390 protein-coding genes, 4 tRNA genes, 1 other RNA gene, 4 pseudogenes and 3 riboswitches (1 of these 402 cut by a window edge) are annotated in these 461372 nt (G+C 46.0%); of the genes and pseudogenes, 234 read left to right on the top strand and 165 right to left on the bottom strand.

The window, feature by feature from the left end; all coding sequences use genetic code 11:
- On the top strand, nt 1–241 hold a 241-nt coding region (locus tag L5M40_RS05630; RefSeq protein ID WP_263147013.1), incomplete at its 5' end, for an integrase core domain-containing protein.
- A gap of 70 nt (nt 242–311) precedes the next feature.
- Here L5M40_RS05630 and L5M40_RS05625 read toward each other — a convergent pair.
- Together L5M40_RS05625 and L5M40_RS22610 are read right to left on the bottom strand one after the other, a co-directional pair.
- Entirely contained in the window at nt 312–1100 is a 789-nt protein-coding gene (locus L5M40_RS05625; protein WP_263256393.1) for a hypothetical protein, read from the bottom strand.
- Nucleotides 1097–1297, bottom strand: coding sequence for a helix-turn-helix domain-containing protein (locus L5M40_RS22610; RefSeq protein WP_411569081.1), 201 nt, complete (start codon nt 1295–1297; stop codon nt 1097–1099). The genes L5M40_RS05625 and L5M40_RS22610 overlap by 4 nt, the downstream gene beginning before the upstream one ends.
- 128 nt (nt 1298–1425) lie before the next feature.
- On the opposite strand from L5M40_RS22610, the gene L5M40_RS05620 reads away from it, so the two are divergent.
- The gene (locus L5M40_RS05620; RefSeq protein ID WP_263256391.1) at nt 1426–2646 is read left to right on the top strand and encodes a DNA cytosine methyltransferase; all 1221 of its coding nucleotides are present in this window, start codon (nt 1426–1428) and stop codon (nt 2644–2646) included.
- 39 nt (nt 2647–2685) lie between these two features.
- Here L5M40_RS05620 and L5M40_RS05615 read toward each other — a convergent pair.
- From L5M40_RS05615 to ubiD, 3 genes and pseudogenes are all read right to left on the bottom strand, one after another.
- Nucleotides 2686–3642 (bottom strand): annotated as a pseudogene (locus L5M40_RS05615) (IS256-like element ISSba9 family transposase); the annotation flags it as partial.
- Nucleotides 3643–4095: 453 nt separating this feature from the next.
- Nucleotides 4096–4806: an NAD(P)H-flavin reductase gene (fre, locus tag L5M40_RS05610; RefSeq protein WP_263256390.1), complete on the bottom strand. Its 711-nt coding sequence runs from the start codon at nt 4804–4806 to the stop codon at nt 4096–4098.
- A 114-nt stretch (nt 4807–4920) separates the two neighbouring features.
- A complete protein-coding gene (gene ubiD, locus L5M40_RS05605; protein WP_263256388.1) occupies nt 4921–6402 on the bottom strand; it encodes a 4-hydroxy-3-polyprenylbenzoate decarboxylase in 1482 nt (493 codons plus the stop codon).
- A gap of 159 nt (nt 6403–6561) precedes the next feature.
- Between ubiD and L5M40_RS05600 the strand changes: the two genes are divergently transcribed.
- The gene (locus L5M40_RS05600; RefSeq protein ID WP_263256386.1) at nt 6562–7359 is read left to right on the top strand and encodes a hypothetical protein; all 798 of its coding nucleotides are present in this window, start codon (nt 6562–6564) and stop codon (nt 7357–7359) included.
- A 130-nt stretch (nt 7360–7489) separates the two neighbouring features.
- Nucleotides 7490–8713 carry an MFS transporter gene (locus L5M40_RS05595; RefSeq protein WP_263256384.1) on the top strand — a complete coding sequence of 408 codons (1224 nt, stop codon included), beginning with the start codon at nt 7490–7492 and terminating at the stop codon, nt 8711–8713.
- Between the two features lie 54 nt (nt 8714–8767).
- On the opposite strand, the gene L5M40_RS05590 is transcribed toward L5M40_RS05595, so the two are convergent.
- The 4 genes from L5M40_RS05590 to arfB form a co-directional block, all read right to left on the bottom strand.
- On the bottom strand, nt 8768–9445 hold the full coding sequence (locus tag L5M40_RS05590; protein WP_263256383.1) for an SDR family NAD(P)-dependent oxidoreductase: 678 nt from the start codon (nt 9443–9445) through the stop codon (nt 8768–8770).
- An 80-nt stretch (nt 9446–9525) separates the two neighbouring features.
- Nucleotides 9526–9975, bottom strand: a complete 450-nt coding sequence (gene accB / locus L5M40_RS05585; RefSeq protein WP_263256381.1) for an acetyl-CoA carboxylase biotin carboxyl carrier protein — start codon at nt 9973–9975, stop codon at nt 9526–9528.
- 35 nt (nt 9976–10010) lie between these two features.
- Nucleotides 10011–10451: a type II 3-dehydroquinate dehydratase gene (gene aroQ / locus L5M40_RS05580; RefSeq protein ID WP_028759381.1), complete on the bottom strand. Its 441-nt coding sequence runs from the start codon at nt 10449–10451 to the stop codon at nt 10011–10013.
- A gap of 287 nt (nt 10452–10738) precedes the next feature.
- Nucleotides 10739–11170, bottom strand: a complete 432-nt coding sequence (gene arfB, locus L5M40_RS05575) for an alternative ribosome rescue aminoacyl-tRNA hydrolase ArfB (RefSeq protein ID WP_011787977.1) — start codon at nt 11168–11170, stop codon at nt 10739–10741.
- A gap of 136 nt (nt 11171–11306) precedes the next feature.
- Between arfB and L5M40_RS05570 the strand changes: the two genes are divergently transcribed.
- The 7 genes from L5M40_RS05570 (at nt 11307) to L5M40_RS05540 (ending at nt 19408) form a co-directional block, all read left to right on the top strand.
- The gene (locus L5M40_RS05570; protein WP_105250333.1) at nt 11307–11672 is read left to right on the top strand and encodes an STAS/SEC14 domain-containing protein; all 366 of its coding nucleotides are present in this window, start codon (nt 11307–11309) and stop codon (nt 11670–11672) included.
- A gap of 36 nt (nt 11673–11708) precedes the next feature.
- Nucleotides 11709–11918: a DUF3012 domain-containing protein gene (locus L5M40_RS05565; protein ID WP_113939200.1), complete on the top strand. Its 210-nt coding sequence runs from the start codon at nt 11709–11711 to the stop codon at nt 11916–11918.
- Nucleotides 11919–12127: 209 nt separating this feature from the next.
- Entirely contained in the window at nt 12128–12550 is a 423-nt protein-coding gene (locus L5M40_RS05560; RefSeq protein WP_263145655.1) for a hypothetical protein, read from the top strand.
- Between the two features lie 328 nt (nt 12551–12878).
- Entirely contained in the window at nt 12879–14372 is a 1494-nt protein-coding gene (locus L5M40_RS05555) for a TolC family protein (protein ID WP_263256379.1), read from the top strand.
- A gap of 10 nt (nt 14373–14382) precedes the next feature.
- Nucleotides 14383–15648 (top strand): efflux RND transporter periplasmic adaptor subunit, encoded by a 1266-nt coding sequence (locus L5M40_RS05550; RefSeq protein WP_263256378.1) that lies wholly within the window; start codon nt 14383–14385, stop codon nt 15646–15648.
- A 29-nt stretch (nt 15649–15677) separates the two neighbouring features.
- Nucleotides 15678–18923: an efflux RND transporter permease subunit gene (locus L5M40_RS05545; protein ID WP_263256377.1), complete on the top strand. Its 3246-nt coding sequence runs from the start codon at nt 15678–15680 to the stop codon at nt 18921–18923.
- A gap of 161 nt (nt 18924–19084) precedes the next feature.
- Nucleotides 19085–19408 carry an antibiotic biosynthesis monooxygenase family protein gene (locus tag L5M40_RS05540; RefSeq protein WP_025008611.1) on the top strand — a complete coding sequence of 108 codons (324 nt, stop codon included), beginning with the start codon at nt 19085–19087 and terminating at the stop codon, nt 19406–19408.
- Nucleotides 19409–19484: 76 nt separating this feature from the next.
- Here the strand turns inward: L5M40_RS05540 and mscL are convergent, their stop codons facing one another.
- Together mscL and L5M40_RS05530 are read right to left on the bottom strand one after the other, a co-directional pair.
- Nucleotides 19485–19895, bottom strand: a complete 411-nt coding sequence (gene mscL, locus L5M40_RS05535; protein ID WP_105250328.1) for a large-conductance mechanosensitive channel protein MscL — start codon at nt 19893–19895, stop codon at nt 19485–19487.
- 203 nt (nt 19896–20098) lie between these two features.
- Nucleotides 20099–21043: a LysR family transcriptional regulator gene (locus L5M40_RS05530; protein ID WP_173496249.1), complete on the bottom strand. Its 945-nt coding sequence runs from the start codon at nt 21041–21043 to the stop codon at nt 20099–20101.
- Nucleotides 21044–21137: 94 nt separating this feature from the next.
- Here L5M40_RS05530 and L5M40_RS05525 point away from each other — a divergent pair, with 94 nt between their 5' ends.
- The 4 genes from L5M40_RS05525 (at nt 21138) to L5M40_RS05510 (ending at nt 24870) form a co-directional block, all read left to right on the top strand.
- Entirely contained in the window at nt 21138–22196 is a 1059-nt protein-coding gene (locus L5M40_RS05525; RefSeq protein WP_263256375.1) for an HlyD family secretion protein, read from the top strand.
- Nucleotide 22197: 1 nt separating this feature from the next.
- On the top strand, nt 22198–23826 hold the full coding sequence (locus tag L5M40_RS05520; protein WP_263183320.1) for a DHA2 family efflux MFS transporter permease subunit: 1629 nt from the start codon (nt 22198–22200) through the stop codon (nt 23824–23826).
- 162 nt (nt 23827–23988) lie between these two features.
- Entirely contained in the window at nt 23989–24444 is a 456-nt protein-coding gene (locus tag L5M40_RS05515) for a GNAT family N-acetyltransferase (RefSeq protein WP_263256373.1), read from the top strand.
- 99 nt (nt 24445–24543) lie between these two features.
- Nucleotides 24544–24870, top strand: a complete 327-nt coding sequence (locus L5M40_RS05510; protein WP_113939190.1) for a putative quinol monooxygenase — start codon at nt 24544–24546, stop codon at nt 24868–24870.
- Nucleotides 24871–25271: 401 nt separating this feature from the next.
- Here L5M40_RS05510 and L5M40_RS05500 read toward each other — a convergent pair whose 3' ends face one another.
- The gene (locus L5M40_RS05500; protein ID WP_263256372.1) at nt 25272–26909 is read right to left on the bottom strand and encodes a lactate permease LctP family transporter; all 1638 of its coding nucleotides are present in this window, start codon (nt 26907–26909) and stop codon (nt 25272–25274) included.
- Between the two features lie 565 nt (nt 26910–27474).
- Between L5M40_RS05500 and L5M40_RS05495 the strand changes: the two genes are divergently transcribed.
- The 3 genes from L5M40_RS05495 to L5M40_RS05485 all read left to right on the top strand — a co-directional run bounded on the left by L5M40_RS05495 (nt 27475) and on the right by L5M40_RS05485 (nt 30504).
- Nucleotides 27475–27711: a thioredoxin family protein gene (locus tag L5M40_RS05495; protein ID WP_028761824.1), complete on the top strand. Its 237-nt coding sequence runs from the start codon at nt 27475–27477 to the stop codon at nt 27709–27711.
- A 366-nt stretch (nt 27712–28077) separates the two neighbouring features.
- On the top strand, nt 28078–28947 hold the full coding sequence (locus L5M40_RS05490) for a DUF2927 domain-containing protein (RefSeq protein ID WP_263256371.1): 870 nt from the start codon (nt 28078–28080) through the stop codon (nt 28945–28947).
- Between the two features lie 117 nt (nt 28948–29064).
- Nucleotides 29065–30504: an MBL fold metallo-hydrolase RNA specificity domain-containing protein gene (locus L5M40_RS05485; protein ID WP_105250321.1), complete on the top strand. Its 1440-nt coding sequence runs from the start codon at nt 29065–29067 to the stop codon at nt 30502–30504.
- A 194-nt stretch (nt 30505–30698) separates the two neighbouring features.
- Here L5M40_RS05485 and L5M40_RS05480 read toward each other — a convergent pair whose 3' ends face one another.
- Nucleotides 30699–32054 (bottom strand): flavohemoglobin expression-modulating QEGLA motif protein, encoded by a 1356-nt coding sequence (locus L5M40_RS05480; RefSeq protein WP_105250320.1) that lies wholly within the window; start codon nt 32052–32054, stop codon nt 30699–30701.
- Nucleotides 32055–32594: 540 nt separating this feature from the next.
- Nucleotides 32595–32771: a PA3496 family putative envelope integrity protein gene (locus L5M40_RS05475; RefSeq protein ID WP_006079984.1), complete on the bottom strand. Its 177-nt coding sequence runs from the start codon at nt 32769–32771 to the stop codon at nt 32595–32597.
- Nucleotides 32772–33095: 324 nt separating this feature from the next.
- Between L5M40_RS05475 and L5M40_RS05470 the strand changes: the two genes are divergently transcribed.
- From L5M40_RS05470 to rimK, 4 genes are all read left to right on the top strand, one after another.
- Nucleotides 33096–35249, top strand: coding sequence for a CHASE domain-containing protein (locus L5M40_RS05470; RefSeq protein WP_173247621.1), 2154 nt, complete (start codon nt 33096–33098; stop codon nt 35247–35249).
- Entirely contained in the window at nt 35246–35680 is a 435-nt protein-coding gene (locus L5M40_RS05465; RefSeq protein ID WP_105250317.1) for a response regulator, read from the top strand. The genes L5M40_RS05470 and L5M40_RS05465 overlap by 4 nt, the downstream gene beginning before the upstream one ends.
- A gap of 9 nt (nt 35681–35689) precedes the next feature.
- The gene (locus tag L5M40_RS05460) at nt 35690–37405 is read left to right on the top strand and encodes a putative bifunctional diguanylate cyclase/phosphodiesterase (protein ID WP_131523939.1); all 1716 of its coding nucleotides are present in this window, start codon (nt 35690–35692) and stop codon (nt 37403–37405) included.
- 179 nt (nt 37406–37584) lie between these two features.
- Nucleotides 37585–38490, top strand: coding sequence for a 30S ribosomal protein S6--L-glutamate ligase (gene rimK / locus L5M40_RS05455; protein WP_263256369.1), 906 nt, complete (start codon nt 37585–37587; stop codon nt 38488–38490).
- A 58-nt stretch (nt 38491–38548) separates the two neighbouring features.
- On the opposite strand, the gene L5M40_RS05450 is transcribed toward rimK, so the two are convergent.
- From L5M40_RS05450 to L5M40_RS05435, 4 genes are all read right to left on the bottom strand, one after another.
- Nucleotides 38549–39241 (bottom strand): TorF family putative porin, encoded by a 693-nt coding sequence (locus tag L5M40_RS05450; protein ID WP_263171819.1) that lies wholly within the window; start codon nt 39239–39241, stop codon nt 38549–38551.
- Nucleotides 39242–39532: 291 nt separating this feature from the next.
- Nucleotides 39533–39805, bottom strand: coding sequence for an HU family DNA-binding protein (locus tag L5M40_RS05445; protein WP_006079990.1), 273 nt, complete (start codon nt 39803–39805; stop codon nt 39533–39535).
- Between the two features lie 148 nt (nt 39806–39953).
- Nucleotides 39954–40751: a response regulator gene (locus L5M40_RS05440; protein WP_105250312.1), complete on the bottom strand. Its 798-nt coding sequence runs from the start codon at nt 40749–40751 to the stop codon at nt 39954–39956.
- An 82-nt stretch (nt 40752–40833) separates the two neighbouring features.
- Complete coding sequence (locus L5M40_RS05435; RefSeq protein ID WP_105250311.1) at nt 40834–41214, bottom strand: hypothetical protein; 381 nt, start codon at nt 41212–41214, stop codon at nt 40834–40836.
- 127 nt (nt 41215–41341) lie between these two features.
- On the opposite strand from L5M40_RS05435, the gene L5M40_RS05430 reads away from it, so the two are divergent.
- A complete protein-coding gene (locus L5M40_RS05430) occupies nt 41342–41851 on the top strand; it encodes a DUF4240 domain-containing protein (protein ID WP_113939178.1) in 510 nt (169 codons plus the stop codon).
- Nucleotides 41852–41864: 13 nt separating this feature from the next.
- Here the strand turns inward: L5M40_RS05430 and L5M40_RS05425 are convergent, their stop codons facing one another.
- Both L5M40_RS05425 and L5M40_RS05420 read right to left on the bottom strand, forming a co-directional pair.
- Complete coding sequence (locus L5M40_RS05425; RefSeq protein WP_263256368.1) at nt 41865–42179, bottom strand: hypothetical protein; 315 nt, start codon at nt 42177–42179, stop codon at nt 41865–41867.
- A gap of 135 nt (nt 42180–42314) precedes the next feature.
- On the bottom strand, nt 42315–42623 hold the full coding sequence (locus L5M40_RS05420) for a hypothetical protein (protein WP_105250308.1): 309 nt from the start codon (nt 42621–42623) through the stop codon (nt 42315–42317).
- A 278-nt stretch (nt 42624–42901) separates the two neighbouring features.
- On the opposite strand from L5M40_RS05420, the gene L5M40_RS05415 reads away from it, so the two are divergent.
- The gene (locus L5M40_RS05415; RefSeq protein WP_131523944.1) at nt 42902–43426 is read left to right on the top strand and encodes a DUF3016 domain-containing protein; all 525 of its coding nucleotides are present in this window, start codon (nt 42902–42904) and stop codon (nt 43424–43426) included.
- A 43-nt stretch (nt 43427–43469) separates the two neighbouring features.
- On the opposite strand, the gene L5M40_RS05410 is transcribed toward L5M40_RS05415, so the two are convergent.
- The gene (locus tag L5M40_RS05410) at nt 43470–45227 is read right to left on the bottom strand and encodes a GGDEF domain-containing protein (RefSeq protein WP_168827332.1); all 1758 of its coding nucleotides are present in this window, start codon (nt 45225–45227) and stop codon (nt 43470–43472) included.
- A 165-nt stretch (nt 45228–45392) separates the two neighbouring features.
- A complete protein-coding gene (locus L5M40_RS05405; protein WP_263171810.1) occupies nt 45393–45701 on the bottom strand; it encodes a prephenate dehydrogenase in 309 nt (102 codons plus the stop codon).
- Between the two features lie 48 nt (nt 45702–45749).
- On the opposite strand from L5M40_RS05405, the gene L5M40_RS05400 reads away from it, so the two are divergent.
- The gene (locus L5M40_RS05400) at nt 45750–46652 is read left to right on the top strand and encodes a TraB/GumN family protein (RefSeq protein WP_263256367.1); all 903 of its coding nucleotides are present in this window, start codon (nt 45750–45752) and stop codon (nt 46650–46652) included.
- Nucleotides 46653–46685: 33 nt separating this feature from the next.
- Here the strand turns inward: L5M40_RS05400 and L5M40_RS05395 are convergent, their stop codons facing one another.
- Entirely contained in the window at nt 46686–47459 is a 774-nt protein-coding gene (locus L5M40_RS05395; RefSeq protein WP_198571971.1) for a methyltransferase domain-containing protein, read from the bottom strand.
- Between the two features lie 727 nt (nt 47460–48186).
- Here L5M40_RS05395 and L5M40_RS05390 point away from each other — a divergent pair.
- The 3 genes from L5M40_RS05390 (at nt 48187) to L5M40_RS05380 (ending at nt 51076) form a co-directional block, all read left to right on the top strand.
- Nucleotides 48187–49017: a MaoC/PaaZ C-terminal domain-containing protein gene (locus L5M40_RS05390; protein WP_081729006.1), complete on the top strand. Its 831-nt coding sequence runs from the start codon at nt 48187–48189 to the stop codon at nt 49015–49017.
- A 53-nt stretch (nt 49018–49070) separates the two neighbouring features.
- A complete protein-coding gene (locus L5M40_RS05385) occupies nt 49071–49268 on the top strand; it encodes a hypothetical protein (RefSeq protein ID WP_028759286.1) in 198 nt (65 codons plus the stop codon).
- Nucleotides 49269–49363: 95 nt separating this feature from the next.
- Entirely contained in the window at nt 49364–51076 is a 1713-nt protein-coding gene (locus L5M40_RS05380; RefSeq protein ID WP_263256366.1) for a formate--tetrahydrofolate ligase, read from the top strand.
- An 84-nt stretch (nt 51077–51160) separates the two neighbouring features.
- Here the strand turns inward: L5M40_RS05380 and L5M40_RS05375 are convergent, their stop codons facing one another.
- The gene (locus tag L5M40_RS05375; RefSeq protein WP_263256364.1) at nt 51161–52819 is read right to left on the bottom strand and encodes a mechanosensitive ion channel family protein; all 1659 of its coding nucleotides are present in this window, start codon (nt 52817–52819) and stop codon (nt 51161–51163) included.
- 233 nt (nt 52820–53052) lie between these two features.
- Here L5M40_RS05375 and L5M40_RS05370 point away from each other — a divergent pair, with 233 nt between their 5' ends.
- Entirely contained in the window at nt 53053–53382 is a 330-nt protein-coding gene (locus L5M40_RS05370; protein WP_113939169.1) for a hypothetical protein, read from the top strand.
- Between the two features lie 146 nt (nt 53383–53528).
- Here the strand turns inward: L5M40_RS05370 and L5M40_RS05365 are convergent, their stop codons facing one another.
- Entirely contained in the window at nt 53529–53654 is a 126-nt protein-coding gene (locus tag L5M40_RS05365) for a hypothetical protein (protein ID WP_105250299.1), read from the bottom strand.
- Between the two features lie 288 nt (nt 53655–53942).
- Here L5M40_RS05365 and L5M40_RS05360 point away from each other — a divergent pair, with 288 nt between their 5' ends.
- The 6 genes from L5M40_RS05360 (at nt 53943) to rraB (ending at nt 58816) form a co-directional block, all read left to right on the top strand.
- Nucleotides 53943–54233 (top strand): ABC-type zinc uptake system zinc chaperone, encoded by a 291-nt coding sequence (locus tag L5M40_RS05360; RefSeq protein ID WP_168827349.1) that lies wholly within the window; start codon nt 53943–53945, stop codon nt 54231–54233.
- 81 nt (nt 54234–54314) lie between these two features.
- Nucleotides 54315–55499 (top strand): hypothetical protein, encoded by a 1185-nt coding sequence (locus L5M40_RS05355; RefSeq protein WP_212599631.1) that lies wholly within the window; start codon nt 54315–54317, stop codon nt 55497–55499.
- On the top strand, nt 55483–56391 hold the full coding sequence (locus tag L5M40_RS05350; RefSeq protein WP_028759327.1) for a metal ABC transporter solute-binding protein, Zn/Mn family: 909 nt from the start codon (nt 55483–55485) through the stop codon (nt 56389–56391). Before L5M40_RS05355 ends, L5M40_RS05350 begins: the two co-directional genes overlap by 17 nt.
- A 4-nt stretch (nt 56392–56395) precedes the next feature.
- Complete coding sequence (locus L5M40_RS05345) at nt 56396–57196, top strand: metal ABC transporter permease (RefSeq protein ID WP_028759326.1); 801 nt, start codon at nt 56396–56398, stop codon at nt 57194–57196.
- A gap of 162 nt (nt 57197–57358) precedes the next feature.
- A complete protein-coding gene (locus L5M40_RS05340) occupies nt 57359–58102 on the top strand; it encodes a 1-acylglycerol-3-phosphate O-acyltransferase (RefSeq protein ID WP_105250295.1) in 744 nt (247 codons plus the stop codon).
- Between the two features lie 306 nt (nt 58103–58408).
- The gene (gene rraB / locus L5M40_RS05335) at nt 58409–58816 is read left to right on the top strand and encodes a ribonuclease E inhibitor RraB (RefSeq protein WP_113939164.1); all 408 of its coding nucleotides are present in this window, start codon (nt 58409–58411) and stop codon (nt 58814–58816) included.
- A gap of 82 nt (nt 58817–58898) precedes the next feature.
- Here the strand turns inward: rraB and L5M40_RS05330 are convergent, their stop codons facing one another.
- Together L5M40_RS05330 and L5M40_RS05325 are read right to left on the bottom strand one after the other, a co-directional pair.
- The gene (locus tag L5M40_RS05330) at nt 58899–59873 is read right to left on the bottom strand and encodes a sensor domain-containing diguanylate cyclase (RefSeq protein ID WP_113939163.1); all 975 of its coding nucleotides are present in this window, start codon (nt 59871–59873) and stop codon (nt 58899–58901) included.
- Nucleotides 59874–59891: 18 nt separating this feature from the next.
- Complete coding sequence (locus tag L5M40_RS05325; protein ID WP_028759518.1) at nt 59892–60887, bottom strand: response regulator; 996 nt, start codon at nt 60885–60887, stop codon at nt 59892–59894.
- Between the two features lie 562 nt (nt 60888–61449).
- On the opposite strand from L5M40_RS05325, the gene L5M40_RS05320 reads away from it, so the two are divergent.
- A complete protein-coding gene (locus L5M40_RS05320) occupies nt 61450–62256 on the top strand; it encodes a crotonase/enoyl-CoA hydratase family protein (protein WP_263184519.1) in 807 nt (268 codons plus the stop codon).
- Between the two features lie 35 nt (nt 62257–62291).
- On the opposite strand, the gene L5M40_RS05315 is transcribed toward L5M40_RS05320, so the two are convergent.
- Nucleotides 62292–63194, bottom strand: a complete 903-nt coding sequence (locus L5M40_RS05315) for a DUF3530 family protein (RefSeq protein ID WP_105250291.1) — start codon at nt 63192–63194, stop codon at nt 62292–62294.
- Nucleotides 63195–63383: 189 nt separating this feature from the next.
- Nucleotides 63384–66290: an RNA polymerase-associated protein RapA gene (rapA, locus tag L5M40_RS05310; RefSeq protein WP_263256362.1), complete on the bottom strand. Its 2907-nt coding sequence runs from the start codon at nt 66288–66290 to the stop codon at nt 63384–63386.
- A gap of 406 nt (nt 66291–66696) precedes the next feature.
- On the opposite strand from rapA, the gene L5M40_RS05305 reads away from it, so the two are divergent.
- The 3 genes from L5M40_RS05305 (at nt 66697) to L5M40_RS05295 (ending at nt 74560) form a co-directional block, all read left to right on the top strand.
- Nucleotides 66697–68091 carry a PhoH family protein gene (locus L5M40_RS05305; protein ID WP_105250289.1) on the top strand — a complete coding sequence of 465 codons (1395 nt, stop codon included), beginning with the start codon at nt 66697–66699 and terminating at the stop codon, nt 68089–68091.
- A 215-nt stretch (nt 68092–68306) separates the two neighbouring features.
- Nucleotides 68307–72023 carry a response regulator gene (locus L5M40_RS05300; protein ID WP_173496262.1) on the top strand — a complete coding sequence of 1239 codons (3717 nt, stop codon included), beginning with the start codon at nt 68307–68309 and terminating at the stop codon, nt 72021–72023.
- A 128-nt stretch (nt 72024–72151) separates the two neighbouring features.
- A complete protein-coding gene (locus tag L5M40_RS05295; RefSeq protein ID WP_263167862.1) occupies nt 72152–74560 on the top strand; it encodes a zinc-dependent metalloprotease in 2409 nt (802 codons plus the stop codon).
- A gap of 19 nt (nt 74561–74579) precedes the next feature.
- Here L5M40_RS05295 and L5M40_RS05290 read toward each other — a convergent pair whose 3' ends face one another.
- On the bottom strand, nt 74580–76388 hold the full coding sequence (locus L5M40_RS05290) for a protein kinase domain-containing protein (RefSeq protein ID WP_263175245.1): 1809 nt from the start codon (nt 76386–76388) through the stop codon (nt 74580–74582).
- 249 nt (nt 76389–76637) lie between these two features.
- Here L5M40_RS05290 and L5M40_RS05285 point away from each other — a divergent pair, with 249 nt between their 5' ends.
- Together L5M40_RS05285 and L5M40_RS05280 are read left to right on the top strand one after the other, a co-directional pair.
- Entirely contained in the window at nt 76638–76979 is a 342-nt protein-coding gene (locus L5M40_RS05285; protein WP_105250285.1) for a hypothetical protein, read from the top strand.
- Nucleotides 76980–77081: 102 nt separating this feature from the next.
- A complete protein-coding gene (locus L5M40_RS05280) occupies nt 77082–77738 on the top strand; it encodes a thiopurine S-methyltransferase (RefSeq protein ID WP_263256360.1) in 657 nt (218 codons plus the stop codon).
- Between the two features lie 276 nt (nt 77739–78014).
- On the opposite strand, the gene L5M40_RS05275 is transcribed toward L5M40_RS05280, so the two are convergent.
- Nucleotides 78015–78206, bottom strand: coding sequence for a bacterioferritin-associated ferredoxin (locus L5M40_RS05275; RefSeq protein ID WP_076498521.1), 192 nt, complete (start codon nt 78204–78206; stop codon nt 78015–78017).
- 261 nt (nt 78207–78467) lie between these two features.
- Between L5M40_RS05275 and L5M40_RS05270 the strand changes: the two genes are divergently transcribed.
- Entirely contained in the window at nt 78468–80042 is a 1575-nt protein-coding gene (locus tag L5M40_RS05270) for a PAS domain-containing methyl-accepting chemotaxis protein (protein ID WP_263256358.1), read from the top strand.
- A gap of 106 nt (nt 80043–80148) precedes the next feature.
- Here L5M40_RS05270 and L5M40_RS05265 read toward each other — a convergent pair whose 3' ends face one another.
- A complete protein-coding gene (locus L5M40_RS05265; RefSeq protein WP_263256356.1) occupies nt 80149–81084 on the bottom strand; it encodes a D-2-hydroxyacid dehydrogenase in 936 nt (311 codons plus the stop codon).
- Between the two features lie 92 nt (nt 81085–81176).
- Between L5M40_RS05265 and L5M40_RS05260 the strand changes: the two genes are divergently transcribed.
- Entirely contained in the window at nt 81177–81512 is a 336-nt protein-coding gene (locus L5M40_RS05260) for a DUF3392 domain-containing protein (RefSeq protein WP_113939153.1), read from the top strand.
- Nucleotides 81513–81532: 20 nt separating this feature from the next.
- On the opposite strand, the gene L5M40_RS05255 is transcribed toward L5M40_RS05260, so the two are convergent.
- From L5M40_RS05255 to rsgA, 5 genes are all read right to left on the bottom strand, one after another.
- Entirely contained in the window at nt 81533–82255 is a 723-nt protein-coding gene (locus L5M40_RS05255) for a glycerophosphodiester phosphodiesterase (protein ID WP_263256355.1), read from the bottom strand.
- 14 nt (nt 82256–82269) lie between these two features.
- Nucleotides 82270–85473 (bottom strand): mechanosensitive ion channel domain-containing protein, encoded by a 3204-nt coding sequence (locus L5M40_RS05250; RefSeq protein WP_105253001.1) that lies wholly within the window; start codon nt 85471–85473, stop codon nt 82270–82272.
- A 68-nt stretch (nt 85474–85541) separates the two neighbouring features.
- The gene (locus L5M40_RS05245) at nt 85542–86423 is read right to left on the bottom strand and encodes a DMT family transporter (RefSeq protein ID WP_263256353.1); all 882 of its coding nucleotides are present in this window, start codon (nt 86421–86423) and stop codon (nt 85542–85544) included.
- Nucleotides 86424–86429: 6 nt separating this feature from the next.
- A complete protein-coding gene (asd, locus tag L5M40_RS05240; protein WP_263256351.1) occupies nt 86430–87308 on the bottom strand; it encodes an archaetidylserine decarboxylase in 879 nt (292 codons plus the stop codon).
- A 62-nt stretch (nt 87309–87370) separates the two neighbouring features.
- The gene (rsgA, locus tag L5M40_RS05235; RefSeq protein WP_105250279.1) at nt 87371–88435 is read right to left on the bottom strand and encodes a small ribosomal subunit biogenesis GTPase RsgA; all 1065 of its coding nucleotides are present in this window, start codon (nt 88433–88435) and stop codon (nt 87371–87373) included.
- A gap of 112 nt (nt 88436–88547) precedes the next feature.
- Here rsgA and orn point away from each other — a divergent pair, with 112 nt between their 5' ends.
- From orn to L5M40_RS05095, 28 genes are all read left to right on the top strand, one after another.
- Complete coding sequence (gene orn, locus L5M40_RS05230) at nt 88548–89093, top strand: oligoribonuclease (RefSeq protein WP_131523968.1); 546 nt, start codon at nt 88548–88550, stop codon at nt 89091–89093.
- Nucleotides 89094–89362: 269 nt separating this feature from the next.
- Nucleotides 89363–89438, top strand: a tRNA-Gly gene (locus L5M40_RS05225).
- A 42-nt stretch (nt 89439–89480) separates the two neighbouring features.
- Nucleotides 89481–89556 (top strand) — tRNA-Gly (locus L5M40_RS05220).
- A 121-nt stretch (nt 89557–89677) separates the two neighbouring features.
- Nucleotides 89678–89753, top strand: a tRNA-Gly gene (locus L5M40_RS05215).
- Nucleotides 89754–89795: 42 nt separating this feature from the next.
- Nucleotides 89796–89871 (top strand) — tRNA-Gly (locus tag L5M40_RS05210).
- 661 nt (nt 89872–90532) lie between these two features.
- Complete coding sequence (locus L5M40_RS05205; RefSeq protein WP_028761762.1) at nt 90533–90988, top strand: hypothetical protein; 456 nt, start codon at nt 90533–90535, stop codon at nt 90986–90988.
- Between the two features lie 268 nt (nt 90989–91256).
- Complete coding sequence (locus tag L5M40_RS05200) at nt 91257–92741, top strand: NAD(P)H-hydrate dehydratase (RefSeq protein WP_263256350.1); 1485 nt, start codon at nt 91257–91259, stop codon at nt 92739–92741.
- 102 nt (nt 92742–92843) lie between these two features.
- The gene (tsaE, locus tag L5M40_RS05195) at nt 92844–93302 is read left to right on the top strand and encodes a tRNA (adenosine(37)-N6)-threonylcarbamoyltransferase complex ATPase subunit type 1 TsaE (protein ID WP_263256349.1); all 459 of its coding nucleotides are present in this window, start codon (nt 92844–92846) and stop codon (nt 93300–93302) included.
- An 8-nt stretch (nt 93303–93310) separates the two neighbouring features.
- Nucleotides 93311–94768 carry an N-acetylmuramoyl-L-alanine amidase gene (locus tag L5M40_RS05190; protein ID WP_198571955.1) on the top strand — a complete coding sequence of 486 codons (1458 nt, stop codon included), beginning with the start codon at nt 93311–93313 and terminating at the stop codon, nt 94766–94768.
- 13 nt (nt 94769–94781) lie between these two features.
- Nucleotides 94782–96695 carry a DNA mismatch repair endonuclease MutL gene (mutL, locus tag L5M40_RS05185; RefSeq protein WP_411569080.1) on the top strand — a complete coding sequence of 638 codons (1914 nt, stop codon included), beginning with the start codon at nt 94782–94784 and terminating at the stop codon, nt 96693–96695.
- The gene (miaA, locus tag L5M40_RS05180; RefSeq protein WP_263222149.1) at nt 96688–97614 is read left to right on the top strand and encodes a tRNA (adenosine(37)-N6)-dimethylallyltransferase MiaA; all 927 of its coding nucleotides are present in this window, start codon (nt 96688–96690) and stop codon (nt 97612–97614) included. The genes mutL and miaA overlap by 8 nt, the downstream gene beginning before the upstream one ends.
- A gap of 92 nt (nt 97615–97706) precedes the next feature.
- Nucleotides 97707–97979, top strand: a complete 273-nt coding sequence (gene hfq, locus L5M40_RS05175) for an RNA chaperone Hfq (RefSeq protein ID WP_006084207.1) — start codon at nt 97707–97709, stop codon at nt 97977–97979.
- Nucleotides 97980–98002: 23 nt separating this feature from the next.
- Entirely contained in the window at nt 98003–99310 is a 1308-nt protein-coding gene (hflX, locus tag L5M40_RS05170) for a ribosome rescue GTPase HflX (RefSeq protein WP_028761769.1), read from the top strand.
- Nucleotides 99311–99346: 36 nt separating this feature from the next.
- On the top strand, nt 99347–100486 hold the full coding sequence (gene hflK, locus L5M40_RS05165) for an FtsH protease activity modulator HflK (RefSeq protein ID WP_263145520.1): 1140 nt from the start codon (nt 99347–99349) through the stop codon (nt 100484–100486).
- A gap of 3 nt (nt 100487–100489) precedes the next feature.
- On the top strand, nt 100490–101383 hold the full coding sequence (hflC, locus tag L5M40_RS05160) for a protease modulator HflC (protein ID WP_113939145.1): 894 nt from the start codon (nt 100490–100492) through the stop codon (nt 101381–101383).
- A gap of 370 nt (nt 101384–101753) precedes the next feature.
- A complete protein-coding gene (gene petA, locus L5M40_RS05155) occupies nt 101754–102344 on the top strand; it encodes a ubiquinol-cytochrome c reductase iron-sulfur subunit (RefSeq protein ID WP_006080059.1) in 591 nt (196 codons plus the stop codon).
- Nucleotides 102344–103558 carry a cytochrome b gene (locus L5M40_RS05150; RefSeq protein ID WP_105250274.1) on the top strand — a complete coding sequence of 405 codons (1215 nt, stop codon included), beginning with the start codon at nt 102344–102346 and terminating at the stop codon, nt 103556–103558. Before petA ends, L5M40_RS05150 begins: the two co-directional genes overlap by 1 nt.
- A complete protein-coding gene (locus L5M40_RS05145) occupies nt 103558–104256 on the top strand; it encodes a cytochrome c1 (protein ID WP_263256346.1) in 699 nt (232 codons plus the stop codon). The genes L5M40_RS05150 and L5M40_RS05145 overlap by 1 nt, the downstream gene beginning before the upstream one ends.
- 96 nt (nt 104257–104352) lie before the next feature.
- Entirely contained in the window at nt 104353–104982 is a 630-nt protein-coding gene (sspA, locus tag L5M40_RS05140) for a stringent starvation protein SspA (RefSeq protein WP_006080065.1), read from the top strand.
- Complete coding sequence (locus L5M40_RS05135; RefSeq protein WP_105250272.1) at nt 104982–105419, top strand: ClpXP protease specificity-enhancing factor; 438 nt, start codon at nt 104982–104984, stop codon at nt 105417–105419. The genes sspA and L5M40_RS05135 overlap by 1 nt, the downstream gene beginning before the upstream one ends.
- A gap of 178 nt (nt 105420–105597) precedes the next feature.
- Nucleotides 105598–106182 carry an anthranilate synthase component II gene (locus L5M40_RS05130; protein WP_263145522.1) on the top strand — a complete coding sequence of 195 codons (585 nt, stop codon included), beginning with the start codon at nt 105598–105600 and terminating at the stop codon, nt 106180–106182.
- 179 nt (nt 106183–106361) lie between these two features.
- Nucleotides 106362–108842, top strand: a complete 2481-nt coding sequence (locus tag L5M40_RS05125; RefSeq protein ID WP_263256345.1) for a prolyl oligopeptidase family serine peptidase — start codon at nt 106362–106364, stop codon at nt 108840–108842.
- A gap of 205 nt (nt 108843–109047) precedes the next feature.
- Nucleotides 109048–110193, top strand: a complete 1146-nt coding sequence (locus L5M40_RS05120) for an HDOD domain-containing protein (RefSeq protein WP_263256343.1) — start codon at nt 109048–109050, stop codon at nt 110191–110193.
- 54 nt (nt 110194–110247) lie between these two features.
- Nucleotides 110248–111159: an alpha/beta hydrolase gene (locus tag L5M40_RS05115; RefSeq protein ID WP_263256342.1), complete on the top strand. Its 912-nt coding sequence runs from the start codon at nt 110248–110250 to the stop codon at nt 111157–111159.
- Between the two features lie 308 nt (nt 111160–111467).
- Nucleotides 111468–112685 carry an aspartate aminotransferase family protein gene (locus L5M40_RS05110; RefSeq protein WP_105250267.1) on the top strand — a complete coding sequence of 406 codons (1218 nt, stop codon included), beginning with the start codon at nt 111468–111470 and terminating at the stop codon, nt 112683–112685.
- A gap of 127 nt (nt 112686–112812) precedes the next feature.
- On the top strand, nt 112813–113832 hold the full coding sequence (gene astA / locus L5M40_RS05105) for an arginine N-succinyltransferase (protein ID WP_105250266.1): 1020 nt from the start codon (nt 112813–112815) through the stop codon (nt 113830–113832).
- Nucleotides 113833–113841: 9 nt separating this feature from the next.
- On the top strand, nt 113842–115302 hold the full coding sequence (gene astD / locus L5M40_RS05100; RefSeq protein WP_263145532.1) for a succinylglutamate-semialdehyde dehydrogenase: 1461 nt from the start codon (nt 113842–113844) through the stop codon (nt 115300–115302).
- Between the two features lie 210 nt (nt 115303–115512).
- Nucleotides 115513–116316: a DUF1338 domain-containing protein gene (locus tag L5M40_RS05095; RefSeq protein WP_263145534.1), complete on the top strand. Its 804-nt coding sequence runs from the start codon at nt 115513–115515 to the stop codon at nt 116314–116316.
- Nucleotides 116317–116416: 100 nt separating this feature from the next.
- On the opposite strand, the gene L5M40_RS05090 is transcribed toward L5M40_RS05095, so the two are convergent.
- The 4 genes from L5M40_RS05090 to crp form a co-directional block, all read right to left on the bottom strand.
- Nucleotides 116417–117745 (bottom strand): ATP-binding protein, encoded by a 1329-nt coding sequence (locus L5M40_RS05090; RefSeq protein WP_263256341.1) that lies wholly within the window; start codon nt 117743–117745, stop codon nt 116417–116419.
- Nucleotides 117742–118416 carry a response regulator transcription factor gene (locus tag L5M40_RS05085; protein WP_131523983.1) on the bottom strand — a complete coding sequence of 225 codons (675 nt, stop codon included), beginning with the start codon at nt 118414–118416 and terminating at the stop codon, nt 117742–117744. Before L5M40_RS05085 ends, L5M40_RS05090 begins: the two co-directional genes overlap by 4 nt.
- Nucleotides 118397–118744, bottom strand: a complete 348-nt coding sequence (locus L5M40_RS05080; RefSeq protein WP_263256340.1) for a PepSY domain-containing protein — start codon at nt 118742–118744, stop codon at nt 118397–118399. Before L5M40_RS05080 ends, L5M40_RS05085 begins: the two co-directional genes overlap by 20 nt.
- An 82-nt stretch (nt 118745–118826) precedes the next feature.
- Nucleotides 118827–119462 (bottom strand): cAMP-activated global transcriptional regulator CRP, encoded by a 636-nt coding sequence (crp, locus tag L5M40_RS05075; protein WP_006080082.1) that lies wholly within the window; start codon nt 119460–119462, stop codon nt 118827–118829.
- Nucleotides 119463–119893: 431 nt separating this feature from the next.
- Between crp and L5M40_RS05070 the strand changes: the two genes are divergently transcribed.
- The gene (locus L5M40_RS05070) at nt 119894–120673 is read left to right on the top strand and encodes a tetratricopeptide repeat protein (RefSeq protein WP_131525482.1); all 780 of its coding nucleotides are present in this window, start codon (nt 119894–119896) and stop codon (nt 120671–120673) included.
- Nucleotides 120674–120780: 107 nt separating this feature from the next.
- Here the strand turns inward: L5M40_RS05070 and thpR are convergent, their stop codons facing one another.
- Nucleotides 120781–121332 (bottom strand): RNA 2',3'-cyclic phosphodiesterase, encoded by a 552-nt coding sequence (gene thpR, locus L5M40_RS05065; RefSeq protein ID WP_263171775.1) that lies wholly within the window; start codon nt 121330–121332, stop codon nt 120781–120783.
- A 199-nt stretch (nt 121333–121531) separates the two neighbouring features.
- Between thpR and L5M40_RS05060 the strand changes: the two genes are divergently transcribed.
- The 7 genes from L5M40_RS05060 to L5M40_RS05030 all read left to right on the top strand — a co-directional run bounded on the left by L5M40_RS05060 (nt 121532) and on the right by L5M40_RS05030 (nt 131264).
- Nucleotides 121532–123751 (top strand): putative bifunctional diguanylate cyclase/phosphodiesterase, encoded by a 2220-nt coding sequence (locus L5M40_RS05060; protein ID WP_263256339.1) that lies wholly within the window; start codon nt 121532–121534, stop codon nt 123749–123751.
- 103 nt (nt 123752–123854) lie between these two features.
- A complete protein-coding gene (gene hrpB, locus L5M40_RS05055) occupies nt 123855–126425 on the top strand; it encodes an ATP-dependent helicase HrpB (RefSeq protein WP_263256338.1) in 2571 nt (856 codons plus the stop codon).
- A gap of 91 nt (nt 126426–126516) precedes the next feature.
- Entirely contained in the window at nt 126517–128835 is a 2319-nt protein-coding gene (mrcB, locus tag L5M40_RS05050; protein ID WP_168827694.1) for a penicillin-binding protein 1B, read from the top strand.
- A gap of 159 nt (nt 128836–128994) precedes the next feature.
- The gene (locus L5M40_RS05045) at nt 128995–129273 is read left to right on the top strand and encodes a peptidylprolyl isomerase (protein WP_263256335.1); all 279 of its coding nucleotides are present in this window, start codon (nt 128995–128997) and stop codon (nt 129271–129273) included.
- Between the two features lie 79 nt (nt 129274–129352).
- On the top strand, nt 129353–129748 hold the full coding sequence (locus L5M40_RS05040) for a DUF2391 family protein (RefSeq protein WP_105250257.1): 396 nt from the start codon (nt 129353–129355) through the stop codon (nt 129746–129748).
- A 159-nt stretch (nt 129749–129907) separates the two neighbouring features.
- Nucleotides 129908–130138, top strand: a complete 231-nt coding sequence (locus tag L5M40_RS05035; protein ID WP_263256333.1) for a hypothetical protein — start codon at nt 129908–129910, stop codon at nt 130136–130138.
- A 424-nt stretch (nt 130139–130562) separates the two neighbouring features.
- Complete coding sequence (locus tag L5M40_RS05030) at nt 130563–131264, top strand: DUF3581 domain-containing protein (protein WP_131525486.1); 702 nt, start codon at nt 130563–130565, stop codon at nt 131262–131264.
- Between the two features lie 83 nt (nt 131265–131347).
- Here L5M40_RS05030 and L5M40_RS22575 read toward each other — a convergent pair whose 3' ends face one another.
- The 4 genes from L5M40_RS22575 to dsrO all read right to left on the bottom strand — a co-directional run bounded on the left by L5M40_RS22575 (nt 131348) and on the right by dsrO (nt 137953).
- A complete protein-coding gene (locus L5M40_RS22575) occupies nt 131348–132652 on the bottom strand; it encodes a PAS domain-containing methyl-accepting chemotaxis protein (protein WP_317629666.1) in 1305 nt (434 codons plus the stop codon).
- Between the two features lie 303 nt (nt 132653–132955).
- Nucleotides 132956–136063: a tetrathionate reductase subunit A gene (locus L5M40_RS05015; RefSeq protein WP_263256332.1), complete on the bottom strand. Its 3108-nt coding sequence runs from the start codon at nt 136061–136063 to the stop codon at nt 132956–132958.
- A 35-nt stretch (nt 136064–136098) separates the two neighbouring features.
- On the bottom strand, nt 136099–137181 hold the full coding sequence (gene nrfD / locus L5M40_RS05010) for an NrfD/PsrC family molybdoenzyme membrane anchor subunit (RefSeq protein WP_105250252.1): 1083 nt from the start codon (nt 137179–137181) through the stop codon (nt 136099–136101).
- The gene (gene dsrO / locus L5M40_RS05005; protein ID WP_263256330.1) at nt 137171–137953 is read right to left on the bottom strand and encodes a sulfate reduction electron transfer complex DsrMKJOP subunit DsrO; all 783 of its coding nucleotides are present in this window, start codon (nt 137951–137953) and stop codon (nt 137171–137173) included. The genes nrfD and dsrO overlap by 11 nt, the downstream gene beginning before the upstream one ends.
- 281 nt (nt 137954–138234) lie before the next feature.
- On the opposite strand from dsrO, the gene L5M40_RS05000 reads away from it, so the two are divergent.
- The 7 genes from L5M40_RS05000 (at nt 138235) to L5M40_RS04970 (ending at nt 149328) form a co-directional block, all read left to right on the top strand.
- Nucleotides 138235–140247: a sensor histidine kinase gene (locus L5M40_RS05000; RefSeq protein WP_263256328.1), complete on the top strand. Its 2013-nt coding sequence runs from the start codon at nt 138235–138237 to the stop codon at nt 140245–140247.
- Nucleotides 140247–140858 (top strand): response regulator transcription factor, encoded by a 612-nt coding sequence (locus L5M40_RS04995; protein ID WP_011790753.1) that lies wholly within the window; start codon nt 140247–140249, stop codon nt 140856–140858. The genes L5M40_RS05000 and L5M40_RS04995 overlap by 1 nt, the downstream gene beginning before the upstream one ends.
- 367 nt (nt 140859–141225) lie before the next feature.
- Nucleotides 141226–144900 (top strand): ATP-binding protein, encoded by a 3675-nt coding sequence (locus tag L5M40_RS04990; protein WP_219253255.1) that lies wholly within the window; start codon nt 141226–141228, stop codon nt 144898–144900.
- Complete coding sequence (locus tag L5M40_RS04985) at nt 144900–145553, top strand: hypothetical protein (protein WP_006080105.1); 654 nt, start codon at nt 144900–144902, stop codon at nt 145551–145553. The genes L5M40_RS04990 and L5M40_RS04985 overlap by 1 nt, the downstream gene beginning before the upstream one ends.
- 48 nt (nt 145554–145601) lie before the next feature.
- Entirely contained in the window at nt 145602–146822 is a 1221-nt protein-coding gene (locus tag L5M40_RS04980) for a phosphoenolpyruvate carboxylase (RefSeq protein WP_263256327.1), read from the top strand.
- Nucleotides 146810–147682, top strand: coding sequence for a hypothetical protein (locus L5M40_RS04975; RefSeq protein ID WP_263256325.1), 873 nt, complete (start codon nt 146810–146812; stop codon nt 147680–147682). Before L5M40_RS04980 ends, L5M40_RS04975 begins: the two co-directional genes overlap by 13 nt.
- A gap of 401 nt (nt 147683–148083) precedes the next feature.
- Nucleotides 148084–149328, top strand: a complete 1245-nt coding sequence (locus tag L5M40_RS04970; protein ID WP_263256323.1) for a dicarboxylate/amino acid:cation symporter — start codon at nt 148084–148086, stop codon at nt 149326–149328.
- 117 nt (nt 149329–149445) lie between these two features.
- On the opposite strand, the gene L5M40_RS04965 is transcribed toward L5M40_RS04970, so the two are convergent.
- Nucleotides 149446–149937, bottom strand: coding sequence for a TIGR00645 family protein (locus L5M40_RS04965; protein ID WP_105250244.1), 492 nt, complete (start codon nt 149935–149937; stop codon nt 149446–149448).
- 571 nt (nt 149938–150508) lie between these two features.
- Here L5M40_RS04965 and L5M40_RS04960 point away from each other — a divergent pair.
- Nucleotides 150509–151078, top strand: a complete 570-nt coding sequence (locus L5M40_RS04960; RefSeq protein ID WP_173247500.1) for a DUF7010 family protein — start codon at nt 150509–150511, stop codon at nt 151076–151078.
- A 217-nt stretch (nt 151079–151295) separates the two neighbouring features.
- A complete protein-coding gene (locus L5M40_RS04955) occupies nt 151296–151643 on the top strand; it encodes a BON domain-containing protein (RefSeq protein WP_105250242.1) in 348 nt (115 codons plus the stop codon).
- Nucleotides 151644–152497: 854 nt separating this feature from the next.
- Here the strand turns inward: L5M40_RS04955 and drt2 are convergent.
- Together drt2 and L5M40_RS04945 are read right to left on the bottom strand one after the other, a co-directional pair.
- On the bottom strand, nt 152498–153781 hold the full coding sequence (gene drt2 / locus L5M40_RS04950) for an antiviral reverse transcriptase Drt2 (protein WP_012588592.1): 1284 nt from the start codon (nt 153779–153781) through the stop codon (nt 152498–152500).
- An 821-nt stretch (nt 153782–154602) separates the two neighbouring features.
- On the bottom strand, nt 154603–155595 hold the full coding sequence (locus L5M40_RS04945; RefSeq protein ID WP_263256321.1) for a class 1 fructose-bisphosphatase: 993 nt from the start codon (nt 155593–155595) through the stop codon (nt 154603–154605).
- 266 nt (nt 155596–155861) lie between these two features.
- Here L5M40_RS04945 and L5M40_RS04940 point away from each other — a divergent pair, with 266 nt between their 5' ends.
- The gene (locus tag L5M40_RS04940; RefSeq protein ID WP_263256319.1) at nt 155862–158174 is read left to right on the top strand and encodes a S9 family peptidase; all 2313 of its coding nucleotides are present in this window, start codon (nt 155862–155864) and stop codon (nt 158172–158174) included.
- Nucleotides 158175–158263: 89 nt separating this feature from the next.
- Here L5M40_RS04940 and arcA read toward each other — a convergent pair whose 3' ends face one another.
- On the bottom strand, nt 158264–158980 hold the full coding sequence (gene arcA, locus L5M40_RS04935) for a two-component system response regulator ArcA (RefSeq protein WP_006080127.1): 717 nt from the start codon (nt 158978–158980) through the stop codon (nt 158264–158266).
- 588 nt (nt 158981–159568) lie between these two features.
- Between arcA and L5M40_RS04930 the strand changes: the two genes are divergently transcribed.
- The 3 genes from L5M40_RS04930 (at nt 159569) to L5M40_RS04920 (ending at nt 162919) form a co-directional block, all read left to right on the top strand.
- Nucleotides 159569–160003, top strand: coding sequence for a DUF3293 domain-containing protein (locus L5M40_RS04930; RefSeq protein ID WP_168824631.1), 435 nt, complete (start codon nt 159569–159571; stop codon nt 160001–160003).
- A 100-nt stretch (nt 160004–160103) separates the two neighbouring features.
- Nucleotides 160104–160278: riboswitch (Lysine riboswitch) on the top strand.
- 150 nt (nt 160279–160428) lie between these two features.
- On the top strand, nt 160429–161784 hold the full coding sequence (lysC, locus tag L5M40_RS04925; protein ID WP_131525182.1) for a lysine-sensitive aspartokinase 3: 1356 nt from the start codon (nt 160429–160431) through the stop codon (nt 161782–161784).
- 1 nt (nt 161785) lies between these two features.
- Nucleotides 161786–162919 (top strand): succinylglutamate desuccinylase/aspartoacylase family protein, encoded by a 1134-nt coding sequence (locus L5M40_RS04920; RefSeq protein ID WP_263256318.1) that lies wholly within the window; start codon nt 161786–161788, stop codon nt 162917–162919.
- A 101-nt stretch (nt 162920–163020) separates the two neighbouring features.
- On the opposite strand, the gene L5M40_RS04915 is transcribed toward L5M40_RS04920, so the two are convergent.
- Complete coding sequence (locus L5M40_RS04915; protein WP_131525184.1) at nt 163021–163986, bottom strand: zinc transporter ZntB; 966 nt, start codon at nt 163984–163986, stop codon at nt 163021–163023.
- Nucleotides 163987–164182: 196 nt separating this feature from the next.
- Here L5M40_RS04915 and L5M40_RS04910 point away from each other — a divergent pair, with 196 nt between their 5' ends.
- Entirely contained in the window at nt 164183–164557 is a 375-nt protein-coding gene (locus L5M40_RS04910) for a YacL family protein (protein ID WP_105250233.1), read from the top strand.
- A gap of 91 nt (nt 164558–164648) precedes the next feature.
- On the opposite strand, the gene L5M40_RS04905 is transcribed toward L5M40_RS04910, so the two are convergent.
- Both L5M40_RS04905 and narQ read right to left on the bottom strand, forming a co-directional pair.
- The gene (locus L5M40_RS04905) at nt 164649–165278 is read right to left on the bottom strand and encodes a response regulator (protein WP_173247473.1); all 630 of its coding nucleotides are present in this window, start codon (nt 165276–165278) and stop codon (nt 164649–164651) included.
- Complete coding sequence (gene narQ, locus L5M40_RS04900) at nt 165271–167106, bottom strand: nitrate/nitrite two-component system sensor histidine kinase NarQ (protein ID WP_263256317.1); 1836 nt, start codon at nt 167104–167106, stop codon at nt 165271–165273. Before narQ ends, L5M40_RS04905 begins: the two co-directional genes overlap by 8 nt.
- Nucleotides 167107–167331: 225 nt before the next feature.
- Here narQ and nrfA point away from each other — a divergent pair, with 225 nt between their 5' ends.
- Complete coding sequence (nrfA, locus tag L5M40_RS04895) at nt 167332–168735, top strand: ammonia-forming nitrite reductase cytochrome c552 subunit (RefSeq protein WP_263238144.1); 1404 nt, start codon at nt 167332–167334, stop codon at nt 168733–168735.
- 154 nt (nt 168736–168889) lie between these two features.
- Here nrfA and L5M40_RS04890 read toward each other — a convergent pair whose 3' ends face one another.
- Complete coding sequence (locus tag L5M40_RS04890; RefSeq protein WP_263256316.1) at nt 168890–169432, bottom strand: hydrolase; 543 nt, start codon at nt 169430–169432, stop codon at nt 168890–168892.
- Nucleotides 169433–169776: 344 nt separating this feature from the next.
- Between L5M40_RS04890 and L5M40_RS04885 the strand changes: the two genes are divergently transcribed.
- The 5 genes from L5M40_RS04885 to aroG all read left to right on the top strand — a co-directional run bounded on the left by L5M40_RS04885 (nt 169777) and on the right by aroG (nt 174621).
- Nucleotides 169777–170115 (top strand): P-II family nitrogen regulator, encoded by a 339-nt coding sequence (locus L5M40_RS04885; protein WP_028761800.1) that lies wholly within the window; start codon nt 169777–169779, stop codon nt 170113–170115.
- Nucleotides 170116–170125: 10 nt separating this feature from the next.
- Entirely contained in the window at nt 170126–171376 is a 1251-nt protein-coding gene (locus tag L5M40_RS04880; protein ID WP_263256315.1) for an ammonium transporter, read from the top strand.
- Between the two features lie 178 nt (nt 171377–171554).
- Nucleotides 171555–171893: a hypothetical protein gene (locus L5M40_RS04875; RefSeq protein ID WP_028761802.1), complete on the top strand. Its 339-nt coding sequence runs from the start codon at nt 171555–171557 to the stop codon at nt 171891–171893.
- A 127-nt stretch (nt 171894–172020) separates the two neighbouring features.
- A complete protein-coding gene (locus L5M40_RS04870) occupies nt 172021–173214 on the top strand; it encodes a tetratricopeptide repeat protein (RefSeq protein ID WP_263178199.1) in 1194 nt (397 codons plus the stop codon).
- Between the two features lie 351 nt (nt 173215–173565).
- The gene (gene aroG / locus L5M40_RS04865; RefSeq protein ID WP_131525191.1) at nt 173566–174621 is read left to right on the top strand and encodes a 3-deoxy-7-phosphoheptulonate synthase AroG; all 1056 of its coding nucleotides are present in this window, start codon (nt 173566–173568) and stop codon (nt 174619–174621) included.
- A 103-nt stretch (nt 174622–174724) separates the two neighbouring features.
- On the opposite strand, the gene L5M40_RS04860 is transcribed toward aroG, so the two are convergent.
- Nucleotides 174725–174901 carry a hypothetical protein gene (locus L5M40_RS04860; RefSeq protein WP_105250227.1) on the bottom strand — a complete coding sequence of 59 codons (177 nt, stop codon included), beginning with the start codon at nt 174899–174901 and terminating at the stop codon, nt 174725–174727.
- A 472-nt stretch (nt 174902–175373) separates the two neighbouring features.
- On the opposite strand from L5M40_RS04860, the gene L5M40_RS04855 reads away from it, so the two are divergent.
- Together L5M40_RS04855 and L5M40_RS04850 are read left to right on the top strand one after the other, a co-directional pair.
- Nucleotides 175374–177170, top strand: coding sequence for an ABCB family ABC transporter ATP-binding protein/permease (locus L5M40_RS04855; protein ID WP_263178198.1), 1797 nt, complete (start codon nt 175374–175376; stop codon nt 177168–177170).
- A 79-nt stretch (nt 177171–177249) separates the two neighbouring features.
- Complete coding sequence (locus L5M40_RS04850; protein WP_263256314.1) at nt 177250–177507, top strand: hypothetical protein; 258 nt, start codon at nt 177250–177252, stop codon at nt 177505–177507.
- A gap of 108 nt (nt 177508–177615) precedes the next feature.
- Here the strand turns inward: L5M40_RS04850 and L5M40_RS04845 are convergent, their stop codons facing one another.
- The 3 genes from L5M40_RS04845 to L5M40_RS04835 all read right to left on the bottom strand — a co-directional run bounded on the left by L5M40_RS04845 (nt 177616) and on the right by L5M40_RS04835 (nt 180096).
- Nucleotides 177616–177825: a hypothetical protein gene (locus L5M40_RS04845; protein WP_105250224.1), complete on the bottom strand. Its 210-nt coding sequence runs from the start codon at nt 177823–177825 to the stop codon at nt 177616–177618.
- A 151-nt stretch (nt 177826–177976) separates the two neighbouring features.
- Nucleotides 177977–179467: an FMN-binding glutamate synthase family protein gene (locus L5M40_RS04840; RefSeq protein WP_263256313.1), complete on the bottom strand. Its 1491-nt coding sequence runs from the start codon at nt 179465–179467 to the stop codon at nt 177977–177979.
- Nucleotides 179468–179478: 11 nt separating this feature from the next.
- Nucleotides 179479–180096: a SixA phosphatase family protein gene (locus tag L5M40_RS04835; protein ID WP_263256312.1), complete on the bottom strand. Its 618-nt coding sequence runs from the start codon at nt 180094–180096 to the stop codon at nt 179479–179481.
- Between the two features lie 226 nt (nt 180097–180322).
- On the opposite strand from L5M40_RS04835, the gene L5M40_RS04830 reads away from it, so the two are divergent.
- From L5M40_RS04830 to L5M40_RS04820, 3 genes are all read left to right on the top strand, one after another.
- Nucleotides 180323–180949 carry a DUF5610 domain-containing protein gene (locus tag L5M40_RS04830; protein ID WP_168824649.1) on the top strand — a complete coding sequence of 209 codons (627 nt, stop codon included), beginning with the start codon at nt 180323–180325 and terminating at the stop codon, nt 180947–180949.
- Nucleotides 180950–181073: 124 nt separating this feature from the next.
- The gene (locus L5M40_RS04825; protein WP_173247453.1) at nt 181074–181823 is read left to right on the top strand and encodes a ferredoxin--NADP reductase; all 750 of its coding nucleotides are present in this window, start codon (nt 181074–181076) and stop codon (nt 181821–181823) included.
- Nucleotides 181824–181915: 92 nt separating this feature from the next.
- Nucleotides 181916–182512, top strand: a complete 597-nt coding sequence (locus L5M40_RS04820; RefSeq protein ID WP_131525196.1) for a glutathione S-transferase N-terminal domain-containing protein — start codon at nt 181916–181918, stop codon at nt 182510–182512.
- Nucleotides 182513–182526: 14 nt separating this feature from the next.
- Here the strand turns inward: L5M40_RS04820 and L5M40_RS04815 are convergent, their stop codons facing one another.
- Nucleotides 182527–182928, bottom strand: coding sequence for a hypothetical protein (locus tag L5M40_RS04815; protein ID WP_263181897.1), 402 nt, complete (start codon nt 182926–182928; stop codon nt 182527–182529).
- 220 nt (nt 182929–183148) lie between these two features.
- Between L5M40_RS04815 and L5M40_RS04810 the strand changes: the two genes are divergently transcribed.
- From L5M40_RS04810 to L5M40_RS04790, 5 genes are all read left to right on the top strand, one after another.
- Nucleotides 183149–184156: a Fe(3+) ABC transporter substrate-binding protein gene (locus L5M40_RS04810; protein ID WP_113939101.1), complete on the top strand. Its 1008-nt coding sequence runs from the start codon at nt 183149–183151 to the stop codon at nt 184154–184156.
- Nucleotides 184157–184232: 76 nt separating this feature from the next.
- On the top strand, nt 184233–185864 hold the full coding sequence (locus L5M40_RS04805; protein WP_173247444.1) for an ABC transporter permease: 1632 nt from the start codon (nt 184233–184235) through the stop codon (nt 185862–185864).
- Nucleotides 185864–186943 (top strand): ABC transporter ATP-binding protein, encoded by a 1080-nt coding sequence (locus tag L5M40_RS04800; protein WP_263256311.1) that lies wholly within the window; start codon nt 185864–185866, stop codon nt 186941–186943. The genes L5M40_RS04805 and L5M40_RS04800 overlap by 1 nt, the downstream gene beginning before the upstream one ends.
- A 145-nt stretch (nt 186944–187088) precedes the next feature.
- A complete protein-coding gene (gene ggt, locus L5M40_RS04795; protein ID WP_263256309.1) occupies nt 187089–188801 on the top strand; it encodes a gamma-glutamyltransferase in 1713 nt (570 codons plus the stop codon).
- A gap of 248 nt (nt 188802–189049) precedes the next feature.
- Nucleotides 189050–189985: a Dyp-type peroxidase gene (locus tag L5M40_RS04790; protein WP_173496718.1), complete on the top strand. Its 936-nt coding sequence runs from the start codon at nt 189050–189052 to the stop codon at nt 189983–189985.
- A 73-nt stretch (nt 189986–190058) separates the two neighbouring features.
- Here the strand turns inward: L5M40_RS04790 and L5M40_RS04785 are convergent, their stop codons facing one another.
- Nucleotides 190059–190961, bottom strand: a complete 903-nt coding sequence (locus L5M40_RS04785; RefSeq protein WP_113939097.1) for a LysR family transcriptional regulator — start codon at nt 190959–190961, stop codon at nt 190059–190061.
- A gap of 106 nt (nt 190962–191067) precedes the next feature.
- Between L5M40_RS04785 and L5M40_RS04780 the strand changes: the two genes are divergently transcribed.
- Entirely contained in the window at nt 191068–191700 is a 633-nt protein-coding gene (locus L5M40_RS04780; protein WP_263256308.1) for an NAD(P)-dependent oxidoreductase, read from the top strand.
- 147 nt (nt 191701–191847) lie between these two features.
- Here the strand turns inward: L5M40_RS04780 and argR are convergent, their stop codons facing one another.
- On the bottom strand, nt 191848–192318 hold the full coding sequence (argR, locus tag L5M40_RS04775) for a transcriptional regulator ArgR (RefSeq protein WP_006080175.1): 471 nt from the start codon (nt 192316–192318) through the stop codon (nt 191848–191850).
- A gap of 294 nt (nt 192319–192612) precedes the next feature.
- On the opposite strand from argR, the gene mdh reads away from it, so the two are divergent.
- Nucleotides 192613–193548 (top strand): malate dehydrogenase, encoded by a 936-nt coding sequence (mdh, locus tag L5M40_RS04770; RefSeq protein ID WP_105250210.1) that lies wholly within the window; start codon nt 192613–192615, stop codon nt 193546–193548.
- 112 nt (nt 193549–193660) lie between these two features.
- Here mdh and L5M40_RS04765 read toward each other — a convergent pair whose 3' ends face one another.
- A complete protein-coding gene (locus L5M40_RS04765; RefSeq protein WP_263256307.1) occupies nt 193661–194035 on the bottom strand; it encodes a thiol-disulfide oxidoreductase DCC family protein in 375 nt (124 codons plus the stop codon).
- A 253-nt stretch (nt 194036–194288) separates the two neighbouring features.
- Between L5M40_RS04765 and folM the strand changes: the two genes are divergently transcribed.
- Complete coding sequence (gene folM, locus L5M40_RS04760; RefSeq protein ID WP_263200118.1) at nt 194289–195035, top strand: dihydromonapterin reductase; 747 nt, start codon at nt 194289–194291, stop codon at nt 195033–195035.
- Between the two features lie 58 nt (nt 195036–195093).
- On the opposite strand, the gene L5M40_RS04755 is transcribed toward folM, so the two are convergent.
- The 3 genes from L5M40_RS04755 to L5M40_RS04745 form a co-directional block, all read right to left on the bottom strand.
- On the bottom strand, nt 195094–195792 hold the full coding sequence (locus tag L5M40_RS04755) for a 5-formyltetrahydrofolate cyclo-ligase (protein ID WP_263256306.1): 699 nt from the start codon (nt 195790–195792) through the stop codon (nt 195094–195096).
- Nucleotides 195793–195801: 9 nt separating this feature from the next.
- A non-coding RNA gene (ssrS, locus tag L5M40_RS04750) (6S RNA) lies at nt 195802–195982 on the bottom strand.
- Between the two features lie 117 nt (nt 195983–196099).
- Nucleotides 196100–196402, bottom strand: a complete 303-nt coding sequence (locus L5M40_RS04745) for a cell division protein ZapA (RefSeq protein ID WP_105250206.1) — start codon at nt 196400–196402, stop codon at nt 196100–196102.
- Between the two features lie 235 nt (nt 196403–196637).
- Between L5M40_RS04745 and L5M40_RS04740 the strand changes: the two genes are divergently transcribed.
- From L5M40_RS04740 to gcvP, 6 genes are all read left to right on the top strand, one after another.
- Complete coding sequence (locus L5M40_RS04740; RefSeq protein ID WP_105252998.1) at nt 196638–197213, top strand: UPF0149 family protein; 576 nt, start codon at nt 196638–196640, stop codon at nt 197211–197213.
- Between the two features lie 179 nt (nt 197214–197392).
- Nucleotides 197393–198634 (top strand): 2-octaprenyl-6-methoxyphenyl hydroxylase, encoded by a 1242-nt coding sequence (ubiH, locus tag L5M40_RS04735; protein WP_263256304.1) that lies wholly within the window; start codon nt 197393–197395, stop codon nt 198632–198634.
- A gap of 42 nt (nt 198635–198676) precedes the next feature.
- The gene (locus L5M40_RS04730; RefSeq protein WP_263256303.1) at nt 198677–199900 is read left to right on the top strand and encodes an FAD-dependent monooxygenase; all 1224 of its coding nucleotides are present in this window, start codon (nt 198677–198679) and stop codon (nt 199898–199900) included.
- 253 nt (nt 199901–200153) lie between these two features.
- A complete protein-coding gene (gene gcvT / locus L5M40_RS04725) occupies nt 200154–201248 on the top strand; it encodes a glycine cleavage system aminomethyltransferase GcvT (protein ID WP_212599688.1) in 1095 nt (364 codons plus the stop codon).
- A gap of 25 nt (nt 201249–201273) precedes the next feature.
- Nucleotides 201274–201663: a glycine cleavage system protein GcvH gene (gene gcvH, locus L5M40_RS04720; RefSeq protein ID WP_011845766.1), complete on the top strand. Its 390-nt coding sequence runs from the start codon at nt 201274–201276 to the stop codon at nt 201661–201663.
- A gap of 122 nt (nt 201664–201785) precedes the next feature.
- Nucleotides 201786–204674, top strand: coding sequence for an aminomethyl-transferring glycine dehydrogenase (gcvP, locus tag L5M40_RS04715; protein ID WP_263178181.1), 2889 nt, complete (start codon nt 201786–201788; stop codon nt 204672–204674).
- 590 nt (nt 204675–205264) lie between these two features.
- Here gcvP and L5M40_RS04710 read toward each other — a convergent pair.
- Genes L5M40_RS04710 through L5M40_RS04700 form a run of 3 tightly spaced genes read right to left on the bottom strand, consistent with a single transcriptional unit; the run spans nt 205265 to nt 209296 of the window.
- Nucleotides 205265–206641 (bottom strand): UvrD-helicase domain-containing protein, encoded by a 1377-nt coding sequence (locus L5M40_RS04710; RefSeq protein WP_263256302.1) that lies wholly within the window; start codon nt 206639–206641, stop codon nt 205265–205267.
- Nucleotides 206638–208335 carry an ATP-dependent nuclease gene (locus L5M40_RS04705; protein ID WP_263256301.1) on the bottom strand — a complete coding sequence of 566 codons (1698 nt, stop codon included), beginning with the start codon at nt 208333–208335 and terminating at the stop codon, nt 206638–206640. The genes L5M40_RS04710 and L5M40_RS04705 overlap by 4 nt, the downstream gene beginning before the upstream one ends.
- A 46-nt stretch (nt 208336–208381) precedes the next feature.
- Nucleotides 208382–209296, bottom strand: a complete 915-nt coding sequence (locus L5M40_RS04700; RefSeq protein ID WP_263179547.1) for a nuclease-related domain-containing protein — start codon at nt 209294–209296, stop codon at nt 208382–208384.
- 352 nt (nt 209297–209648) lie between these two features.
- Here L5M40_RS04700 and L5M40_RS04695 point away from each other — a divergent pair, with 352 nt between their 5' ends.
- Nucleotides 209649–210464 (top strand): substrate-binding periplasmic protein, encoded by an 816-nt coding sequence (locus tag L5M40_RS04695; protein WP_263179548.1) that lies wholly within the window; start codon nt 209649–209651, stop codon nt 210462–210464.
- A 61-nt stretch (nt 210465–210525) separates the two neighbouring features.
- On the opposite strand, the pseudogene L5M40_RS04690 reads toward L5M40_RS04695, so the two are convergent.
- A pseudogene (locus tag L5M40_RS04690) lies at nt 210526–210594 on the bottom strand (DUF3297 domain-containing protein); the annotation flags it as partial.
- A gap of 268 nt (nt 210595–210862) precedes the next feature.
- Here L5M40_RS04690 and thrS point away from each other — a divergent pair.
- Nucleotides 210863–212059, top strand: a complete 1197-nt coding sequence (gene thrS, locus L5M40_RS04685; protein ID WP_263256300.1) for a threonine--tRNA ligase — start codon at nt 210863–210865, stop codon at nt 212057–212059.
- A 189-nt stretch (nt 212060–212248) separates the two neighbouring features.
- Here thrS and L5M40_RS04680 read toward each other — a convergent pair whose 3' ends face one another.
- From L5M40_RS04680 to L5M40_RS04670, 3 genes are all read right to left on the bottom strand, one after another.
- Nucleotides 212249–212779 carry an SMI1/KNR4 family protein gene (locus L5M40_RS04680; protein WP_263256298.1) on the bottom strand — a complete coding sequence of 177 codons (531 nt, stop codon included), beginning with the start codon at nt 212777–212779 and terminating at the stop codon, nt 212249–212251.
- 386 nt (nt 212780–213165) lie between these two features.
- A complete protein-coding gene (locus L5M40_RS04675) occupies nt 213166–213411 on the bottom strand; it encodes a DUF3297 family protein (RefSeq protein ID WP_006080205.1) in 246 nt (81 codons plus the stop codon).
- Between the two features lie 151 nt (nt 213412–213562).
- Nucleotides 213563–214186 carry a short chain dehydrogenase gene (locus tag L5M40_RS04670; RefSeq protein WP_263256296.1) on the bottom strand — a complete coding sequence of 208 codons (624 nt, stop codon included), beginning with the start codon at nt 214184–214186 and terminating at the stop codon, nt 213563–213565.
- Between the two features lie 99 nt (nt 214187–214285).
- Between L5M40_RS04670 and L5M40_RS04665 the strand changes: the two genes are divergently transcribed.
- Both L5M40_RS04665 and L5M40_RS04660 read left to right on the top strand, forming a co-directional pair.
- The gene (locus L5M40_RS04665) at nt 214286–215173 is read left to right on the top strand and encodes a LysR family transcriptional regulator (RefSeq protein ID WP_212599699.1); all 888 of its coding nucleotides are present in this window, start codon (nt 214286–214288) and stop codon (nt 215171–215173) included.
- Between the two features lie 164 nt (nt 215174–215337).
- A complete protein-coding gene (locus L5M40_RS04660) occupies nt 215338–215739 on the top strand; it encodes a ribosome recycling factor family protein (protein ID WP_263256295.1) in 402 nt (133 codons plus the stop codon).
- Nucleotides 215740–215770: 31 nt separating this feature from the next.
- On the opposite strand, the gene L5M40_RS04655 is transcribed toward L5M40_RS04660, so the two are convergent.
- Together L5M40_RS04655 and L5M40_RS04650 are read right to left on the bottom strand one after the other, a co-directional pair.
- Nucleotides 215771–215950: a DUF6435 family protein gene (locus tag L5M40_RS04655; RefSeq protein ID WP_028759324.1), complete on the bottom strand. Its 180-nt coding sequence runs from the start codon at nt 215948–215950 to the stop codon at nt 215771–215773.
- 200 nt (nt 215951–216150) lie between these two features.
- Complete coding sequence (locus tag L5M40_RS04650; protein WP_263256294.1) at nt 216151–217815, bottom strand: methyl-accepting chemotaxis protein; 1665 nt, start codon at nt 217813–217815, stop codon at nt 216151–216153.
- Between the two features lie 285 nt (nt 217816–218100).
- Here L5M40_RS04650 and L5M40_RS04645 point away from each other — a divergent pair, with 285 nt between their 5' ends.
- Both L5M40_RS04645 and L5M40_RS04640 read left to right on the top strand, forming a co-directional pair.
- Nucleotides 218101–218331 carry a hypothetical protein gene (locus tag L5M40_RS04645; protein ID WP_263169463.1) on the top strand — a complete coding sequence of 77 codons (231 nt, stop codon included), beginning with the start codon at nt 218101–218103 and terminating at the stop codon, nt 218329–218331.
- 258 nt (nt 218332–218589) lie between these two features.
- The gene (locus tag L5M40_RS04640; protein ID WP_263184447.1) at nt 218590–220779 is read left to right on the top strand and encodes an OsmC domain/YcaO domain-containing protein; all 2190 of its coding nucleotides are present in this window, start codon (nt 218590–218592) and stop codon (nt 220777–220779) included.
- Nucleotides 220780–220939: 160 nt separating this feature from the next.
- Here L5M40_RS04640 and L5M40_RS04635 read toward each other — a convergent pair whose 3' ends face one another.
- On the bottom strand, nt 220940–221848 hold the full coding sequence (locus L5M40_RS04635) for a GGDEF domain-containing protein (RefSeq protein ID WP_131523762.1): 909 nt from the start codon (nt 221846–221848) through the stop codon (nt 220940–220942).
- A 398-nt stretch (nt 221849–222246) separates the two neighbouring features.
- Here L5M40_RS04635 and L5M40_RS04630 point away from each other — a divergent pair, with 398 nt between their 5' ends.
- Complete coding sequence (locus L5M40_RS04630; protein WP_263256293.1) at nt 222247–222717, top strand: cupin domain-containing protein; 471 nt, start codon at nt 222247–222249, stop codon at nt 222715–222717.
- 216 nt (nt 222718–222933) lie between these two features.
- Nucleotides 222934–223713, top strand: coding sequence for a prolipoprotein diacylglyceryl transferase (gene lgt, locus L5M40_RS04625; protein WP_131523760.1), 780 nt, complete (start codon nt 222934–222936; stop codon nt 223711–223713).
- Nucleotides 223714–223792: 79 nt separating this feature from the next.
- Here the strand turns inward: lgt and L5M40_RS04620 are convergent, their stop codons facing one another.
- Nucleotides 223793–224710 carry an alpha/beta hydrolase gene (locus L5M40_RS04620; protein ID WP_219233846.1) on the bottom strand — a complete coding sequence of 306 codons (918 nt, stop codon included), beginning with the start codon at nt 224708–224710 and terminating at the stop codon, nt 223793–223795.
- 412 nt (nt 224711–225122) lie between these two features.
- Here L5M40_RS04620 and L5M40_RS04615 point away from each other — a divergent pair, with 412 nt between their 5' ends.
- The gene (locus tag L5M40_RS04615; protein WP_263256292.1) at nt 225123–226484 is read left to right on the top strand and encodes an MATE family efflux transporter; all 1362 of its coding nucleotides are present in this window, start codon (nt 225123–225125) and stop codon (nt 226482–226484) included.
- Nucleotides 226485–226511: 27 nt separating this feature from the next.
- Here the strand turns inward: L5M40_RS04615 and L5M40_RS04610 are convergent, their stop codons facing one another.
- Nucleotides 226512–227117, bottom strand: coding sequence for a DUF4274 domain-containing protein (locus L5M40_RS04610; protein WP_263256291.1), 606 nt, complete (start codon nt 227115–227117; stop codon nt 226512–226514).
- A gap of 99 nt (nt 227118–227216) precedes the next feature.
- On the bottom strand, nt 227217–227642 hold the full coding sequence (locus L5M40_RS04605; RefSeq protein WP_212599707.1) for an HPP family protein: 426 nt from the start codon (nt 227640–227642) through the stop codon (nt 227217–227219).
- Nucleotides 227643–227895: 253 nt separating this feature from the next.
- Between L5M40_RS04605 and L5M40_RS04600 the strand changes: the two genes are divergently transcribed.
- Complete coding sequence (locus tag L5M40_RS04600) at nt 227896–229662, top strand: alkaline phosphatase D family protein (protein WP_263256289.1); 1767 nt, start codon at nt 227896–227898, stop codon at nt 229660–229662.
- 284 nt (nt 229663–229946) lie between these two features.
- Nucleotides 229947–230513, top strand: a complete 567-nt coding sequence (locus L5M40_RS04595) for a phosphoribosyltransferase (RefSeq protein ID WP_028759331.1) — start codon at nt 229947–229949, stop codon at nt 230511–230513.
- 89 nt (nt 230514–230602) lie between these two features.
- On the opposite strand, the gene L5M40_RS04590 is transcribed toward L5M40_RS04595, so the two are convergent.
- Nucleotides 230603–231880, bottom strand: coding sequence for a glycerophosphodiester phosphodiesterase family protein (locus L5M40_RS04590; RefSeq protein WP_198571893.1), 1278 nt, complete (start codon nt 231878–231880; stop codon nt 230603–230605).
- A gap of 370 nt (nt 231881–232250) precedes the next feature.
- On the opposite strand from L5M40_RS04590, the gene L5M40_RS04585 reads away from it, so the two are divergent.
- Nucleotides 232251–232553, top strand: a complete 303-nt coding sequence (locus L5M40_RS04585; RefSeq protein ID WP_105250177.1) for a DUF3622 domain-containing protein — start codon at nt 232251–232253, stop codon at nt 232551–232553.
- 380 nt (nt 232554–232933) lie between these two features.
- On the top strand, nt 232934–234118 hold the full coding sequence (locus tag L5M40_RS04580) for a DUF3103 domain-containing protein (RefSeq protein WP_168824720.1): 1185 nt from the start codon (nt 232934–232936) through the stop codon (nt 234116–234118).
- A 99-nt stretch (nt 234119–234217) separates the two neighbouring features.
- Here the strand turns inward: L5M40_RS04580 and azu are convergent, their stop codons facing one another.
- From azu to rihA, 3 genes are all read right to left on the bottom strand, one after another.
- On the bottom strand, nt 234218–234694 hold the full coding sequence (gene azu, locus L5M40_RS04575) for an azurin (protein ID WP_028759449.1): 477 nt from the start codon (nt 234692–234694) through the stop codon (nt 234218–234220).
- Between the two features lie 293 nt (nt 234695–234987).
- On the bottom strand, nt 234988–235899 hold the full coding sequence (gene rbsK, locus L5M40_RS04570; RefSeq protein WP_105252995.1) for a ribokinase: 912 nt from the start codon (nt 235897–235899) through the stop codon (nt 234988–234990).
- A gap of 19 nt (nt 235900–235918) precedes the next feature.
- A complete protein-coding gene (gene rihA / locus L5M40_RS04565; RefSeq protein ID WP_263256284.1) occupies nt 235919–236875 on the bottom strand; it encodes a pyrimidine-specific ribonucleoside hydrolase RihA in 957 nt (318 codons plus the stop codon).
- Nucleotides 236876–237109: 234 nt separating this feature from the next.
- Here rihA and L5M40_RS04560 point away from each other — a divergent pair, with 234 nt between their 5' ends.
- The 3 genes from L5M40_RS04560 (at nt 237110) to L5M40_RS04550 (ending at nt 241999) form a co-directional block, all read left to right on the top strand.
- Complete coding sequence (locus L5M40_RS04560) at nt 237110–238552, top strand: hypothetical protein (protein ID WP_263256283.1); 1443 nt, start codon at nt 237110–237112, stop codon at nt 238550–238552.
- 134 nt (nt 238553–238686) lie between these two features.
- Nucleotides 238687–238921, top strand: a riboswitch (cobalamin riboswitch).
- Nucleotides 238922–239029: 108 nt separating this feature from the next.
- Entirely contained in the window at nt 239030–240991 is a 1962-nt protein-coding gene (locus tag L5M40_RS04555; RefSeq protein ID WP_263256282.1) for a TonB-dependent receptor, read from the top strand.
- Between the two features lie 279 nt (nt 240992–241270).
- Nucleotides 241271–241999, top strand: a complete 729-nt coding sequence (locus L5M40_RS04550) for an HDOD domain-containing protein (RefSeq protein WP_105250172.1) — start codon at nt 241271–241273, stop codon at nt 241997–241999.
- Nucleotides 242000–242079: 80 nt separating this feature from the next.
- Here the strand turns inward: L5M40_RS04550 and L5M40_RS04545 are convergent, their stop codons facing one another.
- On the bottom strand, nt 242080–242985 hold the full coding sequence (locus L5M40_RS04545; protein ID WP_028761667.1) for a LysR family transcriptional regulator: 906 nt from the start codon (nt 242983–242985) through the stop codon (nt 242080–242082).
- Between the two features lie 200 nt (nt 242986–243185).
- Between L5M40_RS04545 and metE the strand changes: the two genes are divergently transcribed.
- Nucleotides 243186–245456, top strand: coding sequence for a 5-methyltetrahydropteroyltriglutamate--homocysteine S-methyltransferase (gene metE / locus L5M40_RS04540; RefSeq protein ID WP_212599714.1), 2271 nt, complete (start codon nt 243186–243188; stop codon nt 245454–245456).
- Nucleotides 245457–245552: 96 nt separating this feature from the next.
- On the opposite strand, the gene queG is transcribed toward metE, so the two are convergent.
- On the bottom strand, nt 245553–246755 hold the full coding sequence (gene queG / locus L5M40_RS04535; RefSeq protein ID WP_173242868.1) for a tRNA epoxyqueuosine(34) reductase QueG: 1203 nt from the start codon (nt 246753–246755) through the stop codon (nt 245553–245555).
- 174 nt (nt 246756–246929) lie between these two features.
- Here queG and L5M40_RS04530 point away from each other — a divergent pair, with 174 nt between their 5' ends.
- Complete coding sequence (locus tag L5M40_RS04530) at nt 246930–247727, top strand: substrate-binding periplasmic protein (protein ID WP_173242870.1); 798 nt, start codon at nt 246930–246932, stop codon at nt 247725–247727.
- Here L5M40_RS04530 and L5M40_RS04525 read toward each other — a convergent pair.
- The gene (locus tag L5M40_RS04525; RefSeq protein WP_173913147.1) at nt 247724–249580 is read right to left on the bottom strand and encodes a GGDEF domain-containing protein; all 1857 of its coding nucleotides are present in this window, start codon (nt 249578–249580) and stop codon (nt 247724–247726) included. The genes L5M40_RS04530 and L5M40_RS04525 overlap by 4 nt on opposite strands.
- Nucleotides 249581–249800: 220 nt before the next feature.
- On the opposite strand from L5M40_RS04525, the gene L5M40_RS04520 reads away from it, so the two are divergent.
- Both L5M40_RS04520 and L5M40_RS04515 read left to right on the top strand, forming a co-directional pair.
- The gene (locus L5M40_RS04520; RefSeq protein WP_212599716.1) at nt 249801–250325 is read left to right on the top strand and encodes a phosphatase PAP2 family protein; all 525 of its coding nucleotides are present in this window, start codon (nt 249801–249803) and stop codon (nt 250323–250325) included.
- A 31-nt stretch (nt 250326–250356) separates the two neighbouring features.
- Entirely contained in the window at nt 250357–250791 is a 435-nt protein-coding gene (locus L5M40_RS04515) for a DUF3069 domain-containing protein (protein ID WP_105250165.1), read from the top strand.
- A gap of 113 nt (nt 250792–250904) precedes the next feature.
- On the opposite strand, the gene L5M40_RS04510 is transcribed toward L5M40_RS04515, so the two are convergent.
- From L5M40_RS04510 to L5M40_RS04495, 4 genes are all read right to left on the bottom strand, one after another.
- Nucleotides 250905–252593, bottom strand: a complete 1689-nt coding sequence (locus L5M40_RS04510) for an NAD-dependent malic enzyme (protein ID WP_263256281.1) — start codon at nt 252591–252593, stop codon at nt 250905–250907.
- Between the two features lie 269 nt (nt 252594–252862).
- On the bottom strand, nt 252863–253327 hold the full coding sequence (locus tag L5M40_RS04505; RefSeq protein WP_168824742.1) for a DUF1456 family protein: 465 nt from the start codon (nt 253325–253327) through the stop codon (nt 252863–252865).
- Between the two features lie 141 nt (nt 253328–253468).
- Nucleotides 253469–254743, bottom strand: a complete 1275-nt coding sequence (locus L5M40_RS04500; protein WP_263177106.1) for an Nramp family divalent metal transporter — start codon at nt 254741–254743, stop codon at nt 253469–253471.
- A 151-nt stretch (nt 254744–254894) separates the two neighbouring features.
- Nucleotides 254895–255434, bottom strand: a complete 540-nt coding sequence (locus tag L5M40_RS04495; protein ID WP_263177105.1) for a PH domain-containing protein — start codon at nt 255432–255434, stop codon at nt 254895–254897.
- A 242-nt stretch (nt 255435–255676) separates the two neighbouring features.
- Between L5M40_RS04495 and L5M40_RS04490 the strand changes: the two genes are divergently transcribed.
- A complete protein-coding gene (locus tag L5M40_RS04490) occupies nt 255677–258262 on the top strand; it encodes a TonB-dependent receptor (protein WP_113939055.1) in 2586 nt (861 codons plus the stop codon).
- A 128-nt stretch (nt 258263–258390) separates the two neighbouring features.
- Here the strand turns inward: L5M40_RS04490 and L5M40_RS04485 are convergent, their stop codons facing one another.
- The 5 genes from L5M40_RS04485 to L5M40_RS04465 all read right to left on the bottom strand — a co-directional run bounded on the left by L5M40_RS04485 (nt 258391) and on the right by L5M40_RS04465 (nt 263394).
- The gene (locus L5M40_RS04485) at nt 258391–258891 is read right to left on the bottom strand and encodes a DUF4447 family protein (protein WP_168824748.1); all 501 of its coding nucleotides are present in this window, start codon (nt 258889–258891) and stop codon (nt 258391–258393) included.
- A 30-nt stretch (nt 258892–258921) separates the two neighbouring features.
- A complete protein-coding gene (locus L5M40_RS04480; protein WP_113939053.1) occupies nt 258922–259329 on the bottom strand; it encodes an SMI1/KNR4 family protein in 408 nt (135 codons plus the stop codon).
- 173 nt (nt 259330–259502) lie between these two features.
- Nucleotides 259503–260288, bottom strand: coding sequence for a RelA/SpoT domain-containing protein (locus L5M40_RS04475; RefSeq protein ID WP_198571878.1), 786 nt, complete (start codon nt 260286–260288; stop codon nt 259503–259505).
- 205 nt (nt 260289–260493) lie between these two features.
- Nucleotides 260494–262578 (bottom strand): M13 family metallopeptidase, encoded by a 2085-nt coding sequence (locus L5M40_RS04470; protein WP_168824750.1) that lies wholly within the window; start codon nt 262576–262578, stop codon nt 260494–260496.
- Nucleotides 262579–262839: 261 nt separating this feature from the next.
- A complete protein-coding gene (locus tag L5M40_RS04465) occupies nt 262840–263394 on the bottom strand; it encodes a sugar O-acetyltransferase (protein ID WP_263146524.1) in 555 nt (184 codons plus the stop codon).
- A gap of 78 nt (nt 263395–263472) precedes the next feature.
- Between L5M40_RS04465 and rsuA the strand changes: the two genes are divergently transcribed.
- Entirely contained in the window at nt 263473–264225 is a 753-nt protein-coding gene (gene rsuA, locus L5M40_RS04460) for a 16S rRNA pseudouridine(516) synthase RsuA (RefSeq protein ID WP_263171674.1), read from the top strand.
- Between the two features lie 71 nt (nt 264226–264296).
- Here rsuA and L5M40_RS04455 read toward each other — a convergent pair whose 3' ends face one another.
- The 3 genes from L5M40_RS04455 to L5M40_RS04445 are packed head-to-tail and all read right to left on the bottom strand — an operon-like array spanning nt 264297 to nt 266367.
- Nucleotides 264297–265253 (bottom strand): DUF4097 family beta strand repeat-containing protein, encoded by a 957-nt coding sequence (locus tag L5M40_RS04455; protein ID WP_263171672.1) that lies wholly within the window; start codon nt 265251–265253, stop codon nt 264297–264299.
- Entirely contained in the window at nt 265250–265834 is a 585-nt protein-coding gene (locus L5M40_RS04450) for an anti-sigma factor (RefSeq protein ID WP_219233832.1), read from the bottom strand. Before L5M40_RS04450 ends, L5M40_RS04455 begins: the two co-directional genes overlap by 4 nt.
- The gene (locus L5M40_RS04445) at nt 265834–266367 is read right to left on the bottom strand and encodes an RNA polymerase sigma factor (protein ID WP_105250152.1); all 534 of its coding nucleotides are present in this window, start codon (nt 266365–266367) and stop codon (nt 265834–265836) included. Before L5M40_RS04445 ends, L5M40_RS04450 begins: the two co-directional genes overlap by 1 nt.
- A gap of 439 nt (nt 266368–266806) precedes the next feature.
- Here L5M40_RS04445 and L5M40_RS04440 point away from each other — a divergent pair, with 439 nt between their 5' ends.
- Nucleotides 266807–268669, top strand: a complete 1863-nt coding sequence (locus L5M40_RS04440; RefSeq protein WP_263256279.1) for a methyl-accepting chemotaxis protein — start codon at nt 266807–266809, stop codon at nt 268667–268669.
- A gap of 200 nt (nt 268670–268869) precedes the next feature.
- Here the strand turns inward: L5M40_RS04440 and L5M40_RS04435 are convergent, their stop codons facing one another.
- From L5M40_RS04435 to lolB, 3 genes are all read right to left on the bottom strand, one after another.
- On the bottom strand, nt 268870–269817 hold the full coding sequence (locus tag L5M40_RS04435) for a ribose-phosphate pyrophosphokinase (protein ID WP_006080255.1): 948 nt from the start codon (nt 269815–269817) through the stop codon (nt 268870–268872).
- Between the two features lie 112 nt (nt 269818–269929).
- Entirely contained in the window at nt 269930–270784 is an 855-nt protein-coding gene (ispE, locus tag L5M40_RS04430) for a 4-(cytidine 5'-diphospho)-2-C-methyl-D-erythritol kinase (protein WP_263256278.1), read from the bottom strand.
- 1 nt (nt 270785) lies between these two features.
- Nucleotides 270786–271430 carry a lipoprotein insertase outer membrane protein LolB gene (gene lolB, locus L5M40_RS04425; RefSeq protein WP_263256277.1) on the bottom strand — a complete coding sequence of 215 codons (645 nt, stop codon included), beginning with the start codon at nt 271428–271430 and terminating at the stop codon, nt 270786–270788.
- 253 nt (nt 271431–271683) lie between these two features.
- Here lolB and hemA point away from each other — a divergent pair, with 253 nt between their 5' ends.
- From hemA to prmC, 3 genes are read left to right on the top strand one after another with little or no spacing between them, the layout of a single operon-like run.
- Nucleotides 271684–272934: a glutamyl-tRNA reductase gene (gene hemA, locus L5M40_RS04420; RefSeq protein ID WP_028761678.1), complete on the top strand. Its 1251-nt coding sequence runs from the start codon at nt 271684–271686 to the stop codon at nt 272932–272934.
- A gap of 14 nt (nt 272935–272948) precedes the next feature.
- On the top strand, nt 272949–274040 hold the full coding sequence (gene prfA / locus L5M40_RS04415; RefSeq protein ID WP_131523734.1) for a peptide chain release factor 1: 1092 nt from the start codon (nt 272949–272951) through the stop codon (nt 274038–274040).
- 2 nt (nt 274041–274042) lie between these two features.
- Nucleotides 274043–274891, top strand: coding sequence for a peptide chain release factor N(5)-glutamine methyltransferase (prmC, locus tag L5M40_RS04410; protein ID WP_212599726.1), 849 nt, complete (start codon nt 274043–274045; stop codon nt 274889–274891).
- Nucleotides 274892–275258: 367 nt separating this feature from the next.
- Here the strand turns inward: prmC and L5M40_RS04405 are convergent, their stop codons facing one another.
- Nucleotides 275259–275810 (bottom strand): porin family protein, encoded by a 552-nt coding sequence (locus L5M40_RS04405; protein ID WP_263209309.1) that lies wholly within the window; start codon nt 275808–275810, stop codon nt 275259–275261.
- 650 nt (nt 275811–276460) lie between these two features.
- Here L5M40_RS04405 and L5M40_RS04400 point away from each other — a divergent pair.
- From L5M40_RS04400 to L5M40_RS04390, 3 genes are all read left to right on the top strand, one after another.
- Nucleotides 276461–277348: a pirin family protein gene (locus L5M40_RS04400; RefSeq protein ID WP_263175844.1), complete on the top strand. Its 888-nt coding sequence runs from the start codon at nt 276461–276463 to the stop codon at nt 277346–277348.
- A 327-nt stretch (nt 277349–277675) separates the two neighbouring features.
- Nucleotides 277676–279052 carry an ATP-dependent RNA helicase DbpA gene (dbpA, locus tag L5M40_RS04395; protein ID WP_263175849.1) on the top strand — a complete coding sequence of 459 codons (1377 nt, stop codon included), beginning with the start codon at nt 277676–277678 and terminating at the stop codon, nt 279050–279052.
- Between the two features lie 284 nt (nt 279053–279336).
- On the top strand, nt 279337–280410 hold the full coding sequence (locus tag L5M40_RS04390; protein WP_263256275.1) for a hypothetical protein: 1074 nt from the start codon (nt 279337–279339) through the stop codon (nt 280408–280410).
- Between the two features lie 192 nt (nt 280411–280602).
- On the opposite strand, the gene L5M40_RS04385 is transcribed toward L5M40_RS04390, so the two are convergent.
- Nucleotides 280603–282147, bottom strand: a complete 1545-nt coding sequence (locus tag L5M40_RS04385) for a DEAD/DEAH box helicase (RefSeq protein WP_131524303.1) — start codon at nt 282145–282147, stop codon at nt 280603–280605.
- A gap of 632 nt (nt 282148–282779) precedes the next feature.
- On the opposite strand from L5M40_RS04385, the gene L5M40_RS04380 reads away from it, so the two are divergent.
- A complete protein-coding gene (locus L5M40_RS04380) occupies nt 282780–283823 on the top strand; it encodes a DUF3626 domain-containing protein (RefSeq protein ID WP_263175841.1) in 1044 nt (347 codons plus the stop codon).
- Nucleotides 283824–283964: 141 nt separating this feature from the next.
- Here the strand turns inward: L5M40_RS04380 and L5M40_RS04375 are convergent, their stop codons facing one another.
- A complete protein-coding gene (locus tag L5M40_RS04375) occupies nt 283965–284483 on the bottom strand; it encodes a type II secretion system protein (RefSeq protein ID WP_105251541.1) in 519 nt (172 codons plus the stop codon).
- Between the two features lie 279 nt (nt 284484–284762).
- On the opposite strand from L5M40_RS04375, the gene cydD reads away from it, so the two are divergent.
- The 3 genes from cydD to cyaB all read left to right on the top strand — a co-directional run bounded on the left by cydD (nt 284763) and on the right by cyaB (nt 289139).
- Nucleotides 284763–286712: a heme ABC transporter permease/ATP-binding protein CydD gene (gene cydD, locus L5M40_RS04370; RefSeq protein WP_263175840.1), complete on the top strand. Its 1950-nt coding sequence runs from the start codon at nt 284763–284765 to the stop codon at nt 286710–286712.
- Nucleotides 286709–288460: a heme ABC transporter ATP-binding protein/permease CydC gene (gene cydC / locus L5M40_RS04365; protein ID WP_263175839.1), complete on the top strand. Its 1752-nt coding sequence runs from the start codon at nt 286709–286711 to the stop codon at nt 288458–288460. The genes cydD and cydC overlap by 4 nt, the downstream gene beginning before the upstream one ends.
- 91 nt (nt 288461–288551) lie before the next feature.
- Nucleotides 288552–289139, top strand: a complete 588-nt coding sequence (cyaB, locus tag L5M40_RS04360) for a class IV adenylate cyclase (protein ID WP_263175838.1) — start codon at nt 288552–288554, stop codon at nt 289137–289139.
- A 312-nt stretch (nt 289140–289451) separates the two neighbouring features.
- Here cyaB and L5M40_RS04355 read toward each other — a convergent pair whose 3' ends face one another.
- Both L5M40_RS04355 and L5M40_RS04350 read right to left on the bottom strand, forming a co-directional pair.
- Entirely contained in the window at nt 289452–289628 is a 177-nt protein-coding gene (locus tag L5M40_RS04355; protein ID WP_006082937.1) for a helix-turn-helix domain-containing protein, read from the bottom strand.
- A gap of 93 nt (nt 289629–289721) precedes the next feature.
- Nucleotides 289722–290465, bottom strand: coding sequence for a DUF599 domain-containing protein (locus L5M40_RS04350; RefSeq protein WP_131524297.1), 744 nt, complete (start codon nt 290463–290465; stop codon nt 289722–289724).
- 348 nt (nt 290466–290813) lie between these two features.
- On the opposite strand from L5M40_RS04350, the gene L5M40_RS04345 reads away from it, so the two are divergent.
- The 3 genes from L5M40_RS04345 to L5M40_RS04335 are packed head-to-tail and all read left to right on the top strand — an operon-like array spanning nt 290814 to nt 294860.
- On the top strand, nt 290814–292376 hold the full coding sequence (locus L5M40_RS04345) for an OmpA family protein (protein ID WP_263175837.1): 1563 nt from the start codon (nt 290814–290816) through the stop codon (nt 292374–292376).
- Between the two features lie 22 nt (nt 292377–292398).
- Nucleotides 292399–294009 carry a hypothetical protein gene (locus L5M40_RS04340; protein WP_263175836.1) on the top strand — a complete coding sequence of 537 codons (1611 nt, stop codon included), beginning with the start codon at nt 292399–292401 and terminating at the stop codon, nt 294007–294009.
- A gap of 5 nt (nt 294010–294014) precedes the next feature.
- Entirely contained in the window at nt 294015–294860 is an 846-nt protein-coding gene (locus tag L5M40_RS04335; protein WP_173496764.1) for a hypothetical protein, read from the top strand.
- A gap of 144 nt (nt 294861–295004) precedes the next feature.
- Here the strand turns inward: L5M40_RS04335 and putA are convergent, their stop codons facing one another.
- The 4 genes from putA to L5M40_RS04315 all read right to left on the bottom strand — a co-directional run bounded on the left by putA (nt 295005) and on the right by L5M40_RS04315 (nt 301229).
- Nucleotides 295005–298199: a bifunctional proline dehydrogenase/L-glutamate gamma-semialdehyde dehydrogenase PutA gene (gene putA, locus L5M40_RS04330; protein WP_263256274.1), complete on the bottom strand. Its 3195-nt coding sequence runs from the start codon at nt 298197–298199 to the stop codon at nt 295005–295007.
- A 257-nt stretch (nt 298200–298456) separates the two neighbouring features.
- The gene (locus L5M40_RS04325) at nt 298457–299008 is read right to left on the bottom strand and encodes a TIGR04211 family SH3 domain-containing protein (protein WP_105251551.1); all 552 of its coding nucleotides are present in this window, start codon (nt 299006–299008) and stop codon (nt 298457–298459) included.
- A gap of 224 nt (nt 299009–299232) precedes the next feature.
- The gene (locus L5M40_RS04320; protein WP_113939029.1) at nt 299233–300522 is read right to left on the bottom strand and encodes an inorganic phosphate transporter; all 1290 of its coding nucleotides are present in this window, start codon (nt 300520–300522) and stop codon (nt 299233–299235) included.
- Between the two features lie 26 nt (nt 300523–300548).
- Nucleotides 300549–301229: a TIGR00153 family protein gene (locus tag L5M40_RS04315; protein ID WP_105251552.1), complete on the bottom strand. Its 681-nt coding sequence runs from the start codon at nt 301227–301229 to the stop codon at nt 300549–300551.
- A 231-nt stretch (nt 301230–301460) separates the two neighbouring features.
- Here L5M40_RS04315 and L5M40_RS04310 point away from each other — a divergent pair, with 231 nt between their 5' ends.
- Nucleotides 301461–302957 (top strand): inorganic triphosphatase, encoded by a 1497-nt coding sequence (locus tag L5M40_RS04310; protein WP_263175832.1) that lies wholly within the window; start codon nt 301461–301463, stop codon nt 302955–302957.
- Between the two features lie 83 nt (nt 302958–303040).
- Here the strand turns inward: L5M40_RS04310 and L5M40_RS04305 are convergent, their stop codons facing one another.
- The 8 genes from L5M40_RS04305 to L5M40_RS04270 all read right to left on the bottom strand — a co-directional run bounded on the left by L5M40_RS04305 (nt 303041) and on the right by L5M40_RS04270 (nt 310075).
- Nucleotides 303041–303865 (bottom strand): ion transporter, encoded by an 825-nt coding sequence (locus L5M40_RS04305; RefSeq protein ID WP_105253058.1) that lies wholly within the window; start codon nt 303863–303865, stop codon nt 303041–303043.
- Between the two features lie 155 nt (nt 303866–304020).
- Entirely contained in the window at nt 304021–304350 is a 330-nt protein-coding gene (locus L5M40_RS04300; RefSeq protein WP_028761837.1) for a hypothetical protein, read from the bottom strand.
- A 101-nt stretch (nt 304351–304451) separates the two neighbouring features.
- The gene (locus L5M40_RS04295) at nt 304452–305105 is read right to left on the bottom strand and encodes a DUF4178 domain-containing protein (RefSeq protein ID WP_263142678.1); all 654 of its coding nucleotides are present in this window, start codon (nt 305103–305105) and stop codon (nt 304452–304454) included.
- A 163-nt stretch (nt 305106–305268) separates the two neighbouring features.
- Nucleotides 305269–305958 (bottom strand): PspA/IM30 family protein, encoded by a 690-nt coding sequence (locus L5M40_RS04290; protein ID WP_028761835.1) that lies wholly within the window; start codon nt 305956–305958, stop codon nt 305269–305271.
- Nucleotides 305959–305969: 11 nt separating this feature from the next.
- Nucleotides 305970–306383 (bottom strand): YjfI family protein, encoded by a 414-nt coding sequence (locus L5M40_RS04285; protein ID WP_105251554.1) that lies wholly within the window; start codon nt 306381–306383, stop codon nt 305970–305972.
- 78 nt (nt 306384–306461) lie between these two features.
- Complete coding sequence (locus L5M40_RS04280; protein ID WP_219233820.1) at nt 306462–308186, bottom strand: polyamine aminopropyltransferase; 1725 nt, start codon at nt 308184–308186, stop codon at nt 306462–306464.
- A 4-nt stretch (nt 308187–308190) separates the two neighbouring features.
- A complete protein-coding gene (locus L5M40_RS04275) occupies nt 308191–309090 on the bottom strand; it encodes a DUF350 domain-containing protein (RefSeq protein ID WP_113939026.1) in 900 nt (299 codons plus the stop codon).
- A 13-nt stretch (nt 309091–309103) separates the two neighbouring features.
- The gene (locus L5M40_RS04270; RefSeq protein WP_263256273.1) at nt 309104–310075 is read right to left on the bottom strand and encodes a hypothetical protein; all 972 of its coding nucleotides are present in this window, start codon (nt 310073–310075) and stop codon (nt 309104–309106) included.
- 238 nt (nt 310076–310313) lie between these two features.
- Between L5M40_RS04270 and glnE the strand changes: the two genes are divergently transcribed.
- The gene (gene glnE / locus L5M40_RS04265; protein ID WP_263175830.1) at nt 310314–313169 is read left to right on the top strand and encodes a bifunctional [glutamate--ammonia ligase]-adenylyl-L-tyrosine phosphorylase/[glutamate--ammonia-ligase] adenylyltransferase; all 2856 of its coding nucleotides are present in this window, start codon (nt 310314–310316) and stop codon (nt 313167–313169) included.
- A gap of 104 nt (nt 313170–313273) precedes the next feature.
- Nucleotides 313274–314245, top strand: coding sequence for a sensor domain-containing diguanylate cyclase (locus tag L5M40_RS04260; RefSeq protein WP_263175829.1), 972 nt, complete (start codon nt 313274–313276; stop codon nt 314243–314245).
- A 78-nt stretch (nt 314246–314323) separates the two neighbouring features.
- On the opposite strand, the gene L5M40_RS04255 is transcribed toward L5M40_RS04260, so the two are convergent.
- Entirely contained in the window at nt 314324–315283 is a 960-nt protein-coding gene (locus L5M40_RS04255) for a sodium-dependent bicarbonate transport family permease (RefSeq protein ID WP_263175828.1), read from the bottom strand.
- Between the two features lie 138 nt (nt 315284–315421).
- On the opposite strand from L5M40_RS04255, the gene L5M40_RS04250 reads away from it, so the two are divergent.
- Nucleotides 315422–316420: a LysR family transcriptional regulator gene (locus L5M40_RS04250; protein WP_173242949.1), complete on the top strand. Its 999-nt coding sequence runs from the start codon at nt 315422–315424 to the stop codon at nt 316418–316420.
- A 124-nt stretch (nt 316421–316544) separates the two neighbouring features.
- On the opposite strand, the gene L5M40_RS04245 is transcribed toward L5M40_RS04250, so the two are convergent.
- On the bottom strand, nt 316545–318170 hold the full coding sequence (locus L5M40_RS04245; RefSeq protein WP_263256271.1) for a methyl-accepting chemotaxis protein: 1626 nt from the start codon (nt 318168–318170) through the stop codon (nt 316545–316547).
- 586 nt (nt 318171–318756) lie between these two features.
- Nucleotides 318757–320043 carry a cell division protein ZapE gene (gene zapE / locus L5M40_RS04240; protein ID WP_263256269.1) on the bottom strand — a complete coding sequence of 429 codons (1287 nt, stop codon included), beginning with the start codon at nt 320041–320043 and terminating at the stop codon, nt 318757–318759.
- Nucleotides 320044–320324: 281 nt separating this feature from the next.
- Between zapE and L5M40_RS04235 the strand changes: the two genes are divergently transcribed.
- A complete protein-coding gene (locus L5M40_RS04235; RefSeq protein WP_263175824.1) occupies nt 320325–321122 on the top strand; it encodes a polymer-forming cytoskeletal protein in 798 nt (265 codons plus the stop codon).
- A 44-nt stretch (nt 321123–321166) separates the two neighbouring features.
- On the opposite strand, the gene L5M40_RS04230 is transcribed toward L5M40_RS04235, so the two are convergent.
- Together L5M40_RS04230 and L5M40_RS04225 are read right to left on the bottom strand one after the other, a co-directional pair.
- The gene (locus L5M40_RS04230; RefSeq protein ID WP_263175823.1) at nt 321167–322735 is read right to left on the bottom strand and encodes a M16 family metallopeptidase; all 1569 of its coding nucleotides are present in this window, start codon (nt 322733–322735) and stop codon (nt 321167–321169) included.
- Entirely contained in the window at nt 322732–324150 is a 1419-nt protein-coding gene (locus tag L5M40_RS04225) for a M16 family metallopeptidase (protein ID WP_263175822.1), read from the bottom strand. Before L5M40_RS04225 ends, L5M40_RS04230 begins: the two co-directional genes overlap by 4 nt.
- A 216-nt stretch (nt 324151–324366) precedes the next feature.
- Between L5M40_RS04225 and L5M40_RS04220 the strand changes: the two genes are divergently transcribed.
- Nucleotides 324367–325194, top strand: coding sequence for a M14 family metallocarboxypeptidase (locus tag L5M40_RS04220; protein ID WP_105251567.1), 828 nt, complete (start codon nt 324367–324369; stop codon nt 325192–325194).
- 92 nt (nt 325195–325286) lie between these two features.
- Here L5M40_RS04220 and L5M40_RS04215 read toward each other — a convergent pair whose 3' ends face one another.
- On the bottom strand, nt 325287–326201 hold the full coding sequence (locus tag L5M40_RS04215; protein ID WP_105251568.1) for a L,D-transpeptidase family protein: 915 nt from the start codon (nt 326199–326201) through the stop codon (nt 325287–325289).
- 886 nt (nt 326202–327087) lie between these two features.
- Here L5M40_RS04215 and L5M40_RS04210 point away from each other — a divergent pair.
- Nucleotides 327088–328818 (top strand): potassium/proton antiporter, encoded by a 1731-nt coding sequence (locus tag L5M40_RS04210; protein WP_131524280.1) that lies wholly within the window; start codon nt 327088–327090, stop codon nt 328816–328818.
- Nucleotides 328819–328909: 91 nt separating this feature from the next.
- Here the strand turns inward: L5M40_RS04210 and L5M40_RS04205 are convergent, their stop codons facing one another.
- The gene (locus L5M40_RS04205; RefSeq protein WP_212600424.1) at nt 328910–329836 is read right to left on the bottom strand and encodes an LpxL/LpxP family Kdo(2)-lipid IV(A) lauroyl/palmitoleoyl acyltransferase; all 927 of its coding nucleotides are present in this window, start codon (nt 329834–329836) and stop codon (nt 328910–328912) included.
- A gap of 103 nt (nt 329837–329939) precedes the next feature.
- Here L5M40_RS04205 and hldE point away from each other — a divergent pair, with 103 nt between their 5' ends.
- The 4 genes from hldE (at nt 329940) to L5M40_RS04185 (ending at nt 333578) form a co-directional block, all read left to right on the top strand.
- Nucleotides 329940–331370, top strand: a complete 1431-nt coding sequence (hldE, locus tag L5M40_RS04200) for a bifunctional D-glycero-beta-D-manno-heptose-7-phosphate kinase/D-glycero-beta-D-manno-heptose 1-phosphate adenylyltransferase HldE (protein WP_263175821.1) — start codon at nt 329940–329942, stop codon at nt 331368–331370.
- Nucleotides 331367–332194 (top strand): hypothetical protein, encoded by an 828-nt coding sequence (locus L5M40_RS04195; protein WP_219251968.1) that lies wholly within the window; start codon nt 331367–331369, stop codon nt 332192–332194. The genes hldE and L5M40_RS04195 overlap by 4 nt, the downstream gene beginning before the upstream one ends.
- A gap of 151 nt (nt 332195–332345) precedes the next feature.
- Nucleotides 332346–332825, top strand: a complete 480-nt coding sequence (locus tag L5M40_RS04190) for a TetR family transcriptional regulator (protein ID WP_263175820.1) — start codon at nt 332346–332348, stop codon at nt 332823–332825.
- Between the two features lie 168 nt (nt 332826–332993).
- On the top strand, nt 332994–333578 hold the full coding sequence (locus L5M40_RS04185) for a hypothetical protein (RefSeq protein ID WP_131524277.1): 585 nt from the start codon (nt 332994–332996) through the stop codon (nt 333576–333578).
- A gap of 196 nt (nt 333579–333774) precedes the next feature.
- Here the strand turns inward: L5M40_RS04185 and L5M40_RS04180 are convergent, their stop codons facing one another.
- The 3 genes from L5M40_RS04180 to L5M40_RS04170 form a co-directional block, all read right to left on the bottom strand.
- Complete coding sequence (locus tag L5M40_RS04180) at nt 333775–334155, bottom strand: hypothetical protein (RefSeq protein ID WP_263175819.1); 381 nt, start codon at nt 334153–334155, stop codon at nt 333775–333777.
- A 221-nt stretch (nt 334156–334376) separates the two neighbouring features.
- The gene (pntB, locus tag L5M40_RS04175) at nt 334377–335861 is read right to left on the bottom strand and encodes a Re/Si-specific NAD(P)(+) transhydrogenase subunit beta (protein ID WP_105251576.1); all 1485 of its coding nucleotides are present in this window, start codon (nt 335859–335861) and stop codon (nt 334377–334379) included.
- An 11-nt stretch (nt 335862–335872) separates the two neighbouring features.
- A complete protein-coding gene (locus L5M40_RS04170; RefSeq protein WP_263175818.1) occupies nt 335873–337399 on the bottom strand; it encodes a Re/Si-specific NAD(P)(+) transhydrogenase subunit alpha in 1527 nt (508 codons plus the stop codon).
- Nucleotides 337400–337818: 419 nt separating this feature from the next.
- Here L5M40_RS04170 and L5M40_RS04165 point away from each other — a divergent pair, with 419 nt between their 5' ends.
- From L5M40_RS04165 to L5M40_RS04145, 5 genes are all read left to right on the top strand, one after another.
- On the top strand, nt 337819–339618 hold the full coding sequence (locus tag L5M40_RS04165; RefSeq protein WP_198571844.1) for an assimilatory sulfite reductase (NADPH) flavoprotein subunit: 1800 nt from the start codon (nt 337819–337821) through the stop codon (nt 339616–339618).
- 99 nt (nt 339619–339717) lie between these two features.
- The gene (gene cysI, locus L5M40_RS04160; protein ID WP_263175816.1) at nt 339718–341415 is read left to right on the top strand and encodes an assimilatory sulfite reductase (NADPH) hemoprotein subunit; all 1698 of its coding nucleotides are present in this window, start codon (nt 339718–339720) and stop codon (nt 341413–341415) included.
- Nucleotides 341408–342190, top strand: coding sequence for a phosphoadenylyl-sulfate reductase (locus L5M40_RS04155; RefSeq protein WP_263175815.1), 783 nt, complete (start codon nt 341408–341410; stop codon nt 342188–342190). The genes cysI and L5M40_RS04155 overlap by 8 nt, the downstream gene beginning before the upstream one ends.
- Before the next feature lie 764 nt (nt 342191–342954).
- The gene (gene mtgA, locus L5M40_RS04150) at nt 342955–343740 is read left to right on the top strand and encodes a monofunctional biosynthetic peptidoglycan transglycosylase (RefSeq protein WP_105251581.1); all 786 of its coding nucleotides are present in this window, start codon (nt 342955–342957) and stop codon (nt 343738–343740) included.
- Nucleotides 343741–344142: 402 nt separating this feature from the next.
- Entirely contained in the window at nt 344143–345879 is a 1737-nt protein-coding gene (locus L5M40_RS04145; protein ID WP_263175814.1) for a hypothetical protein, read from the top strand.
- A gap of 61 nt (nt 345880–345940) precedes the next feature.
- Here the strand turns inward: L5M40_RS04145 and L5M40_RS04140 are convergent, their stop codons facing one another.
- Together L5M40_RS04140 and L5M40_RS04135 are read right to left on the bottom strand one after the other, a co-directional pair.
- On the bottom strand, nt 345941–347497 hold the full coding sequence (locus L5M40_RS04140) for a S41 family peptidase (RefSeq protein ID WP_198571841.1): 1557 nt from the start codon (nt 347495–347497) through the stop codon (nt 345941–345943).
- A 233-nt stretch (nt 347498–347730) separates the two neighbouring features.
- Entirely contained in the window at nt 347731–348615 is an 885-nt protein-coding gene (locus L5M40_RS04135) for a phospholipase A (RefSeq protein ID WP_113939007.1), read from the bottom strand.
- Nucleotides 348616–349057: 442 nt separating this feature from the next.
- Here L5M40_RS04135 and cobA point away from each other — a divergent pair, with 442 nt between their 5' ends.
- From cobA to cysC, 5 genes are all read left to right on the top strand, one after another.
- Complete coding sequence (cobA, locus tag L5M40_RS04130) at nt 349058–349903, top strand: uroporphyrinogen-III C-methyltransferase (protein ID WP_263171625.1); 846 nt, start codon at nt 349058–349060, stop codon at nt 349901–349903.
- A gap of 91 nt (nt 349904–349994) precedes the next feature.
- Complete coding sequence (gene cysD, locus L5M40_RS04125) at nt 349995–350903, top strand: sulfate adenylyltransferase subunit CysD (protein WP_263171624.1); 909 nt, start codon at nt 349995–349997, stop codon at nt 350901–350903.
- A gap of 82 nt (nt 350904–350985) precedes the next feature.
- The gene (gene cysN / locus L5M40_RS04120) at nt 350986–352428 is read left to right on the top strand and encodes a sulfate adenylyltransferase subunit CysN (protein WP_113939005.1); all 1443 of its coding nucleotides are present in this window, start codon (nt 350986–350988) and stop codon (nt 352426–352428) included.
- Nucleotides 352429–352431: 3 nt separating this feature from the next.
- Nucleotides 352432–354156 (top strand): SLC13 family permease, encoded by a 1725-nt coding sequence (locus L5M40_RS04115; protein ID WP_263175813.1) that lies wholly within the window; start codon nt 352432–352434, stop codon nt 354154–354156.
- Between the two features lie 64 nt (nt 354157–354220).
- Nucleotides 354221–354838, top strand: coding sequence for an adenylyl-sulfate kinase (cysC, locus tag L5M40_RS04110; protein WP_105251589.1), 618 nt, complete (start codon nt 354221–354223; stop codon nt 354836–354838).
- A 102-nt stretch (nt 354839–354940) separates the two neighbouring features.
- Here the strand turns inward: cysC and L5M40_RS04105 are convergent, their stop codons facing one another.
- Nucleotides 354941–355780: a TIGR03899 family protein gene (locus L5M40_RS04105; RefSeq protein ID WP_028761753.1), complete on the bottom strand. Its 840-nt coding sequence runs from the start codon at nt 355778–355780 to the stop codon at nt 354941–354943.
- 144 nt (nt 355781–355924) lie between these two features.
- Nucleotides 355925–357133, bottom strand: coding sequence for an MFS transporter (locus tag L5M40_RS04100; RefSeq protein WP_168822615.1), 1209 nt, complete (start codon nt 357131–357133; stop codon nt 355925–355927).
- Nucleotides 357134–357609: 476 nt separating this feature from the next.
- Between L5M40_RS04100 and hemG the strand changes: the two genes are divergently transcribed.
- Both hemG and L5M40_RS04090 read left to right on the top strand, forming a co-directional pair.
- Entirely contained in the window at nt 357610–358131 is a 522-nt protein-coding gene (gene hemG / locus L5M40_RS04095; protein WP_131524263.1) for a menaquinone-dependent protoporphyrinogen IX dehydrogenase, read from the top strand.
- Between the two features lie 107 nt (nt 358132–358238).
- Nucleotides 358239–358766 (top strand): cytochrome b/b6 domain-containing protein, encoded by a 528-nt coding sequence (locus tag L5M40_RS04090; RefSeq protein WP_263175848.1) that lies wholly within the window; start codon nt 358239–358241, stop codon nt 358764–358766.
- Nucleotides 358767–358910: 144 nt separating this feature from the next.
- Here L5M40_RS04090 and L5M40_RS04085 read toward each other — a convergent pair whose 3' ends face one another.
- From L5M40_RS04085 to L5M40_RS04075, 3 genes are all read right to left on the bottom strand, one after another.
- Entirely contained in the window at nt 358911–359666 is a 756-nt protein-coding gene (locus L5M40_RS04085) for a DsbA family protein (RefSeq protein ID WP_263175810.1), read from the bottom strand.
- Between the two features lie 312 nt (nt 359667–359978).
- Nucleotides 359979–360623: a DNA-J related domain-containing protein gene (locus tag L5M40_RS04080; protein ID WP_131524261.1), complete on the bottom strand. Its 645-nt coding sequence runs from the start codon at nt 360621–360623 to the stop codon at nt 359979–359981.
- Between the two features lie 334 nt (nt 360624–360957).
- Complete coding sequence (locus L5M40_RS04075) at nt 360958–361611, bottom strand: oxygen-insensitive NAD(P)H-dependent nitroreductase NfsB (RefSeq protein ID WP_028761757.1); 654 nt, start codon at nt 361609–361611, stop codon at nt 360958–360960.
- 162 nt (nt 361612–361773) lie between these two features.
- Between L5M40_RS04075 and L5M40_RS04070 the strand changes: the two genes are divergently transcribed.
- The 4 genes from L5M40_RS04070 (at nt 361774) to L5M40_RS04055 (ending at nt 363927) form a co-directional block, all read left to right on the top strand.
- Complete coding sequence (locus tag L5M40_RS04070; protein WP_105251592.1) at nt 361774–362139, top strand: glyoxalase superfamily protein; 366 nt, start codon at nt 361774–361776, stop codon at nt 362137–362139.
- Nucleotides 362140–362216: 77 nt separating this feature from the next.
- Nucleotides 362217–362573, top strand: a complete 357-nt coding sequence (locus L5M40_RS04065; protein ID WP_263175809.1) for a DUF6547 family protein — start codon at nt 362217–362219, stop codon at nt 362571–362573.
- 203 nt (nt 362574–362776) lie between these two features.
- Entirely contained in the window at nt 362777–363064 is a 288-nt protein-coding gene (locus L5M40_RS04060) for a hypothetical protein (protein ID WP_011919877.1), read from the top strand.
- Nucleotides 363065–363189: 125 nt separating this feature from the next.
- Entirely contained in the window at nt 363190–363927 is a 738-nt protein-coding gene (locus L5M40_RS04055) for a hypothetical protein (RefSeq protein WP_106649617.1), read from the top strand.
- 486 nt (nt 363928–364413) lie between these two features.
- Here L5M40_RS04055 and L5M40_RS04050 read toward each other — a convergent pair whose 3' ends face one another.
- Genes L5M40_RS04050 through L5M40_RS04040 form a run of 3 tightly spaced genes read right to left on the bottom strand, consistent with a single transcriptional unit; the run spans nt 364414 to nt 366554 of the window.
- Complete coding sequence (locus L5M40_RS04050; RefSeq protein WP_028761645.1) at nt 364414–365139, bottom strand: amino acid ABC transporter ATP-binding protein; 726 nt, start codon at nt 365137–365139, stop codon at nt 364414–364416.
- Nucleotides 365132–365812: an amino acid ABC transporter permease gene (locus L5M40_RS04045; RefSeq protein WP_006085903.1), complete on the bottom strand. Its 681-nt coding sequence runs from the start codon at nt 365810–365812 to the stop codon at nt 365132–365134. Before L5M40_RS04045 ends, L5M40_RS04050 begins: the two co-directional genes overlap by 8 nt.
- A gap of 7 nt (nt 365813–365819) precedes the next feature.
- Nucleotides 365820–366554, bottom strand: a complete 735-nt coding sequence (locus L5M40_RS04040) for a basic amino acid ABC transporter substrate-binding protein (RefSeq protein WP_071940133.1) — start codon at nt 366552–366554, stop codon at nt 365820–365822.
- A gap of 433 nt (nt 366555–366987) precedes the next feature.
- Here L5M40_RS04040 and L5M40_RS04035 point away from each other — a divergent pair, with 433 nt between their 5' ends.
- Nucleotides 366988–367806 carry a hypothetical protein gene (locus L5M40_RS04035; RefSeq protein ID WP_263175808.1) on the top strand — a complete coding sequence of 273 codons (819 nt, stop codon included), beginning with the start codon at nt 366988–366990 and terminating at the stop codon, nt 367804–367806.
- 8 nt (nt 367807–367814) lie between these two features.
- Here L5M40_RS04035 and L5M40_RS04030 read toward each other — a convergent pair whose 3' ends face one another.
- Nucleotides 367815–368705: a LysR family transcriptional regulator gene (locus tag L5M40_RS04030; protein ID WP_219254006.1), complete on the bottom strand. Its 891-nt coding sequence runs from the start codon at nt 368703–368705 to the stop codon at nt 367815–367817.
- A 122-nt stretch (nt 368706–368827) separates the two neighbouring features.
- Between L5M40_RS04030 and L5M40_RS04025 the strand changes: the two genes are divergently transcribed.
- From L5M40_RS04025 to L5M40_RS04005, 5 genes and pseudogenes are all read left to right on the top strand, one after another.
- Nucleotides 368828–369262: a CidA/LrgA family protein gene (locus L5M40_RS04025; protein ID WP_028761649.1), complete on the top strand. Its 435-nt coding sequence runs from the start codon at nt 368828–368830 to the stop codon at nt 369260–369262.
- A gap of 2 nt (nt 369263–369264) precedes the next feature.
- The gene (locus tag L5M40_RS04020; protein ID WP_028761650.1) at nt 369265–369984 is read left to right on the top strand and encodes an LrgB family protein; all 720 of its coding nucleotides are present in this window, start codon (nt 369265–369267) and stop codon (nt 369982–369984) included.
- Between the two features lie 175 nt (nt 369985–370159).
- Nucleotides 370160–370650: pseudogene (locus tag L5M40_RS04015) on the top strand (GNAT family N-acetyltransferase).
- Between the two features lie 396 nt (nt 370651–371046).
- Nucleotides 371047–372015: a D-alanyl-D-alanine endopeptidase gene (gene pbpG / locus L5M40_RS04010; RefSeq protein WP_105251600.1), complete on the top strand. Its 969-nt coding sequence runs from the start codon at nt 371047–371049 to the stop codon at nt 372013–372015.
- A 164-nt stretch (nt 372016–372179) separates the two neighbouring features.
- A pseudogene (locus tag L5M40_RS04005) lies at nt 372180–373070 on the top strand (rhomboid family intramembrane serine protease); the annotation flags it as partial.
- Nucleotides 373071–373114: 44 nt separating this feature from the next.
- On the opposite strand, the gene L5M40_RS04000 reads toward L5M40_RS04005, so the two are convergent.
- From L5M40_RS04000 to L5M40_RS03975, 6 genes are all read right to left on the bottom strand, one after another.
- Entirely contained in the window at nt 373115–374212 is a 1098-nt protein-coding gene (locus L5M40_RS04000; protein WP_025008445.1) for a calcium:proton antiporter, read from the bottom strand.
- Nucleotides 374213–374355: 143 nt separating this feature from the next.
- Nucleotides 374356–376668 (bottom strand): toxin-antitoxin system YwqK family antitoxin, encoded by a 2313-nt coding sequence (locus tag L5M40_RS03995; protein ID WP_263175806.1) that lies wholly within the window; start codon nt 376666–376668, stop codon nt 374356–374358.
- Between the two features lie 159 nt (nt 376669–376827).
- Nucleotides 376828–378576, bottom strand: a complete 1749-nt coding sequence (locus tag L5M40_RS03990) for a toxin-antitoxin system YwqK family antitoxin (protein ID WP_263175805.1) — start codon at nt 378574–378576, stop codon at nt 376828–376830.
- A gap of 12 nt (nt 378577–378588) precedes the next feature.
- Nucleotides 378589–380886, bottom strand: a complete 2298-nt coding sequence (locus L5M40_RS03985; RefSeq protein ID WP_263175804.1) for a hypothetical protein — start codon at nt 380884–380886, stop codon at nt 378589–378591.
- 217 nt (nt 380887–381103) lie between these two features.
- Nucleotides 381104–382312 carry a NupC/NupG family nucleoside CNT transporter gene (locus L5M40_RS03980; RefSeq protein WP_219233794.1) on the bottom strand — a complete coding sequence of 403 codons (1209 nt, stop codon included), beginning with the start codon at nt 382310–382312 and terminating at the stop codon, nt 381104–381106.
- Nucleotides 382313–382621: 309 nt separating this feature from the next.
- Nucleotides 382622–383569 (bottom strand): LysR family transcriptional regulator, encoded by a 948-nt coding sequence (locus L5M40_RS03975; protein ID WP_028761657.1) that lies wholly within the window; start codon nt 383567–383569, stop codon nt 382622–382624.
- Nucleotides 383570–383794: 225 nt separating this feature from the next.
- On the opposite strand from L5M40_RS03975, the gene L5M40_RS03970 reads away from it, so the two are divergent.
- Nucleotides 383795–384775: a dienelactone hydrolase family protein gene (locus L5M40_RS03970; protein ID WP_263175801.1), complete on the top strand. Its 981-nt coding sequence runs from the start codon at nt 383795–383797 to the stop codon at nt 384773–384775.
- A gap of 190 nt (nt 384776–384965) precedes the next feature.
- Here the strand turns inward: L5M40_RS03970 and L5M40_RS03965 are convergent, their stop codons facing one another.
- From L5M40_RS03965 to L5M40_RS03955, 3 genes are read right to left on the bottom strand one after another with little or no spacing between them, the layout of a single operon-like run.
- On the bottom strand, nt 384966–386255 hold the full coding sequence (locus L5M40_RS03965) for a cytochrome c (protein ID WP_263175800.1): 1290 nt from the start codon (nt 386253–386255) through the stop codon (nt 384966–384968).
- Nucleotides 386255–386788 carry a (2Fe-2S)-binding protein gene (locus tag L5M40_RS03960; RefSeq protein WP_006082848.1) on the bottom strand — a complete coding sequence of 178 codons (534 nt, stop codon included), beginning with the start codon at nt 386786–386788 and terminating at the stop codon, nt 386255–386257. Before L5M40_RS03960 ends, L5M40_RS03965 begins: the two co-directional genes overlap by 1 nt.
- Nucleotides 386785–389682, bottom strand: a complete 2898-nt coding sequence (locus tag L5M40_RS03955) for a xanthine dehydrogenase family protein molybdopterin-binding subunit (RefSeq protein WP_263175799.1) — start codon at nt 389680–389682, stop codon at nt 386785–386787. The genes L5M40_RS03960 and L5M40_RS03955 overlap by 4 nt, the downstream gene beginning before the upstream one ends.
- Nucleotides 389683–390846: 1164 nt before the next feature.
- Here L5M40_RS03955 and L5M40_RS03950 point away from each other — a divergent pair.
- The 3 genes from L5M40_RS03950 (at nt 390847) to L5M40_RS03940 (ending at nt 393504) form a co-directional block, all read left to right on the top strand.
- Nucleotides 390847–392157, top strand: coding sequence for a DUF3644 domain-containing protein (locus L5M40_RS03950; RefSeq protein ID WP_212599396.1), 1311 nt, complete (start codon nt 390847–390849; stop codon nt 392155–392157).
- Between the two features lie 342 nt (nt 392158–392499).
- Nucleotides 392500–393006: a hypothetical protein gene (locus L5M40_RS03945; protein WP_263171608.1), complete on the top strand. Its 507-nt coding sequence runs from the start codon at nt 392500–392502 to the stop codon at nt 393004–393006.
- A gap of 87 nt (nt 393007–393093) precedes the next feature.
- Complete coding sequence (locus L5M40_RS03940; protein WP_263175798.1) at nt 393094–393504, top strand: hypothetical protein; 411 nt, start codon at nt 393094–393096, stop codon at nt 393502–393504.
- A 479-nt stretch (nt 393505–393983) separates the two neighbouring features.
- Here the strand turns inward: L5M40_RS03940 and metH are convergent, their stop codons facing one another.
- A complete protein-coding gene (gene metH / locus L5M40_RS03935) occupies nt 393984–397718 on the bottom strand; it encodes a methionine synthase (protein ID WP_263175797.1) in 3735 nt (1244 codons plus the stop codon).
- A gap of 269 nt (nt 397719–397987) precedes the next feature.
- Here metH and L5M40_RS03930 point away from each other — a divergent pair, with 269 nt between their 5' ends.
- From L5M40_RS03930 to L5M40_RS03885, 10 genes are all read left to right on the top strand, one after another.
- The gene (locus L5M40_RS03930; RefSeq protein WP_173496802.1) at nt 397988–398713 is read left to right on the top strand and encodes a histidine phosphatase family protein; all 726 of its coding nucleotides are present in this window, start codon (nt 397988–397990) and stop codon (nt 398711–398713) included.
- Between the two features lie 221 nt (nt 398714–398934).
- Nucleotides 398935–399142, top strand: a riboswitch (cobalamin riboswitch).
- A gap of 99 nt (nt 399143–399241) precedes the next feature.
- The gene (locus L5M40_RS03925) at nt 399242–400123 is read left to right on the top strand and encodes an ABC transporter ATP-binding protein (protein WP_263175796.1); all 882 of its coding nucleotides are present in this window, start codon (nt 399242–399244) and stop codon (nt 400121–400123) included.
- Nucleotides 400120–401250 carry a FecCD family ABC transporter permease gene (locus tag L5M40_RS03920; RefSeq protein WP_263175795.1) on the top strand — a complete coding sequence of 377 codons (1131 nt, stop codon included), beginning with the start codon at nt 400120–400122 and terminating at the stop codon, nt 401248–401250. Before L5M40_RS03925 ends, L5M40_RS03920 begins: the two co-directional genes overlap by 4 nt.
- A 210-nt stretch (nt 401251–401460) precedes the next feature.
- On the top strand, nt 401461–402543 hold the full coding sequence (gene cobT, locus L5M40_RS03915) for a nicotinate-nucleotide--dimethylbenzimidazole phosphoribosyltransferase (protein WP_219233788.1): 1083 nt from the start codon (nt 401461–401463) through the stop codon (nt 402541–402543).
- Between the two features lie 105 nt (nt 402544–402648).
- On the top strand, nt 402649–403437 hold the full coding sequence (locus L5M40_RS03910) for an adenosylcobinamide-GDP ribazoletransferase (RefSeq protein WP_028759425.1): 789 nt from the start codon (nt 402649–402651) through the stop codon (nt 403435–403437).
- Nucleotides 403434–404060, top strand: a complete 627-nt coding sequence (gene cobU, locus L5M40_RS03905; RefSeq protein WP_263175794.1) for a bifunctional adenosylcobinamide kinase/adenosylcobinamide-phosphate guanylyltransferase — start codon at nt 403434–403436, stop codon at nt 404058–404060. The genes L5M40_RS03910 and cobU overlap by 4 nt, the downstream gene beginning before the upstream one ends.
- 105 nt (nt 404061–404165) lie before the next feature.
- Entirely contained in the window at nt 404166–405800 is a 1635-nt protein-coding gene (locus L5M40_RS03900) for a cobyric acid synthase (RefSeq protein WP_263175793.1), read from the top strand.
- A 44-nt stretch (nt 405801–405844) separates the two neighbouring features.
- Nucleotides 405845–406468, top strand: coding sequence for a cob(I)yrinic acid a,c-diamide adenosyltransferase (gene cobO, locus L5M40_RS03895; RefSeq protein WP_006085878.1), 624 nt, complete (start codon nt 405845–405847; stop codon nt 406466–406468).
- 214 nt (nt 406469–406682) lie between these two features.
- On the top strand, nt 406683–407717 hold the full coding sequence (locus L5M40_RS03890) for a DUF2235 domain-containing protein (RefSeq protein WP_263175791.1): 1035 nt from the start codon (nt 406683–406685) through the stop codon (nt 407715–407717).
- A 76-nt stretch (nt 407718–407793) separates the two neighbouring features.
- Complete coding sequence (locus L5M40_RS03885) at nt 407794–408621, top strand: cobalamin-binding protein (RefSeq protein ID WP_263175790.1); 828 nt, start codon at nt 407794–407796, stop codon at nt 408619–408621.
- A 62-nt stretch (nt 408622–408683) separates the two neighbouring features.
- On the opposite strand, the gene L5M40_RS03880 is transcribed toward L5M40_RS03885, so the two are convergent.
- Both L5M40_RS03880 and L5M40_RS03875 read right to left on the bottom strand, forming a co-directional pair.
- Nucleotides 408684–410075, bottom strand: a complete 1392-nt coding sequence (locus L5M40_RS03880) for an NAD-dependent succinate-semialdehyde dehydrogenase (RefSeq protein WP_263256267.1) — start codon at nt 410073–410075, stop codon at nt 408684–408686.
- 225 nt (nt 410076–410300) lie between these two features.
- Complete coding sequence (locus L5M40_RS03875) at nt 410301–411419, bottom strand: glycerol dehydrogenase (RefSeq protein WP_131525605.1); 1119 nt, start codon at nt 411417–411419, stop codon at nt 410301–410303.
- A 470-nt stretch (nt 411420–411889) separates the two neighbouring features.
- Between L5M40_RS03875 and L5M40_RS03870 the strand changes: the two genes are divergently transcribed.
- The 3 genes from L5M40_RS03870 (at nt 411890) to L5M40_RS03860 (ending at nt 413320) form a co-directional block, all read left to right on the top strand.
- Nucleotides 411890–412405 carry an AAA family ATPase gene (locus L5M40_RS03870; protein ID WP_263175786.1) on the top strand — a complete coding sequence of 172 codons (516 nt, stop codon included), beginning with the start codon at nt 411890–411892 and terminating at the stop codon, nt 412403–412405.
- Nucleotides 412406–412448: 43 nt separating this feature from the next.
- Complete coding sequence (locus L5M40_RS03865) at nt 412449–412844, top strand: GNAT family N-acetyltransferase (protein ID WP_028759277.1); 396 nt, start codon at nt 412449–412451, stop codon at nt 412842–412844.
- Nucleotides 412845–412936: 92 nt separating this feature from the next.
- Nucleotides 412937–413320, top strand: a complete 384-nt coding sequence (locus L5M40_RS03860; protein WP_263175783.1) for an MAPEG family protein — start codon at nt 412937–412939, stop codon at nt 413318–413320.
- 9 nt (nt 413321–413329) lie between these two features.
- Here the strand turns inward: L5M40_RS03860 and L5M40_RS03855 are convergent, their stop codons facing one another.
- Nucleotides 413330–414793, bottom strand: a complete 1464-nt coding sequence (locus L5M40_RS03855; protein ID WP_263175782.1) for a PLP-dependent aminotransferase family protein — start codon at nt 414791–414793, stop codon at nt 413330–413332.
- 117 nt (nt 414794–414910) lie between these two features.
- On the opposite strand from L5M40_RS03855, the gene L5M40_RS03850 reads away from it, so the two are divergent.
- Nucleotides 414911–415369, top strand: a complete 459-nt coding sequence (locus L5M40_RS03850) for a GNAT family N-acetyltransferase (RefSeq protein WP_263175780.1) — start codon at nt 414911–414913, stop codon at nt 415367–415369.
- Between the two features lie 128 nt (nt 415370–415497).
- On the opposite strand, the gene L5M40_RS03845 is transcribed toward L5M40_RS03850, so the two are convergent.
- Nucleotides 415498–416565, bottom strand: a complete 1068-nt coding sequence (locus L5M40_RS03845) for a tartrate dehydrogenase (protein WP_263175779.1) — start codon at nt 416563–416565, stop codon at nt 415498–415500.
- A 96-nt stretch (nt 416566–416661) separates the two neighbouring features.
- Between L5M40_RS03845 and L5M40_RS03840 the strand changes: the two genes are divergently transcribed.
- Both L5M40_RS03840 and L5M40_RS03835 read left to right on the top strand, forming a co-directional pair.
- Nucleotides 416662–417576: a LysR family transcriptional regulator gene (locus tag L5M40_RS03840; RefSeq protein ID WP_263175778.1), complete on the top strand. Its 915-nt coding sequence runs from the start codon at nt 416662–416664 to the stop codon at nt 417574–417576.
- Between the two features lie 263 nt (nt 417577–417839).
- Complete coding sequence (locus L5M40_RS03835) at nt 417840–418982, top strand: glucosaminidase domain-containing protein (protein ID WP_263175776.1); 1143 nt, start codon at nt 417840–417842, stop codon at nt 418980–418982.
- 203 nt (nt 418983–419185) lie between these two features.
- Here L5M40_RS03835 and L5M40_RS03830 read toward each other — a convergent pair whose 3' ends face one another.
- The 5 genes from L5M40_RS03830 to pyrC all read right to left on the bottom strand — a co-directional run bounded on the left by L5M40_RS03830 (nt 419186) and on the right by pyrC (nt 426629).
- The gene (locus L5M40_RS03830; RefSeq protein WP_263256266.1) at nt 419186–421240 is read right to left on the bottom strand and encodes a toxin-antitoxin system YwqK family antitoxin; all 2055 of its coding nucleotides are present in this window, start codon (nt 421238–421240) and stop codon (nt 419186–419188) included.
- Between the two features lie 241 nt (nt 421241–421481).
- The gene (gene murI, locus L5M40_RS03825) at nt 421482–422294 is read right to left on the bottom strand and encodes a glutamate racemase (RefSeq protein WP_263175773.1); all 813 of its coding nucleotides are present in this window, start codon (nt 422292–422294) and stop codon (nt 421482–421484) included.
- 1018 nt (nt 422295–423312) lie between these two features.
- A complete protein-coding gene (locus tag L5M40_RS03820) occupies nt 423313–424134 on the bottom strand; it encodes a toxin-antitoxin system YwqK family antitoxin (RefSeq protein WP_263256264.1) in 822 nt (273 codons plus the stop codon).
- Nucleotides 424135–424419: 285 nt separating this feature from the next.
- Nucleotides 424420–425466, bottom strand: a complete 1047-nt coding sequence (locus tag L5M40_RS03815) for a hypothetical protein (protein WP_263177429.1) — start codon at nt 425464–425466, stop codon at nt 424420–424422.
- Between the two features lie 131 nt (nt 425467–425597).
- Nucleotides 425598–426629, bottom strand: a complete 1032-nt coding sequence (gene pyrC, locus L5M40_RS03810) for a dihydroorotase (RefSeq protein ID WP_263177431.1) — start codon at nt 426627–426629, stop codon at nt 425598–425600.
- 353 nt (nt 426630–426982) lie between these two features.
- Here pyrC and L5M40_RS03805 point away from each other — a divergent pair, with 353 nt between their 5' ends.
- The 10 genes from L5M40_RS03805 to L5M40_RS03760 all read left to right on the top strand — a co-directional run bounded on the left by L5M40_RS03805 (nt 426983) and on the right by L5M40_RS03760 (nt 437283).
- The gene (locus L5M40_RS03805) at nt 426983–428245 is read left to right on the top strand and encodes an efflux RND transporter periplasmic adaptor subunit (protein WP_263177432.1); all 1263 of its coding nucleotides are present in this window, start codon (nt 426983–426985) and stop codon (nt 428243–428245) included.
- A 123-nt stretch (nt 428246–428368) separates the two neighbouring features.
- Entirely contained in the window at nt 428369–428632 is a 264-nt protein-coding gene (locus L5M40_RS03800; RefSeq protein ID WP_028761690.1) for a hypothetical protein, read from the top strand.
- A gap of 85 nt (nt 428633–428717) precedes the next feature.
- Nucleotides 428718–429467: an ABC transporter ATP-binding protein gene (locus tag L5M40_RS03795; RefSeq protein WP_028761691.1), complete on the top strand. Its 750-nt coding sequence runs from the start codon at nt 428718–428720 to the stop codon at nt 429465–429467.
- A gap of 11 nt (nt 429468–429478) precedes the next feature.
- Nucleotides 429479–430789, top strand: a complete 1311-nt coding sequence (locus L5M40_RS03790; protein WP_198571797.1) for an ABC transporter permease — start codon at nt 429479–429481, stop codon at nt 430787–430789.
- Between the two features lie 10 nt (nt 430790–430799).
- Nucleotides 430800–431999 (top strand): FtsX-like permease family protein, encoded by a 1200-nt coding sequence (locus tag L5M40_RS03785; protein WP_263177433.1) that lies wholly within the window; start codon nt 430800–430802, stop codon nt 431997–431999.
- 123 nt (nt 432000–432122) lie between these two features.
- Nucleotides 432123–433601 carry a sigma-54-dependent transcriptional regulator gene (locus L5M40_RS03780; RefSeq protein WP_263256262.1) on the top strand — a complete coding sequence of 493 codons (1479 nt, stop codon included), beginning with the start codon at nt 432123–432125 and terminating at the stop codon, nt 433599–433601.
- A 71-nt stretch (nt 433602–433672) separates the two neighbouring features.
- A complete protein-coding gene (locus tag L5M40_RS03775; RefSeq protein ID WP_263177435.1) occupies nt 433673–435361 on the top strand; it encodes a sensor histidine kinase in 1689 nt (562 codons plus the stop codon).
- 299 nt (nt 435362–435660) lie between these two features.
- Nucleotides 435661–436071, top strand: coding sequence for a curli production assembly/transport protein CsgE (locus L5M40_RS03770; protein WP_263256261.1), 411 nt, complete (start codon nt 435661–435663; stop codon nt 436069–436071).
- Between the two features lie 10 nt (nt 436072–436081).
- A complete protein-coding gene (locus L5M40_RS03765) occupies nt 436082–436477 on the top strand; it encodes a curli assembly protein CsgF (protein ID WP_106649655.1) in 396 nt (131 codons plus the stop codon).
- Nucleotides 436477–437283 (top strand): CsgG/HfaB family protein, encoded by an 807-nt coding sequence (locus L5M40_RS03760; protein ID WP_105251644.1) that lies wholly within the window; start codon nt 436477–436479, stop codon nt 437281–437283. The genes L5M40_RS03765 and L5M40_RS03760 overlap by 1 nt, the downstream gene beginning before the upstream one ends.
- Before the next feature lie 147 nt (nt 437284–437430).
- On the opposite strand, the gene L5M40_RS03755 is transcribed toward L5M40_RS03760, so the two are convergent.
- Together L5M40_RS03755 and L5M40_RS03750 are read right to left on the bottom strand one after the other, a co-directional pair.
- Complete coding sequence (locus L5M40_RS03755; protein ID WP_263177438.1) at nt 437431–438036, bottom strand: TetR/AcrR family transcriptional regulator; 606 nt, start codon at nt 438034–438036, stop codon at nt 437431–437433.
- 17 nt (nt 438037–438053) lie between these two features.
- The gene (locus tag L5M40_RS03750) at nt 438054–439478 is read right to left on the bottom strand and encodes a coniferyl aldehyde dehydrogenase (RefSeq protein ID WP_263256259.1); all 1425 of its coding nucleotides are present in this window, start codon (nt 439476–439478) and stop codon (nt 438054–438056) included.
- A 226-nt stretch (nt 439479–439704) separates the two neighbouring features.
- On the opposite strand from L5M40_RS03750, the gene L5M40_RS03745 reads away from it, so the two are divergent.
- The 3 genes from L5M40_RS03745 to L5M40_RS03735 all read left to right on the top strand — a co-directional run bounded on the left by L5M40_RS03745 (nt 439705) and on the right by L5M40_RS03735 (nt 441237).
- Nucleotides 439705–440088, top strand: a complete 384-nt coding sequence (locus L5M40_RS03745) for an STAS/SEC14 domain-containing protein (RefSeq protein WP_028761699.1) — start codon at nt 439705–439707, stop codon at nt 440086–440088.
- Nucleotides 440089–440196: 108 nt separating this feature from the next.
- Nucleotides 440197–440628 (top strand): universal stress protein, encoded by a 432-nt coding sequence (locus tag L5M40_RS03740; RefSeq protein WP_028761700.1) that lies wholly within the window; start codon nt 440197–440199, stop codon nt 440626–440628.
- 171 nt (nt 440629–440799) lie between these two features.
- On the top strand, nt 440800–441237 hold the full coding sequence (locus L5M40_RS03735; RefSeq protein ID WP_028761701.1) for a universal stress protein: 438 nt from the start codon (nt 440800–440802) through the stop codon (nt 441235–441237).
- A gap of 15 nt (nt 441238–441252) precedes the next feature.
- Here L5M40_RS03735 and L5M40_RS03730 read toward each other — a convergent pair whose 3' ends face one another.
- Both L5M40_RS03730 and L5M40_RS03725 read right to left on the bottom strand, forming a co-directional pair.
- The gene (locus L5M40_RS03730; protein WP_263148811.1) at nt 441253–442110 is read right to left on the bottom strand and encodes a substrate-binding periplasmic protein; all 858 of its coding nucleotides are present in this window, start codon (nt 442108–442110) and stop codon (nt 441253–441255) included.
- Between the two features lie 169 nt (nt 442111–442279).
- A complete protein-coding gene (locus L5M40_RS03725) occupies nt 442280–442813 on the bottom strand; it encodes a DUF924 family protein (protein WP_263148813.1) in 534 nt (177 codons plus the stop codon).
- A gap of 207 nt (nt 442814–443020) precedes the next feature.
- Here L5M40_RS03725 and L5M40_RS03720 point away from each other — a divergent pair, with 207 nt between their 5' ends.
- From L5M40_RS03720 to L5M40_RS03700, 5 genes are all read left to right on the top strand, one after another.
- On the top strand, nt 443021–443347 hold the full coding sequence (locus tag L5M40_RS03720; protein ID WP_028761704.1) for a winged helix-turn-helix domain-containing protein: 327 nt from the start codon (nt 443021–443023) through the stop codon (nt 443345–443347).
- Entirely contained in the window at nt 443348–443710 is a 363-nt protein-coding gene (locus L5M40_RS03715) for a carbon starvation protein CstA (protein ID WP_263177442.1), read from the top strand.
- Nucleotides 443711–443951: 241 nt separating this feature from the next.
- Nucleotides 443952–445241 (top strand): NCS2 family permease, encoded by a 1290-nt coding sequence (locus tag L5M40_RS03710; protein WP_263177443.1) that lies wholly within the window; start codon nt 443952–443954, stop codon nt 445239–445241.
- A 202-nt stretch (nt 445242–445443) separates the two neighbouring features.
- Nucleotides 445444–446562: a glutamate 5-kinase gene (gene proB, locus L5M40_RS03705; RefSeq protein WP_105251651.1), complete on the top strand. Its 1119-nt coding sequence runs from the start codon at nt 445444–445446 to the stop codon at nt 446560–446562.
- 12 nt (nt 446563–446574) lie between these two features.
- The gene (locus tag L5M40_RS03700) at nt 446575–447852 is read left to right on the top strand and encodes a glutamate-5-semialdehyde dehydrogenase (protein WP_263177446.1); all 1278 of its coding nucleotides are present in this window, start codon (nt 446575–446577) and stop codon (nt 447850–447852) included.
- Between the two features lie 104 nt (nt 447853–447956).
- Here L5M40_RS03700 and L5M40_RS03695 read toward each other — a convergent pair whose 3' ends face one another.
- From L5M40_RS03695 to L5M40_RS03685, 3 genes are all read right to left on the bottom strand, one after another.
- Nucleotides 447957–448265, bottom strand: coding sequence for a hypothetical protein (locus tag L5M40_RS03695; RefSeq protein ID WP_212599364.1), 309 nt, complete (start codon nt 448263–448265; stop codon nt 447957–447959).
- A 215-nt stretch (nt 448266–448480) separates the two neighbouring features.
- Complete coding sequence (gene ybaK, locus L5M40_RS03690; protein ID WP_263177447.1) at nt 448481–448957, bottom strand: Cys-tRNA(Pro) deacylase; 477 nt, start codon at nt 448955–448957, stop codon at nt 448481–448483.
- A 119-nt stretch (nt 448958–449076) separates the two neighbouring features.
- A complete protein-coding gene (locus L5M40_RS03685) occupies nt 449077–449997 on the bottom strand; it encodes a DMT family transporter (RefSeq protein ID WP_263256257.1) in 921 nt (306 codons plus the stop codon).
- A gap of 288 nt (nt 449998–450285) precedes the next feature.
- Between L5M40_RS03685 and dnaK the strand changes: the two genes are divergently transcribed.
- The 3 genes from dnaK (at nt 450286) to L5M40_RS03670 (ending at nt 454342) form a co-directional block, all read left to right on the top strand.
- Nucleotides 450286–452205 (top strand): molecular chaperone DnaK, encoded by a 1920-nt coding sequence (dnaK, locus tag L5M40_RS03680; RefSeq protein WP_105251655.1) that lies wholly within the window; start codon nt 450286–450288, stop codon nt 452203–452205.
- A gap of 110 nt (nt 452206–452315) precedes the next feature.
- Nucleotides 452316–453452, top strand: a complete 1137-nt coding sequence (gene dnaJ, locus L5M40_RS03675; protein ID WP_113941183.1) for a molecular chaperone DnaJ — start codon at nt 452316–452318, stop codon at nt 453450–453452.
- 296 nt (nt 453453–453748) lie between these two features.
- Nucleotides 453749–454342 carry a hypothetical protein gene (locus L5M40_RS03670; protein WP_263256255.1) on the top strand — a complete coding sequence of 198 codons (594 nt, stop codon included), beginning with the start codon at nt 453749–453751 and terminating at the stop codon, nt 454340–454342.
- Nucleotides 454343–455072: 730 nt separating this feature from the next.
- Here the strand turns inward: L5M40_RS03670 and L5M40_RS03665 are convergent.
- Nucleotides 455073–455351: a DNA polymerase III subunit epsilon gene (locus L5M40_RS03665; protein WP_219251164.1), complete on the bottom strand. Its 279-nt coding sequence runs from the start codon at nt 455349–455351 to the stop codon at nt 455073–455075.
- A gap of 312 nt (nt 455352–455663) precedes the next feature.
- Between L5M40_RS03665 and L5M40_RS03660 the strand changes: the two genes are divergently transcribed.
- The 6 genes from L5M40_RS03660 to carA all read left to right on the top strand — a co-directional run.
- Nucleotides 455664–456995: a DEAD/DEAH box helicase gene (locus L5M40_RS03660; protein WP_219251165.1), complete on the top strand. Its 1332-nt coding sequence runs from the start codon at nt 455664–455666 to the stop codon at nt 456993–456995.
- A 137-nt stretch (nt 456996–457132) separates the two neighbouring features.
- The gene (locus L5M40_RS03655; RefSeq protein WP_219251166.1) at nt 457133–457717 is read left to right on the top strand and encodes a GNAT family N-acetyltransferase; all 585 of its coding nucleotides are present in this window, start codon (nt 457133–457135) and stop codon (nt 457715–457717) included.
- A gap of 149 nt (nt 457718–457866) precedes the next feature.
- Nucleotides 457867–458676, top strand: coding sequence for a M48 family metallopeptidase (locus tag L5M40_RS03650; protein ID WP_263256253.1), 810 nt, complete (start codon nt 457867–457869; stop codon nt 458674–458676).
- A gap of 219 nt (nt 458677–458895) precedes the next feature.
- Nucleotides 458896–459513 (top strand): FKBP-type peptidyl-prolyl cis-trans isomerase, encoded by a 618-nt coding sequence (locus L5M40_RS03645; protein WP_006083907.1) that lies wholly within the window; start codon nt 458896–458898, stop codon nt 459511–459513.
- Between the two features lie 70 nt (nt 459514–459583).
- The gene (gene dapB / locus L5M40_RS03640) at nt 459584–460396 is read left to right on the top strand and encodes a 4-hydroxy-tetrahydrodipicolinate reductase (protein ID WP_263256250.1); all 813 of its coding nucleotides are present in this window, start codon (nt 459584–459586) and stop codon (nt 460394–460396) included.
- 168 nt (nt 460397–460564) lie between these two features.
- Nucleotides 460565–461372, top strand: partial view of a glutamine-hydrolyzing carbamoyl-phosphate synthase small subunit gene (carA, locus tag L5M40_RS03635; RefSeq protein WP_113941188.1) — the 5' portion only. It continues 353 nt past the right edge of the window; the window shows 808 of its 1161 coding nt (coding positions 1–808); the start codon lies at nt 460565–460567; the stop codon falls past the right edge of the window.

Below are 461372 nucleotides of genomic sequence, written 5' to 3'. Positions count from 1 at the left end.
GAGTCGTCGCGGGAATTGTTGGGATAACGCACCAATGGAGCGTTTCTTTAGAAGTTTGAAATCTGAGTGGATACCCGCAAGTGGTTATGGGAATTTTACAGAAGCAGATAAAGAGATCACAAATTACATCACTGGATATTACAGCGAGACTAGGCCCCATCAATATAATGGTGGGTTAACGCCAAATGAGTCAGAACGTTTATATTGGAATGACTCTAAAACCGTGGCCAATTTTACTTGACCACTACATGTGCAAGCATTGTACTTGGCACAAAGAGCTACTGAACAAACTGCCCGACTGCCATGTATTATTATGTGCGAATAAGTTCAACTAAGTTATCCGTCCAAATTCCAGGCTCAAGAACTAGCTTATCTGAATATCTCTCAGGGTATTGGTCGTGACGATTAAAATTCTCAGCTTTCGCATAAAGAAACTTCCACTCCATCGTTCTTGAGAAAAGGCAGGCTGCCACAAGATCAATTTCGTCACTCTTATAGAATCTATTACGTCTTGTATTTCCTGTTTCGTCAGTTGAATTTCTAGTCCTTTTAAAATCGATCGTTAGGACGTTTGAATGAAATTGTTCTAAAAACTCCATTGGCCGTATTGAACCTACAGATGGATTTTCAACATTAGATGCGCTGAATTGATATCTAGTAATTCCAGACTCACGATATTTTTGAGGGAGTGACTGAATAATAGACTTAAGGTCCCCCAAAGAAAGTCTAGTTAGCTTGGTCTCTTCTATACCTAGCTCAGTCAATGTTTCGTTAAGTTCAATTAGTCCATTATCATTTAAATAACTTAGATAATCGCAAATCGCAGGCTTGGTTGTGATTTTAGCTACTTCGACATTTTTACACTCAAGGGATAGTGTTCTACCTCCAACATTTAGGTAAAAATCTTTATCTAGATCACCTGAAGCAGGTTGAATATCTATGATCTCCCCAATATTAATTAGTTCGTTCAAAACTTTTTCTAAGTGTTTCTCCGCAACGGCACCTCGTACAGCCATATAAGCTCGAGGATTGTTCTCAAATACATTCGATAGTTCTACTGCAGATAAGCCTGTTGCTAAATCTATTTCTTGCGGGATCATTCTTCATCCTTGCTGTATTCAAGTAAGTCAGATATTGAGCATTCAAGGACACTACAAAGGATGTTTATAACTGCAAGAGTCGTGTTGTAATCAGGCCTTGAGCCTATAGCTTCCAAAGTAGATCTAGATAAACCAGCAATATCAGCAAGCTCGTGGTAAGTGAGCTTACAGTTATGTTTTTTTCTGTAGGCCGCCATTACCTCTCTTAATTTCACTTTTATCACTTGTACTCTCAATACAATTATGGTACTGTTAATTAGGTTTATGCTCGCAGCAGTTGCGACCATACTTAGCAAAATTCCCTAAGGTAGTTGAAAAAGACAATATGCTCAAGACAATTAGTTTATATACAGGCGCAGGAGGACTTGATCTTGGGCTCGAAGCGGCAGGTTTTGAAACCACTGTAGCTGTAGAGTTTAATAAATGGGCGTGTGAGACACTTAACTATAACCGACCTAAATGGAATACACTGCATCAAGATATTCACGATGTCCCCAGCAGTGAAATTTTTAAAGTTGGGGGATTCTCAGACAATGAGCCAAGCCTATTAATTGGTGGGCCACCATGCCAACCATTTTCGAAAGCGGCTTATTGGTCGAAAGGTGATACAAAAAGGTTAGATGACCCTCGGGCAGACACGCTTACTGCATACTTAAGAGTTTTGAGAGATTTAAAACCAAAAGCATTTCTAATGGAAAACGTTTTTGGTATTACCTACAAAGGAAAAGATGAAGCCATAGACCTGCTCAAAGGCATTATCGATAAAATTAACAAAGAGGAAGGTACTAACTATAACTTTAATTTAGGTGTTATCAACGCAGCTGATTTTGGTGTACCTCAGATTAGAGAAAGGGTCTTTATCATTGGATCAAGAGATGGGACTGAGTTTAAGTTTCCAGTGCCTACGCATAAGAACCCTGAAAAAGACGACAATGACCTATTTTCTTTAGAAAACTGGAGAACCGCTTGGGATGCCATTGGGGATTTAAATGATTTAAGTCATAGTGATATCCCTGCAACTGGAAAGTGGGCAGAATTGCTACCTAGCATTCCTGAAGGCAAAAACTATCTGCATCATACTAATCGGGGAGAAGGTCTTCCTTTATTTGGCTGGCGTACACGGTACTGGAGCTTTTTATTAAAGCTAGCAAAAGATAAGCCATCTTGGACGATACAAGCTCAACCAGGTAGTGCAATAGGTCCATTTCATTGGAAAAATCGAAGGCTATCTACCCGAGAGCTTTGCCGCCTTCAAACTTTTCCAGACGACTATGAAATATTAGGTGGCAGAACAGAGGTTCAAAGACAGTTAGGAAATGCCGTTCCTAGTTTAATGGGTGAGATTTTAGGAAGAGAGATAAAGCGACAATTTTTTGGTATCAAAACGGTCGCTCCTTTAATCCTATTACCTGCTGTAAATACAACACATAAGAGGAAGCAACCAGTAGAACCTGTTGATGCAAAATATCTTAATTTACTTGGAGAGCATCTTGATCATCCTGGAACGGGAAAGGGGCCACAAGCTTCGAGTACTTCGGATACCTAACGGAGGGCGTTCAAAATTCTGTGTCAGCTTAAAATTCAATCACAGCCCCAGAGCATCATCTAAGCGACCATCAAAATGAATTGCCAATTGAGATAGCGTAGGCCCCCAATTTTGGATTGGCATGGTCCATTTTTTCGAGGCGTTCAATATGCCCGCGTATAATAACTTCAGCAAGCTATTTTCATTCGGGAAAGCGCCTTTAGTTTTGGTGAGTTTCCTAAACTGCCTGTGTACAGCCTCAATAGCATTCGTGGTGTAAATGGCCTTGCGGATATAGTGTGGGTATTTAAAGTAAGCAGACAGGTTCATCCATTTGTTACGCTAGGACTTGATGACTATCGGGTACTGCTCACCCCATTTTTCCTCCAAATCATCCAGAGATGCTGCTGCGACCTCCAGTGTCGAGGCGCGGTAGACCAGTTTAAGATCTGCCATGAAGGCTTTTTGATCCTTTGACGCAACATATTTAAGTGAGCTGCGGATCTGATGAATGATACACAACTGTACCTCAGTCTTGGGATAGATGGCCGCAATCGCCTCAGGAAAGCCAGTAAGCCCATCCACACAAGCAATTAATATGTCTTCAACCCCTCGGTTGTGAAGATCGGTCAGCACTGTTAGCCAGTGATTTGCACCTTCAGTTTCAGATAGATAGAGACCTATAAGTTCTTTTTTTCCTTCTAGATTAACGCCCAGTAACGTATAGATGGCCTTGTGGGCATAACGACCTTCATCTTTGACTTTGTAATGGATCGCATCGAGCCAAACGATAGGATAAATGGCATCGAGTTGACGCTGGCGCCACTCTTTCAATTTAGGAAGAAGTTGGTCGGTGACAGAGCTGATGGTGGCCTCAGAGATATCCATATCATACATTTCTTGAACATGGGCCCGCATATCTCGATAGCTCATGCCCAGAGCAAACATGGATAGAATTTTACGTTCCAAATCATCAGTTAAACGAGTCTGATTTTTCTTAACCAGTTGTGGCTCGAAGAAAGAGAGGACAGGCATATATTTGATGTTAAAGGTTACACCCTTCCCCTGCGAAGTTGCCGCGGGACGTTGGAATAAATTGCGTGAGTCCGGTCATGGATGACCGGCTAGCTTCCGTAGGTACAGGGATGTTGCCTTCGGAAGCGATAGCAATTTATCCATAAGACCAAGGCTAGTATCTAATGCATGTAACTTCGCTAGGGGCGGCAAGGGAGTTCCAAGAGGGGATTGCTGTTGATCCCCTCTTGGTCGGGTGTGGGTTGAAGACCCACGACTTTAATCTTTTGCTTAAGCAGCAAATAATCTTTGGATAAGCAGGTTTACTGAGTGGATGTATCCACAAAAAGTGAAATACGGCGTGACGTATAAAACAAAACCCCAGTAAAAACTGGGGTTTATTATTTTAAGCCTATGCTGGCAAAGGTTAGCCAGCCGAGCTAACAAATCAACGCGTTATTTGATAAACGCGAACGCATCACCGTAGAGATGTGCTTCTTCTACACCCATCTCACGGAAGATTTCCCGTGCTGCACCCACCATGTCGAAACGGCCGGCGATGTAGATGTCGTAGCCATTTAAGCTGACAAAATCTTGTTTGATTTGCGCTAACAGATTGGCGGTTTTACCTTGCCAGTTGGTTGGGGCTTCTTCGATGACGGGGATAAAGTGCAACCAAGGGTGAGCGTCGTGCCACTGGCGAGCGATGGTTTCAAAATACATGGCATCTTGGGTGCGACAACCCCAATACAGCATAGTTTCAACCTGTTGGCCGAGGGCTATTTGGTGCTCGATGATACTTTTAATGTAAGAGAAACCTGTGCCGCCGGCGATTAACAGGCGAGGGCGAATGCTTTCGTGACGCAGGTGGGCTTCGCCGCCTGGGGCTTCGATGTCGATAGTGCTGCCATCAAGGGCGCAGGCTTTCAGGCGCTCGACCACTTGCATTGGGTAGCTTTCACTCACAGCGGCGCCAATGTGTAATTCGATCAGCTCGGCGTTTGGCGCTGATGCGATAGAGAAGGGGCGTTTATCTTTTTCACCCATGACAACACATAAGTATTGCCCCGCTTGGAAATCGAAGGCGGTTTCAGGCCTTAACAATACTTGATATACGGCATCGTTAAATGGGTTAACTTTCTCTATCTTACAACGTATGGTTTTCATCAAACTTCCTTTGCACCTTTCTTCAACAGTATGTGTCTAGGTGTCGCTTTAGAGGCCTGTTATTGGCCTATTCTCTTGGCTAAAGCCGATACTTGAGTAATGGCTTAAGCTGAATTATAGGGTTGGGCTGTCGTCTATGCCTAACTCATCCCAGATTGAGTCGATCTTTTGTTTTACTTTTGGATCCATCACGATTGGCGTGCCCCATTCGCGGTTGGTTTCACCTTCCCACTTATTGGTGGCATCGAGTCCCATTTTTGAGCCTAAGCCCGCAACGGGTGAAGCAAAATCGAGGTAGTCGATCGGGGTGTTTTCGATCATCACAGTATCGCGTTTAGGGTCCATGCGGGTGGTGATCGCCCAGATCACATCCTGCCAGTCACGACAGTTCACATCTTCATCCACTATGACAATAAACTTAGTGTACATAAATTGGCGCAGGAAAGACCAAGCGCCCATCATCACTCGTTTGGCATGTCCCGGATATTGTTTGCGAATGGAGATCACTGCCATGCGGTACGAACAGCCCTCAGGTGGCAGATAAAAATCAATGATCTCAGGATATTGCTTACGCAAAATCGGCACAAACACTTCGTTTAATGCAACCCCCAGCATGGCTGGCTCATCCGGTGGACGGCCAGTGTAAGTGCTGTGGTAGATGGCATCTTTACGCTGAGTGATGTGGGTAACGGTAAATACTGGAAACTTATCGGTTTCGTTGTAGTAACCCGTGTGATCGCCGTAGGGGCCTTCTTCCGCCAGTTCCTCAGGATCGATATAACCTTCGAGGATGATTTCACTGGTGGCGGGCACTTCTAAGTCACAGCTTAATGCCTTGCAGACTTCGGTACGTTCACCGCGCAGTAAACCGGCAAAAGCGTATTCGCTCATGGAGTCTGGGACTGGGGTGACGGCACCTAAAATGGTTACAGGATCGGCGCCGAGTGCGACCACAACCGGATAACGCTCACCGGGGAATTGTTGTTTAAAATCAGCAAAATCTAACGCGCCGCCACGGTGGGACAACCAGCGCATAATCAGCTTGTTTTTACCCAGTAATTGTTGGCGATAAATGCCTAAATTCTGACGACTCTTACGCGGGCCTTTGGTGATGGTTAAGCCCCAGGTCACTAGTGGTGCGACATCGCCCGGCCAGCAATGCTGAATAGGCAATTTAGTTAAATCGACCTCATCGCCGGTTTTGATGATTTGTTGGCAAGGCGGATTACGCACTGTTTTTGGCGGCATATTCAAGGCTTGCTTGAACATAGGGATCTTAGCGATCGCGTCTTTAAAACCCCTAGGTGGTTCGGGTTCTTTTAAAAAGGCTAACAGTTCACCCACTTCGCGCAGGGCTAATGGGTCGTCTTTGCCGAGTGCCATGGCCACACGTTTTGGCGTACCGAACAGGTTTACCAACACGGGCATGTGATGATTTTTGGGATTTTCAAATAATAGCGCAGGGCCTTGAGCGCGTAATACGCGATCGGCGATCTCTGTCATTTCTAAATGAGGATCAACTGGGTAGCTAATGCGTTTAAGTTCGCCATTGGCTTCTAAGTGATCAATAAAGCTGCGTAAATCCTTAAAACTCATGTGGAAATAGCCTCTGCAGTGAAAATCCATGTGGCGCGCACTATAGCATTTTTCTGTTTTAGGGTTAACCAATTCAGTGATCTTCAAGCTTAGGAAGCGTAAAATGGTTACCAGTAAGTCGCGATAGATCTCGCTTACGCCCTTTATTTCGAGGTTTATATGAATATTCCTGTATGGTTTGCTCAAGAAAAGTGTGTTCAAAGTCAATCACATGGCGCGCATAAGCGGTCGCTAAAGTGCTTGGTTTTATCGCTTGCCGTGGGGATCTCACTTTTGGGGGCGCTCAGTGTGCCGACTGTGGCGGTGGCCGGAAATAGAGGCTATTCGGATCAAGACGAACGCCACGGTCATCGTGATAGCTACAGTCGTGGCGATAGTCATTACAACAATCGTCATGACAATTATTACGACAACCGCCATGTGCGCAAAGATAATCGCCATTATCGTCCCTATTATCGACCTTATTACCCTTGGGGTTTAGGGCTCGCTACGGGGTGGGGATCGGGTTGGAATGTTGGTTACGGTGTGAACACCCATTGGAACAATGATTGGGGTTGGAATACGTCGCGTGACGCCTACGCTCGAAATTACTGGAACTCGCCCTATTCGGGCATAGGTTTGTCGATTCCTATGGCCTATGATGATGAACCTGTGGCCATTTCTGCACCTGTACGGGTAACAACCAGTATGCAGTATTCTGCGAGTGAAGGCCGTATGGTGTCGAGTATGCCTGTAAATATGGCCGGACAATCGACTGGGCAACTGGTGTCGCAAACTAGTAATGCCACAGGCAAAACAGCTGCAACTCCGCGTCCACGCGCACCGCACAGTGTGTCTAGCTTGCCGAGCAATGCTAGGGTTGTGCAGCAGGATGGTCGTACACTTTACGAGTGGCAAGGCACGCTTTACGCCTACGACTGGAACAGTCAAACCTATCAAGAACAGTTAGTCAGATAGATTTACATTACGTAAATGACTGAGAAATTGGAGCCCCTTAGTGGGCTCCAATTTATTTATCATCTTTTATTATCTTTTTATTAGTTATTTATCAGCTAGTTGTCGTTTTATAGCATAGCGGAGACGAGGTTTGAATACTGTTAGAAATCAGGCTGCCCAAAACCAGCATAAGGGCGCCAGTACATTATGGGTGTTACTTGCCTTAGCACTCGGAACATTCGCTTTAGGCACCACAGAATTTGCTTCCATGACCTTAGTGCCTTATATCGCGAGCGATTTAGGGGTAGAGGTTGCACATGTGAGTTATGCCATTAGTGCCTATGCGCTGGGGGTTGTGGTCGGTTCGCCAATTATCATGGTGCTGGCCGTTAGGGTCAGACGGCGAACACTCTTGATTGCTTTAGCCGGGTTAATGGCGGTGGCCAATGGCTTAAGTGCGTTAGCGCCATCATTGAATTGGTTAATCTTTTTTCGTTTTCTCAGCGGCTTGCCCCACGGCGCTTATTTCGGCGTGGCTATATTGCTCGCCGCCTCTTTAGTGCCGCCAGAAATGAAGGCCCGCGCCGTATCGCGGGTGATTATTGGCCTTACGCTGGCGACGATTATCGGTGTGCCGTTTGCGACTTGGATGGGGCAAACTGTGGGCTGGCGCTCTGGCATTGGCATAGTGGCAATTCTGGCGACCATTACCGCGATAATGGTGTATTTTTTAGCACCTAATCAAGCCGTGCCCGCTGATGCGAGTCCCAAAAAAGAGCTACAAACCCTTAAAAATCGTGAAGTCTGGCTGACGCTAGGCATCGCGGCCATTGGCTTTGGCGGTATCTTCTGCGTGTATACCTATCTGGCTGAAACCTTAATCCAAGTGACGCAAGTCGAGCCGTTTAAGATCCCAATCATGATGGCGGTATTTGGTATTGGCGCAACATTGGGCACGCTAGTGTGTTGCTGGGCGGCGGATAAGTCGGCCTTAGCGGCGGCGTTTTGGTCGTTAGTGTTAAGCACTGTGGTGTTGGCTATTTACCCGAGTTTGACCGGACATTACTGGGCGCTGATGCCCGTGGTATTTTTTGTCGGTTGTGGGTTAGGGCTCGCCACTATTGTGCAAGCCAGATTGATGGATGTGGCACCTGATGGGCAAGCCATGACAGGCGCTTTAGTGCAATGCGCCTTTAATCTTGCCAATGCAATTGGGCCTTGGGTGGGCAGTTTAGTGATACTGTCTGGACAAGGCATTGCCGCGACAGGTTATGCGGCGTCTTTGTTGTCATTGGGAGGACTGCTGATGTGGTGGTTGACCCACAGAGAAAGCCGTCGCGTCGTTACCCTAAATACAGCGAACTGCGCCGACTAGCGAGTGCTAAGAAAGAGACGCAGTGGTCATATTTTGCGTCTCGAATCCGCACATTTAGCCCCTTTGTATGGTGATATCGGCGATATAACCATGCTCTGTGACAACTAAGGCTTGTTTGAGCATGCTAGCCGCTTCATCGGCGGACATAAAGCTTGAGGTATCTAAAGCCTTACCGCTACTGGGCCAAAAGCCTGTGTCCATGCCGCCGGGATACACGGCAATCAACTTCATTGGGCTTTGTTTAAGCTCTAATCGCACCGACTCGATAAATCCCCGCACCGCCCATTTTGCCGCGCAGTAAGTGGATTCTCCCGCCTTGGCGGCCAGTGCTGCGGTGGACATGACCACAACCACAGTGACCGCTTGATCTTTATAGCGTTTCACTAGTTCGCGCACTAACAAAATCGTCGAGGTGACATTGTTATTGAGCAGGCTGTGGATATCGCTGGCGGTTTGGGTTTCAATCGCTCCAAAGTAGCCGCTGCCCGCGCAGTGGATCACGGTTTTAGGGGCTTGCGTTAGGCCATCGAACAGGGCTTCGAGACTCGATTCACTGGCGAGATCGGCGGTGATCGCGGCGATAGTTTTGTTGGAGAAGGGCGTTAATGCATTGGCGACGGTTTGCAGGCGCTCGGCATGGCGACCTGTGAGTGTCAGTGCTTCATTCTCTTTGGCGTAGAGCGATGCGAGCGCCGCGCCTAAACCACTGCTGGCGCCGGTAATTAATATCATAGTGACCTCGGTTAATGCTGTCTTGGCTTGAAACCGCAGCTTAAACTCAAGTGCGCTTCAATTCATGGGAAGGCGAGCGGTTAGATTAAGGTAAATAGTGGCTGATCGAATGCCACTTCATCGCCGTCTTTGGCCCAAATAGCGCTGACCACGCCGTCGCGCTCGGCTTGGATGGGATTCATCATTCTCATCGCTTCGATAATGCAGACAACTTCACCTTGGCTCACTCGTTGACCGACTTTAACCAGCGGCACATCATCGAGTTCTGCCGCCGCGTAAAAAGTGCCGACCATAGGTGAGACTTGTACAAAACCTTCTGTACTTGGCGAAATGCCTGTTTGCTTTGCCTGTTCACTCAAAGGCGCGACTCGTGCTCTGGGTAGCGTTTGCTGTGATTGCACATTGGCTGGCATAGGGCTGTAGCGGGTGATGCGAATTGATTCTTCACCTTCGGTGATCGCCAGTTCTGCTATGTCAGATTCTTGTACTAACTCAATGAGTTTTTTAATTTTACGAAGATCCATTGCCATTTATCTGCCCTTGCAAAGCACGCTATTGAATGGGATTACTGTGGCTGGTTGAGCCGTTTAATGGCCGCCGCCAGCGCAAACTCATAACCCTGTGAACCGAAACCGCAAATCACGCCTATCGCCTTATCGGAAAAATAGGAATGGTGGCGAAAGGCTTCACGGGCGTGCACATTGGATAAATGCACTTCAAAGAACGGAATTGCCACCCCAAGCAGGGCATCACGCAGGGCGACGCTGGTATGGGTAAAGGCGGCGGGATTGATAATAATCATCTGGGCATCAGTCGCATGAATCGCATTGATTAGCTCAAATTCGGCGTTGGACTGAATATGTTCGAGCTCAACTCCCGCCAATTTTGCCTGCTGGTTTAACTCTGCCACTATGTCGGCTAAGGTTTGATGACCGTAAACGCTGGGCTCGCGGCGGCCTAAGAGGTTGAGATTGGGGCCATTGACGAGCAAAATTTTGTGACTCATTGCGCTTTCCTTTACGGCATGCCTTGGGATTAATGCTGGGATTAAAGTTGGAAAAATTTATTTCAGTTTTTTACATAGGCCACTAACTTAACCTGTTCAAATCGATTTTGCATTATCCGTTAGTCGATTGTGTGCGAGCTGATCATGTGCGAGCCGATTATACCTTTGGCATCTTGTGCCATTGTTGGCTGGGTTCAACTGCGGTTATTTCTCTGGTACTGAGTTAGCAATTGCCTAAGTTGGCTGTCAGTTGAGTTAATTGTCACCTAAGTTAACTGTCACCTAAGTTAATAGTCACTCTTCTGCTGACGCATGGCCTTAGTGGCACCTTTTTGTTTCTTGGTCTCTAATCGCCGCGTTTGGCTGCCTTTAGTGGCGCGGGTGGGGATGCGTTTTTTCTGTACTTCACCGACACTGGCAACCAAGGCGATAAATTGCTCCAAGGCGGTTTGGCGGTTAGCATCTTGGCTTCGGCTCGCTTGGCATTTGATAATGATTTTGCCGCTTTTAGTGATGCGGTGATCGGCCTTGTTGAGCAAACGTTCTTGGTAAAACTCGGGTAATGATGAGCTTTTAATATCAAAAATCAGCTGCGCAGCGGTGGACACTTTATTTAAGTGCTGGCCGCCTGCACCACTCGAACGGATAAATTGCCACTCGATTTCATTTTCCTGAAGTTCCACACGGTTTGAGATTTTTATCATGGCAAACTTAGGCATTTTTCAGCATGGATTGAGAAGCCATCAATAATGACTTATGGCTTTCCAATAGATTTGTTATCATCGGGCGCATTCTTTGCCGCTGCATTGGCTAAAGCCATTGCCTGCAAAAGTGTTCTCGATTCGGAGTGCCTCTATGTTATGCCAAATCCCCGATATTGCTAAGGGTGTTATCAGTCTTTTTGCCAGTGGCCGACTATCCTCCACCGATTATCGGACCCGTTTACAGCCTGCGATTAAGAGTTATCGTAAGGATTGGGGCCAAGTTTGCCTGTATATTGAGGCGGATGTGTTACTCGAAGGCTGGGAATTTGAGTCGCTGACTGGTAGTGGTGAAGTCCAGTTACCGAATTTTGAAGCCTTAGTGTTTGTGGGCGGCCCTGATTGGGTAGGAAATGCGGTGCGCTTACTCGGGCCTTTTATGCAGGGCGAAGTGGCTTGGTTTCCACTCGAACAGAAAGCCAAAGCGATTGCTTGGATCACTAAGCGTTCGAATATTTAATGGTCTAATTTAGGCCATATTTACAAGGAATTAAGTATGTCATTATTGAAATCGCGCTCTTTTTCTTCACTGACAGTTTCTAAGGTCAGTGCGATTGCGTTAGTGTTGGCATTTACCGCTGGACTGAGTGCCTGCGCGCCAGAAGTGGGCAGTGATGCTTGGTGTAAACAGATGAAAAATAAGCCGTCTGGCGATTGGACTGCTAACGAAGCCGCTGATTATGCTAAGCACTGTGTATTTAAATAAGTGCTGTGCATTTAAATAAGCACTGAGTGTTTAAGTCAGCGTTAGCCTTTAGAGATCACAGCTTGAAAGACTTTGCTTGCGAGCTGTGAACTTATGTTTATCATACGGGTCAGATGTTCCGTTATCCGTTATCCGTTATCCGTTATCCGTTATCCTTTATTTGCTATAGGTGATATTTGAATTCTACCGCTAAGCCATTTTTTACTCGAATGGTGACCCTACTGATAGCCATTATCGTGCTGCAATTTGCCGGCGCGAATTTGGGTGCGCATCAATTACATGCGGGCAATGGTGCGGAAGAAGCTGAGAATCATCCCCATCTGCAATTTAGTGCTCAAGTGACCACTTTGGCCCAATGTGTCGATTGCGTTTGTCCAAGCGAGCAAGCCTTCGGTTTTGCGGACTCCACGGGTGAAAACCAAAGCAGCGGATTTCATTCCCACTTAGTTAAAACCACTGAAATACAAGATTTTGACCTATGCCTCGACTGCCAATGCCATGGCGGTCATGTGGCGTTGTTATCTCAGGCAGTGAGTCAGCCTGTACAGGCGTTAGAAAGCGTCTATCTGCCTACCGATGTATCCTATTTTCCGCCTGAAAATTTACCTAAATACCGCCCTCCTATCGCTTAATTCTCCAATATTCGGCTTATTTCTCGGCCTAGGACGATTGATTCATCTGATTGGATCTCATTCTATTTTGCCGCGTGATAAGCCCGTTATGTTCATCTCCCAAAAGATACGCTTGAACTGATGCTCGTAGCGTTAACTGTTGGAGCCGTCATTGGCTTTTTAGCCGTTACTGTATTGCTTGGCGGGATGATTCGATCGGCGCTTATTTGCCATGCCCAGAACGATATGATTGCTTTGCATTGAGCTATTTAAATGAAGCTCACATCTAGCCGTTTCGCTTTGGGCGCAAAAGCCAGCCGATCCACATTTGATATTGTTAGGATTTGCGATGAAAAAAACGATTCTCGCCCGTACTTTAGTTTGTCTGTTTAGATCGGGCTTGTTTAGCTGCGGATTAGTATTGGCCGCCGGATTGGTAGCCTTTGCCCTCGCGGCAGAAAATGACTCTCTTGAAGTCAACGTCCTTGAAGTCAAGGTCCTTGAAACCAAAGCCTCTGAAGCTAATGCCCCTGAAATCAAAGCCGCTGAAGTTGAGGCATTTAAGGCGCAATCACTGGGCTTACCCGCCAAAGAAACCGACACGGCACATGTCAACTTTGGCCAATGGTTGCCTGAGTTACTCACACAGTTCAATCAGTTACCTGAAGTTCAGGCACAGCTTGTAAGGCAGCAACAGGCCAAACTGGCCATTCAGGCGGCAGATCGCGCTGTGTATAACCCAGAACTTGGGCTTAATTATCAAAATGCTGATACAGATGCTTATAGCTTAGGGCTGAGTCAAACCCTCGATTGGGGTGACAAGCGCGGCGTGGCGACACAGCGTGCCGAGCTTGAAGCGCAAATCCTTTTAGCAGACATAGGGTTAGAGCGTAGCCAAATGTTGGCCGAACGTTTACTGGCCTTGGCAGAACAGGCGCAAAGCCGTAAGGCGCTGACCTTTGCCGAGCAGCAATTAAGGTTCACCAAGGCGCAGCTCAATATTGCTGAGCAGCGATTGGCGGCGGGGGATTTGTCCAACGTCGAGCTGCAATTGATACAACTCGAAGTCGCCTCTAATACTGCCGACTACGCCTTAGCCGAGCAGGGGGCCTTAGTGGCCGATGGCAAAGTAATTGAATTACTTGGGGATAATAATTTCGCTTTTAGTGAATTTATCAAGGAGATCGATTTCTTTGTGACTCAGGCTAAGCAAGCACCAGCGGCCGAGTTGGGCACCTCAACATCAGCCTTGCCAGCACTGGCGAGTGCTTATCAGCAAGTGCTGCTCGCCAGAGTTAATGTCATGCAAGTCAAAGCGGAAACTTCAGCTGACCCGACTATTAGCCTAGGCGCTGAAAAGGAAGGCACGGACAATAAGCTCGGTGTCGGCGTATCAATTCCTCTGCAAGTTCGCAATAACTACAGTGAGTTACAAGCCGTGGCCGATAAGGGCATCGCGATCGCGGAGCAAGGCTATCTTGCCCGTGAGCGAGTGCTTACCGCTAAGCAGAAACAATTCCTCTATGCGTTACCGCGTTTACTTGAGCGTTACCAAGACTGGCGCGAGTTAGTGCAAGTGTCAGGTGCGAAAGCCGCTAAATCCTTAAGCCAACAATGGCAGGCGGGGGATGTGAGTACTAGCGAGTACTTACAGAGCCGTCGTCAGTTAGCCGCCAGTTATTTGGTGGGGTTGAACCTAGAAACGGCTATCTATCAAAGTTGGTTAACTTGGATGGGCGAAAGCGGCCAGCTTATGCCTTTTATCGAAAAGCTCATTATAGAAAAGCTAAATGCAGCCCCTTCGATAACATCTAATGCCGCCGCACGCACAGTAAACCCATGAGGTCACAATAATGAATTTAAATACTCACCACGAAAATATCCTTCAACTGAATGCTGTAACGACGCCTGAAAAGCGTCGGTTTAACCTATCAAAAATCGCGCTCGCATTATTCGTGCTGAGCACGCTGGCCTTTCTCGCTCAGCCTGTATTGGCTGGCGGTGATCACGCACCCGTCGCTAAGGCAAGCGGCGATTCGGTAACGCAAACGGCGCCGACGGATGAACACGGCGAACAGGCGTTGAAATTGACCGAAGCGCAGCAAGCCTTGGCGGGGATTAGCTTGTTACCTTTGTCGAGTGATAGCTTGAACCTCGCCAATTTGAATCTCGATATTAGGGCGACGGCGACCTTAGTGGTGGATCGCGATCGAACCGCGACCCTTGCGCCGCAGCTCGATGTGCGTGTGTTGGCGCGCCATGTAGTGCCGGGACAAGAAGTGAAAAAAGGTGAGCCTTTACTTACCTTGGGTGGCGCAGCCGTTGCGCAGGCACAGGCGGACTACATTAATGCCGCTGCCGAATGGAGTCGAGTCAAACGCATGAGTGAAGGTGCGGTTAGCGTCAGTCGGCGGATGCAGGCGCAGGTGGATGCCGAACTTAAACGGGCGATTTTAGAGGCAATTAAGATGACGCCCGCGCAAATTCGTGCACTGGAATCGACGCCCGAAGCCATAGGCAGTTATCAACTCTTAGCGCCAATTGACGGCCGAGTGCAGCAGGATATCGCTATGCTAGGTCAAGTGTTTAGCGCGGGCACGCCCTTAATGCAACTGACCGATGAATCCTATTTATGGGTTGAGGCGCAGTTAACCCCAACTCAAACTATGCATATCCAGGTTGGCAGTTCAGCTTTAGTGCAAGTAGGGGATAAGACGTTGGCGGGCAAGATCATAGGTCGCTCCCATGAACTCGATAGCGTGACGCGCACCGAGCAAGTGTTAGTGAGTATGCCTAATCCTGACCATGTGTTGCATGCGGGGCAATTTGCTGAACTCTACTTTGCTGGCTCTACTACCGATCCAAACGGCAGTGGCATAGTGCTGCCCGATGCGGCGCTGACCCGTGGCGGCGATGGCGACTGGCAGATATTTATTCAAGATGAGGATGGCTTTGAGTCCATTGAGGTAGAAGTGGTGCAGCGTCAGCGCGGCTTGAGTCTAGTGCGTGGACCTGAGCTTGAAAAAGCCCAGCAGGCACAGCTCAAGGTTGTGGTGGCTGGCGCGTTCTTCTTGGCATCCGAGCAGGCGAAAGCGGGCTTTGATATTCACGCCCACTAATATGAGCGCCCTCATTTTGGAGATTTTCTATGTTGCAAAAGTTAATCGAAGCCGCGATTAAAAATCGGCTGTTAGTGGTATTGGCTCTGCTCGCCGTGATTGTGGGCTGTGTGGCCATGTTGCCTAAGTTGAATCTCGATGCCTTTCCTGATGTGACTAACGTGCAAGTGACCATCAATACTGCGGCCGAAGGCTTAGCCGCTGAAGAGGTGGAAAAACTCATCAGTTATCCGGTGGAATCGGCCATGTACGCCTTGCCAGCTGTGACTGAGGTGCGCTCGTTATCGCGCACTGGCTTGTCGATTGTGACTGTGGTATTTGCCGAGGGGACGGATATTTACTTCGCTCGTCAGCAAGTGTTTGAACAGTTACAGGCGGCGCGGGAGATGATCCCAAGCGGCGTTGGAGTGCCGGAAATCGGCCCGAATACCTCGGGATTAGGGCAGATTTATCAGTATATTCTGCGTGCAGAACCTAACTCTGGCATTAATGCCGCCGAGCTGCGTAGCTTAAATGATTATCTGGTGAAGTTGATATTGATGCCAGTGGGCGGCGTGACTGAAGTCTTGTCGTTTGGTGGCGATGTGCGCCAATACCAAGTGCAGGTCGACCCGAATAAACTGCGTGCCTATGGCTTGTCTATGGCGCAGGTGACCGAAGCGCTAGAGAGCAATAACCGCAACGCTGGCGGTTGGTTTATGGACCAAGGCCAAGAGCAACTTGTGGTGCGTGGCTATGGCATGTTGCCCGCAGGAGACGCGGGATTGGCGGCAATCGCGCAGATCCCTCTGACCGAAGCCAGCGGTACGCCAGTGCGTATTGGCGATATCGCTCAGGTGGATTTCGGCAGCGAGATCCGTGTCGGGGCAGTGACTATGACGCGCCGCGATGAATCTGGCCAAGTGCAAAATCTCGGTGAAGTGGTGGCTGGTGTCGTGCTCAAACGCATGGGGGCAAACACTAAGGCGACGATTGACGATATTGGTGCACGGGTGAGCCTTATCGAGCAGGCCTTGCCCGATGGCGTGTCTTTTGAAGTGTTTTACGATCAAGCGGAACTGGTCGATAAGGCCGTGACCACAGTGCGCGATGCGTTGTTAATGGCCTTTGTGTTTATCGTGGTGATCTTGGCGCTGTTCCTCGTCAATATCCGCGCAACCTTGCTGGTGCTGCTGTCGATTCCAGTGTCTATCGGGCTCGCGCTTATGGTGATGTCCTATTATGGTCTGTCGGCAAACCTGATGTCGCTCGGCGGTTTAGCTGTGGCGATTGGTATGTTAGTCGATGGCTCTGTGGTGATGGTAGAGAATATTTTCAAACACTTAACCCAACCTGATCGCCGTCATTTACCCGAGGCGAGGGCGCGTGCCGATGGTGAGGACGATCCCTATCACAGTGAGGAGGATGGTGCTAAAGCCTGTGGTGATGTCAGCGAATCGAATATGGTTATTCGGATAATGCTCGCGGCGAAAGAGGTATGTAGTCCAATCTTCTTCGCCACCGCCATTATTATCGTCGTATTTGCGCCGCTGTTTGCACTCGAAGGCGTTGAAGGCAAGCTGTTCCAGCCGATGGCGGTCAGTATTATTTTGGCTATGATGTCGGCCTTGCTGGTGGCGCTGATTGCCGTGCCAGCCCTTGCTGTGTATCTGTTTAAGCGCGGTGTGCTGCTTAAACAAAGTGTGATTTTAGCGCCACTGGATACCGCTTATCGCAAGTTACTGACGGCAACGCTTGCTAGGCCAAAGGTGGTGATGTTCAGCGCCTTGGTGATGTTCGGCTTGAGTCTATTATTGCTACCAAGGCTGGGTACCGAATTTGTGCCTGAACTGGAGGAAGGCACGATTAACTTGAGGGTGACGCTAGCACCAACGGCGAGTTTAGGTACTTCGCTCCAAGTCGCACCTAAGCTTGAGGCTATTTTGCTAGCATTTCCCGAGGTGGAATATGCCCTGAGCCGCATTGGTGCGCCTGAACTGGGCGGCGATCCTGAGCCTGTGAGTAATATTGAAGTCTATATTGGCTTGAAACCGATAGCAGAGTGGCAGTCGGCAAGCTCGCGCTTGGAACTGCAACGCTTAATGGAGGAAAAACTCAGCGTGTTCCCCGGACTCTTGTTGACCTTTTCGCAGCCGATTGCGACTCGGGTAGATGAATTACTTTCGGGGGTAAAAGCCCAGCTAGCGATTAAAATCTTCGGCCCTGATTTAGCGGTATTGTCACAGAAAGGCCAAGCACTTACCGATCTCGTTGCGAAAATCCCCGGTGCCGTGGATGTGTCGCTTGAGCAAGTGAGCGGCGAGGCGCAATTGGTCGTGCGCCCCAAACGCGAGCTATTGGCGCGTTACGGCATCAGTGTCGATCAAGTGATGAGCCTCGTCAGCCAAGGTATTGGCGGCGCGAGTGCAGGGCAAGTGATCGATGGCAATGCCAGATACGACATCAATGTGCGACTCGCGGCCGAATTTCGCCAAAGCCCTGATGCGATTAAAGACTTATTACTCAGTGGTACAAATGGCGCCACAGTGCGCTTAGGGGAAGTCGCCAGCGTCGAAGTGGAAATGGCGCCGCCGAATATTCGCCGTGACGATGTGCAGCGCCGTGTTGTGGTGCAGGCCAACGTGGCGGGACGCGATATGGGCTCGGTTGTAAAAGATATTTATGCTCTAGTGCCAAAGGCGGATTTGCCTGCGGGATATACAGTGATCATTGGCGGCCAATATGAGAATCAGCAGCGAGCGCAGCAAAAGTTGATGCTAGTGGTGCCGATTTCTATCGCTTTGATTGCCTTGTTGTTGTACTTCTCCTTTGGTTCATTCAAGCAAGTGTTGCTCATCATGGCGAACGTGCCCTTAGCTTTAATTGGCGGCATAGTGGCCCTGTATGTCAGTGGTACTTATTTGTCAGTGCCTAGCTCTATTGGCTTTATCACTCTATTTGGGGTAGCGGTGCTCAACGGTGTGGTGCTGGTGGATTCGATTAATCAGCGCAGGCAAAGCGGCGAAGCACTCTATGATTGTGTTTATGAGGGCACAGTGGGGCGTTTACGGCCGGTATTGATGACGGCACTCACCTCGGCCTTAGGCTTGATCCCGATTTTATTATCATCGGGTGTTGGCAGTGAGATCCAAAAGCCCTTGGCAGTGGTGATTATCGGTGGCTTGTTTAGCTCGACGGCGCTGACCTTACTCGTCTTGCCGACCTTGTATCGCTGGCTATATCGCGGCGATAAGCGCATTGATGAGCTTGATTCGCTACAGATTAGCCACAGGTAAGCCGTCATCGTGGGCAATAACTTGTTATGTTTCGGGTTATTGCCTTTCGTTGTAGGCAGGGTTATCACATAGACTAAAACTCTAAAAATCAGTGAGCTAAAGAGTGATAGATGGGCTAGTCTTAGAGTCGACATTAAGGACATTCATTTCTGGAGAACATTATGATTGCGGTAATTTTTGAAGTCATCCCGACAAAGGAAGGGAAGGAAGAGTATCTGCACGTGGCCGCTGAAATGCGCCAATATTTAGAAGGCCGCAAGGGATTGATTTCGATCGAACGTTTTCAGAGCTTAACCGACGATGGCAAAGTACTGAGCCTGTCGTTTTGGGAGGACCAAGCCTCTATTACCCAATGGCGCAATCAGATGGCCCACAGCATTGCCGAGCAAACGGGTATAGTGCCCTGTTTGTTTAACTCTTATCGCATTCGGGTGGCAGAAGTAGTGCAAGATTACAGTGAAACTGTGCATGTTGAAGCTGAGTAATCACTTATCTCGCTGATGTAAAAACAAAACCCATCTCTAGAGATGGGTTTTTTATGCGTGACACTTAAGTTTGAGATTATTTTTCTTGTTGAGCTTTCAATAGATCGCGGATTTCAGACAGCAACTCTTCTTCTTTGGTCGGTGCTGGTGGCGCTTTTGGCGCATCTTCTTCCTTGCGTTTTAGGGTGTTAATGGCTTTTAAACCCATAAAAATGGCGAAGGCGATAATCGTAAAGTCGATAATAGTCTGAATGAATTTGCCATAGGCAATGACCACAGAAGGCGCATCGCCTTGAGCTGCCTGTAGCACTATGCTCAAATCACTAAAATTCACGCCACCTAGGATGATACCTATCGGTGGCATGATGACATCAGCCACGAAGGACGAGACGATTTTGCCGAATGCGGCACCTATGATGATACCAACGGCCATGTCGATCACATTGCCACGGGACGCAAAAGCCTTGAACTCTTTAATTAAGCTCATTAGGTTTCCTCCAAAATTGAGATTAAATGTTAAATTTTATTGTGCAAACTGTATCAGGAAAACCTAAGGTCTTTTGCAGCCTGTTACCTTGCCAAGCTTATAGGGGCTTATGGATTAAGGCAATTCTGACATAGAGGATTTATCCTCAAGGCAATGATTTACACTTTACAAAGTAACAATTGTTACTTTTTTGGGCATTCGATTTATTCATCTAGATCGGCATGGCCGATAAAATCAGGGACTTCTAAGACTTGCGATCCCCAACGTTTAAATAGGGAGCTATAGATGAATTCGATAAAGACGCGGTATTTTCGCGGTAGATATGCCCGCTGTGGATAGCTAAGCACTACCTTAGTTTGCACCATTGGATAGTCATCTAGTAGCGGGATTAAATCGCCTTTTTCTAATGCGACTTGGGCTATGATGGATGGCACCGCTGTGATCCCAAGCCCCGCAATGGCGGCCTCGCGAGCGAGGGTGACATTGTTTACCGTCAGTTGAGTCTTGGGCTCGGCGACAATCCAAGTTTTACCATCGAATAATTTCCACGCACCTTCGATATGCGCCGACTGCAAGCGAATTGCTTTATGTTTGGCTAAGTCCTGTGGCACCTTGGGCGTTCCATGGGCAGCTAAATAAGCTGGGCTTGCCATGAGCGATTTATGGGCGTTGACTAAGGCATAGCTTTGCAAGCGAGTGTCGCCAGAATCGGCAATTTGAAATAACAGATCTATGCCTTCTTCTATCACATCAACCTTTCGATTGGTGAGTTCAGCCTCTATGGTGATTTCGGGATAAAGCGTTAAAAACTGCGCGAAAATTGGCCCTAAAAACAATTGGCCTAATTCAATTGGGCAGACAATTTTTAGATTGCCTTTAATCAATTGCTGTTGGGCGCTGAGCTGATTTTCTGCGCTCTGCAGATCGGTGAGGATCTTATTGATCCTGTTGTAATAACTCGATCCTGCTTCGGTGAGTTTTAGGGCTCTCGTGGTGCGAAACAGCAGTTGTGTGCCGGTATCGGCTTCGAGCTCGGCTATCTTGCGACTGACGGTTGCCTTAGTGAGCCCAAGGGCTTTAGCTGCGCCAGTAAAGCTACCTTGCTCGACCACTTGAGCGAAAATTTGCACGCGATTGAGATCCATCATTGTTACACCTGTGAAACAGTGGGTTGATTTTTTACTGACTAATAAACTTAGTGAGACAGTAGTACACTAGATATCACTAATCAAGGAGTCATTCATGTCCAAAAGTAAACTCATTATCGCCGTTCCACTGTTACTCGCTGTAGTTGCGGGAGGCGGTTATTACTGGTGGACACAGGTACGTTTTATCGAAACCACGGATAACGCTTATGTTGAGGCCGATATTTCCCATATCAGCGTTAAAGTGCCTGGCTACGTTGTGTTAAGCGATGTAACCGATAACCAGCATGTGCAAAAGGGTGAGTTATTAGCTCAGCTGGAAGATAACCAATTTAGTGCCAAAGTGAGTCAAGCCGAAGCCTCACAGGCGAGTGCGAAGGCGGACTTGCAAACCTTAGCCGCAAAGGTGGAGTTGCAACGGGCGTTAATCACTCAAGCCAGCGCAGGCGTGGTAGCGGCAAAGGCCGATAAAATACGGGCACAACAACAATTGAGCCGTTCAAAAAAGCTTAAAGTCAGTAATTACAGCTCCCAAGATGATGTCGACCAACTACAAGCGGGATTCGATTCTGCCGCCGCCCGTCTCGATGAAGCCAAAGCCGTGTTAGTGGCAAAGCAACGCGAGTTAGCGGTTTTTAATGCCCAATTAGATCAGGCTGGTTCTGTGGTTGAACAGGCCGATGCGACTTTAGAACTGGCGAAAATTCAATTAAATGATACCCGCGTGACCGCACCTTTTTCTGGGGTGATTGGTAAACGTGGCGCTATGGTGGGGCAGTACGTGCAACCCGGCCAAGCACTCTACAGTTTGGTTCCGGATGGGGCAGTGTGGATCACGGCGAACTTTAAAGAGACCCAGATCCAACATATGCAACCAGGACAGTCGGTGCAGGTCAGTCTCGATGCGTTTCCCGACAAAACCTTTATAGGTGTTATCGATAGTCTGTCACCGGCGTCCGGAGCCAAATTTAGTCTATTGCCAGCGGAAAACGCTACAGGTAATTTCACTAAAATCGTGCAGCGTATTCCCGTGCGTATTCGCTTAGATTTGTCTGAGGAAGAAGCACACATGCTACCGGGCTTAAGTGCGGTTGTGAAAGTGGATACGGCGTCGGGTCCTACAATATCGGCAATCGCTGCAAATACAGGTCGTTAGTATGAGCGCAACCGACTCTATCACTGCGTCTGCCGATATGGAGGCGCAGGGCATCAGTGTACCTAGAAAGCCTACCGATTATGAGCGTGGCAGTCGCCGTTCATGGATTGCGGTATTTGGTGGTTTGATCGGCGCCTTTATGGCGATCCTCGATATTCAAATCACCAATGCATCGATGAAGGAGATTCAAGGCAGTCTTGGGGCAACGCTCGAAGAAGGCAGCTGGATTTCAACTGCGTATCTGGTTGCTGAGATGATCGCGATCCCGCTCTCTGGCTGGCTCAGCACAGGATTGTCGGTCAGGCGTTATCTGTTATGGACCACGGCTGCTTTTATCTTTGCTTCTGTGCTCTGTTCAATCGCGTGGAACTTAGAGGCCATGATCGCCTTTCGGGCGCTACAGGGCTTCTTTGGCGGCGCGCTGATCCCGCTGGCCTTTAGGCTTATTCTTGAGTTTTTACCCGATAACAAACGTGCCGTCGGCATGGCGTTATTTGGCGTGACGGCGACCTTTGCGCCTTCAATCGGCCCAACCTTAGGCGGTTGGTTGACCGAGCAATTTAGCTGGCATTATCTGTTTTATATCAATGTGCCACCGGGTTTGTTAGTCATGGCCATGTTGGCCTACGGTTTAGAAAAGCAGTCGGTCGTTTGGGATAAACTGAAGAATGTCGATCTGGCGGGCATAGTCACTATGGCGCTGGGGATGGGTTGCCTTGAAGTGGTGCTCGAAGAAGGTAACCGCAAGGACTGGTTTGGTTCAGAACTCATTCGTAATCTGGCCATTATTGCCGTCGTGAATCTGGTGTTGTTTGTTTGGATCCAGCTAAGGCGTAAAGAACCGTTAGTGAATTTGCGCCTGCTTGGTAAGCGTGATTTTGTGCTCTCTACCGTGGCGTATTTTTTACTGGGCATGGCATTATTCGGCGCTATTTATTTGATCCCACTTTATCTATCACAAGTCCATGATTACACACCGTTAGAGATTGGTGGCGTGATTATGTGGATGGGATTTCCGCAGCTATTGGTCTTGCCCTTAGTGCCGAAATTGATGGAGCGCTTTGATAGTCGTTATCTCGCTGCTTTTGGCTTTTTAATGTTCGCCATTAGCTATTACATGAATAGCCAGATGACCGCAGATTATGCCGGACCGCAGATGATCGCTTCGCAAGTCGTGCGGGCATTAGGTCAGCCTTTTATTCTGGTGCCAATTGGAATGCTTGCGACCATGCATTTAAAACCCCATGAAAATGCCTCGGCATCGACGGTATTAAACGTGATGCGTAACTTAGGTGGTGCTTTTGGTATCGCGCTGGTGGCGACCCTGACTGACACTTTGTCGCGCGGGCATTTGGCTCATATTAAGGAATCTTTACCCGCAGTGAGCACACAAGCACAGGATTATTTAACCCAAAGCGCAAGCATGTTGCAGGCGGGAGGTTCTGATCCCTATACCGCTGCCGCGCAGGCGAAAGCTTTACTGGGCAAAACCATGAGTCAGCAAGCTTATATTCAGGCCTATAACGATGTGTTTTACATCATGGGCGCTCTGCTACTCATCGCCGTATTCGCTGTGCTGCTGATCCGTAAACCGACAGGGCCTGTGGCCCACGATGCCATGGTTGAGTAATAACGTTTTTCGTTATCCTGTTGTTGCCATAGATTTCCCCAGATCTATTGGTTTGCGCAACAGCTTTGCGCCTTAGTCCTCACGGATTAAGGCGCTTTTTTATGGTCTTTATGCTGTGGTAGACTCAAAGCTCTTTTTCGATGATTTGCAGAGGGATATCGTTTGCAGTGGCAAAATCTTACATTTAATCAATTAAATGCCAATAGGCTATACGACATATTGAAGCTAAGAGTCGATGTGTTTGTGGTAGAGCAGGCCTGTGCGTATCCAGAGCTTGACGATAAGGATAGGCATCCAGAAACCCAGCATTTATTCGGCTTATCGTCAGACGGGGAACTGCTTGCCTACGCGCGTATTTTACCGCCGGGGTTGAGTTATCCAGAGGCGAGTATCGGCCGTGTGGTGGTATCGCCAGCGGGTCGAGGCAAAGGGCTAGCCATGCCTTTAATACAGCACGCCATTGAATCTGCACTGACAACTTGGTCCGACGCGGGGATCCAAATCGGCGCCCAAGATTACCTCAAAGCTTTCTATCAAAAGCTCGGTTTTGTCGCCTGCTCTGAGATGTACTTAGAAGATGGTATTCCCCATTTGGATATGCGCTATCAATCAGCATAAGCGGCTATCAATATGAGTTATCTACATCAATTATCAACATAAGCGATCAACAAAAGCTTGGCATATAAACATTCAACATTAAGCCAATAAGGAACTGAGATGTCGACTTCAACGGACTATAGAATCAATCAACAGCAAATTGCCTGCGTGGCGAGTTTTCTGGCTAAAGAGGGCAAAACCGAAGCACTAATAGCTGCGCTCGCGAGCCTTATTCCTGATACGCGCCGCGAAGCGGGTTGTATTCGTTACGAACTCAATGTGAGCCGTGATGAACCACGCCGCGTGACGTTTGTAGAGAAGTTTGTCGATATTGCCGCCTTTGATGAGCACTGCGCTAAGGATGCGATTCAACACTATTTCCACCAAGTTATGCCCGAATTAGTCGAGTCATACCATGTGGAAACCTATCATCAAGTGATTGTTTAGCCATAAGATAAACGATTAGGAGCTTGCAGTGTTGATTAACACTATCGAGCCAGTATTTAGATCTCTATCCGAATGGATCCCATTGATACTGCAAGTGACTAATGGCCGCAGCTGGAACCATTGCACTTTAACTCTTTAGTGCTAAAAGGCGTATTAGGTAAGGATAAGGCGAAGTTGCTGGCTTAAGTTGCATTTGTCATCAATGTACCGAGTATTTATCTAAGACAAGAATGACAACCTAGACTTTGATTGTATGACTTCACTGGGATTAATAAAGTTGTCTTGCGACTTTACTTAATTGAACCCATTCGAACTTCATCGCAGAGTGAATTTTATATCCATTTTAATCTAAAAAGCCGAGTGGTTTATCACTCGGCTTTTAATATATCTTAGATATCGCTTTATTTAGTGAAAAACACTAATGTCCAAGGGACTACGTATGCTTGGAGTACTGTGATCACGCCAATGAAAGTACAGAAAAATAGACTGTGCTTTAGCGTAAAGCGGAAAAGATCTGATTCTTTACCCGCCAATCCCGTTGCAGCGCAAGCAACGGCAATCGATTGTGGCGAAATCATTTTGCCCGTTACACCTCCCGTAGTGTTTGCGGCGACTAATAACTCCGGTGTTACACCTATTTGGTTTGCTGTATTGGCTTGCAGCGCGCCAAATAGGGCATTTGATGAGGTGTCTGAACCTGTTAAAAACACACCTAACCAACCTAAGAATGGCGAGAAGAAGGGGAATGCTACGCCAGTGCCAGCGAGCACGAGTGCTAAGGTTGAAGATAGACCTGAATAGTTTGCAACAAAGGCAAATGCTAATACTAATCCAATCGACAATATCGGGAATTTTAATTCAATTAAAGTGTCTTTAAAGGATGTCAGTGCATTACTTATTGACATTTTAAGGACCACAATTGAGATCATTGCTGCGATTAAAATTGCAGTTCCAACAGCGCCAAATAAATTAAGTTTATATATTGCTGCATAAGGGGTTTCCTTAGCGACAATAGGCGCACTTTTGATAACGAGATTATGCAAATAAGGTACTTCAATACTGATAGTGGCAAAACTTAATGCCAGTTGTACATCTTTAAGACTCCACAGGGTTACAATCGCCGTGAGAATAATAAAGGGAGACCATGCTTTAAATATCTGGCTATTAGAAAAAGTAGATTTAGGGGTAGTAACTCTTTGTTTCATGCCTGAGAAAGTGAATATTTCTTTTGGTTGCCAGACCTTTAGAAATAACGTTAAACAAATTAGACTGACTAACGCCGAAGTAATATCGGGTAATTCGGGGCCGATAAAGTTTGAGGTCAAAAATTGGGTGATCGCAAATGAAACACCTGCTACTAATGTTGCGGGCCAAGTTTGACGTATTCCCCTGATGCCATCCATCATTGCGATGAGCCAGAAGGGGACAATAATCGATAAAATTGGCAACTGACGGCCAGCGAGTTGTCCAATATGGAATGGGTCTAGTGATGAAACCTGACCTGCTACGATAATTGGGATACCCATAGCTCCAAAGGCGACGGGTGCCGTATTTGCGATTAAGCAAAGTCCTGCTGCATACAATGGATTGAATCCAAGCCCGACAAGTAACGCTGCAGTAATAGCAACAGGTGCCCCAAAACCAGCAGCACCTTCGAGGAAGGCTCCAAATGAAAAGCCAACCAATAGCATTTGTAATCGTTGATCTTCCGTGACTGAGATGACTGACGAGCGAATAACCTCAAATTGACCTGTTTTAACGGTGATTTTATATAAAAATACTGCGGTAATAATAATCCAAGCAATTGGCCATAGCCCATAACTAAAACCATATATAGCAGAAGCAAGCGCGATACTAATAGGCATTTTGTAGGCGAGTATCGCGACTGCTAAGGCAATTAATAAGGTTAATGCCCCAGCGATATAGCCTTTAAGTTTTAACACAGTTAAGGCTAGGAAGAAAAACACAATAGGCAGTAAAGCAACCATTGCGGTTAGCCACAAGCTACCGAGTGGCGTGTATGTTTGGGTCCAGGTCATAGGGAGGTTTCCGTATTGTTATAATATGTTGATAAATAGTGTCGCAGCCGCAACATAGCAGATACTAGTGTTTAGTGATGTAGGATCAATCTTAAATGTTGCAATAAGTGATATGGGTCACGAGATGTGTGGATAAATGATGACGGGGAAATACCTAAATAATAATCAAGTAAAGTATTGCCTGTTTTAGCTGTATTCACCAAGCATCTAATTTAGGTTGCATTAATATTTATTGTGTTATCAAGATTATTTTTTTGAGTCGTGAAATTAACTAGAGTATTGTGATTTTATGGAAAACTAGGCTGTACTTTTTTAGTTTTTTGGTAGTGTTTATAACAGATGGTTTATAAATATTTTTTATATTTAGATATAGAAATTAATAGCAATCAATGCAATGCAACTAATAATGCAGTTATCTTATTGTGGCCTGAATTGAGCTATAGATGTTGCCATACTCTTGTCTATGAGTTTGCTTGGCTGGAAATTTACCTTGCTATATGTGGCTGCGAGTATGACAGTAGGTTGAAATTTTTAATTTTGCAGCACAGTTCGTTAAGGAAGTAACATGAAACAAGTCAAAGTATTAGGCAGTGGTTGCGCTAAATGTAGCAAAACCGCTGAGATGATTGCGGACATATCAGAAGAAATGGGTGTGGATGTGATTGTAAAAAAGGACACAGATCCTCAAAGCCTATTGAAATTTAAAGTGATGAAAACCCCTGCGGTAGTGATCGATGGTGAGCTCATACATAGCGGCTCAGTACCGACGCGCGATGAAGTTGAGGGGTGGTTAAGGGACTAGCTGTTGTAAATACAGGCTCATATTAGTGAGTTCGCTGAATAGTTGCACGGATTATGCTCGTTAGAAAGCGCTTAAGCTAAAAATGCACACCATTGTCATCCTGAATCCTTGGCAATGGTGGTGTAATATCATCAGTATACGATTAATGATATTAAATATAATGTGTTTAAAAACAATGCATTGATTCTTTGTGTGGTCATTTTATTATGGGGTTTTATTGGCTACGGTTTAGTCGGCATTGCATTATCTGGGCGAGTTTATTAAGTCTATGTCGTAGGAGATTGTTTGCAGATTTCGACTTCTTTTATCAGTATCACTGCTATGATTTTGATTCAGTGACCTCGTCAAGTTGCGGGATGAGTGCCAATGCAAAAGTGGCTTAGGGTATTAACACGTTTCTACAGTTGGTTATTTTTTACTGCACGTCTGTTTCGTTTAGGGCTTTTTCTAACGCTAAGTTTATTCGCTTTGCCTTTGTTTGCTGCTCAAACATCTCCCAGATTAACCCAAGTGTTAACGCCCGCTACGGATTGGAAAAACTCCGCTTATATCACCCAAGCATTTAGTGAAGTCGCCCTACAAAATGAGTATGACCTTGCTAAACATAGCGTGCGTAAGTGGCGCATACCGGTACGAGTGTTTATTGAGCATCAAGTGGGTGATAAGGCGCTGCACACTCAATTAGTGTTGATGCACTTAACACACTTAGGCCAGATCACCGGCCTCGATATTCAACGGGTCGATACGCTCTCAGAGGCGAATCTGCACTTAGTGTTTACCCGTCAATCCCTATGGGCAAGTGAGGTGATGCGCTTAATGGGACCTAGCTCGGCGAAAAATGTCCATGGCTCTGTGTGTATGGCAAAGTTTGCTCTCAATTCACGGCAAGAGATTGAACGTGCTTGGATTATTATTCCTGTAGATCAAGCCAAAATGCACGGTAAGTTAGTGGCTTGCGTAGTGGAAGAGATTACCCAAGTGCTTGGTTTACCCAATGATTCAGAGAAAGTATTTCCCTCCATTTTTAACGACAAAACCCCGCAGGACTTACTTACCGGACTCGATTTCATTTTGCTTAAATTACTCTATAGCCCAAGTATTAGCGCTGGAATGACGGCGGCAGAAGTCAAACAGCCTTTGCAGATCTTGCTCGAACAATGGCTGCGCGATGGCACTATTGCTAACGCTGGCAAAACGGTACGTCAAGGTCAGTTGTACCCATTGTTAGGTTATTGATGACTAAGCATTACAGCTAAAGTTGACATTGCTCGCACGTGACTAATTAATCCTTTTTGTTTTAGGAATAAGGGCATAGTCTATCTTTATATGAGATAAACACCTTGGAGGGACACCATGCGAATGACATTGCAGTTTTTAGGGGCGACAGAGGAAGTGACAGGTTCGTGTCATTTACTCTCGGTTGATCATGAACACTTATTGCTCGACTGTGGTTTGATCCAAGGCGGTAAATCTGATGAGTTGCGTAATCATGATCCCTTCGCATTTGATCCTGAGTCTATTTCTGCTGTCGTGCTTAGCCATGCCCATATCGATCATTCTGGGCGTTTACCACTCTTAGTCAAAGCGGGTTTTGATGGGCCTATCTACACCCATAAAGCCACGGCAGAGCTGTGCGCTATCATGCTCAAAGATGCGGCTATGCTGCAGACCCGCGATACCGAAAGAGTCAATAAAAAGCGTGCTAAACATGATCTTGAACCCCTAGAACCGCTATTCACCGTTGAAGATGCTGAACTCGCGATAACTCAATTTGTACCATTGGAATATGGTCAAGTGACTCGCGTTATTCCCCATGTGGATATTTGCCTCTCAGATGCAGGGCATATTTTAGGTTCCGCCTTAGTCGAGTTGTGGTTAGGTGAGGGCAAATCCCAGAAGAAAATCGTCTTCAGTGGCGATCTTGGCCGTGCAGGTATGCCGATTTTACGTAATCCTACCTTAGTGGATACGGCAGATTTAGTCTTAATGGAAAGCACCTATGGCAATCGTTTTCACCGCAGTTGGACGGATACCTTAGCCGAATTGAAAGCCATTTTTGCTAAGACAGTCAACGAGAGCCAAGGCAATATATTGCTCCCTGCTTTTTCGGTTGGACGAGCACAGGAGTTATTATATCTATTTCATTTATATGCTAAAGAATGGGATCTCGGCCGTTGGAAAATCTGCCTAGATAGTCCGATGGCAATTGAGGCGACCCGCGTTTACGTTAATAATTATCCGCTGATGGATGAGGACTTTAAACGCTTTACCCGCCAACATCCTGGGCAGCATCCGCTGTTGTCAAATGTCGAATTTATCCAAACGACCGAAGAGTCGATAGCGCTGAACGACGTGCATAAGGGATTGATCATTATTGCGGGGAGTGGCATGTGTAACGGTGGTCGTATTCGTAGCCACTTAGAGCATAATCTATGGCGTCCAGAATGTGATGTGATTATTTGTGGTTATCAAGCGCTTGGAACACCAGGGCGCGCCCTCGTCGATGGCGCTGAAGAACTGTCTATTCATGGTAACAGCATTAAAGTCGCGGCTAAGTTACACACAGTGGGTGGACTTTCAGCCCATGCGGATCAAGCAGAGTTATTACGTTGGTATCACCATTTTGAAGGCCAGCCGCCGTTAATTTTAGTCCATGGAGAACCCGAGGCGCAGCATGGATTAGTCGATGTGATTAACCAAGATCCTCAGACTAAACCAAAGGCTATAGCAATCGCGACTCAGGGTGACCGATTGGATTTAAATGCGCTGCCGCAGTTAGTGTGGAAGCCTTAAAAGATTTGAAAGTGCAAGTTCAAAAGTTGGGTGGAAATGCCATTATCTTCTACACGTGTGGCAAAGCGAGCTCGCGATGAGTTGTATTTTGAATGTAATGGTGAAGGTTTTTCTATCGAAGATTAGCGTTTAGTTTTATAAAAAAGCTCACATAGTTGTGAGCTTTTTTATTTTAAATCAATCAGGTTACTGTATTAGTCAGAGTTGTTGTCAAATTCAGTATCATCGAGTAACTCAAAGGTCGGGACGACATTCGGTACGTCTTTAAATAAGCGAGTGAAATGGCGCTGTACACCTTTCAAATCGATTCCTGCTAAACCTGATGCAAAACCAAACCAAGCATAAAGGCCACTAAAGTTATCAAACATAGGCGGTAGATATTTAGGCGTAGTCAGAATGCCCTCTTGGCAAGCTTGGTATAACACGGGGATATCTTCGATCGCCAATTTACCAAGGAATAGCATAGGGATGAGTTCAGGAAGGCCTGAGGTGATGGCGCTGCGGATAAAGTTAATGTTTTCCACATAGCCACGCACATAGGAAATATCCTTAGTGAAGAAACTGCCGCCTTCCACCATACCCCCACGGAAAACCCTTTGGGTGACACGGTAACTGTCTGTCGCACTTAGATTCAATCCTCTGAAATAATTGAATACCTCTATAAAGTCAGCACCATTTTCAGCCATATCGACCGCGGCAACACGGTCACTAATTCGCCGAGCCCGTCCTGGATTTGAGCTTAGCGTCAGCATTTCCAGTAAAACGGCTAGACCTTCTTGGGTTGCTGCTACGCGCGGAGAACCGACACTGAGCCAAGTGGCGTGGGGTTGAGCTCGGCCGTTTAGCGTTGTGCCGACATGCACCCAACCTTCGTGAACTTCATATACATTAAGATCCGATTCGCTGAACATTGCTTTGCTATTGAGCTTAACAGTGTCGCCACCGACTGCAGCGTCAGAGACGATACCGTCACTAAGGCGTACACGCATATCATCGCTATGAAAGTACTTTTCTAAACGTTGGCTGAGCACGTTAACCGCTTCTGGCGCGCTAATAATTTTAGGGTGGTGTTTATTCATGTGCCTCGCCGCGGGCAGCGAGAAAATGTAGCTGAGTTTATCGCCTAACTGGCGCAAGGTATGGCGATCGCCATGCAGTTTATGGCTAGCACTGCCGTACAATTCTTGGCTGAGCTTACCAAAGGTTGGCGTGCCTCTGTTCCCCAACATATCGATGACAAGGCGATACTGATCGACGTTTGCCACTAATATTTTGCCGAGTTTGTCTCGTTTACCCAAACGTCTATGGATGTCCTGCTTTAGGGAGGCTAGCTCAGCTTGGGTTTTAACAGGATCAAAAGGTAAAGCAATGTTTTGATAGAACTCTTGCTTGATAGCCGGAAGTACCGTGCCCTTATTGGATAGAAAACGCTCTTCCATTTCCCGCGGCCATTTAATGGCATCTAAGATTTTTATTGGCGTTTGAATGCGAATTAATTCATCGGAAAAACGGCGTAGATCTTGTTGATATTGGGCTAACGACTCAGACATTCCCGTATATCCTGCAGGTAATTTCAGCGAGAGAGATGTGGCTAATCATAGCCTTAAACCTCATTTATTCATATTGATTCGCAGGCTAGCTGAGAAATATACCGATTAAATAAATTAGCTGTTATCGATTTTGTGAATCATTTTGGTGCACTTGTTACAATTCTAGCGCTATGTCTATGGGACATAAATAAGTAACCATCTGTTTAATAATATTTTATTGATATGACATTAAAGCTGCTTTGTTCTTGATATAGAAATAGATTGATTGGAGCAAAGCATGACAGCGATGAGTTATTTGAGTGTGTTAAGGCTGAATGCTTGTTAATCAAAACTCAAGCCGACAAGAGTGGTAAAAATGACTGTGATGACGCGATTTTAAATCTGGAGGTTAGTGAGCTAAAGCAGAGTCACACCCAGCATTATTGGCTGGGTGAGATATTCGATTTTAGTGGGCCAAAACTCAGTGAGTTCGAAACAAATGATCACCGACTGAGATCATCATCCCATCATTTTGACCACGAGATAGCGAGATAGAATTGGCTAGAAAAAATCGTCATCTCCCAATGCACGTTTTAACTCCGCCCGCTCGAGGTAGTCTTCTAAACGCTTTTTGACTTCGCGTCTATGCTGCATTGCCTCGGCGGCTTTGCTGTTTCTTGGTGTGGTCATTGCCTCAAGTTCAGTATCGTTGGGCACGACTTCAGTAATATGAGCCATAACGAATTCCTCTTGTTGTTCCTAACGACTTTCTAACTAAAAAGAGTATGGTAGAAAAGCAAATAATTTTGTGAGTTAGGGTGAAAAATTCTTTCCGTGAGTCGGATGATTCAGCTTACTGCTGTTTGGCGTAGGCCCGAGACAGCAATTGAATATTTGATTAATTTAGTTTTTGCTTATTTTGTGATTAAGAGCACGGTATAGTCATAGATATATTCGGGTTAATTCCGAGTTAAATAGTAGGATAAACTTGAATTTAGTCATAATTACAACAACACTTGTACCAGTGTTTGTTGTTAATCGTTTGCTAGGGAATTGGCTTACATGGACAAGGATCAGTTTTCTAAATCACTCCCCCCATCTAATAATATCTACTTTAGCGTGCTGAGCTCTAGCTGGCTGATGATAGTGGCTGCCTTACTTTTCATGGGGATCTCTTGGTATGTGCTTGAGCAATATCTTAGGGACAGAGGTGAAGAGCGTTTCGAAAATAGCGTTCAAGAATTAACAGAAGCCGTGAATCGCAGAATGCTTGCCTATGAACAAGTCTTGCGTGGTGGCGTTGGCTTATTGTTATCGTCGAGTAATGTGACACGTCAGGAGTGGCAAACTTATGTCATCAATGCTCATTTATCTGAGTATTACCCAGGTTTTCAAGGTTTTGGCTATGCTCAGTTACTTCAACCTGAAGCATTAAGTGCACACATCCAACAAGTTCAAGCAGAAGGTTTTAAAGACTATAAAGTTTACCCAGAAGGAACGCGTGATCAGTATTGCGTGATTGTGTACTTAGAACCCTTTGATTGGCGTAATCAAAGAGCCTTGGGTTATGACATGTGCTCCGAGTCTAATCGATATAAAGCCATCACTCGCGCTATTACCACTGGACTGCCGACAGTTTCTGGCAAAGTCGTATTAGTTCAAGATACTTCTGATGATGCGAAAGCGGGCTTTTTAATGTATTTACCGCTTTATCAAGGCACCACAACAACAGAGGCTGAGCGTAAACAGCACGTGTTTGGACTTGTGTATGCAGCGTTTAGGATGGATGACCTCATGCAAGGGATTATGGGGGAGCGATTCTCAGGCTTGAAACTTGCCATTTATGAAAGTCCGCAGGCAAGCGCTGACAGTCTAATGTTTACCAGCAGCAAAGTGGCCCCGAATGAGCAGGATGTGTTTTATCACTCACAGACTGACTTAGTTGGCGGGCAGTTGTGGCGCTTAGACATTTCATCACAATCGCGTTTTATCTCGAGAGCGGAACAGACCCAAGGTATGTGGCTCCAATTTATCGGTTGTGGTTTTATTTTGGCATTGTTTTACTCAGTGTTAATTATGGCGCGTAATCGATATAAGGAGTCTTTACTGACTTCAGAGTTAATTGCTAACGAAAAACGCTTTAGATTAGTAATTGAAGCCTCTCCAAGTGCGCTATTTATGGTGGATAAATCTGGATTTATTACTTTAGTGAATACCCATGCTGAACGTTTGTTCGGCTATACCAGAGACGAGTTACTCGGTCGTTCCATCAATATGTTATTGCCCGAAACCCTAAGGGATGCTCATCAGCAGCACATGAGTAACTATTTAGTGCAGCCTATTGCGAAAAATATGTCGATGCGGGATGACCTGTTTGGCTGTTGTAAAGATGGCAGTCGACTCGCAATTGAAGTGGGGTTAACGCCTATTCATTTTAGTAATGGCATTTCTATTCTCGCGACAATTAATAATGTCTCTGAACGTAAACGCATTGAAGTTCAGCGTGCAGAACATATGCTTGAGCTTGAGCGTATCAATCAAGAATTAGACAGGTTCGCCTATATTGCTTCCCATGATTTGAAATCCCCCTTACGTGGTATCGAGCAGCTAACCTCTTGGTTATCAGAGGATTTAGTCGATAACACCAATGAAAATGTACAGAAATACCTAGGGCTTATCCAAAGTCGTATTCATCGAATGGTGTTATTACTCGATGGACTATTGATGTTTTCTCGGATTGGTCGTGTCGATACCGAAACTACTGAAGTGAAAAGTCGGCAACTGGTTGAAGACATGTTTGCGCTCGTCGCGCCGCCACAGGGATTTGAATTAGTCCTAAAAGGTGAATTTCCGAATTTTTATACCGTAAGACCATTGTTGGAATTAGTTATACGAAATTTAATCAGTAACGCCATAAAACACCATGACTTAGGTACAGGTGTGATTACGGTTTCATGTGAGGCGGTTGATCAGCAGTATCGATTCAGTGTGATAGATGATGGTCCGGGGATATCAAGCTCATATCATGAAAAAGTCTTCGAGATGTTTCAAACACTTAAACCAAGGGATGAAGTTGAAGGCAGTGGTTTAGGCTTATCACTTGTGAGGAAAACGGTTGAAAGTTTAGGTGGAGAGATTCAGCTTAAATCGCAGGGCCGAGGTTGTTGTTTTTGCTTTAGTTGGCCTAAGAAAATAGTGAAAAAGGAGCTTCTATGAGCGCAGCAAATCACTATCAACAGGTCACCATTTTATTGGTTGATGACGATGACGTGGATTACATGGCCGTGCAGCGGGCGATGAGACAATTGAGGTTACTCAATCCCTTAGTGCGTGCTCGGGATGGGATCGAAGCATTAACTATTCTAACGAGTTTAGACACGATCAAAGGTCCGTATCTTATTTTGCTGGATCTTAATATGCCAAGAATGAATGGATTTGAGTTCCTTGAGCGAATACGTTCAGATCCTTCTCTTTCTTCGTCTGTCGTTTTTATGCTCACCACGTCGAGTACCGATGAAGATAGGATGAAAGCCTATAGCCATCATGTGGCTGGTTACATGGTTAAAACTGATATGAAAGACGGTTTTAACAATATTTTTAATATGCTTGAAGGTTACTGGCGAATAGTGGAGCTCCCATCCGCATAAGGTGAGTATATGGATTTACTACTGATCGATGATGATGAAGTTGATAGAACTGCGATCATCCGAGCACTCAGACAGTCAAAGTTGACTTTTAATGTGGTCGAAGCAAATTGTGCATTTGATGGTTTAAATCTCGCATTAGAACGTCATTTTGACGGTATTCTATTGGATTATTTATTACCCGATGCTAATGGCTTAGAAGTGTTGATCAAGCTCAATGCCATGACGCAAGACCAGACCGTAGTCGTTATGCTGAGTCGCTATGAAGATGAGAAACTGGCTCAACGCTGTATTGAACTAGGGGCACAGGACTTCTTGCTTAAAGATGAGGTTAACTCGCGGATACTAACCCGTGCAATTCGTTATGCGAAACAAAGATCTTCAATGGCGTTGGCGTTACGCAATAGTCACCAAAAACTAAAAGAGCTAGCTGAACACGATTCGTTGACTAAGCTGGTTAATCGCTATGGTTTTGAACTTTGTCTTAATCGAGCGATAGCAAGGGCCAAACGTTGTCACGACTATTTAGCCGTTATCTTACTCGATTTAGATGATTTTAAAGCGATCAATGACACTCTAGGCCATCAGACGGGGGATATTCTTTTAGTTAAAGTAGCCGCTCGATTAAGTGAAGTACTACGAGATGGCGACATTATTGCCCGTTTAGGTGGGGACGAATTTGTCGTGCTAGTCACTGATAATGATTATAAATATTTCCCTATGATTGTGGCTAATCGATTGTTAAAAGTGTTTGAGGACGTGTTTTGTCTCGGTGATAACGATGTGCTTATTGGTGCCAGTATCGGCGTGGCTTTTTATAATGAAGCGGCTTCGAACAGTTCTGAGCTGATGAAATGTGCCGATATCGCTATGTATCGCGCTAAAAAAATGGGCCGAAACCAGATTCAGTTTTACTCAGAAGCTTTAGATAAAGAGGTGCGTTACCGTAATCATATCGAGTCGAGTTTGCGTACTGCCTTAAAAAGAAATGAATTTAAGGTTCATTATCAAGCGCAAGTGAATGCGAAAACCCATCAGCTGGTGGGGATGGAAGCCCTTATCCGATGGCAGCATCCTGTAGACGGCATTATCACCCCAGATCAATTTTTACCCATAGCCGAAGAAATTGGATTAATGGAGGACATTGATGATTGGGTGCTTGAACAAGCCTGTATTCAGGCACAGGTTTGGTTAACCCAATTACAGCCAACAGGGAGAGAATTTACCATTGCCGTTAACCTGTCTGCATCGCAAATTGGAAATGAGAACCTGTTTGATAAAATAGCGAATACGCTGACTAAGACAGGACTTCCTGCTGTAGCATTAGAGCTTGAAATTACTGAGAATTGCCTTATTGAAGATCCCCATGAACATGCCAAAATGCTCGATAGAATCGCCGAGTTAGGGGTGCGTTTTGCCCTTGATGATTTTGGGACGGGTTTTTCGTCCTTAGAACATATCAAATTGTTTCCCATTAGCGTGCTGAAAATCGATAAAAGCTTTGTCGCTTCCTATGATAAGGATGATAAAGACACTCGTTTGCTCGCTGCATTACTTAACTTCGCCCATGGGTTTAATGTCATATCAGTAGCTGAGGGCGTTGAAACAATTGAGCAGGCTGAGTTTTGTACTTCTCGCCATTGTACTGTATTACAAGGTTATTTGTTTTCTCGTCCCTTAGATGCAACGGAGTTTGAGGCTAAGTATATTCTGCCGCTGTTAACTTAAACCGAGTTCCGAGTGTGATAGGTCTTGAAGTATTTCATTAGCATAATGATTTCGTCTGGTGAGGAATATTTTCTTGCTTTACACTGAGCAATAGACAAATATCAGCCCCTTTTTCTGTCGCTGTGCTTTTGGTGCCGCAGAACGGTTTATTCACTCATGCTTAAGTTGGTCACTCAGCAATGAAAATAGGTATTTTATCCCAATTCCCCCAGTTGTATTCAACACAACGTTTAGTCGCGGCTTGCCAAAGTCGTGGACATGAAGCGGTCGTGATCAATACGCTGAATTGCTATATGAATATTAATTCTATTAAACCTAGCATTCATTATGAAGGTACTGAATTAGTTGGGTTTGATGCCATCATTCCGCGTATTCATGCTAGCGTGACTTTTTATGGTTGTGCCGTTGTACGTCAGTTTGAAATGATGGGCGTATATGCCGCGAATGATTCAATCTCCATTGCGCGTTCGCGGGACAAATTGCGGGCACTGCAACTACTTTCCCGCAAAGGGATTGGCATGCCAGTGACGGGTTTTGCCAATAAGCCAAATGATATCCCAGATCTCATCAATTTGGTGGGCGGCGCTCCGTTAGTCATTAAATTACTCGAAGGCACTCAAGGGATTGGTGTCGTACTCGCTGAAACTAAAACGGCTGCTGAGAGCGTGATTGAAGCATTCTTGGGGCTCAAAGCGAATATCTTAGTGCAGGAATACATTAAAGAATCCAATGGTAGTGATATTCGTTGTTTTGTTGTCGGTGACAAGGTTGTTGCTTCGATGAAGCGTCAAGGTCCCGAGGGCGATTTCCGCTCTAATCTGCATTTAGGGGGTTGTGGTGAGGTGGTAAAAATCACCTCTGTTGAGCGTAAAATGGCTATTGCCGCTGTGAAGGCGATGGGATTGGTTGTCGCGGGAGTAGATATTTTACGTTCTAACCGTGGCCCACTGATCCTTGAGGTTAATTCGGCGCCAGGCATTGAAGGGATTGAGCAAACAACAGGGATTTCAGTGACTGAGCCTATTGTTGAATATATTGAGAAAATGGTTGCGGCCCGTAAAACAAACCGGTCAATTATTGCCTAGTAGGTGATGGTGATAAAACGACGCCACTTTTTAAGGTGGCGTTTTTTATGTTTAGAGCTTATAGATCAAAACTGTAGGAATATCCGAGTACTAGTTTGGCATCATCATCGGTGAGATCGGTATCTGAGACCATAAATGACACTGTGCCTATGCTGGTATCTGCGCTGAGAGTCACGTTATAGTCGGCATAATTATCTTCGCCAAACCAAGATTGGACGACATCACCGTTTGAGTAACCATAGTGCACTGATAAATTCAGCTTTTCAGTGAGAGGAACGGATACCGTCGCGGCAAGATAACTGAGATCTTTATTATCTAAAGGATCGGCGGCCAGATCGTCACCGGCATTGATGACTTGGGAGTAAGCAAGTTCGAGCCATTTCCACGTGACAGCAGCATGGAGCTCACCAAAATCAATACTGCCCGGCGCGTCTGGATAGGCGTAGTAGAGATAGCCAAAGTCGTAGCTGATGTCTTCGGTAATACTGCCGCCATAACCTGCATATAGATCAAGCTCGTAGCTAGTATCATCACCAAAATCCACATTCGATGCCCAAGTTCCCGCATAAAATCCAGAATCGTGGCTGTAGTCAAGGCCACCTTGGATTGCGACCGCATCTTTAGTTTGGGTCGCACCGCGCCATAGATAATTAGAGGTACCGCCAATGTTGCCTGATACGGCTGCAAAGGCGTTGCCTGCCAGTAACATTCCCGTCGATAAGGCCAAAACGCTGTACAGTGATTTCTTCATGCTCATCCCCTCGATTGACTTATTTATCGATTCACCATTGGCACACTCAAAGTCAGCTGTGGTCATTAGTGCATCTTGGTTTTTTTCTAAGGAAGGATTTGCTAATCACATGCCACTATTACAATGCCATGTAAAACAAGGTATTAGAACTTTCAATGTTAATGAAATGTTTTTATTTGCTAGTTTGTGGGGCAGAGGCGCACTTTTGTTGTGCACAAAATATTCAGTGCTTCACTGGGATTGGGCAAAAAAAACGCCTCACAATGGAGGCGTTGTATTGAATTTTATAACTTAGTTTACGCTGTCACGTAGGGTTTTACCCGCTTTAAACTTAGGCACTGTCGCTTCAGCAATTTGAATTTCTTTACCCGTTTGTGGGTTACGGCCAGTGCGAGCGGCACGAGTCGCTGTTTCAAAAGAACCGAAACCTACGATGGAGATTTTGTCACCATTTTTCATTGATTCGGTAATAGCTGCTTCAAAAGACTTCAATGCGCGTGCTGCTTCTACTTTCGTTAGATCGGCATTTTCTGCAATTTTGGCGATTAGTTCAGTTTTGTTCATTTTTATTGTCTCTTCTTTCCGTAGATTTATTTGAAATAAGCGTGCCTAACATGCCATAAGGTTTAACACTTGGAAAGCCTTTTGCGTCAAGCGTGCAGCAGGATGTTCAGTAAAGCGCAGAATATTTACTCAGTTCGTGACTTAAGTTTTATTCTTCTAACAGTTGATAGAGTAATTTTTTAACAAGTTTGGGTTCAAAGGGTTTGTCACATAAGGCATTTACACCCGCTTGGGACACATTGCTGAGGTGGGTATCGTTGGCTTCGGAAGACACCATCAAGATGGGAATGTGTGATTGTTGGCTTTCATTGCGGATAAATTGTGTCAAAGCTAGCCCATCTACACTCGGCATATTGTAATCAGTGATCACTAAGTCGAACATATTGTGTTTCATTAACGCTATGGCTTGCGCGCCATCCTCGGCCTCGGTAATTAGCTTCATCCCTAAGTTACCAATCGTGCGTTTAATGACGTTTCTTGCCATACGGCTATCATCGACCACTAATACACGCACATCTTGTACATCGAAATTACTCAGGTCGAGTTCATCGTGGCTGAGTAAATCAATCGTGGCATTCAATGCTGTACCTAAATGGTCGGCACTGAAGGGTTTAGGTAGAATCGCTACTACACCCGATTGGCGGAATATTTCAAGTTGTTCACGGCGGCACTCACTCGAGACCAGCATAAATTGGATATCTTTGCAGTCAGCGTTGGCCCTTAAGTAGCCCAAGAGATCGATGGCAGTGCCATCATCGAAATGCATGGCGCTCGCAATAAGGTCAGGTTTATGGCGAGCAATAATATCTTTAGCCGCTTCTATGTTTTCTGCGGTTTGAATGCTGAGAATGCCTTCTTGTTGTAAGCGCTGAATAATAATTCGACGCTGTGTCTCTGAAGGTTCTACTAAAAGAATGGAAAGTTCGCTGGGCGATAAATGGCTCATAGTCTACTTCAAGTTAAGAGTCGTAAGTATTTTACTGGGTCGCTAAGCTACGCTATTGATAACAGCTTAGCAACAAAGTCCATTACTGAGTTTGGCGGGTCAAATAGTGTCTCGTGACCTTAGAAAATGCGATCCAATACTGCACGAGTAAAATAACAATAATGCTCACTGTGAGTGGCAACATAGGAATGTTGTGGCCAGAAACAACTACTTTTACATCCTCAGGGGTAATGCGATAGGCAATAATTGCTGTAATCCCCAGTGCCGAGAATCCTAAGGTTTGCATGCCAATATAAATCTTCAACACTAAGCTAGACCACGGCGCCCGTATGAGTATGCCAACGAGCACGGGGAGGACACCTAGGGTGAATACATCAAGGGATTGAGTCATCACAGTACGCCAAAGTGCAGCAATGCTGAAGAGGCAATATAACGTGATCAGTAGTATAAGACGTTTAGGCATAGATTGAAGTGCACACCAGTAGCAAAGAAGATGAGCAAGTGTAGGAAATGCCCTAATCCGAGTCCAGTATAACCGTGATATCGTGTAGAATATGCCTTTTTGCTAGAGGCTCTAATAGGTGACGTTTATGACAGAAGTTGAGTTTTGGGGGTTAGTCACGCGAACGGAAGCGGCGCAATCACAGGAGTCTTTGACTCAAGCACTGAAGCAGAAACTTGCCGAATTGAGTAATGAAGAGTTAAAAGCTTTCGATAAAATCTTTGGTCAGCAGATGCGCCGTAGTTATCTGTGGTCTGTTTGGGGGGCGGCTTACATTATTACGGGTTGTGATTCTGAATATGCTTTTGCCGAGTTTAGGTGTTTTTTGATTTCACTTGGTAAAGAAATTTTCGAAGGTGTGGTTAATCAGCCTGACACCCTAGCACGTTTAGTCGCTTGGCCAGAGCGAGATGCCTATGCTTACCCTTTTGTAGATGAATACGACCTTATCGCAGGGCAATTATACGAAGATAGAACCGGTGAGGAACTGCCCTTTATGCCATCGGGCAAGGCGACGCCCGTGGGTAAAAAATTTAGCACTAAGCCCAAGGATTTAAAGCTGCAATACCCTGAACTGAGTGCCCGTTTTCCATTTTAATCTTGGCAATACCTTACGAGCGTAAGCAAGCGTTGGTAGTGACATCGAAGGTCATGTCGTATTTAGGGCAGATGTCGCTCATAAACTCATGTTCTTGCGCGGTTAATTGTTGACTAAAATCTTGCTTAAGCTGCTCTGTCATTTGATGTTCAGCCGCATTTTGCGCCTGAGCCAATTTACTCAAATGAACAGTAACAGCTTGTTGCTGGCTGATGGTCAATGGTGCTGCATGGCTTGAAAGGCTGATACTCGTTCCAATTGTCAGCAGTGCCAATAAAGCGAGTTTTCGTGAATATGGGTTGAATAGATAAGCCGTTTTTAGGTTCATAGGTAAGCTCCAAGTTAAAAATTACGTTTAACACGTTAGTTCTAAATCGTGCATCCTTAGACGGTAAAGAAAACGAGTTGTACTGTGAGGAGCTGAGTTTATTGTATAAATATTGAACCTATGCTGAATGGTTAGTTAGTGCTCATTCTTCATTTCTTCGCATTGAAATCCTTGCTTACGAGTATCGAACTGGCACATAGATCCACATTCCCAAGGCACATTGTCGTAGAAGGCAGATTGTTCGCGTGCAAAATCGCGGCAAGTATTATAGCTGTCAAAGTTATCGGTTTTTTTATATTTTCCTGAATCATAGCCATGGTTGTAGATAAAGGCTGACCAAGTTTTAGGGCCAGTATTTTTGTCACTCGGGGAGATAAACCAAATCGCACTTACGACGCAGGTAAACAGGATAAGAATGAACACAGGTACAACAGGGAATTTCATTTTTTATTAAGTGGGCAATGTAAACAATAGCGGAAGGATAACGCTTTTTTTGTCGTTATGCGCGTGAAATGTTCACAAATTGATAACTATGCACTTACTTGGTGCAATTCCGATACAAAAAGATACGTATCGGTTGTGGTGGTTAAATAATATTTACTTAATTATACAAAAGCTTACGGCACATTTGCTGTACTTATATCCGTTTTGCGTTAAGCTCTAGTTCAGGTTAGATTTTGTACTGTGGTTCTCAGAAAGTTATTTAGGCCTTGGAGGCAAACATGAAAATTCAGTCCCTTTTACTCGCAGGTGTATTAAGTTGCAGTGCGGCTTGGGCGGCCGATGAAGCGCCTGTAGATCCCGTCACCGAAGATGGTGTGGTTAAAATTGTTTGGCAAAGTCCTAAAGATTATCGCGATATAAAATCATCAGGGGAGCTCCAATCCCGTTATGAGAAACGCTTATTTGAGACCTTAACTGAAAACATCAATAAAGAAGCTGCGAAGATTTTAAAGCCAAATCAAAAGCTTGAAATGACCATTACCGATGTTGATCTTGCGGGTGATATGCGTCCAACATTTGGTGCGACCGCCAATGATTTACGCATTATCAAAGACATTTATCCGCCACGTATGACTTTTTCTTATCAAGTCATGGAAAACGATAAAGTGATTATCGCGGGCGATGAAAAACTGTCGAATATGGGGTTCATGGATGGGATCCAATCTTTAAATGATAAACCTTTTATGTATGAAACCAAAATGTTAACCGAGTGGTTAAAGAAGACGATTGCACCACAACTTTAATATCTCATATCGGTCGCTAATGCTGAGTATTAAAGCTGTTTAGCTATGCTGTTAGTGCCTGAGTGTCGATAATTAGATGATTTTCTAACAGGTAAAATCCGTTATTTGCGGATTTTGCCTGTTTTTTTGCCCTAGCGCTTAAGGTCGATAGACTATGTTCATGGGCGTTAAAGGTGAGTGCGGGTGGTAAAATGCCTACACACAGACTGATCAATTGATGGTAACAGGCTTCACCTTTTCTATCGTCGGCGAGCATTTCCTGGGCCAGCCAGTGATCTGCGCTATAAAATAAATGCTTATGGGTTTCAAAATCCGCTAGAATTCGCTGGCAACGGCTGATCATATGCTCACAGGTGCTGATAATTACAAAGTCATCGCCGCCGACATGGCCGACAAAACAATTGTCGCTTTTATACTTCAGTAACAGATTCGCCACTTCACAAATCACTTCATCGCCGCGACAGAAACCATAAATATCGTTATAGGGCTTAAAGTTACACAAATCAAAATAGGCTAGATAAAAATGTTTCTTTTGGATCTTAAGGCGTTTTAATTCCTCTTGAATGGGCACATTACCCGGCAAATCTGTCAGAGGATTCGCATGGCGGGCCATCTTAATTCTGTGCTCTGTGATCCTTTGCAGTAAATCTTTGGTGTGACCTATGCCGAGTAGTTTACCACGGCGAAGGATAATGAACTGTTGCGCGACCGTATTAGCACTCTCTGAGGTCAGTAATTGACTTACGGTGGATAAAGGTTCGTTGGCCTCAATCTGGATGACTTGCGGGTCCATCACTTCACTCACAGCATGATTTTCATGTAAGGCGCGACCATAGGGTGTGCTGAAGAGTTCAAGTAAGGTCGCGCGGCTGATAATACCGAGTGGCAACTGGTTATCGACCACTACCACCGCCTGTAATGCAGGTTGCGAGATAAAGGTGTCACTTAAAAATTTGAGTTTAAGTGTGGGCACTACGGTTATGGCGCTCGTGCACAGGCTCTCGGCCGATTCGCTGTATCTAGGTTGAATTTGAGTATTGCTTGGCACTAAGGTCGCTTTCATCGCGCGGCAGGGGAGCACTTCTGGACGACCGAGTAAGTAGCCTTGGCAATAGACGATACCCAGTTGTTTGAGTACGGCTAATTCCTCTTGCGTTTCAATTCCTTCGGCTATCACTTTGCAGGTTAAACTTTGGCATAACTCCACAATCGAGCGGACAAATTCCTGTTTGACGGGAGTCGAATCAATCTGATGGATAAAGTGACGGTCGATTTTGACATAGTCAGGTGACAATTCTGACCAGAGTCTCAGACCCGAATAACCTGCACCTAAGTCATCGATCGCCGTTAAAAAACCTTGGCTACGATAGTGATTCAAGCAGGATTTGAGTAAATCGATATCATCGGCGGGATATTGCTCTGACAGTTCAATCACAACCTGTGATGGCGCTATGCCGAGTTGTTGCAACAGTTGTAAGGTCATGCCCTTGGGGTGGGCGGGATCTAATAATGCCTTGGGCGAGATATTGATAAACAGCTTGCCTTGAAACTGACGCAACTTAAATTGCTCGAGTGAAATACGGCGACAAAGGGTTTCTAGCTCGCTTAATTTACCTTGATGTTCGGCGGTCTGAAATAGCGGGACTGGGGAGTATAACGGGCTGTGTTCAGGGCCACGGCTTAACGCCTCAAAACCATGAATTTTATGTTCTAATATATTGAAAATTGGCTGAAATAAGGGACTGATTGCAGCTTTAGATATTATTTTATCGAGCTCTTTAGCCAGATCTAAACTTGTCATTACGTCAGCCCCTTCGTCTATGTGAGCGGAGTCTATGACTTAGAAATGACAAAATGATGACAGTTTTGGGGAAGCTTAGTGCTATCTATCTGTGTTGGTGGGCTTGATTAGATATACCATGGAAAGAGCTGAAATCTAAGGTGAGTTCCAGCTCCTAATCTCGGTTTAGCTTTGCTTCTTAAAGGCCTGCAATGTTTGCAGTAATGCGCCTAACTGACGCACATAGGTTTCGAGTTCTTTAGGATCGAGCGTTTGATGTTCTTCCATGCGAGTTAAGTCATCGACCAACTCTTGCACATAGGGCAGAAAGCGATTACTCGAAGCGATAAAACCTTGTTCTGCCGTGAATATGCTGGTGAAGTTTCCATGGCCAGCTTTCTTTAGCTCATCTAACTTAGCGTCGGCGTCTATGGCTTGGCGATAGGCGATTTGAAGATTTTCTTTCAGTTGCTCTACAACCTTGGTATGTGGCATAACAGCGTCTCATTGCAAAATTTGCAGGAATTATAAGGGGCAAAGGATATGGCAACAAGCCAATGGCGACTAATTGCATCAATCTGTTTTCTGGCGTTAGCGGGTTTGAGCACAAAAGTGGCGGGTGCAGAAACCGATAAACCACCATTTTATCAAGTGCAATGGCAAGGCAAGAGTGCGTATTTACTGGGTTCGATTCATATTGGACGTGCCGATTTTTATCCTTTACCCACCCAAATTGAAACCGCGTTGGGTAAAGCTAAGGGCTTAGTCGTAGAAGTCGATATCAATAAAGTCGATAGCACTGCCTTACTGCAACAATACGGTCGCGCCGATAAAACTAAGGGTTTAGATTGGCAGAGCCGAGATAAGCAAACGGTCGAGAGCATGACGCCCTATTGCGCGGCCACGGCAAATGTTTGTCAGTCGATACAATCTTTTGCACCTTGGCTGCAGGCTACTCAAGTTAACTTATTGCGTTATAACGACTTAGGTTACAGCACGGATTATGGCGTTGATATGCAGTTGATGGCTCGATATGCGACTTTGCCTGTGTATCCGTTGGAAACCGCCGAGTCACAATTTCAATTGTTAGCGTCTTTTAATAGTCAAGAGCAGTGGTCTATGGTGCGTGAGGCGATTAGCGCATCGGATGCGGAGCTTTTATCGTTAATAACGGCTTGGCGTTCAGGTAATGAAACTGAGCTTGATTCCATAATGCAGGAGCAAATGGGCGGCGAGGGCGACACTAAAATGCTAGAGAAAATCCTCTGGCAGCGAAACCATGTGATGGCCGATGGCATTATAAAATTAATGGGCTCGACTGACGTGACTTCACCTTTGTTTGTGGTGGTTGGCGCTGGCCATGTGGTGGGGGATAAAAGCGTGGTGCAATTGTTAGAACAAGCAGGCGCCAAAGTGAGCGCCTGCTGGAAACAGACTTGTCAGTAATCGTTTAGGCAGCGCGTTTGTAACGACGCGCGTTCACACTGCAAAGCTTTGCCCTAAAAAGTGCACATATCGGCCGAGGGAAATATAGGGTTCGCGTTGCGAGTACTCCAGCTCCATTTGTAGCAGCTTGTGATAGTCGAAATCCGCAGGCTGACTCTTTTTCAAATAGTCGTGGATTACACGCACGCCAGACTGGCTGATGAGTGACATTTGCCATTCGCTAAACCAATCTTTAACTTCTTGAATATAAAGTGGATGAGTAGGAGTTAGTCGCACTTTCTTCTTCACTTTTAAATCAGCGGCGACGTAATCGAAATTGCCCGACACTAAAGCATGAAAGCGCATGGCTTCTTTGTTGTAAAACATCAAAGAGAATAATCCGCCGGGTTTTAGCATAGTAAGTAAACCCGCTACGGTGGGCTTCGCATCCGTTAACCATTCGACGACTGCATGACACAGTATGATATCGAAATAGCCATGGTTATCGACCGATAATGCTTGGATAGGCGCATGGATAAGCTGGATAGCTAATGGTTCAGGGGAGGCATCAATTTGTTCTTTGGCTTGAGCCAGCATCTCAGCAGAGATATCGCAGAGTACAACTTCGTGGCCGAGGCGCGCTAATCTTTGGCTAAAATAACCAAAACCACCGCCCGCATCTAATACTCTGAGTTTTTTATCCCCCAGTTTTGCCAGCGCGGGGACGAGGTCGCGCCATAGCACTGCGGCACGTATTTCGCCCTTGGGCGTACCATAGATGTTTTTCGCAAATTTTTGCGCGAGCTTATCAAAATTCTTATCTTGCACGTGATAACTAGGTTAAAGAGAGTGGAACGATAGTGTGGCACAGTCGTAAATTTTTCGCACTCTGGAGATGTTATTGCCGAGTTGAGATGGATAAATTTGCATCGTTAATTCTTAATATATTGATTTTATTAGTAGTAATTATTCCTACTAAACTTAGGGATACACAGAACTCAGTGCTCTGGGTTATAATCACGCCGTTTTCGCCAAACCTGACTCTATATACCCAAGCGACCTGAAGATACGAGTTTCAGAGCGCCTAGGGTGCTTCAATTCAAGGCGCATCAATGACAGAATGTCGGCCACCTTTTGAATTGATGCAACACGGAAGTGAAGTGCCCTAGGCGCTCCGTCCCGGCGGGTTTTAACGCACTTTATGCTGTGTTGGTTATTTTGAACTTAGTCCACTAGGTCCGCAAATAACCGCAATCGCCATGGATGGCGTGAATGCCATTTATGCAGGAGCAATAAAGGGCCTTGCCTAAAGTGCGTTAAATTCCCGCTGAATCCTGCATTTTCAGGTTGTTTGGGTATAGTTGTCCATTCGGAGAGTCAGCATCAGCCCTTATTAAGACGCAGCACTGCCTGTTTTACACTCGTTATCAGCTTGATGGATCAGACGTTACTCGTCTGTGCGGGGTAATTTATGGCAATGTATTTTTGTGCCAAGGGATAGTTAATTAAAAGGTACTCAGACTTGAATAATGCATATTGTGTTGAATTGAACGCGATGCCGTCGCTGTTTTCTCTTTATCGCAAGATCTTCTTTGGCCGTAAGCCTGGTTGGGATCAACAGCCGTTGCCCCAAATCAAGGTGACCGCGCCGCATGTGACTGTGTCTGAAGCTAAAGTAAGCCAATATGCGCAGGTGTGTGGTTTTCAATTTGACGGTAAAGTTCTACCGCCAACCTATCTCTACGTGATGGCATTTCGCCTGCATGCGGTGATTTTTACCCACGATGGGATCACTTTCCCACTGCTTGGCATGATCCACCTTAAGAATCGTATTCAAGTGTATCGGCCTGTGACGGTTGACGAGACTTTCTCCCTTGAGTGCGCTTTGACCACGAGCCGCGAGACGGATTCTGGCTTAGAGTTTGAATTTGTGTCTAAGGCGTTTGTCGGTGAAGAACTCGTCTGGGAATCACTATCCACCTATTTATATCGTATCGATGTTGCTGGACGTCGCGTTCGTCCACCTAAAGCCATTGATATGGCATGGGAAACACCACAAAGCTGGAGTTTGAGTGAAGATTTAGGTCGTCGTTATGCTAAGGCATCTGGCGACTATAACTTGATCCATCTGCATCCAGTGCTTTCAAAGCGTTTTGGCTTTGATCGAGTGCTCGCCCATGGCATGTGGTCTAAGGCCCGTTGTTTAGCAGAGTTGATGCCAAGTATTGGCGATCGTCCATTCACTGTGGATGTGACCTTTAAGCTGCCACTCTTGATGCCTGCCGATGTTGGATTTGGCTATGAGCAGAATGCTAATAATATGGTATTTGAATTACGTGACAGCAAAGGCCGTCGCCCCCATTTAAGTGGCGATGTGCAGTTTTAAGCCGCACTCAATAATACATACAACAACGGCGCCTTCTGGCGCCGTTGTTGTTTATGGCTGTTGCTTTTGAGAAACAAAAATCAAGGTACGCTGTGACCCATAGATGCCTACCAGATACTGAACCATTGCTGGCGATCGAGCTGGATCTCATTGGCGGCGACGGCGCTCTTGAGCCGCTCGGACGCAGGGCAGATTATTTGATGCAGATTAAGGAATCGCTCATTAACCCTTTCGATGGCTATATATCTTAAAGCCAATCACCTAATATCCGCCCTATTCAATGAGTGTTGTGCTTAGCAACCCCTCATACTAAACCAAAGCGTATTTGAAAGGGAGAAATCGACGCATGCTCACAGATATGGATATTTCGAATCGCGCTAGCCTAAAAGACATTAATGAACTGGGCGCCGACTTAGGTCTATTACCCGAAGAGATGATGCAATTTGGTCACACTAAAGCCAAGGTCGAGCTCAGTGTGTTGCAGCGTTTGGCTGGGCAGCGCAAAGGCAAATTGATTATCGTCACCGCAGTTACGCCTACGCCACACGGCGAAGGTAAAACAGTGACGAGCATTGGCTTAACGCAATCGTTAAATGCCATAGGCAAAAAGGCCTGTGCCTGTATTCGCCAGCCCAGCATGGGGCCTGTATTTGGGGTGAAAGGTGGCGCTGCGGGTGGCGGTTATGCGCAAGTGGTGCCCATGCAGGAGATGAATTTGCATCTCACGGGTGATATTCATGCCGTGAGCAGTGCCCACAATTTAGGGGCTGCGGCGATTGCGGCGCGGCTATTTCATGAAGCGCGCTTAGGTAAGGCGGAATTTGAGGCGCAATCTGGGCAAGCGTTTTTGGATATAGATCCCAGTGAGATCCGTTGGCACCGAGTGGTCGATCACAACGATCGCTGTCTTAGGCAAATCCAGGTGGGCTTAGGCGATAATAATGGCCCAGAGTACGTCTCCAGTTTTGATATCACCGCCGCCTCTGAGTTAATGGCGATTTTAGCCTTAAGTCATAATTTGGCGGATATGCGGGCGCGAATAGGTCGTCTAGTGCTGGCATTAAATATCCAAGGGCAAGTGATTACCGCCGAAGACTTCGGTGTCGCTGGTGCGATGACGGCCATCATGGCGGATGCGATAAAGCCGACGTTAATGCAGACCTTAAATGGTTCACCTTGCCTTATCCATGCGGGACCCTTTGCCAATATTGCCCACGGTAATTCATCCATTATTGCTGATGATATCGCCCTCCGATTGGCGGATTTTGTGGTGACTGAAGCTGGTTTTGGATCAGATATGGGCTTTGAAAAGTTCTGTAATATCAAGGTGCGTCAATCGGGTCAGGTGCCGGCCGCCGCTGTGCTGGTCACCACCTTAAAAGCGCTGAAGGCCAATAGTGGTTTGGTGTCTGAGTCAGATATCAATCTACCAGATCAGGCTCGACTCGAAGCGGGCTTTGCAAATTTAAACTGGCATATCAACAATGTGGCTCGCTATGGTATTCCTGTGGTGGTTGCCATTAACCGTTTCGCCACTGATACTGATGCCGAGTTGCAATGGCTAACTGCGGCTGTTAACGCGAGCAGCGCCTTTGGCTGTGAGGTCAGCGATGCTTTTAGCCAAGGGGAGGCTGGCGCTGTCGCCTTAGCGCAGACTGTGGTTCGCGCCGCTGAAACCGAGAGTCAGTTCAAGCTGTTATATTCAGATGAAGCCTCATTGGAGGCTAAGTTATCCACCTTAGCCGAGGTGGGGTATGGTGCAGCGGGCGTTAGCCTTTCTATCGAGGCCAAACAACAGGCGCAGCAGCTGACCGTATTAGGTTATGGACATTTGCCCCTGTGTATGGCCAAAACGCCGTTATCAATTAGTCACGATCCTAGCTTAAAGGACGTTCCTCAGGACTTTGAGATCCCAGTGCGGGGTTTAGTCTTGCATGCTGGTGCGGGGTTTATCACCGCCTTGGTGGGGAATGTGATGACTATGCCAGGACTAGGGCTGAAACCGGGTTACTTAAAAATTGATATTGATGCGCAAGGTGAGATAGTCGGCTTAGGCTAACACTTGATGCAGAGATTTATAGGCCAGAGATAAAAATAAGGGCGAGCTCATTGCAACGCCCTTCTTCTCTCGTTTAACGCTGGTTTAAAGCGGTGATTTCGTGGTTTGATAGATATGCACATCACGCTGTGGGAAGGGAATACTGATCCCTTCGGCGTCAAAGCGCATTTTCACTTCGCGGGTAATGTCCCAATATACTTCCCAGTAATCTTCCGGTTTTGCCCAAGGGCGAACGATAAAGTCGACCGAAGATTCGCTCAATAGATGTAGTTTAATCGTCGGTTCTGGCAATGGTTGTACCTTAGGATGCGCTTCGACGATGGACTTGAGAATCGCTTCAGCCTGTTCGATGCTATCGCTATAACTGATCCCAAAGGTCATATCGACTCGACGTTGATGCTCAGCTGTGATGTTGTTAATTGTGTCACCCCAAATCTTATTATTAGGAATAATAAGACGTTGGTTATCCATGGTTTTAATCGTGGTGGAGACAAGGCTCATGTGGCTGACGCGTCCGGTGACGCCTGCGGCGTTGATCAAATCGCCCACATCATAGGGACGGTAAATTAAGATCATCATGCCTGAGGCGAAATTCGACAGGGTATCTTGCAGGGCAAAACCAATAATAACACCCGCGATACCAAAGCCTGCGAGCAAGGGACCAAGTTCGATCCCAAGCTGTGAAAGGGCGATTAACAGCCCGATAGTAAAGACGGCTTTACCTGATAGCGAGGTGAAGAAGTCTTGTAATAACTTACTTAAATTCAACTTAGAATTGCTAACGGTATTTTTCACTATCTGTTTGGCTAACTTGCCGGCGAGACCCGCAATAAACAAGATCAAACAGAAAACAAATAACTTAAACACGACGGTTGGACCGTGATTAATCGCTTGTTCTTGTGCCGTATTTAGCCACTGCTCAACGAGGCTTGATGCCACATCAAAGTTCAACACATCTTGAGTGATATCACCTGAAACACTAAAGAGTGTCTTTTTCAGCGCGGCGGTATCATGGCCTAAGGCGTCGAGTAGGCTGATGTCGATATTTAAGCTCTGACTATTCTGTGCTAAGCGTTCCTTTAGCATCATTACGTGGCTGGTTTGTGCCGAAGTGACATCTTTACCTGCATTGGTTGCGGTATCGATTGCTGCTTGTAGTTGCTGCTGGGTATAAGTCACTAAACTTTCTAGCGTATCGGCACGAGCTACTAAAATTTGCATCAGTGATTTTTGTGTTTCGCTAATATCTTGGCCAACTTGTTCGAGCCAAGTGAGCGTCTCGAGTTGTTGCTTGTAATAGGTGTCTTTTTCTAATTCGCGCTTTGATATTTCCAGCAGAGTCGCATCATCTGTGCTCGAACCTAATTGCTGTTCTAATTTACTAATGTTGTCATCGATATAAGCATCAATTTGTTGGATGTAGTTAAGTTGTCCTTGGATTAATGGTTGCAGAAAAGCTTTGTCGATTGGCGTTGCTTCGAGCAGATCTTTAATCTTATTACGTAACTGTAAGGTTTTGTTTTGAATTCGATATTCAACAATTGTCTTCAATTCGCCTTTGGCATTTTTTAGTTTACGTATATCCGTATCGATAGCCTGTTGCAGCATTGCCAGTTCTGCCTTGAGTGTTACAGGAGTGCTGGATGGGCTTTCGGTTGCCGTGACTGGTTCAGTTTGCGCTTGGGATGAAAGGCTGAGTAGTGGTATTAGCAGGGCAAACACGAGAGCGAGGTAGCGGTGCATAGGAGTGATCTTAAGTAGAAATATGTCTGAGTATGATAGATGTTGCCGGATCTACTGTAAAATATCTGCGAGTGAAATAGCCCTTGGAATTAAACTTTTTGGGAAGGGTTGATTTGAGCTTAACCTTGAGTGCGGTGCTTTATCTGCTTTTTCCGACATTTTGGGTATTTACAGGCCGAACTCTAGTCGGTATCTGGTAAACTTGCGCATCGTTATTTAGGAATCGTGTTTTCATGTTGTGTTCCCATTGTAATCAGTACATCAAGGTCAGTGACATTAGCCAGCAAAGAGGCAAAGGTTTCGACGCTCAAGTGCGTTGTCCCCATTGTGCGGCTTGGTTAGGCCGCAGCCCAACATTGGCTAAACTCAAGTTATTAGGATTTTATTTGAGTGTGTTTACGGCGGGATACAGTTACTTTGATGCCTCTGTGCGGTATTTTGCGATCCCTGTAATGATTTTTTCGTTGATGTTGTTGTTTGTGAGCCATTTTATGGATCAAGTCATCACCATTGAAGCGCCAGAGCAAGTCGATGATAGCGATCAAAGACAGAAGTATCGTTAGGCTAATAAGTGGATTCGTCATGGATCGGAAAATCAGCGGTACAATTTTCCAGAGACAAACATCATTTGAGCGCCTTTAACGGGCGCTCAAAATGCAACTAAGAGGGTTTAAAGGGCGAACTTCAACCGCGCTGAATGAGTCTTTGTTTACTGCACGACTTGTTCTTGGCTCGTTAAGGAGTGCTCAACGTAATAAATACCACCAAATATCACCGCGCTGAAGATGACTATCCCTAAGATAAGCCCTAAGTTTTCACGAAAAAATGCTAGCATAATAGTTGCCTTTAGGTGGATAAAACGGAGCCATATCGAGCTTGATTTCGTCATTGTGCTCGCAGACATAAAAACTAAATACACTATAGTTACACTCACTTAAGCTAATCTTAAATGCGTTTTTTTACCTGAGTCCTCGCAAGATCCTACCGCTATTGAAACAAGAAGTTATTGGTAAGACTGGGTACCTCAAATATCTTGTAACCTTTTGCAAAGCGATTACCTTATTGCAACTTGCTATGGCACTGACATAGACTTATGCAACTTTTTAACTATGGGGACGACTGAGTGAGACTTAAAAGTCACATTAGACGCACAATTTCGATATGGCTTGCTGCCGTACTGATATTGCTGTCTCTTGCTGCCTCAGCCCATAGTGTGACCCATCTTGATGATGGCGCTAAGACTCACTGTACCCTGTGCTTCCATCAGCACCAACTCAACAAGATTTTATTGACCCATCCGCTGACGCTGAATTTAGCTATACAGCATTTCGATGTGGTCGAATTTATTTTACCTTCCTCTATTTTTGAACACGTCAGTGTTTATCGCAGTCGTGCGCCTCCCTTCGCTCTCTAAATCAACTTAAAATTTTAACTTATTGTATTTCTTGATGACTTAACATCGGTCGTCGAGTGCTAGTTGTATTTTGGAGATATCATGACTGTTTTAAATACCCGAATTTCTTTGGTGGCTTTGGCGTGTGCGCTCGTTTCGCCTAGCTTATTTGCAGAAGACTCGAGCTTGACCAACCCTAATATCAGTGGTGTGCTAAATGGATATTATCAGACGGGAGAACGCCCATTAGCCGAGAGTCCAGATGGCTTTGGTTTAGGTGAAACTGAACTGGCGATGAGTGCCAATATCGATGATATGTTTTACGGTAAAATCACCGCAGTAGTTGAAATGCATGACGGTGAGACGGAACTGAATCTGGAAGAAGCCTTTATTCAAACCATGGCGATGCCAGCGGGGTTTTCTATCCGTGGTGGCCGTTTCTTATCGGACATTGGTTACCTCAATAACCAACATTTACATACTGATTCCTTTACCGACCGTCCTGTGGTTTACCGTGCATTCTTAGGGGGACATTATTTTGATGACGGTATACGTTTTAACTACGTAGCGCCGACGGACTTGTATTGGACCATGGGCGTTGAAGCCTTTAAAGGCGATAGTTTACGTGCTGCCGATGAGCATGGTGAGCGTGAGTTTAAGAAGGTCGGTGTTTATACCTTGTACTCAAAAATTGGTGGCGACATAGGCGATAACAGCTCATGGCAAGCGGGGTTGAGTTACTTGCGCAACGAAAATGGCCAAGTGACTGCCCATGAAGAAGGGGAGCATGAAGGTGAGCATGCCCATGGTGATGAGCACGAAGGTCATAGCCATGCCGCATCTTACACAGGTAAAAATACCTATGGTGCTGATTTTGTTTATAAGTGGGCGCCTAACGGTAACTACAAATATCAAAATCTCACTGTGAGCGGTGAGTACTATCGCGTGAGCGATTTTACACCTATCGATTTACATCCTGAGGATGCACCGAGCCAAGATTACCACCAAGGTTGGTATCTGAGCAGTGTGTACCAATTCACGCCGAGCTGGTCAGCGGGGGTGCGTTATGGTGAAGCTGATACCCAAGAGCTCCATGGCGATCATTTTCATGGGCAAAAGTTGAAGGAATCTGAGGTGAGTTTGGCTTGGCATTCTAGCCACTTCTCGACGGTTCGTTTCCAGTATACCAATCAAAAGGGTACTAACTTCGACGGAATTGAAGACGATAACATCTTCACTATTCAATATATTATGTCTCTGGGGGCTCACGGTGCGCATCAATTCTAATTTAGCTAAATTGGCCGCAGTGGCCTTATCTGTCACTTACACTGGTTTGGCCCATGCCGAGCTGAATGTGTTTGCCTGTGAACCTGAATACGCGGCATTGACCAAGGAGCTGGCTCCTACGGCTAGCATCTATTCGGCAACGACGGCATTACAAGACCCTCACCAAGTGCAGGCGCGTCCGAGTTTGATCGCTAAAATGCGTCAGGCGGATCTTGTGGTGTGCGCAGGTGCCGATCTTGAAGTGGGTTGGTTGCCTATGCTGCAGATGAAGTCGGCAAACGCAAAAGTGCGCTCGACCGAGCAAGGCTTGTTTTTCGCAGCCGATCAAATCGAAACTTTAGATAAACTGGCCAGTGTCGATCGCAGCATGGGGGATGTGCATGCTCAAGGCAATCCACATATTCATTTTGACCCGACGCGACTGTTAAAAGTCGCCACGGCACTGAGTGCTAAGCTGACTCAGTTAGATCCTGCTGGTGCGGCCGATTATCAACAATCACTGGCAGATTTTACCACTCGCTGGCAAGCCGCAGTCCCGCGTTGGGAAGCGCAAGCTAAGGGATTACAAGGTAAAAAAGTGATCGCTTACCACTCAAGTTTTAGATACTTATTCAACTGGATTGGTATCGAGCAAGTGGCAGATTTAGAGCCAAAACCGGGTTTAGCTCCCACTAGCGGCCACTTAGCGAGTCTGCTGACGCGCGCCGAGCAGGGGGATATTCTGGCCGTAGTCGTGGCATCTTATCAGGATGAGCGCGGTGCAAAATGGCTGGGTGAAAAAGCGAACTTGCCCGTGGTAATGCTGCCTATGTCTGTGGGTGGTAATGATAAGAGCCAAGATTTATTTGGCCTGTATGACAGCGTGATTTCCCTCTTAAATGGAGTGAAATAAACCTATGTTTGATCTTGAGCTGATGTCGATTCTGTTGCCTGCATTGGCAGCGGGGATGTTAGTGTTGTCGACGCATATTGTACTTGGGAGACAAGTGCTTAAGCGCGGCATCATCTTTATTGATTTAGCGATAGCGCAAGTAGCAGCCTTAGGTGCCATCGTTGCTCACATGGACCACAGATTAGAAGACATGCCGTTTGCTAATGTGTGGATGCCAGCGCTGTTTGCCCTTGCGGGTGCAGGTTTTATCGCTTGGTTAGCTAAGCGGATGGCGGGTGAGTTAGAGGCTATGATTGGCTGCTTTTATGTCTTGTCTGCGGTGGCCGCAATGCTGTTGCTGGCAAACGACCCACATGGCGCCGAGTTGTTAAAGCAATTGATGTCAGGTCAGATCCTGTGGGTGAGTTGGTCACAACTGATTTTGCCGGCCGTAGTGTATTCACTGGTGTTATTAGCGATATTCCTACGCCCCCAGATGTTGGACGGGGCAGGATTTTATCTGCTATTTGCGCTAGTGATTACCTTATCGGTTGAATTAGTAGGTGTTTATCTGGTGTTCAGTACCTTGATATTGCCAGCTTTAGCGTTGAACAAGTACCGTGGTAAAGGTCGGCTATTTTACGCTTACCTCGTCGGTTTACTGGGCTATGTTTTGGGCTTAGTTCTGTCGGCGACCTTAGATCTCCCTAGTGGTGCGGCAATTGTCGCGACTTTGGCCGTGAGTGCCTTAGTTATCCGCTTTGTGTTAAGTAAAGTCTCACCTCAGGCAACTGAGTCTGAAATCCTACCCAAGCACCACGCTTAGTTCGATATTAATCTTAAAGCCCATCGATACACTGGAGGTTCAGTATATCGATGGGCTTTTTTTGCTTGCTTGTTAGCAAGTCAGCTTACAGATGTAAACAATATATTGAGTCCCAAAGCCATGGTGGCTATACTGTCGCCACTTTTACAGTCGGAATAAATCGTGCTTTTAATCGTCAGATCAATGTTGTTGGCGGTATCTTTGTTGCTTGCCTTTATTTTTGGTGGCTTAGTGTGTTTATTAAGGCCTCGCCATCGCGACAATGTACATATGTTCGCCAAGATCTTCTCATCGGTTGCGCCAATCCTTGGGATTAAAGTGATTGTTCGCCGGCACGAAGATGTGCAGGACGGCCCGTATATTTTCTTAGCAAATCATCAGAATAACTTTGATCTCTTTACTCATACGACAGCAGTTCCTAAAGGTACAGTGAGTTTAGGCAAGAAGAGTTTGGCGTGGATGCCGCTATTCGGTCAAATCTATTGGTTGTCAGGTAATATTCTTATCGACCGTAAAAACCGTCACAGTGCCTTTGATACTATGGCTAAAACGGTTGAAAAAATTAAGCAGAAGAATCTATCCGTATGGATTTTTCCTGAAGGTACACGTTCGCGTGGGCGTGGTCTGTTACCTTTTAAAGCGGGAGCTTTCCATACTGCAATCGCGGCGGGAGTGCCAGTGGTGCCAGTGGTTGCTTCGTGTCAGAGCCATATTAAGTTAAATCGCTGGAATAATGGTGTCGTCATCATCGATATGATGGCACCTGTGCCTACCGCAGGTTTAGATAAAGCCGATGTGAAAAACTTCTCTGCGCAAATCCATGCCAGCATGTCGGCGAGATTTGCCGAGATAAATCAAGAAGCGGCAGCACTTATGGGTAAAACTCTCGCGAGTGATGACGTATAATATACCCAAGCTACCTGAAGATACGAGTTTCAGAGCGCCTAGGGTGCTTCAATTCAAGGTGCATCAATGAAAGAATGTCGGTCACCTTTTGAATTGATGCAACACGGAAATGGAGTGCCCTAGGCGCTCCGTCCCGGCGGGTTTTAAAGCACTTTATGCTGAGTTGGTTATTTTTAACTTAGCCCGCTAGGTCTGCAAATAACCGCCTTGCCTAAAGTGCGTTAAATTCCCGCTGAATCCTGCATCTTCAGGTTGTTTGGGTATAATGCCAATTTGAGCCAGATTTACCTTAACGGAGACAAATCCATGTCTATTGAAAGTCAGTTAAAAGCCCAACTTGCAGAGAATCGTGACATAGTGCAAGCCCTGCTTGACGATGGCTCAGAGCCTGATGCGGAATATGTTATTGAGCATCACTTTTCATCGACCAATTTCGACCGTCTTGAAAAAGCGGCTGTGGATGCCTTCAAATTAGGTTTTGAGGTGAATGATGCCGAAGAAATGGAACTGGAGGATGGTTCAATTATCTTCTGTTTCGATGCTGTCGCACACCACAAACTGGATGTTGAATTACTGGACAAAGCGGCCGAGCAATTGCTGCAATTAGCGGTAAAGCAGAAAGTGGAATATGACGGTTGGGGTACCTATTTCGTCGGCGATGAAATGGATGACGAAGAAGATGAAGACGAAGAAGATGATGGTTTCCCTCATTAATTCGTTGGAGGATCTCGAGTTTAATCTTCACTTGTTTTAAATAAAAATGCCCATCATTGATGGGCATTTTTATTGGGTATACTTAGGATTTACTTGTTTTACTCGTATGTAAAACACTGCAGTTACGGCCTTTTTGTTTCGCTTCGTACAGGGCTTTATCGGAGCAGGAGATCCAGCTAGAACTGCTGGTAATATGGGAGCCAATTTCACATACGCCTAAACTAACCGTCACAGTAATCTTAAGGCTTTCATACACTATGACGGATGCGGCGATTTTCTCCCTGAGTCGCTCGGTAAAGTTCATCGCATCTGCGCCGCTGGTTTTAGGCAATACAACCGCAAATTCTTCGCCGCCATAACGCCCTGCACAGTCAGTATCACGTAAGGATTGGCTGAGTAAGTGGGCTATATGCTGAATGACTTTATCACCCGCCACATGGCCATAGCTGTCGTTGATATGTTTAAAGTTATCGATATCTATCATGACTAAACTTGCCATACCTGAGTAGCGGGCATACAAGTCGTACTCGTGGTCTAAACACTCTTGCCAATGACGACGATTATGCAACTGAGTTAGACCATCGGTTTGGCTAAGGCGTTCGAGTTGCTCGTTGGCAGCTTTAAGTTGCAATTTGTTGATGGCGATATCTGTCACGTCATAAATAATCACACTGATATGGGTCACTTGTCCCGTGAGCGATGCCAGCGGCAGCAGGGTCACGTTCTGGTACATATAGTCTGCACGGCCTGTAATCGGGCGATAGTTTTTAAATTGGAAAACGTACGGACGTTGTTCCCAGCTGATAAAAGCACGGTTTTTAAGCATGAAAACCGATTCCATTTTCTGCTTTAACCAAGTGGCAGGCAGATCGGGGAAGCGGGTAAATAGGTTTTGACCTTTGATCGAATTAGGGGAAACACCGCTGTGATTCTCCATAAAACCGTTCCACAGCTGGATATTGTAATGGCGATCTAATACCACTAATCCCACCTCTATGGTTTGTACCATATCGATGAGCCAGTGTAGTTCGTTCATTGCGCTTTGGTCATTTGACATAGGATAAAATCCAACTGGTTAATCGAGTAAATAGCCGAGTTTATAGCTAAGTGTGGGGATAGAATCCTCGGTGAAGAGCAGTAGCAAATCGCATTGAATATTATGATCTTCAATCCGATAGTTGATCTCCATTGCCAAAGTTCGGTGCCATTTCTCTGAATTATCATGGATCAGATCGTTAACCGTGCAGTGCCGTCCCAGCACGACAGGGTGAGCCTGACTAAATTTCATGTCGAGCTGTTCAGAAATGCCGTTAAGGAAAGCGCCTATCAGTACGTTTCCAGTATCGATCAGGACTTCTATCTCAGTATTTTTGTCTTCTGGATTAGCTAATCCCATCAGCTTGGCCATGTCCTTAAAGCTGGAATCATGGAACAAAAGCAGGGCTTCTCCCGCAATACCCGCACCGATAAAACCTTGGCAGAGTGCTGATACAGTTGAGCTTTCTTCCGTGGCTTTGAGCGCCATGGTTAACTCACTGACTTCAAGCACGTTCACATTAGGGATAGGTAGTAACACGAATACATCGAGTAACTTAGCTAACAGATCGGCGGCGCGTCCCATGGCAACGTTGGCTATTTCTTGGCAAGCGTCGCGCATGTCGACTTTGATCATCGGGACTTCGTCGGTGAGATCTTTCTGCGTCAGCGTTAAGATGCCGTAATCTTGTAAAATGTTGCTGATGGCATCGGCGCTCACCGGTTTTTGAATAAAATCTAACGCACCCAAGGCTTTAACCCGCTCGTGAGCTTTGATTTGAATATCGCCGGATACCACAATAATCAGCGCGGGTAAGTCCTGTTGCTGGACGGTTTGCAGTACTTCATAACCGTCCATTACAGGCATGTTGAGATCAAGAAACACCACTTCGCCTTTTCCAGCGCGGATGGCATCAAGGCCTTCGGCACCATTGGTCGCATAAGTTATTTCCACATCCCACTCTTTGGGAAGTGTGCGGGCCATTTGCTTACGTGCCATGGCGGAATCGTCACAGATGAGTACAGATATTGACATGCTGACTAGTGATCCTTATTTGCCCATTTATTGAAGATAACACTTATTTTTTAGGTCTGACTGACGAATTGCGTTCTTCGGGCAAGTCTGATTAATATCTTTTATATGTAACTTATAGATATCATTGATAAATTTATATTTTCTGATGACATTAAAATTTGAATCATTGTTGAATCAAATCATGCAGAATCTTAAATCGAACTAGCTAATGTTGAGTAAATAACAAGGATATAGTGACTAAAAAAGGACTATAGAATCCATATATTGCTGCCCAATCATCCTTCGCTGCAGGTAGCATTGCGATACTGGTGTCGATTATTAGTAGTTAAATAGCTAGCGGTTAAATACGCTTAATTATTGAGCTTGCTAAGGCTATCTAATCGAAAAATACATTAGGATTACTGCACGTAGTGATGACAGCCTAACATAAGTTGCCTTCAATCCATGATGGAATTGGCAATATTTTGACTCAAGTCAAAAAACAGGCTCATGTTATATCTTTTAGTGAATTATGCCAAACGTGTTAATATTTATTCTGGACTGACCAGTAACGGAATATTTCATGAGTGGCCAAAGTGTACAAGTTAAAATCGATGATGGCATCGCCTATGTGTTGCTTAATCGTCCTGAAAAAATGAATGCTATTAACTATTTAATGTTTAGTGAGCTTGACTGCGCGATTAAAAGTATTAAATCCAATCGTGCGGTGCGAGCCGTGATCCTCTCGGGAGCGGGTGGGCATTTTAGCTCTGGGCTCGATGTCAAAAGCGTCATGTCGGCACCGATGCAGGCAGTTAAGTTACTGTTTAAGGGCTTACCGGGGAATGCGAATTTGGCACAGCGGGTGTCACTAGGTTGGCAAACATTGCCTGTGCCAGTGATTGCCGTGCTTGAGGGCTGTTGCTATGGCGGCGGTATGCAGATCGCTTTAGGCGCAGATGTGCGTATTGCTAGCCACGACAGTAAGTTATCTATCATGGAAGCGAAATGGGGACTTGTGCCAGATATGGCGGGTTTAGTCGCATTAAGGCAAATTATGCCTAAGGATCAAGCCATGTTACTTAGCCTGACGGCAAAAGTGCTTGAGAGTCATGAAGCGCTGGCTTTAGGACTCGTGACACAAGTGAGTGAGACGCCCATGGAAGCCGCTGAGAAATTGGCGCGGCAACTGATGCAAACCTCACCGGATGCGGCAGCGGCCATCAAACTTAGCATTAATCGCAGTTGGACTGCTTCTATCCGTAGTCTACTGTGCCGCGAGTCTATTAGTCAGATTCGGTTATTGTTAGGCAAAAATAGCAAGATAGCGGCGACGCGTCAGCTGAAAGATCCGCAGAAACCCTATCGGGATCGCCAATCGGGTTGGTAATGCTATTTTGTCTGAATTAGCTTGAATCGCCGTTTTTACTGCGCGCCGCTCATTCGGGCAGAAAAGCCTTTAATCGCATTTAAGCAATTTTGCCATGCGCTCTCGTTATCTAAATTGAGCGCTAGGGTAGTTTGGCGATAGTTAGGGCTTTCTAAGGTCACCGCGAGTTTTTTGCGATTGTCGGCCGTCTCCAATGAGGCTGGGTGACCGTCTGGCGATTGAATATCTAAAATGGGCAGCGTAAGTTTTGCTAGTTGTTCTGCGAGTGCTTGATTACGCTGTTCGTCCTCACGATAGGGATTGATGACAATCAGCACATCAGGATCGGCAATCTTCTTCTGGCTTAATAGGCTAATCAATAATCCTGCACTTTGGTCGGCGGTGATCAAAATACGTTTTCCTGCATAATCTGCACCGACGGCATCTAACTGCGACATGCTTTTGACGAGAAAATCTTCCTGCTCTTGCTGGTGCTTGCTGTTATCTTCGGGCTTGATTTTAGGGCTTGGTTTGTTGGACGGTGAGCTTAATTGCGCGGCGCCAGGCGAGGTCACTTCAGTAGCGGCGGTAGCAAAGTTAGCTGTGGGCATTTCAGTTGGCGGAGTTAAACTTAAGCTGGCCCAACCGGCAGGATTGATATTGCGGCGTACAAACGCCATCAATCCAGGCGCGTCTGCGGTACCATTGGTGGCGGGCAGGATTATCGCCGCACCAAGTTTCTTTTTACCTTCCCATGGTCGCACTAACAAATCGTAGGGCTGATTATCAATCGTGATTTGTTTAATTTCATTTGTGGGTAGATAGCTGTGATTCGACTTTTTGGCACTGATTTCGGCTGGCGCTGATGTTGGCGGAGTTGTTGTAGTGTCAGCCGCGTAGGTAGCGATGGTTGTGATGCCGAAAATGAGGCAAAAGAGGAGTGAAAGAATGCGCGGCATAGAATTGATAACCACCTGTGTAGTCTCATAAATTCATCAGTGTTTGAGTATAACCTGAACAATTACCAAAAAGTGAATTTTCCTCGCCAAAGAATTGCACTTGTCATTTAGTATAAAAAGCCACAGGGCATAAAAAAGCCCAACGCTGAGGCTGGGCTAATTGATTGAAACCTGCAGTTCCGCTTAGGTTTATACGTGGCTGACGAGCACCATACGGATCGCATCGAGTTGTAACTGGCTGGCATCCAGATAAGTGTTTAACTCTTGCATCTGATTACGCAGGTATTCCAATTCTTCCTCACGGATATTTGGGTTCACAGCCTTGAGTGACTCTAAACGATCAAGCTCTGCGCTCAGTTGCTGAGTCATTTTCTCTCTGGCTTGGGCGACCATTTCATCGACAACCACTTGAGCATATTCTTCACCCTTAGCAAATAACGGATGCAAAATAGGCTGAGATGCGGTGACTAATTTGCCGCCAATGTGACGATTCACCGCGCTTAATTGCTTATCGAAACTGGCGTAATCCACTTTAGCCGATAGATCGTTACCGTTTTTATCCAGCAACACGCGAATGGGTGTAGGCGGTAAATAACGGTACAACTGGCTCGACTTAGGTGCTGAGGCATCGGCCATGTAGATGAGTTCTAAGAATAAGGTACCTGCTGGCAGGGCTTTATTCTTTAGAATTGCGACGCTGGTGGTGCCAGTTTCAGAACCTGTGATCAGATCTAGCCCCGTTTGCACCAGCGGATGCTCTTGGGTGATCAGCGCAATATCATCGCGTGATAACGCAGTGTCACGATCAAAGGTCACTGTTACGCCATCTTCTGGCAAGCCAGGATAAGTTGGGAACATCATGTGCTCACTCGGGCGCAGAATAATCGAGTTTTCACCCTTATCTTCTTGATCAACACCGATAATATCCCACAGACGGATCACTGAGCCGATTAAATGAGTATCACCGTCACTTTGGGCAAGGCGGTTGACGATTGCCAGTGCCTTCTCGCCGCCGTGTGAGTTGATTTCCAGCAGCTTATCGCGGCCTTGCTCCATGGCGTGCTTGAGTTCTTTATAACGGCTCTGGGTGTGATTGAGCAGGTTTGTCAGCTCATCGCTGTCATCACCCACAAGCACGTTTAGCAGATCTTCGGCAAATTCACTGTAAAGCACATGACCACTCGGACAAGTGAGTTCAAAGGCGTTCAGCCCTTGGTGATACCACTGCATCAAACGTTCTTGGGCAGTATCTTCAAGGTATGGCAAGTGAATTTGGATATCATTTTTCTGGCCGATACGGTCTAAACGACCGATTCGCTGTTCCAATAGATCGGGGTTTAGCGGCAGATCGAACAGCACTAAGTGGCTGGCAAACTGGAAGTTACGACCTTCAGAGCCAATTTCAGAACAGATCAGCGCCTGTGCGCCGCCTTCCTCTTGGGCAAAGTAAGCGCCGGCTTTATCGCGCTCGATAATCGACATACCTTCGTGGAATACCGTTGCTTGAATCCCTTCGCGGGTACGCAGGGCTTCTTCTAAGCTCAGGGCGGTTTCCGCTTGGCTGGCGATGATCAGCACTTTTTTGCTACGGTGGGATTTTAAGAACTCGATTAACCAATCCACACGGGGATCGAACTTCCACCAACTGGCGCTGTTATCTTCAAATTCTTGATACAGTTTTTCAGGGCTTAGGGCTTGCGCCGCTTTCGCCTCTAATGACTTGTGTCCGCCCATCATGCCGCTGACGCGTGCGGCAGTTTGATATTGATCTGGCATGGCATGGGGATAAGCGTTAAAGAAACGCTTTGGAAAGCCTTTTACCGAGGCGCGGCTGTTGCGGTATAACACGCGGCCAGTACCGTGACGGTCAAGTAATTCTTGCAGTAATTCGCTGCGGGCGGCCTGTTGTACTTCGGCATCAATACCTTCGGCTTGGATTAAACGAATACTTGGGCTGATATCTTTCTCGCCCAGTAATTCGGTCAAGCTGTTGATGGCGGCATCGGGTAATTTAGCGTTACCAGCCAAGGCTTCGGCGGCAATGGCGACGTCTTTATAACTGTCTTCTTCAGCTAAGAAAGCATCGTAATCGTAGAAACGATCCGGATCGAGCAGACGCAAACGGGCGAAGTGACTCTCATGGCCGAGTTGATCGGGTGTTGCGGTTAACAGCAAAACGCCTGGGATGACTTCGCTTAATGCTTCAACCACTTGATAGGCGCGGCTTGGCGCTTCTTCGGTCCATTCTAAGTGGTGCGCTTCGTCAACCACTAACAGATCCCAATCGGCATCTAGGGCTTGATCAAGACGTTTTTTCTTACGCAGTAATTCGAGTGAACAAATCACTAACTGTTCTGTGTAGAAAGGATTGTCGTGATCGGCATAGGCTTCTACACAACGGTCTTCATCGAATACCGAAAAGCGCAGATTAAAGCGGCGCAGCATTTCCACTAACCACTGATGGCGCAGAGTATCGGGCACGATAATCAGAATGCGTTCGGCGCGGCCAGTAAGCAGTTGTTGGTGAATAATCAGACCCGCTTCAATAGTTTTACCTAAACCCACTTCGTCGGCTAACAGTACACGCGGTGCATAGCGACGGCCGACTTCATGGGCAATCCACATTTGATGCGGAATAAGTCCAACACGTGGACCTTGCAGACCAAGCAAATCCGATGAGGCCAGTTTGTGGCGCAACATTTGGCATTGATAACGCACACCAAAACGGTCGAGGCGATCGATTTGGCCAGCAAATAAACGGTCTTGGGGTTTGTTGAAACGAATATTGTGGTTCAGCAGGGTTTCACGCAGTGTAGCTTGCTCGCCTGTCTCACTGTGAATGCCGTGATAGATCAATATCCCGTCTTTCTCGGTCAATTCACTGACCGCAAGGCTCCAGCCTTCATGGCTTTCAACCGAATCGCCGGGATTGTATATAACGCGTGTCAGAGGGGCTTCTGCTCGGGAGAACATGCGGTTCTCACCCGTGGCAGGGAATAATACAGTGACCATACGGCCTTCTACTTGAACCACAGTTCCTAAACCAAGCTCTGACTCGGTATCACTTATCCAACGTTGACCTAAGGCGAACGGCATCTTAAATTCTCATTTCTAGGCGGACTCTAACAAAGGGCGCGTATGTTATACCAATACTCGTGATATTTAAATCGCCCTCTCACCCGTTAGAGCCTAATTCCCAGAGTGCTAGATTACAAATTGTACAAGCGACAAAATTGTCATGCCAGTACATGAAACTGTCACGCTAATGTCACATCCGCGGTTATACACTGCTTCGAGTCTGTAAGGTAAACAATGGTTGCTGTATTGTTATCTTGTAAGTTTGGTGCCAATATCAACTTAAGGTTTAAGTGCGAGTAAAGTGCTATCAACTTGAACCTTATGATCATTCTTTGCCATATGCTTAGCCAGTAATAGGAGCCGTGTAACTTTTATTGAGACTCAAAAGTGTGTTTAAACTTTAATGAAGCACTCTGGAGGCGCCATGGAACAAGACGACAGAAAGTTGTTTGTACTGGATACCAATGTGTTACTACATGAACCTTTGGCGATCTATTCGTTTAAAGAGCACGATGTGGTCATTCCGATGACAGTGCTAGAAGAGTTGGACCAGATTAAAGATCGAAAGAGTGATGTGAGTCGTGATGCTCGGGTTGCTATCAGGGCATTGGAAGATACCCTAGGCGGTGAAACTACCCCTGAGCAGATTATCAATGGCGTCCCTTTACCCAGCCGAGAGGGTCATGCCGATGCCGTCGGTTCGCTCTCAATTTTCCCTGATCACCTTGTCGATTTTACCTTAGGCGCACTGCCTGGAGATGGAAACGACAATCGCATTATCAATACCGCGCTACATCTACAAAACCTACATCATCCCCGTACCGTTGTCTTAGTCACCAAAGATATCAATATGCGCCTTAAAGCCAAAGGTGCAGGTATTCAATTGGTTGAGGATTATCGAACTGACCAGTTGATCGATGATATCCGCTTCCTCAGTAAAGGCTTTTACCAGTTCGAAGGTAATTTTTGGGAGCACTTGAACAAGGTCTCCACCGAGCGCCACGGTAGACATACAGTGCATGAAGTACCGCTCAAAGACCTCGAAAATGATAATTTCTATATCAACCAATATCTTATCGACACAGAGTCTGATTTTTGCGGTCGTGTTATCGAGCGCACAGACACCCATTTACATATTTTAGATTTAGGCCGTGAGCGGGTGAAAAACCTCGAGGCATGGGGTGTTAAACCTAAAAACGTCTATCAAGGCATGGCATTGCAGGCGCTGCTCGATCCCGATATCGATCTGGTGATCTTAACTGGCCCAGCGGGTTGCGGTAAAACCTTGCTCGCCATGGCGGCGGCGTTGGAGCTGGTGGTCGAGCGTAATCGCTACGACAAAGTGATTGTCACCCGTAACACCCCAGAAATCGCCGAATCTATCGGCTTCTTGCCCGGCACGGAAGAGGAGAAGATGATGCCGTGGCTGGCTGCGATTACCGACACGCTCGAAGTGCTGCATAAGAATGATGTGAATCCTACGGGCAGCATGAATTACATCATGGAGAAGGCTAACATTCAGTTTAAGTCGATAAACTTTATGCGCGGGCGTTCGATCCAAAACTCTATAGTGCTATTAGATGAATGCCAAAACCTCACGGCCTCGCAGATCAAAACTATGATCACCCGTATGGGCGAAGGCACAAAACTGATTTGTTGCGGTAACTTAGCGCAAATCGACTCTAACTACTTAACTGCTGTTACCTCAGGTTTAACCTATATTGTCGAACGTTTTAAAGACTTTGAAGGCAGTGCCAACGTGTATCTGAATGGCGTGGTGCGTTCACGCTTAGCGGAATACGCTGAAGAGCATCTGTAAAGCAGGTCGGTTTAATTTTGGGTAATGACTAAGGCCTCTGATATAGAGGCCTTAATTTTATGGAGTAGTAGATTTTTAATCGACTTATCAGTGGTATGAGTAGGCTTTATCTGACAATTATTTTATGTGATTGGCAGTTCCTTCCTGTTACTATATGGAGCTCATAGTTTTTGCCGCCGTAGGCTGAAATTAAGCGCTGCAATCAAGGGTAGTGGATGAAATCGAGTGAGCCGGATCTCCAACTAAAATCGCCGATCCAGAAGAACTACAACCGTGCCGTTTTTTATACGTACATCGGCGTTATCGTCATGTCTTTGTTGACCGCATGGATGTTTTTCGACCGCCAAAAAGCACAGCAGATGGAACAGCGTGAAGAGCAGGTTCAGCGCCATGTATTGCAAATCGATTTGCTACTTGAGTCGAGCATTAGAGCGGTAAAAAGCTTACGCAACGTTGCTGTGGATCATTTACGTTTGGGCGAACTCGTGCGTAAAGAACGCTTACCCCAATACGGTAAATTCAACGAAAGCGGCCAGTATTTTACCTTAGAACCTAGCTACGCCCAGAGCGGTGAGCCTTTTACCAACATGGGTAGGATTACTGGTGCGGGTTCCCTCGACGGCCGCGACGACAAGTTCTATCAAGAGCTTGAGATGTTGTTTGAGCTGTCACTGTCATTCCCCGTCGCCAAAGAAGCCGCCCCGAAAGCCTCGGCTATCTATTACCTGTCGAAACGTAGGATCATGTCCTATTTCCCTTGGTCGAATGACGATCAACGTTTTAGGGACGAATTACTCAACAAGAAACAGTTCCAATACGCCACCCCAGCAATGAATCCGCAGCGCAGTGTATTTTGGAGTGAAGCCTATGTTGACTCCACGGGCAAAGGCTTATTGACCACTTTAGGTGTGCCCATTTATTTGGATGATGAGTTCATTGGCTCAATCAACTTAGACATGACGCTTGCCTCGTTAGCGCGGCAAATTCGGGTTTACTTTAAGATGCCGGGCACAGTGATTTTGCTCGACCAACAGAACAATATTTTATCCCACAGCGATTTTGATAGCTCAGATATCAATCGGGTCTATCACATCAGCCAACGTATTCCCTCTGAGCTGCATTCTTTACCTGAGTCGGAATTGTTTGATGCCCACGACGGCATCATCCGTAACGGCTATTACATTCACTCGGTTGCCCTGCATAACGCGCCTTGGCGTTTACTGTATTTGCAGGATGAAGACGACCTATTCCAAGACTCGTGGGAAAAACTGCAGCTGACCTTTATTTTAGTGGTTATCGCCCTGTCGGTGTTGGTGACCATAGTGCATTGGCAGACGCGCCGCTCTTTTGTGAGTCCAGCCTCGCGACTACTGTCGCACCTTGAAGGTTGCTCCCAAGAGCCGCGTAAGCCACCGGAGAAGATCACTCGCGGCTGGGAACCTTGGTTCTTGCTGGTGAGTCGGATTTTTGAGGAAAATAAACAATATACCCACCATCTGGCTGAGCAGAATAAGCGGCTCGATAAGCTAGTGGCACGGCGTACCGAGCGCTTAAAAGACACCACAGAGCGGCGTGAGCGTGAATATGCGCTACTGCGATCCCTGCTTGACTCGATTCCCGAAGCGATTGTCTTTAAAGATAAAGAAGGCAACTATTTAGGTTGTAACAAGGCGGCTGAACGCATGCTGGGTTACACAGAGAGCGAGATGATAGGTTTATCATCTGAGGATCTGACCTCGCCTGAAATGGGCATTCGTATCCGCGCCGAAGACGAACAAGTCTTAAAAGATCGCACGCCGCTGCGTTACCAAGAAAAGGTCGAGCTTGCGGGCAAACCTGTGCTGCTCGATACCCTTAAGCTGCCTTTCTACAATCGCCGCGGCGAACTGCAGGGATTGATTGCCGTGTGGCGTGATGTGACGCGGGAATACGAATCCGCCGAACAATTACGCCTGTCCGAAGAGCGTTATCACTTAGCCATGGATGCGGTGGAAGATGGCCTGTGGGACTGGTATTTAGACTCTGAACAGATTATTTGTAACCCAGCCTATTATTCTATGTTGGGTTATAAAACCAATGAATTCCCCGCTTTAGTATCGACAATTGATGAATTATCCCACCCCGACGATCGTATTCGCGTCGAGGAATACCGTGCTCAGTATCTTGCTGATCCCGTCGGTGCTTTCGAAATTGAATTCCGTATGTTAGGTAAAAATGGCGGCTATCACTGGGTGTTATCCCGTGGTCGTGTGGTGGAGTTCACCGCCGAAGGTCAGCCCAAACGTATGCTTGGTACCCATAAGGATATTACCCGCCATAAGAGTAACGAAGTGGCGTTGCTTGAAGCCAAGCAAGACGCCGAACTCGCTAACCTCTACAAGAGTGAATTCTTGGCCAACATGAGCCATGAGATCCGCACACCGATGAATGCCATTATCGGTATGTTGCAGTTGGCACAGCGCACTTCGTTAACGGCGCAGCAGAAAGATTACCTCGAAAAAGCCGGTTTCTCGGCGCAATCGCTGCTGAGGATCATCAACGATATTCTCGACTTCTCTAAAATTGAGGCGGGTAAGTTGGAGCTTGAGCGGGTGCCGTTCCCGCTGGATAAAGTGCTCGATCACGCTCTGGATCTCAATGCGCTCAAGGCACAAGAACAAGGCGTCGAATTACTCTTATATGCCCCCGTGACGGCGGGACTCATTCTTAAGGGCGATCCGCTGCGCTTAGGCCAAGTGCTTATTAACTTGCTATCGAATGCGGTGAAATTTACCCAATCTGGCGAGATTGAGCTCGGCTGTGAAGATGTCGGCGAGCGGGATCATCGGATTACCTTGAAGTTCTGGGTGCGCGATACGGGTATCGGCATAGGTAAAGATCAACAGGATAAGCTGTTTGATGCCTTCGCCCAAGCCGACGGTTCGACCACTCGTAAATACGGTGGCACTGGCTTAGGTTTGTCGATCAGTAAGCATCTGGTGTCTATGATGGGCGGCAAGATGCAAGTGCAGAGTGAGCTTGGGGTCGGTAGTACTTTTAGCTTTACCATCAGTTTTGAAATTGCCGAAGCCGCTAAGATTGAGCCTTTGGTCGTGCCGGAAAAACTCAATAGTCTACGCACCTTAGTCGTTGACGATAACCCGACGGCACTGCAAATCTATTCGACCTTGATGCGAGATTTCCACTTCGACGTCGATACTGCCGCCAGCGGCGCAGAAGCGCTTTATAAACTGTCGCGGGCACCAATCGATCTGTTATTGCTCGACTGGATGATGCCAGAAATGGACGGTAGCGATGTGGTCAGCGCCATAGATACTATGGTTGCCGAAGGCCGCTTAGCGAAACGGCCTGTGATTATCATGATGACGGCCTATGCGGCAGAGCCCTTGCAGCATGAAGTCGATAGTGCCAATGTGTTTGCCGTACTGCAAAAACCGTTTAAGGCATCGAGTCTGTTCGATGAGATCATTGCCGCCTTTGCCGATGAACCGAGATTGAATGTGGTTCAGCCTATGGTTGAAGTTCAAGTTGAGGAAGGGGAGCACACAGGTTTAGTGCTGCTGGTGGAGGATAACTTTATCAACCAGCAAGTGGCCACTGAGCTCCTTAAGAGCGCTGGCTACGAAGTGGTGCTGGCCGACAATGGTCAAGTGGCGCTGGATACCATCGACTCGCGGCCGTTTGATGCCGTGTTGATGGATATTCAAATGCCAGTGATGGACGGGTTAACGGCCGCAAGGGCATTGCGTGAGCGTTTTAGTGCCGATGAACTGCCTATCATTGCCATGACAGCCCATGCCATGTCGGGCGACAGGGAAAAGAGTTTAGCAGCAGGGATGAATGCCCACATCACTAAACCCATAGTGCTCAACGAATTATTTGAAACATTAAATCACTGGATCAAACACAAGAACCAGCATCAGAATCGTTAATTTATTTGCTCGGGGCCAGTGATGGCCTCGCATTATTTACTTTAAATCAATCGCTTGAGATAAGCAGTTATCAAAGATGCCAATGACTTATAAGGTAAATAACGCAGCCAGCCGAATCAGGAGGAAAGATGAAACCCCAAAGTGTAGCCTTAGCCTTATTTATAACGCTGTTAGGATTTTCCACCGTTACGGTCGCGGCAGCGGCGCCTAGCGCCAAGATCATTAAGCAGGGCCAAGAGGCGAAAGGGTTTCTTAATCTCTATTACGAGGAGTCTGAGGGAGAGTTATATCTTGAGGTCAATCGTTTAAATCAACCTTTTATCTTAGTTACTAGCCTGCCACAGGGCGTAGGCTCAAACGACATTGGTCTCGATCGCGGCCAACTGGGTCAGACCCGTATGGTGCAGTTTGAGCGCCAAGGTCCCTATGTTTTACTCAAGCAACTCAATACTCAATATCGTGCGAATACCTCTGATGCCGCCGAGCAAAGAGCGGTTGAAGAAGCCTTTGCCGATTCTGTGTTATGGCAAGGCAAAGTGATTGAGGGCAAGCCAGATTTGGTAGCGATCAACGATCTGGTGCTCAATGATTTACACGGCGTGTCTTCCGTATTGCAACAAACAGAGCAGGGCAATTATCAGCTCGATTTGAGCCGTTCTGTCATCTTACCCAAAGGGATTAAATCCTTTGAGAAAAACGCCGATGTGGATGTGCAACTCACCTTTAAAGGCGATGTTGCTGGCGCGCAGGTCGCACAGGTAACACCCGATGGCACCTTAATGTCGGTGCGGATGCGTTATTCCTTTGTTGAGCTTCCCGATGCGGATTACCAACCGCGGGCTTATCATCCTATGAGCGGTTATTTGTCCGATGAGTATCGCGATTATGCCATGCCCTTTGACCAACCTTTAGTGCAGCGTTTTATCCTGCGCCACCGTTTACAGAAAGTGCATCCTGGCCCAGCGCCAAGCGAAGTCGTTAAACCTATTACTTATTATCTCGATCCTGGTGTGCCAGAACCGATACGTTCGGCGTTGCTCGATGGCGCGCGCTGGTGGGAGACGGCTTTTACTCGCGCCGGATTTATCAACGGCTTTAAAGTTGAGTTATTGCCGGTAGATGCCGATCCGCAGGATATTCGCTACAACATGATCCAATGGGTGCACAGGGCGACGCGGGGTTGGTCCTATGGCGCCGCACTGACCGATCCTCGCACCGGTGAAATTATTAAGGGTCAAGTCACGCTCGGCAGCTTGCGTGTGCGGCAGGATTACTTGATTGCCAAAGGCTTAACCGCTGGCTGGCAGGATAGAGTGGCGGCCGAGAAAGCGGCGACAGCCTTGTCGCTGGCGCGTATTCGCCAACTGGCCGCCCATGAAGTTGGCCATACGTTAGGGCTCGATCATAACTTTGCCGCTTCGACTAATCAGGATGCCTCTGTGATGGATTATCCCCATCCGAAAATCCAGTTGAAGGGCAATGATATTGATATTTCAGCACCTTACACTACAGGTGTTGGCCCTTGGGATGATTTTACTATCGCCTATGGTTATAGCGATCAAGGTGATGCCCGTACCCAACAAGCACTGCAAGTCGACTTGCTGGCCGATGTGGCTAAACGTGGTTTACGCTATATTGGTGAGGCCGATTCCCGCCAAAAGGATGCGAGTCAGGCCTATGCCAGTTTGTGGGATAGTGGTGACGATCCGATCGATCAGCTGGGTAAGTTAAATAAAATTCGCACTAAGGCGATTGCGGATTTCTCCAGTGCGGCCTTGTTACCCAATGAGCCACTGGGCGAGCTAGCCGATGCCTTTGCGCCAATTTATTTGCTGACGCGTTATCAAATCGATGCGGTCGCTAAGTTTATTGGCGGCACTGACTATAACTATCAATCTATTGGTGAAGGCAGCCGCTGGAGCTATATTGCGCCGCAGTTGCAGTTAACGGGCTTAGACGCGCTACTTAACACACTCGATGCGGCGAGTTTAACTGTGCCGCAAACCTTGCTCGACAGTTTAGTGCCAAAGGCGGGGAATTATCATGTTACGCGGGAATCCTTCGATTCAGGTCTAGGTGCAATTAACGACCCTCTCGGTATGGCTGAAGTGTTTAGCCGTCATACTGTGAGCTTGCTATTGATGCCTAAACGCTTGAATCGTGTCAGCCAAGCATCCATGGCAGATAGTGAGCAGTTATCGGTGACGACATTATTGGATAAGTTATTTGCGGCGACCTTGTATCAAGAGGATAAGCTCGCGCTGGTCGAAGGCGTATGGATGCGAGTGAACGCTGTGGTGATTGATGAAGTGCTGGCAACGCTGCACGATCCTCAAACCTCACCAGAAGTGAGGGCTGCGATCAACGATCGCGCTCAGTTTGTGATTAAGCAATTGAAAGCGAAGTCGAATCGAGCGAATGTGAGTCTTGCGGCGCACTATACTTGGTTGCAACAGGGTCTTGCTGCGGGTTTGACCGATGCTAAGGTTAAGCTTATTCCTAAGCCGTTAACCTTACCGCCGGGATCGCCGATTTAATCCGATGAACAAGGCGCCATTAGGCGCCTATTTCTTTTGGGTTTTTCGGATAAAAGTGCTCGGCTTTACGCTCTAGATGAGTAAAGCGGCGGGTGTTTTTGTAGGGCAGTTTCATAAAGCCCGATACGCCGTGGCCTTGGATTTTTCCGACATGATGCAAGATGCGATCGAGGCTCGCGCGAAACGCCGCTTGCTTACGCGGATTGAGCAGCTTCAAGTAACTGTGAATTTTTAAGTGATTCGGCAGCGCCTCAAAAATGATGCAGCCTGTGTGGTGAATTTGGTTGATGCGGGCTAATTCTTCCATGATTTCATGGGGTAATTCGAGGTTCTCATCGGGATCTTTACCGTCTTCAAAATAAGAATGTAACCGCGACTTATCTTCTAAGGTGGGTACGTCACCGACTTCGAATGGCAACTGCAGTGCGGCACTGGCGACAAAAGGCTCGCTGGTGTCAGCTCGTTCGATATGCAGTGTGTCTTTGGCGTTAAAGAAACAGGCTTTAAACACCCCTATACGTTTAATTCCCCGCGCGAGATCCACCATATTGTTGACTGCAATGATTAACGCACTTTTTTGCTTTGCATCGTAAATCGCAAGATTGGAGTCGATAAACACGCCGGTTTCCTGCCAATGAATAGCCAGACCACCCACGATCGGATATTGCGCTAAACGACCCACTGCGGCGATAAAGCCTTTTTCGGTATCGCCCATGCCCGCGAGGAAGTTGCGGTAATATTTTTCGAGCTGAATATCATCCATCTTAGCGATGGGATCTTGGGCGTTGTGCTCCTTTAAAAAGGATTTACGCGAACTGTAGCTGACGGTTTCAACATCTTTGTCGCGGGATTGTACCCAAACAGGAATTTCACCCTGTAAATCAGCTTTGGGCAGTTCAGGTAAATGTAATCTGTGGCTGTGGCGCATACTTTTTAAAAAGTAATCGCCGGCAATGTTGCGCTGCTGCGGATCAGTGCTGAGCATGCCTTCTAAGGTACGGGCTAATTCTATCGGTAAGCCAATGCTGGTGGGCGAGATCACCTGTGCACCGAAGCGGCTTGCTTGCCCAGAGGCGAGGGCATACAGAGTCGCGGCAACTCCTTGCTCGTCAAAGCGCGGGCTGGAGAGTGCTCCATTGAGTTGCTCTTCGCCGATAAAATACACATCACCCATGCGGGCGTTGGTATGTTGTTGATCGCTAGACATTAACGCCATCACATTGTCTTCGACGGGTTTGTTATGTTCATCCCGCTGCGCAAATACCGCTGAGCCCCAATCGATTAACGATAAGTGTTGTTGTTCAATATCGTAAACTAGATTCGAAGGTTTGATATCGCCGTGCACTAATGGCTTGCCCGTGCGCAGGTAATACAAGATATCGGCGAGTTGGCGGGCGATGCTCATGACCATAGCGGTAGGTAAGGCGCCCATGCGGCGGCAAAGTTGGTCGAGATCTTCCCCTTTTGCCCGTTCCATCACGAGTATTCCCTGTTTACCTACTCGCTCAAATTTGATCGCCCCCGGCACATTGGGATGCTTGAGTAAGGAGAGCATAAAGGCTTCTTCTTCGAGCCGATCTTGAATGTGTTGTGGCAGATTAATCCGTGAAAACTTAAACACATGGGCATCGCCAGCTTGATTGATACCCGCAAACACGAAACCGTAGGCGCCTTTGCCGACCAATTCGATATCGGTATAACCTAATTTGCTCAGCTGTTGTTTACAGAGGCGGATCCACGCCTTGTGTTTACGGGCATCATTGGCTTTGAGCAAGTAAATGGATTGCTCTTCAGAAATATAAAAATGCTGCAGCTGCGGTGTTTGCAAATTGTGCTCCTTGTTTTGTTCATTTAACCAGTAAGCGGGGGAGATAATCAAATAGCGGGTGGCTTTATTTTAGTATTTTGAATGGCATTGATGATCAGCGTCAGGCGCGGCTTACCTATACGATCATTTCGTCACTGACTTTGACTTACATCAAATTAAATCCTCGCGACTATAGGTAATCTTTGGAGCATTAGATGGAATCAATTTTTGTTAATTAACCCACAGACAAAGTGCAGCTAAGGAGGGCGTATGCCCACCCAATATAAAGCCTTGTTGATCGAACTTTTGGAATATCCGCGTAAGCGTATTTTACAGTCAATGGAAGTGACCCATTGCCCGCATGCGGTATTTTTTAATGATAGAGACGAGCAATGTTTAACTTGTCATCAGGGCATGGAATGTATCTGGATGAACCAGAATGACGAGCTGGTGGCCGTGAACGAAAAATCGATTGCCGAGTTAAAACAGCAGTTGTTGATCGCCGTGGACTTTATCGACTCATCTTTAAGCCCACATCATTTATCACGCCGTCAATGCCAATGCGATAACTGTGTTTGGCTGCGTAAAGTGCAAGCCACGTTAGATCAGTAAGTGAGTCTTTACATTGCTGAGTTTGCCGAATGGCAGGAGGTTTTGCATCCACTTTAAAATGTCATTAGAGTAAGGACAACATTAGCGAATAGAGATAAACCCATGGAACCCGGTTTTTGGCATGAAAAGTGGCAGCAGCAACAGATAGGTTTTCATCAGCAAGACATCAATCCTTTCCTCGTTAAGTATTGGCAGCAGCTTGCATTACCCGCAGATACTAAGGTTTTTGTGCCCTTATGTGGTAAGTCGCTAGACATGTGTTTCCTCGCAGAACAGGGGCATCAGGTCATAGGTTGTGAGTTGAATGAATTGGCAGTACAGCAATTTTTCAGCGATAACCAACTCGAGATGACGCAAACGGCCGTGGGTGAACACCAGCATTATCAAACCGAACAGATCAGCTTGTATCAGGGTGATATTTTCACCCTAACTAAGGCTATCACTCAAGACGTGACGGCATTTTATGATCGCGCGGCTTTGATCGCATGGCCAGAAAGTATGCGTGCACAATATGCCAAGCAGTTAGCGAGCTTATTACCTAGCGGCAGTGTCGGTTTATTAGTGACTTTAGATTATCCGCAAGAATTCCTTATCGGCCCACCTTTTGCGGTATCCCCTACTTGGGTAGAGCAGCATCTGAGTGAGGATTTTGATATTGAAGTATTAGCGTCGCAAGATGTGTTGGCCGACAATCCACGTTTTATTAAGAAAGCCGTACCTTGGCTTAATGAAGCGGCCTATTTGTTGAAACGTAAGTAGGCTTGACTCGGAAGTTGGATCTGTAACCCCATTGAATTATTCGCGGCTTTCGAGCTTGGAGTTCAGTGGGGCTTGTCATTAAAACATCATATCTAAAGTCTAAACTGGCAAGATTATTTAAGACGAAGTGGCGGATAGAAGGCTTTGTTGTCGCGGGACTTTTTTGGATTGAGTTTGCTTGAGCTGGATTAAGTTTGCTTGAGTCAGCGTGTATTTAACTTGTCGGAAGTTTGTTCGTGAGTGAGTTACCCTTTACCACGCTATTCGTGATGAATTCTATGCGACTTCGTAATAATTAGGCTCAAGCTCTAGTTGATTCTGAATGATCTGCACTGCCATTCTGGCGCATTTACCACATTGATCGGCAACACCTAAGCGCTTTTTTACGTCAGCAAGCGAGCTATCGCCCTGGCTTACTGCGTTTTTAATTTGTGTATCAGTGATCGCATGGCAAAGACAAACGTACATATATTAGTCTCCAATCGAATTGCGCTAATTCTAAATGAAAACGCTTATCAAATGCAATCATGTTTTTGGGGTGATTTTCATACTTTAACGCTTTTGTTACATGGCGCACGTTTTATCGTCTATGCTAGGTGTGTTTTAGCACTAAAAAGCTAGGCAGTTTTAGAAGTAGGTTTAGGAATACAGAGTCAGGGTGATGATGCCTCACGGATGGATAACTCATGGATGAATAACGAAGAATTAATCAAAGATCCATAAGGTTTCATGAGAACTAATCTACCAGTTACACAGCGAGAATATGATTATCCAGCGGATTGGATTTTATTGTCGACTACGGATACTCAAAGTCATATCACTTACGCCAATCAATCTTTCTGTACCGTTGCCGGTTACGACCTCGATGGCATGCTAGGCAAGCCCCACAACATGGTGCGTCATCCAGATATGCCTCCGCAAGCGTTTGAAGATCTGTGGCGATGTATCAAAAAAGGCGAGCCTTGGAAAGGGATAGTGAAAAACCGCTGCGCCAATGGCGATCACTATTGGGTCGATGCCTATGTCTCACCGATTTCAGTTAATGGCAAAGTCGTCGAGTTTCAATCTGTACGCACTAAACCCACACGCGATCAGGTTAAGCGTGCAGAAATAGCCTATGCAGAGTTGAACAAAAAGGGCTGCGTCAGTGCGTTAAAACGTACCTTGGATATGCCAGTTAAATTGCTGTTACTCGCATTGGTTGCCATGCTACCTATGTTTTACCTTGCTCTGCAAATTGGCTTAATGGGCTTTATTGCCCTAGCGATAAGTCTCCTAGTATTGCTAGTGGGCGGTAATCTGGTGCTGAGTCGCTATTACGCGATAGTGGCTAAGGCAAAGCATATCTACGATAACCCCTTGATGGCGCATATTTATAGTGGTAACTGTGACGATCTTGGCGCGATTGATTTAGCACTGCAAATGCAGAATTCAGAGCTTAAGTCGATTCTTGGGCGTGCATCGGATTCCTGTTATAACGTGTCAGAACAGGCCAAAATATCTGCCGCCAAGGGCAAACAAATCCAGAGTACCAGTCAGGCTCAACTATCTGAAATAGAACAAGTTGCTACAGCGATGCAGGAAATGACCGCCACATTAGGCGATATGTCCTCCAATTGTGCCGATGCGGCGAGTGCCACGCAAATGGCATCCGCTGAAACTATTAATGGTGATAAAACGGTGTCGAGTACTATTCGCTCGATTCAAGCTATGGCGGAGCAACTGCAACAAACGTCAAAAGTTATTACTGAGTTAGAAGCCCACAGTAAAGATATTGGCACAGTGCTCGATGTGATTCAGAGTATTGCGGGGCAGACGAATTTGCTGGCATTGAATGCAGCAATTGAAGCGGCTCGAGCGGGTGAGCAAGGTCGTGGCTTCGCTGTCGTTGCTGACGAAGTACGGGCGCTGGCACAACGTACTCACGATGCCACCAAAGAAATCCACAGTATGATTAATCTGTTGCAGCAGGGAACGAATAAAGCTGTTATCAGTATGCAGCAAGGAGTGGTTGCCGCTTCCGAATGTATTTCAACGGCGGATTTAGCGGGTACGGCATTACGTACGATTCGTGAGGCCATTTCGACCATTACCGATATGACGCACCATATTGCCAGCGCGGTTGAAGAGCAATCGAGTGTGGCAAATGAGATGAATCGCAGCGTGGTGAATGTGTCGCAATTTACCCATTCTAGTCATCAACTCGGCAGTGAAATGGTCGGCTTGAATGACGAAGTGACTCGCGAGATGGATTCTCACTCGGTATTAGTCGAGCAATTCTTAAAGCGCAGCTTTAGGATTTAACTGCCTAAAATTTAAAATAAAAAAAGGCAATAGTCTGACTATTGCCTTTTCTTTTTCTGATTTCTAACTCAATTTCTGCTCTCTGAATCAATTCCTGATCGTTAACTTAATAGCCTTTACTAAAGTCGACTCTATTCTGCAGTGGTTCACCCATGATGTAGCGGCGATAGTTTTGGCTAAAGATATCGACGATTTGTGCAGGATGGCTTGGCGCCGAAATATGCGGCGTGATCACGGCATTTTCCCGTTCCCAAATAGGATGGCTATTGGGCAAAGGTTCCTGAGCAAATACATCGAGGATCGCTTGCTGACTAGGATTAGCGATAAGTTGGATATTGAGTGCATCGAGATCGAGTGCATCACCGCGGCTAACATTAAACAGCACTGCATCAGTTTTTAACATGGCTAACATGTCAGCATTGAGAAGATTGTACGTTGCAGGAGTGCTTGGCAGTAGATTTGCAACCACATCGGCCTGTGTCAACACTTGGCCTAAATTGGACATAGCTTCTATGATATCAAAACCTTCTACGGCATTACCGCTGCTATTGATACCAGTAACATGCATGCCAAAGTGTTTTGCCGTCTTCGCTAAATGCTGGGCTATTGACCCTGTGCCAAGCAAGAGCAATCGCATGCCCTGTAAACTTGAGTGGCGCTGCTGGGGTTGAATCAGCCACTGTTTTTGTCCTTGTTGCTGGCGATAAAAACGATGGCCGCGGATATGCGCGAGTAAATAGCCGAATAGATACTCGCTCATCAGCGGGCCGAAAATGCCTTTAATATTGGTGAGTTGATAGTCTTTTCTGCCCCTTGGACTCATCAGGGCATCTATGCCAGCAAAGCTTGATTGTAACCATTGCAGATTTTTAGCATGGGGTAATAGGGGCGCGGCGAGTTTAGGTTCGGCTAACCAAATATCTGCATCAATTATGCTCGCAGGATTATCGTCGAGTAACGTTAAATCTGGGAGACTCTGCGCCTCAATCAAGTCGCGGTACTGTTGATTTACCTTTGTTAGCAAGAGTAACTTGTGCCCCATGGCGTCTCCCTTTATGCTTGGTTATTGTTATTTTTCAATACGCTGTCGCGGCCACTCAGATGGATTGCGCTGCATATTTTTAGGTTAAGTCTATGTTTGATCAATTAGTCGCCATTATTGCCCAGTTAGGTAATATGCTTCGCCCTTGGGCCTTCGATATTGCTACCGCTATGGTGGTGTGTCTTATTTTGGTTTTTTCAGCGGATGTCAATCGTATCTTAAGGCGTCATTTGTTGGGGCATTCTTTTGTGCTGCGAACATTTGTTTTTATTATTGTGAATGCCTTTGGCTATGGCCTATTAATCGTGAAAGCTACGCCTTGGGTGGCAAGACACATAGTGGCTATGCCATCCCATTGGATGTTTCTGTTAATTGTGGCCATGTTTATTTTTATCGGTTATTGGGCTCAGCGAAATAGCCAAGCTTAATATCGTTATTATTTTTGCCGTTACTCAAAGTAGCCAGAGTAATTGGCCATTGCCTTTTGAGTTAAGGCTTGCATGGCGCGATCGGGGTAATTGCTGAACACGCCATCGACGCCTATCTGCTTAAGCGCATGAATATCATCAATATGATCGACAGTATAAACATAAACCTTGGCACCTCGGTTATGGGCGTCGTCTACTAGCGCTTGGCTGATAAAACTCACATCTAAATGTAATGAATAGGCATTCAGTTCGCTTACCACGCCAGCCCCTTCGAGTGGAATACTGGCAAGCAGTGGTGCGACTAAAGCATCCGGCAACGCCTGTTTAAGTTCATACAGATAGGGGTGATTAAAGGAAGAGATCAGTAACTGCTCCTTGGTAAACCCAAGCTGACTCATAGCCTTTGGGTATAAGTCGATTAACGGCGTGACGGTATTAATGCCTTTTAACTCTATATTGACTATGCAGCGCCCCGCAATCAGCTCAAGTACTTGCCATAGCGTCGGAATGGATTCACCTTTCACATTGATGCTTGCTAGGTAGTCCTTGCTCACTAAGTGAATGACGCCCGTGCCCGAGCTTTTATTATCGAGTCGTCTGTCGTGAAACACGACTAACTCACCTTCGACATTATGTACATCGAGTTCGACGGCTTGTGCACCCAATTCTAACGCTTTAGCCATGGCGGCTAAGGTATTTTCGGCCTGATAACCGCTGGCGCCGCGGTGAGCAAAAATAAGCATGGTCTGCGATCCTATTAGCTTCTAATTATGCCTTGTTGCTCGCGATTTTGACCATTCTTAATATGGATTTCCATCTGCGGGTAGGCGAGTTCGAGATTGTTTTCTTTGAGTTTTTTAGTCACTCGTTTATGTAAATCATGGCGCAGTGGCCAGCGTGCCGACATATCTTTTGCATAGGCGCGCACTTCATAATCTTGGGTATGTTTACCAAAGCCGGCAAACCAGACCTCAGGTTCTGGGCTGGCAAGTGCATCTTCACACTCTTGCACCGCTTGATACAGGGTCGCTTCAACTTTGGCAGGGTCTGAATCCCGCGCCACCGATACATAAACAATGACCCGAGTAATAGGATCTGACAAGGACCAGTTGATCAGCTGCTCTGTGATAAAGGCCTTGTTCGGGATGATAATTTCCTTTCTATCCCAGTCAATAATGGTGGTCGCCCGAATTTGGATTTTACTGACTGTCCCTGTTAAATCACGAATTGTCACTGTGTCGCCAATCCGCACGGGTTTCTCAAACAAAATGATCAAACCTGAGATAAAGTTGGCGAAAATTTCTTGCAAACCAAAACCTAAACCGAGCGACAGTGCGGCAATCAGCCATTGTAACTTAGACCACTCCATCCCGAGATTAGAGAAGCCGATTAATAGTCCGAGGAAAACCACCAGATAACGACTGACGGTTGTGATCGCAAAACCCGTTCCAGGCGAGAGATCAAGCCTTTGCAGGATCATTAGCTCAAGTAGGCCGGGCAAATTGGTGGCAATCATTAACGAGAAACCCACCACTATCAGCCCAAACATCAGTGATTTCATGGTAATGGGCAATTGTTGCTCTAAGCCATTCACACTGGTATTGGTTGTCCACAGCGTAATGCCATCGAGGAAAGAAAACAGCGCCGTATGGGTTTGAGTCCACAGACCAATCAAGCTGGCTAAAAAGGCCAATAACAAGAGTGAACGCACTAGGCCAAGGGATTGGCTCGAAATGGTTTCCAGATCGACCACGGGTTCTTCGTAGGTATCGAGTCCATCGACGGAAGGGTGATGTGTTTCGCCTTTTTCCCTTTGTGCTAAGCGCTCTGCACGTTTTGCCTTAGCGCGATCGAAGGCGATACGGCGGCGTTCGATTAACATCCACCGTTTGATCAATTGGTATAAGAGCAAGAAACCCAGACCCAGCACGATCGATAATTGCAGTTGTAACAGCATTTGGAAAGCGGTGAAGTAGTAACCCCTAAAGGCTAACACTGCGCTTAAAAGCGGCACAGAAATCAGCAAGGTCCAGAGCATTTTCTGAATGAGTTTTTTGTTTTTACCGTCTTTCTTGGCATCTGAGTTTTTACGGCTCAGGATTAAAATATCTTTGTATAACAAGAATAAAACGATACAGAAAATAATGAATGCGCCGCGGCCTATGCTATTACGCACCAGTGATGTGTCGAGCACTTCGGTAAAGCCCATCAGACCCAATAATGGGCTAGCAATCAGCACAAAGTGTCTGAGCCGTGATTGTCCCGCTTGGATGAGTTTTGAGGGGCGTTTGAAATGGCCCACGAGTACGCCTTTGTCGAGCGTCAGAATAAAGATGAAGCGATATAAGAGATACACTAAACCAATCGCCAGTATGCCCATACCCACTGCTTGCACAAAATTGCGATCGGAATGATAGAAAATCAATCCCGCCATGATCACTGGGAAAGGTTTTATCAACGCATAGCTGATACTGCAGGCGAGCGCTTTGAGAGTGTAAATGAATTTATCTTGGGTCACATTGCCCACATAAGTGGTGTAATGATTTAGCAAGCGATTGAATTTAGGCGTGATTAAGTCCTGTACGACTAAACACAGTACCAGCAATATGATCCACCAAGACCAATAATCGTTTTGTTCATCCCAGGCTTTTCCCAGTTCATCCCACTGTGCTTGTTGCACAAGCCAAACCGTGCTGCGCTCAAGATCCGTAAGCCATAACTTACTGATACTTGCAGCGTTAGGCACCCAGAATAAATGTTCGTTAAGGGTATTTTTGAGGGTGAGATTCTGTTGACTCAGTTGTTGGTAATTGACCTTCAGCTTGCCTAATTCACTCAAGTATTGGTCATAGCTTTGCATCAACTGCGAGATCAAACTCTGTTGCGAGTGTAAGAGCTTAATCTGCTGCTCATTGTATAAGCCGGGTTGTTCTAATTCTTGCTCATTGAGGGCTTGTTGTTGCTCTAAATGGTATCTGTCTAAGCGCGCATCGGCGATCAGCGTTTGCAGTTTTTCGTGATTCGGTGGTTTAGGCAGTGATTGCAACATCTGCAAAAAGCGCTCACCAAAGGCGGAGTTCATTTTGACCCAAGTGATCTGCTCTTGGATGTTTGCCAGTTGTTTAGCTTGGGATTGATATTGGGTTTCTGCCTGTTCCTGCTGTTCGACCACATTATTGATCTGCAAAGTTAACGTTTGCAGCTTTTGGCCGTAAATCTGGTTAGTGTCGGCAATATTACGGGTGATAGGATCGATGACTTTTTCGGTATTAACTAAGTTTTTGGCTAGGGTGGCATCCGTTTGTTGCTGACGTTGTTTATTGATTGCCTTGTTGATGGTTTCGATCAAGGCTTCTTGCTGCACCAGTTGTTGACGGACTAGCTGTAATTGTAATTGCGTCAGTTCAATGCGTTTTTGGCTGCTGGCAAGTTCTGCTTCATCTGTGGCAAGGCTTTGTTCAAAGAAGAGTCGTTGAGTTTGCTGTAACTCTCCCGTAGGGGTATCTAGCGGGGCGAGTTCTGCTTTTTTGTTTTGGGCGACAGTTTGCCTCGCGCTGGCGATAACTGTAGGTAAGTCATTGTGACGTAGCAATAAATCGTTAACTTGTCGGCCAAGGGTGGATTCGCTTTCTTTAAGTTCAGACAAGCGAATATAGGCCATGGAAGCCTGCTGGCTGAGGTCAGTACCTTTTTCTAGTGATAAAGGCTTATAGGCGTCTTTCAGCGCTTGGTTAGTGCGCTTCTTATGTTGCTCAAAATCAATCTGCGCTTGTTGGAAACTGGCTGCGTTGGCGGCGAGTTTTTCTATGTTAATTTTTAGTTCGTTAATTTGTTCATCAATGCTGAGATTTTGTTGCTGATCTTGCTTGTTCATGCCAAGACGTTTGTCCAATTGCAAAGGCGAATTGGCAAGTGCGGAAAATGTGAAAAAAGCAATAATGAACAATAAAATACGTGGCATATAGGCTAAAGACATTTAGGGGCGAAAGACGCTCCATATTAGCCAAATTGCGTTGAGATTGGTATGTTTCAGGCGTTCTTTTTTCGCCGCTGTGACTGGTGCGATTGATGGGTTTCGAAGATGGCGGTAGCGACTATGATAGTGCCACCAATTAAGGTGTTGAGATTGAGCTCTTCACCTAAAATAATCAGCGCTAACATGGCGCCATAAAAGGGCTGCAAGCAAGAGACTAGCCCAACCGTTTTGGCGCTGAGTTGCCTCAGCGCAGAAGTAAATAGCGCATGTGGCGCAGCGGTAAAGACGACGCCGAGTAAAATAATTAATCCCCACACTTCTAATGAGATACTGACCAGCTCCGTTTGGTGCCACGGCATCAAGAACACCACGGCGACCAAAGTTTGATAGAACATGGCATGGGGGCCGCTGTACTGGGAAAAGTAGCGTTTGTGCAATAAGTTACGGGTGGTGAACAAGATGGCGGATACTATGCCGATGGTAATGCCCAGCGTAGTGTCGTTACCTAAATTGGCCTCAGGGATCAGTAATATCACCCCAATCAGCACTAATACACCGCTGATCATATCGTGTAATTTTATCTTATTACCTGTCAGCAACGGCTCGGCAATCACTGTCATCACCGGATAGGTGAAAAACGCAATCATGCCAATGGCGACCGACGATAATTGCATGGCCGCAAAATAAGTCACCCAATGCAGGCTGACGATAACCCCAAGCCCGATGGCGACTAGATAATCTTGTTTGCTTGCCAGCGTTAAACGTTTGCGGCTGAATTTGACTAGCAAACCTAACACAGTGGCTGCGACGATACAGCGTAGAAAGGTGATGTCGAGGGCACTGAGCGGGATTAATTTAGAAAACAAAGCTGTGCCGCCAAATAGCAGCACAGCCAGATGCAATTCAATTAATCCCGAAGGTTTAGCAGAACTCAAGAAAGCTTAATCTGCTTGCTTAACGTCTTTCAGGTTAGCGAAGGCTTGTCCCATACGAGTCACTGCTTCGGCTTCGACACCTTCAGCAAAGGTCGCGATAGCATCTTTAGCAAACAACATCACTACAGTACTGCCTAACTTGAAGCGACCCATTTCCTCACCTTTGTCTAAGGTGATGGCATCTGGGCCTTGGGTTGGATATTCCCAAGTGAAGACTTGCTTACCTGTCGGCGGCGTGACTGTGCCAGCCCATACGGTTTCAATACTGGCAACAATCGTTGCGCCAACCAATACCATAGCTAATGGACCTAATTCGGTTTCAAAAATCGCCACAACGCGTTCGTTTCGGGCAAACAGACCGGGTACGTGTCTCGCCGTTAACGGATTCACCGAAAACAGTTCGCCAGGTACATAGGTCATTTTTGATAACGTGCCTTTAATCGGCATGTGGATACGGTGATAGTCTTTAGGCGCCAGATAGATAGTCGCAAAATCACCGCCTTCGAAGCGTTTAGCATCTTCGGCTTGATCGCCAAGCAAAGTTAACGATGAATAGTGATGACCCTTAGCTTGGAAGATGCGACCGTTTTTGATGGGGCCTAACTGACTTACCGCACCATCGACGGGATGTACCATGATATCGGCGTCCATGTCTAACGGACGAATACTGGGTTTAAGGGCGCGGGTAAAAAAAGCATTAAAGCTTTTATAGGCTTCTGGTTCGCTCTGCGCCGCTTCGCTCATGTCGATTTTATATTGTTTGATAAACCACTTGATGGCGGCAGTGGTTAAGGCGCCAGCTTCGGCTGCAGCGAGTTTACCCACTAAACGAGATAACAAGTGTTTTGGCAGCATGTACTGCAGCGCTATTTTGACTTTATCCAATTTCAATTCCTTTTCTTACTGCTCAATCTTTGCTGAGACTGTTGTTATTTATCAATAAGTCGTTATTCATCAGTGGCCGCACGGAAATGGCGGGCATGACGTTGTTCATCTAAGCTGGCGATAATTTTATGGTAATTATTAAAGCGATCTGCGCTGATCTTACCTTGGCTCAGGGCTTCTTGCAGTGCACAGCCGGGATCGTCACCGTGTTTACAATCGCGGAATTTACATGCGCCAAGATACTCGCGAAACTCGATAAAACACCAGCCGACACGTTGTGCCGGAAGATGCCATAGGGCGAATTCGCGCACGCCCGGAGAGTCGATTAAATCGCCGCCACTAGGCAAGTGCAACAGCTTAGCAGTGGTAGTAGTGTGTTGACCTAAACCTGAGTTATCGGAAACATCGCCGATAATAAGCTCTGCATCGGGTAGTAATGCATTGATGATCGATGATTTACCCACACCAGATTGGCCGGCAAACACGCTGACTTTATCTTTGAGTATGCCTTTGATGGTATCGATACCATCACCGAGCTTGCTGCTGACCTTATAAACCGGATAGCCAATGTCTTTGTAGCGCTGTAGCGCTTCATCGATTGCCTGCGCTTCATCGGGATTGAGCAAGTCAATTTTATTCAAAATGATGATAGGCGGAATATCGGTATCTTCAGCGGCCACTAAATAACGGTCGATGATCTGGGTGGTAAAGCTGGGTAATACCGAGGAGACAATCAAAATTTGGTCGATATTCGAGGCGATGATTTTCACGCCATCGTATAAATCTGGGCGTGTAAGTGATGAGCGACGTGGATGAACGGCTTCAACAATACCTGCGATGCCGCTATTGGCTTGGCTCTCAATGGCTAAGCGTACGATCACTTTATCGCCAGTCACTAAACTGGTGACGGCACGGCGAATATTACAGCGCACAATTTGGCCGCTTTCAGTTTCTATGTCGGCATGTTGGCCAAAACGTGAAATCACAGTACCGGGCTGTTCTTGCCCCAATGAACTATCCTGTAACTCTGGCGTATTTTTATCGCCACTGTCACGATTGAGTCGCTTCTCGTGATTAGCGCGCATACGGCGTAATTGACCTTGGCTTAGGGGTTTCTTTTTACTCACTGATTCGTCTTCGTCAATTAGGTGATTTTTTGTGTTGGAAAAAAGCAGTATGATACACACTCTTGAATAAAAAAGCCTGAATTTAGGCTAACTGACACGATAAGGCTGATTTATGACGGCAGATGTAAATAATCTCATTTGGATCGATTTGGAAATGACAGGGTTAGAGCCCGATGTCGACAGGATCATTGAAATTGCCACACTAGTGACAGATCAAGAACTCAATATTATCGGTCAAGGTCCGGTTATCGCGATTCATCAGTCAGATGATGTGCTAGCTGCTATGGATGATTGGAATCAAAAGCATCATGGTGAGTCTGGGTTGATTGATCGCGTTCGTGCTAGCCAAGAAACCGAAGCGCAAGCTGTGGCTAAGACTATTGCCTTCTTAGAACAGTATGTTCCTAAGGGGGCTTCTCCAATGTGTGGTAACAGTATTGGGCAAGATAGACGCTTTTTAAATCGTTATATGCGCGAGCTGGAAGATTATTTCCACTACCGCAATGTGGATGTCAGTACGATTAAGGAGCTAGTGAAGCGTTGGAGTCCAGAAACGATGGACGGTTTTAAGAAGCAAAATACTCACCAAGCCTTGCAGGATATCCAAGAGTCGATTGCTGAATTGCAGTATTATCGCAGCAAAGTATTTAAAATTTGACCGATCAGTAGATAAATATGAAAGAAGGGGTTGCAGCCGCATGAATTTTTCATATAATGCGGCCTCAACTTTTTGATGCGAACAGAGATGTGCGGTCATTTAGATTGAATGCGACATTAGCTCAGTTGATAAAGGTTAAAGGCGATACCTTTTTTAATGTTGAAGGCAAATGTAGCAGCGATGCAAAAAGCGACGTTAGCTCAGTTGATAAAGGTTGATAGGCGATACCTTTGTTAATGTTGAAGGCAAGTGTAGCAGCGATACAAAAGGCGACATTAGCTCAGTTGGTAGAGCGATACCTTGCCAAGGTATAGGTCATCGGTTCGAACCCGATATGTCGCTCCAAATTAAAATTTAGTGATTTGCCAAATCATTAATACAGATTATGCGACATTAGCTCAGTTGGTAGAGCGATACCTTGCCAAGGTATAGGTCATCGGTTCGAACCCGATATGTCGCTCCAAATTAAAACTTAGTGATTTACCAAATCATTAATACAGATTATGCGACATTAGCTCAGTTGATAAAGGTTGATAGACGATACCTTTTTGAATGTTGAAGGCTGATGTGACAGCGATAATTATGCGACATTAGCTCAGTTGGTAGAGCGATACCTTGCCAAGGTATAGGTCATCGGTTCGAACCCGATATGTCGCTCCAAATTAAAACTTAGTGATTTACCAAATCATTAATACAGATTATGCGACATTAGCTCAGTTGGTAGAGCGATACCTTGCCAAGGTATAGGTCATCGGTTCGAACCCGATATGTCGCTCCAATTTCCTAAATATTCCACTATCACATTACTCAATTGACATTAGCTCAGTTGTGATTTTTGATATGGCGATACCTTTGTGATTGTTAAATTAGTCAAGGTATAGGTCATCGATTCGAACCGCTCTTGATCAAAATCATGTCGCTCCAATTTCAATAAATCCCTCCAAAATTATTTTATCCAACATCATTTCAATCGTGTTGCTCATATTGCTATCACTTATAATGCTTAGCCGTTGACTAAGGCATAGATCATTGCTCGAACCTCTCCCTATCAAAATCATTTCGCTGTACTTCCGTTAAACTCTTCAACAGCTACTTTTTCACATAATTCCCTCAATTAGTTCGTCTATATTTGTCTTGATTCACTGCCATCTACCTCAAGCACTCTATCTCAGATTCACCATGCACAACCAAAGACTTACGAATACCCTTTGGGAAAAGTGCGTTGAGATCTCTTTTGGCTTTTCTCTTTTATACAAAACAGTGTGATAGGATTTAGATGCGTGATCTATAGCGTGTTTCTTCAAGTTTTCCTAAATTAGATAGCTGCGTGAAAGTTAAATTATGACCTTGTTCAAATATTCGTAACGCTTTTACTCACATAATGGAATTAGACAAAATTAATAGCGCCAAGTAGTTGGCCTGACAATGGAGTGCATTATATGCGTATTCAACAATTACGTGATCTACTCGAGTATGTGGCAAATTGCCGCTTAGATATGGCGCAACTCTATGGCCGACTCAATAATCAAGCTGACTCGGCTCGTGTGAAAATGATGTTGGAGTATTTTGAATCACACCAAAAAACCATGGCAGAAAAACTGCGTGATTATATGGATGAAGCACCACATCGTATTCTTGATACTTGGTATAAAGACTTCACTTTTGAAGACTTTACTAAGCGTTGCCAAGATACTATGTTGCCCGCAAACATGAATGAAGATGATGTGCTCAACTTACATTTAGACCTAGAGAATCGTCTGATTGGTTTGTTAGAAAAAACAGTTAACTCAACCACGGCGGAAGATGCGCGCAATGCGTTAGCCAATTTGATCCGAGTAGAGAAAACTCAGCAGCAACGTCTAGTCCATAGTACGATTCGGATGGACGATATCTAAATCGTCATTTCTTCTCGATTCTCAAAGCCAGCCCAGTGCTGGCTTTGGTTTTTATGTCGACTTTGTATCGGCAACTTTTACTCTACTTTGCTCCATTTGGGCGGGTTTCTGCGCCTGAACTGATTTACGTCATAATTTCTCGCTGCTTTTTTTGCTACTTTCTTGATCTATTGGCTGATTTTTATTGGCCTTGCTCAATTCTGCCAAGACTTCTATGGTGAGATTACTCATTGTGAAATGGAGTCATTGGTGTCTAAGGAGATCCTTCATGGCACAAGATCTATCGCAATTTCCCAAAGCTCTATACACCCAAACACAAGTTCGCGAAGCTGAACTGAGTGCAGTGTCTCAGGGAGTATCTAGTCTCTATGAATTGGTCGAGCGTGCTGGCGCGGCGGCTTTTGAGTGTTTAGCGAAACATAGCTCCAAAGTCTTACCTGTGTTAATCCTTGCTGGCAGCGGTAACAATGGTGCCGATGCCTTAGTGTGCGCCCGTCTAGCCCGTGCCAGTGGTATGGACGTTTCTGTGATGATGACGTCAGCGGCAGGCACGCCTGAGTGTCAGCAAGCATTGGCCCATTATCTTGCTGAAGGTGGAAAATTACTGCCGTTAGAGGTTGAACCTATTCTCGCAGCGAAAATCATAGTCGATGGTCTGTTAGGTATGGGGGTACGTGATGCTGTACGCGACGATATGGCTAAATATATCCGTGCCATCAATGACAATTCGGCTTGGGTATTGAGTCTTGATTTACCCTCTGGAGTCATTGCTGATACAGGCGCCGTAGCAGGTATTGCTGTGATGGCGGATATCACCTTATGTTTTGGTGGTGTAAAGCAAGGTGTGTTAACGGGTAAGGCGCGGCATTACAGCGGCGAGCTTGAATTTGCAGATTTAGGATTAACGCCTTTCTTTGCTGAAGCGAGCGCACAAAGAGTAGGAAGAGAGACTCTTAAGGACTATTTTGCCGCCCGAGCACGGGATAGCCATAAAGGCCTATCGGGCAAAGTCACTGTCATCGGCGGTGATATAGGCATGGCTGGGGCTGTGAGACTGGCAAGTGAGGCTTGCCTACGTGCAGGCGCGGGATTAGTCACGGTGATCAGTCGACCTGAGCATCAACTGACGGTGAATGTCTCCCGTCCTGAACTGATGTTTTGGGGTTGTGATTTAGTCGATATGGAAGTGTATCTGCGCCTTGGTTGGGCGCAGGTTATCGTGCTTGGCCCTGGTTTAGGTAAGCATGACTGGGGGTATAATTTGTTTAAAGCCGTGGGCTTGAGCGATAAGCCTTGTGTTTTAGATGCCGATGCATTGAATCTGCTCAGTAATGAACCAAGGCGCCAAACGAATTGGGTACTAACACCACATCCGGGAGAGGCGGCGCGTTTACTTGGTTGTACCGTGGTCGATATTGAACAGGACAGATTTGCCGCTGTTCGCGCGATACAGCAAAAGTACGGCGGTGTTGTACTGCTAAAAGGCGCAGGAACGGTCATTTTTGATGGTCAGCAAATGGTAGTGGCACCAGTCGGCAACCCTGGGCTTGCCAGTGGTGGGTGTGGTGATGTGTTATCTGGTATTATAGGCGCGCTCATGGCTCAGGGAATGGATAATATGCAGGCAACTGTGCTTGGTGTAGTCGTACATGGTTGCGCCGCTGATCTTGCGGCAATACAGGGAGAACGGGGTATGTTAGCGAGCGATTTAATGCCTTTTATTCGCCAATTAGTGAATAGTGATTTACTCTAGGCGGAATGTGAGACTCAAGCAGGGCTGGACTTTGTTATGTGCCCTGTGCCTTTTTAGGATTGAGTCGCTTCTCCATCAATAACAGCAGTGATATAAGCGGATATGACAGAGTTAACTTTTTTCTTAGACAACGAAGACGACACTATTGCGGTTGGGCAAAAATTAGCCCGCCATGTCCAAGCGCCTTTGACTCTGTATCTTACGGGTGATTTAGGAGCCGGTAAAACGACGCTGAGTCGTGGCTTAATTCAGGGATTGGGCCATAAAGGAGCCGTTAAAAGCCCGACTTACACTTTAGTTGAACCTTATGAATTAGAAGGTGTCGAAGTTTATCATTTTGATTTGTATCGTTTAAACGATCCAGAAGAACTCGAATTTATGGGGATCCGCGATTACTTTACGGATAAGAGTCTGTGCATTGTTGAATGGCCAGATAAGGGAGAGGGTTTACTGCCCGCTGCCGATGTCCATATGCATTTAAGTTATCAAAAGAGTGGGCGAGAAATACGCATAGAGGCCTTGTCTGAGCCAGGTGAAAAGTTATTAAAAGCGATAAAATAAAAACTAAAATGATAAAAAATAACCCGTATTTTCAAATTATTATTCTTTCTTTATGTTCTTTTTTCTCTGTGGCGGCCCATGCTGCTAATCAGTTAGAAAGCGTACGTATTTGGGCCGCGCCTGAGTCAACTCGAATCGTGTTTGACTTGAGTGGAGTGCCTGATTACACCTATTTCTCTTTAGATGGCCCTAATCGTTTAGTGGTGGATTTAAAAAAGACCACTGCTAAAGTTGTGCTTAAAAATCTTGAAAACAACAGTAAGTTGGTTAAGGGCGTGCGGGTCAGTAAGTCACCGACTAAAGGTGATTTGCGTTTAGTGATCGATCTCGTAAAACCATTGAATGCAAGCTTGTTTTCTTTGCCTGTTACTGCGCCCTATGGCAATCGTCTAGTGGTTGATTTAGAAGATAAAACGTTAACTACTGCAACGGCTATCGTGTCATCTACACCCGTTAAAACTGTCACCCAAGCGGCGCAATCATCCCGCGATATTGTCATTGCTATTGATGCGGGTCATGGTGGCGACGATCCTGGCTCCATTGGTCCTTCTGGTGTTTATGAAAAAAAGGTCGCCCTAGAAATCGCCAGACGTGTTTCCAGCAAGATCAATGACACGCCAGGCATGCGTGCTGTGATGATCCGTACTGGTGATTATTTTGTGAATTTAAATAAACGCTCTGAACTGGCGCGCAACAGTAAGGCGGATCTGCTGATTTCTATTCATGCGGATGCCTTTACCTCGCCCAACCCACGTGGCGCCTCCGTATGGGTGCTATCAATGCGTCGTGCTAATAGTGAAATTGGTCGTTGGTTAGAGCAAAAAGAGAAACACTCTGAGCTGCTGGGCGGCGCGGGTGAGATTATCCAAAACACGGATAATGAACAGTATTTGGCTATGACGCTGCTCGATATGTCGATGAACAGTTCGATGGCAATTGGCCATTCTGTTGCGGGGGATATTTTAAAAGATTTAGGTGGCGTGACTCAATTGCATAAAAGTCGCCCTGAGTCCGCGAGTTTAGCCGTGCTGAAGTCACCGGATATTCCTTCAATCTTGGTTGAAACGGGCTTTATTTCAAACCCTAAAGAAGAGCGTTTACTGTCAAGTAGTCGCCATCAAGAGAGCATTGCCAATGCTATTTATAAGGGGGTGAGCCGTTACTATCACAACAATCCGCCAGCGGATACTTTGCTTGCCCAAAGAAGGGGAGGAAGCTCTAGCAGTGCTAAGCCGGCCAAAACCACAGCAAAAGCATCAGCAGAAAGAACCTCAACAGAAAGAACGCCTACAGCCTATGTTGGTGATGCCGTATCGACAAAGGTTAAACATAAGGTCCGTCGCGGAGAATCTTTATCTGCGATCGCGCAACGTTACAGTGTGCCTATGTCCAGCATCAAACAAGCGAATGGAATGAAGTCCGATGTGGTGCAGTTAGGGCAAACGCTAGTCATACCCCAGAGTTAAATAGGAAAGCATGATGGGCATTCAGATCCTGCCTCCGCAATTAGCCAACCAAATTGCGGCGGGGGAAGTGGTTGAGAGACCCGCTTCCGTAGTCAAAGAATTGGTCGAGAATAGCCTCGACGCAGGAGCGAGCCGAGTCGATATTGAAATCGACAAAGGCGGCAGCAAGCTGATTAAAATTCGCGATAACGGCTCTGGCATACCTAAAGATGAACTCGCGCTAGCCTTATCGCGCCATGCGACCTCAAAGCTGCACACTTTAGACGATCTTGAAGCGATCCTTAGTTTTGGTTTCCGTGGTGAAGCGCTAGCCAGTATCAGCTCAGTCTCACGTTTAACTTTAACGTCACGCACGGCTGAGCAAACTGAAGCGTGGCAAGCCCATGCAGAAGGTGCCGACATGGCAGTTAAAGTGATGCCCGCCGCGCATCCAGTAGGTTCGACGATTGAAGTGGTGGATTTATTCTTTAATACACCGGCTCGCAGACGCTTTTTAAAGAGTGACAAAACCGAATTTACCCATATCGATGAATGGTTAAAGCGCATTGCATTAGTGCGTGGGGATATCCATTTCACGCTGACGCATAACGGTAAGACGGTACGTAATTATCGTCCCGCCGTGAATGAAGCCCAGTATTTACAGCGTTTGACGCAAGTGTGTGGCCGTCCATTTGCCGAGCAAGCGCTTAAGATTGAATGCCAACACGATGATTTGCACCTCAGTGGCTATTTGCAGTCACCTTGGTCACCAGTTATCAGCGATACCCATTACTTTTATGTCAATGGACGCCTTATCCGTGATCGCTTAGTCAATCATGCAGTGCGTCAAGCCTTTGCCCAAAAAGCAGAACTTGAGCAACCCGGCTACGTGCTGATGTTGGATATCGATCCCCATCAAGTGGATGTTAACGTGCATCCCGCTAAGCATGAGGTGCGATTCCATCAGAGTCGCTATGTGCATGATTATATTCTGCAAGCATTGCAATCGGCGCTGGAAGAAGCAGGAGAGCTTAACTTCGTTCACTCTAGTTCTTTGGATGAGGTTGAAGATGTGCTTGTGGATGCTCCAACAAGCGCAGCTGAAATATCTGTTCCTTTTGCACTTGGCGCAGATTCAGCTCTAGTTAATGCGCAAACTGATACACTTGAGTCTGCTCAAGATTCAGTAGCCCCTGCAGTTGAAGTAAAGTCTGTAGGCGCAGGACGAGAAGGCGCCAGTTTTGGCACTCAAACCAATGCTTTTGGCAGCATGACAATGCCAAGAGACAGCAGCCGTGGCAGTTATTCTGTAGGTGAATCTCGACAACGTACTGAATTACCGTCAAAGGCGGCAATAGCAAGTTATGGTGCTTTACTGCAAACCCCTTCTTACAGTGTAAAAGATCAAGATTATCAGTCTGTGTTACCTATGCCATCGATATTAGATGGGCAATATTGGGTGATGACGTCGGAAGATAAACTCAGTCTATTATCAATAAAATCAGTAGCATTAGCGACGCGATGCCAAGAGATTGAAGCTAAACTAGCGACGGGGTTAATTGGTCAGCCTTTATTGATGCCAGTGTCTGTCGCGGCTGATGCGGATTGGCAGGCTGTGCTCACTGAACACGACACGCTGATCCGCCAATTAGGTTTAGAACTAACAATTCGTTACCAGCAGTTGATTATTAAAAAAGTGCCCCCATATATCAGAGAGAGCCAGTTAGCCAAAGTGATCCCTGAATGGCTACAATCACTACGTTTTGAAACACCTGCGCCGAGCGCATTGGCGTTTTGGTTGGCAAAACACAGTTTAACGGGATTCGTTTCGGCACCAGAAATCTGGGCAGCATTTTCGCAGTTAGCTGAAGAGAAAAAACAGCTTATTGCCAACAAAGCGATATTCTTACCTTGGCAATCGTGGCTAGAAGAGCAAGCAAGTGAATAAAGAATTACAGCCTAAAGTGTTATTTTTGATGGGGCCAACGGCCTCAGGTAAGACAGCTTTAGCATTAGAATTGGCCGAAAAACATAACTGTGAAATTATTTCGGTCGATTCGGCATTAATTTATCGTGGTATGGACATTGGCAGTGCCAAACCTTCAACAGACGAACTGGCTCGCGGGCCGCACAGATTAATTGATATTCGTGATCCCAGTGAAAGCTATTCGGCAGCCGACTTTAGAGCCGATGCCATAGCCCAGATAGAAGAGATTGTCAGCATGGGGAAAACGCCAGTATTAGTTGGCGGAACCATGATGTATTTCAAAGCGTTACTCGAAGGTTTGTCACCTTTGCCGAGTGCGGACGACGCCATTAGGGCCGAGATCCAAGCGGAGGCGGATGAAAAGGGATGGGAAGTACTGCATGACCAATTAAGGGAGATAGATCCCGTGTCTGCAGAAAGAATTCATCCTAATGATCCACAAAGACTTTCAAGAGCGCTGGAAGTCTATAGAATAAGCGGCAAGAGCATGACTGAGTTGACTCAGACCAAGTCTGCTCCATTGCCTTATGACGTAGTGCAGTTTGCTATTGCACCGCGCGAGCGCAAAGTGTTACATGACTTAATAGCGCAACGTTTTGCGATTATGCTCAAACAGGGCTTTATTGAGGAAGTCACAGAGCTAAAAGCCCGTGGAGACTTGCATTTAGACTTGCCTTCAATGCGTTGTGTCGGCTATCGACAGTGCTGGCAATACCTAGATGGTGAGTTTGACTATGATACTATGGTCGAAAAAGCGGTTGCTGCTACTAGGCAATTGGCTAAGCGTCAATTAACATGGTTGCGGAGTTGGCCAGAGTTGAATTGGCTTGAAAGTGGTGCTGAGGGGAATTTAGTTATACTTATGCGTCAATGCCGCTAGCTTATTAGCCCTTGCTGTATAATACTAAAACTAAACAAAAAACTATCACTGATATCGATTTATTTTATATAAATTAAAAAGGAAATAATAAAATGGCTAAGGGGCAATCTTTACAAGACCCATTTTTGAACGCATTGCGTCGCGAGCGCGTTCCTGTATCAATTTACTTGGTTAACGGCATTAAACTCCAAGGACAGGTAGAGTCGTTTGATCAATTTGTCATTCTGTTGAAAAATACAGTGAGCCAAATGGTTTATAAACACGCTATTTCTACTGTCGTGCCAGCACGCCCATTCAACGTTACTGGTCACCAAAATGCCCAAGGCGGATATGGTGCTCAAGATGATGCGCCTAGTGGCGAATAAGTATTATCTGAGGAGTTTGCTTCTTGTTTGATCGTTATGAGGCGGGAGAAACTGCGGTTCTTGTCCATATCGACTTTTCCGATGAGGAACGCCGAGAAGATTTAGTCGAGCTGCAGCTATTAGTAGAATCAGCTGGGGCAAGATCAGTCGGGGTGATTACTGGAAGTCGACGTTCACCGGATCGCAAATTTTTTGTGGGTTCTGGTAAAGCCGAAGAGTTAGCTGCATTAGTGGCGGCGACTGAAGCCAATGTGGTGATTTTTAATCATGCATTGAGTCCAGCCCAAGAGCGTAATCTTGAGCAAGTGTGTCAGTGTCGAGTGCTTGACCGTACGACACTTATTCTCGATATTTTTGCCCAAAGAGCGCGAACTCACGAAGGTAAGTTACAGGTGGAGCTAGCGCAATTGCGCCATATGTCGACTCGCCTGATCCGTGGTTGGACGCATCTTGAAAGGCAAAAGGGCGGTATTGGTTTACGTGGTCCAGGGGAAACCCAGCTCGAAACCGATAGACGTTTGCTCAGAGGACGGATTAAAAATATCAACAAACGCTTAGAGCGAGTTGATAAGCAACGTGAACAGAGTCGACGTGCACGTAAGCGTAGTGATTTGTCGACAGTTTCATTAGTCGGCTACACAAACGCGGGTAAATCAACGCTGTTTAATGCCCTAACATCATCTGATGTTTATGCTGCAGATCAGCTATTTGCCACACTCGATCCTACGCTAAGAAAGTTAGATTTACCTGATGGTGCCGTGATATTAGCGGATACTGTAGGGTTTATTCGTCATTTGCCCCATGATCTCGTTGCTGCATTTAAGGCAACCTTACAAGAGACAAGGCAAGCTGAGTTATTACTACACATAGTTGATTGTGCAGATGAAAACATGGCGGATAATTTTGATCAGGTTCAATCTGTACTGAAAGACATCCAAGCCGATGAAGTCATGCAACTCGTGGTCTGTAACAAAATCGATTTACTCGAAGATGTGACGCCAAGAATTGAATATAACGACATAGGCAAACCCGTTCGAGTTTGGGTTTCAGCACAGAAGCGTTTAGGATTTGATTTGCTATTGAAAGCCATCACTGAGCTTATTGGTGAGGTGATTAAAGAGCTAACACTTAGAATTCCGGCAACTGCTGGACATTATCTTGGCCAGTTTTATCGACTGGATGCGATACAGCAGAAAGAGTACGACGATCTGGGGAACTGTATTTTGTCTGTTCGTTTATCGGACGCCGATTGGCGCCGATTAACAAAACAGAGTCAGGGTGAGTTAGAAACCTTCATCTTCGAAGATTCGATAGATGAAGCTGTTTGTTAATAATCTAATTTATTTCATCCACTTATGGAGTGCTAAATGGCTTGGAACGAGCCCGGTAACAAGGGTAATGATCCTTGGGGAAATAAAGGTGGTAACGACAAAGGACCACCGGACCTTGACGAGGTTTTTCGTAATCTTTCAAAGCGCTTTGGCGGCAAAGGAAATGGCTCAGGCCAGTCTTTTAGTTCGTTTAGCCTAATCATCATTCTTGCTGTTGCTGTAGTTGTTTGGGGACTTTCGGGTTTTTATACAATTAAAGAAGCTGAGCGTGGTGTGGCACTGCGATTTGGTAAACACGCTGGCGAAATTGGCCCTGGACTTCATTGGAAAGCCACATTTATCGACCAAATTTATCCCGTCGACATTCAATCGGTTCGCTCTATTCCTGCGTCTGGTAGCATGCTGACATCCGATGAAAACGTCGTGAAAGTTGAGCTTGATGTTCAGTATCGTATTTTAGATGCTTACTCATATCTATTTAGTGCCGTCGATGCGAACGCCAGTTTGCGTGAAGCGACTGACAGTGCACTGCGTTATGTCATTGGACATAACAAGATGGATGATATTCTGACTACGGGCCGTGATGCTATTCGTCGCGATACGTGGAAAGAGTTAGAGCGCATTCTTGAACCGTACAAATTGGGTCTTGCTGTTGTTGACGTTAACTTCTTACCGGCACGTCCGCCAGAAGAAGTGAAAGACGCCTTCGATGATGCGATTTCTGCCCAAGAAGATGAACAACGTTTTATTCGTGAAGCTGAAGCTTATGCCCGTGAAATTGAACCAAAAGCTCGTGGTGAAGTTGAACGTATGGCGCAACAAGCTAATGCTTACAAAGAGCGTGAAGTCTTAGAAGCTCGCGGTAAAGTGGCTCGTTTTGAGTTGTTATTACCAGAGTATCAAGCTGCGCCTGAAGTGACTCGTAAGCGTTTGTATATTGATACAATGCAGCAAGTGATGACAGATACGAATAAAGTGCTGATTGATGCTAAGAACAACGGCAACTTAATGTACCTACCGCTAGATAAGTTAATTCAGCAGAAGCCTGCGACAAATGAGCTGGAAGCTAAGCCACAGCAAAATGTTAATTCTTCATCTGTATCAACGACTCGCGCGAATGAGCCTTTGAGTGGACGTCCATCCCGCGATGATCGTACTCGCCAAGGGAGGGAGTAATCCATGGGTAGATTAAGCGTTATTCTTATCGCCGTGCTCTTAGGTATTGGTTTGTCATCTTTAATGGTGGTGAATGAAGGCGAGCGCGCTATTGTGGCGCGTTTCGGTGAAATTTTAAAAGACGACGTTGACGGTAAGCAAGTCACCCGCGTCTACGGCCCAGGCCTGCACATGAAAGTGCCTGTGATCGATAAAGTAAAATTACTCGATGCTCGTATTCAAACACTTGATGGTGCAGCTGATCGTTTTGTAACTTCAGAGAAGAAAGACCTTATGGTCGATTCCTATGTGAAGTGGCGCATTATGGATTTCGAAAAATATTACCTGTCTACAAACGGTGGTATTAAGTCGAATGCAGAATCGCTATTACAACGTAAGATCAACAACGATTTACGCACAGAGTTTGGTCGTCGCACTATTAGAGAGATTGTTTCTGGTAAGCGTGATGAACTGCAAAATGATGCGTTATCCAATGCCTCAGAAAGTGCAAAAGACTTAGGTATTGAAGTTGTTGATGTGCGTGTAAAGCAAATCAATCTACCGGCTAACGTCAGTAACAGTATTTACCAGCGTATGCGTGCAGAGCGTCAAGCTGTGGCAAAAGAGCATAGAGCGCAAGGTAAAGAACAGTCTGAAATTATTCGTGCAACGATAGATGCCAATGTGACGGTGAAGATTGCCGAAGCTGAACGTAAAGCCTTAACCATTCGAGGTGAAGGGGATGCGTTAGCAGCGAAGATATATTCTGATGCTTACAACAAAGATGCTGAGTTCTTCGGTTTTGTTCGTAGCTTAGAGGCTTATCGAGCCAGCTTCTCAGGCAAGTCCGATATTATGGTGTTAGAGCCTGATAGCGAGTTCTTCAAGTATATGAAGAGCACTGCACCCAAGAAGTAATGCATTAAAAGTATTGATTTAATAGGTCCTGTTACTCAGGGCCTATTTTTTTATCTGGCGATTGTTAACTTAGTTTGAAAAGTCTGGGCTAATTTATATTAGCGATGCATGCTTTATGCCGATATCACAGACAAGAAGCTTAAAATATGATCCAAATGAATTAAAATGGGTTAATAGTTGGGTCTTTTTTAGGCTTTTTTTAAAAAACACGCAATCTCCCTAACTTACTTGCGTGTTTTCACTATGATCTGCTTCTAATTTTTAGCTATAATGAGCCCCGCTTCAAACTTCGATTTTTGACCCTAGTGATGACTAAGGGCTGAAAGTCTTTGAAATATAAAAATTCCAACACCCTCTGGGAGATAAGTGGATGAGCAATGCGCCAGTCGATACCGGACGTCGCAGATTCCTGACAGCCGCAACCGCCGTAGTAGGTGGTGCTGGTGCCGTCGCTGTAGCGGTTCCTTTCATCAAGTCATGGAATCCGAGTGCCAAAGCGAAAGCTGCAGGTGCACCGGTCGAAGTAAATATCAGTAAAGTAGAGCCAGGTCAGCTGATCCGTGTTGAGTGGCGTGGAAAACCTGTATGGGTTGTCCGTCGCACAGATGCTGTGATCAATGAACTGCCAACACATGATGATAAGTTAAGAGATCCTGCTTCTGCTGAGATGCAGCAGCCTGATTATGCAACAAATCCTTTGCGCTCAATCAAGCCAGAGTATTTTATTGCTGTCGGTATTTGTACCCACCTCGGATGTTCACCTACTTATTTGCCAGATTCATTTGGTGAGCAAGTTGAAGGTGTCACTTCTGGTTTCTTCTGTCCATGTCATGGCTCTAAGTTCGATATGGCTGGTCGCGTTTTCCAAGGCGTACCTGCTCCATTGAACCTAGTTATCCCTCCACATCAATACGTTGATGATGGCACCGTGATTATCGGTGTAGATAAAGGAGTGGCGTAATGGTTAAGAATTTAATTAATTGGATTGATGCGCGTATCCCAATGACGGCGACTTATAACCGTCACGTGGGCCAGTACGCTACGCCAACTAACTTTAACTTTTGGTATTTTTTCGGTTCGCTAGCGATGTTGGTATTGGTTAACCAATTACTGACAGGTATCTGGTTGACGATGAACTATGTACCAACAGCAGAAGGCGCATTTGCCTCTGTTGAATACATAATGCGTGATGTTGAATACGGTTGGTTGCTGCGTTATATGCACTCAACGGGTGCATCAGCCTTCTTCGTCGTGATCTATCTGCACATGTTCCGTGGTTTAATTTACGGTTCATATCAGAAACCTAGAGAACTACTGTGGCTGTTCGGTATGTTAATTTTCCTCGTGTTGATGGCCGAAGCCTTTATGGGTTATTTGCTGCCATGGGGTCAAATGTCATATTGGGGTGCGCAGGTAATTATCTCTCTGTTCGGTGCGATTCCAGTTATTGGTGACGACTTAACCCTGTGGATCCGTGGTGACTACGTGATCTCTGGCGCAACGCTGAACCGTTTCTTTGCGCTGCACGTTATTGCTCTGCCGCTAGTATTAGTCGTACTCGTGTTTTTACACTTAATTGCGCTGCATGAAGTGGGTTCTAACAACCCTGACGGTATCGAAATTAAGAAGAACAAAGACGAAAATGGCTGGCCAGTTGACGGTATTCCATTCCACCCATATTACACTGTAAAAGACATCATGGGCGTCGCGGGCTTCCTGATAGTGTTCTGCTATGTGTTGTTCTTTATTCCTGAAGGCGGTGGTTACTTCCTTGAAAAGCCAAACTTTGAAGCGGCTAACTCGATGAAGACACCTGAACACATTGCACCCGTTTGGTACTTCACTCCTTTTTACGCCATTTTACGTGCTGTGCCTGATAAATTGGGTGGCGTGATAATGATGGGTCTGTCGATTGCAGTACTGTTCGTATTGCCTTGGTTAGATCGCTGTAAAGTGAAGTCAGTTCGCTACCGTAGTACGCTACATAAGCTGAACATTGCTCAATTTGCTATATCTTTCATAGTATTGGGTTATTTAGGGGTAGTGCCTGCCACGCCGACGCTGACGATAGTTGCACAGGTGTTTACTTTCACTTACTTTGGTTTCTTTGTAGCGCTGTGGGTATACAGCAAGAATGAAAAAACTAAACCTGTTCCAGCGAGGTTGACACACTAATGAAAAAATTATTGATTGCATTAGTTACCTTGTTGCCGACGTTGGCTATGGCCGCGAGCGGACATAAAATTCATTTAGAAGATGCCAATGTTGATCTGCATGATAAAGCTTCTTTAGAGCGTGGTGTGGACCTGTTCCAACATTACTGTTCTGGTTGCCATAGCACTCAGTATCAACGTTATGAACGTGTAGCGACCGATATCGGTATCTCTGCGGATGATATGCGTAATAAGTATATGTTCACCGATGCTAAAATTGGTGAGTTGATGCAAAACGCTATTCCACCTAAAGATGCTGCTAAATGGTTTGGTGCTACACCGCCAGACTTAACTTTAGTTGCTCGTGTGCGTGGTGAAGATTGGGTTTATTCCTATCTGAAAGGCTTCTATAAAGATCCAAGTCGCCCATTTGGTGTGAATAACACAGTATTCCCATCTGTTGGTATGCCACATGTACTCGAAGAGTTACAAGGCACACCAGTTAAACAAGAAGATGGCACTATTGTGGTGACTGGCGGTAAATTGAATGCGGAAGAATACGACCAAGCAGTACATGATATCACTGGCTTCTTAGTTTATTCGGCTGAACCTGTTAAGCTAGAGCGTCAAGCTATGGGCTGGTGGGTACTCGGATTCCTATTTATATTCTTTATTGTGGCCTACCTCTTGAAGAAAGAGTATTGGAAAGATGTACACTAGGCACCAATAACGGGTAAAATGTAATATCCGCATAGTGTAAACGGGGGGCTTTGCCCCTCGTTTACTTTTGTTTTATTTCGATTCTGGAGGGTATCAATGGCTGTTGCTGCCAACAAACGCTCTATCATGACACTGTTTTCAGGTGCTGATGATCTGTATAGCCATCAAGTACGTATCGTGTTAGCTGAGAAAGGGGTTACTGTTGATGTTTTACAGGTCGACCCTAACGAAATGCCTGAGGATTTGCTCGAAGTAAATCCATATAACTCAGTGCCAACTTTGGTAGACCGTGAACTCGTTTTATACGAATCACGTATTATCATGGAATATTTGGATGAGCGTTTTCCTCATCCGCCTTTGATGCCAGTTTATCCAGTGTCTCGCGGCCAAAGCCGTTTGATGATGCACCGCATCGATACTGACTGGTATTCGCTCGTTGACCGTATCCGTAAAGGTGATCGTGTTGAAGCGGCTCGTAAAGAGTTGACTGAAAGCCTGATCGCAATTGCGCCTATCTTCGGTGAAGTGCCTTACTTCATGAGCGAAGAATTTGGTCTAGCGGATTGCTACCTTGGCCCATTGTTGTGGCGCTTACCTGTATTAGGTATTGAGCTAGATAGCCGTGTAGCTAAAGATATCAAAGCGTATATGACACGTATTTTTGAGCGTGAATCGTTTAAAGCTTCTTTAACTGAAGCCGAACGCGAAATGCGCATGGGTATGTAATGAAACCTTTGACTCCAAATCGTCCTTATTTACTAAGGGCTTACTATGATTGGTTGATGGACAACCAATTGACTCCTCACGTTGTGGTTGATGCCTTTGTTGAAGGCACTCAAGTACCACAGCAATACGTGAAGGATGGCCAGATAGTGTTGAATATCGCTGCTGGCGCAGTGGGCAATTTGCAAATTAGCAATGAGTGTGTGGAGTTCAATGCGCGTTTTGGTGGTGTTCCTCAGCAGGTGATGTTGCCAATGGCGTCGATTGTCGCTATTTATGCCCGTGAAAACGGTGCTGGCACTGTCTTCGATATCGAAGATGCTTACCTGATGGACGATGAAGTCGATTCATCTTTATCTGTTGTTGAAACAACAGATAAAGCGTTTGAACCGACAGATGAGCCTCCTAAGCGTCGCAGTCATTTAACTGTGGTTAAATAACTGTGGTGAAATGCCCAAGTCGTTTAAAAACTAAGCCAGTCTAATGACTGGCTTTTTTGTCGCTGTATTTTATCGCCGTAATTGCTTAAACCTTAAGTACAAGGTGTGATAGCATTTGCGCCCGCATTCATCCGTTAGATATGCGTTACCTTTACCCATTTAGACCAATGGATCTTGTATGTTGCTAATGATCGATAATTACGACTCTTTCACCTTTAACTTAGTGCAGTATTTTCAGCAGCTAGGGCAAGAGATAGTAGTTAAACGTAATGATGAAATTAGCCTAGCCGACATAGAGGCACTTGCGCCTACTCATCTGGTGATTTCGCCCGGCCCTTGCACTCCCAATGAGGCGGGAATTTCCCTTGCGGCGATTGAGCATTTTGCTGCGCGCATGCCAATCTTAGGTGTCTGTTTGGGACATCAGGCGATGGCACAGGTTTTTGGTGCCAATGTAGTGCGTGCCGAACGGGTAATGCATGGCAAGGTCAGTGCAATTACGCACACTGGACAGCGGTTATTTAAGGGATTAAATCAGCCTTTAACCGTGACACGTTATCACTCGTTACTGGTTGATGCTGTGCCTGAAGGTTTTGTACTCGATGCTTGGTTTGACGATGCAATTCACGGCCGAGAAATCATGGCCATGAGCCATCAAGACTTACCGCTTTATGGGGTGCAATTTCATCCCGAATCAATTCTTACTGAGCAAGGTCTCGAACTGTTAGCCAATTTTTTAGCGCAACCGGCTGTGTCCGTATAATTTCCTCGCCTTAAAAACTCTCCACACTATCAATTTCTGTTACAAGATTTATCCTTCTTTTAAGCAAGTTTAGCGATTAACTATGCTATAACTGCCGCAAAACTACGCGAATAGGCGAAACCAGCAGATAAGTAGACTGGGTCATTTAGCCATTGCGATAACAATAAAAGGAAGGATAAATGAGAAGCGTAATGCGAAATTTGGGTTTTAGTGCGTTAGCGGTTGCCGTATTGGCAGGGTGCGCAGCGACATCGACTGAAACTGCAACTCCCGTAATAGCTCCGCCAGCATTCCAAGTTCCCTTAGCCCAACCGCCACAAGTTTCACAGGCGCTTACGCTTAATCAAATTATGGCAAATCCTGATTGGATGGGGATCTTTGCCAAAGAGGCTTACTGGAGCGACGATAGCCAAAGCGTGCTGTTTGCCCGCCAAGCGAGTGCTTCACCTCTGCGTAGCTATTATCAGCAAGGCATCAATGACAGCCGCGCCGTCGAGCTAGCTCTCGATAAGTTACATGCGGCAGATCAGCAGTTTGGCGTGTTTGATCGCACTAAGTCCCACAAGGCTTACCTATATCAAGGCAACATTTTTGTTAAGCAATTAAGCACGGGTAAAATCAGCCAACTGACTCGCCAGCGTAGCGCCATCGATGGTGTGCGTTATCTCAATAATGGCGATATCGCCTATTGGCAGGGCGACAATGTTTTCCAAATTCATCAAGATTCAGGCTTAGTCGAGCAACTTGCTGAAATTAAAATGGCGAAAGCACCAGAAGCGGTAAAAGAGCCGACGTCTTATATTGCGAAACAACAGCACAGATTGATTCAGTATGTAGCGCTGCAGCAAGAAAATGCTAAAGCTAAAGCGCAGTACCAAGATGAATTACAAAAAAACGATCCAACGCTCGCCGCCAGCACTTGGTATTTAGGCGATAGCGAAGTGGTGTCAGAGCTGAGTTTATCACCCGATGGCCGCTATATTTTAGTCGCGCTTACAGATAAAAATTACACAGGTAGCAGCGAACACGACATCATGCCTAATTACTTAGGTAGCGAAGGTTATATCGACCCAGTGCCAGTGCGCGCGCGCGTGGCTGAAGATACGCCACCAGGGCAACGTTTTGTGGTGCTTGATTTAAACCAACATAAAAAAGTCGATATCACAATCGAGGGCCTTACTGGTTTTGATGAAGATGTGCTAGCCAAAGTGAAAGCTGAAAATGCTAAAGCAAAAGGCGAAACTTATCAAAGCACTAAATCGCCACGTAAAATTCAGTTGATGCAGGATTGGGGCTGGACTCAGAGTGCGATTCAATGGCATGAGTCGGAAAATAAATTAGCCCTGATGCTAGAAGCAACTGATAACAAAGATCGCTGGATCGCCAGTGTCGATCTTGCTAAGGGTAAATTCATTACCGAACATCGTTTGCATGATGATGCATGGGTGAATTACGACTACAACCAATTCGGTTGGTTACCGGATACGGATACCTTGTATTACTTGTCAGAAGAGTCCGGTTATTCGCAGCTTTATATTAAAGCTCAAGGCGAAAAGCCGCGTGCGTTAACCCAAGGCAAGTTTGTAGTGAGTGATATTACGCTGTCACCGGATGCCAATTACATCTATTACAAAGCGAACCAGAGTCACCCCGGCATTTATAACGTTCACCGCGTGAATCTTGCCACCGGTAAAAATGAGCAACTAACTCAGTGGGATGGAAACTTAGATTACAGCTTAAGCCCCGATGGCACTCAGCTATTACTCAATGCCTCACGCCGCACACAGCCTAATGAGCTTTATGTTCAACCCATTGGCGGCGAGTTAAAGCAGCTGACGTCTTATACCAGTGATGCCTTCAAAAATTACCCATGGCAAGCGCCAGAAGTGGTAGCAGTAACTTCAAATCATAGTGCTGGCAATGTGTACGCTCGAGTTTATCTGCCGCAAGGCTATGATAAGTCGCGCGCTGAGAAATATCCTGCGGTTATTTTCAATCACGGCGCAGGTTATCTGCAGAATGCCGATTATGGTTTTAGCGGTTATTTTCGCGAGTTTATGTTCCACAACCTGCTGACTCAACAAGGTTATGTTGTGATGGACATGGATTACCGTGGCTCTAAAGGTTACGGCCGAGATTGGCGCACTGCTATTTATCGCAATATGGGTCATCCAGAAGTGGAAGACTTAAAGGATGGCGTGACGTGGATGGCTGCTCATACCCATGTCGATACTAAGCGTGTCGGGACTTATGGTGGCTCTTACGGTGGATTCTTAACCTTTATGTCTTTGTTTATCGCGCCGGACTTGTTCCAAGCTGGAGCGGCATTGCGTCCTGTGGCGGACTGGGCACATTATAATGCGCCATATACCTCTAATATCTTAAATACGCCTGAAGTTGATCCTATCGCCTATGAGCGCAGCTCTCCTATTGAGCATGCCCAAGGATTAACTAAACCACTACTTATAATGAGTGGCGTAATGGACGACAACGTTTTCTTCCAAGACAGTGTACGTATGGTACAGCGCCTCATTGAACTGGAAAAACCAACCTTTGAAATGGCGATTTATCCTGTCGAGCCCCATGGTTTCCGTCAACCTTCTAGCTGGTTAGATGAATACCGCCGCATCTATAAGTTATTTGAACAAGAACTCAAATAATTCAGTTCGATTTCTTTAAAAGGTCTCCTAGTCGAGGCCTTTTTATTGGGTAACTGACTAGGAAATATCCGATATAACTCTTTGTTTGCGTTCTGCGACTTTGCATTATTGCTAAGATTAAGTGTATGTGCTGAAATTGTAATGATTTTGAGAGTTTGATTGTGTTGACGTCACTCGGGCATTAGCGATATAGGAAAGATTTATAGTGGCGATTTCGGTTGCGGGCGGTGTAAGACCCGGCAAAATTATAGAGATAGAACATAGACTCTATCAACAATTGATCCTCGGAAAGCAAAAAGCGAGCCCGACTCTTTTGGATGAACTCGACCTTGAATTAGAGGCCGATGCAAATAAGTTAGATGTTGAACGCGAAGCGATTTTGGTGCGTTTGATGAAACAAATTAAAGCTAAAGAAGTGTTTGAAGCCGTATCGAGCCAGTTGCATGAAACTGTCATTAACGCCATCGAGCATCAACTCGCGTCCCCTGAATCTGTTCTGGCTAAGTCAGATATCAATGAGTCGCAAATCCTCTTGCTGGAATTATTGCTGGCAAAAAATCTCGATGCAACGCGATTAAGACCACTGATCAGTAACTTAAGTTGGTTGTGCCGCGACTTAACCAACATGGTCAACAGCCCATCTTTTCGCGCTCGCCGGTCTCAGAGCTCAGATGTGCGGGTCACTGATATCAAATTAGTGATGAATTACATCGGTATCGAAAATCTTCGCACTATTATCCCTTACTTTTGTTTGCGAAATTGGCTTCCTAGTGGCAATGCTAAGTTGTTATGGACTACCCGTAAATTATGGCGCTACAGCATAGTTAGTGGCATAGCGGCAAATGCTTTAGCTCAGCTTCATAATATTGACTCAGCCTTGGTTTATAGTAGTGCCTTACTTAATCAGTTAGGCACATCCGTTGTATTGAGTTTAAGTGCCCGTTTATTCGACCAAACATGGGGATCTTGGATAAGAGAAGCCAGTAGCAGCCGTGATAAGGAAGTGTATGATGCGGTGATTGCCACTGAGTTTCCTGCTAAGGCCGTGTTTGAACAAGTGTTAAGCCATGGCCTTAAACTTAATTGGCAATTATTAGAGTTACTTAAGTTTGAAGCGAGTCCCTTAACTCGGTTGTTAAAGGAGTTAGACCAAACCTTAAGTTATCGAGAATTGTCGCCTCAGTCGGCATTAGTCGCGCGGGCAAACTGTTATGCTAAGGTGGTATTACTCGAAGAAATGCGTCAAATCGATCCCCAAGAAAAGCGCTTAATGTTTGATTATTATGAGTTAACTGAGCAAGAAGTACTGCGCTTAAAAGCACAAAACTATAGGAAGTTAGATCTGCTGTAATCCTCGGTCTGCTACGTAGCGCCATGATTGCGGCGTTTAAGTAGAGGAAGGGATATGCCAAGCTGGCAAGCATCTGTACTAAATACCATTTTATCCTATGTCGCTAGGCCATCCATCAGTCGTGGACAGGCCAAAATGCCCTTAGCGCAAGTGCGTGAAAAGTTGCTTGAGCTTGATAGACGTTGGCTCCCTTGGCCGGATAAGTTAGTCAGCGCTACCATCCCCTTACAACACTCAAACTTGTTACATTATGTGCTTCTCAACGAACCTTCTCGCCTTGGAAGTCTGTTTTATATCCGTGGCGGAGGCTTCTGTTTTAAAACGCCCCATGCCCATGCAAGATTGGTCGCAGATATCTGCCAGCGCTGTCAATTAGATGCTTATATTCCTGATTATCGTCTCTCTCCTGAGCATCCTTTCCCCGCACCATTTGATGATGTGCTTGAAGCCTATAGGCGGTTAATTGAGCTGAAAGGCTCGGAGAATTTGATCCTCATGGGTGACTCGGCGGGCGGCAATTTAGCACTGAGTTTGTTGCTGGAATTAAAGAGTTTAACCCTGCCTTTACCGACCGCCTGTATCTTGCTATCGCCCGCGTTAGACTTAGCACTTACGGGGGATACTGAGTTGATACTCGCAGCCGACGATCCCTTCTTTACCATAGAGGCATTGCTGCGCTTACGTGGCGCTTATCTTGCGGGGGCCGATCCTATGTCGGCAAAAGTTTCCCCCTTACAGGGAAACTTGGCAGACCTGCCGCCTATCTTAGTGATTGCGGGTACGCGGGAGTTATTATTACAGGATTCTGAACGTTTAGTCGCCCAAATAAAAGCCTGTGGTGGTGAGATAACGGGCTGCTTTTACCCTAACATGCCCCATGTGTTTCCTTTGTTCAATTTATTGCCCGAAGCCCTTGAAGTGAGGTCGAAAATTGGCCATTTTGTGCTTTCACATTTGATTCGTTAAAATGGTGTAGTTATTCACATTCAGTGAATAGCTAGCAAAATGAGGGGCAAATAACTTTTTTTCTGACTAATTATGCTGCAAGCCATGGGCTTAACCGCTTGTATAGTTCTTAAACTGCAATCTTTATGCACTTTGGATGGAAGTGCGTGGATTGATGTTTGTGAAAAACTGGTATTTTGATCACATTTTCGCTAATAATGGTTATTAATAGACACAAGCAATCCCAGTATCACTAACTCTAGATAAAGATACCTATGGGACTCTGACGGTGCAAGGCGCCGTTAAACAAACACAAAGGACGAAGAAGAATGAGCGTTGATATGAAGTTGGACCGTGCCCAGTTTGACGCAGTGATGGTGCCTAATTATGCGCCTGCTGCCGTGATCCCTGTTCGTGGCGAAGGAAGCCGAGTTTGGGACCAAGAGGGCAACGAGTTTATCGATTTTGCTGGCGGTATTGCGGTAAATTGCTTAGGTCACTGTCATCCAGCCCTTGTGAATGCCCTAAAGACACAAGGTGAAAAATTATGGCATCTGTCAAACGTAATGACGAATGAGCCAGCCTTAGCATTAGCGACTAAATTAGTTAATAGCACATTTGCCGACAAAGTGTATTTTGCCAACTCTGGCGCCGAAGCCAACGAAGCCGCATTAAAACTTGCCCGTCGTTATGCCTTAGAAAAACATGGCGTTGAGAAAGATGAAATCATAGCGTTCGATAAAGCTTTCCACGGCCGTACATTCTTCACAGTCAGTGTCGGTGGACAAGCTGCCTATTCCGATGGCTTTGGTCCTAAGCCGCAGAGCATTACTCACCTGCCATTTAACGATGTTGCCGCCTTAGAAGCCGCAGTAACCGATAAGACTTGCGCCATCATGCTTGAGCCGCTGCAAGGCGAGGGCGGTATTATCGATGCCGATCCTGCATTCCTAAAAGCCGTGCGTGAATTAGCGAACAAGCACAATGCACTAGTGATTTTTGATGAAGTCCAAACAGGTGTGGGTCGTACTGGTGAACTGTACGCTTACATGGGTACTGAAATCGTGCCTGACATCTTAACCACAGCTAAAGCGCTCGGTGGTGGTTTCCCTATCGCAGCTATGCTGACAACGGCTGAGATTGCCGAGCATTTAAAAGTGGGCACTCACGGTTCTACCTATGGTGGTAACCCATTAGCCTGCGCTATCGGTAATGCAGTGTTAGATGTAGTGAACACACCTGAAGTGTTAGATGGCGTAAAACATCGCGAGCAGTTATTGCGTGATGGTTTGAACAAAATCAATGAAAAATATCATGTTTTTTCAGAAGTACGCGGTAAAGGTTTACTCTTAGGGGCCGTTCTTAATGAACAATACCAAGGTCGTTCACGCGACTTTTTGGTGGCCTCTGTCGCTGAAGGCTTAATGAGCCTGATGGCGGGTGCTAACGTGGTGCGTTTTGCTCCTTCTCTGGTGATCCCTGAGGCAGATATTGCTGAAGGTCTAGCTCGTTTTGAACGTGCTGTGGCGAGCATAGCTGCCGCCTAAATGACCAAAGGAGTGCTGAATTTATTCGCACTCCTTTTTTGTCAGGGAATACTTACCTGCATCACTACCTGTCTTTTTGAAGAGAGGTGCCTTGATGCACGGTAAGCCAAAGTGAGGAGACACTAAGATGTTAATCATACGTCCTATTCAGGCTGGTGATTTTGAGGCCTTATATCAAATTGCCGAAGAGTCTGGTCATGGTTTTACGTCATTACCTGTGAATGCGGATCTGCTCAGACATAAAATTGCTCGAGCAGAAGCATCATTCGTCAAAGCCGTAGAGACTCCCTTCGATGAAGGTTATCTAATGGTGCTGGAAGATACCGATACCCGTGAAGTGGTGGGAACGTGCGCCATCGAAGCGGCGGTGGGAATGGAAGATGCGTTCTACCATTATCGACTCGGTACCGAAGTCTATCATTCTGAGCAAATTGACGTGCGTAACGAGGTCGAAACACTCACCCTTTGCCATGACTACACTGGCGCTGCTGAGATGTGTACGCTGTTTTTGCGTGAAGCATATCGCAAGGGCAACAATGGCCGCATGTTATCCCGCAGTCGATTTCTGTTTTTAGCTCAACATGCGAAGCGTTTTGGCGAAACTGTGATTGCCGAAATGCGCGGTGTAAGCGACGCCGAGGGGCATTCACCTTTTTATGGTTGGTTGCAAAAACACTTTTTGGGCATAGATTTTATTCAGGCGGATTATCTTTCTGGCTTAGGTAAAAAGGCATTTATGGCCGAAATGATGCCACGAAATCCTGTCTACGTTTGTCTGTTGCCGGAAGAAGCGCAGAAAGTGATTGGCGAAGTGCATACCAATACCCGTCCGGCATTAAGTCTGCTGCAGGCCGAAGGTTTTAGATGCCGCGGTTACGTGGATATTTTTGATGGTGGTCCAACGGTAGAGTGTCGTTTATCGGACATTCGCGGCGTGCGTGAAAGTCGTTTATTGACCGTCGATATTGGTGACATGGTCGAAGCCGACACTCAATTTATTATCTCAAATACCCAATTAGCCAATTACCGAGCGACGTCTGCTGCACTGGCCGTGGACGACAAATCCGAACACATCATTATCAGCCCTGAGCTGGCAGCGGGTTTGTTACTCGCAAAAGGCGATCAAATCCGTATTTTGGCAATGTAGGAATAACAAATGACACATTATATTCAAGGTCAGTGGCATGCTGGCAAAGGTCATGACGTGACCTCAATTAACCCTGCCAATGCACAATCTATTTGGACAGGTAAAACGGCCACTGCAGAACAAGTTAATGCCGCCGTTGATGCCGCGCGCGCCGCACAGTTTGATTGGTTTATGTTAGGTTTCGATGCGCGTTTAGCCATAGTTGAAGCGTATCGCAGCCAACTCGAAGCCAATAAAGCGGAACTGGCAGAAACGATTGCCCAAGAAACCGGTAAACCTCAGTGGGAAACTGCGACCGAAGTCGGCGCCATGATAGGCAAAATTGCTTTATCGGCCGCGGCTTACAATAAACGTACGGGCACAGAAGCCAATGATACGCCAGCAGGACGTGCGGTTATCCGCCATAAGCCCCACGGTGTTGTGGCGGTGTTCGGTCCTTACAACTTCCCTGGTCATTTGCCGAACGGCCACATAGTCCCTGCGCTGCTGGCTGGGAATACTGTGATTTTTAAACCTTCTGAATTGACGCCTAAAGTCGCTGAGCTGATGGTTAGCCTATGGGATAAAGCGGGTCTGCCTACTGGCGTGCTTAACTTAGTTCAAGGTGAGGTGGATACGGGTAAGGCACTGGCTTCTCACCCACAGCTCGATGGTCTGTTCTTTACCGGTAGCTCACGCACGGGTCATTTTTTACATCAACAATATGCGGGTCATCCGGGCAAGATTTTAGCACTTGAGATGGGGGGTAATAACCCACTGATCATCAAAGGTGTGCAGGATATTAAGGCTGCCGTGCACGATATTTTGCAGTCGGCTTATATCTCATCGGGTCAACGTTGCACTTGTGCGCGCCGTTTATATGTCGAGCAAGGCGAGCAGGGCGATGCGCTGATTGCCATGTTAGTCGATGCGGTTAAACAGATTAAAGTCGGTCCTTGGAATGCGCAGCCACAACCTTTTATGGGCTCAATGATTTCTGAAACAGCCGCTAAGGGTATGGTTGCGGCGCAGGCGAATTTGCTGAACTTAGGCGGTGTGTCTTTGGTCGAGTTGACCCATCTAGAAGCGGGTACAGGCTTAGTGTCTCCTGGCCTTATCGATGTGACAGCGATCGATGCATTGCCGGATGAAGAATACTTTGGACCTCTACTGCAGCTAGTGCGTTACAGTGATTTCGATCAAGCGATCAAATTGGCTAACCAAACGCGTTACGGCTTGTCTGCGGGATTACTTGCCGATAGCCGTGAAGATTATGACTATTTCCTCGCGCGTATTCGTGCTGGCATTGTTAACTGGAACAAACAAATCACTGGCGCATCTGGCGCGGCACCTTTTGGTGGTGTTGGGGCTTCGGGTAACCACAGAGCGAGTGCTTTCTATGCAGCCGATTACTGTGCTTATCCGGTCGCTTCGGTCGAGGCTGATGCCGTGAGTTTACCCGCGACATTAAGCCCAGGTTTGAGCTTGTAAGCGGGTAGAGATTTGACTTTTATGCGGTAAATAATTATGTGGGAAAGAGGAGGAAGGACTAATGTTCTTCCTTTTTAATAACAAGCAGTAACGTTACTTGAGTTTCTACTGTGGGTATGTGTGACGCTACAACAGTGGCATTTAGGTCGTTACATTTAGTGTTTGCGGCAAAATAACAGCAATAACCGCAGCACAATAAAAGGAGTTTTTATGCATACCGACATCAACGCGTTATTTGCCGCCCTGTGGCAAGACTATATTCAAATGACCCCTTCTGCGGCAAAAGTGCACGCGTTGTTGGGTCATGGTAAGCCGATCATCAACGACCATATTGCCCTGCGTACTTTCAATATCGCTAAGGTGAATTTGGACGTACTCGCTAAGCATTTCACTTCGTTAGGTTATGTACCTTGCGGTGATTATAAGTTTGAACAGAAAAAACTGATCGCTAAGCATTTTGAACATCCAGATTCGACTCAGCCTAAAGTGTTTATCTCTGAGCTGTTGGTTGAAGAATTTAGCCCTGCGTTGCAAAAAACTATTCAAGGCTTAATCGCCCAAGTGGATGCTGCAGCGACAACGGCGGACAGCTTTATTTACTCAGGCCGTCATTGGTCTTTAGATGCTAAAACCTATCAGGACTTATTAACTGAGAGTGAATATGCAGCTTGGGTAGCAGCTTTTGGTTATCGCGCTAACCATTTCACTGTGTCTATCAATCACCTCGATGGTTTTGAGACTTTAGAGTCAGTGAATGAAGCTCTGAAGCAAGCGGGCTTTGTGCTCAATAGTTCAGGTGGCGAGATCAAAGGTTCGCCAGAAGTCTTGTTAGAACAGTCTTCGACTATGGCTGATAAGATTGGTGTTGAATTTACTGACGCGACAGTGGAAATCCCAAGCTGTTTCTATGAGTTTGCGCTACGTTATCCTATGGCTAATGGCGAGCTCTACACAGGCTTTGTGGCGGCGTCTGCCGACAAGATTTTTGAAAGCACCAATGTGAATAAAGCCTAACGTCCTCAAATTGCTTTGAGCATAAAAAACGCCATCAATTCGATGGCGTTTTTATGGATATTTCAAACAAGGCATTTAATACGATTGGCATACTCTGGGGCTAGCTAAAGGTCAGCTCGATCCTCAATCCACCTAAGCGAGTGCTGTGATTAAACTGCAGCTCAATCTCGTATTGCTCGGCAATTTCTTTCACTATTGATAATCCTAAACCGTGACCCATCACAGACTCATCAAGCCTTGTTCCTCTTTGTGTGAGCTTATCTAGCTCATCATCAGCAACCCCTGGACCATCATCATCAATACAAAGGCAGAGACGCTCTTGTTGACGCGATAGCTGAATGCTGACTCGGCTCTGGGCCCATTTAAAAGCGTTGTCTAGCAGGTTGCCTAAGAGCTCCATACCATCTTCCCTGTGAATAGGCAGTCTAAGAATATTGGGATCGAGTTCGAAATCACATTCAATGGATTTGTTGCGGTGAACCTTATTTAGTGTGTTGACTAGGCTGTGTAAATCCCTAGGGATAACCAATTGCGCTGCGGGGAGCATGTCGCCAGTGATCCTCGCCGCAGCCAGTTTACGCTCGACCATCTTGTGAATCGAATCAAGTTGCTGCTGCAGGGCAATGGCAGTTTCAGGATCTTTGAGGCCAAGAGCTTCAACCTGTTGCTGCATCACGGCAAGTGGCGTTTTGAGCCCATGGCTCAAATTACCTAAGTTATTGCGGCTACGTTCAATTTGCTTGGCTGTGTACTCAAGTAGTTCATTATAGGTTTTTGCTAATGGTTGTACTTCAGGGGGAATATTATTGACCTCCAGTGCGTTAATTTCCCCTTGTCTTAGCCGAGAAAGCGCGTGCTGTATGTGCTTAACTGGCTTAAAGGATTGACGTAGGATCAAGAATATCCCCGCGATCATAGCAACTAACATCGCCAGATTGACACCAAGCTTAGTGCCATAAACCTCACTAAACACGCGTCTACCGATACTCAAATCTTGCGCAACGGTTAAGGTGGCGCTGACATTGGCACTGCTGGAATTTAATCCCAGTGATAATAACTGCATATCGTTATTTTTTGGCCCTTTAGCTTGCCAGACGCGGGTTTGATTCGGTGCTAGTGGCTCGATATCTAACTGCATATCCCACAGGGAGCGTGAGCGAATCACTTCATTTGGCAGGTTAAGCTGAAAATAACGGCCTGAATAGGCGGGCTTGTAGAAACTGGAAAGCTGGCTTTGATCTATGCTGATCTCCCCATCATGGATATGGGTTGCCAGCATGATATGTTCGAGATCTTCTTCTAAGCGATTGATAATAGAGTCGTGGAAGGCCTGACGTAGCATGGACTCAAACAGTATCAGTCCAATTACAGTACCTAACACGAGTAAGCCAGTTAACCATAAACTGAGCTTAGTGCGGATCGAGATCATTCAATAATGCCGTGGAAGATGTAACCTTGGCCGCGACGGGTTTCGATCGTGGTTTTACCCAGTTTCTTGCGTAGATGGGTGACATAAACCTCGACCACATTGCTCTCTTTTTCATCGTCAAACTGATAGAGCTTATCGGTTAGCTGCGTCTTAGATAGCAGCTTCTTAGGTGACATGAGGAAGATTTTTAACAGCCTGAATTCCATTGCTGTGAGTTCATATAGTTGCTCGGCCACTTTTACCGTTTGTTCTGCTTCATCTAAAACCACGCCACCATAACTCAATTGTTTACTTGAGGTGTTTAGACGACCATGTGCACGGTGGATTAAAGCTTGGATTCGGGCCAATAATTCCTGTGCGTGGAAAGGTTTACCTAAGTAATCGTCGGCGCCAGCATTAAAACCTTCTACTTTTTCATGCCATTGGCTGCGGGCAGTCAGCATGATAACTGGAGTGCTGATCCCTTGATTTCGCCAGCCTTCGAGCAGTTCGAGGCCGTTGCCATCGGGCAAACCTATGTCTAAGATTACGCAATCGTATTGGGTTTCTTTGATCAGATAATCGGCTTCAAGCGCTTTGTCTGTAATATCGGTTACATAGCCAGCGAGTTTGAGTTGTTTCTCCAGCTCGGTGACTAGCATTGGGTTATCTTCAACGAGTAACAGTTTCATGTTTTCGACATTCGCTCGGTAGTGCTATTGATTGATCGGCTTGACCATTTGTTGCATCAATACTGAGATTAACGATTTGGCCACGCTGAACTTTGATTTGCAAATCATAGCGCCATTTATGATCTTCTTGATAGAGATGAGCATCAATTAGTTCACCTTGGCAAAATTGGTTTACTACGGCTAGTGTACCGTTTAAGGACAATATTTGCCCAGAGTTAACTAACTCCTTGGCTTGATAATGTTCTAATTCAATAGGTTCGGCATGCAAGATTATTGGATGCACCAGCGTGAATAGGCTGAAAAAACAGATTAAAAACAGCCGTTTCATTTGAGCTCCCCAATAAAAAATGGCCTAGAATTTATTCTAGGCCACTTTAATAAGGCAGGCTTAAATCAAGCTGAAGACTAACTTAACGGGTACCGTATACCACGATTGTCTTACCATGAGCTTGGATCAAATTCTGTTCTTCTAACATCTTCAAGATACGACCCACAGTTTCCCGTGAACAGCCAACGATTTGGCCTATCTCTTGACGAGTGATCTTAATCTGCATGCCATCAGGGTGTGTCATAGCATCAGGTTGTTTAGCCAGATGTAATAGAGTTTGAGCAATACGGCCTGCAACGTCTAAAAATGCAAGGTTACCCACTTTCTGGCTGGTACTTTGTAGGCGATAGGCCATTTGTGCAGACAGCTTCATCAGAATTTCAGGGTTAACTTGAATTAACTGTCTGAATTTCTTATATGAAATCTCAGCGATTTCACAAGCTTGCTTAGCACGAACCCAAGCGGTACGTTCGGCTTGTTCTTCAAACAAACCTAGTTCACCGATAAAGTCACCTTGATTCAGATAAGAAAGGATCATCTCCTTACCTTCTTCATCTTTAATCAATACCGCTACAGAACCTTTTACTATGTAATAAAGGGTATCTGAGTCTTCACCAGCATGGATAAGAGTGCTCTTTGCAGGGTACTTATGAATGTGACAGTGTGATAAAAACCATTCCAAAGTTGGATCAGGTTTTGGCTTACCAATCAGAGCCATGTTGGTGTTCCTCGATTGATTAAAACGAAAGTAAGAGTATTCTAAATAAGCATTTTACGTCAATTAAACTCACAAAAACTTGATGGAAGTCTTAGTTTAGAATAAGTGAATAAATGCAATTAACCATCTAAAATTAGAGCTTATTTTGCTACTTTAGTGATTTAAGTCAACTAAATCGATATGAAACTCGCTGGATTCACTTAACTCTGTCGAGTTAATCACATCTTACCAGTCTATTTCAGCAGTTTTATTATAGATTATGAATAAAATATGCCACTAAATTACACAATAACATGTTTCACTTTTTAAATTTGACATTCCATTTGGCTTAGCTTCCCCCATTATCCTGAGGTTTGTGCGTATTTAGGCTCGACTTATGGGGTTAATTCTGGCTAACTTTGAGGGCGGTTGTTTTTAAGAGAGGTAAGCAAGTGAAATACAGATTATGGGTTTTAGGTGCAGGTTTAAGCTTAACAATAGGGCTGAGCTCTGCGGCGCACGCATTTTCTATCCCGCAGCCAGCAGCTGAACTTGCGGCCAGTAAGTTTGTGCATATTCAGGTGACGGCAGAGCAAGGTGATGCCGATGCTCAATTTTTGCTGGGATTAATGTATCTCTCTGGACGTTTTGTGTCGCAAGAAGTGCCGACTGGATTGCACTGGATCTCACTTGCCGCCGAACAACAACATGAAAAAGCGCAGCAAACCTTAGCGGATCTGTCATTTGAAGGCCAATTGATCAAGCGTGACTTGTCAGTCGCTGAGCATTGGTATAAAGGGTTGAGTGAGCAGGGCAGTCGTTGGGCTCAATTCCGTTTAGGCTTTATTTATGCGTCTGGCGGTGACGGTGTGCAGCGCAACTGCGGTAAAGCGGTCGAGCAATTTTCCCAAGTGGGTGATGATGTTGCTTTGGGCAATGTGGCGTGGATTTTAGCAACTTGTCCCGAAGCAGAATATCGTGATGGCAATAAAGCGGTCGAGTTGTCCTTAAAATTACTCAAAGTGAATGAAAACGATCCTACAAATCTTGATAATTTAGCCGCGGCTTATGCGGAGTTAGGCGATTTTGGTGCTGCTATTTCGACGCAGCAGAAAGCGATCGAAGCGTTGAAAATGAATGCTGAAATGACTAAGACTGATGAGTTTATGCTGCGGTTACAAACCTACGAGCAAAAGCGTGCCTATCGCGAAACCTTACGTTTACTCGAATAGGTATTTCTTCATCATCGCTCTCTAGTTAACTGCTATTTTTATTTTAGTATTGATTCATAAGTTTAAAAATAAAGCCTGAGTGGATACTCGGGCTTTTTGTTTTTGATTTAAGGCTCACCGAGCGCCCAAGAATCTAGGATGTGATATTCGACACCCGTGCTTGTGCTTTTTGAATGGTATAAATGCAAATTATCGGGCGTTAACGTCAGCGTATTCATACCTTTGAGTTGCAATAAAGCCGACTCATCTAGTGTCCATTGTTTTGCTTTTCTAAATAAACTGATGTGCGGGCAAAAGCTGTGCTCATTCCGATGCAATTGCAGTCGGTCGGCAATTTCTTGCGTCTGTTTAGCTAATTGCGCTAACGGCGGCTCAACGTCATCGCCTTTCAAGCAACAAACTTGGGCATTGGGCCATAAGTCGAGCTGGTTAAGCTGAGTGTTGAATCTAGGCTTAGCTAAGCGGTCAATTGCATCAAGGAGGGCGATGCGTTGCCCGTCGTCCACTTGTCCTAAAAAGCAGAGCGTTAAATGCAGATTGCTGACACTCACCGCTTTCGCCTCCGGATTGAGGTGGCAAATCAGTTGCTGCTGTAAATCACTCAGCCTTGTCATTTGTGCAGCGGTAGGCGCGAAGCCGAGAAATAGCCTTTGTTGCATCGGTTTATCGTCCTTTGTGGCGTTCAACACGGATTATCTCTGGGAACACTTTGACGTTTAGCGTCTTTGAGCGTTAATCTAGCTGTTGAATTTATCAGCTAATTTGTGACTCAAGCAGACGTTTAATTCACTGTGAGCCTATACTTAATGCACGTCGATAATACCTTAAATGGATTTTTAGGTAAGGAAGAGACTTTTCATGTCAGTAGGTTTAGCTAATCCACTCCAACAGGCTTTGGTCAGTATTTTTAGTGAATCCCCGCTAGAAACCTTAGAGCAGAATGTTGACAGAGCGCTTGAGACTATTACTTTGCAACTGCATTGTGATGGGGTATTTGTATTAACCGGAAGCCAGTCACTGGATCGTTTACGCACGCGTAATTTGTATCTAAAACCCCAATTTGCCCAAGGCCAACAAACCCGAGTCTGGCCCTTGGCACGTATGCCATTTTTTCGCTCTCTTGTCCGTACTCCGCGTCTATTAAATCTGGCTGATGTGAATACCTTACCTGCCGATGCTCAGGCTGAGCGAGCTTTATTAAGGGATTGGGACGTCAAGAGTCTATTAGTATTGCCGCCAGTCGTGTTTGGCGAAACTCGTATTGCCTTGGGGGCTGTCAATTGCTCAGAATGCTGTGAATGGAGCGAAGAGTTTATAAGTGAGTTTAATCACGCTGCTGTGATGATTGGCTCTGCGATGGAATTGACGCGTATCGCTTTGAGCATGCTTGCCAGTGAACATAAATACTGTGAAGTATTCAACCAGTTGCCCTTAGCTTGCGCCTTGTTAGATAAGCATGATCAATTGACTATGCTGAATAAAGTCGCTCTGCAAACCCTGCCAATTCAACATGGCTATGATTTATTCGACATGGTGCGTGAGGAAGAACACGCCATGCTAACCGATACCTTACATGTGGTACGAGAAGGTGTGCTCGGCCAAGCTTGGTGTGAATTACCTTTAAAATCAATTCATCAATTAACTTGGTTAAAACTGAGTTTTAGCCAGATTAGCGGCGATAAAGATACTTTAGTCATGATTGCCGAAGATGTCAGTGAAAAGTACCGCTTAGCCGATGAGTTATCCTTCCATGCCAATTATGATGCACTTACGGGTTTACCTAATCGGCTACATTTCGAAGCCCTATTAGAAAACCTACTACATGCCCATGACGATATGCCTATTTGCGTGGCGTTTCTCGATTTAGACCAATTCCAAGTCATTAACAATATCAGTGGCCATCAGGCGGGCGATAAGCTGCTTTGCCAAGTCGCATTACGCTTAAAACAGCTCGTGCGTAAGGGCGATATCGTCGCCCGTTTAGGTGGCGATGAGTTTGGTATCTTGATGCATTATTGCAATGTGGACTCGGCAAAACAAATCGCTAAACGTATCTGTACCCAATTGGCGAACCATGAATTTATATGGGAAGGCCGCAGTCACAATGTCAGTGTCAGCATGGGGATTGCTAAACTCGATAAAAAAGCCGCCGATATTTATACCGTCATGAGTCAAGCTGACGCTGCTTGTCGATTGGCGAAGGATCAAGGCCGAAATGGCTGGCATTTATACAGTGCGAGCGATCCTAAAATGAACCGTCTCTACACCGAGATGATGGCCTCTGTTGATATCGTCGGCGCACTCGCGTTAAACCAATTCGAGCTTTATTTTCAAAGCATAGTGCCGTTAAACCGCGAGGAAACTGGCTTACATTTAGAGATCCTACTGCGTATGGTGCAGACTAACGGCACTATAGTGTCTCCTGCTATCTTCTTACCCGCCGCCGAGCGATACAACTTGGCTTCTAAGGTTGATCTTTGGGTGATCGATAATTTGCTCAAGTGGGGTGGTAGTCATTTAGATATTTGGCAGCAATTGGATCTAGTGTCTGTGAATCTGTCGGCAACTTCTTTGGGCGATCATGAGTTTATGAATTGGCTAGAAATGCGTTTGATGGCCGAACCTGAACTGGTGGATAAGCTTTGCATCGAGATCACAGAAACCGCGGCTGTGAGTCAGCTCGATCAAGCCACAAAGCTACTCGAGATACTTCGTCCGCTCAATTGTAAATTAGCCCTCGATGACTTTGGTGCAGGCTTTTCTAGCTTTGCTTACCTTAAGCGCCTCAATGTGGATTTTGTAAAGGTTGATGGCCAATTTGTCGTCAATATTTGCGAAGACTCTGCGGATCAGGCTATCGTAAAATCTATCTGCCAACTTGGTCAAGATATGGGGTTTGATGTGGTTGCTGAATTTGTCGAATCCCAAGAAATAGGGTGGAAATTGCAAGCCTTAGGCGTCGACTATGCTCAAGGTTACGCCATCAATAAACCGATACGCTTAGCTGAACTACAGTCAGGGCTCAGTCAACCTTGGCTCGAAAAGCGTGAGATTTTTGCTCCCTATCCACAGCTGTAATCTTGGGCATGGCAGCTTTGAGCTGTTACTTATGTCAGCACTGACTTGATAATGTTTGCTGCGAAATGGTACTCAAAGCCGATTGTTAGTACACTGACGCCCTGTGTTGGCCGCTGATGTCTTTTTCTTGAACTCTCTACCTATTCATAGCTTATTAGCACCGCTACGCGCGGCTTTTTCTCGTCACGCTCAAGTGATCCTCGAGGCACCGACAGGTGCGGGTAAATCAACGGCGTTACCTTTGGCTATGTTGGATTGGCCAGAAATCAGCGGACGCATTTTAATGCTCGAACCGCGGCGTGTCGCGGCGCGGAGTGTGGCGCACTATATTGCCAGCTGTCGCCAGCAAAAGGTGGGACAAGAAATCGGCTATCGCGTCCGCGGTGAAGCTAAAATCAGCGCCAATACCCGTTTAGAAATTGTCACCGAAGGCATACTGACGCGAATGATCCAACAAGATCCCGAGTTAACTGGGATTGGAATGATCATCTTCGATGAAATTCATGAGCGTCACCTCACCACAGATTTAGGTCTTGCCCTAGCGCTCGAAGTGCAAGCTTCACTGCGGGACGATTTAAAGATATTAGCTATGTCAGCGACTCTATCTGGTCTTGCCTTAGCTGAACTCATGCCAGAAGCGGTGACCTTGCACAGCGAAGGCCGGAGTTTTCCTGTCGACATCGAATATCGCCCTGTGCCAACTCAGCAGCATTGGATCGATCACCTTGGCCGCTGCGTGCTAGAACTGGTCTCGGCCAGCAGTGTCAGTGTTGATAAAACGGCTGCCAATAATGCCGTGCTCGTGTTTTTACCCGGTAAAGGGGAGATCTTACGATTACAGCAGTTTTTGCGCGAGCGCTTAGCGGACGATGCCTTTTTGATTTGCCCTCTTTATGGTGAACTTTCAGGTGCCGAGCAAGATAGCGCGATCGCTGCAACTATAGATGGCAGGCGCAAAATTGTGCTAGCCACTAACGTGGCGGAATCGAGTTTAACTATTGAAGACATAGGGTTTGTCATCGACAGTGGCTATAAACGACAAGCGAGTTTTAACCCTAAAACCGGTGTCACCCGCTTAGGCTTAAAACGCATTAGCCAAGCCTCCGCAACTCAGCGTAGTGGTCGCGCCGGGCGTTTATCAGCGGGTGTGTGCGTTCGCCTGTGGAGCCAAGAAGAACATGGCCGCATGCTCAGGGCCGATGAACCCGAGATCAACCAAGCGGATCTGGTGGCTATGGCCCACGATTGTGCTTATTGGGGCGCAAAATCCTTTAGCGACTTGATGTTGTTAACGCCGCCACCAAGTGTGCATGAGGCGCTGGCGTGGAAACTATTACAAGATTTAGGCATGGTCGATGCTCAAAATAAACTCACTCTCCACGGTAAAGCGGCCTACGAGCTAGGGTGTCACCCAAGGCTTGCTCATATGTTATTGGGCGCAAAAAGTTTGGGCGCAAACAATGGGGGAGTCAATAATGCTAACGAACAAGCAACGCAATTGGGCAGTTTGGCCTGCTTGTTGTCGGGGGTTTTAGAGGCGCGTGGTTTGCCTAAAAAGGGCGCCGATATCATGAATTACCTGCACTTTGCCTGTCATGGACAAGCTGGGCAACAGGCAAAACAGTGGCAGAAAAAGCTAGGATTAGCAGCGGATTTGTCTAAGATAGCGACCCATGCACACCACAGCGATGTGGGGTTATTATTAGCACTTGCTTATCCGGATCGTATCGCTAAAGCCCGCGGTGTTGAGGGCTACCAATTAGCCAATGGTACTGGCGTCGTGCTCGCAGCCGATGATGCATTGGCGCAAACGCCGTGGATGGTGGTGGCGGATTTTCAAGAAACTGAAGGCAGAAATGCTGGGCGGATTTACTTAGCGAGTCAGCTTCAGCCAAGCTTGTTCGACGGCGAGCTAAAAGGTTTGCTGGACATTCATGAGATCTGTGGCTGGGATGAAGCTAAAGGTCGAGTGATTGCGCAGCGCCAATACAAGGTCGGACAAATTTTAGTAAAAACCGAGACGATTGCTAAGCCTGAACGTAAGCAAATTGTCGCGGCCTTACTGGGTTATATTCGCCAGCAAGGATTACAAATCCTCAATTGGAACGCTAACTTAGAGCAATTTCAATACAGGCTCAAACTGGCAACTGATTTTGACGCGGGCAGTGACTGGCCCAAGGTTGATGATGAAGCATTATTAGCGAGCCTAGAAACTTGGCTGGCGCCTTACCTCGAAAATGTGAATAATCTGCCGCAATTAGTTAAGCTCGATTGCTTTGGTTTTGTGGCAAACTGTTTGAGCTGGCAGCAGAAACAGCGACTTGAAGAGTTATTGCCAACCTCTTGGCCGTTAGTGACTGGTACCTCTGCGCCAATAGCATATGACGAGTCTGGGCGTGCGCTACTGCGTGTGCGTCTGCAAGAAACCTTTGGCATGGCGCAGAGTCCTATGTTGGCGCAGGGCAAACTAAAGGTGACGATGGAATTACTCTCTCCGGCCCAGCGTCCATTAGCCTTGACGGCAGATTTAGCCAGCTTTTGGCAGGGACCTTATGTGGAAGTGAAAAAGGAAATGCGCGGTCGATATCCAAAACATCTATGGCCAGACGATCCTGTGAATACACTGCCGACAAAATTTACCAAGAAGAAAACCTTGGGTTTAGCTCAGCCCTAGCACCACGCCGCTGGTTTTATAACATTTTGTTATGAAGCACTTTGATTCGCACCACGTTAGCTTTGTGCCTATGGCTGATGTCTTTAAATGCATGAATGATGAAGTAGATATGACAACTAAGACGACAAAAAAATCACCCGCTTCCCGTCGGGCTAATCATGGCCGCGGTTTATTTCGACGAATTTGGTCTATCAGTTGGAAATTAGGCTTGGCTGGATTAGCTGTAGTGACTTTTTACAGCATTTATCTTGATCAAATTATTGCGCAAAAATTTGAAGGCCAAAAATGGCATTTGCCAGCGCAGGTGTTTAGTCGCTCTATGGCGCTGTACCCCGGTGCGGCAGTCAGCCATCCGCAAATGATGGCTGAGCTTAAGTTGCTCGGCTATCGCAAAGTCGCTAACCCACGCCAAGTGGGAGAATTTTCGGCATCGAGCACTCGTATTGAATTGTGGCGTCGACCGTTTTTGCATCCAGAAGGCGATCAAGTCGAACAAAGGGTCATGATCAGCTTTGACAGCAATGGCATCAGTTCGGTCACTCGAGTCTCAGACAAGCGTCAACTCGCCGTATTCCACCTTGAGCCTGTATTGCTCGACCGTATTATTACTGGCGATGGTGAAGACAGGCTGTTTGTGCCGACCGAAGAAATGCCAAAGTCGATCGTGCAGGCGTTACTGCTGGTGGAAGATCGTAGTTTTTATGAACACCATGGTGTGAATCCCTTCGCGATTGCGCGCGCGGCTTTTGTGAACATCAGCGCCGGTCGCACTGTGCAAGGTGGCTCGACGTTAACTCAGCAGTTAGCGAAAAACTTTTTCCTTTCGAGTGAGCGTTCCTTGCTGCGTAAGGTGCGCGAAGCCTTAATGGCGGTCATTATTGATTTTCGTTACAGCAAAGACGAAATCCTCGAAGCGTATCTTAACGAAGTGTATATGGGGCAGGATAAATCCCGCGCCGTCCATGGTATGGGGTTGGCCTCACGTTTCTATTTCGGCCGTCCTATCAGTGAGTTGACTATCTCCCAGCAGGCATTCTTAGTGGCTGCGATTAAGGGACCGTCTTACTACAATCCATGGAAATATCCGGATCGTATTCAAGAACGCCGTGATCTGGTATTGCGCTTGTTAATGGATGCGGGGGATTTAACCACGGCTGAGTACAAGGTGGCGGTAGAGTCCCCCTTAGGGATCCGTAATCTCAATAAACCAGCACATCAAAAATTGCCTTCCTTCTTCGCCTTGGTAAAACAGGAAGTGAACGAGCGTTATGGCGATGCGCTATTGAAGCAATCTGGGGTGAAAATCTATACCACGCTCGATCCTATGGCCCAAGAAGCCGCCGAAATTGCGGTGACTCAAACCCTCAAGAGCTTAGATAAGAGCAATAAATCATTGCAGATTGGTATGGTCGTGACCGACAAATACACTGGCGGTATTGCGGCTATGGTCGGCGATAAAACCCCAGGATTTGATGGCTTTAACCGCGCGGTTGAAATTCGTCGTCCTATTGGCTCGTTAATTAAGCCTTTTGTGTATGCTACGGCTCTGGCACCTAATAGCCAATTTACCTTAGCGACACCTCTTAAAGATCAACCTATTACCTTAAAAAGTGAGCAAGGTAAGACATGGTCACCACAAAACTTTGATAAGAAGTTCAGTGGTCAGGTGCCTTTGTTAACGGCATTGAAAAAGTCGATGAACGTACCGACGGTAAATCTTGGAATTGCTGTGGGTGTGGATGCGGTCGCAACAACATTGGCTAAATCGGGTTGGCAGGAGCCGTTAAACGAGTATCCCTCCATGTTACTCGGCGCCGTCAATGGCTCGCCATTAATGGTAGCGCAAGTGTACCAAACCTTAGCTGATAGCGGTGTTTACCGTAAGTTAACCACAGTGACCGCCGTGCTAGATTCTGATAAGAACCCATTACCAGTGACGCGATTGCCTAAAGAGCAAGCTATAGCACCTGAGACAGATTTCTTAATTCAATTTGCTATGCAGCAAGTGGTGAATACGGGAACGGCGACGCGTTTAGGTAATGCTTTCCCTGGCGTTGGACTTGCGGGTAAGACTGGCACCAGTAACGACAGCCGTGACTCTTGGTTTGCGGGCTTTGATGAGCGTAATGTCGCCGCCATTTGGGTTGGTCGTGACGATAACGGCAAAACCAGTTTGTATGGTAGTAGTGGCGCTATGGCCGTGTATCTTGCCTTCTTAAAGGAACGTCCACCTATTAGTCTGCGCTCAATCCCAGTGAACGGTGTAGTGAAGGGCTTTTTTGACCGAGATACAGGTGTTGCTAAGGAATCCACTTGCAGCAATGTTGATGCGCTTCCTGCATTAGCTGCGACCTATCGTCCTGTGAATAACTGCGGCGACCCTTTGCAGTGGTGGCAGAAAATTTTCTAGGTTAATAGGGTCGATAATGGGCCAATAACGCACTTATGCGTTGGATATAAAACCTTTTAGTCAGTAGAACCTGTGCCGATGGAAGTGGTGTGATCGAGGGCAAACTCGGGGCGCCAATCTTCCCTTTGCACGGGACGTTAATCCAAAGTGAGAAATGACATGTTTAAAACCGCTGCCGCCGTGCATATTTTAGTGAAACACAAAGAACAGGCTGAGGATATTGTTAAGCAGCTGAATAATGGTGCTAATTTTGTTGTGCTCGCTAAGCGTTTTTCCTCTTGCCCTTCGGCCAAAAAAGGCGGCGATTTAGGCGAGTTCAAAAAAGGCCAAATGGTGCCACAGTTCGATAAGGTTGCATTTTCAGGTGAATTACTGGTGCCACATATAGTGAAAACTAAGTTTGGCTGGCATGTGGTTAAAGTGCTGTATCGCACTTAATACCCCAGTAATAAGCGCATCTTCACCGAACGTTATTTTCGACTAATCAAATAGATTGGAAGATTAGGGAGCGATCAGTATGAAATTTAGTTTTAACACCGAAGATGCAAGCCAAGTTTGCGTAGGGGCTTTTGCCCTTGCGGTCCCCGTTGCATTTTCTGAGGAAGCGTGGCATCTCGGTGAGACTTTACCTTTATTGAATATCGGTATGCTTTTTAGTTTATCGCTGCTCTTTCTTGGGGTATTCACCTATCACAGTGTGTTCCAACAGAATATTGCTTCCCGCGTTCCTGTGTTTATTTTTCGTATCGTGGTGGCGTATTTGCTCACTGCCCTCGTGGTTTTCCTCGTGCTGCTTTGCCTCGATAAAGTGCCATTTTTTGAGGACCCACTAACCTCTATAAAACGGATCATAGTGATCACTATGCCAGCCTCTATGGGCGCTATTGTTGTGGATAGTTTTGATAAGGAATGACACTGTTTCGCTAAATCTCATGACTTTTGTCACTGGTTGATTGCGGTTGTCTTGCGCATACTTATTTCCATGTTCTGACTTTGACATTGATTAAGCGTCATAAGCAGATCTAAATGTTGAGCTTGATAACGATAACGCCAATAGATAAAGGAAATGACTATGAACACTGGTGCCCTCGCTTTACTTATCCCAATATTTGCAATTGTTGGCGGATATGTGGTCGCTATAATGAAAATTCGCAACAAACAAGGTGTGTCGACTCGTGAGCAAGTGGCAGAAACCCAAGCTTTTCAGACCGAGTTAGCCATCCTTCGTCAGCGTATCGAAGTGCTAGAGCAGTTAGCCACTGACGATGGTTTTCAGTTAAAGCGTGAATTTAAAAAGGTCTAATGATTTATTTCTTGGCTTATCGGTGGCTAGGCAATACTTACGTTTTAGATGTTATTTGTTCTGACAAGGTATTGCTCGCCAAATGAAAAATGATGTTGAGTTATTTTAAATGAGTCACGAGTGATGAAAACGGCCTTATTTAGCTAACATTTCTGCGGCATTATCGGCTGTAATATGTCGCGTCATCTCGCCATACAGGCTCTATCTTGCATACAATTCCGCCTAATATCTGCAGAATAAACCTGAAACGTCAGCAGATCCTGATACCCCTGTCATTTGTTTGGCTTTACAAATGTGGGCAGGGTGTTACTTTGTACGCCTTACGTGGGTCAAGTCATCGGGTGAGTTAAATACCTAATTTAAGGTAGACTCGTGATAATTTTGTTATCCATCCCTGTATTGAGTTATTACAAATAGAGTTTATATGTTTCTAGCGCCTTATTTTTCTAAGCAAAATCAAGCTATTTCCGTTTCAGCACAACAAGCCAGTGACTTCGCGAAGAAAATTGCGCAGGACTTTAATCCTATCCACGATGTGGGGGCAAAACGCTTTTGTGTACCGGGAGATTTACTGTTTGCCCTAGTATTGACTCAATATGGTTTGAGCCAGAGCATGAAGTTTAGCTTTGCGGGTATGGTGGGTGATAGCGTCGAACTACAATTCCCTGAACAAGTGAGCGAGAGTTTTTCGATTCGCGATAGTCGTGAAAAAACCTATCTTAATGTTAGCCGTCATGGCGATGTGAGTTGTTGCGATGCGCAGACCGAATCCTTTATTCGTCAATATGTTGCTTTCTCTGGGCATAACTTTATCGATATTCTGATCCCTTTGATGAAACAACATCAAGTGATGATCAACCCAGAACGGCCTTTAGTGATTTACGAAAGTATGTCGTTTGACTTAACCACCCTCGATTTTGTACAAGTGACCTTATCACTCGTTGGTCAAGATTTAAAAATCGACGGTAAACGTGGCGATGTGACATTGCACTTTGAATTACACAGTGGCGACACTTTAGTTGGCACAGGTATCAAAACCTTAGTGATGAGTGGATTACGTGCTTACGATGAGGTTCTTGTACAGCAAATGCGCGCCACTTATGAAGGTCGTAAAACTGATTATTGATTGACGTAAAAGCAATAGGTTGGCGTTTTGTCTTTTAGATAAAGCGCCATGCAATCCCTGATAGCGCGATTAAATGTTAGCAATTAATTGTTATTGACTGATAGCTGCGACACGATTGCTGAGACGTTTTCCGCGCCGCTACGTATTTCTCCCATCACCAATGTTACCTCCGCTAGCTGTTGTTTTCCTTCCAGTGCAATACCTTCAACTTCGTTCATCATGCTAGTTGCACTTGTGGTGAGTTGTGTATTTTTAGTGACGACGGTGGCAATCTCACTGGTTGATTTACTGGTTCTGGAAGCAAGCTGCCTTACTTCATCGGCGACAACGGCAAAACCTCGGCCTTGTTCCCCCGCTCGTGCGGCCTCAATTGCGGCATTTAATGCCAGTAAATTAGTTTGATCGGCAATCGAGCTAATGGTCGCGACTATCGCTTGAATACTTTGAGATTGTTCATTGAGTTGAGTTATCGCCAAGGTCGCTTTATGGGTTTGCTCGGCAATAGCATTAGAGGTATTTACGGTCGCATTGAGTAAATGTACACCTTGTTCTGCTTGCTCGACGGTACGTTGTGACGTGGTCAGTGCAATATTGGCGGCTTCACGTACAGCGTGGCTTTGCTCGATCCGCTTGCTGATATCGCTCGCAAATTTAATCACTTTAACCACTTTACCTTGCTCATCCATAATAGGATTGTATGCCGCTTCTAACCAAATCGAATCGCCATAAGCATTTTTACGTTCAAAGAGACCGCTGCTATATCGACCTTGCTTTAGATCGTCCCAAAAGTGTGGATTTTGTCGATAAAACTCATCAAAACAGAAAATACGATGGTGTTTACCAATAATCTGCTCTTTGCTAAAGCCCATTGTCTTTAAGAAGTTAGTATTGGCTTTCAAAATCGTGCCATCGGTAGTGAATTCAATAATGGCTTGCGAGCGATTCAAGGCATTAAAAATGGCCGCTTGGTCGTCAAGTTGGTGCTTATCTTGGGTGATATCAGAGGTTGTTTTCATTATTTTAACGACTTTACCTGCCTGTTTTATGGGGAAGTAAGTGGCTCTAAGCCAGATCTCTTGGCCATTTTTATTCACTCGTGCAAAATTGCCTTCCTGTGGATGACCTGCTTTTAGATTGCTCCAAAATTGCTGGTAGGTAGCAGAATTACCATAAGCCGCTGAGCAAAATAGTTTGTGATGTTGGCCTACGACTTCATTAAGTGAATAACCTACCGTTTTTAAAAACAACGCATTAGCATCGAGAATTATTCCATCAGGCGTAAATTCTACTGTGGCAATACTGTGCTTAATCGAGTCGATGATCGACTCCGCCTCTTGGCGTTTACTTTCGCTCACTTCTAGGCTTTTACGTAATGAAGAGTTGAACACTGAGATACTCCTGATGAGTCTAACTGACTCAAAAACTGCAGTTCTTTATTGAAAGCTCGATATTTCGAGCTAGATATACTGATAAATATAGCTGTGATTTTAATATGTGGTTTATTTCTATGAAACGCGTGATCGGGATCTATATACCTAAATTGAGTAAAAAAGATCACTATTCCTCGGTTTATTCACGAATAGGCATAGCTAGAAAACATTAATGAGGCAATTCGGCTTAATCAGATTGAATTAACGCCAAAGAAAAAGCTGCCAAAGGGCAGCTTCTTAAGTGTCATCTTTGCTCGGCGATTAGCTTAGTTTTTCAATCTTAGCTGGCAGGCCTTGTCTGGCCGAAGCGCCACTTGCCCAATCCACCAGCGGGTAGCGGCCGTGGCGACTCGGATCAAACAGATTCAAGTCGTTCATATTGATGCCGACTCGGATCAGCGGATTGGCGGCGATTTTAAGGTTGTCGATCACTACGTCCCGCGCGCCGAGTTCCTTATGGCCATAACCGTGTTCGATAGCGATGCAGTCAGGGTGCACTCCGGCAACACATTCCACTAAGGCAATAACGCTGCCGTTGGGCGTGCTGATCTTGACCGTGTCACCTGTGCTGATCCCAAGGCGACTGGCGGTCTTCTCGTTCAGTCGCACTGGATTATTAGGGTGCACTTGGCGCAAACGATCCGAGCCAATACTCATAGAGCTCATGGTGTGGGATTTGTAACTACTGATCAGCAAAGGCCATTGTGATTTATTAAACGCCTTATCGAGCGGTGTGCCATTGGCTAAGGCGGGTTGATATAAGCGTGGGCAGCCACTCATAAATTCCCCTGTGAGACTGTTACGGCGACTGCCCACTTCGGGATTCCACAGCATCATAGGTTTTGGCCAAACCTTGGTTGGATTCCCCACTTCATCCCGTGCACCGCTCATATTTTCAAAGCGGCCGCCGCGGGCAAATAAGTAGCTAACTTTTTTGACTTCATCTGGCTTGAGTCTGGTATTGAGTTCGGCTTGAATGCGACTCACACCGCTAAGATACATATCCTCAGCGTTAATATCGGCGACGGCTTTACCCAAATAGGCCACGTTGGCGGCGCCATAGAGTGAGTAATCCGCCGCGCGCGTTAACGGATGTAAGCTGCCATCGGCGGCCTTAACGGCATTTTCGCCAAAGCCGGGTAGTTGCAGTTTCATCGCCACTTGGCTTAAGAAAGACTCCATGCAGACCACATCACCACTGGCAATTTTTGTGACCCTTGGTTCGACAATCGGCCAGCGACCTGTCGTTTCTTTCGTCAGAGTACCATGCCACGAAGGGCTCCAACCCCAAGACTCATACGTTAATGTGTCGGGCACGATATAATCCGATAGCGCCGAGGTTTCGTTAATAAAGCTGTCGATACTGATAAACAGTGGTAGCACTTTGGGATCTTTCAGTTGTTCACCAATGGCTTCACCTAGGCCCGCTTGACCATAAATCGGATTGCCCATGTGGTTAATCCATGCTTTGAGTCGATAGGGATAACCGTGCACCGCCGCGGTTAAATGTTCGCCAAGCAAGGGTGATGAAATCGGAAACCAAGGCTCCTTTGCAGGATAAGGCGATTCGCCCGCTTCGACTTTACGGCGATACTCTGAGGTTTTCTCGTAGGGGAATTTAGATCGCGATAGGAATACGCCCTTAGGCTCGACCATGCCGTCAAACTCCTGCAGATTATACCTTGGGCCTTTACCAAAGGCAGGGAATGAACCGCCGGAAGCTAATGCGCCACCTTTTAAATTGATGTTACCTATCATGGCGTTGAGCATCATGATTGCCCACGCGCTATAAAAACCATTGGCGCTCATTGTGCCGCCGTGGGAGATCACCGCGGCCTTAGTGCCATGGCTGGTAAATTTATCCGCGAGGGCGATAATTTGCGCCTCGCTGATATCGCACTCCTTGGCATAGTGTGCCATCTCGAAGCTCTGCGCCGCTTCACTTAACAGTTGGAAGCTAGATTTAACCGCAATCGCCCCCTTAGGTGTGTCGACGCTTTGGTCAACGTCGAGCTTAGCTTTCTGACTTTGGCTAGCCAAAACTATCTTGCCACTCGCGGCATCGACAACCAACTGCGAGTCTTGCTCGCCGTAGGCTTTACCGTCGAAAGGTAAGCCAAGATCGCTGGCAAAGAGATATTGACCATATCTTGGATGGGTAGGTTCGCTGACGATCAAGAATCCTGCGTTACTAAAACCACGGTAACCTGATGCTTTTGCGGCATCGACATTGGGCGCACTCAAAAAATCGGCGGCGTAGCGCTGGTTATCGATAATCCAGCGCAACATGCCCATGGCGAGGGCCGAGTCGGTGGCGGGGCGGATCGGCAGCCAAGTATTGTTACCCGCGCAAGGTTGATTCGAGGTATTGGGTAGCATGGGTGACACCACCACATAACTGAAATTGCTGTTATTCACCCGCGCGTTAGCCAATTGTCTTGCTTGGCGTTTAAAGGGATTGCCCGATTGCTGCGGTGAAGTGCCGATAAAGAGTAAAAATTCACTATGGTCCCAATCGGGTTTTAAGTGGGCGTATTTTTTCAAATCATCCAATAAAGCGCCCGCTCCAGCACGGTAGGTAAATCCACAGTAAGCGCCGTGGTTGGCAAAGTTGCGCGTGCCAAAGCTGCTGAAGGTGAAGCGTTTGATAATGGCATCGCGGCCTTCATCGGAGGCGTTTGAGACCAGTAACTGGTTGGCCTTAGGGCCGTATTCTGGATTATTGGTATCGAGTGGCGTGGCGATATCTCGAATCGCTCTTAAGCCTTCGACTTGGCCCTCACCAAATAAATCACCGCCTTCGACGACTTCATTTAGCAATTGCTCAAAGCTAATGCTCTGCCATTGGCCGCTGCCGCGCTTACCCACGCGTTTAAGGCATTGGGTGACGCGATGTGGGCTATCTAATTGTTCTAGCATGGCATTACCGCGGGCGCAGGCGGTGGAACGTCCTTGCAGACCCTGTTCTTGAAAGGCGCTAAGCCCAACAAAGGCGGTTTTGATCGGCGTATCGAAATCGATATGTTCCCGCGATGACAACGGATGATAAGGATTACCGCTGATACGGATGATTTTATCGGTTTTTTGATCGATACGAGCGCGCACGCCGCATTTGGTCCAGCAACCTAAGCACATAGTATTGGCGATGCGTTGATCGTCATTGCTGATTAACTGGCCTGACTGTAAATCGACTTTGTATTCAGGTGCTAAGGAATTGCCATGCAGCGGATCTTGGGTTGGTTTTCCTGAGGTACCATTGACGACACCTTTACCTATTTGCGCTAATGTATGGCTATAACCCGCGGCAAATAATCCCACACCACCCGTTACAGCGGCCCCTTTGATAAAACGACGTTTACTCTTATCCATGATGGACTCCTTAATTCTGTAAACTAATTGGGTGCTCAGCGAGCAAGTTTTGCCGCAGGCGTGTGGCGAATAAGTTCGGAGACCAGCGCCATTAATGCTAACCAAAGGCCGAAGGTCCCAGCTATGCCTAATAGCCCTTCGGGTCCCCAAGGCAGTTGATAGAGATAAGTCCCCGCGCCGTATTTAGGATCGGTTTGCGCTTGAATTAGCACTATCCAGCGAAACCCCCACGCAAGGTGAATGGCCGTGAGGCTGACGACTAGCATTGCCACATTGGGTAAGTGACGAATGGCGAGCATCAGTGCCAGCACGGCGAGTGTGACCAGTACCCAAATTGCAGCAAGTTGCCAGCTTGGGCTGGTTTCAAGCAATAATGCGGCTTCGGGGGCCGAGCCCTTATCGAATAACGCCCAGCCGATAAGGCATAGGGCGAATAGACCAAAACTCGCTCTTACCCAGAGTAATAGGCTGTCTTGGGTGCGCTGTTGGTAGCCCTTTAATAGTCGATTCAGTACCACCAAAGTGCCGCAGGCGGCGAGCAGGGCACTCATTGCCATCAAAGGTGGCAGCCAATAGGTATGCCACAGTGGCCGCGCCTTAATGGCCATGGTTTCCATGCCAGTGTAGAGGGCGATACTGCAGGCACTCAGGGCCGTGATCAGGGCGATCGGCTTGATGAATTTGTCACTGTTCCAATCACCGAATCTCAGTAATTGGCCTATTTTATTCACCCAATCTGAGTCTTGATTCGTGGTGCGCTTAGGCAGATATTGACGCAGTAGCAGCCAAGCAAACACTGCGCTGGTGCCCGAGAATACGGGCAGTAAAAAGGCGCCATACCACATCCAAGAATCAGGGCGAACTTGCGCATAAAAATGCCAAGCCCGCAGCGGTTGGTGTAAATCGGCGAGTAAGGCGATAGGGGCGACTATGCCTGCGGTTAACATTAAACAGGCGCAGAGCTTCAGCAATCTGTCATCGGGTTTGGGTTGGCTAAACAAATGTATTGTCGCTACCCATACGCTGGCGTAGGCGAGCCCCATCATAAAAAAGTATTGTACTGCCCAAGGTAGCCAAGTAATGGCGATATCTGGGGTAAAGATTTCTTTAATGACCATGGTGGATCTCCTCGCCAGTATCGGTAAGTAAGGTTCTAACGGGGGCTTGGCCGCTAATCTTGTCCTCAAAAGCGCTGCTCATGCCGATGTAGAACACCCGTGGCGCAGTGTTGGCCGTCGGTTTGAGCACCTTGATGTCGGTTTTGTTGGCGGCAAGCAGTTGGCTTATCTGGCTGTTGGGATTATTCAGATCGCCAATCACACGGGCTTCTCCTACGCAGGTTTCGACACAGGCAGGCAGTAATCCTGCATCTAACCTGTGGGCGCAGAAGGTACATTTGTCGGCGGTATTGGTGTCGTGGTTGATAAAGCGCGCATCATAGGGGCAGGCTTGCACGCAATAGCCACAACCAACACACCATTCATTGTTGACGACCACTATGCCGTCTTTGCGCTGGAAGGTAGCGCCCGTAGGACAAACGGGGATGCAGGGCGGGTTTTCGCAGTGATTACAAAGTCTTGGCAGCATTAAAAACGCAGGCGGAGTGGTATTTTCCTGCTGCGAGACTTCATACTGCTGCACTGTGGTGCGAAATTGCCCGATGGGCGGTTGATTCTCGATAGTGCAAGCGACGGTACAGGCTTGGCAGCCCACGCAGCGGCGCAAGTCAATTACCATACCGTAACGTTTACCCACTTGCCCTTCGCTGGCACTGTGGATTTGAGGGCTGCGCTTATCATCCTGTGCATACACTTGCACGACAGGGATGAGTGCGGCGCCAACACTGACGCTGGCCATTTTGCCGAGAAACTGACGTTTACTCTTGTCCATACAGATTTCCTTCACTACTTGCAGATGGCGAATAAACTGGCTCATAGACCTAGAGTTAAGGTTTATGGCGAGGTTTACAGGCATTCTGTAAAAGGGGAGGCGGCATAACTATAGTGGTTTTCCACATATCGGGTGTGGACTTGATCTAGCGCAACAAATATCCGTTAGAATAGCCTTCAAAATGCTAGGGTTTTATTTTTTGTTACTTGAGTTTGGCCTTTTCTTAGCTTGAGTTGGACTTGATTTTAGTGTGAGTGACTGGGGATAAAGGATTGCACTTCATGTTATTGAGGATGATGAAAACTGTGTTTCGCTTCGCTGTATCGGTCAAGTGGCCGTTATCGATTCTGAGCACTCCACATTCCGTGGCAATACCGAGAAAAAAGCCAAGGAACGCAGTGTTATTCCTATGCTTGCTGGCTTCGGCTGAGGTGTTTGCTGCGGAGCCACTGAATCAAAGTGTGCATTCGGGATTAACTGGCCCTGAGGTTGTTGCTCAAGTTGCTATCGAAGAGCCCAGTTATCAAGTAGTCGATGTTGGCGTGTTAGCCATCCGCGGTTATAAGGCAACCATCAACCGCTGGCAACCTTTGATGGGGTGGCTCGAAACCCAAATTCCCAACAGTTACTTTAGGTTACACCCTCTTACCCTCGATGAGCTAGCTAAGGGCGTTGAAACCCAAGGGCTCGATTTTGTGATCACCAACCCAGGGCAATCCGTGTTGCTGGCGCGGCAATATTCCCTCACTTGGTTGGCGACCCTGCGCAGTCCGTTAAATAATGGCGCGGCAATGCAAGTGGGCTCGGCGCTGGTGGTGCGCGCCGATTCACCCTATCACACCTTAAGTGATCTTAAGGGACGTCGACTCGGGATCGTATCGAAAAATGCCTTTGGTGGTTACTTGACCTTAGTGTACGAAGCGCAGCTAAAGGGTATAGATTTACCTCGTTTTGTGGGTGAGATTATTCCGCTGGGGTTCCCGCTAGATAATTTGTTGTATCAGTTAGATAACAAAAAAACTTCCACAGAGCGACATCAACAGTTAGATGCTGCGGTCGTGCCTGTGTGTCAGCTTGAGCAGATGCAAACGGAAGGTCTTATTAATATCGCCCATTATCGAGTGCTCGAGAATCAAGCGCCGGTGGGATTTAATTGCCAAGTCTCGACTCACCTTTATCCCAACTGGTCTATGGCAAAGACCAATCGCGCCTCCCAGTCTTTGGCTAAAAGTGTGACTCAAGCTTTGCTGGCGCTGCCCGAAGATCATCTCGCCGCTAAGTCTGCTGATTCGGCGGGCTGGACCACGGCCGTGAGTCAGCTTGCGATCGATCAACTGCTTAAAGATCTCGATATGCATCCTTTGCAGACACCATGGTGGCAAAGGGCGTGGCAGTGGATCAAGTTACATCAACAATGGGCTTGGCTTGTTTTAGGGATTTTGGTTTTACTCAATGTGTATCATTTTTGGCTTGAATACCGCTTTAGTCGCCGCGGCCGTGAGTTGATTAACACTCAGCGCCAGCTCAATGAAAACCGCGCGTTACTGGAACATGCCCAGCGTATTGCTATCGCGGGCGAGCTTGGCGCGAGTCTCTCCCATGAACTCAATCAACCTTTAGCGGCGATTGGCCATTATTGTCATGGCGCCGAAGTGCGATTACAGCGGGGGACGAGCCCTGAGGAGTTACAATCTGTATTGGCGCTGATCCAGCAGGAAGTCACGCGCGCCGACAATATTATCAGTCGCTTACGTAATTTATTGAAGAAGCGACCTGTGTCGAAACAACCTTTGTATCTGCATGAGTTGGTCAATGATACTGTGCCACTGCTTGCCTATGAGTTTGAACAACATCAGATAAACCTTGCCGTCAATGTAAATGGTGAACCCTATTTACAGTCCCTCGATGAAGTTGGCATGCAGCAGTTGTTGCTTAACTTGCTGAAAAACGCCTTTGACGCCTGCGTTCAGCGGTTAGAGCTTGAATCCAGTGGCACCGAACAGAGCATCACGCAAAAGCCATACACACCCACGATCGATATCGATCTCCGCTATCAAGAATGCACGCTCTTGCTGACAGTCACAGATAATGGCACAGGGTTAACCGAAGAGACCAGTCTGCTGATGCAAGCATTTTATTCCACTAAATCAGAGGGGTTAGGTTTAGGCTTAGTGATTTGCCGTGATATTGCCGAGAGCCATGGTGGTACGTTTAGCCTAGAAAGCGCTATGGGTGGCGGTTGCCAAGCGCAGGTGGCTATACCGCGTAAACCTGAACCCAATGGAGCACAATAATGAGTCTTGCCTTACCTGTGTATTTAATCGATGACGATGACTCAGTGCGTCGTTCTTTGCGTTTTATGCTTGAAAGTTATGGCCTTAAGATCACCGACTTTGATAGCGCCGAAGCCTTTTTTACCGCCGTAGACTTAACACTACCGGGTTGTGCGCTGGTCGATGTGCGTATGCCGGGTTTGAGTGGTCAGCAGTTGCATCTTGAATTAGTGGCAAAAAATAGTCCGCTAGCGGTGATTTATCTCACGGGTCATGGCGATGTGCCAATGGCGGTAGATGCGCTTAAATTAGGTGCGGTGGATTTTTTCCAAAAGCCCGCCGATGGCGCTAAGTTAGCCGAGGCGGTCGTCAAAGCGCTGGAACATACCAAGGCGCATCATCAAGACAATCAGTATCTTGAGACTTATCAAGCGCTCACGCCAAGGGAGCGGGAAATACTCAACCTGATTGCCCAAGGACTGAAGAACCAAGAGATCGCCGATAGTCTCTGTATTGCCATGCGCACGGTCGAGATCCACCGTGCCAATTTGATGAAAGGCATGCAAGTGGGATCGCTGGCGGAAATGATGCTGATCTACAGTCGGATTGCCGAACGCCTGCGTCTCGAATAAATCCGCTGGAATTTACCTTTTATCGCGCTAATTGCCGCTTTGTTAGCCGCCTATTTTGGCTAAGTTGTCGTATCATTGGCCGTTTGATTTGAGCCTAGCTATAGGGTTATGTTTTTGTTGAGCAATGGGCTGAGATGTGAGCCAAGGCATTAGTGCATCGCCGCTTAATTGCCAATACACTGTGATTGCCTTATTTTAGGGGCACTATTTTTAGGCCACGATTTTTAACATCACTTTTAGTCACTTTTTTAAAGTGTTTATTTACAGTGACGATTTTAACGTCAGTGGCCCTCTTGGATTGTTTTCTCTTATTGTGTAGAAGCTTCTGCAGCTTAGATAAGACTCTCCTGTTTGCATAAGGAATGAAATGGCAAGCTTGATTCGTATTGTGCTGATTGATACGCACCTTCCGGGCGTGGTGGAACTCGCCCTCAATGGTCATACCAACATTTGTGGTACTAACGCCTCGGGTAAAACGACATTACAACGTCTAGTCCCTGTTTTTTATGGTGAATACCCAAGCCGCGTGGTGCCTTCGACCCGCGACAGTTTCGAGCGTTGGTATTTGCCACACGATTCAAGCTACATCATTTACGAATATCAAAAGGCCGATGGCTTACTGTATCAAGCCGTGTTGGCCTCGGCGGGCGATGGTAAGGGCGTTAACTATCGCTTTATCGCCAAAGGTTTTGAGCTAAGCGATTATATTAAATCGCAAAATGGCGACACTATTCTGTGCCACACCATGGCGGAATTAGGCCGTGATTTAAAACGTGCCGGCATCGCCACCACTAATTTGCTTAATACCCGTGAATATCGCGCCATTATCCAAAACGATCGCACCCTATTAAGCACGGGCAGTAACCGCAGCGAACTACGCGGTTATGCACGCCAATTTGCCCTGTGTGAGGGCGAGCATTCCCTACGGCACATCGAAAAACTCGCTAAAGCGGTGCACTCCAAAGAAGGCAAGATGGAGACGGTCAAATCCATGATCGCCGCCATTTTAGAGGAGGACGGGGTTAATCCGCCCAGCTCACGCTTAAACCCGCAGCGCGTTGAGGCGTGGATCCGTGAGAGCCAACTTATCCAAGGCTTTGAAGTTATTCGTCCTGAGTTTGAAAAACTCGAACAAGAATTTAACCAACTACTTAGCGCCGAACTGCGTTTATCGAGTTTATCCCGTGGTTATCGCAACGATGAAACCTTAGAAGCCGATCGTCAAGATATTCAGCAAACCTTATCTAAAGAACTGAATTTAAAGCTAAGATTGCTCGATGATGAATGGAAAGAGCAGCGCGATGAGCTCAATCTCGATTTATCGGCAGCTAAGGGCGATGTGGCAAAGTGCGAGTATGAGCTCGATGCCATTGAAGATCAGCATGCTGCCTTTTTAGATGCGAACATAGAGCAAGCCAAGGCCGATCTTGAGATGCTGCCGAACTGGCGCACCGATGTTGAAAACCTAAGTGAACGCCATAAGCTGCAAACCGAGAAGCACCAAGACATTGAGGCGGCCTACAATGCTCGTCGCAGTAAGATTGGCGAGCAGTTAAACCGCGAGCTTGAAGGCCTGCATGCCGACCAAGACAAGCAGCGTGAAGCCCGCGATAAACAACGTGAAGTGGCGCGCACCGATATTGACGCCCTAGAGCTGCAATGGCGCAACCAAATGGATGCGGGCAAGGCTAGCTTTAGCGAGCAGGAATACCAATTCAAACTCACTGCCGCCGAGCTTAAATTGCGTGTCGATGGCGTGACTTACACCGAAGAAGAAAAGCTAAGCCTAGCGATTTTCGACGAGCGTATTCACCGCGCCGACGAAGAACAAGAAAGCTGCAATGCCAAGGTTGAACGCTTAAGCAGTGATGAGCGCAAGCTCAGAGCCAAACGTGACCAAGCCAACGAAGCCTTGCGTATCGCCACCTTAAGGGTGAATGAGCGTCAAACTGCGCTGGATGAACTGCACCACATGCTGTTCCCGCAATCACACACCCTATTGGAGTTTCTGCGTAAAGAATCCCAAGGCTGGGAGCAAAGTTTAGGGAAAGTGATCGCGCCTGAACTACTGCATCGCACTGATTTACATCCAAGCTTAGTGACTGAATCGAGCGAAGCTTTCTTTGGCGTGCATTTAGATCTTAAAGCGATCGATGTGCCTGAATATGCCGCCTCCGAACAAGAGCTGCGTATTCGGTTAAGCAAAGCCGAAGAAGCCCACACTAGTGCCCAAGAAATGCAGGCCGAGGCCGAATCTCAGCTGGTGGCCATTAATGGCGAGTTGGATAATCTCAGCCGTGAACTGACTTTTGCCCGCACGGCGTACAAAAATAGCCGTGACGATCTGCGTCGCCTATTTGATGAAAAGCGCAGCGAGCAAGAGAAAATCAACAAAGCATTGAGCGAGCGCAAAGCCCATGCGGGACAAAGACTGACTCAACTCGATGGTGAGCTAAAACAACTTAAACATCAGCACGAACTCTGGCTCGAAGATCAAAAAGAGCAAGCGCTTGAAGCGCGCATGGAAAAGAATGCCTATTGGCAGGAAGTTATCGGCGCGCTCGACAATCAACTCGGCCAAATTAAAGCGACCATTGAAGGGCGCCGCGAAAGTGCCAAAATTGAGCAGAAAGCCTGCGAGACTTGGTACAAAAACGAGCTTAAATCCCGCGGTGTGGATGAGGATAATATCCTCAAACTCAAGCAACAAATTCGCGAGTTAGAAACTAAAATTAGCCGCGCCGAACAGCGTCGCAGCGACGTACTGCGCTTCGACGATTGGTATCAGCACACTTGGCTTGCGCGCAAACCTAAACTGCAAACTCAGCTTAGCGATGTGAAGCGCGCGGTATCGGAAATCGATCAACAGCTTAAGGCGAAAACTCAGGATGTTAAGGCTCGCCGTCAACAACTCGAAACCGAGCGTAAAGCGTCCGATGCGGCGCAGGTTGAAGCTTCTGAAAACTTAACTAAGTTACGTGCCGTAATGCGTAAACTCGCCGAGCTTAAGTTACCGACCAATAACGAAGAAGCCCAAGGCAGCCTAGGCGAGCGTCTGCGGCAAGGTGAGGATTTGCTGCTAAAACGCGATTACCTGATGGGTTCGGTGAAGCAATATGTAGAGCATTTCGACTCAGTGATCGCCAGCAAGTCAGGTTCTGGCCTTGCGGAAACCTGGGAGCGTGCCCGCGAAGAATCGAGCTTTATCAACGACAAAGGCATTCGTCTGCTGGATTACCGTAAGTTAGTGCCACAGCTTGAGCAATTGCTGAACGTGATCGTGCCGCAATCGATTACTGCGCTGCGTGAGCAGGGGCGGATTTTCGGCGTCGACTTAACCGCTTTCTACGATGTGTTAGCCGATATCGACCGCCGCATTGCCTCCCAAAGTGCGCGTATTACCCGCGAAGTGGGCGAAGAGTTATTCCTCGATGGCGTGTCTGAATCGGCTGTACGTATTCGTTCGCGCATCAGTGAGTTAGAGTTCTGGCCTGAGCTTGAACAGTTCGTCAAAGCCTTTAAACATTGGAAAGCCGATGGCTTTAATGGCTTGCCCGATGAGGATTACACCAACAGCATGCGCCGCGCCTTAGACATTATCGGCCGTGCCGCGTTAACGGGGGGCATCTCCAAGTTGCTGGAAATCGAGCTGCGCCTTAAAGAAGGTAACAGCGACTTAATCATCCGCACCGATAGACAGCTTAACGAATCCTCAAGCCATGGTATGGCGTATCTGATTTTGTGTAAGTTCTTGTTGGCATTCACGCGCTTGCTGCGTGGCCGCGCCGATGTGACCATTCACTGGCCAATTGATGAGTTGGGCACTTTGCACCATACCAACGTGAAGAAGATTTTCGATGCCTGCGAAAATAACAATATTTGTGTGCTGGGCGCCTTCCCGAACCCTGAGTCTGAGGTGCTGAACTTGTTCGCCAACCGTTACATTATCAACAAACAAACTAAGAAGTTGCAGGTGGTAAAACCTAAGGTCAACCCAATTGCAGACATGTTGAATAAGCGTTTGTCGAAGGAGGCCATCTAATGAGTGATGCAACCCAAACCGTATTAGTTGGCACTGGCGCTTTGATTGAGCTGTTACTCAAGGGCGAGTTTATTTGTCGCACCACCAATGAAGAAGGCTGGCGCGCCCTTAAAAATAGCAGCACCCGCGAGCGGGTTGAAGCCTACTTAAACCAGATCAACCGTACCGTGGCGTCTGCCGCCGAAGGTGATGTGTTCTTCTGCGGTTATTTGCAGCTCGGCGATAGCGAACGTAAAGTGATTTCATCGCAGTTTAAAGATATCTGTCAGGCATTGATCCCGTTGGTGGAATGGTTGGTATTAGTGCAGGAGGCCAGTGGCCAAGATGCGCCGCTGAGCGAAGGTGCGCCCGTGCGTTTGACCGAGCTGCAAAGCCGTATCGAAGACACGCCTGCGTTCCGTGAGCAGTTAGCCAAACTCAGCCAATATCGTCTATTTGGCTCGACTAGTACCAACAGCGATGCGCAAATCAAATTAGTCTTCAAACGCTTAGTCGAACTCGGCTATTTAGTGCGCCCCAATGCGGAGAAGCAAATCTATATCGCCACGGGCAAGCTGGATTATTTGTATGAAGTCATTCGGTTTATCGACGAAACTGAAGGTTTAAGCCTAGAAGCGCAGGCGGAAACGGCGACCCAGCGGGACTTAATCTAATGTTGGCACGATTAAACCTAGGTAAAAGCTGCGACCAAGGAGGCCGTGATGAGCAGTAACTTACATCAGGCGGGGGTTAAGCTGCTCAAGCAGTTAGGTCGCCATGCTGACATCATTATGGACACCTATTTGGCGGGCTCTCTTAACGAGGATGCGCACGATCCAAGCGTGGTTGAAAAGCTTAAACAGGCAGGGATTTTATGGCGGCCAGAGCCAGATCAGGAACTGCGGCTTAAGCGTTCTGTGCGTGCCTTACTCGAAGAAGGTTTAAGTGATGAGCGCAATCGCCAAATCGACTCTAATGTCGGTTCGGCCTTAGCGACCATTAAAACCTTGGCCGACCATTATAAAGAGGCGCGTCATAGCTCAGATTACAGCGCCGCCGAGGCCTATTTATCAGATTTAAGCGAACATGTTTATAGTTTCGCCGACAGTCTGCGTTATTCGATCCGTGTGCTCTGGGGTCGGATCAACAACGAGTTCGGTTATGTTGGTACGATCAACGCTAAGATCCGCGAAAACGAATTAGCCCAAAGCCAAGTGTCTGAATTACTTAATGGCTTAGAGATGTTCCAGTTTAGTGAGCTAGGCGAAATCGCTGGCGATATCCGTGAACTGCGCAAGCTCTTAGTGACGACTTTGCAGGAAACCATGAGCGACTGCGCCCAGGAACTGAGCGTAGTGCAGGGGCGTTTACTCGAACTCTTAGGACGCTTCAGACAAATCCGTGGGCGTACCCGTTTGCTCAAGGGCTGGTTGCTCTACACTGATTTGCATCCGGATTATCGGCCTGCGGACCATGTGTCCCACAAGGAAATCCCGAGTCTATTCAATCGCGCTGAAATCTTGCTCGCCCCTGCATCGGTAGATGTGCACAACGCCAGCCAAGAATTGGAGTTGATGGGGATAGTCGCGCATATCAAGGCCATCAGCCGACATCCTGTGATTGCGGCGGTGCGTGAGCGAGATGCATCCGTTTCTATCACCCAAAGCGAAGACTTTGATGTACCGGATAATCCACTCAAACAAGCGGTGGATGAGTATTTTGTCGATGTGATTGAGTCTGGCCTGCGCCAATCGGCGCTGGAATATCTGGCGGATAAAGCTTTGCCTTGGGACGCTGAAAGCTGGATTTATCAAGTGATTGGTGGCTACGAAGGTCTGCCCGATGAACACAAAGCGTATTTTGAGCTTGAGCCATTGGGTGAACCGCATCCCATCTATAGCGGTAACTTTATTATTCGCGATGTGGAATTATGGCTCGCCTAGGCCAGCAACAATTACAACTGTTGGAGAACGCTTTTATTAAGCGTTCTCCCAAGGTTAAGCTCACGGCTAACTGGCGTGCGATTCATCGCGAGTTAGAAGTGGGTGAGTTAGACGGATCCGAAAAGTATCTGTGTTTTGCGCCCAAAGATTTTGAACTGCTAAGGCAAAGCGTGTTGGCGTTAATGGGGCTTGATTTAAGGCAGCTTGATTTCAATGTCGATCGCATGGCGATGTCCGCCAAAAGTCACGATGAAAAGCTCGCTAAGATACGCCCTGAAGCCGAATACGTTTTGATGAAGTATCTAGGTTTCGGATCTTCACCAACTGGGATTTCAACTCGCACATCACTGCGTATTCCATTGGATGAAGCACAAAAGTATTGCCATGAACTCAATGTCGCAGCCATCCTAGTGGTTGAAAACTTAGATGTATTTGATGTTATCCATCAAGCGCGTTTACCTGAGAATTTAACCCATGTGATGGTTATCTACCGTGGTAGCGGTCATCATTCCCCGATTGGCGTGCGGCATTTTTTGCAAGCGATGGCAGATAAATTGCCGATCATTGCCTTTACCGACTTAGATCCCGCAGGGTTACAAATCGCCCATACCTTAACGGGCGTGACTCATTGGCTTGTGCCACAACTTGCGCTGACAGCACCTGCTGAGTTATTGGCAATAGTACAAATTAATTCTACTGATGATTTCGACAAGCAAGCGAAACAGGCTAAGTATTTGCAAAATGCCGAGTTAAAGCATTGGCAAAAATTAGCCGTTTGGTTAAATCAACACCAGATTAGTATCAAACAGCAACACCTGCTGGCTCGCGGACTTGAACTAGTGTTAGTGCCATATATTTAGCTGTCATCCATTTCATCTCTCTGCTTTACTGTAATTAACTGGTTTTAAATCCTGTTATAAATTTAAATTCAGTTATTAAGTCTGAGATTTATCTGGCTATTGTTTCTTATGTGTTTAATTTGATTTTATTTTGTGTTTATTTTGTTTGTTTATACTGGTTTAAATATATTTTGTTAGTGCTTAAATATTGTGCTGATGAATTTTTTATGATTTAAAATCAGTTTATTACTGTTTTTCTGTGATGGTGTTAACTTAATTCAAGATGAAAAAATGAAATTTATTCATTGAATTAACGGCTAGCATGTTTCACTATCCCCGCCTGAGCCAAAAATGGATTGGCAATTGTGCTCATCATGGAAGATGAATAACAAATAAATGACCTTTCTGGGGAAATCACAAGCATGATGAAATCACTTTCGACGCGGATCTTTATTGGTCTGTTTGCCGGCCTTATTTTCGGCACAATAGTGCAATACTTCTTAAACGATATCGGTTTTTTCTCGGGTAATTTAGTCGAGCTTGCCGGTGGCGTTGGTACTATGTTCGTTAATATGATCATGATGCTGGTGGTGCCACTCGTGTTTGTGAGCATCGTTTGTGGTGTCTGTGAGCTGCAAGATCTCAAAAGTTTCGGCCGCTTGGGCGGTAAGACCTTCGGTTTTTATATCATCAATACCTTTGTCGCAATCGCGACCGCATTATTAGTGGCACTGCTACTCGAACCCGGTAAAGGTGTAGATATGAGCAGCACTGATGGCGTAGCGATTACGGCAACTGAGCTGCCAAGCCTGATGGCGCTGGTGATCGACATAGTCCCACGTAATCCTGTGACGGCTTTTATGTCAGGTAATATGCTACAAGTGATCTTTATGGCCTTGTTGCTGGGCGGTGTGATTAAGTCCCTTGGGGAGCATGTTGCGGGTGCTGTCCAAGGTTTTCAAACCGCCAATAAAATCATGATGAAACTGATTTCTGTGGTGATGAGTCTTGCGCCCTATGGTGTATTTGCCTTGATGTTTAAACTCGGCGCGACCTTAGATGCAGGTGTGTTTATGAGTGTGGTTGAGTATATGGTGCTGATCCTCGCGCTGCTGCTACTGTGGATTTTTGTGGTTTATCCTATGGCAGTGGGGATATTTACCCCAATTTCAGCCAAAACCTTCCGCGAGAAGACCCAAGAGCAAGTGCTGTTTTCACTCTCGACCGCAAGCTCAAATGCGACTATTCCCGTGACCATGCGTACTTTAACGGACAAGTTAGGCGTGAACCGTGCTGTTGCTGGTTTTGGCGTACCGCTGGGGGCGACCATGAACATGGGCGGTGTGGCGATTTATATCACTATTGCGATTTTCTTTGTCGCCAACGCCTTTGGCATGCCCATTACCACTGAGCAATTGCCTTCGCTGTTATTTAGTGTCTTCCTATTATCTGTCGGTGCGGGCGGTGTTCCCGGTGGCGGCATGGTGATGATAGGTGTGTTAATCCATCAAATGGGTTTACCGATAGAAGCCTTTGCCATAGTGGCGGCCTTAGATCGGATTATTGATATGGTGCTGACATCCTGTAACGTGGTTGGTGATACTGCGGTGTTGACCATAGTGGATCAAACCGAGAAAGTGCATCAGCTTGAGTCGGCGAAGAGTTAATGTGCCACTAATTCGTATTCTATAAAAACAAAAGCCACTGAAAACAGTGGCTTTTTTTTAATATTCTCTATGCTGGTATTGATGCGTTGCTAGGTTCGCATCAACTATGTTAGCCCATTACTTAGTGCGAGTAATTTTATCCAGATAGCCCATGGCAAAGGCTGATAATACAAAGGTGATGTGTATTAACAGATACCACATGATTTTGTCGTTATCGATATTCTTCACATCCATAAAGATTTTCAGTAGGTGAATAGACGAAATCGCCACAATCGACGCCGCCACTTTGTTTTTCAGTGAGCCAGAATCTAATTTACCCAGCCAACTTAGCTTCTCACTGTCTTCGCCTACATCCAGCTGCGAGACGAAATTCTCATAGCCAGAAAACATCACCATCACAATCAGGCCGCCCACGAGGGTGATATCAATCAAGGACAGGGTCACCAGCACTAAATCCACTTCAGTCATCTCAAAAATGATCGGCAGAATATGGAAGATCTCTTGGAAGAATTTAATGCCTAAGCCCAATAAAACAAAGCTGAGTCCCAAATAAATTGGCGCCATAATCCAGCGCGATGCATACATTAATTTTTCAAATATTTGTTCCATATGGAGTAAACCCTTAGTGGTTAAAGCGTAAAAATCGAATCTATGATGCTAAAACAATAACATACTGGGTTAAAGCCGCGCTATCGGCGGATAGTTTTTCAATTCGATAATGGTATGAAACTCTTTATGCGGCCTTGCGGCCGAGGTGGATCAAAGTCGTGGGGCTTCACCCCACACCCGACCAAGGAGGACTGCTCGTCCTATCCTCCTTGGATGCTCCATGACGCCCCTAGCGAAGTTACATGCATTGATTAGTGGCTTCGTGCTTATTCGAAAATCGCTAACGCTTCCGATGGTACATCCTGTACCCCGAAAGCTAGCTCGGCATCCATGCCTCGCTCACGCTATTTTTTCAACGCCCTTCAGCAACTTCGCAGGGGAGGTGAACTTCTGTGGCCACTGTGTGGGCTGTAACTACTGAAAGAGTTATGTCTGTGCCATCTTTCCCGCTCATTTTCCCTAATAAGTTTATCATCGATGACATTTGTCATCCTAGATTGCTGACAACTCACACTGCCGTGATGGACATTTTACGCAGATACTTAAGTCATCTAAACAAGGGGGCTTAATCATGCAACATAAATCACTGGACCAACAATTAATCGAATACCGTCAACAACGTGCTTTAGCTATGCCTTTATCCGGCATGATTGTGTGGAGCTTACTGTTTTTATTGAGCTTTGTATTACCTCCTTCGCAGTTGGTGATGGCGGTCTTTATCGGTACTGGTTCTATTATCTACCTTGCCATGGGTATTTCGCGGCTGACAGGCGAGAATATCTCGTTTAAGAAAAGCGCTGAGCGTAATTGGTTTGAGACTGTGTTTCTCGCTGCGATGGGGATGAGTTTTTTAACCTTTAGCATCAGTATTCCCTTTTTTATGGAAAATTATCTGGCCTTGCCTTTCGCCCTTGCGGTGCAAACAGGTTTAATGTGGTTAGTCCACGGTGTTTTAGCTGCGCAAAAGGTGGCCATAGTGCATGCGATAGTGCGTACTTTAGCCTGTGTGGCAGCTTTCATGCTTTGGCCCGAGCTGAGCTTTCAAATTCAGCCTCTAATCGTGGTGTTTTGTTATGGTTTTTCAATTCCTGTGATGCAGCGCCGTTGGAAGATTCAGCAAAATCTTTGTGCTAGCAATTAGTGGGTTATCTTTGGGTTATTGTGTAGATTTTGGCTTTGCGGCCTAATGGCCGAGGTGAATCAAAGTCGTGGGGCTTCAGCCCTGACGCTTAATCAAGAGTCTAACAAGTGATCTCGCCCTAGATCGATTTGTATGTCTGCCAGCGCACAGAGCTCAAACTGGTGTTATTGCATTATGGTTATTACCCTGCACTTTTTGCAGTGTGAAGGAGCTTATAATGCAAACCATGAAACTTACGTTCGTTACCGCTGGTGTTGTACTCGTTGGTAGTTTGCTGCTTAACGGTTGTGATAGTGGCAATGTGAATACCCAAACAGGTACACCAGACTTAACTGTAACAACCGAGGATGGTACTGGTGATGATATTAAAATTGCCACAGCAGTTAATACTGCGTTGATCGCTGATCAGCAGCTACAAAATTTAGATATTCAGATAGAAACCCGCAAGGGCGATGTCACCATTTCCGGCAATGTAAATAGCCAAGCTCAGAAAGACCAAGCTGAACGGGTCACGGCAGCAACCTCTGGTGTGCACTCGGTAAATAATCGGTTGGAAGTAAAATAGCAATGTCAGTAAAGCCGCCTGTTTGATGTATTCAATTGACAGACGACAAACAGGAGCGGCAGCTCTTATCTGGCTTTAATTCACCGCTTATGCCACAAAATACCAATCCCCGCCAACCATGCTGCGGGGCGTTGGCCTTCTTGATTTATAAATGTGTGAGTCCAGCTATGGTCACTCACGCTGGCCTTGCGGCTGCTGTGGCAAATTTGTGCTTTGGAGTTTGTACCTGTCGTGATTTTCTTTTCGCCACATTTCGCACTTGCTATGTAGCTTTTGGCTTTGTGGCCTTACGGCCTAGAAAGTCCTAGGGCTTCACCCCTAACGTTTAATCAAGAGTCGACCAAGGAGGACTGCTCGTCCTTGTCTTTTTAATTGTTAATTCTACTGATGTAGAACCTTCGATTTTTAGTTCACGTCCATATTGTAGTTGCAGATTTATACGGCCTTACGGCCGAGGTGAATCAAGGTCGTGGGGCTTCACCCCACACCCGACCAAGGAGGACTGCTCGTCCTATCCTCCTTGGATGCTCCATGACGCCCCTAACGGAGTTGAAAGCCCCTTGGGCATTAAGCGTCCTTATGCTATCGCGTCAGACGCTCGTCCCTGATTCGACTGACGCTATCTCGGCATCCATGCCTCGCTCACGCAACGAACGCAAATGCCCTGCGGCAACTCCGAGGGGAGGTGAACTTCTGTGATCTCGGTGTTGACCGTTAATCCCAAAAGAGTTATGCCTGTCCCATCTTTGTACCCAGAAAGCTACGCAGACGTCCTGTCTGCGTCACGTTGTTTTCTTCAACGCCCTTCAGCAACTTCGCAGGGGAGGTAAACTTCTGTTGCTACTGTGTGATTTTTAATCTCTATTTATCTCTTCATGAAAACGCTGCCAAAGAGGTTTTAATTGGCGACGAATTGTTTTGCTATTATCCATTTTTTTTGCTGCTCTTAAACCATAAGTGATAAAGTTTTTAGCACCTAGATGTGTATATCGACTATATAGTTTTTTCTTAAATAATTCTTTTTCTGTTGCGCCTTTGTCAGCCCTAATGCAATTATATTTTCGCATAGTTTGTTTAGCTAAACTGATTCCTCGTTTCATTTTCTCAGAGTAACGAGCTAACGATGAAGAACGTATATATATATTCTCACCGTCGAACATAAAACCAAGGTATTGCAACATCTGTTCTGAAATCAAAGTATCACCAACCTTTTTAAATGACCTCAGTTCAGTTTTTTTGGGATTAATACTCACTTTCAGCGCTTTGACATGTTTTGCTGCAAATCCAGCAACAGTATTACGTAGTTCGGTTGGAACGATAAATAGCATATCGTCACAATATCTGTAGTAATACCCATTATAAATATCAACAAAGCGCTTCATTTCTTTATCAAATTCTAACATGTAAATGTTTGAAAGAAGAGCGCTTATAGGTGAGCCTTGAGGGATGCCATATCTACTTTTGTTCGTTTCGATTAAGCCTTTATCTCTAACCATACTTCTAAATTCGGATGCATTACAAACTCTAAATCTACCATTTTTAGGATTGTTTATGGATATGGAGAGAGCTTTATAGAGAGTGGCTTTATCCACTTTTGAATATTTCGTAAGTGATTTGTAGACATTGAAGTGATCAGTAGGAAGCTTTTGTTTGCCAAGTAAATTTGCCCATGATTTTTTTAACAAATCATGATCTAAAGTGTCAAAAAATTTAGAAAAATCAAGTGCAACAGCACTACACTCTCCAAGGCTTTTTATTCTACAAAATGCTTCATATGCAAAGTCAATATTGCTTTTTCCCAGCTCCCTAAATGCCAAAATAGAGTCTTGTAAGTTATTTTTAATTAATTCTTTCTCATACTTTTCGGAAAGTATTTGAGAGTAGTAAGCATAAATATGACTATCTTTATGGGCAGAATAAGCTATCGGCCTATCCTTTGTAACTACATTTAAGGTTCCAGTTGATTGGTCTTTACTGATTTTCTTAGATAGAACTACGTAACTAATTAGTGGGAAAAACGGATGTTTTGCTACTCTAGAAGGCGAAGTAACTAATAGGGTTGCTTTTTCTTGATTAATTGGTAGGTCGAAATGGAGATAACCTCGGCTTCTATACCATTTTGGAGTTTCTTTTAACATTTATATCCATTAGCAAAACCGGAGCAGACTTAGAACTGCGGCAATTCCACACGCCCTACTCCGGCTTAACCAAGTTGTTTAAACAACCGTTTTGTCCTAAGACGTTGCCGCGTAATGTTAGATATGAATTATAATGTAACTATAACCTTGGAGACATCTATGAAACTTAGGATAACCTTCGTCGAGATGTTGTTATCGTTCCTATCGTTAAGCTTATTCGGCGTCCAGATAGTACTTGACAACATGTTATTTACCTTCTGACCTAATTGGTTTAAATAAATATCCTCATTCAGAAGCAATTCGAAATTAACAAAGGTTTAAATAAAAAGCAACTACATTATTGGTAAGATAAAAAGATAGAACTGACATTAATCTATGATGATTAACAGTTAACACTGAAGCTTCAGGAGTTCACCTTCCCTGCGAAGTTGCCGCGGGGCGTTGGAATAAATTGCGTGAGTCCGGTCATGGATGACCGGCTAGCTTTCGCAGGTACAGGGACGTTGCCTTCGGAAGCGATAGCTATTTATCCATAAGGCCAAGGCTAGTAACTAATGCATGTAACTTCGCTAGTGGCGGCAAGGGAGATCCAAGAGGGAATTGCTGTTGATCCCCTCTTGGTCGGGTGCGGGTTGAAGACCCACGACTTTGATTCACCTCGGCCGTTAGGCCGCATAAACTCCAAATGTGAAACCCATCGCTAAAACTTTACAGATCCCTGATTTCGCAATCACAACTCAAAATGTCGCATTACGCGACAACAAAAAAGCCACTGTGGTCAGTGGCTTTTATCCTAAAAATCAGAATCTAAGCGATTCTGCTTAGTCCAGACTTGGTTCTTCGCTGTAATCAATACCATGATAGCTCAGGCAAGTGTCGACTTCGTTGCTGCTGCCTAGGATGACGGCAACACGTTGGTGAATTTGAGTTGGTTGAATATCTAAAATGGTTTCATAACCCGTTGAGGCTTTGCCGCCAGCTTGTTCGACTAAGAAGGCCATTGGGTTGGCTTCGTACATCAAGCGCAGTTTGTACGGTTTTTTAGGATCTTTATTGTCGGTTGGGTAAGTGAAAATACCGCCACGGGATAGCACGCGGTGTACATCGCCGACCATGGCCGCGATCCAGCGCATGTTGAATGATTTCTCGCGTGGGCCAATTTTACCGAGCAGTAAATCGGCAATATAGGTCTGCATTGGCGCTTCCCAAAAACGCTGGTTCGACATATTAATGGCAAATTCGGCGGTGTCTGCGCTAATGCTCATGGCGGCGTTAGTCAGTAAAAACTCATTGGTTTCTGGGTGCAAAGTAAACAGTTGCACGCCTTGGCCTGTGGTTAATGCCAGCATGGTTGATGGACCATAAAGTACATAACCTGCGGCTAATTGTGCGCGGCCAGATTGTAAAAAGCTGGTTTCAGTCAGCTCGCCAGCAGGCGCGGGCAGGACGGAGAAAATGGTGCCGACTAACGAGTTGATATCTATATTAGATGAGCCATCTAGTGGATCGAAACACACCAGATATTGACCATTTTGGCTGACTTCAACCACATGATCTTCTTCTTCCGACGCTAAACCGCGCACTGTACCGTCAGCTTTTAAGGCATCTTTGAGCATGTCGTTGGTGATGATATCCAGTTTTTTCTGGGTTTCACCTTGGACGTTTTCTTGCTCGGTCGCGCCTAACACGCCCGCAAGTGCACCGTGGCGAACGGCATGGCTAATGGCTTTTGAGGTGTCGGCTAAGGTTAAAATTAGGTGGGAGAGGGAGTCGTTCACTGCCTGTGAGGTCAGGTACTGGGCCAGAGTCTGCATGTTATGTCCTTTAGAGGTTCAACAATGAGGTCAATTTCGTTATTTGCCGCGAATGATAACTCAGTTAGTCGACAATTTCAGCGATGTTGCTGATGCTTTTAGCGAATATTAAGGCTTTTTGGGATTATTTGGATTGAGCTTGGCGCAAGGGCCTAATTTGTATCGGCATATTGCATGCTATTTCTATTTAGGGTTTGCCTCTGGCACAATGTCGGCTTGTTTTTAATCGCTGACATCTTAGGCGATTATGTTTCCAAGGAATAATAATGATTAAAAATAGGTTAACTTGGTTTCCTGCGTGCTCACTTAAGGTGCGCGCCGTTCCCCTACTGATAGCGAGCCAAATGGCCATGATTTCGACAGCTATGTTTTCAATTACCCCAGCTTTTGCAATGGAAGGCGGCAAACTGCCACTGACGATTGAGCGAATGAATGCCTCGCCCGCATTAGCGGGCACCAGTCCTCGTGGTTTGAAACTGTCACCCGATGGTCAGCGCGTCACTTATCTTGCGGGCCGTAAAGACAATCAAAACTTTTATGATCTCTGGCAGATGGATGTAAAGACGGGCAAATCTAGCCTATTGCTCAATGCCGATAAGTTGGCAAGCAATGAATTATCCGATGAAGAAAAGGCCCGCCGCGAACGCCAACGTATTTATGGCGAAGGCATTATGGAGTACTTCTGGGCCGATGATAGCCAAGCGCTATTAATTCCGGCTGCTGGTAATCTGTATTATTTTTCATTAGTGGATAACAGAGTCAGCCAACTTCCCATTGGCGAAGGGTTTGCCACAGATGCGCGCCTATCGCCCAAGGGACATTTTGTGTCTTTCGTGCGGGATCAAAATCTGTATGTGTTAGATCTGGCGACCAAAAAACTCCAAGCTATGACGAGCGATGGCGGCGGGGCGATTAAAAATGCCATGGCCGAGTTTGTCGCTCAGGAGGAAATGGATCGCATGACAGGTTATTGGTGGGCGCCCGATGAATCGGCCATCGCCTTTACCCGTATTGATGAGTCCGGTGTCGAGCAAGTAACCCGTAACGAAATCTATGCTGATGGTATTAAACTTACTGAGCAGCGCTATCCCTATGCCGGCAAAAACAACGTCGATATCGCCCTCGGTGTGGTCACGTTAAAAGATAAGGCTATCAATTGGGTGACCCTGCGCGAAGAGAACAACGAAGACAAGAGCAAAGATATTTACCTGCCGCGGGTCGATTGGTTGCCCGATAGCAAACATTTGTCGTTCCAGTGGCAGAGCCGCGATCAACATAAGCTAGATTTGCAACTGGTGGCGTTAGACTCGCTGACTAAGCCAAAAACCTTAGTGAAAGAACGCAGTAACGCTTGGGTGAACCTCAATAACGATCTGCACTTTTTAAAACAGCAATCGGCTTTTATTTGGGCATCTGAGCGTGACGGCTTTAATCATCTGTATCTTTTTGACTTAAAAGGCAAACTTAAAACCCAATTGACTCAGGGCGAGTGGGCTGTCGATGCGTTGGAATACATAGATGAAACCGCAGGTTGGGTATATTTCACTGGCCGCAAAGATACGCCAATCGAGAAACAACTTTATCGCGTGCCTTTAGCGGGTGGCAAGGTTGAGCGGGTAAGCAAGCAAGCGGGCATGCACGACCCTGTGTTTGCCGACAATCAAAGTGTGTATCTGGATTATTTCAATAGCTTATCTCAGCCACCGCAGATCAGTTTACACGGTGACAAGGGCCAACAATTGGCTTGGGTCGAGCAAAATGCGGTCAAGCAAGGCCATCCTTTATATGAATATGCGGGTCTGTGGCAAATCCCTGAATTTGGTGAACTAAAAGCCGAAGATGGCCAAGTGTTGCAAACCCGTTTATTCAAACCTGTGCCGTTTGATGCGAGCAATAAATACCCTGTCGTCGTGCGGGTTTACGGTGGGCCGCACGCACAGTTAGTGACTAACAGTTGGAGCGAGCAGGACTACTTTACTCAGTATCTGGTTCAACAAGGCTATGTGGTGTTCCAATTAGATAACCGCGGCAGCGCCCACAGGGGCACAAAGTTTGAGCAAGTGATTTACCGTCACTTGGGCGAAGCTGAAGTCAAGGATCAAAAAGTGGGAGTGGACTATTTACGGAGTCTGCCATTTGTCGATGCCGATAATGTGGCAATTTACGGCCACAGCTACGGCGGTTACATGGCCTTGATGAGTTTATTTAAGGCGCCGGACTACTTTAAAGCCGCGATTTCGGGCGCGCCTGTAACCGACTGGCGCTTATATGACACCCATTATACTGAGCGTTATTTAGCCCATCCTGAGGGGAATGAAAAAGGTTATGAAGCCAGCAGCGTGTTCCCTTATGTGAAAAACTATCAAGCGGGTTTGTTGATGTATCACGGCATGGCCGATGATAACGTCTTGTTTGAAAACAGCACTCGGGTTTATAAGGCGTTGCAGGATGAAGGCAAGTTGTTCCAGATGATCGATTATCCAGGATCTAAACATTCGATGCGTGGCGAGAAAGTGCGTAATCACTTATATCGCTCACTGGTAGATTTCCTCGATAGGCAGTTGAAAAACGCCAAATAGCAGGCATAAAAAAACCAGATCCTAGGATCTGGTTTTTTGTGAATCGATTCTTATCAAACCAATTAATGCGGATGTCGCTTAGCGGGCGATTAGCCTTCTAAGTTACCGCAAAAACGATAGCCTTCACCGTGAATAGTTGCGATGATTTCTGGCGTATCTGGCAAGCTTTCGAAATGCTTACGGATACGACGGATAGTCACGTCTACAGTACGATCGTGTGGCTTAAGTTCACGGCCAGTCATTTTCATCAGTAGATCGGCACGAGTCAAAATTTTGCCTGGGTTTTCAACAAAGTGCAGCATAGCGCGGAACTCGCTACGTGGCAGTTTGTAAGATTCACCCTGTGGGCTCACTAATGAACGGCTGTTGATCTCTAAGCTCCAATCATTGAAGCGGTAGTATTCTACTGAGCTCTTTTCTTCGACTTCAGCGCCAGCGCTGTTGACACGAGTCAGAAGGTTACGAGCACGAATCGTTAATTCACGTGGGTTGAACGGCTTGGTAATATAATCGTCCGCGCCAATTTCAAGTCCAAGAATTTTGTCGACTTCGTTGTCACGACCTGTCAGGAAGATAAGACCGATGTTGTTGATTTCACGTAGTTCACGTGCTAACAATAGACCATTCTTACCTGGCAAGTTAATGTCCATAACGACCAAGTTAATTTTGTTTTCCTGCATAGCCTTATGCATTTCTGCGCCATCATTGGCCTCAGTTACCACATACCCTTCTGCCTCGAAAATACTTCTCAGCGTGTTACGGGTAACGGCTTCATCTTCAACGATCAGAATGTGCGGATTTTGCATATTATTTACCTAAATTTTAATCAGTTTATACTAACCAATAAGAGCAACTTACTTCGGGCTCTTATATTCATAAAAGCGTTGATACTTCCTTGAACTGCTTTGTGCTCAAAAGGAAAATCTTTACGGTGACATCTATATCTGGATGTAGATTAAGTGCACGTTTAAGTGTAATACGAGAAAACGTAATCAGTACCAACTTCGATAAGCAATAGTTAGAATAAGTTCCTTAACTATTGTTTTTTTTAAATGTTTAAAAGACAAATCAAATGTAGAACAGATTTTAAACAGATGCCCGGTCAGTTCACGTTACTTTAAGCGATATATGTAACAAACTGTATTGAACGATAAGCATCTTGCTCAATCTGTTTCAACTCACCAGTACGTACATTGTACTCGTTTTAGTCATTTGTTAACAAATGAAATGTTAACAAATTTTAGGTGAGCAGGGGTTTTTACCATGATATTTACTTTAGCTATTGATTAGTATAACTAATGTATTTCTTATTCCTGTGAGCCAGTTCACGCCTCTTTGGATTTTACAATCACTCTGCTACACTAGCTTGGGTTCATTTTTCGACTAGACTACCAATGGACAATACGACTCAAAATTTGTGGCAATGTTACCAAGCGCCGTTGTTTCTGCTGACTCAAGCATTATCCTGTGATTTTTCCTTTGCTGTTATTACCGCTCATAATCCCGCTTCAAAGCTTCTCTCTCCTAGCCAAAACCGTTTACTCGATCGCCAACTTCTTCGTGAAATTGAATTACTCGGTAGCCCTTATCGTGCTTTAGTGGGCGCTGCACCGGATTTATCCCACATGGAAAAAAGTTGGGCCGTGTTTATCGATCGAACTATGGCATTGCAATTGGGTAAGAAATTTAATCAATATGCGATTTATGTTGTCGAACAAGGGGATGTGAGCTTAGTGCCTTGCACCTTGGATGGACATGATGAAGTGTGTTTAGGCAAATTTAGAGATTATGTGCAGCTGGTATACGAGCTACCCGATTTGAACACTTAGTTGTTTTCAAAAGATTTTATTTAAATTGTTCATTTGTTATGAAATTAGCATTGACTTCATTAGGGGTTTATTGCTACTTTTTTCGTCCCTTTCCTATGAAAGGAACAGAAGAGGAGCGTTAACTAGGTAGTCGGTCAGAGGAGCACAAACTCCAGCGATGACTGATGAGGGAGATTAACGCCGAGGCATAGATATGGTTGCTGCATGTTTATGTCGGTCGCTCAGGCTGAATCCTGACGATTGTCACCTGTAATTGGTGGAGAGCTTCTGGTGACGATTGCTGTTTCCCTTCTTTTGGGGTGCGTTATCATTGAGCACCAGGCTCTTCGAACGAAGTCAGTTCGGAGTGTGATCATGTTAGTTAATCAATATTTTATTCAATCTGCATTTATTTTTTGCCCTACGTGTTTCACGGAGGTGCGCTAATGTCCCTCGTTGTCGCAAAATTTGGTGGCACCTCAGTTGCCGACTATAACGCTATGAATCGCTGTGCCGACATAGTGTTAGCTAATCCTCATTGCCGTTTAGTCGTGGTCAGCGCTTCGAGCGGCGTGACTAATCTGTTAGTGGAATTGACCCAAGAATCGATCAACGACGATGGCCGATTACAGCGATTAAAACAAATTGCCCAAATTCAATATGCGATTTTAGATAAGCTCGGTCGTCCTAACGATGTGGCCGCCGCATTAGATAAATTATTGAGTCGTATGTCAGTATTGAGTGAAGCGCTCGCATCACAACGCAGCAAAGCGACTATGGATGAGTTGTTGTCCCTCGGTGAGCAATGTTCTTCGGCGTTGTTTTCGGCGGTGATCCGCGAGAAAGGTGTTAACTCAAGTGCCTTCGATGTGCGCCGAGTGTTACGTACTGACAGCCACTTTGGCCGCGCCGAACCTCAGGTCGAGCAGATTGCGACTCTAGCTCGTGATTATCTACAGCCACTGTTAGCGGAACAAGTGATTGTCACGCAAGGCTTTATCGGTGCCGATGAAGCCGGTCAAACGACCACGTTAGGTCGCGGCGGTAGTGACTATTCTGCTGCACTGTTAGCTGAAGCGTTACGCGCCTCAGCGGTAGAGATTTGGACCGATGTCGCGGGAATTTATACAACGGATCCTCGTTTGGCGCCCAATGCCTTTCCGATTGCCGAGATCAGTTTCAATGAGGCTGCCGAGATGGCGACCTTTGGTGCCAAGGTATTGCATCCAGCGACTATTCTTCCTGCCGTTCGTCAGCAAATTCAAGTGTTTGTGGGTTCAAGTAAAGAGCCTGAAAAGGGCGGGACTTGGATCCGTCATCAAGTGGAAGATGCGCCCGTATTCCGCGCTGTGGCTTTGCGCCGCGATCAAACCCTATTAAATCTTCACAGCTTGCAAATGTTGCATGCGCAGGGCTTTTTAGCGGAAACCTTTGCGACATTAGCGCGACATAAGATCAGTGTGGATTTGATTACCACATCAGAAGTGAATGTGTCTCTAACCCTCGATAAAACTGGTTCAGATTCGAGTGGTCAAGGTCTGTTGAGTGAGGCATTGCTACAAGAATTATCACAGCATTGTCGTGTGCGAGTTGAAGATGGATTGGCCTTAGTGGCGATTATCGGTAATCGCATCGCGACGACGCCGGGTATTTGTCGCCGTGTATTTGAAGTGTTAGAACCACACAATGTGCGGATGATTTGCCAAGGTGCCAGCCCACATAATCTGTGTGTGTTAGTGGCAGAATCGGAAGCGGCGCAAGTGGTTAAATCGCTGCATCAAAATCTGTTCGAAGGCGTTTAGTATGTTGCCGACAACATCGTCTCTGCAAATCGGGGAGCTTGCCGCAGGGCAAGCACTTACTTTGCCTATCTACCATTTCAAACCGAGTGACGATAAGGCGACTGGCCCCAAAGTGTATATTCAGGCCAATGTCCACGGTGCTGAAGTACAAGGTAATGCGGTGATTTATCAGTTGATGAAGCAGCTTGAACACTGTGACATCCGCGGCGAAATCACTTTAGTGCCATTGGCCAATCCACTCGGGATCAACCAAAAAAGTGGTGAGTTTACCCTTGGCCGATTTGACCCTATTACAGGCGCGAATTGGAATCGTGAGTATTTGAATCATGCTATCGATTTGCCGATTTGGTATAGCGAACATGCCAAGCTGAGTGATAGCGAGCTGATCCAAGCCTATCGCAGTACTTTGATTGAAGCCTGTCAGCAAAAATTGCGGCATGAATGGGGCATTACTACTGGCCATAGACTCGCGGTTAATCTGCAGATTATGGCCCACGGTGCGGATATAGTGCTCGATCTGCACACGGGTCCTAAATCCTGTAAACATTTGTATTGTCCGGAATATGACTTAGCTGCCGCACAGTATTTGTCGATCCCTTATACGCTCGTTATCCCCAATACCTTTGGTGGTGCTATGGATGAAGCAGCGTTTTGTCCTTGGTGGCAATTAAGTGATTTTGCAAAAGCACAGGGGCGCGATCTAACCGTTGCTGTGTCGGCGTTAACCTTAGAATTGGCGAGTCAAGAGCGTGTCTGTCTTGAGGATGCGTTGGTTGATGCTCAAGGGATTTTGGCGTATTTAAGCCACCGAGGCGTAATAGCTGAAACCGTTGCGCCTGCTAAAATGTCGCGCTTTGGTTGTTACCTTAAAGACTATAAAAAGTATCACGCGCCAAGTTCTGGGTTAGTGGAATACCTTGCTCCTGTGGGTGAGCCATTAGCCGCGGGGCAGCCCTTAGTGAATTTGCTGCGAATGGATTTATACGGTACGGCGGATGAGCTAAAAACGGTCAGTTTGCCGCAGGACTGCGTGCCGATTTTGCACTTTGCTTCGGCATCAGTGCACCAAGGAACAGAGCTTTATAAAGTGATGACCAATGTGTTTGAGTTGCCGACATTCCGGCCTAAATCATAAAAATTAGCTCGTAAGCATTAGCCCATAACAATTAGCTTATAGCTTATCGGACTGAGAGAAAACAACGCCAATCCTAATCGATTGGCGTTGTTTTAAGGTGGCTATAACCACTTAAATCGATAAAACAGCGCCATTTGCAGGGCGACGAGTGAGATTAATATGCCGCAGAAGGTGGCGAAGGCCCAAGTGTTGTCCGCGCCCGGTATCCCGCCAATATTGACCCCAAGTAAGCCTGTTAAAAAGCCCAACGGTAAGAAGATTGCTGACACTAAGGATAAGAAATATAAGCGTTTGTTGAGTTGCTCCGATTGCTGACTGAGTAATTCTTCTTGAGTTACATTGGCTCTATCGCGCAGGGCATCGAGATCTTCAATGGTGCGGATAAGTTTATCGTTTGTTTCCCTTAGCTTGAGTCGCTCAGTATCTTTAAATAGGCTGAATTGCTCGGAAATCATTTTCGAGAATGCTTCGCGCTGTGGGGCTAAATAGCGGCGAATGGCTACAGTTTGGCGGCGCAGTTCGGCGATATCGGTACGTAAATCTTTCACATTGCCTGAGACGACTAGTTCTTCTAAATCAGAGAGCTGTTCTTCCAATTTATCAATAAACTCGACTTTACGATTGGTCAGTCGTTCGCAGATTGCGACGATAAAGTCCCCCGTAGTTGTAGGCCCATTGCCCTCAAGGATTAGCTCGGCGACATCTTTGACCGACTGTAACTCGCGATCGCAGGTGGAAATGATCCGCTGTTTATCGGCATAGATACGCACTGCCACCATGTCTTCGGGAGCAGAATTGGGGTTGAGGTTAACGCCGCGTAATGCGAGTAATATGCCTTCACCTGTAATCACAGCGCGGGGGCGAGTGTCTTGGGCGAGTAGGGCATCACTTTCGACCTTCGGCAGGCCGCTATTGAGTATCCAGTGGCGTGCCTTTTTATTACGATAGCGAAGGTGTAACCAGAGTAGGCCATCCTGAGGATCCCATTTTTCGATCTGTTCTAGGCTCAAGGTGGAACCCGCTTGGGCGCCGCTGAGCACTAAACTGTAGATAAACCCTTCGTGCATATCGCATTCCATTTAACTTTCAAAATCATCCAAACAAACTAACTGATTTTGTCATGAAAATGAAGTCAGTACTTATGCTTAACGACATGAGGTAAACGTTAATTGACATAAATTTGATGTGCTGAGTGATGCAAGCAACTTAGCCAAGGATAGGTTAAAATTAGCATTAGTAGGCTTAGATCAAAGAGACAATAAAATGGAATACGAATTTCGGCGTAACAGTTTAACTGGCACTTTTTTGGCTAGCTTTAGCATGGATCATGAAGTGCTTGGGCAATGGTTTACGGAAGAATTAGGGACTGAGTTAGCTAAAATTCAGCAAGTGTTGGGTGTGATAAAAGAAATTCAAGCCGATAAACGAGGTTCATGGCGTCTTGTTGGTAATGATTTTACCTTAGAGTTAGAGCGTGAACAGGCGCGAGTCTTTGCCAATACCTTAGGCTTTGAGCAAGAATATGAATTAGAAGAGGCTATGTCACTCTATGATGCTGAGTCAGAAGCTTATTGTGGCCTTGAGGATTTTGAGCAGGCGCTATTGAGTTGGCAGCAATTTATTGAGAAAGGTTTGTAATCATTTATTTAATCTCTATTTGATAAAAACATAAAGGCAATCATGGGATTGCCTTTATTGTTTGCGCGATACCAAGCTCATTTTTGTATCTTTAATGATTCAGATAGCGCACCGCCATTTCGGTTCTCGATTTAGCATTGGCTTTACGCAGTAGGTTTTTCACGTGCACTTTAACAGTGCCTTCACTAATGTGTAAATGCTCTGAAATCATGCGATTACTTAAGCCTTCCGCCAGTTGCTGTAGAATTTGCAGCTCCCTTGGGGTTAGGCTCGAAATCCATTCTTGTTCATCGGTCGCATCTTTAAGTTCGTAAAGGTATTCCTCGACTTCATCGCTGATCACCCTGTGGCCAAGCATGGCATTTTTGAGTTTTTCGAGCAGCAAATCTGGCTCAGTATCTTTAAGCAAATAGCCGTCGGCTCCAGCGCGAAGTAAACGGATAACATCCTGTTTTGCATCGGAAACGGTGAGAATTACTATGCGTGAGGTAACACCTTCTTGGCGCATGGCGTTGAGGGTATCTAAGCCTGTCATGCCTTTCATATTCAGATCGAGCAATATGATGTCGGGTTCATCGGTGACCACTGCGGTTAATGCGTCTAAACCACTACCGGCTTCGCCAAATAGGCTGAAGTCAGGATCTGAAGCGATGAGTTGGCAGATGCCTTTGCGCAAGAGGGGATGGTCATCGACCACCAGTACGGAATAAGGTTTACCCATTTGAAGGCTCCTGTTGAGATGGGAAAATAAGCGTCACTCTAGTGCCACTTGACCCTTTGCTGTGCTGCATAAGGTTTAATGGGCTGTTAGGGTTGAGTGCGTCGTCTTGTGCATTGCATCCTTGCTCAGTCGTTGTTGCCATAGCAGGTTTAAATCTCTTTAAATCATTGTCGCTGAACACGACTTTACCTGAAAGCTTACTGGCTCGTTCATGCATTATACCTATGCCAAAATGTTGATCTCGTTCTTTTAAATGTCCAATACCTATGCCGTTATCACAAACATCAATATTGACCATACCCTCGTCATCCTTATAGCAATAGATGTTAATGAGGCTGGCCTCGGCGTGTTTGATGGCGTTTAACGTTGCTTCTCGCGTGATCTGCAGTATGTGGATGTGCTGCTTTGCCTCTAGCCATTGTGGCGCAAGTTTATAGTCTAAGGTTATCTTTATATTCGTCTTTGTCCTGAGTTGCTCAAGCGTAGCCTCTAAAGCACTTTTTAGATCGGGTTCTTTAATTGTGAGCCTAAAGGTGGATAGTAACTCCCTGAGCTGCACGTAGGCAGTACTCACGCCTTCGTTGATTTCGGTTAACTGCGCCTCAACGATCGGGCTGCGGCAACTGCAATCTAAGTTTTTGCGTAATAAGCTAATTTGGATTTTCAGGAAAGATAGCACTTGACCCAAAGAGTCGTGCAGCTCTCGGGCAATTACGCCACGTTCCTCCATTAGCGCCAGTTGCTGTCTTTGCTCTGTGGCATTGTGGATCACGATTGAGCGGGTCAGCATAATTGCGAAATTGTTAAACAAGGCGATATTGGGTGTTTGGTCGGCAATTAACTCTAAATAGCCTAAATTAGCCTGCTCAAATTGCAGTGGGAAACGGGTGCTCTCTTGAGTCATATCTGGCCAACCGCCATCGGCCTCAATCACTTCTAACTCTTGCTCTGGGTATTGAATGATGAGTCTTAGGTAGTCGAGTGATTCATAGCCTTTTAACTGATTCAGCGCCGCCTTGAGAGCCTTGTAATCGAGTTTATTTGCGTTTAATGTCAGTAGGTTATCATATAATAATGCCAGTTCGTTGTTGGCCCTTGTCAGCGCTAAGGTTTTTTCTGCTACCTGCGATTCTAAGTTGCCATAAAGCGTCGCGAGTTCCTTAGCCGTTTTTTGTAGGGCATGGGTCAGCGCTGTAAGTTCAATGTATTCGGTCTCGGGCATTTCAATTTCAAAATTACCTTTAGAAATGGTATTCGCCGACTCCATCAGTTTTTGCAGTGGGATCACTACTTTCTTCTTTGTAAAACGCACGGCCACAAAAGCGATAATGAGCATGACGCCTAAGCCTAATATTTGGCTGGCGGCAAGGAGCCTGAGTTTAAAGGCGGCGTAGTGCTCCATCTCTAGCACCAGTAAATCTATGGTATCAACAAAGTCCTTCAGTGAGGCGACATAATCGCGGGAGTTTTCTTGTTCTATGTAGTGTTTCATCACCAGCCATTTATCGATGACAAGCTGATATTGAGCGGCAATTTCTGGCGGACTAAACCAACTTTCCGAGGGCTTTAATGTGTCGGAATAGAGCGTATTTTCGAATTCGGTAATTTTATCCTGCGCAGCATCACTGCCTGAGTTGGCGTAAAACATTAACCGATAGCTTTGCATCCTCAGCGACCCTGAGGCATTAATCGCCTTGGCGTCGCCTAAGCTGTAGGACAAATTGATGATAGCAAAAGTCGATAAACTACTAGAGAGCAGAATAAGTACTAACATTAATCCTAAGATTTTTGAGGTTAGACTACCTCGTTTCATTAATCCGCTGTTCATTTTGATGGCCGCTGTTATGGCACTTTGCAGTGGTTTTTACATTAGAAAATAATGTAATACATTAACAAAAGTATAGAAATGTGAACAACAACACCTTTACATTTTGATCTAGCGCAAACTTCAACCTATATACCCCCTAAGAGGTATATTTTTAGCAGGGTTAAATCACTAAGTTTGACCATGGAGATGTCGTGATTTACAACAATAATGCAACACGGAGATGAGATGATGAAGAAGATGACAGGTAAGTCCTTTGCACTGAGTGCACTGGTTGCCGCCAGCTTCATGGCAGCGGGCGCAATGGCGAGTGATAAAACAGAGCCTCGCAACGAAGTTTATAAAGATAAATTTAAGAATCAATACAGTAGCTGGCATGATACCGCTAAAAGTGAAGAACTAGTGGATGCTCTTGCACAAGATCCTAATATGGTGATCTTATGGGCGGGTTATAGTTTTGCTAAAGATTATAATGCACCACGCGGCCACATGTATGCGGTAACTGACGTGCGCAACACGCTACGTACAGGTGCACCCGCTAATGCGGAAGATGGTTCTATGCCGATGGCATGTTGGAGCTGTAAGAGCCCTGACGTACCTCGCTTGATTGAAGAGCAAGGCGAAGATGGTTACTTCAAAGGTAAGTGGTCAAAGGGTGGCCCTGAAGTGACAAATACCATTGGTTGTGGTGATTGCCATGAAAAAAGCTCTCCAAAGTTACGTATTTCACGCCCTTATGCAGACCGTGCTTTTGAAGCTATAGGTACACCTTTTAGCAAAGCGTCTAAACAAGATAAAGAATCAATGGTATGTGCTCAGTGCCACGTTGAGTATTATTTTGAGAAAACTGACGACAAAAAGAATTTTGTTAAATACCCTTGGGATATGGGTACAACAGTTGAAAAAATGGAAGTCTACTATGACTCAATCCAATTTTCTGATTGGACACACGCCCTTTCTAAGACACCAATGTTAAAAGCCCAGCATCCAGAGTATGAAACGTGGAAAATGGGTATTCACGGCATGAATAATGTGAGTTGCGTTGACTGTCACATGCCAAAAGTGACCAGTGCTGAAGGTAAGAAGTTTACCGATCATAAAGTGGGCAATCCATTCGACCGTTTTGAAGAAACCTGTGCAACTTGCCATAGCCAGACTAAAGAGTTTTTGGTCGGCGTGACTAATGAGCGTAAAGCTAAAGTTAAAGAAATGAAACTGAAAGCGGAAGAGCAATTAGTGAAAGCGCACTTCGAAGCAGAGGCTGCGTGGAAAGCTGGCGCAACTGAAGAAGAAATGAAACCCATACTGACAGATATTCGCCACTCACAATGGCGTTGGGATTTAGCGATTGCTTCCCATGGTGTTGCAGCTCACGCACCTGATGAAGCATTGCGTATTCTGGGAACTTCGGTAAGTAAAGCTGCTGATGCTCGTGTGAAGTTAGCGCAATTACTCGGTAAAAAAGGCATCACAGATCCTGTTGCGATTCCTGATATCTCTACTAAAGCTAAAGCACAAGCGGCCTTAGGTATGGACATGAAAAAGATGAATGCTGAGAAAGAAGCATTTAAGAAAGACATATTACCTAAGTGGGATGAAGAAGCGAAAAAACGCGAAGCCACTTATAAGTAGGTTTTAATCAATCGCGGTTGAGTTTTCGATATGAGCTAACCCCTCATGCAAACAAAAGCCCTCGCTGACTCAGCGGGGGCTTTTTTATGGAAAAAATATCGAGTAATGTCAGGCGTTGGTCATGCTGGCTGAAGAAATACCACGGGCTAAATCGCTATTTGATCAGTTTTAATAACGCCCTAAACCGCTCGCCTTGGGCTTGATGTTGTAATTCAAATAATAACGATTCTACGTTAGTTAATAGGGCGCCCCTGGCCGTCATCATTTGGATCCCGAGTTGTTTATTCTCAGCACTGCGTGACGAGACGCCATCTGCGACGAGATGCACCGAATATTGCTGTTCGATAAGGTCACAACAGGTTTGGTAAACACACACATGGGTTTCAATACCCGCGAGTATGACGTGTTTGCGATTCGTCTTAGTTAATGCCTTTGCAAACGCGTCACAGTGCCAGCCGCTAAAATGCTGCTTGGCAATGGGTGAGCTGGTTTTCGCAAGTAAGGTTTGCAGCTCAGGGCTAGTTGCTCCGAGTTTATCGGGTAGCTGTTCTAACCACAGTATGGGAATTTCAAATAATTGTGCGCCTTGGATTAAGGTCTGTAGTTGTTGATGCAGCTTGTCACTGTTATCCATGATTTGTGCAAGTTTTCCCTGCACATCGACGATAACGAGAACACATTCTTCAGGTTTTAACATCGGGCCTTCCTTCTGCGCTTGATGATTGTCTTAGTGATGATCTTCGCTTTTGTCTAAGAGCTTGTGTTGTGATGCTCAGATTTCATCTCGTTTTACGCTTCCCCCAGTAGACCCTAAATTAACCTTGTTACCAATAGGCCTAAGGTCGAATAGCTGTCGCACTTAAACTGCTCACTAAAAGAGTGCATCGCACCAGTTAGTGCTCGATTATGGTGCATTTTTAACCTTGAAAAATAGTGTTAAACAATTTAAACCAATAATAATCAATAGATTAAATTGTTGGCCTAATGATTGAATTACCTTTGATACAAGTTAATAACAATCGCGTTTTTTTGGAGGTCAGGATGAAACTAGTCAGCGCTATCATCAAGCCGTTTAAGTTGGATGATGTCCGTGAAGCTATCGCCGGAATTGGTATTGAGGGCATGACGGTGACCGAAGTGAAAGGTTTTGGCCGTCAGAAAGGGCATACAGAGTTGTATCGCGGCGCCGAGTATCAGGTGGATTTTTTGCCAAAAGTAAAACTAGAAATTGCCACTAAGGCTGAAAATCTCGACATGTTGATTGAGGCCATTACCACTGCGGCCCATACGGGGAAAATTGGTGACGGTAAGATCTTCGTCGTTGATTTAGAACATGCTATCCGTATCCGTACGGGTGAACTTGATACTGAAGCGCTATAAGGGGCTGACAATGGGAGAATTAACGAAATTAGGCGGCACAGTCACTGAACTACGCTTTGCACTCGATACCTTTTACTTTTTGATTTCTGGCGCTTTAGTCATGTGGATGGCGGCGGGATTCGCTATGTTAGAAGCGGGTTTAGTTCGCTCTAAAAATACCACTGAAATTTTAACTAAGAACGTTGTGCTGTACGCGATTGCCTGTGTGATGTATCTGTTGGTTGGCTACAACATCATGTATGTGGATAACACTGAAGGTGGCTGGTTACCGTCAATTGGCACCTTAATTGGTTCACAATCAGCAGATGCGAGCCATGCATTAGAATCTGACTTCTTCTTCCAAGTTGTATTTGTGGCAACGGCGATGTCAATTGTCTCTGGTGCTGTGGCGGAACGGATGAAGTTGTGGGCTTTCTTGTTCTTTTCTGTGGTGATGACAGCGGTTATCTATCCAGTAGAAGGTTATTGGACTTGGGGCCAAGGTTTTATCGCTAAACTGGGCTTTGTAGACTTTGCTGGTAGCGGTATTGTGCATATGACGGGGGCGACCGCGGCGATTGCTGGCGTAATATTACTCGGTGCGCGTAAGGGTAAATACGGGCCTAATGGTCAAGTGAATCCTATTCCAGGCTCTAACTTGCCAATGGCAACCTTAGGTATGTTTATTCTGTGGATGGGCTGGTTTGGCTTTAACGGCGGATCGCAATTAATGGTGTCGGATGCGGCGAATGCAAGCTCAGTGGCGAAAGTGTTTGTGAATACCAATACCGCAGCGGCTTTTGGTGCTATCTCTGCGCTTATCGTGTGTAAGATGATTTGGGGTAAAGCGGATTTGACCATGATCCTTAACGGTATTCTGGCTGGATTAGTGGCAATTACGGCAGATCCTCTTTCGCCTTCATTGTTAATGGCGGGTGTGATTGGTTTAGTGGCGGGCGGTGTGGTGGTCTTCTCGATTGTGGGCTTAGATCGCATTAAGATCGACGATCCCGTCGGTGCGATTTCAGTACACGGTGTGGCTGGTTTCCTCGGCTTAATGTGTGTGCCATTATCCAATGCTAATGCAACTATTACCGGACAGTTGACGGGCGCAGCGATCATTTTCACTTGGGTATTCTGCTCATCATTTGCAGTCTGGTATGTGATTAAGATAACCATGGGGATCCGTGTGACTGAGGAAGAAGAATACAACGGTATGGATGCTTCTGACTGCGGTATTGATGCCTATCCTGAGTTTGTTACGGTCAAAAATGCGGGCTGATTAAACTTGCACATTAATACGTGATTCACCTTGATGCTTAGCTTGGATCGAGGGATAGTGAAGCAGAGCCTAGGCTCTGCTTTTTTATGGGTAATCAATGTGATTGAAGTTTAAGCACAGGGTCATAAGCTTAATTACTGAGCAATTCTGTTTTCTTGTATAAATTAAGGAGTGTTCTATGAGCTTGAATATAAAAACAATAGGTCAATTTTCGCGACTAAGTCTTATCGTCATTTCTGGCTGGATATCGGTTTCTGCCTTTGCAGGAGAAGTGATCGTTAATCGCTCAAGTGAGCCTGTCGATGCCTTTGCCGTGCGTGATCAAGTGCTCAAGGATTTTGAATGGCAGGAGTCGCTTCGTCGCCAGCAGCAAATCCAAATTTTGCAGGCTTTACCCTCAGGTTGCGTTACGGTCATGAAACCCTATCGACATTTTACCTGTGGAGAGCATAACTATCGGCCGTATCATTATCAGCAGCGTGAGTTATACATAGAAGTTGACCGACCTTCACAATAGTTAATTCGTTAAATTATTTGCGATTATTTTCAATCGATCGCGATTATCATTTTTTGTAACCATTTTATGTCGTCTTTTTCGCCATTTGTAATAAGCTCAAATAGGAGCTAATGGTGTGGGAGGACGTATGTCGAAACTATTCCGAGCCGTATACTTGAGTACGATCTTGAGCGTTGTATTCAGTCAATTGTTTGCTTGTAGCTCGACGACCATCGCGCCTGATCCGTCTGATCTTGAGTCGCTACTTGCCGATTCACTGTTTACCCCTGTGGCCGATATTCCTTCTGTTGCTGATATCTTTTATCTGCCCCCCGAGGTTGTGATAGACGTAAAACGTCGCTATGGGATATACACTTTGTCACACAATAACAACATGTTAGCCAATGAATGGTTAGCTAGTTATATCAATGCGAGTCAAACCAATAGCGCTAACATTGATTTTCGATATCAAAATAATCTGACCCAAATTGCCCGTGAAACCTACGCCCAAAGGGCGGGTAATTGCATGTCTTTAGTGGTCATGACTTCTGCATTAGCGGACATATTGAATGTGAGTGCTGAGTATCAAGATATCGCGATAGAACCCGTATGGGATAAGCAAGGTGATTTCTATTTAATCAATGGGCATGTGAATTTACGTTTATTTCCACCTGAAAACGCACATTCAGTTTATGTGTCATCTGCAGCTGTTTTAGTGGACTTTATGCCGGAGCGAGCTCTACGGGGATACGGTAAAACCCAAGTGGATCGGCAGACCTTAATCAGTATGTTTTACAACAACATGGCGGCAGAGTCTTTGGTGAACGGTGATTTAGACAGGGCCTATGCCTTGATCAAAGCGGGTTTAAAAGTCGGCCAGTTTGTTCCTTCACTCAACACGCTCGCCATTATTTACCGGCATAAAGGTGATGAAAAGCGGGCCGAACAGGTTTATCGCTATGCACTCAAGTTTGATGCGAAAAATCTGACAACGCTTTATAACTTAGCCTTGATTTTAGGGGAGCAGGGTCGGCTTGATGAATGGGCCGAAATTAATAAAGTGCTTGAATTAGCGCGAATACGTAATCCCTATTATTACTATGATATGGGGCAGCAAGCCTATGATGAGCATCAATACAACGAGGCCTTGGCTTGGTATCAAAGGGCGTTGGCAAAAGCGGATTATCGTCATGAGTTCTTCTTCGGTTTATCTAAAACCTACTGGGCTCTGGGGGACGAAAAGCGTGCCAAACTGAATATGGATAAAGCCTTGGCTTTGAGCCGAGATGAGTCAGAGCGTCAACGCTATCAGAGCAAGTTACAAGTCATGTTACAGCATTAGCATTTGCCCGCTTTTTTCTATGGAGAGCTGGTCATCAATTATGCTTATTACGGGTAAACATCTTTGCTTGCTAACATAGGGCACCTAAATACACTTGCAGCAAATATGTTTATTCCTTTTTATCCGCCATATTCGATTTTGTTCATCAAGGCTGTGAGTTAGCTGGCATATTTGAATTTTTATTTTTTTAAAATATATTAAAACAATAAGTTATATTTGATTTTTTGAAATGGAGACAACTTGGTTGCATTGGCGCCTGAGACTCGATAAATTGAACCCAGTATTGCAGTTGAGATCCCTTATCGCAGCGATAGAAATAGCCTAAAACACCAGCGTTGGAGCAGTAAAATTATGTATTACCAAAATGATGACGTTCGCATTAAAGAAGTAAAAGAGTTACTTCCACCTATCGCGATTCTTGAACGATTTCCTGCTTCCGAAAAAGCCTCTGCGACTGTGTTTAATGCGCGTAATAGTATCCATAATATTCTGGCTAAGTCTGATGATCGTCTCTTAGTGGTGATTGGCCCTTGTTCTATCCACGATCCCAAAGCTGCGTTGGAATATGGACAGCGTTTGGTCTCACTGCGTGAACGTTATAAAGATCAACTCGAAATTGTGATGCGAGTGTATTTTGAAAAACCAAGAACCACAGTGGGTTGGAAGGGGCTGATTAACGATCCTTACATGGATAACAGCTTTAAACTCAATGATGGTTTACGCACCGCCCGTAAATTATTAGTGGATTTGAACGACAGCGGTATGCCAACCGCGGGTGAGTTTCTTGACATGATCACCCCACAATATATGGCTGATTTAATGTGCTGGGGAGCCATTGGCGCCCGTACGACAGAATCTCAAGTACACAGAGAGTTAGCCTCGGGTCTTTCTTGTCCGGTCGGCTTTAAAAATGGTACAGATGGCACGATTAAAGTTGCTATTGATGCGATAGGTGCTGCCAATGCACCACACCATTTTTTATCTGTGACTAAGTTGGGCCATTCGGCGATCGTTTCGACTAAGGGCAATCCTGATTGCCACATTATTTTACGGGGTGGCCGCGAGCCCAATTATAGCGCGCCGCATGTCACTGAGATTAGCCAGCAATTGTTAAAAGCAAAGCTTGCCGACAACATCATGATCGACTTTAGCCATGCGAATAGTAGTAAAGAGTATCAACGTCAGTTAGTGGTTGCTGAAGATGTCGCTGGTCAAGTGGCGGCGGGAAATACTGCTATTTTTGGTGTTATGGTAGAAAGCCATTTAGTGGAAGGTCGTCAAGATCTTATTGAAGGTCAAGAGTTATGCTATGGGCAGAGTATTACCGATGCGTGTATTGGTTGGGATGATACCGAGCGTCTGTTAGCCATTTTGAATCAAAGCATTATCGAACGCCGTCAGGTTTAATTATCTGCTCAAGCGAACATAAACCGCAACTATACCTGAGTCAGGCGTTAACGATTGCGGGTTAAGTAAAAACAAAGGCACTATCCCGGCGCCTTTGTTTTATCTATTTATTGCTTATTTCAACAATGTATTCATTTGCTTTGGCTAAGCTACCAAAGGCGGCAATAAGGTTGTTTCTACCTTTATCTTGTATCTCTGGATTGCCTGATTCGATCATCATCCACACCCAAGTTTGGATCAGTGGTAATGGCGGGTATTGAACTTTAGCGGAATCCAACATAAAGCTTCCTTTGATCTTAATTTAATTTGTTTGTCTTAATGTTCTCGCTAGAACTTGGGCGTATGAATCGCAAAATCTAGCGCGTAGAGGTTAACAAATTCTATTGATTTGTATAACCGCCTCCATGGCATTTTGGGCAAAACGGCAAAAATAATCAACAGCAGCAACTTTGTGCCAAGCCTTCTTCCATTGCACTCTTATCCTCTTACATACGGCTCTGAGGTTAAGTAAAACGGTACATGCCTGAACACAAATCAGTATAAATTCATTTATTGTGAATACGCCAGTGTAATGCGTAAGTATGATGTTTTGGCTTTAAATGCAATCAAAATAGCAGCTGAGTATGTCGTGAATAAGTCTATTTGTCTGTCAGGAAAATCTGATTGATTTTATTCAGACTTTGCTAGTTTCGCTTAGCTTATGTCCGGTGTGAACTGTTACAATTGGCATAACTCATTCAAGGTTATGTCCTATGCGCCCAACGTTATATTTTGAAGGTCCAGTCGATAAATTAAACTGGCACGTCATGAAGCTGCTTTGGCCTTACTTATTGGAATACAAAGGCCGTATTGCGTTGGCGATGTCATGCCTCATCATCGCTAAGCTGACCAGCGTGGCTCTACCTTTTATTCTGAAGCATTTGGTCGACACCTTAGATGCCGATAAAACCGCGCAAGCCCTCAGTGTGCCCGTAGGATTAGTGTTGGCCTATGGTGCGATTCGTTTACTGACGGCGATTACGGGGGAGATCCGCGATACCTTGTTTGGTCGGGTGACTGAGCGGGCGATCCGCCGTTTAGGCTTAGCGGTATTCGACCATTTACACCGACTGGATCTCGACTTTCATCTAGAGCGCAAAACCGGCGGCCTATCCCGCGATATTGAACGCGGCACCAGCGGCGTGAGTTTCCTCATGCGTTTTATGGTGTTCAACATAGTGCCGACCTTGCTCGAAATTGTCATGGTGATTGGCATTTTCTTTTATAACTACGGCATTGCGTTTGCGGCAATCACCTTTATTGCTGTGTTGGCTTATATTATTTTTTCTGTGGTCGCGACCGAATGGCGTACTGAGTATGTACGTGATGCGGCCAAGGCTGACTCGTTATCGAATACCCGCGCCATCGACAGCTTGCTGAACTATGAAACGGTAAAGTATTTTAATAATGAAAAGTATGAGTCGCAGCGCTATGACCAAGCGCTTGAACAGTGGGAGATAGCTAAGCGTAAGAATCGTTTATCTTTGTTTGCGCTCAATGGTGGACAAGCTGTGATTATCGCTTTGGCTATGACTGCTATGATGGCGCTGGCGGCTTACCGAGTTACCTATGGCGATATGACCTTAGGTGATTTTGTGTTGATTAATGCGTTTATGATGCAGCTCTTTTTACCCCTTAACTTCTTAGGTTTTGTGTATCGCGAAATTCGCGGCGCGTTAGCCAATATTGAGCGCATGTTTAGCCTACTTGATAAACATCCTATGATAGTCGACTTACCCCAAGCACTCGATTTTCAACCCACTAAGGGTGAGTTGATATTTGAAAATGTTAATTTCAGCTACGATGAGCGGCAAATTCTGCGGGACGTGAGCTTTAAGGTTGAAGCCGGTAAAAAGGTGGCTGTTGTAGGTGATAGTGGCGCAGGTAAATCGACCCTGATTAAACTGCTATTTCGATTTTACGATGTGGACCAAGGTGCGATTAAAATCGATGGTCAAGATATCCGCCATCTCACCCAAGATGCGCTGCGGCGTGCCATTGCCATAGTGCCGCAGGATACTGTGCTGTTTAACGATTCATTAGTCGAAAATATACGTTATGGTCGCCCAAGCGCGACGGATGAAGAGGTGCGTAACGCTATTAAATTAGCGCACTTAGAGCAATTTATTGCATCACTTGCCCTTGGTTGGGACACAAAGGTGGGTGAACGCGGCTTAAAGCTATCTGGCGGAGAAAAACAGCGGGTCGCGATAGCAAGGGCCATTTTGAAGGGCTCGCCAGTGCTGGTGTTTGATGAGGCGACATCTTCACTCGATAGTCGCTCCGAGCAAGCTATTTTGTCGGCACTGCGGGAAGTCGCTAAGGGGCACACTAGCCTAGTGGTGGCTCATAGGTTATCGACCATAGTCGATGCCGATCAAATTGTGGTATTAAGCCAAGGAGAAATAGTTGAGCAAGGTAATCATCAGACTTTGCTGTTGGCAAATGGTCTCTATGCCAAATTATGGCGGATACAAAATGAGCAACAACATACTCATCTGAGCAGTTAATAGCGTAATACAGTTCAGTCTTTATTCAGCTTCGGCTCTCTATACTCAATGCCAACACATCAATCGGAAGAGATCTGGCATGGAAAATATTACACTGAGTGCTAATATTGAAGGCAAAGAAGAAAAAGTCGCCACTGATTGGTATGCCATCATGGCGACATTGAAAAAACGTGGTGTTGATTATGATTCATTGCAACGCATTCATGCTGAATTGAATGCGGGCCTGTTGGTTACTACTCGGCGACTTACCTTGGCTAAAGTCAATCCAGAAATGGTGCTGGCGGGTGTGATCCGCGATATGAACGCGCCGACAAGTGACTTTATGGGTATGCGTTAGGTGTGTTCGCTAGTGCTTTAGTACAGTTTAGGTGAGAACGTCCGAGAATAGAGGTGAGCCTCTATTCTTGATGATCTAGAGAGACTCCAGAGATAAAATATGGCTGAATTAAGCTACGCCGTTCAGCTTCCCCGCTTTCCAACCTTCACATAAAAGATTCAATTTAGGTACTGACTCATCTATCAAAGTGAGTCGAATGATCTGCCCTTCGCGAAAACACACTAGTTCACCTTCGATCTCGGTCAGGCGATTACAGCTCTTACAGCTAGTGCTTACAGTTTTACTGGCGGGCAGTTGGCTTACGAAGCTAGATTTCAAAGTGTTTCCTTAAGTTCAATTGTGGGTAAGACACTTGAATAATGTCTCACGTCACGGATCTTACCTCTTTTGTGATACGCATTCAAATATACCTTATGTAAACCCTATATAGACGAAAGTTGTATTCGCCATTAACCGCGAGGGTTCGCGGCTACTTATCCATATGTGCATAGTATTTATCGAGTGAAATGGATAAACCGCTATCGAGCACAATTCGGACATGTGAAGGTTTGAGTTGTCTTGGTTCTGTCACTCCGCAAGAGTGCGCAATTAAGGCTAAGTCATGGTGTAAATTATGATTATAGTTAGCAACACGAGCCGATTTATCCCTAGGATCGAGTCCTTGTTGTAGTTTGGGATTGTGCGTTGTGATGCCCGTTGGGCAGGTATCTCTATTGCACTGTAAGGCTTGAATACAACCGAGGGCGAACATATTGCCACGGGCCGATGCGATGAAGTCGGCACCTAATGCCAAAGCCCAAGCGACTCTTGATGGCACAATAAGTTTACCCGAAGCGATGACTTTGATGCGTTTACGCAAGCCTCGTTGGATCAAGACATTAACTATGATAGGTAAGCTTTCCTTCAGTGGTAATCCGACATAATCCATTAAAGGTTGTGGTGCAGCGCCTGTGCCGCCATCGGCACTGTCTAAGGTAAAGAAGTCGGGGGCAGAGTCTTCGCCACGACGTTCAATTTCATCACATAAATCTTCGAGCCACTGCACGTCACCGAGTACGGCCTTAATGCCCGTTGGTTTACCGGTAACTTCACGTACTCGCTCAACCATATCCAAAATATCATTCACGGATTTGAATTCAATATGACCATTAGGGCTAATAGAGTCATAACCCTGAGGAATACCGCGAATATGGGCAATTTCAGCCGTGACTTTGATCCCTGGTAAAATGCCACCTTTGCCCGGTTTAGCTCCTTGACTCATTTTAATTTCGAACATTTTGACTTCGGGATGAATGGCTATCGACTTGAGCTTTTCATCGTCTAAATGTCCTTGCTCATTACGTACACCGTATTTGGCCGTTCCAATTTGAAAGACGATATCGCAGCCACCTTTTAGATGATAAGGGCTCAAGCCGCCTTCACCTGTGTTAAGCCAGCAACCCGCCTGCGCCGCACCGTGGGAAAGGGCGGTAATTGCTGGGCGTGATAGCGCGCCAAAGCTCATGGCTGAAATATGACAAATGGCTTGAGTCGTATAGGGTTGGCGGCAATTGGTGCCAATTGTCAGTGGATGAATGGGTGTGATCTCTTCATCTTGGGTTGGGAAGGCGGTATTCATAAACATAATAGTACCGGCGTTATCTAAGGGGCGAGTCGAACCAAAGGCGATAGTTCTATCAACATTTTTAGCCGCGCGGTACACCCAACTGCGTTCAGCACGGTTGAAGGGCAATTCTTCTCTGTCTTGGGCAAAAAAGTATTGTCTAAAGAACTCGCCTTGTTTCTCGAACAGATACCGAAAGCGACCAATTACAGGATAGTTATGTCTTACGGCTTGTTTGGTCTGCATTTTATCTGCGATATACATGTAAATAACCGCGAGTACTGCGAGTCCTATTACAATTAAAAACAACCCTGAAAATAGATCGAGTCCCCACATAAACCAATTGAGTTCACTCATGTTATTTATCCTTATTCTTGTCCGTAACGGGTGGCGATCAAGCTCGCAGGTTGGTCATCATTAAGAGAGAGTATAAACAGCTGGCTATAATCATCTTCGCTGATCGCTTGGATCTCTGGTCCGCCAAGGGCTTTAATGATCAGTGGGACAGTGTTTGAATGCCCAACGATGAGTGTATTGCCCTTTACAGCATGCACTTGTTCAACAATGTGTTGGATATGTCCTTCGATAGGTTTGGCTGCTTCTACTATCGTCACAGGTAAATGGCGAGCCTCGGCGATGGGCGCGAGTGTTTGCTGGGTTCTTAGGTATTGAGTCGCAATAAGTTGCGAAAGCGGCGTGCGGCTCAAGGCAGTGATCAGTGATGTTGCGCGCATTTCTCCCTTGGGTGATAACTGCGGGTTATTGGCTGGCGTGTCGGCTTTTTCGGCATGTCTGACTAAAATAATTAGTCTGCTCTCCGCATGAGCTTGGCTAATGGGAGTAAAGCCGAGGCAAGTGAATATGACGAGGCTTGTTAGCAGGCTAAAGCGTTTTATATTGATACCCAGATTATGCTTAAAATAGTGCTTAAGGATTAGTGTAAACCCGTGAAAGCGGAAATGACTCAAACTGCGGCCTGCTGCCATGGTGTAACATCCTTTTCTATTGGCTTATGTCTAAGCTCAGCGATAGTAATGATCTGCATTGCGGTGGGTTGGCGCTTTATGCACCTTATTAAAGAATGAACCCACTTAATTTATGTGGGCCTTATCATGGCCTTGTGGTCAGATGGTACTTCAATTCTAAAAATTACTAAAGCTGGTTAAATTTTGGTCGATAATTAAGTCGACCCGAATTGAATGGATAGTCATCATGGAAATCAATAAACCCCCTCAAGTGCAAAGTACTCCTTTGCCACAGAAAAAATATGCTGAAAACGCGGCGTCTAAGGGCACCGAAGTGAGTGATTCGAAGGACGCGAAAGCCACAGAAGTAACCTCGAAGCAAACCGCGCAGCAAACGAGTAAGCAGCTGATGAATCAAGCGATTTTATCGGCACAGCAAGATGTGAATATCAAGTCAGGCGATCAGTCTATGGCCTTGCTTTATCGCGCAGCGATAGAGTCGATTAATAAAGAATTAGCGCCCACTATGGGCGAGAACGCGATTCAGACGGCTTACGATAATGGCGTAGATACTTCTCCAGAAGCGACAGCAGATCGTATCGTGAGTTTTGCGACGCAGTTTTTTAGCATTCACCAACAACAAAATTCGGGTATGAGTCTAAGTGATCAACTCGATAGCTTTATGGGGATTATTGGCGGTGCCATCGACAATGGCTTTAAAGAGGCTAAAGATATTCTGTCCGGCCTTAAAGTATTGCAGGGTGATATTGCCGATGGTGTCGATAAAACCTACAGCTTAGTGCAAGAGGGGCTGCAAGCCTTTAGAGATAGCTTTAACAAGAAGACTGATGAGACAGCATCGAGTCCGAGTTAATACCTCAGTATTTTCAGTTCTATATTCAGCGTTATAGTCATAAGCCCCTTATATAAGGGGTTTTTGTTGTGCAGAAAAAAGTCTATGCTGGAAGCCTATTTAACGTTTCGCTTGAGGGCAAGTTATGTGGATTAGGGGACAAGTGATAGAACGTATTGATTGGAGTGATAAGTTATTCTCATTGCGCATTGCTGCCGAGTTAGCTCCATTTATTCCTGGTCAGTTTATCAAGTTAAGTCAAATGCAAGATGATAAGCGTGTGGCTAGAGCCTACTCCTTAGTTAATTCTCCCGATAAACCCTATGCCGAGGTGCTCGCCGTTGCGGTAGAGGATGGCCTGTTATCGCCTCAATTACACAACCTTGCAATAGGCGATGAAATTGAAATTACCTCAACCGCGACCGGTTTTATGACCTTAGCTGAAATTCCTAAGGGTGAACTCCAAGGGAAGCATTTGTGGTTTTTAGCCACAGGAACAGCGGTAGGGCCATTTTTGTCTATGCTCGACACCGATGAACCTTGGGAGCGTTTTGAAAAAGTCGTGCTTGTGTATGGCGTGCGCGAGGCACAGGATTTGGCATATCTTGATAAGCTGCGTAATTTAGAACGCAAATACCCTGAACAATTTTCATTAGTCTTGAGTGTGACCCGTAAACCCTTTGCCGATGCTTTGCAGTGCCGCATTCCCGAGGGAATAGTCTCGGGTGAAATCGAAAAAAAGGCAGGATTAACCTTAAACGCAGCTGACTCTCAAGTTATGATCTGCGGCAATCCGGGTATGATTAATGGTGCGCAAGCCGCTTTACTCGATAAAGGGTTAGTGAAGAATTTACGCCGTGCTCCTGGGCAAATTACCGTTGAAAAATACTGGTAATCTCAATTTTACATAGAAGGCGAGAGTAAACTTGTTGCCGTTCTTGCCCCTAAAAAGCCATAGCGTTTAATGCAAACAAAAGGAAATTTTTGATGAAGTTGTTAAGTTCTCAAGCTTCGCCCTATGCCCGTTGTGTAAGAGCCTTAATCCAGTATCTAGGGATTAACAATATTGAAGAGCAGTTAGTTAATCCCTTTGAAAACAGCGCAGAATTACTCGATGCTAACCCGTTAGGACAGATCCCGTGTCTTATTACCAACGATGGTGTAGCACTATTCGATAGTGAAGTGATTATGCGTTACCTAGATGCAGAGCTTGGCGATCGTAAGATGTTTGGGATCTCAAATAATAACTGGGTGCTGGAGTGTCAGTATTCTTTAGTTAAAGGCTTAATCGATAGCGCGGTGAAATTACGCCAAGAGCAAATGCGTGAAGAAGAAGGCGTGAGGTCAGTATTTTGGACTGCACGTTTTGAACAAGCACTGCTGCGCGGCCTTATGCAGATTGAGCTTCAAACTGTGATCACCCAAACCACGATTCAAGCACCGCAATTAGCCTTGATTTGCTTACTCGATTATGTGGATTTTAGACATCCAGAGCTAGATTGGCGTAAGGTTGCACCTGCGACAGCACTTTGGTTCAGTGAAATGCGTGATTTACCTGCATTTATTCAAACTCGTCCCCAATAATCCGCAGAGGATGCTCAACCGTCGGTTGCGCGTCTTCCTTTTGGCCTATCACGGCGATTTTGTTCACCAAAAGCGCCGAATAACTCACGAGTAACCCCATACTCTACTCTGCGATCATTGCCTAGTTGGCGCCTGTCTTCATGGTGTTGATAGCGGCATTGGCAGTTTGCCATAGTGCATTCTTCCATCGGAATTTCGGGCGCATCTTTTGATAAAAATCGTTTTCCAGAAAGCGCTTCAATCTGCTCACAGCAACTGCCGTTATTCACTATGCTCACACTGTGAAAACTGTGAGTTTTATTAATACTGGGATCTGCAGCTTGAGAAGAGTGTTTATGTCTTTTGGGACTAGTATTGAGTTTGAATAAGCCAAATAGCGCAATTGCGGCTACGCCTAGCAGCAAAACAGTTAACATAACGCCTCCTGAAAGCATTTTAATCAAATTAAGGTTCAGTTTAGTTTGATTTGAGATAATCTCAAATTTTCAGATTAATACTATTAAAAACATAAAGTTAATTAGCTGCTTGCTCTCAAGTTCCGTATCTATTACTCTTGCGAAACTGATAAGCATTATCATTAATGCGTTAGTGTTCAAATTTTGCTGAACACGTCATCACTTTGGGGAGAATTCGGTAATGAAATGGGTAACTTGCGCGGCTGTTTTTGGGTTAATGTCGGTTGGGCATTCAGCGAATGCAGATGATAAATTAACCGTTTATTCTTATCGTCAAGCTTTCTTGGTGGAGCCTATCCTGACGCGTTTCACCGAAGAAACTGGCATAGGTGTGAATTTGGTATTTGCTAAAGACGGTATTGCCGAGCGTCTCGTCCGTGAAGGCCGTTTATCCCCAGCGGATCTTGTGCTGACGTCTGATTTTTCACGTTTAGTTGAATTAGTGGATAAAGATCTAACCTCTCCAGTCAAAAATCCCCTGCTAGAGAGTAATATTCCTGCGCAGTATCGCGATCCCGACGGCCAGTGGTATGCCCTGACTATGCGGGTGCGAAATCTCTATACAGCCAAGGATCGTTTAGGCCAGCAGCAATTGACCTATGAAGAATTAGCCGATCCCAAATATAAAGGAAAGATTTGTACTCGCAGTGGTAAACATCCATACAACATAGCGTTAGTAGCATCTATGATTGCTCATCACGGTGAAGCTGAGGCAAAAACTTGGTTACAAGGCGTGAAAACTAATTTAGCCCGTAAACCTCAGGGGAACGACAGGGGGCAAATTGCCGCAGTAAAAGAAGGTGTGTGTGAGATCGCCATTGGTAATAGCTACTATTACGGCAATATGTTGCAGGATCCTGAGCAAAAGGCGATTGCCGAAGCTGTGACGCTCAACTTCCCGAACCAAGCTGACCGCGGTGCCCATGTGAATGTGTCTGGTATGGTACTCACTCGCCATGCGCCTAATAAAGCCAATGCGATCAAATTGATGGAGTTCTTATCCGCCGATGTGGCTCAGAAGGCCTATGCCGATGTGAATATGGAATATCCAGTGAAAGCCGATGTGGCACCTTCATCTTTAGTGGCTTCATGGGGTAAGTTTAAGTCAGATCAATTGCCCATTTTTAAGTTGGCAGAATATCACCAAGCGGCGGTTAAGCTATTAGATGAAGTGCAGTTTGATCTCTAGCTCCAGTGCTAGCGACAAAATGCAGATTTAGGTTATCAGCGCCAGTGATTGGCGCTGTGATGTTTTAAGGATTGACATGATTTTAGGATTAGCCAGAAGCTGGTCGCTTGCTGGTTATGCCGTGGCTGCCTTGCTGGTATTGCCACTATTTGCGTTGATATTTCAAGCTTTTCAGCCTGACGAAGCCGTGTTTGGGCACTTGATGGCAACGGTTCTGCCGACATATATCATTAACAGTTTATTGCTGATTTTCTGGGTGAGTCTGGGGGCGTTATTACTCGCTTTACCCTGCGCTTGGTTGATGGCTCGTTGTGAATTTGTCGGCAGGCGATATTTGCAATGGGCGCTATTATTGCCCCTCGCTATGCCTGCGTATATTGTCGCCTACGTCTATACCGATTTACTCGATTATGCGGGGCCAGTGCAGCGCGGTCTTCGTTCGATATTTGGCTGGGACTCACCGCAGGATTATTTCTTCCCCGATATTCGTACCTTAGGCGGCGCGGCGTGTATGTTGTCGCTGGTATTGTTTCCCTATATTTATCTCTTGGCGCGTACCGCTTTTATGGAGCAATCCTTAAGTTTGGCGCATGCTTCGCGCATTATGGGCTGTTCACCGTGGCAAAGTTTTTGGCGTTTATCTTTGCCTATGGCAAGGCCTGCGCTCGCCGTTGGGGTGGCTTTAGTGGCGATGGAGACGGCCGCTGATTTTGCAACGGTTAACTATTTTGCCGTGCCCACCTTAACGACAGCCGTGTATGACACTTGGTTGGGTTATGGCAATTTGACCGCCGCCGCTAAGTTATCGGCGATTATCTTGCTGGTGGTATTTAGTCTGATTGGATTTGAGCGTTTTGCCCGTCGTAAACAGCAGTTATTCCAAAAACAATCACGTATACAAGCCACTGACTTGTATCGACTCTCGATGACTCAAACCTTGGTCGCACTCAGCTTTTGCGGCATGCTATTGCTATTAGCCTTTCTGTTACCTTTCGGGATTTTATTATCCTATGCGATTGGTTACTTTGAACAAAGCTGGGATAAGAGTTTTTGGCAATTGAGTCTTAACAGCCTCAGTCTTGCGCTGATCACCAGTTTACTCTGTTGCTTAATCGCCTTACTGCTTATGTTCGTTCGCCGGATAAGCCCAAGACAGAGTGATGCTTTGCCCTCACGGTTAGCTTCGACGGGCTACGCCTTACCAGGCACTGTGCTGGCTATTGGGGTATTAGTGCCTTTAACTATGTTAGATTTTGCGATTAACGATCTGGCGGATCTTGTCGGCATAGCAGGTCCTGGTCTTATCCTTACAGGCAGTGTGATGGCATTGATTTTTGCTTTTTGTGTGCGTTTCGTGGCAATTGCGATTGGCAGTGTTGAAAGCAGTTATAAACGCATCTCGCCATCGCTAGACATGGTGAGTCTGACCATGGGGCAAACTCCTCGGCAACTTTTGCGGCGGGTGCATTTGCCTTTACTTGCTAAGGGATTATTTGCGGGCGCTTTATTGGTGTTTATCGAAAGCATGAAGGAACTGCCCGCTGCGTTATTGCTGCGGCCTATCGGCTTTGAGAATCTTGCAACTTATGTATTCCAGTTTGCGTCCGATGAAAAACTCGAGCACGGCGCATTAGCTGCTATTGTGATTGTACTGGTGGGTTTAGTGCCGCTTATTTATTTAAACCGTTCATTGGAGCATCACAGCTGATGACAAGTACGCTCAAGCTTAAGCAAATTTATAGCGATTATCAGGGCCAGCAAGTACTTAATGGTTTGAGTTTAACGCTCGCCCAAGGGGAAATCCTGGCGTTGTTAGGCCCAAGCGGTTGTGGCAAGACGACCTTATTACGTGCGGTTGCTGGATTACAGGCCATAAGCCAAGGTGAAATCCAGATTAATGGCCGCATAGTGAGTGGCAATAGCCAGTTTGTACCTAGCGAGCAGCGCGGCATCGGCATGATTTTTCAAGACTATGCGCTTTTCCCTCATTTGACTGTGGCGGAAAATATCCTCTTTGGGGTGGCTAGATTGTCGGGCGCAGAACGTCAGGCACGTTTGGATGAAATGCTAGCCTTGATCAAACTTGAAGGGTTGGCACAGCGTTATCCCCATGAATTATCTGGCGGTCAGCAGCAGCGAGTTTCGATTGCGCGGGCACTTGCCTATGAGCCGCAGTTATTGCTGCTCGATGAGCCTTTTTCCAATATTGATGCCCAAGTGCGCTACGAGATGATGGCGGAAATTCGCAGCATCTTAAAACAGCGTAATGTCAGCGCGGTGTTTGTTACTCATAGCAAGGATGAAGCCTTTGTATTTGCAGATACTTTAGCCATCTTTAATCAAGGCATCATAGTACAGCATGGTAGTGCCGAAGCTTTATATGCCGCCCCAAACAGCCGCTATGTGGCGGACTTTTTAGGTAGCGGTAATTACTTACCTGCAGCAGTGTTTGATGGGCACAGTGTTGTCACTCCCATAGGTCATTTAACCAGCCTCACGCCATTAAATTTGCCGAGCGAGTTCAGCGGAACAGTATTCTTGCGACCACAGCAATTGACGCTCAGCGCCGATGAACAGGGCGTTGGTACTATCACTGAGCGACGTTTCTTAGGCGCCTTTTGTCATTATTGGGTCAAAATTGAGGCCGCTTCCCATGCTTATTATGTGGAGGTGCGTAGCCAAATGATGCAGCTCACTATCGGCCAAAAAGTTGGGGTAACGACTGAGCCGCATTCGCTCGTGTTGTTTGAATCTTCAGCATATTCAAACTGTGGGGACCCAATCTAAGCGATGAGTATTTATTCAATGCTGATATGACATAGCCAACTAAAGTACGACATTTTTGCTTACGTTTAACTTGGGTCTATGCGGTATTGGTTGGTGATATTTTCGACCATCCTTGCTACTTTTATCCTCTGGTTTTGGAGGAATTATGATAAAAACAATAAATTCAATTTGCACCCTCGTTATTGTAGCAACGGCAATATCGTCTTCAGGAGTGATGGCCATGGATAGGATCACAGGTAAAGCCTTCGCAACGCGATCAGAAGTGTATGCAACCCAAGGGATGGCGGCGACCAGTCAGCCTTTAGCCACGCAAGTCGCTATTGATATACTCAAGCAGGGCGGCAGTGCGGTCGATGCAGCGATTGCCGCTAACGCTATGTTAGGATTAGTCGAGCCAACGGGGTCGGGTGTCGGTGGGGACTTATTTGCTATTGTCTGGAGCGCAAAAGATAAACGCCTCTATGGTCTTAATGCATCGGGGCGCAGTCCCAAATCCTTAAGTTTAGAAAAGCTTAAATCCCTCGGATTAGACTATTTACCGCCGCTTGGACCTTTGCCTGTTTCTGTACCGGGCACTGTGGACGGTTGGTACGAGCTGCATAATAAGTTTGGTAAATTAGCTATGGCCGATAACCTTGCGCCTGCAATTCATTATGCCCGTGATGGTTTCCCTGTGTCAGAGTTGATTGCCTATTACCTTGATGGCAGTGGTAAAAAACTGGCTAAATTCCCCGGTTTTAAAGAAACCTATATGCCTAATGGTAAGATGCCTGCCGTAGGGGAAATCTTTAAAAATCCCGCGCTTGCTAACACTTATGAGAAAATTGCCAAGGGCGGTCGCGATGCTTTCTATAAAGGTGATATTGCCAAAAGTATCGATAAGTACATGAAATCCCAAGGTGGTTATTTGAGTTATGATGACTTAGCGAGCCATACTAGCGACTGGATAGATCCCGTTTCGGTGAACTACCGTGGTTACGATGTGTGGGAACTGCCACCTAATGGTCAAGGCATTGCGGCGCTACAAATCTTAAAAACGATGGAGCCCTTTAATGTGGCTGCCATGGGCTTTAATAGTCCTGAATATGTCCATTTATTTGTCGAAGCAAAGAAACTCGCCTTTGCTGACAGAGCTAAGTTTTATGCCGACATGGCCTTTAATAAAGTGCCCGTTACCGAGCTTATCTCACAGAAATATAACTATGATCGCGCTAAGTTGATTGACCCTACAAAAGCCGCCAAGAGTGTCGATGCGGGTAATCCAGCGTTGCAACATGGCGATACTGTGTACCTGACTACCGCCGACAAAGATGGCAACATGGTGTCACTCATTCAGAGTAATTACCGTGGTATGGGGTCAGGGATGACACCGCCGGATCTCGGCTTTGTGCTGCAAGACCGTGGGCAAATGTTTGATTTAACGGAAGGGCGTTTTAATACCTACGCACCGGGTAAGCGTCCATTCCATACCATTATTCCGGCTTTTGTGACCAAAGACGGTAAACCTTGGCTGAGCTTTGGGGTGATGGGCGGCGCGACTCAACCACAAATGCACGCGCAGATTGTAATGAATCTGATTGATTTTAAAATGAACTTGCAAGAAGCGGGCGATGCCCCCAGAATTTTGCATATGGGGTCAACCGAGCCCACAGGCGAAGTGATGAAGGATGGCGGCTACGTCAGTCTGGAATCAGGTTTTCCGGTAGAAACCCGTCGTGAGTTGATTAAGAAAGGCCATGTGCTGCGTGATGGACTTGGGGAGTTTGGTGGCTATCAAGCCATTGGATTTAATGCCGAAACCGGCGTATATCGTGCGGCCTCTGAGAGTCGCAAGGATGGTCACGCCGCAGGCTATTAACACTAAGATAAATGCTAAGGTAAGCTCAATACTGAGTGAACCTGACGTCATTGATTCGATTTAACTGATTGGCGAGACTTTAATGGTCTCGTCAATTTTTATGTTTAAGGGTCTGGGGTGGGATAATGCTCCGCTATTGGCATTATCATAAACAGATCAGAGCAAACTGTGCGTTAGTTAATGTCATTTTTAGGTAAAGTTGCGGATAATATTGCCGAAAATGAATTTAGAAAAAGGGTGATAACCAAATGGATATTCAAAATATGCCGCGTGAACAGTTGGGTGTGTGTGCAGAGGGGAACTTACACAGTGTCTATTTGATGTTTAATGCCAATGACAATGTCGAGTCGCAATTACGTCCCTGTCTTGCCAACGTTGCGCAGTATATTTATGAGCTGACAGATCAATATTCCGACAGTGCATTCAATGGTTTTGTTGGTATTGGTGCTAATTATTGGGATAGCCTCTATCCTACTGCTCGCCCAGAACTGCTTAAACCTTTCCCTGCGATGCAAGTGGGCAGTCGTGAAGCACCTGCAATTGAATATGATTTATTCGTGCATATTCGCAGTGATCGTTACGATATTCTGCATTTAGTGGCTAATGAAATCAGCCAAATGTTTGAAGATTTAGTGGAGTTAGTTGAAGAAGAGCGTGGCTTTAGATTTATGGATAGCCGTGATTTGACTGGTTTTGTCGATGGTACCGAAAACCCTAAGGGGCGTCACCGCCAGGAAGTGGCACTTGTGGGTGATGAGGATCCTGAGTTTAAGGGTGGCAGCTATATCCATGTGCAAAAATATGCCCATAACTTGAGTAAGTGGCATAGATTACCAGTTAAAAAACAAGAGGATATTATCGGCCGTACTAAGCAAGATAATATCGAGTATGAATCTGAAGATAAGCCACTGACCAGCCATATCAAGCGCGTTAATCTTAAAGATGCCGATGGTAAATCAATGGAGATCCTGCGTCAGAGTATGCCCTATGGTTCGCTGAAGGAGCAGGGATTAATGTTTATCTCTAACTGCCGCACGCCAGAACATTTTGAAAAGATGCTGCATAGCATGATGTTTGGTGATGGCGCAGGCAATCATGATCACTTGATGCATTTTACTAAGGCGATGACAGGTTCATCTTTCTTTGCCCCCGCACTGGATTTTATGCTGCAGTTCGACGAATAAGCTTTCTATAATCAAGCCGAATTAGCATCAATCGAGACGCACTTAAGCTAACGCCTAAGTGCGTTTTTTTATGCTAATGCGCGGGAACCCATTTTTTGATATCGAGCTGCCATTGCAGGGCGGTGAAATCGATAAAGGCGCGCACTAGATTTTGCTGATAACTGCGGGACAAATATACCGCCCACAGGGTTTGGCCTGGTGTCGTAAATTCGGGTAAGACTTCTTTGAGCTGACCACTGGCAAGGTATTGGTTAGCCAAGTCACAGGGTAAACGCACTATGCCATGTCCACGTAGCGCCGCACTGACCAACACTCCCATATCGTTAGCCCTAAGATTCCCTGTAACTTTGACGTGCTCGGCTTGCAGTTCTTTTAGAAAAGGCCAGTTTTGTTGCGCTGAGTGTATGAGGCAGTTGTGGGCCAGTAGATCAATGGGTTCGAGGAGTGGCGTTGCGCTATCAAGATAGCTCGGCGCCGCGCAAAGTACTGCATCTATGGTCATCAAACGCCGAGCTATGAGATTCTCATCGGGTTGCTCGGTATAACGTAGCGCCACGTCGACTCGCTCATCTACCAATTGCGCAAAACTGTCCGACATCACCAGTTGAATGTTGACCTTAGGATGAATTTTAATAAAGCGATCAACGACATCAAACAGACTGTGCTGCCCAAGGCCAATAGGCGTAGCGATACGAATACTGCCTACCAGTTCACTGTTATGGCTGTGGGCACGACTCTCCATGGCAGCAACTTCACTTAAGATCCGCTGGCAAAATTGTAGCGCTTCCTCACCCTGCAAAGTCAAGCTGGCGCTGCGCGTGGTGCGGTGTAATAAGCGTAAACTCAACCACTGCTCCACTTCTTGAATATGACGGGAAACCTGCAGGCGGCTGAGGTCTAAATGTTCGGCAGCTTTGGTAAAGCTGCCACAGTTTGCGACTTCGACGAAACTGCGTATAGCGGCAATTTTATCCACATTAGTATCCTATATTGAAACAATCATGCTCAATTATTGATGTTTATTAGGTGAAAAACTGCAAGTAAACTGGATCCAATGTAAATCATCTGAGTGAGACAATGAAATGAAAATCGCAATTTTAGGTGCAACGGGTTGGATCGGTGGTGCAATTTTAAAAGAAGCACAGAGTCGTGGACATAAAGTGATAGCGTTAGTGCGTGACCCAAGCAAGTTATCCGTGGCTGACGTAGTAGTACGTGCCGTGGATTTAGAGCAGCCATTGGTCGCCGATACCTTTGCTGGCGTAGATGTCGTGATTGCCGCCGTTGGTGGCCGCGCCCAACAAAATCATGGTCTAGTGGCGAGTACGGTTCAGCATTTACTGGATGTGCTGCCTAACGCTAACGTGCCACGTTTATTGTGGGTCGGTGGTGCTGGGAGTTTAGAAGTGGCGCCGGGTGTGACGCTGGTCTCTAGCCCAGACTTCCCCGCAGTATATAAAGATGAGGCGTTAGCTCAGGGTGAAGCCTTGAAGGTATTCCGTGCGGCGCAAACGGCAATCAATTGGACCTTTGTGAGCCCAGCGGCTGAGATTTATCCCGGTGAGAGTGAAAGCCCGTACCGTCTTGGTGGCGACAGTTTCTTTACCGATGCTAATGGTCAAAGCCGTATCTCTGTAACTGATTACGCAAAAGCCATGGTAGATGAAGCCGAAAAGGGCGCTCACCCAAACCAGCGCATCAGTGTGGCTTACTGATATCGTTATAGTTGAGTTAGATATTGTGAGTTAGATATTGTGCTGGAATGTGTAACGTAATCGGGACAATGGCCAAATAACCAGCGCTATATTGCACTTCAAAATGTACAGATAAAATAGAACAGGTCAGCTCACTGACCTGTTTTTTTATTCTGCGTAATTGAATAAAGATTTGATGGTTTCTAAGGTATCGGCGATATCTTGGATGCTCGATGGGCAAATAAAGATAGTGTCATCACCGGCAATCGTACCCAAAATGCCTTCTGGTTTACCAATAGAATCCAATAAACGGGCAATCAGCTGCGCGGCACCTGGGCTAGTTCGCACGACGATCATAGCTTGATTGTGATCGACGTCGAGTACCAAATTCTTCAGTGGGCTACCCGCGGTGGGTACGCCTAATTCGGCTGGTAAGCAATACACCATCTCTTGCTTAGCGTTGCGAGTCCGCACTGCGCCGAACTTGCTGAGCATGCGTGACACTTTTGATTGGTTAATATTACCAAAGCCTTCAGCTTGCAAGGCGGTGACGATTTCACTCTGAGAGCCAAAGCGCTCTTCTTTTAAAATCGACTTAAAAATTCTAACAAGGTCATCCTGATTCTTGGTCGTTTGCATAATATTATTATTCGTTATTCAAAAAAACAGGCCCATTTTGAATATTTTTAGAAAAATTGTCAACAAATAACCAGATTGGTTGAATAAAAATTCACTAAGTCCCAGTGGCTAAGTGTTTGCTGGGGGCGTAAAAATCCCAATTTGAGTAATTGTTCTACATTGCTTCTACGTTATTCCGGAATTCTTTTGTCCCACGACTAAGGGATAATTGAAATTGTTGTGACATTCCAGTAATGTGACGCCAACGCAAATTAGATCCATGTCACACATATCCGAGAAATAACGGAGATAACTATGAAAGTTGCTGTACTTGGTGCTGCTGGTGGTATCGGCCAGGCTCTTGCCCTACTGTTAAAAACTCAATTGCCTGCGGGTTCACAATTGTCTCTATATGATATCGCACCGGTAACTCCGGGTGTTGCGGTTGACTTGAGCCACATTCCAACTGCTGTTGAAATCAAAGGTTTTGCTGGTGAAGATCCAACGCCTGCCCTAGTGGGTGCTGACGTTGTTCTAATTTCTGCTGGTGTTGCACGTAAGCCTGGTATGGATCGTTCAGATCTGTTCAATATCAATGCCGGTATCGTTCGCAACCTGATCGAAAAAGTAGCGGCAACTTGCCCTACGGCTTTGGTTGGCATTATCACTAACCCAGTTAACACGACTGTGGCTATCGCTGCAGAAGTGATGAAAAAAGCGGGTGTTTATGATAAGAACCGTCTGTTCGGTATCACGACATTAGACGTGATCCGCTCTGAAACCTTCATCGCCGAATTAAAAGGCCTGAACGTTGCTGACGTTAAAGTGAATGTGATCGGCGGCCACAGCGGCGTGACCATTCTGCCATTACTGTCTCAAGTTGAAGGCGCGACTTTCACTGACGAAGAAGTGGCAAGTTTGACGACTCGCATCCAAAACGCGGGTACAGAAGTGGTTGAAGCTAAAGCCGGTGGCGGTAGCGCGACTCTGTCTATGGGTCAAGCGGCTTGCCGTTTCGGTCTGTCTCTGGTTCGTGGTCTGCAAGGCGAAGCTAACATAGTTGAATGCGCCTATGTTGACGGCGGCAGCGAGCATGCTGAATTCTTCGCACAACCTGTGCTGTTAGGCAAAAACGGTATTGAAAAAGTACTGCCTTACGGTGAAGTGAGTGCATTCGAAGCTAACGCTCGTGATTCTATGTTAGATACGCTGAAAGGCGATATCAAACTAGGCGTTGATTTCGTTAAATAATATTTCGGATAATCTTTTTAGATTATGCCGAATTAAAAACGGAGCCATGAGCTCCGTTTTTTTATGCCTGGGTTTTACATTTTACCAAGCGAATTCAGTCGATCAGCGGCGCTCAGTTATCATCGCAGCGGGCTTTGCCCGTCAGTAAATAGGAGATGCGGTATCTGTGTTTTGCGAATCTGAGATAGCACCAATCGGCCACAGTTTTAATCACGGGCAGGCGTAACAGTTGGATCCAGGCGCGCGTCCCTGTCAGTGCCCACGCTTTACAAGTGACATCTAACCCGAGTAACACTTCGCCCGTTGCGGTTTCGCCATGGAGAATCGTATTGGCGTAGTCTTTATTGATATGGCTGAAGCGCTCACTAAAGTCTGGCGCATTTAAATCCTCAAGCGCAATCAAGTTCTTCGGATCGCGCGCTTTCAGTTGACGCATTTCGGCGCTACATAATGGACAATTCCCATCGTAAAAAATCCGCAGTTCCATCGGTATTACCTCTGATGACTTGATCACAATACTTGAAGTGAGTACTCAAGCTTGGTTTTCTTCTACCCTATACGCAGAAGAAAGGGTTTTAGATCGAAGCGATTGTAGAACTGATCAGCCCCTCATTTGGCTTTTTGTTAGGTTAAATTCAAATGAGTGCAGTAACATCTTGGTTATTAATCAGTTTAACTTGATTGCTGATTTTTAAGTGAACAAGGTAAAGCCTGACAAATAACGACTCAAAAGGATAGGTATGACATCTCCCATCATAATTACAGGCGTGGGTAAACGCATAGGTTACGCCTTAGCCAAACATTTTCTCGCCCAAGGTCAGCGCGTGATTGGTACTTATCGCAGCCATTACGCTAGCATTGATGAGCTGAACGCCTTAGGTGCGACTCTGTATCCCTGCGATTTTTATGACGATGCCCAAGTGCAATCCTTAATTGATGAGTTAACTCAACAGCCTCAAGTTCGCACCATTATTCACAATGCCTCGGACTGGCTGCCTGATCCTGTGCTTACAAAGAATGAGTCTTTAAAGAGTACCACTTTTGCGCCGAGCCAAGTGCTGCAGCGCATGATGCAAGTGCATGTGAGCGTACCCTATCAGTTGAACTTGGCCTTAGAGGCGCAGCTACGTGCGGGTGCTGGCGATGAAATCGGCGGCAGTGATGTGATTCATATTACTGACTATGTGGCAGAGAAGGGCAGTCAGAAGCATATTGCCTATGCCGCCAGTAAAGCTGCGCTGCACAATATGACGCTATCCTTTGCCGCCAAGTTTGCGCCCGAGGTCAAAGTGAATTCGATTGCGCCAGCGATGATCCTATTTAATGTGGGTGATGATGCTGCCTATCAGCAAAAAACCTTAGCCAAAGCGCTGTTGCCGAAAGAGGCGGGGAATGAGGAAATTATCGACTTAGTGGAATATCTGCTGAATAGCCGCTACGTCACCGGTCGTTGCCATAATGTCGATGGTGGCCGGCATTTAAGGTAGAGAAGGCTCTAGAACGCCACGGCATGGCTCTAGATTCTAGTTTCTAGATCCTTCTTTTTCAAAATGTCAGTACCCGACTTGGAGTGATGATAAATGGCAAAGGCACATCCCAATACTCGCAGGGTAAACTCGTCACTTGCTGACAGTCGTGGGCGTAACCCATAGGCAAAGGTTTACCTTTAAGCTGCCAGTTTGCCAGCGTCCTATCGTAATAGCCGCCGCCCATGCCCATACGATTTCCCATTAAATCAAAAGCCACTAATGGTGTGATAACAACATCTAACTCTGTCACTGGGATAATGGCGCGCACATCTAATTTAGGTTCTAAGATGCCGAATTGATTGGGTTGCATGGGGGTGTCTGCGGTGTAATGCAGGAATAATAATTGTCCGGCATTGAAGGGATGTAACCTAGGCAGATAGGTGTTTATGCCCATTTGCCACAGCGCAGCGATCAGCGGTGGCGTGGCGAGTTCGCCATCATGGGTGAGATATAATGCCACATGTTGCGCTTTGTTGGCCTGCAATGCATCGAGCATTCGCTGGCAGGCGTTTAAACTTGCTTGGGTTTGTTCTATTTCGGAGAGAGATTTACGGGCGGTGCGAATGGCTTTGCGTAACAGATTGCGGCTTTCTTTTGTATGGAGTGCGATATTTGCCGCATAGTTTGCGACATCTACGGCATCAGCGACTTTTACGGCAAGGTGCGCTGTGTCGCTTTGGGTATTCAAATGAGAAAGTTTGGAAGATGTAGACATAGAATTAAGATGCTCCCCAGAATGCCGCTACCGGTGTAGCCCTTGAACCGTAGGTTCAAGGCGGGTAAATGATTACCTCCTAAGGCTTCTCGGTACAAGCCGAGCATGCACAATGTCAGTAAAGCATTCACCCTGAGATAAAAATTATCGGCACAGGGACATTACCAGTTGGCATGCATCCCAGGGAGCAAAACGGTATTGAATCGCTAAAGCATTGGTTTATTTAAATAAGCCAGTTTAGCCATTCACTGTGCGTCAGTTGGTTTAACTCAATGAGTGTTAAATCACTAAGGTGCACAGTTTAAATCTATTTAGTTGAACGCTCAACTAAGGCACTTTCGAGGGTCGACTGCAGCAAGCTGATCCTGTCGTCCATCTGTTGCATGTAGTGCTTATTTTTTTGCTTTTCTTGGAACAACTCGTGTCCAATATTCAGCGCCGCCATGATCGCAATTTCTTCACGGCTTAGGCTATTGGTTCGGGTTTTTAACGCACTGAGTTGTTGTTCAACTCCCAACGCTACCGTACGTAAGGCATCCTCTTGACCTTTCGGGCAAGCGATAGAGTAGGTGCGCCCAAGTAGGGTAATTTCAACAGCACTGTTACTCATGTCGCGGGTGATCCTTTCGTTAGCCTCTTAGGGCGGACTATATAGGGCTGATCTTAAAAGTGCAAGGTAAGCCGCAAATGGATTGGTCTTTGACGGTTTTGTTTGCTGTTTGTGTGAGCAGTTGGATAGTTTTTTATCAGGGCGTGGCCGATTTCGCCATTATTGGGATTCAGTATTGGTTCAAGTCTTTATCTCTGCTAGCATTGCTGCTGGAAAAATCTTATTGGGATCTGATATGGCAACCCCTCCTTCGTTACGTATCGACAGCTTAAAACTCGCCTTAGATGCGGCTGAAATCGGCCAGCATCCGGTAGAAGTTCACGGTGCTTTAGTCGGTTTAATCTGCGGTGGTGTAGAGCAAACTGGCGACACTTGGATCAAGCCTTTATTCGACCTGATGAACGATGGTCAACCTTTGCCAGCGCAGTTGCACCAATTAGTGTGTGATTTGTTTAACGATTCAGTGACGCGTTTAGTGGATTTTGAATTTGGTTTCATGCCGCTGTTGCCCGAAGAAGAAGAGCCGCTCAGCCAACGTGTTGAAGCCTTGTCCCTGTGGACCCAGAGTTTTTTGACTGGCATGGCGATTATTCAGCCGAAACTGAATCAAGCTTCGGCAGAAGTACGTGAAGTGATCAAAGACTTGGCGGAAATTGCCCAAGTGGAATTTGATGTTGCTGACGATGAAGAATCCGAAGCCGCTTACACTGAATTACTCGAGTTTGTACGTATTGCAGCCATCATGTGTTACTCGGAGTTTGGTCCTGAGCTTCCCCATGGCGAGGCTGACGATACTGCGGTTGTGCATTAATTTACCGCAGTTGTTTAATGTTCAATAAGTTAACACAGTAGTGGCTTCGTTAGATGTCAAAGGTGGGCAAACCTGCCTTTGAGTCCATAGCACTGGTGTTTTTGAGTGCATAGCATTGATGTTTACATCTTTTATGTTTACATGCCTTAGTGTTATGCCAAAGCTTGAATGAGATCCCCATGACGGCCACAAATCACATGGATACTTCAGTTCAACACGTCGACATCGCGATTGTAGGCGGTGCGATGGCGGGGGCGACCCTAGCGTTAGCTCTCGCGCGTCTTTCTTTATCCGCAGCTCGGCCACTTTCTATTGCCTTAATCGAAGCGCACCTTCCCGATAAGCAACATCCCGGATTCGATGCTCGCTCTATTGCTATCGCCCACGGTTCTATTTTCGAATTATCCCGTTTAGGTTTATGGCAAAAGCTCGCCCATTTGGGCACGGCGATTGAAAATATCCATGTGTCGGATCGCGGCCACTTTGGCATGACAGAACTCAATGCGGCGCAGTTTCATTTAGATGCCCTAGGCCAAGTGGTTGAGCTTGAACGGGTTGGCCAAGTGCTGTTTAACGAGTTGAATAAGAGTAGTGTCAAACTCTATTGCCCCGCCAAGCTTGCCCAAGTAGAACCCGCCGTTGAAGGTCACACCTTAGTGCTCGATACGGGCGAGCGAATTCAAGCCAAACTTGTGGTCGCAGCCGATGGTTTGCAATCCAAAGTGCGCAGCAGTTTTAATTTGCCCGTGACCCAGGTGGCCTTTGAGCAAACGGCCATTATTGCCAATATTCAAACTGCCGATTTGCCAACCAATAGGCCTCACAAACATTGGGCCTATGAGCGCTTTACTCAAACGGGTCCCTTAGCGTTATTGCCTATGGCCGATATTCAAGGTCAACCTCGCTTATCTCTCGTGTGGGCGCTCGATGATGCGCGGGCTAAACAGATGCAAGACGCGCCTAAGGCCGAGTTTTTAGCGGCGCTGCAACAGGCCTTTGGTTATCGTGCGGGCACGTTTATCGATGTCAGCGCGCGCCATGCGTATCCGCTTAATTTGTCTTATATGCCAAGGCCAATTCATCACAGATGTGTGTTTATCGGCAATGCGGCGCAGACACTGCATCCGATTGCGGGGCAAGGATTTAACCTAGGGCTGCGGGATGTGGTGAGCTTGCTCGAGGTGATCCAAACGGCGCTCGCGCAGGGTGACGATATCGGCTCCGCCGCTGTGACCCATGCGTACCTTAATGCCCGCGAGCACGACAGAAACAGCACTATCCGAAATATCGAATTTTTAGTCCGTGGCTTTTCAAACCAATATTGGCCGATGGCGCTGGGTCGTAACTTAGGATTACGGCTCTTGTCTTGGTTTCCGCCACTGAAAACCCCCGTTGCTCAAAAGGCAATGGGCTGGAAATAACTCCGCAATTTACTGGTATCGCAACGCGAAAAGGATGTACCCATGTTAAGTTCACAAGCCTATGACATCGCCATTGTGGGTGGCGGCATGGTGGGACTCGCCACCGCGATTGGATTGGCGCAGGCCGATCTGAATGTTGTCGTTATCGATGCGGGCCACACAGAGGCCGTGAGCGGCGAGCCACGTTTACGGGTGAGCGCCATCAATAAGGCGAGCCTGCGCTTGTTAGAAAACTTAGGGGCATGGAGTTATTTAGACACCTCCCGCGCCACGCCTTATCAAAAAATGTCGGTATGGGATAAAGATGGTTTCGGTAAAATTGCCTTTGATGCCAACAGCATCAGCGAAACCAGTCTCGGCGCGATTATAGAAAACGATGCCATTAGCTTTGCCCTCGCCAAACGCGCCAGTGAGTTTGACAATATCACCCATATTCAAAACCAACGCATAGAGCGCATTGCTTTTGGTGAGCGCGAAGCTTGGTTGACCCTTGCCAATGGCGCCGATTCTGAAATAGAAAGTGTCAGTGCTGCACTTGTGATAGCCGCCGATGGCGCCAACTCTTGGGTGCGCGAGCAATGCAAGATCCCGCTGACATTCTGGGATTACGGCCACCACGCAATCGTCGCAACTATTCGTACCGAAATGCCACACCTTGCCACCGCCCGCCAAGTGTTTTTGCAGGACGGCCCGCTAGCATTTTTACCTCTGTATGAAGACAATCTCTGCTCTATCGTCTGGTCGGTGCCGCCTGAGCGCGCCACTGAATTACTGGCGATGGACAAAGTGCAATTCGAGCGCAACTTAACCGCGGCTTTCGACGGACGTTTAGGGATTTGCAAGCTGGAAAGCGAGCGCCACGCTTTTCCATTACGGATGCGCTACGCCCGCCATTTTGCCCGTCACCGCTTAGTGTTAGCAGGTGATGCAGCCCATACTATTCATCCGCTGGCTGGCCAAGGGGTGAACCTCGGCTTTTTAGATGCGGCCAGCATTATCGAAGTGATCAGCGAATTACAGCAAGCGGGTAAAGATATCGGTGATTATGCCCAGCTGCGTGCACTGGAACGTTGGCGTAAAGCCGATGCGATGGAGATGATCGCAGCGATGGAGGGCTTTAAACGCCTATTCGAAGGTTCAAACCCAGTCAAAAAGGCGATTCGCGATCTGGGATTAAATCTCGTTGATAATGTCGCTGGGCTGAAAACAGTGTTCATACAACAGGCCATGGGTAATAAGTCGGCACTGCCTAAGTTGTGCCGTTAGCCTAGGTTGCGCTAATGTGATCAGAATTGCTGACAATATCAGCAATTTGACTGCAAGCTGCGCAAATCTGGCCTTCGCATGTAAAAAAATTACATGTTGAAGATGAGAAAATCTAATGACAATGACTTCGGATTAGAAAAATCTCCTGTATACAAATTTGTGACGCAAGGTATAATTTCGCCGCATTTTAGACCCTAGTATCTACACCCTACACTAGGCAGAGACCTGAAAAAGGCCGCAAAAAGGGATAACAATGGCTAACAAAACTATTCTGTTTAACAAGCACTTAGAATCAAACGCTAAGATGGTCGACTTCCACGGTTGGGATATGCCCCTCAACTATGGTTCACAAATCGAAGAACACAACGCTGTGCGTCAAGACGCGGGTATGTTCGACGTATCCCACATGACTGTGGTTGATGTGATAGGTAGCGACGCTGGTGCATTTCTACGTAAGTTGCTGGCGAACGATGTGGCTAGACTTAAAGTGCCAGGTAAAGCCTTATACAGCGGCATGTTAGATGACAATGCCGGTATCATCGACGACCTCATCACTTATTACCTCACTGACACTAACTACCGCGTGGTAGTGAACTCAGCGACCCGCGAAAAAGATCTCGCTTGGATCGCCAAGCAATCCCAAGGTTTTGATGTCACTGTGACTGAGCGTCCTGAGCTGGCGATGATTGCCGTTCAAGGTCCTAACGCAAAAGCGAAAGCCGCTGCCGTGTTCAGTGCCGAGCAAAACGCCGCCATCGAAGGCATGAAACCTTTCTTCGGTAAGCAAGCAGGCTCACTGTTTATTGCGACTACGGGTTACACAGGCGAAGCGGGCTACGAAATTATCGTCCCAGAAGATGAAGCCCAAGCCTTGTGGCAAGCATTGTTAGATCAAGGGGTTAAACCTTGTGGTCTTGGTGCCCGTGACACGCTGCGTCTCGAAGCTGGTATGAATCTTTACGGCTTAGACATGGACGAAACCATCAACCCATTGGCCGCCAACATGGGCTGGACTATTGCATGGGAACCAAACGACCGTGACTTCATCGGCCGTAAAGCCCTCGAAACACTTCGCGATGCCGGAACCAGCAAACTTGTTGGTCTAGTGATGGAAGAAAAGGGCGTGTTACGCCATGATATGCCAGTATTTTTCACCGACTCAGCCGGTGTAGAGCAACAAGGCGTGATCACCAGCGGGACTTTCTCGCCAACATTGGGCTATTCTATTGCGATGGCACGTGTTCCTAGCTCGATTGGGGATACTGCGGAAGTCGAAATGCGTAAAAAACGTGTGGCTGTTAGAGTAGTGGCGCCAAACTTTGTGCGCAACGGTAAACAAGCATTTTAAAAAAACGGAACAAGGAACAAGAACAATGAGCAATATTCCGACAGAACTGAAATACGCCTCTTCACACGAATGGATCCGCAAGGAAGAAGACGGTAGCTACACAGTAGGTATCACTGAGCACGCCCAAGAGCTGTTAGGTGACATGGTTTTCGTTGAACTCCCAGAAGTTGGCGACACTGTGACTGCGGGTGAAGACTGTGCTGTAGCTGAATCAGTAAAAGCGGCGTCTGACATTTATGCCCCCATTTCTGGCGAAGTGATTGCCGTGAACGAAGCGCTGGAAGATTCGCCAGAACTCGTTAACAGCAGTGCTTACGGCGAAGGCTGGTTCTTCCGCGTAATGCCTTCTGACGAATCAGAAGTCGACGCTCTGCTGGATGCTGAAGGCTACCAAGCTGTTATCGACGAAGAATAATCGTCGACGCTAACGAAGCCCTAAGGGGCTTCGTTTGTTTTAGCGCAAGATTGACATAACAACAGTCCGTTAATCAGTACCCTACAGTTCTGAATTTCGGCAAATCTGGAACAAGGTTTATCATGACCAAGCAAACCCTCACTCAGTTAGAACAGCACGATTTATTCCTACGTCGTCATATCGGCCCAGATAGCAGCCAACAGCAAGCCATGCTGAACTATGTTGGTGCTGAGTCTCTGGACGATCTGACCGCGCAAATTGTGCCTGAGTCGATCCGTTTAAGCCAAGATCTGAGCATTGGTGATTCCTGCGGCGAAGCCGAAGGCATTGCTTACATTCGTGGTTTAGCGAAACAAAACCAAGTATTTAAGAGCTATATCGGCATGGGTTACTACGGCACTCAAGTGCCAAACGTGATCCTGCGTAACGTATTTGAAAACCCAGGTTGGTACACGGCTTATACGCCATATCAGCCAGAAATCGCCCAAGGCCGTTTAGAAGCCATTCTAAATTTCCAACAAGTGTCGATGGACTTAACGGGTTTAGATTTGGCTTCTGCTTCTTTGTTAGATGAAGCAACTGCTGCTGCCGAAGCGATGGCGCTGGCAAAGCGCGTTTCTAAAGCGAAAAAAGCCAATATCTTCTTCGTTGCCGATGATGTGTTCCCGCAAACCTTAGACGTAGTGAAAACCCGCGCTGAGTGTTTTGGTTTTGAAGTGGTGGTTGGCCCTGCATCTGAGGCCGTTAACCATGAGCTGTTTGGTGCTTTGTTCCAATATACTAACCGTTTCGGTCAAATCACTGACTTCACTGAATTATTCGCAACTCTGCGTGCGAAGAATGTGGTTGTGACTGTCGCCGCCGACATTATGTCCTTGGTATTACTGAAATCACCGGGCGCTATGGGTGCCGATGTGGTATTTGGTAGTGCACAGCGTTTTGGCGTGCCAATGGGTTTTGGTGGCCCACACGCGGCCTTCTTCGTTGCCCGTGACGAGCACAAACGTTCTATGCCTGGCCGTATCATTGGTGTGTCAAAAGACGCCCGTGGTAACCGCGCACTGCGTATGGCAATGCAAACTCGTGAGCAACATATCCGCCGCGAAAAAGCCAACTCAAACATTTGTACTGCACAAATTCTGCTAGCGAATATGGCGTCTTTCTACGCCGTATTCCACGGCCCAGATGGCCTGAAAACTATCGCGTCACGCATTCACCGTTTCGCCGACATTTTAGCGGCAGGCTTAAAAGCGAAGGGCGTGAACTTAGTCAACAGCACTTGGTTTGATACAGTTAGCATCAAAGGCTTAGATGTTGCTGCCGTCAATGCACGCGCACTGGCTGCTGAAATGAACCTACGTTTCGATGCCGATGGTATTGTGGGCGTGAGCTTAGACGAAACCACGTTGCGCACAGATATCGAAGCCTTGTTCGATGTGATCTTAGGTGCCGGCCATGGTTTAGATGTTGCCGCGTTAGACGCGCAAATCGTGAGCCAAGGTAGCCAATCGATTCCGGCGGCACTCGTGCGCCAAGATGCGATTTTAAGCCACCCAACCTTCAATCGCTATCAAAGCGAAACCGAGATGATGCGTTATATCAAACGTCTCGAAAGCAAAGATTTAGCACTTAACTACTCGATGATTTCACTGGGCTCTTGCACCATGAAGTTAAACGCAGCGGTTGAAATGCTCCCTGTGAGCTGGCCAGAATTTGCCAACATGCACCCATTCAGCCCACTGGATCAAGCCAAAGGCTTTACTCAGTTGATTGAAGAGTTGTCGACTTGGTTAGTGAACATTACAGGCTACGACGCTGTGTGTATCCAACCTAACTCTGGCGCTCAAGGTGAATACGCTGGCTTGTTAGCCATCAAGAAATACCATGAGTCACGCGGCGATGCGCACAGAAACATCTGTTTGATCCCGCAATCTGCCCACGGTACTAACCCTGCATCGGCGCAATTAGCCGGTATGCAAGTGATAGTTACTGCCTGTGACAAGCAAGGTAACGTCGATTTAGATGATCTGAAGACCAAAGCCGCCGAAGTGGCTGAAAACCTGTCTTGCATCATGATCACTTACCCATCGACCCACGGTGTGTATGAAGAATCTATCCGCGAAATCTGCGACATAGTGCATCAGCACGGCGGTCAAGTGTACTTAGACGGCGCTAACATGAACGCGCAGGTTGGCTTAACGTCTCCTGGCTTTATCGGTGCCGACGTATCACACCTTAACTTGCATAAAACCTTCGCTATTCCACACGGCGGTGGTGGTCCAGGTATGGGCCCAATCGGCGTGAAAGCCCACTTAGCGCCGTTCGTTGCCGGCCACGTTGTGGTTAAACCGGGCCGCGTGAGCGACAACAACGGCGCCGTATCGGCTGCACCTTACGGTAGCGCGGGCATTCTGCCGATCAGTTGGATGTACATTAAGCTGCTTGGTTCAAAGGGCCTGAAAAAGTCGACCCAAACTGCGCTGTTAAACGCTAACTATGTGATGAAGAAGCTGTCTGAACACTACCCAGTATTGTTCCGTGGCCGTAACGATCGCGTCGCGCACGAATGTATTATCGACCTACGCCCACTGAAAGAAGCCTCAGGTGTGACCGAAATGGATATCGCTAAGCGTTTGAATGACTACGGTTTCCACGCACCAACCATGAGCTTCCCTGTTGCGGGAACCCTGATGATTGAGCCGACGGAATCTGAATCTAAGGTGGAACTCGATCGTTTCATCGACGCTATGGTGTCAATCCGCGCCGAAATTGCCAAAGTAGAATCAGGTGAATGGCCAGTGGACAACAACCCGCTGCACAACGCACCGCACACTATGGCCGATATCATGGACCCAGAGTTTGATACGCGTCCATACAGCCGCGAAGTGGCCGTGTTCCCAAGTGCTGCAGTACGCACTAACAAGTTCTGGCCAACTGTCAATCGTATCGATGACGTGTACGGCGACCGCAACCTAATGTGTAGTTGTGCGCCATTATCAGACTACGAATAATAATTGCTGCTTAGGCTAGCTACTGCGGCGTTGAATGAGGCTTTCGCATAGCTCGAAATCGAGAGTTTGACAGGAGTCAACTCCGCGCGAAAGCTTTCAATCCGCCTTGCATTAGCTTCGCCAGCAACGCAATTATGGACATACAAAAGCGAACCCTTAGCGGTTCGCTTTTTTATTGGTTAGTTTTAATTCTGCTGGGATTGAGCTGCTAATTAGCTTTATAAGTCGCTGATAATGCGGTGTTGTTAATTGCCTGCCGCAGGCTCTTGCACTGTTACACCAGTGACACGCCGTGGATACATCCCTGTAGGCTCTACTAAAACATCCTGTTTTAGAAGGTCACTGGTGCAACAATGCCTGTTCTGGTGTAACCATTGAATGAAGAGTTATACCTGTTCTGCTTTTAGCCCTTGACGCTCTTCTAATAGCCCAACAAGTGACGTGCCGCCTATTATCTAAACATGAGCCTTCCTGTAGGCTTTGCTTCAACATCCATGTTTTAGAAGGTCATTAGTGTAACTATCTTAAGTTTACTCTGACCTCATTTATTCCCTAACACTCTTCTGGATGAAAATAGCCCAGATTGATTCTTAATCATGACTGACAAACCCCAATTCACCTATCAAATCCCTAACTGCCACCATGTCTTCTTTAGCGAGTAAATCGTGATCTAATGCCAAAACCAACCTCTTCTTGGCACGAGTAAGAGCTACATAGACTCGTTTCCACTCTTTATTAAAACGATTCGCTTTGCCAATACCATTTTGGGTTAAGTATTTCAGGGTGTTAGAGCTAAGTATGATTACACACGTATCGGCATCCAATCCCTTAATCGAGTCGATACTTTGGACTTTGTATTGAACGTCATTTTTTGTGCATGAATTGCACAGCTCATGTAATTGGGCGAAGTGCTGTTTATTAAGAGTTAATGAATGCCGAGCAATGAGTTTGCTTATGGCTCGCTTATTATCTTCATCGATTGCATCGTCAATAAAGTCAGAAAAGGCGGCTTTAACAAACAAAGTTTTGTCTTTCTTGTGGTTAGACTCACGAATCATTTCCTCGATCTCTCGTGGAAATGCGTGTTTGTGTGTAGACGAAGTTGTATAACGACCATTCTTTTTGTCGATACAAACAAGTTGTTTTGCATCTATGTAATTCGTTAGTAGCTTGTCATATCGTCTATCCACCGATTCTATGTACATGAGTTCACCGACTACTTCTGATAGTGATTCTTGTTGCTGGTCTTCATAACAGAAGCTGTTTGATACAGCTAAGATCTCCGTGGGGACTCGTCTGGTTTGATTGTTGATTGGTAAGATATTTGCGTATTCTTTTGGAGTTACTTTTTTAACGAAAGTATCAAGTGCTTGGGGATACTTGATTGCTTGTTTTGGATCTCCAATCATGTATACGTCAATATCGTTGCTGCCTAGTACCTCGAAAAAGCGTAGAGCATCGTCATCTAAGTCTTGGACTTCGTCGATGAATATCTTGTCAAAGCAACTCTCTAGAATAGCTAATAGTCTGCGGACTTTGGCTTTCTTCGCTCTGTTGCTGTGCTTGCTGGTGGTTTCATCAACAATTTGTTTAGCGATGTTGTAGACGCTCTCGGCATGAATGATGTTTTTATCTTTTAATCGCTTTAAGTGCCAGTTTTTGAATCTAACATTACTCGGTAACATCATTATTGATGCGTCGTTATACATATCTCCGAGAGTGAATGACGAGAATGGGTAGATGATTTCGTTTAACAAGAAGCTATGTACTGTCTGTATGCAGAGATTTGATGGAATAAAGCCATGTTGTTTGACTATCTCTTGTTCTATCTTCGCTGTTGCTGAGTTTGTGTATGTCAGTGCAAATGTCTTTTTGTGAGTAGTACACGCTACGATGTGTTCTATCAAAGTCTTTGCTAAGCCATAAGTTTTCCCAGCACCTGCTCCTGCAATCTGTACTTCTATCATGATACCGCCTCAATGACCTCAGCGATGTGAGTTGGTAACTTGATGTCCAGTGGGTTCTCTTCATCAACCATCGCATCACATACATCAAGCATTCTTGCTGTTTTACCATTGATCATGTGTTCGGACACTGCGGCGAGGTCGCCATCCATTTTGAATAAACCATTTAGCAAAGCTAGGTTGTCTTCTGCTTCTACTAAATCAATTTCTAGTGTGTAATTTGTCGTTGTTCTTACAGTGACATTCGTATGCGCTGTGTCATACGCATCGTGTCTCTTTTTAGCTTCCTCTGAATTGTCATAATCACGGACAACACCAATTTTCTTGTTCTGGTTATCTTTGTTCAAGGCGAGCCATATATCTAAGAAAGTGGCGTAACCACGTTGACCAATTGGAATGATATCAATGTCGTTGAGGACTGGTTGTTTAGACAAATAAGTGCTGATCAGCATTTCTTCAGTTGGGCCTTCTACTAGAATGACTTTATTTGCGAACAGCAGCTTTAGGATGTCGAAATTAGGTCTCTTTCTTAGGTAGTCAACTAGCTTAGTTGGAGTATCAGACAAACTAATTGCTTTCTCGCCAGTAAACGCCAACACATTAGAGATCTTCAGCTTGTTGATGATCGATGGGTTATGGGTAGAAATGATAGTTTGTACAAGCGAGCCACTGTTGCTTGAGCTTTTCTCAATGAAGTCTCTTACTAAACGAAGGTTGTTAACGCTCAAGTGTGCTTCTGGTTCTTCTATACAGCACAAGTTGAATGTATCACCACATGACTTGTAGTAAGCAAACAGGATGAGTATGTAGATAAGATTTCGCTGTCCCAAGCCTTTTTGGTACAGAAATTCATTACCGTATTTCAAAGTGATGTTCGATAAGATGTTCTTCAAGTTAGGCAGGTTAGGAGTGCACTCAAGCTGCTTGATAATACTGTCGTAATTCTCAAAATCGTCATTAGCTCCAATGACTTTGTCGAATGTTTCTGTCTTTTCAATAGCACTAAAGAACTCAGAGTAGGCCATATTGATCTGACCTTTGTCATCATCGTTGAGAGTGTTCATAAGCAGCTTTGTGAAAATGCTATTTGACTTCATTGAATTGCTTTCTGAGAAGTCATCTCGCTCAGCATTGATACTATGGACACTGACATGTTTTAAGTCACTGTATGCGATAGGCTTTTCGTTGTTCACAGATACGACTTGGTAGTCGTATAGCTCAACGGGTAGAGTAAACCAGTTAATCTCATCTAAAGTCTTACCAGCGAGCGATTTCTTCACGACCTCAAGCAGGTCTTTGTCGTCTTTAGGCTTAAATTCATATCTGATTTTGTAAGTTTCTTCATCTCCATCAGTAACAATCCACTTAGCTAGCAGTGCTGTTTCATAGGCATTTTTTGGATCAGCGAACTCTATGGTTACTGATACTTTAGGGATCTTTTTAAGCTGATTATCTTCGGCGTCATCATTGACAACGGACGTTAGAAAATCAATAACGGCATCTTTGTTGATGTCAGAAACACTCAAACGCTTCTGGTTAAAGTCTATTTGGTTGCCGCTTAACGGTAACGAAAGTGCGGTGAAAAAGTTCGTCTTACCAGTATCGTTTTCACCAATAACAACTGTCAGTTGTTGAAGTTTAGCTTCGAAATTGCGGAAACTACGGTAGTTGTGAATCGTTACCTTTCTGATATACATAAGAAATTCCAAATTAATCGGGTCAGAGTAAGCTTATTCAATATCATCATTTCCCCGCTTCGCTTTTGCTTAGGCATCTTTGGGCGACTTGGTAGATGATGGTGTCGACTTGTTGCTGGGTAAGATCTTGGGTTTTCAGTTTTGGGATCGTTCCGACTAATTGTTTGTGGTTGACGATCGGGAACGGTGGTTTTGATTGACTTGTGACATACCAGCCGGGGAATACTAGGGCTGGGGTGGCGGCGACGGGGGAGCCTGTGGCTTTGGTTAACCATTGGCTGACCCACTTGGCCTGACGTTCGGCTTGTTCTATGGGCTTGGTTTCTGTCCACGAGGGGAAGTTTAAGCGCCCGTCTTTGTAAAATACTTGATAGCCTTTTTTACCAGAGCCTGGGCCAGTTCCATTGGTTTGGAGTAGGTCTTTGTTCCGTTTATGGCGGCCTTTGGTTTCAATCGCGAATACGCCATTTTTGCCTACGGCGAGATGGTCGATGTTAAAGCCGTCGGCTTGGACATCGTGAAACACTTGATAACCCAATGCTTGTAAGCCTATGAGCTCATTGGCTGTGGCGATTTCAGCAGTGTGGCCGAGGCGTAATTTGGTGAGCTTGGAAAAGTTTTTCCATGTTTTAAAGCCGCAATAAGCTAATCCCATTAAACCCGTTGTGACAGATATCCACGGAAATTGACCGACTGTGATGTGGGCTTTAAGGCTGCTTACGGCAAACGGCAGGGATACTATCATCGCGCCCATCAGCATGCTGCCGATTAAGTCCATCTGCAGATCTTGTATTTGTTGCTGAAGACCATAAGCGGGAATACGGGTGAGTTGCTCACGATCGACGGGTAGTTTTACGGTTGCATCGCGATATTTCAGCAAACCATACATGACACCCACTATGGCAAACATGCTGGAGAGTATTATCGCTAGGGATAACATACTGTTACTGAAATCGGTCATTTACGTCCCTGAAGTAATGCGAGTCAATAGTTAACCCGATGACATAACCCGCTAATCAAATGTACTTATTATTTTGGAAAGTGGTGGCAGACTTGTCTGCTTAGAGTTTGGGCGCACATTGCTGATTTGCTTCTTCTTCCCTAAATGGCGTGCTCGATGATTGAGTTCGAGTTTGCCCTGCATTTTCCTTAAGTGGTCACACTTTTTACTTTGTGGTCACACTTTAACCCGCTCTATACGGTTTAATCAATGCGCTTTATCACAATTACAGGCTGGGCCTATGTTTTATGCACTTTAGTTTTCGATTTTTTGAGTTATGCTAAATGCAACATATAAATTTGCGGGCATCTCTATGTATTTTAAAAGTATCCTTGTTTCGTTGCCTTCTGTTTACGCAATTCTGTGTGTGCTTGGTTGTGGTTTTTTCTCGGACATCATTGTCGCCGCTGAGGTGCAATCGGCTACTTTTTCTAACGTGTTGCGTGCCGATTTTCGGCATCGTCCTCCTGAGATGGTGCTTGATGAGCGAACTAATACTATGACGAGTCCGTTAAAGGATATTCTTGAGGAAGCGGCGGCTAAGGTCGGTTATCGCGTCGAATGGAGCGCGCGTCCTTTTGCTCGCAGCATTCATGAGTTGCGGGTAGGCACGGTCGACATTGTGCCGCGCACGATACGAGACGAAGAGCGAGAGGCATTTGTAAGGTTTCTTGGTCCTATCGGCACTCAGACTCGCGATATTTTGTTTCTCGTAAAAGCCGGCGAGGAAGGACGGATTAAGTCCTATGAGGATTTGTATCAGGTTACTGTAGGGGTTAAACGGGGCACAGTTTATTTTGAGCGTTTTAATACAGATCCCGCGCTACGTAAAATTGAGTCTACCGATGATGAAAACATGGCTCGCATGTTTATCATGGGGCGTTTCGACACTATGGTGGTGCTCGATCGTGCCGCCATTGAGAATGCCTTCAAGCAGCTCGGTTACGATCGTTTTAGCTATGCCGATTACCGTCAGTCGAATCGGATCGAACATTATTTTGGTATGTCCCGTAACTCTACCCATGCTGCTATTTTCGATGAACTTAATCGGGCGCTGCTTGATATGGCTGCATCGGGCCGTGTAAAACAGATTTACCAGGCCTATGGTTTAGCCGCAGAAGTAGAATAGGCAAACAAAAACGGCCAATATTAATTGGCCGTTTTTATGATCCTGCTCTTTGCGCTAAAGCTTAACGATAAAAGGCTTCAACTGTGCCTTTTACTGTGAGCAAAAGAGGTTGGCCGCGACGGTCCAATAATTCATTATGGATGGCCATTTATTTTGTCTTTATTTTGTCTGTCATTTATTTTTTTATAAACAAAATGCTTGCTGCGATAGGGATGATTTGTTATTACTGGCGCATGAAAAAAATATACGTAAGCGCAATTAACACCACCACTACCACCACGAGAATTCTCGGGGGGTAGTTTTTTGCGTCTTTAAAAAAACCCTCTGAGCGACATCGCCAGAGGGTTTTTTTATACCTTGGTTTTGTATTTCGCTCAGATTTTACTTAGGAGAGAATGATGAAAACACATCGCGAAATTGCAGAACAACTTGACCTATTTCACTCTGAACCACAGGCGCCGGGTATGATTTTTTGGCACCCGAATGGCTGGGCGTTATTCCGAGATATTCAAGAGCACATGAGGCGCGTATATCGTCGCAATGGTTTTGAGGAGGTGAACACGCCTGTTTTTATGAAGAAGGAGTTATGGCAAACGTCTGGGCATATGGACATGTTTGCAGAGAACATGTTTTTCGGTGGCGGAAAGGAAAACATGGATGAATATGTTTTAAAACCTATGTCTTGTCCTGCCCATATTTTGCTGTTTAAGCGCGGGGTACATAGCCATAGAGATTTGCCACTGCGACTATTTGAGTTTGGCTTGGTGCACCGTAATGAATCCTCAGGCTCGTTAAATGGTTGCCTGCGCGCACGCCAGTTCACTCAGGATGATGCCCATGTTTTTTGCTGTTGGTTTCAGGCAGAGGAGGAGATACGTGGTTTTCTCCAGCGTGCAAAGCAGGTTTATGGTGATTACGGCTACCATAATTTAGACGTAAAAATATCGACTAAACCTGAGAAGGCATTAGGCAGCGATGAGCAATGGTGCCGAGCACAAAAGCTATTGGATTCAGCCTGCCAGATTGAGGGCTTTGATGCCGAGTATCAAGCTGGCGAAGGGGCTTTTTATGGTCCCAAAATTGAATTGTCACTGACAGATTCTATGGGAAGACGCTGGCAGTGTGGCACTATCCAGTTTGATTTCAATTTGCCTGAAAGATTCGATGTTCAGTACACAAATGAGCAAGGTGAATTCGAACGGCCAGTGATTATGCACCAAGCTATGTATGGCTCTATCGAGCGTTGGTTGGGGATTCTCTTGGAAGTCTCACAGGGTAACCTGCCGGATTGGTTGCATCCCGTGCCTGTTGCTATCGCTTCAGTGAATGAGTCAAACAGCCAATTTGTCCGTCAGTTAGCCGCACTATGTTTAGCACGAGACATGCGAGTGTTGATTGATATCAGTCAACACTCAGTTGCCCGCAAAATGAAACGTTTTCACAAGCAAAAAGTGCCTTATATCTTAACGGTTGGGGATAAGGAGGAGGCTGAAAATAGGGTTTCAGTTAAGTGCCGCAAAGACGGTGTGATGACACACATCCCTCTTTTTGAATTAGCTGACTACCTCGCGGATAAACTAGAATGCAAGCTATAACGTAAGGAAGACTGTGTTTGTTATCTAAGGCTAGCTAGGGTTCCCACGGCTAGCCTTTACTCATTTTATGATCCCGCTCTTTGCGCTAAAGCTTAACGATAAAAGGCTTCAACTGTGCCTTTTACTGCGAGTAGCAGTGGTTGGCCGTGGCGGTCCATGATTTATTGCGGATGACCATTTATTTTTTGTTTAAATTTTTTCAAAGGTAACATTTTTAGGAGGGAAACTATTAGGTAATGATCCTGATCTTATTTTTCTTAACAATAAACCAGTCAATAGAGAGGTTATATTTTCATCAAAATATTCTACATCTGGCGATCTAGATGCGATTATTGCAGTGCCCCATGTCTCACTGTCTTTTAGATCGGAAACAACCCAAAATATGCAATCACCATTATCCGTTACGCCTATTGGTAAAAGGCCATTAATTTCTGGATAGAGGTTATATTTAAAATACTCTGGGTCTTCATTATTAAGGTAATTGAAATCCTCAATGATTGATTTCTTCTGCTCAAAAAAATCAAGATCACAATTCGTAGTAAATGGATTGAATATCGCTATAAAATCGGCAATTCTTCCTGTGCCATAACGATTAATAAACGCAATGTAATCCCGGGGAAAACTAAGACCTTCATCTATAGAAGGCCAAACGTTACCAATCCCAGATTCATTAGGGATGTTAGGGGGAACTAAAATGCTATTTAATACAGATAGGGTCATGATCTACATTCCACGAGGATTAAGAAGAGTAATGCTTTCAAAGAAACCACCATTACCTTGAGCATTCACTGTTATACCTGCCAGTATTCTGGAAGGACCTTTATATATTGGAGTTACCGAGACATCAACTATTTCTCCTCTCTCTAACGCTTTCTCTCGTGAATCCCCAAATAAACTTAATGATATTCAAATAAGTAGGCATGCATAATGCTATTTGATTTAATCCATTTCGCCAAAAATCGACTAAATAGCTGTTCCGAATAGTAGGTCAGTACACTGGTGCAGTTTCAGCAAGTAGTATTGAGTTAGTATCATTTGCTGCTGGGCAAACAAAAACGGCCAATATTAATTGGCCGTTGTTATGATCCAGCTCTTTGCACTAAAGCTTAACGATAAAACGCTTCAACTGTGCCTTTTACTGTGAGCAAAAGAGGTTGGCCGCGACGGTCTAAGGATTTGCTTGGCACTTTTACCCAACCTTCACTGATGCAATATTCTTCGACATCAAAACGCTCTTTGCCGTTGAGCTTAATACCGATATCGTGCTCGAAAATTTCTGCCACATGGTGCGGGCTGCGTGGGTTAACGGAAAGGCGATCCGGTAAAGCAGGTAATGATGTTGTGTCGGTCATGGTCGTGATCTGTCGTTGTCTATAGTGAAAAAGCGTGCGCTATTGTAGGCAATCCCAGCGCAACGCTCAAGACTTTAACTGTGACTGATTACGCGCCTTGCGTTACAAGGTTAGGTTGTCCTGTTAGGACACCGCTGTTAGGACACTGCTGTTAAGACACTGTGCCGCAGCTGGAAAAGGCTTTCAGCACTCGGCCGTTTTCTCTGCCCATGACTGAGCGCAAATAAACCTTGGCTAATGTGTCGGCATTGATTGCACTAAAACCGGGGAAATAGTCCTGATAGCTCGCTAACGACTCGCTTAATACCGTTGGGCTGACAATGTTTATTCGCTGCTGTGCAGGTAATTCTCCCGCGACGGCGGTAACAAAATGCTCAAGTGCGCCATTGATTGTGGCGGCACTGATGCCATCTTTTACTGGGACATCGGCAATAATTCCACTGGTTAGCGTAAAACTGCCCCCAGCGTTGAGGTATTGGCTACCTATTCGCACTAACTGTATTTGCCCCAATAACTTACTTTGGAGCCCTGTGTACCAGTCTGCTTGGGTCATAGCGTTGAAGGGTTTAAACACGACGTCACCCATGGCCGAAATCATTGCATCGACTTTACCGATTTTTTCTAGCCCTTGATGGAGTGAATGTTCATCCCGAATGTCTATCAGGACATCCCCCGTTGTTCGCCCTACCTGAATAACTTCATGCTGAGTTGAATGAAATAAGCTGACTATGGCTTGTCCGATTGTGCCTGATGCACCTACTACGACTATTTTCATGACATGCTCCTAAATTGAATACGAATTGAGGATAATCTGGTTAATTAAATAGAAAAAGCGCATATAATCACCACATTGTTTCGTTAATAGGCTTAATTGATGAATCTCACTCATCTGCAGTCATTTATGCTGGTTGCCAAAATGCACAGTTTTAGCGCTGCGTCTGAACAACTCGGCGCATCTAAAGGCTTAGTGTCGCGCCATGTTAAATCCCTTGAAGATGAAATGGGTTGTCAATTACTCCACCGAACCACGCGGCGAGTATCAATGACCGAAGCAGGGCAAGCATTATATGGTAAAGCCTGCGAAATCGAGAGGCTGGCCAATGAAGCTGGACGTTTAGTGCAGGATTTAACGCAGGACTCCTGTGGGACTTTAAAATTCACCGCTCCAACGGAACTGGGCAAAAAATTGCTGAGTCCTATGCTGCTTCAGTTTATTGCTTCGTATCCTCAAGTGAAACTCGAACTGTGTTTTGAGCAGAGTATTCAAGATGTTGAGTTCGGTAATTTTGATCTCGCCTTAAGAACAAGCATTGCGCACAGCGATAATCTGATCGCCAGATATCTTGGCAGAATTCGCCATGTCTTAGTGGTTTCGCCCGCGCATCCCGCAGCCGCAGAAGTTCGTCACCCTGATGATTTACGCCATTATCGTCTATTGTCTTCGGGCGAAACTCAGTGGGTGTTTGAACCGCTCACAGGGGACAGTCTCACGCTCACTTTTGAGCCTGCACTGTGCAGTTCAAACTATGCCACTACACATCTTCTTACTTTGAGTGGTACAGGTATCGCTAGCCTGCCTTATTATTTGGTAGAGGAGGATATCGTTCAGCACAAACTCACTTTGCTCGTTCCCCAATGGCAATGCTATCCACATGAGTTGTATATGGTTTATGCCAAGCAGAGCCATTACCCAAAGAAGCTGCGCGATTTACAACATAAGCTACAAACTTGGTGCGAAACTCACTCAAAATATGTGGGTTAATGAGTAAAAGCATAATCGCATCAAATCTTATCCGGCAGAGGGTGGAGCTTTTAGAATAAAGTGAGGCAGAGTACACTGCCGCACATTGAATTTTTGTATTTGAATGTAAAGTCGAGCAGGCTTTTCCCATGCAGGCATAAAAGAGCGGCGATTAACCAAGCGTTATGAACGACGACATTAGTATCTCGCTGCCCTCGCTGATTCATCGAATTGGGCGGGAGGCGGTTAAACAAGCTCAAGCGATTGCAACCCAACATGATTGCGAGCTTAAGCGTGTGCGGCGTTCGAGAAATTGGTGCATTGTTGGCGCGGCGATCAAGATCCAATCCTGCAGTGCTCGTTTACAAGCCGAGCAGCTACTGATGGCCGATGGAGTATTTCGTTATCTTATTCAAAAGCTTGAGTCAGCTTTACTGCAGCATGCGGACAAACTTGAACCATTAGACGCTAAGCTGATTCGGCTTATCACAGACAATCCTGCGATTACCTTAGGTGAGTTGATGCAATTGACTCAATGCACAGTCACAGAGGCCAGATTGGCACGTTTTCAAGCTGACTCTTGGTAGTTTGTCTGCTGAGTGTTTTTGCTTTGAAGGTTTATTTATGGCTTGTTGTTTCTAACACTTTTATTTGATTTTCGATTTGCTCGGCTTCAGCGGTCAGCATTGAGTAGGATCTAATATCGCCTTTTCTCTGGGCATGCATAGCTTGTTCAAGCTTGGCGTTATATTGCTGAGTTAATTTTTTTAAGGGATTTTTCTTAAATATTGAGAACATGGCCATTTCTATTGGATTGGGTATTTGGACTTATATACGTAGGCAATGGGATTTAAGTTTTACTTTTTGAAATTAAAAAATCCCACAATCCTTCAATTCCACTGCCATCGGCCTCAGCAAGGCTGAGACCTTATCTTACATTTTCAGCAAACCAATGGGTTGCGATGTCTTATTTAGCTTGCAACCCATTGAAAATATTTTTAAATCTTAAACTGACCGACGAGCTTACCTAAGTTAATACCTTCCTGCGACACGGTCTGGCTGACTCTGGCAGCATCTTCGCTGGAATGGAGTAACTCATTCACAATCTCTTGGATGGCGAACACATTACGGTTGATTTCTTCGGTTACAGAGCTTTGTTCCGTGGCCGCCGTCGCAATTTGGGTGCTCATGTCGTTAATGGCCGTGACCGCCGATGTCACTGAACCAAGGCTTTCAGAAATTGCACGGGAAGAGTCTACCGAGCGCACGCAGCTTTGCTGACTTTCTTCCATCGTTTTTACTGCCAATGCGACAAGCTTGTGCAGTTCAGATAGCATCTCATTGATTTCTAAAGTGCTTGATTGCGTTCGGCTCGCTAAGTTACGCACTTCATCGGCCACCACGGCAAAGCCTCGGCCCTGTTCTCCGGCGCGGGCAGCTTCGATGGCTGCATTTAATGCCAATAGGTTAGTTTGCTCAGCAATACCGCCAATCACTGACAGCACGTTGTTGATTTTTTTAGACTGTTCGCTCAAGGATTGAATACTGGCCGCCGCATTGTTGATTTGCGCCATGAGTGCCGAAATTTCTTCTAAAGAAGCATCGACGCAGCGCTGAGCATTGGCTACATCGCCAGTGGCAGCGTGAGTCGCTTCAGCCACTTGCGTGGTATTTTGCGCTACTTCGCTGGCGGTGGCTGACATTTCAGTGATGGCGGTAACCACTTGATCAGTTTCATTGTTATGACTGATGAGTTGGCTCGACATGACTTTGGTTTGATCGTGAATCGCGTTGGCGGCGGTTTTAACTTTAGCCGTCGCGTTTGCCACATCGCCTATTATGGTTTGGAGTTTATCGACAAACAGATTAAAGGATTGACCTAGTTGTGCAATTTCATCTTCACCTTTCACTGTGAGGCGTTTAGTTAAATCGCCTTCGCCTTTGGCGATATCGTTTAAGTTGTCCGCCATATTTTTAATTGGCGCGACCATACGTTGGGCGGTGATCAGAATAACAGCGACAGTAATCGCGGCGAGTAACAGCGCAATTAACAGAATGGCATAGGATTTTTCGATCATCTGCTCAGTGACCGTCGCACGATAATCCTCAACGACAGTGTCGATATCATCGATATAGACTCCCGTGCCTAGCATCCAGTCAGTGCCAGGGATCATCATGGAGTAACCGATTTTTTCAATTTGCTCATTGGTATTGGGTTTTTGAAAGTAGAACGAGAAGTTACCGTCCCCTTTTTTAGCGGCATCGAGTAAACCGACAATGATTTTAGTGCCGCGGGGATCTGTCATATCAATTTTATTTTGCCCTTCGAGGTTGGGCATGACGGCATGGAACAGGTTTTTACCTTGGGAGTCGTAAATAAAGAAGTAACCAGAACTGCCAAAACGGATATCACGTAGCGCTTGGTTTACATTGCCATTTTCTTTTAAAGACAACTGATACTGCACTATTCCTGCGGCAATTTCGGTGGCTTCTTTTATTTGTGTTTTACGTTCACCGATGAGCTTAGTTCTAAAGGTCGTCACTTCATCTGCAAGGGCGTCTTTTTCGACATAGTAAGAAACTGTCATGAGTACGAACAAAGTAAAAATTAAAGGGAATAACGACAACAGCAGTAATTTATTACGTAGGCTGAAATTAGACATGCTTGACGACTCCATGATGAACATCTCTTTTATTGCAGGGCAGTATAGCTAATTTCCCGCATTCTTAAGTGTTTAAGTTAACAAAAATGTAATGGAAATCGATAAAATGCGCGCTGTTGATTTATTCCAAAATCGTTAACTATGCTGTGAATCTAGGCCTTTCTTTTGATCTTTATCAACACTATATGGGCCCAATGCGTTCACTATATTAGCTAAAATTGATGCAAAATTAGCTAGAGCTGGTGCAGGCTGGTGCAAGTAGTGGCGAACAGTAAGGGCTGGGTTGTGACAAATGAAAAGTTGATCCTAACGCTGAAAATCTGCATTAGTGTGGGCATTTGTCTTATTGCGCTGGGTATTTATCTGCATAACTTTAATGAAACCGTTGAGGCTATGGGCGTGCAAGGGATTATTCTCAGCGCCATGTGTGTTGCCTTTGGCATGGCCTTGTCATTACCGACTAAGATGTATTTAACCTTCCTGTTGGTTAAGCGAGAAACTGAAAAACATCCATAATGTGTTTTTGCACAGAGTGTTACTCTGCGACTCATTGGTTTCCTCGCCTTCTTGATACTCAATCTAAGTACTCGCTTAACCCTGCTATTCAACCCACCAAGCTCAGCCGCAAATGGCCTTATTATGGTTTTTAACATAATTAACCCAAGACTAATGGGCCAAAAACACCGATAATTCACCCTTAATGACTCATTACCAATGACGCGACTTGGTCGATGGGCTGCTACAGACTCGCATATTTAGTGGAAATCATATTCAATGGAAATCAAAGTTAATTTTCTCGACAATCTTAGACTTGAAGCCAAGTTTGATGATTTTACCGTGACCGCCGATCAGCCAATCCGCTACAAAGGTGATGGTTCTGCCCCTAGTCCGTTTGACTATTTCTTAGCGTCGTCAGCCCTGTGTGCGGCCTATTTCGTGAAGGTATATTGCAAAGCCCGTGATATTCCAACGGATAACATTAGACTGTCGCAGAATAATATTGTTGATCCAGAAGATCGCTACAATCAGATTTTCCAAATTCAAGTTGAGTTACCCGAAGATATTTCGGAGAAAGATCGCGAAGGTATTTTGCGCTCGATTGACCGTTGTACCGTTAAAAAAGTGGTGCAAACTGGCCCAGAATTTAAAATTGAAACCGTTGAGAACCTAGATTCAGACGCCAATGCCATGTTGATGGGCCAGCCTAATGGCGCATCGAGCACCTTTATTCTGGGTAAAGATCTGCCGCTGGAGCAAACCATTGCCAATATGACGGGCATGCTCGCCGATCTTGGAATGAAGATAGAGATCTCATCATGGCGCAATATCGTGCCGAACGTGTGGTCACTGCACATTCGTGACGCGGCTTCGCCAATGTGTTTCACCAATGGTAAAGGCGCTACCAAAGAAAGCGCGCTGTGTTCGGCGCTCGGCGAGTTTATTGAGCGGTTAAATAATAACTTTTTCTATAATGATCAATTCTTTGGGACTGAAATCGCCAATAGCGAATTTGTGCATTATCCCAATGAAAAGTGGTTTGCGTTAGAGGAAGATGATGCGCTGCCAGCGGGTATTCTGGATGACTATTGTTTAGAGATTTACAACCCAGACGACGAGCTGTGCGGTTCGCACTTGATTGATACTAATTCGGGCAATATTAAGCGCGGCATTTGTGCGATTCCTTACACCCGTAAATCTGACGGTGAAACGGTTTACTTCCCGTCGAACCTGATTGAAAACTTGTTCTTAAGCAATGGTATGAGTGCGGGTAATAACCTGCAAGAAGCCCATGTGCAGTGCTTGTCAGAGATTTTTGAGCGCGCTGTAAAACGCCAAATTATTGAGCAAGAAATTGTCCTGCCCGATGTGCCTATGTCTGTACTAGAAAAGTACCCAAGCATCCTCGCGGGCATTAACGGTTTAGAAGAGCAAGGCTTCCCAGTTGTGGTTAAAGATGCCTCACTCGGCGGCCAGTTCCCAGTGATGTGCGTCACCCTGATGAACCCGAAAACTGGCGGTGTATTCGCCTCCTTTGGCGCGCACCCAAGCTTTGAAGTGGCGTTAGAGCGTAGCTTAACTGAATTGCTGCAAGGCCGTAGCTTTGAAGGCTTAAATGATGTGCCAAAACCGACCTTTAACAGCATGGCGGTCAGCGAGCCAGAAAACTTTGTTGAGCACTTTATTGATTCAACAGGAGTGATTTCATGGCGCTTCTTCAGCAGTAAATTTGATTATGAATTCTGCGAATGGGATTTTTCTGGCACCAGCGAAGAAGAAGCCGACGGCCTGTTTGGGATCTTAGAAGCGTTAGGTAAAGAGGTGTATATCGCCGAGTTTACCGATTTAGGCGCATCGGCGTGTCGTATATTAGTACCTGATTACTCTGAAATTTATCCAGTTGATGACTTGATTTGGGATAACACCAACAAAGCGCTGGCGTACCGTGAAGATATCTTAAATCTGCATTCGTTAAGCACTAAGCAATTGGCTAATTTGGTCAACCGTTTAGAAGAAAGCCAACTCGATAACTACACGGATATTCGCACCTTAATCGGCATTGTATTTGATGAAAATACCGTGTGGGGAAAACTGACGATTATTGAGCTTAAGATCCTGATTTATTTGGCACTCGGTGCACACGAAGACGCGATTGAGCTGGTCGGTGAGTTCCTACAGTTTAACGACAATACCGTTAAACGTGGCCTGTTCTACCAAGCCATGAATGCTGTGCTGGAAGTGACCTTAGATGAAGAGTTAGAACTTGATGATTTTATCCATAACTTCAACCGTATGTTCGGTAAAGAAGTGATGGACAACGTCGTTGGCTCAGTCACAGGTAAAGTGCGTTTTTATGGTTTAACTAAGACTAGCATGCAGCTCGAAGGTATTGAGCCGCATTTAAGATTGATTGAAAGCTATAAGAAGCTGCATCAAGCCCGTAAAACTGCGAAAAACCTGAATTAATTCTGTTATTTGGCATTAGCTTAATGTGTTTAAAAGCGAACCTTTTGGTTCGCTTTTTTGTTTGTTGCTCTTTTGATTCGCGCTTCTTATGAGCACTTGTGGCTATCATTTATTAAGGGCGCTTGTTATTGCTATGTGTGGTTTGAAATGTTCAGCCCGCTCAGGCTGTATTTGATATAACTCGATTTTTACCGTTACGTTTAGCTTGATACAAGGCCGCATCGGCCCGCTTAAGCGTTTCTTCATAGGACTTATCCAATGGTTCGATAGAGGCGACTCCAATGCTTACGGTGGCAAACAAGCCATTGACCGCATATTTTTGCAGTTCAGTGTAAAAGCAATCGCAGAGGTATTCTGCAAATTCAACCGCTTGCGAATGCTCAACCCCAGGTAGGGCAATCACAAATTCATCGCCACCAAAACGATACGCGCTATCGGTTTTTCTAAATTGAGTTCGGCAGGTTTCGGCAACTGCGATGATGATTTGATCGCCAGCATAGTGACCCAACTGATCATTGATGGACTTTAAATGGTCTAAATCGAGGATCAAGATTGAGGTGGGAATACGGTGGCGCTGAAATATATCGAATTGGAAGGTTAAATCACGTTCTAAACGGCGACGGTTATACAACCCTGTCAGTTGATCGGTATCGCTGAGCTGACGTAGTTGCAGTTCAAGCTCATGCCGCTTGGAAATATTACTGGCAACCCAAAGCACCACAGGCTCATCATCAACCAGAAAGTCTAGTGCTTGAATGCGTCCCTCAAACCAAATGGGTTGTTCTGGGCCTATATCGGGTAAGCCTTTGACATCTTTATTGCTCAATTCATATTCTTCGATCAGTAATTTTCGGCTGGTTAATGCACTTTCGATAACCTGTAAAAAGTAATTGAGTTTGTCAGCCTTTAACACATCGCTAAGATATAAGCCGATTAGTCCACTACCATCGTGGTAATAACGGTCATCTTTACCACCGAAGACGGCAATGTATTTACCACTTTTTGACAGAACAAAAGTAGGATCAGGAAGTGCATCAAGGACTAAAGCCATTTCTTCTATTTTGATCATCGATTAAAATCCCTGTGGAAAATCACCCAACCTTAAGTCCGCGTGTCCAAGTTATCATAGATAAACTACTCTTTGGCGCTTTAGCCGCGAATGCATCCTGCGAACTCATTACAATTTAGCCGCTTTTGTGGGTAACAACAAACCATAACAATATGCCGTACAATTTATTTGTCGTCGCGATTTTACCAAGGCATCAGAGCGTTCGATGGCGCAGAGTTGTATCCCTGTTGAGGCTTAAAACCTAAGCCTTGCGATCGTATCGAGTCAGTCGTGATGTCTTGAACTTTAGCGTTTGTGCTTATGTTCAAAAAGCTTCATTGCAGTGCTTAGTGGACAGATGATTTTCGAGTAGAATCTAGGGCCTTAATTGTGGTTTTAATTTTACACAGGGATTTATAATGCATACTGCAGATGATTTTATTGAACATTTAGCGCTAGAGCAGCATGTTGAAGGCGGTTATTACCGCTCATCCTATCGTTCAGAAACGGCATTTGATCAGACTCGGGCATTATGGAGCAGTATCTATTTTTTGCTGCGTACGGGAGAGGTTTCCCATTTCCATCGTCTGACAGCTGATGAAATGTGGTATTTCCATGCGGGGCAATCGCTGACGATTTACATGATTGATCCTGATGGGGTGCTAACAACGGCGCAATTAGGGCTTAATTTAGTTGCGGGCGAGCGGCCACAGTTTTTAGTCCCTAAGGGCTGTATATTTGGTTCAGCCATGAATCAAGATGGTTTTTCATTAGTGGGCTGCATGGTATCGCCTGGTTTTACCTTTGATGATTTTGAGCTGTTTAGCCAACAAACTTTGTTAGCCCAATATCCACAGCATAGTGACATCATCCAACGTCTGAGCCGTTAGGGGAGCGCTAAAGTCAGTTAAATTTAGCCAGTTGATTCGTTAAATGGTAACTTGGTTGACATTGCCTCATTCGGCTAATCCAAGGTCGCTCTGAGTCATTAAATTTGACTCAATAGTAAGATATCCCCGCGACAAGGCTTGTCTATTGGCGTTTAACCACGTAAAACATGCTTTTTGGCGTACCTCTATGTACCAAGTGTTATGGAGTAATTGAATTTGGAACACTTAGTGTGGGAGCTCGATCCTGTATTAATCTCGTTTATGGGACTAAAAATACATTGGTATGGAGTCCTGTTTGCTGTTGCTATTACTGCTGGTTTTCAGGTGATGAAGCGGATTTATATCAAGGAAAATCTCGATCTTGAGTCCCTTGATAATTTACTGATTTATTGTGTGGTTGGCATTATTGTGGGTGCGCGTTTGGCCCATTGTATGTTCTACGATCCGACTTATTACTTTGCTCATCCGCTTAAAATTTTGGCGATTTGGGAAGGCGGACTCGCCAGCCACGGTGGTGGTTTAGGCGCGATTCTGGCCTTGTATTATTACCAACGTAAAGTGAAGCTACCCTTCCTGTTTTTGTTGGACAGACTCGCGATCGCAACCGCCATTTTTGGCTTTTTTGTGCGTATGGCAAACTTCGCCAACTCAGAAATTTTAGGCGATCCTACGACTCAACCTTGGGGCATTATATTTGCCCGTGTCGACATGTTGCCAAGACATCCAGCACAGCTCTATGAGGCTTTCGCTTATTTAGCTATCTTTATTGGTCTGTATGCTTTGTATCAATACACGCAGATTAAACAAAGACATGGGGCTATTTTCGGCCTGTTTCTGGTATCGGTGTTTAGTGCGCGAATTGCGATTGAGTCGATTAAAGTTAGCCAAGCGGCTTACTCTGAAACTTTCTTAAGTGCGGGACAACTTCTGAGCTTACCGTTTTTAGCCGTAGGTATAGTCTTGTTGTTCTTGGCGTATCGAAAGAAAACCGTTTAAATTTAAATATCAAACGGTTAAAAAAGGCTTTCTATCTAGATAGAAAGCCTTTTTTATGAATTAATCATCAAGTATGACGTTAGGCTGTCTTCACTATATTGGTCACCTGCACCATGGCATCCCGAGCGGAACGGCTCACGCCCGAGAGTTGGAAGAAACCATGGATGACGCCAAGATAACGACGGCAGTGGGCATTTACGCCAGCCTCTAATAGATTCCTAAATAGCTGTTCACCTTCATCGACGAGTGGATCGAATTCGGCGGTGATGATATGGGTTTCGGGTAAGCCTGCTAAGTCATCACGGCGTAGTGGACTGGCTTCGGCATCGGTTCTGGGGTGCCAATCTAAATACAGATCGAAACCTGTTAGCAAGGTGTCGCGGGTGATGATGTATTTCTCGCCATTGTCGCTATAGCTTTGGCTCTTCGCGGTGGCATCGAGCATAGGATAGATAAGCACTTGTTTGTGTGGCAACCATTGCCCTTTGGCTTTTAAACGCAGGCAAGTGACTAGGGCTAAATGGCCGCCGGCGCTGTCGCCCATTAGGGTGATCTTAGTGTTATCACCGCCCCATTGGTGACAATGTTGATAGATGACTTCTGCGGCATGGCAGGCATCGTCGTGGGCAGCGGGATAAACATGTTCTGGGGCGAGGCGATAGCGAACGGCGATCACCAGTGCGCCAGAATCATTAGCGAGTTTTCGCAGTTGTTGATTGTGGGTTTCAACGCCGCCACTGACAAAACAGCCACCATGGTAGTAAATGACGATAGGTAAATTGTTTGCCGCCGAGGGTTTGAACAGAGTTAATTCTGCGCCATCGATGGAAATAGATCTAACCTCGAACACCTCTTCAGGCTCACCTGCGAGTACAGTGCTGGCGATATAACCTTGCCTACGTTGCTCAATGGTTTGCTCTCGCACCGATGGGCAACCCGCCGCGATAAACTCGCTAACTAATTGTTTAATTCCCTCTTCTAAATAGAGTTGGCTCATTTAATACTCCCTCAATTTTTAGTGCGCTCGGCTGTTCTGCAATGGGCTGAGTTTATCGGCAGCTTAATTGAATTGGTAGCCTAGATTCACACTCAGCCATGAGCTCTATCATGATTGCGGAAATTAACTTTGGTATTAACTTAGTAATGAATACGGTTGCAGTCGGCATCTTTTTCACTATTACAGATTGAGTTGTAGGGTGTCTTGTAAGAAAATTACCAACTTAATTGACTGTCAGGCTTAATGCGCTTAAATGTCCGCCTGATTGTGCGTTCGATAGCACTTTGATGTCGATTTGTGAAAGTGGGTTTCAGTCTCTTGGCTAAAATATAGGTTGCCAAGATGCAGTTTGAGCGACACATTGAGCCAGCGATCACACTCGTTATTCGTTCTCTATTTGCAGGAATCTTTCGTGGCCAAAGCACCCAAAACATTGCAACAGCGCATGGGCATAGTTGCCCTGACGTGGCCGATTTTTATCGAGACCTTGTTGCAATCTCTGCTTGGGATCAGCGATATCTTTATGCTGAGCCATTATTCCGATAATGCGGTTGCCGCGGTGGGACTCACTACTCAGTTGATGTTCTTCATGATGGTCATGTCCATGATGGTGAGTACGGGCGCAAGTATTTTGATTAGCCAAAGCAATGGGGCAGGCCAACCGCAGCAGGCTGTCGATATCGGGGTGGCGAGTGTCGTATTGAGTTTGGTATTAGCCTTGGTCATGGGCGCATCTATGTTCTTTGGTGCTAAGGGCATTATCGGCTTATTTGCACTTGAGCACGATGTGGCTGGTTTTGGATATGACTATTTGGTGATTTGCGGCAGCTTGAGCATAGGGCTAGTGATGAACATTGCCTTCGCTGCTATTTTGCGTAGTTACGGTTTTACCCGCTCGGCCATGTTAGTCACCTCGAGCACGGGCTTAATGAACGTGATCGGTAATTATATTGCCCTGTATTCACCCTTTGGTTTACCTGTTTATGGGGTAACAGGGGTGGCGATATCGACAGTGACCAGCCAGATCATCGGTGCGTTTATCATGCTGATGGTGATCCGGTATAAGCAAATTCCGCTGCCACTGCAAAGACTTAAGCTCTTACCGCGCAGCACTTATTGGAGTGTGATGCGTATTGGCCTGCTCAATGCTGGCGAGATGCTGTCTTACAATGTGGCTCAGATGACCATCATCTACTTTATCAGCCAGATGGGCACTTTATCGCTCACGGCCTACACCTATGGCTTGAATATTAGCCGTTTTATCTATTGTTTTGCGGTAGCACTCGGGCAGGCGACGCAAATTCAGACTGGATACTATGTAGGTAAACAATGGTTCGATGAAATCACCACTCGGGTGCAGCGTTACTGTTTGGTGGGCTTTGTCGCTTCACTGACCATAGTATTAGTCTTCTACTGGCAGCGTTTCCTGATTGTCGGCTGGTTGAGTGAAAACGAAGAAGTCATCCAATTAACAGCGTTATTGCTTGCGGGTTCCATCGCGCTTGAAACAGGGCGAGTGTTTAATCTGGTGATTATCTCGGCGCTCAAGGGCGCGGGTGATGTGGCATTCCCTGTGCGTATAGGCCTCTTTAGTATGTGGGGCATTGGCGTGTTATTGGCTTGGTTCTTTGGCTTGCATTTAGGTTATGGCGTGCTTGCAGCCTGGCTTGCTGTGGCTGCCGATGAATGGATCCGCGGTCTGATTATGGTGCACCGTTGGCGCTCAGGCCGCTGGCAGCGTTTTACGCGTATTCCGCCAGTAACCCCAGCTTAAACTATTCTGATATCAAAAGGTCAATGCTTATTGGTTGCCCCATTTGCCCGATTTCAGTAGTTCATTTTTAAATTGTAGATACCTTGGGTGCCCTTCATCGGTTTCGATTTCCATAGTGCTATAAGGGGCAAAAATAGCCCCTGGAATTTGGCATCCTCTAGTAAGAACGTCTTCTAATGAGGGCATAAAACATTCTTTAATCGGGTCAAAATGGATTTTATAACTGGCATAGCCGCGCGTGACAAATCTATCGGTTATGGTTTTGAATAGCTGTCCAAAAGGTGTGTCGAGTGTCTCTGGCGTGGAGTAATAAAAGCCTTGTCCGTACCAGTAGAGTAATAAGGCGGTACCTGCGTCGCAGAGTGGATGTTCAATAATCGCCCTGACCATGTTTGGGTCATGATCGTCCCAATTCAAGTTCCCCGCGACAAAATGCAATTCCTCCATACTTTGTAAGTCACTGATACAGGTGATTTGTGTCGCCGCTTTGCCAAAGTAGGTACTGTCTTGATGTAAAAAGTCGTAATCGGGATCGGCGAGTAATTTGGCGAGTTGTTGTTGATTGGCAAAACAGCCAAATTCTGCGCATTCATAGGCGCGAATAAATTGTTCCTGGGAGAGTAATTTAGCCAAGGGAATCCTTTCTTTTTATAGAAAATACAGTTTATAAAAAATACAACGCCAGCTTTTACGTAGTAAAAGGCTGACATAGAAGAAAAGGAGCGTAAAACGTTACGCTTGCTGTTGCAGCAGGGTACGGCACAGCTTAATAAAGTCCGATGAGGTGACAATACCGAGCACCTTTTTATCGACATCGACGACGGGCAAGCAGCCGAGTTTGTTCTCAATAAAATATTCCACCACCACAGTTAAGGGCTCGTCGGCGGTTAGATGCTGATACTCTTTATCCATCACTGTCGTGATTGGCGTGTATCGCTCTTTACGTTCGAGCGCGCCTTGGCCGTATTTGTTTAGCATAGACATCACGCTGGCGATCATTTTTTTATGGGTGAGTACGCCAACGAGGGTGCCATCAATTTCAGAAATCACAGGTAAGTGGCGTACGCCACGGGTTTGCATCAGATGGTGGGCATCTTTCAAACTGGCGCCATCGCTGATGCAGATGACTTGATCACTCATAATATCGCTGACTTTCATTATATAAATTCCTTTTCTTGCCATTCTCTGGCGTGCATTTCACACGCTGCGTTAGCCGGCACCGATGTTAGCAGCTTCTCTGTAACCTACGCCAGTCCTGCACAAATAAAGTACGCTATCCAGTATAAGTGTTTGAATTGATAGATATCATAAAAGGCTGACAAAGATGTCACAAATATGTAACAGTGATATCTCACAATCGTGGTCTTATTAGACCTCATACCAGTGAAGCCTTTTCTAACAAGGAATAATAATGAATCGTACCGTAACTCGTCGTGATTTTTTGGCTATGTCGGCCAAAGGTGTTGGTGTTGCTGTGATCTCTTACGGCTTGATGGGCTGTAGTGATAGTAATGATGATAATTCTGTACCCGCGCAATTTTTACATGGAATTGCCAGTGGCGATCCGGCAGTCGATGCCGTGATCCTCTGGACCCGTGTCACGCCTGAGTCTGAGGGCGATGTAAAAGTGAGTTGGCAAGTGGCAAGCGATGCGGCCTTTAGTCAATTAGTGACCACAGGTGAGACTGTCACTAATGCGAGCCGTGACTACACGGTTAAGATTGATGCCCGTGGTTTACGTGCCGGGCAAACCTACTTTTATCGCTTTATGACGGGTGATAAAACCTCTGTTGTGGGTAAAACCCGCACTCTGCCTGAGGGTGACGTAAGCTCAGTCAAATTAGCCGTGATGTCCTGTGCTAACTTTCCTGCCGGTTATTTTAACGTCTATGAGTTAGCGGCGGCGCAGGATGATTTAGATGCTGTGGTGCATTTAGGCGATTACATCTATGAATATGCCCGCGGTGGTTATGCCAGTGAGCATGCTGCCGAATTGGGGCGTGAAGTGTTACCCGCCAATGAGTTGCTGACGTTGAGTGATTACCGCACTCGCCATGGTCAGTACCATACCGATGCGAGTCTGCAAAAGTTACACGCGAAAGTGCCTTTTATTACAGTGTGGGATGATCATGAAGTGGCCAATGATACTTGGCGTGATAGTGCCGAGAATCACAACGAAGGCGAAGGGGATTTTGCCGTTTGTAAAGAAGCGGCACTACAAGCTTATTTCGAGTGGTTGCCGATTCGCCCATGGCGTGAAGGGAACCATGAAGAGATTTACCGCAGCTTCAGTTACGGCAATCTCGTCGATCTGCATATGCTGGATACTCGCGTATTAGCCCGTGATAAACAGCTCGATTATGCCGATTATATGGACCCTACCACGGGCTCGTTTGCGGGTGAGCGTTTCCTTGCCGATGTCACTTCGACCACTCGCACTATGCTGGGGTTGACGCAATTATTATGGCTGCAGGGCACATTGCTACAGTCGACAGGCAAGTGGCAGGTACTGGGACAGCAGGTATTAATGGGTAAGATGTCATTGCCTGCGGCGATTGCCACTCAGCAGATGAGCATTCCTCAATTTGCCATGTTAGGGGCTTTAGCTAAGTTAGCGGCCCGTGCGGCGGCAAATGATCCCACGCTGACTGCCCAAGAGCTGCAATATCTTCAAGCCAATCAAGCCTTACTCACGCCAGAAGTTATCGGACTGCTGCAATTACCTGCCATTCCATACAACTTAGATGCTTGGGATGGTTATGCCTATGAGCGTGAAGTGATTTTAGGTACGGCTAAATCGAAAAATCTCAACCTAGTTGTGATCGCGGGTGACACCCATAATGCATGGGCAAACGAGCTTAAAGATGTGCAAGGCGATACTGTGGGTGTTGAGTTTGCGACTAGCTCAGTATCATCGCCAGGCCTTGAATATTACTTGAATCTGCCAGCGGAACAGATCCCCGCGACCGAGGCGGCAATCGTCGAGTTAGTGCCAGATCTTAAGTACGCTAACTTAAAAGACCGAGGCTTTATGACGCTCACCTTTACCGCTGATGAGGTGCGCAGCGACTGGCATTATGTGGATACCATTTTGTCGAAGGATTTCCAAGTCGCAACGGCCCGTGGTTATAGCACTAAGACAAAAGTAGGTGAGCATGTGATTACGCCTATCGTTTAATGCGGTATTGTTCGCTTGTTTATCGGCCACCTTAGGGTGGCCTTTTTGTTGCTTTTGGCTTTAAAAGGCAAAATAAATGTCTGTTGTCACGCAAGTTCTTACTATTACTGCAGCACATCGCATTTTTTTGGTATAAAATTCGCTCCCAAAATTCGGCGGCTGCCTACACTTGCTAAGGCAAAGCTGTTCTAGTGTTTTGGGAACCTTTACCCGCCGAACAGACCTTACAGGGGTCATAAGCTTTAACGACCTAAGAATAAAATCAATGTGATGGGGACTGTGTCATGTCAGAAAAGTATTTTGTTACCGCGCAGCAATTGCTGGAAGATTCATTTTTATTAGCTTCGCAAGTGTATGAGAGTGGCTTTCGTCCGCAATTTATCGTGGGTATTTGGCGTGGCGGTGCTCCAATCGGGATCGCGGTACAGGAGTTTTTCGATTTTAAACAAGTTGAAACTGATCACATTGCCGTGCGTACCTCTTCTTATTATGGGATTGGCACCGACAAACAAAGCAAAGAAATCAAAGTTCATGGCCTGCATTACATCGTTGAAAATGCGAACGCGAGTGACGGTTTGTTGATTGTGGATGACGTGTTTGACTCTGGCCGTAGTATTCATGCATTAAAAGAAAAACTCAGCCAACTGATGCGCCTAAATATGCCAACCGATATCCGTATCGCTTGCCCTTATTACAAGCCAAAAAATACCGCAGTGCCTTTAAAACCCGACTATTACATTCATGCCTCTGAAGACTGGTTAGTTTTCCCGCACGAAGTCACAGGTTTAACGCCTGAAGAAATTGCCGAAGGTAAGGGCGATTTAAAGAATATTCAGCACCTGTTTAAATAGCTTGCTCGCGGCGAGACAAAGACTATTTTCGCAATAAAAAAACGCGTTAACGATGAATCGTTAACGCATTTTTTTTTCTGTTTTAAAACTTATAAATCCATACAGTTAGCATAGTAAGTCACTGTGGCGGGCCAGTCGGAGAACACTCCAATCACGCCAACATCTTTCGCCAGTACATCAAGTAATTCAAAGGTATCGCCTTCGTTATCTATCGCTTCGGTAATGCTTTGATAGTAAAAGCCGCCGCCATTTTTTAATAAACCAGATCGCTCCAGCGACCAAGTGATGATCTTAAGCCCTGCGCCTTTGGCGGCCTTAGCGTATTCCGAAGGAATGATCTTTTTGTCCGCATCTAAGGCGACTAATACCCAGAGTGGCGGCGCAATAATTTCGACGCCTTGGGTCTTTAAATCCGCCATTGATGGCGACCAAGTGGCAGAGTTCTGCGGATCAAAGGCGCTGTTATAATCGTATCTATCATCGAGAAACACAGCTTGCTTCGCAAATTCAGGTGCGTTGGCGACCCAATATTTGATGTCATCCAAAATAAATGACTGGGGGAATACTTGCGAAACATCGACGCCCGCCGCCGTGTATTCATCCAACATTTTTTGCGCGTAATCCTGCTGAGTAAAACCATCGAAGGGCATAGATACGCTGGCGGCTTTTAGCTCAGGCGTCATCTTCACACCGGCTTTTTTAAACATTTCAATACTTTCAGCGTGGGTCATCAAGGTGCCATTGCCAGCATAAAGATCGGTGCGCCAGCTTGGGGTACCATTGATGAATTCGGCCGCAGTGGTCGCTTTCGGATTGTTGCCTTCCATCTTACCCTTGAGAGTTTTAAATTCGGCGAGGGTGATATCGCTAGTGCAACAGGTTGCCGATGCGCTGACGCCATTGGCGGCATCAGCAGGAGTGAATGGGCTCGAACATTTATTGGCAAGTTCGGGTATGGCTAAAATGTTGGTCGTGCTAGCAAGATCGCACTGTGAGTGGCGGCAAACTAAAGCTTTATCGGCGGTGAATGTGACATCACATTCGACTATGCCTGCGCCCGAATCGATAGCCGCTTGGTAGGATTCCTTTGTATGCTCAGGGAATTTCATTGGCGCGCCACGGTGACCTATGGAAAATTCGCTGCGATAAAAATTGTCAGTGGTGCATTGTTCTAAGCGGGTTTTAAGTGTGCTGTCTTGCATCTGACGTACGAGGAATAAGGGTCTTTCTCCCACTTGAGCTGGAACGGGTTTGCTGGTGGATGGCGTGACTGCGGCGTTATCATCGTCATTATTGCAACCGGCTAATAAAGCGCTCGTGGCAATTAACAGGCCGAGTGAGAGCGACGAAATAGGGTGTAGTTTCATCAGATTTACCTATGAGTAATGATGTAAATTATTAATATTAATCAGAAACTCTAAAGTGTTAATGTGACTGAAAAAGCCTATTTGTATGACATAAACAAGAATATATACCGTTTGCACGACGATTATCTAAGGCACGCTAGCTTACAATAAACTGCCTTAGACAGAGGACGGTCGGGATATATGCACAGTGTTGCTTTAGATGTGAGTATTGACTCCACTGAGCGAGTCGATGAAACTGGCATGAATATTTTCATCTGGGCGATCTTTCTGGGCCGAAATCAAGTACACTGCGCTCCTTTTGTTTTATGATGAGCGTTTGGTTCGCTTGATAAGACAAACGTGACAAGCATCATTTAGGAAATAGAGCAGAATGAGCAAGGGCAAAAAATACGATTTTCGCGTGACACAGGGCGACAACGGTTGGAAAACTGAAATCACTCGTCGCATGACATCAACTAAAACAGTTGTGTCTAAGAGCCACGATGGCTTTGCGACTGAAGCCGAAGCGCAAGCTTGGGGCTTAACTGAATTACAAGTGTTTTTAGGCACGTTAACTGAGCGCAATAAACGTCGCTCAGAGAAACAAGCTAAAGCAAAATTAGCCGCTGCATTAGCGGCTGAAGCGGCAACTGATGCCGAAGATCTTGATGAAGATGATTTCGACGAAGAGTAACACTCATTCGTTTAACCTTGTCTTATCAAGCCAGTGTGACTGTTAGGGCGCGCATAACGGGTTCTGAAACGTCACTTTGGCGATGAACAGCAAAAGGCAGATCTTAAGATCTGCCTTTTGTGTTTTTGTCGCTCGCGAAACTGTGCATATCAATTCATTTCATCCTATTTCCTCGTTTATCTTCATACACTCTGTTCGGCTGGACTGATCTGTTGATGCTGTCATTAGCTTGTTTTTATCGCATTTAGCCGGGATTACGTACCCTATACCATTAATAATTAACGATAACTATTATCATTTGATTTACTTAGATGCTGCTCTGTGCTCATATGTAAGGAATTCGAACGCACGTTTAACTTTATCAAGGTAAGGGAACTCCTATGAAACTACTTCAATCCAGTTTATTGCTGTGTTTGTCGGCTTCGGCAACCCTGAGTTATGGCCAAGCCTTAGATGGAGAGGCGTTACGCTTACTACAAGCGTCGCTAAAGGATTCGACTTTGGATGCACAAGCGCAGTTAACCAATACAAAGCGGGCATTGGCGTTAGATTTAAGCCATCAATATGCGCAGCTTGCGCCTATCTTACAGACTGAAATAAACCAGTATCAGTTAGCAGTGAATGCCGATGACATTCTGTCTCAGCATAGGCTCAATGATCATGTGATCACCAAAGCCGATGCATCAATTCGCCGAGTGAAGGGCTTAAGTGCCAAAGCAGATTCTCTGGTGCAAGTGCGTCTAGCGGATGAAGCCATGTTAACCCCATGGCAGCAAGGTGAGTCTCCTTTATTTGCCTATGAGCCCGATGGTGACGAGCGTCAGTGGGATTATATTGAAGCCTTTGATATTCATGGGCAAGTGCATCAATTAGACGTGTATAACCTGCCGCAGCAGCCAGTGTTTGTGGTCGGTATCGATAGCAAAAAAGCCTTTGTGGCTGGCTTAGAGGTGATGCGGGCGACATTTGCCGAGGCGCAGTCAGCGAAAAAAGAGGGCGCGCTACTGAGCCGTGCGCAAACACAGGCGGTGGCAGACAAGCCGATTTCAACCACAGTGATCAAGCAAATATCCTTGAAGGATGACCATGAGCCGTGGATTTCTGGTCGTGCCGAAATTTACGGCATAGTGACTGGGGTTGATCCAAGCCGTGAAGAGCCAGTGCTCGATATCGTCGAAATGCCCTATTTAGATTATGCGGATACGACCTATTATCCGAATCAAATCATCATACATTGGGAGCGTTATCGTTGGGCGGCTGCGGACATGATCTTAATGGAGCATGACGATGGTACTAACTATAAAGTGTTGGCCACTAAGCTGTTGGAAGCGGCGGAGCAGATCTTAAAGTCGATCCCCGATCCTGAAGCTCAGGGTTATGCGCTGATCCCGCAAATTACCAATGGTATTTTAAGTGTGATGCCGGATGCTTGGTTCACCAATGACGATGACTTTGTCGACGTGTATTACACTTTACAGGAAGGGGTTGAATATCCTAACTTGAACGGCGCTAACGGTAATACGATGACGAGCTTTGCGCCATTAGTCATCCAACCAAGACCATGATGAATTAGTGCGGCTAAATGCAATGGCTGAAATGTAAAAGCGGATCCTAAGATCCGCTTTTTTGTTTTTATCACTTAACGTTAGGCTAAGCCATTCACCTTAAGCTTTTAACTTGAAACTGCCTTGCATAATCGCCCAGTGACCTGGGAAGCTGCAGAAGAATTGGTAGGCTTCGGTGGCGCTCATACCGGCAGTGCTAAAGGTGATAGACGTTGATTCGCCACCGCCCACTAAATCAGTGTGTGCGATAACGCGCGTATCACCGGCTTTGACATAGGCTGCATCAGGACCTGCACTCATACCTTCGGTCGCTACGGCTGACATATCGGCTGCCTTAGTTAATACCCAGTTATGGCCCATCGCTGCTTTTGGCAAAGTGCCTGAGTGGGTTAAGGTTAAGGTCACTTCTTTACAGCTTGCAGGTACAGACAGCTCTTTAGTGTCAAATTGCATTGCATCAGTGGCGGCAATTTTCAGTTCACATTCGTTGGCACTCGCTTGGCTAGCGAATAATAATCCTAGGCCGATTAGGCTAGTGCTGGTCACGTTACGTAAAGCTGTGCTTTTTGCTTTCATCTGGTACTTCCTTATTTGAACAAGGGTAGCCGAGCCGTTTTGACTCGGACATGCACCTGCTAGCATAAGCAATCTTCATTAAATGGGAATGAAATCAGCGTGTAAATTATGTATATGCAACTTTAGGTTGAAAGCTTGCATCGTTATTGGCGGCAAAATTGTTAGCGGTAAACATAGGTGAGTACTTATTTGGAGTGAACTAAGTACTCAGGAACTATTATTTATGTGTTTGATTTATAGATTATAATTTTTTGTTCTAACGCAGGGCGTCTACTTCAGAACTTCTTACGTTTTTAGTACGAAAGCTCCTGTCGATAGGGAATCGCACGTTGTGCACCTGGGCGAGTGACAGTAATGGCACTGGCTGCATTGGCAAATCCCACGGCTGCAGCAATCGACATGCCCTCGCTTAAGCCCACAACTAAGGCGCCATTGAAGGTATCCCCTGCGGCGACTGTGTCTATGGCCTGCACTTCAAACGCAGGTATTAGCCCATTAAAACCTGGGCTGCTGATATATGCGCCACGGCTACCTAAGGTTATGACCACAATCTTTACTCCCTGCTGGTGGAGAAGTTGCGCTGCCATTTGTGCATCATCAATATGGTTGATCTCAACTCCCGTTAAGGCTTCTGCTTCGGTTTCATTGGGGGTAATAATATCTACCCACTTGAGTACATCTTGGCCAAGTGCCGTCGCTGGAGCAGGATTTAGTACAGTCGTCACGCCAAGATTCTTGGCTATTTGCAGCGCCTTTGCCACTGTGGCAGCGGGCGTTTCCAATTGTGCTAACAAGTACTCCGCATTAGCAAACAGAGCGTAATGAGCTTCTAAGTCATCGGGTGAAAGGCTGGCGTTGGCACCTGCGGCAACGCCAATCGTATTCTCACCGTTATCACCGATAAAAATCATGGCAGTGCCAGTGCTCAGTCCGGCTATTTGGCGGATCCCTTCCGCGCTGATGCCATCTTTCATCCAGCTTTGACGCATATCATCGCCGATACTGTCTTGGCCGAGGTGACAGATAAAATCAGTGCGTGAACCTGATTTGGCTAAGCGCGCGCAGGCGACGGCTTGGTTGGCCCCCTTACCGCCCAGTTCGAGGCGATAATCTCGGCTCATTAAGGTTTGCCCTGCAGCGGGCAGGTACTCAAATTTCATCACATGGTCGGCATTTGCACTGCCGATAACGAGTATCTGGCTCATAGAAGACTCACTGTCATTTTTATCTGCGATTGAGATAAGTTGCATCATAGACGCGTAAACTGTCTACCAGTAAATCGACAAAGCCTTGCCTATCGATCCCAAACAGCACAGTCGCATTGGCGGCTTTACCTGTTAGCTGATAGCGATCGACCACTGTCATGCCTAAGGTCAACTCACTTTGGGTTTCAATACTTACCCAGCAATCTTGCGCCTCAAATAGCTCAGGTTTAAGCAACCAAGCGATAGTGCAGGGGTCGTGCAATGGCGCACCAATAAAGCCCCATTTAGGATCTCTGTGGTAAATCATAAAGAAATCCAATAATTCGGCGACACACTGAGCAATTGGATTTTGAATCGCGCGAATGCGTTCTATGTCTTCATCCATGATTTGCGCCTGATGAGTCACATCGAGCCCACACATAGTGATGGGAATACCGGATTTAAAGACAATATCGGCGGCTTCAGGGTCGACAAAAATATTAAACTCGGCGGCAGGCGTCCAATTGCCGACACCGGCTGCGCCGCCCATTAGCACTATGCGTTCGATCTTGGCGTGTAATTCGTGGTGGCTGGCGAGCAAAAGCGCGATATTGGTGAGTGGTCCTGTGGGGACGAGTGTCACAGGCTTATCGCTTTGGCGAATTTTCTTGGCCATCAGTTCTACGGCATTGAGTGTTTGTGGCGCAAAGCTGGGCTCTGGCAATGCAGGGCCGTCAAGTCCGGTTTCACCATGGACATTGTCGGCAATGATTAATTCGCGAGCTAATGGCTTGACGGCGCCGCCAGCGACAGGAATATCACTGCGATTTAATAAGGTTAAGATCCGCAGGGCATTATTGAGCGTTTTATCCGGCGTTTGGTTACCGGCGCTGGTGGTGACGGCCAGTGGAACCAGCTCTGGATGGGCGAGAGCTAAAATGAGCGCAATAGCGTCGTCATGGCCGGGATCGCAATCCAGAATAATAGGGCGAGTCATACTGTTACTCCTTTAAACAGTGGTGATGGGGGCTTAGAATAGCATGCCATCAGTTAGGCGCTAGCCTGTGGAGGGGACTTGCAGAGTAAACTGTGAGCATTTTCGTCTTTTTATCAACAAGCTGCTAGAATTCTGCCCATTTTTGACACTAGGCGATGTTAGGTAAATCCATTCTCGCTCTGTCCGCTGCACAACATTGAATGACATATCCAAGCAAATACAAGGAAATAAGTAATGCTCACTCATCGAATTACTTGGCCTAAGGCTTTACTCGCGGGCATGGTTGCCATGCAGATCTCTGGCTGTAGCGATCCTCAACCTATGGCCATTATTGAAAGCAATAACGAGTCATTGCTGCAGTTCGATAACGGCAAACTGCTCCAACTTAAGGAAAATCCGAGTCCACAGTATCGCCATATTCCCTGTGATTTACCCACAGTCGAGACTGTAGTCACCAACAGTTCGGCCTTTGCGGCGTTAACTAAATCCGGTGAGGTGATCACTTGGGGCGACAGTTATGCTGGCGGTGATAGCAGGGAGGTGACGGAGCAGCTTAAGCAAGTGAAGCAAATCGTCCCAGTTAAGGACGGGTTTGCCGCGCTACGTCAAGATGGCACTGTGGTTTACTGGGGTAATGTGGGGAAATTGAGCCTCGACAAAGCCCTGCAAAACCGCATGACCAATATTACCAAGTTGTTCGCTAATCAAGAGGCCATTGCGGCCCTTGATGCTAATGGCAAGGTACACACTTGGGGTTATGGCCCCTACGGCGGCAATAGCTTACATGTGCAGGATCAATTAGTTGATGTTGTCGATATCTTTGCCAGAGGACGCAGTTTTGTCGCCCTCAAAAAAGAGGGCAGTGCTGTGATTTGGGGGCAGGTTGAAGAGTCGACCAATATGAAAAAGTTACTCCCGCAGCTTACGGATGTAGCGAAGATCGAATATTTTCAACACACCTATGCCGCCTTGAAAAAGGACGGCACTGTGGTGAGTTGGGGTTGGCGCAGTGATGCTTACTCGATCCGCAGCGCCTTAAAGGATGTGGCGAGTATGACGGCAAACAATTGTGCCTTTGCGATTTTAAGTCCTACGGGGGATGCGCATTTTTGGGGCGATGGGATTAACTGTGGTGTCGATTGGATTAAAAAAACCAATATCACAGGGGTAAAAGAGATTATTAGCATTGGCTCAGGCTTTTTATTACTGCGGGATAAGGCCGTGCCGCAAATAGTGGCCGACGATACTGATTACGCTCATATGTTTGGGTTTCACTATGCCCAAGAGATTCTTGATAAATATTGGCAGGAAGGCAGCATCATTACTCGAGGGCCTGCCTCCTTTGTGTTTACGCGTCCCGATGGCAAAGTGGTGCCTGTTGGTTATCGCGCCAACCGTGAAAATGTGGAGAAGTTGATTGCACGTATTCCGCGACTCACTTGGTTAGATGGCGCAAATGACGGTTATGTTGGCATCAGCGAAAAGGGGGAGCTGGTCTCTTGGTCGATGAATTTGCCCATGTTCGACAAGTCGCCGGTACAACCTGCTGACTCGTTAGTGATTAAACCGCTGGATTTTACCCCCGTTGCCCAATGCGAAACTCCTGAGCAGCGTCAGGCGATTTTGAGCAAAGACAGACCAAAACCTGCGGCAAAAAACTGGGATGGCGTTTTCTAGCTCATGTGAGTTTTCTCGCTAATCTGAGATTGATGGACTTTCATCCGTATAGACGTCTATAATGCGCGCGCTCAGGTCTGATATGCTCTGAGCCTTGTTGGGCGTTAACAGATTGTACGCCCTTTGAACCTAATTTTGAGTCAACCTTCTGTGGTGCTTGCGATGATAGCGTCGTGAGATAATCGGGAAGCCAGTGAAATTCTGGCACTGCCCCCGCAACGGTAAAAGGTGAGAGAGGACCGCGTTTGATTGGTGTGTTCAAGACAGAACCCGAAAGTCAGAATGTGAAAGGTCAGTCTCGTGTTAATTCAACTTTAATGGATTAACATAGCCTAAGTCCGGAGACCGGCCCTAAAGGTGTTTTTGAGATTTCGGTGGGCAGATCTCAAAATGCGATAATCACCGTCAGTATTTACGACTGAATTAACGGTATCGTGGCGTCAATGCCCCGTTTTCCTTGCAGGAGTTAAAGGTAAAATGGGAACAAATCCAACAAAAATCGCGCTGCTGATCGGCAGCCTTTGCAGTTTTTCAATTATCGCGCCCGTTATGGCGGCTGACGATACCAGCACAGCTAAAGTCGACGAGCATCTTGTCGTGATCGGCCGCTCTGATAAGACCCCGTTAAATATTGCCGCCAATGTGAATGTGATTGATGCCGCTGCGATTGAAATGAGTGGCGCGACTAATTTGACCGACGTCTTACGTGGTCAAAGCGGTATTCAAATTTCGGATAACAATATTGGAACTAGCTTTGCGATGCGTGGTTTTAGCGCCAGCACTGCCGTTAATAACACGCTGATTTTACTTGATGGTCGTCGTCTCAATAATATCGATATCGCCGCACCTAGCCTTAATGCCATTCCGCTTAATCAAGTGGATCGTATTGAAATTTTATCGGGTAGTGCGGGTGTGCTTTATGGTGACCAAGCCGTGGGCGGGGTGATTAATATTGTCACTAAGTCCCCTGAAAATACTGGCGGCAGCGTGCAGTTATCTGGCGGTAGTTTTGATACCTATGAAGGTCGTGGTGATGTGTCTGGCGCGATCAACAAAGATTGGCGTTACTTTTTCACCGGTAGTTACAACCAAGGTGACAACTATCGCCAGCATAATGCCAACGAAACCGGCTCTATTCTTGGCCGCATTCAATATAAAACAGCCACAGACTCGTTCTTTGTTGAAACCAGCTACTACGATAACGATCGTGAAAATCCGGGCTCGCTTACTGAAAAGCAATTTAAAGACGATCCCCGTGCTTCATCAAATAAGGTAGAGTATGCCCACGAGATGACCACTGCGGCGCGAACGGGTTACCAGCATCAGCTTAATCAAAACTGGGCGCTGGCGGCTGATTTAGATTATAGCGATACCTTAGTGTCTTCTCTTAATTGGGGGGCGAACAGCCATAACACACGCTCACTGTTAATGTTTAGCCCTAAAGCGTTAGCGAATTACAGTACGCGTCAAGGCGAGCTAAGCCTAGTCACAGGTTTAGACATCAGCCGTGGTAAGGCTGATTTTGACACTATGGCGCGCAGTAATGTGCAGCAAATGCAAAGCGCCTATCTACAAGCTACAGTGCCTTTAAGTCATACTTTAAGTTACGTTGTGGGTGGACGATATGCGCGGGTGACCGATGAGTTAGTCGATGGCAATGTCTATCCTAATGGCATGGATTTAGACGAAAATGCCCACGCATTCGAACTGGGTTTAAATTACCGCCCAACTGCGGAGCACAGACTCTACGTGCGCGCCGATGATAACTTCCGTTTTGCCAAAGTGGATGAGCAAGCTTATACATCGCCGGGCGTATTTGGCTTAAAGCCGCAAACAGGCCGTTCCTATGAGGCGGGTTGGGATTGGGCTGTCGCTAGTCAAACCCTACGAGTCAGCCTATATCGTCTCGATTTAGAGGATGAAATTGTTTATGACTCGAGTGCAGTTAAACCCATAGGTGGAAATTTCAACGGTGCAAACGTTAATGCCGACGCTTCTCGTCGTTATGGCGCGGGTGCCGATTGGGATTGGCAGATCACTAAAGCGCTGCAGCTAGGGCTGGAATATAACTATACCGACGCCGAATTTACCGATGGTGCTAACGATGGCAAAGAGCTGTCTTGGGTGGCAAAACACACGGGACGCGGTTATGTCAGCATGGATTTTGCTGAGCATTTCCAAGTATTTGCCGAAGCTATCTACACGGGGGATCGTTTTATCGAAGGCGATAACGCTAATCAAGGTGATAAGCTAGCAAGTTACGTGCTTGGTAATTTAGCCTTGAATTATAATCGTGATGCTTGGCTTGCCAGTCTGCGTATCGATAATGTATTCGATAAAGATTATGTTAGCGCAGGCTATTATGGTGGTGGAACATATAATGGTTATTACTCAGGTCGAGGCCGTGATATTCGTTTCACTGTGGGCTACCGCTTCTAAATATTAATGAGCTATCTAATAACAAAGCCAGACTCAGTCTGGCTTTTTATTTTTTACGCTGAGTTCAAAGAATAAATCTTAAAATAGGTATAGTCTTGAATATCGTTTTAGTAGAGTGGTTTAATTGTCGTTATCTATAGTGTTAGCGGGCAGTCATAACTAAATAGGAGTAATTTATATTTTACTCTGCTGTTTATGGCTGAAATTCTTAGTATTTTAGGTATGATGTGAGCTGTAACCGAATCATCTTATTGTTAATAAACAGGTGTAAAGTGTCTTATGACTGATCTTGAGCAACAGGTTTTTACTCAAGTTAGAGCTATCATAGCGAACGAAGAGCAAGTGATTGGCCGCCGAGGGATTCTAATTCCACTCAAAAAAGCGATCCTTGCTGAAGGTGACATTCGTAATGTGATTGACATTATCTCGAGCGATCCCGCATTGGCAGCGCACATGCTTATGCGCAGTAATTCCGCACAGGCTGCTGTAGTGGAAAATCACAAAACTCGCTCGTTGAAAGAAGCTTTGATCCGCTTAGGTCAAGTTAATATCTATCGCTACGCCTTTACGTTCTATTTAAAAGAACGCCTCGATGAACTGCCACAGCCCTATAAAAAGTTGGTCCAAGGTTATTGGAAGCTGACTGAAGATATTGCAACGGATGCGGTAGATAGCTTAGCGGATATGGAAGGTGTGGAGGTTGATGCTGACGAAGTGCAAACCTTAGCTCTGTTCAGTGTGTTCGGCCAAATTATCGCACTGACCGCATTTGCCTATTTAAATGCTAATGCCGAACAGTCATTTCCTTTAAGTGTGATTAAGTCATTGATTGATAATCAACAACAGACCTTAACCATCGAAGCGTTCGAGGCGTTAGATCTCGATCAGGATCTGCGTCAAGAATTTATGATCGCCCATAATTTGCGTCAGACCCGTAATCCTAATTCATCAGGGTTGATACTGCGCCGTGTCTTGTCTATGCGTGGATTGTTGATGAATCCGCTGTAATTTGTCGATGCTATGAAATAGTCATTTGACTCAATAAACAAGCCTGCATTCGCAGGCTTTTTTACTCAATGTCACCCGCATTAATTCGTCTTCTGCTGGCGGGATAAACCTTCCCTCGCCACCAGTTGTAACCAATTTTGGATCAATGCAGAGTTAGCACTGTGGCGGCGATAGGCACCAAATAGCGGTCGTTTCAGACCTTCTTGGCCGAGTTTTACCGTAGCGAGACTCAGTCCATGTCCTTCATTAATCGACCAACTTGGCAGTGCGGCTATGCCGTCTTTACAGGCGATGCGTTGCAATAACATCATGGTTAAATCACAGGTTTTTTGCTCGCCCGCCTCTATGCCCGCAGGCTCTAAAAAGTGGCGATAAATGTCTAAACGCGTCAACGGCACTGGATAACTGATAATAGGCAAGTGTGCTAATTGCTTAGGGGTGACATAGGCTTCTTTCGCTAAAGGATGATCCTTAGCAACCACTAACTTCACTTCAAAATCAAACAAATGCTGGTAGGCGAGTGAATGCCCAGGCACAGGATCTGAGGTTAATACAATATCCAGTTCACCCATTTCTAAGGCATTGAGCGAGTCGAACAAGTGGCGGCTCGACAAGTCTAACTCGGCTGTCGGATGATCTTGTCTAAATTGCTCCATTACAGGCATTAACCAGCGAAAACAGCTATGGCACTCAATGCCGACACGCAACTGATTGGTTTCGGTTTCCAGCCCATTCTTCAAATCTGTCTCGGTTTCTAACACCTTAGGCAAAATTTCTTCGGCCAGATGCAGCAGGCGTGCACCTTCTTGGGTGAATGACAGTGGCTTACTCTTACGCACAAAAATGGGCGAGTTAATCCTTTGCTCCAACTCCTTAATCTGGTGGGAGAGGGCGGATTGAGTGACAAAACGTTTTTTGGCTGCGCCCGCCAAACTGCCGCTTTCTTTCAGGGCCATTAAGGTTCGCAGGTGTCTTAGTTCGATCATGTTCACTCCAAGTGAATTTCGCTCATGTTGTGCTTGAAATCAATTCGGTTGCTGGCATAGAGACTAACACAATAAACTTCTAGACGTCCAGACGCCCATTGTTATTTATCAAGGCTGAAGTGCTGAAAAGTGCCAAGAGAAAACAATCTGGTGGGTGCAAGTGCCGAATGTGGCTTATCTCAAATAAAGGAAGATAGAGTATGCAATTAAATAGTCTTGGGTTTCCCCGTATTGGGCGTCGTCGTGAATTGAAATTTGCCTTAGAAAAATACTGGCGTGGTGAGAGCACTCAGGCGCAATTGCGTGAAGTGGCGAGCGAACTTCGCCGCACCCATTGGCAGTGGCAAACGGCTGCTGGCATTGAGCAAGTTCCCGTGGGTGATTTTGCCTTTTATGATCAAGTACTGACCTTAAGCGCGACCTTAAATGCTATTCCTGAACGTCACCGTGGTGAAGGGGGCATCGATCTCGATACTTTATTCCGTGTTGCCCGCGGCAGAGCGCCAACGGGCCAAGATGCGCCAGCCTCTGAAATGACCAAGTATTTCAATACTAACTATCACTATCTAGTACCTGAACTCACGCAAAACCAAGTGTTTTCGATTGCCTATGAGCAGTTTTTTGAGGAAGTCAGCGAAGCGCAAGCGCTAGGCTATAAAGCCAAACCTGTGCTACTCGGCCCTGTTAGCTACTTGTTCCTTGCTAAAACTGTGGGCCAAGAGTTTGATAAGTTAAGCTTATTACCCAATTTATTAGCTGCTTATGCTGACATTTTGGCGCGTTTTGCTACTCAGGGAGTGCAATGGGTACAGCTCGATGAGCCCATGCTCGCATTGGAATTGGATGGCGAATGGCAAGCAGCGATCACTGAGGCGTATCAAGCCCTCAGCACTGCGAAGGTGAAGATCCTTCTTACCAGTTATTACGGCGGTATCGCACACCATCAAGCGCTGGTATCGGCCTTGCCGGTCGCGGGGTTGCATATCGATTTAGTCACAGCGCCGGATCAATTGGCAGTCTTTGCCAATGCGCTTGGTCAAGATCAAATTCTGTCGGCGGGTGTGGTCAATGGCCGCAACGTGTGGGCGGCAGAGGCGGATTTGATTGCCGAACGCATAGGCGCGGTTGCCCGTGATCTCGGAGATCGCTTGTGGATCGGTACCTCTTGCTCACTCCTGCACAGCCCTGTGGATTTAGAGGTGGAAGCCACGCTTGAGCCCGCGCTGCGTCAACAACTCGCGTTTGCGAAGCAGAAATTACTCGAACTGGCCAATGTGCGCCAATTGCTACTGGCACCTGAATCTATCGCGGCAAAAGAGATTGTGCAAACCTGTTTGGCACGCCGTGAGGCGAAAGCGCAGGCCGCCGACAGTCAAGTGATTGCCCGCGTTGCCGCGTTGACATCTGCCGATTATGAGCGTGTCAGTGATTTTAGCGTACGCCAAGCTGTGCAGCAGCAGAAGTATCGTTTACCTCTGTTGCCGACCACTACCATTGGTTCCTTCCCACAAACACCGGCAATCCGTGGACTACGCAGTCGCTGGCGCAAGGGCGAGCTAAGTGATGCACAATATACCGAACAATTGCAGCAAGTCACCCGCGATACTATCGACCGCCAGCTTAAACTCGGTATCGATGTGCTGGTTCATGGTGAGGCCGAGCGCAACGATATGGTGGAATACTTTGGTGAGCAGCTTGCGGGCGTTGGTTTTACTAAAAATGGTTGGGTGCAAAGTTATGGCTCACGCTGTGTTAAGCCGCCATTGATTTATGGCGATGTTAGTCGTCCAAAGGCGATGACGGTCGATTGGGCCGAGTTTGCCCAGAGCCTAACAGACAAGCCTGTAAAAGGCATGTTAACTGGCCCTGTGACGATTCTGCATTGGTCATTCGCCCGTGAAGATATCGGCCGCGATGTGATTGCGACTCAGCTGGCGCTGGCGATCCGTGATGAAGTGGTGGATTTACAAAATGCAGGTATTGGCATTATACAAATTGATGAGCCAGCCTTCCGTGAAGGTCTGCCATTGAAACAAAGTGAGTGGCAAGCCTATTTAGATTGGGCGGTGAATGCCTTTAAACTCAGCGCTGCAGGGGTTATTGATGAGACTCAAATCCACACCCACATGTGTTACAGCGAGTTCAATGATACGATTACCGCGATTGCCGCCATGGATGCCGATGTGATCACTATCGAGACTTCGCGTTCACGGATGGAGTTACTCAATGCCTTCGAAGATTTTGAATATCCCAATGAAATCGGTCCCGGTGTGTACGACATTCACTCGCCAAACACTCCAAGTGTGGAGGCCATGGTGCACTTAATCGAGAAAGCGGCGCAAAAAGTGCCCGTACGTCAGCTGTGGGTCAACCCAGATTGTGGCCTAAAAACCCGTACTTGGGATGAAGTCGAACCCGCACTGAAAAACATGGTCGATGCCACGCGAGAACTACGTCACCGCCTTGGTTAATATTATGCTTGAGTGAAATATTTTTTTACTGAGTTTATTGAGTTAGTAACAGCGGATGCTTATGCATCCGTTGTTGTTTATTGCTTGCCGACTAACTTAAGCATCTCGCGGTAAGCCTTTTTCGATAATGCGCACCATGCGCTCGGTTTTGCGGCGGGCTTTTTGTTGTTCAGTTGCTGCGCTTTCAGCAAGGCGCGATTGCTGGGCATTAAGCGCCCATTCAATATGCTCACGCACTATCTCATCGATATCTTCGCTGTGATTGCGGGCGTTAAGTGCGGCAATAATGCTTGGGCTCGCGGGAGCGTTACCCAGTGCTACTGCAATATTACGTAGCCAACGTTTATGTCCAATGCGACGAATGGCGCTGCCTTCAGTTTGTTTAAGAAACTCGGCCTCGCTCCAAGCAAAAAGGCTGAGAAGGTCAGGTTGCTTTAACTGCGGACGAATATGAAAGTCAGTTTCTTCAGTCAGCGGCGCTTGGCGATTGATGGGACACGCGAGTTGGCAATCATCGCAGCCATAGATGCGATTGCCCATGAGTGGCCTAAATTCTTCGGGAATAGCGCCCTGCAACTCAATGGTGAGATAGGAAATACAGCGTCTGCCATCGACCACATAAGGTTCTACGATTGCACCCGTTGGACAGGAGGTAATGCAGGCGACACAAGTGTTACAGCCTTCTTGAATGGGAATATCCACAGGTAGAGGCAAATTGATCAGTAGCTCACCTAAAAAGAACCAACTGCCAGCCTCATGGTTGAGTATGAGTGAGTGTTTACCTGTCCAGCCTATACCGGCTTTTTCGGCTAGGGGGCGCTCAAGTACAGGGGCTGAGTCAACAAAGGGGCGAAAGTCAGCGGCATCGAAACCGAGAGCAACTAACTCTGCACTGATTTGATCTCCGAGCTTTTTAAGTCGAGCGCGGATCAACTTGTGATAGTCACGACCTCCGGCATAACGGGAAATATAACCTAAGTTGGGATCGGTGAGATTCGTTGCAAAGCCAGCTTCGGGTGGCAAATAGTCCATCCGTACGGAGATCACCCGCACTGTGCCCGGATGCAGTTCTTGCGGGCGAGCGCGCATCATGCCATGGGTAGCCATATAGGCCATTTCGCCATGAAAACCTTTGTCTAGCCATGCTTGGAGTTTGGCTTCTTCAGCGGTTAAATCCGTATCGCAAATGCCAACCTGCGCAAATCCGAGTGCTTTTCCCCACGTTTTAATTTGCAGAGCGAGCCGCGACAGCATGCTGGCATAGGATTGGCTTGGGGTTTGATTGACTAAAGTTGACATGAATTGATTGCAGCGAGGCTCTTGGCTAGGTGGCAATATGATAGCAGTTTTCACTTATTGAGGACGAGTTTACTCAGAAGGGGGCGTGAGGCGATATTTTCTTTGGGGTATTTGTTTATTTGCTGTTGGGATTGAGTCTATGATTAGGTCTACTGTTTATCGTTTGGTATTCGTATGCTGAGTGCGATTCCCCTTAGGGCGTGTTTTCTTGCGATGAGCTTATTAGGCCTGATGCCTAATCTTGTTTTTGCGGCGCCTGACAAGTTGAAATTGGTGACCGAAGCTTGGCCTCCCATGAGTTACGAGCAAAATGGTGTGCCGCAAGGTTTTGCGGTGGACTTAGTCAATACCTTGCAATCAAGACTGGGTCAGAGTGAAAAAATCGATGTGTTACCTTGGGCTCGGGCGTATTCGATTGCTAATACCTCTGCGAACGTTTTACTTTTTGCTACGTCAATTAATGATGAACGAGCTGAGCAGTTTGATTTTATCGGTCCTATTGCGACCAGCAAAATTGCATTGTACGCAAGGGCGGCAGATCCTATCGCTCTCGATCAACTTGCTGAACTTCAATCGACAGATATTGTGGGGGTTTATCGGGAATCGGCGGGTGCGCAGTTGCTACAACAAGCGGGCGTGGATAATTTGCTGGTGGCGAGTTTTCCACAGCAATCGGCGAAACAGTTGCTGTTTTCTCGAATTCGTTTTTGGTGCCAAGCGGATCTTGCGGTAAAGCAGATACTCGAAGAGGTTGGCGCGAGTGAGACAGATATCCGCCAAGTGTTTGTGGTATCGGAGATTAATCTCTATTTAGCTTTTTCTAAAGGGACGTCGGCGGAAACCGTTATCAGTTGGCAAACAGAGCTTGAGAAAATGAAAGACTCGGGTGAATTTAGTCGTCTGTATCAGACATGGTTTGGCACTTTGCCACCGCCATTACAACATCAAGTGTTTTGGCATAAGGCCGTTTAATTCTCTCTTAAAGCCTCATTCTTGGCTGATTTCACACAATTTCTGCCCGCATTTTTAGCCTCATAAAGAGCATTGTCGGCCCGCTTTAGCAAGGTGGCAAAATCTTTATCTTGATATGCATCTTCAGTATTATTTTGTGGTTCTAAAGTGGCGACACCAGCGCTAACGGTTAATTTGAGTTCTGCTGGTAAATTCTGTGCGCTAAGGCGGCTAATATGGTTCTGCAATTGATGCGCCAGCGCTAACGCACCTGTGGCGTCAGTGTTAGGCAATAGGATTAAAAACTCTTCACCACCGATGCGGCCAACGAGGTCTTTATTACCTGATAAGGCTCGGCCTGCATTTGCAATGGTCATAAGGGCGCGATCGCCTAATTCATGGCCGAAGTTATCGTTGATTTTTTTGAAGTGATCCGCATCAAAAATAATCACTGAAAAAGGGCTTTGATGTTTTAAGGCTTGCTGAAAATATTTCGCGGCTTGGGCATAAATATGCCGACGATTAGGGAGTTTGGTAAGGTAATCCGTGAGGGCAATAACTTGCAGTTGGCGATTTCTATGTACTTGTTTATAAGCGAATATAGACACTATCGTCAGGATAAAGCCCGCTAGTAATAGGATAATGTGTTGCAGTGATTTGTTCTTTTCGAGTAGCGCGAGCTCTTGTTCTTTAAGGTTTTGGTTTTCAATCAAGCGTTGATTTTCAGATTCAATCCGACTGGTATCAAACTTGACCTTTAATTCTGTCGTATGATGGGAGAGAGAATTGCCATCGACTTTTTTTGTTAGGGTAACAAATTCTTGCAGCGCTCCGTAGGCGGCAGATAAATCATTCATAGCCACATATATGTTACTTTTAAGCTGCAGCAGTTGAGTGAGTCCCCGATTATTCTGCAGAGTGCGAAAGGCTTTTTCCCCTTGCTCAAGTTCGGTAAGCGCCTCTTTATAGCGAGCTTGTTGAAACTTTATATCGGCCATAAAAAGCTTCATGAAGCTGTAATCGGTCAGATCTTTTTCATTAATAACAGTATCGGCTTCGATTAAATACTTTTCGGCTTCGTTTAGACGATTGAGTTTGATTAAGCTGTAGGCAATATTCGTTGCCATAGTTGCTGCCACTTTTTCCTGCTGATGTTCCTTGAAGTATTGATAACTTACTAAGAAATTATCTACGGCCTGTTGATGTTCACCGAGTTCATCTAAGGCAAGGCCAATGTCCGAGTTGACATACATTGCCTGTTCTTGGTTATTGTTTTTTAGATAGAGAGCTTTGAGTTTGGTGTAATAGCGGATTGCACTTTGGGGATCGCCATAACGTCTAAAACTGGTAGCAACATCGGCAAGGTTAATGTTAGCCCAACCGCTTAAATTGAGTGATTCATAGAGATCTTGCGCTGTGACGAGATCGTCTAATGCCGCAGAAAAATCGCCAATATAAGAGTAAAGTGCGCCGCGAATGCTGCGCGAGTCGGCGATTAGCTTAAGGTCTTCATGCTCATAGGCACGTTTAACACTGAGATTATAGCCTTCCATCGCGCCATCCATATCACCACTTAATTGCAGAAACCAAGAGCGGCAGAGAGTGAGGTCGGTAATGAAATGGGGGGAGGCGGTTGGCGGAATATTGCTCAGTGCTTGGTTAGTATTTTTAAGTGCCAGTGCAATAGCGGTGTCGTTTTCTGTATTCTGATCCCAGCATTTAAGCAGTTGCAGCTTTTCATGACGGGTGACATCGTCAGTCGAAATTAGTTTGCTTAATAACACTAGATTGCTTTCGATTTCTTCACGGGTCATAGGGACGCCGCTTTCAAATCTTGCAAATATTTTATCAACCTGAGTCTTTTCTTCTGCCATAGCGTTGCTGAGCGGCAGTAGAAGCAGCAATAAGGAGAATGATAAATACCTAAGTTGATGTAGCAAAAAAGATTCCTGTTCGAATTAAAATCAATAGCTAATTATTAGCTTAGCATAACTTGTTTGCTCATTTTTAATATAGATGTATAGCAATTTTGCATTCGGTTAATGATCAAGGTATAAACTCCGCCTTGGTTATTATCCCACAAAGGAATCACCCTTGAAGAAATTACTCTGTGCTGCATTATTCATTATGAGTGGCACTAGCTGGGCAGGCTCAGATTTAGAAACCTCTGGCGATGTATTGCATTTATTATTACCCGCTACTGCGATGGGCGCGACCTTGTTTTATGAAGAGGGTTATGACGGTAGTTGGCAGTTAATTCAGGCAGCGGTGTCGAGTCGGTTAATTGTTGAAGGTCTTAAGTATAGTGTGAGTAAAGACAGGCCAGACGATAGTGGCGATGATTCGTTTCCATCGGGTCATACCTCAGACAGCTTTATGGCGGCGACGTTTATTCAGCAGCGCTATGGTTGGCAATATGGTTTACCTGCCTATGTTGCCGCATCTTATGTGGGTTACACACGAGTGGCGAGCGACCAACATTACCTCGAGGATGTGTTAGCTGGCGCGGCGATTGGAGCGCTGGCGGGTTGGTATTTTACTCAACCCTATGAGGGGATTACAGTTACGCCGATTGCGGGTAACGGCGTTTATGGTTTATATGTGAGTGGCCAGTTTTGAGTCTATTTTTGGGATGCGAATCGAGATTTTTATGAGTGAATTATCAGCTGTTTACCGTGAAACTGCCGAGCAGATTTCTTACAATGTTGCGAATAAAGTGTTACCAATGGCGAAATTACCGGGTGACTTATTAGCAGCGTACCAAGGTTTGTGTGCCGAACTGTTGGAAGACAGGGAAGGTAAATTTAGCCAAGCTTGGGCATCTTTACCTGCCAGTGCGCGTAATCTAATGGAACAAGCCGCATTCCACGGTTTCTATATCGCGAATGCTTGGTTGCAATTGAGTCGTGTCGCCCAAGAAATTTCTGAGCAAGCCGATACCGATAGTGCAATCCAAGAGCAAGAATATAATGGCATTTTTACGCGCTTAGCCGATGAATCGCTCAAAGAAAGCCTACGTAAGTTGAAGAAAGCGCGTACCGATCGTGCTTTGCTCAATAGCTTTAAACAGGTGATGGCACCTTAGTGTTCTATTGAAATGAAAAAGCCCGTTACTGCAAAGTAACGGGCTTTTTGCTGGCTAGCACAAACGCTCAACTAAGCTGCTTTACTGCGACTTGGGTCGCGGCAACGCTATGCTTAGAACGAAGTGCGTTTGTAGCGGCGATATTCTGGACTCCAGAAATTGCCTTCAATCGACTGCTGTAAGATCTCATCGCTCATTGGCAGTGTTAACCCTTGTTCAACTGCGACTTTACCTACTGCGAAAGCAATATGCTTACTCACAGCATGGATATCTTCGAGTTTAGGCAGTAGTGGACCAGTACCATCGATTGCCAGTGGCGAACATTCGGCAAGTGCGCGACTTGAAGCCATCAACATGGCATCGGATACATGACGTGCGCCCGAAGCTAATACGCCTAAGCCAATACCTGGGAAGATAAAGCTGTTGTTGCACTGGGCAATTTCATAGGTTTCACCATCGACAACCACAGGCTCGAATGGGCTGCCCGTAGCGACGAGTGCTTGACCTGAGGTCCAATGCAAAATGTCCTTCGGTGTCGCTTCTACGCGGCTGGTGGGGTTCGACATAGGGAAAATAATCGGCCGAGCACAATGGCTGTGCATAGCGCGAATAATTTCTTCGGTGAAGAGACCCGGAACGCCAGATACCCCAATCAGCACTGTCGGCTTGGCGTTGTTAACCACATCGAGCAGTGAAATATTGTCGCTGAAATTGCTCCAATTTTGGATGTTGGTGCATTTCTGCGCCAATTTTTGCTGGAATGGCAACAGGTTAGGCATGTTGTCGAGCAATAAGCCCCAACGGTCAACCATACACACTTGAGTGCGAGCTTGCTCGTCGCTGATCCCTTCAGACACCATTTGTGCCACGATAGCTTCGGCAATTCCGCAACCGGCACTACCAGCACCGAGGAAGGCGATACGTTGTTGATTCAATTCAGTGCCCGCAGCCTTACACGCGGCGAGCAAGCAACCAACGGCAACCGCAGCAGTACCTTGAATATCATCGTTAAAGCAGCAATAGCGATCCTTATACCGCTCTAGGATTGGCATGGCATTCTTTTGGGCAAAGTCTTCGAACTGGATCAAAGTATCCGGCCAACGCACGTGGACGGCTTGCATAAAGGCTTCGATAAACTCGGCATATTCTTCGCCACCGATGCGTGGATGGCGCCAACCCATATACATAGGATCTTCTAACAACTGCGGATTATCTGTGCCTACGTCTAAGGTAATAGGCAGGGTATAAGCTGGACTGATACCGCCACAGCTAGTGTAGAGTGACAGCTTACCGATAGGGATCCCCATGCCGCCAATACCTTGATCGCCAAGGCCTAAAATACGTTCACCATCAGTGACTACGATAATTTTAACTTTTTGACGAGTCGAGTTATTGAGGATGTCATCGATCCTATCTTTGTTCGGATAGGAGATAAACAAACCACGGTTGCGGCGATAGTTTTTCGAGAAACGTTCACAAGCTAAACCTACCGTCGGCGTATAGATGATGGGCATCATCTCGCTGATGTTATTTTGCACTAAACGATAAAATAAGGTCTCGTTTGTGTCTTGGATATTACGTAGGTAAATGTGCTTGTCTAAGTTGTTATTGAAACTTCTAAATTGATCGTAGGCGCGAGAAGCCTGCTCCTCAATCGTTTCAATGGCATAGGGGACTAAGCCTTCGAGGTTAAAGAAAATACGCTCTTCTTCAGAAAATGCACTGCCCTTGTTAATCAGTGGGGCTTCAAGAATGGCAGGTCCTGCAAACGGAAGATAGAGGGGGCGTTTATTATCGTCCATGGGTAACCTTTTGAGTTATTGTTTAAGTGGTCAATACGTGCTGTAAGTCACGTAAGGTTATCATGAAATGTGATCTTTGTTGTCCGTGGAACGAGGTATTTGTGGTTTTTTTTGCAGCAGTAAAAAAGTCAGCTGTTTTAAACAGGATTTCTGAGGTTGTTGAGATGGAATTGTTAAGGTCTTGTTTATATCCAAACAAGCTCAGGTGTAGATAAAAACGGATATAAAAAAACGCAGCCTAAGCTGCGTTTTATGTCATAAGTTTAGCGTTATACGCCGCGATACTTAAGTGATAAGCCGCGGATAAAGTTACGCAGTATTTGATCGCCACACTCTTTAAAATTCTTGTGGTCTGGATTGCGGAACAGGGCGCTTAGCTCTGATTTTGACATTTGCACTTCGGCTAAAGCCAAAGCTGCTACTATGTCTTCTTCACGCATTTCGAGGGCAACTCTCAGCTTTTTAAAGATGAGGTTGTTGTTTAAACGTGAAACGGGCGCTGGAATTTCTGCACCTTCACGTAGACCGCGCTTCTCTATGATAAGACCATCTAAAAACTGACATAAGGTCGTGTCGTTACAAGCTTTATAACCTTCTTCCTCTTCTTTACGTAGAAGATCAATCATCTCTTCGACAGGCACTTCTCTTCCAGCTTTAGCAAAAATTTTAATCATTTTTGCATTGCTAAAATCAAACACGAAGCGCAAACGGCGCAAAATATCATTATTAATCATGGTCATCTCTTGGCGCGGCTGCGCTGTCTGGTTTAAGAGCCCGCATTATATACCCAAACCACTTTAAATGCAGAATTCAGCGGGAATTTAATGCCAGTTACTTAAGGCCATTTATTGCTTCGGCATAAACATTCTGGGTAATTAACCTTTAATGACCTTGTACCAATAGATAAACAGTGCCGCGAAAATCAGCAGATAACTTAGGCCAAACCAAGAGAGTAGCTTCATCTTAGTGCCATATCTATCGGCTTCGGGGAGCTGTTTGCTGGTCATTAAGCGGTAGTTTAACCAAGCAAAAATGACTGTGGTCATAAAGGCCAAGATCATCACAAACTCGAGTAGCGGCAACAGTGCGCCTTTAAAGAAGAGGATCAGTAACAAGCCTAAGGCACTGATGGCGAGCATGATCCCTGTGAGACGTTTGTCTGAACTGGTCTTTGAGGTGAGTAACTGCCAGCCCATATCTAAGGTACGGCTATAGCCATCGATCACTGTTACTGTGGTGCTGAAAATACACAAAAATGCCACAATACCAATAAGATAACGACTCTCGCCGCCCATCACTTGGCTGTAAAGATTAATCAATTGATTAGCAAACTGTGCGCCGGAATCTGAAAAGTGTTCGCCGCTGCCGTGCATCACTAAGGCGCCCAATGACAAAAACACGATCGCGAGGATCGCAGTGATGAGGTAGCCTAAGTTAAAGTCGAGCAGTGCCTGCGCTTTCGTGACCGTCTGGCTTTTTTGTTTTTCGAGCAACCAGAGAGAATTCCAAGCGCTGACTTCAATCGGTGCTGGCATCCAACCCATCATGGCGACCAAAAATCCCACATGGGCCCATTGCCAAGGTGAAGGAGAGACAAAATTGCTCGCTAATGGTTGAGCGTGATCCCAAGCCAAGGCCACGGCAATTAAGGTGGTTAAGGTTAGGGCGAACATGATGATCTTAGTGAGTCTATCAAGCAGTTGATAATGGCCTAAAATCAGTAAAGCCAATGAACTCAGCAATACCAGTAGGGCTAACCAATCGATGGGGAGCGGAATAAATTGGGTCAACATAGCGGCGGTTAACATGCACACCCCTGCTGTACTGGCAATGGCGGCGATCACATTGAGCCCAGTAAACAGCAGTAAGTAACCTCGGCCCTGTTTTTGGTAGCCGTGCAGTAGACTCTCCCCTGTGGCAGCTGTGTAGCGTGCGCCAGCTGCAAAGAAGGGATACTTAAGTAAATTTACCCCAAGAATAACCCAAGCCAGTTGCCAACCAAATTCGGCGCCCGCCCGAGTCGAGGCGACTAAATGGGATGCGCCAATCGCCGCGGCGGCCATAAGTACACCTGGGCCCATGGCTTTAATGCCGAGAGTTAGGTGTGTCATCCAAGAAGATGAAGGAGAAGTTACTGAAGATTCTGTCATGTCGTTATTAAAAATGCCTGTTGAAAATTAATCTGGGGAATCGAATAAGCCCTCATGCTAAGGCTGCGCTCATGTTAAAGCCGCGCTAACGCTAAGTGAGTGGCTCAACATTAAAGGTAAAGTGATTGAACTAAAAGTCGTTTTATTCAATTTATCTGTTTAATTTTTGGCTGAGTAAAGTTTCAATGCGTTTTAAGCTTGCAGCCATTTCGACTACGATTTGTAACAGCGTATTATCTGGCTGTGTCGATGGGCTTATTGGGTGCAAGGGTTGGGTAAGCCGCTCTTTTTGCTCTAATACGAGGGCTCTAAATCGAGGCGCATCGACTATGCCGACTAAGCTTATCAATGCGCCTGCGCCCGATTGCCCTGCGGTTTCTACCGTGAGTTTATGCAGACCAAATAGGCGCATAATTGGGCCTTCGATCAATGCCATATCGGTAATTTTGTCCAAAGGCACTGTGTTTTCAGTACGAGTTAATATGCCCCTCCTGACAATAAGTTTATTGCTGGTGAGCTGCGCACTCATGTTGTTAATATAGCGGCGAGTCCCCCATAGCCCGATTGGAAACCAAAGTAATAACAAGGGAATACCTATTATGCTTAGACTGAAATAGGCGGCCCCTGAAAGCAGCCAATACCAACCTAAATGGGTTTCAAACTCTGCTTGATAAATAATCTTGTCTTCCATCTTTCTTCCTTTAATTCTGATATTCAAATACTGCGACTTGTCTTGTAGGTTGAATTTTTAGTGCTTAGACCTTCTTTGATTCTCGTATGAGGAAAATACACTGCCTCAAATGTAACAAAAGCTTAACTTTTATTTCTCTGCCATTGACTTTGGTTTGTAACTCATTACCTTGTGTATTGTTAATTTATGGTTTTCTTATTGTTAAAATAATTTTAATGAGATAAATAAAACAAGGGAAATGTATGAACAGACCTCAGATTCTACCCAGTGCTTGTGCAATCGCAATTGCTATGGCATATGCGCCAACAGTGGCCCATGCTGCCGATAAAGGTGCAGAAAAAGTTGAACGTATTGAAGTAACGGGTTCCCGTATTAAACGTACCGATATTGAAGGCCCTTCCCCTATTCAATCGATCAGTAAAGACGATATTGCCAATATGGGATTTGATAACCTGCAGCAATTACTTGAACGCATGCCTGCCAATGGTGCTGGCGCGTTTTCTACCCGAGGAAACAGCCAAGATTCAACCGCCAACGGCGGCGCATCTATCAGTCTACGTGGTTTAGGCCCAGACGCGACCTTAGTGTTAATTAACGGTCGTCGTGTTGCGGCGAGTGCTTTTGCCGAAGGTATCACTAATTCCTTTGTTGATATCAATAATATTCCGGTATCAGCTATTGAACGTATCGACATACTGAAGGATGGTGCATCGGCTATTTATGGTTCTGATGCGATCGCGGGTGTGGTTAACATAGTTCTGAAAAAAGATATTGAAGGCATTGAGGTTAATCTTGGCTACGGTGATGCTTCAGGCACTGGCTACGATGAAACTACAGCGAATATGGTGTGGGGGATGAAGTCCGATAAGGGCAGTGCTTCCGTTATCCTCGACTATTTCAAAAATGACACTTTAGCTGCGACTGATTTAGGACGTTTTGGTGTTTCAAATCAATCACCTTATGGTGGTGAAGATTTTCGTTCTTCCCGTGGTTTTCCTGGGTATTTCTATGTTGATGGTGTTAAAACTATCGACCCTGCTTGTCCTGCTGATAGTGCAACCGCGAGTGGAAGTTGTTTATTTGAGTACGGCTCATACAATTTTGTTGCGCCGGCTGCGGAGCGCGTAGGGGCTATTGGCCAATTTGACTATCATTTTAATGATGATTTAACAGCATTTTTAGAGTTAGCGGCGCAGCACAATACCTCAATCGCAGGTGGAGCACCGACACCACTTGACGAGGATGCTGGTTTAACTGTACCTGGATCTCACCCGAATAATCCTTGGGGGAAAGATATTGAAATTGGTCGCTTCCGTACGGTTGATGCGGGCGCACGACGTTGGGATATTGAATCCGATAGTTTACGTTTAGTTGCTGGTTTACGCGGTGTAGTAAAAGAGTGGGATTGGGAAGCTTCTGTTCAAAAAGGTCGAAGTGAGTCGACTCAAACGGGTGATCGCAGCCAAGGCTGGGTAAGAACAGATTATTTGCAACGTGAAATTGATGCGGGTCGTTACAATCCTTTCGGCGGCACGATGAACTCACAAGAGGTCATTGACGCTATTACCACCAGTTTAGTACGCCAAGGCTTGTCAAACATGACATCTTATGCGGCTAACATATCTGGTCAAGCATTTACCTTGGCTGGTCGCGACATCATGATGGCGGCGGGAGCTGAATATCGCGAAGAAGATGTCAGTGATGTGCCCGATGAGCAATTCCAACGTGGATTGATTTTTGGTACTGAAGCTGTCTCTGCGGCGGCATCCCGTGAGCAATATGCCGCTTATATGGAATTATCTATTCCAGTCACGGATAACTTCGAGTTGCAACTCGCTGGTCGATATGATCATTACAGCGATTTTGGTTCAACGACTAACCCTAAAGTCGCCTTTCAATGGGGAGTGACTGACGAGCTAACGGCGCGCGCGTCTTGGTCTACGGGCTTCCGTGCACCCTCGTTAGCGCAAATCGGTCTTGGTCCATCTCGCGAAAGTAGTTTCTTTGTCGATACTTACCGTTGCGCTGCCGATAATGTTGATTGTGAAGCCTTAGATTACAACACTGAATTTGAAGGTAACTCTGAGCTGGATGCTGAAGAATCCGAAACTTGGAACGTCGGTATGATCTGGGCGCCGAGTCAGACGTTTGATGTGGGTTTTGATATCTTTAGCATCACGCAAGACAACAAAATTGATAAACAGCCATTAGGCGATATCTATACTGCAAATTGTAACGATCAAAATAGCACTGTGTGCGAGCGCTTAGCGCCACAGCTAGGTCAAACTTTAGGTCCGATCAGTATTATCCATTCAAGCTTTATCAACTTAAGCTCTCAAGATGTACAAGGGATGGATGTCTCTAGTCATTATGGTTTTGAGTTAGATAGCTATGGGGATTTGAAGTTTGGCTTAGAGTACAGTTACTTACATAATTTTGAGAAAGATGGTCTGGATTACACGGGTGAGTATAAGTTTCCTCAACATCGCTGGTTACTCACCACTAACTGGACTATGGATAATTTTGCCGCCAATATTAATTTGAGTTACATCGGTGAATTTGAAGATACTCCAGATATCAATTTCGATGGTGTACTTGATTTTGAAAGTAATAAGTCTCGTATGATCGACTCTCAATTATTGGTCGACATGTCTGGTACTTATCGCTTCAATGAAATGTTCAAGCTGACACTAGGCGTGAACAACGTATTTGATGAAGAGCCACCATTTGCTATCGGTGACGGTGATACGGATCTCTACGGCTATGTTATTTCAGTACATAATCCTATGGGCCGCTACATTTACACTAAATTCACGATGAACTTCTAACTACCGCTTAGCGTCATTTCATTCGGAATGGTGCGTCATTTATGATGGGTGGTGTGATCTCTAATAAAAAAGGCCAATAATGATATTGGCCTTTATTTTTATAGGGTTAAAACTTGTGACGGTTGAGTTTATAACTGAGTCGCTGCCCACTTTGCGCGACTTTCGCGGCTTTCACTCATTTTGGTCGGTTCACGGAAGGCTTTGTAGGCCTCCACGTCGAGAGCCACTAGGCTGACGTCGACTTCTAGGACCAGTTTGCACTCTTTCTTAATGCGCCAAGCTGCCGTGTTGTACAGCTCAGTAAAAGGCAGTGAACTTAAGAATTCGGGGTTGTATTGTGTGTAAACCGCTTGAGTGGGGTAGACCACGAAGGCTAAGTGACGCTTAGGTTCTTTCTTAAATAGTTCTTCGATACCATCGCAGGTGTTGAGCACTTGCATCTCAATGATGTCATCAATATCAAGCAGTTTCTTTTGCGCCAGATCAGGTGCCAGTTGTTCACCGCTTTCCCAGGCGAGTACATCGGCTTCGCTATGGTTAGTCAGAGCACCAACTTGAGCCGCGCTTAAGCTGAGTGACTGGCGTAAGTAGCTCATTTCGATGGCATTCAAGCCAATGTTCTTAGACATAATCGTGTTCTCAATGCAATAAAAGTAAAATTAGTATTTGATCTTTAACCAGATTTCTTCAACCCATTCCCAAAACGACTCCCAATAGATATCGGTAAAGTCGCCGTTTTTCCAGAAATGTACTTGACCATCTTGGTCGATACAGTAAAAAGCATCACCTTGCTGACAAATGGCAATCATGTCCCTTGGCATACCGATGGACCACGCATAGCAAGTCACTTCGGGCAGGTAGGTGTGCGAGTAGGGATCCGATGCTGTTACTGGCTCTATCGTGCCGTAAATCACATCACTGGCATACAGCAGGTATTCTTTTAGCTCCCTTGGCAATGAAATCAGGATTTGCTCTTCGACTTCGACGAGCTGCTCAAATGTGGGTAATTCGAGTGGTACAGGAACAGTTTCGCTGCGTTCTTGGAGTTGCTCAATAATGTCGTGCATGGCATTTCCTGCTGATAGGGCTATGGCGCGGGATTATATACTTAAAAAGACGTTCGATGCGAGAGAGTGCATTTTTCAGCTTATTTTTAATATGTTTTTTCAGGCACTGTAAAATATAAAAAAAGGCGCTGGCACCTTTACAGATAACCAGCGCAAGAGTGGAAGCTTTTTAGTTAAGCGACTGAGGCTCTTAATAAACTGGCTTCATCAACCCGTTTATAGTTAAGCCATGCCTTGTGGTACAACTTATGTGATTCTTGACGTAATTGGGCAATCTGCGCGAGTTCAAACTCACTTAGTGAACGTTGTTGTTTACGAGCATTGGCCTCAATCCTTTGTACTTTTTCATATACCTTGTGTTCAGGACCATTTTTGATATCAGCGATATCCTGTAGGTGTAACTGCACTTCAGCAATCATGCCTGATTGGGGTAAGCGTACCAGTAGATTGAGATCGCGATAGCCGGAGGCTTTAGGTTCGGCAAAGCGGTTTTTTTGTTTCACAACTTGGGTGTGCTCATTCAAAGTTTGGTAGGCCTGCATCAGATCTTGAATGCTGTCGGTCACAATACTTGCCCTTGCAAGGTCGGTAATTTGGCTGGCATCACCGTTAAATTTTGTGGCCACTTTATCGGCAGCTCTTTGGTAACTCTTTACTGGCGGAACAATCACTTGTGCCTGTGAATAATGGGCAATATTGGTGAGTAATTGGGCGAGTTCAGCTTGTGCATCATAGGCTTGGTGATGGAGCACGGATAAGTCATTCGAGGATTGATGAGGCGCATCGAAGGTCTGACTGCTGAGTGCATATAGACCTTGTAGGTCATGGCTTGATGCCTGTCTTGCACTGTAATTACCACGTTCTGCTTTACTGTCACTGATGTCGAGAGGATTTGCTACACCAGCGCGGCTCGATAATAAGAGTAGAAAAATAAAAAAAGTACGAAATAACTTAGTCATGCGGCCTACTTCCTTATGGGTGAGTTATTCAGGTCACGCACCCACCATAGGCTTCTATTGCTTAATTAAAGCTGAACCAACCATGAAGACTTGTTCATCTTGCGCATGGGGCTCAGTGGTTTAAGGAAATAAAAATGGCGCCACCTGTAACAGTGAGCGCCATTGTTGGCCAGCTTATGCCGCTGAACAGTGATTTAAATTTGGCTTACCAAATTTTTACGCGTTTCTCTGGTGCGATATACATAGCATCGCCAGGTTTTACATCATATGTAGTGTAGAACTCAGGCATGTTAGATAGTGCACCCAGTGCGCGGAATTCCGCAGGTGAGTGTGGATCGGTCGCTACGCGGTTACGCATGGCTTCTTCTTTGGCTTTTGCGCGCCAAATTTGCGTGAAGCCGATGAAGAAACGTTGATCGCCCGTTAAGCCATCGATAACGGGTGCATCTTTACCGTTAAGCGATTTCTTATAAGCACGATAAGCGATAGTCACACCTGACAAGTCACCAATGTTTTCGCCTAAGGTTAAGCTGCCGTTGACATGCAGATCATCAAACACTGCGTAACCATCGTACTGTGCGATTAGCGCTTTGCCGCGAGCAGAGAACTCTTTCAAGTCTTGCTCTGTCCACCAATCACGCATGTTGCCTTCGCCATCGAATTTAGCGCCTTGGTCGTCAAAACCGTGGCCCATTTCATGGCCGATTACCGCACCAATACCACCGTAGTTGACTGCATCGTCAGCCGCCAAATTGAAGAATGGTGGTTGCAGAATGGCAGCAGGGAACACGATTTCATTCATGGTTGGGTTGTAGTAAGCGTTAACCGTTTGTGGCGTCATGTGCCATTCGTCTTTATCGATTGGCGCGCCCAGTTTGGCTAGTGATTTAGCATGTTCAACTTCGCTGGCACGCATAGCGTTACCGACTAAGTCGTCTGCCTTGATGGTCAGCTTACTGTAATCTTCCCATTTGTTCGGGTAACCGATTTTCGGGTTGAATTTTGCTAATTTATCCGCCGCAGCCACTTTAGTGCTGTCGCTCATCCAAGTTAATTCTTTGATGCTGTCGCCGTAAGCACCACGCAGGTTTTCAACCAGTGCTTGCATACGGTCTTTGGCTTCTGGAGTGAAGTGACGTTTGACATACACTTTACCCACAACTTCACCAAGAACGCCATTGACGGCTGCAACGCCACGCTTCCAACGAGGTTCTTGTTCTTCTTGACCATTTAAGGTTTTAGAGAAGAAAGCGAAGTTTTCATTGTCTAACGCTTCACTTAGATTGCTCGCCGCGTGCGTCAGCACTTGCCATTGCATATAGGTTTTCCAAGTGGCTAACTCAGTCGTTTTTAAAACTTCGTTTAACCCTTGGATATAGCTAGGTTGGTTAACTATGATATCGGTTTGCTTGTCAGCGCCAAGAGCGGCTAAGTAGCCTGCCCAATCGATATCCGGTGCCAGTGTTGGCAGATCTTTGACTTGATATAGATTGTAGGTCTTAGTGCTGTCGCGGTTTTCTACCACATCCCAGTGCTTGGCAGCAATGGCCGTTTCTAAGGCTAAAATAGCTTCAGCACTGGCTTTAGGGTTAGCAAGACCCGCAAGGGTAAACATTTTTTCGATATGGGCGACATATGCCTTACGGATATTAACGAAGCGTTCTGATTCGTTAAAGTAGTAGTCTTTCTCTGGCAGGCTTAGGCCATATTGATAGAGATGCGTTGCGTAACGGCTAGAGTTTTTCGCATCGATATCGATATAAAATGCTATTGGGGTACCCGCGCCAGCGATTTGGCTGTGGGCGAAGTACTTCACTAATTCATTCTTATCTTTTAAGGCATTAATAGCATCAAATTCGCCTTGGATTGGTGTGACTCCCAGTTTATTGAGTGTCTCTGTATCCATAAATGAACGATATAAATCGGCCACTTTTTGCTCGTCTGTACCAGCGGCGAGATTGGGCGTTGCAGCCACTTCTTCGATAATAGCTTTTACGTCGTCACGTGATTTTTCACGTAAATCGTAGAAAGCGCCAATGCTAGTGCGATCGGATGGGATCTCAGTGTTTTTTAGCCAAGTGCCGTTAACGTATTTATAGAAATCGTCTTGTGGACGAATCGCTTTATCAAAATTAGCAAATTCAATTCCAGAACCTAGTGCTTGAGTCACTGCCGCTGCGGTGGCTGTTTTAGCAGTTTCAGGTGCTTTAACTTCGGCAGCCTTGTCATTACAGGCAGTCAGGCCTGCGATAAGTGAGGCACACAGTCCCCCAATGAGTACTTTTCTCATGTTGTTTCCTTCGAGTTTATTATTGTGCCCATTATTGGGGCTGTTATTTTGGCAAAATGGGATTGCTTCAGGCGCAATGAACTATGTTAATGCCTTACTAGGAATCGAAACAAGGTCATTACACTGTTTATCGTGGATTTATCTTGAGTGATATGTAACTAAAGGTTACCAGTGAGCATATTTAAGTCAGTAGCTGCAAAGTTACCGTATGCAGGCCTTTTCAGGTAAGTGAGCACTTCGATTTATCATTTTAAAATAGGGTTAATTCAGTTGCCTAATTAGTTTTGCAGGGTTACCTGCAATCACTGTTTTGGCTGCGACATTTTTAGTCACTACGGCGCCAGCACCGATGACGGCATCATCACCAATATTGATTCCTGGCATTATGATTGCGCCGCCGCCAATCCATACCCGTTTACCGATGTGAATCGCTTTAGCGGTTTCCAAACCTGAGCAACGTAGCTCGGCATCAAGTGGGTGACTTGAGGTATAAAACTGTACATTGGGGCCGACCATAGTCTGTTCATCAATAAAAATGGGGGCATTATCCTGCAAGGTGACATTGACATTGATGAACACTCTGTCAGCAAGAGTAAGATTGATGCCATAACTGATAAAAATCGGCGTGGAGATAGTTGCGACTGGCGATTTAAGGGGCAGAAGTTGTTGGCAGAGTTGGGTGTACTCAGTGCTATTTTGAGCAATCGTTTGATTTAATTGTCGATTCAGTCGCTGCTGTTGTGTTCTTAAACTTAAGAGTTCGCTGTCAAGACAATCATATTCTTGGCCTGTGATCATCTTTTGGAATTCAGTCATAGCATCTTTCCCTATGGTGATTACTGTCAATGCGTAAGGGCTAATATAGAAACACAGGTCGCGTTGAGCAGCAATTCTTTGCCCTTTGAACTGGTCGGCTTCATAATACGGCAGTTTTCTTTATTGAAGTTGAGTATTAACGTGCGTTTAGACAAATTTATCTGTGAGAGTACCTCACTGACTCGCTCATTAGCGAAAAAAGCCCTGCATCGCGGTGATATTACTTGTGATGGCTTAGTCGTTAAAGACTCGGGTTTTAAAGTGACTGAAGGTATGTGTGTTTGCCTTGAAGGCGAGCCGATTGTCTTAGTGGGCGAGCGTTATTTAATGCTTAACAAACCGGTAGACACTATTTGCTCGACGATAGATGAAACCTACCCTTCGGTATTGAGCTTAGTGGATGTGCCTAAGCCAGAAACTTTGCACATTGCTGGTCGTTTAGATGCCGATACTACAGGTCTCGTGTTGATTACCAGTGATGGCCAATGGTCGCATAAGATCACCTCACCGAAGAAAGAATGTGGCAAACGCTATTTAGTGCAACTCGCTGAGCCTGTGGATGCTAGTTTGATTGCGGTATTTGCCGCTGGCGTTGAATTGCGCGGTGAAGATGGTCTAACTAAGCCGGCGTTACTGGAGATTATTGATCCACAATTAGTGCGATTAACCATCACCGAAGGTAAGTATCATCAAGTGAAGCGTATGTTTGCCGCTGTGGGCAATCATGTGCAAGGATTGCATCGTGAAAGTGTAGGGCAAATTGAATTAGACCCCACCTTAGCACTGGGTGAATGGCGATATTTGACGGCTGAAGAGATAGCTTCAGTCTAACGAGTTTGATATAAAAAATGCCGCCCGAGTTTTGCTTTGGCGGCATTTTTATTTGTGCTAAATAGCTTTTATTACTGTTTCTTTAAAATCAGATTACCGCTGATGGTATTCATCTTCACGTTGGCAGCGCCAGAGCCTGTTTGGAATGATAACTCTGTGCTTGGTACATATTTTTGTTTTTGCGGTACATCTTGGGTTAAACCGTTGTTGATTTTTCCACCAGGACCCCCATCTAAGTTGAAGCTTGCATCGGGAACATCATTAAAGATCACGGTAATATCGCCACTCACACTTTCAAAATTTGCTTTGTTGAAGTTTTTAGCGAGTGACACTTGTGAATCTCCGCTGACGGTTCTGAGCTCGATTTCCTTGGTGACGCTAAAGTTAGCATTCACTTCACCTGAGACTTGTTCAATCGTGACTTTTTCTGCTTGAGTGTGGCTTTTTAAGTCACCGCTAACGAGGCGATAATTCATTTCTCCTTTACTGTCAGTGTCCTGAATCGTGCCGGATACGGTTTCTAATTTGATTTTTCCATCAAGTGCTTTGGTCGTGATATCGCCAGAGACTGTATGTAACTCAGGTTTACCACTTAAGTTGTTGGCGTTGATATTGCCGCTTACCGTATTCAAATCTAGTTCACCTTGAGTTTCGGCAACTTGCAGATTGGCAGAGATGGTATCTGCACTGAGTTTAACCGTCTTTGGGACTTTAATGGTGAGCTGTGATCCTTTGTCATTATTGCCATTATAGTGGCGAGGCATCTTGTCTTCGATATTGAGATTATTTCCCTGTTGCTCAAACACAAAGCCTTCGCTCAATTCATCTAATGTGCCAGTGACACTCACTTCACTCTTGTCCCATGTTTGAATGGTCACATCACCGCGTTGGACTTTGATCTGCAGTTGAGTGTCGCTGCTGACACTTAACTGTTTATCAACGCTTTGTGCTGCTAACACATTGCCCATTAAGCCTAAACAGAGTGTCGAAACCAATAGGCTAGCTTTAGTGAGATTGCGGTTGCTCATAGGGTGTTTCCTTGTGTCGAGTTTCTAATGGGTAATTTTTGGCCCTGTTGTAATAGGTCGAGCTCACGCTGCTGCACCCAAAGCCAGAGTTGCCAAAGTTGTTTATCGGTTGGATTCGCTTGTAAAGCTTGGTAAATCTGTGTTGCTGCGAACCTTAGCTCAGTTAAACCTTGCTCAACGGGTGCGCTGAAACTGCTCGTTTGCCACATTAGCGCATTTGGCGCCTGTTCTAGGTTGTCCACTTGCGCTTGGTGCGATGTTGCAATTTGGGTGAGTAATAAATGTAAGGCCGCATCCCCTGGTTGCTCTGGCATAGCTTGGTTCTGGGCAAGCTCTGTCTGCTGCATTATGAATGAGTTGAAATAGGGCAATTGGGTATATCCCAATGCCGCTAGAATAATAAACGAAGCCGCTATCGCCCAAGCGTGACTCTTCTGGGATTTGTACGTTTGGGCTATCAGCGTTTTATCCATGCGTTTTTCAATGCCTTGCCACAGATCATGTGTAGGCGACATCTCTTTGGGCGCGCTATTGATCAATTGCTCAAGCTGTTGTTCACGGGAAAGCGGCGTTAACGTCATTACAGCATCTCCTGTAGTAGTTGCTTAGCTCTATGGTATTGGGTCTTGCTGGTGCCGACGGCAATGCCAAGTAAGTCAGCGATTTCATCATGTTGATAACCTTCGATTGCACAGAGTACGAAAACCATGCGAGCGCGTTCTGGCAGTTTGAAAATTAACTTATCTAATCCGCTATAGCTGCTATCAGAGCTTAAGGGCTCAGTTTCATGTTCCAGCGGAATAAATCGTGACCAAAAGGACTTTTGTTTACGAATGCTGCTCAATGCTTGATTGACACAAATACTGTGTAACCAAGTGGAAAACTGACTCTCACCTCGAAATTGTGGCAACTTCTGCCACACTAAAATAAAACACTCTTGGGTAATTTCTTCGGCCATAGCGCTATGGCCGCAAAGGCGCAGTGATAGGGCGTAAATACGTTGGTAATGGCTTTGATACAGCAACTTGAAGGCAGTTTTGTCTCCTTGGCTCGCTAAGGTGACCAGTTCAAAGTCAGACATTGAGCCATTGAGTGGGAGGATCCCTGCTGTCACTGTAATTTCCTGCCATAATGATTGAGTGTTGTAGTTTTGACGCTGTGGGCGCTACAAAAGGTTTGGAACCTTAAAAAATATATTTTATTTAGATCAATTATCCAGCGTAACATTTTTGTAATTTGTAGTAGAATTCTCCCGAAAAAGTACTGCTAAGCTAATGAAGTAATTCATTTTATATCAATTGATATTATGACACTTACATCTGCTTTGAGACGGTATATTTAACGTAATTAAAACGAAATACTTTGTAGTAACGGTAGGGTATCACCCTGAAGAACTAAGTTAAAAATAATGCGGTACTCACAGTATGGGAGCTTAAATCGACAAGCTATCAAAGTATTTGATGTGAACTTTTAATGTATTGCTATGTTTGCGCTGTTAAAGGCTTAATTTCCAGCTATCTTTTTAAGATAGATTATATATTCGGGGACTTTCTATGTTAATCCGCTCAAAGTTGTTACTCAGTGCTGCAGTGTCTATTTCGGCACTAATTGCCATGTTTGGATTACAACTCTATTCAAATTCGGTGAAATCGGAACTTTCTAACGCGGCTCAAAGTGTGCTTGAGTTAGAGCGCGATGTTTTGATGCTGCGTAAAAACGAAAAGGATTTCTTCGCTCGTAAGGATTTAAAATATGTCGAGCTGCATAAGCAAAGCCACATGGCAATCGACAGTATTGTCCCCGAGTTAGAGAGAGTGTTTAAAGACTACGGTATGTCGACGGCATCGCTTGAAAGTTTCGACAGTAATTTAAATCAGTATCAAGCCGCTTTCTCTGAAGTGGTGTTACTACAGCAGGAAATTGGCTTAACACCTAAAACAGGTTTGTACGGCACATTGCGCACTGCGGTACATAATGTTGAAACGCTACTCAAGGAATTTGATCAGCCCGCACTCGAAGTGGCTATGCTACAACTTAGGCGTAACGAAAAGGATTTTATGCTGCGTCGTGAGTTAAGTTATGTTGAAACCTTCGATACCAATATTGGTAAGTTTAATGACAAGCTTCATGCCTCGAGTATCGATATTGATACTCAACGGAAAATTGAAGAGCTTATTACTCAGTATCAGAAAGATTTCAAAAGCTTAATTAATAAGGAGCAGCAACTTGGTTTGACAGAGAAGGATGGCACTATGGCGCGTCTTATCGCTGCTAACCTACAAACTGAAAGTAGTGCGAATGACTTACATAACTTAGCACTTAAGGCCATTGATGATGCTGAGAGTAGTAGTGTTAATGTCGGTATTACTGTGTTTATCTTTATTGCGTTACTACTATCAATCATTACCTACTTGATTATCCGCAGTATTATCGCGCCGGTTGAGCGTATCACGCAGATCATTTCTCGCATCGAAGTGAGTAAAGATCTGACATTGAGGTGCGATGCCTCCACCCAAGATGAACTTGGTGAAATTGCACAGCATTTCAATAGCATGGTGAGTAGCTTCCAACAGCTGATTGAGCAAGTGATTGAGTCGGTCGCAACGATTAACACTTCCTGTAAACGTGTTTCAGAAAATGCCATGCTCGCCTCCGAAGGTGTGGGCCAACAACTTAATGAGACCGACATGGTCGCAACAGCAATCACTGAGATGGGCGCAACGATTGAGGAAATTGCTAAAACAACCGAATTAGCGGCATCAAAAGCGGGTCAGACCCACGATAATGCCCAAAGTGGTCAATTAGAGGTTGAGCAAACGATACATAAAATCCAGTCACTTGCTGAGCAGTTGAATAGCTCAGCAGCGGTCGTTAACGAATTGGAACGTGACAGCGAGACTATCGGTAGCGTGTTAGATGTGATCCGCGGCATTGCTGAGCAGACTAACCTTTTAGCCTTGAATGCCGCGATTGAAGCGGCGCGTGCGGGTGAGCAGGGCCGTGGTTTTGCTGTGGTTGCCGATGAAGTGCGTAACTTAGCGATGCGGACGCAATCGTCAACCCAAGAGATTGCTAACATCATTCAAACCCTGCAGACGCGTACCCGATCGATTGTGCAATTGATGGAATCTAGCCAAAAACAAGGCGTTGAAAGCGCTGAACAAGCGGCAAGTGCTGGCGCTTTATTGAAGCTTATCAATAACGACGTGCGTAATATTATGGACATGAGTACTCAAATTGCGGCGGCTATTGAAGAACAAAGTATGGTGGCGGCCGAAGTGAACAAGAACGTGGTGGTGATCCGCGATATCGCTGAGGAGTCATCCCATGCGGCAGATGCAAATGCGTCCGCATCGGATGAGCTTAAGGCGCAGGCTGAGTTCTTATTCCGTGCGGTGAGTAATTTTAAAATCTAATGCGTAGAAGCCAGTTTACATCTGATGATCAGAAGCTGGCTTAAAAAATACACTAACAAAAACGCACTCCGAGGAGTGCGTTTTTATGTCTGAGTAATTAGCTCTGCAAGCTTAGTGATTCGTTAAAACAGCAAGCTGTGCATTGGAACCGCTCAGATTAGTCAGAACGTTCAGTGACCGAACTGTTAGCGACGGAACTATTAGTGACGGAACATGGCAGAAATAGACTCTTCGTTGCTTACGCGACGAATTGCCTCAGCCAGTACCGCAGACATAGTTAACTGAGTTACTTTAGCCACTTTCAACATTTCTGGGCTTAAAGGAACAGTGTCAGTCACAATCACTTCATCAATCACTGAGTTAGCGATATTTTCAGCCGCTTTGCCAGAGAACACTGGGTGAGTTGCGTAAGCAAATACGCGGTTCGCACCATGTTCTTTTAAGGCTTCAGCCGCTTTACACAGAGTGCCGCCTGTGTCGATCATATCGTCAACGATAATGCAGTCACGACCTTGAACATCACCAATGATGTGCATAACTTGCGCAACGTTCGCTTGTGGGCGACGTTTATCAATGATCGCTAAATCAGAATCATCCAACAGTTTTGCTACTGCGCGAGCGCGAACAACACCACCGATGTCTGGAGAAACAACGACTGGATTATCTAAGTTCTTCGCTAACATATCTTCTAGCAGCACTGGGCTACCGAATACGTTATCAACAGGAACGTCGAAGAAACCTTGGATTTGCTCAGCGTGCAGGTCACAGGTCAGAACGCGGTCAACACCCACGCTAGACAGGAAATCGGCAACCACTTTTGCAGTAATAGGTACACGGGCGCTACGAACGCGACGGTCTTGACGAGCATAACCAAAGTAAGGAATAACAGCTGTGATACGGCCAGCAGATGCACGGCGCAGCGCGTCAACCATCACGATGAGTTCCATCAGGTTGTCGTTTGTCGGCGCACAAGTGGATTGGATGATGAACACATCGGCCCCACGTACATTTTCGTTAATTTGGACACTGATTTCACCATCGCTGAAACGACCAACCACTGCGTCTCCGAGTTTGCAAAATAGACGATCGGCTATCTTTTTAGCGAGACTGGGGGTGGCGTTCCCAGCAAAGAGCTTGATGTCGGGCACTGTATGAACCTCAGGCGTTTGCTTTATATTTTAGTGGCTAGAGTAACGACGATGTAGGGACGGGAGGAACCCGAGGCGTTATCGTTAAGTGGTTACTCTAGAAGAAAGTAGTTTAAGGGTGACTGAGTCGCGTGATGAGCGGCGAAAGATTCATCCCTTGTGCAACAAATCCTTGCATTTCAGACGGTAATTTCGCCAAGGCTGCGAGAGCTTGTTGCTTTTGTGTGAATTCCCCGAACACGCATGCGCCTGTTCCTGTCATTCTCGACGGCGCATATTCTAGCAGCCAGCCTAATGCCTTGGCAACTTGAGGGTATTTAGAAACGACTAGTTTTTGACAATCATTTGCCCAAGGTTGGTTCATTAAGGTCTCTATGGCCAGTTTCGGGGTATCACGTGGTAAAAGTGGATCTTGGAATACTTCAGCGGTGGAAACATGGGCATCGGGTGCGATGATTAAGTACCAAGGCTCACTCGGATTTACCGCTTGTAAGCGTTCACCTACACCTTCGGCAAAAGCGGCGAAACCATGAATAAAAACAGGAATATCGGCACCAAGTTTAAGGCCGATTTTAGCCAGTTCTTCGGTCGATAATTGGGTGTTCCATAATGTGTTCAGTGCCACTAAAGTGGTGGCAGCATCTGACGAGCCGCCACCTAAACCTCCGCCCATGGGTAGACGTTTATCCAACCAGATTTCGGCGCCGCCAGTAAAGCCTGTGGTTTGTTGTAATGATTTTGCGGCTCGCAGAATTAAGTTATCGCTATCGGCGACAACATTAGAGATATTGGAGTGCAAAATCAGTTCTGCGGTATCAGTGACCTTAAAATCGAGCATGTCACAGTAATCAATAAACTGAAACAAGGTTTGCAGTTCATGATAACCATCTGCGCGGCGACCATTCACGTGTAAGAATAAGTTAAGCTTTGCTGGTGCTGGCCAATGGCGTGAAATTGCTGCGGGCATGCTAAGGTTTCTCTTCGAGTATGATTGCAGGCTTGCCGAGGGCTTGCCATTGATTCAATTGCAATTTGAGTTGTAAGTTACCACGCTCAAGCTTTAATTGATGGGGCACGTTGGCGCCGCTCTGGGATTGCCAACTTAAAAATGTGACCAGCCAAGGCGGTGGGGTTTGAGTGTTCGTGAGCTGTTTAGGTTTGCCTTGGCTATCGCTTTCAAGTACTTGATCATTTTGGCCAACTTGACCAGTGATCCACAAAGGTAAATCGGCCAAGGGGATGGACCAACCGCTGACGCGCTCGAGTAAACGCTGGGCATTATCGTCGCGAAAATCTTTGCCATTGATATGTAAATGGGCAGAGTTTGAGGTTGAATTAAGCGTCAACACAGTTGTACCTAGCATAGTCGTGAGTGTGAGTTCATCGCGATCTTCACTGTGGCGCCAGTAGATATTGGCACTGAGTTTATCATCGGGAGTTTTTATCGCGAGTTTTCCCTGTAATTCCCAAGCTTTGGCTTGGCGCGCATCATTGACTACGATTGGGCTTAAGTCAGTCATCGGCGGCAAGGTTTCACACCCCGCTAGCAAGAGTAGGGCGCTTAAGGTAAAACAAGAGAAAATGGTTTTTGTGAGGCGCTTCAAATTATTCATCTATGACTGATATACCAAAGTCCTTATGATACGAGGGCTTGGAAAGAATACCAATGCCAAACGTAAAATTTCCATCGGCGGTCACTTAGATTTGCTCCCTTGGGACAAATTTTGCCTTACCTATTATTGATAGAAAATTTAGGTAAGAAGTTAGACCTTTATTCGGTTTTGTTAAGCGTATTCTGTTTTTAGTTGGGCCAATTCAGTAGAATGCCCTTATTAAGAGAGTCGCCAAGAATCTAGAAAGAGTCAGATGAGCCTTGTAGCAATCGGTATTAACCATAAAACAGCCACGGTAGACCTGCGTGAGAAAGTCGCCTTCTCTCCGGACAAAATTCATGACGCTATGAAGAGTCTGGCCAGTCGTACACGCTCGGGTGAAGCCGTTATTGTCTCGACCTGTAATCGCACTGAGTTGTATTGCAACAACGGCGATGAGGCCGACATTATTGCGTGGCTTGAAGAGTATCACGGCCTAGATCATGAGGATGTAGCACCTTGTCTCTATAACTATCATGGTCAAGATGCCGTAAGGCATTTGATGCGCGTAGCCTCTGGGCTCGATTCTTTGATCCTTGGTGAGCCGCAGATTCTCGGTCAAGTAAAGCAAGCGTTCGTTAAGGCCAAAGAGGCTGGTACGGTTGCGCTAACCATAGATAGACTCTTTCAGAATACTTTTTCAGTCGCTAAGAAAGTCCGCACTGACACTGAAATTGGCGCCGCCGCAGTTTCAGTGGCATTTGCCGCGGTAAGCATGGCGAAACATATTTTCTCATCAATATCGACCACTAAAGTACTGTTGATTGGCGCAGGTGAAACCATAGAATTGGTTGCGAAGCATCTTAAAGACAACGGCGTGGCTTCAATGGTCGTAGCAAATCGGACGTTAGAACGTGCCCAAGGCATGTGCGAGGAGTTTGGCGCAACAGCAATTACACTGGCGCAGATACCAGATTATCTCCCAAAAGCCGATATCGTGATATCCTCTACCGCCAGCCCTCTGCCTATCCTAGGTAAAGGCATGGTCGAAAAAGCGCTAAAGCAGCGTCGCCATCAACCTATGTTATTGGTTGATATAGCAGTTCCCCGGGATATTGAGCCGGAAGTCGCCGATTTGGATGACGCGTTTCTGTATACAGTGGACGACCTGCATAGCATTATTGAACAGAATATGGCTTCTCGAAAAGAAGCCGCCGAGCAAGCTGAAGTAATTACTGAAGAACAATCTTTCTTATTTATGGATTGGATCCGTTCTTTAGAGTCGGTCGACAGTATTCGCGAGTATCGCAGCCAGAGCATGGCGGTAAAAGATGAGTTAGTGGAACGCGCCCTGAATAAATTAGCCCAGGGTTCAGACACTGAGCAGGTATTGATTGAACTAGCCAATCGCCTGACCAACAAACTTATCCACGCACCGACACAGGCCCTCACGGCAGCGAGTCGTCAGGGCGATTTGAATACTCTCGGTCAGTTAAGATCAGCGCTTGGATTAGATAAAAACTAAGGTTAGCGAGTTAAATGAAGGAATCCGTTATCCGCAAGCTGGAAGGCTTGCTCGAGCGCAATGAAGAAGTCATGGCTTTGCTGGGTGATGCTAGCGTCATTTCTGATCAAGACAGGTTTCGTGCGTTATCGAAAGAATATGCCCAGTTAGAAGATGTTGTTGCTGGCTTTAAAGCCTATCAGCAAGCGCAGGCCGATCTCGATTCTGCCAAAGAAATGCTGGAAGAAGACGATGCTGAAATGCGTGAAATGGCGCAGGAAGAGATGAAAGCCGCTAAGGCCAAACTCGAGCAGCTCGAAGACGAATTACAAATTCTATTATTGCCAAAAGATCCTGACGACGATAAAAATGCGTTCGTTGAGATCCGCGCTGGCGCAGGCGGTGACGAAGCGGCTATTTTTGCCGGTGATTTATTCCGCATGTACAGCCGTTATGCTGAAGCGAATCGCTGGCAGATCGAAATCATGAGCTGTAACGAAGGTGAACATGGTGGCTTTAAAGAAGTGATCATGAAGGTCAGCGGTGACGGCGTATACGGCAAACTTAAGTTTGAATCCGGCGGCCACCGTGTACAGCGTGTGCCAGAAACCGAATCCCAAGGACGTGTGCATACTTCAGCGGTTACTGTTGTGGTACTCCACGAAGTGCCTGAAGCGGAAGCGATTTCAATCAATCCAGCCGATCTGAAAGTCGATACTTATCGTTCATCGGGCGCGGGTGGTCAGCACGTTAACAAAACTGACTCAGCTATTCGAATCACCCATATTCCTACTGGGATCGTGGTGGAATGCCAAGATCAACGTTCGCAACACAAGAACCGTGCCCAAGCCATGAGTGTACTGGCCGCACGTATTCAAGCTGTTGAAGACGAAAAACGCCGTAGCGCCGAAGAATCGACCCGTCGTAGTCTGGTTGCCAGTGGCGATCGCTCCGAACGTGTACGTACTTACAACTTCCCGCAAGGCCGTGTGAGCGAACACCGCATCAACTTGACTTTATATCGCTTGAACGAAGTGATGGAAGGCGATCTCGATGCTATTTTATTGCCTCTGATGCAAGAGCATCAAGCCGATCAGTTAGCCGCACTGGCTGACGAGCAGGGGTAATTTTGTCAGATCAATCTAGCATAGCCGAAGCCCTGCAATGGGCTTATGTGCAGTTAGCATCAACCTCTGAATCCGCTCATCTGGATGCAGAGGTTTTGTTGTTATATTGCCTCAATAAAAGCCGCAGCTATTTGTATACTTGGCCTGAAAAATCCCTAACGGTTGAACAGTGGAAACGCTTCCAGCAAATGGTACAGAAACGCCAAAAAGGCGTACCTGTGGCACATATTGTCGGTGAGCGCGAATTTTGGTCGTTGCCTTTTATCGTCAACGACACCACTTTGATCCCGCGTCCTGACACGGAAATTTTGGTCGAAACTGCCTTGAACCTGCCGCTTTCCACCTACGCCAAAGTGCTCGATTTAGGAACTGGTACTGGGGCAATTGCGCTGGCGTTGGCGTCTGAGCGTGAGTCATGGCAAATCACCGCGGTCGATAAAGTCGATGATGCCGTGGCTTTGGCTATCGCAAACCGCGAGAACTTAAAGCTGCCACAGGTCGAAATTCTCCAGAGTGACTGGTTCAGTGCCGTGAAGTCGCGGGACTTTGATTTAATCGTCTCAAATCCGCCCTATATTGATGAAGCTGACGAACACTTGCACCAAGGTGACGTGCGTTTCGAGCCCCAAAGCGCGTTAACCGCCGCCGAGGAAGGCTTTGCCGATCTTTATTATATTGCCAACACAGCTCGAGATTACTTAAAGCCTAACGGCTATATCCTGCTCGAACATGGTTTTGAGCAGGCTGTGAAACTCAGAGCTAAGCTTATTGAACTGGGCTATGAGAATGTCGCCACAGTGCGAGACTTTGGCAGTAATGATAGATGCACTATGGGCAAATGGGCGGAGTAAGTTACTAAAAATAAATTCGATGACCCAGAGAATAATGATGAGACTTTAGACTTATTAACTTGTCATCTTAAATATAACGCTATTGCCAATCTGCAATAGCGTTTTTTATGTGTAGGTATTTTCTTAAAATAGTGTCTTCAGTGAATATAATATGACTATTCTTAGGAGATATAGTTATAGGATATAGTTTAATCAGCTGTGGAATGGGAAGTTTTTCTTCAGCATTTGCTATAAATTTTATATAGCGTTAATAGAAATAACGTAATTAATTATGATGAAAATGGATTTTTTCTAGAATTCTAAATTAAATTTTTATTGGAAACATAATGCCAGTATTTACTGGCATTAAGGTTTTAAATTTATAGCCTTAGAAGCTGTAGCCTATTCCTACAGTGAAGCTCGTCATTTCAAATACTCCAGAATCCTGGTAGGCTAATGTTGTCATAATTTCGAAGCCATTATAAAAACGACAACGCCAACCTAATGCGGCATATAAGCCATATCCATCGTCTGAATACTCATCTATAGTAATAACATCATCACCACTATTTCCGTAGTCATTCAATTGATAATTAGCTTTAGATTGAGATAATCCGGCCTTAAATATCGCATTATGTCTTGCTGATATTTGGTATGTATATGTGCCAGTAAGCCGAGAGGAATAAGAGTTCTCCAAAATGTAATCGTCAAAAACACCATGTATTGCTGCGGTAAAAGGCTCACTTTGAAATGGTGTGTAACCTACTTCAACTCCCCAATCTGGGGTGAATTGATAGCGATAGGCAAAGTCATAATGGGTAATCCCCCCATAGTCTTCTGTTAAGCCTAAACCCAAGCCTGCAGAGAAACCATGGGTTTCGTCTGCGCTAGATGCTGTAGTGGAAATGAGTAAAGCTAAAAGTATAAATAAGCGTTTCATTGTACTTCCTGTAATCACATTAATCCATGAACGCTAAAAGTAACAGATTTGGTTGCTAATTGTAAATGTTTTGATTTTTATTTATTTCGTATGGTCTCCCGATAAGTAGACAGATGTCAGTAAGTTTATATTGAAACAAATGTAATAATTTATTATTTCTTCTTAGACTTCAGTAATTCGCTATGTATTTTACTTGGTAAGCAGTAATTATTGTTAAATCCTCATTGTTTCTAAATGAACTAAATTAGATTTTTATAGTATTTTTTGTGTTGGTTGTATTTGTATACAGTGTGCGGAAATACATTTTTAATGAATGGAAGTTATTTCATTCAGATGTAAGGTTTGATTTTTATGTACTATAATAATTTAAATTTTTTTGTTAACGCTATTTTTGATAGCCACGAGTTCAAATCCGAAGTGCGAGATTTGGCAACTAAACCACTATTTTATTATCCAGTTATAACACTAGGTTACTCGCTCCTTCCTGCATACCGTTCTATTTTTTCGAATGTTTAGGTCGTGATTTCGCGTTATTCTTTTGTAAACTTCCTTGTTATTCTGCCTCCATCAGCAAAGCGTTTGCGTCTTGTGTTAGCCGTATGATCTTGGCGTTTCACGTATCGCTTTGCTCAACCGATAGGAGAGCAGCAATGAAAGTATTAAGTCAGTTTTCCGCCAAAGCCGCGATGGATGGCGATGGGGTCAATATTCGCCGTGTCGCCGATTTTGTGACGACTAAATTTGATCCTTTCTTGATGATCGACGAAATAAAATCCGATGATGAACAAGACTTTATCGGTGGCTTCCCCGCACATCCCCATCGCGGGATGGAGACGTTCACTTATATTCGTAAGGGCGGTTTTGAGCATCGCGACCAAATGGGTAATGTGAAGGCGATTCGTGCCGGCGATGTGCAGTGGATGAGTACCGGGTTCGGGGTAGTGCACTCTGAAATGCCTCTGGCCGATGCTGTCGATGGTCTGCATGGATTCCAAATTTGGGTCAATATGCCCGCCAAAGACAAGCTGCGTCCAGCGAAGTATCAAGATACTGCGGGTAGCGCGAGCGTTGAAGTGGCCAATGACACGGGTGCTAGCTTAAAAGCCTTAGCGGGTGATTGGGGCTTTAAAGATCAACCGCTTATTAGTGCAGCTATTCAAGGGTTAGCGGGCGAAGCAGCCATTGCTGATTTAAGTCTATCGCCAAATGCTGAGGCCACGCTTGATTTGTCTCAACATGAGTTTGTCGCCTTGTACTTGTACCAAGGTGACTTATATAAAAGCGATTCGAGTAAAGGCGAAGATTCGCAGTGGTCATCTGCTTCAAATCAACATCATCAAGGCGAGTTTTTAGTGATCGATAGCCAAAGTGTGCTTAAGCTTAAAGCCGATGAGCGCGGCGCTGGGATGCTACTGTTTGCGGGTAAACCTATCCGTGAAAAGATCGTCCAGATGGGTCCCTTTGTGATGAACACCCAAGCGGAGATTCAGCAGGCGATTCGCGATTACCAAGAAGGGCGTTTCGGCCAGATCGCGTAATTTGTTAAATCTGCCGCACTGAGCTAATTCTAAATCCAAGCCTAAGCCCTGTATTCCTGCAGGGCTTTTTTGTTGCTGTTTACGCCTGCTATGTCTATTGCTTAAGGACTTGAGGCAAAAGCCGCGCTTTGTTGCTACAATAGCCGTGCTTTTGGGTTGAGCGAGCCTAGCGCTTAAATCTAAACTCAAGCTAGCCTAAAACTAACCTGAATCTTGATAGACCAGTTTAATCGATAAGTAACGCAATTTCAGTAACCTAGCAGCCGCTTCGTTACCCACCACAGGATATTCACCTTGAGCAACTCTGATACTAAGCCTAATCCATCAATGGCTTTTTCGACTCTTAAGCTAAAACCCGAACTGCTTGAGAACCTTTCTTCTATGGGCTACAACGAGATGACGCCAATTCAGGCGCAAAGTTTGCCACCCATTTTAGCGGGGCAGGATGTGATAGGTCAGGGTAAAACTGGCTCGGGTAAAACGGCCGCCTTTGGCTTAGGGTTACTGAACAAGTTAGACGTTAAACGCTTTCGCATTCAAACCTTAGTGTTATGCCCAACCCGCGAGTTGGCCGACCAAGTGGCGCAGGAAATCCGTACCCTTGCCCGTGGTATTCATAACGTTAAAGTACTGACACTTTGCGGCGGCGTGCCTATGGGGCCACAAGTCGGCTCGCTGGAACACGGCGCGCACATTATCGTGGGAACGCCGGGTCGTATCGTCGATCACTTAGATCGTAACCGCTTAGATTTAAGCAATCTCAATATGTTAGTGCTCGATGAAGCCGATCGCATGTTAGAAATGGGCTTCCAACCCGCCCTCGATGCGATTATCGAACAAGCCCCGCGTGAGCGTCAGACGCTGCTATTTAGCGCGACGTTCCCGGAGCAAATTCAATCGATTGCTAAGCAAATCATGTATGACCCAAGCATGGTTAAAGTTGAAGGTCATCACGACAGCTTGAGCATAGCCCAACATTTCTATCATTTAGATGATGACAAGGCGCGTATGCAAGCGCTGCAATTATTGTTGTTAGAACATAAGCCTGAAAGCGCTGTGGTGTTTTGTAATACAAAACGCGAAACCCAAAAAGTGGCCGATGAGCTTGAAGGCTTAGGCTTTAGCGTATTGGCTTTGCACGGCGATTTAGAGCAAAGAGACAGGGACGAAACTCTGCTGCAATTTGCTAACAAGAGTGCCTGTGTTTTAGTGGCGACCGACGTTGCCGCCCGTGGTTTAGATATCGATGCGCTGGATGCCGTGTTTAATTATCATGTCGCCTACGACACCGAAGTGCACATTCACCGTATCGGTCGTACTGGCCGTGCGGGCAGTAAAGGCGCCGCTTATACCTTCTATAACGATCAAGACGGTTACAAAATTGCCTTGTTAGAAGAGTATTTAGAGCGCGAAATCACCAGCGAATCACTACCATCAGAAAGTCTGCTCGGCAACACGCCTGCAGCCCCAACCATGATCACTTTGCAGATCGATGGTGGTAAGAAGGAAAAACTGCGTCCAGGGGATATCTTAGGCGCGCTGACAGGCGAAAACGGTATCGAAGGCTCACAGGTGGGTAAAATCCAAGTGACTGATTACCGCGCCTATGTGGCCGTAAATCGTAAGGTTGCCAAGAAAGCACTGAACAAAATTACTGGTGGCCGCATTAAAGGAAAATCTTACCGCGCTTGGCCAATGAAGTAAGTTTGGCTTGAGTTGAATCGTACCTCGATTTAATTCGCTCTATTTTTAAAGGGAATAAACTCAGGTTTATTCCCTTTTTTGTTGGGTTTTATAGCGGTAGTCACTACACCTTTGTGCCTACTTCACCGCGAATCTTATTGGGCGATTAAGTAACACTTTGTATTTGTCTGCTTAATTGATATGCCCCTCAGCTTGCCTGTGTTAGAAGTGATTCTGAGTAAAAAATAAATGAGCAGATAAACGGCTTTGTCAGGTGATAAGGCGTGCATCGGTTTGGAGTATTTATGTTTCGATGGACTATTTTACTAAGCATCTTTTTAAGCGCAGCGAGCGTTGCATCAATTCAGCCAGAGCCGCAACCGGAGTCTAAGTCAGAGTCGCAACCGTTACAGCACTTCATCTACATTAATCATCGTGAGGCTAACGGAGAAAACATTCGTGCCGACAAGGCGCTGCGCGATCCCCGTTTTGGCGGTGCGCAGATTGTTTATACTTGGCGCAGTTTAGAGCCTAAGCAGGGCGAATATGATTTCAGCGCGATTAGGGCCGATATTGCGTATCTCGATTCGATAGGCAAAAAATTGTGGATCCAGCTGCAAGAGAAATCCTTTACGCCCAGAGTCAATGTGCCGCGCTATTTGCTCGATGATCCTATTTATCAAGGTGGTGTGTTGAAGCAAAGCATGTTGAGTGCACCAGAGCGTGATCCCAATAAACCGGTGACGGATGATGAGTATGGCTGGTCTGCCAAAATGTGGGAGCCCTCAGTGCGTGCACGTTATCAACAATTGGTGCGTCAACTTGGCCAAGAGTTTGATGGGAAAATTGCGGGCATTAACTTTAGTGAAAGCTCAATTGATGTGGGGACTGAAAACGCCGATGGAACGACCACCTTTCCCAGTGATTTTAATCCTAAAGCCTATATCGATGCGATTGGCGAGAATATGCAGGTATTAGCTGAGTCATTTCAGCATTCAACCGCTATGGTGTATTTGAACTTTTTGCCAGACGAATGGCTGCCATGGAATGACAAAGGCTATATGCGAGGCTTATTTGCGCAAGCCAAATCGCTCAACATGGGTGTGGGTGGCCCAGATTTGATGCCTTACCGTAAAAGTCATATGGCACAAAGTTATGCCTTTATTAAAGATTACCCTGCGACACTGGTGAAAGGTATGGCGGTGCAAGACGGTAATTTGCGGCAGATTAATCCTAAAACGGGTAAAAAGAATACTGTGCCTGAGCAGTTGGATTTTGCGCAAAACTACCTAGGCTTAGACTACATTTTTTGGGTTGAAGATGAACCCTATTTTACGGATGAAGTCCTGCAGCAGTTGCCAGATACAAAGGCGAATTAACTTAGGTTGCCGTTTTAGGCTGTTTTTAAGGCAGTGATTGTTCAAGCCGATTATTGTTCAAAGCGTAGATAACGAGCTAAACATCAAAATAAACAAAGACAAACAAAAACGCCCAATTCCATATGGAGTTGGGCGTTTCTGTTTAGGACTTAATACGGCTAAATCGCTAAGCAAGTTCGCTTAGCTTTTGCATTAATCCTGTGAGTGTCTTGGACGACTCGCACCATTATTTGGGCGACGGGTGTTTTTCTTTGGGCCATTGGCGTAAGGATTCTCACCCGCTTGGCCACGATTCTCGCCAGCACCTGAACGGCTTTCAGTTGGACGACTAGCGCCTGCGCTATTGGCTCGGCCATCGTTTGAACGTGGTGGACGAGGTTTGGCATCACTGCGGGGTGCGCTACTGGCTTCGCCGCTGTGTCTTGGATTCTTGTCGTTTGGCTTGTGACCGCGCGCGACGTCACCGCTGCGTTGACCGTCTTTATGCTCGGCGCTTCTTGGAGCACCATCGCGTGAGCTAGGTTGGTTTGAGCTGCGGGTATTTCTACGGCTTGGTACTGATTTACCGCTACTTTTTCCACCGCCACCTAAACGTGATTCTGGCAATTCATGGTTAAAGCCTTCAACCATTTCACGGTCTAATACGCGATTGATTAAACGCTCGATATCGTTTAGCAGTTTGATTTCTTCGTTACTTACCAGTGACACGGCTTGACCCGATGCGCCAGCGCGGCCAGTACGGCCGATACGATGCACATAATCTTCTGGCACGTTCGGTAAGTCGAAGTTAACCACTTGTGGCAATTGGTCAATGTCCAAACCGCGGGCGGCGATATCGGTTGCTACAAGTACGCGAGCTTGACCATTTTTAAAGTCTGCCAAGGCTTTAGTACGGGCGGTTTGGCTCTTGTTACCGTGGATAGCGGCGGCTTTGATACCTGCCTCTTCAAGGCTTTTCGCCAGACGGTTAGCGCCATGTTTAGTGCGCGAGAATACCAACACTTGTTGCCAATCGTTTTGCTTGATGAGTTGGATCAAGAGTGCCGATTTTTGGCTCTTATCAACTGGGCAAACCCATTGTTTTACTGTGGTCGCTGCCGCGTTACGTGGCGTGACCGAAATTTCGACCGGATTGTTGACTAAGCCTTTTGCCAGCTCACGAATTTCATCGGAGAAGGTGGCTGAGAACATCAGGTTTTGACGTTGCTTAGGTAAAATGGCCAAAATCTTACGGATGTCGCGGATAAAGCCCATGTCGAGCATGCGATCGGCTTCATCTAACACTAAGATTTCAAGCTGGCTGAATTTCACCGCTTTTTGATTATATAGATCCATCAATCGACCAGGCGTCGCGACTAATACATCGACACCGTGGCGCAATTTCGCGATTTGTGGATTGATGGGCACGCCACCAAATATCACCGCTGAGCGCAGTGGTAAATTCTTACCATAGGTTTCAACACTTTCTGCAACCTGAGCTGCCAATTCGCGTGTCGGAGTTAACACTAATGCGCGCACTTGGCCTGCTTGGGCACGGTTACCTTTACTCAGGAGTTCGAGCATAGGTAGGGTGAAACCTGCTGTTTTACCTGTTCCTGTTTGGGCGGCCGCCATCACATCTTTGCCTTGAAGCACAGCCGGAATTGCTTGAGCTTGGATTGGCGAAGGTGTGTCGTAGCCTTGTTCGGCAACGGCTTTAAGTATCGGGGCCGATAAGCCCAGGGAGGTAAAACTCATAGATTGGTCTCTTGTGGCAACACTGTGCTGCATTTATGGTCAATAGCCAGGTCTGCTGGCGGGCGTGCAGCTTACAGGATCAGGGCTTTAAGTGCCATCTAATAAAGGTTTTTGGGCTGGGTTTCATTCATATTGGCACATAAATCGCTTGTCGGCGGCTTTCACTCGGCCTCGCTTATCTTTTAGGCGCAAGTTTAGATGGCAGAGTTTGAGGTTATGGAAGTTAATTGATTTCAAGGAACAAGGTGACTATTAGGCCTATTTCATAATATCAATTGAAGTCATAGGCATTTTTTATCTAGAGTTAGAATGAGTTAGCGGTAGATCACGCAACAATAATGAGAGTGGTATAAACTAAAGTCGATTGGAGTAGAATTAATTAATGACGCAATTGGTTTAGCTATCTGTTCAGTTCGTGATTGATGTTATTCGCTGAATTTTTAACAATGAACCGAGCGAAAGAATTATTGAGTGTTTTCACGATCACGTTTAACTGAGTCATTCATGTTTAACTTAGTCATTTAGATGGAGTGGCTTAAGAGCGGTTCTCTGCAGCTTGCGATTTATCTCACGTTTATTTTAGGATGAGGCATTGTGGGAACGGTTAAACGCCTCTCATTTATAGGTGGATTATGACAGCGATACAGCATATTGAACGCCTTGCACGAGGACGCAGTGAACAAGCCGTCGCTGTGATTAAAAATGTGCAGCAGATGTCAAATATCCCTATGCATGAGATGCAACTCGCGCTTAAACAATTGCTCAACTGTGGCCGAATTGCGCTGCATTTTCATCCCGATAGAATCGATAGTCGTGGTATGACTGTGGCCGAAGGTTTACTGCGCGATGGTCAATACCGCAGCCAGTTTGAGACCCATATTTCCAATGGTCAGTTGTCACCAGAGTTAGGTGGCCCACGAGATCATTGGGAAAATCAGCTTTTTGGGGATGTATACAAGGGCACTAAATCTCGGCCTAAATACGGTGCACTCGATCTGGGCATGTGGCAGGACGGTCCCGCCCCACGTTTTGGTAGTTGTTATTTTTTGACTCATACGAGTGCGATGGCGCGCTCAACCTTTAGTTATCTCGACTCGTATCGTAATCCGAAAGAGAAGGGCACGCTGTCATGTTTCGATGATATTTTAGCGGCGCTGCTGACTGAGAGTTTTGAGCGTCACTATGCCTTAGGTAAATCCGACTTTAAGCCGCTGAATGTGATCCATTATTTTGGGCATCAGCTCAATGCTTCCTTGCTGTCACGTTTCGAGCGGCCGCTATCGAATAATCTTGACCATTATATAGAGGCGCAGATCCATGGCGATGTTTCCCTCGATGAAGATATCGCCATGCTGGTGGCGGACCCCAGTTTTAAGGGGACTGATATTGGCGCAAGCTTAAGTAAAATTTGCGATAAATATGATATTGAGCTGCAATATCATGGTGGCTTTAGCCTGCATACGGCGCAGATCCCCAGTGATTTCCGTGGGCCAACTATGCCATCGCTGGCTAATCGGATTGCCATAGAAGACAGAGTTGATGCCTATGCCATAGGCGTGGCGGCGCGGGATTTATACCATTCCCCCCAGCATTGGCGTGAGCGCGGTAATCGTGCGCAAGTCGCCCATGAACTTAAGTTGCTCTGGCATGTGCTGGTGAAATACGGTGGAGTGTAATAAGCGCGAACTCTTTAAAAATGCTTAATTGTAAACGTAAGCATTAACAACAAAATGAGTTTAGGTCGTAAATAAAACAGCGAGATAACATCAGGTTAATTCGCTGTTTTTTTTCTATAGATATTTTATCGTTAAGGTCGCCTAGCAACCAGTGTCGACTTTTTTATAAGTGGGGACGCCCGTTGTCTCCCATTTATAGTCGATATAACAATTTGTCGCTTCGACTTGCGCTTCTGTGGGCGTGGCAAGGTTCAGTTTTTGCTTTGGTGTGGCGATAACTTCATAGGTGCCGTTGGTGGTGTAAATTCGATAGGACCACTCATTCACATTTAGCCCTGCCGCTTTAAAAATTTCTGGCGGAGTCGTGTAAGCCGTACTTGGCGTTATACCGCTGGTGCTGGCAGCCCAAGGCTGATAGTTTTCGCCACGGATTTCGTCGTAAACGACTCTATTCGTGGTGCCGCTGTTAGCAATTTCCGACTTTGATTTGAATAAAGTGACGGCGGATTTCATCGAAGCCAGTGCACCTGATAGCTGACTCTTATAGGCATCTGATTGTAAATTAATGAATTTAGGTGCAGCTACTACGGCTAATACGCCAAGAATAATAATAACCACAACGAGTTCAATCAGGGTGAAACCAGCATTTTTATTTGGCATAGATAGAGGACATTCAATACAAAGAGCTTCATGCTACCTAAGTTTTTAAAATCAGGCTAGTACTAGGTAAAGTTCCGTTAACTCCTAGATTTATTTATCTTTAGCTCGTTTTTGTGAGTCCGCTAGCAAAAGTCTGTGATAGGGTTTCATCTGTTGTAGATGCCTGCGATACTGCGTCCCTATCGGAACTTTTTAGCTGTTGCAAGCCCCTTAAACTGAATTGTTATCGATAGTCGATCCCCGCTACGAGTCGCTTAATTGTTTTCTTGTTGGAGCACCATGGATAAGTCGTTAGAAAAATCCCTTCTCGTTTGGCTTAAAGCCCAGAAAAAAGCCTGTGGCCTGTTCCTTAAATTGTCGTTATGGCTTGGGATGATAAGCGCCGTCGCTATGGTGGCGCAGGCTTATATTATCGCGACGATTCTGGATGGCGTGATCATAGGGCAAGTTATACAGCTAACTGACAATGCCCAAACGATCAGTTCCAGCGTGAATATTGATACCTATACACCTCATTTTATTGCGCTAATTGCCTTGATGTTACTGCGTGCCTTGTTGGCTTATGGGCGTGAACGCGCCAGTTTTGAGGCGGGTAAGCGTCTACGTGGCCATATTCGCGCGGCAGTGATGGACAAGTTGACTAAGCTAGGTCCAGCATTTATTAAAGGTAAACCCGCAGGGAGTTGGGCAAGCATAGTCTTAGAGCAAGTCGAAGATTTACAAGACTTTTATGCCAGATATCTTCCGCAAATCAGCCTTGCTGGTTTTATTCCCGTACTCATTTTAGCGGTGGTATTCCCGATTAACTGGGCGGCAGGCTTAATCCTGTTACTCACAGCGCCGTTAATCCCTATGTTTATGATCTTAGTTGGCATGGGCGCTGCCGATGCTAATCGCAAGAACTTCAGTGCGCTTGCAAGATTGAGCGGCCATTTTATGGATAGATTAAAAGGCTTAAGCACGTTGAAACTTTTTCACCGTGGTGATGCCGAGCTTAAGGTGATCGCGACTGCTTCGGAGGAGTTTCGTAGCCGCACTATGTCGGTGCTACGCATGGCCTTTTTAAGCTCAGCAGTCTTAGAGTTTTTTGCCGCGGTATCGATTGCTGTTTTGGCGGTTTATTTTGGTTTTAGTTACTTAGGTCACTTAGATTTTGGCTACTATGGCGCCCATGCCAATATCAGCTCAAGTACAGATCCTGACATGGGTGGTATTCCTTTCAGCCTATTTACTGGGCTATTTATTCTGATTTTAGCTCCTGAGTTTTATCAACCGCTGCGCGACATGGGGACTCATTACCATGCTAAGGCGCAGGCTATAGGCGCGGCAGAAGCCTTGATTACCTTGCTCGAACATCCGGAACCTGAGTTTGTCGGCCACGTCCGTATCAATAGCATAGAGACGCTGAGTGCCGACAATCTTGAGGTGTTCAGTGTCGATGGTACGCGTTTACTTGGCCCGCTGAGTTTTGAGTTAAAAGAGGGTGAACGCTTAGCCTTAGTTGGCCCGAGTGGAGCGGGTAAAACCAGTTTACTCAACGCCTTATTGGGATTTTTACCCTACAAGGGCCATTTGTTGATTAATGGCCATGAGTTATCCGCATTAGACTTAGCCCATTGGCGACAGCACTTAGCTTGGCTTGGACAGGAACCGCAGTTATTTCATGGCACAGTGCGGGATAACGTGGCCTTAGCCGACCCAACTCTGCCCGACGATACGCTGTGGCACTTACTGGCTGAGGCCAATATCAGCGATTTTGTTAAGGCGCAGCCATTGGGTTTAGATGCCCCAGTCGGTGAACAATCCTCCGGTTTATCCGTTGGCCAAGCTCAACGTATTGCCTTAGCAAGGGCGCTTGGGCAGCAGGCGAGTTTGTTTGTTCTTGATGAACCCACAGCCAGTTTAGATAGCCAGAGTGAGCAGGCGGTGAGTTCTGCGCTGAATCGCGCCATGGCGGGTAAGATGTGCATTATGGTGACCCACAGATTAGATCAGTTAGATCAAATGGATACTATTCTTGTGCTCGATAAAGGCTTGATAGTGCAGCGGGGCGATTACACCACTTTGTCTGACACAAACGGCTTATTCCAAACTTTACTGCGTGAAAATGTTGAGTCCGTGGCTGATATTGAACTTGTACCGTTATTGGCAAGCGCCAGTGAGACGCAGCTTGATAGTGACGCTCCACTCGACAGTGCAGCCGAGTCTACTAAAGGAGATGCCCAATGAAAGTGCTGATCCCCTTTATTCGATTGTTCTCGCGTCAATGGCTGATGATGTCCGTGGGCTTGCTGCTGACCATTATTACTTTGATGGCCGGCATAGGTTTACTGTCACTTTCGGGCTGGTTTCTTTCCGCTACAGCTGTCGCGGGTTTGACGATAGTTACGGCGCAGTCCTTTAACTTTTTCACTCCTGCGGGCGGCGTGCGTTTCTTATCAATTGCCCGAACCGCTAGTCGTTATGGCGAGCGTTTAGCGACCCATGAGGCGACCTTTAAGTTGCTGACTGAACTTCGTGTTTGGGCGTGGTGTAAACTCTTGCCGCTCAGTGCTAAAAATCTGCAGGGGCTGCGCCGTGGCGACATGCTCAATCGCTTAGTGGCCGATATCGATACCCTAGATCATCTTTACCTGCGACTGCTCACGCCTATGGCAGCATCCCTTCTGATGACTGGGCTCTTGTATCTATTCCTCGCTTGGTTCGATGCCAAACTTGCTCTCAGTCTTTGCTTATTCTTAGTCGCTGTTTGGCTGGTGATGCCACTGCTATTTTATCGCCTTGGACACGCGCCAAGCCGGACTATGCTCGAAACCAAGCGTCATTATCGGGTGCAGTTGCTCGATATGTTGCAAGGCCAAGCCGAACTTAGCCTATTTGGCGCGAACAACAGATTCAGGCAGAAACTGAATGATGCTGAAATTGCACTTTTTCGCAGCCAAAGCGCGATGGCCAATATCACTGCTCTCAGCCAAGCCATGTTGATCCTCTCCACGGGCTCAGCCTTGATCATGATGCTTTATTTAGCCGCTCAAGGTGTGGGTGATGCCGTGCCGCCGGGGCCCATGTTTGCACTTATGGTGTTTGCGACTATGGCCTGCGTCGAGATGATGATGCCGATTGCGGGCGCGTTTCAGCATTTGTCAGGTTGCGTATTGGCCGCAACGCGAATTAATGAAATCACCGAACAAAAGGCCGATATTCAATTTGCTGTCGATACTGGCTTGAGGGCAAAGTCTGGCGCATTACAGATTGAAGGTATCCACTTTGGTTATCGAGACGATCAAAACGTGCTGCAAGGTTTGTCCCTTGAGATAAAAGCTGGGCAAAAAGTCGCGTTACTTGGACCAACGGGGTGCGGTAAGTCGAGCTTATTGACGCTGATTACCCGAGAATGGCAAGCGCAGCAAGGGCACATCAAGCTCGATGGTCATGCACTTTCAGAGTACAGTGAGCGCGGTCTTAGGGATGCGATTACTGTGATTAGTCAACGCATCTATTTGTTTGCAGGTACTTTGCGGGAAAATTTAGTATTAGCCTTACCTGTTATCGAGGGCGAGAAACGCACGGCCCACGACGCACGCTTGATTGATGTGTTACAGCGGGTTGGGCTTGGCGCTTTACTCACGGGTGATAAGCCGCTGGATATGTGGATAGGTGAAGGTGGACGTCAGCTTTCGGGCGGCGAGCAGCGCCGTATTGGTGTTGCTAGGGCGCTGCTGCGTGATGCACCGCTGTTATTGCTAGATGAGCCAACCGAAGGGCTAGATAAACGCACCGAGCGGGAAATTTTAAGTTTACTGTTTGAATTTGCTCAGGATAAAACCTTACTTATGATTAGCCATCGTTTAACTGCTATGGCGAAGATGGATCAAATTCATCTACTCGGTCAGGGGAAGATTATTGCGTCTGGTACTCACCAGAGCTTAATTGAAGACTGTGTGGAGTATCAGGCCTTGTACCAAAGACTCGCTTAAGGTTTTGGATTTAATCTTTTGGAATTAAGATGTTGGCGCTCAATATTATAAATAGCGATATATTTTACTCATTAAAAGCGGATATGAATCTATGAACCCTGCGATGCCAGAAGCATTAGCCCCACAAATTAATGCTCATTTTAATGGTAAGTTTGAGGTCGAGCTTAAATATCGCTTATTGGATCGCCACGATTTTTTCGCTGCCTTACAAATGAGAAATCCCGAGGTCATGCTCGAAGATAACCTTGAGCATGACTGTTACTTTGATCTGCCATCACAGTCACTTAAAGGTGAGCACAAGAGCTTGTGTATCCGTGAGATGCAGCCATCGGGGATAATGCTGTGGATAGTGAAAGGGCCAGAAAAAGACCGCTGTGAAGCCGTGAATATCACTGAAGCAACAAAAGCAAAAAGTATGCTGCATACCTTAGGTTATGAGTGTGTACTGGAAATTAAAAAGCGCCGCAGTATCTATTTTCTGGGTGAATTTCATCTAACAATCGATCATATCGAAGGTTTAGGGGATTTTGCTGAACTCGCGATTATGACCAATGATGAAACCCTATTGCCTAAATATGAAGTGCAATTGCAACAACTCGCCGCCGATTTGGGTTTAAGTGAAACGCAGCGGGAGTGGTTATCCTATCGGCAGTTGCAGCAGGCTTTAAATAATAAGTAATGGATTGAATTTTTTGGATTAACAGCTTGAGGTTTAATAGCTTAAAGTTCCATAGCTTAAGTTTAATGGCTTGCACCGCTAAATTCGGCTAACCAATCCTTCGAAACAAACCGCTATAGCTCAGTTCAAATCCCTTTGAGCGTCACTGTCCATATCGCATTCACTGCCTGTTTTAACTTGCTATCGACGACTTAAACTTAAGCAGCATACTTAAATTCGAGTATCACATTTCAATTCAAGCCACCTTTACAAATTCAAACGGCTTAAATACTGATGACTCAGTTTTATTTGCCGTGAGTTACTTGATGCGTTTTAGCCTAAGCGTTGTGAAAAGGCGAGGTAGCGTTTAACTTCCGCTTCAGGGAATTTTAATTCGTCACCATCTTGAACACTTGAGAGTAAATTCTCCCGAGCGAAGCGTTTGATGGTCGCTGGTGTTTTATCTAGCATTTTGCACACTTCATCTAAGGTTAATAAGTTATCGCTCATGGCACTCTCCCAGTAATTCAATAGAAACATGACCCAAAGAGTATAGAACAATAATTCCAATCAAGATGACGCCAGCGGCCTAAACCGCCAAGGCTATGATTCTATTTTATGGTTGCGGGCGGTTTCTCGCACTTGGCTCTCTATTTGGAGATGGCCTTTCGCTGCCGTGATCGCCAGAACGGCACGGGACTTGAACTCGCGGCGATATAAGGTTGCTACCACAAATAAGCTGGCCGAGATAAAGAGTATCGGGTGTACAAACCAGCACAATACCGCCATTGAAAAGTAATAGGCGCGTAAACCATAGTTATAGGAGTGTGCCGCTTGATCTTGCACTGTCGCCATTTGTCTTGCATAGGCTTTGAGATTGTCATTTGAGCCATCGGTGTCCAGAGGACCCGCGCCTATCATCACGTTCACAAAGCCGTATTGACGCATTGACCAAGTAAACTGGAAGAAGGCCATCACAAAAATGCCGACTAGCAGAGCTAACTTGACTTGCACCAGCGCATGATTCGGTGGCGTAGCGAAGGGAATCGTCGCAATAACACTTTCTAGTCGTTCAACTTGCGCAAATAAGGTCAGTACACCCGCAAGCACAAACAGCGTGGTCGAGGCAAAAAAGGCAATATTGCGTTCTAAGTTGGCCAGTAGTGCCGCATCACCCACGCGCACACCGCGGGTCATCACCTCAAGCATCCAGTAAATTCTATGCTTATGCAGACCACGGGCAATACAGTCTGTATCTCTCGCCTTGCTACGGGCAAAGGCGGTGTAGCCAGCCCAAGAAACGATAAACCACACCAATGCAGAAATATCTAACAACGAAAATGTCATAGCCACCTTAGTAAAATGTAATATGGGGAGAAAGAGAGAGATTAGTCATGTGCAGATTATGAGGTCTATGAAAGATTTGGTGCAACTGAGAAACGATTCCCAGTAATGATTTTTTTGCATAGTGATTGTGATTTCACATTAGGATAAAACTGTTTTATGACAACTCCTGTGTCAGTCGCTTAAATATCTTCGATATAAAGTTGCTCACAAATTTCAGCCTTAATTAATATTTTGGTTACATCAGTATCAACTTTAGATTGACTTTTTAGGGCTAATTCCTTCTAATCCTTAACTTAATTTATTGCATCTAAAATTCAATTTTGAATTTTTAAAAAGTTAGGGATGACTATGAAGTCAAATTTGAAATCCATATCGCTCGCAGTTGCTGGCGTATTAGCGCTTAGCAGTTGTGCCATCACTCAATCTGTTGAAGATAATAAAGAAACTGTTATTGGTTGTGCTATTGGTACTGGTTTAGGTGTACTGATTGGGAATTATTTAGGTGGCAATGAAGGTATGCTTTATGGCGGTGCCGCTGGTGCTGCGATTGGTTGTACCGTTGGTTATGATTTTCAGCAAAAACGCGAAGCATTAGAACAGTTAGCGAAAACAGAAAATCTTGATATTCAATTTACTTCAATCAGCGCTTCAAAAGCATCAGATGAACAACAAAGTAGCTTACTGATCAGTTCAACCGAACAAACCATGTCGAAGGAAGATTCAGAAAAGTACGCTAATTATCAAGTTGTGGGTATGGCTGCGACAGTTTCGAGTAATAGTGAAGTGATGTTTGCTTCTGGAGCTTCAGAGGCGACGCCACAAGCTAAACAAAAATTTCAAAAACTCGCCGCTATCTATAAAGACTCTAAACAAAACATTTTGATTACAGGTCATACAGATGCCAGTGGTGCTGAATCGTTAAATCAAGAGCTTAGCGAAGCGAGAGCGCGTTATGTGGCAACCCTCTTTAATCAAGCTGGCATTCCGACTGAGCGATTATTCTTCCAAGGTGCAGGGGAGTCACAGCCTGTTGCAGCTAATAGTGATGACGCTGGCAAAGCAAAAAATCGTCGAGTAGAAATTATTGAAATTGACGGTAAACCGGATCAATTACTGGCTTATTCATACAAACAGAAGGCAAATTTGAGTTATTTATCCCGCCGATCGCAGGATAAAGTGGCAGCAGCCAAGCCTACTAATCAAGTGGAAAAGCAGCCTACAACTCAGCCAACTAAACCGAGCACTTCTCGCCTTGAACCAGCTCAAATACAAATGACGGAGTCGGAAATCGTCAAGTTACTTGAGCCAGTGAAACTGCAAAAAGCCTTGGTAGATTTTGGTGGTAAGAAAATGCTCGACCCATCGACAAACTTTACCCAGTTAGTGGGTGCTAAAAAAGAGAGCGGTTTTGCATTATTTAGCAAGGCGTATGCATCTGAAGTCTCTAGCCTAAATTGCGCCGTTGAGGGACCGAGAGTCACGGGGGACGTGAAGAGTTTAGCCACAGGTGAGAGCTATAATCGTAAGGATTACAACACAGCAGATTATTTACCGGGTATGAATGGTACTGCTTGGGGTTATAAAGTGAATGGCCATTATATTGGTTTGACCCCTGTTGCTGTGATTAAGGACAGTGGCACGGCTGTTTCTGCGCCTAAAGTGAATATTTGGAAGAATTACAAAGGTTCAAGTAAAGATGATCCAAATTATCAGCTTACGAGCCATGTAGAGACTTATTATGGTGATAAAGGCTTGTTATATCGTGTTTTTACAACGGAAAAAGACTCTCCTGTGCGCTGTATGGATGTGGTGATGCCAATCGATCGTTCAGCGACCGCGATTGCTGGCAAGTTGTACTACGAGAAGAATAAAACGGTTTATGAAGCCGATTTTGAACCCAAATTGTTATAAGCAATGTGCTTAGGAGCGGTAAATGGATTTTGTGTCTATGTTATTTAATGAGTATCGCACGTTAGTGTCGCTGTTACTTTCGTTGATGGTATTAGTGGTCATTATTACGGTTTGGTGGGATAAGGTCAGTTTCTGGTGGCTTAATACATGGTATGCCTTTCCGGTAATCGGTAAGGAGAGTCGCTTAGCGAAAGATTATGAAACCCAAGTTAAGATTTACGATAAGGATTGGTTGAATACTGAAGTCGCACTGTGTACTGATTTTGCCGCTCATTATGAGAAAGTGAATAAGGACGAGGAGCTTTTCAGTAAAAGCCAAGACTATTTAGGTAAAGTGACTGAAAATGGTCGTAACAACTTACATATTTTGGGGTGGATATTGATTGCCGCCTTAGTGTTTGTTGAAGCAATGGGATTTAGTTACGTTCTTTCAGGTTTCACGATTCCCGGAGCATCGGAAAAACTACAGCAGCAAGGTGCTGTGGGTATCGCCTTCATCATCTCGGTTTTACTGGTAGGTTTAACTCACTTTACTGGACATGAGCTGCATGCTAACTCGCTCATTAAAAAGGCCAAGGTCTGGTGGAAAAATGCTAAAAACCGCGACAAATCGACGCCAGAACTGGCACCTAATACTCGCATTAATTTAGATAAAACCTTTGAGGATGATAATGAGCCTCAATATAAGCAACTCATTAATCGGATCTCTACTAACGCAGAGGTTAAGCCCCGTTATTTTATCACCACGGTCACAGCTATTGCGATCCTAGTGATTGCAGTATTGGCAACCTATGTGCGTGGTCAAGTGCTTGAAAAAATGCATATTGATGAAGTCAATATTCAGCAAACGAGTGGATTGTATCAAGAACAAGACCCCTATGCTGAAGCACCTCCAGCACTCTTACTCGATGAGTCTAAAAGTGCAGGTGATAAAGCAAAGGATGATGTGTGGGATCGTGAACAGAAAGGCGGTTGGGGAACTTTTATTTTTCTTGCTTTCTTATTCATCCTATTACAGATTTTCGGTATTTTGATTGGTTTTAAAACCGGATTTGCTGGCAAACATTCTAAAGATGCGCGCAAAGAAATTGGCAACTTTAAAAGTGAGCGTGAGTTTAAGACGCATTATTCTCGTTTAAAGCAGCAAGTCGCGCGCGTGGCCCAGAAGCGCCTAACTAACTTGCAGCAAAGAATGAATCAAAAAGCCGAAACTAATTGCCAAGATCCTAAGGTGCTAGAGGTGTTAGAGGCCTGTGGTGAGCGTTCATTCTTGATGTATATGGAAGATTTAGGTAATGCCGAAAATCGATATGATCAATCGGTACGTTTACGTGAGCATCAAACATTAGCCAGCCATCAGGCGATGAAAAGTGCCGCTGTGGTGGCAACGTCTCATGTTGTTGAGGTAGAAACTTCCGAAGCACCAGAGGCGATGGAAGCAAGATTGAAAGCCGAGCTTGTTGCTGAAGCGAATGCTAAAAAAGCTGCAGAGGCCGAAACGCCAGAACAAGCTGAACAACGTATTCGACAAGAGCTGCTTGCTGAAATAACTCAGCAAAAAAAGGTTGTTGAAACGGAAGAACAGATGCGCGATCGTTTACGCAAAGAGATACTTGGAGAGTTAAGTTCATGACAGGAATGACAAAGCTTGCTAAGTTGGTGGTTACTGGCTTGTTTGGCACTTTAGCTATTTCTATGTGTTTGCCTGCGATGGCCGCTGAGAGAAATGATATTAAAAGTTGCTACGAGTTTGCCAAAATTGATCCACTAACAGCAAAGACAGTTTCTGGCCGACATTTGTTTGTGGCGATCGATGGTACTTTTTCTCCGGACATAAATATTAAACAGTTAGTTCATGAGAAAGTGCATCTCTTCCTACAAGCTGGGGATAAAATCACTATCATTAGCTTTAGTGCTTATGTAAAAGATTTTTATACCGATGTTTTGTTTAGTGGCAGGCTGGATACTGATATTGCTGACAGGGATGACGTATCGAAGAAAAATCTAATGGCTTTTGATAATTGCATGAATAAGCAGGCTCAGTTCGTTAGAAGTAAAATTGATGCCCATATAAAACATGCTTTTAAACCTAATGATGTGGATTTGCCTAAAACTGAAATCCTCAGTAATTTATCTCAGGTTATTGCGCCGCAAGTGGCTGCCGATACCGAAGGACGCCGAGTATTGTTACTTGTGTCCGATATGGTTGAAAATTCAGATGTGACCAGCTTTTACAGTAAAAACACCTTAAAAGTTATCGAACCTGAGCAAGAAATGCTAAAAATACAAAAAGCGAACATGCTGAGTGATTTTAAGCAGGCAGATATTTACGTATTAGGTGCGGGTTGGGTTCCTGCTACATCAAAAGGATTTAGAGGCGGTCAAGTAATGTTGCCGTTGAAACAGTTTTGGCAGCAGTATTTTGAGTCCTCCCATGCTGAACTTAAAGGTTTTGGTCAACCCGTATTAATGACGGATATGTAATGACTGGGATTTTAATTAAGTTGTTACGTCATAGATAAGTACCGTTTTAGACTCTAATAAAAAAGCCAGACTCAGTCTGGCTTTTTTATTGTTATCGCGATGGCTAAAGATGCATCGCGATATTCTAAAGCAAGTTCAGTGTACTTATTCTTCGCTATCACCGAGTGACAGTAGGGTCGCATTACCACCTATGGCGGTGATGTTGTTGGTGCGAGTCTTTTCAGTCACAAAACGGGTTAAGTAGTGTGGGCCACCGGCTTTAGGACCTGTGCCTGACAGACCTTGACCGCCGAAAGGCTGTACGCCCACCACAGCACCGATTTGGTTACGGTTAATGTAGACGTTACCCACGTTCACTTTGTCGGCAACTTCCAAGGCATGGCCTTCGTTACGGCTATGGATACCTAAGGTTAAGCCAAAGCCCGTGCTGTTGATTTCATCGATCACTTTGCCAAGATCTGCCGCTTTATAACGGATCACATGCAGGATTGGGCCAAAGTGTTCTTTCTCAAGCACTTTAATTGAATCGATTTCAACGGCGGTTGGCGACAAAAAGTGACCATTCTCAGTACCAGCGGGCAGTGGCATTTGCTTGATAAGCTTACCGACTTGCTTGATATGGTCGATGTGGGCATCTAAGTTAGCTTTGGCGGTGGCGTCAATCACTGGGCCTACGTCGGTTTTGATTGAACTTGGGTTGCCAATCACCAATTCATCCATGGCGCCTTGCAGGACTTCGATCACGCGATCGGCGATGTCTTCTTGGAGGAAGAGCACGCGCAGTGCGGAGCAGCGTTGGCCTGCGCTGGTGAATGACGATGAAACCACATCGTTAACCACTTGCTCAGGTTGCGAGGTTGAGTCCACTACCATGGCATTTTGACCGCCAGTTTCGGCAATCAACGGAATAATCGCGCCATCACGGTTGGCCAGTGTACGGTTAATCAGTTTTGCTGTGCCAGTTGAACCGGTAAAGCATACGCCGCCGATACGTTCATCGGCCGTAATTGCGCTACCCACAGTCGCACCCGTACCGGGTAGGAATTGCAGCACCTCGACAGGAATACCCGCTTGGTGAGCAAGTTGTACTGCACGATAACCAATAATCGAGGTTTGCTCCGCAGGTTTCGCGATAACAGTGTTACCCGCCGCTAATGCCGCAGAGACTTGACCGAGGAAGATGGCCAATGGGAAGTTCCATGGGCTGATACACACGAATACGCCGCGGCCTTGGAGGAACAGTTCGTTCAGCTCTCCCGTTGGGCCAGGAAGCAGTTCAGGCTTCGCCATCATTTTCTTAGCTTGTACAGCGTAGTAACGACAGAAATCAACAGCTTCACGTACTTCGTCGATACCGTCTTGAATGCTCTTGCCCGCTTCACGGGTGCACAGGGCGATCAATTCTTCGCGGTTTTCTTCTAATAAATCGGCCAATTTTTGCAGTGCAGATGCACGGGTTTCCACTGGTGTGCGTGCCCAAGAGGCAAATGCTGCTTCAGCAGACGCGACGGCTGCTTCGATTGCAGCTTTGTCGGCGAAGGCGACTTGACCTACGGTTTGGGTTGTGTCGTATGGGCTAACAATCGTTTTATGTTCGCCAGTTAAGGTTTTACCGTTAACCAGAGGGCCCGCTTGCCATTGGGTATTTTTAAACTGTTCTAGTGCCGCGAAAAATGGCTCAGATTCGGAAATGATGTTCATATTGAGTCCCTTGGAATTTTTGCGATCGCTACCGAAAATATCGGCAGGTAAAACGATTCTGTTGTTAGCCAGGGTTTTATAGCCCGTCAGCGTTGTTAGCGGATGTACCACTAATGACTCGATGGGGGTTTTAGGATCCACCAGTTTGTGGACGAACGAAGTATTCGCGCCGTTTTCCAGCAGACGACGGACTAAATAGGGCAGTAGATCTTTATGCGCACCGATAGGCGCATAAATACGTACCGCTTTAGCTCCGGCTTCAGCCAAAATCGTGTCGTACAGCTCTTGTCCCATGCCGTGTAAGCGTTGGAACTCATGGTTACGATCGCCCGCCATATCGGAAATTGCCGCCACGGTTTGCGCATTGTGGCTAGCAAATTGTGGGTAGATAGCACCGCGAGTCGCATCCGATAACAAGTAACGGGCACAGGCGAGGTAAGAAACGTCAGTACCGGCTTTGCGAGTGTAGAGTGGATAAGCGGCTTCGCCAGCTTGTTGCGCCCACTTAAGTTCGCTATCCCAATAGGCACCTTTTACCAGACGCACTGGGATTTCATCCCCTTGTTCTTTCGCTAGACGCGTTAACCAAACCAGTACGGGCAGGGCACGCTTAGAGTAGGCTTGTACGACTATGCCGAGTAATCCCCAGCCTTTAGTTGCCTCTGCATTAAACAATTTTTGGAACAGTTTTAGTGATAACTCGAGGCGATCGACTTCTTCAGCATCGATAGAGATACCAATATTTAAGCCACGTGCCAGCTTAATCAGGCGAATCACAGTGTCGTACAGTTCAGTCAAGACGCGGTCTTCATTGGCCACTTCGTAACGTGGGTGCAATGCCGATAGCTTGATGGAGATTGTTGGCCGCGGTGATTCATTTTCGTTATAGCTTTGAGCACCAAGCTCAGTTATCGCATTGGCGTAATCGGTATAGTATTTCTCGGCATCTTTGCGCGTTAACGCCGCTTCGCCCAGCATGTCGTAGGAATGGGTATAACCTAACTTACGTTTGTCTTCACTGTTCTTTAGGGCTTCTTTCATGTTGCGGCCCAGTACGAACTGCTTACCCATGATCTTCATCGCTGCCATCATGGCTTGACGGATCACGGGTTCACCGAGGCGATTCACTAAGCGGCTCAGCAAGTTGCTTGGGGTACCATCGAGTTTTTTATCAAGTTTAACGATTTTACCTGTGAGCATTAAGCCCCAGGTCGATGCGTTAACCAGCACTGAGTCACTCTTGCTCATGTGCTCATCCCACTTAGCACCTGAAAGCTTATCTTCAATCAGCGCATCGGCAGTGGCCGCATCGGGAATTCGTAGTAAAGCTTCGGCTAAACACATCAGGATAATGCCTTCCTGTGTTTCTAAGCTGTACTGTTGCAGGAAGGCATCTATGCCGACCATCAAACCTTTTTTATCGAATTGACGAACCTTATTGACCAGTTCGTGGGCACGACGAGTGACGCGCTCTATGGCTTCATCACTTGAGGGAACTAGTTTGATCAGCTCTGACAAGTATTGTTCTTCATCGACAATGTAGTTGTCGCTGACTGCTTTGAACAGTTCGTCGAGATTGGCAGAATCGTAGCGGCCTGCCAGCACTTCACTCGCTTTGAACATAGTTATCGCTTCCATCTTGGCCGTTATTGGGGCGCTATTGTTGAAACAAATTGGGAGGCGCCAAACGCATTTGATATTTTGTATACAATATGAAGGTTTGCGCGCGCAGATTATACAACCAAAATGTGACGGACAACACTATAGCGTGAAAGATTGTGAAGCTTGTTTGATTAGCTTGTTAATAAGTCGATGTAACGCTTGATTGACAAAAAAGCCAGTGTTTGAAAACACTGGCTTTTGGAAGGTAAATTAAGACTTTTTGTGTGTCAGACTCACATCCAACGTTTTTTATTGCGACGTTGTGGTCTAGGTAAATACACTAAAATAATGCCTAGGATTAAGCCCATGCCTGCGATTAATCCACCTTGGCGCCAAAGTTCAAAACGTTCGTCTTGAGCTGTGCGATCTACCGCATTTTTCAGTTGATCACGTTCTTGAGTCGTTTTAGCTAGGTTGGTTTCTAACTCGCTTAGTTTAGCCTTTAATTCGAGCAGTTCGCCAGCATGATTATCCGTTGAACTTGATACTTCTGCTAACTTAGCTTTGGCCTGTGCGAGTTCAGTTGTTAACGCAGGGACTTGCTCACGGAAACTTTGAGTCGAACTGATCAAGTTGGTTTGTACCCAACCTTCACGGCCTTTATGGTCGATTATTTTGGAGTAATCACCTTGAGTTTCGTTGAGCAGTGTCACAGGTTGACCCGCTTCAATTGATCCAACAATTCGAAACTCAGTACCAGGGCCACCTAAAAGATACAGAAACACGTTATCCGAGATGTAGCGGGATTGGCCTTCGGCCAGCAGGTTGGAAGACAGCAAGATCATTCCTACCAGAGTCAGGAGTCTAAACACTTTTGTATTCTCATCAACGAAATAGTCTGCACATGCTAGGGATTTGAGGCCTGTAATGCAAGAGGGAAGTCATAGACTTCCCTCAACTTTACGGCATCCATGCTATGACCATTCCAATTTAATTCAATCTTTCCTACGACCTTCTAGTCCTAGGCGCTAATACTGCTTAATGTCAGCAACACATTTAGCGAGACTTCTTAATTAAAAATACCTTTAATCATATAGAAGAAGATGATTGATAGGCCAGCACCTGCTGGTAGGGTCACAACCCAAGATACGACGATATTACGTACCACACCAATGTTAATCGCTGCGATACCACGGGCCATACCTACACCTAATACCGCACCCACTAAGGTTTGTGTGGTAGAAATAGGTAAACCAGTGCTAGAAGCAATAACTACAGTCGTTGCCGCGGCTAATTCTGCCGCAAAACCACGACTTGGCGTCAAGTGAGTGATGTTTTTTCCGATAGTTTGCATAACGCGCTGACCAAAAATCGCCAGACCCATCACAATACCTACGGCACCCAAAGGTAAAATCCACCAGACTAGAGGTGATTTCGCTGCAATCTCACCACCGCTATTGACGACAGAAACAACCGCCGCTAATGGACCAATCGCATTTGCTACATCGTTTGAACCATGGGCAAAAGCCATACAACAAGCAGTCAAAACCATCAGGATCGCAAACACTTTTTCAACGTTTTTGAACTGGGTTTGACGATCTGCTTTATCACTCATTTGTAAGCGTGAAATGGCGATTTTACCTAAGATACCAACTACAGCAGCAATAGCACCTGCGAGTAGGTAAGACTCGGTAACTGAGAAATGCAGACCAACATGGGATAAGCCTTTCATAATAGTCATTAATGACATGATGAAACCAGCAAATGCCATATAGAAAGGTACGAAACGCTTAGCATTACTCAATGGATCGTCAGTGTTGAAAATGAGTTTTTGAGTGCTTTGGAAGAGGATGAATGCCATAAAGCCCGAAATAGCGGGGGTTACGATCCAAGAGCCTACAATCCCGCCTACTTTATCCCATGAGACTGAATCTGCACCAACACCCACGGCGGCGAAGCCAATAATGGCACCGACAATGGAGTGAGTCGTTGATACCGGCCAGCCAAGGGCCGATGCGACGACAAGCCAAATACCTGCTGCCAACAATGATCCTATCATGCCGTAAACCAGCAATTCAGGAGTCGCAGTGAAATAGCTAGAATCAATAATACCGCTACGAATGGTATTGGTAACTTCGCCCCCAGCTAAAAATGCACCGGAAAACTCAAAGATCATTGCGATAATAATCGCTTGTTTAATTGTAATTGCGTTTGAACCTACAGAGGTTCCCATCGCATTGGCAACGTCATTCGCCCCAATACCCCATGCCATGAGAAAACCAAATGCAGCCGCAATGGCAATAAGCCACGGGCCATTGGTGACTAAGACGTTAGCCACCTCAATACCTGCATCAACCATATTGATACCTTGATAACCTTAATTTGTTAAACGCGAGCCAGCATAAGCTCAAGACGCGAACCGACGCGTTCGGCAAGATCTGCAAGACCACCGACCCATTCAATCGTTTTGTAGAGGAACATCACATCGACAGGATTCAATTCAGATTCCATAGCGAATAACTGACGGCGTAACTGAATTTGTAGATCGTCAGTATCTTCTTCGATGATATCGAGTTCGTTGATCATTTTTGCCACTAAGTCGACTTCACGGCCACGGAAACCTGTTTCTAACAGATCTTCGAGTTCATTAATGACTTGTTTTGCTAGTGCTACCGCATCGATACAGCGTTGTAGATAAGCAATAAATGGGACTTGCATGACCTGAGGGATTAACAGCTGACGGCCGATAACACGACCGGAAATATCTTTGGCTTTGTTGGCTATCTTGTCTTGTTGAGTTAAAAGTTCCAATAAATCTGTACGTTCTACTGGCATAAATAAACCGCTTGGCAGAGTCAGACGGATTTCACGCTTCAGTGAATCTGCTTGCTTCTCGGCTAAACTAATTTGCTTACGTAATTGAACTGCACTGTCCCAGTTACCTGTGATAGTGGCTTCGAAAAAGGGGACGAGTAACGATGCGCAATCGTGTACTTTGTCCATGTGCTCTTGAAGAGGCTTAATTGGCGATTTTGCAAACACGCCCAAAATAGAGTTTACTGGCATTGCCGTTTACCTATTTAGATTGTTCCATTATTGGAAAAAGCGGGCGCATGTTAACCTATGCGTCCGCGTATTGAAACTGTGTTTTTTCAGAAAAAACGACAGGTTTATTCTAACGGGTTATATACCAACTGCAAAACCAAATCCTACGGGATTTTTATGACACATTTGTGACATTATGAACTAAAGATGACGCATCGATGAATATTTGATGACAAAGTGAGCGGTTACGCAATGAATGCTGAGATTGAATTAAAACTGTTTTTCCTGCCGATATATCAAGAATCCCTGATAAATAAGTTAGATAGTCTCGATAATGCCGTACCTCAAGGTCAACGTCGTTTGGCGAATGGTTACTTCGACACCCCTGACTTGCAATTACGTCAGTGGGACATGGGATTGCGGGTGCGCGGTTACGATGCGCACCGAGAGCAGACCATAAAAACCGCAGGACAAGTCGTGGGCGGCATTCATTCGCGGCCCGAATACAATGTGACTATCCAATCCGATAGCCCAGACTTAAGTCTATTTCCTACCAGCATTTGGCCCGTTGATGCCGATTTAGCGGCAACTCAAGCTCAGTTAACTTGTATATTTCACACCGATTTTCATCGTCGCGCTTGGCATGTTCAGATTGATAACAGCGTGGTCGAAGTGGCGTTAGACATAGGTGAAATCACCGCCAATGGCCAGCAAGAAGCCCTGTGTGAGCTCGAGTTTGAACTCCTCAGTGGCGGTACTGAGGCGCTACTTAAGCTGGCGATGCAAGTGGCGAGCGTGGTGCCCGTGCGTTTAGGTAAGGCCAGTAAAGCGCAGCGGGGCTATCGATTGGCGGGCAAGGCTAAGCCGCTCGATTTAAAAGCATTGGAATTTCTGCCACTGGCCGAGTCACACGATTCTTCTTCACAGGATTTAAGTGCAAACTGCCAAATCCTGCTTGAAACCGCCCTTGAGCGCTGGCAATTATTAGAGAGCATGATTGCAGAGGAAAGCGACCCTGAAGCCTGTGTTGCACTATGGTGGCGGATGCGCGCCTGTATTCGTTTGCTGCGCATGACCTTAAATCAGTTCGAATTATTGAATGTGACACTGTCTAGCCAATTTATGCTGATTGAAAAGCAGCTCGATTTTATTGAGCAGGCACAGGCGTTGACCGCTTTGCTTGGTAGCCAAAGAGGCTTATTTGCTAAACTTGGCCAACATGCCCAAGTTAAGGCGCGACTTCTGGCGCAACTGACAGAGATTAATCTGACGGAACGCTTACTCTCCCTATGGCAACAGACCGAATATGGTCAATTACAGCTGGCTATTGTTGAACTGTTGCTAAAGATCAGTGCTGGTGAAGTGGACATCACCCATCAGCCTGGTTTACGCCAGCATGCCGATCGTGCTCAGCAAGCTTCTTGGGTGGCGATAATTGAGGTCATGCCACTCAATAGCGTCATGACAGCGGCGAATTATCTACAAGTGGCCACAGTGTTGGATGCGAGCATTCTTGTGGGTCATGCCTACGGCAGTTTATATGAGGCGAAATCACGGGACGCATTTCGTGCACCTTGGCAAGATCTCGCGCTTGGGATTAAAACTTTAGCTTGTTATCGCGCCTTACAGGATGCGAGTCGGGAGTTAGATATCAATTTAGCTGAGTGGCTGGAAGACAAGCAGCAGAGTTTGTTGTTTGCTATGGAATCGACACGCCGTAACGCGATGCAACAGCAGGTCTACTGGTAGTATTACTTTTTATCGCTGATAAACGGAAAAGGCTCAATCTAAAATAGATTGAGCCTTTTCATTAGTCCGTTTTCGCAACAAAGTCAGCTATTTTTTGTTTCGATAGCCTGCTTAAGTTCCGCAATTTGAGCCAGCATTTGCGCTTGATTTTGTTCTATTTTTTGTTGGTTCTCTTCCATTCTCGCTAAGGCTAATTCAAGCTCTGATTTGATTTCGGCTTTATGCGCATCTTGGCGTTCTTGGCGTTCAGATTCATCTGGCGCGACAAATACCGATGCCATATAACCTGAAATCACCCCAAAAAAACTCACACCGCTGACAATGACCACGCCACCTATGATGTGGCCTGCTGTGCTTACAGGATAATAATCGCCGTAGCCGACGGTAGAGATAGTGACTAATGCCCACCAAATCGCTTGCTCAGCGGTCTGGATATTGGCGCCTTCGGTGCCGCTTTCGACGATGAGCATAATGACGGAAGCTAATGTTAGAATCGTCACCATAGCAACCAGTAAACTGGCTAAGGTGGCTTGTTTACGTTGTTTTACCAGTGGGAGCAGCAGTGAGCGACTCATGCGGATCAGGCGTATTACCCGTAGGATTTGAAAAAGCCGTGCCATACGTAGGGCTTCAATCGCCGGAATACTGGCAATAAAATCAATCCAATGGTGTTTAATGAAAAAGCGTTTATCGCGAGCACGGATCAACCCAACAAAGAAGTTGATCATAAAAATCATGCAAATACTGGTATCGACAAAGAAGAGCAAGCGGTAGGTTTCGCTATCTAGGCGGCCGAAGGTCATGACAAGTACTATGATCACCGACAGCAAGGACAATAGCATCATCGCCATTTCGAATGGAGAAGGAGTGCCAAGGGTGCGAAGCGACCATGGGGTTTTATCTGTCATGCCAAACATGATCCCTGTTAAGTGCGGCGAATATCACTACTAAAGTAAAAGACTTTAGGCTGTGAGTAAATTGACTGAGTTAATAAAAGGGCTATATATCGATTAATCGCGCCAGCCAATGGTAAGAAGGGTTGGCGCTTGAGATCTGCGTTGCTTTAGGTTTCATCAACAAAGTGGACTAAATCGTCGAGTACACGGCGTTTAATTTCTAGCTGTGAATCGGCACTTAAACCATATTTCTCTGCCAGTTGCACATAGTCATCTGCATTGAGTGACACGGTAAGGCGCGGACGCGTTGGCCGTTTCGATACGCTAAGACCTAAAATAGTGCGAATTTGATCAGAAGGGCTAACGCCTGCATCTAACGCGGCTTTACGAATAGAGTATTGAAATTTTTCATCGAGATCGAAGGCAACCTGTGTCGCCTTAGCGGCTTGTTGGTTCTTTAACCATTGCTCGGGCAGAGGGTGTTTGGTTTTACTCATGGCGTATTACCTATTGCTATCAACCGTTTCTAGCGCTTATCTGTGAGATTGTATTGGGATTATTGATAAAGTGCGAGCACGCACTTTATCTTATTTTTGTGTTATTTCGCCGGCCAGTATTCCCGAATATCCGTTAGCGGGCGATATAGGGTCAAGACGACATCTGTATCACCCCCTTCGTAGACTTCCACTTCGACGGCGCAGCTTTCATTGTCATCAAGTAATAAATAGTACTCAAAGGGCTCACCTGTGGCGCCATTGGCATCCTGTGGCGGCTTTTGGCCACGATAATCCTGACGATGGAAATAGCCAAAAGCGGCAAAAGTCACTTGGTGGTATTGTTTTCCAAGCCATTGTTCAAGTTGTTCAGCTAAGTCGGCCGGTAATACTTGCGTAGTTAACTCGGCATGACCCGGTTCCTCGAACAGGGCGCTGAATTGCTCGAGATTGAATAATTGCTCCACTTGGGCGCGGGAAACCTTCATCGAAAAGGCGAGATAGGTTTCGTCGTCTTCTTCAATGCTCAAAAAGAGAGTATCGCTACCATGTCCCTTGAGTAACCACTCGGAGTGTTGTTTACGTTCCGACTCGTAAGTATGTACGGCTTCGACTCTTAATTGTTGACCACGGAGTTGTGGTGGCAGGGCAAAACTATCATCAATTGAGATCATGTCGCCGACATTGAGCTGGGACGGGTGATTGAGCTCGCGCTGTGGCGGGGCTTTCTTACCAAAAATACTATTGAAAAATCCCATAGTGACTCCTGCTGACTATGCTCGCGTGCGGCCTCATATTGATTGGCTGCGGATATTCACGGGCAATAGTGATCATTTTTATTTAATGAGGATGAAACAAAAAATGCCGAGGTCAGTAGGGGGTGATGATCCCACTGAGACTCGGCATTCGGTCAATCATTGCTTAGCTTTTACGTGCTTTGATTCGATCTAGCACTGCATTTGCGTTTGACTTTTGCTCACCAATACCCGCTTCGGCTAGTTTGGCTTGCAACGACTTATCACTGTTTTCATCGGCTAAGGTTTCAGCCGCTTTTAAACGGTCGTCAAATTGTTGCTGACGTGCCTTGATACGTTCTAGTGAATCTTTAGCGTTCAGCAGCTTAGAGTTGCTAGACGCGAACGAGTCAGTAATGGTTGCCGTCGCTTTTTGGACGCTTTCGGTGGTTTTAACCATGCTCAACTGACGTTGATAATCAGACAATTGGCGTTCGGTTTTCTTCACTAAGTCTTTCAAGCGTGCAGCATGGGCGCTAAAGCTGTCGTTGGCGCTTTGTTGCTCAGACAACTCTTGGTCTAACTGAGCAATCTTTTCAGCAATTTCAATCGCTAAGGCTTCATTACCTTTGTCCAATGCTTGAGTTGCATAACCTTCGTGTTCTGCAATCGAACGTTTCAGACGGTCAATTTCACGGCTGGCTTGCATTTCTTTTGCCATGACATCGGTCAGTTCACGTTTAGCATTGGTTAAATGCTTTTCTGCATCACGGATTTCCTGTTCGAAAATACGGGTTGAGTTTGCGTCAACGATGCTTTGGCCAACTTCGGTGGCACCACCGCGAAACGCTGTTAAAATTTTATTCAGAATGCCCATTTTGTGGCTCCTTATTTCAGATAGTCGACCAATTCATCAATAACTTCTAAACAGTTATCAGATAAAACCGCTAATTCTTGCTCGATTTCGAGCATGCTAGATTGTAGTGATAGCGCACCGTAAACCACGTATTTGTCATCAATTTTTGCAAAAGCTGACAAGGGCATTGGAATGTTGAGCTCTAGCATGGTTTCAAACATTTCACTGCGACGTTCTTGATTTACTTCGTTCTCGCCCCACAGGTAGCTGATGCAAAGTACTTGGTTGTCCGTTACCGATACAAATACCGGGATTTCTTCACGGCCGACCACATTCACTTGCAACACTTCGACTTCACCATCGATTGGATAACAATCAAATTGAAAGCCAGTTTGGCTGTTGTTGCCAAGACTGTTGAGGTGATTGGCAATGGTATGGATATTCATATTTGTCCTTATTGACATATTATGTCTGTGTTCAAAGATAGCACTGAGACATAATATGTCAAGTACTATCTCATACTATTAAAAAAGATCCAGTCCTTGATTCTCGGACCAATCTTGCAAATGGTAGTGATACAGCTGCAATGAACCCAATTCATTGGGTTTTATGTTGGCGGCATCTTGATAAAAATTGGCTGGAAACTCAAAGGCGCCATCCACTAAACCTAAAGTGAGCCAATCATCTTTGATGGGCAACTCAGTTAACTTCGCTAATCTGTGTTGTGCATCGAGTCCGCCTAAGGTTGCAATACTCCAGCCCCATTCGCCAAAACTGGGCACATTATGATGGTACTGCTTGACGTCAAATCCCGCCAATGCCAAGGTTTTTGCTACCGAAATAAAGGCCTTAGGGGCATGGTAAGGCGATGTCGACTGTACAGTCAGAGCGCCATCACTGCTCATAAGTTCCTTTAATTTACGGTAGAAATAGTCCGAATACAGCTTATTAAGATCGGGATGGCTCGGATCAGGCAAGTCTACGATAATCGCATCGTATTTCACGCCTGTGGCAATCAGTTTATCGACACCATTAAATGCATCGTCGTTGATCACTGTGACACGGGGATCATTCAGTGCATTGCCATTGAGCGCCAACATAGCGCGACTGAGACTATCGGGCATATCTGTATCGGGCGATTTAAATAATTGCACTAGGCCCACATCGAGATCGAGCAGCGTGACTTGTTCAGGTTCCCAGCGCAGTACTTGTTTTAGACCGAGTCCATCACCGCCGCCAATGATCAGCACCTTGTTGTGACGGGCACTGGCCGCGAGCGTAGGATGAACGAGAAACGTATGGTAGATGTGCTCGTCTATGCTAGAAAATTGTAAGCGACCATTGATGTATAAAGCATAAACGGGCGGTAGACCGTTACCGCGCAACCGCTCGGTGAAGGTCAGCTGTTGGAAACGTGTCGCCTTGGCGTAAACCACTTTGTCTTTATAGAGCAAATTATTGAATTCTTGCTCCCAGCGTGGGCCGTGGATTGCTAATACGAGTAAGACGCCAGTCACGATAAAATGCCCACTCAAAAGCAGTTTAGGGCGGCGGATTTTAGGCCAGAATCGCCAGATAAACACAAAACCTGCCAATAGATTGAAACTGGCGGTTAAGGCGGCGGCGAGTTGGATATCGATGGCGAGCATAAAGCCAACCCAAATGGCGGCACCTATGCCTGCGCCTATGTAATCAGCTCCGTAAATGGTGCCCGCGTTATGCAGTAAATGCTCGTCGGAAAGGGATTGGCGAACCCTAGCAATCAGCGGGATTTCCATACCAATCATCAGGCCCAATAACACACCCCACACATAGGGTAAGTATTCGCTGAGTTTTTGCAGCGAGCCTATCATGCCACCTTCGGGCAGTTGATCTGGCGGTAAACCTAAGGTATTAGCAATGATCAATGGCAGTTGTTGACCAAAACCAATCACCGCTGCTGTGATTAAAATGGCGAGTGAGCCACAGAGTGCAACTGTGAGTTCTAAAATCACAAAACCGGTAAAGGCATCACGGATCTTACGGGCGGCGAAGGCACCTAGCCCCATGGAGACAATCATTAAGCCTATCATGGTGTAAATGGCGGCTTCTAATGCGCCTAAAATGCGGCCCGCATAGTGGGATAAAAGATATTCGTAGATCAGGCCGCAACCTGCTAATACGGCCATAATGCCCAGTAAGAGAACATCGTCGAACCAACCTAGGCGGCTAGGTTTAGCCGCCGAGGGAGTTAAGCTAATTTCTTGCATTCGATTAAGCCATCAGTGCCGTAAGAATAAGTGCGATAGCGATACTGATCGCCATTTCTACTGCGGCGATACCGATATTGTGTTGTCTTTCCACTTCATCGGCTAAATCGATACGGGCTAATACCAGTTTCTTCACGACGAACAGCAGTAAGGAGAGTGCGATCAGCATAATGACTGAGAACACTAACCAACCGATCACGTTAGTCACATAAGCCGTTGGATTATAAATAATAAAGTGACTGGCGGCATTAAAGCTCAGTGCCATAGCAATCATATAACCCGCGTGGCGTAGCGCTAACGCTGTATGACCTTGGGCTAAGGCTTGCTGCATAGACGAGTCTTGGTTGCGGCTTGCGAAACGGTTTTCACGCCAGCGCGTGAGTAGCACTAACATCAACTGCGAAATCGCAAAGGCGCTGAAGATGGCAATGAAGGTATCGACAGTTAAATCTTCTGCCCACAGCAAGACAGAGCGAATGATAATGGCGGTAGCAATAGCAACGCTGGCATCGACGATAGCGACGGACACATTACCTTTGATGATTTGCTCGTTCTTATCAAACTCATTTAGCGCTATTTTATCGTGGAGAAAACGGCCGAGTTTAATCAGTACTAAACCGAATAAACCATAGCAGCTCATGCCAATCGCTTCGGTAAGATAAGAGTGTGCCGCAGCGCCTGTGATAGCGCCTGTAAGCACTATGCCTAGGGCGGCAACTGCGCCAGCGGTACTAATGCCAAAGGCAAAGTTATCCCGCTCTGCCAGCTCCTTACTGCTATTGACCTTTACACTCCAACCTTGCAAATAACGCATTAGCGTTAGCAAAATCACGGCTATGGTGAGATCGATAGCCAGAATGATGGCTAGCTCTGGTGTGATACCGAAATCCTGAAATAATGTCATTGGAAATCCTTAGTTACTTGCCCCGGCGCACACTGCGGGTCGTGCGATTACTGGAATTGCGGAAACTGCTGTCTTTAGCATAGTTAGATCGAAACTTACTGTTCGAACTCTTGCTCGCACTTGTCGTGCTGGCCTTAGGTGCGCTGGTACTTTCACGGGATAACGCCGTGCCACCAGTTCGCGGCTTAGCATAAGGGCTGTCAAAGCGCTTGCCTTGTGAGTCGAAACGTTTTTTCGTTTGTTCGAAAGTCTTATTTTGCGCATCCGCTTGTTTGGGTGAGGTATAGCGATAACGACCTACGTCATTGTAATAGCTATAACCACGGTTACCCGACCAACGATCGTAGGAAACTGGGCGATTGAAAACATTCGAAAACATCGAATACATGCCATACCAAGCCCAAAACGAAGTGCCGCTTGAGTCGGTTTGCCAGTTGCCGTAAGAGGGATTACCAACTAATTGACTGCCTGGACCAAAATCTTCACCGCCATTGGCTAATGTTGCAGCCTCACGGCTAATCGCATTCACGCGAGCCAGTTTGCCGTCGGACATATCGGCGACCACGTTGACGGGATCAGACAACATATCGTTAAACAGACTGGGATCTGCGGCTTGATAAAGATTTTCCGCTTCGTCCAGCTGTTGATCGAGATCAGCAAAGTTACTCGCCACTTTCGATTCATCTAAACGACGTTTCAGCGAGGTATACATGGGACCTTGGGTGCCAGAATCCTTTGCTAATTCATCGAGTAAGGGTGCTAAATCGGGTTTCTGTTGCTTTAGCAGTGTCGTGTATTGTTTTAAGAGATTAGCGTTACGCAACTGGCCGTCATCGATCATCGTCGTGAGCGTAGCGAGACGTTGCTGTGTGAGTTGTTGATACTTCGCGATTTTATCCGGTCTGTCATCGCCACAACCCGTCAGCGATAGCGAAACGGCTAAAAAAAGTATCGATGTGAGAACACGGGTTAGCATTCCTGCCATGTTTTCTCCAAAAGGTAATGAAATAAAACTCAAATACTTGCAGGCAATAATAATCCTCTTGCCCAATATGCCTGCCGCGCAGGTTATAGTACCCTTAAATGCCACAGATAAAAGTGTAAACCTTTATTTGTGTGTTACATCAGGTAGCTGCAAGTCTCGTCGAACATAACATGATGTGGCGTCAATCTATATCATTTACGACATAATATGTCGATAGCTAAATTTGTTAGGGATTATTATGACCATGCAAAAAGACAGTAATAAGTCATTGTCTATTCTTATTAATCAAACCGCTGAACGCAATTGGCTGCGATTAGAGGAAGCATGGTCCGAAGGACTTGCGCAATTAACGCCTGCTCAGCAGCAAGAACTCAAAACGGTTTTGGGACTCAGTGATTATGTAGCGGCTCAACTATGCCGACATCCCGAGTGGATCGCTATGCTGTTTGCGGGCGAGTTAAGCCTGATTGATCGTAAAAACTTTGATGTTGATTTACATGAAGAACTGGCTAGCACGACCACCGAGGAGATGGCTAAAACCACCCTGCGACGGTTTCGTAACTATCAAATGGTGCGTTTAGCTTGGCGTGACTTTTTAGACTATGCCAGTTTAGAGGAATCCTTGCTTGATCTGTCGGCGCTCGCCGAAGCGTTAGTAATCTGCGCCCGCGATTGGCTCTATAAAGATATGTGCGCTCAATATGGCGCGCCGATGGACAAAGAAGGGAATCCGCAACCGCTACTGATTTTAGGTATGGGTAAGTTAGGCGGCCGCGAGCTTAATTTCTCCTCCGATATCGATTTGATTTTCACGTTTCCTGAGCATGGCGAAACCGTCGGCGGTCGTCGCAGTTTAGACAATCAACAATTCTTTATCCGCATGGGGCAAAGGCTAGTGAACTTGCTCGATCAAGTTACCGTCGATGGTTTCGTGTTCCGCGTGGATATGCGTTTGCGTCCCTACGGTGAAAGTGGCCCCTTGGTGGTGAGTTTTAGTGGTCTTGAGGATTATTACCAAGAACAAGGGCGAGACTGGGAGCGTTATGCCATGGTCAAGGCTCGTGCGCTCGGGCCTTGGAACCATTTCTCCGATGAACTACACAGCCTCCTGAGACCCTTTGTGTATCGCCGTTATATTGACTTTTCGGCAATAGAATCCCTGCGGAAAATGAAGCAACTCATCGCGCAAGAAGTGCGGCGCCGTCATTTGACCGACAATATTAAACTCGGTGCAGGCGGTATTCGTGAGGTCGAGTTCGTGGTGCAAAGTTTTCAATTGATCCGTGGCGGCCGTGAGCCTGCGTTGCGTCAGCAGAGTTTATTCGGTGCTATCGATACGCTTTACAGCTTAGGGCAGTTTGAATATTTGGCGGTGGATGAGCTTAAACACAGTTATTTACTGCTGCGCCGGGTTGAGAATCTGCTGCAAGCCATTGACGATAAACAAACCCAAACCTTACCGAATAATCCACTCGATTGGGCGCGATTGTGCCATGTACTCGATATGGCCAATGAGGTTGATTTACGCACTCATATTGAAGCGGCAATGAGCAAAATCCATCGTCATTTTAAAGCCACTGTGGGTGGCGAAGAAGGCGAAGAAAAAGCCGAACATTGGACGGCGCAGCTGTGGAATATGCAAGACCTTGATGATGGCATTACGTTGTTGGCCGAACAGCAAATTGATGATGACAAGCTGTGCCCTATGCTTAGCAGCTGGCGCGAAACAGTGACTAAGCGTTCCATTGGACCACGCGGGCGAGAAACCTTAGATAAATTAATGCCAAGATTATTGGAAGAATTGATTCATCAACAGAGTCCATCGTTAGCTTTTGAGCCCGTGTCTAAGGTGCTGGAGCAAATTTTAACTCGCACCACTTACCTTGAGCTTTTATGTGAAAACCCAGGCGCACGGCAACAGTTAGTGAGCTTGTGCTGCGCCAGTCCTTGGATTGCCGCGCAGTTGGCTAAATTTCCCATGTTGCTCGATGAGCTTATCGATCCGTCGCAGCTTTATGACACGACCTCCATCGACGATTATCCGAGCGAGCTGCGTCAGTACATGATGCGCGTGCCCGAGGATGATATGGAGCAGCAGATGGAAGCGCTGCGACAATTTAAGCTTTCACAACAACTTAAAATCGCCGCCGCCGATGTCACGGGTGTTTTACCCGTGATGCAAGTGAGCGATCACTTAACTTTTTTAGCCGAAGCTATTATCGAACAAGTGGTGATGCAGGCGTGGCAACAGGTTTCAGTGCGCCATGGGGTGCCCGCTCACCTTGAGGGCAGTGACACAGGCTTTGCCGTTGTCGGTTATGGCAAGCTCGGCGGGATTGAATTGGGTTACGGCTCCGATCTCGATTTAGTTTTCTTGTGTGAAAATAAAACAGAGAACGGCCTGACCAATGGTGATCGCCCGATTGAAGTTGGTCATTTTTACCTCAAACTTGCCCAGCGCATTCTGCATTTATTCTCGACTCGCACCACTTCGGGGGAGTTGTATGAAGTGGATATGCGCCTGCGTCCTTCTGGCGCCTCGGGTTTGATGGTCAGTGAGATTGAGCGTTTTGGCGAATACCAAGCTAATGAGGCGTGGACTTGGGAACATCAAGCTTTAGTTCGCTCGCGTTTTGTTTTTGGTGACAATAGCTTAGCGGTTAAATTCAGCCATATTCGCGCTTCAGTATTGGAAAAGCCCCGTGATAAAGCTGAGCTGCAAAAAGCGGTACGTGAGATGCGTCAGAAGATGCGCGATCACTTGCTTAAAGTCAGTGATGGCATGTTTGATTTAAAGCAGAGTCCAGGCGGGATTGCCGATATTGAGTTTATTGCCCAGTACTTAGTGCTGGCTAATGCCCACAAGTATCCAGAGCTAACGATTTGGTCCGACAATGTGCGGATTTTTGGTGTGTTAGCTGAGCTTGAACTTTTGCCAATGATGAGTGCCCAGCATTTAACTCAGACCTATTGCTTACTACGGGATGAAAATCATCGACTTACTCTGCAACAAAAGGCGGGGCAGTTACCAGTGTCAGAGGTAGAAGACCATGCTGAGCGGGTGTTAAACATTTATCGTGCTGTGCTCGAATAGTGCAGTCTTTAAGGGGATTAAGGCTGATACGAATTTCAGCCTTAACACCGCAAGAATACACCATTTAGGCTAGAGTTTAATGAGAGCAGTTCGCTGAGAGTGCCATGCAATTACCTACAATTCCTGAAAACGAGCTGCAACGCTTGGCCACGTTACGGGCACTTAATGTGCTCGACACCGATGCCGAGGAACGTTTCGATCGTATCACTCGGCTCACGCGCAGAATTTTCTCTTTGCCGATTTGTGTTGTGACCTTAGTGGATGCCGAGCGGCAGTGGTTTAAATCTCGTCAAGGACTAGAGGTGACTGAAACACCAAGGGAAATTTCATTTTGTGGCCATGCGATCAATCAAGACGATATTTTTATCGTAAACGACGCCCTCAAAGATCCGTGCTTTAGTGACAATCCACTGGTGACCGAGCAGCCGCATATTCGCTTCTACGCTGGCTATCCCTTAACCATTCATAGGCAATATCGGGTAGGGACCTTGTGTTTAATCGGCACTGAACCGCGGGATTTTACGGCTGAAGACATTGAAACCTTAACGGATTTAGGACAAATGGTAGAGGCTGAATTACTCTCTATCGCGCAAAATACCTTAGATCCCTTGACGGCTATTTCGAATCGACGTGGTTTTGAATTACTGGCCCATCAGTCACTGGCGAGTTGTCGACGTACCGAATCTGAGGCGGCCTTACTCTTCTTCGATCTCGATTTCTTTAAGGAAGTGAATGACAACTTTGGTCACCTCAAGGGCGACCAAGTGTTATACGATTTTGCCCATATCTTGATGACCGCTTTTAGGGAGTCGGATGTGATTGCAAGGCTTGGCGGTGATGAGTTTGTGGTGCTATTAAGTTTTGTGCATAGAGATACAGTCGATCGAGTGATTGAGCGTTTTAAGCAATTACTTGAGCAATATAATCAACAGCATCCTAAGCAACATAGCTTGGCGACCAGCATAGGTATCGCCCATTGGACGCCAGATTCTGATGTGAGCTTAGAGGATCTGTTAGATTCCGCCGATAAAGCCATGTATCAGGATAAAGCCGCGCACCACAGTGATGCGCCTTAAATGATGTGTGCTTAAGCAAGAAGAAAAGGGAGACAATAATGTCTCCCTTTTTATTAATTTTTATTCGGCGAAGAAGTACTAAGCTGTAATGAGCGTTACCCAATGTTGATATAAGGGTAAGCCAATTAATACGTTAACCGGAAATGTGATCCCGAGTGAGGCTAGCATAGCCAGACCTATATTGGCTTCGGGGATTGCGGCACGAATGGCCGCTGGCGCTGCGATATAAGATGCGCTGGCACTTAATGCTGCTAACACTAAAATGCTGCCTGAAGGTAAGTCCAGCCAAACACCTACACCAATACCACACCAAGCCAATACAAAGGGCGTTACGGCGGCGAACACTAATAAGCGCCATTGTTTCAGTGGTAGCGGCAAACACACTTTAGCCGTTACTAAGCCCATTTCCAGTAAAAATAATGCCAGTAAAGTTTTGAATCCGCCGAGTAGCACAGGTGTAAGCGGTGCAAGTCCCGTTGGGCCGTAAAGCCAACCTATCACCACACCGCCAAGGAGTAATACAACGCCGCGGCTGGTTAAGGCTTCGTGCAATACGCTTGATTGATTTTCATTTTTGGGTGATGTTTCAATTGCTTTTTTGGCACTTAAGTATCTGTGTAGCCAGAGCATCACGACGATCGCCGGCAGTTCCAGCAGCACGAGATACAGGGTCGTTTCTGGCCTTAAGATCAGCCCAGATTTTTCAACCATAGCCATCACCACCGCAAAGGTTCCCGCACTGACGGAGCCGTAATGGGCGGCAATACTAATGGCATCGGTATGGCCAATGCGAACCAGCCGGGTTAGTACAGGGTATAAGGCCAAGGGGATAATCAAACCTAAGGCAACAACAGCTAACAGCTCAGTGAACACTAAGTTTTGAGTGTGACCGTGGAGCGCCATTCCGCCCTTTAAACCTAAGGTAAGCATTAACAGTATGGATAGGGTTTCGTAGATCGCGGGTGGGACTTTAAGATCTGATTTCACTAGGCCAGCTAACAGGCCTAAGGCGAAAAAGGCAATGACAATATCGGGCATTGGTATCTCATTAAGTTTGACTTTTAAGCGGTGCAAAACGCGCTTGTTTGTCGGGTGATCCTGATGGCTGGTGATTTTGGACCTAATTGGTTATATTGAAAAATAAATTGTTTACCACCTAGGTATAGATAATTGTCTATGGATAAGCGTTCGTCATCGACTCAGCTTAAATTGCGGCATTTGAGTTTTCGGTTACTGCAGGTGTATGTGCAAGTGGTGCGGTTAGGTAATATTTCCGCAGCGGCGAGGGCATTGCATTTAACTCAACCCACAGTGTCATTACAGCTTAAAAAACTGGCCGATGTGTTGGGCGAGCCATTACTCGAGAGTCGTGATGGCCGCATGTTACCGACCTTGATTGGTAATGAGTTGTACCGCGCAGCCTGCGATACCTTGAGTCGTTTTGAGGATTTCGATGCTTTTATGCAGCAGGCTAAAGGTGGCAGTGTCGGTCACATTAATATCGGTATTGTCACTACCGCAAAATACGTGTTACCACGGATTTTAGGGGCATTTTATCGGCAGTTTCCACAGGTTAAAGTGACCTTAAATATTGGTAACCGTGCCCATGTATTAGGCAGATTTGAACGTCAAGAAGATGATTTATACCTGTTCAGTCATCCTCCAAGTGGCGATAACGTGTTATCTGCACGCATCATCAAAAATCCGCTGCAACTGATTGCACCAAAGGAGCATTGGGCTGTGGGTCGTGAACAAGTGAATTTTAACGAGCTTAAAAATGAGCGTTTTATCGTTCGCGAACCGGGGTCAGCCACCCGCTTAATGTTCGAGTCTTGGTGCAGCGGCCAAGGCATCACGCTCGGTGACACTATGCAAATCGAGAGTAATGAGGCGATACGCTTGAGCGTCGCGTCGGGCTTAGGTTTGTCGGTGATTTCGGCGCATACCTTGCAAGAAGGGCGCGAAAAACCTGCAATTCTAACTGTTACGGGGTTTCCGCTCGAAAGTAACTGGTATCTAGTTGGCCGTAAAGATCGCCGTTTGCCCTATGCCGCCATGCAACTGGTGGACTTTATGGCGGCGCATTTGGTCGAGTGTATCGAGCCAGAATGGGTTGCCACTGATATCAGTGAACTGGCTATGCACTTTAATCATGCACCGCAAACTCGGTCCTAGCACTCTTGAGTCTTGCTTGTATTATGGAATGCTTTATTAAACTAGATCATAGCGTTATGCATTGAGGGTAACGGTTTAACACATCTTGTGCCATTACCCTCTGATTCCATTATAAAGTGATACTCTAGACTTTAAATCGCGTCAGTAGATTGTTCAGTTCAACGGCGAGTCTTGAGAGTTCATGTGCCGAGGCACTGGTTTGCTGTGCCCCCGCAGCACTTTGGCTGGCAAGATCACTAATATTCACAATGTTTTTATCGACCTCACGTGCGACTTTCGCTTGCTCTTCGGCGGCGCTTGCAATGACCATGTTGCTGTTATTCATCGTACTGATTTGGCGATTAATCGTGTTTAATGCATCCCCTGCCAATCTTGCGACTGAGAGTGCCTGTTCAGCCTTTTGGCCGCTGTGCTGCATCGATTGCACAGCCGTTTCGGTGCCGCGCTGGATTTTGTTAATCATGTCTTCAATTTCACGGGTCGAGGACTGAGTGCGATGGGCTAGGGCACGAACTTCATCAGCAACAACCGCAAAACCACGGCCTGTATCGCCCGCTCGCGCCGCTTCAATGGCTGCGTTTAAGGCCAGTAAATTTGTTTGCTCAGCAATGGCGCGGATCACATCGAGAACTTTACCTATATCCCTCGCTTGAATCGCTAAGGTTTGAACAACCTGTGAACTTTGCGTCACATCCTGATTCATGTCGATAATGGCTGCGACTGTCTGATCTACCTGTTTTTTACCTAATTCGGTACTGCGGGCGGTTTCTTCAGAGGCTTCTGAAGCGAGCACCGCCGTATTGGCCACTTCATCTACTGCCGAACTCATTTCGGTAATAGCTGTTGCCGCTTGCTGTATTTCATCATTTTGTTGCTGTATGCCGCGGGAAGCATCTTCAGTGACTGAATTGAGTTCTTCGGCGGCGGAGGCGAGCTGGCTAGAGGAGTTTGCTATATGGGATAAAGTGTCGCGCAGGTTTTGCTGCATTTCAGCTAATGATTGCATCAGTTGACTGGTTTCATCTTTACCCTCTGTGCTGATTTTCTGCGTTAAATCCCCCCTTGCGACTGCCACTGAAATGCCTACAGCTTCCTTCATTGGCTGCACGATACTGCGAGTTAAAAATATTGCCACTACAAATGCAGCGATTAAGGAGCCCACTATCATAATGCTGTTTAGCCATTTACTCTCGTCGTAGGCTTGTGCAGTTATTTGACCTTGTTCCTTTGCATATTCAGTATTCAAGCTGCCAATGCTAATGAGCGTCTTTGTCATTTTTTCGGCTTGCACTATCATGACATCATCCATGATCCGTTTAGCTTCGGCTGCATCATTCGCCTGTAGCTTGCTGATCATCTCATCTTGATGCTTTAAATACAGATCAAGGCTGCCACTAAATTCTTGATAGAGCTCCTGCTCACCTGGCAGGCTAATTAAAGGCTCATAGTTTTTTTGATCCGTTTTAATACTCTGGCGGATTTGCCTTAATGTATCGAGTCCTTTGTTAAGTTCTGCTGCCGAATTTGCTAATAACAGGCGAAATGTAAACACCCTAGCGCGCATCACATTGAGGTTGATGCTCGACAGACTGACCAGCGTAGGTAGGGTATTATCTTCAATTTCTTCTGCAGTGGATCGCATGGATGACATTGTCTGTAATGACATGATTCCTTGAAGTAGCAACACAAGAGCAAGTAATCCAAACGCAGCAATTAATCGTGAGCCAATCTTAAATTGTCGTAACCACATAAGTTAATCGTCCCTGTATTTAAAAGAGTTCCGTTTAAGGCTGTTCTTAATATTTTCTAGCGAATACTTCGAACTAAGTGTCATGGCGCTTATTCAGAATCATGAGTCTTTAGTTGATTGCATAAACTATAGATTATATTTTTGAGCTTTTATGTTGCAGGTTGTAAATTTGATCGATTTAAACCTATAGGCTGTAAATTAGAACAATTGAAACTAAGTTACACCGTACCTTAAAACTCAAGGTTAGCAACAGCTAGAAGCAAATTGAACGTAATGAGTCATTTGGTTGTGTGGATTGAATCGATTATGGAGGATGGGTTTTATATTTTATGTATTTGATTTTTAATTATTATAATAGTTTTTACTGTACTAGTTTGTCTATGATTGCAGATTTTCAATTTAGGTACTTATTCATTCATCTTTCTAGGCTTGTATCTGCAAATAGCGTATTTGACTTGTTATATTCTTAATACATGAATTATCTTGTCACTAATTGTTCCTCGAATTTTTATCGTGATGGTTAACTTCTCGCTTATCAATATTAGGCTTTTGGTCTAACTCAACAGAGCGATAAATCGCTAATGTTTTACGGCCATTCACTTCGACTCATTGCTATTAATCGACTGTAGGTGCGGTGGAATTCAAAACTGAGTGCGCCACCTTGATAGAGTTCACTCAGTGGCACGTCGCAGCTGAGATATAAGCTGACATTTTGATCATATAACTCATCAATTAAGCTGATAAAACGCCGTGCTGGGTCGTCGTTGGCCGCATAGGAGAGTTTGCGCTCGCCCGTGGCTGCAGCTTGGTTATCACCTGTACCGTCCTCTGTACCGCGGGCACGGATCCAGCTTTTTACTTCGCCGCCTAATTTGGGAACGCCGCTCACCATTAAGATCTTAAATCGGCTGGCGATTTCGATATAATCGAGTTGAGATCTCGGGCCGTCACACAGGGCATGAAAGTCGAACCAAGCGACTGAGTTGCCTGTTGGTGCTATAGCGGCGCGGATCACTGGAATTTCACGGTTGCAGATGGTGAGGCTAGCATTACTCATTCTGCTATCACTAATGCCAATAGCGCTCATACTGAGTGTATTTGGCGTTAACCTATTCACTAGCTTATCAAAAATCTGCTCAAAATCGAGTGTTCCGGTAATGCCGATATTGCGGGAAATCGAGGCGTTCACTTCAGCGCTATCAATGCCAATCTCGTTGTTTAATGAAGCATTGATGGCGTGCATCCTATGGTCTTGGTTGCCATTGAGATGCAGCATTTGAGTGTGTGTTTGCAGCAGTTGGATGCAAGGTAAAAATCTGTGCCTAGCTAGGCCGTTCTCATATAAGCGCTCAATAGGAATATTTGAGGTGGCGACCAGCACCACACCTTGTTTGAATAGGCATTCAAAGAGCCCAGCGAGTATCATGGCATCGCCAATGTCCGAGACAAAAAACTCATCGAAACACAGCACCTTGCACTCTTTTGCGAGATTTTTAGCTATGAGAGTTAACGGATCTCGTTTACCCGAATGTTCGCGTAATGCTTGGTGTATCCGTGCCATAAATCGGTGAAAATGCAGTCTTAACTTGCCTTCACTCGGCAAGCAATCGAAAAACAAATCCATCAGAAACGTTTTGCCCCGACCCACATCGCCCCACAGATACAGACCTTTGATTGCTTGTTTGTTGATAAGGGAAAACTGTGCTGAATGTGGCTGTAGCATCAACTGCTTAAATAGCACATCAAGCGCCAACACCGCCTGTTGCTGCGCGGGATCGTCAATGAGATCTATGCTCACCTTGGCGCGATACGCTTCAAGTGGTGTCACGATTGGGGTTATCGATTGCGAGCTAGCGGAGTTTGAATGTGCCATGTCGGGGTCTCGTTGGCGGTTTGTTTTCGGTGTTTGCTGCTAGTGTGTTCTTTAGCTTTGTTTTAGTGCGATATCAACACTCACCTTTTTGAGGCATCCTGTTACTCATATTCAGGTACTCGGGAGCCATATGGCAAGATGCTCAGGGTAACATAGTCGCTGGCGTGACTTAAGTCCCGCTCTGGGGCTTAGGTTAAATACTAAGCGAAACCAGTGCTTTATTCTCGAGGACTTTTACCATAACATCTTTGTCACAAAAATAATGATATGGAATGAATCCTATGGCGAGTAAGGGCAATGGCATTACGGTTATCAATGCGCAAACCTTGATTGAGGGCGACATTCAGTTAGAGAGCGCGGCATTCATTGCGGGTAAATTGCAGGGCAAGATTAGATCAGCAGGACAAATTAAGATCGAACTTGGCGGCGAGATCTCTGGTGAAGTCAGTTGTCATGAGCTGCGGGTTTGTGGCGTATTTCGCGGAAGAGTCTGTTGTAATAAGTTGATTATTACCAGTTCTGGTGTGGTTGACGGTGAAGTCGCCAGTCATCAGATGGAGATTTACGAAGGTGGGCAGTTTATTGGTCAGCGTATTAAAGGTCCTGAACTCGATGCCTTGCCGGACATGCTACAAGCACTCGCGCCAATAGCTCAACGCTCGGATGCGCATTTATATGCCAGTGAAAGCACTTTACTAAGAGGTGATAATCTGGCGATTCGCCCTTGGCTGTATGTTGCAGTGGCAACTGTCGTCATAGCGTTAGGTTTTAGTTTTGGACCCGAGCAATTGCGTGAGTGGTTACCGAATCTTAGTGACAGCACGTTGAAAACTGAGGTGTCTCCGGCAATCGAGGGGCTTAAGGACGTAAATGGTATGGCTCCTGATCAACCTGCTACGCCAAATAGCGCGAATGCCGACAATATGGTGGTATTACCGGCTGATGCTCCTGATACGCAGATCATACAGCAGGATTCGGCGATGGAAGATTTACAACAAATGGAACAAGGCCATGAACAGATGACGCAGGGTGATAATGGCGCACCGCCTGCCAGCGACAATGCAACCAATAAGCTCTAATCTGTCGATCGCGCATTTGAATCTTTTAGAAGGATTATTTGGCTTTAGTTGTTAGTTCGGCCAACCTTGACCCTTTCAAACTGCCACTCTGGTAGCTTGGTTTTTAAGTCAGGAAGAATTCGAGCAACATCGCCCCGCAAAATAATCAATGGCTCACCGCTAAAAGCCCCGTTGGCTAACTGTTGTAGCCTCTCAGGCGTCAGAGCCTGCAACTCTGTATTCAGCTTTTGCACATCAACTTGAGTTAATCCTATCGCGACTTGGTGGATATATTGGTTTTCACGTTGAATGCTGTTGTCTTGGCTGAGCAAATCTTCACCGATCAAATAGGTTTTAAGTGCATCGATTTCACCTTGGCTAACACCTTGCGTCTTAACGAGTGTTAGGTGATCGAGTATCCCCACCACAAACGCGCCCGTATGTTCTATGGCTGTACTGCCATAAAACTTAATACTGCTGGAGAGCGGTGCATTGGCACACTGGCCGTAGATGCCATAGGTGAGGCCGCGTTTTTCCCGTAGATCATAGTAGAGTCTGCCCGAAAAACTGCGGCCCATGAGTGCGGATAAACTGCGACAGCTTAAGGCGACTTCCTGTGGGTTCAGTTGCTGCTGCTGAGTTGATGCATCACTTAGGACATGATCTATGGCATAACCTAGGCGGACTTGGGTTTGCACGCTGCCCGGCGCATCAATAAGGTAAATCCGCTTGATTTGCTGAGGCTTTACTGTCTCTAGTTTATCCACTTTCGGCACTGAATTAGGCAATATTGGCCACAGTTTAAGGCTAGCCTGAAGGTCAAATTTAGCGTTATTTGCCAAAGAGTTGGGTAGAAAAAGATGCCACTGTGCTTGTGTTACCGCCTGTTGTTGGATTTGTTGCAGTTGCCTTAGGCTGAGCGAATCGAACAATGTATTATTATTGATCACTCTATTGTAGGGATGTTTAGGGCCGAGCAGTTTATCGCGCCACACTTTATCTATCTCGGCGCCACTAAAGGCGTTTAAGTGTTTATTGAGCTTGAGTTGACGGCGAATATTGTCGACATCGACGGGGGCGGTTGTCGCATCAACAAAGGCATCTGGCTGCCAAAATTGCAGTAGTAAGCCGTAGATATGGTTAACATCGTCGGGGCAAGTGAGGCTTAAATTAATGCTGTGCAAGCTGACACGCATACTGAAAGTCTCAAGACAGGGATCTGCGCGGCTAATGGCAAGTGCGCGGGCCTTTTCTTGAAAGGCAATCTGTAAAATATCAGGATTATTGAAGGGAACTTGCGGGCTCACTGCCGCTAAACTGACCCTGTTGCTCACACTGCTATTCATTTGAACTGAGGCAAGGCGATGTAACTGATAGGGTAAATCCAATTCGGTATGGACTTCATCGGTAAAAATTTCATCCGTTACGGGGATAATGATGCCGCTTTTGGGTAAATGATTGTTCAAAGAGCTAGGCAAAGAATGGGCTAAAGAGTTTGGCGTTTCAAAATGGGCCAAACTCGGCGGTTCGCTCGGCGTGAAGACGATTTGCGTCTGCTGGCAGGCGTTTAGTGATAAAGCCACAGCGCAGAACATTAAGCCTTGTAGCTGCTTTGACATTGTCTGAGTCGTCATAATACCGCATCCTCTAAACTGTCACTCATATCGTTAGGCAGCCATTCCAGTAGCGTTTTACCCCAGCGAATATACCAAGGTGGCAGTAGGTCGACTCGGACATAATCTTGGTTGAAATACCGTTTTGCGACGCTTTGGATATCGTCGGCCGTGACTGCGTTGATCCGTTGCCATTGCGCGGTAAAGGGATGGTCTTTATCTTGAGCCGACGTTGCGGAAAGCTTGGTAGCTAAGGCCTGGGTGTCATCCAGTTGTTGTAATTGATTGTTTAACCACACTTGTTTAAGTGTGCAAAGACTTGCTTCATCCAGAGCATCTTGCTGCGTTTGTGCCACAAGTCCCAACACTTTTTGCACTAAGGCATCGAGTGAGGTCCGTGCCCGTGGAACCAAGACGATATTCGCTATGCCGTGATTTTCTAACTCAAAGGGCAGGGAATAGCTGAGCATTTGTTCGGGATTATGCAGACTGAGTTTAGCGAGTGCACTGGCGGTGTTTTGAAATAAATAGCCTTCTAGCAGCCGAATTGCCGCAGCATCGGGGTGATCTTTACCTACGGTATGCCAAGCGAGCAGTAATCCGGGCCAAGGTCCGCGCTCATCCACTAACTCAGCATGTACTTGTTTAGGCTGGATTGTTAACTCAGAAAATTCAGGTTCAGCAATTGTTGGCCTAGACCAAGCCGCAAAATTTTGCTCAATCCATTGTCGGGTTTGTGTGCTTAGTTTGCCGACAAGGGAAAGCTGCATCGCATCGGGGCGATAATAAGCACGGTGAAAGGCTGTTAGGTTTTCTGGTGTGGCTTGCAAGATATCTTCGCGACTGCCAATAATACCGTGACCGTAGGGAGTGCCTTTTACTTGCTCGAGTAAAAACGCCATCGCGCTGCGGATATAGGGCTGATTATCTATGGTTTGTGCCATTTCCTGCAGTACGGTTTCCTGCTGATTTTTAACCGTAGTGGCGTTAAGGCTAGGGCGGATAAAGCGATCGGCTTCGAGATATAAGCCCAGTTCTAATGCTTGGTTTGGCAGCGTCACATAGTAGTTGGTGTAGTCAAAATGCGTGCTGGCATTAAAACGTGCACCTAAAGCACTGAACTGCTGAGCATAGGTATCGCCGGGGGCATTTTCACTCCCTTTAAACAACATGTGCTCAAACAGATGGGCGTAACCGCTCTGACCTTGGGCTTCGTTGCGGGCGCCTAAATTAAATTGGCTGGCGACTGTGACTGTTTGTTTATCTGCCATGGGCAGTAATCGCACTGTTAGGCCATTTTGTAGCGTATAGGTCTCTATATTCGCTTCGAGCGCATATAAGGCTTGCGCATCTTGCTCGGCGCGGCATTGGGCCTGTAGCGTATGACTGAAAACACTGGCCGACAGGGCGATAAAAAAGGTGATTTGAGTGTTCATAAGTGCGTCCTGCCGAGCTTATTTTTTAATTCGTTAAATGTCTTACTCAAGCTGGATACCATTAACGACAGGCAATTGATACATTCGCAGGTATCGATACAGATTGCACCACTGTCGACGACTGCTCGGATTTCATCGAAATCAGTTGAATAGCATTCAGTTTTTGAAAAGAACTGCTATGATGGCACAGTTCTTTTTCTGGCATAAGTACAAGATATGGTAAGCAGATCTCCGTTCGAATCCTTTCAGTGGAAAAGCGATATTTTTAACTGTGAAAGCACTGATATTGATAATTTCTATCTGCTGCTTGAGCAGGAAATGACCCGTTTGGGCATGGTTGAGAAAACATTGGGTGAAGTGGGTAAATACGATGTTAGCTTGTATCAGTCACCGGCCGCTAAGTCAGGCTTACCTTCTTTATTGATCAGCACAGGATTTCATGGCGAAGAATCTGCAGGCCCATGGGGTTTGTTGCATTTTTTGAGTGAAGCTTCAGCAGACCTATTTGAACGGGTGAACTTGAGTTTATTGCCTCTCGTCAATCCTACTGGATTCAGTCGTGGTCATAGATTTAATAAATACGGCGAAAACCCAAATCGTGGTTTTGTATTTGAGAACGGTAAACCTAAAGCGAATGAACATACATCGGTTGAAGGTAAGTTATTGTTAGAACACGCACAGTTACTGCTTGCTGCGAGTCGAGACGGTATTTTAACTTGCCATGAAGATGTCTTGAGTCGTGAAGCCTATGTGTATTCTTTTGAGCCAAGCCAAGTGCCAGGACGTTTTAGTCTCGATCTGCGCGATACTTTAGGTGGTTATTTCCCGATTGCGGTAGACGGTGAGATTGATGGGTGTCCTGTTAAGGATGGTTTGATCTTCAATCATTTTGATACGTCTTTTGAAGCTTGTTTAGTACGAAGTGGTGCTCGTGTCGGTGCTTGTACTGAAACGCCTGCGTTGCAAAACTTCGATCAACGCGTATTAGCAAACAGTGCTGCTATGACTCACTTCTTGGCCCTGTGTGCACCTTTATGTGATTGATATGTTAGTCTATTACGTTAGTGAATAGCCTGACATGACAAAAAAATACCCGCAGATTGCGGGTATTTTTTTAGGTGGTATTCGCCAGTGAATTATTGATTAATTCGCATTGGCACACCAGTACGTTCATCGAGTAGCTTCTTGATCACAGAAGAATCAGTGTCAGCTTTAGCGATAAACTTAGCGATCTCTTTTGGCAGTGATATCGCAACGGGCTCATTTGATTCAAACTCCGCCACAGTGCGAGACAATGGTTGATGCACGGCTAAGTAGCGTTTACCGTCTGGCTCTTCGGTTGCTTTAATCGGCTGGTTCACAAATTGTACCCGGGTTCCCACTGGTACAGTCTTGAATAGATGCTCGATATCTTCATGGCGTAAACGCACACAACCTTGGCTCACACGTAAACCAATACCGAAACTCGCGTTAGTACCGTGAATCGCATACAAATTGCCGATATACAGCGCATACAGTCCCATAGGGTTATCTGGACCAGCTGGCCATACCGCAGGCAGGATTTCACCTTTAGCAGCATATTCTTTACGAATGCGCGGTGTGGGTGTCCAAGTTGGATTCGCACGCTTGCGTTGTACAGTGGTCACCCAGTTTTCTGGTGTGTCTTTACCGATTTGGCCAATACCAATAGGCAATACTTCAACAGTCTTTTTGCCTTTGGGATAGTAATACAACCGCATTTCAGCCACGTTGATCACTATGCCTTCACGGGGAGCGTTTGGCAGGATCAATTGCAATGGAATGATCAGTTGGCTACCTGGTTTTGGCAGAAATGGATCCACACCTGGGTTAGCTTCGAGTAAGTTACTGAGACCAAGCTGGTATTTGGCTGCGATATCTTCGAGAGTGTGTTTACCCTCTGGAACCGTATAATACTGGTTCTCGCCAATTAGCCTGCTTTGGGCGGCTGGTAAAGGATATTCCGTTGCTAAAGCGGACAGACTAGGGAAAACCAAAGTCAATAATAAAGCTGTGGTGCGAAGCATACTCATAAGCGGATACTACGATTCCTGTTAATAAAAAAGCGTGTTTAACGCAGCTTTCTCTCTTAAAACGAGAGCGGCAATTTGACGAGCAAAATGCACTGGCGCGCGAAGCTCGCATCCTTCCTTATTTTGGACATTATTTCAACTGAAATATGATCAGTACGGCGTATTTATCGCTTAATTTTTTGTTTTAACGGTTTTCCTTGGCGGCGTCAATTGTCAGTATTTAGTCTTGTCGTTAAAACCTGCTGTACTCAATTGTCTTGTGTATGCCTTCCTGCTTGATGATAAATATTTGCAGTGTTAACCAATCTAAAACGTGTCTGTTTGAATGGCGAGCATGTATGGCGTTACTGGAACTGAATTGATTTGTTTTGGGAAAACAGTGTGTGGTCATTTTCTGACAAGGCTATTGCTCATCGGATAAAGTGAGTTTAAATCATCTCATTGGCAAATAAATGGAGTTAAAACAATTAGCTTAAGGATAATGTTCAAATATTCACCCTTTACACGACATTATTTTATCTGACACTAAATTGGTCATGATACCGTTAGTTTATACAGGTTTGTGAGCTGAGTTTTGCTTGAATGATTTGAGTTTACGTTCAGTTTGTTATTTTTAACTATATGATATTTATTTCTTTTAATTCTTATTAAGTCGTGTGGAGATGTTCTGCTATCCTTTAGGTTTTACGTTAGCCTTTATCTAAAGGTTAATAGAAAGTTGTTTTTATGACATTTTTTATGTAGATGATTGAAATTTAATATTTAACGCTCCAATAATTCGATATTTTTGTGCTAATATAAAATCATAAAATTGTGAGTTGAGTCATTTTTAACCTCGGTGATTTGTCTATCGTTTAACTAAACAACCTGTATTAAGGAGGCGTTTGTGGATGCAGATTCCATCAATAGTTTTTTTCTGATTGGCGCCTTGCTTACAGCAGTGAGTGTTTTACTGAGTCCTATGTCTTCCCGTTTGGGCATCCCTATTTTATTGATTTTCCTCGCTGTGGGTATTTTGGCTGGCGAAGATGGCGTTGGTGGAATCCAGTTTGATGATTATTCAACTTCCTATTTAGTCAGTAACTTAGCCTTAGCGATTATTTTACTCGATGGCGGTATGCGCACTCGCGTTGCTAGTTTTAGGGTGGCGCTATGGCCTGCATTATCGTTGGCGACCTTTGGCGTTGCCATTACGACCAGTATTACCGGCATGATGGCCGCATGGTTGTTCGACTTGCATTGGTTGCAAGGTTTGCTGGTGGGCGCGATTGTGGGCTCGACCGATGCCGCTGCGGTATTTTCCCTGCTTAAAGGGCGTAGCCTTAACGAGCGGGTTGGTGCGACCTTAGAAATTGAGTCCGGCAGTAACGATCCCATGGCGGTATTCTTAACCGTAACCTTGATTGCCATTCTTGCCAATGTCGACAGTGAGTTGTCCTTCAGCTTTATGCTTATTAGCTTTATTAAGCAATTTGGTCTGGGGATCTGTTTAGGTTTGGGCGGCGGCTGGATGCTGTGGAAGCTCGTCAATTTAAGCAAGTTAGCTGATGGTCTGTACTCTATTTTAGTTTTAAGCGGTGGTCTGATTATTTATGCTGCGTCCAACAAACTGGGTGGTAGCGGTATTTTGTCGATTTACTTAGTGGGTCTGTTCCTCGGCAATAAGCCAACCCGTGGCCGTCATGCGATTTTGAACGTACTGGATGGTATGACTTGGGTCAGTCAAATCGGCATGTTCCTCGTATTAGGGTTATTGCTTACCCCTTCAGATTTAGTCGATATCATGATCCCAGGTTTTGCTCTGGCATTCGGAATGATTTTATTTGCTCGCCCTGTCGCCGTATGGATCAGTCTATTGCCATTTAAGAGCTTTAGCAGTCGCGACCGCTGGTTTATTTCTTGGGTGGGGTTACGCGGCGCTGTGCCTATCATCTTAGCTGTATTCCCTATGATGGCGGGCTTACCGGGTGCTCAGTTGTACTTCAACTTAGCCTTCTTCGTTGTATTAGTGTCGTTGCTGGTTCAAGGTGCATCTTTGACCACAGCAGCGCGTTTAGCTAAGGTGGAACTGCCCCCAAAGCCGTTACCCGTTTCGCGCTCGGGAGTTGAAATTTACCCGAGCAGCGAATGGGAAGTGTTTGTCTATCGTTTGAGTGAAAGTAAGTGGTGTATTGGTGAGCCGCTAAAGCGCTTGGCTATGCCAGATGGGACACGGATTGCGGCGGTATTTAGGGATGACACTTTGCTGCATCCATCGGGTAGCACTCGTCTCGAGGCGGGCGATATACTCTGTGTGCTGGGTCAGGAGAAAAGTTTAGAAGCCTTGAGTAACCTCTTTAGCCAAGCGCCAGAAAATAAAGAAGTACAACGATTCTTCGGTGATTTCTTTATTGAAACAGACGTTAAGCTTGCGGATCTCGCGCCTATTTATGGTTTGAGTTTAGATAATCTCGCTGATGATATGACAGTCGCAGACCTTGTGGTATCTCAGCTTGGTGCTAATCCTGTACTTGGGGATCAGTTCCACTGGCAGTCGTTGCATTGGGTGGTGGCGGGGCTGTATGAAGGTAAAGTCACTAACGTAGGTATTCGTTTACCTACTGAGAATGCGCTCTAATCCTATGTGCTAGATGGTCCTTACTATCGAAAGTCGCCATAAAAAATGCCAGCTTATTTGCTGGCATTTTTGTATTCAAAGCTAATTGAGCTTATTGATATAAAGATTTGTCCGTTGGGTCGGGACGGGTCTTAAAGCGGCGATGTAACCACATATATTGGGCGCGGTTTTTATCTATGATGGATTCAATAATCTTGTTACCGCGAATCGCGTCGGCTAATTCATCTTCGCCGGGGAAATTATCCAGCGGTGGCATCACTTCAATTCGATAGCCTTTATCATCTGTAGTACGTTCCACAAAAAAAGGCAGGACTTTGGCTTTGCCGAGTTTAGCTAACGTGGTGGCACCGGTAATCGTTGCCGCATCTGGCATGGCATAAAATGGGATAAATACCGCACTGGAACGGCCAAAGTCTTGATCGGCCGTGTACCAAATCACATCGGGATTGCGTAGGCAGCGTATCATTTGGCGCAAGTCGCGTTTAGAAACAAGACCTTTATTCGAGCGTAAACGGCCTTTGACCTGCAGGTATTCCATCACAGGATTATTGTGTGGGCGATAAACCCCCACGCCGGGTTGGAATTGGCCGAAGATACGTGCGCCCATTTCCAGCGGTAAACAATGCACGGCAAAGAGGATAACTCCGTGGCCAGCATCGAGGGTGTCTTGCACGTGTTCTTCGCCTTTGATACTCATGTGCTGCTGCACTTTTTCATCGGGCCACCACCATGCATTGATGGTATCGAAAATGGCTTTGCCCGTTTCTTCAAAGTTACGCGTGAGTAAATCTTCTCGCTGTGCTTCCGTCATTTCAGGGAAACAGAGGGTCAAGTTACGGCGCGCTGTGTGGGTGCGGCCAGCTGCGAATTTCATCACTAAGCGACCCAATCCCTTACCCAGCGTCATCTGCCAAGGAAGCGGTAGAAGCTGAGTTAAACGCATCAAAAATACGCCAAACCACATGGGCCAATGCTTAGGATGATATAAAGAAGATGAAAACTCGGCTTTCTCGACCACAAAAATACTCACTACTTTTGAAAATTACTGCTCATTCTAACTCAATTTTTGCTGAAAATTAGGTACAATCACGGTTTAATTTCTGCATAAAGATAAGAGCACTATGAAGGTTTCTCTGCCAGCATTTGAAAAAGCCAGAGTGTTAGTCGTCGGCGATGTGATGTTAGACCGCTATTGGGTTGGCCCTACGGGACGTATCTCCCCTGAAGCCCCCGTACCTGTGGTGAAGATTAATCAAGTCGAAGACAGACCCGGCGGCGCGGCCAACGTGGCGCTCAATATCGCGACCTTAGGGGGGCAAGTCCAACTTGCCGGGCTTGTCGGTCAAGATGATACTGCCCATGCCCTAACGCTCGGTGTGCAAACTTTAGGGGTTGAACCCCAATGGTTAAGTATTGCTGATAAACCAACCATCACTAAGCTGCGGGTGTTATCACGTAATCAGCAGCTTATCCGCCTCGATTTCGAAGAAGCCTTCGACAAGGCCGATAGCGTGCGTTTATTGAAACAATCCGAGGCTTTACTCGATTCTGTCGATGTCGTGGTGTTGTCCGACTATGCAAAGGGCGCTATCGATCAGCCGCGAGATTTTATTGCATTAGCGCGTTCGAAAGGTGTGATGGTATTAGTCGATCCTAAGGGTAGTGACTTTGGTCGTTATCATGGTGCGTCACTCATTACCCCAAATATGAGCGAGTTTGAAGCTGTTGTTGGCACTGTGACCTCTGAAGCCGACCTGCTGGAAAAAGCCCGTGGTTTACTCAAGCAACATCATTTTGATGCCATTTTAGTCACCCGCTCTGAAAAGGGCATGACCTTAGTGACCGCTAATGCGCCTGAGTTGCACATTCCTACCGTTGCCCGTGAAGTCTATGATGTGACGGGGGCTGGCGATACTGTGATTTCGGCCTTAGCAACCTCATTAGCCGCGGGCGCCGATTTACCGCAAGCTTGTGCGATTGCGAACACCGCCGCAGGCGTTGTGGTCGGTAAACTTGGCACTTCTACCGTGAGCCGCATTGAGCTTATTGAAGCTTTAGCTTTGCACCATGGAGAATCGGGTTTTGGGGTGGTGAGTGAAGATCAACTGGCCTACGCCTTAGAGCAAGCCAAACTACGCGGTGAACGTGTGGTGATGACTAATGGTTGCTTTGATATTTTACATGCGGGCCACGTGAGCTATCTTAAACAGGCGAAAGCTTTGGGTGATCGTTTGATCGTCGCGGTAAATGATGATGCCTCGGTTAAACGCCTCAAGGGTGATGGTCGTCCAGTTAATCAGGTTGATCGTCGTATGGCTGTGCTCGCTGGCTTAGCTTCTGTCGATTGGGTTGTGCCTTTTAGTGAAGATACGCCGCAGCGCATCATTACTCGATTGCTGCCAAATCTGCTGGTCAAAGGTGGTGATTATAAGCTTGAGGATATTGCTGGTGGCGCTGAAGTGATTGCCGCAGGTGGCAAAGTGCAAGTGCTGGGCTTTGAGGATGGTATTTCAACCACGGCGATTATACAAAATATCATGGCGAATCAGTGAGCTTAGTCGCTCTGGCATTCGCATCTAGCCTGACTTGGACGCCCATTGCCGATAAGCAGGCTTTGATTTGCCCTTTACCAGAGCTTGGTACTTGCTTGGCATTATTGCCAGAGCAAGTGTTGGTGCAGCTTCCTGCAACACTCGAACAATTTAGGCTTGATTTAGGCCGCAGAAGTGCCATGGTCATGCCCGTCGATGACAATAAGATTGCGGGCCTAGTCTTAGTGAATGAGCAGCTGACACCACAAGTACAGTTAGCCAGTGTCGATATGGTGACCTATCAATTACCTTTGCTTGAACAGCCGCAATTAACCCTATGGCATGAGCTCGGTCATTTGGAGAACCTTGCTCTGCAAGGCTCTGTGTTACCGACTCACTTGAGTGCATATCAACATGAATGGCTAGCCGACATTTATTTGGTTTGGCGTATCGCACGGGAGAAAAATGATTTTGCCTTGGCGTGGCAGCAATACCACAGACGTAACCTTGATGCATTAACAAGCCCGCAATACTTGTCGCATTGGAGTTCGCCAATGTTGATACAAGTGTTGCATCGATACGATGTTGCTCAAGTGGCTAAATTTGCCGAATATCGGGACTTTTTAACGAATTTTTATCCTAAAGCCGAGCAATTAGAGCCGAGATTATTAGGTGAGTATTCGAGCTTAATGCAACGCACTTTTGGCGCGAGTGTATTGCAACCCCTTCCTGAATATCTATTTTGGCGAAAAGCTGATCTTGGACACTATCTCCAACCGACGTTCGTTTTACTCATGGGCGAAGAAAAAGCACATAACTGGTTGGTACAAAATTCAATGTTATGAATGTGTTAATTAAATCGGTGGTGAAGCCTGTTTTAAACTGAACCCTAGCTGAACAAAAGTGAAATACGCTGGTTACGGCCCAGTGAACAGCAGTAATCCCTGAGCGGCTTTGGTAAGCTTTCCCCCCAAAAATAAGAGGGGAGACATTACTATGGCTAAGCGCTCGCGAGTACAAACTGAGCAAACCATAAATCAAATTATGGATGAAGCGTTAAGACAAATTTTGACTATCGGCTTTGAGACTATGTCTTATACTACGTTATCTGAAGCAACGGGTATTAGTCGCACAGGTATTAGTCACCATTTTCCACGCAAAAGCGATTTTCTTGTTCGTTTAGATAGTCGTATCGGCAATCTATTTGTTGCTGCGCTGGATTTTTCTAGCCAAGAGGCATTGGAAACATCCTGGATGCAGGCAATGCAGGAAGAGCATTACCGCGCAGTATTAAGACTGTTCTTTAGTCTTTGTGGTGGTGCGAATAATGAAATTACCCTCTTTAGAGCGGTGAGTACAGCGCGTCAGCAAGCGATTGCTGAGTTAGGCTTAGCGGGCGATCGCACGATCAACCACCTATTAGGCCGTACAGCTGTGATGTTGCTATCCAATTTTGATTTGGCAAAAGCAGCATAATAGACTGACCAATGAATATAAAAATGGAGCCAGATGGCTCCTTTTTTGTGGGTAAAAATCGTGATTTGTACTGAGGTAAGTCATACCCCAATAGTGTAGGATGACCACTCAATAATGATTTAAGTTAGTGATATTGCCTTGTACTCTTGATTTGACAGGATAAAACATATGGACATGACACCCATCTCTAATGAGGCAGATATGCCTAAACGCACCATTAAGCTTGATAACACTGAGCTTATCAAAACCAGTTTTTGGGTGAGTCAGATTTTTATAATCATTGCGACTGTTGTTGGCGTGTATTTAGCCGCGCAAGAAGGGTTGTCACAGGCAATTAAATTTGATGCCCTGAGCAATATGCAGAATAACTATCATCTGCGTCATGCCCTATATGACGAAGTGAGTGACAATGTTGAAATCTTGAGTCATTACGCTGACACAGTTGAGACTGTGAGTAGTAATAGTTTAGTGAAAATGCATCCGCAGATGGGATTATTTGTCTGGGATAACATGCGCTATTCTGCCAATGCGCTAGAAACACCGAGTGATATTTTGTCTGATATTCGTCGTTTGTATTTAGAGTCTGAGAAGATCATTAGCAATATTGAAACCCGTCACTATAGCGTTTCTTACGGTAAGGATCAGCTGCAAAATGTATTGAGTAAAATCAAAGAAGATACTTTGCCAAAACTCAAAACGAATTATGAAACCCTGTCAAAAGAGCTTAAAGATAACGATATTGCCGTCGACTAACGTATCTTGGCTTAGCTCCTCCCCAAACATCAGGGGTCATTCTTATCCCTGATGTTTGAATTCATCAATGGATTCAGTGTTGCTGACAACACCTCTGCCTGATCTGCTTTAGTCCCCATTATTTTATGGCACTTAAGCTAATGATGAATCTAGCCAGCTTTTATTCGTCTGCATTTATCATCAAAACCTTGTTGAGTTAGCTTAATTCCTGTCGATAGGCTTGAGCTAATTTTTGCTGTTGTAGATAGATGCGAATCGCCAAGAAGGTTAATGCAGCAGCAATCACGGCACTGATTGCGTGGTGAAAGACTAAGTGACTTATCAGGAATGTGGGTAAGTCTTCAAAGCTGTCGATAAGGAAAAGCTTAGTGATAAAGCCGATATAGACGAGAAGATGCAGAGCCGCACCAGTGATAAAGAGTCGTTTAAATTTATCAATCAGTTTGATATCTAAATTGATATTAAACCATCGACAAAACAGGTACCCACTCAGGCCGATGGTAATCGATATCCAGCCAAGCCCGAGTAATGAGGTTTTGATTAACACGGCAGACAGGATAAACAGCCCAAGCAACATTTATTATTTCCTTAAACCAGCTTTAGATTTAACTTACTGTTTTAGCTTACATTAAGCATATCAGCATTGTGGGCAGATAAGCCTCGCATCATATTGGCGCAGAGACTAGCTTAATAGGCTTAAAAAAATGTGAAAAGAAAGGGAGCCATTGGCTCCCTTCATTTCTTTAGAATAGTGTTTATCGCCTAAACGATTTCTACTCTGTTGATATTAAATCAAACTCAAAGTGCCTTTAAAATGGCTTCAACACTGGCCTTAGCATCCCCAAACAGCATTTGGGTATTTTCTTTGAAGAACAGTGGGTTTTGCACGCCGGCATAACCTGTGTTCATCGAACGTTTAAAGCCAATCACGTTTTGTGCTTTCCACACTTCCAGCACTGGCATACCTGCGATTGGACTGCCTGGATCTTCCATTGCCGCGGGGTTAACCGTGTCGTTGGCGCCGATAACGAGCACGACATCTGTGTCTTTAAAGTCTTCGTTGATTTCGTCCATTTCGAGCACGATATCGTAGGGGACTTTCGCTTCAGCGAGCAGTACGTTCATATGGCCTGGTAATCGACCAGCAACTGGATGGATACCAAAACGCACTTTCACGCCGCGATCACGCAGTTTTTGAGTGATTTCCGCAACAGGATATTGCGCCTGCGCCACTGCCATACCGTAACCCGGAGTGATGATGACTGAAGTGGCATTTTTCAGCATATCCGCCACATCTTCGGCGTTGGTTTCACGGTATTCACCCATTTCTTCATCGGCAGTCGAGGCCACACCATCTGTGCCAAAGCCGCCCGCGATAACTGAAATAAATGAGCGATTCATGGCCTTACACATGATGTAAGACAGAATCGCACCCGATGAACCCACTAACGCGCCGACCACAATCAAGAGGTCGTTCGACAACATAAAGCCTGCCGCTGCCGCTGCCCAACCTGAGTAGGAGTTCAGCATAGACACAACCACTGGCATATCCGCGCCGCCAATGGATGCCACTAAATGCCAGCCAAAGGCGAAGGCAATCAAGGTCATCAACAGCAGTGCTGGCATAGTGCCGCCTGTCTGTACGAAGTATACCAACAGGGCGAAAGACACTAGCACTGCGACTAGGTTTAGCTTGTGGCGATGTGGCAACATCAGAGGTTTAGATGAAATCAGTCCGCGTAACTTACAAAAGGCAACGATAGAACCCGTAAAGGTCACCGCACCGATGAAGATCCCGAGGAAGACTTCGACTAAGTGAATGTTAAGCATAGCGCCAGTGAGGTGCTCTTTGCTGGCGGTCTTCACCGCTTCACTTAGTGCATCTTGTACTGCGGCGAGGGTCGTATTGATATCACCACCGACAGCCACCACGACTTGTGATACTTCCTGTGGGTGTAAGTCGATAAAGCTGTTGAAACCCACTAATACCGCGGCCATACCCACAAAGCTGTGCAATATAGCAACCAGTTCAGGCATTTCAGTCATTTCGACTTTTAGTGCTAAACGGATACCAATCGCGCCGCCAATCACCATAGCGATTAAGATCCACGCAATTCCGTTAGTATCGGGGTTGAAAATGGTAGCCAGTAGGGCGATTGCCATACCTAAAATACCGAATAAATTGCCGTGTTTTGCCGTCTCTTGCTTCGACAGTCCCGCGAGACTGAAGATGAAGAGAATGGCGGCAATAATGTAAGCTGCTGTTACCAGTCCTTGAGACACGTTAAACCCCCTTAATCCTTACGGAACATCTTCAGCATGCGCTGAGTGACGGTAAAGCCACCGAAGATGTTAATACTGGCGATCAGCACGGCGATAAACGCCAGTACAGTGACCAAAGTTGAACCCTGACCGATTTGCAGTAGGGCGCCGACCACGATAATGCCCGAAATCGCGTTAGTGACTGACATTAAAGGCGTATGCAGTGAGTGGGATACGTTCCATACCACGTAATAGCCAACAACGCAGGACAGCAAGAATACTGTGAAATGCGACAGGAACTCTGGTGGTGCTACCGATGCCACGGCAGCAAATCCTGCAACGCCTAAGGCGGCGAGCACGTATTTGAGCTTAGATGGTGCCTTCGGGGCGGTATTTTTAGGCTCGATTTTCGCCGCTGGTTTTGCTGGCGCCGCAGAAACAGAAATCGGTGGTGGCGGGAAGGTCACTTCACCTTCTTTAATCACTGTCATATTGCGCATGACTACATCATCAAAGTTGATGCTGGCTGTGCCGTCCTTTTCTTTACACATTAACTTCATCAGGTTGACTAAGTTAGTGCCGTAAAGCTGTGAGGATTGTGCCGGTAGACGACCGGGAAGGTCGGTATAACCAATCACTTTTACGCCGTTAGGAGTAACAAACAGCTCACCCGATTGAGTGTATTCGCAGTTACCACCCGTCGCTGCGGCTAAATCGACGATCACTGAGCCGCTTTTCATGCTATCAACCATGGCTTTGGTGATGAGCTTAGGCGCTGGACGACCAGGAATTAGCGCTGTGGTGATGATGATATCGACTTCTTTGGCTTGCTCGGCAAACAGTGCCATTTCGGCGGCAATAAATTCATCCGACATGGTTTTAGCATAACCGTCCGATGAACCACCTTCCTCGTTACCAAAATCCAGTTTAAGGAATTGGCCGCCCATAGATTCGATTTGCTCGGCCACTTCTAAGCGGGTATCGAAGGCGCGCACTATGGCGCCAAGCGATCCAGCAGTACCAATGGCGGCAAGGCCAGCGACACCAGCACCAATGACTAACACTTTGGCGGGCGGTACTTTACCAGCAGCGGTAATTTGGCCAGTAAAGAAACGGCCAAATTGATGTGCGGCTTCAACAACGGCGCGATATCCACCAATGTTTGCCATAGAGGAGAGGGCATCAAGTGACTGGGCGCGGGAGATGCGTGGCACCATGTCCATTGCCATCACGTTGATCTTACGTTTAGATAACTTCGCAACCAGCTCAGGGTTTTGTGCGGGCCAAATAAAGCTGACGATAGTCGCCCCGTCTTTGATTTGTTCAATTTCGGCGTCGCTTGGCGCATTGACCTTAAAGATCAGATCGGCTTGCCAAACGTTTGATGTCACCTTCGCGCCCGCAGCTTCAAAGGCTGCATCATCGAAACTTGACAGTTGACCCGCATTGGCCTCAATAACAACTTCAAAGCCGAGTTTTTTAAGCTGCTCAACGGTGGCTGGGGTCGCGGCGACCCTAGTTTCACCGGCGAGACTTTCTCTCGGTATTCCAATCTGCATGACTACTCCCTGATGGTTTATATAATCGTTCCGCCTGCTGTTCTTCCTTCATCGTACTCAACTGCAAAATCTGTCGTCACCAGCGTTTATTCGGCGGGTGATTCGAGTCAGTTAGGGCATTCAATCTAGGATGGACACTTTTTGTTTTTAAAACAAACTATTCTGTGGGCAACAGAAATTATTGTTCGACAGGCTCATGACCATTGTGGCAATACTTTAGCTTGGCACAAGTGCATATTTCTCAAGCAGGCCGTTTCTGCACTGGTCGGATCAAAAACTTTTAACCAGTGCACACTTTTGTAGCTTAAATTTTGCACTTTGTATATTCCAAAATGGAATTAAAAATCCTATTTTATTCTTTTTTGCTTTTCTTAAACCGCGATAAGCTTGTGGACATTACACTGTCATAGGGCCGTCTCATGTTGTTAAAAGAACTTTCATCGCTGGCTTCGCCATTGTCTCAAGGACAAGTCGATAAGCTAAAACAACTCACTTCTGAGTTAAGTGCTGTGCAATTGGCCTGGGTGAGTGGCTATCTTGCTGCCACAGCCAATGCGGGCCAATTAGCGCCTGCCGCACAGGCGCAAACGGCTCAAACTGTGACTATTCTCTATGGCAGCCAAACGGGTAATGGCCGTGGTGTCGCTAAAGCGCTCGCCGATAAGGCGCAGGCGCAAGGTTATGCGGTCAATCTGGCTTCAATGGGCGAATACAATGTTCGCCAATTAAAGCAAGAAGCTGTGCTTTTATTGGTGGTCAGCACCCATGGTGAAGGTGAAGCGCCGGATGATGCGATTGAATTACACAAGTTTTTAGCATCGAAACGTGCCCCTAAGTTAGACAATTTACATTACTCAGTGCTGGCGCTGGGGGATTCTAGCTATGAATTTTTCTGCCAAACCGGTAAAGACTTCGATGCCCGCCTAGCAGCGCTGGGTGCTAAATCACTATTACCTTTAATTGAATGTGATGTGGATTATGAAGCTGCCGCGGGCCAGTGGCACGCCGATGTATTAGAGGCCGTTAAGCCGCTAATCGAAACCTCGTCCGCCAGTGTGGTATCCATCGGCACCGCTAAAGCGATTGGCGAAAGTGAATTTACTAAGCAAAACCCCTATAGCGCCGAAGTGCTTGTGAGCCAAAAAATTACCGGCCGTGGATCAGACCGAGATGTGCGCCATGTTGAAATCGACCTTGGCGACTCAGGCTTAACCTATCAAGCGGGTGATGCCCTTGGTGTGTGGTTTAGTAATAACGAAGTCTTAGTCGATGAAGTCTTAGCGGGTTTGTCATTAGCCGCCGATGAGTTAGTGACCCTTGGTACTGAATCCTTGTCCCTTAAGCAGGCTTTGGTTGATAAGAAAGAATTGACTCAGTTATACCCTGGATTAGTCAAAGCATGGGCCGAATTGAGCGGCAGCGCAGAACTGCTGGCATTGAGCGAAGATAAAGAACAAGTGCGCCACTTTATCCTTAAGCATCAATTTGCCGATTTAGTCACTCAGTATCCGTTATCAAATAACTCAGTAACCTTAAATGCAGCAAAACTGCTTGAGCTACTGCGTCCATTAACGCCAAGACTTTACTCTATCGCCTCAAGTCAAAGCGAAGTCGAAACAGAAGTCCACTTAACTGTGGCCTTAGTGGAAGATGAGCGCCACGGCTCAGCACGTTTTGGCGGCGCGTCACACTTCTTAGCGTCTGCGCAGGAAGGTACGCAAGTTAAGGTTTATGTTGAGTCGAACAAGCATTTCCGTTTACCCGAAAATCCAGAAACACCGGTGATCATGGTAGGCCCTGGTACCGGTGTTGCGCCGTTCCGTGCCTTTATGCAGGAGCGCGTAGCCCAAGGTATTCAAGGCGATAGCTGGTTATTCTTCGGCAATCCACACTTTGAGCAGGATTTCTTGTATCAAACTGAGTGGCAACAGTATTTGAAAAATGGCGATCTCAGCCGTATCGACGTAGCGTTCTCACGCGATCAAGCCCATAAGATTTATGTGCAGCACCGCATTAAAGAGCAAGGCCAAGCCCTGTGGCAATGGTTGCAAAATGGCGCGCATCTTTATATTTGTGGTGATGCTGAACGTATGGCCAAAGATGTTCACCAAGCCTTGATTGAGGTGGCAGTCGAAGTCGGTGGTTTGAATACCGAAGCTGCCGAAGCCTATTTTGAAACCCTGCGCAGCGATAAACGTTACCAAAAAGACGTGTATTAATCTCAACCGTTGCGCAGATAAGAAACGCATAAGAATAGCTAAAGCTGCACACGTGATGACCTGTGCAGCCAGCGAACCCAATTTTAAGAGGCAGTTGCCATGAGTGAGCAAAAGTTAGCGTTAAACGAATACCTAAAGACCGACAGTGATTACCTGCGCGGGACCATCAAAGAAGGTTTAGATTCTTCCGTGACTGGCAGTTTCAGTGACGGCGATCAGCAGCTGATCAAATTTCATGGCTTCTATCAGCAGGATGACCGCGATTTACGTAACGAACGTAAAGAGCAAAAACTCGAACCTTTATATAGTTTTATGTTGCGCGCCCGTGTACCTGGCGGTATTTGTTCTCCACAGCAATGGTTAGGCGTGGACAAAATTGCCTCGACGCTCACCAGCTCGAACAGCATTCGTTTGACGACCCGTCAAACCTTCCAATACCACGGTATTCCTAAGCGTAACTTGAAGACCATTATTCAAGACTTAGATCGCGAAGCGCTGGATTCGATTGCTGCCTGTGGTGACGTTAACCGAAACGTCATGTGTAACCCCAATCCGGTGGAATCGAAACTGCACGAGCAAGCTTATGCAGTGGCGAAACAACTGTCTGATCATCTATTACCCCACACTCGCGCCTACGCCGAAATTTGGTTAGATGAAGAAAAGTTACTCTCAACCGAAGATGAAACCGTTGAACCTGTGTATGGCAAAACCTATCTGCCACGTAAGTTCAAAATGGCGGTTGCGGTTCCTCCCGATAACGATGTTGACGTTTACACTAACGATTTAGGCTTTATTGCTGTTGCCGAAAACGGCGAGCTAGTTGGCTTTAACTTAACCGCGGGCGGCGGCATGGGCTCGACCCATGGCGAAGTAGAAACCTTTCCACGCCTAGCGGACGACTTTGGTTTTATCAAAACTGAAGACGTGATGAAGTTTGCCGAAGCTGTGATGACTGTGCAACGTGACTGGGGCAATCGCTCTAATCGTAAGCGCTCGCGCCTTAAATACACTATCGTTGACCACGGCTATGAGAAATTTAAAGCCGAAGTTGAAGTACGTGCTGGGGTGAAGTTTGAACCTAAGCGTGAGGTCGTGATCGGTGATCGCGGCGATCGTTATGGTTGGGTCGAAGGCGTTGACGGTAAGTGGCATTTAACCTTATTTATCGAAAGCGGTCGTATTAAAGATTTACCAGGCCAAACCCTGCAAACGGGGCTGCGTGAAATTGCTAAGATCCACAAGGGCGATTTCCGCATGACCTCGAATCAAAACATGATCATCGCAGGCGTTGCAGCGGAAGATAAAGCTACCATTGAAGGTTTAGCCCGTAAACATGGTCTGCTGGGCCAAGTGTTGACGCAAACCCGCGGTCACTCGATTGCCTGTGTGGCGTTGCCGACATGCCCATTAGCGATGGCGGAAGCCGAGCGTTATTTCCCTGAGTTTATCGATCATATCGATGCGCTGCAGGCAAAACACGGCATTAGCGAGCAAGCGATTGTGGTGCGGATGACGGGTTGTCCAAATGGTTGTGCCCGCCCATTTGCCGCTGAAATTGGCCTTGTGGGTAAAGCGCCGGGCCGTTATAACTTGTACTTAGGTGCAAGTTTTGAAGGGACTCGTTTGAACAAAATGCATAAAGAAAATATCCAAGAGGCGGACATTCTCGCCGAATTGGATACCCTGTTTGGCCGCTATGCCGTAGAGCGTGATGCAGGCGAAACCTTTGGTAACTTCACCGTCCGCGTGGGCGTAGTGAAGGCGGTGATCGATGCCGCTAAGGATTTTCATGGCTGATATTGAGCAAAAAACCAGTGATAAAGTGCCGACTGTGGTCAGCGCTGCCGAACTCAAGGCATTATTGAGTGCGCCTAAGGCAGAGCAAGCGATAGAGCTTGAACGTATTAATCAGTTCTTAGGTGGATTAAGCGCACAAGAGCGAGTGCTATGGGGCTTAACTTATTTGCCCGGTAATCATGCGCTGTCCTCAAGTTTTGGGATCCAAGCCGCTGTAATGCTGCATATGGTGAGTCAGGCACAGGCGAATATTCCGGTTATTCTCACGGATACGGGTTATTTATTCCCTGAGACTTATCAGTTTATCGATGAACTGACAGAGCGTTTATCGCTGAATTTAAAAGTGTATCAAGCAGTGATGACATCGGCATGGCAAGAGGCACGCTTTGGTCAGTTGTGGGAGCAAGGGTTAGACGGGCTAGAGCAATACAACCGTCTCAACAAAGTTGAGCCTATGCAACGAGCTTTAGCCGAGCTTGAGGTCGGCACTTGGTTTGCAGGGCTTAGACGCAGCCAAGCCAGTACCCGTGAGGCGTTGCCGATACTGGCGATTCATGGTACTCGCTTTAAGTTACTGCCGATTATCGAGTGGTCGAATAAAGATGTTCACCTTTATCTGACGCAATTTGACTTGCCGTACCATCCACTTTGGGACCAAGGCTATGTTTCTGTGGGGGATACCCATTCGAGTAAACCACTCGAATTAGGCATGACAGAGGAAGAAACTCGCTTTAATGGCCTACAACGTGAGTGTGGTTTGCACTACGATATCTAGTCATTTTATTGATTTTAAATATTAAACGCCTCAACTTAGTTTGGGGCGTTTTTTTTATCATTTTAAGGTAGGTGGGGTTTGGGGGGAATTTAATACTCTGGATTGCCGAGGAAGTTAAGTGATGTCATTTAAGCGTCATTTAACTAAGATAGATTGATATTCATAGAGTTAGTTTGCATTCATTTTTAAATGCTAAAAATGTTGTACATTTTTACTCACAGAGTTATGCACATTGGTTAAGCCTGCGCTATATTTTGAAGTTCCCGTAGATGGTTTTGAAGCGTTTTACTGCGTTAATTGACATGATTCATGTCTTTTATGAGGTTAAGTGGTTGTATATCGGTATTTATGGGCTGGGTTTGCTGTGTATCGATATGGCTTAATTGGATGCAGTGACAGCGTTGAAAACCTGACTCGCACCTGCGAGTATCAAGCAGTTTGATTGACTTGCTAGCTCTCGTTAATCAGCCATCATTACCTCGGTCAGCTGTCGTCAAAGCTGCCGAGGTCAAGTTAAGTCGACCCCAGTTAATCTTCAATAGTGATTTGTTCTTGTTATGGTTATTTCTCAACCTATCTTTGATTATCGAGTAAGATATCCTTGGTGTTTCCTTTACTCTCGTAGCATGATCAGCTTGCAACTCGCGTAAAGCTTTAGAATATTTTCTGTAAGCCTAGGTTGCCCCAAAGAATCCTTGCAATGGGATGGCTTGACTGGATAGATGAGAAACAAGAAATGAGAGTGTGTGGATGAGATGGTATAAATGACGGCCCCTTTATATGCGATGCGAGATCATGTCAGGCGTCCAAGTGTTAATAAGTCGAGTGACCCAGCACCTCAGAGACGAAAGCGTGGTTTTCGTCGTTTATTGTCTTGGTTATTTAAGGGATTAGTTTGGGCATTTATTTGCTCAATTTTATTAGTGATCCTACTACGATTCGTCGATCCTCCTATGTGGACTTGGCGTATCGAGCGTGCCTTATTTCCACCTGCACCTATCGGTGAGATCAGGCATCAATGGCGCGATTTAGCGCAAATTTCTCCCGAATTACAATTGGCTGTGATTGCTGCGGAAGATCAACGTTTTGTTGAGCATACTGGATTCGATTTAGCCGCGATAAGTTCGGCACTGAAATACAACCAAAAAGGTACCAAAGTCCGCGGGGCAAGTACCTTAAGTCAGCAGGCGGCGAAAAACCTTTTTATGTGGTCGAGTCGCAGTTTCTTTCGTAAGGGATTGGAAGCTTGGTTTACGTTATTGATGGAGTTGACTTGGGATAAGTCGCGTATTCTTGAAGTGTATTTAAATATTGTAGAATTTGGCCCAGGTATTTACGGCGCCGAAGCGGCATCAAAGCATTATTTTGGAAAGTCAGCGGCAAAACTCACCCAATACGAGGCCTCATTACTCGCAGCCATTTTACCCAATCCTTGGCGCTATAAGGTGTCTCCACCGTCATCCTATGTGCAGCAGCGCTCAGCTTGGATCCGTAAGCAAATGCGTCAGCTAGGTGACGTCACGCTTAAAAAAGTCCACGAAGCACGATGACGCTCTGGTGAGTTAGTTTGAGTGAGATGAGCTTAATTTGTCATTGAGTTCTTTGCTTAATCGTCGATGACTTTGAGATGTTTTATTACCGAATTGAAATAAGATTGGAGTTATGTTTAATAAACGTTAATTCTAATGCGTTTTTAATGCTGCGAACTCCTATCCTGTTCGCTTCTGTGTCGGTTTAATGTTAAATTATCGGGAAAATTTTATACCTTAGTTTCGCTTAGCCTAAGCATTTTAAACTGGGTTTGTATTGCGTAGGGCTGAGTCGTTGCGTTTTCTGATTTTGCATTATCTGCATAAGGGATATGTAAGAGCGGATAAATATTTAAATACCTAAGGTGAGTTCTTTAGGTATTGTTTTCATAAAATTGAATGTCATTAAATGGAGTTTCTTAAATGAAAAAGATTGTGATTGCCGCGGCAATTATTGCAGCAGGTGCTGGTGGTTATTGGTATATGCAGAATGGCGCGGGTTCTAGTGCCTCTGCCAATCCTTTGCTCGACTATGTGCCTGCCGATACGCCGATATTTTCGGGCCAGTTAAAACCCTTCCCGTTAAAAGCGTATTTACAGTCTATTTCTGGAAATTATCAGCAATATCCAAGTAACACGCTTGATGAACTCGGTGTGCAGGATAGCCCTATGGGCAAGTTCTTCGTTAGCATTTATCAGCAGTATATGGATGGGATGAAAGATCCTGCCTTACTGTTAAAAACCTTCGGTTTCCCCGATGAAGTTAAACCTTATATTTATACTTTAGGTGCTTTGCCTGTATTAAAGATTGATGTTAATCAGGCCGAAGCATTTTGGGCTGTATTAGATAAAGCCGAAAAAGACAGTGGTGTAACCCACGAAATGCGTAAAGTGGGCGATGTTGATTATCGCGCTTATGCACTATCGGATGAAAGCTCAGCAGAGAAAGCTGAACTGTTATTTGCCCAGAAAGATGGCATATTAACGATGACTTTCAGCACCTCTATTACCGAGCCTGAGTTATTAGAAATGGCATTTGGTATTAAGAAGGCGCCGCAGTCATTAGCCGCTTCTGGCATATTAGAAGATATTATTAAGACCCATGGTTTTAAAGATGACAGCATTAGCTTTATTAACCATGTGGAAATTGTAAAGGCATTGACCTCTGCAGATAGCAATATGCTAGCTAAGCAACTGACTCAATTTTTTACTGATGAAAGTGCAGGTGAAGATCCATTAGCTCAAATCAGAACACCAGAATGTCGTACCGAACTGACTGCGATTGCCGCTAACTGGCCGCGTACCGTTGCTGGTTTAACGGCGTTTTCTGTGACTGAAAAAGAAAGCCATATGGCGGCTTCATTTGTTGTCGAAACGAAGAATCAACCTATTCTTGCGGCAATGCAAAAGATGCGTGGTTTTATTCCATCGCATCTGGCGGATATCGACAGCACTATCTTCTCCATGGGAATAGGTCTAGATATCAATGAAATTACCCCTTCATTAACGGCTATTTGGGATGATCTGCAAAAGCCACAACTGACCTGTGCACCATTGGCAGAGTTGCAGGCTGAGTTGAGCCAACAGAGCCCTGCTATGCTAGGCATGTTTACTGGCATGGCTAACGGTGTGAAAGGCATGAGCGTTTCATTGCTCGATTTTAAAATGAGCACACAAGATCAAGAGCCTAAGTTAGAAAGCTTAGATGCTTTAGTCAGCCTTAGCGCCGAAAACCCATCCATGTTGTTCAATATGGTCAAACCTTTCGCCCCTATGCTGGCTGAAGTGCAATTAGCCGATAACGGCGATGCTACTGATTTATCTCCAATATTGATGTTGCCTCCAGAGTTAGGTGTTAAGCCAATGCTGGCGATTAAAGGCCAACATTTAGTGGTGTATAGCGGTGATAAAGGCTTGGCTTTAGCCAACAAATTAGCAGGCGAGAAACTGTCAGCTAATGGCATGTACAGCTTGTCTGCTGATTACGGCAAGATGTTTACGCCAGTGCTTACACTGTTAGAAATGAGCGGTGAGCCGATCCCTGAAGAAATGCAAATGCTTAAAGATTACAACATGCGAGTTCAAATGAGCTTCGATGTGAATAAGCAAGGCTTGGTCATAGGTTCAGTCGCCAATTCTAAAGCGACTGAAAAGAAGTAATGCGTTAGTAAACTCATATTTGTTTGAAATGAGCCAGCAGATTGCTGGCTCTTTTTTTGGCTTAATTTAGCTTAGCTTGAGCCAACTTAGTGTGCTGTGCTGGCAGAACAAGTTGCGCTTTGGGCTTGGCGGAGCGCATTAAACTAACGAGCCCTTGCCATTGAATATCACTGTTCTGAGGGAGCAAAATATCCGGTTCAGTCCCAATACCGGACAGGAGTCTCCCCTGTGCATCATAGGTTAACGAACTGCTGAATCTTATGTTTAATCCACTGTTTGGCAGTTTGAAATGATACTGACGTGCAAAGTCGCCTGAGGTTTTTTCACCAATCAAATTTGCCCTAGACCAAGATTTAGTACGATAGGCAATCCACTCGCATTCTTGGCGACAATGGGGACTCACGAGTAGCGCTAAGCGATTTCGCCCTTCAGGAGCCACCGCAGGCTTAGTGCGAACATACCAAGGGCTGAATTTCTCTTTATCGACAGAGGGTAAGTTACGGGTGAGAGATTTGAGCCTAGGAGGACTGTACTCTAACGCATCCAGAGGCATAAAATTGAGCGGCTGTAGATAATCATTTCTCAGCTCTGGTGAGCGGCGATAGTGCGCAAATCCCATCACGTTAGGTGCTAAAGTGTTATTTAAATCCGCATCTTGATATCGCGACAGTATAGTCAATAATTTCGGACTAAAGCCACTGGCATCACGTAAATCAATGATCAGTAAGGGATGTGTCATGCCTTTGAGCAGTTCTTGCTGTTGTTCTTTATCTAATTCAAAGGCGTAGAGATCGCTGATCTTAAGTTTGACCGTCGTATTGTTGACCGTCTCTAATTGATTTGGCATGTCTTGAAATTCGGTGCGCTCAAATTGAGATAATTGGTTAATAAACTCGAGCACATTAATATCTTGAGTCTCGTCTTTTTCACTGATAGTTGCTAATTGAACTTGCGGTTTATGGCTTGGCAGGGCGAGAGTCACCTGCTGGCTTTGCAGATCATCATTAATTAGCGTAATGACTACATAGGGCTTTATGCTGAGTCCTAAGTCTTCGCGCAGTAGGTTAAGTTTTTTCAGCCAAGGTAACTGCATTTCTTGACTTTGTTTTGCCGGCTCAGGTAAGTAGGCTTGACTGGTCGCTACCCATTTGCTCATAGGTAAACCATCGATATGAGTGATAAAGGGGAAGTCGTTGTTGACTGGATTATTACCGTTATCCAAGGCTAACCATTGGTCGTTGACTGGCCTTAGCGTTAACGGGAGATCGCCGCTTTGATCGTCGAAGTTATGCACTTGAGCGCCTGGATCTTTGAGGGTATTGAGTAATTTAGTGACTTCAGCAGCAAAGCGATCATTGGGAGTAATATCTTGATACTGTTCAACAATAAGGCTAGCCATAAATTTAAGCTGCGGGTTGGCTTTGTCGGCCGTTAAGGCATAAAACGCTGAGTGTTGCTCGATTTGATCCAATAAGGCATAGAGATCTTGGCGTACCTCTTGTGCATTCAGCACTGGTGCAGCGCTATCTTTTGGCACAGCGAAAAACGCGAGCTTAAGTAAGCTCGCGAAAATAATGACACTGAGTAGCATGACTATGCTGCGGTAGCTAAAACTCATATTCCTCCATGATGTTAAGGCGCTGCTTCAGGGCACAAAAAGGTGTGCGACTATCGGCTTAAATGCCATTCGGATCAATGTAAATCGTCCTGCTCTGCCCTAAACTCAGGTCCATCTGAGCAATTTAGCAGCAGGTTTGGTAGATTAGCAGCAAATTATGGTCGATTTTTGTACTTAGTCACTTTATATACCCAAACAATCTTAAATAGCGGGATCAAGTGGGTATATCTTTCTTAAAGAATATCGTTGAGTGAAATTCCGATACCAATACGTTGATTGTGATAGTTGTAATCGATTAGGCTTTCGCCATAACCATTAAAGTATTGAGTATAAAAGCGTAAGTTGCCGACGATAGGATGACTCCAAGTCAGTTCTGCTGAGCCTCTGTCGATATCTTCTAGATTCGTTTTAACGGTTAAAGTGAATCTATGTTCATCAATACCATAAACGCCAATAAACTCTGCTTTACCTATATAGTCATCAATATTCGGGTTATCGTCGCCGCTGGCTTTATATGGATCTGTTTTTTCATCTTCAGGAATACGCCACCACACTTTGGTGGAGAAGGCGAGTGGGCCTGCATCAAAAATCATAGTGGCATAGAGGCGATTCCAGCTGCGGGAAAGTGGCCCTGCTTTACCATTCGATTGATGTACGGCACCAAACCCCCAAAAGGAATTGGTCACACTGCCAATTTTCCAATCGTTATTAAACAGCATAAAGACTTCAGGTTCGTGATTGGTTTCCCTAAAAGGTGATGAAGTGTCTTTGTTATAAACCTGCCAATAGGATTGATTGGTGTAAGCAAAAAATAAATGGCCATTATCACCAAACACATTGTACCAAATAGGAAATTTAAAACTGATTTGGAACTTAGCCTCAAACTCATCTAATGAATAGGGGTTGAGTATTGCATCTTCGGTGAAAGGTGCCATGTTGGGATCTGGGCTGTAGGTGACTGGTAAAAGGTAATTCACTTTATGTGGCGTAATCACAAAAGGTAGATCCGCCGTGGCAAGTTCATCTTTTACTCTTCCTTTTACTAATGATTCTTCGGCATTTATGTCCGTACAGGCTAATAGCCCTGCCAATGCAATACCTGAGTAAAGTGGTTTCATCTGCCCTCCTTGATGTGTTTATTTATTTGTCAGTCGTACTCAACAAAGATAGTTATTTCCAGCTTAACATTAGAAAGTGAATTTATGGTTATGGAAAAATCCTGTGTCACTTAATGACAAATCTTGTAGTCAGCCATTTTTAGTCACATAGAGATATATTTAGGTAGAATTTTTGGCAATAACATAGTCCCAAAATCATGCACTTAGCGGACAGAAATTAATTTGATGCAATTAGCTTAATCTTATTAAGTCATTTTTATTTCAATGGGTTAACCTGGATTTAGGGCATTTTTGATTTTGAAACCTAAGGTTTTCCCCACTTTAAGTGAGTGGTCACTCATTCTTTTATATCTAAATGATATAAAAACTAATAATTATCTATTTATTATGGAATATAAGACGCGCTATATTTCTACAGACTAAAGTGATCTTGGGGATTCTGATGGAAATTTTCTCTTTACCGGGCCAAGCGGCCAAAGGCAAAGTCTGGCTGGTGGGTGCCGGCCCCGGCGACGTTGAGCTATTGACGTTAAAGGCATGGCGCATCCTTAAAACCGCTGATGCAGTGCTATACGACGCTTTAGTCAGCCAAGATATCCTCGATCTTATTCCCAAAGACGCTGAGAAGATTGCCGTAGGTAAACGTGCGGGCAAGCATAGCGCCGCACAGGACGAGATTAATCAGTTACTCGTCACTAAAGCCTACACTCGTAAAAATGTGGTGCGCCTTAAAGGTGGCGATCCTTTTATTTTCGGTCGCGGGGGTGAAGAGTTACAAACCTTAGTTGAAGCTGGGGTTGAGTTTGAAGTCGTTCCCGGCATTACCGCTGCCAGCGGCACGTCAGCCTATGCGGGAATTCCCCTAACCCACAGAGACCATGCCCAAGGCGTCACTTTTATCACTGGTCATTGTCAGTTAGAGAGTCGCCCTATGGATTGGCAAGGTTATGCTAATCCTAACAATACCTTAGTCGTGTATATGGGGATTCTGAACGCAGGCATTATTCGCCAAGGTTTAGTCGATGCGGGCCGAAGCCCTGAAACACCCGTGGCGATAGTGTCAAAGGCAACCACTAAAGAGCAACGTCGTTTTATCGGCCGTTTAGGTGAGCTTGAACAGCTTGCCGCCGATCCAGAATTACAAATGCCAGCTTTGATGATCATAGGTGAAGTTGTCACGCTGAGTGACACCTTGCATTGGTTCAAACCTGAAGCGATTGAATCGACTCAAGCCAGTGATGAGCTGACTCAATCGGTTAGAGTCTCGGCCGTCGCGTCGATAAACTAAGCCGCAAACAGTTAAAGCTATTAAGCAGTTAAACAAATTGAGCTAATCCATGCTGTGGTAACACGGCGAATTTAAGGTAACGGAGAATAGTATGGCCGGGCGTGAACTAAGCCACTTACAACAACTGGAAGCTGAGAGCATTCAGATCATTCGTGAAGTTGCAGCCGAATTCGATAATCCTGTGATGTTGTATTCCATCGGGAAAGATTCTTCCGTTATGTTGCATTTAGCACGTAAAGCCTTTTATCCAGGCAAGATCCCATTCCCGCTGCTGCATGTCGATACAGGTTGGAAATTCAAAGAGATGATCGCGTTTCGTGATGCGCAGGCAAAGAAATTTGGCTTCGAGTTACTGACGCACATCAATCCAGAAGGTTTGGCGCAGGGAATTAACCCCTTCGACCATGGCAGTGCAAAACACACTGACATTATGAAAACCCAAGGTTTAAAGCAAGCACTTAACCAATACGGTTTCGATGCGGCTTTCGGTGGGGCTCGCCGCGATGAAGAAAAATCTCGCGCCAAAGAGCGCGTGTATTCCTTCCGCGACCGTCACCACAGATGGGACCCTAAAAACCAACGTCCAGAATTATGGCGTACCTATAACGGCGCAGTGAACAAGGGCGAAAGTATTCGCGTGTTCCCATTATCTAACTGGACTGAGCTGGATATTTGGCAATATATTTATCAAGAAAACATTGAGTTAGTGCCTTTGTACTTTGCTGCTAAACGTCAAGTGGTTGAGCGCGGTGGTCAGTTAATCATGGCTGATGACGAGCGGATGAAGTTAGCCGAGGGCGAGCAGATTAAAGAAGCAGTGGTGCGTTTTAGAACCTTAGGTTGCTACCCACTCACGGCCGCCATGTATTCTGAGGCCGACAGTCTAGAAAAGATTATTGAAGAAATGCTGTTAACCCGTTCGAGCGAACGTCAGGGCCGATTGATCGACTCAGATCAAAGTGCCTCTATGGAGCAGAAGAAGCGTCAAGGCTACTTCTAATCTCGGCAAGGTTAACCCTATTTCGCGAAGGTGGCGCTAATCAGCGCGACCTTCAGCCAAGCAGATCAAGAGTGAGAATATGATGGACAAAGCGGTCAATAAAACCAATCTCATGGCGGCAGAAATTACCCTCCATGGTGTGAAAGAATATCTAGCCCTGCAGCAGCACAAAGGCTTACTGCGCTTTTTAACCTGTGGCAGTGTCGACGATGGTAAAAGTACCTTAATCGGCCGTCTGTTACACGACAGCGCGCAGATCTATGAAGATCAATTAGCGAGCCTCAAGAGCGACAGCGCCAAGATGGGCACCACAGGTGAAGCCATTGATTTAGCCTTACTGGTGGATGGTCTGCAAGCCGAGCGCGAGCAGGGCATCACTATCGATGTGGCTTATCGTTATTTTTCAAGTGATAAGCGTAAGTTCATCATCGCCGATACGCCAGGGCATGAGCAGTACACTCGCAACATGGCAACGGGTGCATCAACCTGTGATTTAGCGGTGATTTTAGTCGATGCCCGCTACGGCGTGCAGACTCAGACTAAGCGCCATGCGTTTATCGCGTCATTACTCGGTATTCGTCACTTTGTTGTTGCTGTGAATAAGATGGATTTGCTCGGGTTTGACGAGCAAGTATTCAACCGTATTCGTGCCGATTTTACGGATTTTGTTAAAGATTTCGGCAACCTCGATATCCACTTTGTGCCGTTATCGGCGCTTAATGGTGACAACGTGGTTGAGCGCAGCACTCAAAGCGACTGGTATCAAGGCGGTACACTGCTTGAACTGCTAGAAACCATTGATACTCAGCGTGAACTCAGCTCATTGCCTGTGCGTTTCCCTGTGCAATATGTGTCGCGCCCTCACTTAGATTTTCGCGGTTTTGCGGGCACTTTAGCCTCTGGCATCATTAATGTCGGCGACGAGTTAGTCGCTTTGCCATCGGGCAAACGCAGCAAGGTTGAACGTATTGTGACCTTCGATGGCGACATACAAGAAGCGGTTGCAGGCCAAGCTGTGACTATCACGCTGGAAGATGAAATTGATATTTCCCGTGGCGATTTACTGGCAAGACCGGATTCTGCGCCAGCCGTTGCTAACGTGATCAGCGCTGATATAGTGTGGATGGATGAAAAGCCATTACAACTCGGTCAGTTATACGACATCAAAGTGGCTGGTAAGAAGACGCAAGCCTCTGTGACTGCTATCGATTATGTGGTTGACGTTAACACCTTAGCGCGCAGTGCGACGGACACTCTTGGGTTAAACGCGATTGCGCGTGTGACCTTAGAGCTGACCGAAGACATAGTGTTTGATGCATATTCGTTAGTACGCGATACCGGCGGAATGATCTTAATCGACCGCCTGAGTAATGCGACGGTTGCCGCGGTTATGGTGGTGTCGGGTCAACATGTTAACAAGCAAACAGCGTCACAATTTAGTGCCTTTGAAGTCGAGTTTAATGCCTTAGTGCGTAAACACTTCCCCCATTGGCAAGCGATAGATATCACTAAGCTTGGAGCTTAATTCGTGAGTGACTTGTGGCTATTAGCGATTATTTTGATAGGGCTTGTGGCTGGCTTAATTAGTGGCCGTATCAATCCAGCGGTATTGTTTTTATTTGCATTTTTGCTCTGTTATTTGCTTGGCATGGTTGCGCTCGATACCGCATTAACAAGCTTTACCAATATTGGCTTAGTCACGTTGGTCCTGTTGGTGTTGGCCGCGACGGCGTTAGAAAAAACGTCCCTGCTGGGAAAGTTGAGTCAAGTCATAGGTAATAGTTCTTTGCCTATGACAATGGCAAAGCTCGGTTTTTCGACGGCTTTGCTGTCGTCATTTACCAATAACACTGCGGTCGTGGCATCACTGATTGGTGTTGTGCGCCGCAATCAGGCTCACGCGCCGGCTAAGTTATTATTGCCGTTAAATTATGCGGCAATTTTAGGTGGCACACTGACCCTGATTGGTACCTCGACCAACTTGATTGTGAACTCCTTTGTAGAAAACGCCGGCTTACCCGCCTTAGGCTTCTTCGAGTTTACGCCAGTTGCAGTGGTGATCGTCGTCGCAGGCATCTTGTTACTGACCTTACTGGCGAACATTCTGCCCGACAGACGGGAAGAATCAGGTGAAGAAGCGCTGCCATATTTGCTCGAAGCCCATGTGGCGAAAGGTTCGTCCTTGGTCGGTCGCAGTGTGGTGGATAACAAACTTAGGGCACTAAAAAAGTTATATCTGGTTGAATTAGAACGCAGTGGCATTTGTATTTGCCCTGTGCCGCCCCAGTTAGTGTTGCAAGCGGACGATGTGCTGCGCTTTAGTGGCGCGGTGGAATCGGTTGAGTTATTGCACCAATTCGATGGTTTAGATTGGTTTGGTAAACATCAAGCCAAAGGACAAAATTTAGTTGAAGCTGTACTCGCACCGTCGTCCAGTTTAGTGGGTAGTTCATTGAAAGCATCGCGTTTTCGTGAGCAATTTGATGCGGCTGTGATGGCCATTCGCCGCGGAAATCATCCGCTGAAGGGTGGACTCGGTGACATTATTCTGCAACCCGGTGATGTGTTGTTATTGACGCCAGGTGATGGTTTTAGCAATAGCGCAAAGCTGAGTTCAGAGTTTGCAGCGATCAGTGGCTTAGATTTGAATGTGCGTCTAGACAGTCGTCGTGGTCGTTGGGTATTGCTGGGCTTTGCGGCAACGATCATCCTGAGTGTCACTGGCATATTACCCTTGGCTAAAAGTTTAGTGATATTGCTGCTCAGTTATTTTGCCATAGGCGCAGTCACACTGGCTGAGCTTAAACGCCGTTTCCCATTGGAATTAGTGGTGATAGTGGGGAGTGCGTTAGGGCTTGCCAACTTGATGATGAATACAGGCCTTGCGAACAGTTTAGCCCAAGGATTACTCTCAGTTATTAACGGTTATGGGGTATTTGGCGCTTTTGTCGGCGTGTATTTAATGACTTTATTGCTGACTGAACTGGTGACCAATAACGCAGCGGCGGCGCTGGCGTTCCCTATTGCTTACGCGATTGCGCTTAATTACGGTGTCGATGCAAGGCCCTTTATTATGGCCGTTGTCTTTGGTGCCAGCGCGAGCTTTATTTCACCCTACGGCTATCAGACCAATTTGATGGTATTTAATGCGGGTAATTATCGCTTCAGTGACTTTGTCCGCCTTGGATTGCCGTTATCTGTGCTGTATTCCCTGATAGTGATATTTATGGTGCCGATCATCTTTCCATTTTAGTGATTAGCTTGAGTTTATTGCCCTTATGTTAGCGGTTAGTCAACATGGGGATTGAGGAGTTTTTATGACAAATATCGTGTGGCATCAACATCCTGTAGACCAAGCCGCCAGAGCCGAGCAGAAAGGCCAAAACCCAGTACTACTTTGGTTTACCGGACTTTCTGGCGCGGGCAAGTCAACACTGGCGGGTGCATTAGAGCGGGCGTTATTTGAGGCGGGATTCCACACTTATTTGCTCGATGGTGATAATGTGCGCCATGGTCTGTGTAAAGATTTAGGGTTTACGGTTGAAGACCGTGATGAGAACCTGCGTCGTGTGGGCGAAGTGGCTAAATTGATGGTGGATGCGGGGCTTGTGGTGTTATCGGCCTTTATTTCCCCGACCCGTGAAGAACGTGATGGTATTCGTGCCCGTTTTCCTGCGGGGCAGTTTATTGAAGTGCATGTAGCGACGCCTTTGAGCGTGTGCGAGCAGCGTGACCCTAAGGGGTTATATGTGAAAGCGCGCAGTGGCGAAATTAGCAATTTCACTGGTATTTCATCACCCTATGAAGCGCCATTAGCCGCCGAGTTAACCATAGATACCAGCAAAGGCGATTTAGTGACTCAAGTGCGTGCATTAATCGATTATTTAACGGCGATCAATGTCATTAATGCCGATAAGGCAAAAGCGCTAGCTTAACATTTAGCCCTTATCTTGCTTAAAAGGAGCCTTTAGGCTCCTTTGTTATTTCTGGGTTTTACTGCTTATACCATTGATTCATAATTTTTTATGGCGTGAGCATTATTCTATTTTAAAGTCTTTAGCAAACAAGAGCTGCAGAGCCTTCAAGTATTCTTGATCCGGCTTAGGTTGCACGAGTTGGGCGAGTTCATCACCAATCGGTGTTAAGCGATAATAGCTAAAAAGCAGATTACCGCTCTTGGGCGTAAGCTTCATTTGTATGCCTTGCAGGGCAAATTGAATTGGTGTTTTGTTATTGAGTAGGCCGGTTTCGAACTCACTGCTGTGAAGTATTCCCGCATCGACTAAGGTCAAAATACTGGAATAAGGTAGCCCAAACTGGGATAAGCCTAAATTGACTGAGGTGGTTTTACGGAAATACTGGCCAATCCCACCCGACAAGCGGTAGCCACTGATGAGTTTTAGGCGCTGCTCGTTATTCACCTTAGCCGCCATGCCAAGGGCTTTTTCTAGAATTTGTGCTTCCCTGTGAGTCAGTTGCTTGAGCAGCGCTAGGGTACGTAGACTGAAGTTGCCCGGATTGACTATCTCGCTCGACAATATCCGAGCCCACAAATCTTGCATCTTACGGTTATGGATTTGTTCCGCCATCAAGAAAAATTGATGGCTCCAATCGGGATCAAGATCGACCCCAGTGACATCTGAGTGGGTATAACTGAGGGCTAAGGCAAAAATGGTTTCCACATTAGCCTGATATTCGCTCGATAACTTGCGTGCTCTATGTTGAGCTCGCTCGGCAATTGAGGCGTTCGCAGGGCGATATTCTTGCTCACTGGCGAGCCCTAATTGGCGACCAAGTAGCAGAGCTTTTTTGCGAGCGGATACCTCGGATGCTGACTCGCCTTCTTCTGCCAACAGTAAAATATCTGAATCCTTCATCGCGTTATTAATCCTTGAGCCTGCACTGTGGTTGAGGTGAGGGTTTAGTGAACTCTTACATTCGGTTGTAGCTTACTTTAGATGATCATCTCTTTAGTTTGAGCATCTCGTTAAGCCAATTCTTTGGTTCGTTATTATGCCGTTTTATTTAACGACTTTAGCGATTGATTTCGCACTTTTAGTTGGCCAAGACCATAAGGTTTCATTACCCGGTTCAGGATGGCGCGGAACATTCAGCGCTAGTATTAACGAACATACGGCAAAGCCCGCCCCTATGTAAAATACAAAGGCGGGATCGGTTAACCATAATAAGCCCAAAAGCACAGGAATAATCACTGCCGCTATGTGGTTTATGGTGAAACTGACTGACATAGTGGCGGCAATATCTTTGCTGTCGGCGATTTTTTGAAAATAGGTTTTCATCGCAATTGCCATCGCAAAAAGTAAATGGTCGATAACGTAGAGTGCTGCCGCCATATGGGCTTGTTCGACTAGGGCATAGCTGATAAAGACTAAGATGAGTCCGATATATTCCACAGTAAGCGCATTACGCTCACCAATACGTCCAATTAAACGACCAATAGCAGGCGCAAACAGTAGATTAACGGCATAGTTGATTAAGAACAGCGCAGTGATTTCACTGACGCTATAACCAAACTTTTCAACCATCATAAAGCCCGCAAATACCATAAAGATTTGCCGCCTCGCACCTGAAAAAAAGGTGAGCAGGTAATAGAGCCAATAGCGTTTACGCAGTATGATTTTTTTGTGTTGTATTTCCGTTGTCTCAAACTTGGGGTAATACCATGTTATGGTTAGCACAATGATGAGACCTAATACGCCTATAATCAAATACATATGTAGGTAGTCTAGCTTCAACCAAGTCATTACTAGCCAAATGCTGGCATAACCGACTAAAGCGGCCGCCGAACGCCACGCCAGTGCTTTACCCATAAATCCAGCCGCGTCTTTTTTATCGACCCATTGCAGCGTTAGCGATTGGTTGATGGTTTCAAAATAGTGAAACCCGACAGACATCAACACAGTCGTTAGATACAGGCCTATGACCTGAGGAAAGAAACCTGTTACCGCTACGCCGATACATAAAATGGCGAGCGAGAGCAGGGCGAAGGCTTGTTCTCGAATGAGCAGCAGCACAAAAATTGCCGTAAAAGCCAAGAAGCCGGGGATTTCGCGCAGGCTTTGTAACATGCCGATTTCAGCACCAGTGAATTGGGCTTTCTCAATCACGAAGTTGTTGAGCAATGCCTGCCAAACGGCAAACACGAGCGACATAACAAAGGTCATCCACAGCAAGAGTGCTTTAGGATCTTTTGCTTGAATAGCTTTCATTGATAAGGGACTCAGGCGATAAGTGTTCAAATGCTAATGCTTTTTCCTTAGGTTGGCTATATAAGGTGTGACTTATCCCTTTCAATTTTGTAACAATGTTTAGGCGAATTAACTCCCTAGGTTACAAAGACGCTAAAGCGAGAATATACCTAAGGCGTTATTTTTGTGAGGCAGTTAAAACTACCGCATATACTTGGGGTGTTTGGCGCTAAGCCCGTGATCTATTTCATGTAAATTGGCGGGTAAATCACCTAGTATGAAATATCATAATTGTCATTTTACTTTTGCATACCAAGTTAAATTCCACTGGAATGCCAATGACTCTGGGTGTCCATTGCTACTTTTAGCGCATTTAGTCTGAGCGTTGTGATGTCATTTGATATGCCAAACGGGCATAGAGAGTCGAAATTAAGTCGCCTGCACCGTCTTTTCTAGGCCGCTTATTGTTATTTTGCTTGGGATTAATCGAGGCTAAATTGAAAAGAATTCTTATCATTTACTCTAGTGTTCACGGCCAAACCCAAAAGATTGCTAAAAAGCTCGCACAGCAGTTAATGGCTTTGGGTAATGAAGTGGTTACTGCCGATATCAAGGCCGCTCCAGAGCTCACTGAGTTCGACAAAATCATCATAGGCGCCAGTATTCGCCATGGTAAACATAACCCAAGTTTGTACGAGTTTATTGAAAAGCATCAAGCCGTATTGACGGATAAGGTCAGTGGTTTTTTCTCTGTCAGCTTAGTGGCACGTAAACCCGAGAAAAACACCCCAGAGACCAATCCTTACATGCAGGCATTTTTAAGTAAAACCACTTGGCGGCCACAATTGTTGCGCGTTTTTGGGGGTAACTTGAATTACCAAGGCTATAACGCTTTAGATAGAAATATTATCCGTTTCATTATGTGGTTAACGAAAGGACCTACGGACCCTGTTACCAATGTTGAATACACGGATTGGCAGAAAGTGACTGAGTTTGGTGAGCAGATCCACAGCGCTTAAGCTTGATATCAAATTTCGGTGCTTCATTTAGCCCTATTCTATGCGCGCCCTGAAAGCTGTATGTATGCCTTAGTCACAAGGGCAAAGGAGCATTAAATATGATCAGTATGATGACTAAACTTCGCTCCTTGTGCCGAGTCATTATGGCGCAACTGCATGTGTGGATTGTCGTGTCGACTATCTTACTCGTGTGTTCCAGTCCGTGGATTTTTATGGGCCGACGGATACCCGATAACGCCAGTTTTTGGGATTATTTGCATGTATATTTAGGTTTAGCGTGCACTGTGCTTGGGATTCTTTTTTTACTCAGCAATACCCTGCATGGCAAGTGGCACCAATACTTTGGCTGGTTGGCGGGCGATTGGGCACAGTTAAAGCAAGATGTTGTTGGACTTGCTAAAGGCAAATTCCCCGTCGCTGGTGGTAAAGGGCTGTTTAGTGCCATAGAAGGTATCGGCATGCTGTTGCTGGTGGCTACAGGGGTTACGGGCCTAGTTTGGTTTATCGTTCAAGGGACGCCAACAGCACTGGCATGGCGTGGTTATCATCAAGTCTTTGCGCAGACTTTTATTGGTTTCTTGATCCTACATCTCGTCTTGGCTGCGAGCCATATTCTTGATTTTATTCGGCAATAAACTTCATAACCCATATTGAGCGCTTATAACAATCACTTGGATTGAACACGCATAAAAATGGCCTCCTAATTTGGAGGCCATTTTTTATGCTAGCGCGTATCTTGGATTAACGCTTGTACCTTAAACGTACCTTTGTGTCTGGAATTAGCTAAGACGTTGCTGACGTGTCACCCCTATCGCGGCGGCGAAGACTAAAAATAACCAGCCTAGGCTACCACCCGATGAGGTTTTAGCCGCTGCAGCATCTTTCTCAACGGCAAGATAGTTAATTAACCCAATTAGCTCATCTAAGGTTTTGATGCTGTTTAAGTTTACTGCATATTTATCGTTCACGATAAAGGCGGGGACGCTGTCGATTTTGAATTCATTTTGCTGAGTGCGCCACAGGGCCAGTTTTTCATCGGTGCTTTTGCTATCGGCTAATTCGTCGTATTTAGCCGCATCGACACCAAATTGGGCGAAGACTTTTTTGATGTCATCACGGCTGTTAATTTGCGGCTCGTGCTGATGGCCAGGTGCACTATGATCGTGGCCGTTTGCGCCCTCTGCACCTTGGATTGCGGTAAACATGGCATGGGTTAAGGCGTCTTTGTTATCAACGCTTTGGATCACGGCTAATGAACGCATCACTTCGGTGCCAATGTCGCTATTCATAAAGTCGACATGCTTATTGTCGAAACTTATCTGTTTGTTGAGGTTCGCCTTGATATCAGGCAAATAGTTGGTTTCCATATTGAAGCAGTTATGGCAATAAAATGAATAGAATTCAGTGAGTTTTGGTTCGCTACTAGGCGCTTTGGTCGAGATTTGAGTGTAATGTGTGCCTTCAACAAAATTGGCGGCAAAGGTGCTCAATGGTGCAATCGCTAAGGTTACAGCCAAGGCTAATTGTTTAATCATAGTTTCCTCAAATTCGGTGGGATTGAATTCACAATGTCAGTCGTTGTTATCGTTGACATTCAACGGTCAACATTAGAGATAGAGTGAGCTTCAACCTAGGAGTTAAGCTAGCCCAAATGGCAGCGTTGACACATAGGTTCAGGTTAAATGGAAAGGCTTAATTATGACTGAATTGGCATGAAGCTAGTAGGCTAAATCTGTGATCTCAATGGAAGTTTTACCTTAGATTTGGCAGGACTGCAGACAGGATCGCATCGCTAAGTCGGTGCATGTTGATTAAAGCCCCGTTCTGCATCATCGCTGGCTAAATTCTTACGCAATATCCCTAAGCGACTGCCAAGCTTCGCACACCTCGCGAAAACGCGCCGCATCGCCATCGGGCCTGTCTGGGTGCCATTTGAGTGCTAAACGACGCCATTGCTTGCGGATATCACGGGCGGTAGCACTCTCGTCTAATTCGAAAACTCGCAACGCGTTACCTTTGTTCATTAGATTGATATTTAAGCCAATATAGCTCTTATAATTGCTCCAGAATGCCTCAAGTAATTCTCGTACTACGTTTTCGCTGGTGTCGTAGTTATTCCAATCAAGGTAATACTCACGCAGGGAAGTATCTTGCATTATCAGCAGGTTAACGTTTGAAGGTACTAAGCGGAAGATTTGAATTTCCATGGCTTTGACTTGCAGCCATTGCTTGGGCAGTAATATTTCCTGTAGCTCAAACAGGGCGTTCATCAGCAGGAAGTTACGTTTGAATAAATCGTTACCCGGATTTTCATCAAGCTGGTGGATCAGCCCTTGGGTTTGTAATTCAGTGGCTAAGTGATGGATTTTCCAACTTTGATTTGAGGCTTGTAAAACCGTAAGCAACGGCCAAATCAGTGGGTTATCGCCCTTAGTGTTTGCAACTCGAATCGATTGAGATTCTTCAGTGAGTGAGGGTTTGGCAAATAACATACTGACTGTCCCATCCTAAATTGTGAGTGTTACCAATGCGCCGATAAAACCGCTGGGCTGCAACAAAGATGACTCGAAAGGCGACGATAAATGATCATTCACTAAGTTGAGCCGCAAACTATGCCACAGAGCCAAAGTGTAGGCAAAGATGAATTTTAGAGCAATACCGTGATGGTTTACTCCTACTTTAGATGGTTTCTCGGCGTAAATAAGCCGTTAACAGCAGTGAGGTTTTAGGGGACGGCAGTTAAGAGAGGGCTAGTTTTAGACATGATGCCCTTGTTTATATCACATAAAATCAAGGGCATGCTTATTTTTTACATAGAGTGAAGGACTAGATCTCGGTGAAGATCACTTCTTGATCTAAGCGAGACTTAGGCAATTTAGCGTTGAAATCATTTTCGGAGTGATAACCTAATGCAACAACCACGCAGGCACATAGACCTTGCTCTCTTAAGCCTAGGACTTGATTCATTTTAGTGGCATCAAAACCTTCGATCGGACACGCATCAATATCTAATACACTTGCACCGAGCATTAAAGTGCCAAGCGCTAAGTAGACTTGTTTTTCCATCCAATGCTGGGCATCTTTCAGCTCAAATTTATGCATATTAGCGAAGAAAGAACGGCCATTATGTTGGCCTTGCTTGGCTTCTTCATTAGCAAAGCGGCCATCCTTCGCTTCTTGCTCGAGCACTTGCAGTAAGTGTGCTTCATCTAATTGAGCACGAGCACAGAGTACGAGTACATGGGAAGCATCGAGAATTTTTTGGGTATTAAACGCATAGTTTTCGGTCGCTTGGGCAACTAACGCTTTACCTTCCGCCGTACTCGCTAACACAAAATGCCAAGGCTGTGAGTTAGTCGATGATGGGCTGTACTGCAATAAGGTTTTGATTTCTGCTATTTTATCCGCAGGAATCGTCTTAGTTGGATCAAAGGCCTTAGTGGTGTAGCGCTTTTTGGCGAAGAAACTTAAATCACTCATGTAACGGCTCCAAATCATTAAGGAATACAAATTCAATGGCAGCATTTTAAGCAGGTTTAAGTAAAAAACAATGTGATCAAGGCAGGTATTAGTTTCAAAAAAAATTTGAAACTGGGTGCTTATGCGCACTAGACAAAGCTTATGTGTGATGGAGTAGATGGCATGAAGTTTCAGACAATCCCAATTATGCGGATCTTTGATGAAGATAAAGCCAAAGAGTTTTACCTTGGCTTTCTGGGGATGGAATTAGATTGGGAACATCGCTTTGAGGATGGCTACCCGATTTATATACAAGTTTCACTTGGTAATTTTGTTTTGCACTTGAGCGAACATTCAGGCGACTGTACTCCTGGCTGTAAGGTTTTTGTGAATGTGAGTGAACTTGATCAATTATTTGCTCATGTGACTTCTAAGCCATATAAATACAACAAACCTAGTATTGAAGATGCGCCTTGGGGCGATCGTTGCTTTACTGTAACAGATCCGTTTTCAAACAGGATTTTGTTTAATGAAGCAGCAGACACATAACAGAGTGAGGCATTCGAGGCCTGCGGCATTTACAAGTTTACGCGCATGGGCACTGCGTTATGCTTTCAGGAGAAAAAATGAGTTCAGTTGAATTGTGGAAAAGCTTTGTTGACGAGTTTGCTCAGTTACATGATGGAGTATTTGAAAAATGGGTCTTGCAAGACGGGAGCTATCCAAACAGGCAGGAAAATTCAGAAATAAATGAGTTCCTAATGTCACTAACTGTCCAGCAAAGAGAGATTCTCGTCAAGATGCTTATTAATGCTAGACGTGGTGGTATTCATGATGCCTTAGTACGACTTAATGACAGAATGGACTGCGAAAATGGTCAGTATTACGAAAACGGCATTGAGATGGAATTTCAGCCCTTTGGTTCCACCCTTTACTATGACTATGTTTGTCGCCGAGAAGGGGATAATTGGGAGCAAGAATAGGTATTATCGGAATATCTCGCTTCCAGTGATCACCCTGCATATAGCCTAGCACACAGCTTAATGATTTCAGTTACTTAACAAAGCAATCGCTGGTTGAAGGCAAACCAAAGTGCATTATGTTGTTGGTTTAAAATGGATGGCTTGATTTATTATTCGCTAACGCGGATCCGCTTATACCCAACGTTATGTGTAAGGGAATCTTAATGATCGAAAGACCCAAAGTAATAAACCTCACAGAAGCCAGAACGATTCGCAAAGTCCATTGCGGAGAGTGTAACTGGGAGCAGGAAATAGCTGCTATCACTGAAGCTGAGATAAAATGTTGCCCTTGGTGCGGCTGGAGCGATCTGGAAATAAGTACTTTAAAAGCAGAAGGTGGCTTCCAAGAAATAGAATGTCAAAAGCACGGTAGAGTTACGGTTCTACTACCTAGCTGCAATATTGATCCACTAGACTTCATGAACAACTTATTTTGTCCATTCTGTGAGTAACACATAACAATGCAAACCAGCCTGATGGCTTTTTCGTTCCTTGTTTTGCTACGCTATCGCAAAACAATCCACTACAAAGCAGCGGCTGTTTGCGGCTTATGCGTGAAGAGAGATCGGATATATAAATGGAAAAAGCATTAATAGATATTAGGTATTACGCTAGCGACTCCCTATATGAGACAGGTAAGAGTCTACCTTCGAGTTGTTCTAGCTTTTTCAAATTTCCTAAGCTGCTTCATTACTGGGGTGCTCGTATAGCCACAATACTTGGTGCAAATGGATTATCCCTCGGAGAATTCGATCACCTATATGTAAACTACACAAATGCTATTCCAGAAGGCACGATGGTTTTTTCCGATAGAACACCAGAAAAGTGGCTTAGGTATATAGACTGCGGTGTAAATTTTGAGAAATTAAAATCATTAAATGAGTCCGAACTTGAACAATTTGTAATTCGCAGTACCTTTGAGTGTCTTGAGCACCTTTGTAAGTTGAGCATAGAAAAAACCGAAAAAATCAAGCTTGCTTCAAACGAGGTGGAAAGATTTGGTTCTGCGGTCGAGCTTCCGGTTAAGGCAAAACATACTAAGTCATATTCGGTTCTGGTTTCATATAAATTGCGCCCAAATGGCGAAGCATCTCATGGGCTTGTAAAATACATTAACCACAAAACAGGTGCTACTTTCACTAAAAGGTTTGTTGATCTTAAAGGGCCATCGGATATATTTCCTCTGGTAGGTACAATTTCAGTAAAAGATGGAAAAGTCCTGATCACGCCGAGGGCATCATTTAAAGCTAGCCTTTACACAAATTCATATCAGATTCCAATGGAGATTGATTTAAGTGAAGCGGCAAGCGCATAACAAGGCGCTGCTAGGGACAAATCTGCGCTGCGCTTCGGTTTGTTCTAGAGTGCGGCGTTAATCCATAGAAAATTTAATCCGAAAATCATAGATTAGAGCAAGAATTCTAACCCATTTATGTCTACTAGCTTTTTACGTATATATAGCAAAACTGGTAGTTAAAATTGGTATTGTGGCACCAGTGACCGTTGGCGACATGGATGTCGCCGTCGAGCCTATAAGGACATATTCACGGCGTGTCGCTAGAGACACAATGACAATAAACTCCCTGAACAGATAAACGGCTATTTAGCTTTGTTCAATACCTATTAATTCAAAGGCATAATGTTTATGGTGTTGTGAAAGATGATTGTATCCTGACTTGTCTAATTTAGTCTTTGTCATCAACGTTGAATGTTGGGATCCTAATTTGAATTCTTCGCTCACTGCACGTACTTATAAAGGTCATGACAGTGAGCGTGAGTGACAGGACTTAAGCCGCTTAAGCTAGCGTAATACTTTGCTTAAAAACGCTTGGGTACGGGCTTCTTTCGGGTGGCTAAATAGCTCATCTGGTGGACTAGATTCGACTACATAACCGCCGTCCATAAAGATCACTCGATCGGATACATCGCGCGCAAAGCCCATTTCGTGGGTGACAATGACCATGGTCATGCCCTTTAGCGCTAAGTCTTTCATCACGTCTAATACATCCCCGACCATTTCAGGATCGAGTGCCGATGTTGGCTCATCGAACAGCATCAAGTCTGGTTCCATCGCTAATGCGCGGGCAATGGCGACCCTTTGCTTTTGGCCGCCCGATAAACTGGCGGGGTAGGCATTGGCTTTGTCACTTAAACCAACCTGTGCCAGTAGGTCGAGGGCTTTGGTCTCGGCTTGAGCTGGCGTCATCAGTTTTAGACTAATGGGCGCTAAGGTGATGTTTTGGATGACGGTTTTATGGGGGAACAGGTTAAAGTTTTGAAACACCATGCCCACTTTTTGCCGCAGTTTATCTACGCAGGCGTTTGGCGCTGTGATCAATTGACCTTCAATCTCGATATCGCCTTGGCTTGGCTGCTCTAACAGATTGATACAGCGCAAAAAGGTACTCTTGCCACTGCCGCTTGGGCCGATCACACTCACCACTTCGCCCTGACGAATATGCTCGCTAATGCCCTTGAGCACTTGGTTATCGCCGAAGTTTTTATGCAGGTTGGTTATTTTAATCACTTTGTTTCAACCTCTTTTCAAATTTCGACAGCACAAATGTGAAGCTGTAGGTCAGGAATAGGTAAATAAGGGCGCAGGTAAATAAGGGCACACTGTCCTCGAAGGTACGGCTACGGATGATTTCACCGGCGCGCATAAGGTCAACGCCGCCGATAAAGCCAATGACGGCGGTTTCCTTGAGGAGCACGATAAATTCATTACCAAGTGCGGGCAGAATATTCTTAATCGCTTGGGGCAGAATAATCGATTTCATGGTCATTGCTTGGGACAAGCCAAGTGAACGTGCCGCTTCGGTTTGACCTTTATCAACGGCTTGAATCCCTGCGCGGATTATCTCAGAAATATACGCGCCGCTATTGAGACCAAAAGCGATAATGGCGGCGGTGATCTTATCGACATCTAAGGCTGAAAGCACGATGAAGTAAAGGATCACTAATTGCACAACTACTGGGGTGCCACGGATCACACCGACATAAAGATTGGCGGGGAAGCGGATATACCACTTAGACGACATCTTCATAAAGGTGGTGCCAATGCCTAACACTGCGCCTAATAACATGGCGAAGAAAGTGACGATTAACGTCACTTTCAAACCATTTAATATCAGCAGTATGCCTATCATGCCATCTTCGCCAATCGGGCTAAACAGCGAGGTATTAATTGCGTCTATCATGCTGATATCACTTTATATGGGCAGAAACGAGCGTCTGATATTGGCCGTCGGCTTTCATGTTAGCCAGTGTTTTATTGATGCTCGCCAGCAGTTCAGGCTGCTCTTTTGACACGGCGAAACCATAAAACTCAGCAGGAAAATCCAGTTTGATCATCTTTAATTCAGGATTTTTAGCAAGATAGTTAGCGGCAGGTTCGCTGTCGAATAACACTAAATCTACCTTTGAATTTTTAAGCTCCATAATGGCTTCGAAACCCGTATTAAAGGCGGTGATATTTTGGGTGTATTTCTTCGACATGATGTCAGCAGTTGTGCCTAACTGCACCGCAAAGTGTTTGCCTTTAATATCTTCAAGCGTATGAATACTATTGTTATCTTTATTAACCAGTACCACTTGGGTCGCTTCGTAGTAAGGCTCAGAGAAGTTGACGTTTGCTTGACGTTCAGCGGTAATTGTCATGCCCGAGGCGATAAAATCAATTTTGCCAGAGTTGAGTGCGACGATCAGTGAATCAAACTTCATGTTTTCGACTTTCAGTGTCTTGCCCGCATCTTTAGCGATTTGCTTGGCCAGATCGATATCAAAGCCTTTGATTTCATCGCCACTTTGGCCGCCAACATATTCAAAAGGAGGGAAGGCGGCATTAGTGCCAACGACTAACACGTCATCGCTTTTTCCGCATCCAGCTAACAACAAGGTGGCAGTTAAGGTCAGGCCGCCTAATAACATGGACTTTTTCATTTAAGACTCTCTTGTTCGATTTCACTATCAGTGTGGCGACTATAGGCAGATGAGCATTAAGTGTCAATAATTATGCTGTTAATTTGATTAAAAATTCATTTCTATTTTGCGGTTTTCAGTCGCAAGATTGAGGGGCGCTGCTTTCCTGTACAAATTTGTGTGTAAGTTGTTTTTTCTGGGTTGAATTATTGTGCTTTGGTCTATAACTATTGTTACTGTTAGGTTTTTGGCTATCTATACTTCTGTAGTGTTTATTAGTGGCTTCTCAATGAGAGTGTCATAATTTGAACTATCGCCTATTATTCTTTGATTAAATTGGCTAGTTTAGCCGCTCTTTAACGGCAACCTTAGTTGGTGTTATTCCTATTTTATGCAGTTTAATCCTCTGGCTGATTTGATTATCAAGCTAGAAACGATATTTCAGGAGTCAAAAGTGAACTATCTCAACTCAGCATTAGTGTGTTTAGCCCTGTGCTTATCGAGTGCACTGCAGGCCGAAGAGCAAACTCAGTGGCATTACAGCTTAGGCAGCCATGATTTTGTGGTCGAGGATTCTCACACCTTAGGGGTGAATGCGAGTCTATTGTTAGAACATAAAACCCAAAGCGATATTTTGCTGACGGCGGCGCTGGATGCCTATATAGACGCAGATGTCGATAAACTCGACCCTGACCACATCCCTGTGTGGTTTAAGTCTGCCTATGCCGCGAGCGGTGAACTTTATCGTGTTAATCCCGCGTTTTCATTCGGTTGGCAGTTCGATTTACAGGGAAAGCGTAATACCGTTAGCTCGGTTGAGAAACAAGCTAAGGTATTTCCTGGGTTGACGGCTAACTTTGACGGGCAAGCATTACAGGCCCAGTTCAAGGCGGGTACGGGTTATTACTATCTCGAAATCGATGACGATGTGCCTAGAACTCGAGGTTACGATCGTGGCGATTTTGGGAATGGTACGTTTGCTTATACCTTTATGGGAAGTGTAGGGGCTAATGTGACGCCTAAGCTACATATGCAAGTGGCCGCACAAACCTGGCAAGACGAGGATAAATGGTTAGAGAATCAATATCGCTTTGAGCTGAGTTACCAAACCGATTTTTGGCGGCCTGACAGCCTGCTCGTGCTGAGCGCCGAACACACGCAATACAATTTAGACCACTATGCCAAAGTCGATGTTAACTCGGCTGAGTATTTGCCTATTCTGCCATGGGATAGCGATACGCTAGTGCGTTTAAGCTTAGTGGTTCCTTGGTAAGAATAGGGTTATTTATGGGTTAAGTGCTTCTCGACTAAGGCGATCATGGCTTGAGCCGCGAAGGATAAGACTTGGTCTTTGCGCCAAAAGAGCGATAGCTCCCAGCGCAGCTCGTCACTCGCCAGTGGGATATTTACGACGCCGGGCACGCTGTAGCGCCGCGCGATGGAGCGCGGCAATACCATAACCCCTGTGCCCGCGGCGACTAAGGCAATCCCGAAATCGGCTTGGCTAACGCGGGTGATGTTTTTAGGGACAAATCCTGCCTGTCGGCAGGCATTGAGCACTAATTGATAGAGGGTGTATTCGGTTTCGAACATCACCTGAGGGTCGGCACTAAGATCACTAAACGATAATATCTGTCGGGTGGATAACGGATTTTCCTTAGGCAGCACTACTACCATAGGATCGTTAAACACGCGTATGCCGTCATAACCCTCATCAAAATCAATAATCCCAGTGGCCAGTTCAATTTCGCCCTTTTGGATTGCCGCGGTTTGCTCTACACCGCCACGGACGAGTAAGTGCATCTCTATCTGCGGATATTGCTGGCGATATTTGGCAATAATCGGGGCAAAAATTTCGGCACTGCCTAGAGGAGCCAATCCGAGATTGAGTTCGCCCGCGGTTAAACTGCGTTGGGCCGTGAGTTCAGCGAGCATACGTTGTCGGCCAGCGAGTAACTCTTTGCCATGTCGATAAACAACTTCGCCCGCGGGCGTGAGTTTGACTTGGGTGCCGCGTTTACCGCGTTCGAGTAAGATGAGGTCTAGCTCCTCTTCCAATTGGCGTACGGCTTTTGATAGTGCAGGTTGGGTGAGATGGACTTTTTCGCTGGCTTTACCGAAGCCTCCAGCATCGACGATTTCGATAAAATAGCGGATAACTTTGAGGTCCATTAAGGTTCACCTTTAAATGTATTCTTAAAATTCATGCATTACATTCTTAATATTCATTTTTTTTATCAAATAGGCAAGCCTAGAATAGCCCTATAGAAAACTTTGTTCTAACCGAGAAAATCATGTCATTCCCACAAGCCGCAATACGTCAGTGTCGACATTGGGCTTTGTTATTAAGCCAAATCGGCCTCTTCTGTTTACTGTCCTTCGCATGTCACTGGTTCGCCACTTGGGCACATTCTCCTATTCCAGGAAGTGTGATTGGCTTAGGCATACTCTTATTTTTATTAGGTTTTAAACTTATTCCTGAAAATGCCGTGCAACTGGGCGCTGCATGGTTGATTGGTGAGTTATTGCTGTTTTTCATCCCGCCAGTGATATCTGTTATTAAGTACGAAGGTTTGTTTGAGCAATACGGCACCAATATTTTATTCACTTTAGTGATGGGCAGTGTGTGTGTGATGTTTGGTACAGGCTTTGTGGTCGATAGAGTGTTTCGTTTTGAGCGCCAACTGAACATCAAAAAGCAAGCCCGTCGCCACGCTAAGGCGGCTTAATGATGACAGACTCAAAAGTGGTGGATTTTGTGTTGTCGCAGACCGGATTAGCCTTATTCAGCTTATTGCTGACAATATTCTGTTACTTCGGTGCCAAGCGTCTCTATAAGTACCATAGAGTCTGGTGGTTAGCGCCCATAGTGTTAGCGCCAATAGTGATTACCTTATTGGTGTTTAATCTTAAGATCCCGCTGCCAACCTATTTTGAATACACCCATTGGTTAATGGCCATGTTAGCGCCAGCAACTATCGCCTTTGCTTTGCCGATTTATCGTGAGCGTAACTTGATCCGCCAGTATCCGCTGACGATAGGGTTAGGTGTAACGGCGGGATTGTTTTTGGGGATGATGTCTTCTTGGCTGTTGGTAAAGTTTGTGCCCTTGCCGGTGGAATTGTCTAAGAGTTTGCTGGTACGTTCGGTGTCGACGCCCTTTGCGATGGAGGCGACTAGTGCCTTTGGCGGCGTGCCTGAGTTGACGGCCATGATGGTGTTAATCACAGGCGTCATTGGCATCTTGGTGTGCGATCCCTTATTTAAATTTATGCGTATTCGTACTTCGTTAGGTAAAGGTGTTGCTCTAGGGGCATCTGCCCATGGTGCGGGCGCCGCAAAAGCCAATGAAATCGGCAAGCAAGAGGGCGTTATCGCCAGTTTGACTATGATTTTTATTGGTATCGCTATGGTGTTAGGCGCACCCGTTTTTGCATTGATTTTTATCTAGGCTTTGAATGCTATCGTGTGAGTTTTATGGCTTGAATTTACACACCTCAATTTCGGCAAATTTGCCTCTTCGAGCGCTAACTCCTTCTCGGTTATGCGCTTTTTTTTTGAGCTTACCTTCATAAAATGTGGCATGCTGTACCAAGTTGAAATACATAGTATTAATGGTGATACCTATGTCTAGTAAGTCAGACAAACAACCAAACACACAATACAGCGTGAGTTTACGCCCGATTATTGAAAGTGATCTTGAAGCTATTTTTGTGCATCAAAGCGATCCCATTGCTAACCAGCTTGCTCAATTTCCTCCTCGGGATCGAGAAGCGTTTTTTAAACATTGGCATCAAAATATTCTGGGACAAGTGAATGTATTACCAAGGGCGATAGTGGTTGATGGCAAGTTTGTGGGCAATATTGGGCATTGGCAAAGTGATGGACAAGCGCTGATAGGGTATTGGATTGACCGTGAATATTGGGGCAAAGGTATCGTGACACAGACCTTAGCGCAATTTTTGCCTTTAGTCAGTTTAAGACCCCTTTTTGCCCATGTGGTTAACATAATTTAGCTTCACAGCGAGTGCTGCTCAGACACGGTTTTGTGCTGACAGACCAACTGATACAAGAGAGCGAAGATACTGAAGCTTTACTCGAATTTGTCTTACGCTAGCGGATAAGATGCTATAACGCGACATTTTATGGCGTATGTTAACGCTTTCATTCGGCTAAAATGACGTATTTAGATGCTTGAAACCACTGTTGTACAGGGACTTTTGTTAAAAGTGCAAAAAGTCGCCCATTATTTTCATTTCAAATTTTTATACTGAAAAAAGCCTATTCCTAAGATTTTGTCTCTACTGTAATTGAAAAGCCTAGATCTAGATGCTTTATTGCTCTGAATTGGTGACAGGTTAAGCTGGTTTTATATAAAAAAATTGAGAAGAAAGTGCTGATCTTACTGATAAAAGTCTAATTGCATTCTATTTCTTTCACTGTAGAACTCCTATACTTAGCCAAAACCTGTGCCATAGCACAATCGATCCCTTATCTATTCAGTGAAATCTATATGAAGATCCGTTTTCTGCTCAGTAGTTTTATTCTTGCGTGCAGCAGTCTCACCGTTGCCACGACAGCGCATTCAGCCGATTCGGCCTCTGTCGCATATAAAAGCACCAAAACTCAATCGACAGCAAAAACGAAGCAAGCACCATTAAAGCAAGAAATTGCAGGACGTAGTGCGATAGTCGTGGACTTAAAAACCAATGAAGTGCTTTATTCCAATAATCCTAATGCAGTAATGTCAATTGCATCTGTCACTAAGTTGATGACAGCTATGGTGGTGCTGGATGCAAAGTTACCTATGGAGCAAAAGCTTGCGGTAAACATCCGTGATACCAAAGAAATGAAAGGTGTTTATTCTCGAGTTCGTATCGGCAGTGAAATCAGCCGTAAAGAAATGTTATTGCTGACCTTAATGTCATCAGAAAACCGTGCAGCTGCAAGTCTTGCACATCATTATCCCGGTGGTCATAAAGCTTTTATTAAGGCGATGAATGCCAAAGCAAAAGCGCTGGGAATGAAAAATACCCGCTATGTTGAACCTACAGGTTTATCCTATAAAAACGTTTCGAGTGCCAGTGATCTGATTGTATTACTTAAGGCCAGTGAAAAGTACCCTATGCTAGGCCAGCTGAGTTCGACCGAGAAGAAGACGGTTACCTTTGCCAACCCAAGATACAGTTTAGATTTTCGTAATACCAATCGTTTGGTTTATAAAGATAACTGGGATATTCATCTAACCAAAACAGGCTTTACGAATGCAGCAGGGCACTGCCTTGTGATGCGTACTGAAATGGCAAAACGCCAAGTGGCATTTGTCGTGCTCGATGCTTACGGCAAATATACGCATATTGCGGATGCTAACCGTTTACGTAACTGGTTAGAGACTGGCAAAGTCACTCCTATTCCTGCTGAAGCTAAGCAATACAAGAAACAACGTAGCCAGCAGCAATTAGCTAAGTTGAGTGAGACCTAGTTTCTCGGTTGCAGCTTTATAAAAGTACAAACATAAAGGCCAGATGAGCAATCAATCTGGCCTTTATGTTTTAACGCTTTGAATTTCTACTCAATTTTGATAAATTTATTATGGATTTGAGCGTACCATAGTCGTTATTTTATGTTCTCAAGGATGACATTCGTGTGGATGTATTTTTAAAAAAAATTCAACTTATCTATTTTCCCTTCTTATTTCTCAGCTTGTTATTTGTTTCTGGTTACAGTTTTGTCCATTGGCTGTTGTTGGTTAACCTTGAGTTTTTTAGTTTAGATGAAGATATCGTTAATTTGTGGCTGCCGCAGATACTGTCTTGGCTATTGTCGATCATTTATATCCGACCTAGGCTAAAACGACTCAAGTTTGTTAAAGATAATTCGCGCTTTTTCTATTTATTGATCGCGGTGCAATTAATGGCTGTTCCTTGCATTGTTGCGCAGGAATATCTCAAGACTGCCACGGGGAAGTTAACGCAATTAGCATCGATACAAGAATTGTATCTCCATAAAAATACTCAGTATTATCAGTTGCAGCAATCTTATATTGATAAGACGCAAATTGGTTTGCAGCGAAGCCTAGAGGTTACAGGTAAACATAGTAGTCACTTAAATATGGCACTGTATATCGCTATGCCGATTTTTGCAGAGCGTGCAGACAGTTGGCATGCTAAGGCCCTCGCTTGGTATGGTAAAGTTTATCAGCAGGAGATCAGTAATCGACTTGAACCCAATGAGAAAGAAGCGCAATTCAAAGCGTTTTTGGCTAAATCCCTAAATGAGTTCAATGAGTTGGACCCTCAGAGTTTTGTTTACCTTGAACGATTAGCCCCATCCTCTCTTCGTTCAGAGTTGCTCAGCGCCGCACAAAAAAGTCCGCTTTATCAAGCTGAACATCAAACGATTTTTATGCCCAAATTTGAGCCATTTGAGGCTCGTAATGGCCATAAGTTAGTGTGGATTTTTATCTGGTTTATTGTTGGCACTTTAGTCTGGTTTGTACTCTTACTGCGGGTCAATCTGGATGAGAAAAGCGTAAAGCCGAGACGCAAATAAATCACGCTCGGCCTTGGATTTAATAAAGTTTAGGCATGTTCAAACATTAAGAACAAGTAAACGATAAACAAGACTATATGAGTCGCGCCATGCAATGCATTGGTGCGACCGCTACTAAAGCTTACCTTACAGACCATTAAACTGGTGATTAATAGCACCATGTCGGCGGGTGACAGGCCTAAATGGACTTCTTGATCTATCACGCTGCCAATAATTAATACCGCGGGGACTGTGAGTGCAATCGTCGCGAGCACTGAGCCAAAATACAGATTCATCGCCCGCTGTAATTGATTGTTTAACGCGGCCTTAAAGCCTCCCACAGCTTCGGGAGATAAAATCAAGCAGGCCACAATAAAGCCCCCTAATGCCTGTGGAGCGCCTAGGGTAGCTACGCTGTAATTGATGGGCATAGCTAAGGTTTTTGCCAGCAAAATGACCACGAGCAAGTAGCCAATTAATAGAATCGTATGGTAAGCATTGCTGCGTAGTATGCCGTGGTGTTCCTCATGGTCTTCATGATCGGCATCGACAAAGAAATGGCTGTGGCTCTTCGTCTGTACCACTAAAAAGACGCCATAGAGCAGAATCGAAATAATGATCAGCATCCAAGACATGGCTTTAGACATGCCGCCAATAGTGCCACCTTCGGTAAAATTGGGCAGTACTAAACAGAGTAGGGCGAGGGGAATAATCGCCACGAGATAGGATTTTACGCCATCTAAATTGAAATGCTGGGTATGGTAACGCCAGCCGCCAAGTAATAATGTAAAGCCTACTAAGCCATTGATGATCAACATGACGACGGCGAACATAGTGTCGCGCGCCATGACAGGGTTGGGTTCTCCGGTCAGCATCACGGAGGAGATCATCACCACTTCGAGTGAAATGACCGATAAAGTTAAGATTAAGGTGCCATAGGGATCGCCAAGCTTAATCGCTAGTGCATCTGAGTGGCGCACCACAGAGAAAATAGCCCAAGTCACTACACCCAATAGGGCGAGTGAAACGGGAATATAGGTCGAGAGGGCGGTGCCATCGGCGAGTAAGCTATCGCCACCGGTTTTAAAGAATACTAAGGTCAGTATTCCCAGTAGCAGGGCTAACTCGTCTTTCATAAATGTCTTCATAGGCAATGTGTCCTAAACGAAAAAAAAGGCCGTTAGTATAGACACTGGTTATGGCACACTTTGCATGAAACTTCCTTTAGATTTGGAGTTAAGGATAAATGTTTGAACTAGATCGCTTTTTAATCTAAAACCCCATTTTTAAGCTAGTCATGGTGTTCTGTTTTAATCAGCTTGCCGAGTTGATCATAATGATTCCAATCCCCTGATTCTCGATCGCTGAGATAACTGCCTTCAGTGCGTTTTTCACCATTAGGCCAAAAACTTTGCCATAGACCTTCCTTGCGATCCCTAAGATAAGTGCCTTGTTCGGCTAACTTGCCATTGTTGTGGTAATAGCTGGCATCGCCTTCTTTTTGGCCTTTCACCCAGGTTTCAACGAGTTCTGGCTTACCGTTCTGGTGATATTGCTTCACTTGACCATCAAGCGACCCTTTAGCATAAATTGCCTCTAATTTGAGTTGGCCGTTGCTGTAATATTCTTTCGTTTGGCCATGGTTTTGACCGTCTAAAAACTCAGTACTGGCCGCTTGCATTCCATCCTCAAACCAGCTTTCCCACAGTCCAGTTTGATTACCTTTATCCATAGCCCCGCTGAGTTTTAGCTGGCCATTGTTGGGATAGTACTCGGCATACGGGCCTGTTTTGTCATTTTTATCATAGGTTTCTGAGCGGTAAACCACTTGCTTAAAGCTGTAAAACTCTCGAATTCCGTGGCGCTTGTTTTCCTGCCAATGGCTTTTTTGCTGGATATTCCCCTCGGGGATTGTGCCATAGGTAGGGTCTTTCTCTTCGTAGCGATAATCCGTCCACAGACCGGTTTTTTGGTCGTCCAGATACTCCCCTGTCACACGGCGGCGTCCGTGGTAATACTCTGCATAGTTACCATTAAGTTTGCCATTGGCGAAGGTTTGCTCCCGTTGTTTCAGGCCTTCGCTGTACTGTATCCATAGGCCTTCTTTATTGCCGTTTTGATATGTGCCTTCTTCATTGGGATCACCATTGGCATACCAGCGGGCGAAATGGCCATCAAGAGGGTAACGACTGGCATTGTCTTTTTTATCCCTTGCGTAGTGAGATACTTCCCGAGGTTTACCGTTATCGTAAAATGACTCATATTTTCCGACCCATTGGCCATCGATACGTTCGCCGCGCTCACTTTCTGTGCCGTCGTCAAAATAGGTTTCTGATTTCCCTGTTGGTTTACCTTCAACGTATTGATCTAGCGTCCGCAGCTTGCCATTGTTGTGGTAACGGCGTGATTCACCGTGACGCTGCCCTTGTCGCCATTGTTCGGAGGATTGCAGCTTGCCAGCGTGATAGCGCTCAAATTGGCCATCCTTAATTCCCATGTCGTAGTGGCTTTTTTCGAGCAAATGACCTTCGGTGTTATAACGCTCCGATGGTCCATGAAGCGGGTATTGGCCATTGTCAGCCTGCTTTGAGTCTTGGTAGTTACGTAATTCTTTAAGTTGGCCGTTGTTGTGGAAATACTTTTGCGTACCAGCGAGTAGATCCTGTTTATAGTTGAGAGCACTGGTGAGAATGCCCTCGGCATTAAAATATTGCTGTGGCCCGTCTAATGCACCATTAACATACTGTTCTTCAACTTGTAATTTACCTGCATCATTAAATTGCTGGCATTTCCCTTGGCGTTGCCCAGCGCTATATTGGCAGCGGCTGGTGAGTTCACCATTGGGGTAAAATGTCCGTTCTTCACCCTCGAGCAGATTGAGATTAAACTGGCTGCTGCTCGATTTAGTCCCGTCATCGAAAAAGGTTTCCCATGCTCCTTGGCGACGGCCTTCGGCATCGAAGCGGCCCGTCACTGTGGCTTGTCCATTGGGATTTTGTTCTAAATAAGAACCTGAGAGTTGGTTGTTCGCATAGCTCTGGCTTTGGGACAAGGTGCCGTTTTCATAGAAACTTTCCCATTTCCCGTGGCGCAGGTTATCGAGGTAGCTTTCTTGGGCTTGCAGTTTGCCACTGTTATAGAAACGTTTTACTTGCTCCTTTTTACCGTCTTTATAGCGCGTCGTTTGGCTGAGATGGCCGCTGCTGTTGTATTCTTTCCATTCGCCCGTGGGCACGCCTTTGGCAAATTGCTGTTCCTCAGTAACGGCGCCGCTCAAATCGAACATATGCCAAGTGCCATCTTGATAACCCTGCTGATAGTTTCCTTCGACTAGCTTGCTGTTATTGGTATGAAATACTTGCCATTTACCATTAGGGATCCCCTCGGAAAACTGCCCTAAGGTATAGCCTTGGTTGTCGCGTACTATGGCGATATCGCCATTTAAGGGCATGCCAGTGGCGAGATTGTAATAGCTGGGAATTCCGTCCTGTTGGCGGATTTCGACCATCATTGAGGAGAGATTTTGCGCTGCTTGTACATGGACACTGGTTAAGCTGGCTCCCGCAATCGCGAGGCTGATAAAGCGAAATGGCGTATTGAACATGCTGATTCCTTGCTCTGTTCTGGGTCTTAAGGCCGCGCGGTTTGCAGCCTATACAAGAATCCTAATTTTTTGCTGTTGAGTTTATTTATCGGGCTGTGCACTTATATACAGTGCACAGCGCCAAGGGTTAAGTTAATCGATTAAGCGAATATGCTTAGGCTAAAAAATAGGGAAAACATGGTCCGAGGTAATCACCGGCAGCGGTATTTCCTGATTTAAAAACTTGCCATGATTGTAGCTATTGATCACTTCTATCCAGCCATTATCCCTAAACTCGTATTGTTTACTATGAAACCTGCCCTGCTCGTCATAATTCGCTATTTCAAGCACATAGTCTTCGGTATTACGCAGTTCCCAGTGGCCGACTTGTTTACCTTGGTCGAAGCGTCCGTACCAATAGTGTCTCTCAGGATTTGGCCTTGGGTTAAAACCGAACTCACCATGGGTGTACACCCAGTCGCCATCCTGCTGCCCATTGCGGTATTCGCCCTTTTCATACAATTGGCCGTTCGTGGCGTAGCGTTGTACTAATCCTTCGGGTTTGCCATGGTTAAAGTTGATTAATTCAAGCAATTGCCCAGAACTTGTCTCATTACGGAATTCACCATCGAGCTCGCCTTGGGCATCATAGCTAAAGGTGAGGGTGGCATCTTCTTGTTGTTTTTTCCAAGCGCCAACGGGCTTGTCGTTGGCATATTGGCCGCGCTCGGCCACCCACTGTTCCCCTGTCTCATGGTTAATTTTCAGCATTTCGTAGGGGCCTTCGCGCTTGCCCTCTTTAAAATATTCCCGGGTAATCACTTTTACAGTTTGACTTCGGTTTAGGGTTTGCAGATATAAACCTGTCAATTGGTTATCGATATGCTCGCTGCGGCTGATTAACTCACCTTGCTCAAATGTTTCGCTGAGGACCCATTTTTTAAGCTTGTCCTCCTCTGTGTTAGAGGTAAGTTGACCGTCATTAAAGCGTTGATGCTTACGGTAAACCCAGTTGTTGTCTTGGTGTTTTTCTTCGATTGAACTGAGCATTTCGCCCTTTTCATTGTATTTAACCGCTAACTTCACATTCCATGGCGCCTCTATGATTTCCTTTTGGGCTATCTGGCCATTATTAAAGTAATCCAGTTGTTCACCGACTTTATAATCATTGTGGTAGCGGTAGTGGCGCTTTACCTTGCCATCGTCGAAATATTCGAAGTAATCCCCGTGTTTCTTACCTTTGACATAAGCTTGGGTCGAAATGATTTTACCAAAGCTCCAATTGGTCTCGTTGCCATGTGTAAGCCCATCCACCATAGGGATTTCGACGTGTAAGTTGCCATTGTCATAGTACTGGGTAATACAAGTACCACTATTACAGACTTTGCCCCTAAGCTTGCCCTCGCTATCAAAAAGCTCGCTTATACCGACCTCTTTGCCATCTTTATAGGTTGTTTTGTACCGGATCTTCCCACCTTCCCAGTAACCCGTTTCAAGGCCTTGTTTAACGCCATTTTCATAGTGCGATTCAACATACAATTGACCCGTGGCGATATATTTTTTGAGCAGGCCATGAAGTTGACCTTGCTCGTTGCGAAAGCCTTGTTCGTAGGGCTTGCCATCCTCAAAGTAGCATTGATAAGCACCGCGAAATTGTTCGCTTGTGAGGGTTTTGCCAATTTTGTTATCGGCGAGGGCACTGGCGCAGAAAAGCATATCGTTATTTTTGTAATAAACTTCAGCCTTATAATTTCCGTCGATAACTTCGGTCGATTTTTTTAGATAGTATTGAGCCTGTTTTTCATCTTTGACAACCTTCCAATGGGCATCGAGTAACACCTTTTGTGAATTGGCATTGGCACTGGCACTGATAGTGATACAAATAAGTACCAGTGCTCCAAGGAGCAGTTTTACTGTAAATAGACGCATAACCGCTCCTTTTTATGGCAAAGGTTTAAAGGTGAATTCATAGGGGATGTCTACGGGGTTTTGAGAGAGAGTCATATAACTCACCTTCGCTGCAGGGCCCTCCACACTCAAATAGCGGCCATCGACCAGCGCCTCTTTAATCCGCAGTTCGGTGGTTTCGGGCAGTCGAATCGTTAGGGATTTGCCTTGGGCATCCTCGACTTTAAAGTAGTTCTTAAGATCTTTACTCGGCTCATTGCCATAACCGGTTTTTGTTAGCCAAGCTTGTAAATCGATTAACCAAGGACGTGGGTTAGCTGCCTGCTCTAAGGGTTGCCAACTGATATCACCTTGGCAATGGATTTTTCCTTGGATGTGTTTATCGTAGAAAAACTGCCGCTCGCGGTCGGGTGTCATCAGGGTATAGGCTGGTCCGTTTGGGGCATTGTGCTCAAACAGCCAAGTGACTTCGTGTTTTCCCTCTTTAAAACCTTGTTCTATTTCAGGTTTACAGGCACTCGCTAATGCGGCTGACATAGGAATATACAGATTATGGCCATTTTCAGTCTCAGGTTTTATCCCTTGGATCGCACTGATTTCGGCGTTTGATGGCTCAAGATCTTGATAGAGGAAGTTATTGAGGCTCGAATCGCCAAACTCGCTTAGGGGATTGGCCAGATTTTGGTTGTAGTCGGTAAAGGTCACAAAGCGGATGTTCTTGGTTTGGCTTAACTCCGGCTGTGGCTGGCTCTCCAGTATTACAACGGTTTTAGGGATTTCATCTAGCTTAAGTAGCAGGGCGCGGGTGCTAAGGTGATGAGGATCATCGACACCGATTAATTCCCCCAGCAGTTCCTTATCCGTCACCGTTAACCATTTGGGATAATCACCATCGCGACGGGCTTCGGCCATCTTTCCTTTAAATTGCTGAAAAGGAAGGTTAATGTTTTTAGTCTTACTCTGCTTTGTCACGACTTTAAATAGCTTTGCCTCGGCGTCGAGCACCTGAATGGTGAGGCTCGCATCGCCGAAGGCGTAAGGATTCGCGACCAGTTCATCCCACGACTTTTCGACTATCTTATTGCTTTCGGGGATAAGGGTTAGCTTGGCGGTGATATGATCTATCTGTTTGAGTTTATTGGCGGTGTTGTCCCAGCCTGTGGCGATAAGATCTACCGAAGACTCAATCGAGCGGTTGAAATTCATCGCCACACCTCTGCTGTGCTGCCAGAAGTGAATGTCTATCGGATTTCCACTGGCATCAAAGGCGGCTAAGTCTTCATAATGCACATTAGCAACCACATATCGCGGGCTTATATTATGCACAAAGCGCAATTGCAGCACTTCTGGAGTGTCAGCGCCCCATGGGCCAATATTATCAAGAATACCTTGTTGATCAGGTAATAAGGATTTTATAAAGTCCTTATCATGGGCTTTATATTCCCGAGGAACATCGCTGATGGAGTACAGCTCTTTTTGCAGATCATCTATATCACGCTCGGCATCGTAGTTAGCGTCGGCATGCCAAAGCATGTTCATGATATAAGGGCTATCCTTGGGCGCCATGGCGATGCGGCGGGTAAGGGTACTGCCTTTGCTCTCTTCCTGTTGAAAAAACGCCATGCTCTCTAACCAGCCGGTTTTGCGGTTAAGCTCGAACTTGCCATAGGCCTTAAAGTTGTCTTTCTCACCTTTTACTACTGCAAATAACTTATCTTCGGTCACTTGCTCAACCGTCCAAGTTAGGCGCGCATCCATGGGGGCGCTGATGCTATAACCGACCCTAGGCTCAAGCACCACAGGCAAGGTTGGAGCTTGTTTAAACAAGCTATTAAGATTCACCCAGTGGTCAAATAATTCCTTGATATCTTTTTGATCCATCTTGGCAATGGGAGTCAGTTGGCGGACTTCACCATTGTTAAATTCCACATTAAAGCCATCTTTAACCAACTGAAAGATTTCATTAGAGTTACCTTTAGGGTCGATATTACTTACCGGAATCGGCATGCCATAATCGCTAATTTGCAGCATATTAGGTTGGATAAAAAAACGGGCGTTATGGGTTAACGGCGTTGTTAAGCTGGTCGCCTTACCCTCTGCATTCTGTAATTGGTAATCCAGCAGCAGTCGTGCCTGCAGCACTTTGCGGGTTTCAAAGCCATCATTGAGGTTTATGGTGGAGATAATCTGATATTCACGCTCTGTGGGTATGTTGGTATTAACTGAATTGGAGGGTGACGTTGAGTTATCGCAGGCGGTTAACAAGAGTGTTATACCTGCCATTGTCAGTGTGATTGCGGCGTTAACTGCCTTGTATTTCACTATGGCCATTCGTACTCCTTTGGCTACGCATGTTATTGAAATGTAAACTCATTAATCTTTTTCTGGCGACATTATACACAAAAAATATCTGAGGCATAAAAGAAAACCCAAACCAAGCTTGCTTGATTTGGGTTTGTGTTGATCGCGGTTTTGCTGCGCGAGAGTGGCTAACTTAGTGGTTAACTCAATGGTGAGATGAGTGCCTAAAAAAGCCCAAGCTGATGGATTACAGCGAGAGGATCACGCTGGCGATTGCCGCACTCATGAGGTTGGCGAATACGCCAGCGGCAATGGCGCGAAAACCATTACGGGCGATAAATTCGCGGCGCTCTGGCACCATGCTACCCAGTCCACCGATCAAAATTGCCATAGTGGAAATATTAGCGAAACCACACAGGGCAAAAGTCACAACGGCCTGAGAATGGGCGCTCAGTTGGTCTTCGACTTTCATTAACTGGATGAAGGCTACAAATTCATTCACTACGATTTTTTGGCCAATGAGTGAGCCTGCAGTAATGGCCTCATGCCAAGGAATACCCAGCAGCCACGCCATAGGGGCGAACAGATAACCGAGTAAAAATTCGAAGCTTAACTGGTAACCGAACCATTCACCCACAGCGCCTAACATGCCATTCAGTAGGGCGATAACACTGACAAAGGCCAGTAGAGTGGCACCAATCCCGACAGAAATCCGCATGCCAGACATAGCGCCATCGGCTAAGGCTTCAACCACATTGGTGGCGCGTGGCAGTTCGACTGAGGTGATTTCATCGGCACTATTTTTGTCATTGTCGCTAGGCGGCATGAGGATTTTTGCCATCAACAGACCCGCGGGTGCCGACATAAAGGCGGCGGCGATCAAATAGTTAAGATCGACACCTAAAGCGGCATATCCGACTAAGGTACCGCCCGCGACTGAGGCTAAACCACAGCTCATGACCGCGAAGAATTGCGAATCGCTCATGTGCTTTAAATAGGGTTTAATCACCAGCGGCGCTTCAATCATGCCGACGAAGATGTTTGCCGTGGCAGATAAAGACTCGGCGCGGCCCGTACCCAGTAAACGCTGCAGACCACCACCAATAATGTTGATCACCTTTGGCATTAGACCAATATGATACAGGGCTGAAATCAGCGCCGAGAAAAAGATGATGATACCTAACACATTGATTGCAAATACGAAGCCGACTTTGCCCGTGGCGAGATCGCCAAACAGAAAGCCAATCCCTTCGTTGCCATAGGCTATCACGCTCGACACGCCCGCCGTAACAGACTGCAATACGGCCTTACCCGCAGGAACGTAGAGCACTAACAGGGCGAATATAATTTGTAAGCCTAGGGCTAAAATCACAGTGCGGTAGGGAATATTCTTGCGGTTCACTGACAGTAACCAAGCAAAAAACAAGATACTAATCATGCCTAATATCGCGATCATAAGGGGTTATTCTTTTGAGTTAAGGAAGAAGCCGCGCATTGTAGGCCGAGTCGCAGTAAGGGCAAGTCGAGGGCGTTACTGGGCTGTTACGATAAAATAGTCGAAAATAGCAACAGTTTAAGCTGCTGTTTATGCAGGAGAATAAAAGCTATTTTAGCTACTGTTGCCCAGAGGAAATAATATTTGTGCCTGTGGCAATAATCGAAATCATGCCACAGACGACTTTAGGCAGGTGTCGTAGTCAGTACTTTTTTGAAATGCAGCTTAAGTGACTGTTGCTTAAATGACAGTAGCTTAAGTGGCTGCAGTTTAAGTGACTGTCTTACCTAACCAAGGTTTGAGCTTTTTATCCCAGTAGGGCGGGTGGCCGATATGGGACTTTAAACACTCTATTATCACCTTGTACTTAGTCGGTAAATGGCGCCGCCTTGGGTAAACCACATAGACGGGCATCTGTTGCAGTGGTTTCCAATCGGGTAAGAGTTGGATCAGTTTTCCGCTTTGAAACTCATCACTGAGTAAATACGTGGCCACATAGCCTATGCCGCGCCCGGCAATCACCGCATTACGCACGGCTTCGGCTAAGTCGACACGGTAATTTCCCGCTACATGCACGGTTTGTTCTAGGTCATCCTTAGCAAAACTCCAGCGATCATAATTACGGCTCTTGCTTTGATAGATAACGCAATTATGTTGCGCTAATGCCTGTGGATGGTGTGGCACGCCATGCTTGAGTAAATAATCGGGAGAGGCGACCACCACAAAGTTAGTCTCGGCGAGGTGCTGGGCGATATAACCTTCGTTCAGCTGTTCATGGTTAGTGATCCACAGATCGAGGCCTTCTTCTAGCATGTCGGCTTTATGGTCGAACAGGCTTAGCTCAAATCGCAATTCGGGGTATTTTTGCTGCAACACTTCCAGCGCGGGGATAATGTGTAAGGTGCCAAAGGACTGGGAGGAACCGAGACGAATCGTACCGCTAATGTCATCGCGGGCATCCAGCATAATCGCATCGGCATTTTGCGTCGCTTCAAACACTTGCTCACAGTAATGGGCAAACTGTTGGCCCGCGTCGGTTAGCACTAAGGTGCGAGTAGTGCGCTGGACTAACAGCAAGTTCAGCTCGGCTTCCAGTGCGCCAAGCTGTTTGCTGACATAGGAAGTCGAGGTTTTTAACTTGGCCGCCGCTTGGGTAAAACTACCACTGGTCACCAGAGTGTGGAATATCACCATCTGGCTAGCTCTATGTTGTATCACGCTAGGCCCTCTAGAATCTAAATCGCTATTTTAAGCTAGCCTTGCCCTAACCGACAGCCGTTTGTGCCGATCGTGTGCTATTTCAAATCAAGCTTACCAAACGGCACACGTTAAAGTCAGTTGCCCTAAGTGCGATTCTTATTTTACTCTTGAGTTAAATCTTAACACCCACAAGCTAGGGAAGACGTGTTACCTGTGGTTAGCTTGTTCAATGGAGGAATAACGATGACACAACAAGACAAGCAAGCCTTAGCAGAAACAAGTCAGATACATGCCCAGAAAGTACAACCGATACCGCAGGAAGCCTTTGACTGGTATGACGAATATGCCCATGGCATTATCGATCGCCGTGAGTTTATGGGGCGGCTCGCAGGATTGGTGGCGCTAGGTTTTACCATGACGATGCTCACGGGCGCACTCATGCCGAACTATGCCCTCGCCGAGCAAGTCTCCTTTAACGATCCCAGTATTCAAGCCAGCTATGTTAAGTTTCCCTCGCCAAATGGTTACGGTGAAGGGCGCGGCTACTTAGTCATGCCCGATGAGTTATTGCTCGCGGGCAGTGCCGCAGGTGAGCCGAAAACCTTAGATCTCAGTAAAAAAGCCGCTGTGGTATTAGTGGTGCACGAAAATCGTGGCCTTAATCCCTATATCGAAGATGTGGCTCGCCGATTAGCCGCGCAGGGGTATATCGCCTTCGCCCCCGATGCGCTTTATTCCCTCGGTGGTTATCCGGGTAATGATGATGCGGGCCGCGCTATGCAAAGCAGTTTAGACAGAGCCAAAATCGAGCAAGACTTTATTGCCGCTGCGCAGTTTTTAAAATCCCATCCCCAAAGCAATGGCAAACTCGGTGCCGTAGGTTTTTGCTTTGGCGGCTATATCGTCAATATGCTGGCCGCCACGATTCCCGATGAACTCAATGCTGGCGTACCTTTCTATGGCACGCCTGCCGCTGCGGAACTGCGTAGCCGAGTGAAGGGACCGCTAATGTTGCAATTTGCTGGGCTCGATCAGCGGGTAAACGACACTTGGGCCGAGTACGAAACTCAGCTAAAAGCCAACAAAGCCGATTATGTCGCCTATCTTTACCCGAATGTGAATCACGGTTTTCATAACGACTCTACAGGACGATACGATAAAGCCACCGCCGAACTCGCTTGGGCGCGCAGCTTAGCCTTTTTCGATACTCGACTGCGTGGCTAAGTGGGAGTGAAGCTCCGCTTACTCTGATCTCGCTGATTCTGATTCAGCTTACTTTGATTAAGTCGATGAGTGACCGATTCTCGCGCTCTATATCATTCAAGCAAAAGCCGACGCTAGCGTCGGCTTTTATCTTAAGTCTCCCACATAACTATGCGGCTTTTATCTTAAATCTCCCACATCACTATGCGGGTTATTCGTGCTCGAGGATCACTTCTTTTAAGCTTTGGATGGTCTTCACATCGAGATTACCAGCTTGTGTGCTCCAGGTGAGTCTTAGGTAATTGGCTAAGTCTTTAATCTGCTCGTCGCTTAACTCATCAGCATATCCCGGCATAGCATAAAAGCTGGTGGTAGCGTTGTAATGCTGGCTCTGAATACCTTTTAGTATTACGGCGACGATATTGTGTGGACTCGCTTTATCTAAGGTGGCGTTTCCTGCCATCGCGGGGGCGACATTAGGACGACCTTCACCATTTTGACCATGACAACCGGCGCAGTAACCTTTGTAGAGCGTATAGCCTGGCAGTTCAGGTTTATGGCCGTTAAAGGTGAGGGCTTGTGGTGTAATATCTTCATCGGTATCAAGCAGATAGCTGCTAACCGCGCGCATATCATCATCGGTCAAGTGGCTAAAACTGTGATATACCACGGGATACATGCCGCCAAAGACAGTGCCTTTACGGGAGTAGCCTTCGGTAAACAGCGACTTAAGATCCTCATGGGTCCAGTTCTGCCTGTTAAGCTCGGCGGGGCGAATGTCCGATGCCTCTAGCCCTTCGATAATCGCGCCCTCAAAGTGCTTGTCCTGCTCCATGGCAAACATAGTGTCTCTTGGGGTGTGGCATTCACCGCAGTGCCCAAGGGCATTGACTAAGTAATTACCGCGGTTCCAATGTTCGCTTTTTTCCTTGCTCGGGGTAAATTCCTTGGCATCGTGGGCGACTAAGTTCCAAGCTTTTAGGCCAAAACGCAGGTTAAACGGAAAGTAAACATCATTGTCGCGATTGGCTTGCTTGATGGGTTTAGTACTCATCAGATAGGCATAAATCGCCTGAGTGTCTGCGTCCGTGAGCAGGCTGTAGGAAGTGTAAGGCATAGCAGGATAGAGGTTGCCGTTGACGCCAACACCGTGGTGCATGGCATCAAAAAACTCCTCGTAACTGTATTTGCCAATCCCAGTTTCTTTGTCTGAGGTGATATTGGTCGAGTACACAGCGCCAAAGGGGGTTTCGAACGGCAAACCGCCCGCGAGTTCGCGCCCGCCGACCGCAGTATGGCAGGCCACACAGTCGCCTATCTTCATCAGATACGCGCCGCGTGCGATGTCGTTATTCGTATTGCCACCTTCATCGGCAACGCTGCTGGAACAGGCGAGCAAACCTAGCCCTAAACTCAGGAGTAGATTGTGACTCAACAGATTTTTTATCCTACTAATGTGCGGGAAATAGCGCGAGAAATGGCGCAGATTGGCTGATGTCATCACAGGGTTAGCCCCTTAGTTTTGAGGATCAGATCTTTGACCGCCGCATAGTATTTTACGTAGCCAGTACAGCGACATACGTGTTCACTCAAGGCATCTTCAACGACTTTTTCAACTTGATCTTTAGCGATAGGTTGTCGCTCTAATCGCTCAAGCAGCGCGGTCGATTCGTTGACAAAGCCCGAGGTACACCAGCCACATTGAAACGAAAAATGCTCTAAAAAAGCCTCTTGTACTGGGCTTAGGGCGGTGATTTCGCCAAGGGAGTTTTGTCTAGCATGACCTTCGACTGTGCGGACGCGTTTACCATTAAAACGCTCTACACCATTGATGCAGGTACGCACCACTTCGCTCATGCCTTGCTCGTCGTCGACGATCACTGTACAGGCGTGGCATACGCCTGCGCCACAACCAAACTTAGTGCCTGTGAGGTTCAAGTATTCATGTAGAAACTCAATCATCATCACACCATCGGCGACTTCAATCGGGCCTACGGCTTGGTTATTAATGGTCAGTTTAATAGACTGGCTCATGCCATGGCCTCCTTAATTTTTTTCGCTGTCATAGGTAAATCGTAAAAGCGGACATGGGTTGCTTGATACACGGCTTCAATCAGCGCCGCGACCACAGGGATCATCACCACTTCGGCGATACCACGGCTGGGATCGTTATCAGACAACTGCGGCAATATGGTATGACGTTGATCCCACACGCCCACATGCCGCGCTAGCGGCACCTGATAGCGATTGAGGTTCCACGTACCATTGCCGGCGCCTGCTTCAAATGGCGGTAAGCCTTCATGCAGTGCATGGCCAATCCCCATCGCAAGGCCACCTTGAATTTGCCCTTCGACTAATTCTTTAACAATCACTTTGCCCGCTTCTAACCAAGTATGAGAACTCAGTAGCGTGACTTCGCCATTGCCTTCGTTTACGGCCACTTCAACCAAAGTGGCGCAGGGGGCGTAGTAAGTCACCATGGCATTGTTTAGTTCGGCCTTGGGATAACTCATGGCTTGACGATCGATCAAATGATAGCCATTAGATTTCATGCTGGCTTGACGCGCTTTGATACTCTTAGTCGTGTCGGAAGTGGCCGCAAACGTCGCGTTGCCTTCGCCGTATTGCAGCGCCAGCGCATCGAGTGCTAAACGCTCTTTAGTGCCAAGAATGTCGAAATCGGCTTCAGCCCAAGCCCAGCGATTAAAGGCATGGCCCATCACGCCGACCACTAAGCCCATGTCGTGGGCGCGTTTAGCGAGAATATCCAGCGACAATGGCGGAAAGCCCAAGGCGGTTAACTTGCCATCGACCCAGCGACCATCCCGTGAGTTATGCAAATTAGTTGAGCCCATTGGGGTGTTAAAATACAACTCGTTCCAAATCGATACCGCTGCAGGCCACAGGCCGTGGCGATAGATAACGTCGGCGGCGATGCGGGTGACATGGCTTTGGTAATAGGCCGACATAGACGCCGACGATGCCATGGCTTTAACGGGCGTCCAGCGTGGATTGGCCGCCATTTCATCTTGGCGTTGCTGCGAAATAATATAAGGATTATCGGTTTGCACTAATTGCATCGCATCCCAAATATCCACTTCGGCGAGTTTTACCTCATCGGCAAAGTTGCCGAGGGCATCGCTGACCACCACGGCTTGGGAGGTTTGCGTGCCTGTGCCCATTTCGATAAAGCCGATTTCTAGGGTGATTTTACCGTCTTTAGCTAGGCGAACCGCCGCACTTGGCGCCGCTGCGCCCGTACCATAATCTTTAGTGGCGATACCAAAACCGACGCCGTAACGCATCCCCGGATGTTTGGCCTCATAGTCCTTTTTATTCACCGCGCGGTTTTGCCACACGGGAGCTTGCTCGGCCATCTCGAGCATTTCGCGGTAACGTAAAGTACCGTTAGGAATCGCGCCTTGAGTATTGCGCTGGCCGGATTCCATCACGTTGGCGGCGCGCAGTTTAAAGGGATCAACCTTTAGCTCGTCGGCGATCTCATGGATCATACATTCCATCGCCGTCATCGATTGCAGCGTGCCATAACCGCGCATCGAACCTGCATCTGGATTACGCGACGCATAGGCGGTGGCGATAATATCGTTGCGCGGCGTGTAATAAATGCTTTGCATCGCCGTCGCGCCAACCGAGGTCACAGACGGGGTAAAGTTGACTCGTCCGCCGCCATCGACTGTCATCTGTGAAGTTAAGGCTTGGATTTTTAAGGTCGATTTATCCACCGCTAAGCGGCTTTTCATGATGAACGGATGACGCTTAAGGCCAGACTGGAATTGTTCGAATCTGTCATTGGCGAGTCGGATTGGCCCTTTGGCATAAACGGCCGCGATCACGCCGTAATAAGGAAATATCGAATGGTCTTTCGCGCCAAATCCACCGCCGATATAAGGCGAATGCACCACAAGATGTTTTACCTTGCCTGCCAGTGGGCTAGATAACAGCATGTGCACTGCCATCTCTTGAAAGTCCTGCGGCGACTGCGAGGTAATCACAGTATGAAAGGTTTGGCTAGTTGCGTCATACCAGCCGTTAAAGGCTTCGGGTTCCATCATCATAGGATCGATGATCTGGGTGCGATATTCCCGCTCTAACACTTGCCATTGTTGATTGGCTTGGGCGCTAGCAATCTGCTTATCTATCTCACCCGCATAATAAAGCCCGCGCTCAGACACAGTCCCTTTGGCATTCGGATTACCTAACCATTCTGGCTTGCGATCTTTTACGCTAGGGAAAAACAGCCCATCGTGGAGCGGGCTATATAAATCTTCCCTTGCGCCATTTTCACCTTCAACTCGAATAAGGCGCCAGCTGGCGTAAGGGTCTTTCGAGTCCGACACAAACGGCGTTTGCTCACCAAAGCGCAGTAAGGTCTGGTCAAATTGCAGCAAGGACTTAGCTTGCTTAAAAGCGGGGAAACTGTCGAACAACAATATCGCCACCGCATGACCTAAGTAGTCGGCGGTTTGCCCCTCGGCCAGTAACATGTTGTCACCGTAAAAATCGGGTAGCTTGATTTTGTCACGGGCCAGATCGGCCGCAGTGATCACTTTATAGGGCTTAGCCGACGCGGGCAGGTGGTCGAGGGAAAAGCCTTGATAAACATGGGAGGCATCGGCGGCGCGAAGTATAAAAGCGTAACCTTGCTGCTTGGGCCAGCCCTCCATGTCCATAGCGCGGTAATCACGGCCATAGACCTTTTGGCCTGTGACTTTCGCTATGCCGTCGTTACGAAACTTAGGTTTGGATTGACCATTAACCTGAGTTTGCCATTGGGCTGCCAGTTCAGGTGAGACAATCGCCGCATTCGCGCGACTCATTTCCCACAACAAAGGGGCCGAATATACGGCAACCCCGCCAATCACACATTGCTTGATAAAGGTCCGGCGTGACGTATTAGATGGTTCCATATCTCAACCTCAGTTGTGCTTCCGTGTAATATCAGCCGCGCTGCATGGTATCGCCCGATATAAGCTTGTTGTCGATCGACTTTTTATTGATTGTTGCGACATAGCTTTGATAAACACTGAATGTAAATTTACATTAGCCACGTTAGCATGTAGGGCCGAAAATGCAAATTTAGGCGGTTAATCGTTGCAGTTTTGACCAAGCTAAATCAGAGTGTAAAACCCGTGTTATCAGGCTTCTGCAGTGATGTTCGCACTGTGATTCAACTCAGTTACGTTATGCTGGTATTTTGTTCAGTGCTCTTTGCGCTGAGCCCTTGAGCAATGAGCTCAATTGGGGCTTATTTGCATGTCGAAATTGGCTCGCTTGCCAAACCCAAACCGCCTGACACCGCGAGACTTCATGTCACTGCAAGATCAAGAGATAGTGTTATTTGATGGCGATTGGTTTAGTCACATGCATTCATATCAACATTGTTAAATCAGTGCTTGCTTAATTACTTGATTTGTAATGCTAAAGTCATAGACAAGTGTACTCTATGTCGCTATCTTAGGTTTTTAACAAGGATGAGCTTTAATCGCGTACCCGCGATTCGAGTCACTTGCATCAGGACGATGTGTCTTTTCTCTTTCTTAGATACCCAACTCCTCCTGCAAATTGGTGAATATGCTTTGGCACTTATTTTCTTGTTGCTCAGTGTTTGTCGCACTGTACTGAGTGTTATGGGTTAACCGTTTCGCGTTGAGTTCGTTGAGTTCGTTGAGTTAGTGCGGCCTAACGGCCGAGGTGAATCAAGGTCGTGGGTCTTCAACCCACACCCGACCAAGGAGGACTGCTCGTCCTATCCTCCTTGGATGCTCCAAGACGCCCCCAACGGAGTTGAAAGCCCCTTGTGCTCATTGGCAAATTTGCTATCGCTTCCGAAGGATGCGTCCCTGCACCTGCGAAAGCTAGCTCGCCATCCATGGCGAGACTCACGCAATTTGCCTATTCGCCCTGCGGCAACTCCGAGGGGATGGGCGTATTCAATGAGCTTTGGTGTGATGTAAGATATAAAGTTTTTACTATTTAATAACAATGACTTAATTGCGGCAATAATACTGAAATTATTTTTGTCAGAGTGAATAGTAATCTGACTCAATTGATCAGGATATTGGGAGATAAATATGGCAGGACGTCAAAGTCAGCGGAAATTCTTTAATTTCTTACAACATGCTGAGCACTCTGGGAAAAGTTTCTCTAGGGAAGAGTTAATCGTAGCCTCTGGTTGGAAGGTCAGTACATTTGAAACCTATTACAACAAAGGCCAGATTACACAGTTTGTCACAGAGACCGGTGATGGCATTTTCCGCGCAATAAATACGCTGGATTTAACTTTTGTCGAGTTCCAAAAGCGATTATCCCAAAGTAAGCACTTTCAGGAGCTTGGTCATAAATGTAAATCGCAACTTTCCAAAGCGTTACTTAAAAAATCTCGCGATAACATGATGTTGGCGTTAGAGCTTTATAATCGTCCATCATTAGAGAATAAGTTAGACGGCTTTGTTTTGCTATTCTGTACTGCGTGGGAGCAACTTTCTAAAGCACGCTTAATTGAACGTGACGGTGAAGATAGTATTTTCGAGCCAGCAAATAAGAAAGGTATACGCCAGACGATTTCATTGAGGGCATGTTTGGCGCGTTTGTATGCTGATAAAGATTTAGTTCGAAAGAACATTGAAATGGTAGCTGATTGGCGTGATCAAGCTGTACATCTCTTAATGCCAGAACTACAAGCTATTGCCTCTAGAATATTTCAATCAGGTGTACTTAACTTTTCATCTGAATTTGAGGCATTTTCACAAGTGGCTTTTATATCGGTTCAACATACTGGAATGATGACTATAGTTGGTGATTTTAAACTCCCTGCAATGTCTTTATTAAAAACACAGTATGGTGCTGCAGCATATGAAATTCTTGAATTAGCAACCAGCATTCAGTATGAAGTTGAAAAAGCTGATGATATGAACTTTGCAATACCATTGAAGGTTCATTTGGTCTTTGCACAAGGTGAAGGGGATGCACAAGTGGTATTGACCAAGGCCTCGGGTACTGCAAGTGATCTTAATGAATTACGTCAAAAGCTAAAGGTTATAGAAAAGACGATAGATTTAGATAAGTCGCATCCGTATTCGCAGACAAAACTACAACAATTGGTAAATACCAAATTAGAAACCGATCGTGACCAGTTGAAGTTAGAGAAATGTATCCCAGGAAGAAATAAATTTACCGGAAGACCAGAGCTTAACAACCATTGTATTCAAGCGTGTATACAGAGACTTGCTTGGCAGCAATCTAACAATGAATATCATTACCATGCCAAGCTTGCAAACCGGCATCAATACTCTGAATCTGCTGTAACTGAACTAGTTAAGCGCATTACTCAGGAAGATGATTTCGTTGCTAAAGCTAAAAAAATGCTAAGTAAAAAGAAATAACCTAGTAAGGTTTCTGCTAAGAAAAATAAAGACCCCATTATTAAAAATAATGAGAAGAAATTATACAGGCATAGTTTTCGGGTGAAGGGACACTTTATCGAAAGCGTTAGCTATTTTCAAATAAGCACGAAGCCACCAACTAATGCTGGTAACTTCACTAAGGACGCCGAAGGATTTCCAAAAGAGGAACAGGCGTTTTTAACCTTTTGGTCGTGTGTGGGGGAGGGAGTCTCATGACCTTGATTTAAGAATGACTACGAAGTTTGTAACTACTGGTAGATGAGTATTTTTAAGTTTTACTCTGACACCATTTGTGATTACTTATTAAGCATGGTGTGTGGAATGAATAGATTACTATTTACGGTTATAAGAGGGATTTTTTTTCCGATTTTTCTGTTATTCGTTACAGCATGTGGTTCTAATGCAATTTCTTATCAGCCTACACTAATGAGTTACAGTGAGGCGTTGAATGTTGTTGAGGAATTAACTATGACGCAACACTCAGAATGGAAACCTGATGAATTTGGAATAACGGATAAATATGTTTTTTGGAATTACGGCTTTGTTACTAACTCATCGAGTTCTGCTGCAATAATTGCTGACACAGCAATAGTTGGGAAAAGTCAGGCTGAAACGAAATTAAACAATGAGCGTATTTACTTTAGAACAATTAAAGGTGTGAAGTTACTTGATTGGCAGCGCAAGTTTAAGCAGTGGTATGTAGTCTCATTAGTTGATACTGAAGATCGTATCACAAAGCACGCCTTGAGAACTCGAAGTCTTGATGATGCGAAGAGGTTTATGGATGCAATGGAGTCGATAATTAGGGAAAGAAAAGACTCGCAGTAGTAGCTTGACAATGATGATTATTTTTAACGATTTCTTGCTCTGGTGTGGAATGGGATTCCACGACTTTGATATTTTATAAGAGTTTTTATGAAAAAAATTAGTTTTTTTGGTATGAGCATAGTGCTTGCTTTGACACTTGTTATCGGCCTTGCAGTTGATTTTATAGTTGAATTTAAGTCTGAATCGATTTTTATGCAGATGAATATTTTTAGCTTCAAGTTATTATTTTCGTTACTTAGCATGCTCTGTGTGTATATTGCTATTGCAGTCACTTTTAATTTGAAACTGTTACCTATGCTTATAGGTAAAGATTATCCGTCAAATTACTTTAAATGGTCTAAATTTCGACTTATAGAAGTTTTCTTTTTATTTAACTTATGGGCTATGGGTCATTTTCAATATTTCACCGTCGTAATAGTTAATTTAGCTTTGGTTGAGTTGATACACTTATATTTAGTTTATAGAAGTATCAATAATAAGCTTGAGTCTACTATATAAATTGGTAAGTTGAGGACAATAAGGCGTGTGGAGTTGGCATAACTCTTTCAATGCGAAAAGTTAACTCTAATGCCACAGAAGTTCACCGATCCCCCGGCGAAGTTGTCGAAATACGCAGATAAAAATGCCGTGGCGACATCATGGATGATGGCGCAGGCTCGGGGGCACATGGATGTGCCATCTGAGCCGTTAGGCGATTTTTATTGGAGTATGAGACAGGTAACTAATGCATGTAACTTCGCTAGGGGCGGCAAGGGGAGATGCAAGAGGGGGATTGCTGTTGATCCCCTTCTTGCCCTGGTGTGGAATGGAATTCCACGACTTTGATTTTTTATTTTGATTTTTTATTTTGATTTTAAAGTTAGACATTAAAACTAAAAATAAGGGGCTACGACTCAGCCCCTTAATCGCGCATTTGTCTAATCTCCCAAGTGAAACTTGGGTACTAATGAGTACCAATGATTACTCAGGATCACTCCCTACTCAGGATCATAATCCAACACTGGCGCCAGCCACTTCTCCGTTTCGGCAATAGTCATCCCTTTACGCTTCGCATAATCTTCCACTTGATCGCGGCCTATATTACTCACGCCAAAGTAGCGCGATTTCGGGTGGGCGAAATACCAGCCCGATACTGCCGCTGTGGGGAACATGGCGTAGCTTTCGGTGATGTTCAAGTCGATGGTCTCATCGGGCTTGAGCAAGTCCCATAACAAGCCTTTTTCTGTGTGATCAGGGCAAGCTGGGTAACCGGGTGCGGGGCGTATACCTTTGTATTTCTCACGGATTAAGGCTTCGTTGCTTAACTGCTCGTCGGCCGCATAACCCCAAAACTCTTTACGTACCCGTTCGTGCATCCGCTCGGCAAAGGCTTCGGCCAAACGGTCGGCTAAGCATTTGAGCATGATGGCGTTGTAGTCGTCGTGGTTGGCTTCAAAACGTGCCACATGTTCGTCTATGCCGTGGCCTGTGGTCACCGCAAAGCCGCCCATGTAATCGGCGACGCCTGAGTCTTTTGGTGCAACAAAATCGGATAGGCAGAAGTTGTCGTTGCCGACACGTTCAAGCTGCATCCGCAGGTGATGTGTGGTCATTTCGACTGTGGTACGCGACTCATCGGTGTACAGCTCAATGTCGTCGTAATTGACGGTATTGGCTGGGAATAAGCCGATAACTGCTTTCGCCGTGAGCCACTTTTCTTCGATGATTTGCTTGAGCATGGCCTGACCATCGGCGAATAGCTTCTGTGCTTCTTCACCGACCACTTTATCGGTGAGGATTTCGGGGTAGTGGCCGTGCAATTCCCACGAGCGGAAAAACGGTGTCCAGTCGATACGCTCGACTAAGTCTTCTAATGGATAATTATCAAATATTTGGCGACCGAGCACGTTTGGCGTGAACGGGGTGTAGTTGGCCCAATCGTGTTGGCAGCGGTTTTCACGGGCCGCTTCGAGTGACACTATCTCTTTGCGCTTGGCTTGGGATAGACGCTTAGTACGCATGTCGTCGTATTCAGCATAGGTTTCGTCTATGGTCGCTTGGCGTGTCTCGTTGTTGATGAGTTTACTCACCATAGGCACGGCGCGGGACGCATCGGCGATATAAATAGCGCCATGGGGATAATGGGGCGCAATCTTCACCGCTGTGTGGATTTTAGAGCAAGTGGCGCCGCCGATAATCGCCGGAATGGTTAAGCCTTCGCGGTGGAAGGTTTTCACGTTATGCACCATCTCGTCCAGACTCGGCGTGATGAGGCCCGACATGCCGATGATATCGATATTGTGTTCTTTCACGGCGTCGAGAATTCGCTCCACCGACACCATCACACCTAAATCGAATACCTCAAAACCGTTACAGGCGAGCACCACGCCGACGATATTCTTGCCGATATCGTGCACGTCGCCTTTTACCGTCACCATCAAAATCTTGCCGTTAGATTGGCCTTCGACCTTTTCTAGCTCGATATAAGGGTTTAAGTAAGCCACGGCTTTTTTCATTACCCGCGCCGATTTCACCACCTGCGGCAGGAACATCTTGCCCGAGCCGAACAAGTCGCCGACCACGTTCATGCCGTCCATCAAGGCGCCTTCAATCACATCCAGTGGACGTTTCGCTTCTTGGCGAGCGGCTTCGGTATCTTCATCGATAAATTCGGTAATGCCTTTGACGAGCGCATGGGATAAGCGTTGACTCACTGGCCAGCTGCGCCATTCTAAATCTTCTTTCTTACCGACCTGCGCGCCATCACCGCGGAATTTCTCTGCGATTTCAAGTAACTGCTCGGTATTGCTCGAGCCTTCCACTGGGCAGGGCAAGTTAAGCACCACGTTTTCGACCCGCACTTTAAGCTCAGGATCGATATCGTCGTAAATGGCTAACTGGCCCGCATTGACAATGCCCATATCCATGCCGACTTTGATGGCGTGGTACAGGAATACCGCGTGAATCGCTTCGCGCACTGGGTTGTTACCGCGGAATGAGAACGACACGTTCGATACGCCGCCCGAAATCATTGCGTGGGGCAGGGTGGTTTTAATCGCTTTAATGGCATCAATAAAATCGACGGCATAGTTGTCGTGTTCATCGATACCTGTGGCGATGGCGAAAATATTCGGGTCGAAGATGATGTCTTCGGGCGGAAAGCCGACCTTATCGACCAACACCCGATAGGCGCGGGTACAGATTTCGATTTTACGCGCCTTAGTGTCGGCCTGACCTTGCTCGTCGAACGCCATGATAATGGCCGCCGCACCGTAGCGTTTCACTAAGGTGGCTTGCTCAATAAACTTGGCTTCGCCTTCTTTGAGGGAAATAGAGTTAACTATGCCCTTGCCTTGAATACATTTGAGGCCAGCTTCGATGACTTCCCACTTAGAGGAGTCGATCATAATAGGTACGCGGCTGATGTCGGGCTCAGAGGCTATCAAGTTTAAAAACTTGTGCATGATCTCGGCGCCATCGAGCATGCCTTCGTCCATGTTGATGTCGATGATTTGCGCGCCGCTTTCGACCTGCTCGCGGGCGACATCGAGCGCTTGCTCAAACTTGCCTTCTTTGATCAACTTTAAAAACTTGGCCGAGCCTGTAACGTTGGTGCGCTCACCCACGTTAACGAACAGGGATTGGGCGTCGATAGTCAGTGGTTCCAAACCTGCCAAGCGGCAAGCGACCGGAATGTCCGGCAAAATACGTGGATCGTGACGGCTCACCGCTTCGCGGATCACGCGGATATGTTCAGGCGTACTACCACAACAACCCCCGATAATATTAAGCATGCCTTCGCGCGCCCAATCTTCGATCACGTTCGCCATGTCTTCTGGGGTTTCATCGTAACCGCCAAACTCGTTCGGCAGGCCCGCATTCGGATGCGCCGACACATAACACTCACTGATGCGGGATAATTCTTCCACATAGGGGCGTAATTCTTTTGGCCCAAGTGCACAGTTAAGACCGATAGATAAGGGCTTGATATGGCGAAGGGAATTGTAAAAGGCTTCGGTCGTTTGGCCAGTCAGTGTGCGGCCAGAGGCATCGGTAATGGTGCCCGAAATCATGATCGGCAATCTGTCTTTAGAATGCTGACCGAATAAGTCATCGAATACGGATTCAATCGCAAACAGCGCAGCCTTGGCGTTTAAGGTATCGAATATGGTCTCGACCATAATGATATCCGCGCCGCCTTCAATCAGCGCCTTAGTGGATTCTTTGTAAGCAGTCACTAACTCATCGAAGCTGACGTTGCGGTAGCCTGGGTCGTTCACATCAGGGCTAATCGAACACGTACGGTTAGTGGGGCCTAACACACCGGCGACATAGCGCGGAATGCCTGTGGCAGCAAAGGCTTCATCACAGGCTTCACGGGCGAGGCGCGCGCCGACTAAGTTAATTTCGGCGGACAGCGACTGCATGTCGTAGTCGGCCATGGCGATGGTGGTGGCGTTAAAGGTGTTGGTTTCAATGATGTCGGCACCGGCGTTTAAGTAGTCGGTGTGAATTTGTTTGATGATGTGAGGCTGTGACAAGACCAATAAATCGTTGTTGCCTTTGACGTCAGTGTGCCAATCTTTAAAGCGTTCGCCGCGATAGTCCTCTTCTTCCAGCTTGTAACCTTGGATCATAGTGCCCATGGCACCGTCTAAGATCAGAATGCGCTCTGCAAGCTGTTTGCGTATGTCTGCCAATATCTGGCCGGCTTTGGTAGAGGGTATCGTCATAAATAGTTACCTTAAATACAGCTAAGTTAAGTCCAAAAATCGGCCATTGTTATGCTAAGTGCATTTTATTGTCGTCAGCCGACATTTTTTGAATACTTGTTCTTAAAAATTTGTTTTGGACATTTAAACGTATAGACGTCCATAATACGCGACTTATGATTGTCAGGGCAAGATGAAAGTCAAAGGCATTAGGAGCGAGAATCTAGAATCTAGAATTTAGGCCCTCGGCTTGAGTTCCTAGCATCTAGTCCCTAACTAAAAAGGCATATATGAAACAAGTTCGATTGTTATTGTTACGCCACGGTGAGTGTGAAGGCGGCGCTATCTTGCGGGGTCGTGTGGATGTGCCTTTAAGCAAAAAGGGTTGGCAACAAATGTCGGCTGCAGTTGAGTCACAGGCCAGCGTGTGTAGCGCGATTTATAGCTCGACTTCACGCCGCTGCGCCGATTTTGCCCACGCTTTTGCCGCCGAGCTGCATTCGACGGCGGCACAGATATCTGAGTCAAGGCCATTGCAGGCGCAGTGTTTGTCGGGTTTACAGGAAATTGATTTTGGTGATTGGGACGGTTGTCGGCTCGATGAACTGTATCAACAAGAGGGCGAACGCTTAGCGGCGTATTGGCAAGACCCTTGGCAAACTCCGCCGCCTAATGGTGAAACTATGGCAAGTTTTGAGTCGCGGGTGAATGGGACGATTGACCAGATACTCGCCGCCGAGTTTGAACGATTGACCCTTGACTCACATAAAATGGGTAATGAAAACAGTGCCATTAATGAAACCGCTGATAATATGCCTGCCACTCAAGTGTGGGTCGTGACCCACGGCGGGGTGATCCGTCACTTAATGGCGCGTGCCTTAGGGGTTGAACGGGCGGTGGGGTTTTATAGTCAACTCGATTTACCCGTGGCGGCCGTGGTGAGCATTAATGTGCTGCAAGATGAACAGGGTGCCTGCTATTGGCGTTTAGATTGGCCGAGTGGGCGCAGGTGTTGAGGCCTTATTTCACGACCTAGGAGTTATGGTTTAGGCGTGATCGTTTGGCGAGAATAAGCTGACATGAAAATATTCTGATTTAAACAGCATTGCCTAATGGGATAGATGTAGGATAATGCTTTTCCCTGACGTTTGAACGAGATAGCGTATTACATGCGCAATGAGTGATAACGTCGCAGAAATAGGTGTTGGGAATAGACTCTCTTTGTTCGAATCGCTCCGCTGTTTTAATTAATAGTGGCGTTGTTAACAAAGAGCATATCAACCCAAACATAATAGGGAATCGGGGAGCTGCTCGTCAGTCAGCCCGAACTGTGCCCGCAACTGTGAGTAGTTTAAAGAAGCACCTAGATTCTAGATTCTAGATTCTAGAGCCTAGCTCCTTCTTTTCTACAAGTCAGGAGACCTGCCTATTTCTGTTATCGCTGCGTGCAGCCTTAGTTCTCGAGCGGGTGACTCGAGGGAGCAGATGACAATGTGTACAACCTTTTTTTATACAGGTTTGGACTCGATAGGAGCGCCGCTTAGGTGAAACTTTCTGCAATCCAAACTAACAGCCCCGTGAATGACAGTGACACTAACCCGTCATTGAGCCCATCAGTCGCACTTAATGTGAGCCAGTTGAGCTGGTGTATCGATGGCAAAACCATACTTTCCAATATTAACTTTACGCTGCCAACGGGGCAGATGCTGGGGCTGATTGGCCCTAACGGTGCGGGCAAGTCTAGCTTGCTGCGCTGTTTGTATCGGTTTGTTCGCCCGACTCAGGGCAAAATTACCCTTTTTGATCAAGATATTGAGCGCTTGTCGCCCAAGGCGTTTGCCTGTCGCGTCGCCGTAGTACAGCAGGATACACCGCACTATTTTGACCTCACCACAGAGCAATTGGTCAGCATGGGCTTAACGCCCCACAAGGGTATGTTCGATACCAATTCGAGCTGTGATACTGAGCGTATTGCTAAGGCTTTAGAGAAAGTCGGCTTGAGCCATAAGATGCACCAACAATATGAACACTTATCCGGCGGTGAAAAGCAACGCGCCTTAATTGCCCGCGCCATAGTGCAGCAGCCGCAGCTTTTAATCCTCGATGAGCCAACGAACCACCTCGATGTGCGCTATCAAATTCAAATCCTCGAATTGGTGCGTAGTCTTGGCATCAGCGTGATTGCCTCTATTCATGATCTTAATTTAGCCAGTGCCCTGTGCGACAGTTTGTTGTTGATCCATAACGGGGAAGTCAGCGCTATGGGGACGCCAACCGAAGTATTAACCGAGGCGCGAATTGGCGATGTGTTTGGCGTGTGTGTTCAGGTATCGCCCCATCCACAACATAAAAAGCCCTTAATCAGCTATTTTTATGGTTACCACCATGTAGATCATGGCCTGAACGAGCGAGGCGAAGGTGGATGACTCAGGGGAGTAAACAATATTTCATCTCATATTTGGGGCGTATCGTGACACCGTTGACGAGACAACAACTGATGCTGCTAGTATTAGGTATCATCACTTTGATAACGCCTATTGCCGCGACAAGTTTTGGTGCGGCGAACATCAGTTTTACGGATGTTATTCAAGTATTTATCAATAAGGCGACGAACCTCACTCAAGCCAATGGCATGACTGAACGCATTGTGATGGAGCTCAGGCTACCGCGCATTTTACTGGCTTTTGTGGCGGGTGCGGGTTTGTCACTGGCGGGCAGTGTGTTGCAAACCGTGACTCGCAATCCGCTCGCCGATCCCTATTTGTTTGGCATTAGCTCTGGCGCGTCCTTTGGCGCTGTGGTGATGTTGACCTTATTCACGGGCTCTGGATTTTTTGATAATGCGGGCATGGCGGCACATTCTGGGCTTTTTAGCGGTTCGGGTGCCTTGTCTGGTTTGCTTTGGTTTAGCTTGCCCTTGGGCGCTTTTATTGGCGCCAGTTTGTCGGTGCTGATAGTGCTTGCCTTGTCTGGCCTTGGGCTTAATAGCCAAGTGGAGCGCATGTTGCTCTCTGGTGTGGCGACCTCCTTTATGTTCGGCGCATTAACGAGTCTGTTGTTGTATTTCGCCAGTCCGCAGGCGACAGCCTCTGTGCTGTTTTGGAGTTTAGGCAGTTTTGCAAAGGCCAGTTGGTCCTTGTTAGTACTGCCAACACTGGTGATTGGCGCGAGTTTATTCATTATTTTAGGCATGAAACGGCAGATCATGGCGTTGCAGGCGGGGGATGAAACGGCGCATACCTTAGGGGTGAATGTGCCTAAGCTGCGGCTCAATATGTTGCTGCTCTGCTCCTTGATTACCGCTATTTTGGTGGCTACCTGCGGCGGTATCGGTTTTGTCGGGTTAATGATCCCCCATACCGTGCGTATGCTGTTTCCCGGTCGTCAACCGATTTTATTAACGGCGTTGGTGGGCGGCTTATTTATGGTGTGGATTGATGTATTAGCGCGCTGTTTATTGGGTAATCAAGAGTTGCCCGTGGGCATTATCACGGCCGCCATAGGTAGCATGTTCTTTTTGCTGATTTTACGTAAGCGTAGAGTCATGGCGTAAATACAAGGTCATGCCGTAGGCACACCTAGTCAGGACGTAAACCCAGAGTTAAGTCGTCATCCTAGAGTCATGTCGTAAGCGCAGGCTGGCGGGATAATCAGTATTTCTGTTGATATCCCACCCGCGATTGGAAATGCACAATTGGACATGTTCGTCATAGACGCGGGATGCGTTGTGGTTATTTAATGTAGATTACAAAGTGGAGTGTGGATGTCTCAGTCAGCCGTGTCTTTTCAAATAAGCCCTGTGAGTAAAGCGCAGGATCTGGTGATTCTGCAGAAAATTGATCTTAAGACTAAGCCGCCCGGTGCCTTAGGTCAGCTCGAATCCTTAGCCTTGCAGATTGCCCGCGTGCAAGCGACTGATTTGCAACAAACGGAGCAGCCACAAACGGATGTGCTCAAAATAGTCCATCCAACCATGTTAGTGTTTGCGGGGGATCATGGCATTGCCGCAGAAGGCGTGTCGATTGCCCCTAGCGAAGTGACTCACCAAATGGTGCAAAACTTTGCCCATGGCGGCGCGGCGATTAACGTTTTTTGTCGGCAGGTGGGCTTTAAGCTCGAAGTGATCGATTGCGGTATGTTAACGCCAGTTGAAGGGGTTGAAGGCATTATTGATCAACGTCTTGGTGCTGGAACGGGGGCAATCCATTTAGAGCCCGCAATGGCGCTTGAAACCGTCGATAAAGGCTTTGCGATGGCGCGCGATTTGATTGAACGTCACCATCAAGCGGGTTGTAACTTAGTCGCCTTTGGTGAAATGGGCATAGGCAATACCTCCTCTGCTGCGGCCATTATGGCGGCGATCATGCAGCTGGATGTGATTGATTGTGTCGGCCGTGGTACTGGCATTAATAGTGAAACCTTAGAACGTAAATTGATGCTGATTGAGCTCGCGTTATTGCTGCATCAAAGCGCCTTAACTGGGCCTAAGTCAGTGTTAGCTTGCCTAGGAGGTTTTGAAATTGTGCAGATGACGGGGGCTATGTTAGCCGCCGCCGAACGTAAAATGCTGGTGGTCGTGGACGGTTTTATCGCGACAGCGGCGGCATTAGTCGCGGTGCAAATCGCCCCTAATGTGCGTGATTATTTGATTTTTGCCCATCAATCCGATGAGCAAGGTCATCTGCGAATGTTAGAATTTTTGCAGGCTAAACCTTTATTATCCCTAGGGCTGAGATTAGGCGAAGGTACGGGGGCGGCCTTGGCATTGCCGCTTATTCAAGCCTCAGTAAATTTTTACAATCAAATGGCGAGTTTTAGTGATGCGGGGATTGAGGCTGTTGTATGATGTGCTCTGCTAAGTCGCTTATTTTACTTATTTAAAATAATAGCCTTTAGCCAACCGTTTTAATTTTAAACCTTGCAGCAAGTGTGAATTCACTAAGGATGCTTTATGTCAGAACGCGAAAGCTGGCACAAAGAGATAGATTTATTTTTAGTTGCCATGGGCTATTTTACCCGCATTCCTATGCCTAAGTGGGTCGAAGTCGATAGCGATAAGTTGAATAAGGCCAGCCGTTATTTCGGTCTCGTCGGTCTTCTGGTCGGTTTGTTAAGCGCCATAGTGTTTTGGCTGACGCAGAACTGGCTCCCCGCTGGCGTTTCTGTTCTTTTAGCTATGTTGGTTGGCGTCTTGCTCACGGGCGGATTCCACGAGGATGGCCTAGCCGATACCTTCGACGGTTTTGGCGGGGGTTGGACGGCTGAAGACAAGCTGCGGATCATGAAAGACTCGCGCCTTGGCAGTTATGGCGCACTGGCACTGATGTTGGCTTTGCTGCTGAAATGGCAGTTGTTAGTCGAGTTGGCCCTGTACGATCCTGTAGTCGCGGGTTCAGCACTTATCGTCGCGCATACTGTGAGCCGTGTGGTATCAGCCAGTATCATCTTTAGTGAAAAATATGTCCGCGATGACGAAACCAGTAAGTCTAAGCCGCTATCGCAACATCAAGGTATAAATGAGCTGCTTATCCTGATCGCCAGCGGCGTATTAGTGCTGTTATTCCTCAAGGGGTTAGCGGCATTGTCATTGCTATTGGTGATGATAGGACTGCGCCGTTTGATCATAGTGATCTTTAGACGCCAGATTGGCGGTTACACGGGTGATACCTTAGGCGCGGCGCAGCAAATATCTGAAATCGTGTGTTATTTTGTATTGCTCGTTGTGGGTAACATACTGTGATCCACCTCGTCCTAGGCGGCGCCCGTAGCGGTAAGAGTCGCTACGGCGAAGCCTTAGTGCGTCAGTACACTGCGCTTGGCTTCGATGCTTGCTATGTGGCGACGGCGCAGGCGCTAGATGATGAAATGTCGACACGTATCGCCAAGCATCAAGCGGGACGATTGGACGATGGTATCGAATGGCAATTGTTTGAAGAGTCGCTCGCCCTCACTGCACTGTTAAAACGGTTAGCAAAACCTGGGCGAGTGATTTTAGTAGACTGTTTAACCCTTTGGTTAACGAATCAATTACTTGCATCGAACCTTAATATCGATGATGAACCCGCACCGACTGAGTGGAATGCGACTGACTTTGCCGTTTCAACCTCTGCTACTTCAATCTCTGACGATAAAGCTTATGCGAGTTGGCAGGCCGAGAAAACAGCTTTTGTGGATTCCCTCGTCGAGCTTGAGGGAGTGGTGATTTTGATCAGTAACGAAGTCGGTTCTGGCATAGTGCCCTTAGGTGAGTTGAGCCGACAATTTGTTGATGAAGCAGGCTGGTTAAATCAAGCCGTGGCGACCTTAGCGGACAATGTCACCTTAGTGGTTGCGGGTTTACCCTTAGCATTGAAACCACTTTAGACTTTGTGCTCAGTCCACGTTTTAAGCTTAAGTTGCATACTTAAGTGATTTTTAGACTGAACTGTTATGTTAATGACTGCAAACTAGAATAAGCCTTTTAAACCTATGTCCTCTCCAAACACAGACAACACAGCCTGTGCTAATGCACTCGATACCGCTGACACTCCTGTAGTTAATACGCCCGCAATTAATACGCCTGCGGTTAATTCACCTCGGCGCGCGGCAGTCTTAATGGTGCAGGGCACTACATCGGATGCGGGCAAGAGCACCTTAGTCGCAGGCATTTGTCGTTTGCTCGCTCGTCAGGGGATTAAGGTTGCGCCCTTTAAGCCGCAAAATATGGCGCTCAATAGCGCTGTTACTGTCGATGGCGGCGAGATTGGCCGCGCACAGGCCTTGCAAGCCGTGGCCTGTTATCTTGAGCCCCATACCGATTTTAATCCCATTCTGCTTAAACCAAGCTCGGACACGGGCGCGCAAATTATTGTTCATGGCAAAGCCCTGACGACACTCGAAGCCTCGGCCTTTTTTGGGCCTAAATCTAAGGATTACAAGGCAATGGCGCTTGGCGCTGTGCTGGAGTCCTTCGAGCGATTGACGGCCCAGTATCAAACCATAGTGGTTGAAGGCGCGGGTAGTCCAGCGGAGATCAATCTGCGTGAAGGTGATATTGCCAACATGGGATTTGCCGAAGCTGTGGATTGCCCTGTGATTATCATTGCCGATATTGATAAAGGTGGCGTATTTGCCCATTTGGTCGGGACCTTGGCCTTGTTATCAGAATCCGAACAGGCGCGGGTAAAGGGCTTTGTGATCAACCGTTTCCGTGGTGATATTAGCCTGTTGCAATCAGGGCTCGATTGGCTTGAAGCTTATACGAGCAAGCCTGTTTTAGGTGTGTTGCCTTATCTGCATGATTTACATCTCGATGCCGAAGATGCGCTGATAAGCTCGCCGACTAAAGGCGCTAACAGCCGCTTAAAAGTGCGGGTATTAGTGTACCCAAGGATCAGTAATCACACGGATTTTGATCCGCTGCGGCTGCATCCCAATATTGATTTTGACTATGTGTCGTTGCAAACCCAAGCCGCGAGTCACGCGACTCATTTGCCCGCCGCCGATGTATTGATCTTGCCCGGCAGTAAGAATGTGCGCGCCGATTTAGCTTTTTTACGCCAGCAAGGCTGGGATAAAGATATCGCCACACACCTGCGTTACGGCGGAAAAGTGCTAGGCGTTTGTGGCGGCTATCAAATGCTAGGCCAAAGCATTGCCGATCCCTTAGGCATTGAAGACAGTGCGGGTGATACCGCAGGACTTGGCTACCTGCCGCTGAGCACAGAACTCAAAGCCGAAAAACAGTTACGGCGAGTGAGAGGTGAGCTAACGTTACTTGGGCAAAAGGTTGCTGTGAAGGGCTATGAAATCCACTGCGGTGAATCAAGCTATCTTATCCCTAGGCTTGAACAAACAAATGTGCCCTTGCAGTTAATCCCTGAATCCACATCTGTGAGCTTTGCCGATGGCCTGCAAAGCGATGACGGGCAAATCTTAGGTACTTATTTACATGGGCTGTTTGATAGCCCCGATGCGTGTCAGTTGATTTTGCGCTGGGCAGGATTAAACGATGCTAAGGCGATAGATATCAATCAAATACGTGAGCAGCAACTCGATCGTTTAGCCGATGTGTTAGCCGAGCATTTAGACATGCAAAAATTACAGCCAATTTTAGAAGCATAAGTTTTAGAAGCAGACATTTTTAGCAGCAGAGTGAAGAGAAGACCATGACAGCACAGAACGACAACGAACAAGCGCAAATCAAGGCCGAACGCCACAAGGCTCGTCAACAGAAAGTGAAAGCAGGTGTGGATGCTAAAATTGCCGCCGCCCAAGAGGAGAAGGGGATTCTGCTGGTGTTAACCGGTAACGGTAAAGGCAAATCGACCTCAGGTTTTGGCACTGTGGCCCGCGCCGTCGGTCACGGTAAAAAAGCCGCTGTAGTGCAATTTATCAAAGGCACTTGGGAGTGCGGTGAGCGCAATTTACTCGAAGGTGCAGGGGTTGAGTTTCATGTAATGGGCACAGGTTTTACCTGGGAAACCCAAGATAAAGAAAAGGATACCGCCGCCGCTGTACTCGCTTGGGAAGCCGCCGAAAAGCTGCTGCAAGATGAGAGCATAGATTGCCTTATGCTCGATGAACTCACCTATATGGTGAGCTATCACTATCTGGATGTGGAACGCGTGCTTAGCGCACTTAAAAATCGCCCACCGATGCAGCATGTGATTATCACTGGCCGTGCTTGCCACCGTGCAATCATCGAGCTTGCAGATACGGTCAGCGAAGTGCAGCCGCTGAAACACGCCTTTGAAGCGGGTATCAAGGCACAGCAAGGTTTTGATTACTAATCGAACCTTAAATGTCGGCGCATAAGTGACGCAGCATTGTTGGTTGCAATGTTAAGTAAGACGCGCGAATGGCTTTAGCACAGGCATAAAATGCGCTAAGTTTGAGGACGAGTAACTGCCTATTAGTGACTAGCAACTAGCGACAATTTGTTGTTAGTGACTATGGGTTAGCTTCTAGCCGTTCAGTGTTCAAAGCGTTCTCAAGGATGATCCTATGAATAAGCGTATCGTGATTTGTGCCGATGGGACTTGGAATCGGCCCGAGAAAGATCTTATGGTCGATTTCCCCACCAATGTGCTGCGCCTCGCGCGGGCGATTAGCCCTTTGGCCAGTGACGGCAAACCCCAACAAGTATTTTATGATTGGGGTGTGGGTTCCTATTACGATCAAACCATTGGTGGCGCAACAGGGCGCGGTTTACATAAAAACATCATGGATGGGTATCGCTATATAGTGCAAAACTATTCCCCCGGCGATGAGATTTACCTCTTTGGCTTTAGTCGTGGTGCTTACACAGTGCGTTGCCTGTGTGGCTTGATTAATAACTGCGGCATACTCAAACGTCCCGATGCGGCGTTGATTCAACAAGCTTTCGACCACTATAAAAAAAGCAGTGCGCCCTTTGCGCCTGATGGTGAAAAATCCCTCGAATTTAGAGCGAGATACAGTCATGAGTCTCGGGAAATCAAGTTTGTTGGCGTGTGGGATACAGTGGGCGCTATGGGGATCCCTATTTCATTTTTAGGCTTGTTCGAAGATAAAGACGAGTTTTACGACACTAAAATTGGCCGCAATGTGCGCGTTGCCCGTCATGCCTTAGCCATAGATGAACATCGCAGTGATTTTGAGCCGACCATTTGGCAACTACGCGACAATATGGACATGCAGCAAGTGTGGTTTGCGGGTGCCCATAGCAATATTGGCGGCAGTTATAAACCCGATAAAGACGGTTCATTGTTGTCGGATATTGCACTGTTGTGGATGATATCCGAGGCGCAGAAATTTAATTTAAGCCTAGAGCCACACTTAGCCGCGAGTGTGCATCCAAATCCGCTCGCGACCTTACATGACTCGAGACGCAGTTTTTATCGGATAAAACAGGAATATTTGCGACCACTCGACCCTGAGCAAGTCCCAGTACTTTTGCATCATTCGGTGAAGACCCGCTGGGATCAAGATCCTCAGTATCGCCCCAAGAATCTACAAACTTATATCGAACACTATGGCTGGCCAGAGCCGCTAGTTTAACTCTATAACCCCAAGTGACCTGAAGAGACTACGCCTGCATCTTTAGGCGGTTTGGGGATAAATACTAAGGCATATCATGATTAAGCGACACTTAGCTGGACTCGTTTTTGGGCTCAGTCTGTTTCTCCCTCATAGCGTATTGGCGCAGCCCGCTAAACGCATTATTGCGCTCTCGCCCCATGCGGTGGAAATGCTTTACGCCATAGGTGCGGGCGATACGATTGTGGCCGCAACCGATTATGCGGATTATCCCGAGGCGGCAAAAAATATCCCGCGTATTGGTGGTTACTATGGTATTCAAATGGAGCGGGTGATGGAGCTTAATCCCGATCTGATTGTGGTGTGGGATTCGGGTAATAAAGCCGAAGATATCAACCAGCTTAGGACGTTAGGATTTAACCTTTATGGTAGCGATCCTAAAACCTTAGAAGGCGTCGCCAAGGAGCTTGAAGAGTTAGGCCAACTTACGGGGCATGTTGAAGAAGCAAGCAAGGCTGCGGCCGCTTATCGCGCTGAGCTTATCCGATTGCGGGTTGAAAATGCTAAAAAATCAGAACCTAAGGTATTTTATCAACTCTGGTCGACCCCCTTGATGACAGTCTCTAAAAACAGTTGGATCCAACAGATCATCAGTGTGTGCCATGGCCAAAATGTGTTTTACGATGCCGCCAGTGATTATCCGCAAGTCAGTTTAGAAAACGTCTTGCTGACCTTGCCCGAGGTGATTTTGCAAAGTGAGGAAGAAGGTAATGTGAAAGGGGTTGATTGGCGCAAATGGCCAGAAATTCCTGCCGTGAAGAAACAGCATATTTATCAACTCAATGCCGATCTATTACATCGCGCGACGCCCAGAGCTTTACTCGGCGTTCAAGCCTTATGTGATGCCTTGGATAAAGCACGTTAAATAAAACGCCTGACAGATTATTCCGTCAGGCGTTTAGTCAGATGTTGCTATTTTCTAAGCGTTTAGAAAGGCGCGTTGATGTCGACCACATTAATCAGCTTGTGGTTTACAAACTCTTTTAATCCTAAATCAATCAACTCGCGGCCATAACCTGAGCGGCGCACGCCACCAAAGGGTAAGTCGGCCTTGACCATAGTAGGATGATTGACAAACATCATGCCTGTGGAAACCTGCTTAGCGACCGCCAGCCCGCGTTGGGTATCGGCGGTAAACACTGAGCCACCCAATCCAAAGGGCGAGTCATTGGCGATGGCAATCGCTGCTTGCTCATCCTTCACCCTGTGGATACTGGACACAGGGCCGAAGAATTCCCAATAGTAGGCTGGGTTATCTGGCGTCAGGTTTGTCAGTATTGTTGGCTGCACAAAGGCGCCTTGCTGCGGCACTTTTGGCCCCACTTCGGTCGCGGTTGCGCCGTGTTTTACGGCATCACGGATCTTCTGCTTCAACTCATCGGCCGCGCCTTGGGAAGACAGCGGTGCCAGCGTAGTGGCCGAGTCCATAGGGTCGCCCGCTTTTAACGCTTCAATCCCATTGATATAGCCCTTCATAAATTCATCGTAAATAGCTTCAACTAAGATCATCCGCTTAGATGATGTACAGACCTGTCCCGCGTTCCAGTGACGGCCAAACACAGCCCAGTCGATGGTTTTAGGCAGATCGGCATCTTCAAGTACGATAAAGGCATCTGCGCCACCCAGTTCTAGGGTGGACTTTTTCAGTGCCTTACCCGCCAGTGCGGCAATGATCGAGCCCGCATCTTCTGATCCTGTGAGCGCAACACCATGCACTTTGGGCGAATTGATGATCTGTTCTATCTGCTCTCGGGTGGCATACAGATTTTGGAATGCACCTGAGGGCAGTCCGGCATCGCGCATTAAGCCTTCAAAGGCCGCTGCGCACTGGGGCACGTTGGATGCATGTTTGAGTAGTAAGGTATTTCCGGCTGCAAGCTGCGGCGCTAAGATGCGCGCAATTTGGTAGTAGGGAAAGTTCCAAGGTTCGATAGCCAATAATACGCCCAGCGGTTCGTTAACCAGTATCGCTTCACCTTCGGCGGGATCGGCAACCGGCAGTTTTTGCGGTGCCAGCAGTCGCTCGGCATGTTCGGCGTAGTATTCGAAAATTTGCGCCGACAGTTCGACTTCAGCTTCGGCTTCTGCTGTGACTTTGCCCATTTCTAAGGTCAGTAGATTGGCGTATTTGGACTTGTTGTCTCTGAGGATCTTCGCTGCCTTAGACAGTATTGCGGCCTTGTCTGCAAAGGGAGTGGTTCGCCAGCTTAAAAATGCCTGATGGGCGGATTCTATCGCCTGTGTGACTTCGGTATCTGTTGCATTTGGAAATTCTTTAATGAGCTTTCCCGTAAAGGGATTGGTTGTTGCATAAGCCATATGTGCCTCCAAGCGTTTAACAAATAGAGCGTAAATGCCAGCTTTGGCATCGAGGGTGGAAATGTCTTGTTTGTTGTGGACTCCCTTGCCATTGATTATGTGGCAAGGAAGCCTAGGATGAACGGTAAACTCGTGTGGCAGCAGGAACTATCTCAGTAGTATTAATCAATTAAATCAAATGTATAGTTGATTTTTACCTACGGTATACACGTCATGTTGTTACGGTTAACAAGCTTCTGCTGTTTTATAGCGTTCAGCCATGGCATTGGCGGCTATCATGGCTTGATAGACATCATCTGCGGTTAACTTCATTGGCATATTGCCCATAGTATCGCCCTCAGCACAGGCTATCTCAGCCACTTTGCGCCACTCGGCCTCGATAAAGGTTTTCAGCCCTAAATCTGCGAGTGTGAGCGGCAGTCCTGCCGTTTTGATGATGCGGATAACGTTATCGATTTCGGCTTTTGGGGCATTTTCGAGCACGAGCTGAGTTAGCAGCCCAAAGACGACTTTCTCGCCGTGCTGAGCTTTATGTAAGTCTGCCACCGCTGACATACCATTGTTTACGGCATGGGCGGCGGCTAAACCGCCCGCTTCTGCACCAACACCACTGAGATAGATGGTGGCTTCAATGGTTTGCTCTAGCGCAGGTGTGACTATTTTGTTTTTAACGGCGTCCATAGCAGCTTCAACATTTTCAGTCAGTAACTGATAACAAAGTTGGGCCAATCCCAGCCCTGTGCGGGAAGGCTTTTTCAGGACTAGGTTGACGCCATCCGATTGATAGCAGGCACGAGCTTCAAAATAGGTTGCCAGTGCATCGCCTATGCCTGCCGCAAAAAATCGGGCCGGAGCCGCGGCGATAATGGCAGTGTCGGCAACGACAGCATCTGGGTTCTGTGGCAGAAACAGATAGCGTTCAAACTCACCTGTTTCGGAGTAGATCACTGCAAGTGCAGTACAGGGCGCATCGGTTGAAGCAATTGTGGGGTATAAGATGACAGGCCGTTTTTGATAGAAAGCGACGGCTTTGGCGGCATCTAAGGTTTTTCCACCGCCAACTCCAACAATAACGTTGGTATGATGCTGTTCTGCCAGCGCGCCTAAGCGCTTTATCTCGGCTTCGCTGCACTCATAGTTGAATTTTTCGAGGTGGCTGCTGATCCCATTTTGATCTAGCCCAGCGACCGCTTCATTCTTCACGCGGCTGAGGATAAATTCATCGCAGATGATAAAAGCATTGTCACCAAAGTCCTTAACATAATCATGCATTTGAGCTAATAGGCCCTTGCCGATAATGAATTTTTTAGGGGAAGTGACGGTACGTGGAACGACAGTGCTCATAGAGCCTCCTTTGCACTTATGACGGTTATCCTTTCATTCTTACCCTAGCATACGCCTAAATTAATGTCATAGCATGAATGGTGGTAATGTTTTTATTGCTAAGCGTAAATTACTACTTTAGTGCTTAATTGTTAGATTAATAATGTGGTTTATTGTTTTATTCTTCGAGTTAAATGCTTTGGTTTCCCCTGGTTTAAGGCAAGGGTAGGGCTCAGAGAGCGAGGCTATCTAAGAGGGCGAAGAGATGTCAGATCTCAAAAAAAGCTAACGGTGGATTGTGCGAATAGCGGTAAACGTCTGCTGTCTAAACACAGGATAGTCATTAATGTAATGGGATTTTATTACCTTAAACTCGTCCCAAGTCTTGCTCGGTGTTCATGCTTTATGTGACGCTCTGTACTGTCGTTCATTGGTGTCATAGCGAGTGAAATCGTCGGCTGAGATAAAAGACCAGTAATCAAGGAGTGAAGATGACACAGCAGAATGCGTTAGGACAATTGGTCAGTAAAGGTTCGTTAATATTCTTTTGTGGCAAAATGGGCGCAGGTAAATCAACCTTATCGCGACAACTTGCAGAGGCCGAAAACTGTATTTTAATCTCGGAAGACGCATGGCTGGCGGCGCTATATCCCGATGAAATTAAAGATTTTGATACTTACTTGAGCTATTCCGCTCGCCTTAAGCCTTTGCTTAAAAAGCATGTGCAGGAACTGCTCTGTTCGGGTGTTTCTGTGGTCATGGACTTTCCCGCGAATACTATCAATCAGCGCCTGTGGTTTCGAAGCATTTTTACTGATTGCGCCGCCCATAAACTAATTTATCTTAATCACAGCGATGCGCTTTGTTTGAGTCAACTCGATAAACGCAGACAAAGCCACCCTGAGCGCGCCATGTTCGATACTGAGGCTATGTTCTGGCATGTGAGCGGTTATTTTCAGCCGCCGACTCTGGATGAAGGCTTTGTTCTTGAGGTGATTGAAAGCTAAATAGTTGAAAGCCAAGTGACTGAATAAAACAATAGGAAATATCATGTACCAAGTGCTTGAAGGCGTTGTTTCTGCCAATGATTTTGTTCGCCTACGACAGATTTCAGGTTTAAGCCCTAGACCATTGGAGGGCGCCATTAAGGCTTTGCCAAGGAGTTTATATGGCGTGCAAATAAAGCTCGCTGAGCAGACTGTGGGTATGGGGCGTGTGGTTGGTGACGGCGCGCTCAACTTCGAAATTGTCGATATCGCAGTGGATCCTGAGCATCAAGGTAAGGGATTAGGGCGGCTTATTATGCAGCACATCATGGCTTATCTAGATCGTGAGGCTTTTGAGGGCGCGTATATTACCCTGATGGCGGATGTGCCTGAACTCTATGAAAAGTTTGGCTTTAAATTTAGTCGTCCCGCAAGTGAAGGCATGTATATGGTGAAATAACGGCGCTAACCAATACACTTGTAACTTAGGCACTTATAGCTGTAGAACTCAAACAGTAGAACTTAAAACAACAATCAAAGGAAGATTACCCCATGAATACCTTACTTATTTGCTTATTTGTCGCCATGTTATTGCCATATCTTGCGAAAGGTCCAGTGGCTTGGGCTATGGCAAAGACGGGTGGTTACGATAATAATCATCCCCGTGCTCAGCAAGCACAGCTAACCGGTTTTGGCGCTCGCGCTTTTGCGGGACATCAAAATGCCTTTGAATCATTGCTGGTGTTTGGCCTAGCCGTATTAGTGGTGATTGCTACCGGCAAAGTAAATCCCACCACTGAGTGGCTCGCAATCGTCCATGTCGGCGCCCGCTTTGTGTATCACATCCTCTATCTTGCCAACAAAGGCACCTTAAGATCCCTCACATGGTTTGTTGCCATCTTCAGTGCTTTCGGGATTTTCTTTCAGGCTTTTTAAGCTTGGATATTAAAGGATCTGCGCCAGTTTTTTGATACTTTCCCGCAGATCATCAGGCGTATGAGCGGCATAGCCCAGTAAGATAGCTTGCCTTGGATAGGGCGCTTGGCAATATCGAGACAAAGGCTGTGCACCTAAACTGAGTTGGCGGCATTTATTGATCACTTCCTCTTCGGTTAAGTTGCCTTTTAGCCAACATACGAGGTGAATACCTGAGTCAGAGGTTTGAACGGACAATTTGTCGGGCAGATACTGCTCAATTGCCGCGATTAACGCCGTTTGGCGTGCTAAGCAGGCTTTTCTCACTCGGCGAACATGCCGCGCGTAATGTCCTTCGGCGATAAACAACGCTAATGTTGCTTGCTCTAGGTGAGCAGTGTGCGTATCGGCATAATATTTTGCCAACTGGAAAGCCTGTATCAGTTTAGGGGGCACCACCAAAAAGCCGAGTCGCAATTCAGGCAGCAGCATCTTGGAAAAGGTGCCTGCGTAGATCACCCGCTGTTGTTTATCGAGTCCCTGCAGTGCCTGAATTGGGCGGGCGCTATAACGAAACTCGCTATTATAGTCATCTTCTAAAATCCATTTACTCTGCTCAGCGGCCCAATCGAGTAAGGCCAATCGTCGTGGCAGACTTAGCATACCGCCGAGGGGAAATTGGTGTGAGGGCGCGGTAAAAGCCAGTTTCACTGAGGGCCACCGCTGGATCGCATCGGCAATATTTGTGCCCTCATCATCAACACTCACAGGACGAACTCGCATATTTTGCGAGAGAAAAGCACCTAAAGCCCCGTCATACCCAGGTTCATCAAGCCAGACTTCATCTCCCTGTTGGAGTAGTACCTGCGCTGTGAGGTTAATGGCCTGCTGAGTTCCATTGACTATGATGATCTGCTCAGGTGTGCAATTGAGGCCGCGGGTCGAACGCGCATAATCACTTATCGCCTCACGCAGCGGCAAATACCCCGCGCTATGGTTTGATTTACCTAAGGTTTTACGCGATTGCCGCCAAACTCGGCCTAACAGCCGCCCCCAAAGTTGGTGCGGGAAAAGATCGACGCATCCGACGCCAATATTAAACATGCTATGGCTGTGGTCCGTATTCCCCTTCGCTTTCAGTCGCGTCATTTCTATTAACTGTGGATTAATTTCTAAATCGGAATCAAAGGCTTGAGCGCTTTCTCTGGCACGGTTTGGAATATCGATCAATTCATCGGGAATGGTATCTGACACATAAGTGCCCGATCCCGGTTTAGTCAGCAGATAGCCTTCATCAATCAGGCGCTCAAACCCTTGCAGTACTGAGTTACGTGAAATCTGCATGGTTTCCGACAAGGCTCTGCTGGATGGGATCTTCATTCTCGGATGTAAACGTCCATCAAGAATGGCCTCTCTAAACGCATGATAAAGCTGATCTTTGAGGATGCCGTCTTTGAGTTGCAAGTGAGGGAAATTGGATTGAGGTTTTTTCATTTGCTAACTGGTGCTGTAAAAAATACAAAAAGTGTACCTTATGCGGTACCACAATTGAATCTAGAATCTTGCTTCAGTAAAACTGAGACCATTTACTTAATTTCAAGGAGTGCGCTAATGTCCAGCCAATCACTAACAGTAACCATTGATATGGTTAAAGAAACAGACTATTCACTCTGGTTACCACACTGGCGTGATTACCAGACTTTTTACAAAGTGGCGTTATCAGAAGCGACCACCCAAGCCACGTGGCGCCGATTCTTCGATGACCAAGAACCTATTTATTGCGCCGTCGCAAGAGAGGGCCAAAACTTACTCGGTTTTGTACACTATATTTTTCATCGTTCTACATGGGCCGAAACGGATTATTGTTATCTTGAAGACTTGTTTGTTGCCCCAACGGCAAGGGGTCAACATGTTGGAAAACAATTGATTGAGTATGTAAAGCAAGCGGCCATTGAACACAAGTGTGCGCGCCTGTACTGGCATACACAGGAAACAAATTTAACCGCGCAAAAACTCTATAACTGGATTGGTGAAAAACCGGGAGTCATTGAGTACAGAATGCCGCTGTAAGGAAGGGCCTTTAATTAACGCATTAACTGGTTAGCTTATTGATGCGTTTATTATCAGCGGCTTGATAGTCTAAAATCCTTTCAATCCTAATGCTAAAGGGCTTTTAGCATTAGGTTTTAATGCACGTTTTAATTGCGACTAATCGCAGCGATCACCGCATCGGTCAGCTCCCGAGTATTCGCCGTTCCGCCCATATCGCGGGTTAAAGACTGCTTATCTTTCAATACGTTTTCTATCGCGCTGAGTATCAGGTCGTGCATTGCGCCATAACCTAAATGTTGCATCATCATAGCGCCAGCCCAAATTGTGCCTAAAGGATTGGCAATACCTTGGCCTGCAATATCCGGCGCCGAACCATGTACCGGCTCAAACATCGACGGAAATTCCTTGCTTGGATTGATGTTCGCCGAAGGGGCAATGGCAATTGTGCCAGTGCACGCAGGGCCAAGATCAGACAGGATATCGCCAAACAAATTTGAGCCAACAACCACGTCAAAATGCTCGGGTTTCAGCACGAAATTTGCCGTCAGAATATCGATATGATATTGGTCGACCTTAACATTGGGATACTGTTTTGCCATTTCCCCGACGCGACTATCCCAATAAGGCATAGAGTGAAATATGCCATTGGATTTGGTCGCCGAGGTTAAGTGCTTTGCCTCGCGGCTTTGGGCTAAATCGAAGGCATATTTTAAGATGCGATCTGTGCCACGACGGGTAAAAATACTCTGCTGGGAGACAATCTCATGTTCAGTGCCTTCATATTGAATGCCGCCGACGGCGGAATATTCGCCTTCCACGTTTTCACGTACTACATAAAAATCGATATCGCCGGGCTTTTTACCCGCGAGTGGGCAGGGCACGCCTTCAAATAACCGAATAGGCCTAAGGTTCACGTATTGCTCAAAGGCTCTGCGGATCGGTAGCAGCAATCCCCAGAGTGAAATATGGTCGGGAACTCCTGGAAATCCAACAGCGCCTAAGTAGATGGCATCAAAGGATTTTAGTTGCTTAAGTCCATCCTCTGGCATCATGCGACCGGTTTTATGGTAGGTTTCACAGGACCAGTCGAAGTAGGTCCACTCAAACGCCACACCTAAGATTTTTCCTGCGGCTTCGAGTGTGCGTATCCCTTCGGGGATCACTTCAGTACCTATGCCATCTCCGGCAATTACGGCGATTTTTACCTTAGACATCTTCGACTCCAATAGGGGATTTTGCGTTTTTAGTATGTTATTCCATATTCGTATCGTGTATGAATAGGCTAAATGTTTTGTTAAGGATTACGAATCGTGAGTCAACTGCCGCCACTTGAAGATTTACGGGTCTTTGTTATCGCCGCAACAAGCGGGGGATTTACAGCCGCTGCGGAGCAATTATCTTTTTCTCCAGCGTATGTGAGTAAACGCATTGGTCTATTAGAAAAAGCGCTCGGAGTGCGCTTGTTTCTGCGTTCTGCCAGACGTGTCAGCCTCACCTTAGAGGGCAAGATTGCCTTGGAATGGTCCGAACGTTTGCTCGATACCATGGAGCAAATGAGCCTTGAAATTAGCTTAGAGCAGCAAGTGCCACGGGGGCGATTACGTATTGCAACTAGCACAGGATTTGGCAGCCACTGTATTGCGCCGATTATTTCAGACCTCGTGTTCCACTATCCCGAATTAGAAGTTGATTTAGAGTTGCTCGACCGCCCGGTCGATCTGGTCTCTGAAGGTTTTGATCTGGAGATCCGTGTCGGTGGCGAATTGCCACCGCAAATGATAGCTAAGCGTCTTGCGAGTAATTATCGGGTATTGGCGGCATCGCCGACCTATATCGACACGCATGGCATGCCAAACAATCTCGCGGCATTAGCCGAGCATAAGTGCATAGGGATCCGCGAGCGCGATCAAAACCATAGAGTGTGGCGATTGGAAAGTGCGGCTGGCATAGCCTCGGTTGATTTAGCGGCTTCCTTGATGACCAATAATGGCACAGTCGCTAAGCAGTGGTGCCTTAAAGGCCACGGTATTATGTTGCGCTCCATCTGGGATTTACAGCAAGATTTCTTAAGTGGCAGATTAGTCAGATTACTCCCCGAGTATCATCAATCCGCTGAAATTCATGTAATTTATGCTTCACGATTAGAAACGTCTGCCAAACTTCGCACCTGCGTCGCCTATCTTGAAGAGGCATTACCTCGTTTTGCTGGCACTGGAATAAGTTGATTTTATTTCGCCAAGCTCTATTGGCGAGTGAACGCTCGCTATTTTCATATTGAGTTTAAATAAATCAAGGTGTTGGATTTAATTGCTGACATTGGGTCAAGAGGCGGCCAAGAAGACGCTCGTCCTATTCTCCTTAAAAAATGATCGTAATAGGTCATTTTGTATATCTATTAAGCAAACTGTCAGGTTTTTACTGTTACCTTACGCCCCCGATGTATTGGCTAATCCCATTGCAACCGTTTTACCTTAGTTAAAGAGATACCATGTTTATAAAGTTTAAGCTTCCCGTTGCTATGCTCGTACTCATTGCTTTGTCTGTTTTATGCTCTTCGGTGTATGTGCAAGAAACGCGAGTAACTAAGCTGATTTCAAATAGGCTGCCAGTTGATGCTCTTGGTTTTCAGTCTCAGACGGCTTCCAATTCTTTAGTTGCCAGTCAGAGTGCTCAGCATCATATGCAGAGTTTGCCAAAACTGATGACGACTTCCTTGGTGCAAGCGAATCAAGGTGCTGTTGCAAATCCAACGGTTGCTGAACATTTCTCATCCCCAAAAATGCTTGAGCAGTCATCCTTAGACAATCCAGAGGCTAAACAACTGAGTCTGAATATCAGTTCTCTCGATGAACTCATGGGCTTGTTTGACTCGCTTAATTACACGCCAGAAAGCTTTCGTGATGGTAATAAATCGGTCCCTAGATTGACCTTTGATGCCGTGGGAGAGGGCTGGAGTTCAGTGTCAAGCCAACTCCCGGTGAAGCAAAAGAAAATGGTGTTTCTTAGAATGATTGCCCCTTTAGTCTTATTGGCGAATGAGAAAATTTTACAAGAAAGACAGGTCATTATGTCTGCCCCCCTCGATGATATTGCGTTATTAGCCTTAGGGGTAAAGTACAAAGTAATAAGCAGTGAAGATAAACCGCTGTTAGAAGCCCAAAGACAAATGCTACTTGAAAGGGTGGATATCCTGCCGCCATCGTTAGTGTTAGCTCAAGCGGCAAAAGAAAGCGGTTGGGGCACATCGCGATTTGCCCGTGAAGGTAATGCATTATTTGGGCAGTGGGATTTCAAGGGTAATGGTATGGAACCTAGGCAAAAGCGCCAAGGTTTAGGCAATTATGGTTTAGCACGATTCGATACACCATTTGCTTCGGTGGAAGGGTATTTGTTGAATTTGAATACCCATAATGCTTATCAGAAGATGCGAGATTTTCGTGCCCAATCAAGACAAGCTAATCAAGCTGTGACAGGCTCTGCACTCGCAGGGACGTTAGACCGATATTCGGAGCGTGGGCACGCCTATGTTGAGGCGATTCGTCAGATGATCCGTACTAATAAGCTATATCTGGTGGATGATATTTATTTAAGTGATGACGCGCCATTACATCTATTAACAAGAACAAACTAAGTGATTGGTAAAATAACCATTTTTACTTAGCCTGAATAAAGCGCACTTAAATTAGGCTTATATCGGTCAATTTAATCAAGGGCATCCGCATTACCCTATATCCCAATTTTAAACTTTACCTTTTTGCTGGTAATTGTCTTCAAGGTCTTGAGTTAACTATTAGGATAAAAGGATAAGCAGTGCCTGATGTTCGATATTAATGTTTACCTTTCTGTAATCGCATAACTTCCATCTGTGTTATAGCGGATGATAAACCCCTTTTTCTCACCATCGTGGTAATACTTCAGGGACAGTAATCGATCCTTGTTATCGATTTCATATGTCCAGCCACGTTGCTCATTGTCGCTGTAATTGGACAGTGAATAACCGCCATCCTTCTTGTAGCGGATGCTGATTTGACTGTCTTGCCCCTGTTCATTATTTTGCAGCTTTTGGACATGTCCCTCTTCATCGAATTCATATTCTTTGATGAGGTTGCCATGATGGTAGTCAGAAAATTTGTATAATTTTCCTTTACTATCATAATAATATTGTTCCCCATGCTTAATTGACGGCGTATTTCTAAAGGGGGGATTCAGTATGTCCTTACTGTCATTGCTATAGGGATTTTCTCGCATTATGCACTCGTCCTGAGAGGGCTTGACGGGCAAGGTTTCGTCATATTCATAATGACTTAACTCCATAAGCCTATGATTGTGGTTAGGATCAAAAATCGCCTGCATGCCATGGTACTCACCTTTGCGATAGTGCCTAATGCCACTGGCAACATCCTGTGCTGAGTACCAAATACTCTGACCATCGAGCAGGCCCTGCTTATAATGCTTATTGGCAAAGAGCACATTTTCATCGCTGATTAGTTTTTCTCCACCTTCGCGTAATCCATTGAGATAAGTCACTTCGATCCGTGATTTCTTGTCAGTTTTAAATACCCAAGGGCCAGTGCGCTTGCCATCAAGGTAAGCCCCGTTACCCACATAGTTGCGGTATTCGCCAAGCGAGACTTTATCTACCCAAGGGCCATGTTTAATGCCGTTTTGATAGTGACCTTTATTGCCATTGCTCTCAAGCCATTCACCGTCTTTGACACCATTGCGATAAATGCCTTTTTCAGACAATCGCTTATCACCTGTGCTTTCGCCATATTCGGGCTCATAGATTTCATAGGGGCCATCGAGCACTCCTTGATTGTAATGGGCAAAACCGTAGTTATCTGCCTCATCGAACATGGACTGTGCAATCCATTTACCTTGCTTTTTACCGTCAAGATATTCACCTTCCCAATAGCTTGCTTGGCCGTCAGCCTCCATCCATTTACCGACTTTTTTGCCTTGTTTGTACTGACCATTCAACATGATATTGGCATTACGGTTATCGTAGGCGATATAGGGGCCATCGAGCACACCTTGGGCATAATGACTTTCAAGCGCAAGTCCAGCCCAAGAACCACCGAGATTCATATAATCATAAGCTGGGCCCGTTTTTGGGATTTCACTCTCACCGCTGTTTAGCCAGTTCACATCATCGGCTTCAAAGACAACGCTCACCAACACAAAACTGCCCTGTTGTTCGCGATAATCATTGCGATAAAAGTGGGTCACTAAGCTGTATTGATGCTCGTGGCCTTGGGCATCTTTATCTTTGCGGGTGAGGGGGTAACGTAATTTATATTCGTCTGCGGTTTTCACATCGGCGGGTAAACCTTTAGCATTGCGATAGCCGATTAAGGTTGGTTTGAGCTTGGTTGACCCATCGATAATCGCTTTAATGGCGGGATCTTCTATCGCCTCAACATCATAGGTCATGCGATATTGCTGCGGCGGAATTTGGTTTAACACTTTGCGGATGTCGCTGACGGTAAATGACGATAACGTCGGGGCGACTTCATCCAGCACAACTTGAAGGCGTGGCAGCTTAGTGAGCTTTGAATCCTCAAAACCATAACCCCGTAAATGCTGACCATCAGCATCTTTAAGCATGACCACGACTTCTTTGTCGCCACCCTTATCAAAGTCACAGTAAAAAACGGCCACAATTTCAGCCGCACCATAATCATCGAGATGTACGCCGGGCGCATCGCCGTCGGACATTTCGCTCCACACTTGATTGTCTTTTTGGTGAAAATTAAGCCATTGGCCATTCGGTAAATCGACAGTGGGATGGACGGCTTTGCCCGCAGCGCTTGCCGCAGGAATAACCATTAAAGAGGATAACAACACCATGCCCGCTGCAGTGAATAAACTGCGAATCGAAAGTTCCATTTAACTACACCTTTTATACCGATAACTTGCGCCTCATGCGCACCAGTAAACGGGCCGAATTTTATGCGAAGACAAGCACTTCAGGAAGTAGCTGATACAAAAAAGGCCGCAATAGCAGCCTGTTAAGATCCAATATTTAACAATCAGCGATGGTATATAGCATTTATTTCGCGGGTGTCTTTTAGGATAATCATTTAGATTTCTTTGAAAACGGGTTTTAAAAGAAAATGAGCTAAAAATATTACAATAACAGCTGCTTAAATTTAATGGAGCACTGAAGCAGTGCTTCAATTTTGCTTTGTTTCGCTTGTTCTGAATCTACATACCCAGTGGTGTAAAACGTTATTTCTGGATCGAGTATCGGGCTACACGCTTGGTGTTCTATTTTCAATAATGAGTGCGTTCGATTAGCAATCGCTAATCCAGAATCAATGACGGTAACGTGGTGGGGAAGGGCATTTTTGATTTCTGCATTGATAAGTGGAAAGTGAGTACAAGCCAGCACTAATACATCGGTATTAAATGCATCGGGTTTGCTAAAAATACGCTGAATTTCTTGAGTTACAATGTCGGGATCAAACCCATTGCCGAGAAGTTTTTGCTCTGAGGCGAGAACCAGCACTTCAGAGTCTTCTACTAAAACCTTACATTCTGTGGCGAAATTCGTGATCAGCATCTTCACATAAGCTGAGTTCACCGTGGTGTGAGTGCCAAGTACCATCACTACCTTTGATTTTGATAACGAAGCGGCGGGTTTTATCGCAGGGACAACGCCGACAATAGGTATATTGAGTTCAGTACGAAGTAAGTCTAGCGCAATGGTACTCGCTGTATTGCAGGCGATAACGATGATATCGGGTTGAGTCAGTGAGCTTGCTTTGGATATAACGTCTAAAATTCGCTTTTTTAGTATATCGTGAGGCTTTTTTCCGTAAGGGAAAAAGCCAGCGTCAGAGACGTAACTCAGCCGTATGTTGGGGATTCTCTTTTTTATTTCGGCTGCGACAGTCAGTCCACCCGAACCTGAGTCAAAAACTAATATTGAGCTATCCATTGCACCTACCTTCACATAATCAACACATTTAATTTTGCCATAGACACAGGAGCGTTAGTCGAATTGGCATACGTCTTCAAGAGGCGCATTTTGCTCTTTCAGCTTATTTTGATCAATGAGGATATGTTTGGTTAAGACTTTTTCGTAAACAAAAAATCTTTTGGTGAGTTAATGCAATCTACCGCAGGGTGAGATCATGAATACTCAGTTTTGTCCGCAGTTTAGTTTGGATGCCAACTTAATCCTTCGTGCGTTTGTAAATATTGCTGGAGCTTTAATTCCGCATATCCATTAAGCACTATCATTCCAGTGACACGCAGCAAGTCCGTCCCTTGATGCTCGAGCATGGAATCTGCTGTATTAGGACATAATAATGTCGCGATCACATGGATGTGAATAAGCGAACATGCCACGGACGGTCACTTCCATGATAGTGCTTAATTTGGGTTAATCCCTGTGTATGTCAGATGGTTGATTCTTAAAAAATTCATGGCTGTCCGCTTTTTTTACTGCCATGCGTGGTAATACGCAGTTCAAGGCCGATCTGAGTTGGGCAATAGAATTTATTACCACCAAATGTTATCGCAGCAAGCAGTCAAAAACAAAGCACGACAATAGCTTAGAGGTGATATGGGCACATTTAGATGCTTAAGGTACAGGCTATGAACAATGGATGTCTTGATAATATTGATAATAAAGCAGAAAAAGAGTTATGGGAGTCCTGACTTTCGCTTATATGCTCAATGCCTAGCCTAGCCTAGCCTAGCCTAGCCTAGCCTAGCCTAGCCTAGCCTAGCCTAGCCTAGCCTAGCCTAGCCTAGCCTAGCCTAGCCTAGCCTAGCCTAGCCGAGCAAGTCGAGTCTAGTGACCAAAAGAAATCGAGCTTGGATGAAAACCGCATTTCTTGAAAAGATATTAATGGCTGGGCTTGCCAAGGCGGACAAAATATGAACATTCACGCGATTACCCTGGGAACCAGACGAGATAAGTCTGGTTCAGTGAATTGCAGATTTAAATTTTATTTATTTTTTACCATGATTAATTGACCATCTTTATAAACCTCTTCAGATGCTAATTGCCCATCGTCACAATAGCTTTTAAGGACTCCTTCTAATAAGTCATTTTTATAAGTCCCTTCCTCCATCAATTGACCACTTTCATAATATCGCTTATATGGACCTTCTTTTAGATTATTTTCAATAATTGCATCACAATTGACCTTTCCATTTTCATAATAATGTATAGAGTGGCCATTTTCCAAACCACTATTATACGTCATCTCCCACCACAACTGACCACTTTCATAATAATATCTAGAAAGGCCTTCCTGCTTACCATCCTTACAGAAAACCACTCCCCACAATTGACCATTTTCATAATATGATTCACAAATTCCTTCTGGAAGTCCATTTTTCTTAGTTCCTTTTCTCAATATCCTCCCACTTTCATAATATCTATTATAAGGACCATCTTCTAATCCATTATTATAATTCCCTACAAGCCTTACAGCGCCATTTTTATAAAATATCTTGTAAGGGCCTTCTTCTAATCCATTTCTATAACTTCCTTCCTTCTCCACTCCGCCATTTTCATAATATTTTTTGTAAGGGCCTTCTTCCAACCCATTTTTATAAGATCCTTCGAACAATAGCAAACCATCTTCATCATATGTTTTAAAAGGACCGTCTTCTAGGCCATTTCTATAAGTTATTTCCCTATATCCGTCACAATCATCACTTTCATAATACCTTTTACTTTTCCCAGTAAAAGGTATTTGTGTATCTATTTCATAATAGATCCCATTTATATTTTGCAATTGATTAAAATCTATTTCCTTCATCGATAACTCCTTTTTTATCTATAATTCTCAATGCTCTCACACCTACCATCGGTGTTTTTCAAGGTAGTAGGCACTCCTTGCTCAAATATTATGCTTCAAGCTGAGCTTGCACTAAGGCCTCGGGTGTCGCTATTTTTGCGGTTAAATTACTCAAAGTGATTCCTTACTGAAATGAATTAGCTCGAAATGGATTGCTGTGTCGGGAGGGAAAGAGTGCTTGTCGTCGCGCTACTATCATCGCCATGACTGCTTTCTTTCCCTCTAATATTTTCTCAGTTAAGTACACTATTCCAATAGCTTAAGCTGTGTCTGTCCCCATTGCGTGGCATAGGGCATGGCTTCTTGCGGGCTGAGGATAAACTCATTTTCACAGCCATCGCCGCGGGGCGTTTCCCAGAATTTGATGCCCTTTGGCTCAAGGGTGAGCTGGTAATATCCCGAGCCGTCTGATGTGGGGCATTCTGCGTCCGGTGCTTTGCCAGCAAACAATTTGTCCCTTAATGCAGGGGGTAAAGGATGACTCATACCCTCGAGCATACTTTGTGGTTGAGTATCGGCGAGAAACCATTGCCATGGGTGGAAAGGTTTGCCGTCGTTAAGGGAGAAACTCACAAATTCTTGGCTGATACCATTGGCGCCATAACCTGCCGCCCAGCGATATAGGCGCACACTGAGCCAATGCTGATTAATAAAAATCGGTTCGGCAAAGGTTTCGTCAGTTGCAAAACTGCCCATTTGTGCCAGCATTCTGCGGCGAGTGTCAAAGGTTTGTGCTAGTTGGACTTCATCGGTGAGCTTATGTTCAAGCCATTGATTAATTGCCAATATACCCGTTTGTGGGCCTTTAAATTCGATACCTACATCTGTGCCAAACGTCAGCGGGCGATACTCAATATTTTCGTAGCTTTGCCATTTACCTCGGCTGAGTTTTGGCGTGGTTTCTAGCGGTAGATTGTAAGCATCGGCACCACAATCCTCAACCTTATCAGGGCTGATTTCTCGCTCAAGTTGCACTGGTAACGATTTACTCGCGGTATCTTTAAACCAATGGCCGCTCAGTTTTTGTGGCGTGACACTATCAAACTGCCAATTTCCGGTATTGCCTTCTTCTTTCCACAGTTCATCTTGCTGCTCGAGTTTTATCGGCGTTAAGTAGCGTTGATAGTAATAACTGCCTGTTCCATATTGATTAAAACAAATTCTGACCTTGCTTTTACCTAACTGTCCCTGCCAGATCCCTGTGAGTTCATTGGCCGCAAAGGTCGGCAAAGAGATCGTGGCGGTCAGCAACAGGCTTGAAGATAAAACGGAGAATAACATCCTTGTGGGCATACTGATTTTCTCTTAAAAGGTGATAACTAAGGGCCGTATTCTAAGCGCAGGATACTGACCGATTGTGGATTAAAAATCAAAATCTGATAAAAAAGTCGCCCGTAGGCGACTTGATGTTAAAGACTTAAGGCTTACTCAACTTGCCAATCAATGGCTTCTCCAGCACGAATAGGCACTACGTTAGTATCGCCAAGCGGATAAGTGGCAGGGACATCCCATGACTTTTTGACCAGCTTGATCGTATCGGTATTACGTGGCAGATGGTAAAAGTCTGGTCCGTTAAAGCTTGCGAACGCTTCGAGTTTATCCAGCGCATTGACCGACTCAAATGCTTCGGCATACAGCTCAATGGCGGCATGAGCCGTGTAGGAGCCCGCGCAGCCACAGGCCGCTTCTTTCTTATCCTTGGCGTGTGGCGCTGAATCTGTACCGAGGAAAAACTTCTTGCTGCCGCTTGCTGCTGCACCTAACAACGCCTGCTGGTGGGTGCTGCGTTTTAAAATTGGGAGGCAGTAAAAATGCGGACGAATACCGCCAGCCAGCATGTGGTTGCGGTTATACAGTAAATGGTGGGCTGTGATAGTCGCAGCCACATTATCTGAGGCTTGAGTGACAAAATCGACTGCATCTTTGGTGGTGATATGCTCAAGCACGATTTTAAGCGCTGGGAAATCGGCGACAATTTTACTGAGGATATTTTCAATAAAGACACGCTCGCGGTCGAAAATATCAATGGCTGAATCTGTGACTTCACCGTGGACTAAAAACAGCATGCCGACTTCTTGCATGGCTTGGAGTACGGGATAGATGTTTTTAACATCGGTTACGCCGGAATCTGAGTTAGTCGTCGCGCCCGCTGGGTAGAGTTTAGCGGCAACAATTTTACCCGAAGCTTTAGCCTTGCGGATTTCATCTGGGCTGGTTTTGTCGGTTAAATACAACACCATCAAAGGTTCGAATTGTGAGCCCGCGGGCACCTGCGCTTTAATGCGATCGTAATAGGCCAGTGCGGTTTCGGTATCGATAGCGGGGGGCACTAAGTTTGGCATCACGATGGCGCGGCCCATATAGCGGCTGATATCGCGTACTGTATCTTTAAGCTGGGCGCCGTCTCTTAAGTGAATATGCCAGTCGTCTGGGCGAGTGATTGTTATTGTGGTCATAGGGTTTGGTCTTTTGATCGTTTTTGCTGCGAGGGTGGCGGGATCTTATGTGGCAAGGATTTTACTGTAAAGGGAAACTCGGCTGTTTTGGTTAATAAATCTAGATTCTAGACCTTAGAATCTAGGAACTGCTTTTTTCAATCGGACACTTTTCATTTCACTGCTGCGGACACTTTTAAATAAAAGCCCCAGTGTCCGCGGACACTTTTATCTGCGATTTTTTATTAAAGTTATGAAAATAAATGATTTTACTTGTTTGGCATAGGCTTTGCTAACTCTAGGGTAGAGATTTCCAATAGTGTCCGTTGATACGTTCCGGCACTGATGATTCCAACAGGGAAGCGAGTAAAGCCATGATTAAAGATACTAGCGGCCAAGATACAGTACTTGTGCCATCGACCTCTAAACGTCTTAAGTTACCGCTGATCATTGGCGGTTGCGCCTTATTAGTCAGCGCCTTAGTGTGGGCAAGTTTAGGCTCTGATAGTGTTAGCAAATCCTTAAGCCGCAGCGACATCACTACTGCAAAACTCTTCGTTGGAACGTTAACCCGCGATGTGGCGACCACAGGTAAAATCGTGGCGGCCAATGCGCCTATTTTGTATAGCACAGAGGAAGGCACAGTGACCCTGCTCAGCAATCCTGGCGATACTGTTAATAAGGGCGATGTGGTCGCCAAACTCGATAGTCCAAGACTCACTAATCAGCTAGAGCAAGCCAAGTCCCTATTAGCGGGCATGGAGAGTGCATTAGAGCGCGCTAAGTTGGATGCAAGACGCGATCAATTACAAGCTTATCAAACCTTAGATATCGCAACGGTCGATCTTGAAGCGGCGGATAGGGAAAGTCGACGCGGAGAGGAGCTGATTCAAAGTCAGCTTATTGGCCAGATTGATTATGAAAAGGGCAAAGATGATTTACACAAAGCCAAGCTGAAGTTTAAGCATGCCGAGCAAGAAGTGGCGTTAATGAAAGATACGTTAACCTTTGAAATTAAAAATAAAGCCCTAGAAGTTGAGCGTCAAACTCTCGCGGTGCGTGAATTAGAACGTCAAGTCGATGCCTTGAATATTGTTGCACCTGTTAACGGCATTATCGGTAACTGGATTACCGAGCAGAAAACCCGTCTTAGCGCTAACCAACCGATTTTAACCGTCGTGGATTTAAGCGCCTATGAGGCCGAGTTAGCCGTGCCTGAATCCTATGCGGATGATCTGGGTTTAGGCATGGAAGTCGAGTTGAGTTTTGGCAGTATTAAGTTAATGGGCAAGTTATCGTCAATTTCCCCTGAAGTGCGTAACCGTGAAGTGACCGCTAGGGTGCAATTTGAGCAAAGCGACAGCCTAACTCTGCGCCAGAATCAACGCATCTCTGCCCGAGTGTTATTAGAGCACAGACCCAATGTTCTTATGGTAAAACGCGGCGCCTTTATGACCAGCGGTGGGGGTAATGTGGCTTATCAAATCGAGGGCGATTTAGCCAGTCGTCGTGAGGTTAAGCTCGGCAGTACTAGCCTGAGCCAAGTCGAAGTGCTTGATGGTGGCAAAGCCGGAGATGAGTGGGTTATTTCAAGTGTCGATCCCTTTAATCACGCCGAACAGGTCAGAATTCATTGATGACCGATATTCGTAAATTACTAAACAACCAATTTGATGAATTTAACAGCGCAGTGGCTAACGGTAGGGACTCGCTGTAGTAACAAAAAAACTCGGTGGCATAGGCAAGAAAAGGAGCCGGATATGCGTGATAAACAATTTGATATCAGCGTGTTGATGTCATCCAAAATGTTTGGAGTACTAGCCTTACTATTACTGGTGGTTGCGGTGGAACTAAGTATCGGTGAGGCCAATAGCTGGTTTTTCCTCGGACTCAATTTGTTGGAATGGAGCAATCCTTTGGATGAGTTTCGCCAAGTGGGTGAGGTTTCCACCGAAACTGCCAACCTTATGCTGGGCGCTTTTATGTGGTTTTTAGAGTGTGTCGTTGAGCCATTCTTTGGCTGATTACGGTCGTACATGAGTCGATGCCTAAGGTGTAGACGCAGAGTCTAGGCGCAAAAATAGATTTGATTATTTAAAGGAAATTAACATGTTATCAATGAAGAATGTGAGCAAGGTTTTTAAAACGGATTTAGTAGAAACCCACGCCCTGCGCGATTTTAACCTCGAGGTGAACGAAGGCGAATTTGTCGCAGTCACAGGTCCTTCTGGCTCGGGTAAAACCACCTTTTTAAATATTGCAGGTTTACTCGAAGGTTTTACCCACGGTGACTATTTTCTCGATGGGATTAACGTGTCTAACTTGAGCGATAACAAGAGCGCCACTATCCGAAATGAGAAAATTGGCTTTATTTTCCAAGGTTTTAACTTAATTCCCGATCTTAACTTAGCTGAGAATATTGAAGTGCCGCTGCGCTATCGTGGTTTTAATGCCAAGGAGCGTCAACGTCGTGTACAAGAGGCATTAGAGCAAGTGGGGTTAGCTTCACGGCTTAAACATTTACCTACTCAGTTGTCGGGTGGACAACAACAAAGGGTGGCGATTGCTCGTGCTTTGGCGGGGGAGCCACGCTTCCTACTTGCCGACGAACCTACGGGAAACCTCGACAGCCTAATGGCACGTCAAGTGATGGAATTACTCGAAAATATCAATCAAGCGGGCACGACCATTATCATGGTGACGCACGATCCTGAACTCGCTCGACGCGCCCAACGCAACATTCAAATTGTCGATGGTCAAGTGTGTGATTTTACTATGTATCATCAAGGTCATCGACATGTCAGTGACATCACTGCTGCGACTGATATCGACAAACTTGTCGCCAACGCCGACCGTTAAGGATATGCATTATGTTCTTTTATTATGTTGATTTAGCTTGGCGCAGCATTAAGAAAACCCCAGTGCTGTCGCTGTTGATGGTGTTGGCGATTTCGATTGGTATTGGTATCACGATTACTACGTTAAACGTGTACAAGATGATGTCATTTAATCCTGCGGGTGAACGCTCTGATGAGTTAAATGCGGTACAGCTTTGGAGCCAAGGCCCTGATTCTTGGGATGAGTTAAACTCGTTAGTGACTTACCAAGACGCGATGAATCTGCGCAACAATACCTTACCTAAACGCCAAGCTGCGATGTTTCGCACTGGGATGGCAGTGCAGACGGAGGATGCCAATTTTGCGCCTATTTTAGAAAGCATTCGGGTGACGGACAGTGACTTTTTTAAGCTGTTTGACGTGCCATTTTTGTACGGTAATGCGTGGGATAAATCCGTCGACACTGAGCCTGCTTATCAAGTGGTGATTAACGATAAACTCAATCAAAAGTTATTTGCGGGTCAAAACAGTGTTGGCAAAGTTATCTATCTTAATCGTAAACCTTATCAAGTGGTTGGTGTGATTGATGCTTGGGATCCTAAGCCTAAATATTATGATCCCACTAACGGTGCCTTTAACGACACGGAACAAATTTTTGTGCCGTTTTCGCTGACGCCTATCGAAGAGTTTGATATATGGGGTAACACGTCAGGTTGGAAGTTTGAGACGATGAATAGTTACAGTGATCGCCTTAACTCTGAAAAAGTGTGGCTGCTGTATTGGGTTGAGTTACCAAATAAAGATGCAGTAGCCAGTTACCGTTCTTGGCTCAGCAATTATGTGGCGGAGCAAAAAGCCCTAGGCCGTTTTACGGATAATAAATCTGCCGCTGACTCAGTCAAAGTATCCGATGTGGCAACTTGGCTTGAATACAATCATGTGGTGCCCGAAGACAATAAAATCTTGGTTGGCTTGAGTGCGCTGTTTTTAAGTGTTTGTTTAGTCAATATATTAGGTTTAATGCTGACAAAGTTCCTCAAGCGAGCTCCCGAGGTGGGAGTGCGCCGCGCTATTGGTGCTAGCCGTGGTCAAATCTTCGCTCAATATATGGTTGAAGTGGGCATGATTGGCTTATTCGGTGGTTTGCTTGGACTCGCTTGGGCCTACGCTTCGCTTTATGGGTTATCGGCCCAGTTTGAGGTCGCGAAGGGCTTAACCCATTTATCGGCGAGTATGTGGATTATCACCCCAAGTATTGCGGTAGGCACAGCCTTGTTGGCTGGCTTGTATCCCGCATGGGTGGTGTGTCGCACTAAACCTAGTGTTTATCTAAAAAGCCAGTAAGGGACTTATTATGTTGCATATTAAACCTATTCTCAGCAGTTTATTTCGCAGTAAAAGTGGCCCAATCTTACTGCTTATTCAGATTATCTTGTCTGTGGCGATTGTGGCGAATGCGAGCTTTATTATTCAAGAGCGTTTAGTCCTGATGCAGCGTGATTCGGGGATTAAAGAGTCAGAAGTATTGACCTTTAGCTTGTTTAACTTTGATCCATTGATTGATAAAACCGCGCAAAACAAAATTGATCAGCAAATTTTGCGGGGGCTACCCAATGTGATTGATGCGACCTCAACCAATATGTTGCCGTTAAGCGGTGGCGGCTGGTCGAGCACGTTAAATCTGGGCCCCGACCCAGATAGCGCTAAATCGACACCGCAATTTGCCATGTATTTAGGGACAGATCACACCATTGAGACCTTAGGCATTAAGCTGATTGAGGGGCGTAACTTTTACCCCCATGAACTTAAGGATAACCTCGATAGCCCTAGCCGATTAGCGATCATCTCCAGTGTGTTAGCCAAAGCCATTTGGCCTGATGAATCCGCACTTGGTAAAGTGTTGTACGAGGGCAAGGATACACAGATCACTGTGATTGGCGTAGTCGAAAAACTGCAAGGCGCGTGGATTGACAGTTCTAGCCTTGAAAATAGTGTGATTCAAAATGTGGATTATGGCAGCAGTTCTTACATGGTACGGGCCAAACCTGAGTTTCACGCCGAGCTTAAAGACACGATAAAAAAAGCGCTGCTGGCGGAGAATCCAAACCGAGTACTCGATGGATTTAAGTCAATCGAGGCCTTAAAAGATAGTTCATATCGCGATCATAAATTGATGATTACTGTGCTAACTATGATGGTGGTGTTGCTGCTGCTGATCACCTCGCTCGGTTTAACGGGCATGGTGATGTTTAATATCCAGCGCCGCACTAAGCAGATAGGTACCCGCCGTGCATTGGGGGCTAAAAAGCGCGATATTATCAGTTACTTCCTCGTGGAGAACTATTTGATTTGCTTAGCGGGAGGCGTGCTGGGCGGCTTGTTAGCGATACAGTTAGGCCAACAGTTAATGAAAATCTATAGCTTGCCTATGTTGGACTTAAGCTACCCACTAATTACTGTGGCAGGTTTGTTTATTGTCACCACATTAGCGGTTTACTTACCAGCGCGTAAGGCGGCAAATATTTCGCCAGCAACCGCAACTCGCAGCGTATAGCGGAATATTTGATGTCACTCAAGGTGCGATAAAAGCTCGACAAAAGTGCGATAACAATAGGATGTTATTGCACTTTTTGTTACTTTACGGTTAACAGTTTTACTTAGGACAACACTCACACTTATGGATACTATCCTTATCGTCGATGACAATCATGCCATCTGCCAAGCCCTAGGTTTGATGCTAGAACTCAATGATTATCGGGTGCTGATTTGCCATAGCCCAGAGGACGCCCTTGGGTTATTGACGACGCAAGATGTGGATTTAGTGATCCAAGATATGAACTTTACCCGAGATACCACCTCGGGTGAGGAAGGTCGGCAGCTGTTTTACGCCCTGCGCGAACGCCAAGGGGATTTGCCGATTATTTTGATGACGGCATGGACCCAGCTCGAAACGGCAGTTGAATTAGTCAAAGCGGGCGCCGCCGATTATATGGGCAAACCTTGGGATGACGCTAAGCTACTAAATAGCATCACTAATCTGATTGCGCTTTATAAACTCTCCCGTGCTAACCACCGCTTGGAGCGGGTGAATCATCAACGCCAAGTGGCGATCGCCGATGCGGATCTCTGCGGTATTGTCTTTGGCAGCGGTGCTATGCAGCGTTGCATTGATTTAGCCTTGCAACTGGCACGCTCCGATGTATCGGTCTTGATCACTGGCCCCAATGTCGCGGGAAAAGACAAACTCGCCGATATTCTCCACGCCAATTCACCCTTAAAAAACAAACCTTTCATCAAGGTCAATGTCGGTGCTTTGCCGATGGATTTATTAGAGGCCGAGCTGTTTGGTGCCGAGGCGGGCGCTTTTACTGGCGCGACTAAAGCGCGTATTGGCCGTTTCGAAGCGGCAGACTGCGGCACGTTGTTTCTAGATGAAATTGGTAATTTGCCGTTATCTGGTCAAGTGAAATTATTGCGGGTGCTACAAACTGGCGAATTTGAACGCTTAGGAAGCCATAAAACTCAGAAAGTAAAAGTGCGGGTGATCAGTGCGACCAATGCGGATCTGGCCCAAGATATCGCTGAAGGGCGATTCCGTGAGGATTTGTTTTACCGCTTAAATGTTATCGAACTGGCGTTGCCACCGCTGAATCAACGCACCGATGACATTTTACCTTTAGTGCAGCATTTTATTGGCAGCGATTTTAGCTTGAGTAAACCTGCGTTGCAGGCGTTATTACAGCACCGCTGGCCGGGAAATGTGCGCGAGCTTGAAAACGCCTGTAAGCGAGCGGTATTGTTGGCGCAAAGCCATGTGCTGACTGAGGCTGACTTTGGTTTGGCACCTGTTGCGAGTGTCATCAAATCTGCTTCCAGTGTTTCGGCTGTATCTGAGTCGCGGCTATCTGGCTTGAGACAGTTTGATCCTCAGCCTGTTTATTTGCCGGCTTCCATCCCCGTAAATACCGCATTTTATCATGAGTCTGTTCGTGCCCAAGTGTCAGATGCCAATGAGGCGATAGACGTGAGCCGAGAAGATATCGAAGCGGCGCTAAAACAGCATCATGGCGTAATTGCTCGGGTGGCAAAAGCGCTTGGACTCAGTCGCCAAGCGCTGTATCGGCGGATGGACAAGTTTGGTTTAGATAAGTCATAGGCTAAGTGCAGATGCTAGGTCCCAAGTCCCAGCTTCTAGGCGAGAGAAAGGCTATTGATTAAGGAATCTGAGTGTTAATTCGAACTAAAATTATCATTTTTTCAATGGCTTGCTGCGCCTTTGGCGTCTTGCTGAGTTTTGCCTTGGTGAAGTATATCTCGCCCTATGCTTCGTCTGTTGCCACGTCTAACACGATTGAAATCCCTGATGTGAATGTGCAACTCGATTTTGCGGAGCTTGAGAAAACGGTCGCCTCCATCGAACTCGCCCTTAACAATAGTGAGCAATTGCAGGAGGCTGCGGCGATGCAAGCGCACCAGAGGGCCGAGCAGATTAAAGCCGAGCTGCAAAAGCTTGAACAACTTAAACAAGAGCAGTTACAAATAAAACTCTTCAAGTTAGAACAACTTAAAGAAGGGCTGTTTAATTCTATTCCTCATGTGGTTGAGCCTTTACGTATAGAACCGCTATCCATTTTACCGCCCAAAGCACCTGTATCTCCTGCGATATCCGCTGATATAGCTAAGGGAGAGCGTGTCTCGAGTTTGACCTTAGGTGAAGGTTTGATCGTGTTGCTTCTCGCTTGTGCTGTCTGTGGTTTAGGTATTGCTTGGTTGACTCGACATCTAAGCCGCAGTTTAGATTCCCTTGAAGTCGGCTTGCTAAATTTTAGTGATAATGACTTTAGTGTGAGTATTCCTGAACATGGCGAAGGTCAGCTCAAAACCTTAGCGCAGTTATTTAACCATAGCGCTGCTAAATTACGCCAAGAAAGGCAGTACATTTACCAGCGGGAGTTATTACTGGATAAGGTGATTCAAAGTTCTCCCAATGTGATGTTGTTACTGGACGATCATCAGCGGCTCATTTACGCCAATGATGCGGCGCGTCACCTATTCCATAAAAAGGGCAGAATGGAAGGCTTGAGCTTAGATGAATTGCTGGTGGATTTGCCCGAAGTATTGGCCTTAGCGCTTAAACATGAAAAGAACGGACTCTTCGCCATGGGTGAAGATGATGTGGAAACTTGGTATTTAAGTCGTGGTCATTTTTTATTGAATAACCAACAGCATAACTTGATTTTGCTCAAGCAGATGACCCGCGAGCTTAATCGTCAAGAGGTGGCAGTGTGGAAGAAAGTGATCCGCATTATTAGCCATGAACTCAATAACTCAGTCGCGCCCATCGCCTCTATGGTGAACTCCGGCCGACTGCTCACTAAAGATATTGATAATCCGAAGTTAACTTTGATTTTCGATACGATCGAGAATCGCACCAGTCATCTAAGCCAGTTTATCTTTAACTATGCCCGTTTTGCTAAGTTGCCGCTCCCGCAACGGCGTCAGGTGAATTGGACGCAATTTACTGCCCAGTTGACTCAGCATTATCCCTTTAAACTTACTCATGAGTTACCTGAGGTCGATGGCTATTTCGACCAAGGACAGATGGAGCAAGTGCTCCTCAATTTACTTAAAAACGCCCATGAATCTGGCTCAAACCCCGAGGATGTCACCCTGTCGATTCGGTATCAAACCTTAGTGGATGGTGGAGGTTTTAGTATTGTGATTGAGGATCGCGGCACTGGTATGTCTGGTGAAGTATTAGAGCAGGCGCTACTGCCGTTTTACTCAACAAAACAATCAGGTACAGGCTTAGGTTTACCTTTGTGCCGTGAAATTATCGAAGCCCACGATGGCAGTATTAGCATGCATAATCGCAGTGACGGTGGCCTGTTGGTTCGACTATGGTTACCACAATAATGCTCGCGTTTTGAATAAACACCGTAATGCGACTCTTAAGTCGCATTTTTTATTGCTTATCTTATCCGCTTGTTTAAAGCATAACTCCTATCCTCAACTGCCTCTTGGCGTATTAGCCAAATGGGCTATTTTTGCCTTTTTACCTTAGCTCTTCGGGCTAATTTGCCCCCCAGCGTAATGACGGGAGATCTTTAACCCTGTTAACCTGTTTTATCGAAAATTTGCGTTAAAACTCACCTTGTTCTAACAGAGGTTAGCGCGGTTTTTAAGGTTCGATTAAAAAGGTTAAGGAGGGATAAGTGAAACAGTTAAAACAGCGTCTGCTTACTTACGTTTTATGTCCATTCCTGCTGCTGGCTTCCCCTATCACTATTGCCGATAACGACATTGAAATTAGTGGCTTAGTAATAGATAGAACCTTGACTCGGTTTGGTAAGGACTTTGGCTTTTACTACTCAAGCTATTGGCGCGAATTGCCCTTTACCCAAGGCTTTAACGTCACTCTGTACGAGACTGTATTTCCGCAGGCTGGAACCGTTTTAACTTTAGAAGTAAACGGGACACGGATTTACACCACCCATTTTGGTCGTCGTGCAAATCCGATTAAAGAGAGCGCAGAGCAGGCGATTTTGATCACGATTGATTATTTAGCGCAAGTCAGAGCCAATGCAATAACAGGTGATTTTTCAGTAACATCGGACGACTTTTAGGATAATAATAATGACATACAGGACGTTACTTGCTCTTGTCACGCTATGTGTGGCAAGCAGTGGCCAAGCCACTGAATTGATTTATACGCCAGTGAATCCCAGCTTTGGCGGCAATCCACAAAATGGGGCTTTCTTATTAAATAAAGCCCAAGCCCAGAATGACAATAAATCTACCTCGACCGAGAAGGACTTTGTCACCCGTTTTAAAGAATCCCTAGAGCGTAATATCATTAACTCAATCACCCGCGGTGTTGCTGATGGTGAAATTACCGATGGTGTTTACGATACAGGTGATTTTCGGATTGAAGTGGCTTCTACGGGAAATGGCGTGATGCTAACTATTACTAATACTGAAACCGGTGAAGTCACTGTGATTGAAATGCCGACATTCGGAGGAGTCAACTAATGGCCCGTCTAGTGTTAGTGAGTTTATTACTGCTAAGTGTGTCGGCCTGTAGCCTGATCTCCAAACCCGATTTAAATATCACGGCTGCCGAGGTTAACCCCTTGAGTGAGGTGATGCGTGGGCTGCAAACTCAACCTGGACCTAAGTTTCCTATCCCTGTGGCCGTGTATTCCTTTCGTGATCAAACTGGCCAATATAAGCCGCAGGCTAACGTGAGTTCGTTTTCGACCGCGGTGACTCAGGGCGCAACATCGATGTTGATGCAGACTTTGCTCGACTCTAAATGGTTTACACCCGTTGAGCGTGAAGGGCTACAAAATTTGCTTACCGAGCGTAAGATCAGCAATAAACAGAGCGGTACTAAGGGCGATGAAGTGCCCGTATTATCCACCGCCAGATTGTTACTCGAAGGTGGAGTGATTAGTTATGAGACCAACACTAGTACAGGCGGTAGCGGTGTCGAATACTACGGCATTGGCGCCTCTGAAATGTACCGTGAAGATCTGGTGACCATTTATCTACGCGCCGTGGATGTACACACAGGTAAAGTCATGATGTCGGTCTCAACCAGCAAACGAGTCTTGTCCCAAGAAATGCGTGCGGGCTTGTTCCGTTACACGAGTTTAAATCGACTCGCTGAGGCTGAAGTCGGTTTTACTACCAATGAGCCAGTGCAATTTTGTGTGTTACAAGCCATTGAATTGGCGGTCGCTGAGCTGATTGATAAGGGCATCAAACAAGGTTACTGGAGCCCAACTCAAGTGGCGCAGCCAGCAGAAAAAGCCCAAGAGTTGAGTCAGGGCTAGGTGCTTGAAAGTCGGTATTAGATGCTAGAGCAAAGCAGGCTTCTGCTTTAGCACTTAGTCGCGATAGCGAAAAAGAAAACCGAGCCAGTTAAGCTGGCTCGGTTTTTTATTGCAGATATTGCAGCAGTCAGTTGATATTAGGCTATTTTAGTCCGCTTGCATGGCCTTCCAAAACAGTTCAAAACTGGCATCGCGGTATGTTCTATCTGTCCCCAAGTGCGGGTTATCGATAAAGAAACGGGTTGCTGCTAGATATTGGCCGTGGCAGTTTTCTAGCATCAATCCCACTGGATAATGGGCGATTAGCCCCATCATTTGTCCCTGCTTAATGAGTTCGCTAATAAAGCCTAAGATGCTATTCATCGCTTGATCGCGCACCTTAGCTGCAATCATGGGTGACATTGAATATTGCTGAAAAAACAGTTGCTTGACAGGGTTATCCAGCGACCAATCTATCGCACTTTGCCATAGTTGTAGGGCATTGTGCTTAAGATCGCTGCCCTTATGGGTGTTTAACAGTAAGGCATCGGCAAATTCTTGTTTTATGGTAAGAAACAAAGATTCCATCAAGGCTTCCTTAGAAGGAAAGTGATGGAACAAGGTGCCCGTTGCTACGCCTGCTTGTTTTGCAATCGAGGCGGTAGACGTGCCATGAAATCCTTGGCTGACAAAGAGCGCTAAGGCAGTATCGAGAATAGCTTGGCGTTTATCTGTCATGGTTTTAATGGGTTGTGTTGTTGATGGTTTATTCAAGATTTATCCCCCAATGACTAGCGCAAAAATAGCTTCATTAAGATGCGCTGGATAAAAGTGCCGTAGGGCGGGTGAACAAATTTGCCTGTGTTGAATCGGCCACGGCTGAGTACCGTTTTAGCGTGGCTGAAGGTCAAAAAGCCTTCCTTGCCATGGTAATGCCCCATTCCCGACGGGCCTATTCCGCCAAAGGGCGCATCGTCGGCGGCGACATGAAACACGGTTTCATTGATACAAACACCGCCAGAATGGGTCTGCTGGAGGATCTTTTGCTGAGTTGGCTCATCGAAACTCATCACATACAGCGCTAAGGGTCTGGCTCTGTGGTTGATGTACTGAATCGCTTCATCTAAGGTGTCGTAGCTAATAATTGGTAACAATGGGCCAAAAATTTCCTCTTGCATCAATAGCATGTCTTCACTGGTGTTCGTTATTAACTGAGTTGCGAGTTTACGATGTTGGCTATCTATGGCTTCGTCCGTCGCCGAAATAACACGGGCACCTTTTGCTTTGGCGTCTTCGAGCACTGTCATCAAGCGGTCAAACTGACGTGTATTAATGATGCTGCCATAGTCCTTATTGTGGTTAATGGTGCCGTACATGGCCTTAAACTTAGCTTGGTAGGCGGCGATAAAGTCATCCACCTTGGCTTTAGGGCAAAGCACATAATCAGGTGCGACGCAGATTTGTCCGGCATTCAAACACTTACCGTAAATCATTCGTTCTACTGCTATCTCAAGCGGCATATCGGGGGCGATAATCACAGGCGATTTACTACCCAATTCGAGTGTTACTGGGGTGAGATTATTCGCTGCGGCGCGCATCACATGGCGGCCGACTGTGGTCGAGCCTGTAAAGAGTAAATGATCGAAGGGCAGGGCAGAAAATTGGGCAGCAATATCCGCCTCACCTTCAATAACCGCCACGTGGGATTCATCGAAGACTTGTGCCAATAACTGTTTGATCACTTGGTTGGTTGCTGGGGTAAATTCAGACATTTTGAGCATGGCATGATTACCCGCGGCAATAGCTGTCACTAGCGGGCCAATTGACAGCATGACGGGGAAATTCCACGGCACGATAATGCCGATCACCCCCAAAGGTTGATAATGCACTGTGACTTTGGCGGGGGCGAGTAAGATGCCCGCATGGCGAGCGCTGGGCTTGAGCCATTTTTTCAGGTTTTTCAAGCTGTAATTGATGTTGTTGATGACAGGCATAATGTCTGAGATCAGGCTGTCATCAATCGATCTATGGCCGTAGTCTTGGCTTAAGGCTTCGACTAAGGGTGTTTGAAATTGCAGTATGGCCGCCTTAAGTCGAGTTAATTGCTCCACTCGCGTAGCGTAATTAGGATTCGGCGCCGCTAAATAACTGCTGCGTTGGCGTTGGAGCAACTGAGTCAGTGGCGAAGTATTAAGGTGTTCGGTGGCCATATTCATAGTGGTTGCTCCAAGGGAAATGGTAGGCTGAGTCTTATTCGGTACTTTATTTAAGTAATCGTCTCGATTGAGTCTTTTATTAAATCAGTACCGACTGATTAGTCGGTTTATCCTAGCTTGCTTAGTGAGATGGTGCAAGGTATCTGGTGTATTTTTGAGCAAGATCACGGCTTGTTGTGGCGTTAGCTTTTACACTAAATCAAGGGTTGTTACATAAGGAGTATGTATGGCATTGTTAAAGCATGGAATTTCGATTGGTATTGAGCGTTATGGTGATGATGATTTTTTCGTTACCTTTAAAGCTATCGGTACCTTAACTCATCAAGACTACGAAATGATGGTGCCTGTGTTGGAGTCTGCATTAGCTGGGGTGAAAGATCCTGATATATTTGCCTTGGTAGATGTCACCGAGTTGGAAGGCTTGGAACTACAGGCTGCTTGGGACGATCTCAAACTTGGGGTGAAGCATATTCGTCATTTCGAGAAAATAGCCATCGTCGGTAAGACGACTTTGCAGGAAGTGTTGGCTAAATTGGCAAATTGGTTTACGCCTGCTGAGGTAAGGTTTTTTGTTGATAATGGCGATGCTGTTGCTTGGCTGAGAGACTAAGGTTGTGAGATGAAGTTTGTGGTCTGCCAATGCGCTAAATCGGGCGTTATAGCAGCGCCGTAAAGATTCACCCAGCAATCCATTCGCGCCATAGAAGGAGTACAAATTATGCGTACAGGTCAAATACTCTGGCCCACAGATTTTTCGGAAACTGCGGCCCATGCACTGAGCTATGCCATTGAAATGGCTAATCTATACCATGTAGGGCTAAAAATCTTACATGTGGTTGAACAGCCGATCGGTGATGAAAACTTTATGATTCTATCTATTACCCCTGAAGAGCTTGCTAAAAGCATGGAGGAAGCGGCGGCAACTAAAATGCGAGCACTATTGGATGGATTGAATACTGAGCTTCCCATCACTACCTTGATCCGCCGTGGCGATCCTGTCTATCAAATTTTAGAAGAGGCCAACAGTAAAGACATTGGCATGGTAGTAATTGCTAGCCATGGCCGAACTGGGATTTCGCATTTTTTACACACCAATGTCTCAGAAGCGGTGGCGAATGGTGCAGCTTGTCCTGTGCTTGTGGTTAAGTAACTGGCTTTGACTCTATAAATCCAAAGGGCGCTTATAGCGTCCTTTCTTTTTGATTGATAAAGAATAATTAATTGAAATGGGTACGCAAGAAGCATAGCAAACTGCTATAAAATAGTGGTATTTTGGCCTTAATAATTAGCTTAATTAAAAACTCAAATGATGGATAAGCTTATGCGTACTCAAGAAGTGTTATGCCCTACGGATTTTTCATCCACTGCGGCCCATGCGTTAAAATATGCGGTTGAAATGGCAAATGTTTATCAAGTCGATATTCGGTTGTTGCATGTGACTAGCCCTGCCCGTGGCGCCCATTGTTATGGTATTGCGGTCGATATTCCCGCTACATTGGAAAATGAACTCAAAGCTTTCGTTGATGCAAAAATGCAAAGTTTGCAGCAGGAAATGCAGCAGAACCTTACCGAAGGGCTCAATATTAAGTTAGTCGTGCGCCATGGTGATGCTATTGATGAGATTTTAGCGGAAGCCGTTGATGTGGGCATGGTGGTTATCGCTAGTCATGGGAGCAGCGGTTTAGCTGACTTTTTAAAACCCCACGTTACACAGGATATTGTTAAGTACGCTAAGTGCCCTGTGTTGGTGGTGAAATAACACTATGGGATAAGTTTAGTAGGAATCATTTTTGATCATTTTAGGTTCTGTTAACTTAGTCGACGCCTCGGCTTCATTGTCAAATGACATCAGGCGTCGATACTTTTCCTGCAGAGCCACTAAGCTACCATCTTGGGTAATTTGTTTGAGTCCCGCATTAAAATCATCCCGAATTTGTTCACTGAGAAACGCGAACTTGTATTCTGTAGGTGGGAATATTTGGTGGCAAATCGCCTGTTGTTTTAAGTCTTTCTCAGTGAGTTTGCCCTCAAGATAGGCCTGCTTTAAGTAGTATTTGAAAATATTTTTATCCATCACAACGACATCGGCTCTGCGCTTCATCAGCATATAAACCTGCTGCACTTGCCTCGCTTGTTCTTGGTAGCCGCTATTGGTCTTAACCATGTTGGCAAACTCTTCCCCCAGTAACGATGATGCACGTTGAAAGGCGACGACTTGTTTGTTGTTTAAGTCTTCTATGCTATTGATGTTAAATTGATTACTCTCGAGGCTAATGGCGCAGTTTTGGTAGGTTATCGCAACGTTGGAATAAAAAATGTTGTTAATCATTCCTTCTTTGATGTTGATGATGCCATCGAGTTTACCCTCCCTGAGTTCATGGAAAGTGCGCGCCAGTGGTAAGTAGTGGATAGAAGCAGTATGGCCTTTAACGGCGAGGGCTTGGTTAAGTAATTCGAGTTCGATCCCGCTATTGGTTGCTTGGATGACATAGGGCGGGATAGACAGGCTGACGCCTATCTTAATTTCAGCCGCTTGGCCGAGCTGAGCGCCGCATAGGATGAGTAACCCCATCAATTTATAGCGGTTACGACGAGCCACTGAGCTATTTGGCTTATTTAGTTTATGCGCCATAAGTTACCAACACCTCCGCGGTATACACTTGCAACTGTGTTTGATACTCGCCAAGTCATTCCATGACTTTCTTGAGTAAGTGTAGTGTGTCTGTGAACTCAGCACGGCTTTATTTATCAAATACACATTAACGCTTTAACCTATTACAGGCTCAAAAGGATGAGCCCGGTTAAGTCAGAAAAGCAATTTCTTCCGCCGTAGACTCCCTGCCTAAGATAATATTTCTATGTGGATAGCGGCCAAACCTGTCGATAATCGCTTTATGGCGCAGTTCAAACGTTAGGTTTGTTATCGCAGCTTCGCGATTAAACAGTTTTACTGCTACTTGGTGAATGGTTGCCGATTCGCTGTGCATATAGGGCATAAATAGAAAAGGGACTTGTTTGGATTTTAGTGCGGTATCGACCCGTTGGGCAACGGCTTCTTGGGCGAGCACTAAGGCTATCGCATCGGCTTCGAATGCGGCAGGCGTATCGCGGTAAATATTACGGGAAAATTGATCGAGCACTATTATCTCAGCCAATCGACCTTGAGGCGTGATTCGCCAATGTGAAAGCTCTCCCCGTTTGGCTTGAAGTAGTACACCTTCGAAGCGCTGTTTGATCTGGGTATCAAATTCAACATCTTTAATCCACCAGAGCTTTGGGTCAATGTCTTCAAACCAAAATGTCAGTATTTGGTCTGCTGTGATTGTCTGGCTCATTTTAGCCTTTCTTCATAGGTGTTGAGTGATATTAGAAATAACAGTTGTTGGGGGAGGATGACAAGTCGTTTCGTTTGATTTAAGTGCAGATTTGTTATCTGATGATCTTGTCGCGAACCGTAAGTATTTAGCATTGGCTATTGCCTTATTGACTGAATATAAAGTAGTTTTGATGATAATTACTTTTGTTTCCAGACAGGTCATCCTATGTCACTTTCAATGCCAGCATCCCAACAGGTTTCAAAGCAAAATAAAGCGTTTCTGCGTAAGTTATATTTGGCGCATTTAATGGATGATGACCGCCATAATCTATTATCACTCAATAAGTTAACCGGAATGCCTCGCCGAACTTTACAGGATGCTATCGCAGCTTTTGAGGATATAGGTATTCGAGTCGAGTTTGTGCAGGAAGGCAGCCGTAACAATTCAGGTTATTACCGCATAGTCACCTGGGGGCCGATCAGTAGCGCTTGGGTCGATACCCATCTAAGCGAAATCGCTGAGCTGATAGGGTTTTACGAGAAGTCAATTTAAATGCTGTTTGTTACCAAGGACGAATTTGAGAACTCTTCAACTGTTAGGTTTTATTCTTGCCATCGCAGGTGTCATTTTGGATATATAACGCTAGCATCTATTGACGGTCAAACATCTGAAGCTTCTGCTGGGGCTGCGGGTTTAGGCATGATTTTTATGGTATTACCAACCTTTGGCTGTTCTGCGTTAATGTTGGTACCTTCTTCTTTAACATTATGCAAATCAGAAGTAAGGCTACGTACATATTTTAAAGGGAGTTTTTGGTTGAGTCTGTGGAAATTGAATTTAGTTATTTCTGCTGTATATATCCTTGTTACTCTTTATGTGGGCTGTTTATGGCTACAAATCAGCATTGGTCGCTAACGAGTGAATCATCTTGTTCATAATATGTTCATTTTTTATGCTTAACCTTCAACGCGAGTCTCACCCGAGGATATTGCATTCGTTTGCATAGATATTTGAGCATTTTCTCTTCGTTACTCCTTTGCCAATTTTCTGGCCTGACCAGCCTAAACTCCCTATAATCGGCTGCAAATGTCATCACGTTACATAGTGTTCACATCTAAATACCCTACATACTTAAAATAAAAAGGAACCTTGTTCCATGTTAGAAAAACTGTTCAAACTGAAACAAAATCAAACGAGCCTCAAGCAGGAAGCGGTCGCAGGTTTGACAACATTTATGACTATGGCCTACATCATTTTTGTGAACCCAATGATGTTAGCCGATGCGGGCATGGACCATGGTGCTGTATTTGTGGCGACCTGTTTGGCGGCGGCTGTCGGCTGTTTGGTTATGGGGTTGATGGCGAATTATCCAATTGCGCTTGCTCCAGGTATGGGACTTAATGCCTTTTTTACCTACACAGTCGTGGGTGAAATGGGTTACAGCTGGGAGACTGCATTAGGCGCAGTGTTCCTGTCGGGAATTTGCTTTTTAATCTTATCGTTAGTGCGTATTCGAGAATGGATTGTAAATAGTATTCCCATGTCGTTACGTATCGGTATTGCTGCAGGTATTGGTTTATTCCTTGCACTGATAGGCCTTAAGAGCGCCGGTATTGTGGTGGCAAGTCCTGCTACGCTAGTAACACTGGGCGATATCACGGCATTTCCGGCGGTTATGGCTGTGCTGGGCTTTTTTCTCATTATTGCTATGGTGCAGCGGGGAATGAAGTCGGCGGTGATTGCCAGCATTCTGATTATCACTGGCCTAGGATTAGTGTTTGGTGATGTGCAGTATCAGGGCATTGTATCAATGCCACCTTCAATCGCACCTACATTTATGAAGATGGATTTATCCCAAGTATTTGAAGTAACTATGCTATCAGTCGTTTTTTCCTTCTTATTTGTGGATCTCTTCGATACCTCTGGCACCTTAGTGGCGGTTGCACAGCGCGGTGGTTTTCTCGATGATAAAGGCCGTTTACCACGTCTGAATCGTGCCTTAACCGCTGACAGTTTAGCAACGATTGCGGGGGCGGCTTTTGGCACTTCCACCACGACAAGTTATATCGAAAGCACCGCGGGTGTGAGCGCGGGTGGTCGTACTGGTTTAACGGCCGTTGTGGTGGGATTACTCTTCATTGCTGCGTTATTTTTATCGCCATTGGCGGGGATGATCCCGGCTTATGCGACTGCGGGCACACTGTTTTATGTAGCGATTTTGATGATGTCGGGACTGGTGCATGTCGAATGGGAAGATTTGACTGAAGCCGCGCCTGTGGTGGTTGTGTGTATATTAATGCCGCTAACGTTTTCTATCGCGACGGGCATTGCCTTTGGGATCATCTCATATGCAGCAATCAAATTACTCACAGGTCGCTTTAGCGATCTTAATGTGGGCATTTTAGTATTAGCCGCATTGTTCGTAGCTAAGTTTGTCTATGGTTGATGCTGTCGATTAATTCACCTGCACAGTAAAAACTCGCAGCGTAGATTGTTTACATTTTTTGAGGGCCATCTAATCGATGGCCCTTTTTAATGCGCGATTCTAAGCAAAAACGAAAATTTATCTCGAGTTAATAACTCCTTGCTACCAATTACTCAGCGGATTAGGTATAAGGATTGTTCGGTTATTTTGTTACAAATGAATAATGAACTTAAGTGAGATTGCGTATCGCCGCGTGGTAGTGAAGTTAGGGACGAGTGTGCTGACCTCTGGCAGTAAACAGCTAGATAAAGCCCACATGGTTGAGCTTGCTCGTCAAATGGCCGCACTGATGAAGTCAGGGGTCGAAGTCGTATTATGCACCTCAGGGGCAATTGCCGCTGGGCGCGAACATCTCCAATACCCGACGCTGCCCGACACTATGGCCAATAAGCAATTGTTAGCCGCTGTCGGGCAAAGTCAGTTGATCCTCGCTTGGGCACAACTCTTTAGTATTTATGGGCTGCATGTGGGCCAATTGCTGCTGACCCGTGCCGACTTGCAGGATAGGGAGCGTTACCTTAACGCCCGCGACACGCTCAATGCCTTGTTGGCGAATAATATTGTGCCGATCATCAATGAAAACGATGCCGTTGCCACCAATGAGATCAAAGTGGGCGATAACGACAATTTATCGGCGCGCGCAGCACTCTTATGCGATGCTGACTTATTGATTTTACTGACGGATCAAAAGGGCTTATTCGATGCTGATCCGCGCACTAACCCGAACGCTAAGTTGATTTCACAGGTGGTGAAGATTGACGATAGTCTGCGTATGCTGGCGGGCGGTTCTGTATCGGGTTTAGGCACAGGTGGTATGTCGACTAAATTGGAAGCGGCGGATATTGCTCGCCGTGCTGGCATCGAAGTGGTTATCGCCTCTGGTCATCACCCTGATGTGATCAAAAAAGTGGTCGCCAAAGAGTCCGTCGGTACTCATTTTAGTGCCATCGAAAACCCGCTCGAAAGCCGCAAACAGTGGATTCTAGCGGGACCTGCGACTCAAGGTTCTTTAGTGCTTGATGCGGGTGCGGTCAAAGCCGTGACTGACAAAGGCCGTAGTCTATTGTCTAAAGGTATCGTAGGCGTTAAAGGTCAGTTTGAACGTGGTGCGACGCTACAATTAGTTGATCAACAAGGTAAAGTGATTGCTAAAGGGATGACACGATACTGTGGCCAAGCCCTGAGTTTGATTGCAGGTAAGCATTCCGACGAGATCGAGTCTGTACTCGGTTACGATTATGGTGACGCAATAGTGCACCGCAACGACATGGTTGTCTTATAAGCGAGGTCTGTTTTGAGTCAAATGAATCAAGATCAGTATTTACAGCAACTTGGCCAAAATGCCAAACAGGCCAGTTATGCTTTAGCCAATTTAACGGCGAGCCAAAAGGCTGACTTACTCGAAGCTATTGCCGATGCGCTGACGGCAAACTCCGCCGCCATTTTAGCGGCTAATGCTAAAGATGTTGCCGCCGCTAAGAACGATGGATTAACTGAGGCGATGATCGACAGACTGTTGCTCGATGATGCACGTTTAGCGGGCATTATCGGTGATATCAGTGATGTGATCCGCCTTGCCGATCCCGTGGGCGAAGAGTTTGGCAGCAAGTTATTAGATAACGGTTTAAGGTTGACTCGTCGCCGCGTACCGCTGGGCGTGATTGGGGTTATCTACGAGGCGCGCCCGAATGTGACTGTCGATATCGCGGTACTTGCCCTTAAAACGGGTAATGCGGTGATCCTCCGTGGCGGTAAAGAAACCCTTGAATCGAATAAGCTTATCAGCGAAGTGATCCGCGGCGCGATTGTCGCCCAAGGTTTACCCATAGATGCGGTGCAATTTATTGATTCTTCAGACAGAGCCCTAGTGACAGGTTTACTAAAGCTCGATCAATATGTCGACATGATAGTGCCGCGCGGCGGTCAAGCATTGCAGCGCCTATGTGCCGAGCAAGCGACCATTCCGGTGATTTTAGGTGGCATAGGTATTTGCCATTTATATGTCGATAAAAATGCCGACCTTGAGCGTGCCTTAGGCGTAATCGCTAATGCCAAAGTGCAGCGTCCAACTGTGTGCAATGCCCTTGATACCTTGCTGGTGGATGAGCGCGTGGCGAGCAGCTTTGTACCGCAAATTGCCGAATATCTGCATCGTCTAGGCGTGCGTTTTTCAGTTTGTGACACAAGTTTTAGTCTGCTGGATGGTTTAGGGTTCGATGTGATGCTTGCTAAGTCTGAGGATTTTGGCATTGAATGGTTGTCGTTAACCTTAGGTATCAAAGTCGTGAGCGATATCGATGCTGCTGTTAGCCATATTCGCCAGTATTCTAGCGGCCATTCGGAAGCCATTTTGACCGATGATATTCATGCAGCGGCGCACTTTATGAATGAAGTGAACTCAGCCGCCGTGTATGTCAATGCCAGTACGCGTTTTACCGATGGCGGTCAGTTTGGTCTTGGCGCTGAAGTGGCTGTGAGCACGCAAAAACTGCACGCCCGCGGTCCAATGGGGCTTGAGGCATTAACCACATATAAGTGGTTAGCTTGGGGTGATTACACTAGTCGTGTTTAGCGGTAAATACCGATAAACCCAAAGCCGTTAACTTACTGCGTTGACGGCTTTTTTGTTTGCGGTATCCAACTGAATAGCGACATTAATGTGTTTGGCTAACAAGTTTAGCTGCTTATGGTGAGCGGGGTATAAGTAACAAGTAACCAGATACAGAAAAATATCGTTGACATAACGACAGTGAATTTACGAAAGGCCTTGATGTATTCCAAGGTATAAATAAAGTACTTTTCTTGTACTCTGCGAGTGAGTAAAACCGAAGGCAGCATAAAACTGCAATAGAGCATGACTACCATAGTGGTAAAACTGTTTCCCCAGAAATGCTCATAAATAAATAAGGCGATGCAGAGTAGCATGGCGCACCAACTGATAGGGCTGATGCTATTTTCTGGATTCCATTGGGTTGATTTTTCCATCTGACTATCCTTAGTCGATTTGTACCTCAGTACAATTTATAGACGGATATCTCGGCTTTATCAAACGCTTTCCACTTTAGACTCAGTACGCTGGCCAGTTTGTTGCCGTTTGAGCCTTGTTCATCATTTATCTAACTATGAGCGCGTACAACTTAAAGTGGAGTGAATTGCTTATTTAACGTTGAATGACTTGTGCTTAATGTGGCCTGGATAGCTTAAAGCGTCTTTATATCGGCAAATTCGCCTTTGCAAAGCAGGGCTAAGTCTGTGGCCGCTAAGCTTATCTCTAAACCGCGTCTGCCCGCGCTGACATAAATCCTGTCGAAGCCTTGAGCGCTGGCATCAATCAAGGTTGGCAATTGTTTCTTCTGCGCTAAGGGACTAATACCGCCAACCAGATAGCCTGAGGATTTTTGTGCTAGGTCGGCATCGGCCATTTGTAGTTTCTTTTGTCTTAAGCATTTAGCTACGGCTTTTAGATTAAGCAGATGATCGACGGGCACTAGCGCGACGGCAATCGGCGCATGGGCTTTGTCGATGGCAACTAAAAGGGTTTTAAACACTTGTGCGGGTTCGAGCCCTAAGGTGTTAGCGGCTTCTTCGCCGTAGGCGGCGCAGTGTGGATCGTGGCTGTACTCTAAGATATCAAACGCGATCTTGGCTTTTTTAGCCAATCGGACGGCCGGGGTCATTTTATACTCCTTCACAAAACGGGGGATATTAGCGCTTAATCTTGGCTTAAAATGTTAGCCAGCTCTTTTAATTGGCTCATTGCCGTGAGCTAACATTATTTAAGGCTGTTACTCAACGATTATTCCGCTAGCTTTGTGCTTATCTTGTTTTTACGCTCTAAATAACGGGGCAGAAGTTGCTGCAACATCATCCCCGATAAAATAAAGGCTAGGCCGAGATAGGTTGCCATCGCAATCGTTTCTTGCAAAATCCACGCGATAAAACCAATCGACATCACAGGGGATAAAAACACCATAGTGCTGATGTTCGCGGTGCGAGTGGCGGTTTTCAGCGCCATTAACCAGAGCACGAAGGTAATGCCCATCTCAAATAAGCCCACATACATACCTGCAAATATCGCCTTAAGACTAAAACTGGGCAGGGTATCTGTCAGCACTAAGGTGACGGCAATAAAAGGTAAGCCGATAAGAAAACTCAATAATAAACTCACCACGGGATCGCCTTGATCTTTGGTGTTCACGATCCAATATAGGCACCAGAGTAGGGTGCTGGTCAGCGCCAATCCGATACCGAGCGGGCTATCAAAACTAAAGCCGCTGATATCGCCGCCGGTGGCAATGATAAACACCCCAGTATAGGCAATCAGCGCGGCAGCAATATCGCTCTTACGCAAATGTTGCTTTAACAAAGGCGCAGCCAGTAACGGCAGTAATACCGCCCAAGTGTAATTAAGTGACAACGCTTGCTGCGCTGGCAGTAAGGAATACGCTTTAAATAACACGACATAGTAAAGGAAGGGATTGATGAGCCCAGTCACCAGATAAAACATGGGGCGGCGTAAAAACTGTTGCTTGAGTAAGGAAAGCTTTTTTTGCCAAGCAAGGATTCCGGCAAGGGCAATAATCGAAGTGAGTACGGCAACAAACACCAGTTGCAGCGGTGTGTAGTAACTCAAGGCAATCTTAAAGGCCGTGGCCACAGTAGACCAGAGAAAGATCGCCGCCATGCCATACACGTACGCTAAATTCGAAGACTTCACTCTGCTACCTTACTAGGATAAACATCCGCCAAATGTGGGCAGATTGAATAACAGCTTTGGTTGATAAGCAAGACTATTTTATGTGATTGGATATTTTATCCCACTGTAGATGCGAGAAAGATAAATCAGAAAATTTTTTTGTTCGCCCTTGTAATTAAATTCCCTGTCCCAATATAGGTATCAAGGCAGAGAAGGTGGCCAACGATGGACTTGATATTTAAACCGTCTAGCCCCATATCAAAACCAACTAAACAAATTTAGATTGAATGAAATTTTTCGGAGGACCTCATGGGTAAAATTATTGGTATCGACTTAGGCACAACAAACTCTTGTGTAGCTGTCCTCGATGGTGGCAAAGCACGTGTGTTAGAAAACGCTGAAGGCGATCGCACAACCCCGTCAATCATCGCTTATACAGATGATGAAACCATTGTCGGTTCGCCAGCAAAACGTCAAGCTGTGACTAACCCGACTAACACATTCTTCGCGATTAAGCGTTTGATTGGTCGTCGCTTTAAAGATGACGAAGTCCAACGTGACGTGAACATCATGCCATTCAAAATCATTGCAGCCGACAACGGTGATGCATGGGTTGAATCGCGTGGCAACAAGATGGCTCCACCACAAGTTTCTGCAGAAATCTTGAAAAAGATGAAGAAAACCGCAGAAGACTTTTTAGGTGAAGAAGTAACAGAAGCGGTTATTACTGTTCCTGCTTACTTTAACGATTCACAACGTCAAGCGACTAAAGATGCGGGTCGTATCGCAGGTCTTGATGTTAAACGTATTATCAACGAACCAACGGCTGCAGCATTAGCCTACGGTATCGATAAGAAACAAGGCGACAATATTGTTGCAGTATACGATTTAGGTGGTGGTACATTCGATATCTCTATCATCGAAATCGACAGCAACGATGGTGACCAAACATTTGAAGTGTTGGCAACCAACGGTGACACCCACTTAGGTGGTGAAGACTTTGACAACCGTTTGATCAACTACTTAGCTGACGAATTCAAGAAAGAGCAAGGCTTAGATCTGCGTAAAGATCCATTAGCAATGCAACGTCTGAAAGAAGCAGCAGAAAAAGCGAAAATTGAACTTTCAAGCACCAACCACACTGAAGTGAATCTGCCATACATCACGGCAGACGCAACAGGTCCTAAGCATTTAGTGATTAAAATCACTCGTGCTAAATTGGAATCACTGGTTGAAGACTTGATTATCCGTACATTAGAGCCACTAAAAGTTGCCCTGGCTGATGCAGATTTATCTGTAACAGACATCAACGAAGTGATTCTAGTGGGTGGTCAAACACGTATGCCTAAGGTTCAAGAAGCAGTGACAAACTTCTTCGGCAAAGAACCTCGTAAAGACGTGAACCCAGACGAAGCGGTAGCCGTAGGTGCTGCAATTCAAGCGGGCGTACTGTCAGGCGACGTGAAAGACGTATTACTGTTAGACGTAACACCACTGTCTCTGGGTATCGAAACCATGGGCAGCGTGATGACTAAGTTGATTGAAAAGAACACTACTATTCCTACTAAGGCGCAGCAAGTGTTCTCAACAGCCGATGACAACCAAAACGCAGTGACGATTCACGTACTGCAAGGTGAGCGTAAGCAAGCGAGCGCGAACAAGTCATTAGGCCAGTTCAACTTAGACGGTATTGAGCCAGCGCCACGTGGCCAGCCACAAATTGAAGTGATGTTCGACATCGATGCCGACGGTATTCTGCATGTGTCTGCGACAGACAAGAAAACCGGCAAGAAACAAAACATCACCATCAAAGCCTCTTCTGGCTTAAGCGAAGAAGAAGTGGCACAAATGGTACGTGATGCCGAAGCTCACGCAGATGAAGACAAGAAGTTTGAAGAGTTAGTGCAAGCACGCAACCAAGCTGACGGCTTAGTCCACGCGACTAAGAAACAAGTGGAAGAAGCGGGTGATGCATTGCCAAGCGAAGATAAAGAGAAAATCCAAGCTGCTATGGCCGCTGTTGACACTGCCAGCAAAGGCAATGACAAAGAAGCCATTGAAAAGGCAACTCAAAACTTGATCGAAGCATCTGCTAAGCTGATGGAAATCGCTCAAGCTAAGTCTCAAGCTCAAGGCGGCGACAATGCCGACGCGGGCAAACAGGCTAACGCTGCTGCCGATGACGTTGTCGATGCTGAATTCGAAGAAGTGAAAGACGACAAGAAATAATGACTTGTTTTCAATCAAATAGATTGATTTCAAAGCGTTAATTTCTAGGCGGGCGTTACGGGGCAACCCTAACGCCCGTTTGTTCAACACCAGCTGAGAAGCATGAGATTATGTCAAAGCGAGATTATTACGAAGTATTAGGTGTCAGTCGTGACACCAGCGAACGTGAAATTAAAAAGGCCTACAAACGTCTGGCCATGAAATTTCACCCAGATCGCAACCCAGGCGACAAAACCGCAGAAGCTAACTTTAAAGAAATTAAAGAAGCCTACGAGATCCTAACCGACGCCGACAAAAAAGCGGCCTATGACCAATTTGGTCATGCGGGTGTGGATCCTAATCGCGGTGGCGGTGGTTACGGTGGTGGTCAAGGCGATTTCGGTGATATTTTCGGTGATGTCTTTGGCGATATTTTCGGCGGTGGACGTCGTGGTGGCGGTCAACGCCAAGCGGCCCGCGGCTCAGATTTACGTTACAACCTAGAGTTATCACTGGAAGAAGCCGTTAAAGGCTTAACCAAAGAACTGCGTATCCCAACACTGGCGACTTGCGATCTATGTGAAGGCAGCGGTGCTAAAAAAGGCACCTCTGCAACCACTTGTGGCACCTGTCATGGTCAAGGCCAAGTCCAAATGCGCCAAGGTTTCTTTGCGGTGCAACAGCCTTGTCCAACCTGTCATGGCCGCGGCAAGATCATCAAAGATCCTTGCACTAAGTGTCATGGCGATGGCCGTGTTGAAAAGAGCAAAACCTTATCAGTTAAGATCCCAGCCGGCGTTGATACGGGCGACCGTATTCGTTTAGCGGGTGAAGGCGAAGCGGGTGAATTTGGCGCGCCTCCAGGGGATTTATACGTTCAGGTCAGCGTGCGTGAGCATGCGATTTTCGTCCGTGATGGCAACAACCTTTACTGCGAAGTGCCGATATCCTTCAGTAAAGCGGCCCTAGGCGGTGAGATTGAAGTGCCAACACTCGATGGTAAAGTCAGCCTGAAGATCCCAGCCGAAACGCAAACGGGCCGTATGTTCCGTTTACGTGGCAAAGGCGTCAAGTCGGTTCGCAGCCATGCGGTAGGCGACTTGCTCTGCAAAGTGGTTATGGAAACCCCAGTTAACTTAAACGATCGTCAAAAAGAACTGTTACGCGAATTTGAAGCCACCTTAACCGGTGAGTCGAAAAAACACAGCCCAAAGGCTGAGGGCTTTTTCGATGGCGTGAAAAAGTTCTTTCAAGATCTGAATAGCTAACTTGGTCTAGTGGCGCAGAGGTTAGCTGCGCACTAGAAGAAAAAAGCCCTGCAATGGTTAACCTTGCAGGGCTTTTTTATATTCGGATTTATGCCCAAATATTAAAGTGTTTAAAGTTGAAGCAGCCTGCGGTGGTGTTTCACCAATTAGCTGCTTAATTGTCCTGTGTCGTACTTCGGAGTTGAATTCGGAATCAAGCAGTTGCTATAAAACAAAATGACTATGACCGTAAATAGCGTTACTATAATGAAAAGTAACACTTAATATGCACCGTAACTGCTAATGAGAGAGTAATTATGGATTCAATAACTGGAGAATATGGACAAATCAGAAAACCCTTAATTTACTATAAGGGAAATCTCGTAGCATTGAATATATCTGAAGAGTCTGAGTCATATTTTAGCGGTAACTTACCATTAATATCTAACTTTCCCGAGACAGCAAAGTTACATCTTTTGTTTACATTAAACAGAGATATATTAGATTTATTCGACAACATCCAGTTTTCTAGCATAGCATTAATTTATCCGTTTATGCATGATGGTGGTTCAATCAAATATCAAATAAGATATGACGGAAGTATCAAGATACAATCAGTCCATCCCCGAGAAGCTGAAAATGATTGGCCCTATGAAAATTACCCAACCTCCTTTTTAAAAGTGAAATTTGCACACGAACAAATCCTAAAAATGGATTTTAATGATTTCAAAAATCTACTTCCACAAGGCCAATTCACTAACAATAGTGAAGAAATAATAATAGTCATTCCTCCTCAAGCTGGTTATGAAGTTTCTCTTTGGGGCGATGATGGTGATGCAGAAAATGTTTTATGTGTTTTTAGAATCTGCCCTAAAACTGGTAATGTATATGCAGACAATCAATGCAGCTAACAAGAGCAGACCACGGACTTGCAAACCTATTAATTTAATTGTCCACTAAATAATAAAACTTGTACCAAATTTAAATATAGCCACTACTCCCTTCATGATAATGCCCAGAAGATCAGACGGGCATCCACAGTAATTGCGTGGTAGTTAATCTCCAGCTTTGCTTAAGCATTGAACAAGGAGGTTTGTATGCCGTGTCATTGAAATGATTGGACAGGCAGGAAATGTTATTGAGACACTCATTATTAAATTTTAGAAAGATGGAGTGTTAGTTCTTTTTTTAAATACGAATAAGTAACACTGAAACTTCAGGAGTTCATATTCCCTGCGAAGTTGTCTAAATACGGAGTAAAAATGCCGTGGCGACATCATGGATGATGGTGCAGGCTCGGGGGCACATGGATGTGCCATCTGAGCCATTAGGCAATTTTTGTTGGAGTATGAGACCTTGCTGTTATTAATGAATGAGCAATGCATGTAACTTCGCTAGGGTGAGTGCTGCGTAGCAGCGTTTCGAACGAGAGCCAAGGCTGGCAGTTAGACATGGAGGTTGTTCGTCAAGGGAGCATCTAAGGAGGATAGGACGAGCAGTCCTCCTTGGTCGATTTCTTAATAAAAAATCAGGGGAGAAGTCCTACGTCGTTGATTTTGATTTGGATTTAAAAATCCAAACGAAGTTTGGAAATGGGGTATGCGTGAGCCATCAATGATGATCAATGGCTCTTTTGAGAGGTTACTCTTCTGGAACAGTAAATGTGGCTTCGACTTTCTCTAATTCTTGCTCGGTTTTAAGCTGAAACGCTTGCTGCTTTTTAAGTTTGGCTTCTTCTTCAAGTGCAGCTTCTCTTTGTTTAAATTCGTGTCTCTCTGGTTTAGTTAGAAACTTAAACGCGAGCTTGTTGCCCAGTACGTAGGCGACCACGTCTTCACCTTTTGTGCGGCGTTCATCGACGCGTTGTGAAAAACGGGCGTTATCGCGGGCTTTACGTTCTTCGGCATTTAACTTACTCATAATCTGTTCTCCTCATTTAGTTAATCACGGTAGTGTTCCACTACGTTCAGTTAAACAAATGAGTTGTGTTGCACATTCATAAAGCTGATTGGGCGGGATTCTACCATAAGCGCTCACGAAAGCTGTGGGATTAAAATCTACCATTCCATCACCTGCGTTAACTTTGCGCACATAAGAAAGATGCGGCTAGAGTCACTTTTAAGATAAACCACGAACACCGAAGCGACAGCTTGCGTAAAAGCCGAAACAACATTGGTATTCAAAGGCAACTCTCAGTAAACTTTCGCTCCCATGTTTTGATCCGGTGCTGTGATGACCTTTCCCGAGCTTTCTTCTTCCCCTGAGTCGTTAACTTTTGCTGAGCTTGGCTTAAATTCGGCGTTACTTAAGGCCTTGCCTGCAACACTGGCGCATCCGACAAAGGTGCAGCAATTGGCGATTCCGGCCATTCTTGCGGGACGGGATTTGTTAGCCTTAGCACAAACCGGTAGCGGGAAAACCTTAGCTTTTGGTTTGCCACTTCTACAACAAATTTTGTTGCAACAGCAAACACAGTTACAGGGTGCTAAGTCTGTGCCGCCTCCAAATGCACTGGCGTTAGTGCTGGTGCCTACACGGGAATTAGCGCTGCAAGTGACTGAAGCGTTGCAAGCGGTGGCAAGTCAGTTATCGGCTTCGTTGATCATTCAGCTTCTGTGCGGTGGGGTCGCACTGGAAGACCAATTAGCCGAACTTGCAGCCAAGCCGCGGGTATTAGTGGCAACCCCTGGGCGTTTACTGGATTTATGCAAACAGTCCCACATCAGCCTCGATTCGATAAAACATCTTGTGCTGGATGAAGCTGACCGCCTGTTGGAAATGGGGTTTTGGCCCGATGTGCAAAAGCTGATGGCGTTTATGCCTAAGCTTAAGCAAATCTTGTTATTTTCTGCCACCTTGCCCGAGGCGTTGGATACATTAACCGAAAAGCTGCTGGTGAATGAGCCGCTACGGGTCGAAGCCCACAAAGTGAATTCTGTAGCTGGTGAAATCGAAGAACAGCTTTATTTAGTCAACAAGGGCAGTAAAGCACAGGCATTGATTGCGCTATTAAAACAATATCAATGGCCGCAGGTGCTGGTGTTTATCAGCGCCCGTGATGATGCCGATGCCGTCGCTAAACGGCTCGCCAAAGCGGGGATGAAAGTCGCCGCGCTGCACGGTGAAAAAGATCAAACCGTGCGCAGCCAAACCTTGGCCGACTTTAAAGCCAATCGCATTCAAGTATTAGTGGCGACAGACTTAATGGCGCGTGGCATTCATGTCGATGCTTTGCCAGTTGTTATCAATTTGGATTTGCCCATGAGTGCGCCTGTGTACGTGCACCGCATTGGCCGCACCGCCCGCGCTGGCGAAAAAGGGCTGGCGATTTCCCTCGTGTGCCACGGTGAAATGGCAACTTTAACGGCAATTCGCAGCTTAACCGCGCGGGAGTTACCGCTGGCATTATTGGCTGACTTTCCGGTAACGGATAAGCCGAGTGAAAAAATCACTGATGGCGCCACTGAGATCAAAGTTGAGCGTAAGCGACCACCACGGGATAAACAGGCGAATCGCCGTAGCATCAATAAGCACAGCGCCAAAGAGTTTAAAGGTAAGCGCTGAGCTTGAAGCTATTCATAGCGTTCAAGTTTGGCGTGCCATAATCACTAAACAGATAACAGAATAAAGCGCATTGGCCGCTGTTATCACTTTCGCTCTGGGTGTAACTTAGTGACTTATTTACATTAAGGAGCTAAGTCATGGGATCGACATTGGCGTTAAGCAAAGCACTTCATAAAGTGGTGAATAACGGTTTAACGACCGAGCACTTTGTACTTAGGCCATTCCAGCGAGCGGATCTTGAGGCTTTTACCGCCTATCGAGCCGACCCTAAGGTCGCCAAATATCAAAGCTGGACGGATTACAGCTATAGCGATGCACTCACGTTGTTCGAGAAGATGGATTATGCACAATTTGGTGCGGTTGGTACTTGGTTTCAGCTTGCAATTGTCACTGTCGCATCGGGAACTACACCAACCCAATTAGTTGGCGATCTGGCGCTGCAATTTATTGATGAGCAGCAGGTGGAAATTGGCTTTACGATTGCGCCTGAGCATCAAGGTAAACATATTGCTTTTGAGGCCGTCAGCGCATTGCTGGATTACCTCTTTATTGAATTGCATAAGCATAGAGTTATTGCCATCACCGATGCACAAAATCTTGCCTGCTGTCGCTTACTCGAAAAACTCCGCTTTAGGCGCGAAGCCCATTATGTGAAAAACATCTTCTTTAAAGGTGCGTGGGGCGATGAGTTCGTCTATGCCTTGTTAAAGGAGGAGTATTAATTCCTTTTAGGTGCAAAGTATCGCTAACGCGCGCCGCCAGTGTTTCTCTATTTGGCTTATCTTGTCTATCTCAGTAAAATCTTTCCATTAGTTGAGCCCGTGTTGGCTCAAAGATCTTCACGCCCGTCATGGGATTTAAGGAGTGCCACATGAAATCAATGCGTTTAGGCTTAGTGGGTATGGCGGTCGCGCTCGGATTATCGGCCTGTGCGACCACGCAATCGCCAACGGGGCGAGGGCAGACCTTGTTGTATTCAGCGGCGCAAATGCAGCAGATGGGCGATTCCTCCTTCGAGGAAATGAAAAAACAGCAAAAAGTGAGTAGTGATAAAAAGCTGACGCAATACGTCAATTGTGTCGCTAATCGTATTACTGCAGTGCTGCCGGACCAAACCCAACGCTGGGATGTGGTTTTGTTTGACTCAGAACAAGTCAACGCTTTTGCTCTGCCGGGTGGGCATATTGGGGTTTATACCGGATTGCTTAAGGTCGCTAAGGGACCTGATCAGCTTGCTACTGTGCTCGGTCACGAAGTCGCGCATGTGTTGGCGCAGCACGGTAACGAGCAGGTTTCCCGTGGACAGTTAACGGGCGTTGGAATCCAGATTGCCGATGCAGCGCTAGGGGCGAGTGGTGTGTCGAATCGCGACTTATATATGTCGGCATTGGGACTCGGTGCTCAGGTGGGGGTTATTCTGCCTTTTGGTCGCGCCCAAGAGAGCGAAGCCGATATTATGGGCGTAGAGCTAATGGCTCGAGCGGGTTTCAATCCGGCTCAGAGTGTTGAGTTATGGCAGAATATGTCGAAGGTGGGCGGTAGCCAAGGGCCGGAGTTATTATCGACCCATCCATCGAACAGTAATCGCATTGCTCAGCTACAACAATTGCAAGCACAGATGCAGCCACTTTATGCCAGTGCTAAAGCGCAGGTGAACAATCAATGTGTGGCGCCGAAATAAGCTGAAGTCTATTTAAGATCTAAGTGCCCGTTTAGTGAGTGTTCGCTGTCGTTTGTGGAGAGATATGTGTCCTTAACCTATTTATGCTTTTGGATAAATACGCAATAAGTGTGTAAAAAAGCCTCCTTAGTTAAATAAGCAGTCAGTTTACCAGCATAGCTCGCTGAACTATGGTAAACTGGCGCGCAAAATTCCACTGATAATTGAGAGTCGTTAATTATGTCTGATAAATTCAGTACTGTTGAACAGCAAGCAAGCTACGGTGTAGGCCGTCAAATGGGTGAGCAACTGGCCGCCAATTCTTTTGATGGCGTGGATATTCCAGCCGTTCAAGCGGGTTTAGCCGATGCGTTTGCCGGTTTAGAAAGTGCTGTGTCTATGCAAGATCTGCAAGTTGCTTTCACTGAAATTAGCGGTCGTATTCAAGCTGCTCAAGAGCAAGCTGCTGCTGCTGCGTCTGCTGAAGGCGATGCCTTCTTAGCTGAAAATGCTAAGCGTGATGGCGTGACTGTGACTGACTCTGGTCTGCAGTTCGAAGTATTAGTCCAAGGTGACGGTGCTACTCCAACTTACGAAGATACTGTTCGTACTCACTACCATGGTTCTTTCATCAATGGTGATGTGTTCGACAGCTCTGTAGTTCGTGGCCAACCTGCTGAGTTCCCAGTTTCTGGCGTTATCGCTGGCTGGACTGAAGCACTGCAACTGATGCCAGTAGGCACTAAGTTGAAATTATTTGTGCCACATCACTTAGCTTATGGTGAGCGCGGCGCGGGGGCATCGATTCCTCCTTATTCAACTTTGGTATTCGAAGTTGAATTATTAGATATCATCTAATATTGAAAAACGCCTAAGCCTGTCTTAGGCGTTTTCTTATGGAATACAAAGAAAGATTGAGGAGATTGAAATGAGTGGACAAGTGAGAGTGGCAATCGTCGGTGCCGGTGGTCGTATGGGACGCACTCTTATTGAAGCGGCCCACAATCACGACCATATTTTACTGGGTGCCGCCATTGAGCGTGCAGGCTCAAGTTTAGTGGGTGTGGATGCGGGTGAGTTAGCTGGTGTGGGTAAATTAAACGTCATGATCATGGATTCGCTCGATTATGCGACCGATGATTTTGATGTGTTGATCGATTTCACCGCGCCAGACGCCAGTATTGTCCATTTAGATTGGTGTGTTCGCCATAAGAAAGCCATGGTGATTGGCACAACGGGTTTCAATCATGCTCAAAAAGAACAGATCAATGCCTTTGCCGAGCAAACACCGGTCGTGATGGCGCCGAATATGTCTGTGGGTGTCAATTTGATGTGGAAATTACTCGAACTGGCTGCCGAAGTCATGGGTGATTACACGGATATCGAAATTATCGAAGGCCACCACAGACACAAAAAAGATGCGCCGTCGGGCACAGCCCTGAAAATGGGTGAAGTGATTGCTAAGACCTTAGGTCGCGATCTTGAAAAATGTGCCGTATATGGCCGTGAAGGGATCACGGGTGAACGTGACCGTGAAACTATCGGTTTTGCGACTATTCGTGCTGGTGATCTCGTTGGTGAACATACGGCCATGTTTGCCGATATCGGTGAGCGTTTAGAGATCACCCATAAAGCTTCGAGTCGTATGACCTTTGCTAATGGTGCTATGCGTGCCGCTCACTGGCTCGTGGAGCAAAAGCCGGGCTTGTATGATATGCAGCAGGTTTTAGGTTTGCATTAATATTAAAAACGCCGATATGGCGTTTTTTTTTGCACCCAGTTACCAGTGGGTGGACGGTTTCGCGTTTTTACTGTAAACTCGCTGGAATTTGTCAAAATTTCGTAAATTAGCGGAAATTGGTATCTTAACATAACATAAAAACATTATATTTCAGTGGCTTGGCTCTTTATGGAGGTCGCGTTGACAAAGTCTGCCTTACTCGTACTCGAAGATGGAACTGTATTCTCTGGCACAGCAATTGGTGCCGATGGTCTCTCTGTTGGTGAAGTTGTTTTTAACACTTCCATGACAGGATACCAAGAAATTTTAACTGATCCATCCTACTCACGCCAGATTGTAACATTAACCTACCCACACATAGGCAACACTGGTACCAATGATGAAGATATTGAATCCGATGGGGTTCACGCTTGTGGTCTTATCATTCGTGATCTTCCGCTCATCGCAAGTAGTTTCCGTAATCAACAAAGCTTAAGTGATTATCTCAAAGCGAACAATGTCGTTGGCATAGCAGATATCGATACCCGCAAGTTAACTCGTATTCTCCGTGAAAAAGGTGCTCAAGCCGGTTGTATTATGGCAGGTGCAGACTTAGACGAAGCAAAAGCGCTCGCCGCTGCCAAAGCTTTCCCCGGTTTAAAAGGCATGGATCTGGCTAAAGAAGTCACGACCAAAACTGCCTATCCATGGCGTAAAGGTAGCTGGCGTTTAGTGGGCGGCTTACCAGAAGATACGCCAGCAAATGAGCTTAAATACAAAGTAGTAGCCTACGACTACGGCGTTAAGCAAAACATTCTGCGCATGTTAGTGGACCGCGGTTGTGACGTCACCGTAGTGCCTGCTAAAACTTCAGCTGCCGAAGTGTTAGCGATGAATCCCGATGGTGTATTCCTTTCGAACGGCCCTGGCGATCCAGAGCCATGCGATTACGCGATTGAAGCGATTCAACAAATTCTGAAAACCGACACGCCGATTT

The organism is Shewanella sp. SM68 (assembly GCF_025653925.1).
In the GTDB taxonomy this organism is placed as follows: Bacteria; Pseudomonadota; Gammaproteobacteria; order Enterobacterales; family Shewanellaceae; genus Shewanella; species Shewanella oncorhynchi.
The sequence above is the reverse complement of the archived record's forward strand: the minus strand, read 5'-3'. Positions and strand labels throughout refer to the sequence as shown.

Excerpts from the sequence above, each read along its gene's own strand:
- L5M40_RS05625 (WP_263256393.1), bottom strand. The coding sequence starts at position 1,100 with ATGATCCCGCAAGAAATAGATTTAGCAACAGGCTTATCTGCAGTAGAA.
- L5M40_RS22610 (WP_411569081.1), bottom strand. The coding sequence starts at position 1,297 with ATGGCGGCCTACAGAAAAAAACATAACTGTAAGCTCACTTACCACGAG.
- L5M40_RS05620 (WP_263256391.1), top strand. The coding sequence starts at position 1,426 with ATGCTCAAGACAATTAGTTTATATACAGGCGCAGGAGGACTTGATCTT.
- fre (WP_263256390.1), bottom strand. The coding sequence starts at position 4,806 with ATGAAAACCATACGTTGTAAGATAGAGAAAGTTAACCCATTTAACGAT.
- ubiD (WP_263256388.1), bottom strand. The coding sequence starts at position 6,402 with ATGAGTTTTAAGGATTTACGCAGCTTTATTGATCACTTAGAAGCCAAT.
- L5M40_RS05600 (WP_263256386.1), top strand. The coding sequence starts at position 6,562 with ATGAATATTCCTGTATGGTTTGCTCAAGAAAAGTGTGTTCAAAGTCAA.
- L5M40_RS05590 (WP_263256383.1), bottom strand. The coding sequence starts at position 9,445 with ATGATATTAATTACCGGCGCCAGCAGTGGTTTAGGCGCGGCGCTCGCA.
- accB (WP_263256381.1), bottom strand. The coding sequence starts at position 9,975 with ATGGCAATGGATCTTCGTAAAATTAAAAAACTCATTGAGTTAGTACAA.
- aroQ (WP_028759381.1), bottom strand. The coding sequence starts at position 10,451 with ATGAGTCACAAAATTTTGCTCGTCAATGGCCCCAATCTCAACCTCTTA.
- arfB (WP_011787977.1), bottom strand. The coding sequence starts at position 11,170 with ATGCCTAAGTTTGCCATGATAAAAATCTCAAACCGTGTGGAACTTCAG.
- L5M40_RS05570 (WP_105250333.1), top strand. The coding sequence starts at position 11,307 with ATGTTATGCCAAATCCCCGATATTGCTAAGGGTGTTATCAGTCTTTTT.
- L5M40_RS05565 (WP_113939200.1), top strand. The coding sequence starts at position 11,709 with ATGTCATTATTGAAATCGCGCTCTTTTTCTTCACTGACAGTTTCTAAG.
- L5M40_RS05560 (WP_263145655.1), top strand. The coding sequence starts at position 12,128 with ATGGTGACCCTACTGATAGCCATTATCGTGCTGCAATTTGCCGGCGCG.
- L5M40_RS05555 (WP_263256379.1), top strand. The coding sequence starts at position 12,879 with ATGAAAAAAACGATTCTCGCCCGTACTTTAGTTTGTCTGTTTAGATCG.
- L5M40_RS05550 (WP_263256378.1), top strand. The coding sequence starts at position 14,383 with ATGAATTTAAATACTCACCACGAAAATATCCTTCAACTGAATGCTGTA.
- L5M40_RS05545 (WP_263256377.1), top strand. The coding sequence starts at position 15,678 with ATGTTGCAAAAGTTAATCGAAGCCGCGATTAAAAATCGGCTGTTAGTG.
- L5M40_RS05540 (WP_025008611.1), top strand. The coding sequence starts at position 19,085 with ATGATTGCGGTAATTTTTGAAGTCATCCCGACAAAGGAAGGGAAGGAA.
- mscL (WP_105250328.1), bottom strand. The coding sequence starts at position 19,895 with ATGAGCTTAATTAAAGAGTTCAAGGCTTTTGCGTCCCGTGGCAATGTG.
- L5M40_RS05530 (WP_173496249.1), bottom strand. The coding sequence starts at position 21,043 with ATGATGGATCTCAATCGCGTGCAAATTTTCGCTCAAGTGGTCGAGCAA.
- L5M40_RS05525 (WP_263256375.1), top strand. The coding sequence starts at position 21,138 with ATGTCCAAAAGTAAACTCATTATCGCCGTTCCACTGTTACTCGCTGTA.
- L5M40_RS05520 (WP_263183320.1), top strand. The coding sequence starts at position 22,198 with ATGAGCGCAACCGACTCTATCACTGCGTCTGCCGATATGGAGGCGCAG.
- L5M40_RS05510 (WP_113939190.1), top strand. The coding sequence starts at position 24,544 with ATGTCGACTTCAACGGACTATAGAATCAATCAACAGCAAATTGCCTGC.
- L5M40_RS05500 (WP_263256372.1), bottom strand. The coding sequence starts at position 26,909 with ATGACCTGGACCCAAACATACACGCCACTCGGTAGCTTGTGGCTAACC.
- L5M40_RS05495 (WP_028761824.1), top strand. The coding sequence starts at position 27,475 with ATGAAACAAGTCAAAGTATTAGGCAGTGGTTGCGCTAAATGTAGCAAA.
- L5M40_RS05490 (WP_263256371.1), top strand. The coding sequence starts at position 28,078 with ATGCAAAAGTGGCTTAGGGTATTAACACGTTTCTACAGTTGGTTATTT.
- L5M40_RS05485 (WP_105250321.1), top strand. The coding sequence starts at position 29,065 with ATGCGAATGACATTGCAGTTTTTAGGGGCGACAGAGGAAGTGACAGGT.
- L5M40_RS05480 (WP_105250320.1), bottom strand. The coding sequence starts at position 32,054 with ATGTCTGAGTCGTTAGCCCAATATCAACAAGATCTACGCCGTTTTTCC.
- L5M40_RS05475 (WP_006079984.1), bottom strand. The coding sequence starts at position 32,771 with ATGGCTCATATTACTGAAGTCGTGCCCAACGATACTGAACTTGAGGCA.
- L5M40_RS05470 (WP_173247621.1), top strand. The coding sequence starts at position 33,096 with ATGGACAAGGATCAGTTTTCTAAATCACTCCCCCCATCTAATAATATC.
- L5M40_RS05465 (WP_105250317.1), top strand. The coding sequence starts at position 35,246 with ATGAGCGCAGCAAATCACTATCAACAGGTCACCATTTTATTGGTTGAT.
- L5M40_RS05460 (WP_131523939.1), top strand. The coding sequence starts at position 35,690 with ATGGATTTACTACTGATCGATGATGATGAAGTTGATAGAACTGCGATC.
- rimK (WP_263256369.1), top strand. The coding sequence starts at position 37,585 with ATGAAAATAGGTATTTTATCCCAATTCCCCCAGTTGTATTCAACACAA.
- L5M40_RS05450 (WP_263171819.1), bottom strand. The coding sequence starts at position 39,241 with ATGAAGAAATCACTGTACAGCGTTTTGGCCTTATCGACGGGAATGTTA.
- L5M40_RS05445 (WP_006079990.1), bottom strand. The coding sequence starts at position 39,805 with ATGAACAAAACTGAACTAATCGCCAAAATTGCAGAAAATGCCGATCTA.
- L5M40_RS05440 (WP_105250312.1), bottom strand. The coding sequence starts at position 40,751 with ATGAGCCATTTATCGCCCAGCGAACTTTCCATTCTTTTAGTAGAACCT.
- L5M40_RS05435 (WP_105250311.1), bottom strand. The coding sequence starts at position 41,214 with ATGCCTAAACGTCTTATACTACTGATCACGTTATATTGCCTCTTCAGC.
- L5M40_RS05430 (WP_113939178.1), top strand. The coding sequence starts at position 41,342 with ATGACAGAAGTTGAGTTTTGGGGGTTAGTCACGCGAACGGAAGCGGCG.
- L5M40_RS05425 (WP_263256368.1), bottom strand. The coding sequence starts at position 42,179 with ATGAACCTAAAAACGGCTTATCTATTCAACCCATATTCACGAAAACTC.
- L5M40_RS05420 (WP_105250308.1), bottom strand. The coding sequence starts at position 42,623 with ATGAAATTCCCTGTTGTACCTGTGTTCATTCTTATCCTGTTTACCTGC.
- L5M40_RS05415 (WP_131523944.1), top strand. The coding sequence starts at position 42,902 with ATGAAAATTCAGTCCCTTTTACTCGCAGGTGTATTAAGTTGCAGTGCG.
- L5M40_RS05410 (WP_168827332.1), bottom strand. The coding sequence starts at position 45,227 with ATGACAAGTTTAGATCTGGCTAAAGAGCTCGATAAAATAATATCTAAA.
- L5M40_RS05405 (WP_263171810.1), bottom strand. The coding sequence starts at position 45,701 with ATGCCACATACCAAGGTTGTAGAGCAACTGAAAGAAAATCTTCAAATC.
- L5M40_RS05400 (WP_263256367.1), top strand. The coding sequence starts at position 45,750 with ATGGCAACAAGCCAATGGCGACTAATTGCATCAATCTGTTTTCTGGCG.
- L5M40_RS05390 (WP_081729006.1), top strand. The coding sequence starts at position 48,187 with ATGCCGTCGCTGTTTTCTCTTTATCGCAAGATCTTCTTTGGCCGTAAG.
- L5M40_RS05385 (WP_028759286.1), top strand. The coding sequence starts at position 49,071 with ATGGCTGTTGCTTTTGAGAAACAAAAATCAAGGTACGCTGTGACCCAT.
- L5M40_RS05380 (WP_263256366.1), top strand. The coding sequence starts at position 49,364 with ATGCTCACAGATATGGATATTTCGAATCGCGCTAGCCTAAAAGACATT.
- L5M40_RS05375 (WP_263256364.1), bottom strand. The coding sequence starts at position 52,819 with ATGCACCGCTACCTCGCTCTCGTGTTTGCCCTGCTAATACCACTACTC.
- L5M40_RS05370 (WP_113939169.1), top strand. The coding sequence starts at position 53,053 with ATGTTGTGTTCCCATTGTAATCAGTACATCAAGGTCAGTGACATTAGC.
- L5M40_RS05365 (WP_105250299.1), bottom strand. The coding sequence starts at position 53,654 with ATGCTAGCATTTTTTCGTGAAAACTTAGGGCTTATCTTAGGGATAGTC.
- L5M40_RS05355 (WP_212599631.1), top strand. The coding sequence starts at position 54,315 with ATGACTGTTTTAAATACCCGAATTTCTTTGGTGGCTTTGGCGTGTGCG.
- L5M40_RS05345 (WP_028759326.1), top strand. The coding sequence starts at position 56,396 with ATGTTTGATCTTGAGCTGATGTCGATTCTGTTGCCTGCATTGGCAGCG.
- rraB (WP_113939164.1), top strand. The coding sequence starts at position 58,409 with ATGTCTATTGAAAGTCAGTTAAAAGCCCAACTTGCAGAGAATCGTGAC.
- L5M40_RS05330 (WP_113939163.1), bottom strand. The coding sequence starts at position 59,873 with ATGTCAAATGACCAAAGCGCAATGAACGAACTACACTGGCTCATCGAT.
- L5M40_RS05325 (WP_028759518.1), bottom strand. The coding sequence starts at position 60,887 with ATGTCAATATCTGTACTCATCTGTGACGATTCCGCCATGGCACGTAAG.
- L5M40_RS05320 (WP_263184519.1), top strand. The coding sequence starts at position 61,450 with ATGAGTGGCCAAAGTGTACAAGTTAAAATCGATGATGGCATCGCCTAT.
- L5M40_RS05315 (WP_105250291.1), bottom strand. The coding sequence starts at position 63,194 with ATGCCGCGCATTCTTTCACTCCTCTTTTGCCTCATTTTCGGCATCACA.
- rapA (WP_263256362.1), bottom strand. The coding sequence starts at position 66,290 with ATGCCGTTCGCCTTAGGTCAACGTTGGATAAGTGATACCGAGTCAGAG.
- L5M40_RS05305 (WP_105250289.1), top strand. The coding sequence starts at position 66,697 with ATGGAACAAGACGACAGAAAGTTGTTTGTACTGGATACCAATGTGTTA.
- L5M40_RS05300 (WP_173496262.1), top strand. The coding sequence starts at position 68,307 with ATGAAATCGAGTGAGCCGGATCTCCAACTAAAATCGCCGATCCAGAAG.
- L5M40_RS05295 (WP_263167862.1), top strand. The coding sequence starts at position 72,152 with ATGAAACCCCAAAGTGTAGCCTTAGCCTTATTTATAACGCTGTTAGGA.
- L5M40_RS05285 (WP_105250285.1), top strand. The coding sequence starts at position 76,638 with ATGCCCACCCAATATAAAGCCTTGTTGATCGAACTTTTGGAATATCCG.
- L5M40_RS05280 (WP_263256360.1), top strand. The coding sequence starts at position 77,082 with ATGGAACCCGGTTTTTGGCATGAAAAGTGGCAGCAGCAACAGATAGGT.
- L5M40_RS05275 (WP_076498521.1), bottom strand. The coding sequence starts at position 78,206 with ATGTACGTTTGTCTTTGCCATGCGATCACTGATACACAAATTAAAAAC.
- L5M40_RS05270 (WP_263256358.1), top strand. The coding sequence starts at position 78,468 with ATGAGAACTAATCTACCAGTTACACAGCGAGAATATGATTATCCAGCG.
- L5M40_RS05265 (WP_263256356.1), bottom strand. The coding sequence starts at position 81,084 with ATGGGGCACAAGTTACTCTTGCTAACAAAGGTAAATCAACAGTACCGC.
- L5M40_RS05260 (WP_113939153.1), top strand. The coding sequence starts at position 81,177 with ATGTTTGATCAATTAGTCGCCATTATTGCCCAGTTAGGTAATATGCTT.
- L5M40_RS05255 (WP_263256355.1), bottom strand. The coding sequence starts at position 82,255 with ATGCTTATTTTTGCTCACCGCGGCGCCAGCGGTTATCAGGCCGAAAAT.
- L5M40_RS05250 (WP_105253001.1), bottom strand. The coding sequence starts at position 85,473 with ATGCCACGTATTTTATTGTTCATTATTGCTTTTTTCACATTTTCCGCA.
- orn (WP_131523968.1), top strand. The coding sequence starts at position 88,548 with ATGACGGCAGATGTAAATAATCTCATTTGGATCGATTTGGAAATGACA.
- L5M40_RS05205 (WP_028761762.1), top strand. The coding sequence starts at position 90,533 with ATGCGTATTCAACAATTACGTGATCTACTCGAGTATGTGGCAAATTGC.
- L5M40_RS05200 (WP_263256350.1), top strand. The coding sequence starts at position 91,257 with ATGGCACAAGATCTATCGCAATTTCCCAAAGCTCTATACACCCAAACA.
- tsaE (WP_263256349.1), top strand. The coding sequence starts at position 92,844 with ATGACAGAGTTAACTTTTTTCTTAGACAACGAAGACGACACTATTGCG.
- L5M40_RS05190 (WP_198571955.1), top strand. The coding sequence starts at position 93,311 with ATGATAAAAAATAACCCGTATTTTCAAATTATTATTCTTTCTTTATGT.
- mutL (WP_411569080.1), top strand. The coding sequence starts at position 94,782 with ATGGGCATTCAGATCCTGCCTCCGCAATTAGCCAACCAAATTGCGGCG.
- hfq (WP_006084207.1), top strand. The coding sequence starts at position 97,707 with ATGGCTAAGGGGCAATCTTTACAAGACCCATTTTTGAACGCATTGCGT.
- hflK (WP_263145520.1), top strand. The coding sequence starts at position 99,347 with ATGGCTTGGAACGAGCCCGGTAACAAGGGTAATGATCCTTGGGGAAAT.
- hflC (WP_113939145.1), top strand. The coding sequence starts at position 100,490 with ATGGGTAGATTAAGCGTTATTCTTATCGCCGTGCTCTTAGGTATTGGT.
- petA (WP_006080059.1), top strand. The coding sequence starts at position 101,754 with ATGAGCAATGCGCCAGTCGATACCGGACGTCGCAGATTCCTGACAGCC.
- L5M40_RS05150 (WP_105250274.1), top strand. The coding sequence starts at position 102,344 with ATGGTTAAGAATTTAATTAATTGGATTGATGCGCGTATCCCAATGACG.
- L5M40_RS05145 (WP_263256346.1), top strand. The coding sequence starts at position 103,558 with ATGAAAAAATTATTGATTGCATTAGTTACCTTGTTGCCGACGTTGGCT.
- sspA (WP_006080065.1), top strand. The coding sequence starts at position 104,353 with ATGGCTGTTGCTGCCAACAAACGCTCTATCATGACACTGTTTTCAGGT.
- L5M40_RS05135 (WP_105250272.1), top strand. The coding sequence starts at position 104,982 with ATGAAACCTTTGACTCCAAATCGTCCTTATTTACTAAGGGCTTACTAT.
- L5M40_RS05130 (WP_263145522.1), top strand. The coding sequence starts at position 105,598 with ATGTTGCTAATGATCGATAATTACGACTCTTTCACCTTTAACTTAGTG.
- L5M40_RS05125 (WP_263256345.1), top strand. The coding sequence starts at position 106,362 with ATGAGAAGCGTAATGCGAAATTTGGGTTTTAGTGCGTTAGCGGTTGCC.
- L5M40_RS05115 (WP_263256342.1), top strand. The coding sequence starts at position 110,248 with ATGCCAAGCTGGCAAGCATCTGTACTAAATACCATTTTATCCTATGTC.
- L5M40_RS05110 (WP_105250267.1), top strand. The coding sequence starts at position 111,468 with ATGAGCGTTGATATGAAGTTGGACCGTGCCCAGTTTGACGCAGTGATG.
- astA (WP_105250266.1), top strand. The coding sequence starts at position 112,813 with ATGTTAATCATACGTCCTATTCAGGCTGGTGATTTTGAGGCCTTATAT.
- astD (WP_263145532.1), top strand. The coding sequence starts at position 113,842 with ATGACACATTATATTCAAGGTCAGTGGCATGCTGGCAAAGGTCATGAC.
- L5M40_RS05095 (WP_263145534.1), top strand. The coding sequence starts at position 115,513 with ATGCATACCGACATCAACGCGTTATTTGCCGCCCTGTGGCAAGACTAT.
- L5M40_RS05090 (WP_263256341.1), bottom strand. The coding sequence starts at position 117,745 with ATGATCTCGATCCGCACTAAGCTCAGTTTATGGTTAACTGGCTTACTC.
- L5M40_RS05085 (WP_131523983.1), bottom strand. The coding sequence starts at position 118,416 with ATGAAACTGTTACTCGTTGAAGATAACCCAATGCTAGTCACCGAGCTG.
- L5M40_RS05080 (WP_263256340.1), bottom strand. The coding sequence starts at position 118,744 with ATGAAACGGCTGTTTTTAATCTGTTTTTTCAGCCTATTCACGCTGGTG.
- crp (WP_006080082.1), bottom strand. The coding sequence starts at position 119,462 with ATGGCTCTGATTGGTAAGCCAAAACCTGATCCAACTTTGGAATGGTTT.
- thpR (WP_263171775.1), bottom strand. The coding sequence starts at position 121,332 with ATGCAACAAAGGCTATTTCTCGGCTTCGCGCCTACCGCTGCACAAATG.
- L5M40_RS05060 (WP_263256339.1), top strand. The coding sequence starts at position 121,532 with ATGTCAGTAGGTTTAGCTAATCCACTCCAACAGGCTTTGGTCAGTATT.
- mrcB (WP_168827694.1), top strand. The coding sequence starts at position 126,517 with ATGAATGATGAAGTAGATATGACAACTAAGACGACAAAAAAATCACCC.
- L5M40_RS05045 (WP_263256335.1), top strand. The coding sequence starts at position 128,995 with ATGTTTAAAACCGCTGCCGCCGTGCATATTTTAGTGAAACACAAAGAA.
- L5M40_RS05040 (WP_105250257.1), top strand. The coding sequence starts at position 129,353 with ATGAAATTTAGTTTTAACACCGAAGATGCAAGCCAAGTTTGCGTAGGG.
- L5M40_RS05035 (WP_263256333.1), top strand. The coding sequence starts at position 129,908 with ATGAACACTGGTGCCCTCGCTTTACTTATCCCAATATTTGCAATTGTT.
- L5M40_RS05030 (WP_131525486.1), top strand. The coding sequence starts at position 130,563 with ATGTTTCTAGCGCCTTATTTTTCTAAGCAAAATCAAGCTATTTCCGTT.
- L5M40_RS05015 (WP_263256332.1), bottom strand. The coding sequence starts at position 136,063 with ATGGATAAGAGTAAACGTCGTTTTATCAAAGGGGCCGCTGTAACGGGT.
- nrfD (WP_105250252.1), bottom strand. The coding sequence starts at position 137,181 with ATGGTCATTAAAGAAATCTTTACCCCAGATATCGCCATTACTTGGCTA.
- dsrO (WP_263256330.1), bottom strand. The coding sequence starts at position 137,953 with ATGGACAAGAGTAAACGTCAGTTTCTCGGCAAAATGGCCAGCGTCAGT.
- L5M40_RS05000 (WP_263256328.1), top strand. The coding sequence starts at position 138,235 with ATGTTATTGAGGATGATGAAAACTGTGTTTCGCTTCGCTGTATCGGTC.
- L5M40_RS04995 (WP_011790753.1), top strand. The coding sequence starts at position 140,247 with ATGAGTCTTGCCTTACCTGTGTATTTAATCGATGACGATGACTCAGTG.
- L5M40_RS04990 (WP_219253255.1), top strand. The coding sequence starts at position 141,226 with ATGGCAAGCTTGATTCGTATTGTGCTGATTGATACGCACCTTCCGGGC.
- L5M40_RS04985 (WP_006080105.1), top strand. The coding sequence starts at position 144,900 with ATGAGTGATGCAACCCAAACCGTATTAGTTGGCACTGGCGCTTTGATT.
- L5M40_RS04980 (WP_263256327.1), top strand. The coding sequence starts at position 145,602 with ATGAGCAGTAACTTACATCAGGCGGGGGTTAAGCTGCTCAAGCAGTTA.
- L5M40_RS04975 (WP_263256325.1), top strand. The coding sequence starts at position 146,810 with ATGGCTCGCCTAGGCCAGCAACAATTACAACTGTTGGAGAACGCTTTT.
- L5M40_RS04970 (WP_263256323.1), top strand. The coding sequence starts at position 148,084 with ATGATGAAATCACTTTCGACGCGGATCTTTATTGGTCTGTTTGCCGGC.
- L5M40_RS04965 (WP_105250244.1), bottom strand. The coding sequence starts at position 149,937 with ATGGAACAAATATTTGAAAAATTAATGTATGCATCGCGCTGGATTATG.
- L5M40_RS04960 (WP_173247500.1), top strand. The coding sequence starts at position 150,509 with ATGCAACATAAATCACTGGACCAACAATTAATCGAATACCGTCAACAA.
- L5M40_RS04955 (WP_105250242.1), top strand. The coding sequence starts at position 151,296 with ATGCAAACCATGAAACTTACGTTCGTTACCGCTGGTGTTGTACTCGTT.
- drt2 (WP_012588592.1), bottom strand. The coding sequence starts at position 153,781 with ATGTTAAAAGAAACTCCAAAATGGTATAGAAGCCGAGGTTATCTCCAT.
- L5M40_RS04945 (WP_263256321.1), bottom strand. The coding sequence starts at position 155,595 with ATGCAGACTCTGGCCCAGTACCTGACCTCACAGGCAGTGAACGACTCC.
- L5M40_RS04940 (WP_263256319.1), top strand. The coding sequence starts at position 155,862 with ATGATTAAAAATAGGTTAACTTGGTTTCCTGCGTGCTCACTTAAGGTG.
- arcA (WP_006080127.1), bottom strand. The coding sequence starts at position 158,980 with ATGCAAAATCCGCACATTCTGATCGTTGAAGATGAAGCCGTTACCCGT.
- L5M40_RS04930 (WP_168824631.1), top strand. The coding sequence starts at position 159,569 with ATGGACAATACGACTCAAAATTTGTGGCAATGTTACCAAGCGCCGTTG.
- lysC (WP_131525182.1), top strand. The coding sequence starts at position 160,429 with ATGTCCCTCGTTGTCGCAAAATTTGGTGGCACCTCAGTTGCCGACTAT.
- L5M40_RS04920 (WP_263256318.1), top strand. The coding sequence starts at position 161,786 with ATGTTGCCGACAACATCGTCTCTGCAAATCGGGGAGCTTGCCGCAGGG.
- L5M40_RS04915 (WP_131525184.1), bottom strand. The coding sequence starts at position 163,986 with ATGCACGAAGGGTTTATCTACAGTTTAGTGCTCAGCGGCGCCCAAGCG.
- L5M40_RS04910 (WP_105250233.1), top strand. The coding sequence starts at position 164,183 with ATGGAATACGAATTTCGGCGTAACAGTTTAACTGGCACTTTTTTGGCT.
- L5M40_RS04905 (WP_173247473.1), bottom strand. The coding sequence starts at position 165,278 with ATGGGTAAACCTTATTCCGTACTGGTGGTCGATGACCATCCCCTCTTG.
- narQ (WP_263256317.1), bottom strand. The coding sequence starts at position 167,106 with ATGAACAGCGGATTAATGAAACGAGGTAGTCTAACCTCAAAAATCTTA.
- nrfA (WP_263238144.1), top strand. The coding sequence starts at position 167,332 with ATGATGAAGAAGATGACAGGTAAGTCCTTTGCACTGAGTGCACTGGTT.
- L5M40_RS04890 (WP_263256316.1), bottom strand. The coding sequence starts at position 169,432 with ATGTTAAAACCTGAAGAATGTGTTCTCGTTATCGTCGATGTGCAGGGA.
- L5M40_RS04885 (WP_028761800.1), top strand. The coding sequence starts at position 169,777 with ATGAAACTAGTCAGCGCTATCATCAAGCCGTTTAAGTTGGATGATGTC.
- L5M40_RS04880 (WP_263256315.1), top strand. The coding sequence starts at position 170,126 with ATGGGAGAATTAACGAAATTAGGCGGCACAGTCACTGAACTACGCTTT.
- L5M40_RS04875 (WP_028761802.1), top strand. The coding sequence starts at position 171,555 with ATGAGCTTGAATATAAAAACAATAGGTCAATTTTCGCGACTAAGTCTT.
- L5M40_RS04870 (WP_263178199.1), top strand. The coding sequence starts at position 172,021 with ATGTCGAAACTATTCCGAGCCGTATACTTGAGTACGATCTTGAGCGTT.
- aroG (WP_131525191.1), top strand. The coding sequence starts at position 173,566 with ATGTATTACCAAAATGATGACGTTCGCATTAAAGAAGTAAAAGAGTTA.
- L5M40_RS04860 (WP_105250227.1), bottom strand. The coding sequence starts at position 174,901 with ATGTTGGATTCCGCTAAAGTTCAATACCCGCCATTACCACTGATCCAA.
- L5M40_RS04855 (WP_263178198.1), top strand. The coding sequence starts at position 175,374 with ATGCGCCCAACGTTATATTTTGAAGGTCCAGTCGATAAATTAAACTGG.
- L5M40_RS04850 (WP_263256314.1), top strand. The coding sequence starts at position 177,250 with ATGGAAAATATTACACTGAGTGCTAATATTGAAGGCAAAGAAGAAAAA.
- L5M40_RS04840 (WP_263256313.1), bottom strand. The coding sequence starts at position 179,467 with ATGAGTGAACTCAATTGGTTTATGTGGGGACTCGATCTATTTTCAGGG.
- L5M40_RS04835 (WP_263256312.1), bottom strand. The coding sequence starts at position 180,096 with ATGGCAGCAGGCCGCAGTTTGAGTCATTTCCGCTTTCACGGGTTTACA.
- L5M40_RS04830 (WP_168824649.1), top strand. The coding sequence starts at position 180,323 with ATGGAAATCAATAAACCCCCTCAAGTGCAAAGTACTCCTTTGCCACAG.
- L5M40_RS04825 (WP_173247453.1), top strand. The coding sequence starts at position 181,074 with ATGTGGATTAGGGGACAAGTGATAGAACGTATTGATTGGAGTGATAAG.
- L5M40_RS04820 (WP_131525196.1), top strand. The coding sequence starts at position 181,916 with ATGAAGTTGTTAAGTTCTCAAGCTTCGCCCTATGCCCGTTGTGTAAGA.
- L5M40_RS04815 (WP_263181897.1), bottom strand. The coding sequence starts at position 182,928 with ATGTTAACTGTTTTGCTGCTAGGCGTAGCCGCAATTGCGCTATTTGGC.
- L5M40_RS04810 (WP_113939101.1), top strand. The coding sequence starts at position 183,149 with ATGAAATGGGTAACTTGCGCGGCTGTTTTTGGGTTAATGTCGGTTGGG.
- L5M40_RS04805 (WP_173247444.1), top strand. The coding sequence starts at position 184,233 with ATGATTTTAGGATTAGCCAGAAGCTGGTCGCTTGCTGGTTATGCCGTG.
- L5M40_RS04800 (WP_263256311.1), top strand. The coding sequence starts at position 185,864 with ATGACAAGTACGCTCAAGCTTAAGCAAATTTATAGCGATTATCAGGGC.
- ggt (WP_263256309.1), top strand. The coding sequence starts at position 187,089 with ATGATAAAAACAATAAATTCAATTTGCACCCTCGTTATTGTAGCAACG.
- L5M40_RS04790 (WP_173496718.1), top strand. The coding sequence starts at position 189,050 with ATGGATATTCAAAATATGCCGCGTGAACAGTTGGGTGTGTGTGCAGAG.
- L5M40_RS04780 (WP_263256308.1), top strand. The coding sequence starts at position 191,068 with ATGAAAATCGCAATTTTAGGTGCAACGGGTTGGATCGGTGGTGCAATT.
- argR (WP_006080175.1), bottom strand. The coding sequence starts at position 192,318 with ATGCAAACGACCAAGAATCAGGATGACCTTGTTAGAATTTTTAAGTCG.
- mdh (WP_105250210.1), top strand. The coding sequence starts at position 192,613 with ATGAAAGTTGCTGTACTTGGTGCTGCTGGTGGTATCGGCCAGGCTCTT.
- L5M40_RS04765 (WP_263256307.1), bottom strand. The coding sequence starts at position 194,035 with ATGGAACTGCGGATTTTTTACGATGGGAATTGTCCATTATGTAGCGCC.
- folM (WP_263200118.1), top strand. The coding sequence starts at position 194,289 with ATGACATCTCCCATCATAATTACAGGCGTGGGTAAACGCATAGGTTAC.
- L5M40_RS04755 (WP_263256306.1), bottom strand. The coding sequence starts at position 195,792 with ATGTCTACATCTTCCAAACTTTCTCATTTGAATACCCAAAGCGACACA.
- L5M40_RS04745 (WP_105250206.1), bottom strand. The coding sequence starts at position 196,402 with ATGAGTAACAGTGCTGTTGAAATTACCCTACTTGGGCGCACCTACTCT.
- L5M40_RS04740 (WP_105252998.1), top strand. The coding sequence starts at position 196,638 with ATGGCAACCCCTCCTTCGTTACGTATCGACAGCTTAAAACTCGCCTTA.
- ubiH (WP_263256304.1), top strand. The coding sequence starts at position 197,393 with ATGACGGCCACAAATCACATGGATACTTCAGTTCAACACGTCGACATC.
- L5M40_RS04730 (WP_263256303.1), top strand. The coding sequence starts at position 198,677 with ATGTTAAGTTCACAAGCCTATGACATCGCCATTGTGGGTGGCGGCATG.
- gcvT (WP_212599688.1), top strand. The coding sequence starts at position 200,154 with ATGGCTAACAAAACTATTCTGTTTAACAAGCACTTAGAATCAAACGCT.
- gcvH (WP_011845766.1), top strand. The coding sequence starts at position 201,274 with ATGAGCAATATTCCGACAGAACTGAAATACGCCTCTTCACACGAATGG.
- gcvP (WP_263178181.1), top strand. The coding sequence starts at position 201,786 with ATGACCAAGCAAACCCTCACTCAGTTAGAACAGCACGATTTATTCCTA.
- L5M40_RS04710 (WP_263256302.1), bottom strand. The coding sequence starts at position 206,641 with ATGATAGAAGTACAGATTGCAGGAGCAGGTGCTGGGAAAACTTATGGC.
- L5M40_RS04705 (WP_263256301.1), bottom strand. The coding sequence starts at position 208,335 with ATGTATATCAGAAAGGTAACGATTCACAACTACCGTAGTTTCCGCAAT.
- L5M40_RS04700 (WP_263179547.1), bottom strand. The coding sequence starts at position 209,296 with ATGACCGATTTCAGTAACAGTATGTTATCCCTAGCGATAATACTCTCC.
- L5M40_RS04695 (WP_263179548.1), top strand. The coding sequence starts at position 209,649 with ATGTATTTTAAAAGTATCCTTGTTTCGTTGCCTTCTGTTTACGCAATT.
- thrS (WP_263256300.1), top strand. The coding sequence starts at position 210,863 with ATGAAAACACATCGCGAAATTGCAGAACAACTTGACCTATTTCACTCT.
- L5M40_RS04680 (WP_263256298.1), bottom strand. The coding sequence starts at position 212,779 with ATGACCCTATCTGTATTAAATAGCATTTTAGTTCCCCCTAACATCCCT.
- L5M40_RS04675 (WP_006080205.1), bottom strand. The coding sequence starts at position 213,411 with ATGACCGACACAACATCATTACCTGCTTTACCGGATCGCCTTTCCGTT.
- L5M40_RS04670 (WP_263256296.1), bottom strand. The coding sequence starts at position 214,186 with ATGAAAATAGTCGTAGTAGGTGCATCAGGCACAATCGGACAAGCCATA.
- L5M40_RS04665 (WP_212599699.1), top strand. The coding sequence starts at position 214,286 with ATGAATCTCACTCATCTGCAGTCATTTATGCTGGTTGCCAAAATGCAC.
- L5M40_RS04660 (WP_263256295.1), top strand. The coding sequence starts at position 215,338 with ATGAACGACGACATTAGTATCTCGCTGCCCTCGCTGATTCATCGAATT.
- L5M40_RS04655 (WP_028759324.1), bottom strand. The coding sequence starts at position 215,950 with ATGTTCTCAATATTTAAGAAAAATCCCTTAAAAAAATTAACTCAGCAA.
- L5M40_RS04650 (WP_263256294.1), bottom strand. The coding sequence starts at position 217,815 with ATGTCTAATTTCAGCCTACGTAATAAATTACTGCTGTTGTCGTTATTC.
- L5M40_RS04640 (WP_263184447.1), top strand. The coding sequence starts at position 218,590 with ATGGAAATCAAAGTTAATTTTCTCGACAATCTTAGACTTGAAGCCAAG.
- L5M40_RS04635 (WP_131523762.1), bottom strand. The coding sequence starts at position 221,848 with ATGATCAAAATAGAAGAAATGGCTTTAGTCCTTGATGCACTTCCTGAT.
- L5M40_RS04630 (WP_263256293.1), top strand. The coding sequence starts at position 222,247 with ATGCATACTGCAGATGATTTTATTGAACATTTAGCGCTAGAGCAGCAT.
- L5M40_RS04620 (WP_219233846.1), bottom strand. The coding sequence starts at position 224,710 with ATGAGCCAACTCTATTTAGAAGAGGGAATTAAACAATTAGTTAGCGAG.
- L5M40_RS04605 (WP_212599707.1), bottom strand. The coding sequence starts at position 227,642 with ATGAAAGTCAGCGATATTATGAGTGATCAAGTCATCTGCATCAGCGAT.
- L5M40_RS04600 (WP_263256289.1), top strand. The coding sequence starts at position 227,896 with ATGAATCGTACCGTAACTCGTCGTGATTTTTTGGCTATGTCGGCCAAA.
- L5M40_RS04595 (WP_028759331.1), top strand. The coding sequence starts at position 229,947 with ATGTCAGAAAAGTATTTTGTTACCGCGCAGCAATTGCTGGAAGATTCA.
- L5M40_RS04590 (WP_198571893.1), bottom strand. The coding sequence starts at position 231,880 with ATGAAACTACACCCTATTTCGTCGCTCTCACTCGGCCTGTTAATTGCC.
- L5M40_RS04585 (WP_105250177.1), top strand. The coding sequence starts at position 232,251 with ATGAGCAAGGGCAAAAAATACGATTTTCGCGTGACACAGGGCGACAAC.
- L5M40_RS04580 (WP_168824720.1), top strand. The coding sequence starts at position 232,934 with ATGAAACTACTTCAATCCAGTTTATTGCTGTGTTTGTCGGCTTCGGCA.
- azu (WP_028759449.1), bottom strand. The coding sequence starts at position 234,694 with ATGAAAGCAAAAAGCACAGCTTTACGTAACGTGACCAGCACTAGCCTA.
- rbsK (WP_105252995.1), bottom strand. The coding sequence starts at position 235,899 with ATGAGCCAGATACTCGTTATCGGCAGTGCAAATGCCGACCATGTGATG.
- rihA (WP_263256284.1), bottom strand. The coding sequence starts at position 236,875 with ATGACTCGCCCTATTATTCTGGATTGCGATCCCGGCCATGACGACGCT.
- L5M40_RS04560 (WP_263256283.1), top strand. The coding sequence starts at position 237,110 with ATGCTCACTCATCGAATTACTTGGCCTAAGGCTTTACTCGCGGGCATG.
- L5M40_RS04555 (WP_263256282.1), top strand. The coding sequence starts at position 239,030 with ATGGGAACAAATCCAACAAAAATCGCGCTGCTGATCGGCAGCCTTTGC.
- L5M40_RS04550 (WP_105250172.1), top strand. The coding sequence starts at position 241,271 with ATGACTGATCTTGAGCAACAGGTTTTTACTCAAGTTAGAGCTATCATA.
- L5M40_RS04545 (WP_028761667.1), bottom strand. The coding sequence starts at position 242,985 with ATGATCGAACTAAGACACCTGCGAACCTTAATGGCCCTGAAAGAAAGC.
- metE (WP_212599714.1), top strand. The coding sequence starts at position 243,186 with ATGCAATTAAATAGTCTTGGGTTTCCCCGTATTGGGCGTCGTCGTGAA.
- queG (WP_173242868.1), bottom strand. The coding sequence starts at position 246,755 with ATGTCAACTTTAGTCAATCAAACCCCAAGCCAATCCTATGCCAGCATG.
- L5M40_RS04530 (WP_173242870.1), top strand. The coding sequence starts at position 246,930 with ATGCTGAGTGCGATTCCCCTTAGGGCGTGTTTTCTTGCGATGAGCTTA.
- L5M40_RS04525 (WP_173913147.1), bottom strand. The coding sequence starts at position 249,580 with ATGGCAGAAGAAAAGACTCAGGTTGATAAAATATTTGCAAGATTTGAA.
- L5M40_RS04515 (WP_105250165.1), top strand. The coding sequence starts at position 250,357 with ATGAGTGAATTATCAGCTGTTTACCGTGAAACTGCCGAGCAGATTTCT.
- L5M40_RS04510 (WP_263256281.1), bottom strand. The coding sequence starts at position 252,593 with ATGGACGATAATAAACGCCCCCTCTATCTTCCGTTTGCAGGACCTGCC.
- L5M40_RS04505 (WP_168824742.1), bottom strand. The coding sequence starts at position 253,327 with ATGATTAATAATGATATTTTGCGCCGTTTGCGCTTCGTGTTTGATTTT.
- L5M40_RS04500 (WP_263177106.1), bottom strand. The coding sequence starts at position 254,743 with ATGACAGAATCTTCAGTAACTTCTCCTTCATCTTCTTGGATGACACAC.
- L5M40_RS04495 (WP_263177105.1), bottom strand. The coding sequence starts at position 255,434 with ATGGAAGACAAGATTATTTATCAAGCAGAGTTTGAAACCCATTTAGGT.
- L5M40_RS04490 (WP_113939055.1), top strand. The coding sequence starts at position 255,677 with ATGAACAGACCTCAGATTCTACCCAGTGCTTGTGCAATCGCAATTGCT.
- L5M40_RS04485 (WP_168824748.1), bottom strand. The coding sequence starts at position 258,891 with ATGTCTAAGAACATTGGCTTGAATGCCATCGAAATGAGCTACTTACGC.
- L5M40_RS04480 (WP_113939053.1), bottom strand. The coding sequence starts at position 259,329 with ATGCACGACATTATTGAGCAACTCCAAGAACGCAGCGAAACTGTTCCT.
- L5M40_RS04475 (WP_198571878.1), bottom strand. The coding sequence starts at position 260,288 with ATGACTAAGTTATTTCGTACTTTTTTTATTTTTCTACTCTTATTATCG.
- L5M40_RS04470 (WP_168824750.1), bottom strand. The coding sequence starts at position 262,578 with ATGAGAAAAGTACTCATTGGGGGACTGTGTGCCTCACTTATCGCAGGC.
- L5M40_RS04465 (WP_263146524.1), bottom strand. The coding sequence starts at position 263,394 with ATGACTGAATTCCAAAAGATGATCACAGGCCAAGAATATGATTGTCTT.
- L5M40_RS04455 (WP_263171672.1), bottom strand. The coding sequence starts at position 265,253 with ATGAGCAACCGCAATCTCACTAAAGCTAGCCTATTGGTTTCGACACTC.
- L5M40_RS04450 (WP_219233832.1), bottom strand. The coding sequence starts at position 265,834 with ATGACGTTAACGCCGCTTTCCCGTGAACAACAGCTTGAGCAATTGATC.
- L5M40_RS04440 (WP_263256279.1), top strand. The coding sequence starts at position 266,807 with ATGTTAATCCGCTCAAAGTTGTTACTCAGTGCTGCAGTGTCTATTTCG.
- ispE (WP_263256278.1), bottom strand. The coding sequence starts at position 270,784 with ATGCCCGCAGCAATTTCACGCCATTGGCCAGCACCAGCAAAGCTTAAC.
- lolB (WP_263256277.1), bottom strand. The coding sequence starts at position 271,430 with ATGAATAATTTGAAGCGCCTCACAAAAACCATTTTCTCTTGTTTTACC.
- hemA (WP_028761678.1), top strand. The coding sequence starts at position 271,684 with ATGAGCCTTGTAGCAATCGGTATTAACCATAAAACAGCCACGGTAGAC.
- prfA (WP_131523734.1), top strand. The coding sequence starts at position 272,949 with ATGAAGGAATCCGTTATCCGCAAGCTGGAAGGCTTGCTCGAGCGCAAT.
- L5M40_RS04405 (WP_263209309.1), bottom strand. The coding sequence starts at position 275,810 with ATGAAACGCTTATTTATACTTTTAGCTTTACTCATTTCCACTACAGCA.
- L5M40_RS04400 (WP_263175844.1), top strand. The coding sequence starts at position 276,461 with ATGAAAGTATTAAGTCAGTTTTCCGCCAAAGCCGCGATGGATGGCGAT.
- dbpA (WP_263175849.1), top strand. The coding sequence starts at position 277,676 with ATGGCTTTTTCGACTCTTAAGCTAAAACCCGAACTGCTTGAGAACCTT.
- L5M40_RS04390 (WP_263256275.1), top strand. The coding sequence starts at position 279,337 with ATGTTTCGATGGACTATTTTACTAAGCATCTTTTTAAGCGCAGCGAGC.
- L5M40_RS04385 (WP_131524303.1), bottom strand. The coding sequence starts at position 282,147 with ATGAGTTTTACCTCCCTGGGCTTATCGGCCCCGATACTTAAAGCCGTT.
- L5M40_RS04380 (WP_263175841.1), top strand. The coding sequence starts at position 282,780 with ATGACAGCGATACAGCATATTGAACGCCTTGCACGAGGACGCAGTGAA.
- L5M40_RS04375 (WP_105251541.1), bottom strand. The coding sequence starts at position 284,483 with ATGCCAAATAAAAATGCTGGTTTCACCCTGATTGAACTCGTTGTGGTT.
- cydD (WP_263175840.1), top strand. The coding sequence starts at position 284,763 with ATGGATAAGTCGTTAGAAAAATCCCTTCTCGTTTGGCTTAAAGCCCAG.
- cydC (WP_263175839.1), top strand. The coding sequence starts at position 286,709 with ATGAAAGTGCTGATCCCCTTTATTCGATTGTTCTCGCGTCAATGGCTG.
- cyaB (WP_263175838.1), top strand. The coding sequence starts at position 288,552 with ATGAACCCTGCGATGCCAGAAGCATTAGCCCCACAAATTAATGCTCAT.
- L5M40_RS04355 (WP_006082937.1), bottom strand. The coding sequence starts at position 289,628 with ATGAGCGATAACTTATTAACCTTAGATGAAGTGTGCAAAATGCTAGAT.
- L5M40_RS04350 (WP_131524297.1), bottom strand. The coding sequence starts at position 290,465 with ATGACATTTTCGTTGTTAGATATTTCTGCATTGGTGTGGTTTATCGTT.
- L5M40_RS04345 (WP_263175837.1), top strand. The coding sequence starts at position 290,814 with ATGAAGTCAAATTTGAAATCCATATCGCTCGCAGTTGCTGGCGTATTA.
- L5M40_RS04340 (WP_263175836.1), top strand. The coding sequence starts at position 292,399 with ATGGATTTTGTGTCTATGTTATTTAATGAGTATCGCACGTTAGTGTCG.
- L5M40_RS04335 (WP_173496764.1), top strand. The coding sequence starts at position 294,015 with ATGACAAAGCTTGCTAAGTTGGTGGTTACTGGCTTGTTTGGCACTTTA.
- putA (WP_263256274.1), bottom strand. The coding sequence starts at position 298,199 with ATGGAAGCGATAACTATGTTCAAAGCGAGTGAAGTGCTGGCAGGCCGC.
- L5M40_RS04325 (WP_105251551.1), bottom strand. The coding sequence starts at position 299,008 with ATGATCTTGCTGTCTTCCAACCTGCTGGCCGAAGGCCAATCCCGCTAC.
- L5M40_RS04320 (WP_113939029.1), bottom strand. The coding sequence starts at position 300,522 with ATGGTTGATGCAGGTATTGAGGTGGCTAACGTCTTAGTCACCAATGGC.
- L5M40_RS04315 (WP_105251552.1), bottom strand. The coding sequence starts at position 301,229 with ATGCCAGTAAACTCTATTTTGGGCGTGTTTGCAAAATCGCCAATTAAG.
- L5M40_RS04310 (WP_263175832.1), top strand. The coding sequence starts at position 301,461 with ATGAATGCTGAGATTGAATTAAAACTGTTTTTCCTGCCGATATATCAA.
- L5M40_RS04305 (WP_105253058.1), bottom strand. The coding sequence starts at position 303,865 with ATGACAGATAAAACCCCATGGTCGCTTCGCACCCTTGGCACTCCTTCT.
- L5M40_RS04300 (WP_028761837.1), bottom strand. The coding sequence starts at position 304,350 with ATGAGTAAAACCAAACACCCTCTGCCCGAGCAATGGTTAAAGAACCAA.
- L5M40_RS04295 (WP_263142678.1), bottom strand. The coding sequence starts at position 305,105 with ATGGGATTTTTCAATAGTATTTTTGGTAAGAAAGCCCCGCCACAGCGC.
- L5M40_RS04290 (WP_028761835.1), bottom strand. The coding sequence starts at position 305,958 with ATGGGCATTCTGAATAAAATTTTAACAGCGTTTCGCGGTGGTGCCACC.
- L5M40_RS04285 (WP_105251554.1), bottom strand. The coding sequence starts at position 306,383 with ATGAATATCCATACCATTGCCAATCACCTCAACAGTCTTGGCAACAAC.
- L5M40_RS04280 (WP_219233820.1), bottom strand. The coding sequence starts at position 308,186 with ATGCAAGAAATTAGCTTAACTCCCTCGGCGGCTAAACCTAGCCGCCTA.
- L5M40_RS04275 (WP_113939026.1), bottom strand. The coding sequence starts at position 309,090 with ATGACATTATTTCAGGATTTCGGTATCACACCAGAGCTAGCCATCATT.
- L5M40_RS04270 (WP_263256273.1), bottom strand. The coding sequence starts at position 310,075 with ATGGCAGGAATGCTAACCCGTGTTCTCACATCGATACTTTTTTTAGCC.
- glnE (WP_263175830.1), top strand. The coding sequence starts at position 310,314 with ATGACCATGCAAAAAGACAGTAATAAGTCATTGTCTATTCTTATTAAT.
- L5M40_RS04260 (WP_263175829.1), top strand. The coding sequence starts at position 313,274 with ATGCAATTACCTACAATTCCTGAAAACGAGCTGCAACGCTTGGCCACG.
- L5M40_RS04255 (WP_263175828.1), bottom strand. The coding sequence starts at position 315,283 with ATGCCCGATATTGTCATTGCCTTTTTCGCCTTAGGCCTGTTAGCTGGC.
- L5M40_RS04250 (WP_173242949.1), top strand. The coding sequence starts at position 315,422 with ATGGATAAGCGTTCGTCATCGACTCAGCTTAAATTGCGGCATTTGAGT.
- L5M40_RS04245 (WP_263256271.1), bottom strand. The coding sequence starts at position 318,170 with ATGTGGTTACGACAATTTAAGATTGGCTCACGATTAATTGCTGCGTTT.
- zapE (WP_263256269.1), bottom strand. The coding sequence starts at position 320,043 with ATGGCACATTCAAACTCCGCTAGCTCGCAATCGATAACCCCAATCGTG.
- L5M40_RS04235 (WP_263175824.1), top strand. The coding sequence starts at position 320,325 with ATGGCGAGTAAGGGCAATGGCATTACGGTTATCAATGCGCAAACCTTG.
- L5M40_RS04230 (WP_263175823.1), bottom strand. The coding sequence starts at position 322,735 with ATGACGACTCAGACAATGTCAAAGCAGCTACAAGGCTTAATGTTCTGC.
- L5M40_RS04225 (WP_263175822.1), bottom strand. The coding sequence starts at position 324,150 with ATGAACACTCAAATCACCTTTTTTATCGCCCTGTCGGCCAGTGTTTTC.
- L5M40_RS04220 (WP_105251567.1), top strand. The coding sequence starts at position 324,367 with ATGGTAAGCAGATCTCCGTTCGAATCCTTTCAGTGGAAAAGCGATATT.
- L5M40_RS04215 (WP_105251568.1), bottom strand. The coding sequence starts at position 326,201 with ATGAGTATGCTTCGCACCACAGCTTTATTATTGACTTTGGTTTTCCCT.
- hldE (WP_263175821.1), top strand. The coding sequence starts at position 329,940 with ATGAAGGTTTCTCTGCCAGCATTTGAAAAAGCCAGAGTGTTAGTCGTC.
- L5M40_RS04190 (WP_263175820.1), top strand. The coding sequence starts at position 332,346 with ATGGCTAAGCGCTCGCGAGTACAAACTGAGCAAACCATAAATCAAATT.
- L5M40_RS04185 (WP_131524277.1), top strand. The coding sequence starts at position 332,994 with ATGGACATGACACCCATCTCTAATGAGGCAGATATGCCTAAACGCACC.
- L5M40_RS04180 (WP_263175819.1), bottom strand. The coding sequence starts at position 334,155 with ATGTTGCTTGGGCTGTTTATCCTGTCTGCCGTGTTAATCAAAACCTCA.
- L5M40_RS04170 (WP_263175818.1), bottom strand. The coding sequence starts at position 337,399 with ATGCAGATTGGAATACCGAGAGAAAGTCTCGCCGGTGAAACTAGGGTC.
- L5M40_RS04165 (WP_198571844.1), top strand. The coding sequence starts at position 337,819 with ATGTTGTTAAAAGAACTTTCATCGCTGGCTTCGCCATTGTCTCAAGGA.
- cysI (WP_263175816.1), top strand. The coding sequence starts at position 339,718 with ATGAGTGAGCAAAAGTTAGCGTTAAACGAATACCTAAAGACCGACAGT.
- L5M40_RS04155 (WP_263175815.1), top strand. The coding sequence starts at position 341,408 with ATGGCTGATATTGAGCAAAAAACCAGTGATAAAGTGCCGACTGTGGTC.
- mtgA (WP_105251581.1), top strand. The coding sequence starts at position 342,955 with ATGACGGCCCCTTTATATGCGATGCGAGATCATGTCAGGCGTCCAAGT.
- L5M40_RS04145 (WP_263175814.1), top strand. The coding sequence starts at position 344,143 with ATGAAAAAGATTGTGATTGCCGCGGCAATTATTGCAGCAGGTGCTGGT.
- L5M40_RS04140 (WP_198571841.1), bottom strand. The coding sequence starts at position 347,497 with ATGAGTTTTAGCTACCGCAGCATAGTCATGCTACTCAGTGTCATTATT.
- L5M40_RS04135 (WP_113939007.1), bottom strand. The coding sequence starts at position 348,615 with ATGAAACCACTTTACTCAGGTATTGCATTGGCAGGGCTATTAGCCTGT.
- cobA (WP_263171625.1), top strand. The coding sequence starts at position 349,058 with ATGGAAATTTTCTCTTTACCGGGCCAAGCGGCCAAAGGCAAAGTCTGG.
- cysD (WP_263171624.1), top strand. The coding sequence starts at position 349,995 with ATGGCCGGGCGTGAACTAAGCCACTTACAACAACTGGAAGCTGAGAGC.
- cysN (WP_113939005.1), top strand. The coding sequence starts at position 350,986 with ATGGACAAAGCGGTCAATAAAACCAATCTCATGGCGGCAGAAATTACC.
- cysC (WP_105251589.1), top strand. The coding sequence starts at position 354,221 with ATGACAAATATCGTGTGGCATCAACATCCTGTAGACCAAGCCGCCAGA.
- L5M40_RS04105 (WP_028761753.1), bottom strand. The coding sequence starts at position 355,780 with ATGAAGGATTCAGATATTTTACTGTTGGCAGAAGAAGGCGAGTCAGCA.
- L5M40_RS04100 (WP_168822615.1), bottom strand. The coding sequence starts at position 357,133 with ATGAAAGCTATTCAAGCAAAAGATCCTAAAGCACTCTTGCTGTGGATG.
- L5M40_RS04090 (WP_263175848.1), top strand. The coding sequence starts at position 358,239 with ATGATGACTAAACTTCGCTCCTTGTGCCGAGTCATTATGGCGCAACTG.
- L5M40_RS04085 (WP_263175810.1), bottom strand. The coding sequence starts at position 359,666 with ATGATTAAACAATTAGCCTTGGCTGTAACCTTAGCGATTGCACCATTG.
- L5M40_RS04080 (WP_131524261.1), bottom strand. The coding sequence starts at position 360,623 with ATGTTATTTGCCAAACCCTCACTCACTGAAGAATCTCAATCGATTCGA.
- L5M40_RS04075 (WP_028761757.1), bottom strand. The coding sequence starts at position 361,611 with ATGAGTGATTTAAGTTTCTTCGCCAAAAAGCGCTACACCACTAAGGCC.
- L5M40_RS04070 (WP_105251592.1), top strand. The coding sequence starts at position 361,774 with ATGAAGTTTCAGACAATCCCAATTATGCGGATCTTTGATGAAGATAAA.
- L5M40_RS04065 (WP_263175809.1), top strand. The coding sequence starts at position 362,217 with ATGAGTTCAGTTGAATTGTGGAAAAGCTTTGTTGACGAGTTTGCTCAG.
- L5M40_RS04060 (WP_011919877.1), top strand. The coding sequence starts at position 362,777 with ATGATCGAAAGACCCAAAGTAATAAACCTCACAGAAGCCAGAACGATT.
- L5M40_RS04055 (WP_106649617.1), top strand. The coding sequence starts at position 363,190 with ATGGAAAAAGCATTAATAGATATTAGGTATTACGCTAGCGACTCCCTA.
- L5M40_RS04045 (WP_006085903.1), bottom strand. The coding sequence starts at position 365,812 with ATGATAGACGCAATTAATACCTCGCTGTTTAGCCCGATTGGCGAAGAT.
- L5M40_RS04040 (WP_071940133.1), bottom strand. The coding sequence starts at position 366,554 with ATGAAAAAGTCCATGTTATTAGGCGGCCTGACCTTAACTGCCACCTTG.
- L5M40_RS04030 (WP_219254006.1), bottom strand. The coding sequence starts at position 368,705 with ATGGACCTCAAAGTTATCCGCTATTTTATCGAAATCGTCGATGCTGGA.
- L5M40_RS04025 (WP_028761649.1), top strand. The coding sequence starts at position 368,828 with ATGTCATTCCCACAAGCCGCAATACGTCAGTGTCGACATTGGGCTTTG.
- L5M40_RS04020 (WP_028761650.1), top strand. The coding sequence starts at position 369,265 with ATGACAGACTCAAAAGTGGTGGATTTTGTGTTGTCGCAGACCGGATTA.
- pbpG (WP_105251600.1), top strand. The coding sequence starts at position 371,047 with ATGAAGATCCGTTTTCTGCTCAGTAGTTTTATTCTTGCGTGCAGCAGT.
- L5M40_RS04000 (WP_025008445.1), bottom strand. The coding sequence starts at position 374,212 with ATGAAGACATTTATGAAAGACGAGTTAGCCCTGCTACTGGGAATACTG.
- L5M40_RS03995 (WP_263175806.1), bottom strand. The coding sequence starts at position 376,668 with ATGTTCAATACGCCATTTCGCTTTATCAGCCTCGCGATTGCGGGAGCC.
- L5M40_RS03990 (WP_263175805.1), bottom strand. The coding sequence starts at position 378,576 with ATGCGTCTATTTACAGTAAAACTGCTCCTTGGAGCACTGGTACTTATT.
- L5M40_RS03985 (WP_263175804.1), bottom strand. The coding sequence starts at position 380,886 with ATGGCCATAGTGAAATACAAGGCAGTTAACGCCGCAATCACACTGACA.
- L5M40_RS03980 (WP_219233794.1), bottom strand. The coding sequence starts at position 382,312 with ATGATCGCGATATTAGGCATGATTAGTATCTTGTTTTTTGCTTGGTTA.
- L5M40_RS03970 (WP_263175801.1), top strand. The coding sequence starts at position 383,795 with ATGACACAACAAGACAAGCAAGCCTTAGCAGAAACAAGTCAGATACAT.
- L5M40_RS03965 (WP_263175800.1), bottom strand. The coding sequence starts at position 386,255 with ATGACATCAGCCAATCTGCGCCATTTCTCGCGCTATTTCCCGCACATT.
- L5M40_RS03960 (WP_006082848.1), bottom strand. The coding sequence starts at position 386,788 with ATGAGCCAGTCTATTAAACTGACCATTAATAACCAAGCCGTAGGCCCG.
- L5M40_RS03955 (WP_263175799.1), bottom strand. The coding sequence starts at position 389,682 with ATGGAACCATCTAATACGTCACGCCGGACCTTTATCAAGCAATGTGTG.
- L5M40_RS03950 (WP_212599396.1), top strand. The coding sequence starts at position 390,847 with ATGGCAGGACGTCAAAGTCAGCGGAAATTCTTTAATTTCTTACAACAT.
- L5M40_RS03945 (WP_263171608.1), top strand. The coding sequence starts at position 392,500 with ATGAATAGATTACTATTTACGGTTATAAGAGGGATTTTTTTTCCGATT.
- L5M40_RS03940 (WP_263175798.1), top strand. The coding sequence starts at position 393,094 with ATGAAAAAAATTAGTTTTTTTGGTATGAGCATAGTGCTTGCTTTGACA.
- metH (WP_263175797.1), bottom strand. The coding sequence starts at position 397,718 with ATGACGATACCCTCTACCAAAGCCGGCCAGATATTGGCAGACATACGC.
- L5M40_RS03930 (WP_173496802.1), top strand. The coding sequence starts at position 397,988 with ATGAAACAAGTTCGATTGTTATTGTTACGCCACGGTGAGTGTGAAGGC.
- L5M40_RS03920 (WP_263175795.1), top strand. The coding sequence starts at position 400,120 with ATGACTCAGGGGAGTAAACAATATTTCATCTCATATTTGGGGCGTATC.
- cobT (WP_219233788.1), top strand. The coding sequence starts at position 401,461 with ATGTCTCAGTCAGCCGTGTCTTTTCAAATAAGCCCTGTGAGTAAAGCG.
- L5M40_RS03910 (WP_028759425.1), top strand. The coding sequence starts at position 402,649 with ATGTCAGAACGCGAAAGCTGGCACAAAGAGATAGATTTATTTTTAGTT.
- L5M40_RS03900 (WP_263175793.1), top strand. The coding sequence starts at position 404,166 with ATGTCCTCTCCAAACACAGACAACACAGCCTGTGCTAATGCACTCGAT.
- cobO (WP_006085878.1), top strand. The coding sequence starts at position 405,845 with ATGACAGCACAGAACGACAACGAACAAGCGCAAATCAAGGCCGAACGC.
- L5M40_RS03890 (WP_263175791.1), top strand. The coding sequence starts at position 406,683 with ATGAATAAGCGTATCGTGATTTGTGCCGATGGGACTTGGAATCGGCCC.
- L5M40_RS03885 (WP_263175790.1), top strand. The coding sequence starts at position 407,794 with ATGATTAAGCGACACTTAGCTGGACTCGTTTTTGGGCTCAGTCTGTTT.
- L5M40_RS03880 (WP_263256267.1), bottom strand. The coding sequence starts at position 410,075 with ATGGCTTATGCAACAACCAATCCCTTTACGGGAAAGCTCATTAAAGAA.
- L5M40_RS03875 (WP_131525605.1), bottom strand. The coding sequence starts at position 411,419 with ATGAGCACTGTCGTTCCACGTACCGTCACTTCCCCTAAAAAATTCATT.
- L5M40_RS03870 (WP_263175786.1), top strand. The coding sequence starts at position 411,890 with ATGACACAGCAGAATGCGTTAGGACAATTGGTCAGTAAAGGTTCGTTA.
- L5M40_RS03865 (WP_028759277.1), top strand. The coding sequence starts at position 412,449 with ATGTACCAAGTGCTTGAAGGCGTTGTTTCTGCCAATGATTTTGTTCGC.
- L5M40_RS03860 (WP_263175783.1), top strand. The coding sequence starts at position 412,937 with ATGAATACCTTACTTATTTGCTTATTTGTCGCCATGTTATTGCCATAT.
- L5M40_RS03855 (WP_263175782.1), bottom strand. The coding sequence starts at position 414,793 with ATGAAAAAACCTCAATCCAATTTCCCTCACTTGCAACTCAAAGACGGC.
- L5M40_RS03850 (WP_263175780.1), top strand. The coding sequence starts at position 414,911 with ATGTCCAGCCAATCACTAACAGTAACCATTGATATGGTTAAAGAAACA.
- L5M40_RS03845 (WP_263175779.1), bottom strand. The coding sequence starts at position 416,565 with ATGTCTAAGGTAAAAATCGCCGTAATTGCCGGAGATGGCATAGGTACT.
- L5M40_RS03835 (WP_263175776.1), top strand. The coding sequence starts at position 417,840 with ATGTTTATAAAGTTTAAGCTTCCCGTTGCTATGCTCGTACTCATTGCT.
- L5M40_RS03830 (WP_263256266.1), bottom strand. The coding sequence starts at position 421,240 with ATGGAACTTTCGATTCGCAGTTTATTCACTGCAGCGGGCATGGTGTTG.
- murI (WP_263175773.1), bottom strand. The coding sequence starts at position 422,294 with ATGGATAGCTCAATATTAGTTTTTGACTCAGGTTCGGGTGGACTGACT.
- L5M40_RS03820 (WP_263256264.1), bottom strand. The coding sequence starts at position 424,134 with ATGAAGGAAATAGATTTTAATCAATTGCAAAATATAAATGGGATCTAT.
- L5M40_RS03815 (WP_263177429.1), bottom strand. The coding sequence starts at position 425,466 with ATGCCCACAAGGATGTTATTCTCCGTTTTATCTTCAAGCCTGTTGCTG.
- pyrC (WP_263177431.1), bottom strand. The coding sequence starts at position 426,629 with ATGACCACAATAACAATCACTCGCCCAGACGACTGGCATATTCACTTA.
- L5M40_RS03805 (WP_263177432.1), top strand. The coding sequence starts at position 426,983 with ATGATTAAAGATACTAGCGGCCAAGATACAGTACTTGTGCCATCGACC.
- L5M40_RS03800 (WP_028761690.1), top strand. The coding sequence starts at position 428,369 with ATGCGTGATAAACAATTTGATATCAGCGTGTTGATGTCATCCAAAATG.
- L5M40_RS03795 (WP_028761691.1), top strand. The coding sequence starts at position 428,718 with ATGTTATCAATGAAGAATGTGAGCAAGGTTTTTAAAACGGATTTAGTA.
- L5M40_RS03790 (WP_198571797.1), top strand. The coding sequence starts at position 429,479 with ATGTTCTTTTATTATGTTGATTTAGCTTGGCGCAGCATTAAGAAAACC.
- L5M40_RS03785 (WP_263177433.1), top strand. The coding sequence starts at position 430,800 with ATGTTGCATATTAAACCTATTCTCAGCAGTTTATTTCGCAGTAAAAGT.
- L5M40_RS03780 (WP_263256262.1), top strand. The coding sequence starts at position 432,123 with ATGGATACTATCCTTATCGTCGATGACAATCATGCCATCTGCCAAGCC.
- L5M40_RS03765 (WP_106649655.1), top strand. The coding sequence starts at position 436,082 with ATGACATACAGGACGTTACTTGCTCTTGTCACGCTATGTGTGGCAAGC.
- L5M40_RS03760 (WP_105251644.1), top strand. The coding sequence starts at position 436,477 with ATGGCCCGTCTAGTGTTAGTGAGTTTATTACTGCTAAGTGTGTCGGCC.
- L5M40_RS03750 (WP_263256259.1), bottom strand. The coding sequence starts at position 439,478 with ATGAATATGGCCACCGAACACCTTAATACTTCGCCACTGACTCAGTTG.
- L5M40_RS03745 (WP_028761699.1), top strand. The coding sequence starts at position 439,705 with ATGGCATTGTTAAAGCATGGAATTTCGATTGGTATTGAGCGTTATGGT.
- L5M40_RS03740 (WP_028761700.1), top strand. The coding sequence starts at position 440,197 with ATGCGTACAGGTCAAATACTCTGGCCCACAGATTTTTCGGAAACTGCG.
- L5M40_RS03735 (WP_028761701.1), top strand. The coding sequence starts at position 440,800 with ATGCGTACTCAAGAAGTGTTATGCCCTACGGATTTTTCATCCACTGCG.
- L5M40_RS03730 (WP_263148811.1), bottom strand. The coding sequence starts at position 442,110 with ATGGCGCATAAACTAAATAAGCCAAATAGCTCAGTGGCTCGTCGTAAC.
- L5M40_RS03725 (WP_263148813.1), bottom strand. The coding sequence starts at position 442,813 with ATGAGCCAGACAATCACAGCAGACCAAATACTGACATTTTGGTTTGAA.
- L5M40_RS03720 (WP_028761704.1), top strand. The coding sequence starts at position 443,021 with ATGTCACTTTCAATGCCAGCATCCCAACAGGTTTCAAAGCAAAATAAA.
- L5M40_RS03715 (WP_263177442.1), top strand. The coding sequence starts at position 443,348 with ATGCTGTTTGTTACCAAGGACGAATTTGAGAACTCTTCAACTGTTAGG.
- L5M40_RS03710 (WP_263177443.1), top strand. The coding sequence starts at position 443,952 with ATGTTAGAAAAACTGTTCAAACTGAAACAAAATCAAACGAGCCTCAAG.
- proB (WP_105251651.1), top strand. The coding sequence starts at position 445,444 with ATGAACTTAAGTGAGATTGCGTATCGCCGCGTGGTAGTGAAGTTAGGG.
- L5M40_RS03695 (WP_212599364.1), bottom strand. The coding sequence starts at position 448,265 with ATGGAAAAATCAACCCAATGGAATCCAGAAAATAGCATCAGCCCTATC.
- ybaK (WP_263177447.1), bottom strand. The coding sequence starts at position 448,957 with ATGACCCCGGCCGTCCGATTGGCTAAAAAAGCCAAGATCGCGTTTGAT.
- dnaK (WP_105251655.1), top strand. The coding sequence starts at position 450,286 with ATGGGTAAAATTATTGGTATCGACTTAGGCACAACAAACTCTTGTGTA.
- dnaJ (WP_113941183.1), top strand. The coding sequence starts at position 452,316 with ATGTCAAAGCGAGATTATTACGAAGTATTAGGTGTCAGTCGTGACACC.
- L5M40_RS03670 (WP_263256255.1), top strand. The coding sequence starts at position 453,749 with ATGGATTCAATAACTGGAGAATATGGACAAATCAGAAAACCCTTAATT.
- L5M40_RS03665 (WP_219251164.1), bottom strand. The coding sequence starts at position 455,351 with ATGAGTAAGTTAAATGCCGAAGAACGTAAAGCCCGCGATAACGCCCGT.
- L5M40_RS03660 (WP_219251165.1), top strand. The coding sequence starts at position 455,664 with ATGACCTTTCCCGAGCTTTCTTCTTCCCCTGAGTCGTTAACTTTTGCT.
- L5M40_RS03655 (WP_219251166.1), top strand. The coding sequence starts at position 457,133 with ATGGGATCGACATTGGCGTTAAGCAAAGCACTTCATAAAGTGGTGAAT.
- L5M40_RS03650 (WP_263256253.1), top strand. The coding sequence starts at position 457,867 with ATGAAATCAATGCGTTTAGGCTTAGTGGGTATGGCGGTCGCGCTCGGA.
- L5M40_RS03645 (WP_006083907.1), top strand. The coding sequence starts at position 458,896 with ATGTCTGATAAATTCAGTACTGTTGAACAGCAAGCAAGCTACGGTGTA.
- dapB (WP_263256250.1), top strand. The coding sequence starts at position 459,584 with ATGAGTGGACAAGTGAGAGTGGCAATCGTCGGTGCCGGTGGTCGTATG.